The following is a 456706-nucleotide window of genomic DNA, read 5'->3' on the forward strand; positions in this document are numbered from 1 at the left end:
TTATTTGCGTAGTCTGTCATCGCTAATCGTGTGAGTACAGCGTCAAATTGCGATGGTGCTATCGCGATTGATGATGGCAAGATGCTTGTCGACCCGGCTTTCATAGGATGGAATACTGGCTTATGAACATTGATCCCAAGTCCCTTCGGCTTTTTTTGTTGGTTATTGAACGCGGCACTATCTCGGGTGCTGCCGAGCAATTTCATATCGCCCCGGCTGCGGTCAGCAAACGGCTGAGTGATCTGGAAGAGCAGTTGGGCACGGCCTTGATCGAGCGCAGCAATAAAGGGGTGCTCCCGACTGCGGCCGGCAAGTCGCTGGCGGCCATGTCGCAGCGTTTGCTGGATGATATGGACGCCATGGGGGCGTCGATGCGGGATTTTGCCGGTGGTGCGACCGGGCATGTGCGTATTGCCGCCAACTTGTCGTCCATTACCCAGTTTCTGCCCCAGGCCCTGAGCTCCTTCATGGAGCGTCATCCCAAAGTGCAGGTGTCCTTGGAAGAGCGCATCAGTTCCGGTGTGGCTCAGGCGGTGGCTGATAACAACGCCGATCTGGGTGTCCTGATACGGGGCGTGGGCAGTGTGGAGGTGGAGTATTACGACTACCGGCAGGATCAATTGGTCTTGCTGGTCCCGGCGAACCATCCTTTGGCGGGACGCAGTGAACTGCCCTTCGCCGATACGCTGGATTTTGACTATGTGGGGATGCACACGGGCAGCCACCCTAATCTTTTGCTGATACGTGCTGCCAGCGAGTTGGAGCGCCCGTGGCGTTGTCGCGTGCAGGTCACCAGCTACGATGCGCAGTGCCGCATGATCGAAGCGGGTTTGGGTATAGGCGTGCTGCCGCGCTCCGTGGCCGAGTCTTATGTGCAAAGTCTGGGATTGGCCTTATGTGTGATCAAGGAACCCTGGACCTGTAGACGGGTGGCACTGTGTGTACGTAGCCGCCACAGCTTGTCGCCCGCGGCCCGTTTGCTGATGGATCATCTTTTGCAGAATTAAGATGTGGTGTGTTGCCGACGAACTTGTGAGCCAGTTTGTGCATGGCTGGATTCGGCTTCATAGAGGTGCAGTGGTAACGGTGTGTTCTTAATGCGAATGACTATTGATCTTTTCAAGTTTCTTGATAATAATGGTTCTCATGTTTATTTGCATATGTAATGCCATCACCGAACGGCAAGTACAAGAAGCAGTACGCGGCGGCGCTGCCAGTCTGGCAGATCTTCAAGGCCAGCTAGGTGTTGCTTCTTGCTGCGGATGCTGCGCGGAAACGGCTCAGGACTACTTGCCCGGCGGGCGCTATGCCAATCAAGCCATGATTGCCAGCGTTAGCGCAGCCCGGGTGGATCATGCTGCCAACGACAGCCTGATCCCTGTTCCCGAGTTCGGCCGTCTGGTCTGCCGCGCCTGATTGCGCATTGTTCTCAGCTTTCATCATTCCCGCTATTGCTAGTGGGAATGATTGTTGTTAGTCGTGTTACTAACCCAAAAGCGCAACGCTTTCTGGGTGTTTAGCTGTTTTTTGAGCCATCGCCACTGCGTGCATGGTAGCCTGTGATATTCATCCCCCACCGTGTTTTTGCCTGCATCGCGCCTATGTGCGATCTCTGGCGTGAGCAGCTTTTATGGGGGTTCGGCGGTTCCTTGGGGGGAGCGCTGTCAGATTTACAGGAGAACAGCATGTTTGGCGATAAAGTGGTAATTCAGCATCTGAACAAGCAGCTAAAGAACGAACTAACAGCAATTAATCAATACTTCTTGCACGCTCGCATGTTGAACCATTGGGGCTTTAACAAGCTGGGCAAACACGAGTATGACGAGTCCATCGGCGAGATGAAGCACGCCGATCTGCTGATCGAACGTATCTTTATGCTGGACGGCCTGCCTAACCTGCAGGACATGCACAAGATCATGATTGGCGAGAACGTGCCCGAACTGCTGGGCTGTGACCTGAAGCTGGAACAGGCCGCCCGTCAGACCGTGGTGGAAGCCATTGAATACTGTGAGTCCTCGCGTGACTACGTGTCGCGTGATCTGTTCTTGAAGATTCTGGACGACACCGAAGAGCACATCGACTGGCTGGGCACACAGCTTGAGCTGATCGAAAAAGTGGGCTTGCCTAACTACCTGCAATCGCAGATGGGCGACCACGACGAATAAGCGTTTGTCAGTCAGGCTACAAAAAAAGCACCCGGTAAAACGGGTGCTTTTTTATTGGGCATGTCTCTTGCTGTCTTAAAAGGATTTGCTAGGACAGCCAGGAACTTTGCCCCAGGCATTGTTAGGCGCACAGTACTTGTTACGCGCTTCCCAGGAACAGCTTGGGCGATCGAAAAAGCCTTTGCTGCTACAGGCATTGAGCTCTTGCTGCAACTGTGCCTGCCATGCGCCGCTATTGGCGCTGGCGATCTGGATATCCTGAGGCGGCGGTGGCGGTGGTGTACCTACTTCCACAGGCTGAATAGGCTCGGAGCCACCCAGATTGACACGGGCAATCCCTTGCAACTCCCGATTCTGCTCGGTCATGGCAATCTGGATAGCCTGCTCCAGCGAGATGGAGGTGGTGGCCAGGGCAATCGGGGGTTTTTCATTCGACAAAGTCGAGGTGTCGATTTCCCAGGCAATCGGCGTGGGTGCTTGTGGCACACCTAAGCGGCCATTGGGTAAAGGCTGTGGCGGCTGCGCAGTAAAGGGCTTGCCATCGGCATCCAGCGTAGGCAGGTCGGACGGGTCGGGTGTGCTGACCGCCATGGACTTTTCAGGACCGTGCGCGATGAGCCAGTTCCCCAGTTCCAGGCCGCCCCACACTGAAGCACCTGCTACCAGCAGCAAGACAGCAATGATAAAACGCCAGGGCATAAGCGATGTCTCGGTTGAATCAGGGGCCATCCGGTGGGCCGGATGCGCGTTATTAAAAGAAAAGAGCCGTCATTGTAGCGAAATGTCGGCCCTGCTCTTGTGACAGAATTAGACGGCATCCCCGAAAACGTGTCCACCATGTTCACGTAAAGCGTGGAATTCAATGCCGGGATTCAGCTCCTGAGCCACACGCAACTGCGCGGGCGACGTTGCTAAAAAGGCAATGGCCTCGACCACGTCATAGGCGATATTGCCTGCGTTGGTCTCGATAAACTTCTTCATGTCCTTGGGGTCTTTGGCCGTTACCCAGCGCGCCATATTGAAGCGGCTCGACGACAGACGAGCGTCCACACCGTATTCGGTTTTCAGGCGATGGGCGACGACTTCAAACTGCAATTGGCCAACGGCGCCCAAGAGCATCATGCCGCCTGCCATATGGGGGCGGAACACCTGAATGGCGCCCTCTTCACCCAATTGGGTCAAGCCGGTGCGCAACTGCTTGGTGCGCAGGGGATCTTTAACTTCAATGGACTGGAACAGTTCAGGAGCAAAGAAAGGCAGACCGGTAAATTGCAGGTTTTCGCCTTCGGTCAGCACGTCGCCCAACTGCAAAATGCCGTGGTTAGGGACACCGATAATGTCGCCTGCAAACGCGTCGTCCAGCAGTTCACGGCGTTGCGACAGGAAGGACACCACGTTATTGGGGCGGATTTCCTTGCCGGTGCGTGACACTTTCAGTTTCATGCCGCGCTTGAAATGGCCAGAGCTGACGCGGACAAAGGCCACGCGGTCGCGGTGGGCAGGGTCCATATTGGCTTGCACCTTGAACACCACACCACTGAATTTGGGCTCGTCAGGCTGCACTTCGCGCTGCAAGGCAGAGCGTGGGCCAGGGGCAGGAGCCAGGTCAACCAAGGCGTCCAGCACTTCCTGCACACCAAAGTTATTGATGGCCGAACCAAAGAAAACAGGCGTTTGCTGGCCAGCCAGGAACATTTCCAGGTCGAACTCAGGAGCAGCGGCGTTCAGCAGCTCAATCTCTTCCTGGGCTTTCTCAAAGGGTTCGCCAAAGCGTTCGGCAATCACGGGGTTGTCCAGGCCGGGGATGATTTCATCCTCGCCATGACGTTCCTGACCGGGTTTGAACACGCGCATATGGTTGGCGCGCAGATTGAACACACCGCCAAAGCGACGTGCCATCCCGATAGGCCAGGAAAATGGCACGACTTCCATACCCAGGTGCGATTCAATTTCCGACAGCACATCCAGCGGCTCTTGAACCTCTCGGTCCAGCTTGTTCACAAAGGTAATGATGGGCGTATTGCGGGCCCGGCACACTTGCAAGAGGCGAATGGTCTGCGGTTCCACACCGTTAGCCGCGTCAATCACCATCAAGGCGGCATCCACGGCGGTCAGCACGCGGTAGGTATCTTCGGAGAAGTCCTGGTGACCGGGGGTGTCCAGCAGGTTGATGACGCAGTCGCGGTATTCCATCTGCATGACCGAGGAGGCCACCGAGATACCACGTTGCTTTTCAATTTCCATCCAGTCCGAGGAGGCGTGACGGCTGGCTTTACGTGCCTTGACGCTGCCTGCAATCTGAATCGCACCTGCGAACAGCAGCAGTTTTTCAGTCAGTGTGGTCTTACCCGCGTCGGGGTGGGAAATGATGGCAAAGGTGCGGCGTTTCTTGACTTCAGAGCGTATGTCACCGGACGACATTGAAAATCCTTGTGGCAGCGCCAGTCTGGCGCGTGGAAAACAGTGAGCGAATTATCCGTAAAGCAGGGCTTGGGGGCAAGCGCGGGCGAGCACCAGGCTAACGCGACACGCTGGCCAATACCGTACCTGCCAGAATAAATAGCGAACCGAACACGCGGTTCAGCAGCCGAACATGGCTGGCCTGACGAAGCAAATGCAACATGCGAGCGGCCAGCGAGGTGTAGCACCCCATCGCCACCAGATCGGTAAAGCACAGCGTCATGGCGATCAGCAGGTATTGCAGCGGCATGGGCCGATTCAAGTCCAGAAACTGGGGCATGATGGCCAGCAGAAATACCAGACCCTTGGGGTTGGTGATATTGATCAGGCAACCACGAAGCAAGAGATCACGGATGCGAAAGTCGCTGGGCTCCTGCCCTGAGACTTGCACCGGCATGGCGTCGGTGCGCAATTGCTTCCAGCCCAGATAGATCAGGTACGCGGCACCCAACCATTTGAGCGTGGTAAAAGCCAGTTCCGAGCGGGCCAGGACCTGTCCCAGTCCCAGACTGATGATGAATATCTGAATCATGATTCCGATATTCAAGCCAATCGCCATCCAGTAGCCACGCTTGAAGCCGTATTTCAGGCCGGAGGACATGGAGGAGATTGCACCCGGTCCGGGTGAAAAGGAGATAACCCAGGAAGCCGCGAAAAAGGCGAGCCAGGTGCTCAGTGCCATGGTGTGCTCGGTTCAAAGGCGGGCACTGTGCCCGCCTTTGGCAGGCACAGCCCCTTGCCGGGTTTAGGCTTTGGCTTGGGCAGGACTACGGTTGCTGCGGTTCGGGCCGCGGCTGTCCTGACGGCCACCGGGGCGACCTTGGCCAGCGCGGGCAGCACCACCACCTGCACCGCCAGGAGCGGCGCTGCGACGTGGGCGGTTGTCGTTGCCTGGACGGCGAGGACGGCTTTCGCCATTGCCGCCACGGCCTTCAGCCGAGCGAGCCTGACCACCACCGCCACCAGTGCGACGAGCACCTGCTGGCGCACGAGAACCAGGACCAGGAGCGCTGTGGAAACGGCGTTCTGCGTAGGTGTCTTCCTTGGCTTCTTCAGCCAGAGCAGCGCGCGAAGGAGGCGTCCAGCCTTCCACCACGATGCGCTCGATAGGATTGCGGGTCATGCGTTCGATCTGCTTGAGCAGACGCATTTCGCTGCGATCCACCAGGGACAAGGCCACGCCTTCGCTACCGGCACGACCAGTACGGCCAATACGGTGTACGTAGTCTTCAGGCACGTTAGGCAGTTCAAAGTTGACCACGTAAGGCAGTTGATCAATGTCCAGACCACGTGCAGCGATGTCGGTGGCAACCAGCACCACAACCTTGCCGTTTTTAAAGCCAGCCAGAGCACGGGTACGAGCCGCCTGGCTCTTGTTGCCGTGCAGGGCTTCGGCGGCCATGCCGTCTTTGGACAGTTTTTCGGCCAAACGGTTAGCGCCATGCTTGGTGCGGCAGAACACCAGCACCTGGTTCCAGCTGCTTTCGCGGATGATGTGGCTCAGCAGGTCACGTTTGTGTGCCTGGTCAGCCAGAATCACTTGCTGGGTAATCAGTTCATTGGTGGTGTTGCGGGCAGCAACAGCCACTTCGACCGGGTTGTTCAGCGAGCTGCGGGCCAGTTCGCGGATTTCGTCAGAGAAAGTAGCCGAGAACAGCAGGGTCTGACGATCAACAGGCATCAGGCTGATGATCTTGCGGATGTCGCGGATAAAGCCCATGTCCAGCATGCGGTCGGCTTCGTCCAGGACCAGGATTTCCACACCGGTCAGGTCCACCGTGCGTTGACGCACGTGGTCCAGCAAACGGCCAGGAGTGGCCACCAGAATGTCCAGCGGTTTACGCAGGGCATGGAACTGGGGGTTGATGTTCACGCCACCAAACATGACCATCGAGCGCAGACGGGTGTGCTGGCTGTACAAACGTACCGATTCTTCAACCTGGGCGGCCAGTTCACGGGTAGGAGCCAGGATCAGCGCACGTGGGCGGCCTGGTTTACGGTTTTGCTGAGGGTTGTTCAGCAGACGGTGCAAGATAGGCAGGGTAAAGCCTGCGGTCTTGCCAGTGCCGGTTTGAGCAGCGGCCAACAGGTCACCACCTTCAATGACCTTGGGGATCGCCTGGGCCTGAATAGGGGTGGGGTGGGTATAGCCTGCGTCAGTTACAGCACGCAACAGAGGTTCTGCCAGCTCAAGAGAGGCAAAAGTGATTTGAGAGTCCAAGAATTTTCCAGTGACTAGCCCAAAAGCCCTCTTTGGGGCCCTACCAATCCAGGCTAAGGTATTTTGTTTATGGCGACGATGCCACGGCAGGGGCAAGAACGCCGCCTGCTGCAAGAGGCGCAGAGATTGGTGCGCTGCGCAATCAGACATTATAGCGTGAAATTAGTAAAAATCCTCATTGACCATCTTGTATCATTTTGACCGGTAGCGTTAAAACAACCTGCTTCAAGCGTAAAAGGTCAGGCTGATGGCAGACCTGGATTTGACAGAAATTGTTAAGCGCCGTCATAGACGTACTTGTTATGCTGCGGCACGCGGTTTACGCTTGGCGTGCACGCACCGCCGGGCTCTGTTTGGCACGTGCCCGAGCAAATGGGTCAGAACCCGTTTTTGTTGTTTATCTGCTTATTTTTGCAGGAAAAAAATCATGACATCATGGATTCGATGGGTCTTTATCAGCAGCGTGGCCGTCTTGCTGTCGGGTTGTGGGTATAACGAGATCCAGCGCCTGGACGAGCAGGTCAAGGCCGCTTGGTCGCAAACCTTGAACCAATACGAGCGTCGCGCCGAACTGGTGCCCAAGCTGGTCAGCGCGGTCAATGCCTATATGGTGAACGAACGCACGGTGCTCACTCAGGTCACCGAGGCCCGTGCCAAGGTCGGCACGATTCAGATGAAAGTGGACGATCTGGACAACCCCGAAGTGATGGCACGCTTTCAGGAAGCCCAGAACCAGTTGTCCTCGGCCCTGTCGCGTTTGATTGCGGTATCGGAAAACTACCCGCAACTGAAAAGCGATGGCTTGTTCCGCGACTTGATGACACAGTTGGAAGGCACGGAAAACCGTATCGCCACCGAGCGTGGCCGTTATGTGCAAACCATTCAGGAATACAACCTGTTCATTCGCCAGTTCCCAACCTTGATTACCGCCAAGCTGTTTGGCTACAAGGTCAAGGAAAACTACGGGGTGGACCGTCAAAGCGAAATCACACGCGACCCCGAGGTCAAGTTTGATATCCCTGCGACCCCTGCTCCTGCCGGGTATTGATTCATTCAGGAGAAAGCATGATGAACGTGCACGATCTTGCACCGACTGCTGGGCCTGGGTCTGCACGTTCCGGCAGCCTGTCCTGGGCCTGTGGCTTGTTGATGGCCATCCTGTTGCTGTGCTGGCCCTGGGCACAGGCGCAGGCCAAACCTGAACCCATTCCCGCCATTGCGGGTTGGGTGACAGACACGACCGGCACGTTAAGCCCGGATCAAAAAGACGCCCTGAACCAGCAGCTCAAAGCGGTAGAACAGGAAAAAGGCGCACAGGTAGTGATCTTGATGGTGCCCACCACGGGCGAAGAAACCATCGAGCAATATGCGCTGCGTGTATTTGATCAGTGGGAAATCGGCCGCAAGAAAGTGGACGATGGCATCTTGCTGCTGGTGGCCAAGGATGATCGCCGCATGCGTATCCAGACCGGTTATGGCCTGGAAGGCGCGGTGACGGACTTGCAAGCAGGCCGCATTATCCGCGAACAGATGACGCCTCGTTTTATCGAAGGCAATTTCTACGCCGGGGTCCAGGCGGCTGCCGATAGCCTGGTGGGTCTGGTCAATGGTGAAGAGCTTCCCCCTCCTCCTAAAAATGCGCCTGTTACCTCGTCTGGTGAAGAAGGCGTGTTCTGGGAGCCTTTGCTGGCCGTGGGCGCGATTGTGTTTTTTGCGTCTCCCGTGTTTGCCGCCTTGGCAGCCGGTGTGTTCACCCTGGTCGTTTCAGGCAGCATCGGGCTGGCTTTATTGGCGGCAGTGGTAGGCGCTGGTTTGAGCATGATTGGCCGACTCTTTGGCGCGGGCGGTAAGTCCAGCTCCGGGCGTGCCTCACGCCGTGGCGGCGTCATTGGTGGCCTGGGCGGTTATTCCTCCGGTGGTTTTGGTGGGAATGGCGGCAGCAGCGGTGGCGGCTTCGGCGGTTTTGGTGGAGGCAGCGGCGGTGGTGGTGGCGGTAGCGGAGGCGGTGGCGCTTCCGGTAGTTGGTAAGGCCACAGGGGAGCGACATGAGTGTGAATTGGAAAGAGCTGTCGGGCTGGGCATCGGTACAAGGCCAATGGCTACGCCGTCGTCATTTCAATGCCGAGATGCTGAGCCATCTGGCCGAGCAAATCCGCAAAGGTGAACAGAACCATAGTGGCGAGCTGGTGGTGGCGATTGAGGCGGTCTTGCCCGCCCATGAAGCGGACAGCGCTCAGCGGGCTCTGGAAGTTTTTGGCCGCTTGCGTGTCTGGGATACGCCCTTGAACTCCGGCGTTTTGCTGTATCTGGCTTTGGGTAAGCGCCGTATCCATATCATTGCGGATCGGGGTATCAAGGCTGACCCGGCGCAATGGGCGCAGATCTGCCAGCAACTGGAAAAAGATCTGGCCTCGCGTGAGTATTTGTCTGGTTTGCTGGGCGCTGTCAGCGCCATTGAAACCGTCCTGCAGCAAGGCGCTCCGGCGCAGACTCCGGGTGCGGAGGCAGTCAACGCCTTGCCTGACGAACCTGTACTTCTCTAAGTGGTGGTCAGTGCCATGAAACCGTCTGAATCTGTCGGCTCCTGGCAGCAGCAAACTCTGCTTGAAGCCATACGTTTGCGCGAGACCCTGTGGGGGCCGATAGAAGATCTGTCTGAATCGCGCCGCGCACGGGCTGCGGGTGGCTCCTTTGCTCAACGAGTGACGGCTCGGGCCTTGGCCCTGGCACGTCGTGATGGCCTGGAACAAGCCTGGACGCGCTGGTGGCGAGTAGCCCGCCTCTTATTGATTGCGATGGCCGTACTGGCTTTGCTGGCCGGGGCCGGAACAGCAGCCGGGGCCTTGGGCGATGGCAGTCGCGCAGTGAATGTTCTGACGGCTTTGGGCGCTTTGCTCGGCCTGCATGCACTGACCTTTATTTTCTGGCTGCTTAGCCTGTTCTGGTCGGGCAAGAGTGGTGGCACCGGCAGTTGGGCGGGTGATGCCTGGTGGTGGCTTAGCCGCCGCTTTGTTAAAGGCGATGCCAGCCTGGTGCCCCAGGCCTTTGCCGCCGTGTTGGCGCGTCGGGGTAGCCAATCCTGGTTGGCCGGGCTGATCAGCCATAGCCTATGGGTGCTGGCCTTTGTGTCGGCTTTGAGCACCCTGCTTCTTTTACTGGCCTCGCGCCGTTATCACTTCAATTGGGAAACCACGCTGTTAACGCCGGACACCTTTGTGTGGCTGGTGGAAAGTATTGGTGCCCTGCCTGCTTTGCTGGGCTTTGCCCTGCCCGATACCCTGACGATACGTAGCAGCGATGGTTTGCAATTGCTGGATGCCCAATCCCAGGCTCTGTGGTCTAGCTGGCTGCTGGGTGCCGTGGTGACGTATGGCCTGATTCCCCGTGTACTAGCTCTGGCCTGGAGCCTGTGGCAATGGCGTAAACACACAGCCCGCTTGACGCTGGACGACAGCTTGCCGGGTCTGGCAGAACTGCGCCCGCGCTTGATGCCAGCCAGCGAACCGACGGGTGTGGACGAGCTGGCCTCGCCCGATAGAGTGGCCCGAATTCAACACGAAACCAGCGTACCTTTGGCTGCCAATGCCTTGTGCCTTGTGGGTTTGGAACTGCCGCCTGAACATTCCTGGCCACCCGCTTTTATGCAGGCGGAGATGCAGGATTTGGGCCGGGTGGATTCCCGCTCCGAGCGTCTGAATATTCTGGGGCGTTTGCAGTCGGCCACGCCGCGTCATTTGTTGATGGTTTGTGATGCTGCCCAGACACCGGATCGCGGTGTGGTGGCGACACTGGTTGAGTGGGCGCAATTGGCTCAGCAATCGGATGTGGTTTTGCTGGACGAGGCCTTGGCCGACCCGGATCAGACGCGCCGCCGCAGTTGGCATGATCGTCTGGTAGCAGCGGGTTTTGCGCCGGGGCAGATTCACGATCAATGGCCTGATGTGTCTTTGAAGGAGCCCTCATGAGTGCCGCTGCTTTGACGCTGGCTGTGGTGGGTCACACCAATACGGGTAAAACCTCTTTGCTGCGTACTTTGACGCGGGATACGAAGTTTGGGCAGGTCAGTAACAGCCCGGGCACGACGCGTCATGTGGAAGGGGCCAGGCTGACCGTGGATGGCGAAGCCCTGGTGGAGCTGTTCGATACGCCGGGCCTGGAAGACAGTATGGCTTTGCTGGACTTCATGGATCAGTTAAGCCAGCCCGGCGAGCGTATTGATGGGCCGGAACGGATTCGCCGCTTTCTGGAGTCTCCAGCGGCGCAGGGGCGCTTTGAGCAAGAGGCTCGTGTGTTGCGCAAGCTGCAATCCTGCGATGCAGGCTTGTATGTGGTGGATGCGCGCGATCCTGTGTTGAGCAAGCATAAGGACGAGCTGACCTTGCTGGCCTATAGCGGACGGCCTTTGTTGCCTGTGCTGAATTTTGTGCGTAGCCCGCAAGCGCGGGTTCAGGAGTGGCGCAGTGCCCTGGCCCGTTTGGGGCTACATGCTTTGGCAGAGTTCGACACAGTCGCACCCGCCTTGGATGGTGAGGCTTTGCTGTATGACAAGCTGGCGGTGCTGCTGGAAACGCAGGCAGGCGTGTTGCAGCAGTTGAAGGTGGATCTGACTCAGCAGGCTGCTTTACGTCGTCGGGATGCCTTGCGCTTATTGGCGGAATTGCTGGTGGATGTGGCGGCCTGGCGGGTCAGCACGCCTTCGGATGCGGAGTCTATGGAATTGGCTGCGCAGCAGTTGCGTGAGCCGGTCCTGGCCCGCGAGGCCAAGAGTGTGCAGGCCTTGCTCAAGCGTTATAGCTTTGGTCGCCAGGATGTGGTGGCAGATCTGCTGCATTTTGATGGTGGGCGCTGGGGGATGGATTTGTTTGATCCTCAGGCCTTGAAAGAGTTTGGTGTGCAGTTGGGCAAGGGTGTGGCGGCAGGTGCCATGGCCGGAGCGACGCTGGATGTGATGACGGGTGGCCTTAGCTTGGGGACTGGAACAGTCTTGGGCGCATTGGCAGGCGGTTTGTGGCAAGGTGCGGACAAGTGGGGCCAGCGTTTGATGGGCAAGCTGCGGGGCGAGACAGAGCTTAGTGTGGACGATGCGGTCCTGCGTCTGCTAGCGGTACGGCAGTTGAGTTTGATTGCGGCTTTGGAGCGGCGCGGTCATGCGGCCCAGACGCCGATTCGCCTGGGCGAGATTGATGCCGAGAATTTCGATCAGGCTTTGCAGCGGGAATTGAATGTGTGGCGGGCTCAAGGCCTGCCGGAGGAACTGGCGCAGGCAAGGATTCATCCGTCCTGGTCTACGTTACGGGCTGACTATGTACCGGATTCGCGGCGCGAGGCGTGCGTGCAGAGTTTGGTGCAGAGGCTGTTGGGGGCGCGCAATGCGCCCGGTGCTAGCTCTGTCGGGCAGCCGCAGGGATAGCCAAGCCCGGCTTATTTCTCTTCATCTTTCACTAAATGCGCGTAACAAACCGGCGAGCTGGGTTCATTGCCGTCGTGTAGGCGATCTTCCTCAGCCAAGGCCTTGATCACCGCTTGTTTGAGCACCGTCAGGTACGAGGTGTGCGGGTCGCGGGTGGCGGTTAGCAATTGCAGTTCACCTTTGCGGGCCAGCCTCATCAAGGAGAGCAAGGAGTCAGGGTCGTGCTCTAGTTGTTCTTGATAGCGGCGTTGGAATTGCTCCGGGGAAATGGCGCCACTATGAAAGTCTTTGCGCAATTCAGGAGTGGGGCTGGCGTCGTGCAGCCACTGGATGTCACCTAGCTTGTCTTTGCTCAGGCCGCGTGGCCAGAGACGGTCTGTGAGCACACGGGCTGCTTTGTTGGCAGGCTCATGGATGGCATCGTAAATGCGACTCAAGGTGATGGTGTAGTGCATGACCGCCTCCGGGAGCGTCAGGCTTTGGGTGTTCAGGCGCTTGGCGCTTAATTATTGATCAGTCTATGTTGTCTGTGAGTCAGGGCCGCGATAGCGATAGGCATCGGTGAATCGCGCCTTAGCCAGAGTAGCAGCCTTCCAGCAATGTGTGACCGTGGCGATATTTCAGATCGCCAGCCACAGTCGCTGCAAGGCTGCTGTGTCGTGTGTGATGCCGCGTTTTACGCTTTCTTGCTGACCAGGCCGTAAACGAACAGAACGATGATGGCACCGACAATAGAACCAATCCAGCCCGCCCCTTCGCCAGGTACGTACCAGCCCATGGCTTGTCCCAGATAGCCTGCGACAAAGGCACCGACAATACCCAGGATGGTGGTCATTATCCATCCCATTTTTTGATCGCCGGGCATGATGGCTCGCGCCAGCAAACCTACGATAAAGCCCACAATAATCATGGAGATAATACCCATCGTGCTACTCCTGTTCTGTGTTTGCCGGTCTGGGATTCGGACCGCACTGCTTATCTTAGGTATGGAGTTTTTAGGCGTCTATCGTTTTGTGTTTCTGAAACAGTTAAAAACGTCAGGTTTTGTAAATCGATGACTGGTAATCAGCTTGGCTATGTCGTGTGATAGTTGGCAGTAGTCTTTCCTGCGCTTTGTTCAAGTCGGGACTCTTTCAAGCCCCGGCAGCCGTGTTGAGGCTTGGCTTAGCCCAATAGAGCAGGTTTACGTTTTTGCACCCACTGTGTGGCCTGCTCGTAGGCGTAGGACAGTTGCAGGACGGCCATGTCGGCCTGGGCAGGGCCCATGATCTGCAAGCCCATGGGCAATCCGGCCTCGTTAAAGCCCGCAGGCACGTTCATGACGGGCAGCCCTGCCAGGGAGCCGCCGATCACTATTTCCATCCAGCGGTGGTAAGTATCCATTTGGCGTCCGGCAATCTCGGTGGGCCAGTGGGTGGTGCTTGCAAAGGGGAAGACTTGAGCAGTGGGCAGGACCAGGTAGTCGTAGGTCTGGAACAGTTTGCGCAGGCTTTCGTACCATTTGCTGCGGTTGATGGAGGCTTGGTAAACCTGAGCTCCTGTCAGATTCAGGCCCCCTTCTACTTCCCAGATGGCTTCGGGCTTCATTTGGGCGCGCAGTTCCGGTTTGGCGTACAGGCCTTGGGCGGTTCCAGCGACGGTGAAGTGGCGCAGGGTCAGCCAGGTTTGCCACAGTTGTTCCATGGAATAGTCGGGTTGCGCCGCTTCGACGGTGCAGCCTATGGCCTCGAAGCTCTTCAGTGCGCTCTGGCACAGGTCCATGACGCCTGCTTGCATGGGCAGGTAGCCGCTGTAGTCGCCCAGCCAGCCGATGCGGGTGCCTTTGAAGTCGCGTTGCAGTTTGCCAGCGAATTGTTGTGGATCCTGGCTGATGCTGAGCGGGGTGCGTGCATCGAAACCGGCTTGAGTGGCCAGCAGCATGGCCAGGTCGGAAACGGTACGACCCATGGGGCCTTCATAGCCCATTTGCTGGAAGAAGACTTCGGAGGTGGGGCCATGGGGCACGCGGCCTTGTGATGGCCGAAAACCGTAGACGTTATTGAAGGCACCGGGGTTGCGCAGGGAACCCATCATGTCGCTGCCGTCGGCCACGGGCAGCATGCGGGCAGCCAGGGCGACAGCGGCTCCGCCACTACTGCCACCGGCGCACAGATCGGGCTGGTAGGCGTTGCCAGTGGTGCCAAAAACGGGGTTGTAGGTATGCGATCCCAGGCCAAATTCCGGGGTATTGGTTTTACCGATCAGAATGGCGCCGGATTGCCGTACGCGCTCGACGATGATGGCGTCCTGTTTGGGCAGATAGTCCTTGAAAATCGGCGAGCCACTGGTGGTGACGATATCGACTGTTGCTGCCAAATCTTTGGGTGCCTGGGGCATGCCGTGCATCCAGCCCAGGTACTGGCCTGCCTTCAGTTGCTGATCGCGTTTGTCGGCCTGGGCCAGCAGGCCGCTGCGCTCTTGCAGAGACACGATGGCGTTGACCTTGGGGTTCACACGGTCGATATGGTCCAGATACGCCACCATGACTTCGCGGCAGGAGACCTGGCGTTGTGCAATCCAGCCCGACAAGGTCAGCGCATCGGCCATGATGATGTCTTGAGCCGTGCCAGGACCGGGGGCGGTTTTTGCGAAGGCCTGGCGTCCCAAGGAAGGGGCCATCCCTGCCAGCGACAGCAAGCCGGTAGTTTTCAAAAAGCGGCGGCGTGCGTCCAGGGGTGTCGAGGTATCTGTCATGTTTGTCTCCCGTTTTTTTGTAAGGCCATCCAAGTGGCCAGCTCATTCTATGCAGGTACAATGCGCGGCTCAAACGCCAAAAAATCATCAAGTTGATGCGGTCTGTGCATAAGCCGGTTCAAGCGTCAGCAAGGGGACAAGCATGGACTTTCGCAAGCTGCGGCACTTTGTGGCCGTTTGCGAACACGGTACGTTTCATCGGGCCGCGCAAGCTGTCCATTTAAGCCAGTCTGCCTTGAGTCGTAGCATCCAGGCTCTGGAGCAGGAACTGGGTGTGCCGCTGTTTGATCGCAGCAGTCAGCGCATTTTTTTGACGCCTTATGGTCGGGTACTGCTGGAGCGGGCGCATCGCGTTTTGCAGGAAGGCCGTGCGATGCAGCGCGAGTTGGCGCTGATTCAGGGTGAGGATGCAGGTAGCCTGCGCCTGGGTTTAAGCTCTACCCCCGCCGCTGTCCTGCTGCATCCGTGCATGGTGGCTTTATTGGGCGAGTACCCGCGTTTGCGTGTGGATGCCGTAATTGGCCGCACACTGGAATTGATCGAGGGCCTGCGCCGGGAACGCTACGATATGGTGGTGCTGGATGTCAGCGCAGTGACCGATGTGCGTGGTCTGGATATTGAGTATCTGCCCGCCATGCAAGGCGATATGCTGGTTCGCCAGGGCCACCCCCTCTTGCAGCAGGAGTCACTGGATTTTGCCGCGATCAGCCAGTACCCCGTGGCCTGCTCCGTCATTAGTGATGATTTGACCGATCGCCTGATTGCCGAGTTTGGTGCCCAAGGCCACCCCGACAGCTTTGTCCGCTTTTGTTGTGATAGCTTCAGTATCCAGCGCGATGTGGTGATGGATAGCGATATGGTCCTGATGAGTGTGCTGGCTGCCGTACGCCGTGATATTGATGCGGGTGATCTGGTGCCGCTGGGTCTGTTTTCTTCGTCCTTGTCCGGGCACTATGCCTTGGTACGCCTTTCAGGGCGCACGCAATTGCCCGCCTTGGATATTGTTTACGATCTGGCGCGTCGCCTGTGCAGGGCGTAAGTCAGACGCCCGCTTTCTGATCTGCTTTGTTTGAGGGTTTGCTCATGACGATCCCCTTGCCCGCCTTGGACCTGCATCAGTTAGGCCCCGAGCAATCCTTGCGCGCGTTTATTGGCTGGTGGCCGGATGCGCAGACCCGTCTCTATCTGGCTGAACAAGCCATTGATGCACATGCCCTGTATGGCGGGCGCATGATGCAACCGGATCATTTTCATTTGACGCTGGCGTTTCTGGATGGAAGCAGCGTATCGGCCTTGCAAACCTTGGCGGCCAGTATGGCGGGTTGGCCCGTGCCCGAGATCCAGTTGGACTTGACGCTACGGGATGTTTTTGAGAAACCCCAGGTGGTCTGGGCTGGCCCGGATGAATCTCAAGAGCAGGCGCTGACGCTGCTGGAGCAGTGGCACGAGGATATCTGGGTCAGGCTGACTACCTTGGGCTGGACCCAGCCACCGCGCCGCTTCAGGCCCCATGTGTCCCTGCTGCGCCATGCGCGGATTGCGGCGGATCAGTCGCATCGTCATGCTTTACCGCCTCAGGCTTTTATTGGTGATGGCGTAGGTTTGATCGTGTCCGTGCCGGGGGAGTTGCGCAGCCAATATCATGTGGCGGCCACAGTGGGGTCGGGAAGGACAACTTCATGAATATCCGTTTTTTAGAAACCTTTATCTGGATTGCCCGCCTGGGCAGTTTTCGTGCCGCCGCCAATAAGCAGCACCTGACACAGGCCGCGGTATCAGGGCGGATTGCGGCTCTGGAAAGCGAGTTTCAGAAAACCTTGTTCGAGCGTGGTCATCGTGATCTGCGCCTGACTCCGGCAGGGCGCAAATTGATGCAGTATGCCGAGCAGATGCTGGGTATGGAACACGACTTGCGCGAGGCCCTGGCAGGCTCCAGCCGTTTAAGCGGCCGGGTGCGTTTGGGGGTGGTGGAATCCATTGTGCATACCTGGTTCAAGGACTTGATCCGCCAATTGCATGCCTTGTATCCCGAACTGGAAATTGAGCTGACGGCCGAGTCCACCTTGCGTCTGCATGATTTGCTCAAGCGCGGCACTATTGATGTGGCCTTGCAGACGGACCCCATCATGGGCGATGGCATACGCAACCTGCCGATGGGCTCCATGCGCATGGGCTGGGTATGTATGGCCGGTGAGGCCATGCCTGTGCGCAGTGGCTTGCAGGAATTGGTGCAACGCTGGCCGTTGGTGACCTTTCCCCGTGGTTCTCAACCTCATCTGGCCCTGGTGCAATTGCTGGAGCCCTTGCCAGTCGACCAGGCCCGGATTCATTACGTGTCGTCCATTGCCGCCAGTACCCAGTTGCTGGAAGCACAGCCTTGTGTGGCCACCCTGCCCCTGGCGGCTGTCAGCCGTCAGCTCACGAGCGGGCTGTATCAGGAAATTGTGTGTGAGCATGCTTTGCCGGACTTGCGGCTGGTGGCAAGCTGGCGACCCGACCCGCTGACACAGACAGCCCAGGCCGTGATCGGCGTGGCGCTGGAGCGCATGCATCATTTTGCTGCCGAGCATCCGGGGCTGGCCTTGCCGCCACCAGACACGCGTGTCTTCGCTATTTAGCCTTTGAGGGTTTTCCCCTTGGCTAGGCATGTGTACTGAGCGTGAGCTTGCTTGATAATCTATATACCGCGCCACTCGCTTGAACTGATCGCTTTTTCCTATTGCTCCAGGCTGAAATAAACCGTTTGGAATCCGCCCAGAAGCCGTTGGACACTCCCATAAAGAGTGTGCAACGACTTTGATTCAGGAGGCTTTCGTGTCTGCTACTTTTCGCACTGATCGTGATGCGCCGGGGGAACTGTTCATCTGGACGGATATTGCCCCTGAGCATGAGCAGGATTTCAATCAATGGTATGAGCGCGAGCACATGGCTGAACGTGCCGCCATACCGGGTTTTCAATGGTCACGCCGCTATGTGCGCCAAGGCGCTGGTCGCAAGTACCTGGCCTTGTACCGTACCGAGTCCCTGCGGGTCTTTGGCACGGCGGAATATAAAAAGGCCTTTGAGCAGCAAACAGACTGGTCGATTGCCAACTTTGGCCGCATGAGTAATACCCAGCGCCGCGTGATGGCGGTGTCCTTGCTGGGTGGCGTGGGTACCGGCTCTGTGGTGTTGCTGGTCCGCTTGTCTGCAGCCAGGCAATTGGATGCGCTGGCTCAACAGAGCGCGGCCTATCTGGAGCAAACCGATGGCCTGCTGGCCTTGCGGGTACTGACGCCTGATCCCGAATTGTCTACCCCCTTACCGTCCGAGGAAGCGCAACAGCGCAGCCTGGACCCCTATCTGGTGGCCGATCTGACCACTATGACTGCTGCTCGTACCCTGGCTGCTCGCTTGCAGCAGGACCTGGGTGTGGCGACTAACGATGTATCCGAGTTTTCTTTGTTGTGGGATCTGCAGTCACGGGATCTGAATGCGAGCCGCTCATAAGGCGGCCATCACCTCAATTCTTGGGAGAAGCGACATCATGATCAAAAAACTACTTTCGATGGCTTGCGTTCTGGCGCTGGCAGGAACGGCCCAGGCCGCCACCAATTGGAATATGACGGCTGAGCAGCCCGATAGCAATTTCCTGACGCAAAACGCGCGCGAGTTCGCGGCGGATGTGAAAGCGGCCACCAATGGCGAGCTCAATATCAATGTGCAGTCCAACTCTGTTTTGCTCAAACGCCCTGAAGTGAAACGTGGGGTTCAGCAAGGGGTGGTGCAAGTCGGTGAAATGCTGGTGGCAGCCATTGGGAATGAAGACCCTCTGTTCGAGGTGGATAGCGTGCCTTTCCTGGCCTCGTCTTTTGACCAGTCGGAAAAACTCTGGAAAGCCACGCGCCCTTTCCTGGCCGAGCGTCTGGACAAGCAAGGTATTGTGCTGGTCTATGGTTCGCCCTGGCCACCCCAAGGGATTTACACCAAAAAGCCGGTTGAGCAGTTATCTGATCTGGCCGGTGTGCGCTTTCGTGCCTATAGCCCGGCCACCAGTCGCCTGGCGTCTTTGATGGGTGCGGTGCCTACTACTGTGCAAACGCCTGAAGTCCCCCAGGCATTTTCTACCGGCATTATTGATGCCATGCTGACCTCGCCCGCAACGGGGGTGGATTCGCAGGCCTGGGACTACGTGAAGTACTACTACGACGCTCAGGTTTTCATTCCTCAAAGCTTTGTCATCATGAACAAGCGTGCTTTCCAGCGTTTGCCTGAAAACGTGCAAAAAGCGGTGCTGGATGCCGGTGCCCGTGCCGAGGAACGTGGCTGGGCTGTCTCGCGTGAACAGACGTCCAAGCTGACCCAGACGATGGCTGACAAAGGCATGGTGGTGGGCCAGTTGAGCGAGAAACTGGCGGGCGAGCTGCATGCCATTGGCCAGACCATGACCGAAGAATGGTTGAAGAAAGCCGGTGCAGATGGTCAGAAGTTGCTTGACGCTTACCGTCAACCATAAACAAGGGGTGCGTCCATGATCGTTCTGGAGCGTATGGCCAGAGTCTGCGGCGCACTCGCCGCATTTTTCCTGTGTTTGATCGGGGTCGTGGTGACAGCGCAGATTGTGGCGCGCCTGTTTTCCATGCAAATACCCGCCTCGGATGATTTTGCGGGTTGGTTTATGGCAGCGTCTATTTTCTTGGCGCTGCCCTACGCCATGTTGCGCGGGGATCATATCCGCGTGTCTCTCTTGTTGCAGGTGATGCCCGAGCGCCTGCATCGCCCTTACGAGCTGTTGGCAACGACGATTGGTCTGGTGCTGGCAGCCTGGTGCACGTGGGAGACGGCTCATTTTGTGTATGAGTCCTTTATCTACAAGGAAGTGGCTCAGGGCATGGTGGCGGTGCCGCTGTGGGTTCCACAGCTAGGCATGCCGATTGGCCTGGGATTGCTGACCCTGATGCTTTTGCGGCGTTTGCTGCATGCGGTTCAGGGTCAAAAACTGGAGGCGACTGAACATGGCTGATTTATCTCAGGCAGTTGTGCTGTTGGTGGCTCTGCTTGCCTTGCTGGCCAGTGGCGTGTGGGTGGCGCTGGTTCTGATCGCTTGCGGTATTTTGTCGATTTTTCTGTATGCCGACGCGCCAGCGGGCATCATTTTCGCCACCAAGGCGTGGGACTCCTCAGCGAGCTGGGCCTTGACGGCGCTGCCTCTGTTTATCTGGATGGGGGAGATTTTGTATCGCACCCGCCTGGCGGAGGATATGTTCAGCGGCCTGGGGCCGTGGGTGCAGCGTTTGCCGGGTCGACTGGTGCACGTCAATACCTTCGGTTGCGGGATTTTTGCAGCCGTTAGCGGTTCGTCGGCGGCAACGGCTGCCACGATTGGCCGTATCTCCTTGCCCGAGCTGAAAGCACGCGGTTATGACGACAGCATCAGCATTGGCTCCCTGGCCGGTGCAGGGACCTTGGGGCTGTTGATCCCGCCGTCCATTGTGATGATTGTGTATGCCGTGGCGGCACAGGTTTCCATCATTCGTCTGTTTGTGGCCGGTGTGCTGCCGGGCATCATGTTGATGTGCCTGTTCTCGCTCTACATCGCGATTTGGTCCTTGCGTCACCCGGACCGTGTGCCCGCCGATATTGAAGAGCTGACGCTGGGCCAGAAAATCCGCCGCTTGCGCTTGCTACTGCCTGTGGTGCTGCTGATTATGGCGGTGATCGGATCGATTTATGGGGGTATCGCTACTGCAACCGAAGCAGCCGTGTTGGGCGTGGTTGGCTCCTTGGTGATCGCCGCTTTTGGGCGCTCACTGAGCTGGAGGAATTTCACTGACAGCCTGCTGGGCGCGGCCCGTACGTCGTGCATGATCTCCTTCATCCTGATCGGTGCGGCCTACCTGACCAGCGCCATGAGCTTTACTGGCTTGCCTGCCAATCTGGCAGCCTGGATTGGCTCTTTGGGTTTGAGCCAATACGCCTTGATTGCCGTGCTGACGGTATTTTTCATCCTGCTGGGTGCGTTCCTGGATGGCATCTCGATTGTGGTGCTGACCACCTCGGTCTTATTGCCTGCGGTGTTGGCTGCCGGTATTGATCCGATCTGGTTTGGTATTTACCTGATCCTGACGGTGGAGATGGCGCAGATCACCCCGCCCATTGGCTTTAACTTGTTTGTGATCCAGGGCATTACTGGACGCAATCTGTTCGAGCTGGTGCGTATGGCCTTCCCCTTCTTCCTGGTGCTGGTTCTGGCCACGGTGATTGTGACGATCTTCCCGCAAATCGTCATGGTCTTGCCCAACGCCATGTAAAGGAGGCAAGAAATGGCAAATGCCTACGTGACCTTGGGGGCGCAGCGTTATCGGGTCGAACGAGCCTGGACACAGGCAGATATCAGCAGCATCACCAGTGTGGCGGTGCTGGCTGACGGACGTATCGCCGCCTTGCTGCGTCGTCCGGCTTGCGTGCTAGTGCTGGCGCCGGATGGGCAGGTATCAGCGCGCTGGTCTTTGGAGGATATTCTGTGCCCGCACCATATCAGTGCCCGCCCGCAAGGCGGGGTGCTGGTCACGGATCTGGATGGGCATCAGGTTCTGGCGCTGGATGCTCAAGGCCATGAACAATGGCGTTTGGGCCAACCGGAGCAGCCGCGTTGGCAAGAGCCTTTCAACCATCCCACGCACGCAGTTGAATGTGGTGATGGTGGCTTGTGGGTCACCGATGGCTACGGTAATACCGTAGTCCACCGTTTTGATCCGCAACGCCAGTGGTTAGCAGCATTGGGAGCGCCCGGCTCCGGTCCCTTGCAGTTCAGTACACCCCATATGCTGGCCTGTGCCGCCGATGGCTCGGTCTGGGTGGCTGACCGGGAAAACAACCGTGTCCAGCATCTGGATGCGCAAGGCCGTTATCTGGGTGAGCTGCGTCCCATGCATAAACCCATGGCAGTGGCTGTGCAAACAGACGGTTCGGTACTGGTTAGCGACCAAACCGCCAGCCTGTCTTTGTTCGACCCGGATTCAGGCATGCTGGTAGGGCGTTGCCGGGTCCAAGGTGTGTACGGGCACGGTCTGTCCACAGGCTTGGACGGGCGTATTTATATAGCGGAAATGTTGCCCGATTGTTTAACTTGCTTACAGCCAGCTTAATCGTCAACAAAGAATGAAAAAGTAGTTGGCGCTATGGAAGCTCTCAGAGCAAATCCATTAGACTATGCGCATGAATACGTCCGCGCCTCTGTATGTTCGTACAGATTCCTCCGGCCAGCTCCAATTGCTAGGCGATTGGTCCTTGCGTCACTATGAAGCGCTGCAAAGCAATTTGCGCTCGATTAGTGACAAGCAGGGCGCTTGGTCTTTGGATTTCAGCGAACTGAAATCCCTGGATACCACGGGTGCTCAAGTCTTGTGCGAATGGCTAGGCGCCGAACGAGTGCAAACGGCCCTGGATAGCGCCCAAGGCCTGTCCAAAGAACGCCATCAGTTATTGCAAACCGTTGCCAAGGCAATGAGCCGGATGGAGCAGGAGCATCTGAAGACGGCTCGCTGGGGAATTACGGATTTGTTCGAGCGTGTGGGCCTGGCAATGGTTCACATCACGCGCAATGTGCGTGAGCTTTTGGGTTTCATCGGCCTGACGCTGGAAACCCTGTTTCTGAATATGCTGCGGCCCAGCCAGTGGCGTGTCACGTCGATTGTGGCGCAGCTAGAAGAAACCGCTTTTAACGCCGTGCCTATTGTGGCCTTGCTGACCTTTCTGGTTGGCGCGGTGATTGCCTTTCTGGGGGCGACGGTACTGGCCGATTTTGGTGCCACGATCTATACCGTGAACCTGGTCGGCTTTTCCTTCTTGCGTGAATTTGCCGTGCTGCTGACCGCCATCTTGATGGCAGGTCGCACCGCCAGTGCCTTTACCGCGCAGATTGGCTCCATGAAGGCGAACGAAGAAATCGATGCCTTGCGTGCCCAGGGCCTGAATCCCATGCTGATTCTGGTCATTCCTCGCGTGCTGGCCATGCTCTTGGCCATGCCCATTCTGACCTTTGTCGGCATGGTGGCGGGGATTTTTGGGGGCGGGCTGGTGTGTGCCCTGATTCTGGATATTTCGCCCACCATGTTCATCAATATCTTCAATCAGGATATTGATTTGCGGCACTTTGTCTTGGGCATGTCCAAAGCCCCTATCTTTGCCTTTCTGATTGCTGTGATTGGCTGCCAGGAAGGTTTTAAAGTCACGGGTAGCGCGCAGTCTGTGGGTGAACACACGACCTCTGCGGTCGTGCAGTCCATCTTTATTGTGATTCTGATCGACGCGCTGGCAGCCTTGTTCTTCATGGAGATGGGATGGTAGAGACAGCCGCTCGTCCCATTATTCAGGTTCGCGACCTGGACAACCGCTTTGGCGATCACGTCGTGCACGAGCATCTGGATATGGATGTGTATCCCGGTGAAATCGTCGGCGTGGTGGGCGGCTCCGGCACGGGCAAATCCGTGCTGCTGCGCTCCATTCTGGGTCTGCGCCCACCGACGGGTGGCACAGTACGCATCTTTGATCAGGAAATTGGCTCCTTGTCGCCTGAAGCACGTTCGCGGCTGGAACGCCGTCTGGGTGTGCTGTTTCAGCAAGGGGCGCTGTTCTCTTCGCTGACGGTGGTGGAGAACATTGCCATGCCCTTGATCGAGCACATCGGCCTGTCCCGTGCTGCGGCCGAACACATCGCCGCCATGAAAATGTCTTTGGCAGGCTTGCCCTCCAATGCGGCCACCAAATACCCGGCTGAATTGTCCGGCGGCATGATCAAGCGTGCCGCCTTGGCACGTGCCCTGGCACTAGACCCGGAAATTCTCTTTCTGGATGAGCCCACTGCCGGTCTGGACCCGGTGGGTGCGGGCGATTTTGACCAGCTTATTTTGACCTTGCGCGATGCGCTGGGGTTGACCGTGTTTTTGGTCACACACGATCTGGATACGCTCTACACCATTTGTGACCGGGTGGCCGTGCTGGCGGAAAAGCGCGTGCTGGTCAACGACACATTGGCGCGTGTGGAGCAAGTTGATAACGACTGGATTCGGGAATACTTCCACGGTCCACGGGGACGGGCTGCCCAACAGGCCCAAAACCGTCGTCAGGAGCATTGTTAATGGAACCGCGTGCCCATCATGTATTGATCGGGGTCTTTACCTTGGTAGTGGCTGTGGCTGCTGTCCTGTTCTCGCTTTGGCTGGCCAAGGCGGGGCAGGATGCCGAGACCCGCGATTACGATATTGTTTTTCTGGAAGGTGTGCGGGGCCTGTCTCGTGGCAGCGCCGTGCAATACAACGGTCTGCGCGTCGGTGAAGTGCGCCAGCTACGCCTGGACCCGAACGACTTGCAGCGTGTGCGTGCGCAAGTGTCGATTCAGGCTTCCATCCCTATTCATGAAGACACGCAAGCTCGTCTGGCACTGGCCGGTATCACCGGTCAGTCCGTCATTGAACTGAGCGGTGGCACCCCCAACAGCCCTTTGCTGGAAGCCACGGGCGATGGTTTGCCCATGATTGTGGCTTCGCCCTCTCCGCTGGCCCAGCTTATGGCCGGTGGCGAGGAAATGATGACGCAAATCACCAAGTTGCTGGATAACGCCAATGCCTTCCTGTCGGCCGAGAACTCAAAATCCTTGTCTGCCAGCCTGCAAAAACTGGAAACCTTGATGGGCCAGCTCTCAACAGCGGGTGAAGGCGTGCCCAGCCTGGTGAAGGAGCTGTCTCAGGCCAGCCAGCAGGCCACAACGCTGCTGTCGTCCACACAAGGTCTGGTAGACCGACAAGGGACACAGGCCATGAATGCGATTCAGAAATCCATGGAGGATTTCAGCCGTGCCACTCAAAGCCTGAACAAACTGTTGGAACAGAATTCGGCGGCGATTGGCCGCGGTGCTCAGGGTCTGACCGAGATCGAGCCTGCCTTGCGTGAATTGCGCCAGGTGCTGGCGGGTTTCCGGGCGGTGACCTCTCGTCTGGAAGATAATCCGGCAGGCTACCTCTTGGGTCGCGACAAATTACAGGAGTTCACACCATGATGCCCACGCTTGTGCGTCGTTTGCTGCAGGTATCGGTCCTGGGCCTGGCCGCCTTGTCCACCGCCTGCTCGGTTCTACCTAAAGCTGAATCCCTGACTTATTACCAGCTTCCCGCTGTGGCATTGACGGCTCAGCAAGCTCCGGCTTCTCACAAGAACCTGATCATTCAGGTAAACCGGCCCCATGCCGAGCGCCTGCTGGCCAGCTCCCGTATCACCGTCCTGCCCCAAGGCAATGAACTAAGCGCCTATCAAGGCGTACGTTGGGGCGATGATGTGCCTGCCTTGCTGCGTAACCGTTTGGCCGATGGCTTGCGTGACGCAGGCCAGTTCCGGGCCGTTGTGCTGGATAGTGAGTCCGTCATCAGTGATCTGGAGCTAAGCGGCACGCTGGGTGCATTTCAGGTGGAGTATGTCCAGGGAGCGCCACGTGTACGCATTCAGCTAGATGCTTTGGTACGTAACCAGCGCTCTGGCGAATTGCTTCAAACGCATCGTTTTCTGGTGCAGCAGGATGTAGTGGGCACAGCCGTGCCGCAGGTGGTTGAGGCATTTGGACAGGCGACCGACGCCTTGTCCTTGCAGGTCAGCCAATGGTTAGCTTCTTTAACGGTTCAGACCAAGGCTCCTTGATGACATGTACGAGTCTCGCGATCAGCCCCTGATAACGGGTTGGCAATTTGCCAAGCGCCTTTTGGTGCATGCTTTTATTGGCATTGTTTTTGTGGCCTTTTCGCTGATGCTGGGTGCATTGGGCCATATGTGGTTTGAAGAGAACGTGCATTGGCACGATGCGGCGCTCAATGCCGCCATGATGGTGGGTGGGCTAGGCCCGATGGCCTTGCCTGAGACCTGGGCAGGCAAAGTGTTTTTTGCCATTTACGGGGCTTACGTCAGCCTGGTGCTGGCAGCCACTTTCGGGTTGATTATTGCGCCAGTGCTGCATCGGATTTTGCATACCTTCCATCTGGAAGACTAAGCAGAAGACAACCCACTCTCCACGCTAGGCTTTCGGCTTGCTGCCTCCCGAGGGGAGCGTGGCCCGGCGACAAAAAGGCGCTGTGTTTTGAGCAGTTCAAAAAGATGGGATCGCCCTCTTTTGAAGAACCTGCCTAAAACACAGCGCCTTTTCTATTGCTTGGCTATGAATCAGCCTTGTACCCGTTCCTGTTCCAGCCTGGCGATCAAAGCGGGTAGCTCGTCCATGCGGCGGAAGGTGTCACGCACGCCCAGGCTGCGCAATTCCTCTTCCTTGTCCGGAACCGGGCAGTAGCCCAGGACGGTTGCGCCCGCAGCCAGACCGGCGGTAGCGCCCGTTACGCTGTCCTCCACCACCAGACACTGTGTGGGATCAACGCCCAGACCGTTGGCGGCGGCCAGATACACGTCCGGGTAAGGCTTGTTGCGTGGCGTTTCAGCCCCGCTATAGATATGAGTGCCGAAATAATCCAGCAGGCCGGTTTGCCCTAACTGCAGTACCAGCTTGGCCCGGTCCGCACCGGATGCGCAGGCAATCATGCCGGGCTTGTCGCGCAAGATCGCATCCAGCGTGTCCTGAATACCGGGAATGGCCATGACTTCATTGGTCAGCGCATGGTTGCGGCGCATGCGAAAAGCCATCACCCATTCCATATCCAGATCTTTGCCCGTCATCTTGCGCACGGTAGGCAGTTCGTCGGGCAGAGCCTTGCCAATGAACCAGTCATAGCACTGCTCGTACGTCATGACCCAGCCTTCCTCTTGCAACATGTCCCGCAGTACACGAACCGTGATTGGTTCGCTGTCTACCAGCACACCGTCACAATCAAACAGCACAGCGGAAAATGTCATGGGTAATACCTTTTAAGCCAATAAAACTTGAAGACTGTGATGATACAGCAGGCAGTCCGACGGCAGGATTGATGAAGGATGATGGCGCCAGACCCTCTGGCGCCTTAGCGTGCCTAGTGAAAACCCCAACTCATAAATAATTGATTATTGATATATTTATATCTAAACTAAAATTTCATAATAAACCTTTCTGCGGAAGTTCCGTCATGGTGCATAAAACAACTCGGGTGGTGGCTGCGGCCTTGCTGGCATTGGGAATGGCTGGCGCACAGGCAGCGGAAGTAACGCTGAAAGCGGTATCTGTCTTTACGATGGACACCTTCTTTACCAAGCGATTCAAGCAGTTTGTTGACAAGGTCAACAGTGAAGGCAAGGGCCTGGTTCAAATCAATGTGATTGGTGGTCCAGAAGCGATCCCTCCCTTTGAAGTCGGTAATGCCCTGCGTTCCGGCGTGATTGATTTCGCCAATACCACAGCCGTATTCCACGCCAATCTGGTGCCTGAGGCACTGGCTTTGACGCTGACCGAAAAACCCATGAGCGAGCTGCGCCAGAACGGTGGCTACGAGCTGATGGACAAGATTCACCGCGAGAAAGCCAACATCACCTGGCTGGCCCGCACGACGGATGGCTTGCAGTACCACATCTATACCAACAAACCCGTGACCTCGGCCGACCTGTCGGGCTTCAAGCTGCGCGGCGTGCCGGTGTACCTGTCCTTCTTCCGCGAAATTGGCGCAACACCTTTGCAGATCCCACCGGGCGAGGTCTACACCGCGCTGGAGCGTGGCGTGGTGGACGGCTATGGCTGGCCATCGGTGGGCGTGATGGAAATGGGCTGGCATGAAAAGACCAAATACCGTGTAGAACCCGGTTTCTACAACGTGGAAGTGGGTTTCTTCATGAACCAGAAGAGCTGGGAAAAACTGGACGAAGACCAGAAAGCCTTTATGCGCAAGCAGATCGAGTGGATGGAGTCGCAGAACGTGACTGAACACCAGATGGCAATTGACGAAAAAGCTGCTACCGAACAAGCCGGTGTGCAAGCGCTGGTTCTGGAACCTGAAGTGGCTCGTGCCTTGCGCACCAAAGCCTACGAATCGGGCTGGGCCGGTATCGACAAATCCAGCCCCAAATACGCCGCGCAACTGCGTGAACTGTTTGGTGGTTACCAGCCTTAAACAAGACTGCTGATTATGTAGTTTGACAGTGGACATTGTGCCCTTGGGGACAGTGTCCACTTTTTGATGATGCCATCCGGGCGGCAATCTGCCCTCCCTTTCAGTGACCTTGATCTGCGGAGAAGACGAGATGTCTGCTGCAACTGCTTCGGAAGGCTTGCCTTCCAACACGACCTGGGGGCGTCCTTACGCCCTTTTAATGAACACTTGCGGCGCTGTGGCGGCTTTGACCTTTGGGCTGATGAGCCTGTTGGTCTGCGCTGACGTAGTATTGCGCAACCTGGGTTACGACGCGCTGTCCACCAGCGTGGAAGTAACCGAATACATGCTGATCATCGCCACCTTCGTCGCCGCACCTTGGGTGCTGTACCTGGGCGGCCATATCCGTATCGACGTGCTGTTCAATAACCTGCCTACGCCTATCCAGCGCTTGCTGGACCTGGTCTCCAACCTGTTGGGCCTGGTGGTCTGTGGCGTCCTGGCCTGGCAATGTGCCGTGGTTGCCTTGGACGCCCACGAACAAGGTGCCATGGTCTTCAAAGCCCTGGTGTTTCCTGAGTGGTGGTTGAACCTGCCCCTGATGTTTGGCGCTGCCATGCTGGCCCTGGAATTCCTGCGTCGTCTGGTTTCCCGTCCTGTTGAGCAAGGAGTCTGACCATGGAATGGCATATGGCATTGATCCTGATGCTGGGATCACTCTTCCTTTTGATGGCCATCGGCACACCCGTGGTGTTTGCCTTCCTGTCCGTCAACCTGCTTGGCGCCTGGCTGTTCCTGGGCGAGGCCGCCGGTCTGGCTCAATGGGCACGTAATACCACTGCGTCGATTGGCAGCTTCTCGCTGACCCCCATTCCGCTGTTCATCCTGATGGGAGAAGTCCTGTTCCACACCGGACTGGCCTTCAAAGCCATCGACTCCATCGAGCGCATGATCTCGCGCGTGCCTGGCAAATTGTCCATCGTCAGTATTTTGGGCGGCACTACCTTTGCCACGTTGTCGGGCTCTTCCATCGCCAACACCGCCATGATGGGCGGCGTGATGCTGCCAGAAATGCTGCGTCGCGGTTACCACCCGACCATGGCAATGGGCCCCATCATGGCCGTCGGTGGCATCGCCATGCTGATCCCACCCTCGGCCCTGGCCGTGATGCTGGGTAGCCTGGCAGGCATCTCCATCGAACGCCTGCTGATTGGCGGCATCCTGCCTGGCATGCTGATGGCCTTGGGTTTCCTGGCCTACGTGATCGTACGTAGCCGCCTGCGTCCTCAAGATGCACCCATGAGCGAAGAAGACCCCGCCACTCGCCTGAAAGGTTGGGCATTGTGGAAACCCTTCGTATTTAACGTCGTGCCATTGCTGGGCATCTTCATCGCCGTAGTGGGCTCCATGCTGGCAGGCTGGGCCTCCCCAACCGAGTCCGCCGCTATCGGTGTACTGGCTTCCGTTATTGCCACCATCGCTTACCGTGCCTTGACCCTGAAAGCCCTGTGGAAGAGCCTGATCGAAACCGCCAAAGTCTCGGTCGTGATCCTGTTCATCCTGGCCGCGTCCACCACCTTTGCTCAACTGCTGAGCTTCTCTGGTGCCAGTGCAGGCTTCCTGGGCATGATCAAAGACTACAACCTGTCGCCCTTCGCACTGGTTATCTGCATGCTGCTGGTTTTGCTGGTCATCGGCACCGTGCTCGACCAGATCTCCATGATGATGATCGCCTTGCCCTTCTTCATGCCCCTGGCCTTGGCTGCAGGCGTGGACACCGTCTGGCTGGGTGTAATGATCCTGATCGCCCTGGAAATCGGCCTGCTGACCCCACCGTTTGGCCTGTTGCTGATCGTGATGCAAAGCGTGGCACCCCCGTCCATCCGCTTGCCCCACATCTACCGAGCAGCCGTGCCCTTCCTGGTGATCGAAGTCGGCGTACTAGCCTTGGTCCTGTTCATCCCCTGGATTGCCGTAGGCTTGCCAGGACTGATCGGCTAAGACAGAGCAGTCAGCCTGAAAGTGGGACAACAAGCATGTTGTCCCGCGACGAAAGCCACAATCTGGAACAGGCTTTCAAACAAAAAACCTCAGTTCGGCAGATGCCAAACTGAGGTTTTTTTATGCTCGATAGAGTTGATCGCTTTTTGCCGCCTATTTATGTGCAGCAAAGTGATTGATGTGGGAACGGCGCATAAGAACTTGAACGATCTTTCTGCTCGTCGCTGAGAGCGATTTTGGAGGTGAGCAAGATGCAGGTAGTGTTCGTACCGACAGCGTTCAAGTCAGTTTTTAAGGCTTAAGTGCATAAGCCCCACGTCTTTAGCTTGTGTGTAGGAAAGCGCACTCAAACATTGGCAAATACTGGCTTAGGACAGTTACTGCCTACTCCCCATCTGTCTAAATAATCCCATTCATCAAACAGCTCTACGATCAACCCGCTCGTTAAGAATACGAAGTCGGAGCATCCAAACCCCAATCAACAATCGTCCGATAAAAGATACTGTGAGCTGATTGAGGGGCCGTAGCGGCGTTGGGGCGGATCAGGTGACTTGCCGCAGGCAGATAATTGCGTAGGGGTGCAAGCACCTTGCTGTTTGAGTTCGACGCTTGTGGTTTGTCCGGGGGACAAACCACCGGACGAGTTCAAGGTGCGCCCGTAGCGATTATCTGACCAGGGCACCGGTGCGCAGCACCGGCAAGTTGCCAGCCCCAACGCCGCTACGGCCCCTTAATCAGCGTCTTATAGCTACCTTCTTTATCGCGTCGAACAGTGGCTTACTCCGAGCCTTGAGCCATCCCTACCTTTACATGCCTGGATATTTAAACCTAAGCCCAGAAAGCTAGGCCATTCCAAAGAAAGCCGCTGAGACAGTGCTTTTACCCACGCACAAGATCCGCATAAATCCCGCCATCCCGCAGAACCAAAGCGACTCCATCCCCACGCTGCACGGTCTCATCCAGCACACGGGCAATCAACAGCGGCCCTGCATCGCTGGCCACCGTCGCCAGCATATAGACCCCCGCTTCCTCGCCAGACAAGGCACTACGCGTCAGTTCAGTGACCACGCCAGACGCACACATCTCAGCCTCAAACCCATCCCCATGACACTTAGGACACAAGAACCGCACCGGAAACATACGATGATCACACTGCACGCAACGAAACACAGACGGACCCATCACAAGGCCTCCAAAACAAGCGCCGTCGAGCACATGCCATAGCGATACTCCACCATGCCGTAACCCGTGACCAAACCATAACGAGCCTGCGCCACCTGACGCTCCCCCGCCTGACCGCTCAACTGATGGATCACCTCCACCAAACCATGCAAGCTGCACGCCGCTCCAGCCTGCCCGGCCGATAACTGCCCGCCAGACGTATTCAAAGGCAAACGCCCCGTCGCAATCGACTCGTGAATAAACCGCTTGGCCCCGTCTGCATCAAAAAAGCCCAAATCCTGCAACTGTGCCAAAACCATGACTGGATAATCGTCATAAATACTGACCACATCCATCTGTGCAGGACTTAAGCCCGAGTCCGCCCACAAAGCCGGGGCCAAAGCCGCCAGACCCGTGCTCAAACCATCGCTTTGCTGATCATCAATATTGTGAAAACTGCGTAAAGCCTTCACCGTAATTGCAGGCTGATTCTTTGCCGCCGGATGATCCTCGCGCATCACAATCAAGGCATTGGCCCCATCCACTACCGGCACACAATCCAGCCGCGTCAGTGGGTCCGCCACTTGAGGCGCATTCAAATAGTCATCCAGACTCATAGGACTTTGATACGCCGCCCCAGGATTCATGCTGGCCCACAAACGCTGACGCATCACCAGCGCGGCATAATCCTCCCGCTCCAAGCCTAACTTACGCATCTGATTCGCCGTCAGCATGGCAAAGCGATGATTCGGACTGCCCGCGCCCAAAGGCCGTAAATGATCGTAAGTTGTCTGGTTATAGTTCTCGACCAGTTGCTGGAAATCCTTGGCCTGAAAATGATCGCCCGCCACAATCGCAATACAGCGGGCATCCCCTGCCTGAACCGCGCGGATCGCGTGTTGCAGGATATTCAGACCGCTGGCACCGCCATTGCTGTCATCCATAATCCAGCCCACCTTCAAACCCAGCTTCCAGGCCAGGTCAATCGCCCGATCAGGCGCGTGGGTAAACGAGGCCACTCCCAGGCCATCAATATCGCTGGCCTGCAAACCGGCGGCGGCCAAGGACTGTTTGAAAGCCTGAGCCAGCAGCTCGGAGGTGCTGAGCTGACCGCGCCGGGTATAGGTGACTTCAGTGGCCCCCAGAAGGCGTACCGTATCCAGATTGAAACTAGGCGTCATATCGAATTCCTGTGGCAGCGATCAGCGGCGAACCTGATAGCCCGCTTTTTCTCTATCCCAGGTGTCGGGGCCAATGCCACGATCACGCAGGGCAAACTTTTGAATCTTGCCATTTTCCGTGGTGGGCAAGACTTCAGCAAACTCAACAAAGCGCGGCACCGCAAAGTAAGGCAGGCGGCGTTCGCAGTGTTGCAGCAGCTCCTCGCAACTGACCGTGCAATCAGGGCGCAGCACAATCATGGCCATGACCTCGTCCTCGGCCAGCTCGGATTTGGCGGCATAGACTGCGACTGTGTGAACCGCAGGATGGCTGGCCAAAGCCTGTTCGACTTCATACGAAGAAATGTTTTCACCACGACGGCGAATCATGTCTTTCAGACGGTCCACAAAGCGGTAGTAGCCATCGGCATCGCGCACGACGCGGTCGCCCGTGTGGAACCACAGATTCTTCCAGGTCTCGACCGTCTTGTCGGGCTGACCGTAGTAACCCAGCGCAAAAGCATAGGGCTGATCGGCACGTAGCAGCAGCTCGCCGACTTCACCGTCTGGCAGCGGGTTGTCGTTCTCGTCTACAACCAGCGCTTCAAAACCTTCAGACACGCGGCCCATATAGCCATTGCGCTGTTCCTGAATGCCACGGCCCATCACATAGTTGGTTTCGGTAGAGCCAAAGCCATCCAGCAGATGCATATGGCAGCGCTCCAGAAACTGGCTGTGAAACTGCTCCGGCACACCTGGGCCCAGTGCAATACGGGTTTTGTGCAGCTTCTCTGCCGCTGTCTCGGGCTTGGACAGCAAAATAGGCACCATGGCACCCAGCAGATAGGTAATCGTAGCGCCGGTTTCGCACAGATTGTCGAAGAACCGGCTGGCCGAAAAACGCTTGTCCACTACCATGCAGGCGTCGCTGACCAGGGCCTGGAAAAAGGTGTTCAAGGCATTGGTGTGGAACATGGGCAGGCAGGTGTACAGCACATCATCGGGCTTCATGCCCAGCTTGCTGGCGGTGTAGATACCCCACCAGTAAAACTGGGCGTGCGGGCACTGAACCCCTTTGGAGGGACCAGACGTACCGGAGGTGTACAAAATGGCCAAGGTGTCACCGGGGCCGATATCAGCAGGCTCGCAGTAATCGCCCAAAGGAGGCAGATCGCATGTGGCTACCGACAGGGTTTGTGCCGCTTCCTGGCCTTGAATCAGCCAGGCTTGCTGGACGGCAGTCGCACTGAGATCCACATCAGCCAACAAGGGCGTCAGATCCGTTTCCACCACCAGCAGGCTTGCCTGGCTATTACTCAAAATGTGCTGCAACTGCGCACCGCGTGAAGCGGTATTGATAGGCACCACAATCGCGCCCAACCAGCCACAACCCAGCACCATATCCAGGAATTCGTGGCGATTGGTACACAGCAGGGCAACACGGTCGCCACGCTTGATACCGGCACGGCTCAAGCGGCTGGCACTGGCGGCAGCAGCCTGCAAGGTTTGCTGGCCGGTGTAGCTGTTTTGGCGGTCTGAGAACAGCGGAGCATCACCCATACGCTCTGCGCGCAGACGCAGCAGGGCAGGCACCGTGCGCTGTGTGGCAGGTATTGAAAACAGCGGCAATTCAGAAGCAGGAATGGAATGGGCGTGCATGATCAATCTGTCTCCCGGCCAACGCGCGATCAAGGCGGCAAGCCGATGTGCATGGGTGAAATTACTAATATCCTGCAAACAGTATACTGCAATATATTATTTTGAAATTCCTGTCCTTCACCGGAAAAACCCGAAGTAGCTGATGCCACCAAGCAGTGGTATTTCGCGCAAACCCAGGGCCGAGGAAGACAGAAAAGGGGGCGCCTGGCAGGCCGGACAGACACGGCAGGCAGGGCGGTTGATCAGGTTCGTAGACAACAGTCGATCAGCAACAAGCAGTTCAGGCTCATGGAACTGAGCCGATTTGCTTCACAATGACTTTGAATAAGCCCATAGGGGCAACGGGGATAGAACAATGAAGGTATGGCTTAAGTTGGCAACGTGTTGTGCGCTGATGTTGGGTGCACAGGCCCATGCTCAAAACAAGAATGTGACGCTGGTTGTGCCTTACCCACCGGGCGGTGCGGCGGACCAGTTGGCGCGTGTGATTTCCCAGGAAATGGGCACTCGCTTTGATCAGAAAGTGATCGTGGAGAACCGTCCAGGTGCCGGTGCCCAGGTCGCCATGAACGTGGTGAAAAACGCTAACCCCGCCTCTTTGGGTACGGTCTTGTTCCTGGCTGATAGCGGTGCTTATTCCTTGAACCGTCACCTCTACCAGCGCCTGAATTACGACGTTGCTACTGACCTGATCCCCATGACGCTGGCCGCCAAAGCGCCCGTGTTCCTGCTGGTCAATAAAGACAGCCCCTTCAAAACCGTGCAGGACCTGGTGGCTGCAGGCCAGAAGCAAGAGCTGACATACGGTTCGCCCGGCATGGGAACTGGCACTCATCTGCTGGGTGAAATGCTGCGCAAAGAAACCGGTGCCCGCCTGGTGCACGTGCCTTACAAGGGTGCGGGCCCAGCGTTGATCGACGCCGTCAGCGGCCAGATCGACTTTATTTTTGACGTGCTGACAGGTAGCCGTGGCTTCCTGGAAGATGGCCGTCTGCGTGCGATTGCCGCTGCTACAACCGAGCGCAGCCCTCTGCGTCCAGACGTTCCTACCATTGCCGAAGCCGGTATTCCGAATGTGGCTTTCACTATCTGGTGGGGTTTTTCGGCCAAAGCCGGTACGCCTGATGAAGACGTAGCGCGTTTGACTGAGCAGTTGACCGCTGTGCTGAAAGAAGAGTCCGTCATCAAGAAGTTCGTGGACTTCGGTATTCAGATCGAGCCTTCTACTCCCAAAGAGTTTGCCGATCTGATCGAGCACGATGCACAGGCAATGGGGCCGACGATCAAGGCCTTGGACATCACGCTGGACTAAGTTGTGATGGCTTGAAGGAAAAGGGCGCTGCGGCGCCCTTTTTTATTAACCTATGAAGCCAGAAGTGACTCCATTTAGACGGATGGTGTGTCTAGCAATGGGGTGATTCGTGGACTGCCATCAACAGCAGCTAGGCCAGCAACTCTGCCTGCTTGATGCAATACGCCGAGCCGCAAATAATCAGGTTTTCAAGAATCAACTGCGCTGCCTGTTTCTCCTGGCGCTCGCTAAAAGCGGTGCATATCGCCTTGGCGCGTTGCATGGTTTCCAGACGGAATTGGGCATCTTGCAAACAGGCTGTGCGCGCCTGATCAGCTCTGTCGTGCAGGCGTTCCATGGTGTCCACCAGTTGCTTGTTGGGCACCATGCTGATCCAGGCGCTACGAAAGGCCCAGTTCGCCTGAATATTGTCGATAGGGTCGCCTTGTTGATGTGTCGCCTCAATCCGGCTCAAGGCGTGTTCCAGTGCCAATATGCCCACCTTGCTTTGATTGGCGCAGGCCAGTTGTGCGGCAGGAGGTTCCAGCAGGGCACGCACTGCGTAAATATCTTCAATCTCTTGTGGCGTATACACCCGCAGCACAAAGCCGCGCGACGTACCGTCCAGCACCCCTTCATTTTTTAGCTGCATGAGTGCTTCGCGTACGGGCATGCGGGAGACATTCAGGCTGGCTGCAATTTCGTTGTCGACAAGACGGACATCAAAACCGATTTTTCCCAGGGCAATGTCCTGGCGCAGCATGCCGTAGACTTGTTCACGGATATTGGGTTCGCGTTTTTTGTAGGGGTTGGCAGCCATAAGCTCATCCGGCGTCTGGCGCACGGCAAAAGACTCAAAGGGCTATAGGATACCAAGTAAGCGCAGGGGGCTGAGGCGTTTTCTGTCGGGCCAAGTTGCAGGATAATGGGGTGTTTTCAGACCAGCACGTACCAGGAGGGTCAGTCGATGCGGTGGCGGCATGTAGAAATTTTTGATGCGATTTGCCGTGGCGGCTCTCTGACGCAGGCCGCGCAGTTGCTGCATATCTCACAGCCTGCTGCCAGCAAAATGCTGGCAACGGCAGAAATGCAGCTAGGCTTTCGGCTGTTTGATCGCGTGCGTGGCCGTCTGATCCCCACCCGTGAGGCCAGCATTCTGGCCCCTTACGTTGCGCGTCTGCATCAGAATCTGGATGACGTCAGCCGCTTGGCGCGTAATCTGCGCTCCCATCACGAGGGTTTATGGCGTATTGGCAGCAGCCCGGCCTTTGGTCTGGAGCTACTGCCCGTGGCCTTGAGCCGCTGCCGTCAGGCTCACCCGGCCATGAGTTTCGAGCTGCGTACCCATCACAGTGGTGAGTTGCTGCAAGCTCTGGAAACGCGCGATCTGGACATGGTGATGAGCTTTGATCAGGGCGAGTCGTCCGGTGTGCAGCAGCAGGTTCTGGCTCATACCGAACTGGTCCATGTGACTTTGCCGGGTGTTGCTCCTTTGCGCCATTGGGAAGAGATGGCCGAGCGTGCTTTCATCGCTTTAGATGCCGACGATCCTGTGGGTGCGATGGTGGAGGACCTGCTGCAGCGCTATGTCCCCGATGTGGCTCCCTTCATGCGGGTTCAGACTCATTACGTAGCCTGTGGCCTGGTGCTGCAGCGGGTAGGCGAGGCTTTGGTGGATCTGGTCACCGCCCGCGCCATGCAAGGCCGAGGCCTTGTTATCCATCGCTTGCCAGAACCTTTGCCTATCCCCGTCAGCATTTTGACGGCTCATGATGACGCCGGTTCCGGCTCCCGTGAACGTGTGCTGGATCACATCCGGCAGGCCCTGCTGGAATGTCGTTTTCCGGATTAGGCAGAAAGCCGAAACCATAACCCTGGGTTATGGAGTGCGCCAACTATTCATTGGCGCTGTGACCTTGCCCCCAAGACAATAGAGTCCAGTTATTGGGGGTATTTCCATGCATGTATGTATTATCGGCGCCGGTGTCATTGGTATGAGCACCGCGTTCATGTTGCGCCAGAAAGGGGTGAAGGTCACGGTACTGGAGGCCGGTTCGCAAGTGGCCGGGCAGACCAGCTTTGCCAATGGCGGACAGCTCAGCTACAGCTATGTGGCCCCCCTGGCCGATCCTGGCGTGTTCAAGGATTTGCCACGCTGGTTATTGAATAAAGACTCGCCACTGCGCTTCAAACCGGCACTTAGCCCACAGCAATGGCGCTGGCTGCTGCATTTTTTGAAAGCCTGCCGGGGCGATGTGGTGCGTCGCACCACGGCCCAGATGCTGACCTTGTCTTACTTGAGCCGAGACATCCTGCACGATTGGCAGGAGCGCTTCAATCTGGAATTTGCGCATCAGACCAATGGCAAGCTGATTGCTTTCCGCAGCCCTGGCCCTTTCCAGCATGCGCGTGAGCAGGCGCAGTTGCAGGCTGATATGGGCTCTTCGCAGCAAGTGTTGGAAGCGGCTCAGGTATTGGAGCTGGAGCCTTCTTTGCAAGCCTTGGGTTCGCGCCTGCAAGGGGCGATCTACACCCCCAGCGAGGAAGCGGGGGATGCCTATCTGTTTTCGATGGCCCTGCATGAGCGCATGCAAAACGACAGCGATTATCAACTGAAGTTGAACACGCCCGTGCAGCGCTTTGTGATGGAAGGGCGTGATATTCGAGCCGTGCAAACGCCAGAAGGCGAGATCCAGGCAGATCAGTTTGTGGTGGCCAGCGGTATGGGTACGGTGCCTTTGCTGCGTCAATTAGGTGGCCGTCCGCTGATCTATCCTTTGAAAGGCTATAGCCTGAGCCTGCCCTTGGAAGGCCTGAACCAGGCTGTACCCGCTATCAGCGTTACCGATTACGAGCAGCGCATTGTGTACGCCCGTTTGGGTGAAGTCTTGCGTATGGCAGCGATGGTGGATATTGGTTTTGATGGTCTGGATATTCCTGCTACCCGTATGGCGACCTTGAAGCAGCAGGTCAAGGATCTGTTCCCTGGCTTGCCGCTGGAACAGGCGCAGACCTGGGCTGGCTTGCGCCCAGCGACTCCGTCAGGCAAACCCGTGGTGGGCGCCAGCAAGCTGGCAGGCCGCTTGTGGGTGAATGCAGGTCATGGTGCTTTGGGCTTTACCTTGGCTTGCGGTAGCGCAGCGATTCTGGCGGCGCATCTGACGGGTGAGGCTTCGCCCATTGATGATGCACCGTTCCGTCCTTAAACCCGCCCATTTTTTTATTTTTTAAGTAGTTTTCTAGACTGTCGCCCGCAAAACCGGCGTGGCTTTGAAGCACGCCGTCAGCAACAGGGACAGACCATAGATGGCGACAGCAAGAACCGGAATCGACCAAAGTGCGTTGAAATCCAGCGCGGTGAACAGATAGCGGTACATCAGGTCGATCAGCCAGGGGTGGATCAAATACACCCCCAAGGTCAGCTCCGCCAGATGGGCACTGATACGAGGGTTGATCAAAGGCTGGTTCCAGTCGCGCAGTAGCAGGATTAGCGCGATGGACATGGGAATGACGGTGATGCTCAGGTAATCATAAAAGTACGCACCCGTTTGCCTATCGTGCGTCATGGCCAGCGCATAAAAGCCCCAGGCCGTTGCAGCAATACTGCTCAACAGCACGGTGATAGTCAGCCAGCGAGGCACAGTCACCGGCACTTTGCGCAGCAGATAACCCAGCAAGAAGTAGGGTAGATAGGACAGGAACCAGGTAAAGAAAGGTGCGGAGTGGGTGTTCAGGTCCGGGTTGCTCAGCGTGCTCAGGGCAGACAGCACAAAAGCCGCCCCGGTTAATGCCGCTAACTGCCGCAGATTGGTGTTCTGTACCATGCGCCGCAAAAAGGGCGTGAACAGGTACAGGAACACAATCATGTACAGAAACCACAGGTGAAAGTAGGGCCGTCCTTGCAGCAGGCGTTCCAGATAGGGGTAGGGGTCCGCCTCCGGTGTCCACCAGTGCTGCTTGAAGGCTGTCCAGCCTAGATAGAAAGCTGTCCAGAACAATAGCGGTAACAAGACCCGTGCCGCGCGTTTTCGATAAAACAGCTTCATGCCTTCCTGCGGGCGGGGCTCTAACAACAACGCGCCACTCACCATCACAAACACGGGGACACACCAGCGAGTGGCAGCATCGTAGAGATTGCCACTCCACCAATTGGCGGTGCCCAGTTCGGCATTCAGGACGGCGTAGGCGGCGATATGCAGGCAGACGACAGAAAAAATCGCCACAATCCGTGCATTGCTAATCCAGTTCATGACAAGCCATAAAAATCAGAGACCTCCCCATGCTAACGAGCAGACGTTTCTGATTTGTCCCCCAAATACGGGATTTCGCGTCCAGTTTTGACGGGATGTGACGACGAGGGGAGGCGTTTCCTGATGGGCAGGGGTGGATCAAGTCATCCCATCTCCTTTCGAGCCTAGCCTCAAAAGGGTGTATAAATTACCAGCGTTATACGGTTAAATAGCAGGCTTAGCCAGACAGACCATTCGGGGCATTCCTGACATGGCGGAGCTGGGCAGGAGTACGGTGGATGCAGTTGGACTTGACGGGAATGGATGTGCTGATTGCCTTGGTCGCCTTGGCGCTGGGCTTGCTGCTCGGGCTGTGGCTGCGAGCGCGCATGAGTGCACCTATCGAGCAGGCGCTGCAGGATCGCTGCGCCCGTCTGGAGCAGGAACTGGCCCAAGCTCAGGAGCAAACGCTGGACGCCCAGGAACGTGCCGTGGAGCTGGATAAAGAACTGATACGTCGAGAGGCCCAGTTGCAGGCCCAGCAGATGCGTAATCAGGCCATACAAGAAGACTTGGAGCACAGCCGGGAGCAAATGCGCCTGCAGTTCGAGTCCTTGGCCCAGCAGATTCTGGAGGCCAAAGGGCAAACACTACGCCAGGATAGTCAGCGTACTCTGGATGAAATGCTGCGACCTTTCCGCGAGCAGTTGGCCGGTTTTCAGCTACGTGTGAATCAGGTGCATGATGAGTCGGTCAAAGGTCAGACGGCCTTGGGCCTGGAGCTGCAACGCATGCAGGAAATGGGTCTGCGCATGAGTGCCGAGGCCCATTCTCTGGCGGTCGCGCTGAAAGGCGATAAAAAGACCACCGGTAATTGGGGCGAGACGCAGTTGGAAAAAACCCTGGAAGTCGCTGGATTGGTGCGTGGGGTGCATTTCGATACCCAATGGCAGGCCCGTGACGAGCAGGGTCGTCTGCGCTACCCCGACTTCGTGGTGCACCTGCCGCAGGACAAGCACCTGGTGCTGGACTGCAAAGTATCGCTAGTGGATTACGACCGGGCGATTCGTGCGGAGACCGAGGAAGAGCGCCAGCAAAGCCTGCAGGCCCATGTGCAAGCGCTGCGCAATCATATTGATGATCTGGCCTCCAAGGACTACAGCGCCTTGTCGGGTCTGAACAGCCCTGGTTTTGTATTCATGTACGTGCCTATTGAAGCGGCGTATATGCAGGCGCTGCAACAGCATCACGGTTTGTTTGATTACGGCCTGGGCAAGAACGTCCTGATGGTCTCACACACGACCTTGCTGCCCATTTTGCGTACCGTGGCCAATATCTGGATGATGGTGCGCAGTAATGAACAGGCGCACGAGCTCAGCCAGCGGGCGGGGGATATCTATAACCAGGTATCCATTCTGGCGGAGCGCCTGAAAAAGCTTGGTGAAACTTTGGGGCAGGCGGGCAAGCACTACAACAGTACAGTGACAGCGCTGGCCGGGCAGCAGGGCCTGTATGGCAAGGTCAGCCGCTTTGCCGAGCTATCAGCGCGCGCCAAACGTACGCAGCCGGGAATCGAGCCTCTGCATACGGATATAGAGCACGAGCGGTTGGATTGGGTATTGCCGGAGGATGAGGGGCCTGGCCAAAACAAGGAAGCTGATGCCTGATGGTGTTCAGACCAGTTGCCGACAAATTTTACATAGGCGATGCTGGAGCTTACTGCGGCTCCACCGGCCCGCAGTCTTGCTGAATCACCTCCAGCCACTGCTCCACCAATTGAGGCGCACAGAACAGATAGCCTTGCAGGGCGTGGCAGCCACGGCGTAGCAAGAACTCTTTTTGCTGTTCGTTTTCCACGCCTTCCGCCACCACATGCAGTCCCAATTGTCGGGCCATCGCCAGTACGGTGCGCACAATGGCATTGGCTTCCTGTTCCATAGGCACGCCCAGGATCAGGCTGCGGTCCATTTTCAACTCGTACAGGGGCAAGCGGCGGATGGCCGCCAGGTTGGAGTAGCCCGTGCCGAAGTCGTCCATGGAAAAGCGGATACCCACGTCTTTCAGCTCGCGCATCATGCTGTTGGCAGAGGCAAAGTCCTCCATCAGCACCCCTTCGGTAATTTCAAAGATCAAGCGGTGGGCGGGTGCGCCGCTGCTTTCCAGAATCTGACGCGTGCGGCGGGCAAAGTCGGGGCGGCGGAACTGAATCGGGCTGACATTGATGGAAATCGGGAAGTTGCACTCCTGGGTTTGCAGCAGCAAATCACAGACCGAGGCCATGATCCAGTCGCCCAGCGGGGTGATCAGATCCGTGCTTTCTGCCAGCGGAATGAACAGATTGGGTGTCAGCATGCCGCGAGTAGGGTGTAGCCAGCGCAGCAGCACTTCGGCCCCGCAAATGCGGTTTTGCTTGTCGTATTGAGACTGTACGAACAGGCGCAATTGATCTGAGCCAATCGCAAAACGCAGGTCATGCTGCAGGTTCAGATGCTCCTCGACCGCCTCTTGCATGCCGGGCTCGTACAAGGTGATCTGGTTGCGGCCGTTTTCCTTGGAGCGATACATGGCCGTGTCGGCCTGCCGCATCAGGTCTTCCGAGGTCAGCGTGCTGTCGGTAATCAGGGCCAGACCAATACTGCTACTGCTCAGATAGGAGTGACCTTCGATGCTGTAGGGTTCTTCCAGCCTTGTGCGCACCAGTTCGGCAAATTCCAGCGCTTCTTTGTAGCAGTCGCGCACGGTGCCGGGATGCAGGATTTTCAGGATGACGAATTCATCTCCGCCAAGGCGAGCCACGATGTCCTGGGGATCAATAATCAGGGACAGGCGGCGTGCGACTTTACGCAGCAGGGCATCACCGATCGCGTGCCCGCGAGCATCGTTAATGTGCTTGAAGCGATCCAGATCCAGAAAGTACAGCGCACCGGGCCGTTTGTACGGCTCTATGGTTTGCAGGTGACGTTCCAGACGTTGCAGCAGCAGGCGGCGGTTGGGCAGTTCGGTCAGCGGGTCGTAGAAAGCCAGCCGGTAGTTCTCCGACTGGGTGGCTTTCAGGGCCGAGATATTGGTGGAGATACAGTACAGACTGGTCTGCCGGGTCTCGGGGTCTTTGACCGGCATTTTGATGGAGAAGAAGGTTGCGCGAATATCGCCCTTGCGGTCGCGTACGACTTCTTCTACGGCCAGTCGTTCGCCGCTGTACAGCACCTGCTCGTCGTTGTGACGAAACTCGTTGATGGTCTGCTTGTTGGCGTACAAGTCCTGATCAGTTTTACCCACGATACTGGCCGTGGTGTAGTTCAGGTCCTCGCACAGTTTGCGGTTGGCGTATTGATAACGAAACTGATCGTCCTTGATGTAGACGTACGCATCAATGGCATCCAGCACCGTGTGCAGATGGTGCTCGGTGCGGACCAGTTTCTTGCGCTGACGGCGCAGGCCGATTCGCATCAGGGTGACGGTTAGCAGGGCAATCGTCAGCAAGACACCCAGCGTCAGTAGAGCGGGGATAATCCAGGGCTTGGTCGGTGTTTCGATCAGGCGCAGACCCCACTGATTCAGCGTTTCCGTGTAAAACGGGTCGTTATTGTCTTGCCACTGCTTGATGTGGCTATCAATGGCGGCCAGCAGATCCAGGTGTCGATCCTTGGCGGTCACAAAGTAGGTGTTGGTCGGCTCCAGCCGGATGGGGGCGGTTTTCAGACCGCGTTCGCCCGCATGGCGTACCCCAAATAAATGGCCGACGACGGCGGCATCCGCCTGTTTGTTCTGCACCAGTTTCAGTGCGCTGTATTGGGAGTCGGTAATAACCAGCTTGGACCCCAGCTCCAGTTTCTGCAAAATATTGTAGAGCTGGGTTAATTGCAGCGTTCCGCTCATGACGGCAATTCGTTTGCCATTCAAGTCATTGAGTGCGCCGATATGGGTGGTTTTACCCGTGAAGATCTGTGACCAGTCTTCCAGCACAGCGCGGCTGTGAAAACTGTACAGAGCGGCTCGTTCAGGTGAATAAGCCAGGCCTGGCACGATATCCAGCAGATCATTTTGCAGAGCGTTCAGGCATTGTTGCCAATCGCACTGTACGGCTTCCAGGGTCCAGCCTTCACGCTTGGCAATTTCCAGCAAGAGTTCGCCCATAATGCCACCGGGGCGGGCCTGGCTGTCCAGCAGAAGTTTGGGCGGGTTTTCGTAAATTCCGACGCGCACAATATGCTGTTGGGAGTGCGGTGCAGCATGGGCAAAGGGTGTCAGAAACCCCAGGAGGGCCAGCATGCCTAGCATGTGCGTTGCCCTGCGCAGCGATAGAGTAAGAAGGCGGGGCAAATTCATAGGGTAGAGGCTGCACAAAGCAGGTAATCGGGGGCGGGTGCGGTCATGCAACAATGATGTGACTAATTTAACTGAATATCGAGATGTGGGGCGGATGCTGCCACATTTCGGGCACAAATAGCAGGGAGCAGGTTAATGGCGGATTGTGAAACGGTAGAGGTGTGTGTTAAGGGGCGGGTGCAAGGGGTCGGGTTTCGATCCAGTGCCCTGCGTCACGCTCATTTGTATGGCGTCAGAGGTTGGGTCAGCAATGCGGCGGATGGTTCGGTAGAACTGCTGTTGCAGGGCAGCGCGGATGCCATAGACAGTATGGTGAGCTGGTTGTATATCGGCCCCGAGCAGGCGGTGGTTGAGCACGTGGATATACAGCGCTCTTATACCGACAAGCGGTATGATTTTTTTGAGATTCGCTAGCAAGCGCGAGCGGCGACCTCAGCGTTGATTGGGCCCGCCCCAAAAAGAAATAATTATAGTTATTAGCGGGCAAACCCTAGGAAAACATTTGTTTTTTTTGACGCTCTCCAGATTAACATGCGTTTTATTGTGTTGATGTGTGAGTAGGACGAAAAATGGAGCCCTTGTTGCGTTTGCAGCGTATCTTGCCTGGTCTGACGCCCGAGTTGCGTCGTGCTGCTCAATGGGTGGAGCGTCACCCGGTTGAAGTCAGCCTGTGGTCCATGCGCAAGCAGGCGCAGGAGTTGTCCGTTGCTCCGGCCACGATGCTTCGTCTGGCCAAAGCGGCGGGCTACGAAAGCTATGACTGCTTTCGTGAGCCGTTTCAGCAGGCATTGCATCGCAATGGCGGCACGATGGCAGCGCGGGCCCAGAATTTGCAAGGCAACCGGGCTTCAGAACAACAAATACGGGACCTGGGCGAGCAACAGGAGATGGCCCTGGAGTCTGTCTTGAGGCTTAATCCCGTCAGATCGCTAGACGCTTGTGCCCAGGCAATTCTGGGTGCTTCCAAAGTGGGTTTTATGGGTTTGGGAGTGAGCTTTGCCTGTGCGTTCCAGATGCATTATGCGTATCAATTGATACGCGGTAACGGCGTTCTGCTGAACCGGGCTGTGGACTTGTTTCTGGAGCTGGAGGCTGGCCTGGACAGCGGGGGTGTGCTGATTGTGATCAGCCAGGCTCCGTATGTGAAAACAGTGGTCAATAGTGTGCAGCAGGCGGTGCAGCGTGGCATTACCGTGGTCGCCATAACGGACAGTGTGCTGTCTCCGGTGGCGCAGGGCGCCGAGCATGTCTTGTTGTTTGATACACAGACCAGCGAGCAGCCAGCGGCCAGTTTTTTTCATTCTCTAGTGGGCACCGTCACGGTTGCCGAGCATTTATTGGCACGAATCGCCACCTTGGGCGGCAAGACAGTGGTGCAGCGCCTGGCGCAACTGGAGTCCTCATTTCGAAGTCAGGGAGTTTATTGGCAACAGGACGAGGCGGTTGGCTCCGCTTCGTCTACGTAAAGAAACCGGTCGTACCGGCTATACAAACAGGGGAGACCCCATGGGAGACACAAAGATGGAACACATTAGCAAAAAAACAGGCAGGAAAACGGTGTGGGCGCTTAGTGCAACAGCGGCTATGTGCGCCATGTTGCTCAGCCCCTTGCCTGCCAGCGCCCAGCAGAAGTTTGTCAGTATCGGGACTGGTGGTGTGACCGGGGTGTATTACGCGGCGGGTGGCGCCATTTGCCGTCTGGTGAATAAAGATCGTGATACTGACGGTGTGCGTTGCTCGGTGGAGTCCACGGGTGGTTCGGTCTTTAACGTCAATACCATCAAAGCTGGCGAGCTGGACCTGGGCGTGGTGCAGTCTGATGTGGGCTACAACGCGTACAACGGTGAAGGCCAGTTCAAGGATGGCGGGGCTTACAAGAAGCTGCGCTCGGTATTCTCCATTCACCCGGAGCCCTTTACTGTGCTGTCTCGCAAAGAGGCCAATGTCAGCAAGTTCGACGACTTCAAGGGCAAGCGTTTTAACGTAGGTAATCCAGGTTCGGGCACGCGAGCCTCCATGGATCAGTTGCTCCAGGCCATGGGACTGGATAGCAGCTTTTTCTCGTTGGCCTCGGAGCTGCGCCCGGATGAGCACGGCCCGGCACTGTGTGATGGCAAGATTGACGGCTTTATCTATGGTGTAGGCCATCCTTCGGCCAACATCCAGGATCCCACTACCTCTTGCGGCGCCAAGCTGGTGCCTCTGACCGGCCCTGCAGTGGACAAGTTGGTCGAGACGTATCCCTACTATGCCAAGGTCGCGATTCCTGGTGGTCTGTACCCCAACAATCCTGACGACGTCCAGACCTATGGTGTTCTGGCGACCTTTGTGACGTCCGAGGATGTGCCCGAAGAGTCCGTCTACAACGTCGTCAAGGCGGTGTTCGACAACTTTGATGACTTCAAACGTCTGCATCCTGCACTGGCGAATCTGAAGAAAGAGGACATGGTCAAAAATGGCCTGTCTGCTCCTTTGCACAAAGGGGCTGAAAAGTACTTCAAGGAAAAAGGGCTGCTGTAAGACAGTCTGATTGACACCAGGCTGGCTGTGCCAGCCTGGCCGCAAGTGTCATGGCCATAGCTGTGACCTTGCCTCTGGTCTGGAGGTCCTGGGCTGCCCGGCTCAGGTAGATCGGGTGCTTTGCTGACGGTGTCGGCGGTGCCGGTGCTCCACGCCAGGTTTTCCTGGAGACAAATGTAAATGACACAACAAGAACATAAAAAAACGGGGCCGGACATCGCCCTGACACAGGATGAGGCGGCAGAACTGGAAAAACTGGTTGCCGATGTCGATCGTGGTGGCCGTTCTGTGACTGGTGCCGCAGGCATGGTTTTGTTTTTGGCTGCAATAGGCTGGTCCTTGTTTCAGCTTTGGTATGCCTCTCCGCTGCCGTTTGCCCTGAATTTGGGCATTTTCAATGACACTGAAGCGCGTGCCCTGCATTTGGGTATCGCCATGTTTTTGGCTTATCTGGCTTTTCCTGCCCGCAAGCAGTCCGCGCGGGACAGGATTCCGATTCATGACTGGTTGTTGGCACTGATTGCGGCCTTTTGCGGTTCGTATTTGTTCTTTTTCTATAAAGAATTGGCGACTCGCCCCGGTATCCCCACCACGATGGATGTGGTGGTGGCCAGTATGGGTCTGGTGTTGCTACTGGAGGCGACGCGGCGCTCTTTGGGCGCGCCCATGGCGGTACTGGCGATTGTTTTTATTGCCTATATTTTTCTGGGTCCCTGGCTGCCCGATGCCTTGTCTCACCGGGGTGCCTCCTTGCAGCGTCTGGTCTCGCATATGTGGCTGACTACGGAGGGCGTATACGGGGTTGCTCTGGGCGTCTCGGTCTCGTATATCTTTATTTTTGTACTGCTTGGCTCCTTGCTGGATCGCTGTGGGGCGGGCAATTACATGATGCAGGTTTCGTTTGCCTTGCTGGGGCATTTGCGGGGCGGGCCGGCCAAAGTTGCCGTGGTCTCCTCGGCCGTGAACGGGATTGTGTCGGCTTCTTCCGTCGCCAATGTGGTGACGGGCGGTATTTTCACTATTCCCCTGATGAAAAAAGCAGGCTATGGCGGTATTCGGGCCGGGGCGATTGAAACAGCCTCGTCCGTCAATGGTCAGATCATGCCGCCAGTCATGGGGGCGGCTGCCTTTCTGATGATTGAGTATGTAGGCATCCCATATACCGACATCATTCGGCATGCCTTGCTGCCTGCGGTCATTTCATACATCGCGTTGTTTTATATCGTGCATCTGGAAGCGCTGAAGTTGGGTATTCAGCCCATGATGGCGTCGGGCAAACCCAAGACCTTTACCCAGAAACTGGCGGGGTGGGGCATGGGCACCGCCGGCACCTTGATTGTGATGGGCCTGGTCTACTGGATAGGTGTTGGAGTTCAGGCAGTAGCCGGTGATGCGGCGATCTGGATTTTGCTGCTTTTGCTGCTGGTGCTGTATGTGTTCCTGCTGAAAGTGGCCGCAGACCACGAGGATCTGCCCACCGACATTAATGTGAAGACGCCGGTGCGCCCTGAGCCTTGGCCTACCGTACGTGCCGGTTTGTATTTCCTGATTCCGATCGGCATTTTGGTGTGGTGTCTGACAGTAGAGGTGATGTCTGCCGGTCTGTCGGCTTTCTGGGCTGTAATGGCCATGTTGTTTCAGATGGCCACACAGCGTCCCATCATCGCCTGGTTCCGCAAGCAGGCAACGGCTCAACCGCTGCGCCAGGGTATCAGTGAGGTCTGGACAGGACTGCAGGAAGGCGCCCGTAATATGGTGGGTATCGGGATTGCCTGCGGGACAGCAGGCTTGATTGTGGGAGCCATTACCCTGACAGGTCTGGGCCTGCGCATGACAGCTTTTGTGGAGCTGGTCTCCATGGGCAATGTGCTGGTGATGCTGTTCTTTACCGCCGCTGTGTGCCTGGTTTTGGGTTTGGGCATGCCCACCACCGCCAACTACATTCTGATGGCGACACTGATGGCACCCGTGGTGGTGGAGCTGGGGGCGCAAAGCGGAATGGTGATCCCGTTGATTGCAGTCCACATGTTCGTGTTCTATTACGGGATCATGGCGGATATTACGCCGCCTGTGGGGTTAGCTACCTTTGCAGCCGCTGCCATTTCAGGAGAGGACCCGATCAAGACCGGGGTGCAGGGCGTCACTTATGCCATGCGTACGGCGGTGCTGCCCTTCATGTTCATCTTCAACCCCATGCTCTTGTTGATCGGCATACATAGCGTCTGGGAGCTGATTCTGGTCGCCTTGGGTGCAACGGTGGCTTCTCTGGCATTTGCGGCTGCAACAATGGGCTGGCTGCGTATCAAAACCAGTTGGCTGGAGACGATCTTGCTGTTGCTGGTTACGTTCATGCTGTTCCGTCCGGACTGGTTCATGGACCATGTCAGCGAGAAGTATCAAAGCCGTCCCGCCTCCGAGTTGATGCAGGTGGTGCAGAACACGCCGGACGGGGGCAATCTGGTGGTGCAACTGGCCGGGATGAACCTGGAAGGCAAGGATTTGCAGAAAACGGTTGCCGTGTCCCTGCCAGCCTTGCCGGAAGGAGATCAGGCGACGGGTGTGGCTGCGGCCAGCAAACGCCTTTCTTTGGCAGGTCTGACGGTCATGGCCTTTGGAGACACGGCTCAAGTGGCATCGGTTGCCTTTGGCAGTTCGGCACGCAGAGGGGGGTGGGAGCAGGGCTGGGATATCCAGCAGGTTAAAGTGCCGCATCCCGATCGTCCATCCGAGTTCTGGGTGTTTCTTCCAGCATTCCTGATTCTGGTCTGGTTATGGACAAGGCAGGGTGTGCGGATGCGGCGTGCTTTGCCTGCACACGGTGCTGCCCAAACCTGATCTCAAGCGCCAGCCGCCTCTGTGGCGGCTGGTAGTACACTAATGGCCCTGGATTTCAGGCCCGCTGCGCAAGCGGGCCGTTTTCTGTTTGGCTTTTGTGATGACATCTATTCGTTCTCTCCCACCCCTGGCGTCGCGTGACGGGGTCAGCCCCAGCAAAGTATGGTGCCCGCGTGGCCCGTGGCGCCTGCTGGAAGAGTTCTTGCTGGAACGCTTCCCCCATGTCAGCCCCGAGGTTCTGCTGGAGAGGCTGGCCCGTGGCGACATTCTGGACCAGGACGGAGTCCGCCAACAGCCCGGCTCGCCTTATCAGGCGGAGCGTTGGCTATGGTATTTCCGTATGGTGGAAAACGAAGCAGTGGTGCCGTTTGAGATGCCTGTTCTTTACAAGGATGAGCGTTTGATTGCGGTGGATAAACCGCATTTCCTGGCAACGACGCCGGGTGGTCGTTATTTGTCCGAAACCGCCTTGACTCGTTTGCGCCGTGATTTTGGAGAGGATGACATCAGTCCTATTCACAGGCTGGACCGGGAAACAGCGGGAATCTTGCTGTTTTGCCGTGATCCTGCGTCTCGTGGTGCGTACCAGTCTCTGTTTCAGCAGGGCGAGATCGAGAAGGAATATGAAGCCGTCGCGCCGTTTCAAGAGAAGCTGGTGAATGGGCTGCTGTACAGTAGCCGCATGAAAGAGGTGCCGGGTCGCTTTGTAATGGAAGAGGTGGCCGGAGAACCGAATAGCAGCACTGAGATCGTGTGCGAGCGCCAATGGCATACCGAGCAGGGGCAGCATCTGGCGCTGTATCGCTTGCGTCCTCAAAGTGGTCGCAAGCATCAATTGCGGGTGCATCTAAGCAGCCTGGGGGCGCCCATCGTCAATGATGTGTTCTATCCCGAGCTGTTGCCGGAGCGCGATGCGGATGACTTCAGCCAACCCTTGCAGTTACTGGCTCGACATATTGCATTTGTAGACCCCGTAACGGGTCAGTCACGGCGTTTCAGCAGTCAGCGTCAGTTGGAGCTGGTTTAGTGGCGATATGGTCTGTGCATAGCGGGCTGCCAATGACGAGTCGACGGCTCAAGCCCGGATCTTGATTCGGTCTGGCTGTTGAAGACTCATCATGATCACGACTTAGTAATCGCGAAAAATACCCTCAATCTCGTCGTGTTCCAGTTTGCTTGCCAGACACAGCATCAACAAGATTCGGGCTTTTTGCGCGGGTAGATAGTGCGCAGCGATCGTGTGGTGGTCTTCATCGTAGGCGCTGTCTGTCACAGGCCCCGCGTGGATACGCGAAGCCCGAACACACACCACACCCAGTCTGTGCGCCCGGCTGACGCCTTCTAGCGCACCGGGTGTCAGGCTGCCGTTCCCGGTTGCCGCCACCACAATGCCTTGCACACCACTTTGCGCTGCATGGCGGTATAGCTCGGCCAAGGTGTCGGGATGGTCGTAGAAGACCTGGACTTTAGGCAGACTGTGCAAGGAACGTACATCGAACAGGCTGCTGTGTGTATGGGGCAGCAGAGTACGCATCATGAAGCGCGGCTGGCCGCCTGCAACCAGGCCCAAGGGGCCAGCATCGGGCGAGCCGAAGGCACTGGTTTGTGTCGTGTGTTGTTTGCTCAGGAAGCGCGCACTGTGGATCTGGTCGTTCAGCAGCACCAGCACGCCCTGATCCTGTGCCAGGGAAGAGCAGGCCACCTGGACGGCCTGATACAGGTTCAGTGGTCCGTCTGCACTCAGGGCCGAGGCGGGGCGCATGGCAGCCACCATCACCACGGGCTTGTCGGTTTTCAGGGTTAGGTGCAGGAAAAAAGCGCTTTCTTCCAGCGTGTCGGTGCCGTGAGTGATCACGGCTCCATTGATATCCGGCCTGGCCAATAGCTCATTGAGCTTGTGCGACAGCTCCAGCAGCATTAGCGAGCCCATCGCCCGGCTGTCCACATTGAAAATCTGATGACATTCCAGATCAGCCAGCTCGGTAATGCCGGGTACAGCCTGCAACAGCGTTTGCACGCCCTGGGTGATGTCGTAATCAGTCAGGCCAGTATTGGACTGGGTCGTGGCGGCGATGGTGCCGCCTGTGCCCACCAGGGCCAGTTTGGGGCGTGTCGGCATGAGAGTGTTCCGCGTCCAGTAGTAGCGCTATGGGGTGCGGAGAGACTGCTTCAGGATAACGCCGCGTTAACGGCGTACTTTCAGCCAGCGCTCGATCAGGTGCACCACCGACAGCAAAGTAAAGTTGATCAGCAGGTACAGCAAACCTGCAATAACAAATGTTTCGATGATGGCGTAGTTCTGGTTCATCAAGCGCTTGGCATGGCCGGTCAGATCCATGACAGCAATGGTCGAGGCCAGACTGGTGCCTTTGATCGCCAGCACAATTTCATTGCTATAGGCGGGCAGGGCCTGGCGGATTGCCAAGGGGAAGGCCACGCGGTGAAACCGTGTCCAGGCGGACATGCCTATGGATTTGGCTGCTTCAATCTGGCCCACTGGCACTGCCTGGAAACCGCCACGGAATACTTCGCTGACGTAGGCGCCACTGTTCAGGCCAATGGCCAGAATTGCGCAGCGCATGCCGTCGCTGAACAGCCACCACAGAGTGGGTGATTCCTTTACAAAGCTCAGGGTGCCCACGCCGTAGTACAGCAGGAACAATTGCACCAGCAGGGGGGTGCCGCGAAACAGGGTGCTGTAGCTAAAGGCAAAGCTGCGCAGGGCGCGGCTATTGGACTGGCGCATCAAGGCAAGCGACAAGCCAATGAATAGCGAGAGCACAATGCCCCACAGGCCGATATACACACTCAGGCCAAACCCTTTGAACAGGGTTTCGACAGTGGTCTTGAATAATTCCAGATCAATCATGCCCGGGCTCTCATGCCTTTGCCGGTGTAACGCTCGGCCAGCAAAAACAGGGCCTGACTACAGGCACCAATCAGAAAATAAAGCACACCCGCAATCAGGTACATGGCCATGGGTTCGCGTGTGTTAGCGGCACCCAGGGTGGCAGCGCGCATGATCTCGACCAGGCCCACCAGGGAGATCAGGGCCGTGTCTTTCAGGGCGGTCTGCCAGACATTATTGGCACCGGGCAGGGCGTACCAGAACATTTGCGGCAGGATGATGCGGCGCAGGCGCTGCCAGGACGACATGCCAATGGCCTTGGCGGCCTCGATCTGGCCTTCGGGAATGGCTTGCAAGGCACCGCGAAATACTTCCACGCTATAGGAGCCTGCAATCAGGCCTATGGCCAAAATGCCGACCAGCGCGGGGAACCAGCGCGTCATCACATCTTCCATGCGCATGAAATCGGCCAGATCGGCGACAACTTGCACCGAGCCAAAAAACAGCAGGTAGATGATGAGCAGCTCGGGGATACTGCGAACAACCGTGGTGTACAGGCTAACGGGGCCACGCAGCCAGCGTGGCCCGTTGGTCTTGATGCTGGCTCCTGTAATCCCAATGACTACGCCAAGGGCCATGCCCAAAACGGAGATCAGCAAGGTCATTGCTGCTCCGCGAAGGAACATCCAGCCCCAGCCTTCGCGCAGCACATTAAAAATGGTCTCTAGCATCAAGTGGTACTTCTCGACTTATTTCTTGCAGATCTCGTAGTTGGCGATATCGATGTCAAACCACTTTTCGCTGGCGGTCTTGACGGTGCCATCGTCGATCAGCTTGCACAGGGCAGCGTCAACTTTGGCTTTCAGCTCTGCATTGTCTTTGTGAATACCGACGGCAATGCCATAACCCAGGGTTTCAGGGTCGGAAGAGCCTTTGATGACCAGTTTGGACAAGGCAAAGTTTTGCTCGCCCACTTTATGCAGGAACTTGGACTGGGAAGTCAGGTCGGCAAAGGTGCCGTTCAGACGACCGGCGTCCAGATCGATTTGCATCTGGTCCAGAGTCTCGTAGTTCTTGACGGTGGTCTTGGGGGCTTTCTTGGACAGGAAAGCGCCGTGGGTGGTGCCGCCTTGAACGCCAATGGTTTTGCCAGCCAGGCCGTCAAAAATAGCTTGTTCGTTGTCGGCGCCAACCAGGTCGCTGCTCTTGGGCAGAACGAAAATGGCATCTTCAACGGCGTAAGGAATACTGAAGTTCACGCGCTTGGCACGCTCGGGGGTGTAGGACATGCCCGAGATGATCAGGTCAAAGCGCTTGGCATCCAGCGAAGGGATCAGGCTGTCAAAGGCTTGCACGATGAATTTGCAGTCGCTATTCAGCTCTTTGCACAGGGCAGCGCCCACGTCGGCGTCAAAGCCGGTGACTTTACCGGCTGCATCTACCATGCTCCATGGCGGGTAACCGCCTTCGGTACCAATTTTCAGGGTGTCTGCCATTGCAGCCTGGGAGCCCAACAGGGCCAGGCTGGCACAGATCAGGGTCTTGCTGAGGAAACTCATGGTCTGGCTCTCCTTTGTGGATAGGCTGGTGAGGGCCGTATTAGCCCTGCTGGTTTTCCAGCCGGTGTCGTATTCACGAAGCGATGATCTTACTGCATTGGTTGTAGAAACTGCTGTAGACGCTCGGATTGTGGCCTATCGAACAAGTCTTTGGGGTGACCACGTTCTTCAATCAGGCCGTTGTGCATGAAAATGGTCTCGGAAGACACGTCACGCGCAAAATTCATTTCGTGGGTCACCAGAATCATGGTGCGGCCTTCCTGGGCCAACTGGCGAATCACGCGTAGCACTTCACCCACCATTTCCGGGTCCAGCGCCGACGTCGGCTCGTCAAACAGCAAGACATCCGGGTCCATGGCCAGCGCACGGGCAATGGCCACGCGTTGCTGCTGGCCGCCGGACAGCTCGGCCGGGTAAGCATCGCATTTGTTGCTCAACCCCACCTTGCCCAGCAGTTCTCGGGCGTAATCGGCAGCTTCACGGGCCGAGCGGCCTTTGACATGAATCGGGCCTTCGGTGACGTTTTGCAGCACCGTGCGGTGCGACCACAGGTTGAAGTTCTGAAACACCATTCCCAAGCGGGCGCGGACTTGTTCCAGCAGGCGCGGGTTGTCCGTCTGGCATTCCCCTTTGCGATTGCGATGGCTGCGCAAAATGTCGGCACCGATCTGGATCTCGCCCTGATCAGGCACGACCAGGTGGTTAATGCAGCGCAGCAGGGTACTTTTGCCCGAGCCGGAGGCACCAATAATGGAGAGCACATCGCCCTTGTGAGCTTGCAGGGAAATGCCCTTGAGCACCTCGTTGGTGCCAAAGCGTTTGTGGATGTCGCGAACCTGGACCGCCGCGTTCAGGTCATTGGTATTCACAGCAACGTCCTTGCGGTCAAAGAGAAAGGGGGTAAGGGTTTCATACGGGTGTCATATCCTGGATGCCCGATTCTACCGCTTTCCCCCTGTTTTTTTCGCACCAGCGCTGTATTTTGCTCATAAAAAGCGGCATAAACCGAGTACGCCGTCTTATCAGCTTAGGGATACAGACCGCGTACCTGACGAGATTCCAGAATGCGGGCGCAACCCACAATAAAGGCAGCCGTACGCAAGGTGACGTTGTGCTCTTTGGCAACCGCCGCCACCGTGGTGTAGGCCGAGCGCATCATCATTTCCAGACGGTTGTTGATCTCGTCCTCGGTCCAGAAGAAGCTGGAGAAGTCCTGGACCCACTCGAAGTAGGACACGGTCACGCCACCGGCGTTGGCGACCACGTCCGGAACAATGGTCACGCCCTTGTCGTTCAGAATGTCGTCGGCTTCGGGGGTGGTGGGGCCGTTGGCACCTTCAATCACAATGCGGGCGCGGATGCGTTCTGCATTGTTTTTGTTGATCTGGCCTTCCAGGGCAGCAGGAATCAGCAAATCGGTTTCGATATGCCAGAAGTCTTCATTGGAGATGGCTTCCGTGTTGGGCGCACCGGCCAGACCTTTGTGCTGTTCCATGTGGTTCAGCAAGGCCAGTACATCCAGACCATTGGCGTTGTACACGGTGCCGGTGTGATCCTGTACGGCCAGCACTTTGGCACCGGCTTCCTGGAACAGGCGGGCGGCGGTGCCACCCACGTTACCGAAGCCTTGCACAATGACGCGGGCGCCATTCAGATCGATACCGGCATCGCGGGCGGCTTCGCAGCCTACTGTGTATACGCCGCGGCCTGTGGCTTCCACACGGCCCAGGCTGCCGCCCAGGGACACGGGTTTGCCGGTGACTACGCCTGTGCTGGTGCCGCCCACGTTCATGGAATAGGTGTCCATCATCCAGGCCATGGTCTGGGCGTTGGTATTCACGTCCGGTGCGGGAATGTCTTTGTTAGGGCCGATGATCACTCCGATTTCGCTGGTGTAGCGGCGCGTGATGCGCTCCAGCTCGGCCTGGGAGTGGTTGCGTGGATCAATACGAATACCGCCCTTGGCACCGCCAAAAGGCAGATTCACCGCCGCCGATTTCACCGACATCCAGGCAGCCAGGGCCATCACTTCGGACAGGGTTACGTCCTGGTGGTAGCGCACGCCGCCCTTGCCTGGGCCACGGGAAGTATTGTGTTGAACGCGATAGCCCTCAAAGTGGGCCACGGTGCCGTTATCCAGTTCAATGGGTACGTCGACAATCAGTGTGCGCTTGGGGCGCTTGAGTGTTTCAACCCATCGGGACAGTTTGCCCAGATAAGGAGTGACTCGCTCCACTTGTTCGAGATAAATACCCCAGGGGCCGACGTCGTCGGCGTTCAGGTATGACGGCAAAGCATGGGTGGGACGATCTGTCATGAGCTCCTCGATAAGGTTGGGGAAACGGGATACGAGTACACAGTGAAGACGTGTGGTTGCGCACAGACGCAGAGCCCGGCAAACACGCTGTGGATTGGCTTAGCGGTGGCCGTGTGCAACAGTTATGCTATCGGAAATGGCCGCTGTTGTGTTTGCAGCGTTTGCGATGGTTTTATCTGGGTGCGTGTGCATTGATGGCTTCTTCTGACTCTTCCCTTTCTGGTCGCTTGGCGCAGTTGCGTCAACGCATCGAACAGGCTTGCTTGCAGGCCGGCCGCCCTGCTGATGCGGTGGCTCTTTTACCGGTAAGCAAAACCTTTCCTGTGCCCGTGCTGGCTCAAGCCCTGGATTTGGGCTTGTCACGAATGGGCGAGAACAAGGTTCAGGAGATTCGGGACAAGCAGGCAGAGCTGGCCGATCGCGCGGTGCAGTGGGTGATGATAGGCCATCTGCAGAGCAATAAGGCTAAAGACATCGCACGCTTAGCCAGCGAAGTGCAGTCTTTGGACCGTTTATCGCTGGCTCAGGCTCTGGATCGAAGCCTGCAAACAGAGCAGCGCAGCCTGGATGTACTGATTCAAGTCAAAACGTCGCCCGAGCCCAGCAAGTTTGGTTTGGCCCCGGACGAGTTGCCTGCTTTTATGCAGTCTTTGCGTTCACTGGATACCTTGAAAGTACGTGGGCTAATGACAATGGCCGTCAATAGCGACGACCCTCAGGCCGTACGCGCCTGTTTTGTCCAGTTGCGCCAATGGCGAGATCGTCTGGTCGAGCTGGGCTACGAGCAGGTGCAAGGCCTGTCCATGGGCATGAGCGGGGATTTCGAGCTGGCGATTCAGGAAGGTTCTACCGAAGTGCGGGTGGGTTCGGCTCTGTTTGGCGCACGCGATTATCGTTAATCGATATCAGCATCGTTACTAATGCCCTGCGCACGGCTGTCCGCGCATAATGTCTCTGCGCATCCCGGACGGGATGCTTAACACTTAAAAAGAATAGCGCCAAAAGCGCTATCTGCACGCATGGAGGAGACATCATGCATTGGAAGAACTTTGGAGCCGGTGTGCTGTTGCTAAGCGCCAGCCTGACAGGGACGGCGATGGCAGCAGACTGGCCCCAGTCTGCCGTGACTTGGGTAGTGCCTTATCCCGCAGGGGGCGGTTCAGATGTGATTGCCCGACTGGTCGCCAAACAATTGGAAAGCAGCCTGGGCCAGACGCTGATTGTGGAAAACAAGCCGGGGGCGGCCACCATTATTGGTGCAACCTACGTCAGCAATGCCAAGCCGGATGGCTATACCGTAGGAACGGCTGATTCAGGTACGTTGGCGTTCAACTCCTCCCTGTACAGCAAGCTGCAATACGATCCGGCGGCCTTCACGTATGTTGGCGGTCTGGCTCGTTTTCCCCTGATGCTGGCGGTGCCACAAGAGTCTCCGTACAAGACGGTGGCAGATTTGCTGGAAGCCGCGCGTAAACAGCCTGAAAAGCTGACGTCTTCGTCCGCTGGCAGTGGCTCCCCACACCATCTGGCACTGGAAATGTTCAAGCAGCGCACGGACACCAAGATCGTGCATGTGCCCTACAAGGGTGCCGCCCCTGCGATTCAGGATTTGTTAGGTGGTCAGGTGGATATGTCCTTTGTGGACTCCGCGGCAGCACTGTCCAACATCAAGGCAGGCAAACTGCGGGTGCTAGCCGTTGCCACGCCTGAGCGCAGTGGCTTGCTGCCTGACGTGCCCACCATGGCCGAAGCGGGTATCGCCGACTTCTACGCCTACGCTTGGCAGGGCATCGTGGGGCCACCCAAGATGGATGAGGCTGCTCGTCAACGCTTGAGCCAGGATTTGATGCAGGCCCTGAAAACGCCTGAGCTGGCCCAGCGGATCCGCGATATGGGCGTAGAACCCATGCCCATGACGCCCGATGAATTCCAGGCCTACGCTCAGCGTGAACGCGCTGAATGGGCCACGGTTATCGAGCGTGCCGGTATCCGTATGGATTGATGTTGATGCGGCCCACAGTGGCCGCATAATCAGGCGGCATACTCATCGCCGTAGCGTTTCAGGCCGTCCAGGTCTACAACCTGGACGCCACCATACTTGATCAGCAGCAAGCCCTCGTTTTCAAGCTGGCGCAATGCCTGGTTGGCACGCTGGCGCGAGACGCGGGCCAGATAGCCAATTTCTTCTTGGGTAATGTCCAGGCGCAGACCTTTTCCGGGGTAGAGCAGCGGGTTGAACAGCTCTGCCAGACAACGTGCCACGCGGGCATCGGGCGTAGACAGGCTGTTGTACTCGGCCTTGCCGATAAATTGCGCCACACGTTCATTGAGCTGATGCAGGAGGTAGCGGTTGAATGCAATGCTCTGGTCCAGCAAGTCGTTAAAACTATGCGCGGGCAGTCGGGCCACCTGGCTGTCGCGCAAGGCGACAACATCGTATTTACGTTCCTCGTTCTTGAGCAAGGAGCCTTCGCCAATCCAGCCACCGGCGGGTACGCCGGTCATGGAGGCAATCTTGCCTTCGGAATTTCCTACCGACACTTTGAGCAAACCTGACAGCACGCCAATCCAGGCGGTGGCGCGCTCTCCCTTGCGTTCCACAATGGCGCCAGCCTCGTACTCAGTGACCAAAGTATCGCGCCGGACACGCTCTTGCAGCTCCGGTGTCAACAGGCGAAACCAGGCGGCTCGCTCGGATAAAGCATCTACAACATGCATGAGGATTAACCCTCGATAAAGGTCGAATGTCATGTCCGTGACAATCTTCGGGACGGGCAGCCGATAACTTGATTAATAACAGGCTGCAAATAGCGTGAGGGCATCAAGTTCGCCTTCGGTCTCAATCATAAGCAGCCTCCTGGACCATAACAAGCCGGGAAAATTCGGAGGAGACATGGTTGTGCGGATGGATAAAGAGCAGGTAGCGGGTTTACCCGGCACCTTCCCAGCCTGGATAGAACACCATGCCCAGGTGCGCGGCAGCAATATCGCCATGCGCGAAAAAGACCTGGGAATCTGGCAGACCTGGACGTGGCGGGAGCTGGCTGAACAGGCCGAGCAACTGGCTGCGGGCCTGGCCGGGCTGGGTGTCAAAGACGGACAGCACGTTGCGGTGATCGGTGAGAACCGCCCGCGTTTGTATCTTGCCATGATGGCGGCCCAAATGCTGGGCGCTGTCCCTGTGCCCTTGTATCAGGATGCCGTGGCCCAGGAAATGTTGCACGTTTTGCTGGATGCCAGCATCCGTGTGGCCGTGGTCGAAGATCAGGAGCAGGTCGACAAGCTGCTGGAAGTCTGGGACCAGTGCCCCGACCTGGATGCGCTGATTTACGACGACCCACGCGGTCTGCGCAATTACCAGTACGAGCAATTGCAGTTCATCGAACAAGTTATGGAGCAGGGGCGCTTGCAACTAGCGCGTGATCCGGACTATGTCCGTCGTATCTGGAAAGCGATTACGCCTGACCATGCGGCCGCCATGTTCTATACCTCCGGCACCACCGGCAAACCCAAAGGTGTCGTGCTGACGCATGCGGCTTTGGTGGATCGTGGCCTGGCCATTCAGGAACTGGAATCGCTGACCGATGCCGAGGAAGTGCTGGCCTATCTGCCGCCTGCCTGGATTGGGCAGAACATGTTTTCCTACACCCAGTTTCTGGTCACGGGTTTTACGGTGAATCACCCCGAGTCGCCCGAAACCGTGTCCATCGATTTGCACGACATTGGCCCAACGTACTATTTTGCCCCTCCCCGCGTGCTGGAAGGCTTGCTGACGCAGGTCACCATTCGCATGGAAGATGCGGGTGCCTTGAAGCGTGCCCTGTTCAAGCGCTGCATGGCCTTGGCAAACCGGGTTGGCGTCAAGATTCTGGACAAGAGCCCCGGCGTGGGCCTGTGGGATCGCCTTTGCTACGCCATGGGCAATGCCCTGATTTATGGCCCTTTGCGCAATGCACTGGGAATGAGTCGGGTGCGGGTAGCCTACACGGCAGGTGAAGCGATTGGCCCTGATCTGTTCACGTTTTACCGCTCGATCGGCATCAACTTGAAGCAGTTGTACGGCGGCACTGAAACTTCCGTGTTCGTATGTGTGCAGCAAGATGGTCATGTGCGTCCTGACACGGTTGGCCCACCTGTACGAGGCGTGGAAATCCGTGTGGCCGATAACGGTGAAATTCAGGTGCGTAGCCCTGGCCTGTTCAAAGAGTATTACCGCAACCCCGAGTCCACCGCCGAGTCCTTTACCGAGGACGGTTGGTATCACACGGGTGATGCCGGTTATCTGGACACCGATGGTCAGTTAAAGATCATCGACCGGGCCAAGGACGTGGGCAAGCTGGCTGATGGCTCCTTGTTTGCACCCAAGTACATCGAAAACAAGCTCAAGTTCTTCCCCTTCGTCAAAGAAGCCGTGGCGTTTGGCGATGGCCAGGAAGAAGTGTGCGCCTTTATCAATATTGATCTGGAAGCCGTGGGCAACTGGGCCGAGCGTCGCAACCTGCCCTATGCCGGTTACACCGACCTGGCAGGCAAGCCCGAGGTCTACGCCTTGATTCGCGATTGCGTGGCACAGGTCAACGAAGATCTGGCGTCCGATCCCAAGCTGGCTGGTTCGCGCATCAATGCCTTCCTGATTCTGCACAAAGAGCTGGACCCCGATGACGATGAACTGACCCGTACCCGCAAAGTACGTCGCGGCTTTATCGCACAGAAGTACAAGGTGCTGGTCGATGCCTTGTTCAGCGGCTTGGACAGACAGTTTGTGGAGACTGAAGTGAAGTTTGAGGATGGGCGCAGCGGTCGCATCTCGGCAGACCTGCACATTGAGCGCATGACAGACGTAGCAGCAAGGAGCGCATGATGACTGAGGCGCAAACGCCGGGCCGTCGCATTGGCCCTGTAGTACTGGATTTGAAGAATATTTCGCTGTCCTTTGGTGGTGTGAAAGCCTTGACCGATATCTCGTTCAACATTCGTGAACACGAGATCCGCTCCATCATCGGCCCGAACGGGGCAGGCAAAAGCTCCATGCTGAACGTCATCAACGGCGTGTATGCACCACAACAAGGCGAGATTGTCTTGCGGGACCAGAGTTATGCACGCATGAACTCGCGTCACACGGCAGAGCAGGGCATTGCCCGTACCTTCCAGAACCTGGCGCTGTTCAAGGGCATGAGTGTGCTGGACAACATCATGACCGGCCGCAATCTGCACATGAAAAGCGGGGTGTTTGCCCAGGCTTTCCGACTGGGCGGGGCCGAGCGTGAAGAGATTCGCAACCGTGAATACGTGGAAGGCATTATCGACTTCCTGGAGATTCAGGCCTACCGCAAAACGCCGGTAGGACGTCTGCCTTACGGCCTGCAAAAACGGGTTGACCTGGGTCGGGCGCTGGCGATGCAACCGAGCATTCTGCTGCTGGACGAGCCCATGGCGGGCATGAACATCGAAGAAAAGCAGGATATGTGTCGCTTCATTCTGGATGTGAACGAAGAGTACGGCACCACGATTGTTTTGATTGAACACGATATGGGCGTAGTCATGGACATTTCGGACCGCGTGGTGGTCCTGGACTATGGCAAGAAAATTGGTGACGGGGTTCCTGACGAAGTACGACAAAACCCGGACGTCATCCGCGCCTATCTTGGCGCTGGCCATTGAGGGGAACGGACATGGCATTTTTTCTTGAAACTTTGCTGGGCGGGCTGATGAGCGGGATGTTGTACGCCCTGGTCGCGCTGGGCTTTGTCCTGATCTTCAAAGCATCGGGTGTCTTTAACTTTGCACAGGGCGCAATGGTGCTGGTGGCCGCACTGGCCATGGCCCGTCTGTCTCAGTGGATTCCGCAGTTGCTGGGCATGGAGCCTGGCATTTTAGGCAATGTGCTGGCTTTCATTGTCTCGGCCATCTTGATGTTTGTGCTGGCTGTCGTGATTGAGCGCTGGGTGCTGCGTTATCTGGTCAACCAGGAAGGCACAACCTTGCTGATGGCCACCATCGGTATCAGCTATCTGCTCGATGGCCTGGGCCAGATCGTGTTTGGCAGCTCCGTGTATTCCATTGATGTGGGCATGCCCAAAGACCCGGCTTTCATTCTGGAATCCGTGTTTGAAGGCGGTGTGCTGGTCAGCCTGGAAGACTTGAGCTCGGCGGTGGTTGCTGCCTTGCTGGTGGCTGCCCTGGCCATGTTTTTCCAATACACCAGCGTAGGTCGTGCCCTGCGTGCGGTGGCGGACGATCACCAGGCAGCGCAATCCATTGGTATTCCCCTGAACCGTATCTGGGTCGTGGTCTGGACCGTGGCTGGTTTGGTGGCTCTGGTGGCGGGCATTATCTGGGGCTCCAAGTATGGAGTGCAGTTCACCCTGTCTACTGCAGCGCTGCGCGCCTTGCCGGTGGTGATTCTGGGTGGTCTGACATCGGTGCCTGGTGCCATTGTGGGCGGCCTGATTATCGGTGTAGGCGAGAAGGTGTCCGAGGTGTATCTGGGCCCTTATGTAGGTGGCGGCATCGAGATCTGGTTTGCTTATGTGCTGGCCCTGGTGTTCTTGCTGTTCCGACCTCAAGGTCTGTTCGGCGAGAAGATTATTGATCGCGTCTGAGGTGGAGTCGATATGATTTACCGCGAAAATGGTCAGTTCAAAAGCAGCTATCGGGCTGACCAGCAGATTTTTCCCATCCGCCAGGATCGCTATGTGGTGTTGGGCTTGTTGCTGGTGGCATTCCTGCTGGTGCCAGCCATGGCATCCAACTACTTCCTGCAAGCCATTCTGATCCCCTTTCTGATCCTGTCCTTGGCAGCGATTGGCCTGAACATTCTGGTGGGTTATTGCGGCCAGATTTCCATTGGTTCGGGCGCCTTTATGGCTGTGGGTGCCTACGCCGCCTGGAACTTTGGTGTCCGTATTCCGGAACTGCCACTGGTCTTGCAGATCCTGCTGGGCGGCGTCTTCGCTACTTTGGTGGGTGTGGCCTTCGGTATCCCCAGTTTGCGTATTCGGGGTCTGTACCTGGCTGTTACGACGCTGGCCGCACAGTTCTTTGTGGATTGGGCTTTCCTGCGTATCGCCTTTTTCACCAACTATTCGCCATCGGGCAACGTGTCCGTGCCTGCCTTGAGCGCCTTCGGTCTGCCTGTTCAGACTCCCATGCAAAAGTACTTGTTTGTGCTGCTGTTTGTGGTGGTGTTCGCGCTCCTGGCCAAGAATCTGGTGCGTGGTGCAATTGGGCGTCAATGGATGGCGATTCGTGACATGGACGTGGCGGCTGAGGTGATTGGTATTCGTCCGGTCTACGCCAAGCTCACCGCCTTTGCCGTCAGCTCTTTCATCATCGGTGTGGCTGGTGCTTTGTGGGCCTTTGTACACCTGGGTTCCTGGGAACCGCTGGCCTTTGACTTGAACCGTTCCTTGCAGTTGCTGTTCATCGTCATCATCGGTGGTCTGGGCTCGATTGTGGGCAGCTTCTTTGGTGCCGCTTTCATGGTCTTGCTGCCCGTGTTCCTGACGAACGTGCCGCACTGGTTTGGCGTGTCGATTGGCGTGGATACCGCCTCGCACATTGAACACATGGTGTTCGGTGCCCTGATCGTATTTTTCTTGATTGTGGAGCCGCACGGTTTGGCTCGACTCTGGAGTATTGGTAAGGAAAAGCTGCGTTTGTGGCCCTTCCCCCATTAATAGCAGGTAGGCAGTTCATTACAAAAACAGCCCCACCAATCGGGATGGGGTACTTAGACAAATGGTACTTATCGGAGGACCAGGAGATGACAACACGACTGAAACGCGCTGTGCTCGGCTTGAGTGCTTGCGCTGCAATGTTGACCATGAGCACAGCCGCTTTGGCAGCCGAGGAACAGTACATTCCCCTGCTGACCTACCGCACCGGCTCCTTTGCCCCACTGGGTATCCCATGGGCGGACGGCAAGCTGGACTATCTGGCTTTGGTCAATGAACGTGACGGCGGTGTCAATGGCGTCAAGCTGGTGTACGAGGAGTGTGAAACCGCGTATGCCACCGACCGTGGTGTCGAGTGCTACGAGCGCATGAAAGGCAAGAACGGGGGCGCTTCGGGCTTTGATACCCAGTCCACAGGCATTACCTTCGCACTGACTGACAAGGCCTTTGTCGATGGCGTGACCATTGAAACCATGGGCTACGGTCTGTCTCACTCGGCTAACGGCGCGGTGTTCGAGTGGAACTTCCCGCTGCTGGGCACCTACTGGACCGCTGCTGACGTCATGATCCAGGACATCGCCAAGCAAGTGGGCGAGGACAAGCTTAAAGATCAGCGCATTGCTCTGGTCTACCACGACTCGCCTTACGGTAAAGAACCTATCGCCCTGTTGCAGGCACGTGCCAAAGAGCAAGGCTTCAAGCTGGATCTGTACCCTGTGACCGCTCCTGGTGTGGAACAAAAATCCACCTGGCTGCAAGTGCGTAAAAACCGTCCTGACTTCGTCTTGCTGTGGAGCGCCGGGATCATGACGCCTACCGCCATTCGTGAAGCACAGGCCGTGGGTTACCCACGCGAGAAGATCTATGGCATCTGGTGGGCAGCGTCCGAGAGCGATGTGGTCGATCTGGGCCAGACCGCCAAGGGCTACAAGGGCATCACCATTCACAACAGTGCTGGCGATGGCCCGGTGCATGACGCCGTGCGCGATCTGCATGCCAAAGGCAAAGGGGCTGAAAACCGCGACAAGCACGTCGGTTCCTTGGCACACACCCGCGGCATGATGATCTCCATGATGCAGGTAGAAGCCATTCGCACCGCACAAGAGAAGTTTGGCAAGGGCAAGCAAATGACGCCTGAGCAAGTGCGCTGGGGCTTTGAGAACCTGGACCTGGACGAAGCACGTCTGAAAGAGCTGGGCTTTGAGGGCATCATGCGTCCCGTCAAGACCTCTTGCAGCAACCACATGGGTGATGACTGGGCACGTATTGTGCAGTGGGACGGCAACAAGTTTGAAGTCGTATCTGACTGGTATCAGTCCGACAAGAACTTCGTTGATCCATTAGTCAAAGAAATGTCGGCCAAGTACGCCGCTGAGAAGAAAATTACGCCTCGCACCTGCGAAGGCTAAACCCAGGCGCCCAGGGTTCGCCCTGGGCACTGCATTGCGTGGGGAAGATTATGAGTGAGACCGTAGGCCAAGTGGATGAGACGCCAACGCTGTTGGACGTCAATGGCATCGAAGTGATTTACAACCACGTCATTCTGGTGCTCAAGGGCGTTTCCTTGCGTGTTCCAGAAGGGCGGATTGTTGCCTTGCTGGGCGCCAACGGTGCCGGTAAAACCACGACCTTGCGGGCCGTATCGAACTTGCTGCGCGCCGAGCGCGGCGATGTGACCAAAGGCCAGATTCATTTGCGTGGTGAACGCATCGACCAACTGACACCGGCTGATCTGGTCAAGCGCGGCGTGGTGCAGGTGATGGAAGGGCGTCACTGTTTTGCGCACTTGAGTATTGAAGAAAACTTGCTGACCGGGGCGTATACCCGCTCCCTGTCGCGCGGCGATTTAAGCGCCGAGCTGGACAAGGTGTACCAGTACTTTCCGCGTTTGAAGCAGCGCCGCACCAGTCAGGCAGGCTATACCTCGGGCGGGGAGCAGCAAATGTGTGCCATTGGCCGTGCCCTGATGGCCGACCCGGGCATGATTTTGCTGGATGAACCTTCCATGGGGCTGGCCCCGCAGGTGGTGGAAGAGATTTTCGAGATCGTGCGTGACTTGAATCAGCGCGAGCGAGTCAGCTTCTTGCTGGCCGAGCAGAACACCAACGTGGCCCTGAAGTATGCCGACTACGGCTACATCCTGGAAAACGGTCGGGTGATGATGGATGGACCTTCCCAGGCCTTGGCGGAGAACGAGGACGTCAAGGAGTTCTATCTGGGTGTGTCCGGGGGCGAGCGCAAGAGCTTTCGCGACAATAAATTTTATCGACGACGCAAGCGCTGGTTGGCGTAAAGCCGCTACCCCTTACCCTTTTTGACGTTTTTAGTTTTGGGCAGCTTCTGGCTACACGGGGTGTGGTAGCAGAGCTTGGCATCGACACGTCTCTGTCTACGGGCAGAAAGTCGGCTGGGCGCGGGAGTGTTTGAATGCCAATTCATCCCACTGGAGGAGAGATGAGCGAATATTACGACGAGCGCGAAACCCTGGAACCGGACGAGCGCGAAGCCGATTTAATGACCCGCCTGCCGCAGGTGCTGCAAGCGGCTGCCAAAGGGGCACCGGCCATTGCCAAGCAATTGGAGTCCGTGGATCTGGGCGCGGTACGCAGCCGCGAAGATCTGTTGGCCATCCCTGTGTTTCGCAAAGGTGAACTGCTGCAAGCCCAGCTTGCAGCACGTGAACAAGCCCGTTCTGGTGCAGATTCTGCGGCCTATGCGCAATCGGTGTTTGGGGGCTTCTCCTCCATAGGCTGGGGTGCCGCACGTAAAGTGTTTGCCTCGCCCGGCCCCATGTACGAACCTGAAAGCCGTCGCCCGGATTATTGGGGTTTTGCTCGCGCCCTCTACGCGGCAGGATTTCGTCGGGAAGAGCTGATTTTCAACTGTTTCTCCTACCACTTCACCCCGGCTGGCTCCATGATGGAAACCGCTGCCCATGCCCTGGATTGCACGGTGTTTCCGGGCGGGGTGGGTCAGACAGAGCAGCAAGTACAGGCCATGGCGGACCTGCGTCCCAATGGCTATACCGGTACGCCCAGCTTTCTGAAGATCATCATGGAAAAAGCCCAGTCCATGCAGATTGCCTTGCCGGGTCTGACTAAAGCCCTGTTCTCGGGAGAGGCGTATCCGCCATCTCTGCAAAAATGGTTCAGCGAGCACGGTGTGGCAGGCTACCAGGCCTACGGCAGTGCCGATCTGGGCATGATTGCCTATGAAACCCAGGCCCGCGAAGGCTTGGTGCTCAATGAAAACCTGATTCTGGAAATCGTGCGACCCGGTACTGGTCAGCCTGTCGCTCCAGGAGAGGTGGGTGAGGTTGTTGTGACCTCCTTTAACCCCGACTACCCGCTGGTGCGCTTTGGCACGGGCGATTTGTCCGCCGTCATGCCCGGTCAGTCTCCTTGCGGTCGTACCAACCAGCGTATTCGCGGCTGGATGGGGCGTGCTGACCAGACAACCAAGGTACGCGGCATGTTTGTCCATCCGGGACAAGTGGAGCAGATTCGTTTGCGTCACAAGGAGCTGGGTCAGGCACGTCTAGTGGTACGGGGTGCCAGCGGTCAGGACCAGATGGTGTTCCAGGTGGAAGTCACCGCCAAGCCTGAAGGTCTGGAAAGTGCCTTGGCCGACTCGATCCGGGAAATCACCAAACTGCGTGCTCAGGTGGAATTTGTAGAGCCAGGTGCCTTGCCTCGGGATGGTAAAGTCATCGAGGACCAACGCAGCTACGATTAATTAGCCATGTAGATATGCACACAAGTAGCAGTCGGGCTGCGGTACTATGCTGGAAAATAGTCAATACCTATACCTTCTGAGGAGAGCCCGATGCGCTTTGTGCCCGTTTCTGCCGTAGTTTTGGCCCTGATGGCCAGCCTGCCTGCTGCCCAGGCCGCCACCCTGGACAATGTCAAACAGCGCGGCCATGTGCTGTGTGGCGTGACCACCGGTTTTGCCGGCTTCTCTGCTCCTGACGACAAGGGCACATGGACTGGCCTGGATATTGACGTATGTCGCTCGGTAGCCGCCGCCACCTTGGGCGACGCCAGCAAATTCAAGGCCGTGCCCTTGAACTCGCAGCAACGCTTTACCGCCTTGCAGTCCGGTGAAATTGATTTGCTGGCCCGTAACACCACTGTGACCCAGCAACGTGACACCGCCGTGGGCGCTGTCCACGCAGGTATCAACTTCTACGACGGCCAGGGCTTCCTGGTGTCCAAGAAACTGGGCGTATCCAGTGCCAAGGAATTGAACGGCGCCACGGTTTGTATGCAGACCGGCACGTCCAACGAAAACACCATGGCTGACTGGGCTCGTGCCAACAAGGTTGAGTACAAACCTGTGGTCATCGAACAGTTCAACGAAGTGGTTAACGCGTTTGTGGCGGGCCGCTGTGACGTGTTCTCCACCGATGCATCGGGCCTGGCTTCGATTCGTATCTCCAAAATGGAAAATCCGGACGACTACCTGGTGCTGCCTGAAATCATTTCCAAAGAGCCACTGGGCCCATTCGTTCGTCAGGGCGACGATGCTTGGCTGAACATTGTGAAATGGTCCATTCAGGCCAGCTTCAACGCCGAGGAACTGGGCGTGACGGCGGCTAACGTGGACGAGAAGCTCAAGAGCAACAACCCCAACATTCAGCGTCTGCTGGGCGTGACGCCCGGTGCCGGTAAAAATCTGGGCCTGGATGAAAAATGGGCCTACAACATCATCAAGCAAGTCGGTAACTACGGCGAGTCCTTTGACCGCAACGTCGGTAAAGGCAGCCCACTGCAAATCGAACGCGGCCTGAACGCCCTGTGGATCGACGGCGGCCTGATCTACGGTCTGCCTATTCGTTAATCTTTTCAGGATTCGCGATATGCAAAAAGCAGCTCCTTTGGGAGCTGCTTTTTTATTGGCTGCTAGATTCGAGGGCCATGAATCTGATTTGTTCTTTGCCCCAATAGGCCAAGCCGTACGGGGCAAACCTGGAGACTTAGTTCTTGCGCCGTAACACCAGCGAAATCTTGGCAAAGGCCACTTGCAGATCCTGCGTGGCACCCTGAAAAATCACAGGTCGTCCGCGCCGGGTAAAGCAGATCAGGCGCTTGGAGTTGAACAGGGGCACGAACTTGGCAAAGTGGATGTCTTGCCATTGCACTTCCCGCTTCATGATCCAGTTCTGGCGTATGCCGTTCTGATCAATGGTGGTGATGCCGTGCCACATATGCCAGGCGATCAGGATCAGGCCAGTAAACAGCAAGACCAGACAGCCTGCCAGCACAGGGCTGATGGCTGCGCCTTGCGGGGAACTGGCCACCAGGGCGAAACGTACACCGATCAGGGCCAACACAATCCAGGCACCGGCTGCCACCCATTTGGGCCAGGAGCGGCCCTGGATGGGAAGCGAGCCCAGATCTTTCAACATGGCATCGATTTCCTCTTTCGAGGGGGCTTGGCTCATCAACACGCGGCGGCCCCTTGCTTGCGGGCGGCCAGGGCGTTACTGGCATTGCTGGCTGATTTGCGCTTCAGGTGAGCCGAAATCCACTGGCCCGTGTCCACCACGGCGTTCAGATCAATGCCGGTTTCAATATCCAGGCCTTGCATCAGGAAGAGCACGTCTTCGGTGGCGACGTTGCCGGTTGCTCCCTTGGCGTAGGGGCAGCCGCCCAGACCGGCCACGGAACTGTGGAAAATATGAATACCCGCCTGCATGGAGGCCACGATATTGGCGATGGCCTGGCCATAAGTGTCGTGGAAGTGGCCGGACACGTGGACCGGGTCAATATGCTCGGTCACCATGCGCATGACCTCGTAGACCTGGCGAGCTGTGCCCACACCGATGGTGTCGGCCACGTCGATCTCGTCACAGCCCAGTTCGATCAGGCGTTTGCCTACTTTCAGCACATTGGAGGGGGCTACTGCGCCTTCGTAGGGGCAACCAAAGGCACAGCTAATGGAGCCACGCAGGCGCAGACCGGCTTCTTTGGCCGCTTGTGCAACAGGGGCAAAGCGCTCCAGCGACTCTTCGATGCTGCAGTTGATATTGCGCTGCGAAAAGGCCTCGCTGGCGGCGGCGAAGATGACTACTTCGTCTGCCTTGGCAGCCAGAGCCCCTTCAAAACCACGCATATTCGGTGTCAGGACTGAATAGATAGTGCCGGGGCGGCGATCAATGGCACCCATCACCTCTGCGCCGTCCGCCATTTGTGGCACCCATTTGGGCGAGACAAAGGAAGCCGCTTCCACGTTTGCAAAGCCCGCATTGGACAAACGGTTGACCAGTTCGACTTTGATATCGGTGGGAATAAATTCTTTTTCGTTTTGCAGGCCGTCCCGAGGGCCGACCTCCACAATCTTGACGCGCGATGGGTATGACATGACGTTTCCTGAAGGGAGAAATGGCTTGGGCCTTAAGGCCCTTACGTATTCGTCATGATACCTCTTGAAGGCAGGGCTGGCGTCCTAGGAACTGCCCTATGGCCCTTAAGGCTTCAAGCGTTGAAATCGTCCGTCTGCCAGAGGCTCGATGCAGCCTGCCAACTCCAGCTCTGCCAGGACCGCAGGCAGTTCGGTTGCCAGCAAGCCTGTACGTCGCATCAGTTGCTCCGGGGTTAGGGGAGCAAAGTCGATACGCTCCAGAATAGGGCGAAGTTCTTCTGGCAAGGCCTCATAGAGGGCACGCTGGGGCGTGGGCTGGCCGTTGGTGTCCAGACTGAAGGTGGTTTGTACATTGCCCAGCTCGTCCAGAATGTCCTGGGCGCTTTCCACCAGTTTGGCGCCCTGGCGAATCAGGGCATGGCAGCCGCGCGCCAAGGGAGAGTGAATAGAACCAGGAATGGCAAAGACTTCGCGTCCCAACTCGCCAGCCAGACGAGCCGTAATCAGGGAGCCGCTTTGTTTTGCGGCCTCAACCACCAGCACTCCTTTTGCCAGGGCCGCCACAATGCGGTTACGGCGTGGGAAGTGATGCGGCATGGCGCGAGTGCCTAAGGGGAACTCGCTGAGCAGCAGCCCGTGATCACTGATCTGGTGCGCCAGGTCGCGGTGCGCTGCCGGGTAGACCAGATCCAGTCCCGTCCCCATTACAGCAATCGTGCCCGCTGATTCTGGTCCTGCTTTCAAGGCTCCTTTATGCGCTGCCTGATCAATACCACTGGCCAGTCCGCTGATAATGCACCAGCCTTTGGACGCCAGCGTGGCGGCGAAGTCCGTGGCGGTTTCCTGGCCGGATTGGGTGGCATTGCGTGCGCCCACAATTGCCAGACCCTTGTGCTGCAGAGCGCCCAGATTGCCATTGGCATAGAGCAGTAGCGGTGCATCGTGCAGGTCCAGCAGTGCCGCGGGATAGGTGGGGTCGGCCAGCGTCACAATATGATGGCCGGGCTGCTTGAGCCACGCTATGGCTTGCTCGATTTGTGCCTGCAGTTCGTCCAGTGGCTCCTGGCTTAGCTGTACGGCCAGCTCTCCAGGAATGTGCCGTGACAAGGCTTGCACCGAGCTTTGATAGATTTGCGGCGGCAATCCGCAGGCTGCCAGCAATTGCCGGGCCTGGGCGGGCGCAAGCTCTGACTCAAGCGACAGACGCAGCCAGGCACGCAATTCTTTCGAGATTTCATCCGAGCTAAAATGATCAGGCATAAGGCAGTGTGGCACGAAACCGATAATTGTTCTGTTTGGCCTGGACTGTTTTATCCAGGGTGAAGGCCATTTTTTTGCTAGGGCTTCGTGTGGTGCCGGGGCAATCGGGTGCCGCCCTGAAACTTGTTTTATTATATCGACTTATCGCTTTTTCTTCGGACATGACAATGGCTTTGCTTCCTATCCTTAAATTTCCTGACCCACGTCTGCACACGGTTGCCAAACCCGTGCAGGAGGTCGACGACCGTATTCGCAAACTGGTCAAGGATATGGCCGAGACCATGTATGACGCGCCCGGCGTAGGCTTGGCCGCGACCCAGGTGGATGTGCACGAGCGTGTTGTCGTGATTGACGTGTCGGAAAGCGGCAAGGAATTGCTGGTACTGATCAACCCTGAAATCACCTGGAAAAGCGAAGAGCTGAAGGTTTACGAAGAAGGCTGTCTGTCCGTTCCCGATACCTACGACAAGGTCGAGCGCGCTGCCAATATCCGTTTCAAGGCTCAGAACGAAAAAGGCGAGTGGTACGAGAAAGAAGCCGATGGCCTGCTGGCCGTGTGTGTTCAGCACGAGCTGGATCACCTGGACGGCAAGGTGTTTGTGGAATACCTGTCCGTGCTCAAACGTGAACGTATTCGTAGCCGTCTGCGCAAGCAGCAGCGTGAAGCATTGAAGGCAGGGCAGTAGTCGCCATGCGTATTGTTTTTGCCGGTACTCCGGATTTTGCCCGTATCGCCCTGGAAGCCCTGTTAGCGCAGGGCTTTGATGTTCCTTTGGTTATGACGCAGCCAGACCGCCCTGCCGGTCGTGGCATGAAGCTCAGCCCTAGTCCCGTCAAGCAAGCGGCATTGAACGCCAATATTCCGGTCCTGCAGCCACATAGTCTGCGACTGGACGGCAAGTACCCCGAAGAAGCTGCTCAGGCCCGTCAGACCTTGCTGGATTTGCAGCCGGACTTGATGGTGGTGGCTGCTTACGGCCTGATTTTGCCTAAGTGGACCTTGGAGCTGCCGCGTTACGGTTGCTTCAATATCCATGCTAGTTTGTTGCCCCGCTGGCGCGGTGCGGCACCGATTCAGCGTGCGATTCAGGCAGGCGATGCGGCTACCGGCATCACCATCATGCAGATGGATGAGGGTCTGGATACCGGCGATATGCTGGTGCGCAGTGAATTGGCGATTCGTGATGATCACAGCGCTGCAACATTGCATGATGATTTGGCAGAACTGGGTGCACAAGCTTTGCTGGAAGCCTTGCAGAAATTACGCGATGGCACGCTGCAAGCGGTTCCTCAGCCAGAAGAAGGCGTGACTTATGCCGAGAAATTGTCCAAGGCGGAATCGGTGCTGGATTTGAGCCAGCCAGCCAAGGAGCTGGAGCGCCGTATTCGCGCGTTTGACCCGGTGCCAGGTTCCACCCTGTCCTTGCCCGGTTTGGACCAGCCTGTGAAGGTCTGGCGCGCCCAGGCGGTAGAGCAGAAGCATTCCGCAGAACCTGGACAGGTTCTGAACGTCAGTGCTCAAGGTATTGATGTGGCTTGCGGTGAAGGTGTGCTGCGTTTGCTGGAACTGCAAAAAGCCGGTTCCAAGCGCCAGCCCGTTGCGGTGTTTGTGCAGGGCTGGCAGTCGCGCTAAGTCTTGCCAAGCGGGTTCAGACGCCAGCAGTGCGCTGGCGTCGCCACTCCAGAGCGCCAATCACAATGCCGCTGGTACACACCACGGCAATCCCGATCCAGGTGAACATATCGGGGAACTGCCCCCAGATCAGCCAGCCCAGTGCGGCCGCTGCCACGATCTGCAGGTAGACGAAGGGTGCCAGCAAAGACGCCGAGGCGCGTTGATAGGCCTGGATTTGCAGCAGATGGCCCAGACAGCCCCACAAGCCGGTCGAAATCAGAATCAACCATTGAAAAAAGCTCAGCTCTTTCAGAGCTGGCAGGGCGGCGGGCAGCAGAAAGGGCAGAGCAATGGTCAGGCAGATGCTGCCTACGGCCCCGCTCCAGATCAGTGTTGTCAGGGAGTTGTCTACGGCCACGCGACGTGTTGCGATAAATTGCGTGGCGAACAGACAGGCGGTCATCAAACCAAACAGCACCCCTATCGGGTGCAGGCCAGCGGTAGGCCGAATGATGATCAGCACGCCCAGAAAGCCGACACCAGCGGCCACCCAGCGGCTCATGCGTGGTGGCTCTTTCAGGATCCAGGGGGCGACAGACAGCACCAGCAAAGGGGCCAGAAAGTTGATGGAGGTGGCTTCGGCTTGAGGCAGATAGCTCAAGGTGTTGAAAAACGAGAAGGTGGACAGCATCATCACTGTGCCACGCAGAATCTGTGCTTTGGGGCGGGAGCTACGCAGGATCTTGCGACCCTTTACTGGCAAGACCAGAGCCAGAACCAGTCCCAGGTGGACGACATAGCGAAACCAGCACATCACCAGTAGCGGCACGCCAAAGCCCATGATCCATTTGCCACTGGCATCCAGACCCGATAGGGCCCAGGAAGACAGAATCAGAATGAGCACCCCCGCCAAGGGAAAGACCGTTGGTGTCATGGTCTGGGGCAAGGAGGAGGGTTGGGGTGTGCTCATGACAGGCTCCTGACGAAAAGCACAAGGACGGCCGGATGGCCGTCCTGTATCGAACGTAAATCTTACCGGATTAGCGTTTGTGCAGGGGCAATACCCGTTCGATTGCTGAACCTACTGCCAAGAGGTGTTCGTCGTGGTAGGCAGGCGCCGCTACCATCAGGCCCACAGGGGCTTCATCAACCGCATGGCAAGGCAGCGACAGGGCGCAGCCGTCCAGGAAGTTGATCAGGGTAGGGTTACGCAACACCAGGCCGTTGGTGGCGAAGTAGACCTCGTCCGATGCCTTCAGATCGGCAATGCGAGGAGCGACCACAGGCACGGTAGGCATCAGTACGGCGTCGTAGCGTTCCAGACGGCTTTCCACGGCGCTGATCCAAGCCTGGCGTGTGTCTTGCAGCTCGATGTAGTCGGCGCAGTCGATGTCCTTACCGCGCAGAATGCGGGAGGCCACGCGTGGATCGTATTCGTCGCCCTTGCTTTGCAGGGTGTCGCGGTGCACGGACCAGGCTTCGGCGCAGACAAAGCCGCCTTTGCGGTTGATCTGTGGCAGTTGGTCAAATTCGGGCAGATTGATCTCTTCGACTACCGCGCCTTGTTCGCGCAGCAGTGCGATGGCACGGTCAAAGGCCGCACGTACGGTCTCATCGATGCCATCAAAGACAAAGGTTTTAGGCACGGCCAGACGCAGGGTATCCAGGGCAGGCGTTGCCACGGGTACGTAAGGCTGGTCGGTCAGGATGGAATCGACAATGGCGCAGCATTCGACAGAAGCGGCCAGCGGACCATTGGAGTCCAGGCTGCGCGACAAAGGCATGGTGCCTTCGCTGGGGACGCGCTCCGCAGTGGGTTTGAAACCGGTCAGACCGTTAAAGGCCGAAGGGATACGGATGGAGCCACCTGTATCAGTACCAATGGAGAACACCGACATGCCCTGGGCAACCGCGACCCCGGCACCGGAGGACGAACCGCCGGGGATCCGGGCGTTGTCGCGATCCCAGACAGAGCGCGGTGTGCCGTAATGGGGATTGATACCCAGACCGGAAAAGGCAAATTCGGTCATGTTGGTGGAGCCAATCAGGATGGCTCCGGCGCGCAGCAGACGCTCCACAATCGTGGCGTGCTGCTCGGCTGGTTCAGCATCTTTCAATACCGCCGACCCACCCAAAGTGACATAGCCTGCGATGTCATGCAGGTTCTTGACCGACATGGGCAGACCTTCCACCAGCGAGCGGCTCAAACCGGCTGCGCGCAAAATGTCGGAGGCCTTGGCCGCAGCCAGAGCCTGTTCAGCAAACACCTCGATGAAGGCGGCAGCGCCGTCACGGCTTTCGTCCTGGATACGATCCAGAGCTTGCTGGGTCAGTTCGACCGAGGTGGTTTCGCCACGATCAAGAGCACGTTGCAGTTCGGTAATAGTCGCTAGCATGGGTCACTCACAAATTAAATGGGTGGGGCGGGCGGAGCCAGTTTAGGCTACTTCAGGCAGGACTTCAGCCACGTAGGTATGACGGATGCTGCGTTCGCGGCGGGGGTCATACAACTCCATGGTGAACTGGGCGGCTGGGCGAATGCCACCGATGGCACCCACGGTGCCGCAGGTCATGCCGAAGCCTTCAGGCATGGTGGCGGACTGGAAGTAGCCTTCGATCAGTTCCAGCGGGTTCTTCAGGGTGGACAAAGGACCGTCTTGATACAGAACTTCTTTGCCGTCTTCCTGAATGTAGGCGCGGATGATCAGCTCGTCCCAGTACTCGGCCACGTCGCTGAACAACCAGGCTTCGCGAGCAACAGGCTTGGCGCAGATCTGCTTGGACAAGGCTACGCTGTGCGCTTCCAGAACGCGATCGGTGTGGTCCGAGGCCAGGCTGACCAGCAGGCGACCCTGGTGGTTGAACACAAACACTTCGGTTTCACCGGAGGAACCTGCACCAACGACCTGGATGTCTGCATCCTGGATCATCTGGTTGGCGGCGATGCGGTAGTACAGCGGCACCGAGCTTGGGCGGGGCACGCCCAGCTCGGCCAGTTCTTCAATGTGATGCTCGATGGCAGCCAGATCGCGGCCAGCCCAGCCAGCCACGATGCAGTGCTGCAAATCAGCTTCGATGATTTCAGTATGGGTGGCCTGGGCCAGTTCAAAAGTCAAACGCATAGCAGTACTCGTTTACTCAAAGACAGATTGGATTAACCGAACAGGCGTGGCAACCACAAAGCCAGATCCGGGAAGATAGCCAACAGGCCTACCATTGCCAGCAGCATGATCACAAAAGGCAGGCTGCCGATCATGACGTCGTTCATGCTGCCGCTCTTGCGCAGGCTTTGAACCACAAACAGGTTCAGACCAACAGGCGGAGTGATCAGGGCCACTTCCACCAGAATAATGATGGCGATACCCAGCCAGACCGGGTCAAAGCCCAGGGCAATCATGATGGGAGCCACGATCGGGATGGTGGTGATCATCATGGACAAGGTTTCCATGAAGCAGCCCAGCACCAGATAGAACACCACGATGATCAGCAGCATGACCATGGGCGAGACGCCCAGGCCAGTAATGGCATCGGTCAGCGCATTGGTCAGGCCAGTAGCGGCCATCACAAAGTTCAGGAAAGCGGAACCGATCACGATCAGCATGATCATGGCGGTGGCTTTCATGGTGCCTTCCAGCACTTCTTTGATCATGTTCCAGCTCATGCGACCCGAGAAAGCGGCCAGGATCAACGCACCCACGACTCCCAATGCAGCGGCTTCGGTTGGGGTGGCAATACCGGCGTAAATCGAACCCACGACCAGCAGGAAGATGCCCAGAGGAGGAACCAGATGCACCAGGCTGGCAAAACGCTGGCCCCAGGAGGCACGGATTTTGGCGCCGCCCCATTTGGGTTTGACCATGCAGGCGGCCGCGATGGCCAGCATGAACAGCAAGGCCATGCCCAGACCGGGGATGATGCCCGCCAGATACAGCTTGGGTACGGAGGTATTGGTCAGCACGCCGTAGATCACCAGGTTGATCGAAGGCGGAATCAGAATGCCCAAGGTGCCACCAGCGGCCAGACTACCCAGGAACAGAGGCTCGTTATAGCCTTGCTTCTTGATCTGCGGCAGGGCCACGGTGCCCACGGTAGCGGCGGTGGCGACGCTGGAGCCGGAGGTGGCAGCAAACAGGGCGCTGGCACCGATATTGGCGTGCATCAGGCCACCGGGCAGCCAGGACAGCCACAGGCTCATGGCGTTGTACATGCGTTCAGCCATACCGGAGCGCAGCAAAATCTCGCCCAGCATGATGAACAGAGGAATAGCGACCAGCAGGAATTCGTTGCTGGTGCCCCAGGAAATTTCACCCAATGCGCCGGTCAGCGGCAGCATGGAATACAGCGGGTCCAGAATCAGGCCCAAAACACCCAGAGCAGCGCCCACGGGAATGCTCAGCCCAATCAGAACGAGCAAGAGAGTCAGTGCGGTGGTAATCATTTGGCGTCTCCTTGCACCATGCGTTTGCCAGCCTCGGCTTCTTCAGAGGCTTCTTCCTGGGTGCTACGGATACCGCACAGGGACTGAATACCGGCCAGGTCGCCCGTAATCAGAGCCAGACTGGAGCGCAACAGCATCAGGGCCAGGACAATACACAGCCAGATCAGACCAGCCACCCACAGAAACTGGGGAATCCACAAGGGTGTGCCCATCGCCGTGTTGGCGGTGGATTGGTTAACCCAGGAGATATCTGCCACGCTGGTGGCATACAAGGTTAGATACACAATAAAGACCGACAGGGCGACCAGGGCAATCCAGTCCAACAGGGCGGCAAGGCGCACGGGCAGATGCTGGTAGATGGCATCGATACGGATATTGGCACGTTGCAAGGTTGCAAAGGACAAGGCCCAGGAGATGCTGATGGCAAAGGCATAGCCAGACAACTCATCGGAGCCGCCTAGCGAGCGTCCGCTGAATTTTCGGAACAGCACATCGGCCGTGATATAGAGAGCGCTGAGCAAGGTCAGGCTGCCAGCAAACCAGATGGCGTAGCGCGACAGATTGGTAGCACCAGCCAGCAGGCGGTTAAGCATGGCGAATTTTTCGGTATTTTCCATGGCGTCTAACCCGTATAGGGTTCAGGGAACATATAAATGGACAGTAGGCCCTGGAGACAGGGTGGGCCCAGGTGCTGGGCCGCCAACCAACGCGAGGGGTAGCGTCGGTTGGCAGTGACATCAAGTCAGATTACTTCTTGGCTTCAAAACCCAGGATCGGGCTCAGGCTGGCGTTAAAGGCAGCCACGGTGTCAGCGGAGCTACGCTCGGCCCACTTGGGCACCACGGTTTCGCTCATGACTTTTTTCAGCAGCTCACGGTCAGCGTCGGTAGGCTTGACCAGAGTCATCTTGCCTTTCAGAGGCTGGGTGCAAGCGTCAGCGCCGGTGTTGCAGTCATAACCTTCCTGCGTTTCCTTGGCGGCAGCGGCCCAGATGTCTTCGGTCATGGTCTTGATGTTGCTGGCCAGGAACTCTTGTACCTTAGGATCAAGCTTGTTCCAGTTGCCCAGGTTGGCAGCGTGAATCTGCTGGTTCCAGTTGATGGGCATTTCGTACAGGCTGGAGCTGACTTCGTACCACTTGGCCGAGTAGCCGGACATGGAGCCGGTAATGGCGCAATCGACCACACCGTTTTGCAGTGCAGGAACCACTTCACCAAATGGGATGGTTACGCTGTTGCCGCCCAGAGCCTGAACGAATTCAGCCTGTGTACGGCTGCTGGTACGCACTTTCTTGCCTTTCAGATCGCTCAGGCCGTTGAAGTTGCCGTTGCAAAACAGAACCTGGGCAGGGTAGGTGGAGAAACCCAGTACCTTGACGTTGTTCTTGGCGTAGAACTGCTCGTAAGCAGGGGTGAAGGCTTCGGTCAGCTTCTTGGCCACTTCGATATCGGGAGCCAGGCCAGCCAGGTCGATGGCTTCGTTAATGGAGTTGTCGCTGGCGAAGTAGGCCAGCGTTGCTGTACCAAAAGGAATCACGCCTTGACCGATCAAGCGCATGATTTCAGGACCTTTCAGGCCCATGTCGTTAAAGCCCTTGATATCAGCGGTGATCTGGCCACCGGACAGCTCAGGCACTTTCTTGGCCCAGAAGGGCTGCTCTGTGTTCTGGTAGGCAGTCAGGTTGCTCAAGCCACCGACAACTTTCAGGGAAGTCTTGGGCAGCTCCTGGGCCATCGTGGCAGAGCCCAGGGCCAGGGAGCCTAAAGCCAGGGAGGTCAGTACGATTTTTTTCATAAGGTGCTCCTAATAGCGGTCCAGCGGTATGGTTGATAGATTGCGCTCCCTGGTTGGCAGGGAGCTGCATATTGAAACCAAAGGGGTGACCGGTTTTTGTGCCGGTCAAAACTTGCTTACAGCGCGGCCAGCCGTGTGTTGGGCAGGTCCGTAATCAACATATGGCCAGGGGCATGCGTGATACAAAACTGCGGCTTGGCCTGGGCGGCGACGGCTTGAGGGGTAACGCCGCAAGCCCAGAAAACGGGTAATTCGTCGGGGCCGACTGGCACTGCATCGCCATAGTCGGGGTGTTGCAGATCGCTGATTCCGATCAGGGACGGGTCGCCGATATGAACCGGGGCACCGTGCACGGACGGAAAGCGCGAGGTGATCTGAATCGCACGGATGGCATCAGCGGCACGCATGGGGCGCATCGATACCACCAGAGGGCCAGACAAACGCTGCGTGCCCTGGGTCTGGATCGAACTGCGATACATGGGCACATTCACCCCTGCACTGATATGGCGCACATCAATTCCGTCGGCCAGCAGCGCTTCTTCAAAGGAGAAGGAGCAGCCAATCAGAAAGGACACCAGATCATCGCGCCAGACATCTTCAATGCTCAGAGGCTCAGCGCTGAGCTCGCCGTTCTGCCAGACACGGTAACGAGGGAAGTCCGTGCGCAGATCAATCGAGCCACCCAGGGTGGGAACCTGAAATTGGCCGGGTTCCGTCACTGCCAATAAAGGGCAGGGTTTGGGGTTGCGCTGACAAAACAGCAAGAACTCATCGGCCCAGTCTTTAGGCAGAATCATCAGGTTGGCCTGCACATAGCCTGCGGCCAGTCCTGCGGTAGGACCAGTATGGGTTTCTTGACGGATCAGCTCGCGGCATTTTTCAGCCTCGGGCGCCAGCACAGGCAGGGTTTGCAGGTTCATGATGACCACTCGCACAAAGGGGGTTGATCACAGCCTCGGATTGCAACCGATCAGATAATGTGTGTCCAATCGTATGTTTGAATCCTAGGCCATAAGGATTACTTATCGGACTGCACGTATTGTTGCGCGATTTCTTGCGCGTGATTGGCAACGACTCGGGCAATATGGCTGTCCGGCGAGTCCATCCAACAGGCAAAAAATTCGATGGCAGGCAAAGGCTGATCCACCTTCAAAAGACGCAGTTTTCCCTCGGAAAGCTCGTCTTTTATGACCTCGGGAGCCAGCACGCTGGGACCCATGGCATGACGTGTCATTTGCACAATAGTGCTTAGCGATGCACTGCCAAAAATACGTGGGGATTTGACGCCAGCACGCAGCAAGGCTTCGCGTGTGGCCAGGTAAGGAACGCTACCGGAAGGGTAGGTGATTACAGGGTAAACCCCTAGCTCTGAAACACTGACTTTTCGCCCGTGCAGCTTCAATTCCGGGCTGGCGACCCAGCCTAACTGATAAGCACAAAGTCGAATGCATTGTTCTTTAGGGTCTTGGCCTACGCCCACAATCATGGCCATATCAATCTGGAAGCTGGCCAGTTGCTGACGCAGCACGCTGGTGGTGTCGACATGGATCTCGATCACCAAGGCCGGGTATTCCTGATGCAGCTTGTCGATCAGTTCATGCAACCAGGTTTGCACGATGGTTTCAGCCACGCCCAAACGCAGCAGTCCGCGAATGGCATTCTGCTCTTTGGCTGCGCGCAGCATCTCGGTGCGCAAGTCCAGCATGCGCTGGGCGTGCGACAGGAGCTCCTGACCTTTGTCGGTCAGTTTGATGCCCCGGGCGCCCCGATCAAACAAGCGCAGCTCCAGGCTGGATTCCAGCCCAGCGATGCGCTGAGAGATAGACGGTTGGGTTGTGTTGAGTTTTTCGGCAGCCGCCCGGAAACCGCCAAGCTCGGCAACCCATACAAAGGCTTCGATCTGTTTGAGATCAATCATGTTCCGGTCCAGAAAATAGGCAGTCTTATTATGCCTGATGGCTCTTGAGGCGCAGAGCGAGAGCAGACGGATATTTTTCGGCATCTTTGTTTGATTGGACGCGGCCACCACTATAATTCGCCCATGACTTGCAAGATATTGATTGTGCGTACGTCCTCATTGGGAGATCTGGTGCATATGCTGCCAGCGATCTCGGACATTGCACGCCATGTGCCCGGTGCACAGATTGATTGGCTCGTAGAAGAGAGCTTTGCCCAGATTCCTGGTTGGCATCCAGCCGTAAATGAAGTGATCCCGGTCGCACACCGGCGCTGGCGCAAACAATGGTGGTCTGCGCAGACGCGTCAGGAAAGGGCCGTACTGCGTGAGCAGTTGCAATCGCGTCAATACGATGTGGTTCTGGATATGCAGGCCCTGATGAAATCCATCTGGCTGGTGCGGCAGACCAAAGGTCGTCGTCATGGTTTGGACTGGAAGTCCGCGCGTGAGCCATTAGCCTCGCTTTTTTATGATGTGCGCCATCGTGTCGGCTTCTGGCAGCCTGCCGTGTTTCGTCAGCGCAGCCTGGCAGCCTCGGCCTTTGGTTATCAGTTTGACGGTGCACCGGACTTTGGTTTGCAGGGTCTGGCGGCGCAAGCGCCCAAGGATGAGGATCCTTACGCCATCATCATGCCCTCGGCCAGCCGGGACGATAAGCTCTGGGAGCCGGAGAACTGGCAACAGGTGTTTGATCGTTTGCAGGGTGAAGGGATGGCATTGCGATTGCTGGCAGGCAGCCCCGCCGAGTCAGAGCGAGCCGAGGCATTGATTGCAGGCCGTGCTCAGGCTCAGGTAATGCCCAGGATGGATTTGACGCCTATCGCCTTGCAATTGGCCGGTGCGCAAGTCATGGTGGGGCTGGACAGTGGTTTGACGCACTTGTCGGCCGGTTTGGGTCGTCCCACTATCGGTATCTATAAAGCATCCACGCCCGTACGTACTCCCTTGGAAGGCTCGGCCTATACAGCCAGTCTGGGCGAACGCGGGCATCCTCCTTCGGCTGAAACCGTACTCTGTGCCATCGAGCAGGCGCTGGGTCGGACAACAGCGCCTGAAGGGGTCTCGCTAGCGTCACAAAAAAGCTAGTTTGACTGTCACGGTCAATTCGTTTTTTTGTGAGCAGGCTTTGTGCTTACAATACGCGGTGCTAAGGGGCCTGCGGCCCCGCTTGGGCGCAGGCCTTTTTTCTGCCCCACCGCATCTTCTGTCTTTCTTCCCGACATCGCTAAGCCTGGCTTAGCTGCTGTTGATTTCGTACCGAGGCTTTGCGGGTGAACCGATTTTTTTATACCGCCTCTATTCGCATTCTGGCTCCAGCCTTGATGGCCTGGATGGGTTTGCGTGCCCGTCGAGCAGGTGGTGAGTGGCAGGTACTGTCGGGCCCCCGTTTTGGCTTTTATGGTGCCCTGCCAGCCCCTGAAAAAGCACCGGTGTGGGTTCATGCGGTTAGTCTCGGTGAAACGCGGGCTGCCCAGCCTTTGATTCGTGCCTTGCTGGATCAGGGCGAGACGGTCTTGCTGACGCATATGACAGTGACGGGTCGTACCGAAGGTGCGAATGCGTTTGCGGCCGAGATTGCCAGTGGTCAATTGTTGCAGCAATGGCTGCCTTACGACTTTCCAGGCTCGGTACGGCGTTTTTTTGCCCATTACCGTCCTTGTGCTGGCGTGCTGATCGAACGTGAAGTGTGGCCCAACTTGCTGGCCACTGCGCAGCGTCAAGGCGTCCCCATGATGCTGGCCAGTGCCCGATTTTCTGAAAACGCCCTGCGTACCAGCTTGAAAGCCGGTTCGGTGATGCGTAGAGCCTATCGATCTTTCAAGCTGATTTACGCCCAAAGCCTGGCTGATGCCCAGCGTTTGGAGTTGGCTGGCGCGCAGGGTGTGCGAGTGTCCGGCAATTTGAAGTTTGATGTGGTGTTGCCGCAAGACAAGATTGAGCGTGGTCGAGGCTTTGCCAGTGCGTTGGGACGGCGCGTGGTTGTGATCGCCAGTACACGCGAGACCGAACACGCCGACTTCACGGATGCCATCGCCCATTACCTGCGTCGCGAACGTGAGCATGGTAGCGAGTTGCATAGCCCGGTGCTGTTCGTCTTGATTCCACGTCACCCAGAGCGCTTTGATGAAGCCGCTGATTATTTGAACCAGCTCGGATTGCGTTCGGTGCGACGTAGTGAACTGCTGGAGCAGGGCGATACCAGTACCAGTGCCATTCAGGCGTGCCGTGAAGTGGACGTCCTGCTAGGCGATACCATCGGTGAAATGCACTGGTATTACGGCCTGGCGCGGGTAGCGATCGTGGCGGGCAGCTTCCAGCCTTTGGGCGGACAGAACTTTATCGAGGCTTGTGCCGTTGGTGTGCCCGTGATCGTGGGCCCGCATACTCATAATTTCGCCCAGGCGATGCAAGATGCCATGCAGGCAGGGGCTGCCATACGCGCTAGTACGCCGGCCTTGGCACTACAGCAGGCAGTGGAGCTGGTGGATGATCCGGCCCGGCATCACAAGATGGCCGATGCGGGTTTGCATTGGGTCCAGATGCATGAAGGCGCGGTGCAACGTGTTCTTTCTGGACTAGCGCAAATTCGCGATTCAAATACGTAGATTCTTATTAGTTAATAAGTATTTGGTTTTTACGCGTTTTGATATTTGTGGCGTGTTGTAGACAGCTTGCCTTGATTTGAATCAAGTTAAATAAAAAAGCCCGCATAAGCGGGCTTTTTTGAGATCTAAAAACTGATCGAAATCGATTTACAGTTTTTGGATGCTCTTAGCTTGTGGACCCTTTTGGCCTTCAGCCGACACGTACGAAACGCGTTGGTTTTCTTCCAAGGATTTAAAGCCCGTGCCCAAGATGTCGGAATGGTGAACGAAAAGATCTTTGCCACCGTTGTCGGGGGAGATAAAGCCGTAGCCTTTTTCGTTATTGAACCATTTCACGATACCGGTTTCTGTTTGCATTTCCTGCATTCCCTAAAAATGACGAGCAATCTGCTCAAAAAAGATTGTCAAGATGTAAAAATCAGGGCAATGAGTATTAGAAACAATACCGTATTGAACAAACTTCGACGAACTTGAAATCCTGCACCGCCAATCGTAGGGGGTATTTAACCTGTAAGTCAAGCTAAATCGACCCTCTGCGTGGTTTTCAGGCAGTGTTTGATCAACAATTACAACTAAGCTTGTTTCCCGTACGGACCCCTCTGCGCCCCTCGTTAAAGTCCGTGGTATTTACGACCAAATTCAAGCGTAGCATGAAAGAATCCGGCCTTGCTACCACAGTCGTAACGTGTGCCTTCATATTCATATGCATATACCGCACGACTTTCCAAAAGACTGGCAATTCCATCCGTTAATTGAATCTCGCCACCGACCCCTGCTTGAGTGCGTCGCAAGTGATCAAAGATTTCCGGTTCCAATACATAACGGCCTACAACGGCTTGTGTAGAAGGGGCTACTTCGGGTTCTGGCTTTTCAATAATTCCATTAAGCCGAGTCGCTTTGGAATCGACTAAATTACCCGACACAATTCCATATTTATTTGTTTCATTTCTATTTACATTTTGTGTCGCGACAATACTACCGTTGTATTGATGCGCTGCTTCAACCAGTTGTCGGGACACGGGTGTAACGGCGTCGATCAGGTCGTCGGCCAGCAACACCAGGAAGGGTTCGTTACCCACGATAGGGGCGGCGCAGAGCACCGCATGACCCAGACCCAGCGCACGCGGCTGGCGGGTGTAGATACAGCTCACATGGCTGGGGATGATGTTCTGGACGGCATCCAGCAATTCCAGCTTGTTTTTGCCTTCCAGCTCGTGCTCCAGCTCAGGCAGACTATCGAAGTGGTCTTCAATCGCCCGTTTGTTGCGACCAGTAATAAAGATCAATTCAGTGACACCCGCCGCAATGGCTTCTTCGACTGCATACTGAATCAGCGGTTTGTCGACAATAGGCAACATTTCCTTAGGCATGGCTTTCGTGGCAGGCAGAAAGCGCGTGCCTAGACCGGCAACGGGGAAAACAGCTTTGCGTATGGGTTTCATAATGTCGTCAATCGTGGCTCAGGGTGCGGCAGGGGTCGGGTGACTGGGTGCGCCAAGTTGAATGGCATCCTGATTGCGTTGCGAAAACAGCCGGGGTTCACGACCTTGCTCGCTGGGGGGCGTACCAAAAAAGCCTTGTCCAAAGGCCAGCAGGGCTACGTTAGCCACCAGGATCAGTATGAAAAGCAGTCGCATCGTCGATGCCCTGAAAAATACAGTTCAACCCACGATTGTACGGGCAGGCGGGTTTAAGTTCATCCGTTTTAATGCCAATCGTATCGATGGGTCACTTAGGCTATGCCGTGCACAAACCTGTTTTAACAGTGAGTGCGTTCGATCAAGGCTTGGGCGCAAACAGTGCCAGTCCTCGCAGCGCGGGAGTTTCCAGTTCGCGGAGTTCCGGGACTTCTATAGTTAGCAGGCGACAATGGCTACTTAATTGTTCTAACAGTTCTTGCTGCGCCAGTGCACGACCGCCACCTGCCACAAAGATCAATGGACTGTGCCCCAGGTGTTGGCGGCCTTTTTCCCACTGTCGTAATACAGCCCCTGCCTGAGCGGCTGCTACTCCTGTGCTAATAGCGGCTTGAGTATTTCGAGGGAAAGCCGCTGTCTGACCGTGGGCCTCAGGAAGCTGCGCCGTGTTTTGCTTTAGGGACGCCAGCATCAAACTGGGGCCGGGCAGAATAGATCCACCCAAAAAGTGGCGTATTCCATCTTGTGCGGGGCCCAGCAGGTCAATCGTTGTCGCCGTGCCAAAGCTGATCAGCAATGCGCCTTGCTGTGCAGGATATTCATGAGCCAACAAGTCGCTCAGACCTAATAAAGAAGCCCAGCGATCTGCGCCCAATTGGCTGGCTTGCTCATAATCATTGTGCAGCCCAAATACTTGCTCCTGGGCTTGCAGCCAGCGCACGGGACCCAGTCCCAAACGGCTGACTGCCGCATCAATCTGTGCTTGAACCTGTGGGCCTGCCACGTTGACGCCTAGCGCTTGCACGCCTTTTTGACAGGCAAACTCCTGTAGCGGGGCCTGGCCTGCTTCCAGCCAAACGGCCAATTGATCCAATTGATCCGCGTGCAAGCTAACCGGCTGGCTTTCGCGAGCGCCGGTTAAAGGATGACACCACCCTAATTTGATACGGGTATTGCCAGAGTCGATAAGCAAGGTCATGCCGGGTTGTCAGCGCTAAAAAGGAGCCAGTATAGCGATCAGCGTTGGGCGCGAACGGAAACTTCGCCCACGGTTACCGCGCGTTCGGAACCATCAGGGTGACGCAACAGTAGCTGCCCCGAGGTATTAATGCCGGTCACGATGCCTGTATGCAGAACCTGACCGTTGTCGATGATATGAACCTGCTGACCAATCAGAGCATCCACCTGCGCATACCGTGTGGGCAAGTCAGCAAAGCCGTGGGCCGTGACATGGTTCAGGCTCAAATACAGACTTTGGGCGACCTTGGCCACAATATCGGAACACCGAACCAAGGAGGCTTGCTGCGAGTGCTCAGCAATGCTGCTCCAGTCAGCAATCGCGCGCTGGGTGTTCTGGCTGATGATGGCAGCTTCGCGCAGATTCAGCCCTATACCAATAATGACAACGTGATGGTCGCTGGAACTGGGCGCTGCGCTGGCTCGGGTCGCTTCCACCAGAATGCCGGACAGCTTGGCCTGATCCCACAGCACGTCATTCGGCCATTTCATGGCCAGACGATTGCGTACCGCCGGTTCCAGTAACTGGCGTAGCGCTTCAGTTGTTGCCAGGCCAGAGAGCGGCGAGAGCGTAGGCAATTGCCGCGTCGGCAAAAAAATATCGAAAGCACAGGAAAACATCAGATTGGCACCGATACTGTTTTCCCAGGTGCGTCCGGCGCGCCCACGGCCACGGCTTTGCAAATGTGCACCCAATAACCAGGGACGCACACGCGGACCAGCTTCCTGGCGAGCCAGGGCAAGCAGATCCGCGTTCGTCGATTCGGTGGAGTCTACCCAGCGGATCTGAGGGAAATGCGGCAAACGCGTGCGCAACTCGGCGACCATATCGCGAGGGCTGGGTAAAGTGAATGCAGAAGAGGTATTCATGACAATCCGGTACACTGGATGAGTTAAACGTAATCTTATGTGATATTTGATCTGAGCATGTCTGAACGCGTAGATACAATCCAATTTTCCGGCCAGGCCGGTGTTATTGACTGTGCTCTGGACTGGCCAGCAGGCGAGCCCAAGGGTTGGGCCTTGTTGCTGCACCCCCATCCCCTGCATGGCGGGGCACGTAATAACAAAGTCGTGACAACCTTGTCGCGCAGCGCCACTCAACATGGTTTGCTGGCCGTACGTCCGGATTTCCGTGGTGTCGGAAAATCCGCCGGTGAATTCGACAGCAGCCGCGGCGAAACTGCCGATATGCTGGCCTTGATCGAGCAATTCCCATCGCATTTCCCGCAGTGGAACTCCGGCCCATCCATGTTGGCCGGTTTTTCATTTGGCACTGCGGTTGCTGCTCAAGTGTATGCCAGTCTGCAAGAAGCCCAGGCAAGCTTGCCCAGCGCTTTCATCCTGACTGGCACCGCGGTCAATCGTTTCCGATTCCGCGATGTCAGCCCGCCTGCTGATACCTTATTAGTGCACGGTGAAACAGACGATGTCGTTCCCTTGTCGGAAGGCATGGATTTTGCACGCGAACATCAGTTGCCTATGGTGGTTCTGCCCGATGCGGGTCACTTTTTTCATGGCAAGCTGATTCAGTTGCGCGAGCTGGTTAGCCGTCATTTGGCCGGGCTTGGAACCTAAGCCGGGTTTTGCTTTCAAATCGTTGCGTTTTCCTGCTCAGACTCAGGGGCCTTGCCCCTCACGGGCCCAGATGGCTCTGCCATAATGGGTTCTTTCCGCCACTGTCAAAGCAATCGATTTTTCCCATGACTTCTATTCAAAAATTTGCATCTCCGGTCCTCTCCCGTTGTGTGGTGGCACTTGCCCTGGCGCTGCCTATGGTGGCTCAGGCACAAACTCAAACCCCTGCCCCGACAGAATCGGCCCAAGTGCTTGGCGCTCAGACGCCTGCCTTGCCGGGTGATTTGTCCGTGGTGCCCGCACCTGGCCTGACGGCCCGTGCCTGGTTGTCCATGGACGTTAATAGTGGCCAGATCATCGCGGCAGAAGGCTTGAACGAGCGGGTCGAGCCTGCCTCCCTGACCAAGCTGATGACGGCCTATCTGGTCTTTGATGCACTGGAATCCGGTCGTCTGAAGCTGGACCAAACCGTTGTGATTTCGGACAAGGCATGGCGCACCGAAGGTTCGCGCATGTTTGTGAAGGTTAACTCGCAAGTGCCCGTGAATGATCTGCTGCAAGGCGTGATCGTGCAGTCGGGTAACGATGCTTCTGTCGCTCTGGCTGAAGCCGTTGCGGGTAGCGAAGGTGCGTTTGCCGCCTTGATGAACGAAGAAGCGGCCAAGCTGGGTTTGACAGCCACGCACTTCAAGAACTCCACCGGCCTGCCTGATCCTGATCATCTGACCTCGGTCCGCGATCTGGGTGTGTTGTCCGCGGCGCTGGTTGCCCGCTTTCCCCAGTATCTGCACTACTACAGCCAAAAAGAGTACACCTACAACAATATCAAGCAGCCCAACCGTAACCGCCTGCTGTGGCTGGACAACACGGTTGATGGCCTGAAAACCGGCCACACTCAATCGGCAGGTTACTGCCTGGTGTCGACCGCCTTGCGCGACGGCCGTCGTGTAGTGTCGGTGGTTGTGGGTACCGCGAACGATGCTGCCCGTACAGAAAACAGCCTGAAGCTTCTGAACTGGAGCTTCCAGAACTTTGAGACGGTCAAGCTGTACGACGCCAGTAATCCTGCTGTCACCGCCCGTGTTTGGGAAGGTGAGGTCGAGAACGTAGGCCTGGGTACGGAAGGTGCCTTGTGGCTGACGGTTCCTCGCGGCAAGTCTTCGGAGATCAAGCCCGTTGCCAACTACACCCAGCCTTTGCTGGCTCCGTTGAGCAAGGGTGACAAGGTCGGTACACTGACTTTGTCCCTGGATGGCAAAGTCCTGGCCGAGCAGCCATTGCTGGTGCTGCAGGACGTGCCCGAGGCAGGCTTTTTTGGTCGCATGGCCGACAAAGTGCGCTTGATGTTTGAGTAATCCCTTGGTGCGAGGCTGAACCTATGATTGCAGGCATTGATCCCGACAGTATTGTTTATTTGAACGGCGATTTCGTACGCTTGGGCGAAGCCAAGATCTCGGTACTGGATCGCGGCTTCATCTTTGGCGACGGCATCTACGATGTCGTGCCTGCTTATCACGGTAAACCGTTTCGTATTGACGGACACCTGGGGCGTTTGGAGCGCAGTCTGGCAAAAGTAGGCATCACCAATCCCTTTACGCGTCGTGAATGGGAAAAGCTGGTGCTGGATATGCTGGCCCGTTCGGGGCGTGGTGCTGATTGCATGGTCTACATTCAGGTGACCCGTGGTGTTGCCAAGCGCGAACATGCCTTCCCCAGCAATGTGGCGCCCAGTATCTTCATCATGGTTTCGCCCTTCAAGCGTGTGCAGCAAGAACGCGAGACGGGTTTGAAGGCGGTGGCCATTGAAGATGAGCGCTGGCTGCGTTGCGATATAAAATCCGTTTCTTTGCTGGGCAATGTGTTGGCCAAGCAGCAGGCGGTCGAAGCCGGTGTGGACGAGGTCATTCAGTTTAGAGACGGTTTTCTTACCGAAGGGGCCTCCTGCAATATCTGGATTGTGCGCGACGGCACCTTGTTGGCACCCATGCGCAACAATTTGATCCTGGAAGGGATTCGCTACAGTTTGATGGAAGAGCTGGCCGCCCAGGCGGGCATAGCTTTTCAGGCGCGTCAGATCTCTCGTGAAGAGGTCGACACTGCCGACGAAATTATGATGACGTCAGCCACTAAAGAGGTGCTGCCCATCGTTGTATTTAACGGTCAGTCCGTCGGTGACGGACGACCCGGCCCTGTCTTTGCGAAATTACGTGAAGGCTATGACAAGGCCATCAAGGCTGCGGAGCAAGCATGACTATTTCCCCTGAAGAATCGTTGATCGAATACCCCAGTGACTTTCCTATCAAGGTGATGGGGCAAACCCACGACGCCTTGCAGGACGAATTGCTGGCCATTGTGCTGGAACACGACCCTGACTTTGATGCCGCTACGATTGAAGTACGTCCCAGCAAGGCAGGCAACTACACGGGCCTGACATTCACCGTTCGCGCCGTTTCGCGCGAGCAACTGGATAATTTGTACCGTGCCCTGCATGCGCATCATCTTGTGCGCGTGGTGATGTAAGCAGGGATCAGGCGTTCATGTCCGACTCAGTTCGTATCAAGTGGTTTGAGCGGCCTAGCGCCTATGAACCTCTCTGGCAAGCAATGCGCGAGTTTACCGAGCAGCGCGGGCCAGAGACCCCTGATGAAATCTGGCTTGTCGAACACACGCCTGTCTATACCCAGGGACAGGCAGGCAAGCCGGAACATTTGCTGAACCCCGGTGGCATCCCTGTGGTGCAAACCGATAGAGGCGGGCAAATCACCTATCACGGCCCTGGGCAGTTAATGGTGTACTGCCTGTTTGATCTGCGCCGGGTAGGCCTTTACGTCAAAGAGTATGTCCGTCTCCTGGAAGACGCGGTCATCAGTTGCCTGACGCATTTTGGTGTCGAAGGCGCGTGCTGCAAACCGGGGGCACCCGGTGTATACGTGCCGCAAGAGGTGGCGAACCAGGAATTGGCCAAGATTTCCGCCCTGGGAATCAAAATTCGTAATGGCCGTTCTTATCATGGCCTGGCTTTGAATATCAGCATGGATTTGAGCCCTTTTGACGGCATCAATCCCTGTGGCTATGAAGGTCTGCAAACGACGGACATGCGCTCGCAAGGCATTAACGTGTCTATGGACGAAGCCGCGCAGTATCTATGCACGTATTTAAGTCGAGCACTGGCACAACGTAGCCAGCTTGTCAGCGCCTGAGTGGGTGAGAGGCCACAGCACAAAACCGTGCAATTGTTGTAATGAGAATTGTTTGCGATAATGCAGAACACCTTAACTGTTCTGTTGGGCCCGTATGCCGTCGTCCCCCAAATCTCGCAAGTCCTGGCTCGATCATTATCGCGGGCTGATGGGCAATTGGACCCGGCGTCAGAATAATCATCATGATGCAGAAGATGCTGTTCACGACGCCGTTGTCGGCTTGCTGGATCAGACCTGCACCCATATTCAAAACATTCCTTCGTACCTGTTTCAGGCGACTCGCAATCAGCTTTTTGATGAAAGCCGACGGCGTGGACGTTGGGCGCAAATGCCTCTGGAGCATTTGGACGAGGCCGATACGCCTGTCTCCCCGGATGTGGCTGAGTCCTGTCAGTCCTCCCAACTGATGGATGAGCTGGAGCTGGTCTTGCTGCAGCTCCCTTTGGTGTGCAGACAAGTTTTTTTATGGAATAAAATCGAGGGCTACAGCCAGCGTGAAATCGCTGAGCGCCTGGGCTTGTCGCAAAGCATGGTGGAGAAACACATGAAACGCGCCCTGACCCATTTGCAGACTCACTTGCATTTGTTCCAGCAAGATTGATCAGCCCAAGCCCCTCTCACGTTTTGTTCACGCTTATCGTTTTTTTATGACTACGAACGCTGGTTCAACCTCGCACTCGACAGCCCGTGAACAGGCTGTTCATTGGTTTGCGCGCGTGCGTCTGGGGCCGCTTTCGCCAGAGGACCAGGCGCAGTTGGATGCGTGGTTGGAAGCCTCACCCTTGAATCAACAGCACTTCCATGATTTGCAGTCAGCCTGGAAGAAGCTGGATGAGTTGCCTCTTGATCGGCTGCGTCGTTTGGCACAAGCCCCTGCGGTAGAGGCACCGGTTCCGGCCAAGTCCGTGGCCAAGTCCATGCGCTGGCGGCCCGCCTTTGCGGCGATGACACTGATCGCCGTGTTGGGCGGTATTTGGCTGTGGCCTGCTGGGCCAGAGCAATCCTGGTCCGTCAGCACGACCGTCGCCCAGCGGCAGGAATTACGCCTACCTGATGACAGCGTTTTGATGGTGAATGCCCGCACCCAAATTAATGTGGTCTATACCTCCAAAGAGCGACGAGTTTACCTGGAGTCGGGTGAAATTCTGGCGGATGTACGTACAGATGCCGATCGCCCATTTATCGTAGAAACTGCGCAGGCCAAAATGCAGGTGTTGGGCACTCGTTTCAATGTGCGCAAGCAGGCGGACCATGTTGATGTGGCTGTTGACCGTGGGCGAGTCCGGCTCTCGGCTGGCCCTTGGTGGAACTCTCGTTCGGAACGTCTGGGTGTGGGTCAGGCCGCACGTTTTTCTGCAGGGCAGGGCTTGGAGCCTGTGCGGGAAGCAGATGTCGCTGCGCTGACGGCGTGGCAAAGTGGCCGCCTGGAGTTTGACGATGAGCCGCTAGGGCAGGTGCTGGAGCAACTGTCCGCCTATCTGGATGAACCCGTTCGTATCGCCGATGCCCAGCTCGCACAGTTGCGGATATCCGGCACCTTGTCTATGGACAAGCCACAAGATGCCTTGTTGATCCTGGCTGATATCGCCCCTGTTCAGATTCTGAAGGTGGACTCCAAGGGCTGGGTTATCAACCGTCGGTAAATTCATTACGGAAAAATCTGTGCCCAGACGTCTTTAGACCAGGGAGGTGTGCTGACAGCAGTTAAGCGTTGGCGTGTCTTGGTTTATAGATTCCGTGCAGGCAGGGCCTGCCGGTCGGGATGGATATCATCACCATGTCTGGTAATACACATAAGATCATCATGCGCAGTCACTCAGGTCGTCGGCTACCCGTCAGTTTTGGAGTCGTGGTACTGGGGCTTTGCCTATCGGCACTGGCAGCACCCATACAGGCGCAGTCCGCCTCTCAAACACAAATGGTGAGTTTGGCGGCACAGCCCTTATCCAGTGCCTTGCGTAATCTGGGCCGTCAGTTTTCCGTACAGATTGTTTACTTGCCTGAAACTGTCGCTGCACGTCAAAGCCCTGCTTTGTCGGGACAGTACACATTGGATCAAGCCTTGGGCCAATTGTTGTCAGGCACGGGTATTCAAGTGCATCGCTCGGGAAATAATATTTCTCTTGGTCCGGCCGCCAGTGATGGGCAGGCAACGCAATTGGAACCGGTGCAAGTGCGAGCCACCCGTCAGGAAATGACGAGCGAAGACACAGGCTCCTATGCGGCAGTCGGTGCCAGCATAGGCAAGTCCCCCTTGTCCTTGCGCGAGATTCCCCAATCCGTATCGGTAATGACGCGTAGCCAGATTGATGATCAAGGCTTTACGCGTGTTGCGGATGCCATTAACTACACCACGGGGATTAGCAGCAGTGGGTATCCGGATACAGAAGCCTTTAACAGTCGTGGCTTTGCCACCAGCCTTCAGTACGACGGAGTACCAGCCCAAGGCTTAGGTGCACCTCATCTGGATCTGGCTATTTACGACCGTATAGAGGTGATGCGTGGGCCAGCAGGCCTATTGTCGGGTACGGCAGAGCCTGGTGGGGTGGTGAATCTGGTGCGTAAACGTCCTACTCAGGATGGGCGTTTTGTTGCGCAGGCCTCGGCCGGAAGCTGGAGCAATTTTCGTGGCGAAGTGGATGCCAGCGGGCCTTTGAATAAAGAGGGCAGTCTGCGTGGCCGATTGGTTGCTGCGTACCAGGACAAGGATCAGTACTACGATCAGGGCCGCTCTACTCCTACGACCTTGTACGGTGTGCTGGAGTATGACCTGGCACCGTCGACCACCTTGGGTTTGACAGCGTTTTACAGCCAATTGGATTTCCGCAATTTCAACGGTTTGGCGCTTTACGATGATGGCAGCCTGCCGGACCGTCGTAGCTTTCTAGGGCCAGCACGCACCTCCAGTCATGAGACCTACGAATTGGGGGCGGATTTAACCCACCGTTTTGATAACCGTTGGGTGTTCAAAGCCAACTACAGTCACAAGGAAAGCACGTACAAAGGTTTTAGCTCATTTGCCTTGAAACCTATCTCGCTGCAGACCGGGCTGACCGATATGCAGGCGGGTCGTATTCATAACGACTTTACGTGGGATCAAGGGGATGTCAGCGTAACCGGGCCATTCTCCCTGTTTGGTCGTGAGCATTCCTTGACTGTCGGATTCAATGCCGCACGTAATAACACCTACACCAGCTCTCGTTTTTATCAGTTTCCGAATTGGGATGCGCTGAACGACTTTGACTACGGTTCTGCCCTGGATCAGCCCATTCTGAATCGCAACCAGGAGATCGTGATCCAGTCTGGCGTATATGCTTCAACACGCTTGAAGCTGCATGACAATCTGACCGCAGTACTGGGTGGACGCTGGAGCAACTATGAAAGCAAGAGCCGCTCCGTGGAGCCGACGACCAGTAGCTGGCAAGTCAGTGATGCCAAAGCCAGCGGAGAATTCACACCCTTTGCAGGCGTGATTCTGGACGTGAGCGACAAGATTTCCCTCTACAGTAGCTACGCCGAGAGCTTTGTTCCCCAGTCCGAGCAGGATTACACCGGCAAGACCCTGGATCCGCGTAAAGGCTGGCAGATTGAAGCCGGTGCCAAGGGCGAGTTTTTTGATGGGCGTCTGAATGGTTCGATTGCTGTCTACCGGATGCGTGATACGAATCGTGCCGTGACGGATGCAGACCATATTGGTTGCGGCGGCAGTCCCACCGGAACGTGCTCCCGCGCGGCGGGCTTGGTGCAAAGCCAGGGCTGGGAAATGGAACTGGCAGGCAGCCCGGCTCCGGGTTGGGACGTGGGTATGGGCTATACCTATACGGATGTGCGCTATCGTCAGGACGCCGTACAGGCAAATGAAGGTCAGCGCTTTAATGCGAACTTGGTGCCCAAGCATCTATTCCGCTTGTGGACGCACTACCGCTTTCAGCCCCAGGATTGGGATGGTCGCCTGAATGGCTGGTCTGTGGGGGCGGGCGTACAGGCGCAAAGCAATCTACTAACGGATAGCGTGTACCAGGGCGGTTATGCGACGGTGTCCGCCAAGATTGGCTATAAACCTAATGAAAACTGGGAAGCTTCCTTGGCGGTCAATAACTTGTTCGACCGCCGTTACCTGTCCAGCGTGGGGTATCCCACTTTCCTGAATATTTACGGAGCACCGCGTAACGCGATGCTCAGTCTCAAATATCGTTATTGATCAGGATAGCGCGCCGTTTCAGGTACCACTCCATTGCGGCGCGCGTTTTTGAATGAAGGCATCAATACCTTCGCAGGCGTCATTGCTCATCATATTGTCTGCCATGACTTGGCCTGCATAGTCGTACGCCTGTTCAAGAGCCAGGCTGCGTTGGCGGTAAAACATGGCTTTGCCAGCACGCACCGCGACCGGGCTCTTGGCCAAAACACTGTCGGCCAACTTCTGAACAGTTTGATCCAGTTGGTCTTCGGGGACTGCATAATTGATCAGCCCTAGCTCCTGCGCCCGCTGGGCACTGATGAACTCACCAGTCATCAGCATTTCCATGGCGGCCTTGGGCGGTACGCAGCGTGACAGGGCAACGGCCGGGGTAGAGCAGAACAGGCCGACATTAATGCCGGAGACTGCAAAGCGAGCTGATTCCGTGGCCACAGCCATATCGCAGGTAGCGACCAACTGACAGCCAGCAGCGGTGGCCAGTCCTTGTACTCGAGCGATCACGGGCACCGGCAATGCCAGCACACCTTGCATGACGCGACTGCAGCGGCTGAACAAATCCCGGTAGTAGTCGTGCTCGGGCTTGGAGCGCATCTGTTTCAGATCGTGCCCGGCACAAAAGGCTTTGCCTTCTGCCTGAATAATGACGCACTGCAGGCTTGGGTCATGGGCCAGCTTGTCCAGAATGTGTTGTAAAGAATCCAACACTTCCTCAGACAGGGCGTTGTACTTTGCGGGCTGGTTCAAGGTGATGCGGGCCAGTCCTTGATGCTGTTCCAGCAGGACGGGATCGGCCAGGTGTTCTTGTGACATGCAAGTCTCCGTACTTATAGTATGTGCAGGTTTTATTTTCGGGTGTTGCTGCATCGTTAGGTCGACCTCTATATTAGAGGGGTCTGGCACAAACTATCGCCCTTGTTCTAGGCGCTTGTAAAGCGAAGGGGCTACAATTGGCCACTGCGCCCATCGTTCAGTGATGTTGCCCGCACGCTGTTTTTCTATTTAGACGCCTATGACCACCCCTACAGATACGTCCGTCGATTCCAAACCTACTGTTCGCCCTCGCGTTGTCGACTACGACGCAACGCAAAAGCAGAAGGCCGAGGCCAAGACCTCGCGCATTCCAATCAAGGTCGTGCAGGCAGAGCGTTTGAAAAAGCCTGAGTGGATTCGGGTGAAGGCGGCAGCACCAAACTCCCGGTTCTACGAGATCAAGGAAACTCTGCGCGAGCACAAATTGTTCTCGGTGTGCGAAGAAGCGTCCTGTCCCAATATCGGGGAATGCTTTGGCAAGGGCACAGCCACCTTCATGATCATGGGTGACAAGTGCACACGCCGTTGCCCTTTCTGTGACGTAGGCCATGGCCGTCCTGACCCTCTGGACGAAAACGAGCCAGCCAACCTGGCCAAGGCGATAGGCGCCATGAAGTTGTCCTATGTGGTGATTACCTCCGTAGACCGTGACGACTTGCGCGATGGCGGTGCCGCCCATTTTGTTGAATGTATCCGTCAGGTGCGTGAGCATTCGCCTACCACGACCATTGAAGTTCTGGTGCCGGACTTCCGCGCCCGTCTGGATCGTGCCTTGGGTATCCTGAATGCCTGCCCTCCTGATGTGATGAACCACAACCTGGAGACGGTGCCACGTTTGTACAAACAGGCTCGCCCTGGTTCTGATTACCATCACTCCTTGAAGTTGCTGCAAGAGTTCAAGAAGCTGCATCCAAACATTCCAACTAAATCCGGTTTGATGGTTGGTCTGGGCGAAACCAACGAAGAGATTCTGGAAGTGATGCGCGATATGCGTGCTCACGATATTGATATGCTGACCATCGGCCAGTATCTGCAACCATCCGGGCACCACTTGCCTGTGATGCGTTACGTAACGCCTGACGAGTTCCTGATGTTTGAGCGCGAAGCCTATGCAATGGGCTTTACCCATGCGGCCGTTGGTGCCATGGTGCGTTCGTCCTATCACGCTGATCAGCAAGCGCATGCAGCAGGTGTGCAACCATAAAGAGAGAAGGGGGGATAACTCTCCGCTTTCATCTGAAAAACCCGGTCGCTTGGCCGGGTTTTTTTATGTCTGCTCTTATATAGAGGCTTGTTGGGTTACGTCTTGTGTAGTCGACCAGGCATATCAGCCTCTCTAGGCTATCTTGTCGCTGTCCTTCGATTCAATCCGGCGCAGCGTGGAGCTGAGGTGGAGTGAGGCGAGTGGGTTGGTAGTTTTTGCCTGTTGGGCTATCTACCCATCTCTATTTGCTGTGATGAGAGCATGTCGAGTGACGGGACAAGTTAAAGGGCCGTTACCGGCCCTTTGAAATTCTTCCTGAATATGTGCTTGATCGCTTTTCAGCTAGAAGCTGGAGGCTCCACTGCATCGCCCAGTGTCAGGGCGCGGGTCGACAAGCTCTCTATATAAGGTTCCAGGGTTTCGTCATAGTCTTCGACGCCCAGATACCAGGCCGTCAGGCCTTTGCTGTCTTGTGTGAGATCAGTCCAGCAGAATAAAGAGCGGTCAAAAGAGTCCTTGATGGTCTCATTAACAAACTTGAACAGTTCATCTAGCAAGGGAAGGCTGGCCAGGGGGACGGCGAACGGCGTCTCCCCTTGAAATTGCCAGCTATATTGTTCGAGCAGTTCGTTCGACCAAAGAGCATGTTGTTCTGAAGAGCTTAATTCTGGATTGGCAGGGCTTAAAGGCATGGTTCAGGATCAGGTAAGGGGAACGGATGGTTAAGTGCCAGTGGCAAACCATTGTATGGGGGTGGCACCCTGCTCTTTGAGCCAGTCATTGGCTTGCTGGAAATGACCGCAACCAATAAAAGGCACAGGGGGGCGGCGCGCAGCCAAGGGGGAAGGGTGATTCGCCTTCAAAATCAGATAGGGGTGCTGAGAGTGCTGCTGGATCAAGGCCTCTTTGGCTTGGGCGTGAGCACCCCACAACATATAAACAATAGGCTGCGTACTTTGCTGAGCCAGGTTCATCAGCAGGGAGTCAGTAATCTGTTCCCAGCCTTTTTTGGCGTGAGAGGCAGGTAAACCGTCTTCTACTGTTAGCGATGTATTCAATAGCAAGACACCTTGTCGGCCCCAGTTGCTTAAATCATGGCTGCTTGGCAAAGCGGTGTCGGGATATTCCAGCTCCAGCTCTTTAAAGATATTGCGCAGACTGGGTGGAGCCGGGCAGGTGTCAGGCACAGAAAATGACAGGCCCTGTGCTTGATTGGGGCCGTGATAAGGATCTTGGCCCAGAATCACTACGCTGACTTTCTGCAATGGCAGCAGTTCCAGCGCGCGGAAAGGGGCGGCCGGGTAAATAGAGGCGCCATCCTGGCACTCCTTGTCCAACCATTTGGCCAGAGTTGCCAATATGTCTTGCAGCTCCGGGCGATCCAATGTTGCGCGCCAGTCGTTGGGAAGGCGGGCAGCTTGAGTCAGGATGTTCTCGGTCAGGAGATTGCCGGAGAGCATTTCTTCGCCAATCAGACTGAGCTGTGCCGCAGGGGCTTGAGAAGATGAGCGGGCCATAGTCTGCATACAGAGTTATTTGTCCGCCTATTGTAATAGGGGAGAGGTGGCCTACCTATCTGCTTGGGTGGGGTGTCTCTATATAGAGAGGTTTGTCGGTCAAAAGTAGGGCGCTTGGCATGCCTCTATATATAGAGGCATGACTGGCTATATATATAGAGTGTTGCAGACTAGATTCAAGATTGGCGATCCATGGTGATAGTCGGGTCTTTGCTCAACCTACCCCGGGATCGCAACTGCATTCTCATCTTGTCTGTCTGTCTGTCTGTCTGTCTGTCTGTCTGTCTGTCTGTCTGTCTGTCTGTCTGTCTGTCTGTCTGTCTGTCTGCGAAAACACTTTGGAGGGGGAACTCAGTGCAAATCGAGAGAATCGATACTGAGCTGGAGAGGAAAAGCCCGGAATCGACCTGTTCTGCGATGAGCATCCTGGTGTCCCTCCTGCTATGAACGAGATATAGTCATTTCAGTATCATTTAGTTTCATTTAAGATTTCTTATATATAACAATGATCTAAGTGGAAATACACTGTAAGCCTCCTCTTTTGCATGAAATATTCAGGTAAAAAACTTGCCAAGTCGAAAATCATCGTGCTATAGTTCTTTTCTCGCTGCAGCACACACAGGTTTTCCCTGAAGCGCTACAGAGAGCAGTTAGCCAAGATTCACCGCCTTGACCAAGAGGTCCGCACCGAAGCTTGAATGACTGAGTCAGGTAACTGACACGGTGTAAAACCCGGAGCTTGACAAATCAGAAAATTCTGTGTTAAAGTTCTAGGTTCTGCTCCAGAGAACGCAGCGTTAAGTTTTTAAGCGGTTTCGAAGGTTGAAACGGATTTGAAAATTTACCCTTGTTTGTGAAGTTGAATGGTTAGCCTCACGGTTGATTGTTCGCCAGGTAGAACAGAACGAAAGTTCTGGTTAAGCGGGACGAGTTGGACGGTTTTAAAACTTTCTAACTTCTTCAAAAAAACGCTTGACACACTGCCTGATCTGCTTCATAATCTCGTTTCTCTGCTGCTAACACAGCAAGGCGCGAAGCGCCAAGCGCGACGAGCCAGCCGGGTTAGTCAGTAGAACGACAGGCAACTGTCACTGCTCTTTAACAATTAACAGCCGATAAGTGTGGGCGCTTGGAATGAGCGAGTCGAACCCTTCGGGGATCGCCACAAGTTTGTATCAAGTGCTCACAAACGAAAGATGAAGAATTACCTTGTGTAACTCTGAATTTTTCTTTGAGACACAATCGGTCTCGTCGCAAGACGGGACAACCACAGAGATTAAACTGAAGAGTTTGATCCTGGCTCAGATTGAACGCTAGCGGGATGCTTTACACATGCAAGTCGAACGGCAGCACGAGAGAGCTTGCTCTCTTGGTGGCGAGTGGCGGACGGGTGAGTAATATATCGGAACGTGCCCAGTAGCGGGGGATAACTACTCGAAAGAGTGGCTAATACCGCATACGCCCTACGGGGGAAAGGGGGGGATTCTTCGGAACCTCTCACTATTGGAGCGGCCGATATCGGATTAGCTAGTTGGTGGGGTAAAGGCTCACCAAGGCAACGATCCGTAGCTGGTTTGAGAGGACGACCAGCCACACTGGGACTGAGACACGGCCCAGACTCCTACGGGAGGCAGCAGTGGGGAATTTTGGACAATGGGGGAAACCCTGATCCAGCCATCCCGCGTGTATGATGAAGGCCTTCGGGTTGTAAAGTACTTTTGGCAGAGAAGAAAAGGTACCTCCTAATACGAGGTACTGCTGACGGTATCTGCAGAATAAGCACCGGCTAACTACGTGCCAGCAGCCGCGGTAATACGTAGGGTGCAAGCGTTAATCGGAATTACTGGGCGTAAAGCGTGTGTAGGCGGTTCGGAAAGAAAGATGTGAAATCCCAGGGCTCAACCTTGGAACTGCATTTTTAACTGCCGAGCTAGAGTATGTCAGAGGGGGGTAGAATTCCACGTGTAGCAGTGAAATGCGTAGATATGTGGAGGAATACCGATGGCGAAGGCAGCCCCCTGGGATAATACTGACGCTCAGACACGAAAGCGTGGGGAGCAAACAGGATTAGATACCCTGGTAGTCCACGCCCTAAACGATGTCAACTAGCTGTTGGGGCCGTTAGGCCTTAGTAGCGCAGCTAACGCGTGAAGTTGACCGCCTGGGGAGTACGGTCGCAAGATTAAAACTCAAAGGAATTGACGGGGACCCGCACAAGCGGTGGATGATGTGGATTAATTCGATGCAACGCGAAAAACCTTACCTACCCTTGACATGTCTGGAATGCCGAAGAGATTTGGCAGTGCTCGCAAGAGAACCGGAACACAGGTGCTGCATGGCTGTCGTCAGCTCGTGTCGTGAGATGTTGGGTTAAGTCCCGCAACGAGCGCAACCCTTGTCATTAGTTGCTACGCAAGAGCACTCTAATGAGACTGCCGGTGACAAACCGGAGGAAGGTGGGGATGACGTCAAGTCCTCATGGCCCTTATGGGTAGGGCTTCACACGTCATACAATGGTCGGGACAGAGGGTCGCCAACCCGCGAGGGGGAGCCAATCTCAGAAACCCGATCGTAGTCCGGATCGCAGTCTGCAACTCGACTGCGTGAAGTCGGAATCGCTAGTAATCGCGGATCAGAATGTCGCGGTGAATACGTTCCCGGGTCTTGTACACACCGCCCGTCACACCATGGGAGTGGGTTTCACCAGAAGTAGGTAGCCTAACCGCAAGGAGGGCGCTTACCACGGTGGGATTCATGACTGGGGTGAAGTCGTAACAAGGTAGCCGTATCGGAAGGTGCGGCTGGATCACCTCCTTTTAGAGCGAATGGCTCGCAAAGCGAAAGCGTCCACACTTATTGGCTGTTAGTTAATGTCATGACCATTGAAGGTATCGCCCACTGGTGATAGATGGGTCAGTAGCTCAGTCGGTTAGAGCACCGTCTTGATAAGGCGGGGGTCGTTGGTTCGATTCCAACTTGACCCACCAACGATTACCTCGGGGGATTAGCTCAGCTGGGAGAGCACCTGCTTTGCAAGCAGGGGGTCGTCGGTTCGATCCCGTCATCCTCCACCACCGCTTTTGTGGTTGGTAGATACAGCAAGGTTCATGACAGAGTATAGGGCACAGGCCAACAACGGTTGACCTGGCGTTAGATTCAACGAAGAGTGTTCTTTTACAAGAATGCTGCTCGTTGGGTTATACAACCCACGAATTGCTCTTTAACAATTAGGAAGAAGCACAACGAAGGTGTGTTGTCTAATAAACGCAAAGCGATTAGTCGCCTTGTGATGACAATACACGGGTTGTGATTGCAACAGAACAAATTATGTTCAACGAAAGTTCTCAAAAATATAGACGTTGTCTGATCTTCGGATTGGATAACAGCTAAGGATTGATGAACGGCAACAACGTATACTCATATTCCTATAACAGCATCAAGCGTTATAGGATCAAGCGAATAAGTGCATATGATGGATGCCTTGGCGATCACAGGCGATGAAGGACGCGGTAGCCTGCGAAAAGCTACGGGGAGCTGGCAAACAAGCTTTGATCCGTAGATGTCCGAATGGGGAAACCCACCGTAGTAATACGGTATCCCATGCTGAATACATAGGCATGTGGAGGCGAACCGAGTGAACTGAACCATCTCAGTAACTCGAGGAAAAGAAATCAACCGAGATTCCGGAAGTAGTGGCGAGCGAAACCGGACCAGCCTGGATGTTTTAGCGTATTGAATAGTCGAATGGAATGGAAAGTCCAGCCGTAGCAGGTGATAGCCCTGTAGGCGAAATTCAGTACGTGGAACTAAGCATCGAACAAGTAGGGCGGGACACGTGAAATCCTGTCTGAATATGGGGGGACCATCCTCCAAGGCTAAATACTCGTGATCGACCGATAGTGAACCAGTACCGTGAGGGAAAGGCGAAAAGAACCCCGGAAGGGGAGTGAAATAGATCCTGAAATCATATGCATACAAACAGTAGGAGCACCTTCGTGGTGTGACTGCGTACCTTTTGTATAATGGGTCAGCGACTTACATTCAGTGGCAAGCTTAACCGAATAGGGGAGGCGTAGCGAAAGCGAGTCCGAATAGGGCGATTCAGTCGCTGGGTGTAGACCCGAAACCAGGCGATCTATCCATGGCCAGGTTGAAGGCACGGTAACACGTGCTGGAGGACCGAACCCACTAATGTTGAAAAATTAGGGGATGAGCTGTGGATCGGAGTGAAAGGCTAAACAAGCCTGGAGATAGCTGGTTCTCTCCGAAAACTATTTAGGTAGTGCCTCGTATATTACTGCCGGGGGTAGAGCACTGTTATGGCTAGGGGGTCACAGCGACTTACCAACCCATGGCAAACTCCGAATACCGGCAAGTACAGTACGGGAGACAGAGCACCGGGTGCTAACGTCCGGACTCAAGAGGGAAACAACCCAGACCGCCAGCTAAGGTCCCTAACTATGGCTAAGTGGGAAACGAAGTGGGAAGGCATAGACAGTCAGGAGGTTGGCTTAGAAGCAGCCATCCTTTAAAGAAAGCGTAATAGCTCACTGATCGAGTCGTCCTGCGCGGAAGATGTAACGGGGCTAAGCCATAGACCGAAGCTGCGGATGTGTACTTTTAGTACACATGGTAGGAGAGCGTTCCGTAAGCCTGTGAAGGTGTTCCGTGAGGAATGCTGGAGGTATCGGAAGTGAGAATGCTGACATGAGTAGCGATAAAGGGGGTGAAAAGCCCCCTCGCCGTAAGTCCAAGGTTTCCTGCGCAACGTTCATCGGCGCAGGGTGAGTCGGCCCCTAAGGCGAGGCAGAGATGCGTAGCTGATGGGAAGCGGGTTAATATTCCCGCACCGTCGTAGAGTGCGATGGGGGGACGGATTGCAGAATGTTATCGGGGTGTTGGATGTCCCCGTTGGCGCATCATAGAAGGCACTTAGGCAAATCCGGGTGCGTAATTCAAGGGTGTGACTGGATAGAGCTTCGGCTCTAAACTAACTGGAAGCAGTTCCAAGAAAAGCCTCTAAGCTTCAGCTCTACGAGACCGTACCGCAAACCGACACAGGTGGACGGGATGAATATTCCAAGGCGCTTGAGAGAACTCAGGAGAAGGAACTCGGCAAATTAATACCGTAACTTCGGGAGAAGGTATGCCTCACTAGTGTGATGTGCCTGCGCACAAAGCATGAAGAGGCCGCAGTGAATCGGTGGCTGCGACTGTTTACTAAAAACACAGCACTCTGCAAACACGAAAGTGGACGTATAGGGTGTGACGCCTGCCCGGTGCCGGAAGGTTAAGTGATGGGGTGCAAGCTCTTGATCGAAGCCCCGGTAAACGGCGGCCGTAACTATAACGGTCCTAAGGTAGCGAAATTCCTTGTCGGGTAAGTTCCGACCTGCACGAATGGCGTAACGATGGCCACACTGTCTCCTCCTGAGACTCAGCGAAGTTGACATGGTTGTGATGATGCAATCTCCCCGCGGCTAGACGGAAAGACCCCATGAACCTTTACTGTAGCTTTGCATTGGATTGTGAACCGGCCTGTGTAGGATAGGTGGGAGGCATTGAAGCGTGATCGCCAGATTGCGTGGAGCCAACCTTGAAATACCACCCTGGTCTGTTTGCGGTTCTAACCTAGGTCCCTTATCGGGATCGGGGACCGTGCATGGTGGGCAGTTTGACTGGGGCGGTCTCCTCCTAAAGTGTAACGGAGGAGTTCGAAGGTACGCTAGAGACGGTCGGAAATCGTCTTGATAGTGCAATGGCATAAGCGTGCTTGACTGTGAGACTGACAAGTCGAACAGGTACGAAAGTAGGACATAGTGATCCGGTGGTTCTGTATGGAAGGGCCATCGCTCAACGGATAAAAGGTACTCTGGGGATAACAGGCTGATACCGCCCAAGAGTTCATATCGACGGCGGTGTTTGGCACCTCGATGTCGGCTCATCTCATCCTGGGGCTGTAGCCGGTCCCAAGGGTATGGCTGTTCGCCATTTAAAGAGGTACGTGAGCTGGGTTTAAAACGTCGTGAGACAGTTTGGTCCCTATCTGCCGTGGGCGTTGGATATTTGACGGAGCCTGCTCCTAGTACGAGAGGACCGGAGTGGACGTACCACTGGTGTATCGGTTGTCATGCCAATGGCATTGCCGAGTAGCTACGTACGGAAGAGATAACCGCTGAAGGCATCTAAGCGGGAAACTCGTCTGAAGATTAGATATCCCGGAGGCTTGACCTCCCTGTAGGGTCGTCCGAGACCAGGACGTTGATAGGCTGGGTGTGGAAGTGCAGTAATGCATGTAGCTAACCAGTACTAATTGCCCGTGTGGCTTGATCCTATAACCCTTGAGGTTGTAGTGAGTTAAGTTGTTGACCACAGAACGTAATATTGAAGTGCAGCGCAACCCGCGCTCGACACCTTCGCAAACACTTGCTGATTGATCCGTACTGATCACAGCAAGGTGCTTCTTCCAATTGGCTGGGGCGTCCCTTGAAAGACGACTCGGCAACCAGTTTACGCTTGACGACCATAGCGAGGTGGTCCCACACCTTCCCATCCCGAACAGGATTGTGAAACGCCTTTGCGCCGATGATAGTGGACGGACGTCTGTGAAAGTAGGTCATCGTCAAGCTCTTATTCCTCAAAACCCCCGCAAGCGACTCGCTTGCGGGGGTTTTGTTTTATGCGCGGCCAAATCGTAGAGGTGCCATCTGCTACCTGCAGGGTGGTAGCTCTGCCACTGTGCTCAGTCTGTAGTGCAGGTCCAAACCCCCTGGACCGATCAGGGCAGGCCCACGCCGCCTCTTCACGCCCGTTCTGGGCAGGATTATCTCCCATTACTACCCGATAGCCCCACTCTGCACCCTGCAGACCGCATCTCAACGCTCGTTCCGGGCAGGCTTATCCTCCCTTCTGTACAGTCCCTCCTCGCTCCTTCTATCTACATGGTGGTCGTTCGACTCTGACGTGCTTAGCGTTAGCTGCTGACGATCTTCAAATCTCAAATCTGTCAGCTAAGACTAGCGTAGCCATTACTCACATTGCTTTTGAGTAAGGCATCCACTCAACGGTAGCTTCACTCTTCCTTCATATCCCCTACCTCTAACATGGTCAAATTTGACCGCTTCTTGCTTGGATCTGTGCCTAAGTCATGCTGAACTGTCAGTTCTGACTCTCTTTTTACTTTCCCTTTTGCGTGCCTATTTATCCGTTTGACTTGTATCAATCAGGCGCCGAGCTAGTTTGCTCTGAAGGGTAGGGAGTGTGTCAGTCTAGCTATGGTTCTGTTTGCGTTCAGGGAATAAAAATGGTGGCTCATGACACTGCCGAGCAATCGGGCAATGAAGGTTTGGCGGATACGCGGCTGTTAGCCGGAGAAGGGCCTGGACGTTTGAAGCGCATCCAGGCGCAGTTAGCTCATTTACCCATATTCAAGGAGTTACCTCCGGAGCAGCTTGAGCCTATCGCTCAAGGGACTCAGGAGGTGCATGCTCTGCGGGGGACGACCTTGTTCCACAGTGGTGACCCTTGTCTGGGTTTTCACATGCTGGTCTATGGCCGGGTGAAGTTGGTGTTTGTGTCCTCCTCAGGCCTGGAGCGCGTTGTGCGTTTGGTAGGCCCTGGTGAAGGATTTGGTGAAGCGCTCATGTTTATGGGCCGCAACTATATTGTGACGGCTCAGACTTTGGTGGATTCTTTGCTATTGCACATCAACCGAGACACCTTGATGGAGCAGTTGGAGAAAGGGAGTGATGTAGCCCGCCTGATGCTGGCCGGACTTAGCGAGCGCTTGTATCGATTGATGGGGGAGCTGGAAGCCTACACCTTGCAAAATGGAGTGCAGCGCTTGGTCAGCTATTTATTGCAGGAATGGCCGGGGGAAGAGGGAACGCCTTTTAGGATAGACGTAGGCAAGTCTGTGATTGCGTCCCGCTTGAATCTGACCCCGGAACATTTGTCGCGGACCTTGCGCGACTTGATTGACCGGGGCCTGATTCGAGTTCAGCGTCGTAATTTCACGATTTTAGACAGTGCGGCTTTGCGTCAATATGGTGCTCTGCCTGATATGCGCGCATAGCAGACAGGCTCAGTCGATAACGCTGCCAGGCCGTCCAGAGATTCCAAGCCAAGATAGCAAAGGATAAAAGCAATGCAGGGGCGGCTATCCAGGCAAGAAACTCGATACCCAGGCTTGCCCCTGTCCAGACAAGAATGCTCAAGCTATGCAAGGCCCAATGTACCCGAGCTGTTGAAGCGGGGATGTAATTGGCGGTTTTGGGGATCAAACGCAGAAGAGCCCGGGTGTGCTCGGTATTGTCGGTATCCATGCTGACGTGTTCCTGCGCCTCGCGCCAGAGTAGAAATGGCACGATGGTATAGAGCATTCCACAGACTACTGAACCTAAAGCGCCCATGATAAGCAGAACCCCAATTGCCAGTTCACTATTCGAGCCCGAAGGGGTATGTGCCCAGAAATTCAGGATGACAGCCAGTAGCAGGCTGCTGAGCGAGCTATACCAGAATAGAGTGCTGGCTCCCTTTGTTGGGCGTTTTCGTTTCCAGAGTCGTGCCCAGCTAACAACGGCCCACAAGCCATAAGCCAGAAAAATCAGGTAAGTGACCAAGTCACGTACAGGCAGCCAGGACCCAGGCAATGGTGCTAGGGTCCATTGAGCAATCAGCAAGGCACCTATTCCCCACGGCAGCCAGCGTACCAAAGGCGCAGGATAGAGTTCGGTAATCTGAAAAATAGGCAGTAGCTGGAAAGACATGGCGATCAGTAGCAAGCCCGCCCAGGCCGCCAGCCCCATCATCATGTGCAGGTTCAACAGATTAGGGATGGCCTGGTCGGTGGCCAAGGCGATCAACATCGCCAGCCCTGTTGATACGGTTAGCAGCAGACCCAGCAGCGCAAGGCGTATCGGGGCCACAATTTCTTTGGCTCCTCGAAAAACATCACGTCGAGAACGCCACAAGGCCAGCATAACGGTCAGCAAATAGCCGCCCAGGGAAAGGACCAGACAAAGGCCTGCCAGCTTGTATGCCCAGCTTTGCCAACTGATAAAACCATTGATCAGCAAGAGCGTACCCGCGCTGAACAAGCTCCAGAAACTGAGAGCTCGGCGTCGGGAGACCTGGATGCGCACATTACAGGCAACCGCCAGAATATGGGCTAGTGATGCAAACATGGCGCTGCCCACGATGCCCAGAGTCCAGGCGTGAGTCAAGGCCAAAGTAGCGGGATGCCAGCGGGAGTTGAATAGTTCAGGACCGCTGTAGAAAGCCAGAGTGGCGGCCAGTAGTCCAAAAAAGGGGACGTTCGCAAACAGAGGCAGGGTCAGTGACAAAGAGGGGGACTGATCCAGCGATAAAGCGCGTTGCATAGACTTAGTTCCTGCGGATGATGAGCTGAAAGCCGTTTTCTAGCATGGTGCCCTGATAGGTGAAGCCACTGCGACGCAGGATGTCATACAGCGGATAGGGTTCTCTATCCAGCCACATGATCAAAGCTTGTTCCGACCCCAGCTCGGCCAGCGCTTCCATACAATGCTCCAAAGGCTCGGGCGCGGGTAAACCGCGAGTATCCAGCGTGATCTCGGTATGTGTCATCAGGGCTCCAGCACGAAAGGCTTGGCAGGCATTGTGGACCATTCCGTCTGCTTATGGTGAAGGCTAGATAGGACTTGTTTGCCGTCGGTCAGGAGGTGGGAAGAATTTGATATGCGTTAAGGCCCCTTAATTTCAGAGCAGGCATAGTGGTGGTCTTGTGGAGCCAGGACCCACCCTGGCCAGATTGCTGATCGGGGAGTGTCATGAATACAGCGTCCACGGCCTTAGCCGCGTCCGAAAGTCCGCAGATGGAGCTGGTCTGTCCAGCGGGCAGCTTGCCTGCCTTGAAAGCGGCGATAGATAACGGGGCCGATAGTGTCTATCTGGGATTTCGCGATGCGACCAATGCCCGGAACTTTGCCGGGCTTAATTTTGATGCCAAGGCGATTGCACAAGGGATTGATTACGCGCACCAGCGTGGCCGCAAGGTTTTGCTGGCGCTCAATACCTACCCGCAACCTAACGCCTGGCAACAGTGGCGCGAAGCGGTAGACCGGGCGGCCGAGGCCAAGGTGGATGCGGTCATTGTGGCGGATCCTGGCTTGATGGCCTATGCCAGTCAGCAGCACCCCAATTTGCGTCTGCACCTGTCGGTGCAGGGGTCTGCGACCAATCCGGAAGCGATCAAGTATTACCACGAGAATTTTGGCATCCAGCGTGTCGTGTTGCCGCGGGTGCTGTCCATGACTCAGGTCGAGCAGGTCTGCGAGCAAGTGCCGGTACAGGTCGAAGTCTTTGGTTTTGGCAGTTTGTGCGTAATGGTGGAAGGCCGTTGCGCCTTGTCTTCCTATGCCACCGGCGAGTCCCCAAATACACACGGTGTCTGTTCGCCTGCGGGGCATGTGCGCTGGGAGCAAACCGATCAGGGCCTGGAATCGCGCCTGAATGGGGTGTTGATTGACCGTTATCAGGACGGTGAAAACGCCGCCTATCCTACTTTGTGCAAAGGCCGTTTTGATGTGGCGGGTGAAAACTATTACGCCCTGGAAGAGCCCACCAGCTTGAATACCTTGTCCTTGCTGCCACAGCTTCTGGCGGCCGGTGTCAGCGCGATCAAGATTGAAGGTCGTCAGCGCAGCCCGGCGTATGTGGCTCAAGTTACCCAGGTTTGGCGTCAGGCAATTGATTCGGCCAAATCGACACCAGCCCGTTATTCAGTGCATCCGGCATGGATGGGGGCTTTGAATAAATTGGCCGAAGGGCAGCAACATACGCTGGGTGCCTATTCTCGGCCCTGGAAGTAGAGCATGGGAGGCTCAAACATGAAATTATCTTTAGGCCCCTTGCAGTACTACTGGTCGCGCGTCGCCACCCTGCAGTTTTATGAGTCGGCCTGCGATTGGCCGGTCGATGTGGTTTATCTGGGTGAAACCGTATGTTCGCGTCGCCACGAGTTACGCCTGGATGATTGGCTGGATATTGCTCAGATGTTGGCCCAGGCAGGCAAGGTGCCCGTCTTGTCCAGCCAGGTTTTGCTGGAATCGGGCCGAGACGTGAATACGCTGCGTAAAGTCACCGAGCAGGCGGATTATCTGGTCGAAGCCAACGATATGGGTGCGGTACGTTTGATGCAGGGCCGGGACTTTGTCGCCGGCCCTTTTTTGAATATTTATAACGGGCCAGTACTGGACCTGATTGCGTCTCAGGGTGCGCTGCGCTGGGTGATGCCCTTGGAAATGGGCCGCACAGGCTTGGCTCAGTTGCAGCAAGACAGGCCTGCTGGCTTGGAGACAGAGGTTTTTGCCTTTGGGCGCTTGCCTCTGGCTTTCTCGGCTCGCTGCTTTGCGGCTCGTAATCGTAATTTGCCCAAGGACAATTGCCAGTATGTATGCATGGACTATCCTGATGGGCTTTTGCTGGAAACCCGTGAAGGACAAGGCTTCTTGACCATCAATGGCATCCAGACCCAGTCTGCCTGGGTATATACCTTGCTGGAGCAAATACAGGATTTGCGCGAGCTGGGTGTGGATATGCTGCGCTTGAGCCCTCAGTCCCAACATATGGATGCCGTCGTGCATCTGTTCAAGGATGTAGCGCAGGGGCGCATCCAGGCTACTGACGCACACGAAGATTTACTGCCTTTGTTGCCCGCCAAAGCATGCAATGGTTTCTGGCATGGCCGCCCCGGTTTGGAATGGGTCGCGCCGGTGTCAGAGCGTTTTTAAGGGATGGATTCAGGTGTGAATGACATGACAAGCACTACTCCTCGTTTGCCTGCTGCGGTAGCGGGTGTTTTAAGCCGCTTGCCCCCTTGGCCCGGTTCGCGTTTGTTTTGTACGGGCTTGAATGTGCTGATGCGTCCACATTTACCGGCTGATATTGCGGAGCGGCTGGAAGGCCGGGCTTTACGCATACAAGTGGCAGACGCCGGTTTGGCGTTTGACTACACCTGGCGTCAAACGGCGTTTTACCCCTTGACGGCCAAAGCACAAAGCCCGGACCTGATCCTGAAAGCCGATCTGTGGGCTTTTTATCAGCTTTTACAGCGGCAAGAAGACCCAGACACCTTGTTCTTTAACCGGCGTCTGTCTATTGAAGGGGATACGGAGTTGGGGCTGATGGTCAAGAACACGCTGGATGCTCTTGATCCTGATATCTTGCATCCGCGTGCTGTGCTCAAGCAAGGGAAGGCCGCCTTGCAAGAAGTGCTGCGGCGCCCGATTCGAGCGCCTGCTTCGTAAAACGCCTCAGGAGCGCCGCACTTCAAAGTATGGGAATAGCTTCTGGAGATTCTGCAGAACATCCTCTCCTGGGTAGGCCTGTAAAGCCTGCCCAGTTTTGTTCAGGAAGTCGTCATTGCAGCCTTGTGTGCGGAAAATCTGTACGGCATAGCGCTGTACACCCAGCTCATGCAAATGTTGTCCCAAGGCCTGGACGGAAGCCGGGCTATGCAACTGTGGATGCAGGGTGCTGCGGCACTCAAACAGGACGTCTTCGTTCAGCAGTAATTGCAAACTGCGCAAGGGGGCAGCCGCGCTATTGCTGCGTTGAGTAATCGCATCGTACTGGCTGAATTCAGCTTTGATGTCCAAACCTATCCAGTCCACCCAGGGTAGAACTTCCAGCAATCTGGCCGGATGGGTTCCGGCGGTGTGTAAGCCAATCTTGAAACCTAGTCTGCGTACTGCCCTTATGGCGGAACCCAGGGCAGGGTCCAATGTGGGTTCACCGCCGCTAAATACCACGGCATCCAGCAGGCCGACACGACGATTCAAGAAGTCCAGCAAGTCGTTCCAATCAATGGCGCTGTTTGGGCTGCGTTCTTGCAGGTGAGGGTTATGACAATAGCCACAGCGCCACGGACAGCCTTGCACAAAAATCACCGCGGCCAGTTGGCCGGGGTAGTCTGTGGCCGAGAAAGGGGCGCATCCGCCTACTTTCAATCCCACTTTGTGGGCGGATGCGGCTGGATAAAGATGGCGTGTGGCGTGACTCATGATGCTTAGAGCTTGGGAACCGTGTTGTTCAAGGAAGCGCTGGCTTCGGTGAAGTAGCGTCGCTCATGAAACTCGCCTTGTTTGCCGATATTGAACGAGGACAAGGGGCGGTGATAGCCCATGACACGGGTCCAGATTTCGCAGGGTTGGCGTTCGGCATCGGTAAGGGTGATGGTGTCGGTATTCATAAAAAACTCCCTTGATAAAAAAGTGACCAGTCCGCGTGGGGCAAGAAGCGCTGGGTGACTGGCTGGGTGTGCCAAGAGGCAAGGTTCAGGGTCAGGCTGCCGCCATAGATGCTGCTGCCTTTTTATGTGCCAGCAATTCACTGTCGCAATGGGGGCAGAACTCATGTTTGCCAGACAAATAGCCGTGCGTGGGGCAGATCGAGAAGGTGGGGGTAACGGTGATGTAGGGTAAGGAAAAGCGGTTCAATGCTCGACGCACCAGATTGCGGCAGGCATCGGTGCTGGACAGTGATTCCGTCATGTACAGATGCAAGACCGTGCCGCCGGTGTACTTGCCTTGCAACTCGTCCTGCCGTTCCAGGGCTTCAAAAGGATCTTCGGTAAAGCCTACTGGCAGTTGCGACGAGTTGGTGTAGTAGGGCATGTGCTCGGTACCGGCTTGCAGAATGTCGGGCCAGCGGGCGCGATCTTCTTTGGCGAAGCGGTAGGTAGTGCCCTCGGCAGGCGTGGCTTCCAGGTTGTACAAGTGGCCGGTACTTTCCTGAAACTCCACCATGCGTTCCCGAATGTGATCCAGCAAACGCAGTGCAAAGCGGTGGCCCCACGGCGTGCACAGATTCTGCTTGTCCTGGGTAAAGTTGCGGATCATCTCGTTAATGCCGTTAACGCCCAGCGTGGAGAAGTGATTGCGCAAGGTGCCCAGGTAACGGCGTGTATAGGGAAACAGCCCTTGGTCCATATGCTGCTGGATGACTTTGCGTTTGATTTCCAGACTGTCGCGGCCCATTTCCAGCAATTCATCCAGACGTACAAATAGACCGGCCTCGTCGCCTTGATACAAATAGCCCAGGCGCGCGCAGTTCAGGGTGACGACGCCCAGGGAGCCGGTTTGCTCGGCCGAACCAAACAAGCCATTACCGCGTTTGAGCAGTTCACGCAGATCCAATTGCAAGCGGCAGCACATGGAGCGGATCATATTGGGCTCCAGTTCAGAGTTAATGAAGTTCTGAAAGTAGGGCAGCCCGTATTTGGCCGTCATGGCAAACAGGCGTTCGGCATTGGCGCTATGCCAGTCAAAATCGCGGGTGATGTTGTAGGTAGGGATAGGGAAGGTAAAGGCGCGGCCACGGGCATCCCCTTCGCTCATGATCTCGATGTAGGCACGGTTGATCATGTCCATCTCGATTTGCAGGTCGCCGTAGCAGAACGGCATTTCCTTGCCGCCGATTTGCGGGACTTGCTGGCGTAAATCTTCGGGGCAGACCCAATCAAAAGTCAGATTGGTAAAGGGCGTTTGTGTGCCCCAGCGTGAAGGCACATTCAGGTTGTAGATCAGCTCCTGCATGCATTGACGCACTTGCGTGTAGTTCAAGGTGTCTTTGCGTACGTAGGGCGCCATATAGGTATCAAAAGAGCTGAAGGCTTGAGCGCCCGCCCATTCATTTTGCAAGGTGCCCAGGAAATTGACGACCTGTCCCACGGCGCTGCTCAGGTGCTGGGGTGGGCCTGATTCGATTTTGCCCGGCACGCCGTTCAGCCCTTCATTCAAGAAGGTGCGCAAGGACCAGCCTGCGCAGTAGCCAGAAAGCATGTCCAGATCATGGATATGCAGATCGGCCTGACGGTGCGCCTGGCCGATGGCTTCGGGGTAAACATGGCTGAGCCAATAGTTGGCAATCATCTTGCCCGAGCTATTGAGAATCAAGCCACCCAATGAGTAGCCCTGGTTGGCATTGGCCTGTACGCGCCAGTCCTGGCGGTCCAGATACTCCGCGATGGAACGAATGATGTCGAGCTGAGCAGCCGGACGCTGTGTGGTTTCCTGGGTAGCCATGTTTTTCACCAAAACCTATATATAGTGATTTTTAGGATTCGAGACACTATATATGGTGGTTTTTGATGAGGCTAGACGATTGTCGCCTAGGCTTGATCTAGGTTAATTCCGTGTTCATAGCCATACATTCGATGGTCTTGCCGGGGAGAGGCTTTACGACGTTGGCTAGCCGTATTGCTCTGATTTGGAGAGTTTGTGGAGGTGAGAAGGTCGTGTGCTCAAGCGCAAATATGGAGCTTATGGCGATGTTGTGGAAGCAAGCTGCTTAGGTGGGTGAGGGCGCATACATAGCGCTAGAACAGACTCTTTTTCAGGCTGGATAGCGTATCAGCGTGCTTCGGTGATAAGCGACGTGCTTATCAGTGAGTGTGTACCGCATCTTTCTTGGGGACGTAGCAATACGCCGCTGACTTTTCACTGGCCAGCGGGTATTTCTTGTGTAGTGGATAGCGGGTTTAGTGGCTAAACCGTGCTTGTAGCGCCGTACGCAATGCTTGCTGATACTCGCCAAGCTGTTCAAGCAGGCGCTCTTCGTGGGAAGCCCAGCGTTGTTTTTGTTCAGCAGTGCGCTCGGGGGCGGGTGACCAGGCGGAGTCTGGGAAGAAGGGGTCTTCCTTCCAGCGCGGGATGATGTGCCAGTGCAGATGCGGCACCTGATTCCCGAATTGAGCCAGATTGATCTTGGTGGTGCCCAACTGTTCGCGTTGGGTTTGCTCGACCACGTAGACTGCCGCCATGATGTGCTGCCGCTGTTCTTCAGGCAGATCGGTCATTTCAGCCACGTGATCGTGCCAGATAATCCGCGTATAGCCGGGAAATGGGCTGTCTGTAACGGCCAAGACCTGTATGCCTGCGCCTGACCACAGTAACTGCTCGGGCTTCAAGGCGCACAGGGGGCAAGCGTTGGTGCTCATGCAGGCTGGCCGAAGAACAGGTTTTGCAGGGCCACGCCAGGATCAGGTTCGCGCATGAACGCTTCGCCTACCAGGAAAGCCTGGACCTGGTTTTCACGCATCAGGGCGACGTCTTCAATGGTGTGAATACCGCTTTCGGTGACAACCCGTTTTTCGCTGGGGATGAAGGGCAGCAGATCCAGGGTGTTCTGGGTGCTGGTTTCAAAGGTACGCAGATTGCGGTTATTGATGCCCAACAGGCTGGTTTTCATCTGCAAGGCAATATCCAGCTCGGCGCGGTCATGCACCTCGACCAAGACGTCCATGCCCAGCTCGTGGGCCATGTCTTCGTATTCCATCAGTTGGTCCTGCTCCAGTGCGGCGACGATCAGCAAGATGCAGTCGGCACCCATGGCACGGGCATGGATGATTTGATAGGGGTCGATGATGAAATCTTTGCGCAGCACAGGCAGTGCGCAAACGGCACGGGCCTGGCGCAAGTGGTCGTAGGAACCTTGGAAATACTGAATATCCGTCAACACGGACAAGCAGGCTGCACCGTGTGCAGCGTAGCTGGAGGCAATTTCAGTCGGGTTGAAGTCGGCGCGGATCACACCCTTGGAAGGGGAGGCCTTTTTGACTTCCGCAATAATGGCGGGCTTGCCCTGAGCAATCTTGTCTTCAATCGCGCTGGCAAAGCCGCGCAGGTCGTTCCGGTTCTTCGCTTCGCGCAGCAGATCGGACTCGCTGCGCAGTTGGCGGGCGGTAACGACTTCAGCTCTTTTGGTGTCGAGGATCTTGGCCAGAATGTCGTTCATGGGTTTAACTTCCTTGTATAAGCGCGGAATTGTTCGAGTTTTTCGCGTGCGGCACCGTTGGCAATGGCTTCAAACGCCATGCGCAGGCCTTGTTCAATGGAGTCGGCGTGGTTGGCAGCATAGATGGCCAAACCAGCATTGAGGCCAACAATATCACGAGCCGTACCCTCTTGGTTATTGAGGGCTTCCATAATCATCACCGCGGATTCCTCTTTGCTGGTGACGCGAATACTGCGGTTCGAGGTCATGGCCATCCCAAAGTCTTCAGGGTGAATTTCGTATTCACGTACCTGGCCGTCTTTCAGTTCGCCTACCAGGGTGGCAGCACCCAGAGAGGCTTCATCCATGCCGTCCTTGCCGTGCACGATCAGCACGTGCTTGGCACCCAGGCGTTGCATCACACGAACCTGAATCCCGACCAAGTCAGCGTGGAATACGCCCATCAATTGGTTGGTTGCCCCGGCCGGGTTGGTCAGCGGGCCCAGAATATTGAAAATGGTACGCACGCCCAGCTCTTTACGAACGGCCGCCACGTTTTTCATGGCTCCGTGGTGAGCGGGGGCGAACATGAAGCCGATATTAGTTTCGGCAATGCTTTGTGCCACTTGCTCGGGTGAGAAGGTCAGGTTGACGCCCAATGCTTCCAGCACGTCTGCACTGCCGGACGAGGAAGAAGCACTGCGGTTGCCGTGTTTGGCCACTTTCACACCGACCGAGGCGGCTACAAACATGGCGGCGGTGGAGATATTGAAGGTATTGGAGCCGTCGCCACCTGTACCGCACATATCCAGCAGCTCGTCTGGGTTGGGGGTAATAACCGGCGTAGCAAATTCGCGCATCACCTGGGCGGCAGCAGAAATTTCACCCACGCTTTCTTTTTTGACCCGCAGGCCCATCAGCAAGGCAGCCGCAATTTGCGGCGACATTTCGCCACGCATCAGCATGCGCATCAGATGCAGCATTTCGTCGTGGAAGATTTCCCGGTGTTCGATACAGCGCACCAGTGCTTCGGTAGGAGTGATGGTGTTCATGATATTAAAGATCCAGAAAGTTCTTCAGTAAGGCGTGGCCATGCTCGCTTAGCACCGATTCGGGGTGAAACTGCACGCCATAGATAGGCAGTTCGCGGTGACGGACACCCATGATTTCGCCGTCTTCAGTTTGCGCGGTCACTTCCAGGCAGTCGGGCAGGCTGTCGCGCTCGATGGCCAGGGAGTGGTAGCGGGTGACGTTAAAGGGCGAGGGCAAGTTGCTGAAGACGTCTGTGCCCTGATGGGTAATAGGGGAGACTTTCCCATGCATGATTTGTTGCGCACGGATAATGCGCGCACCAAAAGCATGCCCGATGGCTTGATGACCCAGGCAGACGCCCAGAATCGGCAGCTTGCCCGCAAAGTGCTGGATCAGTGCAACCGACAGACCCGCGTCCGCTGGGGATTTGGGGCCGGGCGACACGCACAGATGGCTGGGATTCAGGGCTTCAATTTCTTCAAGCGTGACTTGATCGTTGCGTCGTACCACTACCTCCTGGCCCAGTTCTCCGAAGTACTGGACCAAGTTGTAGGTAAAGGAGTCATAGTTATCGAGCATGAACAGCATGGGAATACTCCGGCAAAAAAGGGATGGCAGTCAGGCGATTAGATGGGTTCGTCCAGACCGAATTGCACTTGTTCGGCAGCGCGGATGACGGCGCGTGCCTTGGCTTCGGTCTCTTGCCATTCTTTTTCAGGATCGGAGTCGGCCACGATACCGGCAGCGGCTTGCACATACAGCATGCCGTCCTTGATGACGCCGGTGCGAATGGCAATAGCCAGGTCCATTTCGCCCGAGTAGCTCAGGTAACCAGCAGCACCACCGTAAACACCACGGCGTACGGGCTCCAGTTCATCAATCACTTCCATTGCACGCACTTTTGGGGCACCGGTCAGGGTGCCGGCGGGGAAGGAGGCGCGCAGCACGTCCATCTGGCTCATGCCGTCTTGCAGTTCACCGCAGACATTGGAGACCAGGTGCTGGACATGCGAGTAGCGTTCAATCGCCATGGTGTCCGTGACTTGTACCGTGCCGGTTTTGGCGATGCGGCCAATGTCGTTGCGGGCCAGGTCGATCAGCATCAGGTGTTCGGCGCGTTCTTTGGGATCGGACTTCAGCTCGGCGGCCAGGGCAGCATCGGCTTCAGGCGTGGCACCGCGCTTGCGGGTGCCAGCCAGTGGGCGAATGGTGACGCGTTCCATGTTGCGGCCATCCTGACGGTGTTCTTCCTGACGCACCAGAATTTCTGGCGATGCACCCACGACCTGGAAGTCATCGAAGTTCCAGAAGTACATGTAGGGCGATGGGTTCAGCGAACGTAGGGCGCGGTACAGGGACAGGGGCGAGTCGCGGAAAGGCTTGGTGATGACCTGGCCGATCTGTACCTGCATCAGATCACCGGCAGCAATGTAGTCTTTGGCGCGGCCTACGGCCTTCAAGTAATCCTCTTTGTCGAAGTCGCGCTCGCATTCGGTTTGCATGCTGGCGTAGGCGTAAGGGATCACGACTGGTGAGCGCAGTTTTTCGCGCAGCTCTTTCAGGCGGCGTTTGGCCAGTACGTAGGCTTCGGGCTGGGCGGGGTCGGCGTAGACCAGCAGGTAGGTGCGACCAGCCAGATTGTCCACAATCACCAGCTCATCAATTTGCAGCAGCATGATGTCGGGCACGCCCTCTTCCTGATCAGCCGGGAAGGGTTTGCGGTTCATGCCCAGAGACGGTTCGATGTGGCGCACGGTGTCGTAGCCGAAGTATCCGGCCAGACCACCTGCAAAGCGGGGCAGGCCAGGACGCAAGGCGACTTTGAAGCGTGCCTGGAATTGTTCGATGAACTCCAGCGGATCGCCTTCGACGGTCTCGACAGTCTTGCCATCGTGCAGCACTTGGGTATGACGGCCGTAGCTGCGGATCACTGTGCGGGCAGGCAGGCCAATAAAGGAGTAGCGACCGAACTGTTCGCCGCCCACAACCGATTCCATCAGGCAGCTGTAACGTCCACCTTCGGGGCCGTTGTGTGCCAGTTTCAGATAAATCGACAGGGGCGTATCCAGGTCGGCATAGGTTTCCGCAATCAGGGGAATGCGGTTAAAGCCTTCTGCTGCTAGGGCATTGAATTCTATTTCTGTCATTGCGATCTCGAGGGTCAGTGGGTACGACGAGCCGGACAGAAACAAAAAAAAGCCCGGTCGTTGTGATTACCGGGCTTATTTTCCTGGAGGCGGTCCGCTGTGTACTACTTTGCAGGGACGCCAGACTTCAAGGTTATATCTACCCGATACACGAACGCCACCAGCGCCAATAAGCGCCGTAGATGGAGGTTGCGTAAGTACGAGTAGACATGAATTTTATGACGTAAATATGGTGTTGCGTTTGTTGCGCAGCCAGGTGGCCGCGTCGGCAATAGAGGCAACTATACCATCGGAATCCAAGCTTTGCACATCCATCCCTTCGTTATAGCCGTATGGAACCAACAGTACGGGGATGTTCGCCGCGCGCGCTGCCTGGGCGTCATTCATGGAATCCCCAACGACCAGGGACTGCTCCGGGGCCAGGTTCATTTGTTCGCAGGCGTAGACAAAAGGCATGGGGTCGGGCTTTTTGCGCGGGCAGGTATCGCCGCCAACAATCAGCTCGAAATACGAGGCCAGGCCCGTTTGTTCCAACAGGGGGCGGGCAAATTGTTCGGGCTTGTTGGTGACCACGGCCAGACGCAATCCCTGGCTTTTAAAGTCGTCCAATCCTTCTAGTACACCGGGATACAGGCGGCTGTGTTGGCCATTACATAATTGGTAATGGTAATAAAATGATTCCAATGCCTGGGTGTAGTCGGCAGGAGGATTTGGCAGATCGGTCAGGGAGCGTCGCACCAGATTTTCCGATCCTTTCCCCACGAAAGTAGCGATACGCTCCTCTGGAAGCGCAGGCAGACCGAGATCAATACGCATGGCATTGCAGGCAGAGGCCAGATCAGGAATGGTGTCCAGAAGGGTGCCATCCAAATCAAACAGTACAGAGAAAATATTCATCTTTTTGTAGCGAACTTGTGACAAAATATTGTCAAATTCCTGTTAAGGTCGAGCAGAAAAAGTTTTCCGAACATCGGGTTTTCATTTCGTTTGATTCATCATGTTAAAGCTCCTTACTGCACCTGGGCTTATCAATTTAGTGAGCAAACCGTATTTTGGTACAAGATTGGCTTTCGATTGTCCGTTCAGAAAGGCCCTAGGAGCGGAAGTATGATGCTCGATACATTTCATCAGATTCTCGTAGAAAAACAAGTTACGCCAGTCTTTCAGCCCATTGTGGATTTGCAGTCTGGCTTTATTTTAGGTTACGAGGGTCTGATTCGAGGGCCGAAGGACACCAGCTTTTATTCGCCATTAGCCTTGTTTGACGCTGCCCGGCAGTGTGGGCGCTTATGGGATCTGGAAGAGCTGTGTTGCCATACGCTGGTCGGCAGTTTTAATCAGCAGGGTTTGGCGGGCAAACTGTTTTTGAACTCCAGTCCGGATGTGGTGATGCGTATGTTGCCGTCGGCCCGTATTGAGCCGCGCACCGGTATGCCGCAGTTGGAGGGAATTGACTGGAGCCGGGTGGTGGTCGAGCTGACCGAGTCCGAGCGTACCGACAGCTACGATTATTTGAATCAGGCCATTGAGCTGTATCGCAAGGAAGGCCTGCAGTTTGCCATTGATGATCTGGGCGAGGGCTATGCCTCGCTGCGCTTGTGGTCCGAGTTGCGGCCCGAGTACGTCAAGATCGACAAATATTTTGTGCGCGATATTGATACCGATGTGCTCAAGCAGCAATTGGTGCGCTCTATTTGCGATATCGCCAGCCATGCCCACTCTGTTGTGATTGCCGAAGGTATTGAGACCGGCGCGGAATTGCGCACCTTGCGCTACCTGGGGGTGGCCTGTGGTCAGGGCTATTTGCTGTGTCGACCTCAACCCCATCCTCCTGCTCAATTGGAACCGGCGCAGGCCGCCTTGTTCGGCCCCTCCCATACGCGCTCGCAGCGCCAAGTTCAGGGTCGGGACTCCATGAGCGTGCGGCGTCTGTTGCGTGCGGCACCGGCCGTGCCTGATCACACCCCCACGAATCGTGTTTATGAGCTGTTTCAAAGTCACCCTGATTTAAGTGCGGTGGCTTTGCTGCGCGGAGACAGGCCTACGGGCATTTTGCGCCGCAGCCAGCTTTATGATCAGCTTGCGCGGCCGTATCACCGTGAGCTGTATGGCAATAAGCCCTGCTCTTTGTTTATTGAGGCCCCACCCCTGATTGTGGATTGTGAAACCAGCCTGCTGGAGCTGGGGACTTTGATGACGCAAGGGGCAGGTGACGCGTTAAGCGATGGCTTCGTCATTACCGGTGCAGGTGAATATTTGGGTTTGGGCTCCAGTGTGGAGCTGATGCGCGAAATTACGCAAATCCAGATCATGACCGCCCGCTATGCCAATCCGCTGACGCAATTGCCGGGTAATGTGCCGATTGATGAGCATATTGATGGTTTGCTGCGTAATCGTCAGAACTTTGCCGTGTGCTATGCCGACCTGGATCACTTCAAGCCCTATAACGATTTGTACGGCTATCGCAAAGGTGATGAGTTACTGCGGTCGATGGCCGAGCTTTTTACCCGTTATGCGGTGTCGCGCATGGACTTTGTAGGCCATGTGGGGGGCGACGATTTTATTCTGGTGTTCACCAGCCCCGATTGGGCCGAGCGCTGCCAAAGCATTTTGGACGAATTGGAAAAAGAGCTGGAGTCCCTGTATCGCCTGGAGCACCGGCAAGCTGGGGGGTATCTGGCTGAGAATCGTCAGGGCGTGCAGGTGTTTCACCCGCTAGTGAGCCTGTCTTTAGGTGTGGTCACCGTGAATGAGCCCGAATTGTATTCGGGCTCTTTGATTGCGGAGCTGGCCAGTTCTGCCAAGGCTCAAGCCAAGCGGGTGCAGGGCAATGCCTTGTTTGTGGAGCGCCGTCGGCCGGACAATCCGGTACGGCAAGGCAGTTATAACCGCAACAGGGTACTGCAGTAGGGGATGCAGCAGGCCTGCCTTCAGGCAGGCCGTGCGCGGTGCTTAGGCTTGTTCTGCCAAGGCAATCTGGGCGCGCATGTCGCTGATCACTTGTGCGTAGTCGGGCTGACCAAAAATAGCCGAACCGGCCACAAAGGTGTCAGCACCGGCAGCACGGATAGCGCCGATATTGTCCACTTTCACGCCACCGTCAATTTGCAGCAGGATGGGCTGACCACCTTCTGCCGTCCAGGCATCAATGCGGGCGCGGGCCTGGCGCAATTTGTCCATGGCGCTGGGGATAAAGGCCTGGCCCCCGAAGCCGGGGTTCACGGACATCAGCAAGACCAGGTCCAGCTTGTCCATCAGGTGATCCATCCAGTTCAGCGAGGTGGCCGGGTTGAAAACCAGGCCGGCCTTACAGCCATGTTCGCGGATCAGCGACAGGGTGCGATCCACGTGGCGTGAGGCTTCAGGGTGAAAGCTGATGTAATCGGCACCGGCTTTGGCAAAGGCGGGGATCAGGGCATCAACCGGCTCCACCATCAGGTGCACATCAATGGGAGCGGTGGTGTGCGGGCGCAGCGCGGCACAGACCATGGGGCCAAAGGTCAGATTGGGGACAAAGTGGTTGTCCATAACATCGCAGTGAACCCAGTCGGCTCCGGCGGCAATCACATTGCGGACTTCTTCACCCAGACGGGCGAAGTCAGCCGATAAAATACTGGGAGCGATACGTGTGGAGCTGGCTTGGGACATAATAGGTGCCGTAAAGATTAGACATCACGAAAATCGTGACCATATGTCATCATTATAGTTTCAAGCGGGGAGCTGTGCAGCGCCCCGTATTTGTACAGCCGTAACCTGGAATCCATTATGAAGCCTGACGATATTGAGGTGCAGATCACGCCCCAGTACCTGCCTGAGCAATCCGAGCCCGACAGCAATCAATATGTCTTTGCCTATACCGTCCGGATTACCAACAATGGACAGCAGACGGCCCAGATTATCAGTCGTCACTGGATCATTACGGACGACAATCAGCAGGTTCAGGAAGTGCGTGGCCTGGGCGTCGTGGGACAACAGCCAGTGCTGGCTCCAGGTGAGACCTTTGAGTACACCAGTGGCTGTCCTCTGAACACGCCGTTTGGCACCATGCGCGGCAGCTATCAATGTGTTGGTGAAAATGGCGTGCCCTTTGAGGTGGCCATCCAGGAATTCATCCTTTCCTCTCCTCGTACCTTGCACTAAGGGCCACACCCAGCCATGAAGATAATTTATTGCGTGCCAGCCGTACTGCTGGCATTGAGTGCCTGTTCCACTGTTCCTGTGGAGCAGGGTTCTTCGTCAACGGCTCCGGGTACAGCAGAAGGCGGTCCTGATATCGCTCTGCAGCCTTTGCGCGTGCCGTCCCTGTCGGCATTGCCGGAAACCCCGGCGCGTGCGCTGGCGGGTCGATACCAGGCGGTGAACTGGTCCACCTTGCCGGGTTGGCAGGCGGATTCGATGGATCACGTCTGGAAAGGGTTTATCAATAACTGCAAGGGCCTGATGCGCCCGGTCAGCGGTTCGCTGGCCATGCCTGCTCGTGCCAATCCCCGCGCCTGGCAGCCTGTTTGTCAGGCCGCAGCGTCCGCAGGCTTGAATGCCGACACCAAAGATACCGCAGCCGTACGCAATTTCCTGCAGGAACAGTTGCAGCCCTGGCGCTTGTTGACCGGGGATGGTGCCGTGGCTCAAAACACTGTCACCGGCTATTACGAACCCTTGCTTAAAGCGTCGCGCACACGCAGTTCTGCCTACCAGTGGCCGCTGTTTGCAGCGCCGGATGATTTGCTGACGATTGATCTGGGTAGCCTGTATCCCGAACTGGCGGGCAAACGTATCCGTGGCAAGCAGCAGGGCAAACGAGTTGTTCCTTACGATACCCGCGAGCAGATCATGGCCAAGCCAGAGCGTCAGCCGCCGGTGATTGTGTACGCGGAAGACCCGGTCGAAGGTTTCTTCTTGCAGATTCAGGGTTCCGGCCGCGCCATCCTGCCCGATGGCAGCGCGGTGCGTCTGGCTTATGCCGATCACAATGGCCGCCCATACGCCTCGGTCGGTCAGTGGCTGGCCAAGCAGGGCGAAATGCCCTTGGCGCAGACCTCCATGCAAAACATCAAAGCCTGGGCCAAGCGCAATCCGCATCGTGTTCAGGAAATGATGAATGTAAATACCGCCATGGTCTTCTTCCGCGAAGAGGCCATTGTGGATCAGGACCTGGGCCCCAAGGGTGCTTACGGCATTCCTTTGATCGGTTTGCGTTCCGTCGCTATTGATCCTACCTACGTGCCTTTGGGGACGCCGGTGTACTTGGCAACCTCGCAGCCTGCGACCAACCAGCCTTTGCAGCGACTGGTCTTTGCGCAAGATACAGGTGCCGCGATTAAAGGTGCCGCCCGTACCGACTTGTACTGGGGCACCGGTGATCAGGCCGGTTCGCAGGCAGGACGCATGAAGCAGCAAGGTCAAATGTGGCTGCTGTGGCCACGTCAGGCAGGAGCACCGAGCGCACGATGAAGAAAGAACGAATTGTGGTGTGTGGCGGGGCCTTGGCCGGTATGGCCAGCGCCCTGGGTTTACGCAAGGCCGGGCTTGACGTCAGTATCTTGTCGCCCGCCTATAAGCCTATGGAACTGGCAGCCGGACAATATCACCCCCGTGTGTATGCCGTCTCGGTCGCCAGTCAGCGCTTTTTGGCGCAGTTGGGTGCCTGGAATTTGATGTCTGCCCAGCGCATTTCTCCCGTGCAGGCAATGGAAGTGCATGGGGATGGCGGTGGTAGCCTGAATCTGCATGCCTGGCAGGACGCGCAGGATTATTTGGCCTGGATTGTCGAATCTGGCCAGATGGAGCAGGCGCTGTATCAGGCTTTGCAGGTTTTTGGTGTGCCCTGGATTGAAGACCGCTTCGAGCGTCTGGAAGGCAATACCATTGTCACTGCCGGGCAAAAACGCATTACTGCGGACTTGTTTGTAGGCGCAGATGGGGCCCGATCAGGACTGCGTACCGCAGCCGGAATTGAGCACCACGGACGTGAATACGGCGATGCCGGTTTGGTGGCGCACTTCAATGTAGAACGGCCGCATCAGCAAGTTGCTTTGCAGTGGTTTACGGGCGACTCGATTCTGGCCCTGTTGCCTATGCCGGATGTGGATGGCAAGCCGCAAGTCTCTATGGTCTGGTCCGTGCCGCAAGCGCAGGCGGACAAGGTGCTGGCCATGCCGTCTGACGAGCAGGCCCAGTATCTGCAGAACAGCTTGTTCTCCTTATCGAATGGCCGTTTGGGGCAGTTGACGCTGCGTAGTCCCGTACACGGCTTTCCCTTGACTTTCGAGCGCAGCGGCCTGGTGTCGCCGGGCGTGGCTTTGGTGGGCGATGCGGCGCATCGAGTCCATCCATTGGCGGGTCAGGGCTTGAATCTGGGTTTGGGCGATATCGAGGCCTTGATCAAGGTCTTGTCGGAACGCGGCCCATATTATTCGGTGGGGGATATGCGTGTGCTCAATCGCTATAAACGTGCGCGTGCCGAACCGATTGCGGCCATGCGTGCAGCAACCGATGGCTTGTACCGCTTGTTCGCCGCACCGGGAGCACCTGCTTCCATGCTGCGTAATGCAGGCATGCAGGTGGTGGATCGTTTACCGTGGGTCAAACGCCGCCTGATTGCGCATGCCGCCGGAGTCAGCCCCGGTTCTCTCTTGTTCTAAGGCCGATAGAGTCTTGTCGATTAGCAAAGGAAGTACGTCATGATGTTGCACCTTCGTTCTGTATTGGCTCTGGCGCTCTTGTCGCTGTGCAGCCTGGCTCAGGCAGCCAGCCCCGCCAAGGTAGATAGCCGTTTCGAGACCACACGCCAGGCGTTTGAAGCCGCTTTCCCAGGCGTGACGGTAGAGGGCATTCGCGCCACACCGTTTGCCAATTTGCTGGAGGTGGAAGTGGGCGGCACCTTGCTGTATACCGATCCGCAGGCCAGCTTTGTGCTGCAGGGTTCCTTGCTGGACAGCAAGACCCGCGTAGACCTGACCGAGCAGCGTATGCAGGAGCTTAACCGGGTGTCCTTGAACGACTTGCCCCTGGATAAAGCGATCAAGTTGGTGAAAGGCGACGGTAGCCGTCAAATGGTGGTGTTTGAAGATCCCAATTGCGGTTATTGCAAACGTCTACATACAACATTGCAGGAGATCGACAATGTTACGGTTTATAGCCTGATGTTTCCCATCCTGGGGCCAGACAGCCGCCGTAAAGCTGAAGACATCTGGTGTGCCCAAAACCCTGCAAAAACCTTGAGTGATTGGATGGGGGGTGGAGCACGGCCCGAGAAAGCCTCGTGTGAGCACCCATTGGATCAGTTATTGGCGGTAGGCCAGAAATTGCGTATTCAAGGCACCCCGGCTATTTACTTTGCCGATGGCAGTCGTGCTGATGGCTGGCTCCCTGCTGCCCAACTGCAATCCCGCCTGGAGGCTGCGGCCCAGTAAGTATTCCGGCCTGTCTTGAGCTAGAGCAACCCGCTTTCGAGCGGGTTTTTTACGTCCAAGCGTTATGAAAACTATAATTATTTATGATTCACGATTTTAATGGAATCGCAATTGAAAAATAAACCCGGAAGGGTAGCGGGAGTAAGGCTGACGTTATTTTGAAGACAAAAAATTTCAAACGCCACATTTGACCATTCTTTACTTTGTGCTCTGTATTCTTGAAGTGATAATTCTAACTATTGATAAAAAATAGTATTGTCGGCCCGCGCTGGGTCCATCGCAGGACTGACAATAATTAAATAGTAGGCGCTTATGGAACATGCACGTTGCGTGTTGATTGTTTTGGAAGAAGGCGAAGGCTTGCACTACTGGCAGGAACAACTGCGGGTTTTCGGCACCAAGACAAGCGTGGTCAGATCCCTGGAAAAGGTGGCCGATGCAAGGCAATCCCAGGCTGATCTGTTGCTGTTTCCTGTCGAAGTGGGTTATGTCCCTTTGATGGTCGCCAAGCTGCGTAATGATTTCGGCTCCCTGGGTATTGTCGCGGTGCAGTCCGGCTTGTCGGCCAGCGCACGCGTACAGCTTTTGCTGACGGGGGCGGATGCCTGCCTGGCTCTGGATGTGCAAGTTCCCGAACTGATGGCCTGGTGTCATGCCGTGCGCCGTCGTAACGTCTATGCCGCTGTGGGCACCCTCCAGGCCGTGGAAGAGGTGCAGGACCAAGGTGGGCAGCAGGAATGGGTACTGCGCGATAAAGGCTGGACCCTGGTCGCTCCCAATGGTGTAGGCCTGGAGCTGACCCATAGCGAGCGTCAATTGATGGATGCCTTTATCCGGCACGCGGATGCCCGTTTCAGCCGTGAAGATCTGATGCGCGACAAGGGGCTGGCGGCCAGTGATAGTCGTGCCGTGGATTCTTTGATCAGTCGTTTGCGCCGCAAGGCCAGCCAGGCGGGTGTGGCTCTGCCGATCAAGTCCGTACACGGTTGGGGATATACCTTTACGGGCAAGTTGCTGGCCCAGCAAGAGTCCTTGGACTCCGAGATCATGGAGTTTTATACGCCTCGTGACGAGTTGGAATCGGCTCAGCCTACCCCGCTGGAACTGTTGCATGCCTTGGAAACACTGGACGTGCTTGATCCGCAGGCCAGCGAAGCCCTGTCTTTCTCTTACCAGTTGCGGGTAGCAACCAGCACAGGGCAATACAGTGGCGTGGATGCCCAGGTGTTCTGGACGTCGCCCACAGGCTTGCGTCTGTCTTCGGAATTAGTCTTGCGCCACATGCCGGACGCGATTCACCGTCAGGCCTTGTGCGAATGGATGTTGCGTACCTTGCTGGCTGATGTGCGTCGTTGGTGGCAGGAGTATTCCTTGCGAGCCAGCCATATCGGCCTGAAGTTGCCCCTTGATATGCTGTTGCCTATCTACAAACGCATGCCCAGCTTGTTGCGTCAGTTCGAGCTGCAGCCGTGCTGTCTGGAACTGGATTTGTTCAGCGATGAGGATCTGGAAGAAACACCGGAGCTGATCCAGGCTTTGCAATATCTGCAAGACCATGACATTCAGGTCTGGTTGACCAGCACGGAGATTGAAAACAATAAGCTCAATCGCCTGCGTGGCTGGCCCATCAGCGGCGTCAAGCTGGAAGCCGAGGTGATTCAGCGCGCATGCCGTGAACCTACTTTCAAGGCATTGCTGGAAACAGCCTGCCACTTGTTGAGCGAGCAAGGCTTTGAGCTGGTGATCAAAGGGGTGGATAACCTGGAGCAACGCGACCTGGCGTTGAATCTGGAGTTGGGTCATTACCAAGGACGCCTGACGTCCGAGCTGATGTCCGAGGATGGTTTCTTGCTGACCCTGGCCAGCAGCGAGCCTTCTTTTGGACAAAGTCATGACTCGTCGCGACGTTTGAGCGGCAGTGTTTTGTAAGCCGCCTTAGCATCCAATCATCTCGATATGTAACTTTAATTAAGTATTCAAGCCCGAGGCCGTTACCCAGCTTGTTCGATGGGGCCTCTTAGCAGGCCGACCGTGCTGACACGGTCGGTTTTTGCGTACCTGGGACCTGTCTTTTCAGCGTTGCTCGGGGAATATGATGCGTTTGGGCTTGAAACAGAAGTTGTGGTTGCCATTGATCTTGTGTTTGATGGCATTGGTGGCGGTATTTACGTTCGTGAACTATCAGCTCTATCAGGCACAGATGGAGGAGCGAAAAAATAGTTTGCAGCATATCGTCAATATCGCGGTGAATATTACGCAGGACTACCGGCAACTGGTCAGCAAAGGCGTACTTAGCCAGGAAGAGGCGCAAAAACAGGCGCTGCAACGCATCGGCAGTATCCGTTTTGGGCAGGAAGGCTATGTGTCGGTGCTCTCGACCGATGTCATCTCCATCATGAATCCCAGCCGCCCCGAACTGGATGGCCAGGATGTCAGTGCGGTGGTCGATAGCAATGGCGTCCATCCTTTTGCCGAGATGAGCCGTATTGGCCGCAACGGCGGAGAAGGCTTTCTGGAATACCACTGGCCCAAACTGACTGACAAGGCCAACGCGCCCAAACTGGCCTTTGGTAAAGGGGTGACCCAGTGGGACTGGGTGCTGACCTCCGGGGTGTATATCGACAATATCAAGGCGCGTTTTTTCAGCAATCTGCTCAGCTCCTCGGTGGTGTTCTTGCTGATCATCGTGCTGGTGTCGGCCGTGACGGTGTTTCTGGCTCGGCAGATTTTTGCCGAACTGGGTGCCGAACCCGCGATCTTGCATGAAGCCGCTCAGGCGATTGCCAATGGCGATTTGCGTGTTGCTCATTCCTTGCGTTCGATTCCAGACAATAGCGTGATGGCGTCCATCGAGCAGATGCGCTTGAAGCTGAACGACGTCATGCGCACCTTGCAGCACAGCAGTGGTGTGATTGCGGACGATACTTCGCAACTGTCCGTGGGCAACCTGGAACTGTCCAGCCGCACGACTCAACAGGCGGCGGCTTTGCAGGAAACGGCATCGGCCATGGAAGAGATGACGGGTACGGTCCGTATGAGCGAAGAAAACGCCATGCGTGCTGAAGAGGTTTCCAGCCAGGTACAGAAGACAGCTCAACATGGCGGTCAGATGGTCAGCGAGCTGGTGGACCGCATGGGTGCGATTCGGGACACCAGCGGCAAGGTGGCCGACATCACTACCGTTATCAACTCGATTGCGTTCCAGACCAATATTCTGGCCCTGAATGCGGCCGTGGAAGCGGCGCGAGCCGGGGAGCAAGGCCGTGGCTTTGCAGTTGTGGCGGGTGAGGTACGCGCCCTGGCGCAGCGCACGACGGCATCGGCTCAGGAAATTGCCCAATTGGTGGAAGCGTCCTCCAACAGCACCCGCGAAGGCGTGCAGTTGATGGGGCAGGTGGGCAACGTGATTGATGAGATGGTCACGGGCAGCTCGCAGGTCATGACGATTGTTCACGAGATCGCGGCCTCTACCCGCGAACAAACCATTGGTATCGAGCAGATCAACGTGGCGGTGGGGCAGTTGGATTCGGCGACTCAGCAAAACGCCGAGATGGTGAATCAGGTGGCGCACACTTCCAGCGAATTGCAGGATCAGGTGCAGGAGCTGGATCGTTTGATTCAAGCCTTCCGTCTGGGGTGATAAAAGGCGCTGCCTCGCGCCAGCCAAGGGGTGCGCCGATTATTTTTGATCGTATACTGCTCCTTGGTACTGGGCTTGTCCTGCGGCAGACCGGCATTTAGGAGGATGTATGTTGCGCGCACCTGTTGTAGCGGTATTGATGGTGGGAATGGTTGGGTCGGCTTGGGCGGCTACGCTGCCTTCGGCCCAGGGTGAAGTTCAGGCGCACGAACATCATGAACGAATACTGAGCTTGCAGCAGAATGATCTGGTGCAAGGCAGTTGGCAGCACAGTGGTGATGTGGCGCTGGAATTGTTCGGCCCGGATGGCAAGGCGATTCGTCATTGGGCGGATGCGCCTGCACAGGGCGGCCCTTTTGGTTTTATTGCGAGCACCGCGGGCGAGTACCGTTTGCGTGTATTGGGTCAGGGCGAGTATCAGTGGCAGGTCAAGTCGGTCACGGCTCCTCAGGCGCCTGCTCAGGCCGAACCTTTGCAAGGTGATGTGATCCGCCAGTGGAGCATGCGTTTGCGCGCTGGTGAGCCGTCTCGTGGTTTCTGGGACTATGTGCAGCGTGTGGGCTCTCCTTTGGTGGAGCGTTACAGCAATACGCATGATCGCGTCACGTTTGTGTGGCGCGGTGCCCAGCAAGGGGTGCGTCTGCATGGTGGGCCGTTTGCGTATAGCGATCGCATGCATCGCTTGGGCGAGTCCGATATCTGGTACATCACTTACGATTTGCCGCGTGATGCCCGTTTTACCTATCGCATCGCGCCGGATGTGCCTTATGTAGGCCCGGAGTTGGCGCGCGAGGTGTTGCGTGCGGCTTTGCAGCGTGATCCGAACAATCCCCAGGCTTTGCCAGAAAACAGCAAGGATCTGTTTGATGGTGATTCGGTCTTGCGTTTGACGCAGGCGCCTGCCGAGGCGGTGGCTTTGGAGCCGCAGCAATTGGGGCAAGGGCAGTGGCGCACGGAGCGCGTGCCCAGCGAGGCTTTGGGTGTGGAACGGCAGGTGCAGATTTATCAGCCTGCTGGCACTCGGGCACAGGATATTGATCACACTTTGATTTTGTTTGATGGTCGCGACTATCGGGATTTGGCGCGAGCGCCTGCCATGTTGGATACCTTGATTGCCCAGGGGCGTGTTGCGCCTATGTGGCTGGTCCTGGTGGACAATCCGGGCATGGCGGAACGGGCGCGGGAGTTGCCGCCGAATGAGGCGTATATCAAGTTTCTGGATAAGGAACTGATGCCTTGGTTGAATGCCCAGGGCGTGCAGTCGGCAGCGGACAAGACGGCGATTGGTGGTTCCAGCTATGGGGGCTTGGCGGCCATGAATGCGGCTTGGCGTCTGCCGCAGTTGTTTGGCAATGTCTTGAGCATGTCGGGGTCGTTCTGGTGGGCTCCGAAGGGTGATGCGCGTGGGCAGTGGTTGACGCGCCAGATGGCGGATTCGCCTGCTGTGCCGGTGAAGGTTTATATGAGCGCCGGGGTGTTCGAATCTTCGGGCTCAAGTCGGGATGTCAGCCTGGTGCAGGCGAATCGTCATCTGGATGATGTGCTGCGGGCGCGGGGGTATGACGTGCGTTACGTGGAAAGCGCGACGGCGCATGATTTTGTGGCTTGGAGGGATGCTTTGGCTTTGGGGCTGGAGCATTTGTTTGGGGTTGAGCATGAAGAGGCTTCGGCTGAGGAGAAGAAGTAGCTGTAGCTGGACTTAGGTTGTGAGGTACGGGCTATAGACAGGCTCAGTCGACTGGACCGGGGGGCTGTTCAGGTCGGGGCAGGCTCAGGCGGGGCTGAGCGCTTGCTGGTGCTGCGCACCAGTACCCTTGGCATAAGATTGCTACGGGCGGGGCCTGAACTCGCCGGGTACTTGGTCCCCCGGACCAAGTACAAGCGCCCGGCTCAAACAGCAGGCCCCTTGCATCCCTACGCAATCTCATGCCCGCGGCAAGCACTCTGATCCGCCCCGCCTGAGCCTGCCCCGACCCGAACAGCATGGCAGTAGTGCTCCTGAGTGGACCTGCTTTCAACTGTTGTTGGTGGGGGGGGGGGAGCGCTGGAGTTGCTCGATCTAGTTCACGGGACTCGACGGAATTAAGAAGTATCCGACAGGGGGCTGCCTGCACTGAGCAGGTCTAATCTGATGCTGACCTGACCTGACCTGACCTGACCTGACCTGACCTGACCTGACCTGACTCGATCTAATTTGACCTGACTGAGTCTATCTTCATTGAGCCGCATTCACGATGTTTCGGTTCGCTCGTATTCTTCCTTGGCTTGGCAGTAGGTGGTCAGTTCTTATCGGCACTGTCGCTAGTAGGGATGTGCGTCTGCTTGTGTCCGGACTCGTTCCGATGGGCAATAAAAAAGGGCGGAGATTCCGCCCTTTTTTGCGTCTGGCTGTTTAGCCTTGGTCCAGTGTGGCACCGCCGTCTACCCGCAGGTCGGACAGGGTGATGTGGCTGGCGCGGTCCGAGAGCAGGAACAGGACGGCTTCGGCGATTTCTTCGGGGGTGGCGATTTTTTGCAGGGGGATGCCCAGGCGGTAGTTTTCGCCGGAACCCGCGATGACGGTTTCGCGCGAGCTGCCTTGTGCCCACATGGCTTGTTGCATGGGGGTGTCGGTGGAGCCGGGGGAGATGATGTTCACCCGGATGCCGTGTGGGGCCAGTTCCAGGCCCAGGCAGCGGCTCAGTTGGGTGACGGCGGCTTTGGAGGCGGCGTAGGCTCCCATGGCGATGCGTGGGGTGGCGGCAGAGTTGGAGCTGACGTTGACGATGGCGCCTTGTTTGCGTTCGATCATGCCTTTGGCCACGTTACGGCAGACGTTGAAGACGCCGGTGGTGTTGATGGCAAAGGTGCGATCCCATTGCTCGTTGCTCAGCTCGGTGATGCGGCCCATTTGCAGGACGCCTGCGACACAGGCCAGGCGCTGGATGGGGCCCAGTTTTTCCTGGCCTTGGGCCAGTGCCTCATCGACGGCATCGGCTTGGCTGATGTCGACCAGGTGGCAGGAGACGCGCTCGCTGTAGCTGGACTGGCTCAGTTGGGTCAGGCCGTCTACGTCCAGGTCCAGGGCGATGACGCGTGCGCCTCGTTCCAGCAGCAGTTTGGTCACGGCAGCGCCGATGCCACGGGCTGCGCCCGTGACGGCGACGCATTCGCCTGCAAATTCTTGTGTGCTAGTGCTCATGTGTGCTTCCTGTTCAGGCTTGCAGGCTGTTCAGGCTTGCAGGCTGTTCTGGATTTCGGCGCAGGTCAGGCTGACGCCGCAGCGTTGCGAGACGTGGCGGATGGCCTGGTGATGTTCTTCCAGCGAGAAGTCGGCAACGCCGTCGATTGCCAGGAAGGGCTGTACGTCTTGCATGAAGGCTTCCAGTGCGGTGGTCATGCAGCCGATGTGGGCGTAGACGCCGGTGATGATCAGTTGGTCACGGCCCAGATTACGCAGTTGCTCTCGCAGGTCGGAGCGCTGGAAGGCGCTGTAGCGCCATTTGGTCAGCATGATGTCGGTGTCGGCGGGTGTCAGCTCGGGCACGACGGCTTGCTGTTCATGAAATTCAGTGGCGGTCAGGCCTGGACCCCAGAAATCGTTTAGCAAGGCACGGTCTTTCTCGGGCTGTTCGGTAGGCTGGGCGGTGTAGAACACGGGAATCCCCAGCTTGTGGCACACGTCGCGCAGGGCGGCGATGCGTTCGATCAGCATGGGAATAGGGGCCTGGCTCATATCGTATTTCTGCAGAAAGTAGGTCTGCATGTCGTGGATGAGCAGGGCGGCACGATTTGCCTGTGGACGCCAATTGACGCGGTTGGCTACGGGGGTTTGTGGCAGCTCGTAGCTGGGTAGCGCGTGAATGGTCATGGGTCGTGTCTCCGTTAAAGTGTTATGTTTTGCGCCAGACCCAATGAGTTGATCAGGGTCATGAGTTTATTGCCGGTTTCCTGGCGTTCCAGGGCGGGGACGGAACCGTCCACGATGCCCGCGCCAGCCGATAGGGTCAGGCCTTGCTGGGTGTAGTGTCCGCAGCGGATGGCGACGGCCCATTCGCCGTTACCTTCGTGGTCGTTCCAGCCAATGGCTCCTGCGAAGTAGCCGCGATCAAAGACTTCAGTGGCTTCGATGGCTTGCATGGCAGGCTGGGTCGGCAGGCCGCATACCGCTGGTGTGGGATGCATGGCCAGAGCCAGTTCCAAAGAGGTGACCGATGGGTCGCGCAGGCGGCCACTGATACGCGTGGACAGGTGCCACAGGTTGGCGGTGCTGGTCAGGCTGGGGCCGTCGGGCACTTCCATGGAGTCGCAGAATTGGGACAGGATGCGCACCACGTCTTCGATCACATACGCATGTTCACGCAGGTCTTTGCTGGAGGCCATCAAGCCTTCGGCACTGGCCTGATCGCGCTGCGGATCGGCAAAGCGGGGTGCTGTGCCTGCCAGTGGATTCACGGTGACCAGATCGCCCTGACGACGCACCAGCAGTTCGGGGCTGGCTCCAAAAAACAGGTCCGGATCGTGTGAGTCGCCGCCCGGCAGGGGCAGGGCATAGGTATAGCCAGCCGGATTGCTGTGGAGCATATTGCTCAACACAGTCTGACGGTCCAAGGCTTCGTTCAGTGTGATGGTCACGGTGCGGGCCATCACGGTTTTGGAAATGTTCTGTTCGCGCATCGTCGCCAGAATGCGGCTGACGCTGTCTTCGTAGCCTTCGCCATCGGGCAGCAGGCTTTGGCTGGCAATGGTGTTGCCGGATTTGGCCAGCGGTGGACGCTGGACGGGACGCAGCAAGACGGGATCGCGCCGGTATTCTTTGGGAACGCGCAAATAGGCTTCGCGTGCCGGATTGAAGGGGATCACGCCCAGCAACATGGGGGCGTCCAAACCTTGCTGGGCGGCTTGCGCCAGCAGGGTTTGGGCATCCGTCATTAACTGTCCTTGGGCATTGTTGGTATGCCGCTCCAATGCCGTGCCGTGTGCCATCAAACTGATGGTGGGAGAGGCAAATACGCTGCTGTCGGCCTGGTACTGCTTTAACCATTCTTCAATGGTGGCGTGGCGGACTTGGTCGTCGATACGGCTAGTCATAGGAGTCCTTTTCAAGGGCAGGGGTGTTGCCTTTGCGCCCCTTGCGATAGCAGGGGCGCGTCGGGCGGTTTACTTCAGGTGAATGCGAGTGATGCGGTCAGCCGTCTGGTCATCCTTGCCTTTGGACTTGTTGACCAGGTAGGCATTGCCTTCGCCATCCAGCGATACGTGGTTGGCGTAGCTGCCGCCGTCCAGGTTGGCAACGATCTCGCCTTTGCCATTCACGGCAGTTACCGTGCCTGCGCCGCGCGAAGCAACGTAAGCCAGCGATGTCTTGGGATCAAAGACCACGTTCAAGGCGCCAGCGCCAATCTTGATGTCGTGCTGAATGGCACCGTCTTTGGCGTTGATGATCAGCAGGTTGTCGCTGCCCTGGGCGGCTACATAGACTTGATCATTCTTGCTGTCTACCGATACGCCAGCCAGGCCACGTGCGCCAGGAATGGGGAATACGGTTTGAGCATTGCCGTTTTTCAGATCCACAATGATCAGCTCATTGGTGCTGGCGCTGACGGTGTACAGACGGTCTTTTTCAGCGTCCAGGATCAGGCTCATGCTGCCAGGCTTGTTGCGGGTCTTGGATTGCAGCTCGATAGGGTCGAGCTGGGTCAGCTTTTTCGCATCGAACACGGCCAGGGTGTCGGCACCGGGCGAGGACACGTAAACACGGTTGGTCTTTTCGTCCACAACCACATCACGTGGGTGGCTGACGACGCCGTCTTCAAACTGTTTGACCAGTTTCAGGTCTTTCTGGCTGTAAACAGCGACGGAGCTGCTGCGGGTGTTGGTAACCCAGACATTGCCTTGCTTGTCGTCCACGTCCACGCCGTATACGGCTTGAACCTGACCATCGTCACGGCCTTTTTGGGCGGCAGGTGTCACGCTGGCTTCAACGGCCAGGGTCTTGGCGTTGACTTTAACCAGTTGGGATTGCTTGACTGGTGGGCGGCCCACGGCGGACGTCACGAACAGCACTTTGTTCTTGGGGCTGTAGGCGCTTTGGTACAAGCCGGGCACCAGGTGCTGGGATTGCAGCTCGAACTTGTCCTGGCCGCTCAGCTCAACTTTAGGGGAAACCTTCAGGTTGAAGACTTCGGCTGTGGATGGCTTGCTGACCTGCATGACCACTGGGTGCACGCCAACGGCGGCGTCAGCAGGAATGGCAACGGTGGTGCTCAGATTGCCGTCTTTATCGGCGACCAGGGCGGCAGGGGTCAGGGCATGACCGTTTTGCAGCAGGATGACTTCCTGACCGGGGGTGAAACCACGGCCTGCCAGTTGGGCTTCGCTGCCTGCGTAGACCACGCCAGCGGCATTCATGGAGCCACGGAAGTCAGTATCAGGCTGGTCAAAGGCGGGAGCGGCAAAGGCATTGGCCAGGGACAAGGACAGGACGGCGGCGCTCAGGCCGGCCTTGCGCAGCAGTGCAGCAGGGGTACGGCGAATGCAATTGACATTGATTAGCATCTTTTAATCCTAAATAAAGGTTCGGTCGACAAGACGGTCCATGTAGGAGCTCTTTCTACAGGCGTGCAGCAGGCGTGGGTAGAACAAAATCGAGATGTCAGGCATTGGGAGGGCCATCCTGTTTGCTGGCCGAACGCAGGCCTTGATTGAAAATTCCGAAACCACCCGCTACCGCGGCACAGGCCAAGCCCCCTACCGCAACGGCGACGGCCGGACTGAGCAGGCGGGACAGATAGCCCATCTGCATATTGCCCAGCGCCTGACCCAGGGAGTACTGCGTCATCCACAGGCTGGAGACACGGCCCAGCAGGTAGTCGGGAGTGTGGTGCTGAACCAGCGCCATGCGCATGATTTTGGAGATGGTATCGGCGGCACCCATGATGGCCAGGCAAATCAGGGCCCACCATAAGGTCGGTTGCAAGGACAGGGCGGCCACGGCCAGACCCCAGATCAGCACGGCAATCACAATGGCCGCACCGGGACGGGAGACTTGGCGGCACCAGCCGCTGGACAGAGCGGCCAGCGTGGCACCTACAGCCGGAGCGGCGTAAAGGTAGCCGGTGGCAGTGGCACCCATCTTCAAAATGGTGTCGCCCCATTCGGGCATCAAAGCCAGGGGCGTCGCCAGAATCAGGGCGGCCAGATCAATCAGCAGCAGGGCGCGTAGCAAGGGGTGGCTGGCAACAAAGGCCAGCCCATCGCGCAGGGACTGGACGGCGTTTTTCTGTGGCTGCTTACCGGCTTGCGGAGGCAAAGGCGGCAGGGCACGCAAGAGCAATGGGGTGACGATGACACCGCACAGCACGATCACGTAGCAGAACACCAGGCCAGGGCCAGCAATCAGAACGCCAGCCAGCGCAGGGCCAATAATGCCGCCCAACTGCATGGCCAGACCGGACAGGGCAGCCGCTGCAGCCAGCTTGTCGCGACCGACCAGCGCCGGTGTTGCTGACATCATGGCGGGAACGCTGATCCCGCCTGCCGCGCCACCAATGGCTGCAGCTACATAAATCAGCCAGACCTGGGGCGTGGGCAGCAGGGTATTGAGCAGGAACAGCACCACGCTGATGATATAGACGCTGCGCGACCAGACCATCAAGCTGCGTCTGTCCATACGGTCGGACAAGACACCGCCCACAATCAGCGCCAGCACCATCGGTGTGGCCATAGACACGTTCAGGAAGGCAACGGCCACACTGGATTTGGTCAGCTCATACAACTGCACACTGGCGGCCACCATCAACATGCCGGTGACCAGCACGGTTGCGGCCCGAGCGAAGTAGGCAAAGCGGAATGCCCGGCTTTCGATCAGCGGTGAGATATCCAGAAAGAAACGTCTTACAGACATGGCTTATACATCGAGTTCAGGTTGGGCTTGTGCCTGTTCGGCAAAAGCCATGGCCGAGTCCATCAGCGGGGCCATGATGGCCACAGCTTCAGTACCGGTCAAATGCGCGTGCAAGGAGGCAATATCGTGCACATCCAACTGCCCTGCATAGGGCTTCCACAAATCGGGATGCAGTTGTGTGCCTGCGTGATCCAGAGCGGCGCGGAAATACAGCATGGAGCCGTCATACGCGTGATGCTCGTACAGACGCACCAGGCGGTTATTGTTCTCGACCACCTGGAATACGCAGTCCAGACGCGTGTCGGGCAACTCGGCCAGCGGGTGACCGCTGCGCTTGAGGAAGTCCACCACACCCTGACGGGTCAGGGAAACGTCGGGCAAGCTGTCCGGGTCATGGCCTGCGATATGCAGCAGGGCCTTGTAGATAGCGTTGGGCTCGGGAGGTGGTTCGTTACGCCAGGCGTCGCTGGGATAGGCGTCCAGCAAGGACAACATGCCGACTAATTGACCGCGACGGCGCAGCTCGACCGCCATGGCCTGAGCAATAATGCCGCCCACCGACCAGCCTGCCAGATGGTAGGGGCCGTGTGGCTGCACTTGTTCGATACGGTCTACATAGACTTTGGCCATGGCATCCAGGCTGCCATCCAGACCCAGCGAAGGATCAGACAAGACACTGGCTTGCAAGCCATAGACGGTACGGCCAGGGGGCAGATGACGCGCCAGCGCGCCATAGCACCAGGACAAGCCACCAGCCGGGTGAATCACAAATAGCGCGGGCTGTTCGTTCTGACCTGGGCGCAAAGTGATGATGGGGCCAAAGCCATCGGCGGCGGTACTGCCTGCCTGATCCAGATGTTTAGCCAGACGGGCAATGGTGGGGAATTCAAAAATAGTGCCAATCGACACGGCTTGGCCGCGGGCTTCGCGCAGTATCAGGGCCAGCTTGGCCGCCAGCAAGGAATGTCCGCCCAGGGCGAAAAAGTCGTCGTCAGCGTAAAACGTGTCGCTGCTTTCCAGCACGGTGGCGAAAGCGGCGGCGATTTGGTGCTGGGTTGCGCCTTCCAGCGGCAAGCCTGCCGAACGTGCCTGCAAGGCAGGGACGGGCAGGGCCTTGCGGTCCAGCTTGCCGTTTGCCGTTACGGGCAGTACGTCCAGGCTGATCCAGGCGCTGGGCACCATATAGGACGGCAAGTGCTCGCCTACATAGGCGGCCAGCGTGTTGTCCGTGCATTGGCTGCCTGCCTGCGGCACCCAGTAAGCCACGATGGCCATTTGACCGGGTACATCTTCACGGGCAATAACAGCGACATGGGCCACATCGGGGTGGCGAGCCAGCAAGGCTTCAATTTCGCCCAGCTCGATACGTTGGCCACGTAGCTTGATCTGATGGTCGGAGCGACCCAGGAAAATAACTGCGCCATCTTCACGCCAGCGGGCCACATCGCCGGTGGCGTACATGCGGTCGCCATGCAGAGCGTAGGGGTCTGGCACAAAGCGTTCGGCGGTCAGGTCCGGGCGGCCCCAGTAACCTTGGGCCAGTTGACGGCCAGCCAGGTACAGATGACCGGCTACACCGGGTGGCACGGGCTGCAATTGCTCGTCCAGAATGTACAGGGCGGTGTTCCACACGGGGAAACCGATAGGCACAGGCTGGGATTTGTCGTCGCGCGAAGCAGGCCAGTAGGACACGTCCACGGCGGCTTCGGTAGGGCCGTACAGATTGTGCAGCTCGGCGTTCAGCAGGGAGTGGAAGCGGTCGCGGGTAGCGGCCGACAGTTCTTCGCCACTGCAAAACACCAGACGCGGCGCCAGTCCACGAGCGGCAGGCTCATCCAGAAAGGCGCTGAGCATGGAGGGCACAAAGTGCAGCACAGAGATGCTCTGTTCGCGCATCAGTCGGGCAATATGGGCCGGATCGCGGTGCGCTTGTGGCGGGGCGACGACCAGAGTCGCACCCGACAGGAAAGGCAGGAAGAACTCCCACACCGACACGTCAAAGGTGGCTGGGGTCTTTTGCAGAATGCGATCACCGGCACCAATGCCGTAATGCGTTTGCATCCACACCAGACGGTTGACGATGGCGTCGTGGTTGACCAGCACGCCTTTGGGGGTGCCGGTAGAGCCGGAGGTGTAGATCAGGTAAGACGGGTCATGCGGGCCAGCGGCTGTCCAGGCGTCTGTGCTGCAAGCCTGTTCAGGCTGAGGAACCAGCAGGGTGGCGTTCAGCGTGCAATCGGGCTGGCCGACCAGCAAGCGTGGTTGAGCGGCCTGCAAGATGGTGTTCAGGCGATCGGCGGGCTGGTCCAGATCCAGTGGCAAGTAGGCGGCACCGGCACGATGAATGGCCAGCAAGCTCAACACCAGTTCCAATGAGCGGGGCAAGGCGACGGCGACGATATCGCCGGTCTGCACACCAGCCAGACGCAGTTGTGCGGCCAGATTGGCGGTTTGCTCGTCGATTTGGGCGTAGCTGAGCTTTTTGCCTTCAAACTCCAGACCACTTTGTTCCGGGTGGGCCTGCAACTGGGCGTGAATCAGTGCCCATAGCGTGGTCTCGGGAACCGGATGCGCTGTCTGATTAACGGTTTCAATCCAGTGATGATGCTCCGCTTCCGTCAGCGTAGGCACAGCAGATAGCGTGTCGGCCTGCAAAGCGCGCAACAGGAACTGTTCCAGACGAACCAGATGGGTTTGAATCTGTTCTTCGGTGTACAGACGCGGGTTGGCTTCCACTTCCAGGCGCAAGCCACCGGCATCGGGCTGGGCGCGGAAGGTGAAGTTCAGATCTTCCACTGGACCAGCGCACAGCACGGTCTGGCTGGCGGTCAGGCCTGCTTGTTCGTAGGGTGCATCAAAGGGCAGCACGTTGATGATGGGGCCGTGCAGGCGGCGCATGCCGCCCAGCAAACCCAGATCACGACGCAGTTGCTCACTGCGATAGCGGCCATGGCGCCGCGCCTGACGTAGCGCTTTGGAAACCTGAATCAGGTACTGACTCAAAGGCTGGGATTCGTCGATCTGCAAGCGCAGCGGAGCCACGTTCATGACGGTAGAGACGATACGGGCGCTGATGTGGCCCAGACGTCCCATCCACGGCACACCGACGGTGCATTCATCCTGGCGGGTGTGACGGCGCACATAGGCGGCAGTCAGGCCCGTCAGAATGTCTGGCCAACTGATGTCGCTGCTTTGTGCCAATGCTTGCAGGCTGGTGGTCAGCTCCGGCTTGACGGCGCTGCGGGCCAGCAGGAAATGATGGTCGCTCAAGGCCTGGGATTCGCTCAGGCTTTGGGCAGGTTCTGCATCGCTCAAGGTATCCAGCCAGAATTGTCTGTCCTTGCTGCGGCGCTCGCTATTCCGATAGCTTTGGTCGTCATCTTGCAAAAGAGTGAATGACTCCAGTGCATGACCATGATCTTCACGACCGCTCAACAAGGCTTTGTAGAGCTTGACCACACGCGTCTCGATCAGCGCCATGCCATAGCCGTCAGCGGCCAGGTGATGGATACGCTGATACCAGAGGTGGTGCTTGGGCCCGAGCACAAACAGAATATGTCGTGCCAAGGGCGCAATGGTCGGGTCCAGCGGCGTGCGCAGGTCAGCCATAAGCTGCGTTTGCGCTTGTTCGGCACCATCCGCGTGCGCGGACAGGTCAACAATCTCTAGCTGGATAGGTTCTTGCGGACGCAGGTACTGGGCAGGGCCGTCGGGAGTATCCACCATGCGCAAGGTCAAGGCGTCAGCTTCGGTCAGCGTCAGCGTGATGGCTTGTGCAAACAGCGCTGTGTCCAGCGCAGAGTGAATATGCGTGCAGTGCCCGGTATTGAAGATCGGGTTAAGCGGGTCCAAACGCTGGGCGTACCAAAGACCTTCTTGTGCTTCGGTCAGGGGGCGCAATGGCTGTTCGGAAGGAGAGCTAAACATAAGCGTGTTGCAGTAAGAGAATCAGCGGCCGTTTTGTTGGGCACGCTCGATCAGCGACCACCATTGGCCCAGGGTGACAACCGAGGCCATTTCGGAAAACTCGATAGGAGCACCGGCTTCGCGCCAGCGGGTGGCCAGGGTCATGACGCGCATGGAGTCCAGGCCCAGATCGATCAGGTTGTCATCGTCCAGAATATCCTCAGGATCTTCATGCAGCATGGCGGCAATATCTTGCCGCATGCGTTCCAGGGTAAGTGCAGTACTCATGATTATTCTTGCGTTGTGTTTTCTAATTGCTCGCGCAACTGGGCGCGCAGTTCTTTGCGGCTGATCTTCAGGGCCGCTGTTTCCATGAAACGGTCCACAAACACGATTTGATCCGGCACTTTGAAATCGGCCAGACCACGGCTGCGTATCCATTTCTTCAGCTCAATGGCGCGCGGCTTGTCATCCTTGGGGATGATGAAAGCGCAACTGCGCTCGCCCAGAAATTCGTCGGGCACCGATACCACGGCGGCATCAAAGACCTGCGGGTGAGCCAGCAGATGGTCTTCGATTTCCTCGGCGGAGATTTTCTCGCCAGCGCGGTTGATGTGGTCAGTGGCACGGCCCTGAACCATCAAATAGCCTTCGGGCGTCATGCGCACCACGTCGCCTGTGCGGTAAAAGCCGTCCTCGGTAAAGGAGCGGGCATTGGCCGACGGGTTGTTGTGATACGCGCGGATTGTGTACGGTCCACGGGTGAGCAGGTAGCCGGTTTCGCCAGGGGCGACCGGGTCACCGTTGTCGTCCACGATCAGGATTTCATCGTCCGGGCTGATAGGGCGGCCCTGGGTATTGATGATGGTGTCTTCGGGATCGTCCAGGCGGGTGTAGTTCACCAGGCCTTCGGCCATGCCAAACACCTGCTGCAAGGTCACGCCCAGGGTGGGGCGCACGCGCTTGGCTGCTTCCGAGTTCAGCTTGGCACCGCCCACCTGAATCACTTGCAGCGATTCCAGATTGGCATTGGTCTTGGTGGCGGCATCCATCCACAGCATCAGCAGCGGGGGGACCAGACTGGTATCAGTGACGCCTTCGCGCTCGATCAATTCAAAGCACACGTCCGGGCTGGGAGCAGGGCTCAACACCACTTTGGCACCGACATACAGCGCACCCAGAAAACCGGGCGAGCTCATGGGGAAGTTGTGTGCAATGGGCAAAGCACCCAGGAACACGCTGTTCTCGTCCAGACCGGCGATCTTGGCGCTTTCGCGCAAGGTGTAGATGTAGTCGTCGTGTGTGCGGGGAATCAGTTTGGACAGGCCTGTACTGCCGCCGGAAATCTGCAGGAAAGCCACTTCGGAGGGCTGGGCCGCCGAGTCGGGCACATCTACATTAGCGGCGCTGCTTTGCAACTGAGCCAGCGAGGTGAATTCTTGCGCTTCACCCACGATGTAAACCTGCTCCACCTGCGGGCAGCGTTCACGCAGCTCGCGTACCAGAGGCAGGTAGTCAAAACCGGCGTGCGTATCCACACCAATATAGGCGCGGGCGTCCGCGCTATTGGCAAAGTGCTCGACTTCGGTAATGCGGTGCGCAGGCAGCACGTACACCGGCAACAGACCGGCACGGAACAGGCCAAAGATTACGCTGACAAATTCAGGGATATTGGGCAGGTGCACCAGAACGCGGTCGCCTTTGCGCAGACCGGCTTGCAGCAGGCCTGCCGCGATCTGGCTGGCGTACTGGTCCAGCGCGCCATAGGTCCAGCGCTGGGTGCCGCCAACAATGGCTTCGCGTTCCGGGTGGTTTTGTGCGCGCGTGCGCAGCAAAGTGCCAAATGTTTCCCCTTGCCAGTGTCCAGCATCGCGATATCGCTGGGCAAAAGCGTCAGGCCAAATTTGTTCAACAGGAATAGATTTCATCATGGTAATGAGAACTATTACATAAATAAGTAGGCTTGTCAGATTTACTCGTGGTAGGTCAGCTTGGCGTCAGGCAGTTGAATACTGTCTAAAAAGCTGACTCTCCGGGGAGCAAAGGCAGTGTTCAGGCAAACCGCGGCGGCATAGTTTTCTGCCGGTCGGTGACTGTGCACCACCAAATCTTGCAAGATGGGATGGGGGGATTGTACGGTGCATCCGTGATCTGGGTGACCGTCCAAGGATAATTCTTGAGGCTGAATGTGAAAACCCGTGCCTGCGTGCTTCAGGGCGGCTTCTTTGCCACACCACAGCGCATAGAAGTCCAGATCGTTCTTTAGCCAGATGCGCTCGGAGGCCACACTGCAATGTTCGACCAGGCCGGGTTTGACGGGCAGGCGCATGGCTTCTATGTCTACGCCTATGGCGCGGTCGGCTATTCCGATCAGCACGCGCTCACCGCTGTGCGACAGGCTGAAGTGTAGATCCGTATCGTCCAGGTCCAGAACCGGCTTGCCGTGCTCCAGATTCTTGATGGGAACGGCAAGCGGCGTACAGCCCAGCAAAGGAGCCAGAAAATGGCGTAACGCACCGTGCGCCAGGAGGCTTAAATGCTGGTCTGACTGACGCTTGCGGCGGGCAATAACAGCCAAGGTGCTGTCGGGAATCCGGTTTCGTAACCAGGACTCCAGGCTCGGCGGCAGGGGAAGAGACAGGCTGTACAGAGCCAGCATGTCAAAGTCCCAAATGGCGTTGCAAGAGGGCGGCGTCCTGGCGCAATTGTTCGGCAGGGCCGTCGTACACCAACTGACCATTGCCCAGCAGCAAGGCGCGATCCGCCAGTTGCAGGGCCAGACTCAGATTCTGCTCGGCAATCAGCACGGTAATGCCTTGCTCGTTCAAGGTTTGCAGTTGGGGCAGCAAGGTGTCCTGAATCGTCATGGGGGCCAGGCCTTCGCTGGGCTCGTCCAGAACAATAATGGAGGACTGCGTGAGCAGGGCGCGAGCCAGTGCCAGCAACTGCCGTTCGCCACCACTCAAGGCTGAGCAGGAGGACTGACGGCGTTCGTACAGACGCGGCATGGCTTCGTAAATACTGCCCAGTGTCCAGCGATCATCCGAACGAGGGCGACGTGCCAGTCCAGCCAGACGCAGGCTTTCCTGCACCGTCAAGGTAGGAAAGCGGCCCCGGCCTTGCGGCACCAAAGCCATGCCCAGCAGGGCAATTTTGTGCGTAGGCCAGCCTGCAATGCTTTGGCCGTGAACGGTGATCTGTCCGCTCCACTGTGGGCCCATATTGAACAGGCAATGCAGCAGACTGGTTTTGCCAGCGCCGTTACGGCCTAGCAAGGCGACGCTTTGTCCGGCAGGAATCTCCAGCGAGAGACCTTCCAGAATATCGGCCCGGTCGTAGCGTGCGTTCAGGCCAGAGATGTTCAGCGCCGTGCTCATGCTGTCTCCAAAGCCAGTTCGCCCAGATAGGCTTGGCGTGCGCCGTCGTGCTGGCGTACGGCGTCCGGGGTGCCGCAGGTCAGCAAGGTGCCGGAAGACAGCACCGCAATGCGATCACATTCCTGGAAAACAATATCAATGTCGTGGCTGATCAGCAGCACGGCGCATTGGCCGCGCATGGCATGGACCAGGGCCATTACCTCACGGGATTCGGACTCGGACAGGCCTGCGGTAGGCTCGTCCAGCAAGAGCACGCGCGGTTGCTGTGCCAGGGCGATCAGCAAATCCAGAATACGTTGTTCGCCATAAGACAGGGAGCGGGCCAGCAAGTGACCACGACCGGCCAGAGCGCTGTGCTCCAGCAATGCTTCAGCGGCTTTCTGGCTGGCAGTCCGGGCTGCTTTGCGGCCCCACCAGTGGTAAGCGCAGTCGTGTTTGATGCGCACGGCCAGGGCCAGATTCTGATGCAGAGTCAGTTCAGGAAAGATACGGCTGGTCTGAAAGCTGCGTACCAGACCTTGTTGGGCGCGTTCAATCGGGCCCAGGCTGCGCAAGTCTTTGCCTTCCAGAAATACCTGCCCGCTGGAGGGTGTAGCCAAACCACTGATGATATTGAACAGCGTGGTTTTGCCTGCGCCATTGGGACCAATCAGCCCCAGGGTTTCACCGGCGTGCAGCTCCAGGCTGACGTCCGTCAGAATATCCAGGCCGCCCACATGCAGGGCTAATTCGCGAGTGCTTAATAAAACGCTCATGCGGTCCTCTTGCGGCGCTCTGCCAGACCATTGGGCATGAATAGAACCGTTAGCACAAAAATCAAACCGACCAGCAACTGCCAGCGATCCGTATAGGAGCTCAGGTAGGTCTGGGCAAACAGATAAAAAGTGGCACCTATAAAAGCACCGCGCCAAGTACGTATGCCGCCGATCACACCCATGATGATGAGGGTGGCCGAGAAGCTCCAATGCACTTGCTGCGGGCTGACGTACTGATTCGCAAAGGGATACAGACCGCCAGCCGCACCGGCAACGGCACCTGCAATCATGAAGGTGTAGAGGCGAATGCGCCATGCCTGATAACCCAGGGCCGCCATGCGCAAGGGCTGGTCGCGCAGGCCGGTCAGCGCCAGTCCAATCGGGGCACGGCTAAAGGAGCGCAGCAGCAACCAGCAGATTACCGCCAGCACCAGAGCCAGAATCATCAGGGTATAGGGAGCGCTCAGGGGCAGATCCCCCAGGCTCAGACGCGGGAAACCGCGCAGGCCGTCTGCCCCGCCCGTCAGGTCGCGCCAGCGGAATGCTACTTCCCAGACCAGTTGGCCTGCCACCAGCGTGGCCACCATGAAAAAGAGTTCGGAACTGCGCAGGCTGATCAAGGCCATCAACACGGAGAGCAGGGTGCCTGCCGCAATGCCGACCAGCAGCATCAAGGGCAAGGATGCGCCCCAATACTGGCTGGTGATGGCCGTCGCGTAAGCCGCAAAGCCAAAAACGGCACCGTGGCCCAAAGAGACCAGACCGCCATAACCAATCAGGAGATTGATGCTAAGAACGGCGCAACCGATCAGCAGGGCTTCGGTTCCAAAGCGCCACAAAAAGGCATCGCCCCAGAAATAGCTGCTGAGCAAGACCAGGCAGGCCAAAGCGGGCCAAAGTCCAGTGCGTAGCAGGCAGGTGTTGAGCTTGTTCATTTAAACCTGACGCGTAGCGGATTTGCTCAGACCATTGGGCCAGCAAAGAAGAAGGCCCAGCATGACGGCCAGGGTAGCGGCATTGGCAAAAGCCGGGACCCAGACGCGGGCAAAGGTGGTGACGAAACCCAGGATCAGCGCGCACAGCAAGGTGCCGCGCACCGAGTTCAGGCCACCAATGACGACGACCAGCAAGGCCAGCAAGAGGATCTCTTCATCCAGGCCGGGGTAGACCGACAGCATGCCTGCACCCAGGGCTCCACCCAAACCGGCCAGACCAGCGGCCAGGGCCATACCAATGGCGAACAGGCGGCGGGAGTTCAGGCCCAGGGTTTCGACAATCTGTGCGTCCTGCACACAAGCGCGAATGGCCGCTCCCCATAGGGTGCGATCCAGCAGGAACCAGAACAGCAAGGCCAGCGTCAGACCGGTGACGATCAGGAACAGGCGATAGGTGGGGAAGGGCAGGCCCATGATCCAAACGCCGCCACGCAGCACTTGCGGCAACATGGGCGAGAGCGTGTCGGCACTGAAACCCCAGCGCATCAAATCGGCCAGAATCACGGACAGGCCGTAGGTCAGCAGCACTTGCATCAAGTGGGTACGCTGGTAGAACTGGCGAAAGGGGAAGCGGTCCAGCAACAGGCCCATTAGCCCGCACAGCGCGAAAGCGGCAGGAAAGGCCAGCCACCAGGGGGCGCCGGATGCCAGCCACTGCACGCTGATATAGCCGCCGAGCAGGAAAAAAGAGCCGTGTGTCAGGTTGATGAAGTTCATCAGGCTGAGCACTAAAGACAGCCCCAGCCCCGCCAACATCAGCAGTGCTGAGAAGGACAGGGCATTGAGGATTTGAAGCAGGTAGTAAGACAAGGTGTGGCTCAAGAACGCGGGCCGGGGTCCTGGATACGCTGGTAAGTATGAACCACGGTGTTAAAGGGACGGCCTTGCGTGTCTTTCTCAACCCGGTTGACGTAAATATCCAGAATGGACTGGTTATTGCGTGGGTCAAATGCCATGGGGCCAAAGGCGGTGTTGATGGGTTTGTCCAGCAAGGCTTGCTTGAACGCGGCCTTATTGGACAAGTCGCCTTTCACCGCATCCAGACCGGCCTTGATGACCTGGCCGGTCACGTAACCGGAAGTGCTGGCCTCGCCAGGCAAACGGCCACGGCTGGCCTGGTAGGCCGCCACAAAGTCCTGGGCAGCCGGAGCGCCGGGGGACTGATGGAAGGTGCTGACGCCACCCAAAGCAGCATCGCCCACCGCGGTGATCACGTCTTCCTGGTCGAACAGGGCACCGGGGCCCACGATCTGGATCTTGCCGTGCAGTTGGTAATCCTGCATTTGCTGGTGGAAACGCACCGCATCGGCACCGGCCAGGAAGGTGTAGACGAATTTGGGATTGCTGGCGGCCAGGTTCATCAGGATAGGGGCAAAGTCGGGCGTGCCCAGTGGAGTCCAGATACGCTCGCCCAGCGCGCCGCCTTGTTCCTGATAGGTATTGGCGAAGTCTTCGATGTATTCGCGGCCTGCGGTGTAGTCCGAACCCAGCGTGATGCCGCCAGATTTTTCGATATGCTCGAAGGTCCACAAAGCACCGGTATGACCTAGCATCCAGCTTGTTTTGGTGGGGCGGAAAACGTAGGGGCTGGCTGCTTCACGAGCCAGGCCATTGGCTGCGGCATTGGAAATGAAGGTAGGCAGTTGTGCGTCGTGCACGATGTCACGAATCGCCAGTGCGATATTGGCGCTGATAACGCCGCCCAGAACGTCGATCTTGTCGCGTTCGATCAGCTTGCGCACTTTGCGGATGGCTTCGTCCGGTTTGCCGTGATCATCCTCTACCAGCAATTGAACCTTGCGCCCGCCCATTTCGTAATTGCACTGTTGCAGCATCAACTCCAGACCGGCACGCATGCTTTCGCCCAAGGAGGCGAAGGGGCCGGACAAGGATGTCAGCAAGGCAATTTTCAGGGGACCGTCTTGGGCGCGAAGCAGGCGGGGTACACCAAATAGCAATGGGCTGGCCGCAGCGGCCAGCAAGAGCTGGCGACGTCCAGCACGGGTAGGGGAGAGAGTCACGAGATCTTATTTCCGTAAGAGAACCAAGCGGACCTGGCAAGACATCTCAGGTCGCTGCGCTACTACTAAATGTTAATCATTATCATTTTATGGTCTTTCCTGCCGTAAATAAAGGCTCATTGCCCTTGAATGTCCATTTCAAGCATGGAAAATCAGGGGCAACAGGTCCCGGTTTGGGGCAGATCCAGCAGTAGCTGATGTGCGAAAACGGCCAGTTGGACGCTTTGCAAGCAAGGTAGAGAGGCGTGGCCCTTAGCCCGCCTCACCATTGATATTGGCCCGGATGCGATTCAGGAACTGGCGCAGCAGGGTCAGTTCTTCAGCCGAAAAGCCTTGAATGGCACGGTGATGGATATCCAGCGCGGCGGGCAGAACGTGCAGAAAGTGTTGGCGACCCTGCTCATGCAGATGGATCAGGACCCGGCGCTGGTCCAGGGGATCGGGCTGGCGGGACAGGTGTCCGGCATTTTCCATGACGACCAAAGCGCGTGACAGTGTGGTCTGATCCACATCGGTGTATTGCGCCAGGGTGCTGACGCCCAGTCCGTCGGTTTCGTTCAGAAAAGCCAGAACACGCCAATGCAGCAGAGTCAGTTCATGGCTGCGCAGCAAGGTTTGAAAGTCAGCGTTTAAGGCCGAGGTGCTGCGGTTGAGCAGATAGGGAATAAAGGTATCGTGCCCGGTATAGGCGTCGGTCAGGGGACGGCTGGCCATAGTGAAGCGGCTTCCTTGATGCAGAAAAAAAACAGGCTACTCGTTCCAGATGATTGAGATAGCCTGCGAAATCCCGGTCAGCGCTGCAAGTTGACCGGGCAAGTGGCTGGTTCAGTGTGAATAGAAATTAGTTTGCATGATCCACTTTGCGCTGCAAAGCGGCAATCGTCAGGTTCAGCGCGAAGCCCAGTACACAGATCCAGACCAGGGGTACAAACATATCAATCGTGCGGTAACTGCGAGCGGCGGCGGTCAGCATGTGGCCCAGCCCGTCGGTGGAGGCAATCATCTCGGCCAGAAATACCACCACGCAGGCAATGACTCCGGCTACCCGCACCCCGGCCAGGACGGTCGGGCTGATGGCGGGCAAGATAATTTTCCACAGGCAGGCACTGCGGGATGTGCCTGCAGCACGAGCCGACCAGATCAGCTTGCGGTCCACCGTTTGCGCGGCCACCCAACTGGCCATCAGCACAGGGAAAATGGCGTCTGAAACCACCAGGGCAATTTTCGATGAGCTTTCAAACCCCATGATCAGGATCAGTGCCGGGTAAAGGGCGATCTTGGGGATAGGGGCCAGCAAACGGATCAGTGCATCCAGCAGAAACGAGCTCCAGCGTGTCAGTTGGGCAATCAGGGCCAGGGCGACCCCGGCCACACAGGCAATCAGCAGGCCGCTGATCAGGCGGTAGACCGTAATGCCCAGGTTCTGCCAGAAGTCGGCTTGACTGGCCAGCTCCAGCACGCGCAACAGAATGGACGAAGGCGCGGGCAGCAACTGCGGGCTGACCCAGCCCGAGCGGGTGCACAGTTCCCAGATAATCAGCAAGATGGCCGGGCTGATGCACAAGGACAGACCGGATAGATCCCGGCGCTTGACCGGGCGGGTTTCAGTAGAACGCATAGCTTGTCCCGATGAGGCTAAGGTTTTGGTGGTCATAGCGTCATCCTTTGTCCATCAGGCTCTGGGTGGAGTCATGCCAGTGCGTGCAGCGCTTGCGCACGAACTCGAACAAGGCGTCAAAGGCAATGCCCAGGACCGCCAGCAGCATGATGACCGCATACACCGTGGAGTACTGCGCCATATCCATAGAGGTGAACAGCAGATTGCCTATGCCTTCCTGACGCGCAATCATCTCGGAGGAGACCATCACGATCAGAGCCATGACCACCCCGACGCGGCAGCCAATCATGACTTCCGGCAAAGAGGCGGGCAGCACGATCTTGCCCAGACGGGCCAGGGGTCCCATGCCCATGGACTGGGCTACCCAGATCAGCTTGGGCTCGATACGGGTTGCGCCGTGATAGCTGTGATAGAGCAAGGGCAGGGACACGCCCAGCGCAATGACCAGAATCTTGGAGAAATCCCCCAGACCGAACCACAGCATCAAGATCGGCATCAAGGCCGCTTTGGGCATGGGGTAGGCCAAGGCCACCAAGGGATAGAAGGCGGTATAGACCAGGCGACTGCGGCCCATGGCCAAACCCAGCGGCACGGCCACGACCAGCGCCAGGGCATAGCCCGCAAACATGCGGCCTACCGACTGCAGGATGGCCGACCAGGCCATCGGATCGCTGATCAGGGCGGGCAGTTCGCCCAGGGCCGCCCAGGGGCTGGGGAAGGAATCCAGTCCCACCCAACGGGCCAGCCCCGCCCAGGCCAGCAGCACCAGAATGGCCGCCATGACCAAAGAGGCCCAGCGATTTTCATACCAGTGCTGTGGCGTCATGGGTGGGCCTCCGCCATCAGGGATTGCTCCAGACGAATAATGGTTTCCTGGTAAACCGGATTACGCAGCAGCTCGCTGCGGACGCGGGGGCGGGGCAAGTCAATCTCCACCACCTCCTTGATGCGGCCAGGCGAGCCAGTCATGACAATCACGGTATCGGACAGGAAGACCGCTTCGTCCACGCCGTGCGTCACAAAGACCACGGTATTGCGCAACTGCTCCCATAAGCTGAGCAGTTCCGTTTGCAGGGTGACGCGCGTATGGGCATCCAGCGCCCCGAAGGGTTCGTCCATCAGCAGAATGTCCGGCTCATAGGCCAGGGTGCGGGCAATGGCCGCGCGCTGACGCATGCCGCCGGACAGTTCACGCGGATAGAAGGCGGCGTAAGGCCCCAGCTTGACCTTGTCCAGCCATTCGCTGGCGCGTTGTTCGGCCTGGGCTTTGGGCATGCCTTGTTCGCGCATGCCGTAGGCCACGTTTCCCAACACGGTTTTCCAGGGAAACAGAGCATATTCCTGAAACACCGGGCCCCGGTCTGGACCTGGGCCGGTAATGGGCTTGCCCTTGACGCGGATCTGGCCGCTGGAGCAGGACTCAAAGCCCCCTAACATATAGAGCAGGGTGCTTTTTCCGCAACCGCTGGGTCCCAGAATAGACACAAATCGCCCTGCCGGAATGCTCAGGGCGATGTCTTGCAGGGCCGTATGGCTGCGGCCCTGCCGGGTGTTAAAGGTTTTACCGACACCATCCAGTTCAATCATGGTGTTGCCTCGCGTAAATCAGCCCGGTAGAAGTCCTGCACGTTCAAGGCTTTCTTCAGGAAACCGGCTTTGTGATAGCGGTCGTAAGTGCCCTGGATGGACTCCAGATTGGGCTGCATGTCCGGGACGCGTGCAAAGTCCTGGTCGGTGAACAGGTACTGGGCCAGCAGGTCTTTGGGCGCACGGGTAATTTGGGCTGTTACGTCCACGGCCAGCGACGGGTCTTTGCTAAGCATGCCCATGGCTGTCTTCAAATCTTGCACGTAGGCACGCACTACCTCGGGGTTGGCGTCGCTATAGGATTTGCTGCAAGCCTCGAAAATCTGCACTGAGGGGCTGGCCACTTCGGACAGGGAGAACAGCTTGCGCAAGCCGCCTTTCTTTTCGTTCAGCAAGGCAAAGGGCTGGGCCATGGGGCCCGCATCAATGCGGCCACTGCGAATCGCGTCGGCTGCAGGCGGGAAGCCGGTTTCAACGATTTTTACGTCCTTGTCCGGGTCAATGCCGTTCTGGCGCAGCCACAGCAGCATGTCGAAGTACACACCGGCCCCATAGGCGTTGGTGCCAATGACCTTGCCTTTCAGGTCAGCCGCCGTCTTGATCGGACTGTCTTCCTTTACAGCCCAGTAGACGGAGAAGTGATCATCATCCGAGTGCACGTGCTGGGCCACGATATAGGCTTCCAGACCGCTTTCAATAGCGCCATTGGCCAGCGACATGGGAGCCATGGTGGAGCATTCCAGAACGCCCGCACGCATGGCTTGCACCATGGGCGAGGTGCCCTGAAACTGGGTCCACTGGATCTGGTATTTCTTGCCCAGTTGCGGGAACAGCTCGGGGCGCTTGGCCATCAGATATTTGGCTTCCTCGCCCGGAATGGTCCAGCCTACCCGCAGGGTGGGGACTTCCTGAGCCTGGCTCAGACCGTGACAGCTCATCAGGGCAAACAGCAACGCAGCGGTTTTTTTCATTCCTGTGTCTCCTTGGCAAGGTTCTCGGCGCGGGCAGGGGCCAGGCCGATGTGATCCAGCATTCCCAGTACGCGGGCCAGCACATCACGGCGGTATGCCTGTTGCTGGTCCACTGGGTATTCGTGAAAGCCCTGTCCGCTACGCAGACCGTTGCGTCCACTTTCCATATAGCGGGTGATGATGTCGGGCACGGCGTAGCGTTCCGGGTCCAGGTTCTGCGACAGATACTGTCCGGCGTGGTACAGAATGTCGTTGCCGCCGTAGTCGATGAACTCCAGCACGCCGATGCTGGCAAATCGGAAACCCAAGCCGTAGCGGGTGGCTTTATCAATATCAGCGGCACTGGCCACGCCTTCCTCCACCATGCGAGCGGCCTCGTTCATGATCAGGGTTTGCAGGCGTGGGACGATGAAACCGGGGTGGCAGCCACAGACCACGGGCACTTTGCCGATGGACTCCAGATTGCTTTGCAGACGGCTCAAGGTCTGCTCGCTGGTGCCGGGGTGGGCACTGATTTCTACCAGTGGAATCAGGAAAGCCGGGTTGAGCCAGTGGGCGTTCAGGAAACGCTCGGGATGGCTCAACATGGGGGCCAGATCCGAGGCCAGCATGGTGGAGGTGGTGGAGGCGATCAGTGCATCGGGCTGGGCCAGTTCACCGATGCGGCCCAAGGCATCAGTCTTGGCCTCAAGGGTTTCGGGCACGCCCTCGTAAATCAGATCGGCTTGGCCCAGCACGTGGGCAGCATCACTTAAAGGGGCAACACCAATGCAGGCCAGATAGCCGTCGATCTGCTCGGCAGCGAACATGCCCAGGTCGGCCAATTGCTCCAGTGTGGCGCGTAATTCCTGGCGAATCTCGGCTTCCAGACGGGCGCTATCGGCAGGCGGGCGCGGTTTGAAGTCCAGTAAGGTCACGGCTTGGCCGCGCAGCGCATAGGCCAGGGCAATGCCCCGCCCCATGCGACCTGCGCCCACCGCAACGATACGTTTGATCGGGGCGGGCGTGCTCATCAGGCTCTCCCGGCTTGCAGCATCTCTTGCAGTTGCTCGCGGTTCATCTTGTCCAGACCCAGGCTGGCCAATGTGCGTTGGCCTTGGCGCAGATCTTCACCCACGATGGCACCGGCAATCGCCAGCAAACCTTTGGTGACGGGGGCGTCTACACCGGCCCAGTCCGCCACGGAAGCGAAGAAGGCCAGACCCAGCATGGTGTCTTCACGCATGTAGCGGTGCTCGTGCAAGTCGATCTTCTCGCGCCAGTCGCCGCTTTTTACCAGCTTTGAGTGCGAGGAACGGTCGCCATACATCCACTGGTCGTTTTCGTAGTGGTCGGACAGGGGGAAGTGCGGGGCACCGTAGCCCAGCGCTTCACGAATGCGCATGCGCTCATTGTCCAACTGCGTGGTCACGGCACGTACCGAAGGCTGAGTGCCTTCGTTGTGAATGTCCCAGGCCGGGAAGTGTTCCAGCGGGCCTGCGTTCATCATGATCAGTGGTGGGTGGATGATAGGGCCAGCATTCATCAGGGCGCCGGACAGCGCATCTTCGCAGCGCTCCACGCTGGGGAAAACTTTGCCAATCACATCCAGCGCGTGATCGGTATTGCGTGCGGGGTACACGCCGGTAGGCAGGCGGGTGGCGCGGGTGGTGATGTTGATGACGGTATCGCCATGCTTGCGGGCCAACCAGGGCAAGGTGCCGGTTTCAGCCCAGCTTACATCGGCCTTGTTGCCCGTGCCGCGCACGATTTCGCTCATGATGAAGGAGCCAAAGGTGCCCGGTGGCAGGAACACGACCTGACCGTCCGTCAGGTGGGGAGCCATGACGCGGGCAATATCGGTTTGTGCAATAGCGGGCGAAGGAATCAGTACCAGATCGGCACCGGCGATGGCCTCGCCAATATCGGCGCAGACTTTGGCAATGGGGATGTCGCGCTCGCCTGCTTCGTCTTTCAGTGTCATGACTGGGCGATCCAGCAAGGGCTGCAACTGAGCCGTATCACGACGCCACAAACGTACTTCGTGGCCCTGTTCGCTCAAGTCTGCCGCTGCCGCGTAACAACCGTGCCCGCCACCTAATACCGCTACCTTCATATTCGTCTCCAATCTCTTTTTTTGATTTCTATGCACTTGCATATAAATACAGACTAAAAGATGTTGAGGCCTAAAACAAGAGGAGGAATGGGGGGAGTTACCCTAGGGCGGGAAAACTTGGATATGGAATGAAAAGTCGCAGAGGGCGCGCAGGAAAAACGCCGCTAAGCCGCGCTGCTAGCCAGTTCCAGTGCGCGCAGGGTAGCTTGAGCCAGCACGTGGCCGTGACCGGCTCCGGGCAGAACATGCAAGTTGGCTTGCATGCCTTGAGCTTGCAATTGCGCTTGCAGTTTTTGCATGGTGGGCAGGGTAGGCATGCCATTCTTGCGGCCTTCCGGTCCCGCTGCCTGAGCGCTAAGCGGATACCAGGCCTCTGAGGCACCGGCCAGAATATCCACCTGTACCGGCTTGCCCAACTGCTCTAGCAAGGTCCAGATCAGGGGATCACGCCACCACAAAGAAGGGCTGGCGCACAGGTAATGATGAATGGGCAGGCTTTGCTGGCTAAGGGCGTACAGCACGAACAATCCGGCGTAGGAGTGGCCGTAGAGGCTGATGCGTGAATGGGCTAGTGCAGGCTCCATTCCTTGCGCCAAAGCCAGAGCCATGCGTACTTGTTCGATCATGGCTGGGGCGCCACCGGCTTGCCACTGAGGAACACGTGGGTCTTCCCACAAGCCGCCATCCGGACCGGGTGGGGTGTAATCCAGAGCGCGATAGCGGGTGATCTGATCGCGTTCGCCTTGATAGCCCAGCGACAAGATGGCGCAGCGTTTCAGGGCGGGATGACCGCTTTCTTCCAGCAGGGGCAAGGTCCACTGACCATCAAGCAGGCAAAGCAAAGGCAGGGGGCCTTGTTCAGGCTTCCCGTCTGGCAGGCGCAGCAATACGTGGTGGGGATGGCCGCCCGCAGGCGGCAGCTCCAGTGGAATCAGACGCGACATGAAGGCTCAGGGCGCGGGCTTCAGATCAATCATGTACGTGCCTTCCATCGGCACGGTCAGGAAACGCTGGTTCACTTCTTCCAGCGTTTTCAGGGCCGATACGCCTTGGAAACGGTCGGGATGAATCCAGGTGGCCAGTGCTTCGATAAAGATCATGTGCAGAGGCGAGTCGTTAAAGGCGTGCCAGATGCCGTGGCTATTGCCGCTGCGCACGGCTGGCAAGGCTTGCAGACGGTTGCCGTCGATAATGGCTTGCAAGCTTTCACGGGCTTGCTCTGGCGTCACGCCTGTGCCAATGCGCAGACCGCCCGAGGTGGCGCGTTTGCCTGCGCCAGTGCCGGTGGCTACATAGACCACAGGGGCACGGGAATGAATGTATTCAAAGTTCAGCTTGCCGGTGGAGCTTTTCAGAACGTCCGCGCCAATATTGTGACCGCCTGCATAGCTGATCATGTCGTTGAAGGTGCCCGCGCCGGGGGAGTTGCAGCAGTCTGTGCTGCCTGCATGGGCGTGCACGAATACAGGCGGGTGATCTTCCTTGGGGAGATCGGCCAGTCGCTGGGCTACGCCTTGCATGTGTTCTTCGTAGAACTGAATGAATTCGTCGGTGCGTTCTTTCTCGCCCACGGCGTAACCCAATGCGCGCAGGCTGGGTACGGTGTTTTCCAAGGGGTTCACAAAGAAGTCGATCACGATGACGGGCACTTTGGCGGCAGTCAGGCGCTGGATCAGTGCCGAGTCGCGCGTGTCCTGACCGGGAGTCAGGCCCGCAAAGGCGGCAGTCAGTACCACCAGATCGGGGCGCAGGGCCAGGGCTTGCTCAACCGAGAAGGTGTCTGCCGTATGGCGGCCTACAACGGGGATGTTGGCCAGTTGCGGGTAGCGCTTCAGATAGGTTTCGTATTCGTTGGAGAAAGATGTCTTGAACTCGTCCGACCAGCCTGCAATCAGGTTGGCAGGCTCGGGATGCACCAAAGCCAGCACTGGAAAATGTCGCGCCTGGGTCAGCACAATGCGCTTGGCCGGGCCGGGCAGGGTAACGGTACGACCCATGGCATCGGTAACTTCGATGGGCTGGGCCTGCACGCCCAAAGGCAAGAGCAAGGTCAGCGACAACAGCAGGTGGCGCAGGATGTTCATGGGTTCTCCGAGGTCACAGCACAGGCTCTTGCAGCCCGTCGATAATGATTTGCAAGGTGCCTTGCGAGCAGCTTTCCACGCGGGCACGGACACCATAGGCCTGGGCCAGCGAGTTGGGGGTAATTACCTTGGAAGGCTCGCCTTGCGCCAGCAGACCACCGCCTTCAATCATTAGCGCATAGTCGCTGTGGCGCAGGGCCACATTCAGATCATGCAGGACGATCAGGGTGATCAGATTGTTGTCGTGAGTTTCCTGGGCCAGCAAATCCATCACGTGGAATTGATAGTTCAGATCCAGGGCAGACAAGGGCTCATCCAGCAACAGCAAGGTAGGCTTGCGGATCAAGGCCTGTGCCAGTCCCACCAACTGCTTCTGGCCACCCGAGAGCTGATCCAGATAGTGCATGGACAAGTGCGCAATGCCCAGACGTTGCAGAATGTGCATGATGTGGTCGTGATCCACATCGCGGGCATGGCCGCCGGGGGCAGACGCATTGGCCGCGACCAGCACGGATTCAAACACACGCAGGTGGACCGAGGCGGGCAGGGACTGGGGCAGGTACACCACTTTCTGTGCACGCTGCTCGAAGCTGACGCCGCTCAGTTCCTGACCATCCAGCAAAATCTTGCCGGTTGTGGGCTTGAGCAGCCCTGCCAAAGACTTGAGCAGGGTGGATTTGCCGCTGCCATTGGGGCCCAGCAAAGCCACAAGCTGACCCGGCTGCAAAGGCTCTATGGTCAGCTTGGACAGGATTTCGCGTTTACCGTAAGACAGGCTGAGATCGTGGACTTCAAGCATGGTTCACTTTATTTGGCGTCGCAGCACAACGCCCAGGAAGAAGGGCACACCCACCAGCGAGGTGACAATGCCGACCGGAATAATGATGCCGGGCACAATGTTTTTCGAGGCAATCGAGGCCAGCGACAGAATCACCCCACCCACCAGCGCACTTCCGGGCAAGTAGAAACGGTGATCTTCACCAAACAGGCGGCGGGCGATGTGCGGGGCAATCAGGCCCACAAAGCCGATGGTGCCCACAAAGGACACGGCCAGTGCAGCTAGCAAGCTGATACGCAGCAAAGACACCAGACGCAGACGCGACACATTGATACCAAAGCTGGTAGCGCGATCTTCACCCAGACGCAGGGCGGTCAGCTTCCAGGTATCACGCAGGGATAAGGGCAGAATCAGTGCAAATACGGCCAGCATGATGCCGACCTTGCCCCAGGAGGAGCGCGACAGGCTGCCCATGGTCCAGAACACCAGCCCTTGAAGGGCTTCGGCGCTGGCCACAAACTGCACCAGCGAAACCAGTGCGTTGAAGGAGAACACCAGCGCAATACCAAAGAGCACCAGATTGGCGGTGCTCATGGCGCCCCAGCGGGCCACCGCGTCCAGCAACAAGGCGGACAACAGCGCGAAAACAAAGGCGTTGGCGGCAATGGTCCAGGCTTGCGGGATACCGGGAATCGACAGGTCCAGCACAATGGCCAGAGACGCGCCAAACGCCGCCGCCGAGGAAATTCCCAAGGTAAAGGGGCTGGCCAGCGGGTTATTCAGGATGGTCTGCATTTCCGCACCGGACAGGCCCAGCGCCAAACCAATGGCCATAGCCATCAGGGCATAAGGCAGGCGGATTTCCCAGACGATGACGCGTGTGGTCGGGTCGGACTGTTCGGGGTTGAACAGCGCGTGGCTCAGTTCTCCCAGGCTAAGGCCCGAGGGTCCCAACATGAAGTCAGCCACAATTGAGGCCAAAATCACAAGAACCAGGGCTCCTACCAGGAGCCAGCGACGTCTGAGGATGTGTTGATAGTCGGCCAGCGCGGGGGCCGGAACAGCAGATGTGGACATTAAGTCTCTGAATGATAACCGTTTACATAGAAAGAAAGTATAGTTCATTGGCTAGGGTCTGTTAACACTAAAAGCAGTCTCGAATGAGCAGGCTTCTTGCCTGCTCAGGCCCCCCCGGCCTTGACGTCCTTACCGCGATTCTTCCATGCAGCTTGAACATCTGGATTTTCTTTCCCCTTTGGGCCGACAGTATCGTCTGACTTTGGCGTGGCCGACTACTGCTGCGCCTGCCGAAGGCTGGCCATTAGTCTGTGTGCTTGATCTACCGCAATTTGACGCGGTGCTGGATGCCTGTGAGCAGCAGGCTTCACCAGCCTGTGCCGTGCTGGGAATAGGGTATGGCGGGGAGGTCTGGCGTGATCAGGACTTTACGCCTGCGCTCAACGGAGAAGCGGGCCATGCCCCGGATTTTCTGGCGATGATGCAGGATGTATTCCTGCCCTGGGCCTATGCACAAACATCTTTGAATCCGCAGCGGCGCTTGCTGTGCGGCCATTCCTTGGGTGGCTTGTTCGCCTTGCAGCTTTTGTATCAGCAGCCAGAGTTGTTTGATGCGCTGGTGGTATCCAGCCCTTCTGTGTGGTGGGGGGACGGGTTTCTGGCTCGACTGCTGGCCCAATCCCTTCCCAGCGCTGCCTTGACGATGCCCGTGCAGTTTTCCGTTGGCGAGTACGAGCAAAGCCTGGGCCCGGCAGAGGAAGCCATGCCCGAGGACAAGCGCGAGCTGCGTCGTCTACGTTTGCAGGAGCGCCGCATGGTGGATGGCACCCGTGAGCTGGCGCAGGCTTTGGCGCAGCAACAAGGTGGCGAACCGCGCTTTCGCATCGTACCGGGCTGTAATCACAGTCAGTCCGGTTTGGCCGCTTTGCCGCAAGGCTGTCTGGAATGGCTGGCTGATTAGTCCTGTGTCTTCTTGCCCACAACGACGTGCAGCACGGTGATTGCCTGTATCCTCTGAACGTCCCGGAGCAGACCCGTATAATGCTGCTCACGCTTGCTTGAACCGGCTTTTCTGCCTTTCTTGTTCTCTTCTTCCCGTATTTTCAGGTCCCCGCCCTATGGCTGCGCGTCGCGCTTCGTCTGTTTCCGATTCTTCCGTCCCCACTCAAGCGGGTTTGCTGCTCCATCCCCAATGGCTGGACTATCCCCGTCTGGAAGGTGTGGCTCGCCAGGTCGCCAAGAAAGCGCGTTTTCAGGATCGAGCCGGAATACGGCGACTGTGGCTGAAAGCCTGGCGCCTGCCGCAGGACGCCGCCTTTTTCAATCAGATCATCACGGCCGAGCTGGGTTTGAAGGATGCCGATCAGCGCCTGGAATCCCAAGGGGTGCCCGAGGTCGTTATCCGTAACCTGCGCCTGCTCTACCAAATGAGTGCCGACAAGCTGGATGCGGATATTTATGAAGTCCTGCGCGAGCAATTACTTGAACAGCGCGGCCAATTGGCCGGGGCGATTGCCTCTCAGTCTCTGCCGTTAAGCGAGAACTGGCCTGAAGCCGAGCGCAGTCCGCGCTTGCTGGAGTTGGTGCAGGCTTGGCAGTCCCTGCCTTTGGCGCAGACCTATTTGTGGCAATTGCAGGCCGAGCAGCGTGACCGTGATCAACGTGCCCAGCGTTGGGAGCAGGCCCAAAAAGAACGTGAGCAAGCCCGTCAAAAAGAACACAGCGATAAACAGCGCAAGTTCGATCAAGCCCAGGAACGCTTGAGCGCCTGGCTGCAAGAGCAGGGTTGTGAGCCGCAGCGCATCACCCTGGAGGCCTTTGAGGGCCTGCAAGCGGGTGAGCCTGCCCATTGGTTCATGACGGTGTATGGCCGCAATGCCAGTGCGGCGGTGTTGACCCAGGAATTCAAGCTGGACGCCGAACAGCAGGCGTTTCTGTTGCAGGCCCAAGCAGAACGTCAGGAGCGCCAGCGCGAGCAACGCCAGCAGCGTTGGGCCTGGGAGCAGGAGTGCATCGGCTCGGAAGAAACCATGGCCTTGCTGGGTATTACTCGTCAGGAGTACGAGTTGTGGCTGGCTGACCGCCGTTTGCCCAGCACCAAGCTGGAAGTGCGTGGCGGAGCCGCCGCCGGGCGTGATCGTGTCGCCCATCATCCTGACCTTCTGGTTGCCATCGACCAAAACCAGATTGAACAATGGCGCGAGCAGCATGCCAGCACCCTGAGTGCCCGAGAGCGCTCCCAGTATCAGCGCGCTGCCGACCGCGCCCGCACGCAATGGCGTCAGCAACAAGTGCTGAACCAGATCAAGAAGCAGGAAGAGTGCGATTACGAAATTGACCCGGAAGATCCGCAGCGCCTGTGGTGGCATAAGGATTTGTGGCTGGCCGTGAATGTGCCCGTAGCGGGGGAGCGTCAGCACTGGCGTGCCAATGTGCGCATGCAGGCGGCCGTGCCTTTGCCGCGTACCGGCTCGGAGCTGGACCGATTGCCCGCCCGTGTCACAGTTTTGTTCAATACGGCCGCTCAAAATCGCCTGTCCCAACGTCTGGAAGACTCGCTGGATGCGTTTTTGCAAACCCAGCGTCCCTTGATTGATGGCTCTTCCTTCCTGGAGCTGGCCAAAGCCCTGCGCATGGCCTTGGAAGAAGGGATTGAGCAAAAAGAAATTGAAGCGGGTGATTTTGAAAAACGCCTGCTGAATGGCCCGGTGCGTCGCATTCTGGAAAGTGTGGAGCAACAGCGCGCGCAGGATTTGATGCGTTTGGGCGACTTCCCGGAAATGTTCAACCTGGCTCGTGGCATACGGCGTCATCTTGTATTCCGTTTGGGGCCCACCAACTCGGGCAAGACGCACGAGGCCTTGGAAGCCTTGATGGAAGCCAGATCGGGTGTGTATTTGGCACCGCTGCGACTGTTGGCCATGGAAGTGCGCGACCGCCTGATGAATGCTGGTATCCCCTGCAATCTGGTCACGGGCGAAGAGCGCGTGATGGTGCCCGGTGCCCAGCACACCGCCTGCACGGTCGAGATGATGGACCCCACGATGGAAGTGCGCGTGGCCGTCCTGGACGAGATTCAAATGCTGCAAGACGAGCAGCGCGGCTGGGCCTGGACGGCAGCCTTGGTCGGTGTTCCGGCCCGTACTCTGTTTGTCTGTGGTGATGCCTCGGTCTTGCGTCCTTGCGAGCGTCTGGTGCGTTCCATGGAAGAGACGATGGAGCTGGAGTTCACCGAGCGTAAAACGCCGCTGGAAGTCATGCCTTACCCGGTTGAGCCGCCGCGTGCGACGGGCAAGCAAGGGCGTCAGGAAGCGCCGTGGCGGGGTCGCAAAGACCGTCAACGCGAAGCCCAGGGTGTCTCCAAAGGCGATGCGGTCGTGGCCTTTACTCGTAAGGATGTACTGACACTAAGTGCCCGTTATCGCGCTCAAGGCTGGAAAGTCGCCACGATTTACGGTGCCTTGGCCCCTGAAGTGCGTCGCACCGAGTCCGAGCGCTTTTCCCAAGGCGAGGCCGATGTGCTGGTGGCCACCGATGCGATTGGCATGGGCTTGAACCTGCCAATTCGTCGCGTCTTGTTCTCTACCGTTCACAAGTTTGACGGCCGCTCCATGCGCGCCCTGAACGCAACTGAAGTGCGTCAGATTGCGGGGCGTGCAGGCCGCTATGGCTTGTATCCCAAAGGCTATGTGGGAGCGATGGACAAGCAGGACTTGAACCACGTACGCACCCAATTGCAAAGCGATGCCCCCAGCGTGGATATACGCTTGCCCATTGCGCCCAGCCCCGAACACGTGCAAGCCTTGGCGGCACTGCTGGATAACAACAATATCGGTGCCGTGCTGCAGTATTTTGCGCAAAAAGTGGCCTCGGATAGCCCCTTGTTCCAGACAGCGGGTCTGAAAGATGCGATTGAGCTGGGCTTTTGTGTAGACCGGCTGGCACCCAAGCTGGAGCTGCGCGAGAAGTTCACCTTTGCATGTGCACCCGTGTCCGTGGATAAAGATACCGAGCTGGATTACTTCAAACGCTGCTTGTCGGCGTATGTAGCGCAGCGGCCCCTGGCCTTGCCTCCGGCCCCGTCCTGGCTGAAATCCGCCAGCCCTTCGCGTCTGGAGGATGCTGAATTGTTAAGCAAGCAAATCAGCTTGTATGCCTGGTTCAGTATGAAATTCCCGCAAGTGTTTGACCAAGGACCGTGGTTGCCGGAAGTGCGCTCGCAAGTTAGCCGCTTTATTGAACGCAGCCTGTTGCATCAAAGTGGCTTTGGGCAAACCAGCCGCGAAGCTTTTGGTACACCGTCGCCGGGCAGACGCTGACCCTTTTTCAAGCAAGTTGCTATCGGATCAGCCTGCAGGGAAATAGGCTGGCTCGATCCGATTTATATCGTTTGATACACTATGCCCTGTGCGGATATGTCCGTACGGTCCGGTTAAGGGGTATCCTGCCCCTATCCCTGCGCCAGTTCTGGCGCCCTCCCTGTTTTCCAAAGCTATCTATGAATTACCGCAAGCTGACCTTGGTGTTGGCGGCGTTGGCGATGCTGGGGCCTTTTGCTACCGATGCCTATTTGCCGTCATTTCACCGTATCGGTGTTGAATTTTCCGTTGACCAGTCAATGGTTCAGCAGACCTTAAGTCTGTATCTGTTTGGTTTTGCCTTCATGAGCCTGTTCTGGGGCATGCTGTCCGACAGCTTCGGGCGACGTCCTGTGATCCTGGCTTCGTTGATCCTGTTCCTGATCGGCTCGATTGGTTCCGCGTTGGCGCCGACCTTTTCCTGGCTTTTGTTTTTCCGCATGATCCAGGGCTGTTCGGCAGGTGCCGGGCGAGTCGTTGGCCAGGCTCTGGCACGCGACTGTGTGCAGGGAGTGACGGCCCAGCGCCTGTTTGCCCACATCACCATGGTGTTCAGCCTGGCACCGGCCATTGCGCCTGTCTTGGGCGGCTATCTAAGCAGCTATTCGGGCTGGCGTTCTGTGTTCTGGATGCTGACAGTGGTCAGTATTGCCCTGCTTGCACTGTGCTGGCGACAATTGCCGGAAACCTTGCCCGTCGCGTCGCGTCAGCCTCTGAAGCTGTGGGTGATTCTGGCCAATTACGCTCGTGCGCTGAGCAATGGTCGCTTCGTGCTGGCCATTTCGGCCATCGCCTGTGCCTTTGGCGGTTTTGCCTTGTACATTTCTTCCGCCGCCAGCTTTGTGATTGGCGTCCTGGGCCTGACAGAGACTGCCTTTGCCTGGCTGTTCCTGCCTTTTATTGGCGGGATGCTGGGTGGTTCTATTCTGAACGCGCGCTTTGCGGAGAAGCTGGCCCCGGCCCGCATGATTCGTTTGGGCCTGTGCATCATGCTGGCTGGCGCAACCTTCAATACCATCTATAACTCGCTGTTCCAGGCCGAAGTGCCGTGGGCCGTCATGCCGATTTTTGTCTATGCGTTTGGCATGTCCATGGCCTTGCCGGGCATGACGGTGGTGACTTTGGGCACCTTCCCCACCATGCGCGGCCTGGCCTCGTCGGTACAAAGTGCGTGGCAAATGCTTTTGTTCGCCACGGTATCCGGTGTGGTGGCGCCGCTGTTATTTGATAGCGGCTTGTTGCTGGCATTGGGCATGTTGTGCGCCGCTGCCTTGTCGGCGGGTTTCTGGTGGTGCAGCCAGTACCGCTCTAAATCTGTTGAGGCGTAGACCCTGATCAGGAACGGGCGCTACTGCTTTCCTTGTGGTCAGCGCCCGTTTGTTGAGCGATGTGTTGAATGCTGGTTTGAGCGCCATTGTGATCCACAGTGGCGTTTTTGTTTTCAGCCGCTGTGTTGGACACAGAAGGGGTAAACCATTGCACCAGACCCATGCCTGCCAGAATCAATAGCACGCCTACAATCCGTCCCATATGCACGGGGCGTGGGGCCAGGCCCATCAAGCCATAGTGGTCGATCAGCATGGAGCTGAGCATTTGCCCGGCCACCACACACACGATAAAGCTGGCGGCGCCCATGCGCGGGGTCAGAATCAGCGCTGCGCTGATGTAAATCACCCCGCCAATGCCGCCGGTCCATACCCACCAGGGGGCGTGGGCCAGTTGTGCCGTCAGAGGGGCGGGAGCGCGCATCAACCAGATGGTCGGCAACACCAGAGCAGCGCTGATACAGAGCGAGACCAGCGTGGCCCACAGCGGATGTCCCAGCACTTTACCCAGAACGGCATTGCTGGCGGCCTGGAAAGGCACGGCAGATCCGGCAAACACAGCAATCAACATGCTGAACAAAGCGGTACCGGGCATATGCGTATCTCCATAGAAATCAAAGCTCTATCTTGCACTATTCGTCGTTCTTATTGAAATTAATAGTGTGCACAGTCATTATTCGTTCTATGGATGAACTACGACGTATAGACCTGAATCTGCTGCTAAGCCTGCATGCCTTGTTGACCGAACAACATGTCACCCGCGCGGCCCACCGACTGCATAAAAGCCAGCCGGCGGTCAGCCACGCCCTGGCGCATTTGCGTCAGGTGTTCAACGATCCCTTATTGATACGCCGAGGGTCGCGGCTGGAGCCTACCGCGCTTGCCCTGCAATTGCAGCGTCCCTTGGAGCAGGCCTTGTTGCAGTTGAACGGCTTGCTGGATGCAGGCGGTTTTGATCCGGCCAGCGAGCAGCGCGAGTTTCGTTTGGCGATGTCCGACTACGGGGCCCAGATAGTTCTGCCGCCCTTGATGCGCATCTTGCGGCGGCAGGCTCCCGGTATTTTTCTGGCCGTGAGCCAGGCCAGCCGGGAAGGGATGCTGGCGCAGTTGCAGGATGGCGAAACGGATGTGGCCTTGGGAGTGTTCTCGGAAATCCCCGCAGACTTGCAGGCGCAGACCTTGTTTGAAGAGCATCTGATCTGCATTGCGGACCGAGCCAGCCTGGCGACGCCCTCTGGTCCTGGCCTGGAAGAGTGGTTGCACCGCCCTCATGTGCTGGTTTCCATGCGGCCGGGAGGGGAAAGCGAGGTAGATAATGTACTGGGCAGAATGGGGCTGAAGCGTCAGATCGCCCTGTCCTTGCCGCATTGGAGCGCTGCGGCTCAGGTGCTGGCTGGTACGGATCTGATTCTGACGGTTTCCAGCCGTAGTGCCGAACCTTTGCGCGAGCACCCTGAGCTAGTCTTTTTCCAGCCACCGTTACCCATTCCTTCGGTCTTGTTTCAGCAGGTTTGGCATAGTCGACGGCAGGCAGACCCGGCCCATGCCTGGCTGCGAGGGCAGTTAATGGCCTGCTGTCAAAGTGAGGCTTGACGCTTTATAACGGCCCGGCGCTTGACGATACCGCCTGCAGTTTCCGACAATTTATGTTTGCCGTTAAATTCCCTCTTTTATCCGTTTAAACGGATGGATAAAACGATTTGGACTGCCGGGTGCAGTCTCTGTGTAGTGCTTTGTAGATTAATTGTTGATGAACCCCGCTAATGCCTTGAATCTGGATGAAGACACCTTGCATAAGGAGGCACGAGCCTGGGTCAGCCGCCTGAAAACGTCCTCGCTGACCTCTCGTCAGGCTCGGGAGCTGCGCCGCTGGTGTGGGCGCAGTCCTTCTCACGCATCCGCTTTTGCGCACGCGCGCGAAATGTGGGATGCCATGCCGCAAGATCGTGAAGAGTGGCTGCGTGAAGCCAAGCTGATGAAAACACGCGGCCACCAGCCGTTGCGCCGCGCCTTGCTGGGTGGTCTGCTACTGGGTGGCGGCCTGTATATGGTCGTGAAACCTCCCTTGCAGTTATGGCCTTCGCTGGCCGATTTGCGCGCTGATTACCGCACGGGTGCGGGCGAGCAGCGGCGCGTGCAGTTGCTGGACCATGTCTGGCTGGATATGAATACCCGCAGTCGCCTGAATGTCGGGGACGACCCGCATTTGGGCCGGATTGTGGCTCTGCAGGAAGGCGAGGTCGAAGTGCGCCAGGCCGAGCGCTCGGCCGCAGTGTGTACGGTGTTTGCGGGTGCCGGTTCTATTCAGACCTTTAATGGCCGTACCAATATTCGCTATCTGGATGGCAAAACCCAAGTGACTTGTTTGTCGGGCAGTGCTCAGGTGGATTTTGGTGGGCAGGGGTACAGGCTGGGGGCGGGCGAGCAGCTTGTGTATGGACGCCATGCCATCAGCTCGGTGCAGACAGTGGCGGCGGAGGATTTCCCGTCCTGGCGTCAGGGCCGTCTGGTTTTCCATGAGCAGCCTTTATCGCAGGTGCTGGCCGAGTTGAATCGCTACTGGGCTGGTCACCTGATTTTGCGTGATGCGTCGCTGGGCCATATCTTGGTCAGCTTTGCGGTCAGCCTGGATAATTTGCCTGAGGCGCTGGATGTCTTGCAGCAGTTGTATGGTCTGGATGTATTGCGCTTGCCCGGTGGAATTGCTTTGTTGAGTCGCGCCTGATCTTGCTTGGTCTGGCCGCTGCTCCAGGATGTACATGACAGAAGAGGGTGGCTGATGGGTGTTGTTGCGATAAGCAAAGCCCGCAGAACCACAAGAAATCGTATGCAATGATTAAAAAAACGGCCAGGGTAGCAATACCCTGGCCGTTTTATTTGCTGTATATCCAGCGTCTTGCGGACCCTGAGAGGGCCCGCTGTTTTTAGCTTCGTCCGGCCTTACTCCTGCGGTGCCTCGGGCACATGCAAGCGGCTGACATGCAAGGTGGCAATACGGCGCTGGCTGACTTCCGTGACTTCAAAGCGCAAGCCGTCGGCCTCGACTACCGTGCCGACGGTGGGCAGGGAGTCCAGACGTTCCAGCAAGAAACCGGCCACGGAGTTAAAGCTGCTGTCTTTCAAGAGCAGGTCGTCCGCTTCAACGGCCTGGGCCAGCAACAGCAAGTCGATACCGCCGTCCACCTGCCACAGATTGGGGCCAATCTGCTGAATGGCAGCTTGCTCGTCCTCGTCCGGGAACTCACCGGCGATGGCTTCCAGAATGTCGATAGGCGTCAGCAAGCCTTCAATGGCACCGTACTCATCCGTGACCAGCACGAACTGGCCGTTGGACTGTTTCAGCATGGCAATGGCGCTAAGTACATCTGTGTGCTCATGCACGATGATGGGCTCACGCAAATCCGGCCACAGTTGTACTTGCGGGTAATCGTCCAGATCTGCCAGCAGGTCCTTGGCGCGGGCCACACCCACCACCTGATCCAGATCGCCCTGACACACTGGCAAGAAGCTGTGCGGGGTAGAGCGCAATTGCTGGCGCAGGGTGTCGGTCGAGTCCTCGATATTGATCCAGGTGATCTCCTGACGCGGTGTCATCAGCGAGCGGATAGGGCGTTCAGCCAGGCTCAGTACACCGCTGACCATATTGCGTTCTTCGGTGCGGAAGCCTTGCTCGTCCAGTTCCAGTTGCGCATCGTGCTTGCTGTCATCCTTGTCTTCGTTCTTGCGGTTGCTGAGCATGCGCAGCACGGCTTCTGCCGTACGGTCACGCAAAGGACGACGCGATTGCGAGCGCAGCAGGCTGCGGCGGGCAATCTGATTGAAGAATTCGATCAGGATGGAGAAGCCAATGGCCGCATACAGATAGCCTTTGGGGATCTTGAAGCCCAGGCCTTCGGCGGTCAGCGTCAGACCAATCATCAGCAAGAAACTCAGACACAGCACCACCACCGTGGGGTGGTTGTTCACGAAGGTGGTCAGGGGTTTGGAGGCCCAGATCATCAAGCCGATAGAGATGATGACGGCCGTCATCATGACGGGCAGTTCGTCCACCATACCTACGGCGGTAATCACCGCGTCCAGCGAGAACACGGCATCCAGCACCACAATTTGTGCCACCACCACACCAAAGCTGGCGTAAGCCTTGTTAGTGCTGGAGTGGTGGCTGCCGCCTTCCAGGCGTTCGTGCAGTTCGCTCGTGGCCTTGAACAGCAGAAACAGACCACCCAGCAGCAAGATCAGGTCGCGGCCGGAAAAGCTCAGCGGTCCCAGGGAGAACAGCGGTGTGGTCAGGGTGACCAGCCAGGAGACGATCGTCAGCAGACCCAGGCGCATGATCAGCGCCAGTGACAGGCCGATTAGGCGAGCACGGTCGCGCTGATGCGGGGGGAGTTTATCGGCCAGGATCGCGATAAAGATCAGGTTGTCGATGCCGAGAACAATCTCCAGCACCACCAGAGTTAATAAGCCGACCCAGATGCTGGGATCGAGTAGCCATTCCATGATGTTGTCCTGTTAGACAGATAAATAAGTGCAAAAAAGCAGGGGGGCGGGGCGCAGTTGCGCGTCAGAAATCAGACGCGCGGCGGGCGGTGCTCCGGGGCAAATTCGCAGCAAATAGCGGGCAGGGAATAGGACGGGCAAGCCGAAGGCCAGGCATGCAGCCAGAAAGACTGAACCGGGCAGGGCAAAGGGGTATCCGCGTGATCGGCATACTGCTGCATGGGCGTGTGCGCCAGAATGGCGCTGAGCTGCTGCAAAGGATGAGTGCCGGATTTGACGCGGTGTTCTACAGGCTCGGCCGCATCAGCTTCGTGTTGAACGAATAATGCGGACTGACCACCCTGCACAGTGGCATGGTAGTGGGAGCTATAAGCCTGCAGGGGAAGGATAAGGAGTAAGACGACGACGAACCAGCGTCTCATAGTGTCTAGGGGAAGTCTGTGACGGATCAGTATATCGTATGCGGGCAAGTTCAAGGCAAGTGCGAAATCAAGTTCTGCGTACGTGGCAAACCGCCTGGCGTCGCAGGCGGGGGGCGCGGTCGCTGCCAGGGGTAGAGGAGGAATTTAGCCCAGGTATCCAAATTGGCCTTGCTCAAAGTCGGCAATGGCCTGGCTAATTTCTTGTTGTGTATTCATCACAAAAGACCCATAGGCCAGGACGGGCTCATCAATGGGTTCGCCGCCCAGCAGTAACAAATGGGTGTCCTGTTGGGCGTCCAGGGCGATCTGCTGGCCTTCCTGGCTTAGCAGTACCACCTGGGCCGGGCGGGCCAGCGTTTGCTGGTTCACCTGCACGGCACCGCTCAGTATCAGCAAACTGCTGTTCCAGCCTGCGGGCACCTGAAAGCTGGCCTGATGTCCGGCCTTGATCTGTATATCCCACAACAGCAGGGGGCTGTGATGCCGGGCTGCGCCGGGCTGCTCCAGATAGTCACCGGCAATCACGCGTAGTTGTCCCGCCTGATCAGGCAGGCAGACGACAGGAATAGCCGTGCTGGGCAGGTGCTGCTGGCTGGGGGCCAGGGTTTTGGCGGCGGCAGGCAGGTTCACCCACAATTGCACCATTTCCCACTGACCGCCTTGGCGGGCAAACCCCTCGGAATGGCTGGCCTGATACAACAGACCGGAAGCCGCGCTCAGCCATTGCACATCACCCGGACCCAGCATGCCTCTATGGCCGGTAGAGTCGCGATGCTCCAGTTCGCCCTGATACACCAGGGTGACGGTTTCAAAGCCACGCTGAGGCGAGCCATGCACCTTATGTCGACGGTTTTGGGCCGGATAGCAGCCGGGGGCGGCGTAATTCAGGCGTAAAAACGGGCTGAGTCGGTCTGCATGGTCCTGGTGGCTGAATAAAGTGCGAGCCGCCAAGCCATCGTCACCGCCCAGGGACGGACACGGATTCAAAATGCTGGCGACCTTTTTCATGGCATAGGCTCCACATAAATAATGCATGTCTTAAAGGATAGGGGTGAACTCCCGCTATGATTAGCCCCCGCTATTGCAAAACTGTATTGCTTTGGCGGGCTGGACGAATGTGAGCAATTAGTAACCAAATTCACAAACGTAAGTACTCGACCCGCGCTAGCATTAGCGCACTTTGTTACGTAGAGAGTGGAATGGGGCAGGCTTTTCAAGCCTTGAGCGTCTGGCAGGTGATGGGCGTGGGCTTATTGTTTTTCGGCGGCATTTACCTGCTGTTCGCATTGGGTACCTTGGCGCTGACACATTGGCTTTTTCCTGCCTTGGGTTGGGGACGCCCCCTGGACACACGTCCCTTGCGTCCTGGCCAACTGCGCCGGGAGCTCAAGCAATCCGGTTCCGCCATTCTGATCTTTGGCACCGGCATGATTTTCCCCTGGGGTTTCTTGCAGCTAGGCTGGGCGCATTTGACGCCGGATGCCAGTGCTACCCGCATTGCCCTGGAAATTCTGGCGCTGGTGATCTGGAACGACGTGCATTTCTGGATAAACCACCGTCTCCTGCATACCCGCTGGTTGCGCCGTTATCACGGCCCGCACCATTCTTCGGTTGTGGTGACGCCCTTTTCTACCTACAGCTTTCACCCGCTGGAGTCGATCATGCTGGGCAATGTGATCCTGTTGCCTATGCTTGTGCATGACTTCAGCTTCTGGTCCTTGCTGTCCGTGCCCTTGTTCAGCCTGTTCTTCAACAGCATCGGCCACTCCAATTACGACTTTTTCCCCAAGGTCTCCAGCCGCAACTGGCTGGCGGCCAGCCGTCGTCACCAGCGTCATCATGCACAGTACAACGGCAATTACGGCTTTCAATTCAGCTTTATGGACCGTCTGTTCGGCACTCGCTTGCCGGATCGCCCCGAGGAGGCGCGGGGATGAGCGCTGCGTGGCGTTTGCGTAACCCGCGCGATTGGCAAAGTCTGCTGTACTTGATTGCCTACCCTGCCCTGGTGGTCGCGCTGTGGCGCGGCGGTTTTTCCTGGATTTTGTACGGCCTGCTGCTGTTCCTGACGCTGGGTATCGGCGTCATCAACCACAATCACCATCATTTGCGCATGTGGCGGGGCCGCCTGCCCAATCGTTTGACGGACTTCTGGCTGACCCTGGTGCAAGGCCATCCCGCTTGTGTGTTCTGGCCTGCGCATGGTCGCAACCACCACCGTTACAAGCATGGTGAAAAAGACGTGGCCCGCACTTACCGTTTCTGGCGGGGCGACACCAACGACACCCTGGGCTGGCTGATGCACCCTTTTGAGGCCATCCCCGCCCTGTATCCCACTATTTTTAGCTGGTTAGGCAGCTTGCGCCGTCACTGGCCTGGTGTGTGGGCCTATTGCATGGCGCAGTACGGCCTGTGGCTGGGGAGCTGGACGCTGGCTTTGGCCCTGGACCCGGTTAAAGGCCTGTTGTACGTGATCCTGCCGCAGCTACATGGTTTGCACTGGCTGCTGACCACTAATTATCTGCAACATGCCCATGCTGATGGCAGCCCGCAAGGCCGACAGGGTGAGCAATTGGCCTATGCCCGCAATTTCGAGGGGCTGGTCAATCCCTTGCTCTTCAATATCGGGCTGCATGTGGCCCACCATGAACATTCGCGTGCGCACTGGTCCGAGCTGACCCGGCTGCACGACACCGAATACCGAGCCCGCACCCCGGATGCTTTGAACGAAGGGGGGCTGGTGCCTTATATGTTGCGTGTTTTTGTGCTGGGCCTGTTTGTGCCTCGCTACCGCAGCCAATCTTTGAACGCCGTGGGCCAGACTGAGCGTCGGCGTGATTCCGTGTAATCAGGAGTATTTCTATGCCCGTGGCCTTTGAGCACGTCGTTATCCATCAGGCCCAGTGGTTTATGCCCGGCGAGCCGGTCGATAACACCGCTATGGATAACTTTATTGCCCCCTTGAACCGTATCTCGGGGCGTATCAAACAGCGCATTCTGGCCGAAAACGGTATTCAGCAGCGTTACTACGCCATTGCGGAAGATGGCGGTACGCGCTGGAGCAATACGGCCATGGCCGCCAATGCCATCCGTAGCTGCCTGGAGCAAGCCGGTCTGGACATGGGTGATATAGGCTTGCTGGCCAGCGGCTCTTCGGGTGGTGATTTGTTGATGCCCGGCTTTGCTAACGCCATTCAGGGCGAGCTGGGTGCTCCTCCGCTGGAAGTGCATTCCGTACACGGGATTTGTGCGGCAGGTGTCACGGCGTTGCAGACCGTCGCCCAAGGCATTGAGCTGGGTGCTCATCGTCACGGGATGGCGGTGGCCAGCGAAATGCCCTCGCGTCTGTTCCGCCGCTCGCGCTTTGCCTCGCAAGACTATCAGGCGGACTTTGATGCGCACTTCCTGCGCTGGATGCTTTCCGACGGCGCGGGAGCGGCTTTGCTCAGCCATAAAGATCAGGTCTTGCCCACCACGCAGCCCGGCGTGCGTTTGCGCCTGCGCTGGATTCATCAAAAATCCTTCTCGGGTGATTACCCCGTTTGCATGCAGCTAGGTGCCGCACGCGACTCCACGCGCAGCCATCTGGATTACGACTCCTGGGCCGAAGCCGAGCAGGCCGGTGCCTTGTCCCTGCGCCAGGACATCCGCCTGTTGCCGCACCTGTTCGACATTGGCATCCACGAGTACGTAAAACTGGTGCGCGATGGTTGGGTTGACCCAGAGCGCATCAGCCATTTCCTGTGCCATTACTCGTCCGAGAAATTCATTCCCGTGGTGGCGGATTTACTGGAACAAGCCGGGCTGGCGATTCCTGCCGAGCGCTGGTATAGCAATCTGCGCTGGCGCGGTAATACGGGTGCGGCCTCCATTCTGATCATGCTGGCCGAGTTCATGCGCGACCGGACCTTGACGCCGGGCGAGCAAATCCTGTGCTACGTGCCCGAGTCGGGCCGCTTCATGACGGCGTATATGCTGCTGGAAGTGGAATCCTGCGATGCGCCTGCCGCCACGCTGTCTTATCCCTCTGCGAAACAATCGGCCCCCGCTGCTGTGGACCAGGTGGATATAGCCCCCCCGCACGACCCGGCGACAGCCCCGCAAGGCTTGCGCGATCTGCTGACGCAATTGGCTCCCATCTGGCACGATTACCGCTCGCAAGTGTGGCGTACCCCCTTGCTGCGCAGCCTGCACGACGGCTCCATGCGTATGCAGGACTACCAGAAGTGGATGGCGGACTGGATTCCCCAGGTGCGTGAAGGGGCCAAATGGATGCGCGAAGCCTGCGACTCCTTGTCGCCCACTTACGCACCGCTGGCTGAGCTGATTCGTCTGCACGCAGGCGAAGAACAGGACGACTTCAAGATCTTGTTCGAGGACTATCAGCACGCCGGTGGTACTGCCACCGAGATCGAGCAACTGACGCGCAACCCCGGCGGTCAAGCCTTGAATTCCTACCTGCATGCGCTGGCCGCCAGCCAGGACCCGATTGGTTTGCTGGGCGCCATTTATATTATTGAAGGTACGGGCCAACGTATCGTTCCGGCCCTGCTGCCTTTGCTGAAGTCTTCCTTGTCGCTGGAACCGAATATGTACCGCTTCCTGCACTACCACGGCATGAACGACGAGCACCATCTGGCTCGTTGGCTTGTCGCGGTCGAGCTGGCGCTGGATTGCGATGAAACCGGCCGCGCCGAACAGATTATTATTGAAACCGCACGCCGTACGGCTGCCCTGTACTTGATGCAGTTCCAATACGCGAAAGAGTTTTAATTCATGGATCAAATCCCGGATTTTTTAAGCAAGCCACATGACCCCCAGGACCCCAGTCCCTGGCGGGCCTTGTACCTGGATCGCAGCACGCCTTTGCCCGATGAGGTCAAGCAGGCCTGGCTGGCGGACTCCAGCTCGTCCTCGCGCCAGTATCTGCTGCCCTTTTTGCGGCCACTGGCCCGCTTGATGATTGTGGTGATCCAGATCGTCAAAACCTTCTTGCCGCGCAAGTGGTCGCACTCAGGCCTTTTGCATCGCATTCTGGTGTGGGGCTTGAAGCGCTTTGTCTCGCCACAGGCCAACTGGCTGATTCTGCGTCACTTCCACCTGGGTTCGCAGGTTCTGGCCTTTATTGCTGCCAACTCGCCCACCAAAGTACCGACGACGCCGCTCACGCCGATGAATATCGACGAGCTGCATGATCACACCTTTGTGAAACACGATCTGAATTTGTTCAACTTCGTGATCCGGCTGAATCAGGCGCTACGGGACAATAATCAGGAAATCGGCCCGCCGGAGCGGGTGGATTTCTCCATGATCCAGCCCGTGCCCTTGGCTCTGGACGATATGCCGCAAGGCCCGCTGAACAAGATGGATCTGCAAAGCGCCATCGAACTGTTCACACCCTTGTACCAACTGCTGCTGACCGATAACGACTTCTGGCGTGCGGCCAATTCCTTGCAGTTGGACGAGACTATCGGTATCTATGCGGCCAAGATCTTGCAGGCGCCAGAGCATCTTATTCTGGTGAACAACGGCCACCCCCTGGTGCCCATGTCTACCTTGCGAGCAGGCTACCGTCTGGTACTGCATGGCTTGTCGACAGAAATGCTGCACAGCCTGCTCAATCAGATGAAGCAGGCGCAGGCGGAGCAGGAAAGCGGCTTGAATCAAGAGCAAGGGCAGGGACCAGACCAGGCCCAAGATTCAGTGCAGAAATCTGACCCTGAGCTTTGATCTTTCAGCCAGTCTGTCCAAGGGCTGCCCTCGTATTCGCGCGAGGGCAGCCCTTGGTGTTTTTAGACTAGACGTAGTCGCTGCTGCTGTTCAGGCTGCCGTTTTTTCCAGTCCAGCCAGCACATCATCAAGTGCATCAGCCAGGTATCCAGCCCAACGCTCAGTGGCTCCTGGCTGAGCCAGCAAATCCTGCCGGACTTCAATCGCAAAATGCGGTAGACCGGCAGGAATCGCGTGACGCAAGAAGGTATGCCCACGTAATTCGCGCCCGTCGTAGGGGTAGTTGTTGCCTATCGAACTGGCATGCCGTGACAGACCTTGCAGCATCAGGGAGGCAGGCCATTCCTGTTCCCAGATGACGGCGGCATGGGGGCGTTCCTGTCCGTTCAAGGAAGCGGCAAAGGAATGGATAGGCAAGATCAGCACGGTGGAGTGATGTTCACGCAAGGCGCGTAAAGTTTGTGCCACTTGCTGATGAAATGGCTCGAACACGCGCAGGGCACGTTGCTCTCGGGCCGCGTCATCCAGACCCACATTGCCGGGAATCAGGCTGCCGTCGGAGCGCTCGGGAATCCAGTCCGCATCGTGGCTGGAGCGGTTGCAGTCCACATACAGCCGCGAGGTGGTGCACAGGACAGCAGGTGCACCAATACGCAGTGCCAAGGCGCGGGCCAAGGCGTCTGCCCCCAGGTCCACGGCGATATGGCGCTCCAGATCTGCCGCGCTGCATCCCAGATTATCTGCTTCCGGTGGCATTTGATTGGATGCGTGCTCGCACACCAGCAGCACGGGGGTACGTCCCTGGGCATTGAACACGGTGGCCGCTGGCCATGTGTCGGTGTGTGGGCGCAGGCTGGAGTCAGGATTGGAGATTGACATGGAAAGCCTTGAGGACCGTGTATTCATCAAAGGAAGCGGCGCCGTAGGTTCTGCCCAGACCGGAGGCTTTGACACCCCCCCAGGGCAGGTTCAGATCCGCATGGTCGCAGCGGTTGACGTAGCAAAGGCCAGCCTCCACATCACGACTTAATGCCAGAGCCTGCTCAATGTCCTGCGACCAGATTGAGGCGGTCAGACCGTAGCGGCTGTCATTCATCAAACGTAGTGCGTGCTGGTCGTCAGCCACGGCCGTGATGCAAACAAGCGGCCCAAAGGCCTCATCCTGGATCAAGCTGGAGTCTTGTGCCACATTCAGCAGTACAGCAGGCGCTACGTAGGCGGAGGATGGGTCGACTTCAGTCGGGTGAGCAATGACGGTTGCCCCTTCTTCCTGTGCCTGGACAAGCAGCTTTCGCAGCCGTTGGGCCGCTGCTGTGCTCACGACCGGGCCTATATCCGGCGTACTGTCGGGGTGGCCTACAGTCAATTTATTCATGCCGCTGACAAAGCCCTCTACAAAGGGTTCGTAGACCGATTCGTGTACATAAATCCGCTCTACCGAGCAGCAGGATTGCCCGGCATTGTCGAAGCTGCCTGCGACCAGGGCAGGGATGGTGCTGGCCAGATTGGCATCGGCGCGCACATAGGCAGGGTCTTTACCGCCTAGTTCCAGCCCGGTGCTGACCAGCCCGGCAGCCGCTGCTTGGTACACACTTTTGCCTCCTTGATCGGAACCAATGAACTGGACTGCATGCACGTGCCCGGAGGCCAACAGTTGCTCCGTTCCAGCATGGTCCAGATGCACTGCCTGGAAGACATCGGGATGCCCGCCTGCATCACACCAGGCCTGCTCCATAAAGTCGGCAATAGGAGCTGTTTGGTGGGCATGTTTAAGCAGCACGACATTACCGGCCAATAGTGCCGCGACAGTCATTCCGCCTGCCATGGCGACCGGGTAGTTCCAGGCACTGATTGCCAGACAAAGGCCCTTGGGCTCTCGCCGTACCAGCCGTTGCGCTTGTGCAGTGGAGTTCATGCTGATGTCTTGCAGCTCCTGGCGGGCCCGCATAATCATGTCCTCGGTGACGGCTGATACGCGCGATAGCTCATCCGATTGTTGTGCGGGGCGGCCAATCAGCTTCATCAACAATTCAGCCAGCGCCTGACGACGCTGCTCCAGAATCGCTACAAAGCCCTGAATCTGTGTGATGCGCTGCTCCAGCGGCACCTTGCGCCAGTCCTTGAAGGCCAGGCTGGCACGCTGCACAGCAGCCTGAACCTGTTCTTCACTCAGAACGCTGCGGGAAGCCACAATCTGGCCGTCGATAGGGGAAACAATAGGAGTAGGGTGGGCAGCCATTATGCAAACTCAAAAAAGCGTTGGCGTTCAACGTCGGTGACCAGGGCGGCGAACTCTTGCTCCTGAGCGTACTTGCTGGCCACGTAAGTATCGACAAAGGCATTGCCGAAAATCTCGCGTGCTACCGGGGAACGATCAAAGCGGTAAATGGCTTCGCCAAAGGAGTTGGGGAACTTCAGTTCAGCGGGGATTTCCGACATGCGTTCGTAGACGTTGCCCTGCATTTCTTCGCTGGGCTCGATCTTGTTCTCAATGCCCCACAAGCCCATGCCCAGAGCGCAGGCCAGGGCCAGATACGGGTTGGTATCTGCGCCGGGTGCGCGGCATTCAATACGTTGAGACGATGGCGAGCCTCCAATGGCCCGCAAGGCGCAGGTGCGGTTTTCCCAGCCCCAGGTAGCGGTAATCGGCGCAAAGATCCAGGGCTGAAAACGGCGGAAAGAATTGACTGTCGGGCCAAACATGATCAGAAAGTCAGGCAGGAGTTTTTGCATGCCGCCAATGAAATACCGCATCTCCTGGCTGATGGCATTGGGCTGGGAGGCGTCATGGAAAACCGACTCGCCATCGGGGCGGCGCAAGGACACATGAACGTGGCCGCTTTGTCCGTCAGCATCATTGGACCAGCGCGCCATAAAGGTCATCAAGCGGCCATGACGCTGCGCCAGAATCTTGGCAAAGGTCTTGAACAGGATGGCATTGTCAGCAGCCAGCACCCCTTCCTGATACCCCAGCGCCGCTTCCATAAAGCCTGCGCCCATCTCCTCGTGCACGCCTTCCAAAGGCACATCCAGACAGGCAAAACAGTCCAGCAGGGCGTTGTAGAAATCCGTGTCCACGCCCTGACGCAACATCAGGTTGTAGGACTTGCCCAGCGTTGCCAGATCCAGATTGCGATAGTCTTTTTCGCGGATGGAGCGGGAGCTTTCATTGAACAGGGTGAACTCGTACTCGCAGGAGTGAAAAGGCCGATAGCCCATTTGCTCCGCCTTTCTGGCGACGCGGTGGTACACGTTGCGCGGGAAAATGGGCTCTTCTTCTTCGACGTAATCAAACAGGAAGAACAGGTTGCGGGAGGGGCTTTCCCAGGGAATCTCCCGGCCGCTATCGGGGACCAGACGGCATAGATTGTCAGCAAACTTGGCATCGGCCAGGGACTGACCGCCGGGCATGGGCCGCAGCACATCGTTAAAGTCCAGCGCCAGGGTGGCCTGGGGAAACAGGATGCCCTTGTCGATGGTCTGCAAAAACTTTTCACGCGATACGTACTTGGCGCGAATCTGTCCCTGCATATCGGCAAAGCCAATGTTCACATGCTGAGGCTGGCGGGCATTGATCAGCGCTCGTACTTCTTCCAGGGTTTTGATCGAACGAATATCCATTTCATCTCCTGAACAGCCTTCCCTTGAAGCGACTGTGGTTTAGACTGATTCTGTCTGTTTCTGTAGTTCTGTTATGTTCCATTTTGGAAACATTTCAGGAAATTTTATGCTAACCTGCCAACTTGTCAACGAAATTGTTTTAGGCATCAGGTATTGGCCAAGTGTGTCTGTCTGACGCGGCAGAGCCAGGCTGGGCACTGCCTTTCAAACAGGATAAAAAATGCGAGACAGTGGTATCTGGGATTACATCGTGGTCGGTGCTGGCTCATCTGGCAGCGTTATTGCCAGTCGCTTGTCGCAAGAGCCAGGCGTCAGCGTGTTGCTGGTGGAAGCAGGCAGTTGGGACTTGTCGCCGTATCTGTGGGTACCGGCGGGCGAGGAGCGCGCCATTGCCAGCCCGAAATACAGTTGGTCCTATCAGGTTGAGGCCGATCCCAGCCGCAATAATCGTGCTGAGGTCTGGCCTGCCGGACGTGTGCTGGGTGGCAGCAGCTCGATCAACGGCATGATTTATCTGCGCGGCAGTGCAGCCGATTACGATGCTTGGGCGGCGCAGGGCAATGAGGGCTGGGCTTACCAGGATGTGCTGCCGTATTTTGTACGGGCCGAGACCAATACGCGCGGTGCCAGCCGCTTTCACGGTGGGCAAGGGCCCTTGTCTGTATCGGATGTGCGTACACCGCATCAACTGGTCAGCACCTTTACGCAGGCGGCGATGGAGTGCGGCTTACCGTTCAATGGGGATGTGAATGGCGCGTCTCAGTTCGGTGTTGGTGCCTTGCAGGCGACCCAGAAGCGGGGTTGGCGTCACAGTGCCTCCAAAGCCTATTTATGGCCTGCTCGCAAGCGCACCAACCTGACAATTTTGACGGGGGCGTTGACACGCCGGGTCTTGATTGAAAAGGGGCAGGCGGTCGGTATCGAGTATCAGAAAAAAGGCGAGGTGCTCAGTGCCAGGGCGCGCAAGGAAGTCATTCTCTGCGCCGGTGCCCTGGCGTCGCCCAAGCTCTTGATGCTCTCCGGTATCGGGCCTGCCCAGACCCTGCGCCAGCACGGTATCCCCGTGGTTTGCGACCTGCCGGGCGTGGGCCAAGGCTTGCAAGAGCATCCGGGCGTGATGATCAGCGCCGAGGTGAATGTACGCACCTATAACGTGGAAACAGACCCGTGGAGTGTGATCAAGCACGGCATGAACTGGTTGTTTCGGGGGCGAGGTCCAGGTGCTACGCCTATTGGTCATGCCGTGGCTTTCGCCAAAACCCGGCCTGATGAAACAGAGCCGGATGTGCAATTGACCTTTACCCCTATAGGCTACAACACGGTGGGAGATGGGCCTTTGTTTTTCCCTATGCCTGCCGTCGTGATTGCGGTCAATGTGTGCCGCCCTCTGGCACGTGGGCAAGTGACTTTGCGCTCTGCAGACCCAGCAGATTTACCCCGTATTGAACACGTGATGCTAGGCCAGGAGGATGACCGACGCAGGCTGCGTGATGGGGCCAAAATGGCGCGCCAGTTCTTTAATACCGGTGCCTTTGCCCCCTATATGCAAGGTGAGCTACACCCTGGCGCGCAGGTAACAGAGGACGAACAGTGGGATGCTTTCCTGCGTAGCCATTGCATCCGTTTCAGCCATCCGGTGGGAACGTGTCGCATGGGCCCGGACGGAGATGAAAACGCGGTGCTGGACCCTCAGTTACGGTTGCGCGGAGTACGTGGTTTGCGTGTTGCCGATGCTTCCATCATGCCCAGCTTGCCCAGTGCCAATACCAATGCGCCAGCCATCATGATTGGTGAAAAGGCGGCGGATCTGATCCGGCAGTTTCCCGCTTGATTGCGACGCAAGCCACGGTCATGGCTTGTGGGTGGCAGGTTTCAGGTCTTGGGAGTGGAATTGCTCATCAGGACCGAGGCTTCCCGGCGTACCGCGAAGTAGGCATGCGGCACGCTGGCATCAAACAGCATGCTGTCGCCGGGGCCCAGAATGACGGGTTCGTACAGGGCAGAGTGCAGTTCGACCTGTCCTTTCAGAACATAGATGAATTCTTCGCCAGGATGGGCCAGAAAGGAGGCCGATGTGCCCGGAGCCTTCTCGGTGATGGTGACTTGCCAGAACAGGTTGTCCGGCTGGCTCATATCTCCGCACAGTACGCGGTAGCTGCGGCCAGAGCGCTCGAAGGCTCGGCCTTCATTGGCACGAGTAATGGCGCGTCGGCCCGTCAGTGTGGCGGTTTGCTCGCTGCCGTTCAGCGCGCCCAGTAAAGCAACGGCAGGAATTGCCAGGGCTTCGGAAACAGCGAACAGCTCGGGGTGACGCAGTGTGGCTTTGTCGTTCTCGATCTTGGACAGCTTGGCCAGAGACACGCCTGTCGCCTTCTCCAGGTCTCGTAAAGAGAGGCCGGCGCGTTTGCGAGCAGCGTGTATGACTTTTCCAAGCGACATGGGGAGCGTTTCCGGGCTATAGGATGTTAGCGAGGTGGCAAGAAGCGCCCATTATACAAATCGCGGGCAGTCGCAACAGAGGTATCCGGCGGCTTGAAATTCCTGAAAAACCAGGCCTGGAGCAGGGCGGTACGGAAAGGGGCGAGGGCTTTGTCGCAACCCTGCAGGGGGTTGTGACGGTAGCGCCTTGATGTCGCGGCGTATTTGTTGATGTTTATAGCTTAAAGAGCCCTGTCTGGCATCGCGAACCGGTGGGTTTGCAAGGCCAGACAGCGGGTCAGCAGGGCTTAGCCTTCAAAACCCGGCACGATGATGAACTCCGCCTCCGAGGCAGGTTCACGGATGGCCTTGGCAGCCTGGTACTGGGCCGATTCATAAAAGGCCTGGGCTTGGGGCACATCAGGAAACTCCACCACGACGGTGCGGCGTGTGTCGGCCGGGCCTTCCAGGGTGATGGGTGCCTGGCTGCGGGCCAGAAAACGGCCACCGTGCGCCTTGATGATGGCGGGGCTCAGCGCCGTGTAGTTGGCGTAGGTATCCGGGTCATGGACGTGTACGCGGGCGATCAGGTAAGCGGGCATGGCGATATATCCGTGAATCAGTTGCGTTCGGTGTAAGCCATGTACAGCTCGTGGGCACGGGTTTCAATCGGGCCACGTGCGTAGTGGCGATCGTCAATGCGATTGCAGTGCAGGACTTTGCCGTAGTTGCCGGTGCTAAAGACTTCATCCGCATCCAGCACATCTTGCGGCGTCAGGCTGGCTTCACGTACTTCAATGCCGTCGTCACGCAGCAGTTGCATGACGCGTCGGCGGGTAATGCCGTTCAGGAAGGTGCCGTTCAGCTCGGGCGTCAGCACCACGCCGTCACGCACAATCCACAGATTGGCCACGGCAAATTCTGCGATCTTGCCTTTGGAGTCCAGCACGATGGCGTTATCAAAGCCGCGTGCGCTGGCCTCGCGCATAATGCGCTGAGTGTTGGGATACAGGCAGGACGCTTTGGCATCGGTAGGTGCCATGGAGGGGTCCGGGCGCAGAAATTCGCTGAAAGTAGCGCTAAATCCGCTGTCGTCCGGCATGGGGGATTCAAAAATATGAATGGCCAACTGGCTGGTCGATGGATCGGGCTGGATGAAACCACCGGGTGCGAAATACAGCAGCTTGATGTAGTAGTCCGTGGTGTGGGACAGCTTTTTCAGGCCCTCGCGCACCAGGTCTACGGTTTGCTCGGGCGTCATCACCGGCTCCATGCCCAGGGTGACGGCCGAACGGTTCAAACGCTCACAGTGCAGGTCCAGATCCGGGGTGTGGCCTTGAATTGAACGAGCGCCGTCAAAGACTGTGGTGGCCATCCAGAAAGCATGGTCGGTAGCGCCAATCAAGGGCGCGCTGGTGCTGCTCCATTGGCCATTGGACCAGGTTATTTCATTGGTACTCATGGGGCTTCCCTCCTAGTTTTGTTGCGGCGTAGTGGCAATTTGGTATGTCGTTGTACTATTTCCAACACACATAATAGAGAGCAAAAAACGACTTGAGGTGGTGTCAGCGTGCTATCTGATATTTACAAAACATATAACTGGACGCTGGCCGAGCTGCATGCTTTCTGTCTGATCTGTGAGTGCCAGAACCTGAGCCAGGCGGCGCTACGTATCGGGATCAGCCAGTCTGCCATTTCCCTGATGGTGCAGCGTTGGCGGCAGGCTTTGGGCGACCCTTTGTTTGTGCGGGCACGCTATGGCGTCGCGCCCACGCAAATTGCCATTGCCCTGCGGGAAAAGCTGCAACCCTTGCTGGAAGAGGTAGGTATTGCGCTGACTCAGACCCAGGGCTTCAATCCTGCTCAGTCTACGCGCGTTTTTAAAGTCCATATGACGGACATTGGCCAGTTGGTCTTTTTGCCCGGTCTGAACAACTTTGTGGCCAAACATGCGCCGGGTATTCGTCTGGTGGTCAAGAACCTGGGCTGGGAAGCGCTGGAAAGCGGCTTGAGTTCGGGCGAGATTGATGTGGCGATTGGGTCTTTGCCCATGATTAAAGGCCGGGTGCATTCGCGTGCATTTCGGCACGAACGCTATGTGACGGCCATGCGCAAAGGCCATCCACTGGCTAAAACCGAGCTGGATCTGGCCGCTTTTGTAGCGGCAGATCATTTGGCGATTGATGCCACCAGCAGTGGGCATTCTCTGGTGGAAAATGCCCTGCGCGCTCTGGATATGCGCCGCAATATCAGCCTGACCATTCCGCATTACTTGGCGGCCGAACAGATTCTGGTCAACAGCAATTATTTGCTGACCGTGCCCAATGTGGCTGTGCTGTCTTTTCAAGACCCTGCTGCGCTGCGGATTGTGCCTACGCCGTTGGCTTTGCCCAGTTTTGATGTGCGCGTTCATTGGCACGAGCGTAGCCGACAGGATGAAGGCGTGCGTTGGCTGCGTACGGCGATTTCCGATTTGTTTGAGCAACGCTAGGCCCATTCTTTTTGCGATTAGGATGCCGTTTGCGCAAGGGCTGTATACGGTGTGTGAAGGTCGTCGTTCAGCACCTTGCCCACTTGGCCATCAATCAAATTTCAGTACGGCTTCTAGCTCGTGCTCCCCATAGGTGCCGCCTGTCAGCTCAAAGCCCAGTTTGGTGTAGAACGCTTCTGGGCTGCCTTCGCCCCGGCTATAGCCCAGCCGAATTTCCTTGTAGCCCTGGTACTTCAGGTCGTGGATCAGCAGCGCGATTGCCTTGCGCCCGAAACCCAGACTTTGGAAGGGGGCGGCAATCATGAAACGCCATAAAAAGGCACCGGGATACAGAATGCCTTCATCGTGGTCGGCACCGATGTGCAGCATGATAAAGCCCACCATCGTGTCATCAGCGTAGATGGCACGGAACCAGGCATTCTCGGAAAAGTGAGCCTCGGCAATGGAGGTGCCATTGTCAGCAATCATGCTGCGCTGTGCGGGCGAGAGGGTCTCGCTGAGCTCGCACACCTCGTAGATGGTTTTCGAGTTGATGCGACGAAAAGAGACGGTGGCATCTTTGGAAAGGGTTGGTTCGCTCATATGAATTCAAGGTTTTGTGTTCAGGTCAGATAAAGGCGGCTCAGGTGCGTTTGGGGCCGTAGGTAATGCGTCTGAGCACGGCTTCCAGCGGGCCACGGCCCCATTGTTGGGCGATCAGGCCTGTCAGGCTCATGGCAAGTAGGGCCAGTGCGATGGCGATCAGCAACAGCGCCGCGTTGCCAAAGGAATCAAACAAGTCCAGACCATAACTGCTGAAGATCAGCCCTGCCAAAATGCCCTGGCTGACGTAGGCGCTAAGCGAATTGCGGCCCGCTTCAATCAGCACATTGGGCAGACTGAACCATTGTCCGCAACGCAGCAACAGGTACAGATACACCGTGGATAACAAAGGCGCGCCGATGGCGATGCTGAAAAGGCCCACCAAGCCCATCAGACTCTCGTCGTTGGACACGCTGGCGCTAAAGAGGTTGATGGCCAGAGCCAGCGGCAAGAGCCAGGGCAGGGCGCGTCCCAGTTTTTGCTGTCCAGCGCTATTAGCGTCAAAAAATTTGCTTTTGGCAGCCGCCAGGCCCATCAGCATGGCCCCAAAGGCTAGCGGGCCTTGATACAGGAATAGAAAGGCAAAAGACTCAGGCCATTCGTCCAGGCGGGCCAGGGTGGCTTCGGAAAAGGCGCCACCCAGAGCGTAAGTAGGGGCAGCTTCTTCGGCGCCGGACAAGAGGAAAACGATCAGGGCTATGCTGAGTATTTCCACCACCACCATCAACAAGGCTACCTTAAGCAACCCGCGAGGCGAGAGGTTTCGTAGTGGCCAGATCAACAGGCCCAACACTGCGTAGAGCAGCAGAATGTCACCGGTAAAAACCAGTGTCGCGTGAAGGCAACCCAGCAAGGCCAGGCCGGTCAGACGTCGAAAATAGCGGCTGCTTAAAGCTACTCCGGCACGCTGAGCAGAGCGAGCCTGGATTTCAATGCCCCAGCCAAAAATCAGCGAGAACAAGAGAAAGAATTTGCCCTGAAACAGGAATTCGATCAGGAACGCGGCCGCATGGTCATAGGCGGGTGAGGTCGCCGTCGGGTCACTGTCTGTCAGTGCCAGGTAGGGGATGTTCACCACACAAATACCGATCAGGGCGGCGGTGCGAATCAGGTCGATGGAGGAGTTGCGAGTAGCTGAAGACATGGATGTTTATTGATTGAGCGCTTGTTCAATGCCATAATATTGAGCGCTTGCTCAATGTGTCAATAGAAAGGGAAAGGGATGAGTGAAAAAGAAGACAGTGCGACACGAATTCGACAGGCTGCCGTCGAGATCCTGCTGGAAGTGGGCGTGCGTGCTGCCACCACGCGCATGGTGACGGAACGGGCTGGTGTAGGCCGTGGGCTGTTGAACCATTACTTTCGCTGGTCCGAATTACGGGCCGAGGCCTGGGGCGAGATTTTTGATCGTCTGATCGAGCAGGATGCCGAGCAGGCTCTGGGGCCAGAGGCCCTGATGGAAAACTATTTACGCGCGGCTTTTGACCAGAGCAATCGCATTTACTGGTTCCTGTGGCTGGATGCCACCGACCTGGCTAAAACCGATGCGGCCTTGGCCGTGGTGATTACACGGGTGCAAAGCCGAATGCTGGAACAAATGGCAGGCTATCTGCGCCAAGGTGCCGAACAAGGACTGTGGCAAGCGTCCGACCCGGACGGCATTGCGTTGCGGTTGTCCGCACTGTACGACGGTCTGGCCAATATGTTGCTGACGGACTCGACGGATTTGAGTGCGGAGCAAGCCGAGCAACATTTACGGCATTTATTTTTTCTGGAAACCCGGCTGACCTAAGCTGAACGCGTCGGCCCACTTCTTAGTTGTTTGATGATGGAAATCGATACCGATTACAAAACGCTGTCTTCCCGCCATACCTCCGTAGGCCGGATTTTGAGACTGTTCAAACCTTGGCGCCTGCGCTTGCTGCTGGTGGGTTTGTTGATTGCCTTTGGTGCGATGACCGGAGTGGTGTCGCCCTTTTTGCTGCGCGATATTATCGACATCGCCTTGCCGCAGCAGGACTTTGGCTTGCTGGTGTGGCTGGTGCTGGGCCTGCTGGGAATCAGCGTTCTGGCCGCGTGCATCAGTGTGCTGCAAACCGTTCTGTCCACCAAGATCGGGCAGGCCATCATGCACGATTTGCGGGTCGGTTTGTATAGCCACTTGCAGAGCCTGTCGCTGGGTTTTTTTATTCGTACCCGTACGGGGGAAATCCAGTCCCGTATCGCGAATGATATTGGTGGTTTGCAGGCGGTAGTCAGCAACACAGCCACGGACCTGGCGCGCAATTTCAGCGTGGTGGCAACGACGGCTATTGCCATGCTGTTGCTGGACTGGCGACTGGCCCTGTTTTCTTTTGCGGTGTTGCCTCCTTCGGTCTGGTTAAGCAATAAGGTCGGAGAACTGCGCGAGCGTCTGACGCACGATCAGCAAGCCGGTCATGCGGATATGGCGGCGACCGTGCAGGAAACCTTGTCGGCTCCGGGCATTATCTTGTCGCGCACCCTGGCGCAAGGCGGTTTTCTGACGCGGCGTTTTGCCCAGGTTTCGTCCGAAGTGGCACGCCTGGAAGTGCGCGCGCAGACGGCTGGGGAATGGCAATGGTCCCTGATCTATCTGCTGCTGGGTGCCTTGCCAGCCCTGACCCTGTTGCTGGGTGGCTGGTTGATCGGGCAAGGTGTTCCGGTGACTATCGGCACTCTGGTGGCCTTGATCGCTTTGCAGGAACAGTTGATGTGGCCACTGGAAGATTTGCTGCAAAGCGGGGTGCAACTGCGTACAACGCGTGCCTTGTTCACTCGAATTTTCGAGTACATGGATACGCGTCCTGAATTGACGGAACCTGCGCAGCCCAGCCCCTTTCCATCGACGGGGCCGCGTGGTCACGTGCGGCTGGAAGGCGTTAGCTACCGCTATCAGTCCGAGACAGCGACGCTGTCCGACATCACTATGGATATTCCTGCGGGCAATCATGTCGCCATTGTGGGACCGACGGGAGCGGGTAAAACGACCTTGGGTTATTTGCTGGCGCGTTTGGCCGACCCCAATCAGGGCAGTATTACGATTGATGGTATTGATCTGCGCCAGATGAGTTTCGAGCAGTTGGCCAGTGTGCTGGGCGTGGTGAATCAGGAACCCTTTTTGCTGAATGCCAGCATTGCGGAAAATCTGCGTTTTGCACGACCTGAGGCTAGTGATGAAGAACTGTTGGCGGCGGCTAAAACCGCGCAGATTCACGACTTCATCATGTCCTTGCCGCAGGGCTATGCCACTACCGTGGGCGAGCGAGGGTATCGTTTTTCAGGGGGCGAAAAGCAACGTCTGGCCCTGGCCCGGACGATCTTGCGCAACCCACCCGTCCTGTTGCTGGACGAGGCCACCAGTGCCTTGGATAACACGACGGAAAATGCCATGTCAGCCGCGCTGGCCAAGATGGCGGAAACCCGTACCGTTATTTCGATTGCGCACCGCCTGTCCACCGTGCGCCATGCTGACCGCGTGTTTGTGCTCAAGTCAGGCAGGCTGGTTGAGCAGGGCAGTCACCAGGAGCTGGTCGCACTGGATGGCGTATACGCCCAGCTCCTGAAGTCCGGTCAGTCCACGTGACCGAAGTGCCGGAAATAGTGAACACAAAGCAGTATCAAGGAGACCTTTTGTGACCAGCGAGTACATGGCCGTGTCTGCATCGGCATTAAGCAAAATCACCACCTTTGAGGATGGTGATCCCGCCGAGAACCCTTGGGTGGCCGGCCAGCCTAAAGCAGAGCTGATCGAGGTTCAGGCCTACGATGCGAACTGGCCTGTGTTGTATCAGCGCTTGAGCCAGGAAATCCTGGAGGCACTGGGCAATAAGGCCTTGACCATTGCACATGTGGGTTCGACCGCCGTGATTGGCCTGCCCGCCAAGCCTGTTATTGATATTGATGTGCTGGTGGCCGACCCGCAGCAGGAAGACGACTATGTGCCTGCCTTGGAGGCCTTGGGCTATGAGTTGAGCATACGCGAGCGTTCCTGGTATCAGCACCGTATGCTGCGTCAGGAAGACCCACGAGTGAACTTGCATGTGTTTGGTCCGGATTGCCCCGAGCATATTCGCCATATCCTGTTTCGGGATTGGCTCAGTACGCATCCTGAGGATTTGCAGCGTTATGCACAGGCCAAAATGCAGGCCAAAGAGGGAGCTGATAGCGTACGGGACTACAACCAGCGAAAGCAGGCAGTGGTTCGAGATATTTACCGGAAGATTTTCGAGTCCCAAGGTCTGCTGTAACTCCAGGCTGCTTTGTCGGGAGTGACCCTCCTGCTAAAAAAACCTGTGAAACCCTAAAAGGGAAAGATGATGAATATTCGCCATTCGCGCCCGGAGGACGGGCAACGTGCTGTTGAAATCTGGCGCAAGGCCGTTGATGCCACGCACGATTTTTTATCCGCTCAGGATCGTCAGGGAATTGATGAACTGGTATGTGGCTTTTTGCCTCAGGCCAGCTTGTGGCTGGCGGTGGACGAAGCGGACTACCCGCTGGCTTTCATGCTGATTGATGAAGGCCATATGCAGGCCTTGTTTGTGGACCCGGACAGCCGGGGAACGGGTGTGGGCAAGGCTTTGGTGCTGCACGGCTTGAGTCTGAATCCCACCATGACCACCGATGTGAATGAACAGAATGGGCAAGCCGTGGGTTTTTACGAAAAAATGGGCTTCAAGCGTATTGGCCGCTCGCCTGTGGATGATCAGGGCAAGCCTTATCCGCTGATTCATCTGCAATATCAGGCCTGATGTGCATCGCATGGTCTGATGCTTTCGGTTTGACTCTCTCCCCCGTCTTTTAGCGACTGTTTTTAGCAAGGTTTTTGAGTATGAGTTTCCCTGCTGCCTGGCAAACCCGGCTGGCTGCCGCCAAGGTGCAACGTCAAACCATAGGGGAATCCGGGGCTGACGTCTGGCGTCTGGACTGGCCGGATGGTTCCTGCCAGTTTGTGAAGGCAGAGGATGATCTGCCCTTGGCCGAGCTACCCGATGAAATCGAGCGCTTGCGCTGGATGCACACGCAAGGTCTGCCTTGTCCCGAAGTGCTGGACACGCTGGTCGTAGATGGCCGCCATTGGCTTCTGATGAGCGCTGTTCCAGGGCGCGATCTGGCCTGTACAGAAGGCTTGTCTCCCCAGCATACGGTGGAGTTGTTGGCTTCGTCCTTGCAAAGTCTGCACCGCTTGCCTCTTGAATCTTGCCCCTTCGATCACCGCCTGGAACACCGTCTGGCCGATGCCAGTGCACGGGCGAAAGCGGGCCTGATTGATGAAGAAGACTTTGACGATGAACGCCAGGGCATGCCGGTTCAAAGCCTGCTGGAGGAGCTGTATGCCAGCCGTCCCACGCAGGAAGATCTGGTGGTCACCCATGGTGATGCTTGTTTGCCCAACTTCATGGTGCATCAAGGGCAGTTCAGTGGCTTTATCGACTGCGGACGCCTGGGCGTGGCGGATCGTTTTCAGGATCTGGCGCTGACGGCGCGCAGCATAGAACGGAATTTGGGCAAGGAATGGCTGGCGCCTTTCTTTGCTCTGTACGGCGTGGAAATGGATGCCGAGCGCATCGCTTTCTTCTGCCTTCTGGATGAGTTTTTTTAAACCCGACGGGTCTGTGTAGACGGGCAAGTGCGTCAACCCCATCCGCTTGCTTCTCCTCGCATCAAAGATCGGCCAGCTCACTATCGTGAACTGGCTGATGGGCTACGTATTTTTGAGTGAGTTCAATGATGGTTACTTCCACTTCTTCCGAACAAAGCGTGTTTTCTCCCAAGGTCAGCCACTATTGGGAAACCCGCTTTGCACGCGGCATTCCCTACAGCAGCAGTGCAGAGCTGGTGCTGCGTGTTGACGACAGCCTGGATGAGGGCGAAGCGGGCATGGTCTTGCAGCGTCCCGGCCAGCCTGTGTGGGCCTTGATCTCTCCTGCAATGGCAAAAACCATAGGCCCTCGCCCCCTGACTTCTCTGGAGGATTTGCAGGCCGCGGTGCAGGAGGCAGGCGGGTGTTTTCACGGTGCTGATGCGCTGTTTTATTTCCCTTTGGCGGTTCAGGCAGGTTTGAATGCCGCCTCGGCAGGTGGGTCTGTACGTCAGTTAAATGCCGTTGATGCTGCTGCGTTTGAAGCCTTCTCCGAGCAAGCCAGCGAAGAGGACCGGGACGCCAGTTATGTAGAACTGGATCACTGGCTGGTTTTCGGTGCGTTTGATGGCGAAGAACTGGCCTGCGCGGCCAGCATGTATGCCTGGGACGAGGACGAGTTTGGTCTGGCTGATCTTGGTGTGCTGACGCGTGCCGACAAGCGTGGCCGGGGGTACGCCCGTTCTACGGTTCAGGCCATGTGCCATTGCGCTTTGCAGCAAGGCTGGGAGCCGCAATACCGCTTTCAAGGGGATAACCTGGCCTCGGCCAGCGTCGCCCGTGGTGCAGGTCTGGAACTGTACGGCTATTGGGATGTGATTCTGCCGCCCGTATAAAGACGCCAAGCTATTGAGCATGGGCGCTGGCGGGATGTGCAGCGCCCATGTGTTATTTCAGTCATACTCTGACGATACCGGGGCAGTATTTAGGGAGTTCTTAGGTAATCCCTGAACAATTCTTGGACGATATCCAGGTCGCTCCCAGGTGGCTGCCACGCAGTTCCCAGACAAAGCCAGTGCCGTTTTGGACGCTGGCTTTGTGCTTTTATGCGCAGACAAACTCCAGCTCACCGATCCCTTGAATCGCGGCCTGAATCCGGTCGCCGGGAGCGGCATACAGCATAGGCAGGCAAGTGCCGGTAATGATGACCTGACCCTTTTGCAGCCCGCCAAGATGATGGCTCCCCTGATTGGCCAGCCAGATCAGCAGCCGTGTCAGTTCACCGGCTGGATTCTGGTTCGGGCCTTGCAGCAAGGCTTGCTGTCCCACCTGCAGGCGCGCCCATTCAGGCTGTAGCCGTGTCATGTCCTGCGCGGCGATACCCTGCGCCTGATGGACCAGCGCGCCGTGGCTGGCCAGATCGGCCAAGGTGGATAGACGGCCCACGGTGTCACGCTGGGCAAAACGGGATTCGACAATCTCGACTGCCACACAAACCTGGCTGACCGCCTGCCAGATTTGTTCCATGGAATAGGGGGCCTGGGCGGGCGGCAAGTCCTGGCCCAGAATCAGGCCGATTTCCACTTCTATTCCGCGCAAGGACAGATCTTCACCGGCGGGTGTATCCGGGCTGGCGTAACGAAAGCGCTGGGGCAGGGGGGCGCAGGTTGGCGGGGCCACGCTATTGGCCGCGCCGACTTTCCAGCCACCTACAGGGCCCAAGGTGTCCATTTGCGCAGCCTGGACGCGATAGGCCTGATCAAAAGACACAGGGCGCAGCGCCTCGGGCCAGTCCTCGATGGGGCGATTCTCTTGGCGAGCCTGAAGCAGCCGCTGTGCGGTTGCCAGGCAGCCGGGTTGTAAAGGGGCGTTCATCAAGGCTTACCAGCCTAACAAGCAACGGCCCAAGGCAACCGCAACGGTGGCCTGCGTGGGCTCCACGACGGCAATGCCCAAAGCCTGCTCCAGTGCCTCGCGCTGATTGGCCATACCGGCACAACCCAGCACCACCACATCGGCACCGTGCTCATCACGCAAGCGCTGCCCGACTTCTGTCAGACGTTGCAGGGCTTTTTTCTCGTCAGCCAGTTCCGACACGCCCATATTGATGGCCAGATCTGCCGCCAGACGATCCGTCACACCCATTGCGCCAAAGTAGCGCAGGTGACGCGGAATGGAAGCCTGCAAAATGGACAGCACGCCAAAGCGCTGGCCCAGCGACAGGGCGGTCAGCACGCCGGTTTCAGCAATGCCCAATACAGGTACATCCACCGCTTCGCGCAAGGTGTACAGGCCGGGGTCGCTGAAGCAGGCCACTACATAAGCAGCGGCGTCTTCTTTGACGCTCAGGGCCTGGGCGCGCAGATGGGGAATCAGGGTGTCGATATCGGTTTGGCTTTGTACACCCGCTGGGCCTTGGGGCAGGCGCAGGCAGGAGATGGCCGGGCCATCGGCCAGACGCAAGGGCTGGACAGCACGGTCCAGGCCATCCGTTACGATCTGGCTGGAATTGGGGTTCAGAACGTAGATATGAGGGCGACGGTTCATGATGTTTTTATGTTTGGGTGGGCGGTAGCCCGTTTTGGTGGCTTAGTTTTTCTGACTGAAAGCGGCCCTGCAGGCCGACATACCAGTCAGAACCATGCATGCGTCCAATAGGGTCGTAAGCGTCTATATCAATGCGCCCTTCAGGCGTCAGGATGGCGTCGTCGCAGTGCAAATGCAGGATTTCGCCAATGACGATATGACGTAGCGGGCCCAGGTCCAGCGCAGTGTGCAAGCGGCATTCAAACTGCACCGGGCATTGGGCGATGCGGGGCGGCTGCACTTGCACGCTGGGGGCCAGATCCAGGCCCGCTTGCAGATGCTCGGCCTGCCCGGTCGGGTAGGCAATGCCGCAGATATTCATGGCGCGTGCCATCTTGGCGCTGATCAGGTTCACCACAAACTGGCCGGTGGCCAGGATATTGCGGGTGGTGTCCTTCAGGCCATCGGCGGAATGCGCATCGTTTTCCAGGCCCAGTGCCAGCACGGCAGGCTCTGAACCCATCACATTGAAAAAGCTGAATGGGGCCGTGTTCACGCGCCCCTGCTGGTCACAGGTCGTGACCAGGGCAATGGGGCGCGGCAACACGGTGTTGACCAACAAGCGGTAGCGTTCGCGTTCGCTGAGCTGATCACAGGACCAGTCCATGTCAGTTCTCCAGACTCTGGTCCAACATGACAACGGTCTGATACAGAACCCGCGTACCGTCCAGAAGCTGCTCGGAGGTAATGGATTCTTCGGGGCAATGGCTGCGACCATTCAGGCAAGGAATGAAGATCATGCCCATGGGGCCGCTGGGTGCCATGTAAACCGCATCGTGACCGGCTCCGCTAGGCATGACCATGCTCTGGTATCCCAAAGCGCTGGCAGCCTGCTCGATAATGTTCATCACATCCGGCGTGCAGTCTGTGGGCTTGGCCAGGCTGACTTGTGCCGCGTCCAGACCCAGGCCCATGGCCTCGATTTTCGGGCGCAACTGGACCAGCAGTTCCTCGGTGAAGTTCTGCATCAGTTCCTGACGGTCGCTGCGTACTTCCACCATCATTTCTACGCGTCCGGGAACGGCATTGGAGGCGTTGGGCGTCAGGTTCAGGTTGCCAATGGTGGCGACCAGATAGTCTGGCCCACCCAGCGCGCGGCGGGCCTTGCGGTCTACTTCACTGATGATCAGGCTGGCACCGACCAGGGCATCACGGCGGATGTCCATCGGTGTGGTGCCTGCATGGTCTGGACGACCTGTGATGATGATGCGGTGGCGGCAAATGCCCACGATATTGCTGACCACACCAATGGGCAGATTGCGCGATTCCAGCACCGGCCCTTGTTCGATATGCAGCTCGACAAAAGCGGCGGTATCGCCTGGGGCGCGACGGGCCTGGGCCAGTTCCTGGGGGCGGCCACCGATGCGGGCAATGCCTTGCGCCAGTGTTTCACCCTGCGGATTGCGTTCGGCCAGCATGGTGTCGGACAGGACCCCGCCCATGGCGCGGCTGCCTACGCAGGACACGCCATAGTCGCTAGGCTCTTCAGACAGAAAATCCACCACTTCAAAAGGATGGTCTAGCTGGATGTTCTGCTCGTTCAAGCAACGGGCCACTTCCAGCCCGGCCAGCACGCCGATGATGCCGTCGTAGCGCCCGCCATACATCACGGTGTCGCAGTGCGAGCCGGTGGTAATCGGTGCCAGGCCGGGCTTGCGCCCTTCGCGGCGGCCGATCAGATTGCCTGCGGCATCCATGCGTACGCTCAGGCCCGCTTCCTCGAACTGTTTCAGCAGCCACTGACGCGATTGCAGAAACAGATCGGAGAAGGCGCGGCGTGTCCAGGGCTGGTCGGGCAGCGTGAACGCGGCCAGCTCCTGGGTGCTGCGCCACAGGCGCTCCTGATTCAACAAGGGCATGGCCAGACTCATGACAGTTCGCCTGCCTTGTGCGGACGGATGAACTGACCGTCGCCCGCCGCGTTACGCACGGTTTTGCCGTCCCAGGCCAGTTGGCCGCGCACATAGGTGGCTTCCACACGTACCTGGAATTCACGGTCCTCGAAGGAACTCCAGGTCACGGCGGACAGGCTGTTGGACGGGTCAAAGCGGTAAGTTTCGGGTTTGACGATCACGATGTCGGCGTCTGCGCCCACATTCAGCGAACCCTTGCGGTGTTCTAGCAGGAAGTGTTGGGCAGGGCCCCAGCACAATTGCTTGACGACCATGGTGGGGGAAATGCCGTGCTCGGCGCAGCCTGTCCAGAAGGCGGGCAGCAGGGTTTCCAGACCAGGACCACCGGAGGAGTTCTGGAACACATTGTCAAACTGCTTGCGCTCCAGGCCCCAGCTCACGTGGTCGGAAGACACGAAGGTACATTCGTCGTTGGCGATGTGGGTCCAGAGCAGATCCATTTCCGCCTTGGGGCGAATGGGTGGGTAGTGCTTGGTCTTGGCACCGAAGCGGCGGGTGTGCTCTTCGTGGTTCAGCATCAGGTACTGCACGCAGGTTTCAATCGAGGCCTTGTGGCCTGCCTGACGGTACATATTGCAGATTTCAAAACCGCGCGACAGGGACACGTGCACGGCGTGGGCACGGGCGCCGGTCTGGGCACCGATTTCATAAATGGCGCTGGTGGCCAGGTTTTCGATCAGTGGTGTGTGGGCGCGCAAGAATGCGTCCCAGCCCGTATCACCAGCTTCGACCATGCGCTTGATGTTCTTGCGGGTCAGTTCCTGATCCTGGTTGTGAACACCGCAGGCCAGGCCGGAGGGGGCAATCAGGCGGAAGGCTTCCATCAGGATGTCTTCTTCCACGCGCGGGAAGCGGTTGGGGCTGGCTTCAAAGGTAGAGAACTTGAAACCGCAAACGCCGCCTTCAATCAGGCCCGCTGCCGCTTCCAGACCATGCTGGTCGTTCAATGTGCCGTAGCAGGCCACGTCCACGTGACAGTCGCTTTCAATGCGGGCAATCTTGTCTTCCAGTTGGGGGCGGGAGGCAACGGGTTCGGGATCGTCGTAAGGCATTTCCACCATGGTGGTCACGCCACCAGCCGCCGCAGCACGCGAAGCCCAACCCAGGCCTTCCTGATTGGCCTGGCTGCCGGAGTGCACCTGACCGTCCAGCACGCCGGGCATTACCCACATGCCACGCGCATCTACGTGCTCGCGGGCCGAGGGCGCGGCACCAACGCCACGGGCGGCCACACGGCCTTCCCGCACGGCCAGCCAGCCGTCAGTGATGATGCGGTCGCGCTCAACAATATTTCCTCGTACTACCAGATCGAAGTCGCTCATTATCTTCCTCCTTGGATGGCTCGGGCCTGCGCATGTCGCGTGCCCGTAATCGTGTTCGTTTCTATGATTGAAGCAAATCTAATCATGAATGTCGTATGCCTATTTATCGGTAAAACATAACGTCATGTTAAGTCTTGCTTGGAGTGCGCCCAGCGCTGCACGTGATAGCGGTCATGGCCCAGGCACAGGCAGAAAGAACCTACGGCTTTGGCCAGTTTTTCCGTGATGTGGCGTTTGTCGTAGGTATTGCGTGTGATGCGTTCCTGGGCCTGCTCCACTTGCTGGCGCAGGCGCGGCATATTCACTTGTGTTAACTGTCGGTCGCGCACGGCAAACTGGCCGTCGACCATTACATGGCGCAGGGCCAGGCCGTCTTCCAGATGCACCAGTTGGTTGATCGTGTTGTTATGTGGAATCCAGTTGATGTGGGCCAGATCCAGAAACACGATATCGGCCTTGCGACCCGGCTCCAGACGGCCTAACTGTTCGCCCATGCCCAGACAGCGGGCGCTGCCTTCAGTGGCCGCGTACAGAGCTTGTTCGGTTGTGACCCAGCGCTCCGTATCCGGGCCACGTACCTTGGAAGAGAAGGAGGCCAGACGCATGGCTTCGTACATGTTCTGGTTATCGCCACTGTTTGAGCCGTCCGTGCCCAGGCCCACGGTAATACCGCGTTCCAGCATGGAGTTCACGTCGGCAATCCCATTACCTAAACGCATATTGCTGCCGGGGTTGTGGGCCACCATGGCGCCGCGCACCGCCAGAATGTCCAGATCGCGCTCGTCCAGCCAGATGGCGTGCGCCAGGGTGAAGCGGGGCGAGATCAGGCCCAGCTTGTCCAGATGCTGAACAATGGTGGTGCCATAACGCTTCATGCCGGTCAGGGCTTGCACATAGGATTCACCGACGTGGCTGTGCAGGCCGATATTGCGCTCTGCACTGATTTCACCGCAGGTTTGCAGGAACTCGTCCGAGCACAGCATGGGAATGGTCGGGGCCAGGGCCACGCGAATGCGGTCGGGGTTGCGCTGCTGGTCCAGAAAGTCTGTCAGGCCCGATAGCGTGGCCCGAAACGACTGGGGGGCCAGTTGAGCCACAAACTTCTGCAATTCTTCCGGCAGGGCTTCGATCAGGCCGGGCACGGATTGGTAAAAGGACAGGTCCGCCATCATGGGGGCGACCGTGGCCCGCATACCGGCATCCACGTAGGCCTGTGCGACGGCATTCATGCCTTCCGCCGTGGGCACGGGGACCTCAGAGTACAGGTCGTAGCTGGCGGTACAGCCTTTCAGCAGCATTTCTGCGGCATTGAGCTGCGTGCTCAGGTACTTGTCTTCCAGATGGCGGTCGCCATTGATCCAGGGACCTGCCGTCAGTAACAGCTCCAGAGACCAGCGATCTCCCATGGCCTTGGCATAGGTGCCGTGGCCGTGGGTATGCGCATTGATCAGGCCGGGATGCAGCAGTTGGTCATCCGCTTGCACGACTGTGGCATCAGCAGGTGCGGGCAGGTCGGGCGGGCCCATGGCTTCGATCTCGCCATTCTTGATCAGAATGTCCAAAGGCTCGGCTTTGGCGTGAGCGTGGGCCAGCACCAGGCCCCCACGGATGACGGTATAAGGTGATGTCATGATCAGCTCCGATTGTCCTTGATCGCCCAAGGGAACAGGATGCGTTCAGCCGCAGAAATCACCTGGAAGAACACAATGCCCAGCACCGACAAGATCGCCATGGCGCCAAAGGCAACCGGTGTTTTGAAGAAAGCGGTGGAGGTGGTGATCAGATAGCCCAGACCTTGGTCGGCCGCCACAAACTCACCCACCACAGCGCCCACGACGGACAAGGTGATGGCCACTTTCAGGCCCGAGAAAATAAAGGGCACGGCAAAGGGCAGGCGGATACGGAAGAACTCTTGCAAACGGGTGGCGCGGCAGGCACGGACCAGCTCAATCAGTTCGGGCGGGGCGGCTAGAAGGCCAGCGGTCATGGAGATGACCAGCGGGAAAAACGCGACCAGAAAGGTGACGACGACGCGTGGCAGCTCGGTGGGGCCAAAGATAATGACAAGAATCGGAGCCAGGGCCACTTTAGGGATGGACTGAGTCAGAATCAGCAGCGGGTAGATAGCCTGCTCGAAAAAACGCGAGTAGGTAATCAGCACGGCCAGCGGGAAGCTGATCACAATGGACAACAAAAAGCCCAGCATGATGGTGCGCGTGGACACCAGCGTGTGCATCAGCATGGCCTCTTTCATTTGCATGGAATCGGCCCAGATGCGCGAGGGGGCGGGCACCAGGTATTCAGGAATATCAAACAGGCGGCTGGCCAGTTCCCACAGAATGACCACGGCAATCAGGGTGATGGCCGGGACGGTGATTTCATTGAAATCGCGCAGGTGCAGTCGTCGCTTGCGCACGGGCGAGGCGACCAGGGTTTGAGTTTGCTCGCTCATCAAGCCACCTCGTGTTGGAAAATAAGTTCACGGACGGCAGCGGCACAGCGCGTAAATTCCGGCGTGCCCACCAGGGAAAAGTCTCGTTCTCGGGGCAGGTTCACGTCCAGGATTTCGGTAATCTGGCCGGGGCGCGGCGACATCACCACAATGCGGTGGCCCAGCATGACGGCCTCTGAAATCGAGTGCGTCACAAACACAATGGTTTTGGGGTCTTCGTACCAAAGGCGCAGCAGCTCCAGCGTCATGGTTTCGCGGGTCAGCGCGTCCAGAGCACCGAAGGGTTCATCCATCAGCACCACTTTGGGGTTGTGGACCAGGGCGCGGCAAATGGCCACGCGTTGTTGCATGCCGCCGGATAATTGCTTGGGGTGATGATGCAGAAAATTCCCCAGGCCAGCGGTGGTCAGCAGACGCGTGGCGCGGCTGCGGGCCTGATCGTCCAGACGACCCATGATGCTCGAAGGCAGGAGGGTGTTGTCCAGAATATTGGCCCAGGGCACCAGGGTCGGGGCCTGGAACACAATGCCGGTGTCCTGGCGAGGGTGGGCAACGATTTCATCATCAATGCTGACGGTGCCGCTTGTGGGCATCAGCAAGCCTGCAATCAGGCGCAGCAGGGTGGATTTCCCACAGCCCGACGCGCCGACGATGGCAATGATTTCGTTGTCCTGGATGTCCAGATTGATTTGTTTCAGCGCCTGAGTCTCTCGCTCGGTATTACGACCGTAGATCAGGTTGACGTCTTGAATGCGTATCACAATGCGCTCCTAGGCGCGCGCTGACCCGCCTGGGCCAGCCAGTGCGCGCGCGAAAATCAGCTCAGCTCAGGGCTTGGCCGTGCCGTTGGCCTTGACGATGAACTGGGTGTCGTAGGCTTGGTGATAGTCCCAGGATGGGTCCAGGCTCTGCGCTTCTGCAACCGCCTCGTACGTGGTTTTCATGCGGCCTTCTTCCAGGCTGCCCACTCCGTGCTCGGCGCTGAAATCGGTGTAGATGTAGCCCAGCACGGCGTTCAGATTGCCCATGCAGTCATCCAGATCGATTTCGGGATTGGCTTTGACATGGGCTTGGCAGGCGGTATCCGGGTCCTTGCGGGCGGCATCCCAGGCTTCGATGGTGGCGTTCAGGAAGTTCTGCACCATCTGTGGGCGTTCAGCCAGGGTCTTTTCAGTGGCAAAAACGGACAGGGCGTAAATGTTGAAACCCTGGTCGCTAAAGGGCAGCACCACGATTTCCTTGCCAAAACGCTTGGCCTGTTTGTTCTGGTAGTAGTAGTTCGTGGCCAGGAAAGGAGCAGCGTCCACTTTGCCGTTGATCAGCAGTGGTGCCATGGAGGAACCGTCCACGGTTACCCACTGAATCTTGTCAGGATCAGTGTTGGCTTTGCGCGCCACCATGGGGAAGTAAAGTTTGTGGCTGTTGCCGGGCGAGACGGCAATTTTCTTGCCTTCCAGGCCGGAGAAGTCGGTAATGCCCGAGTCTTTGCGCACAAACAGGGAATGGGCCGAGTGCGAGAAGGTGGAAGCAATGGCCTTGATGGGCGTCTGGCTGTTCTGGCGCGAGGTCAGAATGGCGGAAATATCGGCCAGGCCAATATCGGCTGCGCCACCGGCTACTTTCAGAACCGTATCGCCTGAACCAGTACCGCGGGTGATCTTCAGGTCTATGCCGTTTTTCTCGTAAATTCCGTTGGCAATGCCCGAGTAATACGGGGCATAGTCGCCGGTGGGGATGAAGTCCAGCATCAGATGAACTTTGTCAGCGGCATGGGCGGTGGGCGCAGCGGCGGCCAGTCCCAAGCCCAGCACCGCAAGGGTGCGTGCAAGCAGGGTTTGCATGATTTTGTCTCCGTGTCGTAGTTATGAAGCCGCTCTGTAAGCCCGTTGCGATCAAGGCGCGCCGGGATGGCAGCTTGAAAAAATTGAAACATAGGCAAATCAAAATGTCTTATGCTTATTTGTGCTCGAAACATAAGGCTACGTTAAGGGATGCTGCTCAATCTTCGTCAAATCGAGGTTTTCCGCGCGATCATGCTGACCGGTTCCATCAGCAAGGCGGCGCAATTGCTGAACGTGTCGCAACCGGCCATCAGCCGCCTTCTGTCCTATACCGAATCGCGTATTGGTCTGGTGCTGTTCGAGCGCATCAAGGGGCGTCTGTACCCCACGCCGGAGGCGCGTCGGCTCTATCAGGAAGTGGAGCAAGTCCATAACAGTGTGCAGCGGGTAAACGAGGTGGCCACCGACCTGATCGAGAAGCGCCACGGCAGCTTGCACATTGCCGTCAGCCCCAGCCTGGGGCAAACCTTGATCCCCATGGCCGTCACGCGTTTTCGCAAAGCATTTCCGGATGTGAAGGTATATGTGCGTACCCTGATTTCCAGTGATCTGGTTCAGGCTTTGGTCACCCAACAGGCCGAAGTGGGCGTGGCCATTGTGCCGCTGACGCATCCCAGCCTGCATGCCCAATCCATCTACGAAAACCATCTGGTGGCGGTGTTGCCAGCCAGTCATCCCCTGGCTGACAAGCAGGAGCTGGATGCCAGCGATCTGGAAGGGCTGGACCTGATTGGTTATGGCAATGACACCCCTTATGGGCAGATGGTGCAGCAGTTATTTGGTAACCGTCCGGGTGTGCCGCAACTGGCGGTGGAAGTGCGTTTGACGCACATTGCCTGTGCCATGGTGCAGGCCGGAGCAGGCATTGCGATTGTGGATGAGCTGGCCGTAGCAGGCCGGGTCTGGCCCGATGTGGTGGTACGCCCGATTAATCCCCGCACCACCATGCCTTTGCACATGCTGCATTCCAATGTGGTGCCGGTTTCGCAGTTGGCCCATGACTTCATGGAAGTGGTGATCTCCACGGCGTCCCGAGGTATGCGGGCAGGCTGGGCCTGAGTTGATCACCCATCAGTAAACCGTTCCTCGCTTTGCGTCTTGCCTGGCTGCCTCTCCAAGGGGGGACTTACCCTTAGAGGAGCCTGGGCGGGAAAACACGCTGCGTCCGTGAAGTCCGCCGTGTACAGGGAACACGAGTATTTGCTTAACGCTGTGTTATGAAGAGTTAATAAAAAAGCATATGACATCAAGGTTTTGCCACCCCTAGAATTAAAAGCACTACAAACTAGAAAATGATGGCAAGGAGACCTTATGCAAGGCGTAAACACTATCGCCGCGTTGGCTGCGGCTGTTTCTCGCAAACACAGCGTTGCCCTTCTGGGACATGCCCGTTTGGGACGTGCCCGTCTGGGACATACCCGTTTGGGGCATAAAGCTGGCTTGATGCTGGCTGCCGTGGCCGCTGGCCTGGCCTTGAGCCTGCCAGCACATGCTGACAATCCCAATCAGGGCAAGAAGTTCAAAGTAGCTGCTGATGTGGGCCTGGTGCCGTTTTTCATGCGTGGTACCGATGGCAAGATGGATGGTTTTTCCAACGACCTGACTCAGGAAGTGGCCCAGCGCATGGGCTATGACGGTGCCGAGGTCATCGACACCCCGTTTTCTGCTATTTTTGCGGGCCTGTTTTCCAGCCGCTACGACATGGTGGCCGCGCCCACCAACACGACGCTGGAACGCGCTCAGCAAATGTTGTTTGCCGAGCCTTATATGGCAGGCGGCCTGAGCTTTCTGGCTAAAAAAGGCGCTACCGTCAATTCGCTGGAAGACCTGAAAGGCAAGACCATTGCCGTCAATAACGGCAGTTTCTCGGACCGCTGGTTGCAAGATAACCAGGAAAAATACGGCTACAAGATCCAGCGTTTCAACAAGAACACGGATGCCGTGCAGGCGGTGGCCATTGGCCGTGCCTTTGCCAATATGTCCGAAACTCCCTTGGCGCGTTATATCGCCACCCAAACCCCCGCACTGGCTCCGGTCTATGACATGACCACCGAGGCCAACTACGCCTTTGCCTTCCGCAAGGACGACACGGCCTTGCGCAACCGCGTGGATGAAGTGCTGGAATGCATGAAGCAGGACGGCTCCCTGTCCAAGCTGCATGTGAAGTGGTTTGGTACGGAACCCAATGCTGGTACAGCCATGACGGTGATTTTCCCCGGCTACGGCGTGCCTGATTTCCCTGGCTACGAGCCCACCGAGCACACTCCCGACTGCTCCCGTCCGTAAAAGCGCCATCGCGCTGTTTCTCTAGCTATATGGCCCTGCAGGGGCCGGTCCCCGCCTGCCCGACTGGCAGGCGGACAAGGAGCGACCATGAGTGAAATTGTCCGCATCCAGGGCTTGCGCAAGTCGTTTGGGCAAGCCGAAATTCTTAAAGGCATAGACCTGAGCGTCAACACTGGCGAAGTCGTGGTGATGATTGGCGGTTCGGGATCAGGCAAAAGTACCTGCCTGCGCTGCATCAACCGCCTGGAAACCCCCACCAGCGGCACGATTGTGGTGGCAGGCAGTGATGTGACCTGTCCGCGCACCGACCTGAATCAGGTACGTCAAAACATCGGCATGGTGTTTCAAGGCATACACCTGTACCCGCACATGACGGCGCTGGGCAATGTGATGCTGGCGCTGCGCAAGGTAAAGAAAGTGCCCAAGGCGCAGGCCGAAGAACTGGCTCGCCATCATCTGGAACAAGTGGGCCTGGCCCAGCGTATCGAGCACTATCCCAGCCAGTTATCCGGTGGTCAGCAGCAGCGTGTGGGCATTGCCCGCGCTTTGGCGCTGGAACCCAAAGTCATGCTGTTTGATGAGCCGACCTCGGGCCTGGACCCGGAGCTGGTGGGTGAAGTGCTGAGTGTTATGAAACGCACCCGCGATGCGGGCATGACCATGGTGATTGTCACGCATGAAATGCAGTTTGCCCGCGAAGTAGGGGACCGCATTGTGTTCATGGACCAGGGCGTGATTCTGGATCAAGGCAGTCCCGAGGAAATTCTGAGCAAGCCGCGTCACAAGCGTATTCAGGATTTTCTGAGCCGCATGCACTGAGGCCGGCCATGGATCAGATTCTCTATTACTTCTTTAACTGGACGCTGATCAGCCCCCATCTGCCCGAGATCATGCAGGGCTTTTGGGTCACGCTGCAAATGGCCGTGATGACCGTGGTTCTGGGTACTGTCCTGGGCCTGGCGCTGGCCGTGTTGCGCTGCTATGGCTGGCGTCCCGTGAATATTCTGATGACGCTGTATGTGGACGTATTCCGTGCGATTCCGCAGTTGGTCATTATTGTGCTGGTCTTTTTCGCCTTGCCCTCGGTGGGCATTGTGATCGAACCGGTCCCGGCTACTGTGCTGGCCTTGAGTCTTGTGCTGTCCGCTTTTGCCGAAGAGATTTTCTGGTCGGGTATTGCTTCAGTGCCTACGGGGCAGTGGGAAGCAGGCCGCTCGACCGGCATGGGATTCAGCCAGACGCTGTTTGCCATCATTCTGCCGCAAGCCGTGCGACTGGCGATTCCACCGCTAACCAATCGCGCCATCGGCATTACCAAAGGCACCACGCTGGGCTCAGTCATTGCTGTGCCCGAGCTGCTTAATGTGTCCAGCAACATCCAGTCCAACATCGCCAACCCTACGGCTTTTACGGCGGGGGCCATTTTGTTCTGCCTGATTTTCTTCCCCTTCGTTTACCTGACACGGGTACTCGAACGGCGCTATGCGATCAAGTCGTAGGAGATATGCACTATGGAACTGATCGATACCTTTTTGAACCCCAAAATCATTGCCGCTAGCTGGCCGCTGCTGTTACAGGGCTTGTGGCTGACGGTGAAGCTCTCTGTAATCATCGTGCCGCTGGCGGCCTTGCTGGGTCTGGTGATTGCCTGCTTGCACTATCAAAAGCATCGCTGGCTGAACCGCCTGATTCTGCTGTACGTGGATTTCTTTCGCGCTTTCCCGCCTTTGGTGCTGCTGATCTTCATTTATTACGGTTTGCCCTTTCTGGGCGTGCCCCTGAATGAGTTTTCGGCCACGGTGCTGGCCTTGGTCCTGAACAGCAGTGGCTACTTTGCGGAGATTTTCCGCGCAGGGCTGGAGTCGGTGTCGCCCGGCCAGAACGAGGCGGCCCGCTCTACGGGTTTGAGCGCCCGTCAGGCCATGACCTACGTGGTCGTGCCCCAGGGCGTACGCAATGTGATTCCGGATCTGGCCAGCAACACGCTGGAGGCCATCAAGCAGACCTCGATTGCGTCCGCTGTGGCCTTGCCCGAGTTGCTGCGTTCGGCCCAGATCGTGCAGGGTGAGACCTATAGCCAGACACCACTGGTCGCTGCTGCGCTGATTTACTTCCTTCTTCTGTGGCCCTTGGTACGTGCGATCTCGCGTATGCAAAAGCCGTTTGTTATTCCTCGTTGAGCCTAAGCGTAATTATGAAAAATAAAGGTGTCTTTTCCATTTGCCCCACCCCCTTCAAACCGGGTGGTGAGCTGGATTTGCAAAGCCTGGTCAGCCTAGTGAATTTCCAGCTTGAAGCCGGTATTCACGGACTGGCAATCTTGGGGGTGATGGGCGAGCTGCATAAGCTCAGCACCTTCGAGCGTCGTCGTGTCATTGAAACTGTGGTGGCAGCAGTGCGGGGCGCGGTGCCAGTCTGGGTGGGCGTGCGTGCTTTGGGCACAGCCGCCGCAGTGGAACAGGCTCGTAGTGCCGAGGATCTGGGCGCCGATGCGATTTTTGTCGCTCCCCTGGCCGGCGCAGACGACGAGATGCAGGTGTCCTATTACCGCCAGATCGTGCAGGCTATCCGCCTCCCTGTGGTCATTCACGACTTCCCGGAATTGTTTGCGGCTCGCATCAGTCCAGCCTTGGCTGTGCGTCTGAAAGCGGAGGCGGGCGTGTCTATCCTGAACTCCGAAGATCCCCCAGTAGGTCAAAAAATTACCGCTGTGCGGGGCTTGTCGGGCGATGCCTTCCCTATCTTGAGTGGCCTGGGCGGCATGCATTTTCTGGAGGAACTGCAACGGGGGGCAGATGGTGTGGTTACCGGCTTTTCCTTCCCGGAAATTCTGTTGAAAGTGTATGAGCTGCATCGCCAGGGCGATCAAGAAGAAGCCGCCCGTGTCTTTGACCGTTATTGCTCGCTGATTCGCTACGAATTCCAGCCCTTGGTGGCGCTGGCGTTGCGCAAATATTCCTATATGCGCCGTGGCATCATCGCCTGCGACGCCACCCGCGACCCGGCTACCGCGCTGGATCACATCAGCCGTGACGAGTTCGAGGCCGTGGTGCGCCGTGTGGGTCTGGACTTGTCCGCCAAGGGTGTGCAAACCGTTTAAACCTTGCTGTTCTTGAGTAATTGCTGCATTTGTTGGATTTGCCGGATAAACACCGAGAGGATTCTCGATGTTTATCCATTTTTTTTGCTTGCGCTTCTTCTTCTTCTTCTTCTTTGGCCCTTGTAGAGCGGAGCTGTGTCCGAAGCAGGAGGCTGGCGAGATAAGGAAACAAGAAGCGCAAAAGTGGCTGCATGTTTAGATAGTGCCTCGTGAAAACGCCGGTCTAGGCCGGGGGGCCGTCCTCCGGGCTTGGCTCCTTGCCGGTGCTGCGCACCGGTACCCTGGGCTTGCTATTCGGGCGCGTCCTGAACTCGCGAAAGTACCTTGTCCCCCGGACAAGGCACAAGCATTTCGCTCAAACAACAGGACGCTTGAACCCCGAATAGCAAGCCCGCCTGCGGCAAGAAGCCTGAATCGCCCAGAGGACGGCCCCCCGGCCCAGACCGGCTCACAATGACTATAAATATGAGTCCTTCCTCCTTCTGGGGCCTGGCGGTATCTGGCTCTTTCGGCTGAAAAGCTCTTGACCAGGAGTTGGCCTCTAGCCTGCCTGGGTGTTGCCTGGGTGTTGCCAGGGTTTTTGAAGTGGCTAGAGTCGCGCAGTATGATCAAACATTCTGCCCTCGGATTTGGACTGCCATGTTTGCCTATGTTGGGCTGCGTACTGCCTGCTTTGATACGCCTTTAGGGGCGATGCGTCTGTTAGTGGATGCCCAAGGCGCTTTGCTGCGTCTGGATTTTGAAGAGGAGACCGTGCACGGCCTGACGCCTGAGCAACTGGCCGGGCTGATCCCCGAGCCTGCTTTGGCTGAACCTGTGCAGGCCCAGCTAGACGCGTACTTTGCCGGCAAGCTGCAACAGTTTGATTTGCCTTTCAGTTTGCAAGGCACCGAGTTCCAGCAACAGGTCTGGCAGGCCTTGCAGACTATCCCTTATGGCCAAACCTGGACTTACGGGCAGATGGCTGAACATCTGGGCCGCCCTAAAGCGGTCCGTGCCGTGGGCCAGGCTTGCGGCCTGAACCCCATCAGCATCATCGTGCCTTGTCACCGCGTGCAAGGTGCCAATGGCATGCTCACCGGCTTTAGCTCTGGCCTGCATCGCAAAGCCAGCCTGCTGGACTTTGAACGCCGTGTGTATTTGACCGGTGTTGGCGATTTTCAGCTCAGCATGCCTGCCCAGATGGACTTGTTCTAGCGCAGGCCTGGGCTCACTCCGTACCCAAATCAACAAGCCCCCGTGCACAGAATCACAAGTCCGGGCTTGTCCTCGTCCCTATACTGGATTCGTTAAGAATCAACTATTCCGTGTGGAGACAGACTATGGGGCAGGACGTACAACCCGAGCGCAACGCGATTCGTGAACACATGATTATTGACGGCAAGCCCGTCAGTGATTCTCAAGGACCCACGATTCCCGTCTACGATCCAGCAACTGGACAAGTTATTGCGCACCAGCCCGAGGCTGGTGAACAAGGCGTAGACCGTGCCGTTCGTGCCGCCCGCCAGGCCTTGGAGCAAGGCGAATGGGGCAAGATGCTGCCCGCCCAGCGCGAGCGCCTGCTGTTGCGCTTGGCCGATCTGGTCGAAGCCAATGCCGACGAGCTGGCTCGTCTGGAAACTCTGAACAACGGCAAACTGCTGTTCTTCTCCTACGGTCTGGAAGTGGCCGCCAGCGCACAATGGCTGCGTTACATGGCCGGTTGGGCCACCAAGATCAGCGGTGAATTGCTGTCGCCCTCCATCGCCTTCCCTCCCGGTATCAATTACCACGCCTACACCCGCCAAGAGCCTGTGGGTGTGGTTGGCGCCATCGTGCCCTGGAACTTCCCGCTGCTGATGGCCGTGTGGAAAATCGCGCCTGCCATGGCCGCCGGTTGCACCGTGGTTCTGAAGCCTGCTGAAGAGACCCCGCTGACCGCCATCCGTCTGGCCGAACTGGCTCTGGAAGCCGGTTTCCCCGCCGGTGTGATCAACGTGATCACGGGCCGTGGCGAAAGCACGGGCGCTGCCCTGACAGCACACCCTGGCGTGAACAAGATTTCCTTCACCGGCTCCACGGAAGTGGGCAAGTTGATCGGCCATCAAGCCATCAACGATATGAAGCGCATGTCTTTGGAGCTGGGTGGCAAGTCCCCCGTGGTCATCATGGACGATTGCGATGTGGATATGGCCATTCAAGGTGCGGCCAACGCCATCTTCTTTAACCAGGGTCAGGTGTGTACCGCCGGTTCGCGTCTGTTTGTACAAAAAGGCATTTACGAGCGCGTGGTGCAGGGTGTGGCCGATCTGGCTTCCTCCATGACACTGGGCTCGGGCTTTGAGCAATCTACCCAGATTGCTCCGCTGATCTCGGCACGCCATCAGCAGCGCGTGCAGAACTACATTGATGTGGGTCGCCAGCAAGGCGGCCGCATGTTGGCAGGCGAGGGCGCCCACCCCGAGCAGGGCTACTTTGTACGCCCCACCGTGTTTGCCGACGTGGCTCCCGATGCCCGCATCATGCGTGAAGAAATCTTTGGCCCCGTTGTGGTTGCGACTCCGTTTGAAACCGAGGCGCAGGCATTGGCATTGGCCAACGATACAGACTTTGGCCTGGGTGCCAGCGTCTGGAGTCAGGACCTGGCCCGCGTACAGCGCCTGAGCGCTGGTATCAAGGCGGGCACGGTATGGGTCAACACCCACAACATGCTGGACCCCAGCATGCCCTTTGGTGGTTACAAGCAGTCCGGCCTGGGTCGGGAGCACGGGCGCGCTGCGGTAGAGGCTTACCTGGAGACCAAATCGGTCTGCATGGCCTACCCGGCAGCCTAGCTAGGGACAAGGGCGCGAACACAATAACGATACCGTTCGCGCCTTCTTCGAGGAGACAAAAATAATGTACGCAATAGTGCAGCGGACCGCTCTGGCCTTGGCCTTGAGCGGTGTCAGTGCCGGGCTTGCCCATGCAGGCGACCCCAGCGCTCGGGATTGGATACCTGCTCCGGTGGGCACCAATGTGTTGGCCGTCTACATGATGGGCCTGAAGTCGCACGGTTTTTATGATCAGGGTTCACGAATTGGCGATAGCCCCAAGCTTAATGTGCAAGGCATGATTTACCGCCAGATGCACTATCGCGAGCTGGCCGGTAAAACGGTGCAGTACGAGCTGATCGTGCCCGGCTTTCGCAATACGCTGGATGTGCCAGGGCAAGACCGCGATCGCATGACAGGGATTGGCGATGTGACCGCCGGTGCCGCCGTCTGGTTGCATAACGATCCTGAAAACCGTTTCTGGTTTGCCTGGGAGCCCTTTATTACGGCTCCTACCGGTCGTTACCACGGCTCGCACGCGGACGTGTCCTCGGGCAAGAACCGCTGGAGCACCGTGCAGGACTTCGCCATTGTGAAAGGCTTTGGCGAGTCCTCCTTTGTAGAAGGCGTGGCGGAGTTCGAGTTCTTTGGCAATAACAAGAACTACTACGGCCAGACCCTGAAAAAAGACACGGCAATCCGCCTGATGGCCCTGGTTTCAACCAACCTGACTGAAAAGACCTATGTGGGTTTGCGCTACCGCTATGAAACTGGCGGGCGCGAGCGGGTCAATGGCCAAACCACGGTGACGCGGGCACGCAACCACCAACTGGCGGCTGAAATTACGCACCAGCTTACCGACGCCCACCAAGTGCAATTGCAGTACATCCATGATTTGAAAGTCGAGAATGGCCCGCGCATGCGCGGCCTGCAATTCCGTTATGCCTATGCGTTCTGACAGCGTGGACGCCCATGAGGAGAGACATCCAATGAAGTCTAAATTTACATTAACGACCGCCGCCGCCATGTTGGGGTTGATGGTTCTGGCCGGTGGAGCGCAAGCCCAGGACAAGCCGCTTGAGGTCTTGACCGGTGGCCATAGCGTGTCTGCCCCCCAGGCAAACCGTATCTATGTCATGGACTCGGTGTTCAACCACCTGACCGAAAGCCGTGTGCATGTCTATGACTACACCAATGGCAAATTCCTGGGCATGGTGCCTACCGCGTTCAACGGCCATGTGCAGTTGTCCAACGACGGCAAGAAAATCTACACCATGACGACCTACCACGAGCGCGTCACCCGCGGTAAACGCTCGGACGTGGTGGAAGTCTGGGACGCCGACAAGCTGACCTTTGACAAAGAAATTTCCCTGCCGCCCAAGCGTGTTCAAGGCCTGAACTACGATGGCATGTTCCGTCAGACCACTGACGGCAAATTCATCGTGCTGCAGAACGCCTCGCCTGCGACTTCCATCGGTATCGTGGACGTGGCCAAGGGCGACTATGTGGAAGACGTCACCGCTGCCGCTGGTTGCTGGAGCGTGATCCCTCAGCCCAATCGCCCACGCAGCTTCATGACCATTTGTGGCGATGGTGGCTTGTTGAGCATCAATCTGGGCGAAGACGGCAAGGTTGCCAGCCAGTCGCGCAGCAAGCCGATGTTCTCCGTGAAGGACGATCCGATCTTTATCGCTCCTGCCCTGGACAAGGACAAGGCTCATTTCGTGTCCTACTACGGCAATGTCTACAGTGCTGATTTCAGCGGAGACGAAGTCAAGGTAGACGGTCCCTGGTCCTTGCTGACGGATGAGGACAAGGCCAAGAGTTGGGTGCCTGGTGGCTACAACCTGGTGGGTCTGCATCGTGCCAGCGGCCGCATGTACGTGTTCATGCACCCGGATGGCAAAGAGGGCACGCACAAGTTCCCTGCAGCCGAAATCTGGGTCATGGATACCAAGACCAAAAAGCGCGTAGCCCGCATTCCCGGACGTGATGCCTTGTCCATGACCATTGATCAGCAACGCAATCTGATGCTGACACTGGACGGTGGCAACGTGAACGTCTATGACATCAGCCAGCCTGAACCCAAGTTGTTGCGCACCATTGAAGGCGCCGCAGAAGCTTCCTTGCAAGTTCAGTTTCACCCAGTTGGGGGTGTCTGATATGGACCCGGTCCTGACCTATGCCAGCCTGGCTTGCTTGGCCGTGCTGATGGGACTGGGGGCGCTGGATAAACTGCGTCACTTCAGCCTGTTCGAGGCAGCCGTTGGCGGTTATCGATTGTTGCCGGAAGTGTTGTTACGACCGTTCAGTGTGCTGTTTGTGGCGGCCGAGGCGCTGAGCGCGCCCTTGCTGCTGTGGCCAGCCAGCCGTTCGCTGGGGGCCGCTCTGGCCCTGTGCGTGCTGTTGGTGGCTACCAGTGGCATTGTGATGAACCTGCTGCGTGGCCGTCGCGATGTCGATTGCGGCTGCTCCGGACTGGGGGAGTCTTCGGGTGGTTTGTCCTGGTGGCTGGTGGCCCGCAATGCCTTGTTGGCAGCGCTGGCTGTGGCTAGCGGTGACTGGGCCATCAGCAGTGCCCGTGAACTGGTCTGGATGGATGGTTTGACCTTCTTTGGCGCCACCCTGGCCTTGCTGGGCCTGTACTACGCGGCTAACCAGTTGATCGAATCCCATCTGAAATTCCAGAAAATGCAGAATTCTTAGGAGACCTAAATGACCGCTTTAATGATTTCTAACGTCATTTTATGGGTAATCGTACTGGCCCTGGTGCTGGTTGTACTTGCCCTGTCGCGCCAGATTGGCGTGTTGTATGAACGGGTTGCCCCCATGGGTGCCCTGACTATGGATAAAGGCCCGCAAGTGGGGGATGCGGCTCCGGTCATGGAACTGCAAGACCTGCGTGGTCGCACCGTTTCCGTGGGTGTGGCCGGTCCGCGCAGCCAGTTGATTTTCTTCATGTCGCCTACCTGCCCGGTGTGCAAGAAGCTCTTGCCGATTCTGAAGTCCATCCAGGGCTCGGAAGGTCAGTGGGTCGATATTGTGCTGGCCAGTGATGGCGAGATGCCCGAGCATCTGGCTTTCTACCAGAAAGCACAGTTGGATCACTTCCCTTACGTCTTGTCCACGCAGTTGGGCATGGGCTTTCAGATCAGCAAACTGCCTTACGCCGTGCTGATTGATGAAAGCGGTGTGGTGCGTGCCAAGGGTCTGGTCAATTCGCGTGAGCAGTTGGAAAGCCTGTTCAACGCCAAAGACCTGGGTGTGGCCTCGGCGCAGGAATATTTGGCCGGTGACTCGGGCATGAAGCAAGTGCAGGTATCACGAAAGGAGAACGTCAATGCGTTGGCTGGATAAATTTGGGGAGAGTCTCTCCCGCTCTGTGGCTCACAAGACCTCGCGTCGCAGCGTGCTGCGCTCGGTGGGTAAATTAATGGTCGGTTCGGCCTTTGTGCTGCCCGTATTGCCCGTGGCTCGCGCTGCCGGTGGTGGTGGCAGCAGTAGCAGTGGTGCCGATCACATCAGTCTGAATCCCGATCTGGCGAGTGAAGACGAAGTGAACTCCTGCGACTACTGGCGTCATTGCGCGGTGGACGGGTTCCTGTGCTCTTGCTGCGGCGGCACCACCACGACTTGCCCTCCGGGCTCGACACCATCGCCCATCTCCTGGATCGGTACGTGTCACAACCCGCATGATGGCAAGGACTACCTGATCAGCTACCACGATTGCTGCGGCAAGACCGCTTGCGGCCGTTGCCAGTGCAATACGCAAACCCGCGAACGTCCTGGCTACGAGTTCTTCCTGCACAATGACGTGAACTGGTGCATGGCGAACGAGAACAGCACCTTCCATTGCACGACGTCTGTGCTGGTTGGCTTGGCCAAAAACTAAAAAAGGCTCCGGGGCTGCCCGGGCGGTGCAAGAACCTGTCGTCTTGACACGTTCTTTCGCCTTGCGGGCAGACCCTGGTGTTGAACAAGGTGCCGGACAGCCTGGATGGGGTCCGGTCACTTAAGGAGGCATCACTGTGTGGACATCTTTGCGCCTGGCCTGTTTGAGCGCCGTACTCCTGGCGTTTACGCCTTGGGCCCATGCCCAAGAAGAGATGGCCGGAACGGGCGATTACCTGCAAAGCTCCCAGGCTTTTAAAGACTATATGCTGCAATGTGCAGGCTGCCATCGCTACGATGGCCAGGGTCTGACGCATCGCGGAATCCCCAATTTCAATCAGTCCATTGGCTTGTTTACACGCTTGCCCGCTGGACGGGACTACATGATACGGGTGCCCGGTGCTTCGCAATCGCAGTTGGATAATGCGGATCTGGCCCGTGTGCTGAACTGGATTGTGGCTAAATTCAGCCCCGAAGAAATGACACCCGAATTCCGACCCTTTACCTCTGCCGAGGTCGGGGCGTCACGACGTCATCGTTTTGATGATGTGCTCAAGGCGCGTAACGAATTAACCGTCCAGATGAACAGCATGGGTCTGGAGCCTGCTCCCTACCTGTACGGGTCCATGGAACGCTGATACAGCGGGTTAACGACCGTAGACGCTTGAATTTTTTAGGGCTATAAGAAAAGGGGGGCGTATCATGCCTCCCACACCGATCAATAGCGTTGGCCGCAAGGGCCCCAGGCAATGTCTATGTTATTGCGCACTCCCTCTGCTTCTTTCAAGAGCCTGGCTGCTTGGCAGGAAGTGGTGTGCGCGTATTTTGTGCCTTTGGAAGTCCAGCCTGAGTCGTTGCGGGGCTTTTCCAACCGTGCAGCCACCGATCGTATGGGCTCAGTCGATGTCATGGAACTGTGTACCAGCGCTCAGCGCGTGCGGCGTACACAAGCCTTGGCCAGCCAGTCTGAACACGCCCTGTACAAAGTGACATTGCAGATCAGCGGCAGCAGTCAGATCGAACAAGACAATCGCAGTGGTATTTTGCGCGCTGGCGAGTGGGGGATTTATGACACCACCCGCCCTTACGAAGTGTCTGTGCAGGACCAATCCCACTTTTTGGTCTTGCAGTTCGAGGAAGAGCGTTTGCTGCCTTGGCTGCCCTGGTTAAGCGATGCGGTGGCGCGATCCTTTTCAGCCACCACAGGCCCGGCCCGGATTGCCATGGATATGCTGCGTCTGGGTTTGCAGGAGCGCGGGCATTTGTCGCCCTCGGCCTTGAGCGAGCTGTCCCAGACCGTGATCCGCATGATGGCGCTAAGTCTGGCCGATGGTCGCCCGGTGCCCACCGAATCCGCCCTGGATGAAGTGCGGCGTGGCCAGTTGCTGCAGATTCAGCAATATGTGCAAGATCATCTGGGGGATACGGGCTTGAATGCTCAGTCCCTGGCCTTGCAGTTTCGGATTTCCCGCCGTTATCTCTACAAGCTTTTCGAGCTGTCCGGCCAAGCGCCAGCCGACTACATTATGGCCGCCCGCTTGGAACGTGCCTGTCAATTATTGGTGGACGGCAAACCGGGTCGGCAGATCAGCGAACTGGCCTGGCAAATGGGCTTTTCAGATGCTGCCGTGTTCAGCCACGCCTTCCGGCGACGCTACGGTGTATCGCCCAGTGAATGGCGTCGCAGCCGCATTTGCGGCGATTAAGTACAGCTACGTAGACGCAACTCCGACTTATCGCAAACAGGTCGGATTTCTATTCTAGAAGCTCATGATTTTGGGGCGACCGGTGTGGTTCGCCCGGCTTCTCAAGGACAGTCTGATGCGTCTACACCTCGATTGCGCTTTGCTGCATACCCAGCCCTCGTGGGCCCAGAATTTGCTGGCCATCATCCCGCCCTGCGAGCGCCTGCAATTACAGGTTCTGCTGGCCCCGCCTTCTCCCCATCCCGATCAGGACTATCTGTTCTTACGCCGCTCCGCCACCTTGCTGCTGCGTTTTGATGCCTGTCTGATTCCCATCGAAGAGGCCACCTTGATTCATGTGCGCCGTGCGCTATCTGCTGCGCAGGGCCTGTTGCCCGTGCCGGTATTCGGCCTGGTGCGTGCCGCCATCAAGGCGGCCGCCTTGACGGATCTGCTGGAACTGGGTCTGGCCGACTACGTCCGCGAGCCTTTATGCCTGGACGATTTGCGCGCCCGCATCAATCGCCAACGTTTGCAGACGTCTTCCCACGCTTTGAATGAACCGGGGCTGTCGGGTCGGATACACTATAGGGTGCAGGAAAACCAGGATCTGGTCCTGCACCCCGGCCCAACGGAGCAGCATCTGTCGCAAACTATCTTGCAACAGGAAGGGACGACGCTGGAAGCCTATGCCGCTGCGGTAGCTTCGCGCTACGCCAGCAGCCAGGAATCCTTCAAAGTCGCCAAGGGACGGATAGTGGCCCGCTTTGAGCAGGCCTATATCCATGCCGCCCTTGATCGCCATAGCGGCAATATCGCCATGGCGGCCCGCTCCGCGCAAAAGCACCGGCGTGCTTTCTGGGCACTGATGCGCAAACACCATATCGATGCTGCACGCTTTCGATCCGCGTCAAACCCAGACGACGAACACGATGGTTAAAATTAACAGGCATTTTTCAATAGGGATTGCCGTGTCTTTACCTCAATTAAAAAACGATGTTTTCCTGCGCGCGCTGTTGCGTGAGCCTGTGCCTTACACCCCCATCTGGCTGATGCGCCAAGCGGGGCGTTATTTGCCTGAATACAATGCCACCCGTGCCCAGGCCGGTTCCTTCATGCAACTGGCTCAAAATCCCGAATTTGCTTGTGAAGTGACTCTGCAGCCCCTGCGTCGCTTCGATCTGGATGCGGCCATTCTGTTTTCCGACATCCTGACCGTGCCACACGCTATGGGTCTGGGTCTGGATTTCGTCGCTGGCGAAGGCCCGCGTTTTGCCCGTCCCGTGCGTAACGAAGCCGACGTCATGGCGCTGGAAGCTCCAGACATGTCCAAGCTGCAATACGTGTTCGACGCTGTGTCCCTGATCCGCAAGGAACTGGACGGCAAAGTACCGCTGATCGGTTTTGCAGGCAGCCCCTGGACCATCGCCTGCTACATGGTTGAAGGCCAGGGCTCGGACGACTACCGTCTGGTGAAAAGCATGATGTATCAGCGTCCGGACCTGATGCACCGCATGCTGGAAATCAATGCCCAGACCACCCAGGACTACCTGAACGCGCAGATCCGTGCCGGTGCACAGGCTGTAATGCTGTTCGATAGCTGGGGCGGCGTCTTGTCCGATTCCCTGTTCCAGGAGTTCTCCCTGGCTTACACCCGTAAAGTGGTCGACGGCCTGATCCGTGAACACGACGGCAAGCGCGTACCCGTCATCGTCTTTACCAAGGGCGGCGGCATGTGGCTGGAAGATATTGCTGGCTGTGGCGCTGATGCCATGGGTGTGGACTGGACGGTGAATCTGTCCCGTGCGCGCGCTCGTATCGGTGACAAACTGGCCCTGCAAGGCAATCTGGACCCCATGACGATGTTCGGTGGCGAAGAAGCCATCCGTCGTGAAGCCCGTCGCGTTATCGACGACTTTGGCCCTGTGGGTCAGGGTGGTCACGTGTTCAACTTTGGTCACGGTATCTCGCGTTTCACCGACCCGGAAGCCGTGGGCATTCTGGTCGATGAAGTGCATTCCTACAGCCGTCGTCACCACAGCGTTTGATCTTCTTTGCGCACGGGCTATCGCAGCTTGTGCGCAAAGTTATGCACACAGATACGTCCGGGTTTGAGGCCTTTATATTTAAGGTTTAATTTCAATACCCAGTTTTAATTATTTGATTTCTCTGCGTTTTATCCATATTTCAGAGAGATTGATAACTAAATTGTATCTGTGCTTGCTTCTTTGTATTTTTTGTTCATACCATTTTCCCCAAAGTTATCCACAGGTGGCTAAGCTCTTGACTTATCAGGCTTTCAGCCCGGCCAGCCCTTTTTTGAATCACCATCCATGACCGCCACTCCTGACGCTATTTCTGCATCGGCAAGCACTGGACCTTTCTGGTTGCATGTGGCTTTGGACGTGCCTCTGGATGGGGTGTTTGATTATCAGCACCACGAGCCGGTACTCGTCGGTCAACGGGTCATTGTGCATTTTGGACGGCGGCAAATGATAGGCGTTGTGGTGGCCTTGCCCGAGCAGCCCTCTTATCCGCCCGAGCAGGTCAAGGCAATTGATCAGCTGCTGGACGACTTGCCGCCATTTCCCACCGATTGGCTGCGTATGGCGCGTTTTGCGTCTGGCTACTATCACCGTCCGCTGGGCGAAGTCATGATGCCCTCCTTGCCGGGGCCGCTGCGCAAACCCTCTGCCTATCTGGGCAAGCGGTCCGCTGGGGGGCCGGTGCTGCGCATGGCCAAGCGCAAGGAAAAGCAGGTAGACCCGGTGGATAGCGATGTTCTGCCGGTTCTGAACGCCGAGCAACAGGCGGCGGTGGACGGCATTGTGGCCGCCAAGCCGGGCAGTTGCATGCTGCTGCACGGGGTCACGGGCAGTGGGAAAACTGAAGTTTATATGCGGGTGCTGGAACAGGTGCTGGCAGAGGGGCGCCAGGTCTTGTTCATGGTGCCGGAAATCAATCTGACGCCTCAGTTCGAGCAGGTCCTGCGTGCGCGTCTGGCCCGTGTCTTGCCGGGCGATGTCCTGGCTGTCTTGCATAGCGGCCTGTCCGAAGGCGAACGGCTGCGCTCCTGGTTGCGCGTCAATAGCGGTCAGGCCCGCATTCTGTTGGGAACGCGACTGTCCATTTTTACGCCCATGCCAGAGCTGGGCCTGATTATTGTGGACGAGGAGCACGACGCTTCTTACAAGCAGCAGGACGGTTTGCGTTACTCCGCCCGAGACCTGGCAGTCTGGCGCGGTCATGATCTGAAAGTACCCGTGGTGCTGGGCTCGGCCACCCCTTCGCTGGAAAGCTGGAACCACGCCCGACAGGGGCGCTATAGCCTCTTAAGTCTGCCCAAGCGGGCCCGTGACGTGTCACTACCGCGCGTGCGTCTGGTCGACACTCGACATCTGCGGCTGGAGTCGGGTTTTTCGCCACAGCTTCTGGATGCTTTGGAAGCGTGTCTGGAGCGGGGCGAACAGTCCCTGGTGTTCATCAACCGGCGCGGTTATGCGCCTGTGCTGCATTGCGCTTCTTGTGGCTGGTTGTCTCAATGTCCACGCTGTACGGTCTATACGGTGCTGCATAGGCAAAATGGCTTCAAGCATAATTTGCAGTGCCACCACTGCGGATACCAGGCCCCCGTGCCGCGCGCTTGCCCGGATTGTGGCGACCAGGATTTGCAGCCCATGGGCCGGGGTACACAACGTATTGAAGAGTTCCTGGGCGAGCGCTTCCCCAATGCTCGTTTGGTGCGGATTGATGCGGACAGCACGCGCCTGAAGGGGAGCGCACAGCAATTGTTTGAGCAGGTACATGCTGGTGAAGTGGACATCATGGTGGGAACACAGATGGTCGCCAAGGGCCACGACTTCACCCGTTTGAGCGTGGTGGGCGTACTGAATGCCGACGCCACGTTGTTTGCCCATGATTTCCGTGCGCCCGAGCGCCTGTTTGCGCAATTGATGCAGGTGGCAGGCCGGGCAGGCCGTCACACCGAAGGGGCGGATGTCATCATCCAGACAGGCTATCCCGAGCAGGCCGTTTATCAAAGCCTGATCAAACACGATTACATCGGCTTTGCCCAAAGTGCTTTGAACGAACGCGAGTCCGTAGGTTTGCCGCCTTTCGCTTATCAAGTGCTGTTGTCGGCAGAGGCGCCGCAACTGGCAGATGCCATTCGTTTGCTGACGCAGGCACGGCGATTGCCCGAAGAATATCCCAATGAATTTCCAGGCGCGGATCAGGTTTTCCTGTACGATCCTGTGCCTTTACGCGTTTTGCGTGTCGCCAAAGTGGAGCGCGCCCAATTGCTACTGGAAAGCGCCCATCGCCCGGCCTTGCAGGCCTTTGTACGACACTGGGGGCCGCAGGTCGCCCAATTGGCCAAGCAGCATAAAGTGCGTATTACGATTGAGGTCGACCCTCTCGAAATTTAAGGCCAGTTAACACCATGTCCACCTCCGTTAATACCCCAGGCCATACCGTCCCCACCGACCTGAACGCCATGCAGCGTCAGGCGGTGTTGTATATGGACGGACCTTGTCTGGTGCTGGCTGGGGCGGGCAGTGGCAAGACACGTGTGATCACGCAGAAAATCGCCTATTTGCTGCGCGAATGTGGGTACACGGGCCGACAAGTGGTGGCGCTGACTTTTACCAATAAAGCCGCGCGTGAAATGAACGAGCGGATTCGCGCCTTGGTAGACCCCAAGCTGCTGCGTGGTCTGACGGTCAGCACCTTCCACTCTCTGGGCTTGCGCATGTTGCGCGAAGAGGCCCAGCACGTAGGCCTGAAACCGCGCTTTTCCATTCTGGATTCCAACGATGCCTTGGCGATTATTCAGGAGCTGCTAGCCACTACGGATAAAGGTCGCCTGAAATCCGTCCAGCAGGAAATTTCCCTGTGGAAAAACGCTCTGATGGGGCCGGACGATGCAGAGCGTGCCGCCAACTCACCCAGCCAGATTGAAGCCGCGCGTATTTACCGCGATTACGCCGCAACCCTGATTGCCTATCAGTCGGTGGACTTTGACGACTTGATCCGTCTGCCCGCTCAATTGATGGAAGACAATGAGGAAGTGCGTGAGCGTTGGCAGCGTCGGGTGCAATACTTGTTGGTGGACGAGTATCAGGACACTAATCTGTGCCAATACCGTCTGGTGCGCTCTCTGACGGGGCACCGCAATATGTTTACCGTGGTGGGGGATGATGATCAGGCCATTTACGCCTGGCGTGGCGCCACTGTGGAAAATCTGGCGCAATTGCCCAACGATTATCCGGATTTGAAAGTCGTGAAGCTGGAGCAGAACTATCGCTCGGTGCAACGGATTTTGCAGGCTGCCAATAATGTCATTGGCAATAATCCTGTGGTGTTTGGCAAGAAGCTCTGGTCCGATCTGGGATTTGGTGAGCCCATCCAGGTTCATGTCACGGACGACGAGCAGAACGAGGCGGACTCGGTCGCCATGCGGATATCGGCAGAGCGCTTTGAGCGACAGGCCGAATGGCGGGATTTTGCTGTGCTGTACCGGGGCAATCATCAGGCCCGGATTTTTGAGCAGGCACTGCGTAATCTGCGTATTCCCTACACGATCTCGGGTGGTCAAAGTTTCTTCGACAAGGCCGAGATTCGCGACATCCTGTCGTACCTGCGGATTGTCGCTAATGACGATGATGATCCCGCTTTCATCCGTGCGGCCACCACACCTAGGCGGGGGATTGGGCAAGCCACTCTGCAGGTGCTTGGTCAGTTTGCAGCAGAACAAAAGCTGTCTTTGTACGCCGCCGTCTCACAAATAGCTCTGACCGACCGCCTGCCCGAACGGCAGTTGGAGCCCTTGAGTGTGTTTGCCCAATTCATTGGTCGCATTCAGCAAAGAGCGGACCGGGTAGAAAGCGATCAGGAAGGGCACGATACGGCCGTCAGCGAATTGCTGGACGAGCTGTTGAGGGCGATTGATTACGAACGCTATCTGTACGATATGTTCGATGAGCGTCCTGCGCAGACTCGTTGGGAAAACGTGCTGGAGCTGATTACCTGGTTGAAATCCAAAGCGGCAGACGATCAGTTGAGTCTGAATGATCTGGTGCAACGCGTTGCTCTGATCACCATGCTGGAGCGTGGCGAGGACGAGGACCCGGATGCGGTCAAATTGTCCACGCTCCATGCGTCCAAAGGTCTGGAATATCCGCATGTGTTTTTGGTAGGGGTGGAGGAAGGGCTGCTGCCGCACATCGGGCGCGATGACGAGGATATAGATCCCGATAAAGAAGCGGATATTCTGGCTCAGCGTATTCAGGAAGAGCGGCGTCTGATGTACGTGGGTATTACCCGTGCTCAACGTAGCTTGCGCTTGAGCTGGTGCAAGAAGCGCAGGCGCGCACGCGAAAACCTGGTGCGGGAACGGTCGCGCTTTATTGATGAGATGAAGATCGAAGATCCAGGTGCTCAGGAAGATCCGGCTCAGGCGGCGTTAAGTCCCAAGCAGCGGCTGGAGATGTTGAAGAACTTGTTGAACAAGTCTTGAGCAGTTTGCCTCGTCCGAGGACGATTTAGTTCTTTGCTTATGTTTTGAGGCACTGTAGTTTTACAGGCCGGCTTTTGCTGGCCTTTTCTATGTCTGCATGACTAGAAAAAAGCGTCCGTTGCCAAGACCCATCGTGATCTACGCATCCAGGTGCATAGTCGACACACTGCATTGGCAAATGCAGAAAAAACAAAAGCCTGCTAAATCAGCAGGCTTTTCAACATCAAGCGGTGTTTTGCTTGAGCGTTACAACGGTGATGCGTGGCTTACCAGTAGCTGGCCGACATGCGGGAATCGCGGATGCGGGCTTCGTTCAAGGCACGGGTCAGTTCGACCATGTACTTGAACACCACGTTTGCGGCTTTGGAAACTTGTTTGGCCGCTGCTTTGGTCAGTGCAGTTAAAGACACGGATTCACCATTTTCCAGGGCATGCTGCATTACCCCACGCTCAACAGCATCACTCCAGTGAATGTAGTGCGAGTAAGTGGTCATGGTAGACATTTGCTTTCCCTTTAAGGTGAAGGTCTAAGTTACGAATCCTCATTATAGGGTTTTCCCTAGTCGAAAATCAAGGGTAAACCCTAGGGGGAGGATTGGCCTGTGGTTTTTAGGGGAAAACCCTAGGGTTCTTTGGAAAGGGAAGTTAAATCAAAGGCTTATGGGGGTGGGGTTTTGCGGGTTTTAGGTGGGGGATGGCTTCCTTGCGGCAGCCCTTGCTGGCTTGAGGCTGGGTCGGAGCGGAAGCTTGCCGGTGCTGCGCACCGGTCCCCTTGTCTGGGGCTGTTGTAGGGCGCACCTTGAACTCGTTCGGTGGTTTGTCCCCCGGACAAACCACAAGCGTCGAACTCAAACAGCAAGGTGCTTGCATCCCTACAACAGCCCCAGACGGCGGCAAGCTCCCTGAATGCTCCAACCCAGCCTCAAGCCAGCAAGGGCTTCAGAATGGTGATAACCAACAACCACAGAACCAACATCCTTCCTTGTTGTCTTTGACCCGCTGCTACACGGTTAGAGCTAGTGGCTATGAATCGCTAGTCTGTAGGCTGATTGCAAACGGCAAACGGCAAACGGCAAACGGCAAACGGCAAACGGCAAACGGCAAACGGCAAACGGCAAACGGCAGGTGGGGTAAAGGGCGGGGGCATCCGCCCAAAGACAAACAGCCAGCCGTTTATCGCGGCTGGCTGTTTGCTTACTGGTGCTGCCAAGAGGACTTAGCGGGGAAGTGTTGAGCTCCCCATCAGGAACTCGTCTACGGAACGGGCGCACTGGCGGCCTTCGCGGATGGCCCAGACGATCAGGGACTGGCCGCGTCGCATGTCTCCGGCTGCAAAGACTTTGGCGCGACTGGTTTGGTAGTCGTCTGTGTTGGCAGCGATGTTGCCCCGGTTGTCTGCCTCTACGGCAAAGGCTTCCAGGACTTGGCGCACGGGGGCGGTGAAGCCCATGGCCAGCAGGACCAGGTCAGCGGGGAAGGTCATTTCTGATCCGGCGATGGGCGTCATGCTCATGCGGCCTGTTGCTGGATCGGTTTTCCAGTCCACGCGTACGGCACGCAGTTCTTTGACTTGTCCGTTTTTGCCTTCCAGCTCTACGGTGTTGATCGCCCAGTCGCGCTCGCAACCTTCGTCGTGCGAGGACGATGTGCGTAGCTTCAAGGGCCAGTAGGGCCAGGTCAGCTCGGTGTTTTCCTGCTCGGGTGGGCGGGGCATCAGCTCGAACTGGGTCACTGATTTGGCGCCTTGGCGTGTGCTGGTGCCTACGCAGTCCGAGCCGGTATCGCCACCGCCGATTACGACGACATGCTTGCCTTGGGCGCTGATGGCGGGTGTGCTGCGTGATCCGGCCACTTGCTGGTTCTGTATGCGCAAGAAGTCCATCGCAGGATGTACGCCTTGCAGTTGGCTGCCAGGGGCTTCCAGCAGTCTAGGGGTTTCGGAACCTCCGGCTAGCACGATGGCGTCGAACTGTTGTTCCAGGTCGGTGGGGGACAGGATGGTCAGCCCTGGTTCTTGTGCCGCCTGATCCTGCGCCTGGCCAATGTAGGTGGAGGGGCTGAATTGCACGCCCTCGGCCTGCATTTGTGCGATACGGCGGTCCAGCAGGTGTTTGTCCAGCTTGAAGTCGGGGATGCCGTAGCGCATCAGGCCACCGATGCGGTCGCTTTTCTCGTATACGGTAACGTCGTGGCCCACGCGTGCCAGTTGCTGTGCGCATGCCAGACCAGCAGGCCCGGAGCCGATGACGGCGATACGTTTGCCGGTTTTATGGGTGGGCACTTGTGGCACTACCCAGCCTTCAGCCCAGCCTTTGTCGATGATCGCGTGCTCGATGGATTTGATGCCCACCGGTGCACGGTCGATGTTCAGGGTACAGGCTGCCTCGCAAGGAGCAGGGCAGATGCGGCCGGTAATTTCCGGAAAATTATTGGTGGAGTGCAGTACGTCCAGCGCTTCTTTCCACTGCTGGCGGTAAACCAGGTCATTCCAGTCGGGAATGATGTTGTTGACCGGGCAGCCGTTGTGGCAGAAGGGGATGCCGCAGTCCATGCAGCGGGCGGCCTGTTGGCCTGCCTGCTCGTCGTTCAATACCTGGACAAACTCTTTCCAGTGCTTGACCCGCTTTAACGGAGCTTCTACGGCCTCTTGCAGACGTTGAAACTCAAGAAATCCAGTCGTCTTTCCCATGATGTGTGTTTCCTGATGGTGATGGGAAGGGTTCAGGCCGAAGCCGAACGGCGGGTTTTACTGCTTTTGGGCGCGGCTTTGCTCGCTTGCGGGCCTTGCCACAGTTCGCTCAATGCACGGCGGTACTCGCGTGGAATGACTTTGACGAACTGTGAGCGGGCGCTGTCCCAGTCTTTCAAGAGCTCACGGGCCTGGAAGCTGCCGGTGGCCTTGAAGTGTTCCTGGACCAGGGTTTGCAAGATGGCATCGTCGGTCTGACGCTCGCCTTGTGGAGTGCGGCTGTGCCACTGGGCCATGCTGCTGTTCATCTCTTGCTCGGCCTTGCTCAGGACGGGCTCCAGATCCACCATGCCGGGGTTGCAGCGCAGTTGCAGGCGACGCTGTGGGTCCCAGACATAGGCCACGCCACCGGACATACCAGCCGCAAAGTTGCGGCCCACTTCGCCCAGTACCACGACGGTGCCGCCTGTCATGTATTCGCAACCGTGATCGCCCACACCTTCTACAACGGCACTGGCACCGGAGTTACGCACAGCGAAACGCTCACCGGCCACGCCGTTGAAGTAGGCGGCACCTGCCAGGGCACCGTAAAGCACGGTATTACCCACGATGATGTGATCGGGGCCGTAGCCACGGAAGTCGTTGGGCGAACGCACGATGATGCGGCCGCCGGACAGGCCTTTGCCTACGTAGTCGTTGGCTTCGCCCACCAGGTCCAGGGTGATGCCTTGTGCCAGGAAGGCGGCAAAACTCTGGCCTGCCGTGCCTTTGCACTGAATATGCAGGCTATCGTCCGGCAGTCCCTGGTGGCCGTATTTCTTGGTGAATACGCCCGAGAGCATCGCACCCACACTGCGGTTGCGATTGCGTACCGGCGTGATAAAGGAAAGCGGTGTGCCCTGATTCAGGGTGACAGCACTGCGTTCGATCAGTTGGCGGTCCAGCGTGTGCTCCAGGTCATGATCCTGAGTAGCGATCTGACGTGGGGATTCTTCGTTCTCAACTTTGTGCAGCAGGCGCGAGAAGTCCAGGCCACGGGCTTTCCAGTGTTCAATGCCCGTGCGCATGTCCAGCCAGTCGCTGCGTCCGATCAGATCGTCAAAGTGACGCACGCCCAGTTTGGCCATCAGCTCGCGCACTTCTTCGGCGACGAAGAAGAAGTAATTGACCACGTGCTCGGGCTTGCCTTTGAACTTGCTGCGCAACACCGGGTCCTGGGTGGCCACACCTACCGGACAGGTGTTCAGATGGCATTTGCGCATCATGATGCAGCCTTCCACGACCAGCGGGGCGGTGGCAAAGCCGAATTCATCCGCGCCCAGCAGCGCACCAATCACGACATCGCGGCCGGTTTTCATCTGGCCGTCTGCTTGCAAGCGGATGCGGCTGCGTAAGCGGTTCAGCAACAGGGTTTGCTGGGTTTCAGCCAGGCCCAGTTCCCACGGCGTACCGGCATGCTTGATGGAGGACAGGGGCGAGGCACCGGTACCGCCATCGTGGCCTGCAATCACAATGTGATCGGCTTTGGCTTTGGCTACACCGGCAGCCACTGTACCGACACCGACTTTGGAGACCAGCTTTACGGAAATGTCGGCCTGGGTATTCACGTTTTTCAGGTCGTGAATCAGTTGAGCCAAGTCTTCAATGGAGTAAATGTCGTGGTGTGGTGGGGGCGAAATCAGGCCCACACCAGGGACGGAGTAACGCAGCTTGGCGATGTACTCGGATACTTTGTGACCGGGTAGCTGACCACCTTCGCCGGGTTTGGCACCCTGCGCCATTTTGATCTGGATTTGATCGGCACTGCACAGATATTGGGCGGATACACCAAAGCGGCCAGACGCGACTTGCTTGATGCGCGAGCGCAGCGAATCGTTTTCTTGCAGCTCAATGTCGGCATAGACGCGATCCTGGCCCAAGACGCTGGCCAAGGTGTCGCCTTTGCGGATACCGCTTTTACCGTGCTGCATTTCATGCTGATAGCGCAGCTCGTCCTCGCCGCCTTCGCCGGTATTGGACTTGCCGCCAATCCGGTTCATGGCCACGGCCAGTACGGCATGGGCCTCGGTAGAAATCGAACCCAGCGACATGGCACCTGTCGCGAAGCGTTTGACGATTTCACTGGCAGGCTCCACTTCTTCCAGAGGAATGGCCTGAGCCGGGTCCAGACGCAGCTCGAACAGGCCGCGCAGAGTCATGTGACGGCGGCTTTGGTCGTTGATGAGCTGGGCGTATTCCTTGTAGGTGCTGTAGTTCTGGCTGCGGGTGGCGTGTTGCAGCTTGGCGATGGAATCGGCTGTCCACATATGGTCTTCACCACGGACGCGTACCGCATATTCGCCACCGGCTTCCAGATGGTTTTCTAGTACAGGATCTTTGCCATAAGCGGCGCGGTGCTGACGCAAGGCTTCTTCGGCCACGGTGAAGATATCAATCCCTTCAACCGGGCAGGAGGTGCCCACGAAGTACTTGTCCACCAGCGAATGCGACAGGCCGATGGTCTCGAAAATCTGTGCGCCGGTGTAGGACATGTAGGTGGAGATGCCCATTTTGGACATGACCTTGTACAAGCCCTTGTTGATGGCTTTGATGTAGTAGCTCTCGGCCAAAGATGCTTCGATCTGGTTGATGGGGTCCTGGGCCAGATGTTGCAGGCTTTCAAAGGCCAGCCAGGGGTGCATGGCTTCGGCACCATAGGCACCCAGCAGGGCAAAGTGATGTACCTCGCGGGCCGAGCCGGTTTCCACGACCAGGCCGGTGCGGGTACGCAGGCCGTTGCGGATCAAGTGCTGATGAATGGCGGAGGTTGCCAGCAGGGCGGGGATGGCCACATGCTCGGCATCGCAACGGCGATCTGTCAGGATCAGGATGTTGTAGCCGTCGCGCACGGCGTCAGCCGCACGGGCACACAGGGCGGCGACGCTGGCTTCAATGCCTTCCGGGCCCCATGCGCCGGGGTAAATGATGTCCAGTTCCTGGCTGCGGAATTTGCCATTGCTGGCCGCTTCAATGCGCCGGATCTGGTTCATGTCAGACGGGCTCAGCACGGGCTGGGAGACTTCCAGACGCAGCGGCGGGTTGACGTTATTGATGTCCAGCAGATTGGGTTTGGGACCGATGAAGGACACCAGCGACATCACCATCTGTTCCCGGATCGGGTCGATAGGCGGGTTGGTGACCTGGGCAAAGAGTTGACGGAAGTAGTTGTAGAAGGATTTGGACTTGTCGGACAGCACGGCCAGGGGCGCGTCGTTGCCCATGGAGCCAGTGGCTTCTTCGCCTTTGCTGGCCATGGGCTGCAGCACGACTTTGATGTCTTCCTGGGTCCAGCCAAAGGCTTGTTGCTGATCCAGCAAATCGCGGGAGGCCAGTTGCGGGCGTACGCCAGGCACGCTGGGCAGGGAGTCCAGGCGCAAGCGCAGGCGTTCAATCCACTGCTTGTAGGGGTGGGTGTTGGCCAACTGGGATTTGATCTCTGCATCGTCAATGATGCGGCCTTGCTCCAGATCGATCAGCAGCATTTTGCCCGGTTGCAGGCGCCATTTCTTGACAATGCGGTGCTCGGGAATAGGCAGGGTACCGGCTTCAGAAGCCAGCACAATCATGTCATCGTCCGTGATGATGTAGCGGGCGGGACGCAGGCCATTGCGGTCCAGCAGGGCGCCGATTTGCAGGCCGTCGGTAAAGGCGATGGCAGCGGGGCCATCCCAGGGTTCCATCTGGGCTGCGTAGTACTCGTAGAAGGCGCGACGGCTCTCGTCCATCTCGGCGTGCTGCTCCCAGGCCTCGGGCATCATGATCATCATGGCGTGAGGCAGGGAATAACCGGCCATCACCAGCAGTTCCAGGCAGTTGTCGAAGGTGGCCGTGTCGGACTGACCTTCGTACACGATGGGGTAGAGCTTTTGCAGGTCCGAACCCAGTACGGCGGATTCCATGGCGCCTTCACGGGCACGCAGCCAGTTGAAGTTGCCCTGTACCGTGTTGATCTCGCCGTTGTGGGCGATCAGGCGGTAAGGGTGGGCCAGAGGCCAGGCGGGGAAGGTGTTGGTGGAAAAGCGCTGGTGTACCAGAGCCAGGGCAGAACAGGCGCGTGGATCAGCCAGATCGCGGTAGTAGCGGCCAACCTGATCGGCCAGCAACAAGCCTTTGTAGACGATGGTACGCACCGAGGCCGAGGTCACAAAGTATTCCTGGCCATGAGCCAGATCCATGCGGTAGATGGCGTGGCTGGCGGTCTTGCGAATCACGTACAGCTTGCGCTCCAGCGCATCAGGCACCATCACATCGGGACCGCGACCGATGAACAACTGACGAATCACTGGCTCATTGGCCTTGACCGTGGGCGACATGGGCATGCTGCTGTCCACCGGTACGTCACGCCAGCCCAGCATGTGCTGGCCTTCCGCCCGGACTGCTCGCTCCAGCTCCTGTTCACAGGCCAGACGGGATGCGGTTTCTTTGGGCAGAAAGACCATCGCCACGCCGTACTCGCCGGGGGGCGGCAAGGTGACGCCCTGGGCGGCCATTTCTTCGCGGTAAAGCTGGTCGGGGATCTGGATCAGAATGCCTGCACCGTCGCCCATCAAGGGGTCAGCGCCTACAGCGCCGCGGTGATCAAGGTTTTCCAGGATTTTGAGGCCTTGGGTGATGATGGCGTGACTCGCCTGGCCTTTGATGTGTGCGATAAATCCGACGCCACAGGCGTCGTGTTCGTTAGCGGGAAGGTACAAGCCTTGGGCTTGGGGGGGACAGGAGTGTGTCATGGGCGTATCCGCAAAGAACGTGTTAAAGCGGTGCATTTGTTGCAGCGCAAAAAATAAAATACAGCGATTTTTTTTTTGCACGCAAGAAATTTTTGCGGATACGGTAAAAAAAATTTGGGGCCTGCACTGACAGGCCCCTTATTACCCCGTATGTTCAGGGGGTACTGTGGCAAGATCGCTGCACATGCAGTTTTGCGCAGCGATCCCCCAGAAAGCAGCGTTATTTGCCGCTGCGGTTCTGGCTCATTTGCCCCAGGATTTGCAGCGCTTCTTCGCCGTCCAGCAGTTGAGCAAACAACTTGCGCTCGCGTTCCAGCACGTCCAGCAAAACCTCGCGTTGTGGTTCACGCAGCAGGCGCTTGCTGGTGCGCAGGGCAATGGGAGGTTGTTCGGCCAGTGCATGGGCGCAGGCTCGTGCTGCTTCCAGACTGTTGCCGTGGTCGGTCAGCTCTGTCAGCAGGCCATCTTCCATGGCTTGCTCGGCACTGAAGGCTTTGGACAGCAGCAGCCATTCATTGGCACGGCGTTGGCCCACGTACTGGGCCAGAAGGTGGCTGGATGCGCCTTCCGGGCACAGACCCAGTGCGGTGAAGGGCATGCGCAGGCGTGCATCGCGGGCCGCGTAGACAAAGTCCGCGTGCAGCAGCAAAGTCACGCCAATTCCCACGGCGTGGCCTTCTACGGCCACGATCAAAGGGATGTCGGCTTTGACCAGGCTGCGCAGGAACTTGATCGGCGGTGGCATGTCGTTGTTGCGCACATTGGACAGCTCGGAAATGTCGTTACCGGCACAGAAGTGCTCGCCTGCGCCGCTCAGAATCAGGGCACGATATTTCTGGTTCTGATCGGCCTGGTCGATGATGTCGGCCAGCTCTTCGTACATGGGGCCGGTCAGGGCGTTGCGTCGCTCCGGGCGATCCAGAGTGACTTCCAGCCAATGGCCGGCGTCATGGGTACGTATCATGGCGTGCTCCCGTTTCAGGCGAAGGGCGAGGCCAGCAGGGCAGCCTTGGCTTCCTGGTATTCGCGATGCAGGCGGGCCACGATGTCGGCTGTGGGCTCGATCGAATCAATGCCGCCAATGCCCTGGCCAGCACCCCAGATATCGCGCCAGGCCTTGCTCATGCCTGAACCAAAGGCGGTGTCGGCATTCTTTTCGGCGTCCAGCTTGTCCGGGTCCAGGCCTGCAGCGCGGATGCTGTCTTTCAGGTAGTTGCCGGGGATGCCGGTGAATAGCGGCGTGTAGACGATATCGGCGGCACGGCCTTTGACGATCATGTTCTTGTAATCGTCGGAGGCATTGGCTTCGGTACTGGCAATGAAACGGGTGCCGATATAGGCCATATCCGCGCCCATGGCTTGGGCGGCCAGAATGTCGCGCCCACGGCTCATGGCACCGGACAAAGCAATAGGGCCGTCAAAAATCTGGCGGATTTCGTTGACCAGCACAAAGGGGCTGAGCGTTCCTGCGTGGCCACCGGCACCGGCAGCCACCACGATCAGGCCGTCTACACCCGCTTCCAGTGCTTTTTCAGCGTGACGCAGAGTGGTCACGTCATGGAAAACCTTGCCGCCCCAGGCGTGCACATGCGGCACGATGTCCTGAGGGGCGCGCAGGCTGGTAATGACCAGCGGCACCTTGTGATCTGCACACACCATCAAATCCTGTTCCAGGCGGTCGTTGGACTGGTGGATGATGTGGTTGATGGCGTAGGGGGCGATGCGGCGCTCGGGATGGCGCTCACGCAATTCACCCAGGGTGTTGTCGATCTCGTCCAACCAGTCCTTGAGCTTTTCCTGAGGGCGGGCATTCAAGGCGGGGACTGAACCAATAATGCCGCTGGCGCATTGCGCAATCACCAGGGCGGGGTTCGAGACAATGAACATGGGCGCTGCCATCACGGGCAGGGTCATAGATTGATAAAGCTTCTGCGTTAATGCCGATGGCATAAGGTCGGTCTCCTGTTATGGAATGATGTGCCCCGCCTCTTGATGGGGTGGGGTCCTGCAAGGAAGATCTGCCGCTGATAATCTATCGTCACCTATTCTAGGATGGTTTATCGTAGCCCGGCTTGGTGCGCTGCACAAATTTCTCCAGGCTCGAAAATGACCATTGTTTGAGCACTTTTTCTGTCCGTAGACCGGACTAAGAAGACGTAGTGCACAATGAGCCACTTGAAGGATTTTTGTCTGCTATGACCACGACTGAACGAAAAGCGCCCTTGGCGGGATTGCGTGTTCTGGACTTGACGCGCGTGCTGGCCGGGCCCTGGTGTACACAAAACCTGGCTGATCTGGGTGCGGAAGTCATCAAGGTCGAGCGTCCGGGTGCCGGAGACGATACCCGTGGTTGGGGGCCACCGTATTTGCAGGATGGTCACAGAGCGGACACGGAAGATGCCGCCTATTTTGGGGCCGCCAACCGTAATAAAGAGTCTATTGTTCTGGATATTGGCACTGCACAAGGTGCCGATGTGGTGCGTCAGCTTGTCAGCCGCTGCGATATTCTGGTGGAAAACTTCAAAGTCGGTGGCCTGAAAAAGTACGGGCTGGACTATGAAAGCCTGCAAGCCATCAACCCGGCCCTGATTTATTGTTCGATTACCGGATTTGGGCAGACCGGCCCCTATGCAAGTCGGCCAGGATATGACTTCATGATCCAGGGTCTGGGCGGTTTGATGTCCCTGACAGGAGAACCCGGTGGCGAGCCGCAAAAAGCGGGTGTGGCCGTGGCTGATGTCATGACCGGTATGTACGCCACGGTGGCCGTGCTGGCTGCTGTAGTAGAGCGTTATCGCAGTGGTCTGGGCCAGCATCTGGATATTGCCTTGCTGGATTGTCAGGTGGCCATGATGGCCAACCAGAATATGAATTACTTGTGTACCGGACAGGCGCCGCAGCGGCCCGGTAATGCGCACCAGAATCTGGTGCCGTATCAGGTCTTTGAAGCCAGTGACGGGCACTTGATTGTGGCGGTGGGCAACGATGCCCAGTTTCGCAGTTTTGCGCAGGAGCTGGGCCACCCCGAGTGGGCTGATGATCCCCGTTTTGCGCGCAATGCCGGACGTGTCATGCACAGGGATGAGCTGGTGCCCATGTTGGCGCAGGCCATGTTGAGCCGGACACGCGATAGCTGGTTGCAGGCGCTGGAAGCAGTGGGTATTCCGGCGGGTCCCATCAATACGATGGAACAGGTTTATCAGGATCCGCAGGTGGTGGCTCGAGGCTTGCGTCTGGATTTGCCAACGGAACAGGGTGGCACAGTGCCTTCGGTGGCGAGCCCCTTGCGGCTGTCGGCCACGCCCGTGCAGTATCGCCGTGCGCCGCCGCGCTTGGGTGAACATACTCGCGAGATCCTGGCACGCGTGCTGGACTTGTCGCCTGATGAGGTCGAGGCACTGGTGCCAGACTCGGGCGAACAGGCTTAATTTTTATTGCTTTTCGATCAGGTTGTGAATCATGAAACAGATACAAACCATCGCTATTGTTGGCGCAGGTGCTATGGGACGGGGCATTGCCCAGATTGCTGCCCAGGCTGGCAAGCAGGTCTTGCTATATGACCTGAATGCGGACTCGGTCAAGGCGGCTTTGGCGGATGTACATGCCGTCTGGAGTCGTTTGCAAGAAAAAGGCCGCATGACGGCCGAGCAGGTCGCATCGGCAACAGCCTGCCTGCAAATTGCCACAGATTTGCAGGCCCTGGCTCCCGCTGATCTGGTGGTGGAAGCCATTGTGGAACGTCTGGACGTCAAGCAAGGCTTGCTGCAGCAACTGGAAGAAATTGTGTCGGCAGATTGTGTGCTGGCCTCCAATACATCTTCCTTGTCTATTACCGCCATTGCCCAGGCTTGCCGTCACCCCGAGCGTGTGGCTGGCTATCACTTCTTCAATCCCGTTCCCTTGATGAAAGTGGTTGAGGTGATTGATGGCCTGCGTACTTCGCCCGAAGTGGGTGATGCCCTGATGCAAGTATCCCGTGATATGGGCCACACGCCTGTGCGCGCCAAGGATATGCCCGGCTTTATCGTGAACCACGCCGGTCGTGGCATGAACATTGAGGGCCTGAAAATTGCCCAGGAATGTGTTGCACCTTTCTACCAGATCGACGCCATCATGCGTGAGCAAGCCGGTTTCCGCATGGGCCCCTTCGAGCTGCTGGATCTGACCGCGCTGGACGTCTCGCACCCGGTCATGGAATCCATTTACCGTCAGTTTTACGATGAGCCTCGCTTCCGTCCTTCGCCCATTACCGCCGTGCGTCACGCGGGCAAGCTGTTTGGTCGCAAGAATGGCGAAGGTTTCTACAAGTATGAGGATGGCAAGAAACAGCTTCCTCAAGAGCCTGCTGTTCCTGCTGTAACGTCCTTTGCACCCGTGTGGGTCTCGCCTTACCACGAACAAGGCCAGGCTCGCGCACTGCAATTGCTGAACGAGCTGGGTGTGAAAGTTGTGGAAGGCGATCAGCCACCTGCTGATGCGCTGATTCTGTTGACGCCTTACGGTGAAGACGTGGCGACTTTGGTGTCCTTGCATGGCCTGGACCCAGCCCGTACCGTGGCGCTGGATACCTTGTTTGGTCTGGAAAAAGGCCGTCGCCGTGTGCTGATGTGCTCGGCAGCGACCACACCCGAATGGCGTGATCAGGCCTGGGCCATGTTGGCCAGCGATGGTACGGCTGTCAGCGTGATCGAAGATTCCGCTGGTTTTGTGGCTCAGCGTTTGGTCGCCACCATCGTGAACATCGCCAGCGATATCGCTCAGCAGCAGATTGCCACACCGTCCGACATCGACGCTGCTGTGCGTCTGGGGCTGGGTTATCCGCACAATGGCCCGCTGTCCATGGGCGATGCCATTGGTTCGCGTGACTTGCTGGATGTGCTGAACACGCTGCAAGCCGTGACGGGCGATATGCGCTACCGCGCCAGCCCTTGGCTGCAACGCCGTGTCCAACTGGGTATGTCCCTGACGGCCTTGGCGCAGTGCAAGGCGCAATAAAGCCCCAGATTGCTCTTCTGGACGCTTTATGAGGCTTTATAGAGCGTTTTAGAGGTGGATCAGACAGACAGCCTGAGTATCGGATGACACCGGACTCAGGCTTTTTTATTGTCAGGAGGGGGTAGTTCCTGTATCAGTCATCTGCAAACAGCTTCAGGCAAAGAAAAAGCCCGATGAGTCTTCATCGGGCTTTTTGTATTCGCAGGCTCTGTACTGGGACAGAGCCTTGGGCCAATGCTTACTTGGCGGCGTTAACCATGTGCTGAATAGCAGCACGGATTTCGTCGTCAGAGGCTTGCGAACCGCCGCGTGGAGGCATGGCGCCTACACCGTGAATGGCTTTTTGAACCATAGTGTCCATACCGGATTCGATATATGGCTTCCAGGCTGCTTGATCGCCAAACTTGGGTGCACCGGCAATACCGGCGGCGTGACAGGCAAAGCAAATGGTGTCGTACAGCTTGATACCGGCTGGGTCGACTTTGGAGTCGTCCGCAGCAGCGGTTTCAGTGGCTTTAGGAGCGTCAGCAGCAGGGGCCTCGGCGGGCTTGGTGTCTGCAGCAGCGCTTGCTTCAGGTTTGGCGTCAGCTTCTTCGCCTTCTGGAGCAGGAGCTTCAGGTTCTTTGAAGTCAGCGCCAGCAGCATTAGCCATGTAAGCAACAGCACGAGCCACTTCGATGTCGTCCAGCGAAGGATTGCCACCCTTGGCAGGCATGGCACGGATACCGTGAATAGCGTTCTTGACCAGTTCGTCCTGGCCCAGTTTGATCAGCTCGCCCCAGGCACCCTTGTCGCCAAATTTGGGCGCACCGGCCACACCGGCGCCGTGACAGGCGGTACAGGTGGTTTCGTACACTTGCTGGCCAGTCTTCAGTTCTTTAACGGCGTTGGCGTCAACCAGTTTGAAACCGGCAACAGGCTGAATGCGGGCAGCAATGGCTTCAGGCGACAGGGCGGCGGAGCCAGCACCAGCGCCCATGGTGGATGTCACCAGGCTGACCAGCATGACAATAATCGCGATGGGCACCAAGAAAGCCAGAGCCACGGTCACAAGCAATTGTTTAGGGGTTTTGATCATGGCTGAGTGACCCTCGTTGTGTTCTTCGGGTTTTTGTTCCGTGTTGCTCATTATCGGATCCTGCGAGTTCGTACAAGAAATGACGGGAGGGCCTTTAAGGCCACCAATAAAGGCTTGCGCCTACCTAATGGGTGTGCGCAAGGACGTGTCTACCAAGCCACCGACCCAGATCGCGCAACCATGGATTATAGCGGAGTGTATCGCTCTTGTATCTGACTCTTGATTTAGCGCACGCATAATTGCCGGATAGATGCTGAAAAAAACTTCAAACTCGCGCTACAATAGCGAGCTTGGCGTCCGTAGTTCAATGGATAGAATTAGGGTTTCCGAAGCCCTCGATACAGGTTCGATTCCTGTCGGACGCGCCAGAATTCTTTGTTTATACGGCTCTTTAGGGGCGTTTTTCAAGACCTGGTGTGTATTTCCAGTTACGAGTCGTCGCGATGCAAGCAGCCAAAGGCTGCTTTTTTTGTGTCTGTTGTTTGCCAAAATGCGGCCTCATGAATCGTTCCGATGCAGTCGGCTAATTATTGATCTCGATCATTTGGCCTAGGACGAAATAATCACATTGGCCTGCATTGTGATGGCAAATAGGCAAAGGGGCCGAAGCCCCTTTGCCTATTTCCTGAGCAGCTTTCTGGTTTTAAATAGCTTCAGCACAAATCACATAGTCATGCCCATGACGCAGACCACCCAGGGTCTGATTCAAAGCCAGGGCTTGCTGACGTAAAGCCTGGACATGCTCGGACAAAGCCATCGCCAGGTTACGGTCCTTCAGGCGACGCAAGCGCCCATCGCACATATCTAACTGACCGTGGATGAAGCTGTCGCCATAACGGATGCCAAAGCGTTGCGCATCTACACAGCGATAGCCGGATTGCCGCAGATGGCGCAGTACCCAGTCCATCGGATACTCGCGATACGGGCGCTCGCCTGCCAGCAGCAGGCAGGCATCACGCAAGCGGCCTATCTCCACAATCAATTTGCCTGCCGGGTCCGTGCTGCTGTAGGGCACATAGGGCTCCAGACCAATAATGTAGAGACGCTGGCCGGTAAGCGGTCGCAGGCGGCTGAACAACTGGTCCTGGGTGTAGGGTGCAAAACCGTCGATTGCACCCAGCAAGTAGTCGGCCAGGACCGTATCAAAACGCTCACCTTGCAAAAACTCTGGGTCGCTCCAGTTACCCACCAGCAGGCGGTCTTCGGGGCGCTTTTGCTCCCCCAGCTCGCGGGTGACTTGTTCGGCCATGCCGGGAGAGGCCGTAATGGCCGTCCAGCGTTCTGTCTCCAGCGTTAGCAGCCAGCGCAGTGAACCTTTACCGGTGCCTGCATCCAGAAAGTTGCCCCAGGGACGCTCGCCCTGCATGTCGGCCACGATCTGGTAGAGGCGGCTACCCGTGTGTATAGCGGTTTTGCTCAAAATTCCACCTGTATGCCAGCCAGGATATTGCGCCCCATCAGAGGAGCTTGGCGGGAAATGAAGGAGGTGTGCCGGTAGGCCAGCTTGTTCAGCAAGTTATTTCCTCGCAGGTACAGGGTGTAGGTGTTCTGATCCAGATGCAGGCGGTAGCTTAAACCCATGCTCAACAAACCGTAAGACGGCGAACGTTCTTCGTGTTCGGCCACACGGTCCTGGGCAAAGGTGTGGGTGTAGCCGACAAAGCCGGACCAGTTTTGCCAGTTCAGATCAGTCCGGATTCCCAGGCGGGCGGCGGGCATGCGGGGCAGGTCGCGGCCAGGATTACGCAGTTTACCGCGCACCAGATCGCCGTAGAGGCTGACCGAGGCCCAGGAGGTCACGGGGTAGGAGGCTTCGGCTTCCAGGCCCCAGAATTGAGCCTTGTCCTGGCTGTACTGGATGAGCTGGAAGTCTTCGTGACGGTCCAGGCTGCGGCCATAGATATAGCCCGAGCTGCGGGTGTAGAAGGTGCGCAGGTCAAAGCGCAGGTCCCCCAGGTTCTTTTGCAGGCCCAGGTCCACGCTGTGGCTGGTTTCCTTGTCCAGATTCGGGTCACCACGTTCATAGCTGAGGGTGGCAAAGTGCACGCCCTTGGCAAAAAGCTCCTGTGCCGTGGGCAAGCGCTGCGAGCGGGACACGGACAGGCTGGCGGCGTACTCCGGTGCAAAGTCCCAAACCGTTCCCAGGGAGAAGGAGGTGGCGGTGCCTTTGCGCCGTTCCAGCGTTTGCGAGTCAGGGGTGACGGTTTGCCATTCCTGGCGTGCGCCCATCTCTAGACGCCAATTGTCCCAGTTCACGCTCTCCAGCAGGAACAGGCCTTGGCTGCGAGTGCGAGTAGGTGGGATGAAGTTTTCAGTGCCGTCTCGGGATGCAAAATCAGACTGGCTGGTTTGCAAGCCGATTACCCCTTCAAAGGGGCCCCAGGGATTGTGTTCCATCTCCAGGCGAGTGTCGTAGCCGCGGTTGGTGAAGCGGGTGCCAGCAATATCACCGTCTTTTTCTACATGCTGGTAGTTGGTAGTGCCAGCGCGCAGGCGGGCACGTTTGAAGCCGGGCAAGGGATCGCGCAGTTCGCCTCGGATATCAAGGCGTTGGGTACGCAGGTGGGCGGTCGCCGAGTGTTCATGCTCATGGCCGTGATCGTGGCTGTGTCCATGATCGTGGTCATGCCCGTGGTCGTGACTGTGGCCGCCGCAGTGCAGGGTGGCTCCGTGCGGATGGCAGTCCTCGTATTCGTGGCTGTGGCCGGGCAGGCCGTAGCTGTCTTCGCGGTAGGAGTAGGCTGCACCGATATAGCCTCGATCCCCGATAAAGGACAGGCCTACGCTGCCGGTGTCACTGCCGGAATTGGAGTCTTTGACGTGAGTATCCGTCCAGTTGGGGACGCGATAGTCGCGGCTGCGATGCGAAGCTCCCTCTACGTGCAGGGCGATATTGCCTTCGCCTGCTGTCATTTCTACGGCCCCCATCTTGCCGCGATCTGCGGTGGAGCCTTGGGCGCGAACAGTGCCTTCAAAGCCCTTTTCTGGAATGGCTGTGGGGATCTTGCGATCCAGCACATTGACTACGCCACCAATAGCGCCACCGCCGTAGAGCAGCGCAGAGGGGCCACGCAATACCTCAATGCGCTCAGCCTGCCAGGTGTCTACCGTAATGGTGTGATCGGGAGAGATGGCCGAGGCATCCATGACTTCTGCGCCATCGCTAAGTACTTTTACGCGCGGTGCGGTCTGGCCACGGATGACCGGACGGCTGGCCCCGCTGCCAAAGCTGTCTACGTGTATGCCAGCTTCACCATCCAGCAGTTCTCCCAGGGTGCCGCTGCGACGCAGCTCCAGTTTGGGGCCTTGCAAGACCGTGCTGGCCGTAGCCAGTTCTGTTTGCCGCAAGGCCAGGGGGCTGGCGGAAATTCGGATAGGGGCCAACTGGGGGACAGGATCTTCAATTTCATTAGCGTGTGCAGAAGCGCAAAGCAGTAAGGCCAGGGTTAGGGGTAAGGGGCGTGGCTTGAAAGGCATCTCATCTTCCGGTTTGTTAATTTTCGAGATGTTATAACATAACAATAATTTTTTAATTAGATAAAAAAAACATTTCAAGTAGAGGGGGCTTGGCGATATTGGTGATTGCAATAGTCTGGGGAAATGACGTCTTTGGCTTGATATGGCAAGTCTCGCAAGCGCGTTTCGTCTATATGTTTGGAAGTGAGCTATTTCGCTGCATGGGCTTGCCTCGTCTCTCGGTAGAACACGATGTGTGTGATGAGAAATCTGTATCCATATCGGGGACGTGACCAGTGCAGAAACAGACGGCAGGGCCATGTCTGTGAATCTGGCACTGAGCCTGCAAGGCATCAGAGAAGTCTCGCATTAACCAATCATTGAGGAGTTTAGGGATGAACCACATCTTGAGTCGGCGTCGCTTATTGCGCTTTGCCTGTGTCATTGGGTTAACCGTTGGTTTATGGTCGGGTCTTGGGTACGCACAGCAAGCGCTGCCTGCCGAGCCAGGTGGGGTGACCGCGATTGATATCCTGCTGGAGCCGGACGCACTAATGCGTGAAAAAGCGCAGTCCACGAATACGCGTTTATTGAAGCTTTATCCTGCCGGGTTTGCACTCGACGAGGCACATCGCGCGCATATCACCGTGATTCAGCGTTTTGTGCGCACAGCGGATCTGGATAAGGTGTATGCCGCCGCCAATGCTGTGCTGGCGCAGTCCAAGGTGCAAGACTTCAGGATTGAGGCGCTTAAGTATTTCTATATGCCTACGGGGGAGACCGGTTTGGCTGGGATTGTTGCAAAGCCAACTCCCGAGCTGCTCAAACTACAGGCGGATTTGCTGACGGCAGTTGCCCCTTATACGGTTCAGACGGGTGATTCATCTGCCTTTGTCACAACGCCGGATGATCCTGTGATTGACCCTGTTCTGATTAATTATGTGTCGACGTTCGCGCTTAATTCATCGGGTGAGAAGTACACACCGCACGTCACAACCGGGGTGGCACTGAAGGCAGACCTGGACAAAATGCTGGCCGAGCCCTTCCAGACCTTTAGCTTTTCCCCAGCCGGGGCAGCGGTTTACCAATTGGGTCAGTTCGGAACCGCTTCCAAAAAGCTCAAGCAGCTTCAAGTGAGTCAATAGCCCGCTTGCAGGATGCAGGCCGCGTAAGCGCGATGGGACGCGGCTTGTATGGAAAAAATCTGACAATCTTGGAATAGACGCCTGAAAATCGACTGTCCGTTTGCGTGTTTCGGAGTAAAAATCCGACATGCTATTTGATCTTCCCGATTTCCAGACCCTATACACAGCCCTGCTGAGCCGAGATGAACGCTACGACGGTCAGGCCTTCGTCTGCGTGTCCTCCACGGGCGTGTTTTGTCGCCTGACTTGCCCAGCCAGAAAGCCTAAAGCCGAGCATTGCTCCTTTCATGCCACGATTGGCGAATGCATCGAGGCAGGCTTTCGACCTTGCAAGCGATGCCATCCGCTGCAGGCGGCGGCTTTGGAGGACCCCACCATCACCGCCCTGTTGCGAGAGCTGGATGCCAAGCCGGGTTTGCGCTGGTCAGAAGGGCATCTGGAGCGCATGGGCTATGACCTGTCGACGGTACGCCGCAGCTTCAAAAGGCACTTTGGCATGACTTTTCTGGAGATGGCCAGACAGCGTCGTTTGCGCGAGGGCTTCGAGACGCTGGCCACGGGTGGCAATGTGATTGCCGCGCAGCATCAGGCCAGTTTCGAGTCGGCCAGTGCGTTTCGGACTGCATTTGCCCGTTTGTTGGGCTGTGCGCCTGCGGTGTTGCGTACCGATGGCTTGCTGCGAGCCACCTGGATTTCTACGCCCTTAGGGGACATGATTGCGGTCAGCAGTCACAGCCATCTGCATTTGCTGGAGTTTGTGGACCGCAAAGGTTTACCGGCTGAACTAAAGCGTTTGCAGGCGTCGATCAAGGATGGCATTGGTATTGGTGTGCTGCCGCCTTCAGAGCAAGCGGCGGCCGAGCTTGCCGATTATTTCGCAGCGCGTTCTGATCGCTTCAATACCCCCTTGGCTTTGACCAGTGGCAGTGCCTTTACGCAAGAGGTCTGGCGGATCTTGCAAGACATTCCAGCCGGGGAGACGCGCAGCTATTCCGAGATCGCCCGTCAGATAGGGCGGCCGACCGCCGTGCGTGCGGTGGCGCGGGCGAATGGGGCGAATCAGATTGCCTTGATGATTCCTTGCCATCGCGTTATTGGCGCTGACGGCTCCCTGACCGGCTATGGGGGCGGTTTGTGGCGTAAACAGCGTTTGATCGAGATTGAGCGTGAACTCAAGAGGGCGAAGCAAGCCATGGCCAGCTAAGCAAGGGCTGATGGGGTGGCATTCAGGCCAAACAGTTGGTTCTGGCGTGCTCGGGCAGGATGACAAGGCGCATCCCGCAATACAAAAGAGCCTTAATGAACAAGCCCCAAAAGCCTGGATAAGGATCCGGCTTTTGGGGCAGTTCAGAAATGCGGATGGCTTAAGCGGCCTTAGCTGTTTTCCACTTCAGGAGGAATCAGATTGCGTTCGTAACGCTGAACGTAATCCTCAAAGGATTCCTGGTCCTGGGCTTCGATATCAATCTGGGCCTGCAAAGAGGCTTTGGCCTGTTGCTCGAAAGCGGCTTGTTTGTCGGCAGGCAAAGGATGAGCCAACAAGGTTTCGTGATGCTGGCGGCTGCGTTGCAAGGCGTAGTCGTGAAAGCTCAGGCCTGTGTCACGCAAACGGCTCAGTACCTGGGCCGAAGGCGTCAGTGCCGGGTCTTCCAGTTTGCGAATTTGGGCTTGTACCGCTTCGGTGTGACCTTGGGTATTCAGGGCCTGATCCAGCATTTGTGCGTAGGGCAGCAGAGATTCCAGAATCTCGTGGCCCCAGTCTTGCAGGCTGACGCTTTCCTTTTGCTGATTGGTCAGCATCAGGCCGGGGCGACGGCCTTCGCGCACGACAGTTGCAAAGTTGCTCTTGCTGTCCTGGCAGTAACCACCGTCCGGGAAGAAGGGGCTGTCTTGTACGGTACAGAACAGCAGGAAGGTGTCCAGGAAGCGGCAGGTCTGCTCGGAAATGCCGGTAGGCGACTCAGGGTCGATGTCCAGGCAACGCACTTCGATGTACTCCACGCCACGCTGGGCCAGGGCGGTAGCCGGGCGCTCGCTGCGCTGAGTGGTGCGCTTGGGGCGAATGCTGGAGTAGTACTCGTTTTCGATTTGCAGAATGTGGGTGTTGAGCTGAATCCATTCGCCATCGCGGTGGGTGCCCAGTTTTTCGTAATCGGGCCAAGGGGTCACGGCAGCGTGATACATGCGCATCACAAAGGTGTCCAGGTCGTTGTAGCAAAGCTGAAGCTCAGCCTGGGCTTCCTTGTTGTGATAGCCCAGATCGCTCATGCGAAGACTGGTAGCCCAGGGCATGGTCAGCGTATCGTCGTCGACCTTGTCCAGATTGTTGCTGCGACCTTGCAGGAAGTTGGCGTCCAGCACGGGCGAGGCACCAAACAGGTACATCAGCAGCCAGGAATAGCGGGTGAAATTGCGGATCAGCGCCAGGTAACCGTTGGAGCGCTGGTCTTGCAGATTGTCGCCACAGACATTCAACAGAGGCCAGATGCCATCAGGCAGGGAAAAGTTGTAATGCACCCCGGCAATACACTGCATGGGCTTGCCATAGCGCTCGGCCAGACCGCGTCGGTATACATGCTTGAGCATGCCGGTGTTGGATTTACCGTACCAGGCAATGGCAATGTCTTTCTCGGCTGGCAAGAGCGCGGGCATGGACTGGTTCCAGATTATTTCCTGGTCCAGCTTGCCGGCCACAAAGGTGTGGATGTCGGCCAGTTCCTGCAGCACGTCCTCGACCCGGTCTTGCGGCTCGGTAATCAGCTCCAGCAGGGCTTCGGCGTAATCGGTGGTGATATGACCGTTGGTCAGGGCCGAACCAATCGCTTGGGGGTGGGGAGTATTTGCCAATTGGCCCAGCGCATCGACGCGCAGTCCTTCTTTTTCGATGCCACGCAAGATTCCCTTCAAAATCTCGGGATTCTGTTGCAGGGCAAGGCGGCGTTCGTGGCTGGTGTTCATGGTGGTGTTTCCCACTTTCGAAATCGGGTGCAAGATACGGGACTGTTCAATGGGCGCAGGCCCGTCTATAAATAGTAGTCCGACCAGGCTTGCTTTGTTAAGTTGCGCCAAAAGGCGTGTCAGGCAGGGCGAGTATAAGGCGGCTGTTCAGCCAGCCGATGAAAAGCATGAAACGGGATATGGGATTAGCACCATGATGATCAGGCGCATTACCGCGGTACTGGCGGCTTTCTTGATGTTGGCAGCCTGCAGTCCGGAGTTTAACTGGCGCAAGGTTCAGCTTGAGCAAACGGGCTTGTCGGCCATGCTGCCGGGCAAACCAACCACCAGTCACCGACTGTTGGATTTCGAGCACTACAAGCTGGATTTTTACCTGACTACTGCCACGGCCGGTGGGCAAAGCTATACCGTAGGCCACGTTATTTTGCCTACAGAACTGCAGCAGGACGAGGCCGCTCGTCAACGCTTGTACGAGGCTTTGCACGAGTCTCTGCGCGAGAAGTTCATACCCGATGGGCAAGTCAGCGAGAAAAGCCAGATTCAACTGCCACTACCCGGACAGATCTTTTACATGACGCGCGATGTGGGCGGGGTGGCCTTGCGGCTGGAAGCCATGATCCGCATCGAGCCGGGCTGGCTGGTGCAGGGCTTTGTTATGACGGATTCCGGGAAGGCCCCGGACGCGGCACAGGCAAAGGTGTTCTTTGACGGCCTAGCTCGCTAGCCGGGTCGCCGCTGATCAGGTGCTGTTGCAAGGCCAGGGTAATGGCAGCCTGACGGCTATAGACGCCAAGCTTGGCGTAGGCGTTCTGGAAGTGGAAGTTGATCGTGCGTTCAGTGATGCCCAGGATGATGCTGATTTCCCAGCTAGTCTTGCCATGGGCAGCCCAGTTCAGGCAGGACTGCTCGCGTGCAGTTAAATGCGTCACGGTAAAGCCATTCCTCATGCATTCGTGGTAGACGTCGGGCCAATGTACTCAAATTTAGCTTAGCTGGCAGACAGATGTGCGTGAAAATAATGATGTAAATCAAAGCATTGTCTTTTCGCTGACATTACCTTTGTCCAGAGTTCTGAATCGATCCCGGCTGGTCGATTTGGACGCCGCGCCGCAGCGATGCTAGAATTTTGTCTTATACGTTTTGCGCCGATTTGCCTGATCCGCTTGCGGGCGCTCCATAAATCCAGCTAAAGAGGTCCTGATGGCCACTGATTCCGTCCCTAGCGCCAACGCTGGCGCCCTTAGCCCATCCTGCGGATTGATCCCCGAAGGTTCCGTGGGCCCTGTACATGCCGAACTTATCGCCTTTGACGAACCCCTGCACCTGCGCAGCGGGCAAGTGCTGCCCAGCTACGAGCTGGCAGTCGAAACCTACGGCACCCTGAACGAAGAACGCAGCAATGCGGTGCTAGTGTGTCATGCACTGAACGCCTCGCATCACGTTGCCGGTTATTACGACGACGATCCCAAAAGCATAGGCTGGTGGGACAATATGGTCGGCCCGGGCAAAGCCGTTGATACGGATCGCTTTTTTGTGATTGGCGTCAATAATATTGGCTCCTGCTTTGGCTCTACCGGCCCGTCCAGTACCAATCCTGCTACTGGCAAGCCCTGGGGCTCCGAGTTTCCTGTTCTGACGGTGGAAGACTGGGTTCGCGCCCAGGCCCGTTTGGCGGACTACTTCGGCATCCGCAAGTTTGCTGCCGTTATGGGTGGTTCTTTAGGTGGCATGCAGGCCTTGAGCTGGGCCATTAGCTGCCCGGAGCGCGTGGAAAACTGCGTGGTTATTGCCAGCACACCGCGCCTGTCTGCCCAGAACATTGCTTTTAACGAAGTGGCCCGTAGCGCCATTTTGTCTGACCCGCAGTTTCACGGCGGTAATTATTACGAGCACGGTGTAGTGCCCAAAGCTGGTCTGGGCGTTGCCCGCATGGTGGGCCACATCACCTACTTGTCCGATACCGTCATGGCCGAAAAATTTGGCCGTAACCAGCGTGCGCCTGCTCAAGGCGGCGAATACCACTACAACTACGGTGTGGAATTCGAGGTCGAATCCTATTTGCGTTATCAAGGCGAGAAGTTTTCGCGTTATTTCGACGCCAATACCTATCTGATCATTACGCGGGCGCTGGATTACTTTGACCCTTCGCGTCAGTTCCAGGGGGACCTGGTCAAGGCGCTGGAAAACGTGCTGGCCAAGTTCCTGCTGGTGTCTTTCACCACGGACTGGCGTTTCTCGCCCGAGCGTTCGCGTGAGATTGTGCAGGCCTTGCTGCGCAATCAGCGTCAGGTGACCTACGCCGAAATCGATGCACCACATGGTCATGATGCCTTCTTGCTGGAAGACCCGCGTTACCATGCCGTTGTGCAGGGATACTATGACCAGATCGCCGCTAATTTGGGCTTGCCCGCGCGTACGCGCACTACAGGGGTGTTGGCAGAATGACTAAGCTGCAGACTCAGGTGGATTCCGCCATGTTAAGACCGGACTTGCTGCGTATTGCGCAATGGATTGAGCCAGGTTCGCGAGTGCTGGATCTGGGCTGTAACGATGGCACCTTGCTGGCGCATCTGCGTGATACGCGCCAGGTCGTCGGAACGGGTGTCGAACTGAATGATCAGTTCGTGATTGCCTCGGTGCGCCGTGGCGTCAACGTGATCCAGCAGGACTTGGAAAAAGGGCTGGCGCTGTTCAGCGACCAGCAGTTTGATACCGTCGTCCTGTCCAAGACATTGCAGTCCATGCACCATACCGAGCACATTCTGCGCGAGATGGCCCGGGTGGCGCGGTATGGTATCGTCTCGTTTCCTAACTTCGGTTATTGGCCGCATGGCTGGAGCATTTTGCGCGGACGCATGCCGGTAACCGGCGAAATGCCTTACCAGTGGTACAACACGCCCAACATCCATTTGTGCACCATGAAAGACTTTCAGGATCTGGCCCAGGCTGTGGGTGTTCGTATTCTGGATAGTGCAGCCTTCAATGGCAGCAGCACGGTGCGCTTTTTGCGGGGTTGGCGCAGTACTTTGGCCATGTATCGTTTTGAATCCCCTCATCTTGCTGCTTAGCGCTAATAAGGCCTGACGTGTCCCGTGTCTATACCAGTCCCCGAGTCTTGCCTTTGCTGATTCTGGGGTTCGCCAGTGGCCTGCCTCTGGCCCTGGTTTCAGGCACGTTGCAGGCTTGGGCAACGGTTGAAAATATATCGTTGACCGAGATCGGGTTTCTAACCCTGGTCGGCTCGGCCTACACACTCAAGTTTCTCTGGGCTCCCTTGATTGACCGCTACGCGCCGCCTTTCATGGGACGCAGGCGCGGCTGGATACTAGTTACCCAATTATTGTTGGCGGCGTCTATTGCGGCCATGGGTCTGTTTTCCCCTTCCGTAAATCTGACGGCGCTGGCCTTGCTGGCGGTGTGGGTGGCCTTCTTGTCGGCCACGCAGGACATTGCCTTCGATGCGTATTGCACGGATGTGCTGCAGGCGCACGAGCGGGCCGCGGGGGCCGCGGTCAAGGTGATGGGCTATCGCATTGCCATGATTGTGTCCGGTGGGCTGGCCCTGATCCTGGCAGACCGCTGGCTGGGTTGGTCCAATACCTATTTCCTGATGGGCGGGTTCATGGCGCTGTGTGCGCTGGTAACCTTGATTTCCCCCGACCCGCAGGAGCAAAGCCGCCCGCCGCGCAGTTTGTCTGAAGCTGTGGTCGCGCCTTTGGCGGATTTTTTCTCCCGTCCCGGTGCCTGGAGCATCCTGGCGCTGATCGTGCTCTACAAGTTGGGCGATGCCTTTGCCGGGGCTTTGTCCACCACCTTCCTGATTCGGGCCGCTGGTTTCACCTTGTCTGAAGTTGGCACGATCAATAAGGTGTTTGGTTTGGCGGCTACGGTGATCGGCGCTTTGATGGGCGGGGCAATCATGGCCCGCCTGGGGCTTTACCGGGCCTTGATGATTTTCGGTATTTTGCAGGCTGTCTCCAACCTGGGCTATTGGCTGATCGCGATTGAGCCCGCGCCCTCCATGTGGCTGATGGGTTTTGTGGTCGGTCTGGAAAACCTGTGTGGTGGCCTGGGTACAGCGGCGTTTGTCGCGCTGTTGATGGCTTTGTGTAATCGGACCTATTCGGCCACTCAATTTGCACTGTTGTCGGCCTTGTCGGCCGTGGGGCGCACCTATTTGGCAGGGCCCTTGACGCCAGTGCTGGTGGAGTCTTTGGGCTGGCCGGGTTTCTTTATTTGTACCGTCTTTATCGCTGTGCCTGGCTTGCTGATGCTGCGTTGCTATCGAAGTCTTATTCAACAGCTTGATGCTTAAAAAATATCATGCTCTTACTTATTCTCTACATTATTGCCATTACTGCCGAGGCCATGACCGCCGCTTTAGCCGCCGGTCGCCGTGATATGGACTGGGTGGGGGTGTGCACCATTGCCTGTGTCACCGCCCTGGGTGGCGGCTCCGTGCGGGACGTGCTTTTAGGGCATTACCCGCTGACCTGGGTTCAACATCCAGAATATCTGTGGATTACCGCCGGAGCGGCGATTCTGACGGCGTTGATCGCGCCCATCATGCGGCGTCTGCACAGTCTGTTCCTGTTGCTGGATGCGATGGGTTTGGTGGTCTTTACCGTTATTGGCTGTCAGATCGCTCTGGAAATGAAGTTGCCAATTACCGTGGTTTTGCTGAGCGGCATGATTACCGGCTGTGCAGGCGGTGTCTTGCGTGACATCTTGTGTAATGACATCCCCTTGCTATTGCGCAAGGAGATGTACGCCAGCGTGTCCATGTTGACCGGCGCTCTGTATCTTGGTGCCCAGCATCTGGATTGGCACCCTTATGTGACCCTGCTGGGCCCCATGATTATTGGTTTGAGCTTCCGTATGCTGGCTCTGCACCGCAATTGGCAGATGCCCCGCTTCGTCTACCGTGACGAGTGGCGCTAGAGCCAGCTTTCCTGCTTCCAGCCTCAGGCTACGCCCAACCAGCGCAACACAATGGGCACGAAGGGCACCAGGACGGCTGTCATGATGCCGTTCAGGCTCAGACCAATCGCAGAGAACGCGCCAATGGTTTCATGAACCTGCAAGGCGCGGGCGGTGCCAATAGCATGTGCTGTCACGCCCACTGCAAAGCCCCGGGCCTCGGGGCGATCAATACGCAGCAGATTCAATAGCGGGCGCGCCATGATGGTGCCTGCAATCCCGGTAATAGCAACGGCCACGGCAGCCAGAGAAGGCTGTCCACCGAACTGTTCGGCCAAGGCCATGGCAATAGGCATGGTGGCTGAACGCGGGGCGACGGACATGATGGTTTCTGCCGAACCACCCAAGGCCCAGGCAATCAATACCGTGCTGAAAATAGCGGTGACCGAGCCAATCAGCAAGGCAATGGTCAGAGGTTTCCAGATCTTGCGCAGTTGACGTAACTGGCTATAGAGCGGCACGGCCAGGGCCACTGTTGCCGGGCCAATCAGAAAGTGGATGAATTTTGCACCCTCAAAATAGACGGGGTAGGGCGTGCGTGTCAGCAGGAGCAAAGCCACAATGGCAATGACCGAAACCAGAATAGGCAGCAAAAAGGGACTGCTGCCGGATTTTCGGTAAAGCCACACTGAGCCTGCATAGATCGAGCAGGTCAGGGTCAGCCACAGCAGGGGCGAGCTGGACAGAAAGACCCAGATTTGAAAAAGTCCGTCCGTCATTATTCTTCTTCCTGGCGGTTTTTAAGCAGACGATTCAGTACCACAGCCGTGACCACCATGGTGATGACGGTGCCGCCCAGAGTGGCGATCAAAAAGGGCTGCCATTCATCGGCGACCCGATCAAAATACAACATCACTCCGGCAACTGCCGGTATGAACAGCAACATCAGGTTCTGTAACATGACGCTGGCGGTGCTCTCCAGGGAGGCAGGTACGCCACCACGAATAAACAGGGCAGCGGCCAGCAGCAACATGCCAGCCAAGGGGCCTGGCAGTGGCAGAGACAGCGTCTGCACCAGGATTTCGCCTAGTAACTGAAAGGCGAACAGGGCGGTAATCGCGTAGATCATGAGATTTTCCGTAAAGGCACGAAAACGCCAGGCGGTAAGCCTGGCGCGGGTAAAGGGTCTGGCCAAGGGTGCTAGTGTGCCATACAAGACAGCCGGACTGTAAGCGGGCTGCTTATATCGAATTAGCTATAGTAAGTGGCCTGCATCAGTGTTTGGCGGGACTGGTTTTAGCGCCCATCCAGGCCTGGAATTCGATTTCAACATCCACACCACCAGCCAATTTGGCCTGCACCAGAGAACGGGTCGGGAAGTTGCTGCCCAGGCGTTCTTTATAGGTTTTGTTGAATTGGTCGTACAAGGCAATATCGGACAGATAGACCGTGGCTTTGACGACATGGCTGAGGTCGGCACCGGCCAGTTTCAGCGTCTCTTCAATCCGGTCCAGCGTGGCATTGGTCTGGTCTTCAATACTGCCGCGCACAATCTCGCCCTTTTCGTTCAGCGGGATTTGCCCGGACAGGAACAGAAAGTCCCCGGCCTGCACGGCGCGGGAAAAGGGCATGTCTGAATCGCCCAGATAGCGTTTGATCGCAGTCGGTTCTGCGGTCTTGCCGGGGTCTGCCGCATAGGCACTACTGATGCCCAGGCCTAATACAGAACAAGCCAGCAAGATGGGACGGGCCGAAGCAAGTAAACGCATCAGAACTCTCCTTGGATGAGGTGAATTCAGTGTGCCATAGCTATGGCAGGGTCGCGTTAATTTGTGTGACGGCCCGTCGGCCTCAAGGCTGCTTAGGCGCGATCGCCCAGCCAGGCCTGCACTTCGATTTCGACGTCAACGCTTTTGGCCAGTTTGGCTTCAACCAGCGAGCGGGTAGGCAGGGTGTCGCCAAAACGCTCGGCGTAGACTTTGTTGAAGTCGGCAAACAGCGCCATATCGGACAACCAGACTGTGGCTTTGACCACATCAGCCAGGGTAGCGTCAGCCAGAGCCAGGCCTTCGATCAGGCGGTCAAACACGGCGTGGGTCTGGTCCTGGATGGAACCGCGCACCACTTCACCTTGGGCGTCGTAAGGAATCTGGCCGGACAGGAACAGAAAGCCGCCAGCCATAGTTGCACGCGAGAAAGGCAGTGGCAGTGGGCTGGCAATACGGCGGATACCGGACATGGAGTACTCCTGATAGGGATGGTGGAAAATTCGGACTAGGCAGCAATGCGCGTTTATTCGCGTCTCTTGCCTACAATAAGGCGTCACTATACAACTTCAAATGAGGAGCGAGACGACGTGAGCAAGGAAATTTTGCAACGCCTGGACCAACTGAGCCAGGCTGCGCTGGCCAGCGGTGATTTGTTGCCCGTGCAAGCTCAGGAAGAGCTAATGCAGGATCAGGGGCTGACATTTTTCGTGCGTTGGGTGTCCACTCTGGCGGCAAAAGATGCGGCCAGCGTCTCGATTCCAGGCGGGCCGCGTGATCCCAACTTCAACCCCTTTCTGCCACCGGCCCCGGCGCTGACAGTGGACGATGCCAGTGGCACACACAATATTGTGCTGAACAAGTTTGCGGTCTGTGATCTGCATCTGGTGCTGGCCGATAAGGTCTTCTCCGAACAGCTCAGTCCTTTGCGCGATATTGATTTCCGAATTCTGGCGGACTTTCTGACCGTGCAGGGCGGCCTGGGCTTCTATAACGGTGGTGGCCCGGCCGGAGCCAGCCAACGCCACAAACATACCCAATGGATTCCCCAGGCAGACAGCAATGGTTCGCTGGCCTTGTATCTGGACCAGCTCCCGGCTCAGGCCGCTGCGGGCAGCGCACATAAACACCCAGCGCTGGCGTTTGAACATTGCTTTGTGCGTTTGCAAGAGACGAAAGACCCAGAAGCACTAAGTGTCAGTCTTTTGAATTCTTACCGCACGGCCTGCAATGAATTGGGCCTGGTGCCTGGAGAAGATGGTTTGCTGCCACCGCACAATATGTTGGTGGGTCAGGGCTGGTTGTTATTGGTGCCTCGCAGCATGGAATTGGTCGACGGTATTTCAGTTAATGCACTGTCGTATGCAGGCTGCATTTATGTCCGTACCCCCGAGCAAATCGACTTGGTACGCCACATTGGTCCTTTAGGTGTTCTTGCTCGGGCGGGCTATGCCAATACGCCTAATCCTTGAGTTCTGACCCGGCTCAACACAGTCAACCCCGCTGCGGCGGGGTTTTTATTTGTGTGTTTGAGTATTATTTGGATGCTTCATTTACTAATTAGAAACAAAAGACAAATAAATGAATGTAATGAAGCCTGGTTTTCGCTTCATTGCAATTTGGGGCGGCGTTTAATGGGTTTTAAAAGAAATGATCTGAAATAATGTAACTTTTGTTGTGGAAATAAATAGAAATATGGGGTGTCAGAAAAATAGAGCCTTAATGTATAAGCAATTTTAATTATTAGAATTACCGTCAGCTTGGAACAACACAAACTTGTCTGTCTCCAAAGGTGGATTGCTTATGTGTGTCTCGTCTGAAGCTCATATTCTGGTTATTGCGCCAGAACCGGCTGGAGTAGCGGATTTACTGGTTTTATTACGTACTAGTTTTGCTCGTATTAGCTTTGCTTTGGATGCCCAGCAGGGCCTGGCACGATGCCAGTCCTTACAACCTGATTTTGTCTTGAGTGAATACAACCTGCCTCGTTTGCGGGGCGATACGTTCATGCGCATGTTGCGTGCCAATCCACAAACCGCCGCTATCCCGGTGGTGTTCTTGTCGGCCGTTCCGTGTGCCGATAGTCAGTTGATGGCCCTGCGAAGTGGAGCTCGCGATTTCATTGCGTCCCAAACCAATGTGCAATTAGTAATGGAACGCATTCGCCTGCATCTGGGTTTGAGGGAGATTGAGAAAAATGCTGAAAATATAAGCAAAAACAACGCTATGACTGGTTTTTTGGCACCGCCACCGCAGCACCATCTGGTTGATGCGGTGCAGCAGCACGTAAAAGACAATCTGTCGGATTGCTTGACGGCCGAAAGCTTGGCGGAGATGTTTGGTACCACTGGACGCCGCCTGAACGAGCTCTTTAAAGGGAGCTGCGGCTTGACCGTGCACGATTTTGTGCGCTCCAGTCGCATGCGTTATGCCATGCAGTTGCTGCGGCAGACTGATATGGCCGTCACTCATGTGGCGGTCGAATCCGGGTACGTGAATCCGGCCAATTTTGCGACGGCATTTCGTCAGTACAGCGGCTTGTCGCCGTCGGTTTATCGGCAGCGTAACGGTACTAGTATTTAAAACAAAATTGAAATAAATAATCTATTAATTATGTTGTTTTGCAGTGATTCAAATGGCTTATGTAGAAATTCAAAAGTAATTATTAAAAAACGGTAAGAAAATAAAACCATCCGAATAGGGATGAGGGTTCGGTAAGACTTTCCTGAACAACAAATTCAAATTATCGCCGTGACGGGGCGAGGGGATTTGTTGCGCCTGAAATCTCTGTTACGTCAGCGTGAGACGGAGGTGTTTTAGGAAGGCTTATGGCTAATTTCTTTTGTAAGCGAAGAGATCATGAACAGAATCTATAAGTCGGTTTGGAATGAGCAGACTGCAACATTTGTGGCGGTTGCGGAAAACACCAAAGCTCGCGGTAAGCGCAGCTCCGGCGGCGCTAGCGCCAGCCAGGCTGTGCTGGAGTGGGTGCAGGGATTGCGTCTGCGTACTGTCGCACTGGCCTTACTAGCTGCGGGTGTATTGACACAACCTGCCATGGCGCAGATTACTGATGGCTGGGAGTTGACCGTGGACGGTGCGACTCCTTTTCATGTCATCCCGGGTGGCGCTTTTTCCTTAAGCTCTGGCAGCAATATCGCTCTGACACAAACGGATGGGGCAGTATCTGTTGCTCTGAATCCTGATCTCAACGTGGACTCCGTGACGGCCTCGGGCCTGGTCAAGGGAGCCAGTGGCGAATTTACTGGTCAACTGACGGCAGGGAGTGTGTCCGCCGGGGCAGGTACGTTTACGGGTACCTTGACGGCGCCCAGCGCCATCATTGATGGAAATATGGCGGCTAAATCGGCCACTGTGGTCGGTTCTGTCACTTCAGGTGGCGTCAACACGGTTAGCCTGGTGGCTACTGGCAATAGCAGCCTGCGTGCTGTCAACGTGAATAACAACAAGATCACGGGGCTGGCGGATGCCGCTGTGAATGCCACCAGCACTGAGGCCGTCTCGGGCAAAGTCTTGTATGGCGTCTTGAACTCGGGCGATGGCGTCAAATATTTCCACACCAAGTCCACCAAGGCGGATTCGATCGCCAGCGGAACAGATTCCACGGCGATTGGGCCACAAGCGGCGGCGGCAGGCGAAGCGGCACTTGCGGCTGGTTTGGAGTCGGTCGCCGCGGGTAAGGAAGCAATTGCTCTGGGAGCGCGTGCTGGCAAAGACAATACCGTGGAGAACGGCATTGCGATTGGTAGCGACGCCGGCACCGCCAGCAAAGGCAGCGATTTGATTGCCATGGGCAACAGTGCGGGCCAGCGTCTGGAGGGCAAGAATAATCTGGCTATCGGTAATGGGGCGGGCAGTGCAGTGGACCCCTTGGAGGTCGATGACACGATTGCTATCGGCAACCAGGCGATTGTCAAGGCTTCCGGTGCGATTGCCTTGGGAACCAGCGCAGATGTGGGCCTGCTGGCCGAAAACTCGGTCGCTATTGGTCAAGGCACGACGATTTGGCAAGACGCGAAATCATCCACGGTGGTGGGCTCCGGAGCAACCTCCATGTCCGCCTCGGGGACCGCATTGGGTGCGGGCGCTCATAGCTCGGGCGGCAGTTCGACGGCTGTCGGTAGTGGTGCGTCGGCCACGGGGAGCCTTGCTTTTGCCGGTGGAGCGGGTGCCCAGGCACATGGCATCAAATCGGTCGCCATTGGTACGGGAGCCCTGAGCAATACGGAGTCCGGAGTGTCGATTGGTGAAGGGGCCGGTGTGAACGCGGGGACCCCGGTTATTGGCAATCGCTTTGGTCAGGTCGCTGTTGGTGGCGAAGCGGGCCGGGGTGTGCTGGGTGGCTATAACGTCGCGCTGGGCTACAAGTCGGGTGGCGATATTACGGGCGACGATACGGTGTCTATTGGTCGTGAGGCAGGCAGCCGTGTTGTGGGAGACCGCACAGTCAGTATCGGTTACGGAGCGAATAATCTGCCCGGTGAAACGGGTTCTGGTACGCCGGTCGCCCCTCCTGTCCACGCCTCCAATGCGGTGGCGGTGGGTGACCGTTCTCGTTCAGGTGCCACAGGTTCCATTGCCATGGGTTCAATGGCGACCGTGGTGGACTATGACATTGGCGGTATTGCGATCGGCAACAAAGCCTTGGTCTACGCAGGTACATCGACCAAGGCTGCTGCTGGCGGAATTGCCTTGGGTGACCAGGCTCGCGTTACGCATGCAAATAGTGTGGCGATTGGTGCCAATGCGCATTCGGTCGAAACGACAGGCCTGGGTTATGGCACGCCCACCGGGGCGTATTTGGCTTCATCCAGTGTGTCGTTTGGTACTGTCGATGCCCAGCGCCGCTTGAGCAATGTGGCAGCGGGTCGACTGGATACGGATGCGGTGAACGTCAGTCAGTTGAAAGTGCTGCATTCCAATCTGGAATCCATTGTGGGTGGCAACCTGAAGTGGGATAGCGACGGGGTGATTACGGGCCCGTCCTTTGTCATCAAAGATGAAAATGGCGCGGACCATACCTATACCTCGATTGGTTCTGCCTTTGAGGCCATGCGTACCGGGGTAGCCGGGATGATCGGCGGACTGTCCGCCGTCACCTATTCCAATGCGGATCGCACCTTGATTGATCTGGACAGCAGCACCGGTGCCCCGGTTCGTATTACCAACCTGGCAGCAGGGGTGGATGTGGATGATGCGGTCACCAAAGGTCAGTTGGATGGCCTGGAGTCCACACTGATCGCCAACCGCCAACGCTACGTCAGCGTGAACTCGACCGAGAACCCGAATGTCAACAATAACGGCGCAACCGGGAATGATGCGATTGCTATCGGTGCGGTCGCGCGGGCTTCTGGGGTGGGCGGAACGGCAATTGGCCTGAACTCCTCCGCCGGTGGTTTGCAAAAGGCGGACTACGCCACTTCGCTGGGTTCCAATACTGATGCGTCGGGCTTGGGGGCGACGGTGGTGGGTAGTGGTTCCTCGGCCGAGTCGGAAAGCTCCATGGCTCTGGGTCATGAGGCTCGTGTGGCCGATACCGCCAACTTCTCCACAGCCATCGGCTACAAGGCAGAGGTCATGGGAGATGGTCAGAACCAGACCCGTGGCGCGATTGCTTTCGGTGAACGTGCTCGTGTCACCCAAGAAGGTGGTATTGCCTTCGGACGTAATGCTTACGACCAAGCGATAAATGGCGTATCGATTGGCACTAACTCCAGTGTGGCTCGGGGTGCGTCCCAGAGTGTGGCGCTAGGTAGTGGTTCTACTGTATCGGGTGCTCAGTCTGTCGCTTTGGGCTATCAGGCCTTTGTGGCAGGCAGCAACTCCCTGGCCCTGGGTGAAGGCAGCAAGACCCGAGCCAGCAACTCCGTTGGTGCCGGTTCCGGGGTTGAGGCCGATGGTTATCGCTCTATCGCCGTGGGTGACAAGGCCAAGGCAGGCTGGATCGAGGAAAAAACAGGCCCCAATGGCTTGATCGAATACATCATGCATGGTGAAGGGGCGATGAGCGTGGGCTCAGGCTCCAACGCTAAAGAGAATGGTGGTCTGGCGCTGGGCTTCAAGGCTATTTCCGAAGCGCTGGATGCCTCCGCTTTGGGCACCAACGCTCAGGCTCTGGCGGCCGGGGCACAGGTCTGGGGTAAGGATGCTCGGGGTTCTGCCGAGAAGTCGATTGCCGTCGGTCAGGGCGCCATTGCCAATGAGACGGCCGTCCAAGGCCTGGCTCTGGGGGCTGGAGCGACGGTGTCGGCTGCCGGTGCGGTGGCTTTGGGGGCAGGTTCGACCACGAATGCGGCCTATACCACCTCGACCGCTCGTTATACCGGCACGGTGAATCAGGAAGCCACGCAAGGGGTGGTGTCGGTGGGTAGCGGCGCAGACAAACGCCGTATTACCAATCTGGCTGGTGGTCAGGATCCCAATGATGCCGTCAACGTGGCGCAATTGGTCAAGCTGGATCAGGATCTGACGGCCTTGGGCACCAACTACAGTGGTAATAACTTCAGCAGCAGCAACAGCAATACAGCGATTCACAAGAATCTGGGACAACGCGTGGAGATCCTTGGTGGGGCGACCACCGCTGGTAATTACAGCGGCGCCAACCTGCGTACCCAGGTTCTGAATGGTCAGTTGCAGGTTCAGATAGCCGAGACCCCGTTCTTCAAGGGGGCTGATATGGGCAGCCAGAAGATCACCAATGTGGCTAAAGGGACGACCGGCACTGATGCGGTGAACCTGAGCCAGTTGACCGAGGCCGAGGGTGGCCTGATCACCAAGGGTATGAGTTTTGCTGCACAAACAGGCACGGCAGTACATCGGGATCTGGGCCAGACGGTAACGATCAAGGGCAGCAATGCCAACTTGGCGACGTCCACCGTGGGTAGCGATACGGTGCAGATTGCCTTGAATGACGAGCTGGATTTGACCAGTGTCACAACGGGCGACACCGAGATGACAACGGCGGGTGTGAAGGTCAAGGGCGCGACTGGGAAACCGGATGTGGTTCTGGGCAATACGGGTCTGACCATCGGACAGGTCAATCTGACCAATGCCGGTCTGACTGCTTTCAATGTGGTGATTAACGACCAGGGTATTAATGCCGGTGCACAGAAGATCACGAATGTAGCGAAAGGGGTTGACCCGACGGATGCCGTGAACGTCAGCCAGCTTGAAGGCCGTGATGAGGGGCTGACCGCCAAAGGCATGAACTTCGCGGGTAGCGCAGGCACGACGGTGCATCGCGATCTGGGGGAAACGCTGAAGATTGTGGGCAGCAATAACAATCTGAGCACCACCGGCGATGGCACCGATACTTTGAGCATTGCCTTGAATGACGACCTGGAACTCAAGAGCGTGACGGTGAAAGGCACGGGCGGCGCTCCTGATGTCGTCATGAACAATATCGGCTTTGCTATCGGGACGAACATTGCCTTGAGCAATGCCGGACTGCGCGCGGGCAACGTGGTGGTATCGGCAACCGACAATGACATCACCGGCTTGAGCAACCGTACCCTGACGGGGGCCAACTTCGGCAAGAGCGGCCGTGCCGCAACCGAGGAGCAGTTGGATCTGGTGCGAGGTGAAACCCAGAATCTGGTGGATCGTGCCGTCAAGTACGACCTGAATCCAGATCAGTCGGTTAACTACGGCAAGGTCACCATGGCCGGAACCGAGTCTACCGACGGCGGCCGCACGGGTGGCACCGGAATCACCAATGTGGCGCGTGGTGACATTTCCGCCACCAGTACCGATGCCGTCAATGGCAGCCAGATTCACGATATGGGTGAAAGCATTGCCAGTGGTATGGGCGGTGGCTCCAAGTTCGAGAACGGCAAGCTGGTTACGGAGTTGAACGTAGGCGATAAAACCTACAACAACGTGAACGATGCCTTGGGTGGCTTGAATACCAAGGTAGAGAACGTGACCGAGCTGGCCAGCGCGGGCTGGAACATCCAGACCAATGGTGATACGGCCAGCAATGTGGCCCCCAAGGCGACGGTGCAGTTCCTCAACGGGGACAATATCGAGATCTCGCGCTCCGGTACGGACGTGAAAGTCGCCCTGGCACAGGACATCAAGGTCAATAGCGTCGTGGCCCAGTCCGTAACGACCAATGAAGTGCAAATTGTGGATGGCCCAACCTTGAATAAACAGGGTATCGACATGCACGACAAAACCATCAGCAATCTGGCCGATGGGCAGGCGCCACAGGATGCGGTCAACGTGCGTCAGTTGAGCCAGGCCACGTCCAACATCACCAACCAGTTCAACAACCTGGATCGCCGTATCAACAAGGTGGAGAACCGGGCGAGTGCGGGTGTGGCGGCTGCGATGGCAACCGCAGGCTTGCCGCAAGCCTATATCCCTGGCAAGAGCATGTTCGCTGTAGCCGGTGGTGTATGGCGCGGTGAAAGTGGTTACGCCCTGGGCCTGTCCACCATTACGGACAGCGGTAGCTGGGTGTTGAAAGGTACGGTCGCGGGTTCGTCCCGTGGTGATTACGGTGGCTCGGTTGGTGTGGGCTATCAATGGTAACGAGGTGAGGGGAGAGGGTCGCGAGCGTGGGCTCGCGGCCCTTTTTTGCCGGACAGAAACCGGCTTCGCAACAAGGGTCTGGCGCTTGCGGGCACAGGCCAGGGCGGAGAGTGAATATGGTGATCAAACGTAGTCAAACTGGGCAGCTTGCACGCGTATCGGCAATAGCCATGCTGCTGCTTTTTCTGGCTGGATGCCAGACCACCGCTGCGGGAGGAAAGGCACAGGCGGCAGACTTGAGCCCGCCTGCGTTGGCCAGCAATTACGAGCGGGAAGGTGATGATGGTACGCGCAGTTTTCTGGCTTCTCAGACGCAGCGCGCGGTAGTGGCTCCCCAAGTGGATTTCTATGTTGGTTTGCCTCAGCCCGTGGCGGGTTTAGTGCAAGTGGAAGGGCCTCAGGGACCGCTGTGGTTGTATCCCCAAGTCATTGTGCAGCGCAGCGATCTGACTCGGGTTGCGACCTTGCGTACCGAGCAGGGCGGGCACCTTGTGCGCTTTCAATTGAATTCTTTGGGGGCGCGTAAGTTGGCCGAGGTCAGCTCTGGTAATGTGGGAGCCTTGCTTGTTTTGGTCATGGAAGATCAGGTGGCGCAGGTCGCCCGGATTGGGGAGCCTTTACAGCAAGGGATGATTTATCTGTCCATGCCTGACGACGCAGCAGCACAGCGTTTGTTGAGGCGGGTCCAAGGTTAAAAAAAACATAAAGTGCCTTAGTGGGCCAGCAGGGGTGAGGACTATGACGGTTGAACAGATTTTTCTGTTATATGACGACAAGGCCAGTTTGCAGCAGATCACTTTGGAGTCTGAGCAGTGGGGAGTACGGGTTCAGACAGTCGAGACGATGGAAAAGTGCTTGTCCCAAGCGCATGCCTGCGGGGCGGAGATGGTATTTGCCTTGCTGTGTCAGGCAGATAATGTGTTTTTGCACATCAATCGTTTGCGCATCGATTTTCCCGCGGCAGGCGTGATTGTTGTGCGGCGTGACAAAGTTGCCGGTCTGGAGCGTGGGCATTTTCTGCTTGCCGGTGCCGACGCCTGCTTTGATCAGGATGCCTTGCCGGTCGAGGTGGTGGCCTGCGTACAGGCCTTGCGACGGCGTGGTTATGCCTTGCGGCACAGCCTGCGCAGCCCGGACACAGCGCAAGCAAAACCGGCCTCTGCCGTTCAGAAACACGAGCTGGAGCCCGAGTCCCAGCTCTGGGATTTAATGGAAAACGGCTGGACCATGAGCACGCCCAAGGGCCACTCGGTCATGTTGACGCGTGGCGAGCGGCGTATTGTTCAGGTTCTGTTTGCCGTCAGCCCGCAAACGGTGGAACGGGATCGCCTGTTCCCGCTGGAAGAAGGGCGCGATGCAACTGCCCGTTCCGTGGACGTTTTGATCAGCCGCTTGAAACGTAAATTAAGTGCAATGGGCGAGGAGCTACCGATTCGTTCCGTGCGGGGGGAAGGCTACGCCTTTGTGGGCAAAGTGCCCCTGGCGTGTCAGGAGCTGGCACGCGTGAGCTTAAGCAATGACGAGGTCTACGACTGATCTGGAAAGGGCTGAAAAGCCCTTTCTCGATGCTGAAACAGCATGATATAGACCCTTAAATTTTAAATATGTATAATTGACCCCTCTGGTTCCTTGAATCAGCGTCTCGAACAGGCCGTTCAGGTGCGACAAAATTGCATAAAAAATGGCGGTCCGTTCTTCAACAGGTTGTTGCACAACAACCCGGCTTTTTAGTCCGAAACACCTTGCCCGACCCTTGGGTCGCGGAACAACCAGCCGACTGTCTCCCATGACATCGGCCTGCAACAGAGCGGCTTGTCTCTGGCCATGTTTATTTGCTGTAAGGCCCGCAGACTCTCCGTAATGTGAGGCACTTTGCGCTGTGTCTTGCTTTTTCTCGCTTTGGCGTTGCCAAGGGCGGGGGCGTTCGTGCGCGCGTTCGGTTTAGGTGCTTCGGTTCTGATCCTGGGATCGGTGCCGCCCAGCGCGTTACTGCGGAATTGGCACGCATGCGCAGGATGACCTCGTAGCACAGGGGCGTCGCGCAGAAGAGAAAGGGAAAGACATGCAAGAGGCGGAGTTTTTTACGCTTTCAACCACAACGGCCATATTGTTGCTGGTCGGCTTTTATGGCGCGACATTCCTGATGTCGCTCATGATTGGCCAGAAAAAAGAAAACGTGGACGGATACATGGTGTCCAACAGTGCGGTGGGGTTTGGCCTGTCAGCGGCCAGCATGATCGCCACCTGGGTATGGGCCGCGTCGTTTTATGCCAGCGCGACCTCGGGTTTCAAATACGGGCTATCTGGTCCCCTGCATTACGGACTATGGGGGGCCTTGATGATTCTGTTCATCTATCCCTTTGGGCGGCGCTTCCGCAAGCTAGCACCCCAGGCACATACTTTGGCCGAAGTGCTGCATGCCCGGCACGGTTCGTCCAGTCAGATGATCATGGCGATCTCCAATGTGGTGGGTAGCGGTATCAGCCTGATGGTGAACTTCACCGCCGCCGGTGCGCTGGTCTCGATTCTTAGCCCTCTGAGCTTTATTCAAGGTGTGCTGATTGCCGGTCTGGGTGTGCTGTCCTATACCTTATGGTCGGGCTTTCGTGCCTCGGTAATGACAGACTTTGCCCAACTGGTTGCCATGATTCTGTCGGCCGTGGTCATTATCCCGCTGATCTTCTTTAACGCGGGCGGGCCCGAGATGGTACAGGCCAACTGGTGGCGTCTGGACTCCGAGCAAGCCAACTTCTATTCGACCAAAGCGATTCTGGAGCAAGGTGCGCCTTACTTTGTGGCGGTGCTGGCTTATGCCATTGGTAATCAGACCATTGCCCAGCGCCTGTTCGCGGTGCGAGAGGACTTGATCAAACCCACTTTCCTGACCGCCACGATTGGCTATGGTGCCGTGGTGATTGGTCTGGGCATGCTGGGTCTGCTGGCCTTGTTCACTGGCCTGGAGCCGGTGGATGGGAATATGAACAACATCATCCCGCAGATGGCCTCGACCTATTTGCCACCGTTTGGTATCGCCTTGTTCTTCATCCTGGTGGTGGGCTCCTTGTCCTCCACGGCGGACTCGGATCTGGCGGCCTTGTCGGCCATCATGATGACTGACATCTACGCCAAGAACATTGCCCGTGGTCGTCCAAAACCTGCCCGCATGTTGTGGTGGGGCCGTATCACCATGGTGGTTGCCACGATGGTGGGGGTGATTTTCGCCAGCCTGCGTCTGGATATTCTGGTGATGCTGGTGTTTGTGGGCGCACTGTGGGGGGCGATTGTGTTCCCGGTGATCGTCAGCTTCTACTGGGACCGCGTAACCAACAAGGCCTTTAGCTGGTCGGTTCTGTGCGCCGTGGTGCTGTTCACGATTGTCCGCTTTGAGCTGATTCCTATTGAGGGTGTGGTTGCCGTGTTCTATGAGATCACCGCTTCGATTGGGGGTGGTGTGGTTGCCGGTTTGATGGCGTTTGCGTTCTTCCGCAGCCGTATTGCGATTGCAGTTGGAGTCATTGCCACAGCGATTCTGTTGCCCAACTTCATCGGTTTCTTGCGTGAGTACATTGTGTTGTTGGGTTCCTTGACCGCATACGGTGTCAGCGCTGTGGTGTGTGTGGCCATCAGCTTGCGTAGCCAGGAGCGTTTTGATTTCTCTTTGCTGGCCGAGCGCGTGCAGTCGTTTCACTACGACGACACGCCAGCGCCGAGCAAGCAGAAGGCTCGCGAGTCACAACAAGGCGAAGCTGCCTCGGCTCGTGCTTGAGTGCATGAGAGAAGACGTTAAAAGGAGAACACTATGCTTATGACGATTTACTTTCTGGTCTGGCCGGTAATGTCGGCCATCATCTTGATCTTGCTGGTTGGCAATCTGATCCGTGACTGGCGCAGAGCACGCAAGACAGGCGAGTCTATGATCTAAATGTAAAAGTCCCACCCTGTTTTGCAGGGTGGGACTTTTTGTGATGCTGGGGCATCGCCAAGGATCTGATCAAACAAAGTCTTGGTGCTGTGCAGGTTCAGGCTTAGAGCAGGATGCGTTGTCCGGCATGAACAAGCAAACGCAGCGAGAAGCCCAGCAGCAATACCCCCGTCACGCGTTCAAACCAGGTTCCCATACGCAAAAACCGTTGTCGTACGCCGGGGTTGGTAAAGATCAGGCTGACCACAATAAACCAGCCCGCATTGACCAGACACATCCACACGCCATAGAGCATTTGGGTTGTCAGTGGCGTGCTGGCGCTGACAACTGTGGTAAACACGGCCAGGAAGAACAACGTGGCCTTGGGATTGGTGGCATTGGTCATGAAGCCTAGTGTCAGGGACTGGCGCATACTGACGGCAGCAGGTTTGCCATTCTCGGACTCGGCCAGGCTCACTTCCATTGGCGTGTTGGCCTGTCGTAAAAACCCCCAGCCTATGTACAGCAAGTAAGCACCGCCCAGGACTTCAGCCACACTCATCAACCACGGGGTGGAGTGGAGCAGGGCACCGACGCCCATCAAGGTGTAGATCACATGCACGGAGATCCCGGCACCAATGCCAATGGCAGTGGCAATACCGGCCTGACGGCCAAGCCGCACACTTTGGCGGATGGTGACAGCGAAATCAGGTCCGGGGGCAATAACGGCCAAAAAATGAATCAAAGCCAGAGTAGCGAACTCGGGCCAATAGGTTTGCAACACATTAACTCCAAAAGGTCAGCGGCATGGCCGGGCCGCGATATCCCACAAAGCAAGACAGGCTCAAACGCAAATCGCCCTTGCCGGGGGTGACGGCATGCATTTTGCGAGAATTAAAAATAATCAGATCGCCCGGACCGGGACGTATCTGCACTTCGGGGGCACCCAGCAAATCAGGATGGATGCCGTAGCTTTCACCACGCATCTGATCAAATTCATGGGGACTTAGTTCGGTTTGCCAGATTTGCAGTTCACCTCCTTGCTCAGGCATTTTCAAATACACATTGGCGGCCAACTGCCCCTGCAGACTGATGGCTTGATAATTACCGGGTGCGTCTTTCGCCAGAATGTCGTGGTGTGCCAGGAAATGGACATCGGGCTGCACCACGCGCGATAAACCCACATACATTTTTTTTCCATACAAAGTCTCCAGCGTGGCCCCGGCGGGCCAGACCTCGTCCAGCGTGCAGCGCAGTACATCAATGGGGGACAAGTAGGGCGCGCAACGGCGGCGCAGCTCGTCAATATTGTCAAAAACGCCTTCAAAGTAAGACGCTATGCGCTCGGGCTGGTTTTCCGCTTCGTAAAAAGCCATGCCTATGCGGCCGATGCTGGGGGCGTTCACGTAACGGTCAAAGCCCTTGTCGATGATTTGCTCGCCCAGCTTTTGTGAGGTGGGCGCATCAATGAACTGGGAGAGTCGAATAGCCAGGAGTTCGCCATTGAGCAAGGACTGCATATGCTCAGTCTGTAATCGTTCGGTTTCTAAATACATGTCTCACTTCCCTTGGGGGTTTTTAAAAGAATTGTTTTTCTTTCCCGGTCATAGCTAAAAATAATAAAAAACCTTAATTTTTATTATTGATTAATCCAGCATTTCATAATGAACGCTTAATTCATCTTTTTTATTTTTGATACGGATTATTTTCAATCCATTTAATTCAGATGTATTTTCAACATGCGTGCCGCCACATGGATACTGCCCCAGGGTGCCAATCGTCACCTGGCGTCGGCCTTCCTGAAAACTGATGCCAATAGGCTGTGCCAGTTGGATCTGCTCGGCACAGCGATCAGACAAATCGTCCAGAAAAGGCGGTAGGGCATTTTTGGGATTCAGGAACACCACCCGCGACTCGCCACGCCAGTGATGGGCCTTGATGGCTTGCCAGCCGGTGCGCTCGACCAGATGACCGATCATGTGGCCAGCGGTATGCAGACGGGCATGCTGCAAGCGGTGCGCCCGGTCTACGTGCAGTTCAACCGGGCCCAGGGGCAGGCGCACATGCAGGTAGTGCAATACGTGGCCGTCTCGGTTCTGAGCGACATGCAGGACTTCGTGACCATTCAAGGTGCCTTTGTCGCAGGGTTGGCCACCGCCTTGGGGATGAAATAAGGTTTTATCCAGCCTGACAGCATAGCGTTCATTTTCCGAGTGATAACACTCCAGGACTTCCGCTATGCAGGTAAGGCTATTGCTAGTCAAATATAATTTATCTTGCATTTTATTACCTGTAGGTTGGTTTTAAGGCATTGTAGGCATAGTAGGCAGTCCCGATAATTGCAATTCAATGAAATAATTTATTCCCTATGAGCACAAGTAATCTGACTTCCCTGATGAGCGATATGGTGGTCTTTGTCAAAGTGGTGGAGACTGGCAGTTTTTCCGAGGCCTCTCGTCAGCTTGGCTATACCCCCTCGGCAGTGAGCCGTTCCATTGCGCGTTTGGAGAAAGGGCTGGGGACACGGGTGCTGCAACGCACGACCCGTAAACTGCGCTTGAGCGACAGCGGGCAGGCGATTTACGAGCATGCCCGCGATATGTTGTCCTGCGCACAGGCGGCCATGGAGATTTCGGGGCAGTTTCAGACCGAGCCGGAAGGGCAGATTCGGCTGAGTGTCCCCAAGGCCGTGGGACATTTTTTAATCCATCCCCATATGCCGGATTTTCTGGCGGCGCATCCTAATGTGAATGTCCTGATGAACCTGGATGACCGCTATGCGGATCTGATCGATGATCAGTTGGATCTGGCGATTCGTATTACTGATCAGCCGCCACCGGGCCTGATGGGGCGGCATCTGACGGATATCCGTCACGGTCTGTATGCCAGCCCGGCCTATCTGGCAGAACATAGCTTGCCCACGCATCCGCAACAGTTGCGTGAACATAGCTGCATCTATTTGGGTGAAGCGCCCAGCGATTCACGCTGGCGATTCAATAAAGGCGGGCGGGTGCTGAATGTGTCGGTTAGCGGTCGTTATGCGGCTAACCATACGGGCGTGCGGCTGGATGCCGTGGAGCGGGGCTTGGGGGTGGGCAGCCTGCCTTGTTTTGTGGCCAAGGAGCCGGAGCAGGAAGGGCGTATCGTGCGCGTGTTAGCTGATTGGGAGTTCCGCACTCAGTACTGTGGCGCGCTGTGGGCCCTGTATCCGCCTACCCGCCATCTGCCTCCCAAGCTGCGCTTGTTCGTGGAGTTTCTGGCGGGCCGTTTAGGGGGAGGCAGGATGGAGCCCGTGTCGACGGCGTTTTAGCGTGCGTCGTCCGAATGGATATGCAGGGCTTCCAGAAAGCGCGACACCATATTGTAGGTAGCGATGGTGGCGGTCAGCTCAATGGTCAGGCGTTCGTCAAAATACTGACGTATCTCCTTGAACACGGCGTCGTCCACCTGCACATTGCGCGTCATGGCATCGGTATAGGCCAGGACAGCGCATTGGAGGGGCGTGAATTGGTCCGAGGTCTGCCAGTCTGGCAGGGCATCCAGTTGAGCCTGAGTCATGCCCTCTGCCAGCGCGATAGGCGCATGCTGATCGGCTTCGTATGGGGCGCGGTTCAACAAGGCGACGCGCATGATGACCAGCTCACGCACATCACCCGGCAAGCTGCTGTTGTGACGGATACCGGTCAGGTGATTCAGCCAGCCTTTGGCAATGGGCGGGCTGTGTAGCAGCATTTGGTACAGGTGCAATACGCTGCCACGTTCCGCAATGATCTGTTCGACCAAGGGGGCGGCTTCGGGGGTAGTCAGATCGGCATAGGGCAGGCGGGCCATGGTTCTCCTTTATATAGAGTGTGGTATCTTGCGGCTGGCTTGCCGCAGGGCAGTCAACAGAGTGCTGTTTGAGGCGCGGCAGCTTGTGCACGCGGCCCCTCAGGCACTCTGCATGATGGGATTCAGCGGGGCAGAATAGTGTCGATGGTCTGAGTCAGTCGTTGCACAATGTCGTGAATATCAGATTCGGTACAAATAAAAGGTGGGGCCAGCAAAATATGGTCGCCCAGCACGCCGTCTATCGTACCGCCCATCGGGTAGAGCATCAGGCCCTGGGAAAAAGCGTGCTGCTTGATCTTGGCATGGGTTTTCAGGCCGGGGTCCAGAGGCTGTTTGCTGGCTTTGTCTTGTACCAGCTCGATACCAACAAACAGGCCACGGCCACGGATATCGCCCACATTGGGGTGGCTGTCCAAAGCCAGGTGCAATTCCCGACGTAACTGTTCGCCGCGCTGGCGTACGTTTTCCAGTAACTGATCTTGCTCAATCACCTCTTGTACGGCCAAGGCACCCGCGCAGGCAGTCGCGTGTCCCATGTAAGTATGGCCATGCTGAAAAAAGCCCGAGCCATTCAGGATGGCCTGATAGATACGGTCGCTGGCCAGCATGGCACCAATGGGCTGATAGCCCGCTCCCAGCCCTTTGGCAATCGCCATAATGTCTGGCGCCACACCGTCCTCTTCGCAGGCAAACAGATAGCCTGTGCGGCCCATGCCGGACATGACTTCGTCCAGAATCAGCAGGACACCGTGTTTATCGCAGACCTGGCGGATTTTCTTCCAGTAATCACCCACGGGGGCCAAGGCACCTGCGGTAGCGCCTACCACTGTCTCGCCCACAAAGGCGGCGACGTTTTCCGGCCCCAGCTTTTGAATCATGTCATCCAGCTCTTGGGCCAGACGGTCGGCATAGTGTTCAGCAGTTTCATCGCTACGCTGGTCACGATAGGGGTAGCAGGGCGAGACATGCTGGGCGGGAGCCAGTAAAGGCAGAAAAGGTTTGCGACGCCATTCATTGCCACCGATAGCCAAGGCACCCAGCGTATTGCCGTGGTAGCTCTGACGACGGGCGATGAAGATATGACGCTCTGGCTGGCCGATTTCCACAAAGTATTGCCGTGCCAGCTTCAGGCTGGCCTCTACCGCTTCGGAGCCGCCAGACAAAAAGTACACATGGTCCAGATCGCCTGGTGAGCGGCTAGTCAGAAAGTCAGCCAGATCTTCGGCAGCCTGGCTGCTGAAAAAAGAGGTATGGGCATAGGCAATCTGGTCCAGTTGCTGCTTGATGGCGGCGATCACCGTGGGGTGGCTATGGCCCAGGCAGGACACAGCCGCGCCACCACTGGCATCTATATAGGTGTTGCCATTGCTGTCCACAATGCGGATGCCATCGCCTTTGACGGCGTAGGGCAAGGTTTGTTTGGGGTTGCGATGAAAAACGTGTGTCATGGCGCAGATCCAGAAAGTAGGCCCAAAAGGATTTTCAACGTATGTTGAATATATGATAATACTTTCAACAAATAAATCATTTCTGCTTTGTAAGGATAGGTGGATAAAGGCCTCACTGTTGCGCCTGGACTGCATTTGCGCCCGATATATACTTGGTATCCCTTTTTAAGCGTGTTGGCCCATGAACTCCTTGAGCTCCTTGACGGTGCGTATCCAGGCGGCATTTGCCACCCTGTCACCGCAGTTTCAGCAAAGCGCGCGCTATGTGCTTGATCACGCCGATCAGGTGCCTTTGATGTCCATGCGTCAGTTAGCTGCTCAAGCCCAGGTGCAGCCTGCAACCTTGTTGCGGTTTGCGCAGTCTCTGGGTTTTGCTGGCTGGGCAGAGTTCAAAGCGGTGTTTACCCAGGCGCTGCATGGTCAGGGGGCACGGCGCTATGCCGATCAGGCCCGTGTGGTCGTGCGTAATCGACACAAAGAGGACAGGCTGGAGCAGGCCCTGACGGCGCAAATGGATAATCTGGCGCTACTGCGTGAGGCGAACGAGGCGCGCCTGCCGCAGGCGGTAGAACTGCTTTCCAAGGCCAAGCGGGTTTTTGTGGCTGGGTTCCGCGCCTCTTTTGCGCCTGCCTTCTCTTTCCATTACCAGTACCGCCTGTTCCGACCTTCGATTGTCTTGCTACGCGGCGAGTCTGGCACTCTGGATATGGATTTGCGGGCCTTGCAAAAGGGGGATGTGCTGGTCTTGTTCGGTTTTGCCCCGTATTCCCAGGAAGCCGTGCTGGCGCATCGCGCCGCTCAGCAGGCAGATGCACATATTCTGGCGATTTGCGACAGCTTGCTTGCCCCTATTGCGCAGCAGGCAGATGCCACATTATTGTTTGGAACCGACAGTCCGTCTTTTTTTCCTTCTTTGGTCGCCGCACAGGCTCTGGTGGAGGTGTTGCTGGAGCAGGTTCTGGCCAAGGCGGGCAGTCGTGCAGTCAGCGGTATTGAGTTGCTTGAAGATCAATTGCACCAATCAGGTGCCTACTGGAAATAGACGCAATGGCTAAGTTGTCCTATCTGGAGTTAAGTGGTGGTCCCAAAGAAATTGGCCATTCTTTGGGACGTTTCGGAGCCCCTGCAGTGCATGCCTATTTGCTGAGCTCAGCAGCATGGCAAGGCATCATGCAACAAAAAGGGACGGCGGTAGCCAGTCAACTGGCTCAGTACACCGAACGCTATTTCCCCCGAATATGGACCGAGCTCCAGGGCCTGGCATTAGGCCTGGAGCTCCCTTTTGAAGACGTGTTTTTGTGGAATTGCCGGGGCGACCTGTGGGCGATGGCGCCGGATGGTTGCACCACCGTGCAAATGCCCGCCCAGGGCGAACCGCGTCTGGTGCATAACGAAGATGGTGATCCCGGCTTTGCAGGTTACTGCGGGGTTGCCAAATTCATTCCTGACAGTGGCATGTCCTTCGTGTCTTTCCTGTACCCCGCTTCCTTGCCCGGTCACAGCTTTGCCGTCACGCAGGCTGGATTGGCCATGACTGTCAATAATGTGCGTGCCCGTCATGTGGCCCCTGGCGTGCCGCGCATGGTTCTGACTCGTGCCATGCTGGACCAGCCCGATCTGGATCAGGCGGTGGGTATCTTGCAGGATCACCCACGCTCGGGAGCGTTCCACTTGAGTCTGGCCCAGCGTGGTGATCCGCGCTTGCTAAGCGTGGAATTCAGTGCCGAGGCGGTGTCCGTGCAGACGATTGAGCAAAACCGTCTGCATGCCAACCATGCTCTGCATCCGTCCATGCAGGGGTTTGAGCAGCGTATTACCCGTTCGTCCGAACGGCGGCAAGAGCGTGGGGATGAGTTGCTGGCGCAAGCCGGGGCCGAGCTGGATCCTTTGAAGGTCCTGGCAGATCAGCACCATGTGCAGTTTCCGATCTGGCGTTGTGACCCGGCCGATAGTGACGCGGAAAATACCTTGGCGACCGTGGATATTCAGGTGGGCAGCCTGTCCTTGAAATGGCAGGTGTACGAAGATCCTACAGATCAGCCTGCGCTGAAGTTTTCGGATATTACTCGCATTGATCCTGCCTGAAAATAAATAGGGCCCTGCTTGGCAGGGCCCTATTCTTATAGTCGCTGTCGCTGTCGCTGTCGCTGTCGCTGTCGCTGTCGCTGTCGCTGTCAGCTCTTGTCTTGCTCGTTGCGCTTGGGTTCCCAGAGCACGTCAGAGCGGCCTGCATGGCGGTTTAGCGTACGTGCCAATACAAACAGCAAATCAGACAGTCGATTCAGGTACAGACGCGGGCCATCCTGCGGCAAAGACTCTGAGGGCACGGCCACGACACTACGTTCCGCACGACGTGCCACGCAACGCAAGACATGCGCTTGTGCTGCTTCCGGACTGCCGCCGGGCAAAATAAACTCTTTCAAGATGCCCAAAGGTTCGTTGTAATGGCGAATCGCCTTGTCCAGGCGTTCCACATGGCTGCTGCCTATAACCTGATGGCCGGGAATGCACAGCTCTGCGCCCATATCGAACAAGTCGTGCTGGATATCGGATAGCAAGGTATCCACATCTTCTGGCAGCGCCATGCTGCGCAACACACCTATATGGCTGTTGAGCTCATCCACATCGCCCAGAGCGTGAATCAATGGAGCCGTTTTGGGCAGGCGGCTGCCATCGCCCAGGCCCGTCGTACCGTCATCGCCAGTACGAGTGCTGATAATGGAAAGTCGAGTGGACATGATGCCTTATGCCTCGATAGGGCGGGGGGTGCCATTGGCCAGATTGCTCAGAGCATCGCCCGTGACTCGTACGATGCGCCACTCTTCCATCACCTGGGCACCCTGGTACTTGTAAAAGTCGATGGCGTTCTGGTTCCAGTCCAGCACCACCCATTCCAGACGACCACAGCCTTGAGCGACGGCCAACTGAGCCAGGTGACGCAGTGCGGCAGCACCCAAACCGTGTTTGCGGTGGGTGGGGTCTATGTACAAATCCTCCAGATAGATGCCGCGGCGATCTAAAAAGCTGGAGTAGTTGTAAAACCACATAATGTAAGAAATTGGTGCGTTGGGCTGATCTTCCGGGGTGATGACCAGGCAGTAGGCACTGGGCTCATCGGAGAAGAAGCTGTTGCGTAGCGACTCGACGCTGGCCTTGAAAATATGTTCCAGTTTCTCGAAGGCGGCCATATCGCGCATCAGGCCCAAAACGGCCGGAATGTCTGCGGGGGTGGCTGGACGCAGCACATACCCTTTAATAAATTCGCTCATGCTTTTGCAAAGGTTTAGCGTTATGCTTGATCGGAAACAGACGCATCAGGCGTCCGAAAGTAGGCATTATGAGCTAATTGTCTGGCTCTGCCCAATTTGCAGGAGTTAAAAATGGCATGGACGAAACGAAGCGCTGCCTTGGCGCTGGGAACTCTGGGTGTAGTGGCGGGCTCGGCCTATGTCGTGGTCGCCCAGGCTCAAGAGGCCAGTGCATCAGGTGAAGTGCGCCGACTGGATGCCGAGGCTGGCAAGATCACCATCAAGCATGGTGAGATCAGCGACCTGGAGTTGCCCGCCATGACACTGGTCTACAAAATTGATCCCGCCTTGCTGGCCAACATCAAACCGGGCGACAAGGTGAAATTCACCGCCAAGCGTGATGGTGGCGATTACGTGGTCACCAAGATCAGCAAATAAGGTGGATTCAGCAGGTGGATAAAAAACCGGGTTCACCCGGTTTTTTTTATGTCCTATCCAGGAGAGCCGTCAGTCTGCTCTGGTCGGAGGGGGGCGATCTGACGATCACTAAGCTTGATGCGTTTTGCCAGGTCAGAGTTTGTTGAAAACTTGGGTGCAATCGCCTGCTGGGGACGGTGTTGGTTCTTACCCGAACAAGAATGGAAAAAGGGGCAGAAAAATCTGCCCCTTTTGTTTGTCCGGCAACAAGCGGAACAAGCGTTGGATCTAGTGCCGGATTTACAGCACGTAGCGCGCCAGATCCTGGCTGGCTGCCGTTTCTTGCAACTGCTTGTTCACGTAGTCCGCATCAATAACCACGCTTTGCTCGCCGTGGCTGCCAGCGCTGTAGGACAGTTCTTCCAGCAGTTTTTCCATGACGGTGTACAGGCGACGGGCACCAATGTTTTCAGTACGCTCGTTGACCTCGAAAGCCAGCTCGGCCAGACGCTGGATACCGTCGGGACGGAAGTCCAGTTGCACGTCTTCGGTGCCCAGCAAGGCAGCGTATTGCTTGGTCAGAGATGCGTCCGTGGTCGACAGAATCTGTACAAAATCCTGGGCGCTCAGCGATTCCAGTTCCACACGGATAGGGAAACGTCCTTGCAGTTCAGGAATCAGATCCGATGGACGGGACAGGTGGAAAGCGCCCGAGGCAATAAACAGGATGTGGTCGGTACGCACCACACCGTATTTGGTGGTGACATTCGTGCCTTCCACCAAAGGCAGCAGGTCTCGCTGTACGCCTTGACGGGACACATCGCCGCCACTGCCCTGGCTCTCGCCACGTGCGGTGATCTTGTCGATCTCGTCCAGGAACACGATGCCGTTCTGCTCGGCGTTAGCCACCGCAGCCGTGCGCAAATCGTCTTCATTGACGCGACGGGCCGCTTCTTCTTCGGTCAGTTGCTTGAAGGCTTCCTTGACCGTCAGCTTGCGAGCCTTGGTTTTTTCCTGACCCATGCCGGAGAACATGCCGCGCAATTGCTCGGTCATCTCTTCCATACCGGGAGGGGCCATGATTTCCATGCGAGGCATGGCTTGGGCCATCTCGATTTCAATCTCGGTATCGTCCAGCTTGCCTTCACGCAAACGTTTGCGGAACACCTGACGTGCGGAGTTGTCCTCACGCTGGGGCTGACCGTGGGCATCGCGCGAGGGCGGTACCAGTACGTCCAGAATGCGGTCTTCAGCCGCTTCCTCGGCCTGGGTGCGCACACGGCGCATTTCGATTTCGCGGGTTTGCTTGACCGAAATATCCACCAGATCGCGGATGATGGTTTCAACGTCGCGGCCTACATAGCCCACTTCCGTGAACTTGGTAGCTTCGACCTTGATGAAAGGCGCATTGGCCAGCTTGGCCAGACGACGGGCGATTTCGGTTTTACCCACGCCGGTGGGTCCGATCATCAGAATGTTCTTGGGCACAATCTCGCTGCGCAGGGGCTCGGCCACCTGCTGGCGACGCCAGCGATTGCGCAGGGCCACGGCGACAGAACGCTTGGCCTTGCCCTGGCCAACGATATGCTTGTCCAGTTCGGAGACGATTTCTCCGGGAGTCATATTAGGTGTAGACATGGTGGGGTATCCGGCTGTCAGAGTGTTTCGACGATATGGTTCTGGTTGGTGTAGATGCACAGATCGCCTGCAATCTCCAACGACTTTTTAACGATGTCCGCAGGGGCCATATCGGTGTTTTGCAGCAAGGCCATGGCGGCAGACTGGGCATAGGAGCCGCCTGAGCCAATGGCGGCCAAGCCATGTTCGGGTTCGAGCACGTCGCCATTGCCGGTCAGTACCAGAGTGTGCTCCTTGTCAGCCACCAGCAGCATGGCTTCCAGACGGCGCAGAACGCGGTCGGTACGCCAGTCGCGCGTCAGTTCGACGGCGGCACGCAGCAGGTTGCCCTGGTGCTTTTCCAGCTTGGCTTCAAAGCGCTCTTGCAAGGTGAAGGCGTCAGCCGTCGCACCGGCAAAACCGGCCAGGATGCTGTCGTTGTACAGACGGCGAATCTTGCGGGCCGTGCCCTTGATGACAATATTGCCCAGTGTGACCTGACCATCGCCGCCGATGGCGACCTGATCTCCGCGGCGTACACAGACAATAGTAGTGGCGTGAAATTGTTCCATGATTTCCTTCCTTTAAGGTTCCCATCTGGGGGTCGGGCAGGAAATTTCAAGCGCATGACAGAACGAAGTTTTTGTCGGGTGCTCTGTTGCTGCGCTGAACCGGGGCGAAGGAGGGCACGCTGCTGCGTTGATACGGGCCGGTGTGGCCGGACTAAATGGCAAAAAAAAGCCCGCCAGAATGATCGGGCGGGCTTTTCATCAGGGTGATGGGCTTTGCAGCCTATCAGTCCCCAAACATCTTTTGACGCTTCTCGCGACGTTCCTGGGCTTCCAGAGACAGGTTAGCCGTAGGACGTGCCAGCAAACGGGGCAGGCCGATGGGCTCGCCCGTTTCCTCACACCAGCCGTATTCGCCCGAATCGATCAGGGCGATGGACTGTTGCACTTTCTTGAGCAACTTGCGTTCGCGGTCGCGGGTGCGCAGCTCCAGAGCGTGTTCTTCTTCGATCGTGGCACGGTCTGCCGGGTCAGGAACGAACTGGGTTTCACGCAGGTTTTCCGTTGTGGCACCCGCGTTAGCCAGAATTTCCTGTTCAAGCTGGCGCAAGCGATGCTTGAAAAACTCCAGCTGGGCGGCGTTCATGTAGTCTGACTCAGGCATCGCCAAAAGCTCCTGCTCGGTCAGCAGGGTTGTAGTACTGTCATGTGACTTAGTTGCCATGATGCTTACCTCTTGTTGACGTCTGGGAGCCTGTAACTGTTGTCACGCGCAATCGCTCCGCATTTACTGAATAATTAATTCAAACCAGGCAGTTCTCCAAGCCCTGGGTGAATATGTCTTGTGGCAATTTGCGGCCAATAAAGACCAGCTTGGTGCCTTTTTTATCTTTGGCCAGCCAGGCATTGCCAGGCTCGGCGCTCATCATCATGTGTACGCCCTGGAAGAGCATACGGCGATTGATGCCCTTCAGATACAGAATGCCTTTGTAGCGCATCAGATCTGGTCCAAATACTTGGACAATGCCGGACAGGAAGTCTTCCAGACGCTCGGGATCGAAAGGACGATCCGAACGGAACACGAAAGCACCGATCTCGTCATTGTGAGCAGCGTGCTGGTGATGGTGATGATGGTGGTGACCGCAGTCAGGACCGCAGTCGCCTTCGTCACCGTGCGCATGATCGTGGTGGTGATCATGGCCATCATCGGCATCGGGATGTTGCTCGGCCAGGAATTGCGGATCGATGTCCAAAATGGAGGTCAGGTTGAAACCGCTGACTTCCAGCACTTCCTGGATATTGGTTTCACCAAAGTGAACCGGCGTAATGGTGGCTCGCGGGTTGATGCGGACCAGACGGGCACGCAGGGCCTCGTAATCCACATCATTGACCAGATCTTTTTTGGAGATCAGCAAGCGGTCTGCAAAACCAACCTGTTTCTGGGCTTCTTCTTGTTGGTCCAGTGTGGCCATGCCGTGTTTGGCATCCACAACGGTAATGACCGCGTCCAGCCGATAGTAGTCGGCAATATCATCGTCCATGAAGAAGGTCTGGCAGACCGGGCCGGGGTTAGCCATGCCGGTGGTCTCGATGATGACGCGCTCAAACTTCAGTTCGCCCGCCTGGCGGCGAACGCGCAAATCGTTCAGGGTGCGCATCAGGTCGCCGCGCACAGTGCAGCAGACGCAGCCGTTGCTCAGCTCGACGATTTCTTCCTGGGAATCTTGCACCAACAATTCATTGTCGATGCCCTCAGGTCCGAATTCGTTTTCGATGACGGCAATGCGTCGACCGTGATATTCGCTCAGGATGCGCTTGAGCAGCGTGGTTTTGCCAGCGCCCAAAAAACCAGTCAGAACAGTGACTGGAACCATGTTTTTCAGATCTGATGCCGCGTTCATAAACATGCCTCGCAGTGGCGGGCGAAAGGTACAAGGCACGGCTCCAACCGCGGCTTCCTGCACCCATCTGCTCCGCACGAAAACAACGTGCGATTACATCACAGCCTTGCCTGTTGGGCAAACGGTGATCTGTAAAAATTCACAGAGGTTTGCCAATAGATCGGGGAATATATACTGATTGGCGGCAAAATACCACGTTTTAGGGGGCAGATAAGGGTTTTCGCTCGTTTTTAGCGGCAACGCAACGTTGGCACAGACCGCGCAATTCGGTTTCGTGGCCAGACAGGGCAAAGCCTGCCCCACGTACACAATCAGCCAGCTTCTGGCTCAAGTCCGGAGCACACAGTTCCACCACGGTGCCGCACTGGGTGCAGACAATCAGCAAGTCGTGGGGGTGGCCACCGGCATCCACACAGGCCGTCCAGGCATTGACGGCATCCAGACGGTGGATCAGACCTTCTTCTGTCAGAAAGTCCAGGGCGCGGTAAACGGTTGGGGGCTTGGCACCTGGCTGGAACTCACGAACCAGATCCAGCAGTTCGTAGGCGCGCAAGCTGCGCTGGGCCTGAATCAGGATTTCCAGCACCTGGCGGCGAATTGAAGTCAGCCGTTTACCGCGCTCCAGACAAAGCTGTTCTGCGGTCGCAAGCTGGTCTTCAATGGCGTTGGGCGTAAGAATATGTACAGGCATGGCGCTTGATAGGTGGTTTGTTATGTTATAACATCTTTGGAAAAATAAATTTCCACTCTCGCCGCATTATCCCTGTTTCATGTCCTGTTCTCAATTTTCCTCGACTTCCCGTAGTCCGGCACCGCGCCGTTCGCTTTTGCTGGCCTCGGCCGGGCAGCGCGTACTGGGCGCTGTGTGCGTGGCCGCCGCCTTGTGGGCAATGACGGCCTGGGCATTGGGCGCGTGGTAAACCCATGACGGACAATCAGACCTTGATCGAACTCGATCATGTGGCGCTGGGCTGGAAAGACAAGATCGCCTTGCGGGATATTAGCGGCTGTTTCACTCGCGGCTCCCTGACAGCGATTGTCGGGCCGAATGGAGCGGGGAAATCTACCTTGCTCAAGGGGCTGACTGGGCAAATCAATCCTCTTAAAGGCCGCATTGTGGTTGATAGCGGCTTTCTGCATCAACTGGCCTTGTTGCCGCAGATGGGCGATCTGGACAAGAGCTTTCCCGTGACAGTGCATGATCTGGTCGCAATGGGAGCCTGGAAACGTGTGGGTGCCTGGGGTGGTTTCCCTAAAGCAGAGCATGAACGTATTGGCCATGCGCTGGAGCAGGTGGGTCTGGCTGACTTTGCGCGACGCTCGATTGGAACCTTGTCGGGCGGTCAGTTACAGCGTGCCTTGTTTGCCCGCATGATCATGCAAGATGCCCAGATCTTGCTGCTGGATGAACCGTTTGCAGCGGTGGACCGCGCAACCTCGGACGAATTGATGAAGCTGATTCTGGACTGGCACCAACAGGGCCGTACCGTGATGGCCGTGCTGCATGATCTGGATATGGTGCGTAGCTGTTTTCCGCAAACCGTGCTGCTTGCCGGACAGGTGGTGGGTTGGGGTGAAACCGAGGCGGTATTGACCCCGGAGAACTTGCATCTGGCTCGCCATTTGTGTGCGGGGGACTACCTGTGATGGCGCTCATGGACATCCTGTTTGGCCCCTTCATCGATTTTGGATTCATGAAACGTGCCTTGGCAGGCTCGTTTGCCTTGGCCGCTGCGGCCGGGCCTTTGGGTGTTTTCCTGGTTTTACGCCGTATGAGCCTGATGGGCGATGCCATGGCACACGCCATCTTGCCCGGTGTAGCGGTTGGTTTTCTGACAGCCGGTCTGTCGCTAAGCGCGATGGCGCTGGGTGGCATGATTACGGGTCTGGTTGTGGCTTTGCTGGCTGGCCTGGTGGCCCGCCTCACCCCGCAACGCGAGGACGCCAGTTTTGCAGCCTTCTATCTGGTGTCCTTGGGGCTTGGGGTACTGCTGGTTTCGCTGCGTGGCTCCAATATGGATTTGATCCATGTGCTGTTTGGCACGGTGCTGGGCCTGGACGATGCTTCTTTGCTTCTGGTCACCAGTAGCACAACGGTCACGCTGATTATTCTGGCCCTGGTGTTCAGACCGCTGGTGCTGGAGTGCATGGACCCGATTTTTCTGCGTACCCAAGGTGGGCGCGGCTCCGTGGTTCACATGCTGTTCCTGTTCATGCTGGTCATCACGCTGGTGGCTGGCTTTCAGGTTCTGGGAACCTTGATGGTGGTGGGGATCATGATGCTGCCCGCTGCCTCGGCCCGGTTCTGGGTGTATTCCGTGGGACGCCAGATGCTGGTGGCGGCCTTGCTGGGCATGGTCAGTGCGTATCTGGGTCTGCTGTTCTCGTATTACTACAACGTGCCTGCCTCGCCCGCGATCATCCTGGCGGCCGGCGCGTTTTATTTTCTTTCTATCACCCTTGGCCCCCAAGGCGGTTTGCTGCGTGCTTATTCCCAATGGCGTGCACGGCGTCGGCGCATGGCCTCTCTCTTGGAGCACGATTGATGAAAATGCGAGACATCTATTCAGGCCGTACGGTATTGGCCCTGGGATTGCTGGCGGCCAGCTTGTCGGTACAGGCTGAGCCTTTGCGAGTGGTCAGCAGCTTCTCCATCCTGAACGATATGGTCAAGGAGATTGGCGGGGATAAGGTGATGGCCAGCACTATCGTGCCAGCCAATGGTGATGCCCACTCTTTTGAGCCGCGTCCTAGCGACGCGAAGACCTTGGCCAGCGCGCAGTTGTTGGTGATTAATGGTCTGGAGTTTGAAAGTTGGCTGCCACGTTTGCAGCAGGCTGCGGGCTATACGGGGCCGCAGGTTGTGGCGACAGAGGGTATTACGCCTTTGGCTTTTGAGGGCGGGCATGACGACCATGCTGGCCACGATCACGATCACGATCACGATCACGACCATGAGCCTGCGCATGATCACGCTCATGATCATCAACACGCGGATGAGAAAGATCACAGTGGCCACGCCCATAGCCATCAGCATGGCAGTCAGGACCCGCATGCCTGGCAAAGCCTGGGCCTGGCACAGATCTATGTTCGTAATATCAGCAAAGGTCTGGAACAAGCTGACCCGGCCAATGCCGAGTACTACCAGCGTCGCGCCAAGGATTACGCGCAGCGTATCCAGGAACTGGACGACTCCATCAAGACTCGTTTGCAGGCCGTGCCCGTTGAAAAGCGCAAGGTGATTACCTCGCACGATGCTTTCTCTTATATGGGCAAGGCGTATGACATGCGCTTTATTCCCTTGGTCGGCGTGTCCAGCCAGGCAGAGCCGTCGGCGCGCGATATTGCACAGATTATTCAGCAAGCACGCAGCGAGCAGATTCAGGCCATCTTTGTAGAAAATACGGTTAGCGCGAAACTGGTGGAGCAGGTGGCTCGGGAAACCGGCGCGAAAGTCGGTGGCACACTGTATTCCGACGCCTTGGGTGCGCCTGGATCAGGTGTAGATACCTACTTGGGCATGATGCGCTCGAACACGGATCAACTGATCAAAGCCTTGCAGCCCTGATTCATTCATCCGGCTTGTCGCTGGCCCGGTTTTTGCGTTGTGCCCGAGGGTGGGCCTGATCGTAAGCCTGGGCCAGATGCTGGAAATCCAGACGGGTGTAAATCTGGGTCGTAGAAATATTGGTGTGACCCAATAGCTCCTGTACTGCCCGCAAGTCTTGAGCCGATTGCAGCAGATGGCTGGCAAAGCTGTGGCGCAGGCTGTGCGGGTGTACATGCACGGGCAGACCACTGGCACGGGCATAGTTTTCCAGCTCTTGCTGCACGACACGCGGGTGAATACGTGCACCGCGGGCCCCTAGAAACAGGGCTGCGCTGGCATCGGCGCTGGTCGCCAATGATGCCAGTGTCGTACGTTTCCCCAGCCATTGCTGCAGGGCATGCAGAGCTTTCTCGCCTATAGGCAGACGACGCGTCTTGCCACCTTTACCACTGACCACCAGTTCATGATCCTCCATCAATAGCCAGCTTTTGGACTGGTATTGCGGGTCCTGGTGATAGTGCGTATCCAGGCTGACCAGTTCGGCCAAACGCAGGCCACTGGAATAAAACAGCTCAAACATGGCCTGATTGCGCCAGCTAACAGGGTCGTCCTGTAGGGGGGCGCTGGGTCTGTCCAGTAACTGCTGGGTTTGGTCTACGGACAAGGCTTTGGGCAGAGGACGTCCGATCTTGGGCGCCTTCAGGCTGGCCGCCGGATTCAAGGGCCAGCCCAGTTCCTTGGTGCGCGACTGATAATAGCCACGCCACGCCGCCAGAATGCGGGCCAGGCTGCGAGGTGCCAGGCCTTGAGCATGCAAGCGCGCAGCAGCTTGCCGCAATTGAGTCTGATTGAGCGTGTCGGGATCGATGCCAGGGTATTGCGCCAGCAAATGGCGCAAGTCATTGCGATACGCACTGAGCGTGTGTTCCGAATAACGTTTCTCATGGCTTAGTTGATGCAGCCAGCTTTGCATGGCAGGGCTGAGGGCCTGGGGGGCGGCGGGCTGCCTGGAAGGCTCCCCGGAAGGGGAGCGGTCTTGTTTCTTCAGGCCGGACATTCGCTTTGATTAACGGTGCTGGGCTTGTGCAAACGCTGCAGGGCGGCGCTGCACAGTTCGCCAATACCTTCCAGAAAGTCGGTGCCCATATCGGCTGTAAAGCGTGTGGCTTCGGGTGAACCCAGAACCAGCAGGCCAAACAGGGTGCTGGAATCGGGGCACTTCAAGGGCACGATTGCCACAGACTGCGCGTCTTGTTGCAGATCCGCCAGGAACTCCTGTTCGCGCCTGGCCCCACAATAGGGATTGATCAAGGTGTAGCCCCAACTGGCCACCGGGTCATCGGCCAGTACCTCGTCCGGGTTCCAGCAATGCAGACGCACCACGGGCATTTCAAAAATGCGCTCCAGGCTGCTGCAAATCAGTTCGGGCAGGGCGGCAGGATCGGACTCGGCCAGCATCTGGCAGTTCCACTGGTGCAACTGGCGCGAGATTTTCTCGTTGCCACGGGCATTGGCGACCAGGGTTGCTAATTGACGTTCGGTTTTCTTGCCGCGTTCACGCAGCAATATGATTTGGCGTTCGCCCAGGGAAATGGCGCGGCTTTGGTGCGGATGGGGCACCATCAGCTTGGCGAAAACATCGGCGTGCGCGTCGAAGAAATCAGGGTTGGCTTTCAAAAACTGGGCCACTTCCACGGCGCTAAGGCTGTTGGGGGTATCCATGTCTAGAAGGTTTCCTTTCTGGCTAAGGATGCACACAGTGCATCTATATCGACTTGTCCGGTAAAGACAGTTTGGGCCGGGCCGCTCATGCGTAGCGCCTGTCCGTCCCATTCAATGCGCAGACTGCCTCCACGAGTATCCACGACAACCGGGCTTTGGAGCAATCCCCGGCGTATGCCCGCTACCACAGCCGCACAAGCCCCTGTGCCGCAAGCCAGGGTTTCGCCTGCCCCGCGCTCATAGACGCGCAGCTTGATATGGTGAGGATCAATAATCTGCATGAAACCCGCGTTCACTTTGTTGGCAAAACGAGGGTGGGATTCGATGAAGGGGCCTACGGTGGCAACCGGAGCCTGTTTCACATCGTTCACGACCTGCACGGCATGCGGGTTGGAGATCGAGACCAGCGACAAGGCTACAGGGGCGGTTTGGTCGGGCACTGGCAAGAGCCACAGTGAGTCTTCGCCTTGCTTGTGCGTTTCCAGCCCATTGTTGTCAAAGCCTACATCTGCCGGGGCAAAGCGGGTGGTGCCCATCATCACATCGACACCGCGCTGCGGGTCGTCATTCAGGCTGATGATGCCGGTACGAATTTGTGCGCGTAAAGGGTTGGCCGATGACAGGCCCTGTTCGTGTACAAAGCGGACAAAGCAACGTGCGCCGTTGCCGCAGTGTTCAACTTCGCTGCCATCTGCATTAAAGATACGGTAGCGGAAATCGGCCCCTGTTTCGGTGGCGGCCTCGACCAGCAGAATCTGGTCGGCCCCAATACCGAAATGACGATCTGCCAGGGCGCGGGCCCGTTCAGGCGTCATCTCAATCGTCTGCGTCACACCATCCAGCATGACAAAGTCATTGCCTGCTCCGTGCATTTTGCTGAAACGCCAAATCGAGGAAGCGGGCTGGGGAGTGGTGGGGCTGTGCATGATGGGGTCTAGTAGATGCCGGGTTGACCTTCGGGTCGGGTTTTGAAGCGCCGATGAACCCAATAATACTGCGGCGGGTCCTCGCGCACATATTTTTCAATCAGTGCATTCATGCGCTCGGTGGCTTCTTCCAGCGAGCCTTCGCCAGGGAAGTCGGACATGGGTTCCAGTACCTGAATATGGTAGTGGCCGGTTTCCGCATCCACGCGTGAAATCACCGGGATAACCAAGGCATCCTGATTACGGGCGATCTGGGCGGTGGACAGGAGGGTGGCGGCAGGCACGTTGAAAAAGGGCACAAAGGCCGAGCCTTTGCTGCCGAAATCCATATCGGGCAAGTAATAGATAGGTTGGCCTTTTTGCAATGCACGCATCAAACCACGAATACCGTCCTTGCGGGAAATCAGCGGTACCGAGGAAAAGCGGCTGCGGCCTTCATACATCAGACGATCAACATGGGGATCGCGCTGTGGTGTGTAAAAGGCTACCAAAGGCGAGATCGACATGGACAGCCGGGTGCCAGCGGCATCCATACCCAGAAAGTGGGGCACCAGCAGCATGACTTTGCGCCCTTGTTCCAGCGCCTGGGTAATGTGTTCTTCGCCCGTCAGGTGCAAGGTGTTCAGGATGGTGCTGGGTAAACCGAACCAGAGCAGGCCGCGGTCCAGATAGGATTGTGCCAATAGCCGAAAGTGCTGCTTTTCCCATTCGCGCCGGGTACTTTCCGGGGTGTCGGGAAAGCACAGGTCCAGATTGGTGCGTACAATGTGACGGCGACGGGAGGCGAAGCGATGCACCAGACCACCCAGTACAGATCCCCAACGCTGGCGCGTCCGTACCGAGGCGCGGCCAAAGTAGGAAAAAATGGATTTGAGCAGCGGGTAGGAATTAAAACTCATGGTGTGGCATCGCCAGGCAAAGGGGGCGCGTCATGCGGAACCTTGTAGCGGTTGTAGGCCCAGAGGTACTGGGTCGGAAAGCGCCGGATCAAGGTTTCCATGGAGGCATTGATCAAGGTGGCCAGTTCGGTAGGATCTTCAGGCAAGGGTTCAGGCAAGCGGAAGGTGTGAATATGAAAGCCGCGGCCTTTGGGCAGACGCTCTGTGGCCGTCACGATGATGGGCACATTGGATTGTCGGGCCAGTTTGCCTGCCAAGGTCATGGTCAGGGCAGGGCGACCAAAGAAAGGCGCCCAAACGCCATCTCCTCCGCTGGGAACCTGATCGGGCAGCATGCCGACCGACTCGCCTCGGCGAAAAGCACGAACTAGTTCGCGCACGCCTTTGATATTGGCTGGGACTGCATGCAGGCCTGGTAGTTCACGCGACTCCACCATCAAGGGTTCCAGAAACGCCTGACGGGGTGGGCGGAACATCACAGTCATCGGGTCCACGCCGGAAAAATAGCGCGCAATCATTTCAAAACAGCCCAGATGCGGAGTCAGATAAAGTATGCCGCGACCTTCGGCCAGCGTTTCCTGGACCATGGGCAGATTGTCGATTGTGCAGCGGTCCAGACAGGCTTGTGGATGCAGCCAGACGCGCGGGGTTTCCACAATCATGGCACCTGTTTCTCCGGCGGCTTGCCGAAAGAAAGCAGGAGAGTCGTAGCCCGCTTGGCGACAGTGGCTTTGCAGACGGCGGCGATAGCGTCCGGGAAAGGCGTAAATCAGTCGGCCTATGGTTCTACCCAGGCCATGCAGGACGGGTAAAGGCAGGCGAGCCATCAAGCGCAAAAGAGCCACTAGCATGGGCCAGGCAATCCTTTAATGTGAAGTTTTGCTGAAATGATTACGTATTTTCGCTTAAAATGGATTGTATCGCTGAGTTAAACGACAACTTGCGGAGCGATCGGGCGGCAAGCTGCCCACTATAAACCGCTAAAGCGTCGCGCCCCGTCTATCGTATCCACATCGCTGGCTTCGAGGTGCAACGCAGTTTGTTCAACCTCGTGCTGATTATCAGCCCTTATTAAAGGAAGCTACGCTGTGAACAACAACGACTTTCTCTTTACATCCGAATCCGTCTCTGAAGGCCACCCCGATAAGGTTGCCGACCAGATTTCCGACGCCATCCTGGACGCTATTTTCGAGCAAGATCCTCAGGCGCGTGTTGCTGCCGAGACCTTGTGCAATACCGGTCTGGTGGTGCTGGCTGGCGAGATCACGACGCACGCCAACGTGGATTACATCCAGGTTGCCCGCGACACCATCAAGCGTATTGGCTATGACAATGGCGACTACGGCATTGATTACAAGTCCTGCGCCGTTCTGGTGGCCTACGACAAGCAGTCGCCCGATATCGCTCAAGGCGTGGATCGCAGCCCTGAAGAGCTGCTGAACCAAGGCGCTGGCGACCAGGGCCTGATGTTTGGCTACGCTTGCGACGAAACCCCTGATCTGATGCCTGCTCCCATCTGGTACGCCCACCGTCTGGTGCAGCGTCAGAGCGAACTGCGCAAAGATGGTCGTCTGCCCTGGTTGCGTCCTGACGCCAAGTCCCAAGTGACGTTCCGCTACGTGGATGGCCGTCCGACAGAAGTAGACACCGTGGTGCTGTCCACGCAGCATGCTCCTGAAATGTCCCAGAAAGACATTCACGAAGCCGTGATCGAACACATCATTCGTCCTTGCTTCCCTTCGGACCTGCTGACTGAAAAAACCCGCTTCCTGGTGAACCCCACCGGCAAGTTCGTGATCGGTGGTCCTCAAGGCGATTGCGGCCTGACAGGTCGCAAGATCATTGTGGACACCTACGGTGGCGCATGCCCTCACGGTGGTGGTGCTTTCTCCGGTAAAGACCCCTCCAAAGTGGACCGTTCCGCAGCCTATGCCGCTCGTTATGTCGCCAAGAACATCGTGGCCGCCGGTCTGGCGCGTCAGTGTCAGGTGCAGTTGAGCTACGCCATTGGTGTAGCCGAGCCAATCAACATCACCATTTACACCGAAGGCACCGGCGTGATTCCGGATACCGAAATCGCCAAACTGGTCCGCCAACATTTCGACCTGCGCCCACGCGGCATCATCGAAATGCTGGACCTGCAGCGCCCCATCTACACCAAGACGGCTGCCTACGGTCACTTTGGCCGCAGCGAGCCCGAGTTCAGTTGGGAAGCGACAGACAAGGCCCAAACCTTGCGTCAGGCTATTTAAGTCGCGGAAATACCCGGCCGTTCAGGCCCTTGGTAGAGAAAGCCAGTCAGTTGAATCTGACTGGCTTTTTTATTGCCGGTTCATGCTGTTCTGATTTGATCGTGCGCATAGCAAGGACGGTTGATGTGATCGGGACCCAGTGTCTGTCAATACACGAGCCAGGTGCTTGCACCGTTCTTGCGATAAAAATATCGTGCTTTCCTGGCCGGGTCCGCTTCCCAAGACGATCCAAACAGGTACAATCACCCACATTAATTTGCCATCCCTGAGGGGCGTTGCGACAAGACTGCGGTCTTGCCAGGCTCGGGGCATGGATAGGTGGTATCCACCTTGGAGAACGACGCTCACCACGACCTGCATGGCGGGCTGCTGGTGAGAATTCATTTGCTCTCCGTGCAGTCTGCGTGCCGTATAACGGAGCCCGACTGTGACTTTTACCGATTACAAAATTGCCGATATCTCTTTGGCTGAATGGGGCCGCCGCGAGCTGACCATTGCCGAGACTGAAATGCCAGGCCTGATGGCCACCCGCGAGGAATTTGCTGCCTCCCAGCCCCTGAAGGGCGCGCGCATTGCTGGCAGTTTGCACATGACGATTCAAACCGGGGTTCTGATTGAAACCCTGACGGCCCTGGGCGCTGAAGTGCGCTGGGCATCGTGCAATATCTTCTCCACTCAAGACCACGCTGCGGCTGCTATTGCTGCCTCCGGTGTGCCTGTGTTCGCCGTCAAGGGCGAAACGCTGCCCGAGTACTGGCAATACGCCCACGATATTTTTGATTGGCCCGGCGAGCAAGCCAACATGATCTTGGACGACGGTGGCGACGCAACACTGTTGCTGCACCTGGGTGCCCGTGCCGAAAAAGACCTGTCCGTTCTGGACAAGCCAGGCAGCGAGGAAGAGCGCGTCATGTTCGCCTCTATCCGTGCCCGTCTGGAAACTGACAAGACCTGGTACTCCACCCGTCTGAGCCAAATTCAGGGCGTGACTGAAGAGACCACCACTGGTGTGCACCGCCTGTACCAGATGGCCAAGAAAGGCGAACTGGCTTTCCCCGCCATCAACGTGAACGATTCGGTCACCAAGTCCAAGTTCGACAACCTGTACGGCTGCCGCGAGTCCCTGGTGGACGGTATCAAGCGCGCTACCGACGTGATGGTTGCAGGCAAGATCGCTGTGGTTTGCGGTTTCGGTGACGTGGGTAAAGGTTGTGCTCAGGCTCTGGCCGCTCTGCGCGCCCAGGTTTGGGTTACTGAAATTGACCCTATCTGCGCCCTGCAAGCCTCGATGGAAGGCTACCGCGTTGTGACCATGGAAGAAGCCGCCGACAAGGCTGATATCTTCGTGACCGCTACCGGTAACTACCACGTCATCAACCGTTCGCATATGGATCGCATGAAAGATCAGGCCATCGTGTGCAATATCGGTCACTTTGATAACGAAATTGACGTGGCTTCGATTGAAGACCTGGAATGGGAAGAGATCAAACCTCAGGTTGACCACATCATTTTCCCTGACGGCAAGCGCATCATCTTGCTGGCTCAAGGTCGTCTGGTGAACCTGGGCTGCGCCACTGGCCATCCTTCGTTTGTGATGTCGGCTTCGTTCACGAACCAGACCATTGCACAAATTGAATTGTTCACTCGTGGCGAGCACTACGAAACAGGTAAAGTATATGTACTGCCCAAACACCTGGACGAAAAAGTGGCACGTTTGCATCTGAAGAAACTGGGTGTGAATCTGTCTACCTTGTCCCAGGCACAGGCGGATTACATCAACGTACCTGTGCAAGGGCCGTTCAAGGCCGAGCACTACCGCTACTAAAACGCATCGGCGTCTTCGGACGCTTATTCTTGGAGCCCTATCATGACTTTGCTACTTGTCTGGATCCTGAATGCTGTTGCCTTGCTGGTTGTTGCCTACATTCTGCCCGGTATTACCGTGGCGTCGTTTGGCTCGGCCCTGATAGCAGCGCTGGTACTGGGTTTGCTCAATACCTTGGTCAAACCTTTGCTGATTGTGCTGACCTTGCCCATCACCATTGTGACCTTGGGCTTGTTTCTGCTGGTACTTAACGCTTTGGTATTCTGGTTTGCGGGCTCCATCCTTAAAGGCTTTCAGGTTGAAGGCTTCTGGTGGGCCGTGATCGGGGCTATCGTCTACAGCTTGGTCTCCGGATTGTTGTCGGGACTGTTAATGAAATGAGCAATAAGCAAACCTTGAGCCTGGAGTTTTTCCCGCCGCGAGACATCGCGGCGCAGGAAAAACTGGTGCGTACCGCCAAGTCCCTGATGGGTTTGAACCCCGCCTATGTCAGCATGACGTTTGGAGCCGGTGGCTCCACCCGTGCGGGCACGGTCGATGCGGTAGCACTGCTGCAAAAACTGGGCTTTGATGTGGCACCGCACTTGTCGTGCATCGGTACGGCACCGGCACAGCTTAGCGAGATGCTCGACAATTACCGCGACCAGGGCATCCGCCGTATTGTTGCCCTGCGCGGTGACTTGCCTTCGGGTATGGGCGGTGACGCGGGCGAGCTGCGCTATGCCAGCGATCTGGTGGCTTTTATCCGCCAGAATTATGGGGAACACTTCCATATCGAAGTGGCGGCCTATCCGGAAATGCACCCCCAAGCCACCGGCTTTGGGGACGACCTGGGTCACTTTGTGAACAAGGTCAATGCAGGTGCGCATGGCGCGATCACCCAGTACTTCTTTAACCCGGACTCCTACTTCAGTTTTGTGGAACGAGCCCAGGCACAAGGCGTCACGATTCCGATCACGCCGGGTATCATGCCCATTACCAATTCGTCCCAGTTGCTGCGTTTCTCGACCATGTGTGGTGCGGAAGTGCCACGCTGGATTCGTCTGCGTCTGGCTGATTTTGGTGATGACCGTGCATCGATTCGCGCGTTTGGTATCGATGTGGTGGCACGTTTGTGTCAGGACCTGCTCGATGGCGGGGCGCCTGGCATTCACATGTACACCTTGAACGGGGCCGATGCGAGCATGGCTATTCTGCCGAATCTGACCTGGCGCTAAGCACTTCGCGTAGCAATAAAAAAACCCGCCTGATGGATTTGGCGGGTTTTTTCATGGGGCGGCTATATGGCCTGTACCTTTTCCGGTTTCATTGACGGCTTTGTAAACAGAGCTTTCGATTAAACAGTTTGTGGTAGCGGGTTACTTATAGTTCCGGAGCGGGCACAGCCCAGCCTTTATCAGTCAAAATACTGTCCAGACGCTGATCGTGCTCGGCAGGCTGGTAGGATTGGCCCGACAAGTCGCCCACCGCCCAGGCAATACCGATACTGGTAAAGGCGTGGTTTTGTTCTTTCAGTGCAGCCAGGGTTCGGTCGTAATAACCTTTGCCATATCCCAGGCGGTCGCCCTGCCGGGTATAGCCCAAGGTCGGGACCAGAACGATGTCGGGTCGCATGGCTTTGGTGGAAGTGGGGATTTCAATCCCGTAACGTCCCTGTTCCATCTCTGTTTCGGGTGTCCACTCTACAAAGCTCAACGGAGCATTTGTTTCGGTGACCACGGGCAAACAGACATTCAAACCTTCTTCTTCGACCCATTGAACCAATAAGGGGCGCAGATCAGGCTCTTGTGCCATTGGCCAGAAAGCGGCAATGGTAGTGGGTTCGGCACGACCTTGTTCACGCAGGCGGCTGCGGTTGGTGGCCAGCCAGGTAAACAAACGGCCCCGGATCAGCAAAGCGCCCCGGTTGGTATCAATGGCGGGCTGTCCTGCACGCAGGTCTTTTAGTCGCGTGCGCAGCGCGGCTGCGTTATGCTCTACGTTCTGAATCATGGGTGATTTTCTAAAGGCCGTCACTATGGGTATCAACCAGCTAAAGTACCAGAAATCCCCGGCTTGGGGCATGGCATCCGCGCTCCCTCGTCCGTCCTTGAGCGCCCTGGTGGTGTTTGCTCTGGGTTTGGTCGGCTGTGCGGGTTCGCAATCGCCACAAGCCCAGACTCATTCTTCGGAGGCTGCCCCCGCTCAACAAGCGATGGTGTTGCAGCCTGCCAAAGAAGCCGTACGCCGTTGGGATCGAGTCCCGGCCGTTCCTCCCGTTGCGCGTCAGGCTCTGGTCGACGCCCGCGATGCGGTGCAAGCCAAACGCTGGGCAGCGCTGGATGCCTTGGCTCCGGTAGCGGCGGATGACCCTGTGCTGGGTTCTTATGCTCAGTACTGGCGCTTGCGCCGCATCCTGCAAGATGCCGCGACGCCAGTGCCGGATGAACAAGTTCGTTTGTTTCTGGCCAGCAATCAGGATGAATACCTGGAAAATCGCCTGAAGTCGGACTGGATTGTGGCGGCAGCTCGCACCGGCAACTATGCCCTGGTGCGTGAACTGGCTCCTGTGCATGCCCCGACTTCAGCCGTGAAGTGTGCCGTTGCGTCGGCTCAGAACGTGGCCGGTCAATCTGTGGATGTAGCAGATTTGCTGGCTTCCTTTGCACCCAGCCAGGCCTGCTGGTCGGCGCTGGATCAACTGTATGCTCGTAAAGTTGTCAGCAAGAATCAGGTCCGTGATCTGATGCGTGATGCTCTGGAAAATAACCGCACAGCCCAGGCTCGCCGTCTGGCGGCGATTATTTTCACTGCGCCGCAGATGAAGGATTACACCGCCTTGATGGCTGCACCACAGAAGTGGCTGGATCGGAACGTCAATAACAGTTCGGTAAACCCGGAACTGGTTGCTTTGGCTCTGTCCCGTTTGGGTCGCGGTCAGCGTGATACTGCCGCGGCATATATTGATCGCACCTGGGCAGGCAAAATTCCTCAGGAAAACCTGAATTGGGTGTGGGGCCAGTTTGGTCTGATCAGTGCCCTGCGAGTAGAGAGTGATGCCGCGACGTGGTATCGCCGCTCCGGTCGTACCGCCATGACTGATTACAACAACGCCTGGCAAGTACGCGCTGAGTTGCGTCAGCCCAGCATCGAGTGGAAGCATGTCTCTGCTGCCATCGACAAGATGAATGATGCGCAGAAGGCCGAGCCGGTGTGGGTGTACTGGTCGGCTCGTGCGCATGATGCCTTGGGTCATAAAGATCAGGCTCGTGCCAAGTTCCAATCCATTGTGGGCGATCTCAACTTTTACGGGCAGTTGGCAACCGAAGAGTTGGGAATGACGCCTTCCTTGCCCCCTCAGCCACAGCCTTTGACGCCTTTGGACATGCAGGATGCCCGTACCAATGCAGGCCTGTTGCGGGCGGTGGAACTGTTCAAGCTGGGCTGGCGTCCTGAAGCTGTGCCAGAGTGGAACTTTGCGCTGCGCGGCATGAACGACAGACAGCTACGTGCTGCGGCAGAGTTCGCGCGTGAGCAGCATATTTACGACCGGGTGGTGAATACCTCCTTGTTGACCAAGAACGAGATCGACTTCAGCCAGCGCTTTATCGCTCCTTTTGAAGGCCGTGTGACTGAGCAGGCCAAGTCCATCAATCTGGACCCGGCCTGGGTCTATGGCCTGATTCGTCAGGAATCGCGCTTCATTACTGATGCACGTTCCGGCGTGGGGGCATCAGGTTTGATGCAGTTGATGCCTGCAACGGCCAAATGGGTGGCCAACAAGATCGATATGCACGATTTCTCGCCTGCGCGGGTTAACGAGTTCGAGGTCAACACCGTACTGGGCACCAATTACCTGAATATCGTTTTAGGTCAGTTGGGCGGCTCTCAGGTTCTGGCGTCGGCCGGTTATAACGCAGGCCCTGGCCGTCCGATTCAGTGGCGCTCGCGTTTGAACGGTTCGGTGGAAGGGGCGATTTTTGCCGAGACCATTCCGTTTACCGAGACGCGCCTGTACGTGAAAAACGTCCTGTCTAACGCCACGTACTACGCCATGATGTTTAGCGGTCAACCTCAATCGCTGAAAGGGCGTTTGGGTACGATTGCGCCTTGATGACTCAGCCCATGCTTGATGAACGGCAGCAAACCGCATTGGCGGCCCTGATGGGGCCGCCAGATCTTGTACTGGAAGGCTTGCAGGTCTATGTGGTGGGCGGTGCGGTACGTGATGCCTTGTTGGGCATGCCTGCGGGCGATAAAGATTGGGTCGTTGTCGGTGCCCGCCCCGAGGATCTGGCCGCCCGAGGCTTTGTCCCTGTGGGCGGTGACTTCCCGGTTTTTCTGAAGCCCCATAGCAAAGAAGAATTTGCGCTGGCCCGAACCGAGCGCAAGTCGGGCCGTGGCTATAAGGGCTTCACCTTTTACACCGGTACAGACGTTAGCTTGGCCGACGATTTACGCCGTCGTGATCTGACCATCAACGCCATGGCTGTCGATGCCGCAGGCAATCTGCACGATCCTTTGAATGGCCTGGCTGATTTGCAGGCCCGCCTGTTCCGTCATGTAGGCTCTGCATTCAGTGAAGATCCGGTGCGTTTATTGCGTCTGGCACGCTTTGCTGCGCGCTTTACCGACTTCACCGTGGCAGACGACACCTGGGCCTTGGCGCGTGATCTGGTGGAGCAGGGCGAGGTCGATGAGCTGGTGCCGGAGCGTATCTATCTGGAAATTGCTAAAGGTTTGTCGTCCAGCCAGCCCGCTCGCATGTTCGAGGTTCTGCGGGAAGTGGGGGCGCTGGAGCGCGTCATGCCCGGTTTGCTCTATAGCGACAGCATTGGCAAGCAGGTTCAGATCGCCAAAGACAGACGTTTGGAGATGGCAAGTTGCTTTGCCGTCCTGTGTCATGGTTCAGACGCTCCCGGACAGGTTGCCGAGCAGATTCGAGCACCGTCTGAATGGCGTGATCAGGCCCGTTTGTTGCCGCTGCTCTTGGCCAGTCCCGCCTTACTGCAACCACGCAGCGATGTGGAATCGGCTTTGCAAGTCATGGAGTCGCTGGATGCCCTGCGCAAGCCCGAACGCTTTATTCAATTGATCAGTGCGGCCGCTTGTTTGGAGGCTGTCCCGGAGCTGGAATGGGATTTTCTGCGCAAGGTGATGGCCAGTGTGGATGCCGGGGCGGTTGCCGCACAGTACAAGGCCGAGCCAGGCAAAATTCGTGAAGCGGTGCGAGCTGCCAGGCTGGCGGCTTTGGAGCAACTTGTGTAGTTGGGAACAGCCTGAAGAGCAAATTCAGAAAAACAAGCGGCCTATTGGCCGCTTATTTTTTCCCCTGCTGTATTCGTCTCGGGTGCGATGTTTCGAGGGATTTCTTTTGTCACGGTTGCTGTACGTAAAAACGGCAAGGTATATGCCTTGCCGTTTACTCATCTCTGCTTATGAGCTTGGAGGAAGATGCACTTGAAGAGTATCCAAGGCAGCGTTACAGACGCTCGCGTCTATCTCCGTTCATTGTGCCCAGCATGGGGGCTGAAATATCGCGGCCAATCATCAGCACTTTGAACAGTTCCCCCATTTCCGCTTCAGACAGCAGCTTGTTCGCTGCGCTCATGGTCTGCGCCCATTGTTGCTGCACGGCTGGCGACGGATCTTCCGGTGGCGAGGCCAGGAAGTTGGTAACGCCACAGTTCATCAAAAAGCGTGCCTGGCTAGTGTAGCCCAGCACATCCAGCCCGGCTTCCAGTGCGGCATCGGCCATTGCGGTGAAGTCCACATGGGCCGTAATGTCCTGCAAACCCGCCAGCACCAGCGGCTCGGCATGAGCAAAGTGGCGGAAGTGGCACATCAGGGTGCCTTTATCGCGCTGTGGGTGGTAGTACTCGCGCTGCGGAAAGCCGTAGTCGATCAGAATGGCTGCACCATGCTTTAGCCAGGTCCCCATGCTGCGCACCCACGCCTCGGCTTGCAAATTGATTTCTGACAGGTAAAAAGGCTGGGCTTCCACACGCTCGGCCACCAAAGAAGCCAGATGCTCGGGAGCGGGGCGCGTGGCCAGATAAAAGGGCGCAGGCAGGCCCTGAGCCGCGCTGTCGTCCGCAGCGATGACACCTACCTCCAACACCCTGCCTTCCACATCAAAGGTGAACAGGCTGGCTGGCATGGCGTCCAGAACCTCATTGGCAATGACGCAGCCCTTAAAAGCGTGCGGAGTGCTGTCCAGCCATTGCACTTGGGCTTGTAAAGGCGCCAGACGCTCTTGCTGGCGTGCGCGCAAATCCGGGGACACTTCCAGAATGGAGTACTGCGGCTCTATCCCTTGTTTACGCAGTTCGCTAATCAGCGCTTCGGCCAGAGCCCCGCTACCTGCGCCAAACTCCAGAATGGATAGGGATTGGCTGCCTTCCAGCACTTCCATGACCTGACGGCTCAAGGTCTGTGCAAACAGAGGGGAGAGCTCTGGTGCGGTCGTAAAGTCGCCGGTAGGCTGGTTGCTACCGAATTTGGTGCTGCCGCCGGTGTAGTAGCCCAGATGCGGTGCGTACAGCGCGTGGTGCATCCATTGGTCGAAGGGCAAAAAGCCGCCCTCATCTTCGATGCGGTCCAGGAGATAGCTATTAACCTGCGCGACGTGTTTTTTCAGCTCGTCTGACAGGGGCGGTAAACCGTGTGGCAGGGCGGGGGCGGACAATACGTTCATGGCGTCAGTTGGGCTTGTCGTTAGGTGTCTCGGAAGAAGCCGGGGCGGCGCTCTTGGCGCTGGCTTTTTTGGCCTCAGTCACTTGGTGCAGGGTACGGATCATGCCCACCAACATCCCGATCAGGATGGAGGCACTGGCAGCCAGGATGAAATTGCCGAAGATAACCCACAAAGGCAGGCACAGAACGGCCATGAGCAAGATGGGTTTTTGCAGCAGAACTTTCATACACCCTCAAAAAAATAGCGTGGAACCGGGGCCAATTGTAGCCCAGGCCAGTGCCGTGCTTGAGCTTGGCTGCCGCTGCGTTACCATGAGCGTTTTGTCTGCTTAGCAAAGGGGTAGGGATGAACGACAGGGGACAGGCCAGCGCCTGGTTACAGGCATGGGCCCATTTGATTCCTAATCCGGGCACGGTCCTGGATGTGGCCTGTGGTCGCGGACGCAATGCCCGCTGGTTGGCTGAACGTGGCAATACCGTGATCGGTGTAGACCGGGATCCGGAAGCGGTGGCGGCCAGTGCTGCTTATGGCGAGATTATCCAGGCTGATATTGAAAACGGTCCTTGGCCATTTGCCGGGCGTAAATTCAATGCGCTGGTGGTGACCAAGTATCTGTGGCGCCCCTTGATGCCCACCTTGCTGGAAAGCCTGGAGCCGGGCGGAGTCCTGGTTTATGAAACCTTCGGTGTGGGCAATGAGCAATACAACACGCCGCGCAACCCGGATTTTCTGTTGCAGCCGGGCGAACTGCTGCGCTGGTGTGCGGATCTGGACATCGTGGCCTATGAGCATGGTTTCCGGGCCGACCCGGATCATATTGTTCAGCGTATTGTTGCTGTGCGCCCGCGTGAGGGTGGCTCTTTCAGCGACTACCGCCTGAACCCGCAGGACGGTGGCGGCAGTATCTGCGAATAAATCAGGCCGTGTTCAGCCCTGAGCCAAGTGCTGTGCTTGGCTCAAGACCACATATCCAGTGCAGATTGAGCGGGATTCTATTTATTGAATCCCGACTTAAAACAGATAAGTGCGGGCCAGCATGGACAGGGCGACCACCGCAGTCAAAATGCTGAAACCCTGTTGCAAGCGTACAGAAGGAATATGGGGGGCGAGTTGTCGGCCTATCACCATTCCAGCCATAGCCGACGCTACAAATACCCAACCGCTGATCGGAATGACGGCACCATGAGCCAAACTCATGGCTGACGCGCTTAAGGAAATCAGCGCTATCAGCATGAGCGATGTCGCCACAATGCTGTGCATGGACAGGTCACTGAAACGCTTCAATGCGGGCACGATCAGAAAACCGCCGCCCACGCCCAACATCCCGGAAAACAAACCGGCTACCGCGCCGATAGCGGCCAGCGTGACGGTGCCCACTGGTGTCCAGCGCAGGCGTCCCGTCTCGGGGTTCAGGCAGCAAGGGGTGTGCGTATGTGGGACTGTTGCGGGGCGACGCAGCATCTTGGTCGCAATCCACAACATGATGGCGACAAACAAGGTCACCAGGACTTTTTCTGGTAAAGCATGGCTGATGCGTACCCCCAGCGACGTTACCAGGGCACCGGTCACAGCCATGAACATGGCGGCGCGATACCGCACGATGTGCTTGTACAAACCATCCAAAGCGCCGACCAGGGCGGCGGCTCCTACGGCCAACAAGGCCACGGGTGTGGCGGCTGTCATGCTGTAGCCCATGCCCAGAACCAGAGCTGGAACGGCCAGAATACCGCCGCCTGCGCCGGTCAAACCTAGCGAGAGGCCAGTCAGAATTCCCAGGATGATTGCGAGCACCATAAGCCAGAGAGCGTGATCCCGTTTAGGACCACGCTTTTTTCAAGAAACGTAGTAATGGTTTATTGTACGCTCTTAACTTCTTTTGGAAATTAGCTTATTTATAAAAGTAATTAATATCGCTAAGTTCCCGGTTTTCTCCTTAGCCCGAGTTACGCAGGCCAGCGGCAATACCGTTAATCGTCAGGTGAATGACGTGCTGCTTGTTGACGCCACTGCGTGTCGGTTTGTTGGCTTTCTCGCCCAGACGGCGATGGCGGCGCAGCAGCTCGACCTGCAAGTGATTCAGCGGATCGATATAGGCAAAGCGTTCAACCAGTGCATCCTGCAAGGCCTGATCGTGTGCCAGCAGTTCGTGTCCGGTGATCTCGCGGAACAGTTGGTGCGTCAGCTCGAACTCGTCGCGGATCTGGGTGAAGATGCTCTCACGCAAGGCCTCGTCCTCGACCAGACCGGCGTATTTCAGGCCGATATCCAGGTCAGTCTTGGCCAACACCTGCTCCATATTGGAGAGCAGCGTGCGGAAGAAGGCCCAATCGCGTGCCATGGTCTGCAACTGCGCCAGACGCTTGGCACGATTCAGGCCGTCTTTGGGCAGGCCGGATTCCAGATAGCGATTCAGTGCGGTGCCCATGCCGTACCAGCCGGGAATAGGCAGACGACATTGCGCCCAGGAGAAACTCCAGGGGATGGCGCGCAGGTCTTCAATGCTCTGTGTAGCTTTGCGTGACGATGGGCGCGAGCCAATATTCAGCCCTGCGATTTCCTTGATCGGTGTGGACTGGAAGAAGTACTGATCAAAGTTCGGTGTGCCATAGACCAGTTGGCGATAGCTTTGATGTGCCTGCTCGGACATCCAGGCCATCGCTTCGCCATAGGCAGCCAGATGCTCGTCGTCGTTGGACGAGCCTTTGCGCGAACCCAGGCTGGCTTCCAGCGTGGCGGCGACAAACAGCTCCAGATGCCAGCGACCCACGTCCGCGTCTTTGTAGCGGCCTTGAATCATCTCGCCTTGCTCGGTCAGACGAATCTGGCCGTTCACGGTGCCGGGAGGTTGCGCCAGAATAGCGTCGAAACTGGAGCCACCGCCTCGGCCTACCGAACCGCCACGACCGTGGAACAGACGCAGGCGCACTTTGCGGCGCGAGAACACCTGCGCAAATTCACGCTCGGCACGGTACAGCGTCCAGTTGGAGGTCAGGTAGCCACCGTCCTTATTACTGTCCGAATAGCCCAGCATCACTTCCTGCACGCTGTCTTGAGCGTGACGTACGCGTTGGCGGATTTCAGGCATATCCAGCCATTCCTGCATGATTTGCGGGCCACGCTCCAAGTCAGGAATAGTCTCGAACAAGGGTACGACCATCAGACCTTGGTGCTCCGGCTCGTTGGAGTTGGGCACGATCAGGCCGGTTTCCTGTTGCAGCACCAGCACTTCCAGCAAGTCGCTGAGCGTTTCGGTGTGCGACACAATGGTTTGTTCCAAGGCGCGCGCTCCAAAGCGGCGGCGGCATTCGGCAGCTTTGCGCAGAATGGACAACTCTTTCTCGGTCTCTTCCGAGTAGCGATACCAGGGCGAAACCAGAGGGCGATGGTGGCGCAGCTCTGAGCGCAGCAAGGTGATGCGGTCTTCTTCGGACAACTGGCGGTAATTGACGGGCTCGTCCTTGTACAGAGTGCCTGCCACGCGGAACAGCTCGTCCAGCACGCGCTCGTGTACGTCCGAGCTTTGACGCAGGTCCAATGTGGCCAGATGGAAGCCAAAAACCTCTACGGCTTGAATCAATTCATTCAAACGCAGACCCGCAATGGCACCGCCTTTGTTTTCAGCCAGGGAGTCCGCAATGATTTGCAGATCAGCCTTGAACTCTTGCGGGTTGGCATAGGCTGGGGCGGCGTAGGTGGGACGATCAGCCAGGTCACGACCCAGCAAGTTTTGTGCCGTGGCCGCCATACGGGCGTACAGATGAATAAAGCTGCGGCGATAAGGTTCGTCTACGCGGTGTGGCGACGGGTCCTGGCTGCTGGCCGACAAGGCCGCCAGGTCTTTGCTGACGCGGTTCAGCGCGTCGGACACGGAGATTTCTGTACCCAGCAGGCGAATCTGTTCCAGATAGTGTTGCAGCGCGCGTGTAGCTTGGCGTAGCACCGCTTGTTCAACGGTTTCAGGGCCAACATTCGGGTTGCCGTCGCGGTCACCACCAATCCAGCTACCCATGCGCAAGAAGGCGGGCAGGGAGCGTGTTTTTTGATCCAGCAGGCTTTTCTTGCCGGGTTCCAGCAAACGGTCCAGATCGTGGTAGAGCTGCGGAATCGTGGGCAGGAACGTGGAGCCGTAATACGCCAGCGCGTTATCGATCTCGTCCATGACAGTCAGCTTGTGATCGCGCAGCATGCGGGTTTGCCACAGCAGGGACACCAGACCAGTCAGTTTTTCCTGGGTGCGGGCCGATTGCGTGGCGCTGGCCTTGTGATCCAGACCGTTCAGCTCATCGGCAATAGCCATATGCACAGCCAGCGTACTTTGGCGCTGAACTTCGGTCGGGTGGGCCGTCAGCACCGGCATCACACAAGCTTCTTGCAAATAGCGGCGAATTTTTTTGGCGCTCAGTCCCTGATCCATCAAGGTCTGAATCGCGTGTTGCAGGCTGCCCAGCAGTTGCTCGGGGTCTTGTTCCTCGCGGCGACGGTTCTGGTCGCGGTCCTCGGCAATATTGGACAGGTGCAGAAAGTAAGCGAAGGCACGGGCCACGGAACGGGCCTGCGCATCGTTCAGCTTGGGAATGTCTTTTTCCAGAATCCGTGCTTGCTGCGGATCGTGTTCACGTCTGAAACTGACAGCAGCCCGGCGCAGGGCTTCAATCAGCGTGAAGGTCGCCTTTCCTTCGCTATCACGAATCACCTCTCCCAGGGCTTTGCCCAGAAAGCGGATGTCCTGTCTAAGCAGGTTGGAAAGGTCAGGCACGGCCTGCGGCATAATAGATCTCCTGTGAAATAAGGGGTTTTGCTGCAAAGGATTCTGGGTGCCAGATCGGTAGCCGCCCTACTGTAAGACGTCTGCCCGACCATGAAGCGCACAAAGCGCCTTGGGACGTTTATGATAGGTATCTTTACATAATTTTCCTGTTCAGAGAGTAGTCATGCCCCAATATCGCTCCCGTACCTCGACCCACGGTCGTAATATGGCCGGCGCGCGTGCCCTGTGGCGCGCCACCGGTATGAAAGACGAGGATTTCTCCAAACCGATCATTGCGGTGGTGAACTCCTTTACGCAATTCGTACCCGGTCACGTACACCTAAAAGACATGGGCCAACTGGTTGCCCGTCAAATTGAAGCGGTCGGCGGTGTGGCAAAAGAGTTCAACACCATTGCGGTGGATGACGGTATTGCGATGGGTCACGGCGGCATGCTGTATTCCCTGCCTTCGCGCGAATTGATCGCCGACTCGGTGGAATACATGGTCAATGCCCACTGTGCCGACGCCATGGTGTGTATCTCCAACTGCGACAAAATCACCCCCGGTATGTTGATGGCCGCCATGCGCCTGAACATTCCTGTTGTTTTTGTGTCGGGCGGCCCGATGGAAGCGGGCAAGGTCTACTCGCCAGACGGCAAGACCGTGGTGCAAAAGCTGGATCTGGTGGACGCCATGATTCAAGCCGCTGACCCTAACGTGACTGATGAACAGGCTGAAGCGGTTGAGCGTAGCGCTTGCCCTACCTGTGGCTCCTGTTCGGGTATGTTTACCGCCAACTCCATGAACTGCTTGACCGAGGCTCTGGGCCTGTCCCTGCCTGGTAACGGCACCATTGTTGCTACGCATGCTCGCCGCCAAGGCTTGTTCGAGCGCGCTGGCAGCCTGATTGTGGATCTGGCCAAACGCTACTACGAGCAAGACGACGAATCCGTCCTGCCACGTAACATCGCCACCTTCCAGGCCTTTGAAAACGCCATGACGCTGGATGTGGCCATGGGCGGTTCCACCAACACCGTGCTGCACTTGCTGGCTGCTGCCCAGGAAGCCGGTGTGGAATTCACGATGGCCGATATCGACAAGATTTCGCGTCGCGTGCCTTGCCTGTGTAAAGTGGCTCCCGCTACCCCCGAATTCCACATGGAAGACGTGCACCGCGCCGGTGGCATCATGGCGATTCTGGCCGAACTGGGCCGCGCCGATTTGCTGAACCTGGATGTGGGCAACGTACACAGCGGCACCTTGCGTGAAGCCATCAAGCGCTGGGACATCAAGGGCGATAACGTCAAAGCCATTAGCGACTTCTATCGCGCGGCCCCCGGCGGTATTCCTACTCAAGTGGCGTTCAGCCAAGACCGTTACTACCAGGATCTGGATAGCGACCGCGTCAAAGGCTGTATCCGCGACAAGGCGAATGCTTACTCCCAAGACGGTGGCTTGGCTGTGCTGTACGGCAACCTGGCCATCAACGGTTGTATCGTTAAAACCGCTGGCGTGGACGAAAGCATTCTGACCTTCACCGGCACCGCTCGCGTTTACGAAAGCCAGGACGATTCCGTCGCTGCCATTCTGGACGGCGTGGTCAAGGCGGGCGATGTTGTCATCATTCGCTACGAAGGCCCCAAAGGCGGCCCTGGTATGCAGGAAATGCTGTACCCCACCTCCTACCTGAAATCCATGGGTCTGGGCAAAAGCTCGGCCTTGTTTACCGATGGCCGCTTCTCCGGCGGTTCGTCCGGTCTGGTGATTGGTCATGCTTCGCCTGAAGCGGCCGAGGGTGGCAACATCGCCCTGGTGCAAGATGGCGATACCATCGAGATCGACATCCCCAACCGTCGCATTCACTTGGCTATCAGCGATGAAGAAATGGCTGCACGCCGCGCCGAAATGGAATCGCGTGGTGCCAAGGCCTGGAAGCCAGTGAACCGAGAACGTGTCGTGTCGCAAGCTCTGAAAGCTTATGCCGCTTTGGCGACGTCGGCTGACCGTGGTGCAGTGCGTGATGTGTCGCAACTGGATCGCTAAGCACTAGTCCAGTTCATCAAAACCCCATCTGCCTTTGGCAGGTGGGGTTTTTTTATGCCTGGAAGAAACGTACCGGGTAAATACGAATATTCCGGCCTCATCGTCCTGATAGAATCCATTTCATGCAAAACGGGATCCCATTTTGTTAATTTGGTTTTTAAGGAGGAAGTGATGAGTGAAATAGATCCAATTACCTTGGCTCCGATTCTTAATCCTGGAGGGGTAGGCGGCCCCTTGACTGCGGCTCACCGGGAAATGACTGTCAAGCACCGGGACGATCTGGATTGGGACAATCTGCGCTACGAAGGGCAATTCACCAAGATGATGTTCCATCCCACCCAGGAAGATCCCACCATCCCCAACGCCGGGGTTGTGAAGTATCTGAAAGGTTCTGGCCATCCTTTGCACAGCCATTACTTCGCCCAGATCTGGTACATCCTGGCGGGCAAGTTCGAGATCAATGGTGTGGTGTACGGCGAAGGCACCATGGTGTTTCACCCCGATCCGCACTTTGAGCATGCGCTGACGACCCTGGAAGATGGCGAGATTCTGTACGTGCAATACATGGGGCCGACGACCCGCCAGCCCGCTATTTATGAAGGCCGCTTCAATATGAAAACCCGCCGTTCCCTAGAGGAAGAATCCAGAGCGGTGTAAGCGGTGCAACTTGCATAGCGAGTCACAGGAAAGCTGCTCATGCCGGAATGCATGGGCAGCATTAAAAAGCAGAAAAAAGCCCGATCAGGGCCAGCTTGGACAAATTATTAAAACTGAGCAGAAGTTCACTACCACAGGATGCAGGGGGACAATCATGAAACGAATGACACGACTGGGAATCGCTGTTCTGGCGATGCTGGGCGCATTGAGTGGATGCGGTAAAAGCGCTTCCAACGACACGGCTAACAATGAGAGCAAAGGCTCGCGAACGCTACAGCTTGCCCATGTATCAGTTGAGCAGGGCGAAGACATGTACCACTACTTGGCCACGAATTTTGCCAAACGAGTAGAAGAGCAAACCCAAGGTGCCATCAAGGTGCAAGTACTGGGCGGTGCCCAACTGGGTGGCGAGCGCGATGTGGCTGAAGGCATGCAGTTAGGCACAGTGGACATGAGTCTGCTGGCCAGTTTTACCTTAGGCTCCTTTGAGAAAAAGGCGATGGTGTTTGACTTGCCTTATCTCTTCAAGGATTACCAGACTGCGTTCACAACCCTGGATTCCAGCTTTACGGATCCGATCGAGGCCGACCTGGAAAAGTCTGGCCTGAAAATTCTGGGCTGGGGCCATGGTGGTTTTCGGAATCTGTACAACTCCAAGCACGCTATCCGCAGTTTGGCGGATTTGAACGGGATGAAAGTGCGTACGCCGGAAAGTCCTATTTATGTGGATACCTGGCAGGCATTGGGCGTCAATGTCACTCCTATGGCGTATCCGGAGTTGTTTACCGGCCTGCAGCAAAAGACGATTGATGGTGCAGAAAATCCGACGGCTCTTTTTCATACCAGTCGCTTTTATGAGGCGGCCCCCTATTTGTCCAGAACAGAGCATGTCTATAACGCAATGCCCATTGTGATTTCCGGACGGGTCTGGGATACCTTGTCTGCCGATGAAAAAACGATTTTTCAACAGGCTGCCACTGAAGCAGTGCGGGAGCAGCGCCAGTTCCTGGTCCAGAGCGAAGCGCAAGTCGAGAAAAAACTGCTGGATGCGGGGGTCTCTATAAACACGGACGTGGATAGGGCGCAGTTTCGTAAAGCCGTGGCTCCTATCTATGAGAAATACAAGACGGTGATTGATCCCGATCTGGTTGCTCGTGCGATGGCACTTTCTCAGTAATCCTCGTCGGATATCTATCATGAAACATTCTTTGCTCGATTGGGCCGATAGAGTCAGTACCCGCCTGGATACGCTATGCAGAATTTTTGGGGCGGTATTTTTGGGGCTGATTGTGCTGGCTGCATCGGTACAGGTGGCCGGGCGCTATTTTATGGGTTACTCCCCGCCGTGGATTGAGGAAATTACGCGGCACAGCTTTATCTGGATGATCATGCTGGGCACGGCTGTGCTGGTTAAAAGCAATGGTCATGCGGTGATCGACTTGCTGGTCATGCGCCTGAAGGGCAAAGCCCGTCGGGTGCATAACGGCATCGTGCAGATCGCCATTTTGACTTGCGCGCTGGTCTTGCTGGTGCAGGGATTGCAACTGATTGCCATCGTTTATCAACAGCTTAGCCCTGCGTTGCGCATTTCCATGGCCTATGTGTACGCAGCGCTGCCGGTGGGAGGCGTGCTTATTGCCGTGCAGTGTTTGAATGCCTTGCTGGATGGGTATCGAGACCAGCCAGCTCCTGCTTTGGAGGGCGTGTAAATGCAAGAAGCACTCCTGCTCTTTAGCTTGATGTTCACACTGTTTATCGCAGGTATTCCTATCGCTTTTTCATTGCTGCTGTGCAGTGCGTTGTTTTTGCTGTTTACCGGCATGCGGCCACTGATTGTTGTACCGCAGCGAGTGATGGCAGGGCTGGATTCCTTCCCCTTGCTGGCGGTGCCGCTGTTTATCCTGATGGGAAACCTGATGGAAAAGGCGGGCTTGTCCAAGCGCCTGATTGATCTGATCGACATGCTGGTTGGGCGCGTCCATGGCGCACTGGGCTACGTGACGGTGATTGCGTGTGCCATGTTTGGTGCCTTGACCGGCTCGGCTCCGGCGACGGTGGCGGCCATTGGCGCCATCATGATGCCCGCGATGATCGCGCAGAAATACCCGGCTTCTTTGGCGACAGGGATTACCGCTTCGTCCGGTGCCTTGGGCAATATCATTCCGCCCAGCATTGCCTTGATCCTGTATGGCGCAACCGTCAACGTTTCTATCCCCAAGCTGTTTGTGGCCAATATCCTGCCCGGTTTGTTGATGGCTCTGGCCTTCATGCTGACTCATGCGCTCTTGACCATAAAGCTGAAGGTGCCGAAAACCCCCGCGCGTTCTTATACCGCGCAAGAAATGGTGATGGTTACCTTGAAGGCGATTCCATCCTTATTGATGCCCGTAGTGATCCTGGGCGGAATTTATGGTGGTGTGTTCACACCTACGGAAGCCGCTGCTGTGGGTGTGGTGTTCAGTTTGGTGCTGGGTGTGTGTTATCGGCAATTCACCGTCAGCACCTTGTGGCAAGCCATGAAAAGCTCGGTAGAAACCTCTTCCATGGTGGGTATTATCCTGGGCGCAGCCGGTATCTTCGGCTGGATCTTGGCCTCGGCGCGTATCCCCATGTTGATGGTGACTGAACTGACGCCTCTGCTGGATACGCAGTTTTTGTACCTGGCTTTGTTGGTGGTGTTTTTGCTGCTGGTCGGTTGCGTGATGGATGCGGCGGCCAGCATCGTGATCCTGGCCCCGATTCTGGTTCCCATCGGAATTGCATTGGGTGTGGATCCTATCCATTTGGGCGTGGTGTTCTGCGTCAATCTGGTTGTGGGCTTCTTCACGCCTCCCTTTGGTCTGAATCTGTTTACCACTGTCTCCGTCTCTGGCCAGCCTTACGAGGTCGTGATGCGAGGTGTCATGCCCTTTGTGATAGCCGCCATCATTGTCCTGTTTATCTTGGCTTATGTGCCTGATATTTCTCTGGTGCTGGTTCGTCTGATGGAGGCCGCAGCATGATGTTGAACTGCCAATCTGATGGACAAATGAGCAAGCCAGACAGCGGGGTGGATATGACGTCTCCAATGTCTATTGATCTGATCTACGCCAGTGCTGATGAGTTGCGCCGCTTGTATCAAAGCAAGGTGGTGTCTCCCGTGGATGTGGCGCGGGCAACGCTGGATGCGGTAGATCGCTGGAACCCCATTGTTAATGCCTACTGTTATCTGAACCGTGTTTTGACCTTGCAAGAAGCAGCCGAATCAGAAGCGCGCTGGATAGCAGGTGCTGAACGTGGCCCTTTGGACGGCATTCCCTATGGAGTTAAAGACTTGCTTCTGGTGCGTGGCTTGCCGACTGGCTATGGTTCAAGTGCAGCACGGATCACGGATGCCGCCCAGGACGATGCTCCTGCCGTTGCACGGATGCGTGAGGCCGGGGCTGTGCTGGTGGGTAAAACGACGACCTCGGAGTTTGGATGGAAGGGAACCGCCGACAGCCCCTTAACAGGAGTCACACGCAATATCTGGGACTTCAGTTTGACTAGCGGGGGCAGCAGCGGCGGTGCGGCTACGGCACTGGCTGCAGGCATGGGGACGCTGCAAATTGGCACAGACGGCGGTGGATCCACCCGGATTCCCGCCAGCTTTTGCGGCGTCACAGGTATGAAAGCCACCTTCGGCGGCGTACCTGCCTGGCCTGCCGGCCCGATGCTGACCTTATCCAATGTAGGTCCCATGGCCCGATCCGTGGCAGACCTGAAAGGCTTGCTGAGCGTCATGATGCAAGCAGACCCACGCGACTGGAACTCGGTGCCTTTGCCGCGTCAGGTGCGGGCTCCCGTTCATACATTGCAGGGCCTGCGTATCGGTCTGCATCTGGATGAGCAGTGCAGCCCCGAGGTCCGAGGAATCATCCAGGCAGCGGCTGATAAGCTACAAGAGCAGGGGGCGCATATCGTGCCTACCGAGCTCCCCCTGGCCGGTGCAAAAGAGCTGATTACAGCGCATTGGGAAGCAGGCACGGCCTGGCTAGTGAATCAGGTATCTGTCCAACAGCGCCCCTTGGTGGATGAGGGCCTGCGCCGGGTTGCCAGCAAGGGTCAGCACAACAGCTTGTCGGACTATTACCAAGCCTTGATCGGCCGACAAAAGCTGGGGGAGGCCATGCTCCGGCATTTTGCGCAGTTTGATCTGATCCTGACGCCTACCGTTCCGATACTGCCTTTTGAGGCGGGTCGGGAAGCTCCGGCTGATGCCGCTTCGCAGAATTGGCTGGATTGGAATCCTTACACCTATCCCTTTAATTTGACGCGGCAGCCTGCGATTTCCCTGCCTGCCGGAATCAGCGAGTCTGGCTTGCCAGTCGGGCTGCAACTGGTTGCGGGCTTGTATCAGGATGAGTGGTTGGTGGATGTGGCCCAACTGGTAGAGGATTGCTTGCACGTGAGCAGGCCGCGGTTTTAACAATCGGGTAATTGGCGTGGGGGATAGCCAATTACCTTGATTGTGCAGTGCCACCTCTCCTTGCGGGTGGCACTGTTTTTTTGTTTTAACGCTCCGGTAACCAGTCCAGTACCAGATTCATGGTCTTGGCAACGTGTTCTGTCATGGCCTCGCGGGCGGCTGTGCCATTGCGATCAGCTAGTGCGGAAATGATGGCCTCGTGCTCCAGGATATTCTCTTCCATCAAACGCGGCGGCATTTTCGAGGCAAAGCTCAAAGCGCTGGAGACGCTATCGTTCTGAAGTTCCTGAATCAGCTCGTGCAGGCGCTCATTGTGGCTGCTTACTGTAATCAGGTCATGGAAAGAGCGATTGTGCTGCAACCATTCTGACCCTTCTTCACCGCGCACACGTGATCGTAGCGTGCGGGCATAGTCGGTCTGATGCTGCATCAACACTTCCAGGTCCGTATCTTTGATCCAGTCCACCGCTAATTGCGCTGCAAGTCCCTCTAACTCGGCCCGAATCTGGAAAGCCTCACGGATTGATTTGGCAGAGGGGATCGTAACAATCGTGCGCCCGGTTTTGGTGAGTGAGGTTACACGGCGCGCCTCTAAAAAGCGCAAGGCCTCCCGAACAGGTGTGCGGCTAGTCTGAAATTCTTCTGCTAATTCGTATTGACTCAGCGAGTCGCCAGGCCGGTAGTGGCCGGATTGAATACGTCTAAGAATTTCATCTGCGATTTCGGTTGAGGATCTCATGGAGTATGTCTGATAAGCCGGACGCCAGCAGGAGCTTGAACAGTGCATGATTGCATGCAGAGCACCGGATGACGTGGGCTGGTTTTATGATGCCCGAGCAGTAGATAAAGGACTTGTCTCAGTCAGGGCGAATTTGTTTTTCTTGACTGAAGATTATATACAGAATCCATTTTTAATAAATGAGGATCCCATATCACACAGTTCCTCCAGTCCTTTACAATCGAACTATTGTTCACTTTGTGTAGAGAGCCTGCGCCATGACTGATGATCAACGCGCTTTGCAATCCAGTATCCGTGCGGAATTGGGGATCACGGATCATTTCGATGTTCAGCAAGAAATCGAACGCCGCGTCCGCTTTCTAAGTGACTATCTGCTGCGCACCGGCTGCCGTAGCCTGGTCCTGGGGATCAGCGGGGGCGTGGACTCCCTGGCTGCAGGGTGTCTGTCTCAGCGCGCTGTAGAGCAGGCACGCGAGCAAGGTCATCAAGCGCAATTCATCGCTGTGCGTTTGCCCTACGGTGAGCAGGCTGACGAGAAAGATGCCCAAGGTGGCCTGAAGGTCATCAATCCCGACCAGACCTTGGTCGTGAACGTGAAGCCCGCATCAGATGCAATGCTGGAGCAACTGCTGGCCTCCGGCCTGAAATTCCGCGATGCCGCACAACAGGATTTTCTGATGGGCAATATCAAAGCCCGTCAGCGCATGGTGGCGCAGTACGCGATTGCTGGTGCGAACGGTGGTTTGGTGGTCGGTACAGACCATGCGGCCGAAGCCTTGATGGGTTTCTTCACTAAGTTCGGTGACGGCGCTGCTGACATTACCCCCTTGGCTGGCCTGAACAAACGACGTGTGCGCGCCTTGGCGACTGCGATGGGCGCATCTGAAGCTCTGGTCTTCAAAGTCCCTACCGCTGATCTGGAAAGCCTGAGCCCTCTGAAACCAGATGAAGATGCCTTTGGTGTCAGTTACGACCAGATTGATGATTTTCTGGAAGGCAAAGCCATTGATGATGAGGCCACGCAGATCATCATCAAGACTTTCCGGGCTTCGGCGCATAAGCGTGCATTGCCGGTGGCACCCTGAGCATGATTGCTCTTGGGGGCCATAAAGAGGGCCAGAGCCGTCACGGCCTTTTCTAAAAAAGCCCCTAAATATAGAGAAACGCCCTGAGGCATCCAGCCTAAGGGCGTTTTTTATTGCCTACAGATACAGCAGCCGGGAATCCTGCAAGAGCAGACTGAAAGCACCAGCACCAGCACCAGCACCAGCACCAGCACCAGCACCAGCACCTAATGCCTGTTACCAATCCCAAGTGACTGAGGCTCACAAGACCTGAATATCTGTTGCGGATTTCAAGCTTTAGTGTGCGGCGTTTAAGCCGCTTCACAGCAGCAGGAGTAGACTTGGCAGGGCGCGGTGTGAGGTGCAGTTCATTGAGCGTTAGATCCGAGTCAGTCCCATCGAGCCGACCCAGTCCTGATGCTACCACCCAGCCCGCCATGATGAGTCTTGACCCTATGCAGATCGCAGGTGCCGCTCAGAGCCTGCTTCCACCTTGAAAAGTGTTATCAGCTTGTTGTAAGAAACGGGTATTCCTTGGGCTGTGATCATGCTATCGTCAAAAAAACTTTCGGGCACCGACCCATGCCCAGACCAATAGACAAGAGGGTCTCCACCGTTTATGCAACCCGTCTTACCCGCATTTCTCATCGCTCGCTGGCTATTGCTGCTATTGCTGGCCGCAGGCGTCTACTTTTTGAAGGGATTTCTGGTCCCTGTTCTGGCCGCGCTGATCATAGGTCTGGCCGGTTGGCCCTTATATAAACGGCTAGTCGTACGCTGCAATGGCCGCACTGCACTGGCGGCCACATTGGCCCTGCTGGTTGTCACAGTTGTTCTGGTTGTGCCTTTGTCCCTGGCCTTGTCCTTTGCGATCCAGGAAGCCAGCAGCTTCATCACCTGGGCGCTGGCCGCCAACCGCTACGGCACACCGACCCCTGAATGGATCAAAGCCATGCCCCTGATGGGTGAGCGCTTGACCGAGTATTGGCAGGTCTACTTGGGCGAACCCCACGCGCTGGGCGAACTGGTCGAGATGGTCAGCGGCCAGCATCTGGGCAATATCTATCGCATGGTCCTCTCCGCTACTGGCAACGTATTCCACCTGTTGCTGACCGTGCTGTTCATGCTTATCACGTTGTTTTTCATCTTCAAAGACGGCGACAGACTGCTGGTGCAATTGGATATTGTTGGCGAGCGAATTTTGCCAGGCCGCTGGCAGCGTTTCTCCCGCGTAGTGCCTGCTACCGTCAACTCCACAGTCACCGGCATGGGCTTGATTGCCTTGGGTGAGGGTGTGGTCTTGGGGATTGCCTATTGGATTGCAGGGGTGCCTTCACCCGTGCTGCTGGGTGTGATTACTGGCTTCATGGCGCTGATCCCAGGTGGTGCGCCTTTGTCCTTTACCTTGGTGTCGCTCTACTTGGTGGGCTCCGGCCATCTGGTTGCCGGTGTCAGCCTGTTCCTGTGGGGCGCTATTGAACTATTCATCGTCGATAAAACACTTCGACCACGTTTGGTTGGTGGCCCGGTGAAACTGCCATTCCTGCCGACCTTTTTTGGCCTGGTTGGCGGTGTGCAAACAATGGGTATCGTGGGCTTGTTCATCGGCCCGGTCTTGATGGCTTTATTGGTTGCGATCTGGAGAGAGTGGATTCGTAACGGGCAGGCTGTGGCAGGGGACTAAACCCCAGACGCAGAGCAGAGAATTGAGCAGGCCAGGGTAGTGTTCCTGGCCTGTTTTTATTTGTAGTCCTGGCTTGAGTATAGTTAAGAGTGGGGCAGGTTTCTGCCAGCCGAGAACCGCCCGTTCTTGCTTAAGCATTTGTGACAAAGCAGGCGAAAAACGGGCGTTTAGATAGGTTTTAGGCAGGAATGTTTTTAGACTCAGGCTAAATTAAAAAAAATTGCTGTAGCGCTTGCCAAAACCCCCAGTAATCTGCGTATAATAACAATCTTTCCTTCCAAGCCTGGATTCCCAGGTTGCCATACCTAGCCCGGGTGGTGAAATTGGTAGACGCAGGGGACTCAAAATCCCCCGCCGCAAGGCGTGCCGGTTCGATTCCGGCCCCGGGCACCACTCAAAAATCCCTAGTGTTCACAAGCACTTAGCGCGATTCAAGTCTTAGCCCCAGTACTGGGGGATTTTCTTAAAAGTTCGCTTAGGTACAGTTTCGGTACACTGACGCAGCGCAATGCGTTCGACGGAGCATGTATGGCGACGATTGTTAAGACACCCTCTGGCACCTGGAAAGCACTCATTCGTAAAACGGGTTGGCCCCCAGTAGCCAAAACATTTCGTACCAAACGCGATGCCGAAGATTGGTCTCGCCGTACTGAGGATGAAATGGTGCGTGGCGTTTACATTCAGCGAGCCCCTGCTGAGCGCATGACGGTAGCCGCGGCACTCAAGCGCTACCTGAAAGAAGTGACTCCTACCAAGCGTCCTTCTACGCAAGTTGGTGAGCACAAGAAAGCTCAAACCATCATCAATCATCTTGGTAAGTACTCCCTTGCCGCACTTTCCCCTGACATCATTGCTGACTTCCGAGATATGCGGCTTGCAGGTGATGAGGATGCCAAGGGGATACGTAAGTCGAGAAGCAACAACACGGTACGGCTTGAACTAGCTCTATTGGGGCACTTGTTTACGATTGCCATCAAAGAATGGGGCATCGGTCTACCTACCAACCCAGTCGCCAATATTCGACGCCCCGCGCCTGGGGCTGGGCGTAATCGTCGATTGACCCCAGACGAACAGAAACGCCTTCTAGCGACCGCAGACAGACATTCCAACCCAATGTTCGGGTGGATCGTCAGAATCGCCGTAGAGACCGGTATGCGCTTGTCAGAGATAACAACGCTACGTGTTGAACAGGTGGACTTGGAACGTCGAATAGTACGCCTGGAACACACAAAAAACTCTTCGCCTCGGACTGTCCCGCTTACCGTTTCAGCTACGGCCACATTTCGCGATGCCTTAAATAACCCAATGCGTCCGGGTGAGACCAGCCTGATTTTTTTCGGTGAGCCTGGGCGGGACGGGATGCGCCGTCCTTACCTGTTCGATAAGGCGTGGAATGATGCTAAGCGAGAGGTCGGCTTAGTGGATTTTCGCTTTCATGACCTGCGACATGAGGCTGTTAGCCGTTTTGTTGAGGCGGGTCTTAGTGACCAGGAGGTCTCAGCGATCAGCGGTCATAAGTCCATGCAAATGCTCAAACGCTATACACATCTTCGCGCAGAGGACTTGGTCGGAAAGTTAGATAAGCTTTTTTAGGGCATAGCTGCACCTTGTAGAGCTTGAAAGTGGAGGGGATTTCTTAATTTACAAAGCGAAACAAAATTATTTTTTAGCGTGGAAAAACAGATTTATATGTAAAAACCAAAATTATATATATTGGTTTTTTGGCTTATTTAATGCCAATGTATTCATTGGCTTGTGAAAACTACACTATTCAATCATTTATTCATAAAGGAAAACCAAAATAGGGTATTTTGGTTTTATTTCAATGGCTTGCGTTGCTTTTGGTGGTTGACTGAGAGGATGCGTCTAACAACAATAACCGTACTTGCTCTTATCTTGTGTGAGCAGATTATTAACTTACTTGCATGTGCGCTAGGAGTTGTAATGACGGTAAAAAAATATATGTTAGATAAGTTCGGTCCTCTAATGACCGTAGAGGATATTGCTCAGGTTTTAGGGCGGTCAGCCGTGAGTGTCAGAAACTCAATTTCCAACAACAATGAAACTTCGCAGCGCCTGAAGCCGACAATTGTTCGCATTGGACGACGCATTCGGTTTCGTACTGCCCAGGTGCATGATGTGCTTCAGCTTGATGATTCGCAGGATCAGCTATGAGTGCAGAGTGCATCACCCTTCGTAAGCAGTTCAATCACGACAACGCCATAAGCACCCCTAGGATTATTGTCGAAGATCCGGATATTTCTTTGACTGCACTGGGGCTGTGGACATTGTTGAATAGTTACAGCGCGAATATGACGTTGTCGATTGCCTTCTTATCCAAGGCCAAGCGCAAGAACGGCCGTGACTCCATCAGGAGCAAAGTTCGGGAGTTGCAGGAACTGGGTTATCTCAATATCGAACGAATTCGTGATGCTGCTGGAAGGTACAACAACAGTGATTGGACCTTGATCTCCGACCGTTGGCTAAGCAATGACGGCTATACGCCAACCAAAAGGGCTAAGCGTTTTATCCAAGCTAAGTCACCAATATTGGTTTATCCACGTACGGAAAACCCGCCTGTGGATAAACCGCCAATGGCAAATCCAACGCAAAGTAATACAAGCAGTATAGAAATACTATCTGTAATAAATACTACTACTCAGGCGCATCGCGACTTGATTTTCCCTCCTCAGCTGACAAGCGAGGAGCACCAAAGCATCACTAATGGACTGAAGGGCCTCTCGGTGCAAGATGCACAGCAACTGCTGGACGAACTTGCTTACGCCATTCAGGCGGGCAAGATTAAATTATCGCGGGTCAGCTGGCTTTTTTCTGTGAAAAAGAAACTCTTGGCGGGACAATTTAATCCAGTTGGAGCTAGCAAAATTGTGAGTCAGCGAAAGCAGGCTTCAGCACAGAGTTCGGTGCCGCCTGTGGAAACACATCCGGTAGACAAGCAGAGAGGGCAAGAAGAAACCAGGAAGTTGATGAAATTACTGGCAACCTCAAAGCAGCAAAAGCAGGCTTAGCGACAAGTTGTACACCTAGAAGCTGCAGTAGTAAGGATACTGACCGTCCCAAGAACGAAATCATTCGTGCTGGATGCGGGCCTTAAAACAGCCCTGACCGTCGGGAACAGAACGACCGCTTAGACCACACCCCAAGAACGCGTAGCGAGCCGGGTACGACCCTTAAACAAGGTCTGACAGACGGGAACAGTACCGACCAGTGTCCGCAAGTCTTTCCATACTTCGGAGCAAATAACATGAAAATCTTTTCTATGCCCACGGGCGTAGCGGTTTCTCTCGTCCTAATTTCCTCGCAGGCGCTGGCCCAGATACCTGTGACTGATGGAGCAGCCATCAAAACGAGTGTTCAGCAGCAAGTGGAAACCATGGCGAAATGGAAGCTGCAATACGATCAAATGGTCAGCCAGATCGACCAGATGAAGCAGGAGTATCAGTCAATTACTGGGGTTCGCGGCTTGGGCGATGTTCTGAACAACCCTGCGTTGCGAGACTATCTTCCGGACGACTGGCAGGGCGTCTATGACAGCGTTAAAAGTGGTGGCTATGCAGGGCTAAGTGGCCGGGCTGGCCAGGTCTATAACGACAACAAAATTTACGACACCTGCGTAAACCATACGGATGAGCAAAGCCGGATCAGTTGCGAAGCGCAAGCAGTGAAGGGTGCTCAAGATAAAGCGTTTGCTTTGGATGCCTACGACAAGGCCAAAGAGCGCCTAGGGCAGATTGATGCCTTGATGCAAGAGATCAATCGCACACAAGACCCTAAGTCGATCGCAGAGCTGCAAGGGCGTATCGCGGCTGAGCAAGCATTGATTCAAAACGAGCAGACCAAGCTGCAGATGTACTCAATGGTTGCTTCGGCTGAAGATCGCTTGCAGCAACAGCGGCAGCGTGAAATCAATGCCAAGGTCTTTGCCAACCGAGAGTACACCAAGCATCAGCCTTTCAACTTGTTGAGCGAATGAGGGGAAGCATCATGACTTCTTATATTCACATCCCTATTCTGATTGCTTGCTTCTTCATGCTCTTGTCTATGCAGAGGTGGTGGCTGTGCATTAGCCGTATGGGCTTTGTTCGTGAGCTTGGCCGCCGTGCTCCTGCACTTGTACGGGGTGACGTTCTGGCTGTGGCGTTCGCCGCGAGTCCGTTCGTAATTGCCGTTCTGGATTGGCTTGGTTTTGCCATGCTGGGGCAGACTGTAATTGCCTCCCCTGTTGCTGTTTTTCTCTCTTTGGCAAGCCTGGGGGCTAGCGTATTCGTGTTGGGTAATTCCGGCGAACGCTTTGCCGGTCATTTGGCTGGCACCCGGGAAAGTGCCTTGCGTACCGTGGCGATGTTGCGCATCATCGACGCTGCTGAGTTGGCCCACGCTCTGGACGTGTTGCAACAACACGAAGCCCAGGAGGAAGGGCAATGAAAAAGCTTTCTATCGCCCTGGTCGTCGCTGCCTTCCTGACCGGCTGCTCCGAGAGCACTCCCGTTCAAACCGTCGACTGGTACAAGGCCCATGAGGTCGAACGCACAGCGATGATTGCCAAGTGCCAGGCCAATCCAGGCGAACTAGGCACATCCTCCAACTGCATCAATGCCATTACAGCGGCAAACCATCTGGCCGTCGAGAAGCGAGGTTATACGAAACATGCTCCCATAAATGCGCTGGAAGGGGGGCAATGACATGGCTATTGAATCGAATATCTTTGGGTGGATTGGCGAAAGCATCGACATGACGCTGGATACGTTCGTGCAAGTCACGTCAAGCAATGTCATTTCCATGTTCTCCGATACCTTGATCTTCGGTGGAACGTTGACCTTTGTGCTGATGGGGTTTGCTGTGATCCTGGGATACGTAGAAATTCCGGCATCTGTTTTTCTTAAAACCTGCGGCAAGTTCTTGCTCATAGGCGGCTTGGCGTTGACCGCTCCGACTTACCTTACATGGGTAGTTGAGGCCCTGCGCGGTTTGGAGGCAGGCTTGGCAGATGCCTTCTCGGCATCAGGTAGCGGCGTGGCAGCGACCTCCGTCTATCAGGTCATGGATAAGGTTGTGTCGGATGGCTTTCAGATTGGTGGCGACATGCTCGACAAAATGGGCAAGAGAAGCTGGTATGAAATCGGCATGGTGGTTTGGGACTTGTTGAACGCCATCATTATCTATATCGCTACGCTCCTTATCGCCATTCCAGCAGGTGCCATGGTCATTACCTCCAAAATCATGCTGACCGTCATGCTGGGTATCGGCCCCTTTTTTATCGCAATGCTAATGTTTCCAGTGACGGCCAAGTGGTTTGATAGTTGGATTGGGCAGGTGATGACTCCCATCATGCAGATAGCCTTAGTGACTACCGTTCTTGGCATGGGTACGACGTTCTTCAGTTCGCTTACCGCCAAGGTGTTGGCAGTGACCACTGATCACCCGATTGCCACCATGCTTGAAATCCTGATCGTTACGGGCGTGACGCTCTTTTTGTTGCAGAGGGCATATGCGGTTGGAGCAGCCTTGGCCGGTGGCATCTCTTCGGCAGGCATCAGTCTGCGAGATGTTGCCCAGGCTGCTGCATCGCCTGTGACTCATGGGCTAAACAGACAAAGTACAAGACGAGACCTGCAAAGCGGACAAATGGTCACAGCTGGTCGTTTGAACCATCTTGCAGCGGGGAACTCGATGCTTAATCCCGCCTACCGTCAGCACGTTATAGAAAGGCTACAGAAAACCCAGTGGGGCCGCCAAGGTGGCACTGCGAGCAAAGGAGATTAGCGGTGTTTACGATTAATGAGCACCACGCCCTGCTGCGTCTGATGCGGGTGTCGATGGGAGGCGTTCCCGATAGCAAACCCATTGCTCACTGGCTACAGCAATGGGATCGCATGAATGATCCAGCATCCTTAACTGCGTTGCAGGCTGATCTTGTCTTTAGCCACGCTAGAGATGTTGAGGAAATAACCTTGGCTGCAAAACGTACTGGAGCCAAACCTTCTACCCTCGGTCGCCGTGAATACGAAAATTTCATGGAGATCATTGCTCGCTCATACCCGTTACCAAGCCAGGAGCATGAACGCTAACAGGATTTGAGTCGTGTAGTACCTGGAGCAACCCCCTTCGGGTTGCATACCGCGTCCGACCTTGCCGGACAGGCTGCGGGGGCAGGTTCAGCGGCTTTGCCTTGCTCCTACCCCTTGCCAACAGGCTGTAAGGCATCCATGCGTATCAAGGGTGAAGGCTACGCCCAACATCCTCACCCGGTCGCCCTGGTGGGCGCTACGGCTTCCGGTGTTGCCCTTGACACCCATAGACGCCAATCACGATCGGAAACCTCTTTACTTGTCGGATTGGGATTCCTTGGTCATGACCAAGGAATTTAAGGTTGGGTGAGTTAGTTTGGGATAGCTGGTCGTCTGTGAGCCATCAGATGAGACGCAGTACATCAACAGAAAAAACCTTGGTCATGACCAAGAAACGGACTGGGGTAAGGACTATTGCAGGATAGGCTAACCGCCGGTGAACTACCGGGGTAGTCTGGGAATTTGGACAATTTGAATGGGATTGGGTGGCTGTTATGAGTGGAGAACAAGAAAAACCTAAGAAAGCGTCCCTATACATGGATGTTTACTTGGGCGACCTCAAAATTCCTTGGGTCGAATATTGTGCATCTGTAGGCAAAAAACCGGGTGCTGCGTTGCGGGAAGCGATTAAAAAGCAACTTGCCGGATTGCAGGCAGACAAGGCTAGGACGGTTTTCACTCAAGTTGAGGAAACCAGTCGGGAAACTAAAAAACGCTTTGAGATACTTTTGACCGTCTCCGAACGTGAAGCCTTGGAGATACGAGCGAAAGAAGCCGGTAGTTCTATTCGGCAATTTATTGTTGATGCGGTTAGAGCAACGCTGACTCACGAGCCTCAGTATTCAATGAAAGAAATCGAAAGCCTTGGAGAGTCGAACTATCAACTTTTGGCGATAGGTCGAAATTTGAACCAGATTGCTAGAAGGCTGAACGAGGGTAAATATGAGCCTGTTACCGTCCAACGAATAGAGGAACTTTCAAAATCTTTACGGCAGCACGCTAAAAAAGTCAGTGACTCCATAGGAGCCAATATTGAGCGTTGGAATTTGAGGTGAGTGGCTTTTGTCTGTCTACTTTCGGCTGATAACAGGCGAGCGATTATTGGCCTACTTTAATCATCACAGTCTACAATTTTGAAATTATCATGTTTGCCTAAAATCCAGAGGAGGCGCTATTGACCATTGCAGCGCGAATTCAAGAATGCACCAATAAGCTCGCTCTAGGGGATGCCGAAAATGCGTTCATACAACTGGCAATTGCTATCGATGGCACAGCTAAGCAGCTTTATTCAAGAAAAAAGACCTCTGAGCGCTGTAAACAATTCTTGAAAGACAGCCTGCCTTTTATTCTTTGGTCACTAAGCAATGGAACACCGGCTAAAACGGGTAGCCTTTCGTTCGAAATTTCGAATTCTAGCGAATACATTGAGTTCGAAGATATTGTCTACAAAGTCATGCGCTGCTCTTTACTCCACGACGGCGAGCTCTCGGAAAAGGTGGAGTTTGTCAACGCAGCCTACATCGGCACGCTCAACGGGAAGTTGCAGTTCCCTTTAGCATTAATCGGCTCCTTGCTCTTCGCAGTGATCGCCAGCCCAGTGAACGAGCGCCAACGAGTTTCTGAGTCAACGTCATTCACTTTTGGTACGACCAAGGTCCCTGTAAACCATATGCTTGGCAGTCTGGAAAGAACTAAAAGAGCTATTCGTAACGGCTTTCTGTATGACGTGGAACATCTTATTGAGAATTCTAGAAGCTAAGCGGAACAACCTTACATCTAAACCTTAATTGAAGCGGAGTGCCTTCGGCTCTCGCTGAACTCCTACTTTAGCGGTTGTCCGCTTTGAGTCGAAAGCCGCCGATCACGGTTAATTGCTATCGACCCTTCTTGGAGGTTTAAGCCATCCAGGACGAATGACTGCTTTGGCCTCAAGTCGATCGCTGAGAAAGTCAAACAGTATCCCATAGCGGGCATCCAAAAACGCGCCGCTAAAGCGGTATTTAGAGGCAAAAATTTGGCGGTTGCTGGCTTAGCCTCTAGTCAAAACCGTTTGCTCCAAGCTGTGAGGATGCCGAGTGTTTATTGTTATATATGTAAATGAGAATTAATTATTTAATGGTCATCGGATCTGGGATCGGGCTTGCACGCTTTTGAATGCCTCAGTTTGTTCAAGTGCAGCACTTCTTCGATCACCAAGATCGATTAATGCGTCAAGAATCCACAGCAGACCCTGAGCCTGATCCGGCCGTAGCGGGAAATTGGCGTCGGCAAGTTGTTGCACAACCGCCGCTGTTCGTGCTGGAAGACTCGTGCCCACCCAGTTGCCTCTTGCGCTGTCCAGCTGCGTTAGTACTGCGCTGGCCTGCTCGATGAAATGGTCGAGTGGGTACGCTCTCCCGGCGCGCTCACATAGCAGGAGAAACTTCGACATGACGAAGGCAGACCATCCCGTGGCGGTCACCAGGCGAGTGACCGTCGGCATGACCAGACTGATCTCGGACCAATCGCCATTTACGAAGCGAGCGGCTCCGGTAGCCCTTTCGACATTGACTATTAGCAGGGCCTCGATAAGCTTTGGCATCTCACGCCCGGAGACTTCTCCCGCGCGGTATCCGCCTGGTCTAAATGTGCTGTCAGAGATTACGTGGTCGGCGCAGAGTCCCAGCAACTCAAAAGTACCGGCGGGTATTTTTGTGGCATCCAGAACATGGCGCGTGACCAACCTGTCGGTGAACGCGGCGATAACATTAAGGCTATTGTTATCGTGGTTTTGAAGGAAAGGCGCGAGAAGTTGCCCCTCAATGACGGCAAGATCGAAGAATGGCGCTGCACGCGCCAACACATCACCCAGCGCATTGTCCCAACCTATCAGATCGGAGGCGCAGTCGCGCCTCTGTTCCATGCCTTTGGGCGGGTTCATCCGCAGGATCGTCCAGTTGACGAGACTTTTGACCAATGCGAGTACAAGTGGTTTTGTCTCGTCTGAAGTGCACCATTTCTCGATCGGAAAATCTCCGAGATGTTTCTCGGCACGTCGCGGATCAAACAGCGGGTCAGGTTCAGTCCATCGGCCCTTGTTATCAGCATCATCCTTATCATCCGAAGCGGATGGCAATTTGACCCAAGCGGGCGGCATCGGGCCAAAAGCTCCAAACTCCCTTGACTTAAGTCCCTTGAGGGCACGATCAAGTGCAGCCTGCGTCGCCAATTTTGCTGTACGGTTGTCCCGCTCGCCATCCCCGCTTATTACTGGTTGGTAGTAATGCGCCCTTTCCAATACTAGCTGAGCGATAACCCAGGAAACATGGGGGTCGGGGTCGGCAAGTAGTGCTGAAAAGGCACAGTCTGCGGCCTCCTCGTGTGGGTGAGCAGTTAACCAGATTAACCTTCGCGCAGGCTCGAGGTTAGACGGATTGTTGCGCCTCAGGTGAAGCAACGCGAATATCAGTTGCAGTACAGGATGCCATGCGATTTTCGAGCCGTAGGAAAATCCCGCTGGCTCCTTCATGCCCTCGATCCGCGCCATTACATCTATCGCCCATTTGTAATTTTCGGATAGGGGGGGGCTGAAACAGATGACACACGCGGCGACCGCCGCGACCAAGCTTTGGGGTGTGTGGTTTTCGACATCTAAACGTTCCGCAAAGAGCGTAGGGTGGTCCAGCGGGCGAGCGAGCGCGACAGCATCCATCAGTGTTTTGTCTGTATCGATTGCAAAAGCACGTAGCGATTTTACTGCCCACGTTAGGACGCCGTTTTGCTGCAAGTACACGCCTGCGGCTTCGCCGCGCGTAATAGCCTCCTGCGAAAGCGGTGGATGATAGGCGATCATGGTTCGATTATCGGGTGTGCGATATCCCTGGTAATTATCGACGACAGCAAGCGCAGCGTATTCCTCCGCCTGCTTTGTGAGCGTGGCTGTGGAGGCTGGGTTTGAGCGTTGCTCTTCTAACTGATACGGGAGTGCTGTGACAAAACTCGCCAATGCCTGCTTAAACCGCTCCGTGATCTCTGCATTGCCATTGATCGCGAATTGCATGGCAAGCTGCTTTATGTCGCGAAATCGGCTGGGCCGCTTATCGAGATAATCCTGCGCAGCTTTTTTTACGCCTGTTAGCCGATTAAAGATTCCAAATCCAAAAAGATCGATGTTTCGAGTCGGCTCCTGACGAACACGCTCGATATCAAACGGCCAAAGGCGCTGGCATGTCACTAGAGCCAGCGTGACTTCGGAGATATGTGAAGTCTCCAATGCCAAGCGGAGCGCGAGGCCCGGAGCGGCTATCGCTTCGTTGCCCTGCACGATGAGTTGGATCACCTCATCAACGGGTCGGCCGCTTTCGATTTGATGAAAGGCCCAGTAGCTCATGGCCAGAAAGGCGCAGTCAAGCGGTTGCGCGCCAAGCTGGCCAAGTTGCCAATTGTAAGTAGACCAATCGCCCCAAAACTGCTGCTTACCCCACGGGAAGGTGATTTCTGTAGGGATCGGGGTACCGTGTTGGAGACGCGTGATGTTCGCTATCTGCCGCCAGCCGGTTGTTCCATGATTGGCTAGATCATGTACAAGCTGTAAGGCAACCTCCGGCTTCTTATTGAAGAGACTGGCAAAGGGCTCATGCATCGCCGAGACCGGGGAATAGAAGTTGTGATGCCGGTCAATCCCGATCTCCTCGCGCCCAAGGCCGCCATAGCTATGGGGGATGTGGAAAGGGATGTGCTCAAGCATGCGCCTCTCGTGCTCGGTCCGTTCAGTTTCCGGTTTGTCGCGAATTCGTTGGATCCATTCGGCGGCTTCACGCCGTTCGCGTTTCTCTCGATCAAGGTGATCTTGCGGCAGCTCCTGCTGTAGCTCGGCCTTTGTGACTGCTGCCAACCTTTCGGGTGAGACTTCTGCCATCATCCAGGCGAGTGCCATGAGATCAGAATACGCGTCGCGGCGCATTCGTTCGTTGACGGTTGCACGCTCGAAGAGCGTATTAGCGTATTCAGGAAACGCCCGCGCGGCGCGCACGATAACGATCCTTAGCGCTGTAGCAAACTGCGTTTTCGCATCGCGGCCAAGTTCGTCCCAGCGGCTACGCTCAAATACCTGCTTTTCAGAATAAGCCGTTTGCTCAAAATCGATCAGCCACTCAGCGCAGATGGCAACGATGGCTTTTGACCGCGCAGTGCAGAAGTCTGATAACGCGTTCTGCCAAACGGAGAAAACTTCGACTACCCTGGGGAGGAGCCGGACAGGTAGCGTAGCTGCGAGCGGCAGAAGCCAGTCAAGAAAACGCCCCCAGCTTGTGAAGTCCGAGGGCCAACTCAGAAGCTCAGCAAGGCTTACCTGATCGAGCCCTGATTGACCCGGAGAGGTCTGGGCAAGGACAGTTGGGCTGGGAATTGTGTGTTGGGCCTGGAACCAGACTAATAGCTTTTCGAGCAGCACATAATCGTTAGTCGCCACAAGTTCAGTGAATTCCTTTTGGCTATTGAGGAATGTGCTTGTGAACGGAGGTGCGGTTAGCCATTCCCGACGCCATTGGGGCCGAAGCGTTGATTGATCTAGGGCGACGTAACTAGCCGACCACTGGCCCGCCTCTGCGATCGAATGCTGAGCCAAGAGGCCGACGACGCGCCCTAGGAGTGGAGGTTCGCCAGCGTGCGCTAGCCCTTCGATCCATGTGTCGCCTAGGTCGATGAGAAGGCGGAAAAATGTCCATTCAAAGAATATGTCGTGCGAAAATGAAAAGGAGGCGTCGCCATTATTCCCACGAAGGAGTAAGTCGCTCTTCAACGCCGCAATGTGCATAAACGTAGGTTCTGCCAGCGAGCGGGCCGCGACATTCTTCCCAAGGTTGGTAACTCCCTTTTCCGCAATATCGAGCAGTGCGCGTTGCCGCTGCGGCACGACTTCCGCAGCGGCATCGTGGCCTGCTCGAGCCCACCAAGCGTTGATTAGATCGACCTCTGTCTGTGGTTCGGTTGTCTCATTGGAAAAGCTTCGGGCAAGCACCGCGGCGAAGAACGGGCGCCGCGCTATCGCCTTTACTGACGGCGCTCCCATCAAAAGGTGATGAAGGCCTGGTTTTTCCTTCGCCAGTACCTTAGCTTCGTCGTCATTGAATGGCTCAACCTGAACGTCACCAATCTGAGTGCCGCTATAGAAGGTCGATGGAAACCAAGCACGATATGTTTCAAGCCCTTGGTCACGTGAGGTGGCCAGAACCTGCCAATTGCTGAGGTCTGGGTTAGCCTCGATTGCATTGAGGATGTCGAGAATGATCCGCTTCTGGTCGGGGGTGATGCGATCAATTCCATCGATGTAGAGTGTAGCCGTGCCAGCTGCGCCCATCTCCGCAAGGATGTCGCCAAGCTTCCGGTGTTTGACACCCAGCGCTGCAGCAAACTCCAACCAGCTCTTCCCGGTCAGTCGGTCCGACTTTAGGAAAAGGATCGGCCCGCGCTGCGCGGCCTCTGTGGCTACCCGTTTAAGCACGACAGATTTGCCGCACCCTGGGAGGCCACTGATGTTTACTACACGGCTGGCGGCAAGGCGATCATGCACGGCTTGTTGAAGCACGGCCCGGTCAACCTCGAACCCGTCGATGCTCTCGGCAATTTCGTTGAGACCATCACGGGAGAACTGTACAAGGGTGTCGATGTCGCTGCGAAAGCTCGGCGAGATCTTTAGCCGGACTACACCACGAAGCTGCGCGAGTAGAGCAGCCCGGGTCCATTTTCGGGCTGTGCCAGTGCCATCGCGAACAATGCGACAGAGGCGATCAAAAAGTAGAACCTCCAGCCCATCCTCATTGCTTGCAACAAGCTCTTGAAGGCGGTTTGTGATCTCTGCCCAAAAGATGCCGGTCTCTTCGAGGCCGCTAAATCGAGCGGCAACAAACTGACGGTAGAATTTCCAACCGTCCTCAGCGCTGCATGCTCCGATGAGCGGAGCCAGTTCGTCCCGAAGAGCGCGTTCTGCAGCTGCAGCTGCACCATCCGCCGCAAAGCGTCGGTCGAAATCTGCGGGCGTGGGACTACTTACCGCCCAATCGATGAGGCGGTTGAGCGACCGATGTTTGGCTTCAGCTACATTGTCGACGACGTAACCATAAGCGTCCCGATCGACTTGAAAACCTGGAGTTTTTCGGGTTTCTTTCGCGCGGTTGAGAACGTCGCGGAAATCCTTGTTAGTAGTGGCTCCGCTCACAGTGATCGTGGATTTCACTTGAAGACCCAACATTCTTGGGCCGTCAGCATCTTGAAACTCGACTATAAGATCATCCATCGGCTGGCCGTGGCCCGCTTGCTGGGTGGCAACGCTGCTCACGGTGCCGTGCTGAAGCATGGCATTCTCACTGCGAAGAAGAGCCGCTAAATAATAGGCGACCACCTTGTCTTCATAAGTGAAGCCAGTGCCACCGGTCAGTTCGGTAGATGTTGCCTGTTTTTTCCCCACTCCCTGCTGTGGGGGCTGTTTGTTGTTTGTAGATTTAGTCAAGCTTGCCTCTAATCAAATCGTCACCACCCCTCCGAGCCTGAAATGCGAAGCTCAAACCTTCCTCAACGGCTGACTCCTGAGTTGGAGTCGAGTCTAACTTGGCGAGAATAATGAGAGAAGGGGTTGCGTGTTAGCGGTAGTGTCGATACTAGTGCGGTGCAACGTGGACAGTCCTTTAACGGTTTCATTTTTAGCTTTTAACCTCACACGTGTCCATCGCCTGCAATTGGCTAAAAAACTATTCGCTAACATCAAACTCAGCCCAACGAAATTCAATCAATTATTTCTCTACTTCTCTTGGTTTTTTTGTAGAAGAGACTAATTAGCTCTTGGATATTGATGTCACCTTCAATATATTTCTGAGCTTGTGCCGAAGTATCCTCGGGTATAACAAAACCTTCCAACTCTACCGACGCCCGAGCAGCATCAGAGGCCGCCTTTCGCTCAGCTTTACTCATATCGCACCACCCTCATGTAAGAAGCCACGGAATTAAGGCCTAAAGATCAGAAGCAATCAGCGCTACCACGAACAGAAAAATGCAGTACAGCCACATCTTGGCCAGGAACATTTCTACATGGGCGATGCCATGTGCACAAGCTACAATGTAGTGATCTAAAAGCTCCATCCCTCTTCCTGTCTTGGCCGGCTAAAAAACGATGGCGTAGATGTACGGATTGATCACCTGATTTCGGTACAGTATCGGTACAGTGAGTAGTTTTCACTAAATTGCGCTAAGTTGACTAACTCACTGATTCTTAAGTTATTTATAGTTTTATTATATCAACTTAAGGTGAATGGTTTTACCTCACAAAGCACTGTTTCTTCGCGACTCAAAATCCCCCGCCGCAAGGCGTGCCGGTTCGATTCCGGCCCCGGGCACCATATAAAATCTTCCTAAAGTTCAAACAGTTGGAAGATATCGTAGTTTCCTTCCCGGTTCAGGGAATCCTCATAATGCGTAAGTAAATACAGAATTGGTACGTTGCCATTTACCTTGTTCTGCGATCCTCCATAGCGCTTGTACTTTGTCCTTTATTACCGTCTAGACAGCACTCTCGATGGTTAGCCACCTATATTGATGAGGTGTTGCTTATGGTCTATGTGGCGGAGGTGCCCTCTGAGATCACTCGGCATCTGAAAGCGCGTGCGCATCATTTCGCTTTGATGGACACGCTGAACAACGACAAACACATCGTTGAATCTACGCCCTTCGATATGTCGATGACGATTGAGCAGTTTGCGGTTTTCTTCGGCACGCCTTGGCAGTAGGCAGCGGGAAATAGTACAGAGTAATTCGCTAGATCTAAAGGATGCTCTAGAAGCGCACCCGATCATGAGCTCTCAGGCCTTAGGGTAAGTGAAAGTGTGTGGCGGGTTACGCGACATTCTGCTGGGGCCAGCGCAGCTACTATATGAGGCGTTGCGCGCGAAGTCCGACGAAGCCGGTTGTGCTATTTCCTAGTCAAAAAACCCCAAAATGGGTATGATAAACCCCAATATGGGTATAAAAACTACCGCTGCATCTCCTCGCAGCCTATCCGGCGCTCTCTTTCCCGGCACCAAGCAACGCGTGCTGGGAATTTTGTATGGTCAGCCCGACCGTAGCTTTTATGCGAATGAATTAATCAATCTGGCCGCCAGTGGGTCAGGTGCTGTTCAGCGGGAATTGGCCACGCTCACGAACAGTGGCCTAGTGACGGTAAGAACGGTTGGCAACCAGAAGCACTACCAAGCCAATGCAGAATCACCTATCTTCAACGAACTACGTTCCATCATCCAGAAGACGGTAGGTTTAGCTGATCCATTGCGCGAGGCTCTTCAGACGATGGCAGGTCGGATTACAGCGGCTTTTGTGTATGGTTCTGTCGCCAAGAAGACAGATACTGCGAGCAGCGATATTGATCTGATGGTGATCAGTGATGAACTTAGCTACGGGGAGCTCTTCATGGCCTTGGAGGAAGTAAGCAATACTCTCGGTCGCCCCGTCAATCCCACGATTCTGTCGCGTGAGGAGTTTCGTCAACGCATTGCCAAGCAGGAGTCTTTCCTGACTCGAGTCATTGAGCAACCCAAGATTTGGGTCGTAGGAGAAAGCAATGACCTCAGCGTTTGAAAATCTAAGTGGGCCGGGTAAGGCATTGCGAGCTGAACCTCCGGATAAGCGTGAGTTTGAAGGTTTAGTACGTTCAGGACAAGCGCGGTTAAGTGATGCTTTGAACACATCGCTATCTATTGAAAGCCGTTTCGATCTGGCTTATAACGCCGCCCACGCTTTCTGTCTCGCAGCCCTACGCTGGCATGGTTATCGTTCCAGCAACCGATATGCCCTATTCCAGTTGTTACCGCACACTCTTGATCTCGGTCCTGCTGTTTGGCGTGTACTCGACAAGTGTCACAATATTCGCAACTTGGGTGAGTATGAAGGTGACTTAAATATCGATGATCGTATCGTCACCGATCTGCTCACTGCATGTCAGGTTGTGGCTGAACGTGTTAATGCTCTAACGCCGTTGTCGTAAATGTTGGAAGAAAGGTGGCCGTACGCCACCTTCTTACATTGGTGCGGTAAATCAGACTTTCAATCCCATGCCGGTGCCAGGCCTTCGGGATCGACTAGGCGCTCTCCGCGATCCAGCTCAGTAATCCTCTTCAGGTCCTCCACATCCAGCTCCAAATCCCCAGCCTTACGATTGCTTTCCAAGTTCGCCCGCTTGGTCGATGACGGGATAACAGCAAACCCTTGATGCATGGCCCATGCCAGCGCCACCTGTGCTGCTGTCGCTCCGTGTTTAGCCGCAATCTCTTGCAGCACCGGGTCTTGCACTGCCTTGCCATAAGCCAGCGTCATATAGGAGGTCAGATGCACATTCCTCTCACGCGCAAAGGCAGCCAGCTTGCTGTTTTGCAGGTAGGGGCTGATCTCCACTTGGTTGGTGGCAATGTTTTCCGCGCCAATGGCATGAATGGCTTCGTCCAGCAAAGCAATATTGAAATTGGATACGCCGATCTGTCGTGTCAGGCCGTGTTCGCGTGCCTCCAGCAAGGCTTGTAAGGACTCCTTCAATGGCACAGTGCCCTCTGGGGAGGGCCAGTGGATCAACGTCAGGTCTACGTAGTCTGTACGTAGTTTTTGTAGACTGGCTTTCAGGCTCGGGATGAGTTGGTCACCCGCTAAGTTGTCGACCCAGATTTTGGTGGTGATGAACAGTTGCTCTCGGGGTATGCCAGACTCGGCGATGGCCTGGCCAACTTCAGCTTCATTCCCGTAGATTTGGGCGGTATCGACGGCGCGATAGCCGACTTCAAGGGCGTTGCGGACCGAGTCTATGGCTGTTTGCCCTTGTAAGCGGAAGGTGCCGACGCCCATTTGTGGGATAGACATTGTGATAACTCCATTTGAGTAGATTTGGACGTTCGGCAGGAACGTCCGTATGTGAATAAAACAGCCGTCGTTTGTTAGCAGGCTGCCAGGGGTGCCGCTTTAATATCGGCTGCCACTTTCTGGTCGCGCTGATCCAGCTTTCCAGCCCAGACCGTCAGGCCTAAAGCCAGCAGCACGACGATGGCGCCGATCCAGGCGGTGTGTATCAGGCCGGCATTGGCCACGATCAGCCCGCCGCCCCAGGCACCGATAGCAATGCCGATATTGAAGGCTGCGATGTTCAGTCCCGAGGCCACATCGACTGCTTCAGGCACAAAGCGCTGAGCTTGGTTGACCACGTAGATTTGCAATCCGGGCACATTGCCAAAAGCGACGCCACCCCAGGCCAATACGGTAGCCAGCATTAGCCAACGATTCGTAGCAGTGAAGCTCAGCACCAGCAGAAGCGCGGCAAGTAGCAAGAAAATCAGTTTCAAGGCAGGAATCGGGCCGCGTTGGTCGGCCAGTTTGCCGCCCCACAAGTTGCCGATCGCAACCGATACGCCGTAAGCCAGCATCACTCCACCCACGGCGTGGCTGGAGAAGCCCGTGATTTGCTCCAGCATGGGAGCCAAGAATGTGAAGGCAGTGAAGGAGCCGCCGTAGCCCACAGCGGTCATCGCGTAAACCAATAAGAGTCGTGGTTGTGCGAAGACGCTGATTTGCTGGCGCAGGGTAGCCGGTTTGTTATGTACTACGTTCTTAGGTACAAAAAGCAGAGTTCCCAGAAATGCGATCACCCCCAAAGCGGCGACGGCTAAAAAGGTAATGCGCCAGCCGTATTGCTGGCCCAGAAAAGTGCCTAGTGGCACACCTGTGACTAGCGCCACGGTCAAACCAGTGAACATGATCGCGATAGCACTGGCGGCTTTTTCTTTGGGGACCAGGCTGGCGGCAATGGTGGAGCCAATAGAAAAGAAAACGCCATGTGCCAGTCCGGTCAGGATGCGGGCGACGATTAGTGATTCGTAGCCTGGTGCCTGCCAGGCGACCAGGTTGCCAAGGGTGAACAAGGCCATCAAACCCAGCATCAGAGCTTTGCGTGGGACCTTGCCGGTCAGGGCGGTCAGGACGGGGGCACCAACCGCAACGCCCAGAGCATAGAGGCTGACCAGCAGCCCGGCAGAGGGCAGGCTGACATTAAGATCAGCCGCAATAGTGGGTAAAAGGCCAACGATGACAAACTCTGTCGTTCCGATGGCAAAGGCACTAATGGTGAGTGCCAGTAAAGCGATAGGCATAACTGCTTCCTTGCGGGGGGCTTTGCAAAGATGCCATTGTCTGCTTGCTGATTTATTCGAAAAAGCCCATATTTAGGGAAATACATTTGATTTAAATTCAACAATGAAAACGACTTTTGATGAGTTGCAGGCTTTGATTGCTGTAGTGGACACAGGCGCTATCTCGCGGGCGGCTGAACGTCTTGGCTTGACTGTTTCCGCCGTCAGCCGCAGCTTGAGTCGCCTTGAGGAAAAGTTGAGCACCACCTTGCTGCGACGTACTACCCGTCGACTGGAGCTGACTGAGGAAGGTGCCGTTTTTCTGGAGAAAGCCAGAGCGATTGTGGCCAGTGTGGAGGAAGCGGAGGAGGATCTGGCCGTGCGGCGTGAACAGCCTGCCGGGCGTTTACGTGTGGATGCGGCCTCGCCTTTTATCCTGCATTGCGTGATCCCTTTGGTGGCGGGCTACCGGGAGCGTTATCCGCAAGTGTATCTGGAACTGACTAGTAACGAAGGCTGGATTGATCTGTTGGAGCAGCGCACCGATGTGGCGATCCGTATTGGCAGGCTTAAAGACTCCACCTTGCATGCACGGCCTATCGGCAGTTGTCGTTTACGTGTTCTGGCGTCTCCTGTTTATCTGAAAAAGCACGGTCATCCGCGTGATGTGGCGGAGTTGGAGAATCATGTGCTGCTGGGTTTTACTCAGCCCTTAAGCCTGAATGATTGGCCTTTGCCCGCACCGGATGGAATGCCATTGCATATCAAGCCGACTATTGCGGCTTCCAGCGGGGAAACCTTGCGACAATTGGCGCTGGCAGGGCAGGGGATGGTGTGCTTGTCGGACTTCATGACGCATCGGGATCGTGCCGAGGGGCGTTTGGTGGAGGTGCTCCCCAAGCAGGCGCTGGAGATGCGTCAGCCCATCAATGCTGTTTACTATCGCAACACCGCTTTATCGGCCAGGATCTCTACCTTCGTCAGTTATTTGAGTGAATGCTGGGATGCCAATACGGGTGGGTGTAGTGCTGTGGAGCCTCATAAAAAATAATGAGTAGTAATTTCAGGTGCCGCACCGTAGTCGGGGCCTGATTGCTTTCGGGGGAGTTCAAACGGTGACGAATGGTTCTAGCAGCAAGCCTTTGCCGCAGCCAGTGGCGATTCAGCAGGGCAAGCCTCTGGAGGTTTTTTGGTCCTTCTTGAAACTGGGCCTGACCTCATTCGGTGGGCCTATCGCGCATCTTGGATACTTCCGTTCAGAGTTTGTGGAGCGTCGTCGTTGGCTGGATGAGCACAGCTATTCCGATCTGGTCGCCTTGTGTCAGTTCCTGCCCGGACCGGCCAGTAGTCAGGTGGGAATGGCGATTGGCTTGGGGCGTGCGGGCTGGCTGGGTTTGTTGGCGGCATGGACAGGTTTTACTTTGCCCTCGGCAATTGCGCTGATTCTGTTTGCCTTGGGTTTGGCCGGGCTTCAAGGGGTTGCTGAGTCTCCTTGGGTGCATGGCCTCAAGATTGTGGCTGTAGCGATTGTGGCGCAGGCGGTGCTGGGTATGGCTCGTTCTTTATGCCCTGATCGGGGCAGGGCGACATTGGCGATTTTGGCGGCCTTGTTGAGCCTTTTGCTGCCCTCTGCGTTCGGGCAAGTGGCCGCTATTGTGATCACGGGTCTGCTAGCTTGGTGGAAGCTGGATGTGGCCCAGACAGGTGCTGCGCAGGCTCATGTGTATCCAGTATCTCGCAAGGTGGGGATGGCGGCTTTGTTGCTCTTTGCAGGCTTGTTGATTGCCTTGCCTGTGTGGGCGGCGCTTACGGGATCGTCCACGGTGCAGTTGCTGGAAGGAGTGTATCGCTCCGGAGCTTTGGTGTTTGGAGGCGGGCATGTGGTCTTGCCGCTGTTGCAGGCCTCGGTGGTGCCCAGCGGGGTAGTCAGCAATGCGGATTTGATGGTGGGCTACGGCGCTGCTCAAGCTGTTCCGGGACCGTTGTTTACCTTTGCAGCGTATATCGGGGCGATTGCTCAAGGGCCCTTGCATGGATGGCTGGGTGGGCTGGTTTTACTAGTGGTGATTTTTGTACCGGCGTTTTTAATTTTGATTGGCGTCTTGCCCTTTTGGCAGAGCTTGCGGCACAGAGCAGGAATTCGGACGGCGATGGCCGGTGTGAATGCGGGTGTGGTCGGCATTCTGGGGGCAGCCTTGTATGACCCGGTGTGGACCAGTGCCATTCACAGTCGGGCGGATTTTGGGCTGGCTTTGCTCTTGTTTGGTTTGTTGACGGTAGGGCGTGTGCCACCTGCTGTTGTGGTGTTTTTAGCAGGATTTGGAGCTTGGATGATGTCGTCCTGATACGAACGGCTGCTTGTGTCTCGACGTGTGCTTTCCGTTGCTGAAGATAGAGGTTTTCCCTATGAAAAGGCGGTTTTCTGCTTTATGTGGATAAGCCCTGCAGAAACTGGATAGATGAAAGAAAACCGATCCCCTACGATCAAATTAATTTAAGTCTAAATTAATTAATAAGGCTTAAATTTTTCATTTTTTATGGGCTGTTTGATGGCCTATGAGATTGCCATAAAGGGTAGGGGAAATGAACAAGAAATTATCTAAGATTTTTGGGGTTTTGCTGGCTGGTAGCGTCTTGGCCTGTTCTGCGTTGGGTGTTTCTGGATTGGCTTATGCTCAGGGTGCTAGTCAAGCCCCAAGCCAAAGTGGCGCCGTGAAGAGAAATATTGTTTTGGATAAAGCTGATAATTTCCGAGACTTGGCCGGAGACGGAGAGGCGTACAAGACCAAGGAAGGTCGAGTTCTGAATAAAGGGATTGTTTTTAGATCCAATGCGCTGGAGCTGAGCGAGCAGGATCAGAAGAAAATAGCCGATCTTAATTTAAGAAATATTTATGATTTGCGCACGCCTGGCGAGATCAAGTTAAATCCAGATAGCCCTATTCCTGGAGCGCAGTGGGAGAATAGGAACTTGTTGGGTTGGGATGATGTTGAAAGTGTGCGTACCGGTTTTACTGAGCGCCCGGAAAAGACCCTGGCGGGGGCGGAGGAAATTTACCGTTTGATCAGTAATGACCAACATGCCCGGCAAGAGATAGGAACACTCCTACGGTCTATTGCTGATAGCGATGGCGCACAAGTGTTTCATTGTTCGGGCGGCAAGGATAGAACGGGCTGGGTTTCGGCCATTCTCTTGCATATTGCCGGGGTTCCACGGGATGTGATCGTGCAGGATTTTCTCCTGTCTAACGATTACTCTGTGATGTCTATTAAACAGAGTTTTGATAAAACGGTAGACAAGAAAGGTGTCCAGGCTGCTCTTGCCTTTGCCCCTTTTATGGGCGTTCAGGAAAACTGGATCGAGATCTCTTTTGCAGAGGCTGAAAAGAACTTTGGCTCCATGGACGAGTATGTCACGAAGGGCTTAAACGTCTCCTCGGAGTATCAGCAGAAAATCAAGGACAAGCTGCTGAAGTAAGTTCCTGAGGTTCGACAATCCTTAATGCTTTACTGGAGACACCGCTGTTAGAGTCGCGATGTCTCCAGCCCATCGCTGGTATGCCTGCTTGGATTCAAAGCCGTAGCACCTGTCCTTCATCAAAGGTTTTGCACTGCTGTCTTACCACTGTCCAAAAAACACCCCCGCCTTTTTATACGCATTCGTACCGCGTTCGACTTCTTCTTCCGTCACGGTGGTACGGCGTTTCAGGCTTGTGAACCATTGCAGCAAGCGCTCCCGGCATTCTTCCCGTATGTGCTCATGTTCCGCAGAGCGACCCAGGTCGTTGAACTGTTCTGGATCTGCATGCAGGTCGTAAAGCTGCTCAGGCTCTTCCAGCCAATACACGTAGCGCCAGCGGTCGCTGCGCAGGGACCAGGCTCTGGCATTGGACGGTGATTTATCGCGTATCACGCGTGCCAGGCGATAGCTGTAGTCCAGTTCGGAAAACACGCAGTCTCGCCAAGGGGGCTGCTTGCCGTGTAGCAAGGGTTGAAGGTCCTGCCCCTCAAGCCGGTGCGAGGCCAGTGGTAGACCCAGCCAGGAGAGCATAGTGGGCAGCACATCGACCGCTTCGACCATTCTGTTATCGACCGTCCCGCGCGTCGCGTTTGCTTCTGTTGACGGATCGTAGACGATGAAAGGCACGCGCTGCACGGTGTCGTAGAACAGTTCTTTCTCGCCCAGCCAGTGATCGCCCAGAAAGTCTCCATGATCGGCAGTGAAGATGATCAGGGTGTTGTCCATCAGGCCGTTGTGGGACATGAAGTCGAACAAACGGCCCAGGTGGTCGTCCAATTGGGTGATCAGCCCTTGGTAGGCTGGCCGGACCGTCTCCACACAGGTGTCGCTGGAGAAGCTGACGCATTCTTCTTGCTGGCGGTAGGCCTCTACAACCGGATGCGCGTTGTTTAATTCGGCCTCGTTGCGCACTACGGGCAAGCATTGCTCGGCGCTGTACATATCGTGGTAGGGCGCAGGGGCGATATAGGGCCAGTGTGGTTTGACGTAGCTCAGGTGCAGCACCCAAGGCTCATCCCCCATGCGCTCCATGAAGGACAGGGCCTGGTCTGTCATGTAGGCGGTTTCCGAATGCTTTTCTTCCACCAGCGAGGGGTAGCGGGCATTGCGCATATGCCAGCCACTGACCACTTCTCCATCCGGGCCGCGTGCGGAGATGACAAAATCTGTCCACGGGTCATCGGACTCATAGCCGTGGCGTCGCAGGTACGCCGGGTAGCCGCTTTCTTCTCCCGGCTCGTGATGGCCGTCGTAGCGGTCTATCTCTTCAAAACCGCCTGTTTTAAGCAGGCGGGCCAGCTCGCTGCCCCCATCCAGTGCCAGTCGTTCCAGCCCTTTGTGGTCGACCATGATGTGGGTTTTGCCCGCCAGCACCAGCTTGTGCCCACCGGCGCGCAAGTATTCGCCCATGGTGACTTCGCCTACCGATAAAGGAACGCGGTTCCAGGTGGCGCCGTGGGTAGAGGGGTAGCGGCCCGTGTAATAGCTCATGCGGGATGGGCCGCAGACTCCGGAGTTAACAAAGGCACGGTCAAAGCGTACCCCCTTGGCGGCGAGCGCATCCAGATTGGGGGTACGAATATGAGGGTGCCCATAGCAGGCCAGATGATCAGCCCGTAGCTGATCGGCCATGATGAACAGGACGTTCTTGCGTTGTGTCATGTCGTTTGTGTTGCTGGTTTATTGCGTGACTTTGAAGCCGGAGGCCTGAATAACGGGTGCCCATTGCTGGCGGAATTGTTCGATGCGGACGCGGGTTTCTTCTGCATTGGCAGACACAGGGATCAATTCATTTTTTAGCAGCGTCTCTTGCAGTGCCGGATCGCTGGTGACTTCCTTGATTGCCTCGCCCAGTTGGGTCACTTTGTCGGCAGGCATGGAGGCGGGGGCGAAGAAAGCATTCCAGCCGGAGGCTTCCAGTTCAACGCCGGATTGCTTCAGGGTGGGGACGTCCGGCAAAGCGGCTTCGCGCTCGCTGCCCGAGGTGGCCAGAATACGGATGCGTTTGCCCTGGTGCTGGGAGGTCAGCACATCTAGCGTATCAATGGCCACGGGCAGAATGCCGCCAATCAGGTCGGTAATGACGGGGGCCGAGCCACGGTAGCCAATGATCTCGCCTTTGGAACCAATCTGCTGGGACAGCATCAGTCCAAAGAAGTGGGGCAGGCTGCCGGTGGCGGGAACGCCGATATTGAAGGCACCGGGATGTTCCTTGGCCCAGGTGATCAGTTGATCCATGGTTTTAATGTCGCTGTCTGCCGAGACGGCCACCCCAAAGCCGTATTCCGTCACCATGGAAACCGCTTGAAAGTCGCTGTCGGGCTTGTACGGAATGTCATTGAAAACCAGCGGGGCGACCACCATGATGGCGGGGTTGGCCAGAATCAGCACATTCTTGTCTGCCGCCGTGCTTTTGACATACTGGGCGGCAATCCGGCCCCCTGCGCCGGTTTTGTTCTCGACCACAATGGGAATACCCAATTTCTTGTGCAGACCGTCCGACACAATGCGTGCGGCCCGATCAGACGCGCCTCCTGGCGCATAGGGCACAACGACTGTCAGGGTTTCGATAGGGCTTGCTGCGTGGGATAAACCAGTGAACAGCAGTCCTGACAACAGACAGCTTGTTACCGTGGCGCGAAGGCGGTTCTGGGCCATGATTTGTCTCCTTTTTTTGTTTTCCATCAGTTTTTACCGCAGCTTAACAAGGGGGGTGATACTTGTTCTAATCAAGTATCTTTAAGGCTAAAGGTCCTCTGATGCCCAGCTCCTCCACGTCTTCCTCTGCCTTGGCAAGCACCGCTCCGGCTCCTACGCTTCCGGCCATGATGATGTTCCAGCTTTATCGGGCCTGGTCGGCTGGCAACCCGATTTTCATTCGCTTGTGCGAGGGGCGCTTCAATATCACTCGCCGTGAATGGCGCATTCTGGCTATCGCCTGTATGCATCCCGCTCTGACGGGTACAGCATTGGCTGAGGCGGTGTCTCTGGACTCGGCACGCTGTTCGCGGGCGGTTAGTACTTTGTGTGAGAAGGGCTTGCTGAAGCGGACGCGCGATACCAAAGACACGCGTGTTGTGCATGTCTCGGTGACGGAGCTGGGAATGCAGCGCTACAAGGAAGTCATGCCGATTGTGGCCTCCCTGAACGAGGAGATCTTTCAGGACCTGAGCGCAGCCGAAATGTCAGCCCTGAGCAGCATGCTGGACAGGATTAGCAACCGGGCGGCCTTGATGCTGGAAAGTAATGTGGTGAAGGAACGAGCTCGTCGGAACCGTTGAGGTAATCCGAGTGTTCACCTGACTGTGCGGGAACAGTGTGTATACAAGGCCAGAGCTGCATGGGTATTGCTTGCAACTAGGTATATGCGGCTCTGGCTCTGGTAAAAAATATGTTCTAAGTGCTTTGATCTGGCGAGTTTGTGTGTTCCTTCCACCCACCTCCCAAAGCCTTGTACAGATCAATCAAATTGCTCAGCCGCGCCAGGCGTGTCCTGACCAGTGTTTGCTGGCTGCTGTACAGGCTGCGATGTGCATCCAGAACGCTTAGGTAGTCATCTATGCCTTCTTGGAAACGCTGTTCGGCCAGGGTTTGAGCTTCAAGATTGGCCGTGACCGCCAGCTTCTCGGACTGGATCTGCTGGTCTAGCAGGCTCCTGCTTGCCAATCCATCAGCGACCTCCCGGAAAGCGACCTGAATGGTTTTTTCATACTGGGTGATTTCTATCCGTTTGCGCACATGGGCGACCTCCAGATTTGCTAGCAGCGCACCACCCTTGAAAATGGGTAGATTGATACTGGGTAGAAAGCTCCAAGCGCGTGTGCCAGAGTCGAACAGGCCATCTAATGATGCGCTGGCGGTCCCTAAGGACCCTGTCAGGCTGATAGTGGGAAAAAAAGCGGCTCGTGCTGCACCGATATTGGCATTAGCCCCTCGAAGTGTTTGTTCGGCTGCCCGGATATCAGGTCGGCGAACGAGCAGATCGGAGGGCAGGCCGCCGGGCAGATCGGCTACCAGGATCTGGTCCGGCAGCGTGGCGGCTTCATCCAGTTGTCTGGAGAGCTCGGCGCTTAGTGGCTGCCCCAAAAGCAGTACCAGAGCGTTGCGGTCCAAGGCTGCCTGGCGGCTGTAGGTGGCATAGCTGGATTCTGCCTGTCGCAAGGCGACTTCCGCCCGGCGCAGGTCCAGTTGGGTGGCATGGCCCAGCTCTTTTAACTGGCGACTCAATTCGTAGGAACGCTGCTGGGTTGCCAATGTGTCGCTGCTCAGGCGCAGCAACTCCTGGTCGGCCCGTAGCGTCAGATACGTATTGGCCAGCTCGGCGATCAGGCTGGTTTGAGCTGCGATGCGTGTTTCATCCAGGGCCAGGTAGGTGGCCAAGGCCTGTTCGTTCAGACTACGGATGCGGCCCCACAGATCCAGTTCCCAAGCCGTGCTGATGCCGCCCACATCGTAACGACGATTAAGCTGGCTCGTGCCGCCTGAGTTCAGTTCGGCGGGAAGGCGCTCGGATACACCGTGGGCAGCGACTCCCAGTTCTGGCATCAGTTTGGCGCGCTGAATGCGATACAGCGCCTGCGCCGCTTCGACATTCAATGCTGCTGTGCGAAAGTCGCGATTGTTCTCCAGTGAGATTTCAATCAGTTGCTGCAGAAGCGGATCGCTGAAAAAGTCGCGCCAGCCAACTTCTGCAGCGATGACTGCTGCAGACTTAGCCGCTTCTGTGGCAATGGGGGAAGCGGGATACGTAGCCTCGATAGGGGCAGTCGGTCGTTCGTATTTTGGGGCCAGCGTACAGCCTGTCAGCACCAAAGCCAGAGCCAGGGGGCTAAGGTGTCGCACGCGGGGCAGGGAGGGGAAATTCATGTTCATGGTTGTCCTTGCTTCAAGCGTGATGCTGGTCGTTGCTGGCAGGGGCCCGGCGATGCTGACGGCGCAATGCCAGTTTGCGCACCAGCACGTAAAACACAGGGGTTAGCAGCAGGCCGAAAAGGGTGACGCCCAGCATGCCGGCAAATACTGCCACCCCCATGGCGTGGCGCATCTCTGCTCCTGCACCGCTGGCTAACATCAGGGGTACTACGCCAGCGATAAAGGCCAACGAAGTCATCAGGATTGGTCGCAGACGCAGTCGGGCGGCTTCCAGCACTGCCGTCAAGGGATCCGCTCCGGCCTCTTCCTGTGTGCGGGCAAATTCCACAATCAAAATAGCGTTTTTGGCGGCCAGCCCGACCAGCACCACAAAACCAATCTGCGTGAAGATGTTGTTGTCGCCGCCGGACAGCCAGACACCGCCTATAGCCGAGAGCAGGGCCATGGGGGCAATCAGCAAGACAGCAAAGGGCAGGGACCAACTGTTGTATTGCGCGGCCAGAATCAGGAAAGCCAGCAGGACGGCCAGAGGGAAGATGTACAGGGCAGAGTTGCCTGCCTGTTTTTCCTGATAGACCAGGTCCGTCCATTCGTAGACCATGCCTTCGGGCAAGGTTTCTTCAAGGATCTTTTCGATAGCGTCCGTGGCCTGTCCCGAGGAGTAGCCAGGGGCCGGGCCGCCACTGATGTCGGCAGAGGGAAAGCCGTTGTAGCGGATCACCCGGTCCGGGCCGGAGCCTTCGGTCAGGGTCACAAAGGCGTTCAAGGGAATCATGTCGCCTTTGTTGCTGCGCACTTTCAGCAGGCCAATATCTTGGGCCTGGGCGCGGAACGGCGCATCGGCCTGGGCCATGACGCGATAGGTGCGTCCGAAACGGTTGAAGTCGTTGACATACAGCGAGCCCAGATTGATTTGCAAGGTCTCGAATACGTCTGTCATTGATACGCCCAAGGTCTTGGCTTTAACCCGGTCAATCTCCACGTCCAGTTGGGGAGCATTCGTTTGAAAACTGGCCAGCATATTGGCCAGTTCCGGGGCCTGCATGGCTTTGGCCATAATTTGCCCTTGTGCATGTACCAGAGCCTCTAAGCCCAGGCCATCCCTGTCTTCAATTTGCAGTTTGAAGCCACCCATGGCGCCGAGCCCTGGGACGGGTGGGGGTGGGAATATCCCCAAAAAACCATCAGGGATCTGGCTGAACTTGCCCATTAGTTTGCCGGCAATGGCGTTGGCGGACAGCGATGAATCCTGGCGCTCGTCAAAGGGCTTGAGCATGGCGAACATCAGGGCGGAATTGGGTACATTGACGGGCCCGTTGACGGACAGGCCCGGAAACGCAACCACACTTTCCACGCCTGGCTCGGCCAGGGCGATGTCCGACATCTGCTTGACCACCGCTTCAGTACGATCCAGTGAGGCGCCGCTAGGAAGTTGCGCAATGCCCACCAGAAAATACTTGTCCTGCGCGGGTACAAAGCCGTTGGGGACTTGGTGAAAACCCAGCCAGGTCATGCCGATAAAGCCGATATACAGCACCAGCACAATCGCACTGCCACGGACGGCACGGCGCACCGTCGTTACGTAGGAAGTGGCAGCGCGGTCAAAGAAACGATTAAAGAGACGGAAGAGTCCGCCAAACAGAGTATCGATCAGCCGTGTCAGCCAGTCTGGACGGGTCTTGCTGTTGTGAGGTTTCAGCAAAATGGCAGCCAGTGCGGGTGACAGGGTCAAGGAGTTGATGGCCGACAAAATGGTGGAAATCACAATCGTCAGGGCGAACTGTCGATAGAACTCGCCTTGCAGACCGGACAGGAATGCGGAGGGGATAAAAACTGCTGCCAAAACGGATGTGATGGCAATAATGGGGCCGGTTACTTCATCCATGGCCTTGAAAGCCGCTTGCTTGGGTGACTCGCCCAGCGCCATGTGCCGTTCCACGTTTTCAACCACCACAATGGCATCGTCCACCACAATCCCGATGGACAGGACCAGCCCGAACAGAGAGAGCGTATTCAGGGAGAAACCAAAGATATGCATCAAGGCGAAAGTGCCTATCAAGGACACCGGTACGGCGACCAGCGGGATGATGGAAGCCCGCCAGGTTTGTAGAAACAGGACAACCACAATCACCACCAGCAAGACGGCTTCCAGTAGTGTGATGGCGACGGATTGCAAGGAGGCCCGAACGAATACCGTCGGGTCGTAGGCAATGCGGTATTCAATGTCCTGTGGAAAACCGCCTTGAAGTTCTTGCATCTTGGCGCGTACCGCATTGGAGACATCAATGGCATTGGCACCAGGACTTTGAATGATTTGCAGGGCAGGGGCGGATTCGCCATTGAGCAAACTGCGCAGCGTGTAGCCATCGGCTCCCAAAGAGATTCGGGCCACATCGCGCAGGCGGGTCACTTGCCCGTCCTCGCCTGTCTTGACCACAATCTCGCCGAACTGTTCTTCCGTGGACAGGCGCCCCAAGGTATTGACGGTGACTTGAAACGCGGAATCCGCATTGGGCTGTTGCCCCACCGAACCGGCGGCAACTTGTACGTTCTGTTCGCGCAAGGCCGCCACAATGTCGCTGGCTGTCAAACCACGTGTTGCCACGCTGGACGGGTCCAGCCAGATGCGCATGGAGTATTCTCCGGCTCCCCAGACCAGCACATCGCCTACTCCGGGAAGACGAGCGAGTTCGTCGCGCACCTGCCGGATGGCAAAGTTGGACAGATATAAAGAATCGTAGCGTTTTTCCGGGGAGACCAGATGGACCACCATCAGTACATCTGGCGATGTTTTCTGCGTGACCACCCCGATGCGCTGCACTTCTTCAGGCAGGCGTGGCAGGGCGCGGGAAACCCGGTTCTGTACCTGGATCTGCGCCATGTCGGCATCCGTTCCCTGCTTGAAGGCGATGGTCAGGACCATCTGGCCGTCGGTCGCCATTTGGGAGTTCATGTACAGCATGTTCTCCACGCCGTTGATGGCTTGTTCCAGCGGCGCAGCTACCGTGTCGGCAATGACTTCTGGATTGGCGCCTGGATATTTGGCGCTTACCTGGACGGTAGGGGGCGTGACCGCCGGATATTCGCTAAGCGGTAGTTGCCAGAAGGACAGGGCACCGGCGATCAGCATCAACAAGGACAGCACGATGGCAAAGATGGGCCGGGCGATGAAAAAGTGCGGGAACTTCATGGCTGGGCCTCCGCAGGACGGATTGCAGCGCTTGCTGTTTCAGTGACCGCCTGCATGGAAACCATGTGGGGAGTGATGTTCATGCCCGGGCGTACCAGGCCCTTGATGATCACTTTTTCCCCTGTTTGCAGGCCTGCTTTGATGACGCGCAAACCATCGACCATGGGTCCGGTCTCGACCACTCGGTACTGGGCCTGATTGTTCTGGTCCACAACCAGCACATATCTTTTCCCTTGATCGGTGCCTACGGCCTGATCGTCAATCAAAATAGCCGCCTGCTCTGCTCCTGTGGCCAGCCGGATGCGAGCAAACAAGCCGGGTGCGAGCATGGCGTCGGGATTGGGTACGACGGCGCGAGCCCGTATGGTCCCGGTGCTGCGGTCAATCTGGTTTCCGACGAAATCCAGCTTCCCTTGATAAGGGAAACCCTGATCAGTTGTCAGTCCAATGGATACGGGCAGCGCAGAGGCTTTGTTATCTTTTTCTGCTCGGGTCTGACGGATGGCCTTCAGGTAGGTGGCTTCGTCTATATCGAAGTAGGCATAAATGGGGTCGGTGGACACGATGGTGGTTAACAAGCTGGCTTTGTCAGTGGCACCGCCATTGACCAGATTGCCTTCCGTGACCAATACCCGATCCACTCGACCTGCGATGGGTGAGCGGATATGGGTGTAGGACAGCTCCAGTTGGGCGGCGGCAACATCTGCTTTGGCAACCTGGACCTGGGCTTGGTGAGCATTGCGTGTGGCCAACGCATCTTCGTATTGCTTGCGGGAAACTGCGCCGGTCTCAACCAGTTTCTGGGCTCGGTTCAGATCGTCTTGCGCTTGTTTGGCCAGCACTTCGGCCCGGCGTAGTTGTGCTGTTGCGGTGTCCAGTGTTACCTGAAAGGGGCGCGGGTCTATATGAAACAGAGGCTCCCCTTTACGCACCAGACTGCCCTCTGGCACGCTGACCGCTTCGACCGCGCCGCTAACACGCGAACGTAGTTCTACGGATTGAGGGGCGGCAAGAAATCCGGTGAAATCCGTAGAAGGATGTATGGTCCGCTCCAGGACTTGAGCAACAGGCACGGAGGGGCCCGCTGGCGCACTGGCGGCTTCTTGTGGCGGTTCTGCCGCCTTGTCTTTATGATCGGAACCATCGCGGGCAGCGTAGGCGGTTCCGACTGCGGCAATGGCGCTTGCCGCTAAAGCAAATTTGAATGTTCGACGCATGGCTGTATCCCTTTTTTGCAGCAGGGCTCCGGCCCGTCCGAAGCATCTGTGCAAAGTTGTTTGCCAAGGCTAGGCATTACAACGATTGGAAGGTCAAGGTTTGCCAGCACTTCTTTTTAAGGGTGTTGACTCTCCAATCGTTGGAAGCATTAGCTTGTTCACAAGGCATTGAGAAATAAGCCTTTTGTGTCGTTCAACAACAACTTTGTGTGGAGTCGCCATGCCAACTACAACGATGAGACAGCCAGATCCCTATTGGTCAGCAAGAACCGGGCGGGAGCTGACAGCCATGTGCGGCCCGTGGGGCTATATGTGAAGGGGGCAGCAATGAGCAGCAAAACAATTCTTATCCGCCAGACCGGGCAGCGGGTGACCGCCCAGGAGGGGCAAGACATTTTGCAGGCCGCCTTGCAAAGTGGCTTGTCCTATCCGCATGGCTGTCGCCTGGGGCGTTGCGGAGGCTGTAAAACCCGCTTGGTCGATGGACAGGTAGACCTGCTGGAGTACTCCCGTTTTGCCCTGACCGAGGCACAAAAAGATCGTGGCCTGATTCTGGCCTGCCGGGCGATTCCTTTAACGGATGTTGCCGTGGACTGGATTGGTACGGACGATGTACGCGGGCTGGCTCCTTCGCGCAGCATGACGGGCACCATCTCGGAGCTGCGGGAGCTGACTCATGATGTGCGTCTGGTTCGTATCCGCCTGGATGAAGCTGAGCCCTTGATGTTTTTTGCTGGTCAGTATGCGGATATCAAGTTTGGACAGGCGCCAGTGCGCAGCTATTCCATGGCTAACCGGCCTGGCGCGCTCGATCTGGAATTTCATATACGCCGCGTTCCTCGCGGTGTGACCTCTGCGTATGTGCACACCGTACTTCAGCCGGGCGAGAAGGTCAGTCTGGAGCTGCCTCGTGGCTCCTCGTATCTGCGCGAGGGGCACGGTGGGCCCATATTGTGCATTGCCGGAGGTACCGGACTGGCCCCTATCAAATCGATCGTTGAAACGGCCCTGGCCTGTGGCATGAGCCAGGCCATTCATGTGTATTTTGGAGCGCGCGAGCTGCGGGATTTATATGCTATTGATGACTTCCGGGCGCTGGAGCGCCAATACCCCAATCTGTCTTTTACTCCTGTCATCTCCGGGATACCGGCCACTCACTATCGTCGCGGGCTTGTCACCGATATCGTTGGCCACGATCAGCCTGATTTAAGTGGCTGGAAAGTGTATGTAGCGGGTTCTCCATCTATGGTGGATGCCACCATGGGTATGGTGCTCAAGCGCGGTTTGAAAGTTCAGGATTTGCATGTAGACGTATTTTTTACGCCATAGTTGCCTGAGGGAATGGTCGGGGTGCACGCGCACACTTGACCTTCCTACCGTGGGAATCCTCACACTGTCTACTGTCAGTGCTGGCAACAGGGGCCTGGGCAGGCAGAAAAGACTGATGGGGCTTTGGACAAAGCCTGCCACCTTTTGCCATCACTGACACCTGACTTTCGAGTCCTGTCATTGAGCAAGGGGAGCAAGATGAATATTGGTGAAGCCTCCAAGGTATCCAAAGTGTCGGCCAAAATGATTCGTTACTACGAACAGATTGGCCTTATCCCGCAAACCGAGCGTAGCGCTGCGGGTTACCGAACTTATAGCTGGAAAGAGGTGGAGCGCTTGCGCTTCATAAGACGTGCCCGCGATCTGGGGTTTTCGATGGTGGCCATTGGTGATTTGCTGAGTTTGTGGCATGACCAGTCGCGTCAGAGTGCCGATGTAAAACGGGTTGCACAACAGCATCTGGAAGAGCTGAGCAGTCGCATTAAAAACATGCAGGAGATGGCCTTGGCGCTGGAAGCGTCAATTGGTTGCTGTCCAGGTGATGAACAGCCTGACTGCTCGATTCTAAGTACGCTGGCACAGGTAGAGGATCGTGACTCAGAGCCGGATTTGCGAATCGGGGCGGTCTTGCGTCGTTCTGTTGGCCGAGGCATTCAGGGCGATGTACACCTATAATCGGGCGCGTTCAAACAGGGGGCGAGTGTCACGCCTGTCTTGGTGACGTTGCCCTCTGTCTGTCTGAACCTTGATGCGGATTTAATCTGCTGTAAACCCGAAATACATCACTTTGATCACCATGCCCTCTTTACCTTCAGGCTTGACGCTACGTCCTTTAAAAGAAACGGAACTGAACCTGCTGTGGTCCATAGACCGCAGCGAGCAGATCGACGGTTTGTACGAGCTGCGCGATGGCGTATTGCACAAGCAAGCGGCTGATATTGATCTGCGTGGTTGGCCGGAAGGCGACCCGGAGAAATATCACCCTGAACATGAGGACGCCTTTCATCGAGGTTCCTGGTTCATGGGTGTATTCAAGGGCGATACCTTGCTGGCTGCTGTGGGTTTGGACAGCCTGCCCTTGGGGCCGCAGGGAGATTGGCGTCAACTATTTTTCCTGCATGTCAGCCAGTCCTTGCGAGGGCAGGGGATGGGCGTATGGCTGCTGGATCAGGCCAAGAAGCAGGCTGCGGAGTGGGGCGCGAAGGCGGTCTATGCCTCGGCCACGCCTTCGGTGAATACGGTGGATTTCTATATGGCCCATGGTTTTGAAATTGCGCCAGAACCTGATGCCCGTTTGTTCGAGCTGGACCCGGAAGATATCCACTTGTTGTGTTCGGTGGCTTAAGAAACGGCTCTTTTTACTGATGCCTGTGTCTTAAACACCAAGCACCTGAGTGGTAAATCTGCCGCTGTCGAACTCGCCTGCAAATACTGTTTGCAGTATCTGGTAGTCCTACAAAAAGGGCCTTGCTACGCTATTTAGCTGCAGCAAGGCCCTACCATCAAGTCCAGCTCTTCAAGCTTAGAACTCCATCGTTGCCGACAGCATGAAGGTACGTGGTGCACCCACGGCCAGGCTGGTGAAGTGCGGCTTGGCCCAGTAGGCCTTGTTCGCCACATTATTCACCGTAGCCCGCAAGGTCAGCGGACGGCCGGAGATCTTGGTGCGATAGCGTGCGCCCAGATCAAACACGGTATGGCCGGGGATGGACAGAGAGTTGTCCGCACTCAGGTATTGCTTGGATGAGGTGGTGGCGTTGGCCATCACGGTCAGCCCTTGCAGGTTGGGCACATCCCATTCCACGCCCAGCTTGGCTTGCCATTTGGGCAGGCCGGTAGCCTGGCGGCCTTGTTCTGCCGGGTTGGCGGCTTTGGTGATTTCCGGGTCGGAGTAAGCCACGCCACCCATCAAGCGCACGCCTTCCAGAGGGGAGCCGAAAAAGCCCCATTCAATGCCTCGGTTGCGTTGCTCGCCACCAAAGGAGAATACGTTGGTGAATGGGTCGGTGTAGCTGCTGGGGCGCTTGATTTCGTACAGGGCCAGGGTGTGTGCAAAGTCACCCAGATCCAGCTTCAGGCCCACTTCTTTCTGCTTGGTCTTGTAGGGAGCAAAGACCTGGCCTGCGTTGTCGGCGGTGTTGGGGGCGATTGCGCCTTGGGACAAGCCCTCGATGTAGTTGGCGTAGACCGAGACCTGATCGGTGGCTTTCACCAGGAAGGCGACGGCTGGGGTAGTCGCGCTTTCCTTGTAGCGCTCGCCTGTACGTTGGCCGGTGCTGCCGTTAAAGCTTTCGTTGATCACTTGTTGACGGCGTGCGCCCAGTGTCACTTGTACTCGGTCGTCAGCAAAGGACAGGGTGTCGGCAAAACCGATGCTCTTCAAGCGGGTTTTGGTGGTGCTGATCAGCGGGATATTGTTCGGCAACGATGGCTCTGGGCCCCAGACCGGATCGTAAATATTGGTTTCCCAGGAGGTGGGCAACAGGTTGCGGAAGCCGCTCAGGTCGTAGTCTTCGTTGTACTGCGTGGCGTTGATCGCGAATTGGTGGCTGACCGGGCCGGTTTGCAGTTTACCCATCAGACCCACTTCAGCAGTTTTGCGCCGCATCTCGTCGGCTACGCCACTGAAGTTGATTCTGAAGTCACCCGCGTTATTGAAGACCTGGCCAGCGCCCATATTGGATCTGAATTTGGTGCGGCTGATACCGGCGGCGGCGTAGGCAGTGAATTGATCGTTCAGATCGAACTCGCCACGGATCATGGCGCCTTTGTCGGTGGTGTCATAGAAAGCCCAGGGTGGGTTCCACGACACATCAGGCTTGGGTGGCTTGGGCAGCTCTACGCCAGGGTTCAGGGTCAGACCACGAGTAAGGCCGTAGGCGCGGTCTTTGCTGTGAAACAGGTCGGCAGACAGGCGCACCCGTTCGCCGCGCCAGTCCAGACCCAGAGAGGTTTGGGTAATCTTCTTGTCCTGATCTTTGACGGTGATCTCGCCATCGCGGTAGGCCGTGTTCAGGCGCACGCCGAACTGCTTGTTCTCGCCAAATCGACGGCCCAGATCCACATGAGCACCAAAGTGCGAGTCGGACATATAGCTGCCTGTGACGCGGAACAGGGGATCGTCGCCTGCGCGCTTGGTGACCAGGTTCACCGCACCGCCAGCCGAACCCTTGGGCGGCATGCCGTTGAGCAGAGCGGAGGGACCTTTCAGCACTTCGACACGCTCGTAGGCTTCAGGCGAGTTGCGGTAGTAGCCACCCATCCCGGCCAGGCCGTTGACGGTGACATCACCCACATCGGAGCGGAAGCCGCGGATGGAGTAACTCTCGTTGCTCTCGCCCGCAATGCCGCTCATGAACACGCTGGGGTCGGTCTTGGCGATCACTTCGCTGATGTCACGCGCCTGCTGGTCGGCAATGTATTGCTCGGTGTAGCTGATGGTGTTGAAGGGCGTTTCCATGAAATCTTTGGTGCCCAGCAAACCGACGCGGCCGCCGGTGGCAACTTGCCCACCTGCATAGCTTTCGACGGTCTTGTCGCGCTGACCTTTGACGGTAACGGACGGCAAGGTGACGACTTCATCGGCCTGGGAGGCCGTACTGCTTTGTGCCTGTGCGGGCGAGCTCATCAAAGCCAGCGCGCTGGCTCCCAAGCCCAGTAGTAGCGCCATTTGTACGGCGCTGAAGGTGCGATTCGGAGCGAAGCCAGAACGGCCAGAATCGCTGTCTTTACGTATCGAGGGCGCAAACGTCCCTTTATGGCGTGGTGTATGCATGCCAGTGTCCTTTAGGTAGCGGGGGTGTTTCTTTTGCTTTGCTTAAGGCAAATAGAAATTGGATTGAGTCGCGTTGTTATCTATTTGCCCGTGTAAAAACCTTGGAATCAGTTAGTGTTGGTAGGCCTTGATGACGTCATCAATAATCAGTTCCAGCGAGGTGACGCTAGCGGCGGTGACGTACCAGGCTTCAGCATTGGCAAACACCACGCGGCCGTTTTGCCAAGCTTTGGTTTCACGCAGCAGCGGGTTGCTCAGGCTGTCGGCATCCAGAGCAGGGCGGCGCTCCATGACGGCAGTACGGTCGATGATGTAGATAATGTCCGGGTTGGCTTGCTGAATGAATTCGCTGGAAACGGGTTGTCCGTGCAGGCCGGTTTCTACCGTTGGGCTGGCAGGCTGTACGCCCAGCGCATTGAAGACAAAACCGTAGCGAGACTGAACCCCGAAGGAACTGAACGAGCCGTTGTTATGCAAAACAATCAGGGCTTTTTCGGGACGATCCTGGGTGATTTGTTTGGCTTGGGCGACTTTGGTATCCAACTCGGCCACTTTTTGTTTGGCCAGTTCTTCTTTCTTGAAAATCGAGCCCAGAGTCAGCAGGTGGTTCTTGATGACTTCAATGTGGTTGACCTGGCTATCGCGGTAATCCACATCAAAGTGAATGGTGGGGGCGATCTGGCTCAGTTCCTTGTAGTGATTGGCTTGCAAGGAGGTGATCAGAATCAGGTCCGGTTTGGTGGCGTAAACCTGCTCCACATTGGGCTGCACAATGGCGCCGGTATCCTGAATCTGGGGGGCATTTTTGTACTTGGCCAGAAATTCAGGGATGAAGTCTTTGGGCATGCCCACAACCGGGACTCCCAAGGCATCCAGAAAATCCACTTCGTTCATGTCCAGCGCCACGACGCGTTGTGGCAGTTTTTCTATGCGCGTGGAGCCCAGCTTGTGCTCGACCACAATGGGTTCATAGCGGGCACTGGTTTCAGGGCTGGCGGCGGCTTGCGGTGCCGGGGTTTCCGCTGCTGCCTGGGTCTTTTTCTCGCAGCCTTGCAAGGCAAAGCTGGCGGCCACAAACAGGGCTATCAGCCCGTATCTGTGTTTGGCGATCATGCTAGTTCTCCTGATGGGGTGAAGTAATTGCACAGGCGGCCACGCTCGCTGTGCGTAATCTCGAAGTCCAGACCATAGAGTTCAGCCAGACGTGCTTCGGTGACGACCTCGGACACCGGGCCTGCGCAGTACAGGGCACCGTTTTTCATGGCCACAATGTGATCGGAATAGTTGGCGGCAAAGTTGATGTCATGCACCACCAGAATCACGGTGCGGCCGTACTCATCGCACAGCCGCCGCAAGGCGCGCATGATTTGCACGGCGTGCTTGATGTCCAGATTGTTCAGCGGTTCATCAAGCAGCAAATAATCGGTTTGCTGGGCAATGGTCATGGCCAGAAAAGCCATCTGTCGCTGGCCGCCGCTCAGCTCGTCCAGATAGGACTGGCACAAGGGTTCCAGCGAGAGAAACTGAATAGCTTCGGAGATGGCTTGCTGATCTTCAGCCGTCAGTGCGCCCCGGCTATACGGGAAGCGGCCAAAGGCGACCAGTTCTTCCACCGTCAGGCGCAGATTGAAATCAGGCGATTGGCGCAGGGTCGCAACCCGGCGCGCATAGTCGGCAATGCGTATGTCTGCAATGTTGCGGCCGTCCAGTTGGATCTGGCCTTCGTCGGCCTCCAGCAGGCGGGCAATGCTCATCAATAAGGTGGTTTTACCGGCGCCATTGGGGCCGATCAGGGAACTAAGCTGTCCGGTAGGAAATTGCGTACTCACCTTGTAGAGCACGGTTTTGTTCTTGTAGTGTTTGGAGAGCTGATTGATCGTAATCATGCTGTGCCTCGGGTACGAACCATCAGTCCCAGGAAGTACGCGCCGCACACCAGGTTGACGAGTATCCCGACGGTCGTGCGGTAGTTGAAAATGTGTTCCACCGCCAACTGCGCCAGCAGAAACATGATGATGGCAATGGCGCAGCCTAATGGCAGCGTGACCTTGTGCCGGAAGCTTCGGGCCAGTGCATAGCTGGTGTTGGCCACAAAAATCCCCATAAAGGCGGTAGGCCCGAGCAGGCTGGTGGAGATAGCGACAAGTGCGGCAATCAGGGCAAGCTGGATGCGCACGGTACGGCGGTAGTCGACCCCCAGGGAAATGGCTTGTTCACGGCCTAAAGAAAGTACATCCAACGTGGGCAAGCTGCGCAGGCTGCCCAGGCAAATACCGCCCACCAGAAGGGAGGACACCAGCAATTGCAAAGGCTCGGCCCGGTTAAAGGAGGCCTGGCTAAAGCCCAGCAAAATAGAGAACTCGCCGGGGCTGATTTTTAGCTGCACAAACTGGGTGAACGTGCTGATGATCATGGTCAGTACCAGTCCCATCAGCAGCAGGAAGTACACATTGTTTTTGCCCTGGCGAAACAGCCAGTGATGGATAGCCAGTGAGTAAGCCAGCATCAGCACAATGGATAGAAGCACATTGCCATTGGCCCCCAGCATCACCAGGCTTTGTGTGCCCAGCAACAAGATCAGCAGGGACTGGAACAGCAGGTACACCGCTTCGTAGCCCATGATGGCGGGCGTCAGAATGCGGTTGCCGGTAATGGTCTGGAAAATAATCGATGACCAAGCCACGCAGACGCCACCGATAATCATGGCTGCCAAGCGGTTCAGGCGTTTGGGGATGATGTAGTCAAGGTCCAGGCCGGAGCGATAGAACACAAAGCTCAGGGCCAGCACGATGAGCACAAGCCAGACCAGATGCCGCTGTTTCATCGGTTCCTCCAGAAAATCAGGAACAGAAACAGCACGCCACCCACACCGCCTGCGGTCAGGCCGATAGGGACTTCAAAAGGGTAGATGATGAGGCGGCCCAGAATGTCGCAAGCCAGCAGCAGGCACGCACCCCCTAAGGCCACAATGGGTAAGGTGCGAGCCAGGTTGTCGCCATAGCGCAGAGCCACCAGATTGGGGATGACCAGGCCAATAAATGGAATGGCCCCCACGGTAATAACAGTAGCGGATACGGTGGTTGCGACCAGTATCAAGCCCAGGGCGACGGTGGTTGAATAGTTCAGCCCCAGGCTGGTGGCCATGCCTTCACCCATGCCCAGAACGGTAAAGCGATGCGCGTACAGATAGGTGAGCAGCACAATGGGCAGGATCAGATAAATGATCTCGTAATTGCCCTGCACGATCTTGGAGAAGTCGCCCAGCATCCAGCCTTGCATGCTTTGCAGAATCTGATGATGGTAGGCATAGAACTCGGCAATGGCGCTAAGGACGCCGCCATACATCAGACCAATCACCGGCACCAGCACGGTGTTCTTGAAGCGGATACGGCGCACGATGGCAATGAAGATCAGGCTGGCGGCAAAGCAGAACAAAAGGGCAAAGAGCAGCTTTCCTGCTGTGCCGCTGCCGGGAGCCATAGTCAGGGCAATCAGAATGCCCAGTTTGGCGGCATCCAGCCCGCCCGAGGTGGCGGGTTCAACAAACTTGTTACGCACAATGTGCTGCAGGATCACCCCGCAGACGGACAGGCCTATCCCGCTCAAGACCAGCGCCGCCAGACGGGGCAGGCGGCTGGCGGTCAATGTCAGCCAGGCATCGCCTGAAAAGCTCCATAACTGTGTCCAGCTTATTTGCCGTGCACCTATCAGCAAGGACAGGCAGCACAGCATCAGGAACAACAGCACAAAGGATCTAACTCGCATCACACACCGTTATTTTGCGCAGCGGTGGCAATACGCCAACCTTTGGCTGTGTGACGTTGATTCAGAAAGTGGGCGTAGCGTCCCTGGCTTTCACGAAGTTGCGCCGGTGGGCCTTGCTCGATGATCTGGCCGTTTTCCAGCACCACGATCTGATCGGCCATAGCCACCGTAGAGAGCTGGTGAGCAATCACGATCAGAGTGCGTTTGCCACGCAGACGGGCCAGAGCCTGGGCAATGGCAGCCTGGTTTTCGGCATCCAGTGCGGCTGTGGCTTCGTCCACCAGCAAAATGGGGGCGTTCTTGATCAAGGCGCGGGCAATGGCGATGCGTTGACGCTCGCCACCGGACAGACGGGCTCCGCCTTCGCCCACGGTGGTGTCCAGGCCCTCTGGCAGACGCGCGATGATTTCGCTGACACCGGCTTGTTCCACCGCTTCCAGCAGTTCGGCCTCGGTAGCGTCAGGTTTGCCCAGGCGGATGTTCTCGGCAATGCTGCCTGCAAACAGATAATCGTCCTGGAAAATCTGGGTGATCTGGGTCGCTAATTGTGGGCTGCTGATCTGGCGTACATCCACGCCACCAATGGAGACACTGCCCTGGCTGACATCAAAGAAGCGGGCAATCAGCCGGGCCAGAGTGGTTTTGCCCGAGCCGGATTCCCCGATCAAGGCCACCATGCTGCCTGCCGCAATGTTCAGGCTGACGCCATTCAGTACATCGGGCTTGTCGGCGGCATAGCGGAAATGCACATTGTTCAGCGCTATCGAGCCGTCGCTTGGGGTTTGGGGCGAGGCGGGTTCGGGCAGGGGATGGACGGCAAACAGTTCCTGAATCGCATCCAACTGGCCGCGTGCACCGCGCAGCACCTCGCCATAGCTGGCTACTTCCAGCAAGGAGTCGATGTAGCGCGCTGTCAGCAGCAAGGAGACGATGACGGCAATGATTTCTGCACTGCTCATGCCCAGACCCGTATGGCTGTTCAGCCAAAGCGTGGCGGCAATCAGCAGGGTGGCAAAGGCAGCTTGCACAGCCCAGGCATTGAGCACCGCCGAGGCCGTGGATTGCCAGATCAGTTTCTTGCCCGCTTGATGCTGGCGCTCAATCGCTTCTTCCAGCAGGCGCGTACCACCGCCTTCGCCATTGAAGGCACGCAGCACGGATTGGGCTTGGGCGAACTCCACCACACGCTGACTGGCGTGGGCGAAATGGGCCTGGAAGGCATCATCGGCCTTGCGACCCAAATGGGCGGTCAGGGCCAGAACAGCGGCCAGCAAAGGCAAGACGATCAAGGCAATTAGCCCCAGCGACCAATGCAGGATGAACAAGGCTACAACCAGCACAACAGGCGTCACAATCCCGGCGATCAGTGGGGTGAAAACGTGTGCAGGCAACTGGGCGACGGACATCATGCCCTGAGTGACAACATGGCCCAGGCGCGCTGTGTTCTGGGCGGAGAACCAGCCTACGGGAAGTTGAGCAATATGATCGCCCAGACGATGACGGCCACCTTGCAGGATAGCGGCGCCCACATTGACACCGGCTTGTTCTACATGCCGACGCCATGCCCAGCAAATGGCAACGCCCAGCAACAGTACGATTAGCCAGCCACCCGCTTGTTTCGGTTCGCCATTGAGCAGGTGAGTAAAAATGGGCACCAGGGTGGTCATAGTCAGGCCGCACAGCAGGCCGTACAGAATCGCCATCCAGATATAGCGGCGGAAAATCGGGGCATCATTACCCAGCAAGCGAATCAGGGTCTTTAGCATGATGTGTCCTTGGAACTGTTGTCGTAGCCACCCAGGGTCCAGAGCCGTGCATATCGGCCTTGTTCCGCCAGCAGGCTGGCGTGATTGCCTTGCTCCACAATCGCACCGTCTTCCAGCACCAGAATGCGGTCGGCATGCATGATGGTGTCCAGGCGGTGAGCAATCACCAGCAGAGTGCGGCCTTGGGCAAAGCGCGACAGGGCATCCTGAATGGCGACTTCATTGCTGGCATCGGCAGCCGCAGTGGCTTCGTCCAGTACAAGAATGGGTGGGTCCAGCAAGACAGCGCGTGCAATGCTGACACGCTGGCGTTCGCCTCCCGATAGTTGTGCATCCTCTCCGACTACGGAGTCGTAGCCGCGTGGCAGGCTCAAGATACGGTCGTGAATATTGGCGGCGCGGGCGGCATCCTCAATCTCTTGCTGACTAGCGGAGGGACGGCCCAGCGCAATGTTCTCGCGCACGCTGGCATTGATCAGGCGCACTTCCTGCAGCACAAAACCAATGCGGCGGTACAGCTCGGTGGATTCGATCTGGCGCAGATCTGCACCGCCCAGGGTGATACGGCCTTCGCTGGGGTCAAAGAATCGCAGCAGCAGGCGGGCGATGGTGGATTTGCCAGAGCCTGAAGAGCCCACAATCGCGGTGACCGTGCCCGGTTCCAGAGTGAAGCTGATATTGCTCAGTGCCTGATGGCCTTCGCCATAGGCATAGCTGACGTTTTCGACCCGTATTTCCTGATTTGCAGGGACCTGCTGCTGATCGGCGGTCAGCGTTTCCAGTACGGGAGTTTTCATCAAGGCTTGAACCCGCTGTGCAGCACCCGTTGCTCCGCCCAGATCGTGCAGCAAGGTGTGCAGCAACAGCAGGGGGGCGCAAATACCGGGGGCCACCAGGGCGAAGGGCAGGATGTCTACGGGAGCAATCCAGTCCAGATAGCTGAACAGGGCACCGAAGATCAGCACAACGCCTAATACGGTGACCGGCGCGATCATGGCGTGTGCGTGGGCCATACGGGCGACCAGCGGGCGGGCAAAGTTCAGAAAGGCGTCGGCAAAGCCGTCCACGGCTTTGCTATAGCCACCGTGTGCCTGCCCATTGGAACCAAAGGCTTTGACGACCGGAATACCGCTGACAAACTCCACCGTGGCACTGTTCAGGCGGCCCAGTTTTTCAACAAAACCCTGCATGTTCGCGCTGCTGGCTTTCATGGCGTTGCGCAGGAACAGGAAGAAACCGGGGAAGGGCAGCAGAGCCACAATGGCCATGCGCCAGTCCATGACGAACAGGTACAGCACGGAGATGGCTATGGCACCGACGGCACGGCCTACCGAGGTGTAGAAGTGGGCAGTCAGGCTATGCAGGGTGGCGATGTCGTCTTGCATGGCTTGTTTCACTTCGCCCGAGGCCTGGCCGGTAAACCAGCCCAGCGGCACCTTGGCCAGTCGTTGGGCAGCACTCAGACGCAGGCCACGAGTCAGTTGGTTATCGGCCAGATGGGCCAGCAGCTCGCCTGCCGAGATCAGGGCCAAGCCCGCAAACATGCTGAGGACACTGAACAGTACCGTCCAGCCTATATCGCCTTGCAGCTCGCCAGACAGGGTATCGCCCAGGGCCAGTTTGGCGATGTAGGCGATCCCGGCCAAAGGCACCAGGGTGAGCATTGAACCCAAGGCCGCCAGCACGGCGGCCACCATCAAACGCGAGCGTATGGAGCTGAGGATCTGGCTGATGGGGCCAGGCTCTTTACGCGCGTCCGTAGCAGTTTCACGAGTGGTCATGAGCGTTACATACCCAGAAATTCAAAGTAAGAGACATGATTTCTGCGGGGTGTGGATGAGGGTCCGGGCGGGTGGCGGCTCAGATCCGACACCTTCATTGCTTATCCAAAAGCCGTAGAAACCGGCTCTTTACTATAAGGTATTGAGAATCATTATCGATAATGTAATCTAAATTTTGAATTAGTGGAACCTATTAAACTAAATAGGAAAGGCGACGCGATATTTTTGTGTCCTGGCTGTCACAGCGGACAAAAAACAGGCCCACCAAGTCAAACTTGGGGGCCTGCGGGTATAGATAAGGTGGGGGTTAGTGAAGTGGGACGCGGCGGTTTAGCGTCAAACGGGGCGTGCAGCGTGCCAGTACCTTCCAAAAAGGGTGATACTTAATCGTGCTGACCACCGCAGCAAACCGTCCACCACTTGCGACGCGAGGTGTGCCCGATGCCAGGGTTGAAGGTATTGGTGGGGTCCAGTTCGCGATAAAAACCGGCCAGGGCAGGTTTGGCAATATACAGATGTCCCACATTGTGCTCGGCCGGGTATTCGGCACGGCGCTCGTCCAGCAGCTTCCACATGCGGTGTTCCATATCCAGAGGAACGACGCCCTTTTTGACGATGTAATCCTGGTGGAACACGTGGCACAGGAAGTGGCCGTAGTAGAGCTTGTGGACGATGTCTTTTTCCATATCGTCGGGGAGTTGCTCCACCCATTCCTTGTCGTTGCGACGCAGGGCGATGTCCAGGGCCACAATGTCTTCTACGCTGTCGGGGTGCGACTCGCGGTAGCGGATGGCTGCGCCCGCAATGGCAAAGCGGTGCAGAAAGGCTTTGCGACCTTCTTCGGCATCGCACTCAAAATACGCACCTTGCTGGCTGCCTTCAAATTGCTGGCTGAGATAGTCGCGAGTAGCTTGGGCGGTGTCGTTGGAGACGCGCAGCAGCAGGTGGTGCTCGAAACGATCACGCCATTCACGCATGCGTGGGGGCAAGTGGCTGGGCAGACGGTTCATGATCGCCTGGATCACGCGATCAGTAACACCGCGCCAACCGAAGCGTTCAAAAAAACCATCGACACGGCTTTTCATTGCAAAGGCGGACGGCACTTTGGCGGTACCAAAACGGTCGATCAGCAAGAAGGTGTCTTTGCCGTACTGCTCGCCAATATCATAGGCGGTGCGATGAATGTATTCGCCTGCAATGGGCAGGCGGGGCAGGTCTGTCAGCAGGTGACGACGGACGGCAGTCAGTTCGTCCGGGTCGTTGGTGCCGATGTAGAAAACGGTGCTGGCTTCTTTGGGGAAGGTATCCAGACGCACGGCAAAAATGCACAGCTTGCCTGCCGAACCGGAGGCTTCGTACAGACGGGAGGGGTCGGCATTGAAACGGGCTGGGGTCTGGGCGTCCACATCGCGCACGTCTTCGGCGTAGCGCGGGTCGCTGGCCTTGCGTTCCGGGTCGTTGACGATGTCCGCAACACTGTATTTGCCTTGTTCCAGGCGGCTCAGGATTTCTTCCGGGGTATCCCCCAGATTGATGCCCAGGTGATTCACCAGGGTCAGGGTGCCATCGTCCAGAACTTGTGCGTACAGCGTCAGTTCCGTGTACGCCGGGCCGCGTCTTACCAGAGCGCCGCCAGAGTTATTGCACACACCACCCAGCACCGAAGCGCCGATGCAAGAGGAGCCAATGACCGAGTGCGGCTCGCGCTCCAGGGGAGCCAGTGTTTGCTCCAGACGATCCAGCGTTGCGCCTGGCAAGCAGACAACTTGCTCACCTTCGTTGATAACCTGTATGCCTTGCAGACGCATGGTGTTCATCAGCACGATATCGCGGTCGTAGTCATCGCCATCCGGCGTGGAACCACCCGTCAAACCTGTATTGGCGGCCTGCATGATCACAATGCAATCGGCGGCGACAACCGCTTGCAGGACCTGCCATTGCTCCAGCAAGGTGCCGGGCCGGACGACGGCCAGTACCTTGCCTTCACCCGTACGGTGGCCTTTGCGATAACGGCGCGTGCTGTGATCATCCGTCAGTACGTGGGGCTTGCCGACAATGGCATTGAGCTGTTGCAGCAAGTCCGCAGGGCGGGTGGAAACGGACATGGTCAAGACTCCTGTACAAGCAGGTCAGAGGTGATCTGGGAAATGCTGCTGACGCTGGTCAGCGTCATGGCGACCCGAATTTCTTTTTCAATCAGGCTGAGCAGATGGTCGACCCCGGATTGTCCGGCGGCGGCCAAGGCATAAATGTAGGCACGGCCCAGCATGGCGGCATCGGCACCCAGGGCAATCATGCGCACGACATCCAGGCCGCTGCGGATACCGGAATCTGCCAGAATCTTGATCTGGCCTTTGACGGCATCGGCAATGGCGGGTAGCGCGCGGGCCGAGGACAGGACGCCATCAAGCTGACGACCACCGTGGTTGGAGACGATGATGCCATCGGCACCAAAGCGCACAGCATCGCGGGCATCATCGGGGTCCAGAATGCCTTTGATGACCATCGGGCCTTTCCAGAATTCGCGTATCCACTCCAGGTCTTTCCAGGAAATGGATGGGTCGAAGTTCGCGCCCAGATAGCCCATATAGTCTTCCAGGCCCGTTGGCTTGCCCAGGTAACGCGAGATATTGCCCAGATCGTGCGGGCGACCCAGCAGACCCACATCCCAGGCCCAGCGCGGGTGCATGACGGCTTGTGCGTAGCGGCGCAGGGCAGCGTTCGGACCGCTCATGCCCGAGTGGGCATCACGGTAACGTGCGCCCGGCACGGGCATGTCCACAGTAAAGACCAGGGTGCTGCAGCCTGCGGCCTGGGCACGTTCCAGCGCGTTGCGCATGAAGCCACGGTCTTTCAGAACATAAAGCTGGAACCACATGGGCCGTTTCAGGCGTGGGGCCACTTCCTCGATCGGGCAAACCGACACGCTGGACATGGTGAAGGGAATGCCGTGGGCATCCGCGGCCTGGGCCGCCTGGACTTCACCACGACGGGCGTACATGCCTGTCAGACCCACTGGTGACAGCGCGACTGGAATAGACAGCTTTTCGCCGAACAGATCGATGCTGGTATCCAGTTGGCTCATATCCTTGAGCACGCGCTGGCGTAGGGCCACGTTAGCCAGATCATCCACGTTACGGCGCAGGGTGTGCTCGGCATAGGCGCCGCCGTCAATGTAGTGGAACAGGAAAGGAGGCAGTCGTTTTTGGGCGGCACGCCGGTAATCGGTCGAGGAAGAAATAATCATGGCAAGGGGGAGTCGGGTAGGGCTGAAGGGAGTGTCTGCAAGCGCGCAGCACGTTCGCGGCGGGCGAGGTCTTCGTCAGCCTGTAGAAGGGTGTTGCGTACATAGCCCAGGTGCTCGTTCACGACACTGCGGGCACGAGCGGCATCGCCATCAATAATGGCTTTGACCAGGGCTTCGTGCTGGGCGGTCAGGTGGACGATGGTTTCGGGCGAGTCATGGACGAACATGATGATGTCCCGGTTTTGCGTCACGCTGCTGAGCACCAGATCAAACAATCCGCGCATGACCTGAACCAGCACCAGGTTGTGCGAGGCTTCGGCCACTGCCAGGTGAAACTGGGCATCGGCACGGGCGGACTGCACGGTATCGCCGCTTTGCTGATAGCGAATCATCTGCTCGAAGCACTGCAGGATCTTGTCTTTATCTTCGGGCGAGGCTCGCAGGGCGGCGTGCCAAGTGGTGCTGCTTTCCAAGGCAATGCGCGCTTCCAGCACGTCGTAACGGTACTGCGGATCGGACAGCATCAAGGCTGCCAGCGGGTCCACGGAGCGCTGTGTCCATTGCGGCGTATGGGAGGTCAGGTAGGTGCCTGAGCCGACCTGGCTGCGCAAAATGCCTTGGCTGGTCAGTTGCTGAATAGCTTCGCGCAGCGAGGCGCGGGACACATTCAATTGTGCGGCCAGCGTGCGTTCGGCAGGAAGCCGTTGCCCCGCCTGAAAATCGCTGGATTGAATGAGCGCCAGCAATTGTTGGGCAACGTGATCAGAGAGGCGCATAGTCTTGGACATACTGAAAAAATAAATCTGCAAGGCACGAATCTACGCGCCTTGCAGAAGAAGGATGAGGGGGAACCCTTAGGGAATCATCCAAGGTAACACATAGGCTTGCAGGGTTGTCAGCAGGCCAATCAGAACCGCAAAGATCAGGCTGTGTTTGACGGTGAAGCGGAACAGATCCGATTCTTTGCCAGCCAGACCGACTGCCGCGCAAGCAATGGCAATGGATTGGGGCGAGATCATCTTGCCGGTTACACCACCAGTGGTGTTAGCCGCCACCATCAGCACTTCAGGCAAGCCCAATTGCTGCGCCGTCGTGGCCTGCAAGGCTGCAAACAAGGCATTGGCAGAGGTGTCGGAGCCTGTCAGGAAGACACCAATCCAACCCAGGAAGGGCGAGAAGAAGGTGAAGGCTTTACCCGTGTGGGCCAGAGCCAATGCCAGGGTGGCGGACAGACCCGAATAGTTGGCGATAAAGGCAAAGGCCAGCACCATACCAATCGAATAGATAGGGACAGCCAGTTCCTTGAAGGTTTCGCCCAGAGTCTCGACCGCTTTGGCCGGTTTCATGCGCAAAAAGATAATGGTGAGCAGGGCGGCAATCAGAATGGCGGTGCCGGTGGCGGACAGCCAGTTAAAGGAGTACACCGCGCCGTACGGCGTAGCGGCAGACACCACGGGAGGCGCTTTTTCGACCAGATTGTGCAGGAAAGGCACAGGAATGTTCACGATGGTCGAGGCCAGCGGGCCGTTCGCGGCAAACAGCGCTTTGAAAGGCTGAACGCTCCAGATGGTGACCATGGCCGTCAGGATGATGAAGGGCGACCAGGCTTTGATGATGCTGCCTGTTGTCAGCACTGCAGGAGCCTGCTTGGAGCTTGTATCCTGAGTGGGAGCGGCTTCTTGAGTATCAAAGCGGAAGATACGCTTGGGCTGCCAGACCTTCAGGAACAGAGTCAGTGCGACCAGGGAAACCAGAGCGGAGGTAATGTCCGGCAGTTCAGGGCCAATGTAGTTGGCGGTCAGGAACTGAACAATGGCAAAGGAGCCGCCACCCACCAGCACGGCAGGCCAGGTTTCCTTGATACCGCGCCAGCCGTCCATGATGGCCATCAACCAGAACAGCACGATGATGGTCATGAAAGGCAGTTGGCGACCGGCCATCTGACCGATTTCAAAAGGATCGATTCCCGAAACCTGGCCAGCAACAATGATGGGAATACCCATGGCGCCGAATGCGACGGGGGCGGTATTGGCGATCAGGCACAGACCGGCGGCATACAGGGGGCGGAAGCCCAGACCGGCCAGCAGGGCGGCAGTAATCGCAACGGGAGCACCAAAACCGGCTGCACCTTCCAGGAAGGCACCAAAGCAGAAACCGACCAGAATCAGTTGCAGGCGTTGGTCAGGTGTGACCGACAGGATCGAGGCGCGAATGACATCGAACTGGCCGGTCTTGACCGAAATCTTGTACAGAAACACGGCGGCCACGATGATCCAGGCGATGGGCCACAGACCATAAAAGAAACCGTACACCACCGAAGCCAGAGCGGTAGAGACTGGCATGCGATAGAAAATCAGGGCAACGCCCAGAGCCAGCAGCACGGTGATCGTGCCGGCCATATAGCCCTTCATGCGCAACTTGGTCAGGGCCAGGAAAAAAAAGATGATGGGAATAAGCGCAATCAGGGCCGACAGCCAGATATTGCCGGTCGGATCGTATTGCTGCAGCCACGCTTGTTGCATGTTGTTCTATCTCCGCAGGAGCAAAGGGGAGGCGCTTGTATTGCAAGCGAACCTGAAGGTCGTTAAATTGGTCTGACCATTTCTTGAGATCGTCAAGAGCAGAGCGCATTGTATCCAAAGGATTATTTGCTGGAATGTCGGTGTTTACCCTAATCGTAAGGAACTTGATGGTTTTTTTATGAATTAATTGGTCTGACCAATTTAAGGGGGAGGCTTGCTGGTTTGCCTGTGGATGCGTGCTAGCCCGCGATGTTTTTGGGAAGCAAACTCTTGCCTTGCTCCTGCTTGAAGCCGGGGGGATTGGGTTACGCTGGAGCCCGTTTGAAGAGAAGTCTTGCCGCTTTACAAACAGCAGGGACATCCTTGCAAAAAATGATATTGAGAATCATTATCGTGGATGTAAACTAGGCTCTTAATTAGTAGAGTCTCTTAAATTAAATAAGAAGCAGCGGCTGGAGAAGACATATCGCTGTTATCAACAAGGTCAACGTAGCTATGCAAACCCCTCCGGCGCCCGCGCCACGCGGACGTCCCCCCACCATTACCCGAGCACGGATTGCAGATGCTGGCATTCAGATCGGCTTGCCTAATATCACCTTTGTGGGTGTGGCTGCCGCTCTGAGTGTCAGCCAGATGGCGCTGTACAAGCATGTGGGCAATCTGGAAGGGCTTAAACAACTGGTGGCTGAAGAAATCTTCAACCGCTGGCAAGTGCCTCGGGCCAAAAGCCCGGTAGAGGGCAGCCTGGAAGACTATTTACAGCTCTTCAGTGCGGCCACCCAGGCCTTTGTAAAAGCCAATCCGGGTATTACGCCCTATGTGATCCGCAGGCTGGTGGCCACCCCTTCCATGCTGGACAAGATTCGGGAGCATCAAGAACACATTGCCCAGGCGTATGGCGTGTCGTTCGAGCGTTCCCGTTACTTGATGGGAACGGTGGCGTTTCACTGCCTGGCCGTGGCCGATACGGTGTATGCCGTTGCGGGTCGCGAGCCGCGCGCTGCCGTGGAACGTGTTGTGGAGGAGATCGAGATGGAGGGCATATTGCAGTTAGGCATGACGGCCCTAATTCAAGGAGCTTTAGCAATGAATGAGCAAGACATTTCTTCCAACATTTCCACCCAGTTTCTGGATACCTCCGCCCTGCCTATGGCGCGGGTGCGCGAGTTCCCCTTGACCATGGAGCTGGCCACACAGTGGCTGGACGATATGGAAACCTTGATCAAGGCGGAAAAGGAGTTTGTGCTGGTGTACGAAAGCCTGCCCGATCCTTCCAACCCGGGTGACCCGGAAGGGCGCAAAAAAGTGGTGCTGTGGTTAAAGGCACACCGAGAAGGCTTTGGCCGCTATTGCCGCGGGATTGTGATGATGTGCGAGGATCCGACGCTTCGCGAAGGTTTGCAAGCGATGGTAGAGCCGCTGGAAAAGGTCTATCGCGTGCCGGGTGGCGTGGCCTCCAACCCGGACGAATTGCGTGAGTTCATCCAGAAATGGGTGACGCCCAACTAACACTATCACGCTCACCCTATCCAGCCTGATGCTGGAAAGAGGGAGCCGCCCGGTGCTGTGTTGAACCGGGTTCTAAAGCCGCTGACTGTCCTTGGGGATAGCCAGCGGTTTTTTTGTGGGCGCGGTTTGATAACTGGTTAGGTACCTACGTGTTTTCCCCGGTATCCGCTTTTTATCTTTGGTATGACAATATGATTATTGTCATAACAATATGTCTTATCCAGAGGAGCAGGTACGTGAGAGATCCACATTGTCATTCCAGCAGCATCCTGGTTGAACGGTCCGCAGAAGTGGCCTTCGAGATCATGTCCGAGGGCGTCAAGCAGGGCCAGTGGGCCTGGGGCAGTGCCAACCGCATTGAAGTAGAGCCCGGCCTGTTCAAGGGCACCTCGGTTTTTACCGGCAAGGAAACCTTTGTCAGCCTGGATGTTGATCGCCAGCGCCTGCAGGTGGATTACTCGGTGGGCGCCAGCAAGGACACCATGCAGTTTCGCAATATGTCCCGTGTGATTCCGGGCGATCTCTTGAAGATCGGGGCCGACAAGTGTGTCGTGACCTTGCTGACCTGGCGTTTGGCGACACAAAGCGATGCGGCCTGGGAGCAGATGTCCTGCGTACACGAGGCCGAAATGTTCCTGATCAAGGGCTTGCTGGAAAGGGAGTAATCCTTCCGGCACCGGGCGCAAAAACCGATACGCCAGACACATCAAAGGAGGATGTATGGGGGGGCAGGCGGCAATACAGCTACGGGATATATCGATCAACTATGGAAGTCAAACCATCGTCTCGGGAGTGGACCTGTCCATCGAGCCGGGTGAGTTTGTTTGCCTGCTGGGCCCCAGTGGTTGCGGCAAGTCCACCATTTTGAGCGCCATTGCAGGTTTTATTCCGGTTCAAGGGGAAATCTTGTCCTACGGTGTACCGGTAAAAGGACCATCGGTAGAGCGTGGGGTGGTGTTCCAGAATTCGGAGGTTCTGTTTCCCTGGCTGACGGTTCAGGAAAATGTGGAATATGGGCTGAAACTCAAAAAAATAGCGCCCAAAGAGCGTTCTGAGATGGCCAGACGTTTTATTGAATTGGTGGGGCTGGGTGGGGCTTTGAACAAGTTTCCCAAAGAACTGTCGGGTGGAATGCGGCAAAGACTGCAAATGGCCCGTGTGCTGGTCAATGAACCTCGCATTGTGCTGATGGATGAGCCCTTTGGCGCACTGGATGCACAAACGCGGGAGGTGATGCAGGAAGAGCTCAGCAATATCCGCAAGAAAACCCAGTCCACCATTGTTTTTGTGACTCATGACATAGGCGAGTCCATTTTGCTGGGTGACCGGATCGTCACCATGACAACCGGCCCTTTTGCCAAGATCAAATCCAATAGCAAGATTGATCTGGCTTACCCGCGCAACTTTCTGGACCCGGCCGTCATTGAGCTGCATAACCGGCTGCGAGACGAAATTGGTGAGGAAGTGACCAAGTTTCTGAGCGAGCAGGGCATAGGGAGCAAAGTGCAATGAGCACGCAAAAAACAAGCTCGAACAGCCGTCTTATCCGCTTTGTGCCTTTGCTGGCCGTGCTGTTTGGCATTCTGGTGTGGGAGTTGTTGAGCAGGCAGTTGATTCCCCTGTTCTTGCCCTCGCCGTGGGCAACGGTACAGGCCGCCATGGAGTTGTGGTCTGAAGGCATGATCACTGAAGCCATCTATGCCTCCATGGGCCGTATTGCTCTGGGCTGGAGCATGGGCGTCATTGTGGGGGTTCCGGTTGGCATCATCATGGGCAGCTCGGTCATTCTGCGCAAAGCGATTGAGCCCTACGTCGATTTCTTCCGCTTTGTCCCGCCCATTGCCTTTGTGACTTTGGCCATTATCTGGCTTGGCCCTGGTGAAGCGTCCAAGGTTGGGCTGATTTTCTACGCCACGATTTTCATTGTCATCATCAGTGTGGTGGCCGGTGTGCAGGCCGTCAGCCAGGACCGTTTGCGTGCTGCCGCTACCTTGGGTGCAGGTCGTATGCGCACCTTGTTGACGGTGGTGGTGCCATCCACCATTCCGGCGATTGTGACCGGCGCACGTCTGGCCATGGGCAATTCTTTTCTGACTGTGGTGTCGGCCGAGATTGTGGCCGCCCAGGAAGGGATTGGAGCCTTGATCTGGTCGGCCCGCAATTATGGCCGTACGGAGTGGGTGTTTGTGGGCATTATTTTGCTGGGCGTCTTGGGCTATTTAAGCGACCAGATTCTGCGGTTTTTTGCCTTGAAGTTCTTGGGGCGCTACGACATTAAAGTGTGATCGCCCAAGACTTTGGGTGGCCAGGAGACAAGCTATGTTTACTAGAATTAAATCGTATGCAAAAAAGCTGACACAGGAAAACATCAGCATCAAAAGTACGATGGCAGCCGGTGCCTTGTCGGCACTGTGCCTGTCTGGAGCGATGGCGCAGGCGCAGACCGTGCCCATCGCTGTGGGGATAGATCCGACCTTCGTATCCTTTTTTGTTGCCAAGGATCAGGATTTGTTCCAAAAGCATGGGGTGGACGTCAAGCTGGTGACGTTCGGGCCGGGTGGGGCCATGGTGGATGGCATGATGGCGGGGCAGGCAGTGATGACAGCCTCGACCGAAACCACCCACCTGATCCGCATGCCGCATGCCGATATTCGTCCTGTCGGGATCGTGGGCGAGTCGGGCGACAACCTGAAGCTGGTGTCTCGGGCGGAAATTACGGACCCCGCCCAAATCAAGACCTATGGCGTGGTGCCGGGCGGGGTATTCGAGTATCTGACTAGTCTGAGTACAGAAAAATTCAATGGCACCGATGCCAAGCTGGCTCAGGTGAAGTCTGGCCCGCCTGAACTGCCAGCCTTGTTATTGCGTGGTGACGTGGATGCGTTCTGGCTGTTCGAGCCCTTCCCGACCATGGTCAAGCGCCAGGGCGGGAACATTCTTGCGAGCAGCAAGGACGTGGGATATACCTACGCTACCTGGGTGTCAGCGATGGGGCCGTGGCTGGAAAGCAATCCGGAGCAAGCCAAAAAAGTGCTGGATGCCCTGGCCGAAGCTTGCGAAATCACCACGGCTGATCCGGCACTGGCCGCTGCGGCGGTGGAAAAACAAGTGCGTATTCCCAAGCAACAGACGCTGGAGTTTCTGCGCGAGACACAGTGCCAGATGCGTGGCTTTACCGAGGAAGATCTGAATGGTTACGATAGAATCGCTGATTTCCTGCAAGACCGGAAGATCACGACTCAGCGGGTCTCGTTCAGAGATAAAGTGGCTATGGGTTTTTATCCATAAAGGCCAGCTTCTGAAGAAAGAAAGTGCATTGAGGCGGGACCTGATTTAAAAAATATAATGGCGACTTGTTGGATCGCTTGATGGGTTCTATGTCTGCACTGTAGACACAGGAAAATCATACTTTTAATTAAAACCAGACATTTTCTTGTTTTTACTGTGACGAGATGAGAGTGAGCACAAAACCGTTATACGAACAATTAGCCGATAAGCTGACCCGTTATATCCAGGACGGTCGCCTGCAGCCGGGCGACCGTTTGCCTACCGAGGCCGAGCTGGGGGAAATGTTTGGCGTTAGCCGTATTACCGTGCGTCAGGGGCTGGCGATCCTGACTCGCAATGGCTTGATTGAGCGTTTCCCCAGCCGTGGCTCCTTTGTCCTGGAGCGCAAGAACACCGGCTCCTGGGAGCTGGGTTCCATCAATGATCTGGTGCAGTTGGGCAAAGACACCAGCACCAAAATCGCCAGTTGGGAACTGGTGACCCCCCCTGCGGAGATTGCCGAGTTTTTTACCTCGGACGAGCCGGTCTACAAGCTGCAAGCGGTGCGCTACAAGTCGGCCGTTCCCCTTTATTTTGCCGAGAACTATTTGCGGCGCTCCATTGGCGAGCGCATCCAGGTTCAGGATCTGGAGACGCGAACCATGGTGGAAATGCTGACCTCCGTGCTGAATGTACCTATCAAGCACGCACAGGAAGAGATCAGCATGGCCAATGCCTCGGCGGAGATGGCCAAGCAGTTGTGGATCAAGGAAAACCAGGCCGTGATTGTGCAGCGGATCGACTTGTTTGATACCGATGACATGCCGGTGCAAAGCGGCAAGGGCTGGTGGCGCAGCGAACATTTCAAACGTCGTTTCAAACTGAACTACGTCTAAAAAGCGGTGCTCACGATGTTGTCTGGACGCCAGTTCAGCCCCTGCTGACTGGCGGATTTACACGGGCAAGCGTTGCCCCTTGGCTTTGATGCAGGACAGCACAATCTGCGAATGAATTTTGGTGACGCCGCGCAGCGTGTTGAGCTTGTGGATCACAAAATTAGAAAAAGTATCGAAGTTGCGTGTGCGTATGTGCAGCATGTAGTTGGCCTGCCCGGTCACGATATAGGCATGCAGCACTTCGTCCATCGTGGCCAGTGCCTTGCTCAGGTACTGATGCTCGCTCTCGTTGAGCTGCGCAATATTCACTTCCACAAAGGCCTCGATGGCAAAGCCCAGCTTGCCCGCGCTTAAATTGGCGCTGTAGTTTTCGATCAGGCCTTCCTGCTCCAGAATTTTTACCCGGCGGTGGCAGGAGGAGGGGGAAAGCGCGACCAAGTCAGCCAGTTCCTGGTTGCTGAGCCTGCCGTTGTCCTGCAAAAGACGCAGGATTTTCAGGTCTGTCTCGTCAAGTCTCATATTTTAGAATTATCTATGAAAAGGGTTTTCAAAAACCGAATTTCCTTCCAGATTTAAGCATAATCTTCATCGCTTTGGAATAAGTTGCCACGGGCTCGATGCTAGACTGAACATCGTAAAAAAGCAGAATCGAGGAGCATGACAATGATTACTTTGCAGCAATGTGAGCAGTGGGATCAGGCCGATGAACTGGCTGCCTTCAAAGCCAAGTTCGACCTGCCACCCAATACGATTTATCTGGACGGAAACTCTCTGGGCGCCATGCCACGGCATGCCATGGAGCGTGCCCAGGAAGTCATTTCTCAGGAATGGCGTACCGATCTGATCAATAGCTGGAACAAAGCGGGCTGGTGGACCTTGCCCGTCCGTTTGGGCGACCAGATGTCCCCGCTGATTGGGGCCGGTCAAGGCGAGACCATTGTCAGCGACAGCACATCCATCAATCTGTTCAAGGTGCTGGCCGCCGCCGTCAACCTGCAAAAAGAACGCCACCCGGAAAAGAAAGTGATCCTGGCCGAGCGCGATTCTTTCCCCACGGATCTGTACATCATTGAAGGGTTTAACGCCTTCTTCGGCAAAGACTATAGGCTGGAGTTGATTGATGACCCGGCAGACCTGCAAACCGCGGTCAACGAAGAAACAGCGGTGGTGGTGTTGTCCCATGTGAATTACCGCACGGGTTACTTGCACGATATGCAGGCGACCAACCGCCTGGTGCATGGGCACAATGGCCTGGTGATCTGGGACTTGTGCCACTCTGTGGGTGCCTTGCCGATTGAACTGAACGACAGCGATTCTGACTTCGCCATTGGCTGCACCTACAAGTACTTGAATGCTGGCCCCGGCGCTCCCGCCTTGCTGTGGGTCAATCCCAAGTTGATGAACCAGATCAGCCAGCCCTTGTCCGGCTGGTGGGGACATAAACACCCCTTTGCCATGAGCCCGTCCTATGAAGCGGCCAATGGTATCGAGCGCTTTTTGTGCGGCACCCAGCCCATCGTCTCCTTGAGCCTGGTTGCTTGCGGTGTGGACGTGTTCCTGCAAACCGACTTGCAGGCCGTGCGTCGCAAATCTCTGGCTTTGACGGACTTGTTCATTGCTTTGGTGGAACAAGAGTGCGCCGAGTTTGGCCTGCGTCTGGTGACACCGCGCGATCATCACTTCCGTGGCAGCCATGTCAGCTTCGCACATGAGCAAGGCTATGCCGCCATTCAGGCACTGATCGCCCGTGGTGTGATTGGTGACTATCGTGAGCCCGAGGTAATGCGCTTTGGCGTCACGCCTTTGTATCTGTCTTTTGTAGATATCTGGCAGGCTGTGCAGCATATCAAGGCCGTGTTTGCGAATAAGGAATGGGATAAGCCTGCCTACAAGACGCGCTCCAAAGTGACCTGATCACAGCTCAATAAAAAAACAAGCATAAGGAGGAGACATGAGCCGATTTGAGCAAATTCAATCGCGCGAAGCCGGACTGCATAAAAAACTGACTGCCCGCCAAATGAGCATGATTGCAATCGGGGGAGCCATTGGTACCGGCTTGTTCCTGGGCAGCAAATTTGCCATTGGTTTTGCGGGCCCCGGTGTTGTGTTGAGCTATGTGATTGGTGGCTTTATCGCCCTGGTCCTGATGGGTTGCCTGGCCGAGATGACGGTAGAACACCCCACCTCAGGCTCTTTTGGGGCCTATGCGGAGTTCTACATCCATCCGCTGGCTGGCTTCCTGGTGCGTTACAGCTATTGGGCCTGCATTGTGCTGGCGGTGGGCACGGAGGTGACTGCGGTCGCGGACTATATGAAGTTCTGGTTCCCGGACGTGTCGCCCTGGATATGGATCGCCTTTTTCTCGGCGGTGCTGATTGCGGTCAATGCTTACAGCGTCAAAGCCTTTGGCTCGGTGGAGTATTGGTTTGCCCTGATCAAGGTGTTCGCCATTATTGCCTTCATCGTGCTGGCGGTCGGGATTTTGACGGGTTACTACAAGCCCGCCCAGGTTCAGGCCAACCTGTTTGGTCAGGGTGGCTTCATGCCCAATGGCTGGTACGGGGTCTGGGTGGGTGTGATCATTTCAATCTTCAGTTATCTGAGTATCGAGATGATTGCTGTAGCAGCCGGGGAGGCAGAAAATCCCGAGCAAGCAGTACGCCAGGCCTTCAAGGCCACGATCTGGCGCTTGATCATTTTCTACCTGCTGTCCCTGTCTCTGATCGTGATGCTGGTGCCTTGGCAAGAGCTGGTTGCCGATGGCACGACTAGTCCCTTCATCACCGTGATGCAGGCCGTGGGCATTCCTTATGCCGACAGTATCCTGAACTTCATTGTGATTATTGCGGCTTTGTCGGCCATGAACAGCATGCTTTATATCTCCACGCGCATGATGTTCAGCCTGTCACGTGCCGGTGATGCGCCTGCTGTGCTGGGCAAGGTAGCCCGCAACGGGGTGCCCTTGAATGCCCTGGCCTTGTCGGCTAGCGGTGTGGCGGTGGCGGCGGTGGTGTACGCCTACAACCCGGAAACAGCCTTCCCGGTGATGATCGCCTTGTCCATGTTTGGCGCTTTGTTCACCTGGGGCATGATCTTCCTGACCCATTTGTTCTTCCGCCGACGCGTGGCCCTGGACGGGGTGCAACTGCGCTTCCGTATGCCTGCCTATCCCATCGGCACCTTATTGGGCTTGATTGGCATTGTGGCGATTCTGGTAACCACCTGGTTCATCAATATCTTTCACTACACCTTGTTGTTTGGCGTGCCGTTCTTGCTGGCCTTGATCGTGATTTACTTTGTGCGAGGCCGTCGCCCAGCAGCCTGAATGATCTGACTTTTTTGCTCTGTTTGAACAAGCCCCTGCTTTGGCGGGGGCTTTTTTTTGCATCACGGTTTTGAAGATGTGTGCCTTACCGAGAAACGGCGTGCCCGTATTGCTAGGGATGCTTGTTTGTATGGCGGCCAATGGCGCGGCGTTGGCAGCAGCTTGATCTGTGTCAGCCAAGACGCGGTGTTCTGATTCCAAGAGGTCTTTATCATACAAAGATGTACGATTTGAGACTATTATGTATCAATTAAGATTTTAGTTACTCAAAAAAGACATCGGTCGTCCTGGACGGCTATTCTTTTTTTGAGGGTCGGTATGTCAGCAAGTGCCTGGGAGGACAGTTGTGAACCGTCATGGAAAGCGCATGACTCATCCGCGTGAATTGCGTAAAACAAATGGTAAAGCCTTGCTGGGCCCTGGTGCGGATGCGGCTTTTGGCAGCTTGGCTGCGCCCGAGATTCGGCAGCGCGTGTTGCTGGCGCATTGGGTGGCGCATAGCCGGGACAAGACCCAGCAGTATCTGGGTTTCCCTTTGGGCCGCATCATGTTGCAACGCTGGATGCGTAGCAAAGCGGGCAGTCGCCGGATCGAGGCATTTGGTCTGCCGCGTCATATCGTCCATGAAACCCTGGGCGAGTCAGCCTTGACCTTGCATGTCAACCCGCGAGAGCTGATTCGTATGGCGATTCAGGCACCTCGCAAGCAAGAAAAGCGGCCTTCATCGTTGGCGTTTATCTGGGAAGGAAGCTGGGACCAGCGGCGTGAGGACCTGCGCGTCGGGACGCGGTACTCATTGATCAGCGACCTGGATGAAAACCGCCATCAGCTAGAGCAAACGGTACGCTTTAAAAAGCTGATGAAACGGATTGAACAAGGCAAGCCCTGGGAGTCCTATCAACAAGGGGTGTTTCTGGATACGCCGGAAAAAATCCTGGAGTACCTGCGCATCTATCTGGGGTTTCTGGACGAAATGGCTCGTGACGGCTTTGACCCCAGGCGGGGCAAAGACGCCCTGGGTGTCGTCATTTCCCGTGAAGGTCGGATTCTGAAAATCAATCGTGGCCTGCATAGGCTGGCGATGGCCCAGCGTCTGGGTTTGCCCAGTGTGCCGGTGCAAGTACGCCATGTGCACCGCTATTGGTGGGATCACGTGACAGCGGGGGCGACCGGGGAGCTGGCGTTGCACCGAATGCAGCAGGCTTTGCGCCGCTGCGTGCCTGAAACCCAGGCGGGCCCTTTGGATCAGGACCCGGATACCTTGCTGACCGAGGCCTTTTGGCCTGCCCCTCGGGTGCCGCTCAGCGTTTAAAAAATCGCCCGCATAGTCATTATTCCATGGGTGAAATACGGTTTCCCGATTAATGAAGTTACACTAACGCACGCTCCACAAAGGTAGCGTGCCTGTCAGTTTTCCTGATCCCCAGTGGCGCACAACAATAAGACCGACTCACCGTGTTTGGGCGCTGCCCTGTGCCCAATCCAGTCCTGTATTAGCTAGAGGAATAACTATGACTGCAGCAAAACCTCGACCACGCGAGGAATTGCTTTTGCGCCTTGTAAACGCCCTTGCCGACCAGCCACGGGTGTCCATGGGGCAATTGGCCGGTCTGGTGGGTTTGAGCCGCGCTACCTTATGCCGCTATTTTCCTTCCCGCGAAGCCATGATGATGGAGATTTTCGAGGAAGGGGTGAACAGTGCCGAGCAGGCGATCAAGCGCGCCCATCTATGCGAAGGCGATGCCCAAGAGGCCATCAAGCGCCTGATTGAAGAGCTGTTGCCCATTGTGGATCTGTACATGTACGTGGAGCGCCAGCTTCAGGTAGAGGAATATTCCACACCCCGTACCGAGGCGGTAAGGCAGGCCTTGATTACGCAGTTTCAGCAGTGGCAGGAATCGGGGGCCTTGCGTCTGGATTTATCTGCCGTCTGGTTGTGTGAGTCCCTGTTTGCCTTGTTGAGCAAGGCGGCCCGCTTGATCCGGGCAGGTCGGTTGGCCCGTCACGATGCGCCACATAATGTTCATACCTTGCTGTGGAGCGGTATCGTCCACCCTTGAACGGGGCGTGGAAATGAACCCTTGTGCTGTCCTGCTCCTGCGGATTACGCTGCTTGCTGGAGCAGCGCAGAAATATGGGGGCAAGGGCATGAAACAGGCAATCGCAACATTTTCTTTGGGTTTGTCCCTGTTGATGGGGGCTAGTAGCGCACAGGCTGCGTTGGACGTGGGCACACCCGCGCCAGATTTCACCGTGCAGGCTGCGCTGGCAGGCAAAACCTTTGAATTCAATTTGAATGAGGCCTTAAAGAAGGGGCCGGTCGTCCTGTATTTTTATCCGGCAGCGTTTACTCAGGGTTGTACCGTCGAAGCGCATACTTTTGCGGAAGCTATTGACGAATACAGCTACTTTGGCGCCACCGTGATTGGCTTGTCTTCGGACAATATCGACACCCTGAAGGATTTTTCCACCGGGCCTTGCGGCAGCAAGTTTGCGGTGGGGGCGGACACCACAGGCCAGGTCATCAAGGCTTATGACGCGGGCCTGGGGACGCACACCGAACGTGCTTCCCGCATTTCCTACGTCATTTCTCCTGAGCGAAAAATCATTTTTGAATATACGGCGATGGAGCCGGACGAGCACGTGAACAAGACTCTGGGCGCCGTACGCGACTGGACCGCACAACAGGGACCCAAGTAGAAAGGGGAACATATGTCGTTCAAAAGCATACTGAAAGTGTGTGTGTTGGCGAGCAGTATGGTGATGGCTGGCTCTGCCTGGACGGCGGAAATAGCCGATCAGATCTGGATGGGAGGTCCCGTGCTGACGATGAGTGACAGCCAGCCTGCTGCCCAAGCGGTCGCGGTCAAGGATGGTCTGATTCTGGACATGGGCACCTTGCAGGCGATGCAAGCCTATAAAGGTCAGGACACCACCGTGATCGACCTGCAGGGCAAGGCTTTGCTGCCGGGTTTTGTGGACGCACACAGCCACGCCTTCATGATCGGTTTGCAGGCCATGTCTGCCAATCTGCTATCGCCCCCGGATGGCGCGGTGAAAGATATCCAGAGTTTGCAGGCGACCCTCAAGCAATGGCTGGGTGAGCAAAGTAAAACCAGGGAGGTGGATCTGATCCTGGGCTTTGGTTATGACGATGCCCAGTTGGCAGAACAGCGACATCCCAATCGACATGAATTGGATGCGGTGTCCGAGTCAGTGCCAATTATCATCATTCATCAGTCTAGCCACATTGGAGTGCTCAACAGCAAGGCCTTGGAGATGGCGGGCATTTCCGCCCAGACCCCGGATCCTGCAGGTGGTGTCATTCGGCGCGAAGAGGGCGGGACTCAACCTGATGGGGTGCTGGAGGAGATGGCCTTTTTCTCAAGCATGACCAGCCAGATGGGCAAACTTACACCCGAACAGGTTCAGTCTCTGTTTGTTGCCGGGACCGATCTGCTTAAGCGCTATGGCTACACGACCGGGCAGGAGGGGCGGGCGACATCCGATACGGTGCCTTTAATGCAGGCAGCCGCGACGGCGGGCAAGATTGATATTGATGTCGCCGTCTACATTGATGTGCTGCAGGACCGGGACTATATCGCGCGTCATGTATCGCGTCAGTACACCGACGGTTTCCGGGTGGCTGGTGCCAAGCTCACGATTGACGGCTCTCCTCAGGGGTTTACGGCTTATCGCGACCGCCCCTATTACAAACCGCCAGCAGGTTACCGGGCTGATTACCGTGGTTATGCAGCGGTCACGCCAGATCAGGTGTTTGAGTCGGTGGACTGGGCCTTCAAGAACGATATACAGCTTCTGACTCACGCTAATGGTGAGGCAGCCTCGGATCTTTTGTTGGCTGCGATTAAAACAGCCCGTGACAAGTATGGCCCCCGGGATCGGCGAGCCGTATTGATTCATGGGCAGTTTTTGCGCCGGGACCAGGTGGCGGCCATAGCGGCCTTGGATGTCTTTCCTTCTTTGTTCCCCATGCACACCTTTTATTGGGGGGACTGGCACCGTGACCGCACGGTGGGGCCGGTCAATGCCGACAATATCTCTCCTACTGGCTGGGTGCGCGAGCATGGCTTGATGTTTTCCACCCACCACGATGCGCCAGTTGCCTTTCCTGATTCCATGCGGGTGCTGTCGGCGACCGTGACTCGTCGCACTCGATCGGGCGATATTCTGGGGCCGGACCAGAGGGTGGATGTCATGACGGCCCTTAAGGCGATGACCATCTGGCCGGCTTTCCAGCATTTTGAGGAGAAGGAGAAAGGGTCGATTGAGCCGGGCAAGCTGGCGGACTTTGTCGTTTTGTCGCAAGACCCGACATCGGTCGACCCTGAACAATTGGCCAGCTTGCAAGTGGTTCAGACCATCAAGCGGGGCAAGCTCATTTATGACCAGGATGGGGCATTGGAGACAAAGCGGCTTGTCCGTCACTAAGATCAGACAGACCGTGCGAATGCTGTCTGAATTGAGCGCCAGCATGTTCATATGAACATGCTGGCGTCATAAAACTTTCATCTGAGCGTCACCGAGCCGTAACCTCGCGTTTCTACACTGCCGGGTATTCAAACGAAACCCATACGCCGTGTTATGAACCTTTCCGTCAGGCAAAGCATTATTGTGGACTTGCTGGCCGCCCAAGGGGTCGTGTCAGTGGATGGCCTGGCCCTGCATTTCGGGGTGACGCCGCAAACTATTCGGCGCGACCTGAACCACTTGTATGAGGCCGATCTGGTGCGCCGCCGCCATGGTGGTGCCGAGCTGAATGTGGTCGAGCGCAATATCCCGTTCCAGACGCGCCGCATTACCCATTTGCAAGCCAAGGCTCGCATCGGACGCGCCGTTGCCAAACTGATCCCTCCCGGTGCCAGCTTGTTGCTGGGCTTTGGGACGACTCCCGAACAAGTGGCGCTGGCCCTGGCCGATCATCGTGATCTGACCGTGGTCACCAATAACATCAGTGCGGCTCTGGCTCTGTCTCACAATATGAGCCACCGCGTGGTCTTGACTGGCGGCGAGCTGCGTCAACCCAACCCTGAAATTCTGGGCCCCGGTGCCGAGCGCCTGTTCAACAGTTTCAAGGCCGACTTCGGTGTGTCCGGGGTAGGGGGCTTTGACTCAGACGGCGCTTTGCTGGACTTTGATATGGCCGAGTCCGATTGCCACAAAGCCCTGCGCGGCAATTGTCGTATCCGGATTCTGGTGCTGGACCATACCAAGTTTGGCCGCCGTGCCCCCGTGCGCAGCGGCTCTTTGGATGATGTGGATATTCTGGTTACCGACCAGCCTATTCCCGAGCCCTATCGCGAGCAAATCCCCGAGCGTATCCAGATCGTGATTGCAGGCGAGGTGCAGTCATGAGCCGCGCCGCGATCGAGTTGCAAGGCATAGGCAAATCCTGGGGTGAGCAGGCCGTGCTCAAGCAAATGGATCTGTCCATTCAGGAAGGCAAGTTCACGGCCTTGCTGGGACCCTCGGGCTGCGGCAAATCCACCTTGCTGCGCATTATTGCCGGGCTGGAAACGCCTGATCAGGGCCGTTTGCTGATCAATGGGCAGGACGCCACGTTTATGGAACCCGCCAAGCGTGGCTTGAGCATGGTGTTCCAGTCCTATGCCTTGTTCCCTCATCTGAATGTGGCCGACAACATCCTGTTTGGCCTGCAAGTACGCCGTGCTAATCGCCAGCAGCAGAAAGAACGCCTGCGTGAAGCCTTGGCCCTGACCAATCTGGAAGGTCTGGAAGAGCGCAAACCCGGCCAGCTTTCGGGCGGGCAGCGCCAGCGTGTGGCCCTGGCGCGCAGCATTGTGTCGGGCCACCGTATCTGCTTGATGGACGAGCCGCTTTCCAATCTGGATGCCAAGCTGCGTCACACCGTGCGCCATGAGATCCGTGCCTTGCAACAGCGTCTGGGCTTGACGGTGGTTTATGTCACCCACGATCAGACCGAAGCGATGGGTATGGCCGACCACGTGGTGCTGCTCAATGCCGGAAATATCGAGCAGCAGGGCAGCGCCCAGGACTTGTACGGTCAACCCAATAGTGTCTTTACCGCCGGATTTATCGGCAGCCCACCCATGATGATGATTCACAGCGATCACGTGCCTTTGGATCTGTGGCCCTCGCGCCGTCAGTACGACCAGCCGCATCGGGTGCTGGTGGGGGTGCGTCCGGAAAACCTGAGCCTGCACGAAGCAGGGGAGCAGCGTGTGCCCGCCACTGTGGTGCATCAGGAGTTTCAGGGGGCCGATGCCTATGTGTATGTGCAGCTCGACGATGGTCATACCTTGATCGTGCGCGCGCCGCATAGCCGCAGCGTCGAGGCGGGCGCTCGCTGTGGTTTGAGCTGGGACCCCGTTCACGCTTTTTACTTTAACCAGGACAGCGGGGCTCGCCTGCCGACACCGTCGGCGGATGCTCTGACTGCTGCGCCTTTCGCCGTTCCTTCTTCTGTTCTTCCCTAAACGTACTGCGAGTCTACTCATGTTGAAGAATTGTCTGCTTGCCACCTCCAGCGCTCTATTGATGGGCCTGGGTGCCAACGCGCATAGCGCGGTGGAATTGACCATGTATTACCCCATTGCCGTGGGTGGCCCACTGACCGATGTGGTTGATGGAATGATCAAGGACTACCAGGCTCAAAACCCGGAAGTCAAAGTGAAAGCTGTGTACTCCGGCAACTACGATGAAACCCGTGTACGCGCCTTGTCGGCCTTGCGTGCAGGTGAGTCTGTTCAGTTGTCTGTACTGGGTGCCTTGGATACCCACGACCTGGTCGAGCAAGGCCTGGTTGAAGCCTTTAGCGATGTGGCCCAGGATGCCCCCAGCCAGGATTGGCTGAAAAGCTTTTACCCCGCCTTGATGGCCAATGGCACCTTGGAAGGCAAGGTCTGGGGCATTCCGTTCCAGCGTTCCACCATCGTCATGTTCTACAACAAGGACATGTTCCGCGAAGCGGGTCTGAATCCAGATCAAGCGCCCAAAACCTGGGACGAACTGGTGCAAACCGCCCAGAAGCTGACGACGGACAAGCATCACGGTCTGATGATCCCATCGACGGGCTACCCCTACTGGATGTTCCAGGCCCTGGCTTTGCAAAATGGCCGTCAGTTGATGAACGAGGAAGGCACGCAGGTCTACTTCAACGACCCCAAGTCGGTAGAGGCTTTGCAGTTCTTCCATGACCTGGCCTACAAGCACAAAGTCAGCCCTACCGGCACCATCGAATGGGGCACCTTGCGTCAGTCTTTTGTGCAAGGCAAGACCGCCATGATGTGGCATACCACGGGCAATCTGACGGCGGTGAAGAACGAAGCCAAGTTCGATTTTGGTGTGGCCATGTTGCCCGCCAAGGAAAAAGCAGCTTCGCCGACGGGCGGTGGCAACTTCTACCTGTTCAAGGGCGCTAACGACGAGCAGAAAAAAGCAGCACTTGATTTCGTACGCTGGATGACGGCGCCTGAACGTGCTGCCAACTGGTCCATGGCAACGGGTTATGTCGGTGTCAGCCCAGCCGCCTATGAAACGCCTGCTTTGACCGAATACGCCAAGACCTTCCCGCAGGCACTGGTGGCCCGCGATCAGTTGGCCGTGGCCTCGCCCGAGTTTGCGACCTACGAAACGGCCCGTGTGCGTGAACTGTTGTCCAACGCCGTGCAAGCGGTGCTGACCAATGCCAAGACGCCCAAGGCCGCTTTGGATGAAGCCCAGGCTGCCGCAGACCGTCTGCTGCGTCCTTTCAACTAAGCAGGTGCAGGAATGGCTGAACCATTGCGTGTGCTGCGTAAAGAGTGGGTATTTGCTTACCTCTTGTTGACGCCGCTGTTTGTGCTGCTAAGCGTGTTTGCCTTTATCCCGGCGCTGCACACGTTCTGGTCCAGCCTGTTGAGCAAAGGCACGGCTCGTCGTCCAGCCCAGTTTGTGGGCATGGACAATTACGATGCCATGCTGGCTGACCCGACCTTCTGGCTGGTTCTGAAGAACAATCTTTGGTACGCCGCCATTGTGATTCCGGTGTCCATGGCGCTGGCCTTGCTGATGGCCTTGTGGGCCAATCGGGCCATGAGCATGCGGGCCTGGGTGCGTTGTGCTTACTTCACGCCCACCATGCTGCCCATGATTGCGGCTGCAAATTTATGGCTGTTTTTCTATACGCCGGATCTGGGCTTGCTGGACCAGATCGCCAAGCTGTTTGGCGCAGGAGCCACCAACTGGTTGGGCCAGCCTCAAACGGCCCTGGGTGCCGTCATGGTGGTGACGATCTGGAAGGAAGCAGGCTTTTTCATGATCTTTTATCTGGCGGCCTTGCAAACCATCCCGCCGGAGCTGCGCGATGCCGCCCGCCTGGAAGGGGCGACACGTTGGCAGTATGGCCGTCGTGTGCTCTTGCCCTTGTTGGCGCCCACGACCTTGTTCATTTTGATCAATGCGCTGATCAACTCGGTCAAGCTGGTCGACCATCTGTTTATCCTGACCAAAGGCGGCCCCAATAATGCGTCCAAGCTGATGCTGTACTGGATCTGGGAAACGGCCTTTGCCTATATGGATACACCGAGTGCAGCCGTGCTGACAGTGGTGCTTTTATTGGGCCTGGGCGCCGTGGCTATTTTTCAATTCCGCTACGCTGAACGACGCGTGCACTACCAGTGATGAACATGGACACCGTTTTGACTGCACCCGGCCGCACTTTGCGTTTGCCGTCCCTGGACACGGTAGGGGCACATGCTTTGGCCCTGCTGTGGATTGCCCCTTTGCTCTATGCCTGCTGGGCCGCGTTTCGTGACCCGTCCGCCGCCTTGAGCTTTGATTGGAGCGCAGGCTGGACTCTGGATAACTTTGCCGCTGCCTGGGACCGTGCGCCCTGGTTGCGCTATATCTTCAATACTACGGTGCTGGTGCTGACCATTCTGGTCGGACAGTTTGTGCTGTGTACCCTGGCCGCTTACGCTTTTGCCCGTTTTCAGTTTTTTGGTAGCCAGTTTCTGTTCATGCTGCTGCTCTTGCAGTTGTTCATCCTGCCCGAAGTGCTGATCGTGGAGAACTACCGCATGGTGGCTTTGCTGGGCTGGACGGACACGGTCTGGGGCATGGGTGTGCCTTATATGGCCAGCGCTTTTGGCGTGTTCTTGTTGCGTCAGGCTTTCAAGCAAGTGCCGCGTGAACTGGAGGATGCTGCCCGTCTGGAAGGGTGCAGCCGCCTGGGCGTCTTGTGGCGCGTGTATGTGCCGCTGGTCAAGCCCGTGTATCTGGCTTATGCCCTGGTGTCGGTCTCCACGCACTGGAACAATTTCTTGTGGCCTTTGGTGATCAGCAGCTCTGACCACACCCGGCCTTTGACTGTGGGTTTATCCCTGTTTGGCGCACCGGAAAGTGGTGTCAGCATCTCACTGATCAGTGCCGCCACATTAATGACTATCTTGCCGCTTTTGCTGGGCTTTTTGCTGTTTCAAAAGCAGTTCATGCAGGCCTTTTTACGCGCCGGCATTCGTTAAGGAATTCTGATGAAGATCATCCAGTTTTCGGATCTGCACATTACCCCGCCCGATGGCCTGTTGTTTGGCTCGGACCCTCTGGATCGCTTGCGTAGCTGTGTGCAGCACGTCAACCGCCACCACGCCGATGCGGATTTGTGCGTGCTGACGGGGGACTTGACCCACGCCGGTCATCCACGTGCTTACGAGCGCTTGTGCGAAGGTTTGCAGGATTTGATTCCGCCTGTGCGTCTGATGATGGGTAACCACGATAGTCGCAGCGCTTTTCAGAGCGTGTTTCCACAAGCCAAGACCGATTTGCCCGGCTTTGTGCAGCACGCCGAAACCATGGGTGACTGGCGTCTGATTTATCTGGATACCTTGGAGGACGGCTACACCAACGGCTATTTGTGTACGCGGCGTCTGGCGTGGTTGCAGCAGGAGCTGGCGGCGCATAGCGGGCCGGTGATGCTGTTTTCCCACCATCCTTTACCTGCCTTGCAGTACCCGTCCATGGACTGGCTGCGTTTGAGCAATGCGCCGGATTTACTGCCTTTGCTGAAAGCGCACCCTGCATCCGTGCACTTGTTCTCCGGCCATGTGCACCGCTGTGCCAGTGGTGTGTGGAACGGTCTGCATTTTGTGACGGTAAATGGCACCAACCATCAGCACGAGCTGGATCTGGAACGGGAGGGGGCGGCAACCTCTACCTTTGAACCTGCCAGCTATGCCGTCATTCTGCCCAATGCTGATGGCCTGACCGTGCATTTCCAGCCCTTCGGTTACGAGGAGCTACGCTTTCCGTACACAGGCGATTTACGTGCCTTGAAGTGCATTTGATCTCCGCTGTGCACTAACAGCGCCGCCTTGTTGAACACGGCTCCCGATTCCTGGAGGCAATCCAGAGATCGGGAGCTGTTTTTACTATCTGGCCCTGTGCTGCTTAGAAGGAGTAGCGCAGATTCAGCATGGCATTGCGCGGTGCGCCGTAATAGCCGGTGTAGAAGGTCTGGTCCAGTGCGCTCAGGTACTTGCGGTTGAACAGATTGTTGACGTTCAAGGTTGCCGTCAATTGCTTGCTGAAGTCGTAGCGGCCCATCAGGTTGACCACGGCGTAGCTGCTTTGTTCTCCCGTGACGGTCTTGCCCAAATCCCACGGTGTGGCGGTGAAGTGGATCTGGCTTTGCCAGTTCACACCACCTCCAATCGTCAGGCGATTCCAGCTACCGGGCAGGCGGTACGTAGTCCACAGCTTGGCCATATGGCGTGGCACCAGAGTTTTGATGCGCTCACCCTGAGCATCTTTGGTCTGGCTGTAGGTATAGCTGAATGCCATGTTCCAGCCATCCAGCAACTCGCCCGTCACTTCCATGTCCAGACCTTGCGTCTTGGCACCTTTGACGGCGGTGTAGGCCGCTTCGCGAGTAGTGCCAGGGACGATAAAGCCACTGTCGGCCACCGCCAGATTGTCCTGGCGGATTTCGTACAGAGCGATGCTGCTGTTCAGGCGACCATCCAGCATCTCGCTTTTCAGCCCGATCTCGTAGTTATCGCCTTTGCGTGGGTCCAGAAAGTTGCCGCTGCGGTCACGGTAGCTTTGTGGTTTGAAGATGCTGGTGTAGCTGGCGTAGACGGAGTGCTCTTCGTTCAGGTCGTAAACAATGCCTGCATAGGGGGTGAAGACATTGTCTTCATTCATGGTCTTCAGGCTGTTGTTCCTGGCCAGCACCGGGTCGGGATACTGCTGGGATAGGCTGTAGCGATAGTTGCTGATACGAGTGCCCAGAATCACTGCCAGATCGTCACTAGGCTTCAGGCGCAGCGCGGTATAGCCGCCGTATTGCTTGACGGAGAGATCGTAGTCAAACAGTTTCTCGCCAGAGATAGTGGGGCGGGCGGGATTGTTGTCCCACTCGAACATATTGTTCACGGCCGTGCCTTCAATACCGGCGTAGCGCATGGGTTCATGGAAGTTGTCGTATTTGGACGAGTTAAAGCCCAGTACCAATTCATGTTCGCGTCCGAACAGTTGGAAGGGGCCTTTTACATGAACATCAAAGCTGGTCTGGCGCTGCTTGGCGCTAGATACGCCGCCATACAGTTTGACTCCCTTGCCGGTGACGGGGTCAGGGTAGCCCCAGGAAGCATCCGCCCGCTGACCGCTGCGGCGTCCTTCCATATGGTTCAAAGACAGTGCCAAGGACCAGTCGCTGGGTAACTGCTGATCCAGTTTCAGGAAGCTGTTGGTCACTTCCATAGTGTTAGTGCTCCAGCGAGCGCCAGGGCTGGTGTGGACGTCGTAATCAATCTGTTCGCCTGTGTTGTAGAACAGAGGCAGGCCAGAGCCGGTGGAGCCGCGTGGATCGTTTTTCTGATAATCCATGCCCAGCGTCACCAAAGTGGTGTCGGTGATATCTGCTTCCAGAACGCCATAGACAATATCTTTTTTGGTCTTGAAGTAGTCCATATAGCTATTGCCTTCCTGGTGTGCGCCCACCAGTCGACCGCGCAGACGACCGCTGTTGAGCAAAGGCCCGCTCAGATCCACTTGAGCCCGCATCTGATCCCAGGAGCCATAGCCCACTTCGGCATGACCTTGAAAGTCCGTTGTCGGACGCTTGCGCACCATATTGACGACGCCGGATGGGTCGCCTGCGCCGGTCAGCAAGCCGGAGGCTCCACGCAGTACTTCAACACGGTCATAAATCGCCATATCGGCCAGCCCCTGGGGGATGTTCTGGCTGACGATATCGGACAGGGTGGACAGGCCGTCCAACTGATAGTTGTCGATGGCATAGCCACGCGAGTAGATGGTGTAGCGGTCGCTGCCTATGTGCTGGATAGAGATACCAGGCGCTTGTTGCAGCACGCTGCCGATATTGTCCAGTGACTGGTCTTCAATCCGTTGGCGTGTCATCACACTGACGGTCTGCGGGGTTTCACGCAGCGTCATGTTCAGCTTGGTGGCGGTGGTTGTGGCGCCGTGACTGGCGTAGGTCTGGCTACCCTCGGTGACGGGCAGGCGACGGCCCACAACCCGCACTGGCGCCAGCATGGTGGCGTCGGCATTGGGGCGCGACAAGGTAATCGTATTGTTCTCGCGCCGGTACTCCAGTCCCGAACCTTGCAGCAAGGTGCGCAGTGCCTCTTCCGGGCGCATCCGGCCCTGAATAGGTGTCGTGCTCAAACCTTGAACCAGCGAGGGAGAGAAGAACACCTGTAGCTGGGTTTGCTCGGCCAGTTTCAACAGCGCTTCGGACAAAGGCTGGGCAGGAATGTGGATAGGCACAGGGTTATCTTGTGCCAGGGCGGGGGCACTGGCGCTGGCCACCATCAGAGCAAGCAGGACTGGGCGCAGGCGGGGTAGAAAAGTGGTTCGGTTCACGGTAGCGGTTCAGAGTAGGGGTCGGGCACCGCAGTGCCCGGATTCAGATATGTTCCTGCAAGCACGACATTGAGGAACGCTGAATCTAAATACGAGTCAGTCTTACTAAACCCCTCAGGCTGAATCGATTTATTTGAAACTAATTGTAATTACGAAGCGCTCACCAGAATGATGCTGCCGTCGTCCTGCGTTCGGGCTTGCAGGGGCAGGATTTGTTGCAGAGCCTGGAGCACGGCACTTTGCTCATCCAGCAGGAAGGAGGCCGTGACACGTTGCTGGCCGAGTTTGGCCTCGGCGATACGAATGGGCTGTTCGCGGTAGCGGTTAATTTCCGCCACCACCTCGGACAAGCTCATGTCGCGCACAATCAGGCGTCCTTGTCGCCAGGCAGTGGCAGCGGCGACATCGACGTCTGTCTGAATGCTCAGGCCTTCTTCGGGGGAGATTGTGGCTCCGGAGCCCGCAGCCAGATAACGGGTCTGGCGATTCCACCAGCGGCCACTGGATACTTCCACATTGCCGCTTTCAACCAGGACTTTGACCTGCTCCGCATCGCGTCGCACGGTAAAGCTGGTGCCGGTAACGCGTACTTGAGTTGTCCCGGCTTTGACGGTGAATGGGCGTTGGGGGCAGGATGCGACCGAGAACATGACTTCGCCCTGAATCAAGTGCAGATGGCGGCTGTCTTCATAAAAACGCAGTTCGGCTTGTGTGCCGGTATTCAGTTCCAGGCTGGAGCCGTCCGGCAGAGGAACCCAGCGGCGCTCGCCCACACGTGTCTGCAAGGAAGCGGCATAGACGGCTTGCGGGCTTAATACGAGGCTGGCCAGACCTGCCGAACCCGCCACCGCGACGAGTGCCCCGGCATTGCGGATCAGTTTTCGACGGCGCAGATCAGGCCGGACGGGCACTGCTCCTCCGTATAAAGAGCTGACCAGATCCTTGTCCAGGGTACTGGCCAGGGAGCTGAGCTGTTCCAGCGCCATGAATTCACGCTCGTTTTCCGGGTCGGCTTGCAGCCAGTCGTCCAGCGCTTGTTCATCGGCAGGGGTGAAGCGGCCTGAATGCAGGCGCGCCGACCATTGGGCTGCCGCCTCGGCGGGGGAGGTGGCATCACTGGGATAAAAAGAGGATTCAGAACTCATCGCGCAGACGCTCGCGGACAAACTGGCTGGCCAGCGCAATGTAGCGCTCCACACTGGCAAGTGACAGTTTCAGATGACGGGCAATTTCAGCTTGGGTCCAGCCTTCTATGCGATTCAGCACGAAAGCCCGTCGGTGATTCAAGGGAAGTTCTTCAAGAGCGGCGACCAGGGCCTGACGCAGTTGCTCGGCGCTGGCATGGGCGTCGGCCCCATCGGTGGTGGGGTGAGCCTCTTCATGCAGCTCGTCCCAGGCCAGGTGCTGGAAGCGGCTGTTGCGACGCCACAGATCAATCGCCCGATGGCGGGCGGAACGATACAGAAAATGGCGGGCATGGGCCGCTGTCAGTGTTTTCTGATCTTTGTGAAGCAAGGCCTCAACGGCATCGTGAGCCACGTCCTCCGCGTCCGCAGAGCCACCAAAGCGGCGCAGGCAGGACTGCATGAACTCGCCATAACAGGCCAGCCAGCTTTTGCGGGAGAGGTCCGAGTTGGACATGAGGACAGGGGATCGAATGACAAAGAGCAAATTATTGCAAATAGTTCTCATTAACTCAATGCTGACTAATTCTGATCTGTAGGGGCGGTGAGGTTGCCATGCAACGCCGTGTGGCAAGCTGCTCCGAAAAACAGGCATGTTCGGCGAAATGCTTTGTTGTTTCATACAAGATCGTTATACTTGCGAACTATCAGGGGGAGTAGCTTACTTTCCGGAGCATCGTCATCACGGCAATCTGTGTTTTTCTCACATATTCCCGGTGCCCGGGCAACCTTAGGGTTGCAAGCAAGACCTTGCCATTAATGGGCAAGGTGTATCCTCTAAAAAGATATGGCCTGCGTCCTTAATGGATCAGGCCATTTTTGTTTTGTACAAGGTTGTCATTTTTGCCTTGTATAGTTGCGCAAGATGGTCGTCAGCTTTCAATCAAACAATATGAAAAGGCGGTCTTACACATGATGGAGTTTTTGCAAACAATGAGTTGGGCGGCAGTATTTCAGATCATCCTGATCGATATATTGCTGGGGGGCGATAACGCTGTGGTGATTGCATTGGCTTGCCGTAACTTGCCCGCCAAGCAGCGTGTTAAAGGTATTTTGTGGGGTACAGCCGGTGCCATTGGCCTGCGCGTGGTCCTGATTGCCTTTGCCCTGACCTTGCTGGCCGTGCCTTACCTGAAAGTGGTGGGTGCTCTGTTGCTGGTCTGGATCGGTGTGAAACTGCTGATTCCTGAGGACGAAGGTCACGGTAATGTGGAAGGTAGTGCCACGCTGTGGAAGGCCGTGAAAACCATCATCATTGCCGACTTTGTCATGAGCCTGGATAACGTCATCGCGATTGCTGGTGCCGCTCAAACTGCAGATCCGGATCACCAGATCGGCCTGGTTGTGTTTGGTCTGGTCGTTAGTGTGCCTATCATCATCTGGGGTAGCACACTGGTTCTGAAGCTGATCGATCGCTTCCCGTTCGTGGTGACCCTGGGCGCTGCGCTGCTGGGCTGGATCGCCGGTGGCATGATCGTGACCGATGTGAAGTTTGTCGAATACTTCGGCGTTGCTTCCACCAGCACCAAGCTGATTGCTGAAGTGGTCGGCGCCTTGCTGATCGTGGCTTTGGGTCATGCCCTGGCTGCCCGCAAGCGCAAGCAAGTAGCCCAAGCCTGAAATTGAAACAGCAGGTGTAGAACCGTGTCGGGGGCTTCGCGTCCGGCATGGTTCTGGGTTAAGCTCGAACGATTTTCTAAAAAAAGGAGTACACCATGGCACAAGCCTCCGCACGCCACATTCTGGTCAGCACCGAAGAGAAAGCGAATGAACTGAAAGCCGCTATCGAAGGTGGTTCTGACTTCGCTCAGGTGGCCAAGGAAAATTCTAGCTGCCCATCGGCCCGTATGGGCGGCGAGCTGGGAACCTTTGGCCGTGGCCAAATGGTCCCCGAGTTCGATCAGGTTGTGTTCAGCGCCCCCGTTGGCGTTGTACAAGGCCCCGTCAAGACTCAGTTCGGCTACCACCTGGTAGAAGTGACTGCACGTCAGGACTGATACGATCAGGCCAATGAAAAACCCGCCTCGGCGGGTTTTTTTTTGCGCATGCTGGTGACGGGTGACGAGTGACGGGTGACTGGTGACCGGCGACTAGTGATTAGGACTCGGACTTGGCTGTTGTTGGGGCTGACAGGCTAGGGAAAAATTGAGTTGCCTTTAAAACCGACGCGGTGCCCAATAAAGAGGCTGTTTTTTGTTTCTTTCCTTGTGCATCAGGTCTGCTCATAGAAACTAATGCTTTGATTCTCGGGGCTTATACATAAAAAGTCTGGACATTTGCCTGCAAGCTGCGCAGTATGCCAGCCATACCGGCTCACGGCCTTGTCGCCGTGTTATTCGCTTACCGTGAGCGAACCAGCCCATTCTTATAAAGAAACCCGATGAAACGCACCGATATGGAAAAGCTCAGCGCCGTCAAACTGCTGAGCAATGTAAAGAAAGCAGGTACACCGCAACGCTTTGCGGGTGATTCCGCCGTGGCCGATCGGCGCGAACAACGTCGTCTGGATCAGGCCGCTGGTCTGGTGTCCTTTCCCGTGAAGCTGACCCAGCCCGTCATTGATGCCGTGCGCGCTCGCGCTGCCGAGCAAGGCGTATCGACCAATGAAGTGATTGATCGCCTGCTGGCTCAAGCTCTGGACCTGTAATCCATGCAGATTTGGGTTGATGCGGACGCCTGTCCCGTCGTCATCAAAGAAATTCTGTACCGTGCCGGGCAACGCTGGAGCCGCCATGTGATCCTGGTGGCGAACCAGATGTTGCGCATGCCGCCATCGCCCTGGTTGCGCGCCGTGCAGGTGGCGCGGGGCTTTGACGTGGCCGATGACTACATCGTCCAGCACGCCAGTGTGGGTGATCTGGTGATTACCGCCGACATCCCCCTGGCCGCCCAGGTGCTGGAGCGCAAGGCATTGGTCCTGACCCCCAGAGGCGAACGCCTGGATGCCAACAGCATAGGCGAGCGCCTGGCCATGCGCGACATGATGGAAGAGCTGCGCAGCACTGGTGTTGATATCGGCGGCCCGGCCCCTTTCAGTCAGGCCGACCGGCGCGAGTTCGCCAATGCCTTGGACCGTTTGATGATGAGCCTGAAAACGGCAGCCAGATCGTAAACAGACTTGCCTTACCCCCAGCCCATGTGTGAGTCTGTCGCTGGATTGAAATTTTTAAAGTGAAGTACGCAATGACAGACTCCAAACGCCCCCTGATGAATTTGACTGGCCTGAACGAGGCCGTCGCCCAGTTCGCCCGCGAGCGTGAATGGGACCAGTTCCATAGCCCCAAGAATCTGGCCATGGCGCTGACCAATGAAGTGGGCGAGCTGATCGAAATCTTCCAATGGCTGACAGAAGACCAGTCCCGCGAGGTTGGTAAAGACCCGAAAACTGCCGAAGCCGTGCGCGATGAGCTGGCTGACGTGCAGATCTATTTGAGCCGTCTGGCAGTCGTTCTAGGTGTGGATATGAACGAGGCGGTCACGAATAAGCTGGTGAAAAATGCCCAGAAATACCCTGCCGATAAGGTGCGGGGGACGAACAAGAAATATACGGAGTTGTAAGAGGAGCCAGGACTTACAGCTCTCCTAGCATTTCCTCTACAAACCGCTCCATCCGTGCGTGCCGCTCACGCGCGATTTCTTGTCCGCGCTTTGTCTGAAAACCCTCGGCCAATTTGAATAATTTGGCCGGGAAGTGATCCAGCGCGTAGCGCTTGTCATCCAGAGGGCGATTCTCTGCTTTTGGATCTTCTGGCTCGTACAAGCTGGAGCCCATTCGTCCCGCTGTATAGAAGCAGCGAGCAATGCCTAGAGCACCAATGGCATCCAGGCGGTCTGCATCCTGCAAGATGCAGGCTTCCAGGCTGGCGGGCGGTATGTTCGCCGAGAAGCTGTGGCTTTGAATGGCTTGTCCCACGGCTTTACAGTCCTGCTCGGACCAGCCCATCTTGGCCAGGATGTGTTGCGCCTGTTCGGCTGACAGAGTGGAGGCGCGAGAGCGCAAGGGCGAGTTCTTTTCTACCGCAACGCAGTCGTGCAGCACCGTCGCTGCCAGCAAAATCCGCAGATCCCCACCTTCTTTTTCCTGAATCGCACAGACGTTCTTCCAGACCCGTTGCAAGTGCGTCTGGTCGTGGGAACCGTCGTTATGACTGGTGCTGCTGTGGGGCAGGAGCTGGGCGGCAAGCTCTTCAAAGGGATGGAACAGGCTGGACATGGCTATGGTTCGCTGTAAAGGGTGCCACAGCATAACGCGAAGCAGCAGGGGCAGGACAGGTTCAATAAAAAGGGCTGCCACGGGCAGCCCTTCAGGGGAACTGAAGCCTTTAGAACTAAAAGTTGCTCAGCCCCAAATCACGGACTGAATCGGCCCAATAGTTCAGATCCTGATCCACATACACCGTGAATTCGGCTGGGCTATTGGTGACCAGGGTCGCTCCGTTTCCATCCCAGATTTCCTTGATCTTGTCGGTGTTCAAGGCCCGGTGGATGCTGTCTGCCACGCTTTGTACGGTGGCATCGGGCACATCCCCCTGCATGAAAATCCCGTACCAGGTCTGGGCACTGATTTCATCCATGCCCAATTCGTTCAAGGTAGGGACATCCGGCAGGGCAGGAGCGCGTTCCGGGCTGGAGACCGCCAGGGCACGCAAGCGGCCATTGCGTATCTGTGCCACAGCGGACGGCATGGTCTCGAACATGAAGTCCACTTGATCGCCACTGATCAGCGCCATGACGGCTGGGCCGCTGCCTTTGTAATGCACGGCGGTCATGGTGGTGCCGGATTTCTTTTCCAGCTTGCCGGCCATCAGATGCAGCATGGTGGCGACGCCACTGGTTCCATAGTTCACGCCAGCGCCTTGCTTGGCCGCAGCCAGCAAGTCATCCACGCTGTGATAGGGCGAATTGGCGTTCACCACCAGCACATTGGGCATGGCGGCAATCAGGGTGACGGCTTTCAGGTCTTTGCGTGTGTCGTAGGGGAAGTTCTTCAACACCGCAGGCGCAATCATGTGATGCACGGCACCAAACAGGAGCTGATTGTCTGCGGGGCTGGAGTTGGCCACCATGCTGGCACCCAGCACGCCGCCTACGCCTCCTTTATTTTCCACAACAACGGTTTGACCAATTTCATTGCCCAAGGCTTCGGCCAGGGGACGAGCCAGGGTATCGCCCGAACCGCCTGCGGCAGAGGGGACGATCAGCCGCACCGGGCGCTCGGCCCAGGCGGGGGGAGCTGCCCAGCTTTGGGGCGCGGCAGCAAAGATAAAACTGAGGGCAAGTACAACACGGGACCAGGGTTTCATGTCTGTTTACCTCCTCGGTAATAGTCGGTTTAGCCTTTGCCGGAGCCCAGGCTGCCGGGGTTGCTGCGCAGCTTGTCGATTTGATCTTGTCGTGGTGTCAGCCCCAGGCCGGGGGCGTCGGGCATGCGCAGCCAGCCCTGTTCGGGTTGAGGCAGGCCGGTGTAGATCTCGGCCATCATGGCGCTGGCCGCCAGGTGCCATTCCACATCGCCGCCGTTGAGCAAACCGCAGTGCAGGTGACCATTGTGGGAGGGGAATGCCCCGCCATTGGCGACGGAAGCGTTAAAGCTTTCTGCCAGGGCGAAGATCTTGCGGGACTGGGTGAAACCGCCGGAGATCAGCACGTTGGGCTGCAGAATATCCACGGCTTGCTGCATCAGCAGATCACGGAAGCGATAGGACTGGCCTTCGTTCTGGCCAGCGGCAATGGTGATGCCTGTGCTTTGACGCAGCTCGCGCAGGCGGCCCGTGTCGTTCTGGGTGATGGGCTCTTCAAAAAAACCGACGTCCAGATCACGGGCATGGCGGGCTATGGCTTTGGCGTGCACATAGTCCAGGCTGCAATTGCCGTCGATGTACAAAGGGATGTCGGAGGGAATGGCCTCGCGCACCAGACTCATGCGGCGCATGTCCTGGCGGATCAGGTCGGCTAGTGGGCGCGGTTCGTCGCGACGTTGCAGGCCGTGATGGCCCACCACCATCTTCAGGCCTTTGAAGCCTTGATCCACGCAGTCGCGAGCGACTTTGACCAACTCTTCTTCACCCAGAAAGGCAAAGCCGAACGTCGCGTAGGCAGGCACTTTCTCACGGGCACCGCCCAGCAGTTTCCATACCGGCAGACCCAGGGCTTTGCCCTTGATGTCCCAGAGGGCGATGTCCAGGGCGGAGATGGCATGCATGGCATAGCCCGTCTGGCCGCGGGGGCATACGTTCCAGTACATGCGATCCCACAGGCGTTCGGTGTTCAAAGGGTCTTGCCCGATCAGGTCGCTGGCCAGAATATCGTTAATGGTGCTGGCAACGGGATGCTCTTCAGTGATGGCGCTCAGGCCATAACCCGTGATGCCTTCATCCGTTTCAATTTCCACATGACAGATCGCCAGGTTGCTCGGTTTTTTGATGCCAGCGCTATTGAACTGAAAAGGCACGTTCAAGGGAATTGCGCGTACTGCCGTGATTTTCATTTTCCTGTCTCCTCACGTTTTTTGAATGCGTTTGCATGTAATTGTTTTAGGTTTATAGCGTTTTGTTGCAAGCGCGATCAATGGTGTAAACCCTTGATTTTATTGATATATAAACTCGTAATCTGATATATCAAAAAGGGTTTTCGGAGCTATTTGGAAGCTCTTTAGTAGAGGGTTTTCAACATCGGGAGATTCTTTGGGAGACGGGAGCCCAGACCTTGTATGCGGTGCTTGGACGCAGCGCAGGGGCTGGCTGAGTAAGTGGGCAGACAGGGCTGGGAGGAGGCAAACAGGAGCGGGTTTTACTCTCTGTCCAGATCGTTGTGAAACGCTGTTGATAGACAAGCCGAAAGAACGATGCACAAAAAAAAGCCCTGCCAAGCAGGGCAGCTTGGCAGGGCTTTTTCAGTATCGCGAAGGATGAGGAGCGAGCGGTCTATTTACCCCGTAGCAACTGCATCTGACGACGATCTTTTTTGGTCGGGCGGCCAGCATCAAAATCCAGCGCAGGCTCGGGTGCCAGACGGCGTTGTTCGGCTGCCTGTGTGCGTCGTGTGCTGCTTTCTTCTGTCTCTTGATACAACTGACGGGCAACCGGGGCAGGGCCACGTACGCCGCTTAAGGCGGTGACATGAACCTCCATGGCCGGAGTTTCTTTGCGAAGGGTAATCACATCACCAATCGATACTTCGCGGGCAGGCTTGGTCGTTTGCTGATTCAGCAATACCCGCCCTTTGGTGATCTCTTCAGAGGCTAGGCTGCGCGTCTTGTAAAAGCGCGCGGCCCATAGCCATTTATCCAGTCGTAATTTATCCATGCGCTATTGTAAATCCAGGCCGGGCCAGTGGAACAGCGGGGTGTCAATGCAGTTCCACAGCCGCGGCGGGTGCTGCCTGAACGCGGGGCAAGCGCAGGCGTACCAATAACATCAGACTAATGAGGGCCAGCAAACCCGCCCAGAACATGACGCGGTGGAAACCGTCAGCCCAAGCGTGTTGAACCGCCTCCATCCAGAAGAAAGGGTCCGCCGAGGCGGGCAAATTCACCTGACCTGAGGTAATGATCTGATGCGCTTGCTCTACATTCGGATGGGCAGGGTCCAGGCGGCTGGACAGGGAGGTGACGGCTCCTTGGCTCATCAAGGAGGCCAGCAGGGCGACGCCTAGCGTCATGCCTGTTTGGCGTATGGCATTGGTCGTGGCCGAGGCCATGCCGGAGCGCTCGCGTGGCACCAGATTCATGACCAGGGTGCTGCAAGCCGGAACGGACAAGCCCATACCTACACCCAGTACGGCCAGAGCAAAACCGGCGAGCCAGTAGGATGCGTCGGGTTGCAGCAGCATCATTAACCAGGAACCTGCGGCCATCAGGCCAAAGCCGACGATCAGTACCAGCTTCAAGCCAAAGCGTTGACTTAGGGCCCCAAAGCGGGAGGCCAGCACGGCCATGCCGATGAATTGGGGAGCCAGACCCCAGCCGGTTTGTGTGGCGCTCCAGCCCAAGGCGTTCTGAAAGAACAGCGACAGGAAAAACACATTGCTATAGGCCGCGAAACCCAGCACAAAGGAAGCCACGTTCGCAGCACTGAAGCGGTAATCTCGAAACAGACTCAAAGGCAGTAAAGGGCGGGCAACTCGCGTTTGGGCGTAGATAAAGGCCAGGAACGTGACGGCGGCCAAAGCCAGAGACTGCACCGTTTCTGATGCGTGCCAGCCTTGTTCTCCGGCGCAGATCAGCCCATACGTCAGGACTCCCAGCCAGATCACGCTGAGCAATTGGCCGATAGGGTCAAAAGCGGCGTGTTCGGGGTGGGCAGATTCTTCAATCCCCCACATGCCCAAGGCCAGTGTCAGCAAACCCAGGGGCAGATTCAGGCTGAAAATAGATGGCCAGTCAGCCAGATCCACCAGTACACCCCCCAGAATCGGGCCCAGTACCAAGGCCAGCGCGCTGAAGGAGGACCAGCCGCCAATGACGCGGGCTCGTTGAGCCGAGTCAGGGAAGGCATGGGTCAGAATCGACAGGGCACCGGGGATCAATAGGGCTCCAGCCATGCCCTGCACAATGCGTCCCCACAGCAGGGCGGTCAGTGAACCGGCCAGGGCGCACATCATGGAACCGACGGTAAAGGCCAGCACCCCCAGCAACCAGCTTTTCTTGCGTCCGTAGCGATCACCCAAGAGTCCGGCAGACAGCATGAAGGCGGACAGGCACAGGGCGTAGGCATCCACAATCCATTGCAGCCCAGCCATATCGGTTTGCAGGGCTTGCTGCATACGGGGCAGGGCCAGATTCACGATGCTGATATCCAGGGTGACCATGAAAGTCCCCAGGTAAATGGCGATGGTTAGAGCGAGTCGGCGAGTCATAGTATTCGATAAATGAGAATTATTATCGATGACTATAAAATATTGACTGACTGTCAGTCAATAAAAATAAACAGGCTGGCTAAAATAGCGCAGTGATACCCGACGAGGCACTTTGTCGGGTTTTTCTGATACCTTGACGCCCATGACTGCAGCCAAAACACCTCGTACCCAACCCTCTGAAGTTCGCCGCCGGGATTTACTGGAAGCGGCCGCCACCTTGTTTTTGCAACAAGGGTTTGATGCGACCCCGGTCGATGAAATTGTGTTGCGGGCGGGCATGTCCAAGGGCTTGTTCTACCACTATTTCAGCTCCAAGCAGGAGATACTGGCCGCCTTGCGCGAGCAGTTCATCCAGCAGTTTCATGACCGCGTGCAAGGGGCGCTGGAGCAAGCGCCGGAAGATGATTGGGTGCAGCGTCTGGCCTGTTGGATTCGGGCTTCGGTGCAGGCGTATAGAGATACGCTGGAGATGCATGATCTGGTGTTTTCAGACCATATGCGCAGCAATTACCAGGGCGAGCGCAATACGGTGACCGAGCCGCTGCACACGATTTTGTGCGAAGGCCAGAAAGCCGGTGCCTGGTCGGTGGCCGATGTGGATTTGACCGCCTGGGTGATCTACCAGGGCATGCATGGTGCGGTCGACAATATGGGTCTGGAAACCCCGGAGCAGTGGGCCGCCATGGAGAACAATCTGGTGACTCTTTTTGTGTCTATGCTCGGGGCAACGCCACCCCACCAAAATACCTAGGCTGTTCTAGTCGCACTGGACTTCTGCACTCCGCATAAGCAGAACTGGCCTTGTTCTGATTGATGAACAAGGCCAGTTGCTGGATGAGCAAATGCTTAGCGGAACTGGAAGTGTTCCTTGTGCAGCGTCCAGGATTTCGCAGGCAAAGTCTGCTTGAGTTCACGCCGCAACTGCCTGCCCATGGCTGCCGGGCCACAGAACCAGATATGCAGAGGCATGTCGGCATGGTAGTACTGCAGCACCTCTCTGGGCGTCCAGCGACGGCCATCCGCATAGATTTCAAGATTTACATCCGGGTGCTCTTTGGCGGCCTTGCTCAAGGCCTGGGCCAACGGGTCCGAGCTGTGCTGACAGGCATACTGCAGATAGGCATAGGGCGCGTGACCTTCATGGTGTTCCTGGCTTAACCAGGATAGAAATGGCGTGGCCCCAACACCCGCACCTACCCAGATATAGATCCCCTTTTCATCGCTGCCCGGCTGGGTGAAGCGGCCATACGGGCCATCCAGTTCTATGTTCTGACCTATATGCAAACGTTCGGGCAAGCGACGTGTCCAATCGCCCAACTGCTTGATATGAAAGCGCACAATCTGGTTGTCCTGATCCGCATCGGACAAGGTGAATGGATGGGATTCGGACTCACCCTTCAAGCGTAAAAAGGCGAATTGCCCGGCCTGGTGGCCCGGCCAGGATTGGTCCATGCGGCATTGCACCTCCAGCACATCGCCTTGCGAGGTACAGGAGATGACGGTGCCGGTATGGGGGTAGGCCGAACTCAAATTACGCAGCAGTTGAATACATGCGGCTGCCGTTCCGATCACCATGGTGATGGCCAGCGCCCAGCCGCCTATGCCACTCCAGTAAGCAGGGGGTGTCAGCACCACACCATGAAAGATCAGGATCAAATAGGCCACCGGCATCAGACGATGCAGGCTGTACCATTTTTTATAGGAAATCGTGCGCCGCGCCAGAGTGATGATCAGCATCAGAATCAGCGCGTAAAAGGTCCACTCGCCCAGGGTTTTGGCATAGGGTTTGAACAGGCTGACCCATTCAGGCACAGGTGTTTTGGCCAGACGGCCACCCGTGCCGATAGCCGCAGAAATCAGGCCTTTGGATTCCTTGCTGAGCCAATGGGCCAGACTGAGCAAAATGGCGATGATGCCCAGCCATTTATGCAGCCTGTAGGCTTTGTCCATGCCACCCAGCCAGGGTTCCAGACGGCGGGGACGCAGGGCCAGAACCATAATGGCTGTCATAGTGCCCAGCGCCAGAATGCCTGTCAGCAGCATGCCTTCTTGCCGGACCAACCACAGCGTATCGCCTGGTGGCGACGGGGCCAGCCACAGGGCTTCGACAGCCCAGATCAAAAAGAAAGTTGAGAGCAACAGCAAGAGAGGGCGACGCATGGCCTTTTCCGGATTGTTTGAAAGAGCCGGGCGCTGCGTAGTCGCGATTTGAAGAACATACTGACGCGGCGCACCGGGAACACCTTATTGATGTTAGTACGCCGCCTAGCCGTCTGTAGAGCCAGTATTCAAGGGTACTTTGAGAAAACTCAAAGCACTCCTAAATAGTTGTTATTTAAAGCATTTGTTAATGATTCTGGTTGCTGTTTACTCTATTTCTGCTTGTTTCAGAGTAAGTCTTTTGATTGCTTTTCGGACTGCTCAGGCCGGGCAAATCAGCGAGGCCAGATCCAGCAAAGCCGCATCTTGATGAGGCTGCCCGATCAGCTGCAAACCCAAAGGCAAGGGGCTGTTCTGGCCGGGAGCGGGCAGGCTCAAGGTAGGCCAGCCCAGCAAAGACCAGGGACGATTCAGAACAGAAGAGCCCGTGCTGTCCAAACCATACGGTGCCGGTCCGGGTGCAGCCGGAGTCAGCAAGGCATCAAAATGGCCATAGCGATCCTGCCATTCCCGTTCAAGCTGACGGCGGCGTGCTTGCCAAGCGTGATAGTCCACGGCGGGCAGGTCCAGGCCATGTTTGATAGCTTGAACCGTAACCGGGCGCAAGGCATCCGGGCTGGCTTGCCAGACGGGCAGCAGGCTGCGGGCCATTTCATAGCCCATGATCTGGCCTTGCAGGATGAGCAGCTCTTTCAGTTGCGGGTCGGCAGGCAAACGCTCCAGTTGGGCGCCTTCTTGTTCCAGGTGCTGGCAACCTTGCTCCAACGCCGCCAGAGCAGCCGGTGTGATCGGGCCCAGATCTTTGCCGTCCAGCACGCCAATGCGTGGCGCGGTGGGGACCTGAACATCAGGCAAGCCCTGCAAGACCGTGGTCACACGGCGCAGCACGGACAAGTCCCGGCTGAAGTAGCCAATGGTGTCCAGGCTGTCGCACAGCAAGAAAAGACCGCTGCGATGTACCGCGCCAAAGCTGGGTTTGAAACCCAGAATGCCGGTAAACGCCGCGGGGCGCATCATGGAGCCCCCGGTTTGGGTCCCCAATGCAAAATCGACCATGCCTGCCGCCACGGCGGCCGCCGAGCCACTGGAGGAGCCGCCGGGTGTATGGTCCAGATTCAGTGGGTTCCGAGTGGGGCCAGGAGCGGCGTAGGCAAATTCAGCGGTAACGGTTTTACCCAGTGCGACCGCACCGGCACGGCGCAGCAGGGCCACACAAGCGGCGTCGCGTTCTGCGGGCAAGGCATCAGGGAAATGTGCGCCATAGCGGGTGGGCATGCCTTGAACATCCAGCACATCTTTCACCCCAAAGCTCAAACCCGCCAAGGGGCCGCTGGGGTGGGTGCTGATACAGGTGGCTGGGTCAGCCAGCCAGGACCAGGCCTGGATGGACTGGTCCTGCAAAGCGAGGGGGCTAGGGTTTGCAGTCATAAGCGAGATCTGGCACTACTGAATCGAGATGTTCTGAGCCTTGATCAGTGCGGTCCAGCGTTTGGTTTCTTCTTTCGCAAAAGCGGTGAATTCTTCGGGGGTACCACCCACCACTTCCGCACCTTGAGACTCCACAATCTGACGGTAGTCGGGGTCTTGCAGGGCGTCGTTGATGGCTTTGTTCAGTTTTTCCAGGACATCAGCAGGCAGGCCAGCAGGAGCAATCACGCCAAACCAGTTCGATGCCACCAAATCTACCCCTTGTTCCTTGAAGGTGGGGGTGTTTGGCATGGATTTCAGACGTTCTTCAGAGGTCACGCCCAGAACACGCAAGCGCGGGTTATCGACTTGCATGTGTGGCAAAAACAGACTGGCCAATTCCAGATAGAACGAGATATTACCGGCCAGCAAGTCATTCGAGGCGGGTGCGCCGCCACGGTAAGGCACGTGAACAGCATCAAAGCCGGAGGTGGCCTTGAATTGCTCGGTCAGCAAGTGCGAGGCACCGCCTGCGCCAGTCGAGGCATAGTCCAGTTTTTCGGGGTTCTTCTTGCCGTCGTTAACCAGATCAGCCAGGGATTGGTAGGGGGAATTGCTGTTCACGCCCAGCGCCATGGCACCCCGTTCGATCAGTGCGATGGGTTGCAAGTCCTGCTCAGGGTCAAAGGGCAGGTTGCTGCCGTACAGGGCCTTGTTCACCGACATGGGGCCAAAGTTGCCCAGACCAATGGTGTAGCCGTTAGGCTTGGCGCGAGCAATCATGCTGGTGCCGATATTGCCGCTGGCACCGGGCTTGTTTTCCACCACAATAGTCACGCCCAAGCTATCGCTCATCTTTTGAGCCAGCATGCGAGAGCGGGTGTCAGAACTGCCACCGGCCGCGTAAGGCACAACAAAGGTAATGGCTTGCGAAGGGTAGGCTGCATCAGCCAAAGCCGAGTTCGAGCCCAGTAAGGTCAGTGCCAGCAGGCCGCTCAGTAAAGGGGCGCGATGCTTGAATACCGTCATGTTTATCTCCTGCGGTAGGCCAATTTTGCAGTGACGTGCAGCTTGGCCCTGTTTTTTGATAAGTGTCAGGACGGATAGTAGATAGGGGATATTATGTTGTCTAATATTAAAAATAACCTTTATTAATTCATTTTAAGACCTAATTGACATTCCTATGCTGGACTCCAAATTAAGCGAGATGTTCCTGGTTCTGGCTGAAGAGCTGCACTTTGGTCGGGCCGCCCAGCGTTTGTTCATGACCCAGCCGCCTTTGAGCCAAGCCATACGCAGGCTGGAAGAGCAGGTCGGTGCCACTCTGTTTATCCGCACCACGCGTACCGTGCAATTGACGGCGGCGGGAGCGGAGTTGCAACGACGCTTGCGTCTGATTGGCACGGAGCTGGAGCAGACGGTACAAGCGGTACAGCAAGTGCATCGGGGGGAAACCGGCATGCTGCGCATTGCCCTGACGCCCAGCAGTGCCTATGCCGACGTATCCAAGCATTTGTATCGCTTTCGCCAGGATTTCCCGCAAGTGGATCTGCAGATTCACGAGATGAATTCCAGCGATATGCCTGCGGCCTTGTACGAACGTCGGGTTGATGTGGCTTTGATCCGGCCATCCTTTGCCGTACCCGATCTGAATCCGCAGCTAGTGGAGTCCGAACCCATGATGTTTGTCCTCAGGCGCGATGATCCGCGTGCCGAAGAGCATCGTCAGGGGCTGACGCTATTCCAGGCTTTTTCCTATGAAATGGTGGCTTATTCGCGCCAGCAGTCGCGCTACTTTCATTTGCTTCAGCAACGCATGTTGCAGCGTTCAGGCTGCTTGCCGCGTTTTGTGCAGGAAAGCATGGTGCCAACGGTGTTGGTGATGGTTGAAGCCGGTATTGCCCCGGCTATCGTGCCCGCTTCTTTGGCTCGTTTGCGCACGGATACGCTGGTGTATCTGCCTTTGCTGGATGCCGATGATATTGCTGCCGAGCTGATGAGTGCCTATGTCTCCGACAATCCTAACCCGGCCTTGACGAACTTTTTGGCGGTACTGGATCAGGACCGCTCAGTTTGACTGACGTGCGGCCAGCCACTCCCGCATGGATTGGCCTGTGCGCTGGCGAAACAGACGGGATAGTGCCGATGGGTTGGCATAACCCAGGTCCAGGGCAATCCGTTTGGCCGATTGGCCTTGAACCAGTCTTTGGCATGCCAGGGACAAGCGCCATTGGGCCAGGTAGTCCGCTGGAGTGTCGCCCACCCAATGCTTGAACTGCACAGCAAACGCGCTACGCGACAACTTGGCTTCCTGGGCCAGCGACTGTACCGTCCAGTCCCGGCCCGGATCGGCCTGAATCGCCAGCAAGGCCCGCGCAACGGGTGGGTGCGACAAGCCCCGAAAGAGGCCGACAGGAATGTCACAACGATCCGGGTTATCAAACAGCCAGCGCAGCAACTGCAACAGCACGATCTCGAACAGGCGATCTGCCAGCAAGCGATGGCCGCAGCGCACGGACTCGGTTTCCGCAAATAACAGGCCCAGAGCTTGTTCCAGACCTGCCGCCTCGTCCAAGGGAACAATAATCAGACCAGGCAGGGAGCGGGCCAGGGGATGGTGTTCACCCCCGTCAAAATCCAGCGTCGCGCAGGTGAAGTCCGAGCCTTCATTGGGCAGATCGTAAAAAGCATGTTCCAGCGGTCGGGGATAAAACAGCAGGCTGGGGCGGTCAATCGTCATGACGGTTGGCACCGGATCACGCGGGTCATGACGCACGCTTAGCTGCCCACGTCGCAGGATGTGCAGGAAGGCACGGCCTGGCTGGGCCGCGAATCGCGTTACACCACACAAAGAGCCGTTGTAGAACAAATGTGCCCGAACACGGAATTGTTCCAGCAGAAGGGAGAGGCGATCCAGGTTCATGAAAACATCCTCGTCTGGATGAAAAGGTAAGTTGTCGGGACTAATCTTATTCAATGATCTTGCGCTTGGCGAGACACTATCCCTGCTCGCTTCATTTCGGCCACAACGGCCCACTTCACCAGGAGATCACCATGTCCCGTCTTACATTGCCTGAAGTTGCCCAAGCTCCCGCCGCCAGCCAGCCTGCTTTGCAGGAAATTCAAAAAGCCTTTGGTGGTAGCGTACCTGCCATGTTCCGTATGGTGTCCAATTCGCCAGCGGCCTTGCGCAGCATGTGGGGTTCCTTCGGCGCTTTTGCCGGTGGCCAGTTAGGCGCCAAGCTGGGTGAGCAATTGGCTATTGCCATTGCTGACCGTAACCGTTGCGAATACTGCCTGGCCGCGCATAACGTGCTGGGTGCCAATGCCGGTTTGAGCCCAGAAGTTCTGGCGCAAGCCCAGCGTGGTCAGTCCGATGACCCTCGTACCGCAGCCGCATTGAAATTTGTGCTCAAGCTGGTGGACCAGCGTGGGCAAGTGTCGGCGGCCGATGTACAAGCTGTGCGCGACGCCGGTTTTTCCGAGGGTGAAGTGGTGGAGCTGGTCGGTGTTACCGCCTTGAACCTGTTCACCAACTACATCAACAATGCGCTGGAAGTCCCGGTGGATTTCAAGGCTGTTGAGCTGACTGCCTGAAGATAGTCGTGAAAGCCCGCCTGCTGCTGTGCAGGCGGGCTTTTTTGTGTCTGCAGACGGGGTTTTATTTGGCTGCCGACAGGGGGCCGGCATTGATTTCTGTCAGTGGCTGGTTCACATCAAAAAAACGGGCATCAATGCCTGTGATCCCAAAGCTGTTAAGCCGCTTGCTGTGCATGTCCAGATAGGCTTGTGCGCTGGGCTTGTCGCTGAACAGATACACGCCACCTGCTTTGGACTGTTCTTTATTTTCAGTCCAGATTTTCCAGATCAGGCCGGGTTCCAGACAGATGGATTGCGCCAGTTCTTGCATGGCTTCACCCATGTCTGCGCCCCAAGGGCCGGGGTAGGGAAAATCAACATACAGCAGGGTGCTCATGGTCAGCTCCATATCAAAATACGTGCCGAACATCATACCTTGATGTTTGAATTGTCCAGTACTGTCTCTTATTTGTCATGGGACGTTGAAAGCGCCGTGATTGGCTGGCCTCGCCTATGAAGGGGGCGTATAGTTTTTCTTTTGCTATTTGCTGGTGGAAGCCCTCATGTCCTGGACCGCGTTGTTGTTGGTGGTGTGTGCTGCGTTCATTCATGCGGGTTGGAATCTGCTCTCTAAACGGGCCGCCATGGCAGGGGCGCATTTTGTATTTGCGTACTCCTTTTTCGCCATCCTGTTTTATTTCCCCATCATGCTGTGGGTGGTCTTTACCCAGGGCAATATGCCCTGGACTAGCGAGACCATTACCTGTGTGATGCTCAGTGCCTTGCTGCACATGGGCTATAGCCTGAGCCTGCAAAAAGGCTATCAGGTGGCAGACCTCTCGGTGGTGTACCCGATTGCACGCGGCACAGGCCCCATGTTGTCTTCAATTGGTGCCTTTATCCTGCTGGGCGAGCCGGTACGACCATTGGGTGTATTGGGGATCTTGCTGGTGGTGATGGGCATTTTGTTGATCGCGACACAAGGACATTTGCGTCGTTTCTTCAGTCCTGCTGCGCTGACAGGCGTGCGTTGGGGGATGCAGACAGGGATCTTGATTGCGGCGTATACCGTGGTCGACGCCTATGGCGTCAAAGTCCTGCTGATCTCGCCTTTTTTGCTGGACTGGTTCAGCAATGTGCTGCGTCTGGGCATGTTGGCCCCCTTTATTGCCCGCCGAGGCCGGGCGGGCTTCGTCAAGCTCAAACCTTATTGGAAACTGGCGGCTGCTGTGGGCTTGCTGTCCCCCATGTCTTACATTCTGGTCCTGCAGGCCTTGAGTCTGGGCGCACCCTTGTCCATGGTGGCACCGGCCCGTGAAATGTCCATGATGGCTGGCACGCTGCTGGGCATGGTGGTGCTGCGCGAGAAAGCCAATGTCTGGAGTCTGCTGGGCTGTGCGGTCATGATCAGCGGCGTGATTGCCCTGACTTCCGGCCCCGCTGCCTGATTGCTCTCTTGAAATATCGCAGGACGTCCCTATCTGTCTGCAATAGGGCGCGCTTTGGCGCGCGGCAATCAACCCATTTTTTGCTTTTTCACCATGAGCCAGACTGACACTGCGAATACGTCCGAAACCTTGGGTTTTCAGGCTGAAGTCAAACAATTACTGCATTTGATGATTCACTCCTTGTACAGCAACAAGGAGATTTTCCTGCGTGAGCTGGTATCCAATGCGTCGGATGCCTGTGACAAACTGCGCTTTGAGGCCATCGACAATCCAGCCTTGCTGGAGGGCGATCCAGAAATGCGTATCCGTGTGGAGTTCGACAAAGAACAGCGCACGATCACCCTGTCTGACAACGGCATTGGCATGTCGCGTGATGAAGCCATTGCCAACCTGGGCACCATTGCGCGCTCGGGCACCAAAGAATTCTTCTCCCAACTGACGGGCGACAAGCAGAAAGACACCCAACTGATTGGTCAGTTTGGCGTGGGCTTTTACTCCTCCTTTATCGTGGCCGACAAAGTGTCCGTGTTGACGCGCCGTGCAGGTCAGGATCAGGAAGCCGTGCTGTGGGAATCCGCTGGTGAAGGTGAATTCACCATCGCCGCCGCCAAGAAAACCGAGCGCGGTACGACGATTACCCTGCATCTGCGTGAAGGCGAGGACGATTTCCTGGACGGCTGGCGCTTGCGCAACGTGCTGCGTCGCTACTCCGATCACATCTCTTTGCCTGTGCAAATGCGCAAAGAAGAGTGGGACGAGGAAAAGCAGCAGCAAGTCATTCAGGACGAATGGGAAAGCATTAACCAGGCCAGCGCCTTGTGGACACGCTCCAAGTCGGAAATTACTGACGAGCAGTACCAGGAGTTCTACAAGCACATCGCCCACGATTACGAGAATCCTCTGGCCTGGACACACAACCGGGTAGAAGGCCGTAGCGAATACACCCAACTGTTGTTCGTACCCAAGCAGGCTCCGTTTGACCTGTGGGACCGCGATGCTCGCCGTGGCGTGAAGCTGTACGTGAAGCGCGTGTTCATCATGGACGACGCCGAGCAACTGTTGCCCGCCTACCTGCGCTTTGTGCGTGGCGTAATCGATTCGGCCGACCTGCCGCTGAACGTGTCGCGTGAAATCCTGCAAGAAAGCCGTGATGTGCGTGCTATCCGTGAAGGTAGTGCCAAACGCATCCTGTCCTTGCTGGAAGATCTGGCCGAGAACCAGCCCGAGCAATACGCCGAGTTCTGGAACCAGTTTGGCCAAGTCCTGAAAGAAGGCGCAGGCGAAGACATGAGCAACCAGGCGCGTATCGCTGCCTTGCTGCGCTTTGCTTCCACGAATCAGGAAGGCTCGGCTCAGACCGTGTCCCTGAACGATTACATCGCTCGAATGAAAGAAGGCCAGGACAAGATTTACTACGTCACGGCTGACACCTTTGCTGCTGCATCGAACAGCCCGCATCTGGAAGTATTCCGCAAGAAAGGCATCGAAGTGCTGCTGATGTCCGATCGCGTGGACGAGTGGATGCTGTCCTATCTGCGTGAATTTGAAGGCAAGCAACTGGTGTCTGTGGCCAAGGGCGGCCTGGATCTGGATGCGCTGGCGGACGAGGAAGAAAAGAAGCATCAGGCCGAAGTGGCTGAAACCTTCAAACCTCTGGTTGATCGCCTGCAAACCACATTGGGCGAGAAGGTCAAGGAAGTGCGCATTACCGCACGTCTGGTCGATTCCCCCGCTTGCGTGGTGGTCGATGCCAACGAACTGAGCCCGCACCTGCTGCGTATGCTGCAAGCCGCTGGCCAGGAAGCTCCTGAAGTGAAGCCAATTCTGGAAATCAACCCGGAACACGCTTTGATCGCCAAGGTCCAGGCCGCTGACGATGAAGCCTTTGGTGAATGGGCGCAATTGCTGCTGGAACAAGCCATGCTGGCCGAAGGCGCCGCATTGCAAGATCCCGCCAGCTTTGTGAAACGCGTGAACCGTTTGCTGCTGAACCTGTAAATCTGAAACTAGCTGAATCCGCTCGTAAAGAGCGGATTCAGCAAATTGTCAGCTTATAAGCCTCTTTCTTGTTTTGTAAGATAGAGGCTTTTTTGCGCCTATTGAAAGGTTATTAAGGGGAGAAGGGGGAAGATGAGTGGAGGGTTAAAATTCAATCACTAAGCGATTTTTTATTTTTTGTCCATCTTAATGAGAATTGATCGTAATACGATGCATGGACACCACACTGTGGACGAAAACAAGCTGATTTTTAGCTGAATTTAAGGAAATCGTAAGATTTGGATAGACTTCATAATAAGAATGATTGATATTACGGGCTCCCATTAAAAGCACTTATTCGGCAGCGAAACACCGCTAACGCGAGCGATCGTGCCCCTTTCAATCGCCCTGCCTTGAAAAGTGATACCTACCATTTGGAGCTGGTGATGTCGTTCGTTTCCTCCTTGCCGCCTCGTCGTTTTGCCGAGACGGTTTTATCTGCCGCACTGTTTGCGGCCCTGACTACCCCTGTTTTTGCTCAAGCCGCCGATCCAGGCGTGACCGAGCTGCAGTCGATCAAAGTCCAGGGCGCAACAGATAGCAATGGCATTGATGGCTTTCAAGCCCATAAAGCACAGTCGGTGAAGTTTTCCGAGTCTTTGCTGAACACACCCCGCTCCATTACTGTGATCCCCGAAGAGGTGATCAAGGACCGTGGCGCGACCTCCTTGCAAGATGTGTTGCGTACCACCCCAGGTATTACGCTGGGCTCGGGCGAAGGTGGCACGCCTATGGGCGATCGCCCCTTTATTCGCGGTTACGAAGCCAGTACCGATATTTTTATTGATGGCGTACGTGATTACTCCCGTGGCTCGCACGAGACCTTCAACCTGGAATCGGTTGAAGTCTTGAAAGGCCCCAGCTCGGCCTACACAGGCCGTGGCGGTACCGGCGGTAGCTTGAACCTGGTGACCAAGTCCCCCAAACTGAAAGACTTCTTCCAAGTGGAAGCGGGTTACGGTACGTCGGATCAATACCGCCTGACGGCAGACGGTAACTACGCGTTCTCCGATACCGGTGCCATTCGTCTGAACTTGATGCGTATGGGCGGTGAAGTAGCAGGCCGCGACGGCGTGAAGATTGATCGCTGGGGCATCGCGCCTTCCATCGCCTTTGGCTTGGGTACTCCTACCCGTGTGACCTTGTCCTACTCCCGTCTTGAAAACAAGGACATGCCGGATCTGGGCTTCCCCTTCAAGAATGCGGCCAACCCGGATCGAGTCACTCCTTTGGAAGCGGACCGCGACACCTTTTATGGTCGTCGCAATGTGGACTTCCGTAAGTACACGGCAGATACCGCAACCGCCAGCGTCGAGCACGATCTGAACGATCGCTTCACGGTTCGTAACGTGACGCGCTACAGCAAGACGCTGAATCACTACTTGATGACACGTCCGTCTTTTGACAATTGCACAGCGAGCTCGGGCGGGGCTTGCGCGACAGAGGGCCCAGGCCTGCAGTTCCGTCGTGATGATCGGACGAACTACCGGGTCTCCGAGTCCTTGTTGAACCAGACCGATGTCTATGGCAGCTTCAATACTGGTTCGCTCAAGCACGATATCGTTGCAGGGGTGGAGATCAGCAAAGAGGAAATCCACAACAAGACGATGACGGGTGGTCCAGGCCGTGAGACGGATTCCTTCTACAATCCGGATCCTAACCGCCAATACAACTACTCCTTGCAATACGGTCCCAAGACCAAGACCGGCGATATCAAGACTCGCTCGGCTTATATCTTTGACACGATTGCATTTAATGATCAGTGGTCGGTGAATGGTGGTTTGCGCTTTGATCGCTTTGAAGCAGACAACACCAAAGAGTCCCGCAAAGACGATATGTGGAACTACCAGTTGGGCGTGGTGTACAAGCCTGCGCGCAATGGTTCTATCTACTTGAGCTATGGCACCTCGTCCAACCCAACGGGTGAAAACCTGGGTCAGGCCGGTGGTGCTGACGGCCCAGCGGGCGGTGCCGCTATCCGTGACTTGAAGCCAGAGCGCAGCTATAGCTGGGAACTGGGCACCAAGTGGGATGTGGCCGACGAGAAGCTTTCTCTGACAGCGGCTATCTTCCAGACCGACAAGAAAGATGCCCGCTCTACCGATCCTTTGACGGGCGATGTTTCCTTGAGCGGCAGCAACCGTGTTCGTGGTCTGGAGTTGGGTGCGGCTGGTGCCATTACTCCGAACTGGAATCTGTGGGCCGGTTATACCTATCTGGACCCCAAGATCAAGAAATACCGTAACAAAGATAATGTCTTTGACGGCAACCAGATGAAGTTCATCTCCAAACAGAGCTTCAACGTCTGGACAACCTACAAAGTCATGCCCGAGCTGACCTTGGGTGCAGGCGCTACCTTTGTTGGCAAGCGCTTTGTGGATGACGCCAACGAGCTGAAATTGCCGTCTTACTGGCGTTACGATGCGATGGCACGTTACGACCTGAACAAGAACGTGTCCTTCCAGTTCAACGTCAACAACATCAGCAATGTGCGCATGTATGATGCTTCCCACGTTGGCGTGTTTGCCAACGTAGGCCCAGGCCGCTCTTACATGTTCAATGCTTCTTACCGCTTCGAGTAAGTTGCGACTTGTAGTGTAAAGTCAGATGGGCCGCCTTTTGGGGCGGCCTGTCTGTTTCTTGCTTGGACTTGTCTTCCTTTTTGCTCTCGCAGGTATGCCATGCTGATTACGATCCCTGATGTTCTGAACGCTGAACAGTTGCGCGACTGTCGCCAGGCCCTGGAGCAGGCGCAGTGGGAAGATGGACGCACGACGGCGGGTTATCTGGCTCAGCACAGCAAACGTAATTTGCAATTGCCGCTGGATACCGCTGTGTCCCGTCAGATGGGAGAGTTCTTGATGCATGTGCTCGGCCAGCATAGCGGTTTTATTGCGGCTGCCTTGCCCTTGCGTATGTTGCCTCCGCGTTTCAACCGCTACGAGGGCGGTGGTGAGTACGGCAACCATATCGACAATGCTATTTTTACCGTTCCGGGCACGGCTCAGCGCTTACGGACGGATGTCTCTACGACCTTGTTTTTCAGTGACCCCGACGAATACGAAGGTGGTGAGCTGATCATCGAGGATGTGTACGGTACGCAGTCCATCAAGCTGCCTGCGGGGCATATGGTGGTCTATCCCGGCACCAGCTTGCATCGAGTCCAGCCAGTCACTAAAGGGACGCGTTATGCATCCTTCTTCTGGACACAAAGCATGGTGCGCCATGCGCATCAACGCAAATTGCTGTGGGAACTGGATCAGAGCATTCAGCAACTGGCCAAGCAGAATGCGGATGCCCAGGAGCTGTCTCGCCTGACGGGGATTTATCATAATTTGCTGCGTGAATGGAGCGATGTCTGATCGCCTGGAGTTTGATTGACCATGTCCCAAGAACGACTGCCCCCACTCAGTAATATCCCCGCTCAGATTGCCTGTCTGACGGATTACGAACCCTATGCTCGTCAGCGTATGCGTACGCAGGACTGGGCGTACTTCAGTGCAGGGGCGGCGGATGAGCTTACCTTGCAAGACAACCTGGCCAGCTTCGGGCGCTTGGGTTTATGGCCTGCTGCTTTAAGCAAGTTTGATCAGCCTTCCACCCGCTTGACGCTGCAAGGGCAGTCTATGGACTACCCGATTCTTCTGGCTCCCGTGGCTTATCAGCGCTTGGCTCACCCTGAGGGTGAGTTGGCCAGTGTGTTGGGCGCGGGTGCGATGGGGGCGACCAGTGTGATTAGCATGCAGGCCAGCTATTCCTTTGAAGAGATTGCCGCACAAGCCCATGCCCCTTTGTGGGCGCAGTGGTATTGGCAAACAGATAGGGCGTTTAGCCTGGATTTGTTGGGGCGCTTGAAAGCAGCGGGTTATGTCGCCTTGATGTTGACGGTGGATGCTGCCGTCAATGGAGTACGGAATCAGGAGCAGCGTGCGGGCTTTGCCTTGCCTGAAGGTGTGGACGCGGTGAATCTGCGGGGTGCTCCCAGGCAGCAGGCGGTTTTAGGTGCAGCAGGCACCAGCCCTTTATTTGGCAGTGGCCTGTTAAATAGTGCTCCCACCTGGGATGACCTGGCTTGGTTGGTGCAGAACAGCCCTCTACCCGTGTGGGTGAAGGGAATCATGCGGCCCCGTGACGCCCAGCGAGCCCTGGATATGGGGGTTGCCGGGATTGTTGTCTCCAATCATGGTGGGCGAACCTTGGACGGTGTGCCCGCTTCAGTAGACGTGTTGGCACAAGTTTGTCAGGTCGTGCAGGGCAGGGTGCCGGTCTTGATGGATGGCGGTATTCGACGCGGCACAGATGTGCTCAAGGCATTGGCACTGGGTGCGACAGCCGTGATGATTGGCCGTCCCTATATTTATGGGCTGGCCGCCGCAGGAGCGGCAGGTGTTGCGCATGTCCTGCATATTTTGCGGGCTGAACTGGAAGTGGCGATGGCACTGACGGGTTGCAATACCTTGGCCGATATTGGCCCAGAGCTACTTTATCGATCCTGATCTGGCGTTTGTGGTGGCTTGGATTCCAGCTCTTGTTCCGGCAAGGTTTCTTTGGGCCAGCCATGTTCCCGCTTTACCCGTTTCCAATCAAAGAACGGGCCTGGATCGGTCTTGCGTCCAGGGGCGATGTGCTCGTGGCCACGCACCGCGCGCAAATTATGGCGCATACGCAGGGCGCGGCTCAGGCGGGATAGTTCTCGGTACTGCGCTTCTGTAAAAGGCTCGAAGTCGCTGCCTTCCAGCTCAATACCAATAGAGAAGTCATTGCAGCGTTCGCGACCTTCAAATTGAGACACCCCAGCATGCCAGGCGCGTCGCGTGGTCGGAACAAATTGAATGATGTGACCCGTGCGCTGGATTAGAAAGTGGGCTGAAACCTTCAGGTCCCGGATATTCTCGAACCAGGGGTGGGCGCTGATATCCAGCTTGTTCTGGAAAAAATCACGGATATAAGGCCCGCCAAATTCCTGCGGTGGCAGGCTGATATTGTGCAGCACCAACAGGGTGGGACTATCGCCCTCGGGGCGGTCATCCTGATTGGGGGACAGGGCGCGCAGGACATTGGCATGGGGTTTAAGCCAGCCCTGGCGGTCCAGGTCATAGGCGTGGTGCATGCGGGCCATGAGCTTAACTGCGCGGGCCGCGCTTGGCGTGTTCCAGGCTGCACCAGGTGTGATGATTGCTCATCAAGGCTTCCGAGCGCGGCAGGAAAATACCGCAGTGGGCGCAACGTACCATTTCTTCGGAGCCGCCTTGCTTGCGTGGGGGACGCATGGTCGGGTTCGGTGGGTTACGTTTGCGGGCTTTGTTTTGCGACACGATGCGGGCAATGATCATGCCCGCCAGTATGACGACCACCCAAAATAAGACTTTACCCAATTTTCCCTCGTTGCAAGATGACGTCCAGTACAAAGTGGCTGCCTGTATAGGCGAGCAGCAGGAAGGCAAAGCCAGCCAGGGTCCAGCGCAAGGCCACACGGCCACGCCATCCGTACTGTTTTCGTCCCCATAATAAGCCACCAAATGTAACCCAGGATAGCAAGGTAAAGACAGTTTTGTGGTCAGCAGGCAGCAATTTTCCGTCTATTGCCATCGAGACAGCGGCCCCGCTCAAAATCGTAAGGGTCAGGATGACGAAGGAGACGCGGATCAGGCGGAATAGCAGCTCTTCCTGCACCAGCAGGGGCGGCATGGTGTCCAGCACGCGGCTTAGCAGGCCACGTTGTTCCTGATGAACAATAGGACGGTGCAGTTGACGGTCCAGCGCTGTCATCAAGATAGCGTGCAGGGCGGCCACGGTGCTGAGTCCGTAAGCGACCAGCGCAATCATCAAGTGGATGCGCAGCCATTCGTTACCTGCATGGTTGACGATATGGCCTACGGGAAAGGCCATGGCCAGCAGGCTGACGATTGTGGCTGCAGGCAGTAGAATGAGCAGCAGGCTGTCCAGACGCAGATACAGGCTTTGGAACCAGAACACCACCATACCCAACCAGATTGCCGCCGACAGGGCCAAGGCCCAGCTTAGATGCAGCCCTTGGGGCAGCACAATCGTCAGCAGCAGGCCCGCTCCGTGCACAATAATGGCGCAGAGCAAGGCCACCCGGCTGGGGGCGTTCAGTACGGTTCGGGTGCTGCCGCGAGTCAACGGACGCCAGAGCGAGATCGACAGCACGATGTACGCCAGTGCGGCGAGCAAGTGAAATACAATACTTGCAGACATAAGTCCCGGATTTCCTGAAAAACGGTACGGGGCGTACCTCAAGTGGCCATTTTATTCTTATTCGTAGACCACACGATAACCTAGTTTAAGCGAACCCAGTCCTATGTTTGAAAATCTGACCCAGCGTATGTCGCGTGTGGTGAAAACCATGCGCGGGCAGGCTCGTCTGACCGAATCCAATACTCAGGATATGTTGAGGGAAGTGCGCCTGGCTCTGCTGGAGGCCGACGTGGCTTTGCCAGTCGTGCGCGATTTTGTGGCACGGGTCAAAGAGAAAGCGCTTGGTGTTGAAGTTGCTGACAGCCTCAATCCGGGTCAGGCGCTGGTGGGCGTTGTCCACCAGGAGCTGACTAACCTGATGGGTGCGGACCTGGGCGACAACGCCAGCGAACTGTCCCTGGCGGCTCAACCTCCTGCCGTGATCCTGATGGCGGGTCTGCAAGGGGCGGGTAAAACCACCACCACCGGTAAGCTGGCCAAGTGGCTGAGCGAAGGCGGCCACGTTCAGCACGGCCGCAAGACAGGCAAGAAAAAAGTGCTGGTGGTCAGTGCTGACGTCTACCGTCCTGCCGCTATCGAGCAGTTGAAAACCGTTGCCGCGCAAGTGGGCGTCGAGTTCCTGCCTTCCGATCCCAGCCAGAAGCCTGCCGACATTGCTCGCAATGCCCTGGACCACGCCAAGCGTCATCACTTTGAAGTGCTGATTGTCGATACGGCCGGTCGCCTGGGTATTGACGAAGAAATGATGCGCGAGATCCGCGCTCTGTACGACTTGCTGAACCCCATCGAAACCCTGTTCGTGGTGGATGCCATGCAGGGTCAGGACGCGGTCAACGTGGCCAAAGCCTTTGCCGATGCCTTGCCGCTGACCGGTGTGGTGCTGACCAAGCTGGACGGTGATGCTCGTGGTGGTGCTGCCTTGTCCGTGCGCCATGTCACCGGCAAGCCGCTGAAATTTGTCGGTATGTCGGAGAAGCTGGATGGCCTGGAGCCATTCCACCCCGAGCGTATGGCTCAGCGTGTGCTGGGTATGGGCGACATCATTTCCCTGGTGGAACAGGCCCAGCGCAATATTGATATTGCTGACGCTCAAAAGATTACCGACAAGATCAAGGCGGGCGACAAGTTCGACTTGAACGACTTCCGCGACCAGCTACAACAAGTTAAAAAGCTGGGCGATATGGGCTCCTTGCTGGAAAAACTGCCTGCGCAGTTCTCCCAGGCGGCGTCCCAGTTGCAAGGCGGCCAGGCAGAGCAGCAATTGCGTCGCACCGAAGGTATCTTGAACTCCATGACCCCGGCCGAGCGCGCTAAACCTGAATTGCTCAAAGCATCGCGCAAACGTCGTATTGCAGCGGGTTCTGGCGTCCCAGTGCAAGAGGTCAACCGTATGCTGAATCAGTTCGAGCAAATGCAAGGCATGATGAAGCAGATGAAAAAAGGCGGCATGGCCAAAATGATGCGGGGCCTGGGCGGTATGGGTGCCTTGAAAGGGTTGGCTGGTAAAGGTTTCAAAGGCTTTCGCTAAGCAGCCCTTGGCGTTTGCCCAAGCAGTCTGATCTGTTTTGACTGTTTCGCCAAAGAAAAAGCCCGCTGATGCGGGCTTTTTTCATCCTGAATGGCTGAAATTACAGCGCAGGAATACGCAGTACCTGACCGGGGTAAATCTTGTCAGGATGGCTAAGCATCGGTTTGTTGGCTTCAAAAATAACCGTGTACTTCGCACCGTTGGCCTTGCCGTAGTTGGTTTCGGCAATTTTCCACAAGGTATCGCCCTTCTGGACGGTATACATGGTGGCTTCGGGGGCGGGTTGTGCAACATTCAGTTGGTTGTCCACTTGAGAGACGCCCAGTGTGTTACCCAAGGCCAGCACAATTTTTTCGGCTTGTTCGGTAGAGGCAGCTTGACCGCTGACCGTCACCTTATCGCCATCCACCGTCAGGTTCAGGCCGTCGGCGGACAGTTGGTGTTTGGCCAGTTCTTTCTGGAGTTCGTCTGCTGTCGCTGCTTTGGCCTCGTTGGCTCCAAAGAGTTTTTCGCCGACATCTTTAAGAAAACTGAATACGCCCATTGCTTTGCTCCTGAAGTTAGGGGTCTATCCTTGCTTGCCTGATGGCAGGCGAGTCGGCCCATTATGACCTCATTTTTCACCGTGAAGCCGTAGCGGAATGTCAGCAATTGTGCATTTTAAAGGGACAGGCTCAGCCGCCCCCGACAGCCACCACGATTTCCAGCGTGTCGCCCTCGTTGATAGGGGTAGTGGCGTGCTGGCTTTTAGGCACGATATCGCCATTCAGCTCTACGGCGATGCGCTTGTTTTCGTAGCCCAGCTCAATAATCAGCGTGCCAACGGTATCGGTATTTGTCAGAGTCTTGCTCTGACCGTTCAGGGTAATGTTCATCATTGTCTCTGGATGTGGTCCGGGCCAAGCCGGACGAGTGATTCAGATGGCAAATTTTTGGGTGGCGCTTAGTAGCTTGGCCAAAATGCCCGGTTCGTCGTAGGCGTGCCCCGCGTCTGCAACCATGTGAAATTCGGCTTGTGGCCAGGCGCGATGCAGTTGCCAGGCTGTATGCGCCGGAGTGCACACATCATAGCGTCCCTGTACGATGACTCCCGGAATGCCATGCAAGCGGTGGGCGTTTTCAAGGAGCTGGTCTGGCTCCAAAAAGCCCTGATTCATGAAGTAGTGGTTTTCAATACGCGCAAAGGCCAAAGCGGCCTTGTCGCTGGACTTGGCATCCAGATGGTTTTTGCTAGGCAAAAGCGTGATCGTATTGCTTTCCCATTGCGACCAACTATGCGCAGCGCGTAGCTGCACCGCAGGATCATCGCCGGTCAAACGCTTGTGATAAGCAGTGATCAGGTCGTCACGCTCGTCCTCGGGGATAGGGGCAAGATACTGTTCCCAGATATCCGGGAACAGGCGAGAGGCACCTTCCTGATAGAACCAGTGCAGCTCTTCGGGGCGGGCCATAAAAATGCCGCGCACAATCAATTCGCTGACGTGTTCAGGATGAGTCTGGGCATAAGCCAGCGCCAGTGTCGAGCCCCAGGAACCGCCAAAAACCAGCATTTTGTCGGCCTTGAGCTTTTCCTTGCGCAGCCGCTCCATGTCTTCAACCAAATGCCAGGTGGTGTTGTTCTCCAGGCTGGCATGGGGGTAGGAGCGCCCGCAACCGCGCTGATCGAACAGCAGCACATTGTATTTTTGCGGGTCGAACAAGCGGCGGTGATCGGTAGAACATCCTGATCCCGGCCCACCGTGCAAGAAAATGGCTGGCTTACCTGCCGGGTTGCCGCAGCATTCCCAGTAGATATGGTGCCCATCATCGGTGTGCAAGGTGCCTTGGGCGTAAGGCTCTATAGGCGGGAACAGGGTAGCGCTCATTGTTCTTTCTTGGGCCAGTTCAGTTCAGGAGTAGGGGTGTCATTGCGGGTGAAGATCAGATCCCACACGCCATGACCCAGACGCAGCCCACGGTTTTCAAACTTGGTCAGTGGGCGGAAGTCAGGGCGGGGTGCATAGCCTTCGTTCGTGTTGCTAAGCATAGGCTCGGCCGACAGCACTTCCAGCATTTGTTCGGCGTAATTTTCCCAGTCCGTTGCGCAATGAATGTAGCCGCCGGGTTTCAGACGACTGGTCAGCAACTGGATAAAGGGCGATTGCACCAGACGACGCTTGTGATGGCGCTTCTTGGGCCAAGGGTCCGGGAAGTAAATATGAATGCCAGCCAGGGAGGCAGGGGCGATCATGTCACGCACGACTTCAACAGCATCGTGTTGAATGATGCGGATATTGCTGATCTGGTTGTCGTCAATGCGTTTGAGCAAAGCGCCCACACCCGCATTAAAGACTTCCACGCCCAAAAAGTTGTCGTCGGGACGGGCCTGGGCAATCTTCTGGGTGGTTTCACCCATGCCAAAACCGATTTCCAGAATCAGGGGATTGTCATTGCCGTACAGCGTTTCGGGCTTCAGAATGCTGTCGCGATACGTAATCGACCACTGAGGCAGCAGGCGTGCCAAGGCTTGTTCCTGGCTGGGCGTAATGTGCGCGCGCCGATGAACAAAGCTACGGATATGGGTCTCGCCGGAGTTGCTGTTCGCGACATTGGGCGACAGCAGGGATGGTTTTTCGTTGCTGGAGGTCATGGTTGGGGCGCGGGCATCAAGAATGGCTCGCGTATCAGCTAAAAGCGGGAAAACTCTATTGTAGTGAGTCTTGCCGCCGAATTCATGGGATGGCGTGCGAAAAAGATAGGGCAGGGGCCACGCATGCGCCAGAGATCGCGCTATAATTTTCGCTTCCCCATTCGCGGGATTGTCTGCTTTTGACGCAGACCTCTCCATCAGGGCGGGTGTAGTTTAATGGTAAAACTGATGCTTCCCAAGCATCCGTCGTGGGTTCGATTCCCATCACCCGCTCCACGCTCCTCATTCAATGTGTTCCGGTGGTTTCCATAGTTTTTTGAATTTAAAGGTTTTGTGCCTTTTAGATTCCGCCGAGCATCATGCCAAGCCACTGATAGTCACTGCAAACAAGTCGTTTTTTGCGGTTGAGAGCAGTTCCGTATTACCCATAGGAGTGAGAGAGAATAGGGATACCCAAAAAGGGAAAAGGCGCCTCTCCTGTGTTAAGCAGACGGGGGCGCTGGGCTCTGTTCAATCATCAGCAATTCGAAAGGCTTCCGCCATTCGATCTTGTTCGCGCGCCGGTAGCCCCAGTTCTCTGGCCACGGTTCTCCATTGGCGAACGATTCCTTGGAACTCTGTAATGACTTCATCGGCCTCGTTTAGATTCAATCGAAAGTACGCTGCGACTTCGCGGGCGAGCTCCAGATCTAGCGCGTTGTCCACTTCTGTGATGTTGAGCTTTAGGCCGTCTCCAAAGGGCACCGGGTTCATGTCGTAGGCTTCAGAGAGTCGCCAACCCGTTCCTGGTACAAGGATAAATCCGTGGTTGCGTAAGTGATCGTCTGTGTTCGATACGAGGATGTTGAATACGATTCGTGACCATAGCTCGCGGAGGTCGATGTTGGTCTGGGAGCCATGCCTGATAAGGACTTCAGCCAGCTCCAGATAGCTGACTCCGGTCGACGCATCATCACCATCGCTGTGACCGGTCATGGTCATCGCCGAGGCAAAGTGCAGGCGTCGCCCTTCATCGGTGCGATCGAATCGCCGCACCATAAAGCAGTGGTAGTCACTCGCAAATCTCCGCGCTTCAGCGGCCGCGACATTCAGCCCACAACCGACCGCCAGGGCATTGACGACCATCTCCCATCCACCGACGTCATAGTCATCGTGAGAGCTCGGAAACTTGGCGATGTACAAGTGTCCCTGTTCATCAGCCACGCTTGCCTTAGGCCTGGCCCCCCCTAGTGAGCCACCGGGGGCGATCAACATTCTGAGCCATTCTTGGCCTTGTTGAGCTTCGTTGTTTGGATCTTCCTCCAGCGCCCGACTCGCCTGTTCCAGAGCTCGAATCTCGGCAAAAGGTGGGGCTGCCAGCCCAACCGTATCATCGAGAAATTCGCCTTGATCTTCTCGCTTGTAGCGCAAGGCACCTACTCGGTAGAGATCGTGCACGCCAAGCAGGTAGTCCGTTTCATACAGTCGAGTCCCTGCAGGCTGGATACCTGCGCGAATATCCCGTGCGAGGCGACGGTCCATAAGCAAACGACCCCATCGATCAGGACTGGAGTCAGAGAATACGCCGAATCTGTCCTGGGGCGTGGTGGGATACTGGGGCCCTTCGAACTGGAAAATCCTTGGATCAAGAACCAGTTGACCAATGACGGGGTCTGCAAGCGCTGCAGGATCGTACTGAAATTCAAACGTCTCGTGTGCGCGCGTCCTGCGGGAGTTTAGAACACCTACTCGCTGAGGTTGAGGCAGGCCATCCCAATCTGCATACACTCCGATCATCGTCATTTTTTGTCACCCTCTTTTCGCTGCTTAGAAGAGGGTTCCAAGAGAGACGCCAGACTTTTTGATGTAGTTCGAGAGTTCTCCGCAGAGGGGCGGTGTGAGTCAGCATGGATACCGTTGTTCGGCTCTTTAGTTCGGTTGCTTGCGCTTTTTAGGCTCTTCTTGGGGGGAGGTGACTTGTTGATTATCTTTTCTACTGGAGATTTACCCACTCTCTCGTTCCAAGTCGTCTGGGGAGGGACGGATGATGATGTAGCGCTCGGCCGTAAAAGGCGTGAGTCCTGAAGTCGACGGCCAAGCTCGTCGTCAGCGCCCAGCATGGCGAGGTCTTTTTCAATGCCGAGGACTTGCATGACGGAAAGGTAGGCACCTATTGTTACGCCCGGCCCCCCAGACTCAAGGGAGCGTAGCGTCATCGGCGACATTCCGGCGCGTTCTGCCACTTGCTTGGCGGTGATTTTGCGGCGCAAGCGTGCAAGTTTGAGCCGCTCACCAAATTCAGCGAGTAGCTTCTGGGTCATCGGCATAAGGGGAGCGGTTTTTTTCGCCATAGTGCTAGTATTTCTGCGTTTCTAGGCTGGTTTGGCCATAATATTAGCATCCAATCCCTTCGTTTTTCACTGATTTAAAGCCGTTTTTTGATACTGAGTTTGCATAAAAGTGCTAATATTTTGGAGAAATTGCTCGTTTAGTAAAAAGATATTAGCACTTCTTATTGGGGTAGATGTCGCTAGCGTTGATTCGTTTCCAGTTGCAGCTTTTGTTCAGATGTCGTTGCTACTCTCAAAGAGGTTTATGCGTCCGTACTGGATAACACCGATGGATGTTCTCTGGGATAGATTTGCAACTGACATGCAGGCGCGCATAAGAGCCGTTTTGGGGGGGCAGCGTACGTGCTTCTAAAAAGAAAGCCTAGAAGTTGTTCCGTAAATATCGTGCATGGCATAAGGAAAGAATATCCTCATCGAGTAATGGACGCTCGAGCGCACTGTCTCTACAACATGTTCTGTCAGTTCCTGCTTTTCCAGTTGTGGATACGCCTGTTTCAACTTCCCGGAAACTTGCCAGCCGTTTTCGTTCAAGGAGTGAATGCCCTGAGTGATGCCTTGATCAGGCATTTCAAGCACTTCTTTCAGCTTTTCCTGGGCGCGTTGAAAGATCACCAGAATGCGAGCTTTTTCGGCCATTTCACTATGGATGTTTTGTGCCACGACTTGAGCGGTGTGCTGCACATGCTCCGTCAAATCACGGTAGCGCTAGGCGAATTGTGCGTCGGCATAGTCATCGAAAATAAAATTGTGCTGGGTGCCATCTTCATAGGTCGTCGGCTTACCAACGTGATAAGCGCTTGCGTAACGTCCCATGAACGGGCGTGAAAACAGTAATTTCGTACGTTTTAGAATCCTAAAAAGAGCGTGAATATAGTAGTAAAACTAGGATTTTGTTGAAAATGATAAAAACCAAGTTTGGCTTGGGTCTTACCCAGTTTGCTTGAGCCCTATCCCATGGCACTATACCCAGCATGCAAGAAGATCTTTTCGGCGATGCCATTCCTCAGCCTACCGCTTCAAAGCCCGCCGCTGCCTCCCGTCGCAAAATCACCAAAGTCAGCCTTGCCGCCTCCGCGCTGGAGCTGAGTGATCTGGCGGCTCAGCTTCTTGAAACCTTGCGCTTCGGTGTCTCCACCTGGTCCTACCCCGGTTGGGAAGGCTTGATCTGGGATGGCGAGTATGAGTCGAACATCTTGTCCAAGCACGGGCTGGAGGCTTATCACCAGCATCCCTTGATGCGTACCGTCTGTGTTGATCGCACTTTCTGGCGCCCTTTGACCGTTACGCAGTATTCCGCCTACGCGGCCCAGGTTGATGAGGATTTTCGCTTTGTCGTGAAATGCCCTTCCATGATCACGGACGCTCAAGTTCGTGACGAGCAAGGCAAGGTGCGCAAGTCCAATCCGGACTTTCTGGATATTCGTCTGGCCGTAGAGCAGTTTGTGCAGCCTGCGGTAGACGGCTTGCGTGCCAAGCTGGGTGTATTGGTATTTCAGTTAAGCCCTTTGTCCTGGGGCTGGTTGAATCGCCCGGCGGAGTTATTCGACAAGCTGGGGCAGATGCTGGCTGCGGCGCGTGAAGCTTTGCCGCAGGATTCTCCGGTCATTCTTGCTGTAGAAGTACGAGATCCGGAGCTACTGACCCAAGGCTTGGTCGATACCTTAAAGGCGAATGGCGCCACTTTTTGCCTGGGTTTGCACGGCAAAATGCCACCGATCGAGGAGCAGTTGCCCTTGTTGCGAGCCTTGTGGCCCGGGCCTTTGGTGTGTCGCTGGAACCTGAACCGGGAGTTTGGTGCCTATGGCTATGCCGATGCCCAGAAAAAGCACACCCCGTTCGATGCCATTGTCAGCGAAGACGTGCATACCCGCACTGTGCTGGCCCGTACGATTCGCGGGATCACTGGAGCAGGGCAGGCGGCTTATGTGACGATCAGCAATGATGCGGAAGGTTGTGCGCCGCTCTCCATACAGCGTTTGGCGCAACTGATTGCGGCACAAGAAAATTAAACACAGGCCTTGTGAGCTGATCTCCAGAAATTGGACAGATCACAAGGCCTGTTTGAGTGCTTCAGGGTCTGGAGCCCTAACGCAGAGCGGCTTTGACTGTGCTCATGACCCTTACCGGGTCTTCTGAATCAGCTCATCCGTCGTCATGACATGCGCGGTGGACACAGCCAGCACGCCTAGGGTGACTCGGTGTACTTCTTCCGCTGGAATCGCCCCAAAGCCCATATCCGGGTAGTTGTATGTGCCGGTGGCATCAGAGATGAAGGCGACTTTATAGCCATTGAACATGGCGTCGCGCGCCGTGGCGTGGCAGCAGTTCTCGGTAGTGACACCCGTGACGACGACAGTGTCGATCTTGCGGGTACGCAGAATGATGTCCAGATCAGTGCCAAAGAAGGCGCTGTAGCGATGCTTTTTAATTACGACCTCCTCGCCTTGTGGTGCGACGTCCGGGTATATATCGATGCCAGCGGTGTCATCCACCAGCCCCATCCGATTTTGAATAGGCGGGTAAATCTCCCCAAACAAGCCCATATCGCAGCCATTGCGGCGGTGGGCGTGGGTGGTAAAGATCACTTCCATGCCGGTTTTGCGTGCATGGCTCAGCAGTTTTTGCAGACGGGGCATCAGCTCCATACCCATAGGTGTTTCCAGTGGGGCACCGGGCGCGATGAAGTCGTTTTGCATGTCAATCACAACGACCGCTGTGCTCTTGGGGTTGATCTGATCAATCTGAATAGCCATTTCATTCTCCTTTGGTTTGCTCAGGGACGGGGGGCTGTGTATTTGGTATTGCCGTACCCGGTGTCATCGACCTTTGTAGAGTAGGGAGACGGCGCTAATCTGGCTTGTGTGCCCATGCCATTTTTTCTTCTTTTTTTGACTGTGAGCGCCACATGGGCGAGCTGGCAGGCAAGACGCCAGCCCGTGGTGTTCTCAGGGCTTGTCCGCGTTTGGGAAATAGACGTAATCTTGCTGAAAAATGATTAATTCTTCGGTGCAGATAGCGCCGACTATGGAGACTGAACCGATGACAGCGATCATGGCGGTCAAGCCCGGAGACAGCTTTGAGCACTGGCACGAGGTCACTTGCAGGCAGTTTTCTCATACTGAGTGCAACCCCATTCCCAGACAGCATTTTCAGGCGCGAGTCACGCTGACTACGTTTGGCGGTTTGGGACTTAGCCGTATCTGGTCGGCTACGCCTGCGGGGGAGGTGATTCGAGTCAACCGGCGCCTGGCGGATATTCGTAAAGATCAGCGCGACTGCTTCATGCTGTGGTTAATGCTCGATGGCAATATTCAGCTTAGTCAGGATGGGCGTTATGTCAGCCTGGTGACAGGGGATCTGGTGTTGCAGGACCAGTCGCGTCCTTTTGAGCTGGAGCTGGGGCCCTTGACCCATGCGGCGATGCTCATGATTCCCCGTCCTCTTCTGGCGACACGTTTACCTACCTTGGGGAGCCTGGCTGCGCGCCGTGTTCCCGCCAACTCTCGTCAGGGGCCGATGGCCGGTGCTTTGCTCAGGCAATTACTCAGCATGCAAGGGGCGGCAACGGACGGGATAGATCATCGTTTGAGTGCCTCGGCGCTGGATATTTTCTCGGCTGTCTTCGAGTCAGAAACCACGATCTCTTCTCAGTCCAGCCGCCGGGAGCGGCGTTTGGAGCAGGTTCAGGCGTATATACGTGCGCACCTGCATGAGGAGGATCTGGATGTGGAGCAAATGGCTCGGGCTTCATCCATGGCGACTCGCACGCTGTATCGACTCTTTGCACACGAAGCGACAACGCCTATGCAATGGCTGTGGGAGCAGCGTTTGCTCCAGAGCTATCGCCTGCTTGCCGAGGGCAAACAGCGGCGGGTGACGGAGGTGGCAATGGCCTGCGGTTTTAAAGATCTTTCCCATTTCAGCCGCCTGTTTCAGGCACGATTTGCGCAATCTCCGTCGACGCTCCGACCTATGAACAGGTCTTAAGTTCTGAGCTGGACGTGCGCCCAGGCTGTTTGGTACGCAGGCCTGGCACCGTGTGAACATAGGCACGCAGGGGGGCTGCCGGTCTGAGTGATCGTGGTGTGTGGCACCAGATGGCAAGCGCTAAGCAGAAGGGGCTTCCTACAATTGCGACAAGCGGGGCAAGCACAGTGTTCTGCCCTGAGCGGCCAAGCCAGCCAGATAGGCAAGGGCCCCGTATCGGCGTTAGCTGGCGTTCTGAATGCAGATAACGCGCCTGCTTGATCACAATTAGGGGAAGAGCACATGAAGATTACTCGACGTTCCTTATTAATAGCCGGTCCCAGTCTGCTTGCCAGTGTGGCGCTGGCGCGCTCCGCTCTTGCACAGCAGGTGACAGGGGCAGACAAAGGGGGAGACGCAGGGGATTTGGGCCTTGGGATCGAGGCCTATATTTTTGCCTATCCATTGGTGACGATGGAATTGACCCGGCGGATTATGACCAATGTGGCGCAGCTTGGTGGCGTACGCGGCCCGATGGGCCAGATCATCAAAGCGCGCAGCTACCCGGATGCTTCGTTCCGAGATGTCACGGCGCCTAATGCCGATACGCTTTATACAAACGCCTTCTTTGATGTGGGCGATGAGCCGTGGATCCTGAGCATTCCAGATATGCAGGACCGTTACGCCTTGATGCCTTTGCTCGACGGCTGGACAACGGTGTTTCAGGTGCCGGGCAAACGTACGACGGGAACAGGTCCTCAAACCTATGCTATTACTGGTCCTGGCTGGAAAGGCACTTTGCCAGCGGGCGTGACGGAATATAAATCCGCCACCAGTATTGTCTGGATGCTGGGACGCATTTATTGCACAGGGACGCCAGAGGACTACGCTGCGGTCCATAAACTGCAAGACGAGTTCAAACTGGTGCCGTTAAGCGCTTATGGCAAGCCCTACACCCCGCCAGCGGGTGTGGTGGACCCCTCGCTGGATATGAAAACCGCCGTGCGTGATCAAGTCAACAAGATGGATTCAGCGGCCTATTTCACCCTGTTTTGCGAGTTGATGAAGCGCAATCCGCCATCCAGCGCAGATGCTGCGCATGTGGCCAGATTTGAGCGTATTGGCATTGTTCCTGGTCAGGGTTTTGATGCTGGCAAGTTCAAGGCCGATATTGCCAGTCAGGTGCCCAAGGCTGCGGTCGGAAAAATCATGCAGCACTATGCGGCGCTGACGCTGAAGAACGGTTGGTCGTTCACGACTGATACTGGCGTTTACGGTACGGATTACTTGATGCGTGCTTTCATCACGGCAATTGGGCTGGGGGCCAATCGGCCACAGGACGCCATCTATCCTATTTCTCAGGCGGATGCGGGTGGACAGCCTTATTCGGGTGCAAACAAGTATGTCATGCGCTTTCCTGAAGGCCAGCTACCGCCCGTGGATGGCTTCTGGTCGCTGACGATGTACGACAAGGATTACTTCTTTGTCGACAATCCCCTGAGTCGCTATTCGATCAGTCCACGCCAGAACTTGAAGGTCAACGCGGATGGCTCGACAGACCTCTATATTCAAAAGGACTCGCCCGGTCAGGACAAAGAATCCAATTGGCTTCCCGCGCCGGATGGAAACTTTATTCTGATGTTCAGAGCGTACTGGCCTAGACAGACAAGTCCCTCGATTCTGGATGGTAGCTGGATGATCCCAGCGGTGCAGAAAGTAAGCTAAATACGCACTGGCAAGGTGTTTGTCATGAAAACCCGCAGAGCTAAATAAACTCTGCGGGTTTTGTTTTAGTAGCTTGCCTGGATCAAGCCATTGTTTGACCCATGCTCGAGCACGGCAGGTTTAGAACTGATACCGCAAGGTCGCCGTTACGTTGCGAGGCGCACCCCAGAAGACGGTGTTGTAATTACCGATACCCGCGTAGTAGTGCTTGTCGAACAGGTTATTGATATTGACGGACAGCTTGGTCGCCTTGTTGACGTCATAGGAGCCACTCAAGCCCACCAGTGCATACGGTTTGCGCTCGAAGCGGCGTAGCTGCCCATCCACTTGCTGCGTGAAGTAGCTGCCGCTTTGCCATTGCACATTACCGCCTAATGTCAGGCGTTGACCGGCCCAGGGCAGGCGGTAGTAGGTGGCCAGCTTGAATAAATGTTCTGGTTGTCGAGGGCTGGCTCGTACGCCTTCGCCATCGCGGGAGCGCGCGTAGGTGTAGCCTGCGTGAACTTGCCAGTTCGGCATGACTTCACCGGACAATTCCAGCTCCAGACCGCGCGTTGTCACGCCCGGCACCGCGATGTAGGCCACTCCACCCATCGGGGTTTGAGGGTTGATGGGATCAGGCTCTGCCACGTTGTCCTGTTTGATCTGAAACAGGGCCATGCTGGCATTGAGTTTGCCGTCCAGGTATTCCCCCTTCATACCCACTTCCATGCTTTTGCCGGTCAGCGGTTCCAGTTGCTCGCCGTTGGCCTTGAAGTTATAGGCTTGTGGCTTGAACACATCGGTATAGCTGGCATAGGCCGTATGCCATTCGTCCAGATCCACGCTCAGGCCCAGATAAGGAATGATCTTGCCGCTGACCTGAGTTTCGTGGCGCTGGAAATTGTTCAGCGCATTCAGGCTCTCCAGGGACCAGTCGTAGCGCACCTGGCGGGCACCCAGAATCACGTTGACGCGATCGTGGGGTTTCAGGACGGCTGCTCCGTAGACCATATGCTGCTTCACGTTCACGTCGTGTTGCAGCCACCATTCGTATTCGGTGGGTTCGGTAGCGTTGTTGTTCCACTCAAAAATGTCGGGCACCGTCATATCGGTGTCGCCGTCCCAGCGGCGCGACAAGGCGTGGGTCTTGGCGTAGTTGGCGCCCAGCACCAGCTCATGTTCGCGGCCCAACAAGTTGAACGGGCCAGTGGCATGGAAATCCAGGGTTTTTTCTTTGGAGTCGCTGTCGAATCGTGCGGCACCGCCCGGGTAAAAACCGTGGTTGATTGCATGGGTCTGGATATTGACGACGTCGGACGACAAGCCTGACATTACCTGACGAGTCCGGTAGTCGCGCTGACCTGCTGCCAGCTTGACGGTCCAGCCGGAGTCAAAGCGATGGTTCAGGTCGGCGAAAACGCGTTGCGTATCCTGATTGCGCCAGGCCCAGCGGTCAGCCGGGTTGACGTGGCGGCCTATGGAGAACTGTTCGCCATTGCTGTAGAAGGCGGGCAAGTGTTCGTTGGTGGTCGCGTTATTACGGTTGCGCTGATAGTCCAGACCCACAGCTACCGTCGTACGCTCGCCCAGGTCGGCTTCCAGAATCCCGTAAAAGATCTGTTGCTTGCCCTTGGCGTAGTCCATGAAGCTGCGGTTGTCCTGGGTGGCACCAACTACGCGCCCACGCAGCGCGCCTTCAGCAGCCAAGGGGGCAGACAAGTCCAGTTCGGTGCCGTAGGTGTCCCAGCTACCTGCAGATACTTGTGCGTGTCCCTGGAACTGGCTGGTGGGGCGCTTGCGGACCATATTGATCACGCCAGAAGGGTAACCTGCGCCATTGACCAGGCCCGTCGCGCCTTTCAGAATTTCGATGCGGTCATAGATGGCGGAGTTGGTAATGCTGTAGTTATCACGCACCGCGCCGCCGTCCGAAGACAGGCTGGGCAGGCCGTCAAACTGGAAGTTCTCCAGGCTGAAACCGCGCGAGTAAAAGCTGTAGGACTCGGAGTTGTCGCGGTTGACCGTGATACCCGGAGTTTGCTGCAAGGCATCGGAAATGGTCTGAATGCCCTGGTCATCCATCTGCTGACGGGTGATGACACTGACTGATTGCGGCGTTTCACGCAGGCTCAGGTTCAGACGCGTGGCGCTATTGCTGTGGGTGGCGGTGTACGACCCGGTTTGCTCAGTGCTTAGTGAGTCTCTGGCTGCATGAACGGTAATGGGCGCCAATTGTGTACTGTCGCCGGACAGGGGTTTGCTCAGGGTGTAGCGATTGTCCTTACGCTTGTACTCAATCCCTGTGCTTGCCAAAAGTTGCGCTAAAGCGGCCTCGACGGAAGAGGCCTGGCGAACGGCGGGAGCCTGCAAACCCTGGACAATATTGGGATCAAAGTACAGTTGGACGCGTGCCTGCTGGCCTAAGGACAGCAAGGCCTGGGACAGGCTTTGGGCGGGCAGGCTGATGGTGCTGGTAGCCGAAGCTTGTGCGGCGGCATAGAAGGGGAGAGAGCCCAATGCCAGGGCCAGAGCCGTTGCTTGCAGAAGGGGGCAGCCCAAACGGGCACGCCTTGCGGGTGACAAGGAGGAATGCAAAGAGGTCATGTTGAAAAGCAAGCGATAGGGGTCATGGATCAATGCCTGGCCAGGCGGGTCTGTAGATGAGACGCATCAGCCTGCCAAAACCCGTAATGGCCGGTAAAAAAGTCCGTATCGCCGGACACTTTTGCTTTGGTGACACAGGCGTTGAAGGCAGTTCAGGTAGTGATCCCGGACTGCTTGGGCGCTTCAATCGCAGTCTTTACCGTGCGTGTAATTGCACTTCGCCGGAGGGCAGCGTGTTTACTTGCAGCGGCAGTAGCTCTGGCAGCGTTTCCAGTAAATCTGCACTGTCGCGCAGTTCGAAAACCGCCGCAATGCGGCGTGATGCCAGGCTGGCATCCATGATCCGAATAGCTTGCTGAGGGGCGCGATAGCGGTTCAGTTCGCGCACCACGTCGCTCAAGGGGGTATTGCTGAAAACCAGTTGACCGGTATGCCAGGCGGTGGCGGCCTGGGCGGGTGTGGAGTCCAGACGGGGGCGGCTGGTTCCCGTTTCCAGACTCAAGCGTTGATCAGGGCCAAGAGACACATGGCTGGGCGACCACCAGAGTCCGCTGCTGACTTGTACTTGGCCCTCTTGCACGATGACACTCAGTGCCTGCGGATCGCGCCGTACGTTAAAAACGGTGCCGGTCACCAGAATCGTCGCTAGTCCGCTCAGAACCTGAAAAGGGCGGTCATGCTGTTTATGAACATCAAACAGGGCTTCGCCTTGATGCAAAGTGACCTCTCGATGATCGGCATAAAAGGCCACGTCCACCAGTGTGTCTGTGTTCAGATGAAGAATGGATTGATCGGGCAGTACGATGCGTTGCTGCTCACCCCGCGCGCTTTGATAGCTTTGGGTGAATTCGGGGGTGGGCTGCCAGAGTCCACGCAAGCCGGGCAGGGCAATGACTGCCGTTCCTGCAGCCAGCGCCGGAGCACCGACAAACAAGGTATTGCGCAACCAGCGTCGGCGTGAGGCTTGTTGGGGTGCTTGTGCCAGCACACTGCGCCAGTGCTGATCGGGTAGCAGTTGCGTGGCCTGCCAAGTCAGCAAGAGTTGCTGGTAGTGCGTCTCGTTGGACTCATTGGCTTGCCGCCAGCGCATCAACTCCTGCTGTTCCGCCTCGCCAAGGCTTGCCGCCTGTTCGCGTACCAGCCAAAGGCTGAGCTGATCAGGATTCAAGGGAATCGAAAGCGGCGTCGGGGTGCTGCGTGTCATAGGAAAGGAGGCATGCGGTTTCACTCGGGCAGTTGGAAGTCGCTCAAGCGTTTGTGCAGGTGATCCAGAGCGCGGGTCATGTGTTTTTCGACCATGCTTTGAGACAGATTCATCTTGCGCGCGATCTCGGGCAAAGTGTAGCCCTCCAGCCTGTGCCAGGCAAAGATCTGCTGGCTTTTCAGGGGCAGCTCATTCAGCGCTTTTTGCAGGGCCAGACGCAAATGCGTGCTGCGCATTTCCTGTTCGTGAGAGTGATCAAGCGGGTGCTCTTCGTCGCTTAAGTCTTGCCAGGCAGTATGGGCCTGACGATGTGACCGGCGGTTCAAACTGACCAGGCCATTGTGAACACTGCGATGCAAAAAAGCGCGGGGATTGGCAATCACACCTGAGCGCTGTTCCAGCATATTGGCGATGGCATCGTGGGTGGCGTCTTCGGCGTCATGTCGATTGCCATAACGTCGCGTCCAGGTCGAGATCAGCTCGGCATAGTGTGCGAGCCAACTGCTTCGCAGAGAGGGCCGATCAGACATGGAAGAGTGGTAAATGAGAATCGTTATTATGATCGTCCGATTTTATAGGGCATTTTGTGGGCTTTGTCCATGATTTCCTGCCTGATCAACCTTATCTGCTGCTGTAGGGGCAACGCTGGATGAGCGTGTACCCGTGGAGGCCCAGCCTTTTGACTTTAAAGGGTTTGTGGGTAAGTAGGTCAGGGGAGTCAGGCAGGAAGGGGGCGTCGTAGCGTGCAGGACCTGTCATCTGTTGGGGCTTGGGGAGCCTTGTTGTTGAATGCTCCCTGGTGCTTGCTTGCAACATGCTCCTTATTTAATCTGCATCTGTTTATGTAAGGTTAACTTTACTTATTGACAGGTTTTTTTGACTTCTATAAAGTAAGGTTTACTTTACATACAGAGGTGCTCAAGCATGTTTACTAACAGCAAGTCCAAGCCTGCGCCATCAGCAGGTCGCAGCTATCTGATTCGCACTTTGCTCTTTATGGGCGTGTATATCCTGGTCAACGCCCTGACCATCCTGGGGGTGTTCGACAGCTTGCTGGGGCTACCTCTTGGTTGGCTGATTGCCATTGCCGTCGCCTTGCCCGTTGCCGGACAAGTCTGGGCCACGCTGCGCTTGATGGCGGAAAGTGATGAGTTCGTGCGGGTGATTGTGGCCAAGTGCTTTGTGCTGGCCGCAGGTGCGACCTTGACCTTGTGGACGGCCTGGGGCTTCGGGGAAACCTACGCGGCTGCGCCCCATATTCCTGCCTGGCTGATTTACCCCTTCTTTTGGGCTGTGTTCGCCCTGGTTTCACCTTTCGTGCGGACTAGCGATTAAATGAAAAATCGATTGCGGGTATTACGGGCCGAGGCGAGCTGGACGCAGGCAGATTTGGCAGAGCGCTTGGGTGTGTCCCGGCAGGCGGTGAATGCGCTGGAAACGGGCAAACATGCGCCGTCTCTGGACCTGGCCTTCAAGATTAGTGCTGTATTTGAGCAAACTGTAGAAGAGATTTTCGAGAACCCGTATCGGGAAGCTCAGAGCTGAGGGAGGATAGCGCCTTGGCATCGGCTGCCTGGCTGCTTGATTCGCCTTTGAAAGAGTCAAGCGCAGGCAAGGTTTGAGCCGGGGCCGCCGCAAGTTCTCTTGCGGGGCCACGGCTTTCTGCTTACTTCGTGGTGTAGCCGCCATTGATCAAAATGGTTTGACCGGTCACCCACCAGCCATCGCTGACCAGATGACGAATGAAAGGCACGACATCTTCAATATCGGTCAGCCCGGTTTTGGAGAAGGGGGACAGAGCCGCAGCGGTCTTGTGATACGCCACGGCATCTGCACCTTCAGCCGGATAAAAGAATGGCGTATCCATGGGGCCGGGGCCTACTGCCGTCACAGAAATCCCGCGTGCACCGAATTCTTTGGCGGCCGCGCGAGTGTAGTGTTCCACTGGCGCTTTTGTACCGGCATAGGCCGCATAAAACGGAGTGAAGGCACCCAGCAGGGAAGTGACCAAGGTGCAGACTTTGCCATTGTCCTGCACATGCTTGCCTGCTTCTTTCAGGAAGAAGAAAGCGGTTTTGGAGTTGATGTCGCTCATCTCCTCGTACTCGGCTTCGCTGACGTCGGTCAGTGATTTTTTCAGTACCTTGCCTACCGTATTGATGGCGATATCAGGGCGACCAATGGCGGCGACCGTATCGCTAAACAATTTTTCCATGGCACCGGCCGAACGCAAATCTGCCTGAAAAGCGATGGCTTGGGCGCCTGCTGCCTGTATAGCCTTGACGGTGGCTTCAGCGTCCGCTTTGGAGCTGTCGCTGTTGTAATGAATGGCAATGGCGCGCGCTCCTTGTTCCGCCAGGTCGCGGGCGATCAGACCACCCAGATTCTTTGCCCCGCCTGCGATCAGAACGGTTTTACCTTTGATGCTGTGCTTTGCCATGATGACTCCTTGCTCGTGTTGGCTGCGGGCTGCAAGCCGTATCGTTTGTCCATGATATAAGTCGTTAAAATTGTTTAAATCTTTTATTTCTGACATCATTTGTCGGAAAAAACGAACAATTGAGTGCGCTGGGATAGCGCGCTGGCTAAGGAAATCAAGCCTGCTCTGCTTGCGTTTTGCCCCTGTGTCTTGAAGGAGAACGTGATAGACCGCATTGACCTGTTTCGCATCTTTACGCGGGTAGTCGAGTGCGCCAATTTCACCCGTGCGGCGGATACCTTGGGTATGCCTCGTTCATCCGTGTCGGCGGCTATCCAGGAGCTGGAAGGCCGAGTGGGCGCGCGTCTTTTGAATCGCACCACACGCAAAGTGACGGTCACCCAGGATGGTGCTGCCTTCTATGAGCGCTGCCTGCGTGTGATTGCTGATGTGCAGGAAACCGAGAATCTGTTTCGTCAGGCCAGTGTTGGTCCATCCGGCAGTATCAAAGTGGATGTGCCGGGGCGAGTTGGTCGTTTGATTGTCGCGCCTGCTTTGCCGGAGTTTCTGGAGCAGTATCCGCACATTCATGTGCATCTGGGGGTGACGGACCGTGCCGTCAATTTGATTGAAGAGCAGGTGGACTGCGTCTTGCGCGTAGGACCACTGAGCGACTCCGGTTTGATCGCCCGAAAAATGGGCAGTCTAGCGCTGATTAATGTGGCCAGCCCTGCGTATCTGGCCCGTTATGGCATGCCCCAGACTCCCGAGGACTTGGCTCAGCATCAAGTGGTGCGTTATGCCTCGCCCACCAGCGAGCGTGTGGCTCCCTGGGAGTGGATGGAGGGTGACCAGCCCCAGTTTCTGGACCTGCCTGGACGCGTCACGGTGAATAATGCCGAAGCCTACATCGCCTGCTGCTTGGCGGGATTAGGGCTTATTCAGATCCCTGCCTACGATGTGCAGGAGCACTTGCAGGCAGGTGAGTTGCTAGAGGTTTTACCCGATCACTGCGCCGCGCCTTTACCCATGTCCTTGCTGTATCTGCATCGACAACATTTGTCGCGGCGCTTTCAGGTGTTTGCAGATTGGCTGGAAAATCTGCTGCATGTTTCGGGCTTGTCTGCTTCGCCCTGATCAGGGGTAGAAGAGCAAAAGTCCAAACACCACGAAAACCATCAGGTGCATATAACCTTGAATGGGCGACGTACGTTTACCGCTGAAGCTCAGAATGCTTAATAGCGCAGTGATTACGAACAGCACGATTTCGGTATTGCTGATCCCCATGATTACTTGCTTGCCAGTGATCAATCCAATGATCAGAACCACCGGCACAGTCAGGCCCACAGTGGAGACAAAAGCCCCCAGACACAGGTTGATGGCCCGCTGCATTTCATTATTCATGGCTGCTTTGATGGCGGTAATGGACTCGGGCGTGAACACGATAATGGCGATCAATACACCGCCAACAGCCACGGGTGCGCCCGAAGCCGCGATGCCGTAGTCGGTCACAATAGCCAGGTCGTGAGCCAGCAAGACAATGGGCAGAATCAGGGCGATCAGCACGATACTGCGGATCAACATGGCCCGAGTCGCCTGGGGATCGCGCACGCTGGGTGTAGCGGCTTCAGCAAGTTCCACCGCCTGATTTGGCTGCACATAGTCATGACGATGACTGCCCATCTGCAGGTACAGGAAGACGCCATAGACCAGGCCCGTCAGAACAGAAATGCCAATGGCTTGCGTCGCGGAAAACTCGCCTGCGCTGCTGGTGTAGTTAGGCAGAATCAAGCCTATGCTGGTCAGCAGCACAATCATGGACAGATAGGTGTTGGTGCCTTGGCGGTTGAACTCCTGATCGCCATTGCGCGCTGCTCCGGCAATCAGACACAGGCCGGTGATCAGGTTCAGGATGATCATCATCACGGCGTAGATCGAGTCCCGCCCAATGGTGGGAAAGTCGCCCGGCCCCAGCAGTACCGAGGCAATCAGGATGACTTCGATCAGCACAATAGACAGCGTCAGAATCAGGGTGCCGTAGGGCTCGCCCAATTGATGGGCCAGGTGATCGGCTTCCCGGACGACACCGAACGAGGCGGCCAGAATGGTCACGAACAAAACCAGAAAGACGATGGCCGCCGTGGTGCCACTCAAGGAATCCCCCAACCATTGCCCACCAAAAATCATGAAGAGCACAACAATGGACCAGGAACCGAGCAGACGCAGCCAGGTGACCGGAGGGATGAGTTGAGATGAAGGTGATGCAGGGTGGGCCATCGAGGATGCTCCGCCTAAGGGGTAGGGCCGTCCCTGTATTGAAAAGACAGACCCAGGTCGTCCCGGATCTGTTTTGAATTGAATCATTCAAGCATGCACGATTTTATCACCTTGCCCCGGGGCGGCAAGTGCAGCTCGCTGAAAATTGATTTCTTGTGTCGTACAGCCCCTTTTTGCGGGGCAAGGCCAGGGCGGGAGTGTGACGGGGGGCTTTGCTATCACATCCCAGGCATGGTTTTAACGGGTTTTTATTTTATAAATGGTCTACCGAAGAATCGGGTTCAGGCCTTGCTTTTTTTATGCTTATTTAGGGCGGACACCAGCCCGGAGCAAAAACAGGAGGGCCCAGGGACCGAATACATGGAGTGCTTTCCGTATAAGGTTTATTTTTCTCGATAGCCTGCCGGAATTTTCCAGGCGCGACGCCCGCATAAGTTTTAAATGCGGTGGAGAAATTGGCCGGGCTTGAAAATCCCAGGTCGGTAGCGATGACATCAATTTTCAATGCCGTGGTTTTCAGCAGGTGCTCGGCGCGATACATACGTTGCAGCCGGATATAACTGCTGACACTTAAACCAAAGTTTCGCTGAAATATATTCATGATTTTTCGACGCGAAATCTTGAACATATCGCACAGTTCTTTTTGGCTGGGTGGTGCCCCCAGATTGGCATCAATTGTTTTTTGAATGGCATGAATCAGCATGCTGGTTTCAGCGGTGGTGCTGGGCCGCTGACTGGGAGTCTTGCCGGTCACCACGGTAGGGGTGGTCAGCTTGGGACAGCGCAAAGGAACGTTGATACGTTCTTTGACTTCATCTACCGCATACGGATTGCCAATGTAATCAACGGCTCCCGCCTTTAAAAAAGAGACGCATTCATCACTGCTGCCGTCCATGCGTGAATCCAGAATGATGATGGGGATATGAGCCGTGGCTTTTAATCCTTGCAGCATATGGGTCAAGGACAAAGCATCAATCCCCGTCAATTGCTTATCCATCAGGATAAGTTCCGGTAGCGTTAACTGGGCCTTGGTATATCCTTGCACTCCGTCAGCGGCAACAGAAACCCGAAATGCACCAGCTAGCAGGGCTTGAAGAAGTTGTTCGTGCTGTCGAGTGTTATTGGAGATCAGCAGAATCCTGATTTTTTGATCTGGCTGATACTTTATAGTGGCGTATTTGTTCAATATAAAGCCCCGCGCCCTTCTTCTGATGAAGACGGCTACCTTTACTGGCATTGCTCAAGTAGCCAATTTCTTCAGAATACAGACTCAATGAATAGATAAAATCTATCGATATGATTCGTACGGCAGACATAACATTCTGTATCAATGGAAAAAGTAAATTTTCAAAATTGCTCATTGCATTTCATTTTTGGCAGGCGGCATGCTGAAAGCCTGAAACCCAGGGGGTAAGCCGGACCTAAAAGTCCATTTTTAGGAATGCTACGCTGGCGTATTAGTGAATTTTCCTTGCAGGAAAAGGCGTGATTCTACGGTGTTTACCCCTGAAAAAAGGGCTAACTCAGGTAGGCCAGCAGTGGTTTTGCCCGCATTAGTGTGCCTCTGGATGGGCTTGTCCGGTAGAGATTCTGCTGCTCTTTTTGTGATGATTCATCGCAGCAAGGTGGGCATAGAGTGGCCGGTTTTTTTTTTGCGCTCGTTTTGTTGGATTTTGACCAAGGCCAAGCCAGAATTTTTGACTATTGTTATGGTTATTAGATCGTTTTTGGTATAGGTCGTTTGAATCGTTTTGGGCGGGAGCGGAACGGCTTTGGACTGCAGAGTGAAGGCTAAGCAAGAAGGGCGGGACAAGGCTAAAAACCTTGTCCCGCCCTTGTTTGAAATGCCGCAGATGCAGTCTGAGCTACCGGGTTTCGGCAGGAGCAGATGCTAAGGCGATAGCCTCATCGAGCATGTCCAGACGATCCTGCCCCCAAAACAACTCGCCTTGATACACATAAGATGGCGAGCCAAAGACACCGGCGGCAACGGCTTCGTCAGTGTGCTCTTGATACTGCTGTTGGGCTTGGGGTGCCTGCTTGAACCAACAGTCAGCATCCAGCTTGTGCGCTTGCAGGATCTGGGCAAGCTGAGCGGGGTCGCTGATATCCCGATCTTCATACCACTGCGCCCGCAGGATGGCTTTATAGAGGTCCACCACGGGTAAGCCGGCCTGATTCAGCGCGATGATGAGTGTTGAGGCCAGGGTGGCGTCGGGACACATGAAGCGGGGCGTGGGATTGACGTGCAAGCCCAGCTTCCTGCACCAGCGTTGTAGCTCCGTAATGCGATAAGCCTGCCGTTCGGGTGAGCGCTGTCCCAGCAAGACACCGCCTGTGCGGGCATACACCTGTGGCAAGTCCACAGGCTTGTAGTGAATAGGCACCCCATGTTTATGGGCGATAGCTTCCAGGCGGTCGGCTCCCAGATAGGCCCAGTCCGAATTCATCCAGAAGTAGTAGTAGATACCGGGCGTGTTCATGTGCGTACCTTTCGGCTGGACAAGGAGGGCAAGGAAAAGTGCGTGGGTCCATGCATGAACCAGGTACTGGCAAAGGCAATCAAGCCCAGCACGCTGAGATACCAGACGATGTAGTCAGGTTGCCCATCGCCATAGGCCAGCAAGGACGTGGCGACCAAAGGAGCCAGACCGCCGCCGATGGCACCGGATACTTGTACCGCAATGGAAATCCCGCTGTAGCGTACTTCAGGAGGGAATTGCGTCGAGAACAAGCCACCTTGAGGGCCATAGAGGGCGGCATAAACCAGGCCAATGGCAATCACCAGTGCCAGCGTGATGGTCTTGGAGTCCAGACTGCCCAACATGGAGAAGAAGGTGGAGGAGAAAGCCAGCATGCAGAGCGTGCCTGCCATGAACACCCACTTGAAGCCGATTTTGTCACCTAATACACCGAACAAAGGCATGGTGAACAAAGCCGCGAAGGCACCCCAAACAGTGGCATCCAGCATCACACTGCGTTCCACGCCCAGGGTGGTGGTGGCGTAGGCCAGCGCAAACGTGACCACGGTGTAGAACCAGGTCACTTCGGCCAGACGGCCACCCACCACCAGGAGCACTTCGCGGGGGTAGTGCCGCAACACTTCCAGAGCAGGCACGGCCACTTGTTTGCCCTTTTTGCTCATTTGCTCGAAGTCGGGTGATTCGGCCACTTTGGCGCGTATCCACCAACCCACCAGGAGCAAGGCGACACTGGCCAGAAAAGGCAGGCGCCAACCCCAGGACAGCATGTCCTCTTCGGGCAGGCTGGCAACAGCTCCCATTGCCAGAGAGGACAAGATCAACCCCGGCGCGACGCCGGTCTGTGGCAGGCTGCCAAAGAAGCCTTTTTTGCCTTCTGGAGCATGTTCTACCGCCATCAGGACGGCCCCTCCCCATTCTCCTCCAACGGCGATGCCTTGCAGAAAACGCATCAGGACCAGTAGTACGGCGGCCCAATAGCCAATGCTGTCGTAGGACGGAATCAGGCCGATCAGGATGGTGGGGATACCCATCAGGAATAGCGTGATCAGCAGCATGGATTTGCGGCCCAGCTTGTCGCCGAAATGGCCGAAAATAAACCCTCCCAAGGGGCGGGCAAAGAAGCCCACGGAGTAAGTGGCAAAGGCCGCCAGCGTGCCCGTAATCGGGTCGAAAGCGGGAAAGAAGATCTTGTTGAAAATGAGTGCGGCAGCGGTGCCGTACAGGAAAAAGTCATACCACTCGATGGTGGTTCCCATCATGCTGGCCAAGCCAGCCGTAACGTACTGGCGCGACGAACGCGCCTGTCCAGTGTTAGGCATCGTCATAGCGACCTCCAGGTCTTGCTGTGTTTTTTGGGTACGGGCGTCAGCGGGTCTTGCTTAAAGGGGCGATGCCCTGGGTCTGACGGGACCAGTAGTCAAAGGTAGCGTTAACAATGGAGGGCTTGAGCAGGTAGTCGTGGGCTTCTGCTGCCAGGGCGTCATCGACAGGTGTCAGCGGGCCAAAGGCTGACTGGGCGCGTACTTGCAAGCGTGCGGCACGTTCCAGGTAGACCGACAGATAGGTGGCCTCCTGGCAGCTTTTTCCTGCGGTCAGATAGCCGTGGTGCGCCAGGATGATGGCGCGTTTGTCGCCCAGCGCTTTGGAAATGATGACGCCTTCCTGATCGGCAATCGGCACGCCGGGCCATTCACTCAGAAAGGCGCAGTCATTGTGCAGGGGCGTCATGTCCATTTGCGCGATCACCAGAGGCTGGCGAGCGGTTGCCAGTACCGTGGCCCAGGGTGAGTGTGTGTGGATGATGGAGTTGACGTCCGGGCGTGCTTCGTAGACCCACAGGTGAAAGCGGGTGGCGGGGTTGGCCATGCCTTCGCCGCTTAAGGTGTTCAGATCGCGGTCAACTTCGATGAAGTCCTCGGGGGTGGCTTCGTCAAAGCCCAGACCAAAGCGCAAGGTCCAATAGGCGCCGGGGCGCTCGGAACGTACGCTGATTTGTCCGGCCAGACCGGCCTCCTGCTCGGTCATGGCCAAGATGCGACAGGCAAAAGCCATGGTTTCGCGGGTGTCGCGTTGGACCTGATGCAGATGAGTGGCCATCTCTTGGGTGGCGCGTTCATCAAAATACGATTTGTCTCTGAGTGGGGTATCCATGGGGTTTGTCTCCTTTGGTATGCTTCGCCGATCCGTATGCCGACGATGGAATCTATTGTCTTGATTTGGATCAAGAGGAGCTATGCTCGCTGGCTCATAGCTCTTATTCCATTTGGCTTGAAAGCAGCCCTGGCAGGCGTGCAAGCCCCGCGGTCCGGCGGCCCGGCGAACCGGCGATCTGGCGATCCAATAGCTCGGTGGCCGGGTCGGGGAGGGAGACAAACAAAAGAGACAAGCGGGGGCAGACTTCAGGCCTGGCGCCAGCGAGATCGCTCTCGGCGGCGCGAACGGGACCAGGGATGTTGCACCTTATGCGGCTGTGGCCGGGGATCGGGTGGAATGCGCGTGTCATTATTTTCCACGGGATCGGAGTCCGGTTTGGGCGATTCCAGAAAGACTCTAATGGAACAATCGCAATCGAGGTACATGGACAGTCCTTTGTCAGCGTGAAGAAAGGGGAGGCGGTAGTGAGACACCGTTTTGGGCCTGTGTGCCCCCCGCAAAAAATGTGTCGTAGCTGTCTTGCAAAGCGTGCAGGATCATTTCGGCGTAGTTGTCTTGTTCATGGGTGGGCAGGCGGGATTGCAGTTGTGCCAGGTGCTCGTTGTCCTGCTGTCCACCCCATTGCTTGTGATAGTGACCATGTTGATAGCCACGTAATTGACGCAAGCGGTTCAGGGCGTTCTTGCCCGCATAGGAGTGATAGAGCGTGTCCAGGCTCAGACCGCACAGGCTGGCTAGTTGGGTAAAGCCGCTAAAGTCGAACTGACGGGTCTGCAGAACGCGCAAGGTGAAGTGTTCCAGGGCTTCCATGATGGCTGTGGAGTCGCTGGCCGTTGCTGGTGCATGCAGGAGCTGATCCATTGCCGCGGCTGCTTCCCGCTCCCGCAGGAGGTCGCTGGAGCGCAGCAGATCGCACAATCCAAAATGCAGGATGTCGATTAGCTCCAACTGGAGTTGCGGCAGGTTCCGTTCGCGGTGCTGCCACCACTTCCAGTCCAGATAATCAGCCAGCTCCGCACACTCCACCCAGATGGCCCGGTAGTAGTCTTGTTTGGCATGTCGCCAGTTCGGGTCAATCAGGATGTTCAGTTCGGCTTGCAAAGCCAGCATTTGTTGTAGACGCTGGGCCCCTGGTCCGGTCGATGTGGCGCTGGCCTGCTGTCCCAAACGCTGTTTTTGACGGCCTTGCTCATCAAAATTGTCCGGTGCCAACCAGGCCTGGAAATCGGCCTTCAGGGCAGGCCACTCCTGGTCGGTAATGGCGAACCAGGCCGTATCACGAGAGCGTCCTTTGTAGACGATGGCCTGACGAAAAATACCTTCATAGCGGAAACCCAGGCGTCGTGCTGCGGCTTGCGAAGGGGCATTGTGGGTATCGCACTTCCATTCATAGCGGCGGTAGCCCAGTCCATCAATGGCGTAGGCCATCAGCAGATAATGGGCTTCAGTTGCCATGCGGGTCTGTTTCAGGGCAGGTGACCAGGCCACAAAGCCCACTTCAATACAGCCGTTTTGCGGGTCAATCCGCATCAGGGACAAGGTTCCCAGTGCGCGCCCCGTGGCCTGCTCCACGACGGCGTAGTGCACAGCATTGCTGGCCTGGCTGATGTTCCGCAGGTGCTGATCGAACTGCGCGCGGTTGCTAAAGGGCTCCACAGACAAGTAAGTCCAGTCGCGACCATCGCTGGCGCTGCTGTAAGCCTCGAACAGACTGTCGCCATGCTGCTCCGGGTCCACCGCTTCCAGGCGGCAGTACTTGCCATGCAGAACGCAGCGAGCAGGCTGGGGGCGAGCTTGCCAGTGAGGGAGCGCGGGGCCAATGGGCTGGTGATAGTCGTTCAACTGAACCATGAGAGATCTGCAAAAGAAAATGCTCCAGAAATGCTTGCTTGAAGCGCATCTGGAGGCGAGGATTGGGAAAGGTGGGTCAGGTAGTTGGCAGGAGTCGCTGTAGGCCACTAATTGATTCTATTGAGCAAGTGGCTGGTTGCAGCAATCCGCTTTTCTACATGTTTCCAGACCGCATTGCTAAAGTGGCTTTGAAACGCCCAAGAGCCAGCCTTGACGGGCCTTGGCTTGAGGCTTGAACAGCAGACAAAACTATCCTGCGGCTAGGGCACAGATGGGCTGCAGGCGGCCTGGCAGACCAAAGTGGCAGGCATTAAAAAAGCCGAGTTACCTTGCGGTAGTCTCGGCTTGGGATCAGGCCTTGAGCCAGTGGCTTAGAGCTGATTCAGGTTCAGACGCAGAACGCTGTCCTTGGCGCCTTTCAGGTAGTGCGGGCTCTTGTCGCCATGAGGAATCTTGATGGTGACAAAAGCGGTCTGGCCGTCGGCGCTCAGAGTTACGCTGTTAGGGTGCACAGGGGCGCTGATGCGGTGTTTCACAGCCAGGGTGTTGGCATCCAGAATTGTGACCGAACCCGTACCGGCTGGTGTTTCACGATCCACGCCACGGTTGGTGGCGATCAGCTCTTTACGAGCCTCGTTGTACACGATATCCAGCAGACCCAGACCGACTTCAGCGGTGTTTTCCACTTTGCCGGAGGTGGTGTCGAATTGGTAGATCTTGCCGGTGTTGGCGTCAGCACCAAACAGTTTCTTGCCATCCGCGCTCAGGGCGATGTTCACGAAGAAGTGGCGCGAATCTTCACGCTTGTCGCTCTTTGCGTCGCCGGTGCTAAAGCGCTGTTCGATAGCGCCAGTGGCTGGGTTGATGACAGCAATTTCATCCTTGCCGCCATTACCCACGAACAGACGCTTGGTGTTGGCGTCGTACGCGGCACCAGCAGGCCACAGGCCTACATTGTCGATGTTGTGCAGAATGCGGCCTTCGGCGCCGTCCACAATCCATACGCGACCACCTTCAGAAGGGTTGGTCACGAAGATGCGGTTGTCCTGTTCGTCAATGACGACTTTGCGGGTATGTTCCCAGCCGTCCTTGCCTTCTTTTACGCCCAACTGAATCAGTTGCTTGACGGTGCCGTTCAGGCTGTTGATGGCCAGCAACGAGCCGTCCAGGGTGTTACCTACGTACAGGGTGTGGGTCTTCTGGTTCAGGCCCAGTGCGAACGCACGGCGTGGCAATTGGATCAGTTGCGATTCACGCAGCGTATCCTGGTCCAGAACGTGCAGGAAGCCAGCAGCACGGTCTTCAAACAGAGGAGTAGCGGCAACAAACAACTGCTTGCTGTCTTTGGCGGCCAGAATTTCGTAGGCACCATCAATGGTGTCCTGACGGAAGGTGACCTGTGCCTGAGGGGCAGTCGCGTTGAAAGACGATGTTTGGCCCGCTTGTTGCGATTGAGGCGCAGTCTGGCATGCGCTGAGCAGCAAAGCGCCCATTACGGAGGCAACAATCATTTTTAAAGAGGCAGGGCGGGACGCAATCATGTATTTCCTTTGGGATTCAATAAATGAGAATCGTTACTATAACTGCTCTGTTTTATAAACTTTTCTGACTTGTCTGTCTATGTAAATACGCAAAACCCTGCTCGATGGCAGGGTTTTGAATGGCTTTTTTTAGTCCTGTTTGGAGTCGTTTCCAAATCGGGCTTGCCAGGCTTCATAGACTTTGCGTTTTTCAGGCAAAGGCAGGTGTTCCATTTTCACGCCCTGTTTCCCAAAGTCCTGCTGCATTTTTTTGTAGAAGGACTCAGTAGACCAGCCAAAGGGCTCGCCTTCTGCATCGTCGGCGCAATACACCACGCGCTCCACACCGGAGGCAATCATGGCGGCCATGCACATGGGGCAGGGGATACCGCTGGCGTACATGGTGCTGCCTGCATGGCTGCTGCTTTTCACGTTCTGGCTGGCGGTACGCAGGGCCTGGATTTCGGCGTGCGCGGTGGGGTCGTGGGCGATGTAGGTTTCATTCACCCCTTCAGCCAGAACTTGACCATCACGCACCAGCACCGCGCCAAAGGGCTGGCCGCCGCGGGCGACATTCTCTTCTGCAATCTGAATAGAGCGCAGCAGATAGTGTTTATCGTTCATGTTTTTCTCCTGTAGAGAAGCAAGGTTGGAATGAGCCTTGAAACCAGAATCTTTGTTTGTGCCTTGTGGGACGCATGCGGGAGCAGGCGGCATCAGGGGGACGAGTTCTGGTTTGGTATGTTTGTAATGCAAAACAGCCGCTGACGGGCAGCGGCTGTTCTGTTTTATGCTCTATTAGCGATTGCCGCCAATGGTCAGGTTGGCATGACGGTTCACGTCTTTGTACAGCAAGTAGCGGAAACGGCTAGGGCCGCCAGCGTAACAAGCCTGTGGGCAGAAAGCGCGCAGCCACATGAAGTCACCGGCTTCCACTTCAACCCAGTCCTGGTTCAGGCGGTAAACGGCCTTACCTTCCAGAACGTACAGACCGTGTTCCATCACGTGCGTTTCAGCGAAGGGGATCACGCCACCGGGTTCAAAGTTCACGATGTTCACGTGCATGTCGTGACGCAGGTCGGACATGTCGGTGAAGCGGGTGGTGCTCCAACGGCCTTCGGTGTCGGGCATGACGCCAGGTTTCACGTCTTTTTCGTTGGTCACAAAGGCTTCGGGTGCATCCAGGCCTTCTACGCGCTGGTAGCGCTTGCGGATCCAGTGGAAGTTGGCCAGCTCGCCCGTGCGGTTGTGCAAGGTCCAGTTGGTGGAAGGAGGAATAAAGGCATAGCCGCCTTCTTCCATGATGTGCTTGGTGCCTTCCAGAACCAGTTCCAGTTGGCCCTTGACGACAAAAATCACGCCTTCGGCTTCGGGATCGGACTCAGGATTGTTGCTGCCACCCTGAGGACTCACTTCCATGATGTATTGGGAGAAAGTCTCGGCAAAGCCGGACAGAGGACGTGCCAATACCCACAGACGGGTCTTTTCCCAACCGGGCAGGAAGCTGGTCACGATGTCTTGCAGCACGCCTTTGGGCAGCACGGCATAGGCCTCGGTGAACATGGCACGGTCCGTCAGCAGTTGGGTCTGAGGAGGGTGGCCACCAGGAGGGGCGTAGTAATTGACTTTGGACATGTTGATTCCCATTGAAATTCAGTAAGGAAAAATCTGTCGGACGGCACGGCGCAATCCCGGCGGCTGGCCAAGGGCTCAGGCGGGATGTCGTTGTAATGCGCGGGACCAATACACCTTAACGATTGCTGGTGATATTTACAAATTAAATGTATAAATCTCTAGTATTTGATTTTTGAATGAACGGGCGATGAGGCGTATTGCCCAGGCGGATTTCAGAAGGATTTTGAACATATGGCTCATCAACTATCGACCAGTCCTAGCCTGAACCGGCCTTTGTACGACCTGGACCTGCTGCTGGCCTTGTTGACGGTGGTCGATTGCGGCAGCTTCACGGCGGCGGCAACGCGTTTGCATTCCACGCAGTCCACGATCAGCCAGAAAGTACGGCGCCTGGAAGAACTGGCCGGGCTGCGTCTGCTGGATCGGGCCAGTCGGGGAGTCAGCACAACTGAAGCCGGGCAGACCTTGTTGGGCTACGCCCGCCAGATGCTGGCCCTGAATCATCAACTGTCTGAAGCCTTATCCGGTTCTTTGGTGACTATTTCCGTGCGTCTGGGTGTGCCGGAGGACTTTACCAACGGCCAGACCATGCGGGCTCTGGCAGGCTTCAATCGTCGCTTTCCGCAGGTGCGGCTGGAGGTCAGCAGTGGCCTGAGCAGCGATCTGCTCGCGGCGTACGACCAGGGTGAGCTAGACCTGGTTCTGGTTAAGCAACGTCATAACGCGCGTGAAGCGGTGGCCTGCTTGCCTGAGCAGACCGCGTGGGTAGATAGCGCGACTGATCCGGTCTTTCATCTGGACCCCATCCCTTTGGTGACCTTTCCGCGCCGTGGCGTGTACCGAGAGGAAATCATCAGCGCCGTCGAATCCTTGGGGCGTCGCTGGCGTATCAGCTTTACCAGCTCCAGTTTGAGCGGGATTCAGGGGGCGGTAGCAGATGGGATGGGGATAAGCTTGCTGCCACGGCGTGCAGTGCGGGATGACCATATTGAATTGGGGCAAGCGCAAGGCCTGCCCCGTATTGATGCTTTTGAACTGGCGATCTTGCATCGGCCTCATGCCAATGAAATGGTAACGGCCTTGTCCCGTGTGCTGGTCGAGATGCTGGCTCCCGAGAGTGAACGCCGCGCTGGGTAGGGTGGTATTTAACCTGCAAGAGCGATAAAAGGGCGTCAGGCTTTCGCGTTGGGTGTGACCGGATCAAAGTGTGTCATGACATCCAGCACAGGCTCTTCGGCCATCACACGGTCCCGAGCAGCGACGGCAATGGCGTGGCCTTGATCAATAGTCAGAGAGCCATCCATTTCCAGATCCACTTCCACCCAGATCATGTCGCCCAGTTTGCGGGTGCGCAGCTGGTGTATTCCTTCCACGCCGGGCGTCTCGCGCAAGAGTTTGGCAATGCGCTCTTCCGTTTCCTGATCGACGGCCTTATCCGTCAGATCGTGAAAAGCGCCGATGGAAAACTTCCAGCCCATGCGCAGAATCATCAAGCCCACCACACTGGCGGCCAAGGGGTCGCCTAGCGGCAGGCCTGCCAGGTTGGCCATCACCCCGACGCTAACCACCAGAGAGGAGGCCGCATCCGAACGAGCATGCCAGGCATTGGCAACCAGCATGGTTGAGCGTAGCCGCTTCGCTACACGCAGCATGTAGCGAAACAGGAACTCTTTACTACAGAGGGCAATGAAGGCAATAGCCAAGGCGATAGGGTGTACGGCCTCGATGCTGCTGGGGTCTCGCAAAGAGGACACGGCATTCCAAAGCATGCCCAGGCCTACGGCCAGCAAAATACCGCCAATGGCTAGGGTGGCAGCGGTTTCATAGCGCAAGTGACCATAGGGGTGATCAGCGTCCGGGCCCTGGCGGCTGTGGCGGTTGGCAATCAGCACCACAAAGTCTGACAGCAGGTCGGAGAGTGAGTGGATGGCATCCGCAATCAGAGCCTGGGAATGTGCAAACAGACCCACCACAATTTGCAGGAGACTCAAGCCGATATTGACGATGACACTGACCCATGTGGAGCGTTGGGCACCGCGGTGCCGATCCAGGTCTGGAGGGGTGATGTTTTTCATGCCAAAAGGTCCTTGCGCTCAAAGCAGCAGACTGTGCATCAGTACAGCGGTTTCAAGCTAAAGAGTGTATCGGCTTTCCTGGGTGGCGGGGTGCTAAAGGGGCGTGGCAGGCTGTTTTGAGCCTATTCTTTGGTATATGTAGACAAAAAAGCCTCGCTTTTTAGGCGAGGCTTTTTTGGGTATCAGGAATGCGTCTTAATTGATGCGCATACCGGGCTGGGCACCGGGGAAGGGTTCCAGAATATAGATGCCTTGATCCACAGCATCATCAGCATGGCTGGCAGCCAGAACCATACCCTCGGACACGCCAAAACGCATCTTGCGAGGAGCCAGGTTAGCCACCAGAACCGTCAGCTTGCCGATCAGGTCGTCGGGTTGGTACGCCGACTTGATGCCGGAGAACACCTGGCGCAAACGGCCTTCGCCAGCGTCCAGGCTCAGACGCAGCAGCTTGTCTGAACCTTCCACGGCTTCGCAGCTCACGATCTTGGCAATGCGCAGGTCAACCTTGATGAAGTCCTTGATGTCGATGGTGTCGGCAATGGCTTCGCCACCGGGCAGCACGACGGGAGCTGGTGGGGGAGCCAGCAGCTCGTCCACCAGGGCGCTGTCTACACGCTGCATCAGGTGCTTGAAGGGGGCGATGTGATCAGGCAAGGCAGCCACGTCGTCCCAGACAAAGTCGCGGTCCAGACCGAACAGTTCGCGGGCCACGCGATCAGTCAGGGTAGGCAGAATCGCGGTCAGCATGACGGACAAACCCTTGAAGCCAGCCAGGGTGCGCGAGCAAATGTCTTGCAGTGCATCTTTCTGGGCCTGCTCGGCAGTCGCAATGCCTTTGGCCATGACCCAAGGCTGGGCCGTGTCGAAAGCCTGGTTGATGATGTCGGCCTGAGCCATGATCTGGCGTACGGCACGGCCGTATTCGCGGCTTTCCAGATCGGCGCGGACTTTCTCGGCAACGTCCTTGAGCTGGTTTTGCAGCTCGGAGGTGTCGCCCTGGTAAGCCAGCTTGCCATCAAAATGCTTGCTGATGAAGTTGGCGGCACGGCTGGCGATGTTGACGTACTTGCCGATCAGGTCGCTGTTGACGCGGGCGATGAAGTCGTCAGGGTTGAAGTCCATGTCTTCAACGTGCGAGTTCAGCTTGGCGGCCATGTAATAGCGCATCCACTCGGCATCCATGCCCAGTTCCAGGTAGCGCAGGGGCGAAATGCCTGTGCCACGGCTCTTGGACATTTTTTCGCCACTAACGGTAATGAAACCGTGTACGTTCAGGGCGTCTGGCACTTTACGGCCGGAGAACTTCAGCATGGCAGGCCAGAACAGAGCGTGGAAGTACACGATGTCCTTACCGATGAAGTGCACCTGTTCAGTATTGCCTTCAGGGTCCAGCAAGGCGTCAAAGTCCAGACCGGCCTTGGCGCAGTAGGCTTTCAAGGAAGCCAGGTAGCCAACAGGAGCGTCCAGCCAGACGTAGAAGTATTTGCCGGGAGCGTCTGGAATCGGGATGCCGTAGTAAGGCTCGTCGCGCGAAATGTCCCAGTCGTTCAGGGAGGCTTCAGCGCCTTCACCTGTACCCAGCCATTCGCGGGTCTTGCCCAGCACTTCGGATTGCAGACGTGGTTTGCCCTGGGCGTTCTTGCCCGTGGTCCACTCTTGCAGGAAGGCCACACAGCGCGGGTCGGACAGACGGAAGAAGAAGTGTTCCGAGGTCTTCAGCACCGGACGCGCATTGGTCAGGGTGGAGTAGGGCTCGATCAGCTCTGTGGGGGCGTAGACAGCGCTACAGACTTCACAGCTATCGCCGTACTGGTCTTTAGCGTGACACTTGGGGCACTCGCCCTTGATGTAGCGATCGGGCAGGAACATGCCTTTGACCGGATCGTAAAACTGCTCGATGGTGCGGGTATCAATGAACCCGGCGGTTTTCAGCGTGCGGTAGATGTCCTGGGCCAGTTCGACGTTGTCAGGCGAATCCGTGCGGTGCCAGTGGTCGAACTTGACGTTAAAGCCGTTCAGGTAGGTCGGGCGCTCCGCCGCAATCTTGTCCACCAGCTGAGCGGGCGTAATGCCAGCGCTTTCAGCCTTGAGCATGATGGGGGCGCCATGGGCGTCATCCGCGCACACAAAATGTACAGTATGTCCCGACATTCGCATGGACCGGACCCAGATGTCGGCCTGGATATATTCCATGATGTGGCCGATGTGAAACGAGCCGTTGGCGTACGGCAGGGCGGTCGTAACAAATATCGTTCGTGACATGACTTAACAAAATAAAAGAGAAAGGGAACAAGGATTCTACGGTCTATTGCAGACTTGTGCCGCGCAAGGCCGATGAATGTCCACGGGCAGGTTGCTGATTAGTCTTTGCAAATACTACAAATGCACACACCCTGAGCCTTGGACGACTCAGGGTGTTCGGGGGCATGACCAAATCAGCTTTGCTGCTCGCCAAAGGCTTGGCGAACAGTCAAATACTGTTAAGGAATCTCGCGCATCTCGATGTCGGTAACATCACGCGAACGGGGTGTTGTCGACTGTTTGCTGGCAGCATCTGGGCGGCGGCGTTGGTCCCAATAGGCTTTGACACCAAAAGGACGGCCACTAATACGCGCCACAATGTATAAAATGCCGATCGCAATAGCGGTGGAAACCATGAAGATAAACGCCATGATCGCACCAAATATTGTCAGCAAGACAAAGAGGGCTGTGCGGATAATCTGGTTAAATGTGTTCATAGGGTTAGTATGACATCATAAGTGTAAAAAAATTCCTGTTGAACCGCTAATTTTCTGGTTTAAAGGTATGGTGATGTTTCTTTATATCAAGGTTTTGGATAAATGACAGTGAGTTCCGAGCGCGTGTTGCAAGCCCTGGCGAGTGTGACCGATCCCAACACGTTAAAGAAGTTATCGGTCGATGCGGGTCGATGCGAACTGAGCATTGACCAGAACCAAGTTGAGCTGACTTTGCATCTGCCCTACACGGCTTATGACATTCAGGGACAACTGCGCGAGCGTATCGAGCAGGCCTTGGCGGGCGTGGGTGCCACCCTGTCCAAGCTGCATTTGAGTCCTCGCATTGGTGTTCATGCGGTGCAAGAAGGTTTGCGCCCCATGCCCAATATCCGCAACATTATTGCGGTGTCCTCAGGCAAAGGCGGTGTCGGTAAAAGCACGACCTCAGTGAACCTGGCTTTGGCCTTGCACATGCAAGGTGCCCGCGTTGGTTTGCTGGATGCGGATATCTACGGACCAAGCGTGCCCACCATGCTGGGCCTGCACGAGCGTCCACGCAGTGCAGACGGCAAGATGATGGAGCCGCTGATCGGTCACGGTCTGCAAGCCAACTCCATCGGTTTCCTGTTGGATGAAGACGCTCCTGCTATCTGGCGTGGTCCCATGGCGACCCAAGCCCTGACACAGTTGCTTACACAAACGCGTTGGGATGATCTGGATTACCTGATCATCGACATGCCTCCCGGCACCGGCGATATCGCCTTGACCTTGTCGCAAAAAGTGCCTTTGACGGGTGCGGTGATTGTGACCACCCCTCAAGATCTGGCATTGATCGACGCCAAGCGTGGGCTGAACATGTTCCAGAAGGTCAATGTGCCTGTTCTGGGTATTGTGGAAAACATGTCGGTCCATATCTGCTCGAACTGTGGTCATGCTGACCCGGTCTTCGGTCAGCATGGTGGTCGCGATATGGCCAGCCAGTTCAACGTCCCTTGGCTGGGTGCCTTGCCTTTGGCCATGAGCATTCGGGCTCAGACCGATTCCGGTACCCCGACGGTGATTGCCAGCGCAGACAGTCCCGAGGCCCGCCTGTATCACGAGATTGCCAATCGCGTTTCGGCTAACTTGTCGCAACTTCCTCCAGACACGTCGGGGCAGCGCCCCAAGGTTGTTCCTCGTCCTCTTTGAGTACGTATGCGCAAATCCGGCTTTTGCCTGTTGTTCTCGATAGTCCTGAGCCCTGCAGTTTGGGCTCAGTCTTCCGTGCCCGATGTCATTATTGATCCAGGGGGCGTGCCCCCTCAGGCGCTGAAAGAAATTCAGCGTGCGGTCAGTGCGATTACGCGTTTGGCGGAAGACCAGGACTTGGGAGAGGTCTCGCGTCTGCGACGCCGGGCTCACGATGCGACCGTCTCCGCTTTGCAGACCCAGGGTTATTTTGACTCGGTGGTCACGCTGGAGGTGGGCGAAGATTCCAGCGGTGAATATTGGGACATCATTATTCAGCCGGGTGAAATCACCCGTGTGCGTGACATTGCCCTGGACTTCAAAGGCAAGATTCAGGAACCGGAATACCAGGTGAGGCTGGAAGGGATCAAAGCCAGCTTTCCCTTGAAAGTGGACGATCCCTTTTTGAATTCAGTCTGGTCTTCGGCCAAATCGGATTTGCTGGAAAGCGTACAGCGCCAGGATTTTTACTACGCTCGTTACGTAGACACGCGGGCGACGGTCTTGGCCGATGAAGGCGTGGCCGACCTCTCCCTGAAAGTAGACAGTGGGCCGCGCGTTCGCATGGGGCCGCTGGAAACCACGGGCCTGAAACGTGTGCCCCAATCCCTGGTTGATCGCTACGTGCGCTATACGCCCGGCGATCCCTACGATCAGGACAAGCTGGACGAGTGGCAGCAATCCTTGGCTGCCACCACTTTTTTTCGGGGTGCCTTTGTCACTCTGGACGAGGAAGCTGGCAAAAAGAAAGAGCTTCCTGATGGTGATGTAGAGCTGCCTGTTCGTATACGGGTCACCGAAGCGCCATCCAAGCAGTTCACCGGCTCTTTGGGTTTTGACAGCGACCACGGTGCGCGTGTTGAAGCCTTGTATCGGAAGAATATTGTGTTTGGCCTGCCAATCTGGTCCGAGGCCGGTATTGGCGTGGATAAAAAGCGCCAACGGGCCTTTTATGACATCCACTTGCCGCCCACGATTAGCGGCTACAAGAACAGCTTTGGGGTTTTGTACGACCGCTCTGATATTGAAGGGCTGGACACGGAACGTGCGGCTTTGGGCTGGAAGCTGCGCCAGGAGCGGAAGGCGGCAGGCAATAGCCGCGTGGAATATGAAACCGAATGGGGTTTGCTGGGTGCCTGGGACAAGACCAAGATTTCCGGTCTCCCCACCCGTGAAACCCCTTCAGCCATTGCAACCTGGCAATGGCTGCGCCGGGACGTGGACAAGAAATATGATCCGCGTGAAGGCAATCTGATTGATTTCGGCGTGGGTGCCGGTGTCACTCTGGACAAGGGCGAGACCTTTTACCGCAGCAATTTGCGACTGCAACAGTGGTGGCCAGTTGGGGAGCGGGATATTTTGTCCCTGCGCGGTGAAATCGGTAAGGTTTGGCGCATGACGGACCGCACACCGCCTGACTTCGGTTATCGGACCGGGGGCGCTCGCAGTGTCCGTGGCTACAAATATCAAAGCATTGGCCTGCAACAAGGCGATGCCGTAGTGGGTGCACCGGCCATGGTAGTAGCCAGTGTGGAGTACACGCACTTTTTCACCAGCATGTACGGGATGCGCGCGTTTGTGGATGTGGGCGATGCCGCGCCCAGCTTTGGTGATATGGATTTAGCCTGGGGCTACGGTTTGGGTGCGGTCGTTCGTACACCGGCGGGCCCCTTCAATCTTGATCTGGCCTATGGTCAGCGAGACAAACGTGTACGTTTAAGCTTCTCTTTGGGAATCGCATTTTAATGGCTTGGGTTCGGCGCTGGTTCCGATATTTTGCCTTGTGGGGCATCCCCTTTGTGGTGGTTGCCCTGCTGCTTGTTTGCGGCTTTGTGTATTGGGTGTTGGCGAGTCAGGCCGGTACAAGCTGGGCCTTGCGCACGGCTTTGCCCTATGCGCAGGGGAGCGCCCAAGGGGTGCGCGGAACCATTTGGGATGGATTAAGTGTTGATCACCTGGTGCTGGGTTTGCCTGGTACACACGTGGACATCGAGCGCTTGCGTCTGCAGGCCAATTGGAAAGAATTGTGGGAACGCCGCTTGCATGTGATCGAGCTGAGCGCCCATAAAGTGGATGTAGCCTTGACCTCCTCGGATGAGCCCAAGTCTGACGAGCCCTTCAAGATGCCGGAGCTCCCAGTCAGTATTGCCGTGGACAAGCTGGCGCTGGGCCAGTTTTTGCTGACTCAGGATGGCACGCCCCTGCCCGTGGCGATTGCGGATCTGTCTTCGGCTCTGGCCTTGGACTCTGATAGTGCCCAACTGCGCCTGTACGATTTGATCGTAGCGAATGAATCCATCCGTGCCGGTTTTCAGGGCGAAGTGGAGCTGGGTGGTTTGGAAGCGCCTTACCCGGCACGCGCCGATATCCAGATTATTGCTCGTGGCTTGACGGCGGACTCACCCATTTGCGCCAAGCAGTATCTGCCTGCTTACGCGGAGCAATCGACATCCGGGAAATCTGCAACGAAGGCCGTCGCAGGCCAGCCCAAAACGGTCGCAGAGACGGTGAAAACGAGTGCCAAGGCGGACGCTTCTGGTGGGACGTCCGCGGCTGCAGCCACTTCAAATCAAACAGCAGACAAAGCATCGGAAAAAAACTCTGGAAAAACACCAGGAAAATCAGCAGAGCAAAGTGCTGAACCAGCGGAAGCCGGGGCTACGCTGCAAGGCCAGTCTGGCCTCAAGGCACAGAGCCAGGCGGTCAACTCCCTGGAGCAGCCCATTGATCCCCATGGCGTCGCCGGAGTCATCAGCTCCGAGCCTGAGAGCAGTACCGGTGTGGTCGATGAAGGGCGTATTCAGGAGCCGGTCGTAGTCCCTGAACCCGAGCCTTTGCCCGATTGCGTGGTCAACGCTCAAATCACCTTGAATGGCTCTCTGGAACAAGCCACTTTGTTGCTCAACGGTCATGGCCAGGGCTATAGCCTGGACGCCAGCGCAGAGTTGAGCCCGCTGGATTCCGTGCCAGTGCGTCAGGCCAAGCTGGCCGTGAAACTGCCGGACGAGTCCTCGCTGGATGCGGACTTCGCCTGGGATGCCACACAGGAAGGGGTGCACGTTCAGGATCATTTCAAAGGCCAGTTCCGCAGCGACAAGCTGGATCTGCATGCCTTGCTGGGCGATGTGCTGCCAGATGCCTTGATCAATACCCAAGGCCAGTTCGATGTGGTCCTGGCGGATAAAGAGCAGTTGCTCTCGGCGGATGTCGATATACAGCTTTTGCAAGGCAGTCGCTGGAACAAGCAGACGGCTATTGGGCAGATCAAGGCCAAGGCTTCTGCACCGGCTCAGCCCGGCCAGCCGGACTGGTGGCGTCTGCTGACGGTTTCGGATGTGCTTACCGATATGAAGATCGGTGAGAACCAAGTCCAGTTGAAGGGTGGCTTCGGCATGTCCGGTAAAGCCGAACTGGATTTGTTGGCGAAGATTCCCCGTGCCGAACAGCTATGGCCAGGTCTGGAGTTAGGCAAGGCCTCGGCACAAGGTCAGTTGCGCGGGGAGATCGCTCGTCACACATTGCAGTTGAAAGGCCAGTACGACTTGGGTGGTAATGCCAAGGGTCAATTAGGCCAGGGGCTGGCTGAAGCCGATCTGGCACTGGAGGGGGGCTGGCACTTTGCCGATCAGGGCAAGGCTGCGTATTGGGATGGCAAGGTAAACCGTTTGGTGGCGGACCATGCCGGATTGATCGTGCGTTTGCAGTCGGCACTGCCGGTACGTTTCACCGATGCTCTGCGGGCACCGGAGCCTCCGGCTCAAGCTGCCAAAGCAGATGCCAAGGATCAAGCTAAACCTGCTGACGCTGCTACTGCTGCACCTGAGAAAGAGGTGGCAGCGCAAACCTCCGGTTCTGCAGCGACTCAATCGCCTTCGGCAGAAGCCCCAATGCCAGCGACCGCACAGACAGCTGCTTCGGCTGCTCCAGCGGAAGCAGAGCAAGCGAAGGCACAAGCAGGCGCTCCTGAAAACGCAGCCGACAAAACAGCAACAGCTCCCAAGACTCCCGAGCCATTGGCTCCCTGGTCGGTACGTGTTGGTGCGGGTACTTTGAGTACGACAGTCGATGGCGAACCCTGGATCAATCTGCGTCACCAGGAATCCAGCTACCAGCCTGGCCAATGGGCCAGCCGTGGTGAGTTGCTGGATCTGGTCTTGTCCGAGCCCCGTATCGCACGCCTGCTGCGCAAAGTTGGCGTAGAAGCGAGTGCGGAGAAGGACAAGGGGGGCGTCAAGATTGTTAAGCACAAGAAAACTCAGCCTCCCGAAATTGATATCAAAGCCCGTTGGGATCTGAAATTTAACGGTGCCTTGTCCGGGCAGGTGCGCGTTGATCGCGTCGCCGGGGATGTGCAGGTCTTTGCTGAACCACCCATGTCCTTGGGCCTGGAAGATCTGAGCATAGTCATTAATGCGAAACCCACATCGGCCACTACCAGCCGCGTGGATGCTCAGTTAGACCTGCGTACCAAGGAAATGGGCTACGTGACGGCCAAGGCCCAGACCCCTATTCATGGGCTGGCCCTGAACGAAAACGACCGCAAAACTGTCAGTATTCAAGCCAATATTGATGACTTGAGCTGGACGCGCCTGTTCCTGGGTGATGCCATGGAATTGGGTGGTCGTCTGAACGCGGACGTGAATATTGATGTGGGTGCAAAATGGGCCTGGACCAGCCGCGGAACCGTGACGGGCCGCGAGCTGCGCTTTACGCGTCTGGACGACGGTATCCGCCTGATTGATGGTCAGTTGGATGCCCGTTTTGATGGTGATATCTTCAGGCTGGAGTCCTTGAGTTTCCCGGCTCGCCCACGGGTAGAGCCGCAAGAGTGGCGTACGGCCACCTGGCTGAAAGAAAGCCCGGATGCCAAAGATGGCAAGCTGACCGTTTCGGGGCAGTGGAACCTGAGCACTCAGCAAGGGGCCTTCGGGGTGGATATCTTCCGCTTCCCAATCCTGCAACGCGCCGATCGTTACGCCATGATGTCCGGCAATATTGCCCTGAACATGGAATTGCCGCGCATAGCGATTACCGGCAAGGTCGAGGCCGATGCCGGTTGGTTCAACCTGGACATGCTGGGTGGCATTCCTACCGTCGATAGCGATGTGGTGATTGTGCGGGCAGGTGACGAGCCTGCCTCCGAGCCTTCCCAGGCCGCTACTGACATGAGCATGGAAATCGATGTGGACCTGGGGCCGCGCTTTTACCTGACGGGTTACGGCGTGAACTCCGGTCTGGTCGGCAGCCTGAGGGTCACTATGATTGGTGGCAAGCTCACTGGTATGGGTGCCTTGCGTACTCGTGGTGGCCGCATCGAGTTGTACGGTCAAAAGCTGATGCTCAAGCGCGGAACCGTGACCTTCCAGGGCGACATTACCTCGCCCATCCTGGACATCGAAGCCCTGCGTACCGGTCAGGCGGTAGAAGCAGGTGTTAAGGTAGCCGGTACGGCACGCAAGCCCAGAATTGATTTGGTGTCTTACCCGGAAGTCAGTGAAGTTGAAAAACTGTCCTGGCTCCTGCTGGGCCACGGCCCGGATGATTCCGGTGGCGATATGGCTTTGCTGCTTAGCGTGGGTACCTCTTTCCTGGGTGATGGTGAACCCTTCTACCGCAAGTTCGGGATTGATGAAGTGGCCATGCGTTCGGGCGACCTGGGCAGTGCTGGTAGCATTTTGCCGGTGGAAAGTGTGGTCAAATCCCTGAACAGCGGCACCAGCAACGAAGAGCGCAAGTTTATTGCGATCAGCAAGGCACTGACGGCGGACATTTCCGTTAGCCTGGAGCAGGCCATGGCCGATACCGGCACAGTGGGACGAGCCAGCTACCGCCTGGCGCGGGGTCTGACCGCAGAGGTCAGCGCTGGTACTGTCAACGGTCTGGCCCTGATTTACCGCTGGTTCTCAAAGGATTGATACGGGCTTGCCCGGCGCAAAGCGGGCAGAAAATTGTGGTGCAAATGACATATTTGCGCCGCAATTAGCTTGTGCGTGTATCTAAACGATAAAATAACCGGTTACTGATTTAAGGCGGCTAATTTCTTATGAGTATCAAAAGCGACCGTTGGATTCGGCGGGCTGCTGCCCAAGGCATGATCGAGCCTTTCGAGCCAGGCCAAGTGCGTAATGTAGACGGACAACGTATCGTCAGCTACGGCACCAGCAGCTATGGCTACGATGTGCGTTGTGCCAACGAATTCAAGATTTTCACCAACATCAATTCGACCATCGTGGACCCCAAGGCCTTCGATGAAAAATCCTTTGTGGATTTTGTCGGTGATGTGTGCATTATTCCGCCCAATTCCTTTGCGCTGGCTCGCACGGTTGAGTACTTCCGTATTCCCCGCAGTGTGCTGACCATGTGTCTGGGTAAAAGCACCTATGCCCGTTGCGGCATCATCGTGAACGTGACCCCGCTGGAACCTGAATGGGAAGGCCACGTCACTCTGGAATTTTCCAATACCACCCCGCTGCCAGCCAAGATTTACGCCGGTGAAGGGTGTGCACAGATGTTGTTCTTTGAAAGCGATGAAGTGTGCGAAGTGTCGTACCGCGACCGCGGCGGCAAATATCAAGGTCAGCTAGGCGTTACCCTGCCTCGTACCTAGGAGTTCTGGATGAAGTTTCGTTTTCCTATCGTCATCATCGACGAAGACTACCGTTCCGAAAATACGTCAGGCCTGGGCATTCGAGCCCTGGCCTCGGCGATAGAGGCCGAAGGCGTAGAGGTTCTCGGGGTCACCAGCTATGGTGACCTTAGTTCTTTTGCGCAACAGCAAAGCCGCGCGAGCGCCTTCATTTTGTCGATTGATGATGAGGAATTCGATGTGGATTCCCCGGAGGATGTCGCCAATGCGATCAAGAACCTGCGCTCCTTTATTGGCGAGCTGCGGTTCCGCAACGAGGACATCCCCATCTACCTGTACGGCGAGACGCGCACCTCGCAGCATATCCCCAACGATATTCTGCGCGAGCTGCACGGCTTCATTCACATGTTCGAGGACACGCCGGAGTTCGTGGCGCGTCACATCATCCGTGAAGCGCGCTCCTATCTGGAAAGCTTGTCGCCACCGTTTTTCCGCGAGTTGGTCAAATACGCGTCTGATGGTTCCTACTCCTGGCACTGCCCAGGGCACTCGGGTGGCGTTGCCTTCCTGAAAAGCCCGGTAGGGCAGATGTTTCACCAGTTTTTTGGTGAAAACATGCTGCGCGCTGACGTTTGTAATGCGGTCGATGAACTGGGCCAGTTGCTGGACCATACCGGCCCGGTGGCCGAGGCCGAGCGTAACGCTGCCCGCATCTTCCATGCCGACCACTGCTTTTTTGTGACTAACGGCACGTCCACCTCCAACAAGATCGTCTGGCATGCCAACGTGGCCAATAACGACGTAGTGGTGGTGGACCGTAACTGTCATAAATCGATTCTGCACGCCATCACCATGACGGGTGCTATCCCTGTGTTTCTGCGCCCCACGCGTAACCACCTGGGCATTATTGGTCCCATTCCACAAGACGAGTTCTTGCCGGAAAACATTGCGCGCAAGATCGAGGCCAATCCCTTTGCCAGCAAGGCCAAGAACAAGAAACCCCGTATTTTGACGCTGACGCAAAGCACGTACGACGGCGTCATCTACAACGTGGAAATGATCAAGGAAACCTTGGATTCCAAAATCCCCACGCTGCACTTTGACGAAGCCTGGTTGCCGCATGCGGCCTTCCACGACTTCTATCACGACATGCACGCCATTGGTGCGGATCGTCCGCGCACCAAAGACACCATGATTTACGCCACACACTCCACGCACAAAATGCTGGCTGGCTTGTCGCAGGCGTCTCAGATTACGGTGCAGGATGCGGAAAACCGTCCGCTGGACCGTAACGTATTCAACGAAGCCTATCTGATGCACACCAGCACCAGCCCGCAGTACGCGATTATTGCGTCCTGTGATGTGGCAGCGGCCATGATGGAGCCGCCTGGTGGCACCGCCCTGGTCGAGGAAAGCATTTGCGAGGCCATGGACTTCCGTCGCGCCATGCGCAAGGTGTCCAAGGAGTACGGCGAAAGCGATTGGTGGTTCAAGGTCTGGGGCCCGGACAATCTGCCTGACGAAGGCATAGGCGAGCGCGACGACTGGATTCTGCGCTCCGATGCGGAATGGCACGGCTTTGGCAAGCTGTCGACCAACTTCAACATGCTGGACCCGGTCAAAGCCACGGTAGTGACTCCCGGCCTGGATATTTCCGGCACCTTTGCCGAGCAGGGCATTCCCGCCGCTCTGGTCTCCAAGTATCTGGCCGAGCACGGCGTGGTGGTCGAGAAAACCGGTCTGTATTCCTTCTTTATTCTGTTCACCATTGGCATCACCAAGGGGCGCTGGAACACCTTGCTGACCGCCTTGCAGCAGTTCAAGGACGATTACGACCGTAACCAGCCCATGTGGCGCATCTTGCCGGACTTCTGCAAGACCCAGCCTACGTATGAACGTATGGGCTTGCGTGATCTGTGTCAGCAAATTCACCAGGCTTACCGCAAGTACGATCTGGCCCGCCTGACTACCGAGGTTTACCTGAGCGACATGATTCCCGCTCTGAAGCCTTCGGACGCCTATGCCAAGATGGCGCACGGCGATATCGAGCGTGTTGGTATTGACGAGCTGGAAGGCCGCGTAACCGGCGTGTTGCTGACCCCTTACCCTCCCGGCATTCCTTTGCTGATTCCTGGCGAACGCTTTAACTCGCGCATTGTGGAGTACCTGCAATTTGCGCGTGAGTTCAATGCCCGCTTCCCTGGCTTTGAAACCTATGTGCATGGACTGGCTCAGGATATTGGCCCCGATGGACTGCCGCGCTACTACGTAGACTGCGTGCTTGAGTCCGAGACAAACGAGTAAACCCGCGTGACCCCTATTTTTGATGTTGCCGTCATCGGCGCAGGTGCGGCCGGTATGATGGCCGCCAGTATCGCAGGCCAACGTGGCCTGCGAGTGGTATTGATTGACCATGCTGAAAAGCTGGGCGAGAAAATTCGTATTTCCGGGGGAGGGCGCTGCAACTTCACCAATACGGGGACTTCGCCCGAGAATTTTCTGTCCAAGAATCCGCATTTCTGCCGTTCGGCTCTGGCCGCTTATACGCCGCAGGATTTTCTGCAATTGGTGCGTGACTATCGCATCGGTTTTCATGAAAAACATAAAGGCCAGTTGTTCTGTGATGACTCCAGCGAGTCCATCATCCAGATGCTGCGTCAGGAGTGTTTGAAAGGGCAGGTGTCCTGGCGTATGCCGTGTTCGGTGCAGTCCATAGGCCGTAGCGAAGAGGGTTTTGTGCTGCGCACCAGTCAGGGCGATCTGAATGCCTTGCAGGTGGTTGTCGCGACTGGCGGCATGGCGATTCCGCAACTGGGTTCCACGGACTATGCCTTGCGCGTGGCGCGTCACTTCGGTCTGAAAGTGATCGAACCGCATCCGGCTCTGGTGCCTTTGACCTTTGACGGTCGGGACTGGAAACCATTCTCTGCCTTGAGCGGCATGGCTTTGGAAGTAGAGGTCAGCACGGGGCAGGGCAAGCAACGCCAGGCTTTTCTGGAAGATCTGCTGTTCACACACCGCGGCTTGTCCGGGCCAGGCATCTTGCAGATTTCCAGCTACTGGCAGTCGGGCGAGACCATTAGTGTGGACCTGGCTCCCGGTCAGGACATCGCCCAGCAGTTACTGGATTTGAAGGCGGGTAGCCGCCAGCAGTTGCTCACCGTCTTGTCGACCTTGTGGCCGCGCCGTCTGGTCGAGCAATGGCTGGATACCTCGGACTTGTTGCCTAAAGGTGTGGGGCAGCAACGTCTGGCCGACTTGCCGGACCGCGTATTGCGTGCGGTAGGGCAGGTGATTAACTCCTGGGAGTTGAAACCTAGCGGCACGGCAGGCTATAAAAAGGCGGAAGTGATGAGCGGCGGCGTGGATACACGCGAGCTGAATCAAAAAAGCATGGAAGCACGTAAAGTACCTGGTCTGTTCTTTATCGGCGAAGCGGTGGATGTCACCGGCTGGTTGGGCGGGTATAACTTCCAGTGGGCCTGGGCATCGGCAGCCGCATGTGCCCGTGCACTGAAGACGCAGGCGGAAAAAACTTAAGTAGAAGGGCAGAAACGGCCTGTGCCGGTTTCGGCTATCGTTTCTGAATTCAACAGGATTGTGAGCTGGTCAGTCAGGGAGGCGATATGCAGCTACCAGAGGATAGAAAGTACGTAGTAAGCCACGAGTGGGCCAAGGACGAAGGCGGTGTAGTGCTGGTTGGCATTACCGACTTTGCTCAGGACCAGTTGGGTGATTTGGTGTTTGTGGGTGACTTCAAGCCGGGCACGCGTCTGGCTGCGGGTGAGACGGCGGGTGTTGTGGAGTCGGTGAAGGCCGCTTCCGATATTTACGCACCTGTCTCTGGCGAGGTGGTGGAGTTCAATCAGGCTTTGTCTGATGCGCCACATCTATTGAATGACGCGCCGTTTGATACCTGGATTTTCAAGCTCAAGGCGGACAATCCGGCTGACCTGCAAGGTTTGCTGGATGGCCCGGCGTATGCTGCGGTGGCTGAGTAAGTTCAGCTACTGAGTTAGCAAGAATAGACCTTGGCTCTGCCTGATCCAGGCGGGTTGATCGTTAAAAAGGCCTGAATCCGATTTCACGGATTCAGGCCTTTTTTTTGGTTTCGAGCGCACGCTTTTGAGCTTGGAGCAGGGGCAGGCGGCTGCTTGAAACAAGCGCCTGGTTCCTCGTCAGAAAACCTGAATCAAGTGCGGCGACGATACGTCACGTAATCGTAAGTGAAGCCGTTTTCTTCGGGCTGGGGCAGGCGCTCAACTTCTTCCCATTCGCCAGCAGGCAGTTCTGGAAAGAAAGTATCACCGTCCACTTCAGCCTTGATCTCGGTCGCAATCAGTTCCTGAGCCACAGGCAAAGCCAGCCGGAACAGTTGTTCCCCACCAATCACGCAAGCGGTCTCAAAGCCTGGGCAGGCTGCCAGGGCATCGTCCAGATTACTGAAAACCTGCGCACCTTCAGCCTGGTAGTCCGTATTGCGGCTGATCACCAGATTCGGGCGACCGGGCAAAGGGCGACCCAGGGACTCCCAGGTCTTGCGACCCATGATGATGGGCAAACCCATGGTCACACGTTTGAAGTGTTGCAGGTCAGAAGGCAGACGCCAGGGCAGGTCGTTATCCTTGCCTATGCAGCGATTGGCCGCATAGGCAACGACTAGACGGATGAATGGGGTAGAACTCATACGGCAACAGGCGCCTTGATGTGGGGATGAGGATCGTAGTCGGTGATTTCGAAGTCTTCGTACTCGTAATCAAACAGACTGGCGGGTTTGCGCTTGATCGTCAGCTTGGGGTAGGGGCGTGGCTCACGCGATAACTGCAATTCGGCTTGCTCGAAGTGGTTGGAATACAGGTGGCAGTCGCCGCCTGTCCAGATGAAGTCGCCCACTTCCAGATCGCATTGCTGGGCCATCATGTGCGTCAGCAGAGCGTAGCTGGCGATATTGAAGGGCACACCCAGGAAGATATCCGCACTGCGCTGGTAAAGCTGGCAGGACAGCTTGCCATCGGCCACATAGAACTGGAACAGGGCGTGGCAAGGGGGCAGGGCCATCTGGCCGACATCCGCCACGTTCCAGGCCGACACGATAAGGCGGCGCGAATCGGGGTTCTTGCGAATCTGCTCTACCAACTGGCTGATCTGGTCGATGTGACGGCCATCGGGCGTGGGCCAGGAGCGCCATTGCACGCCGTAGACCGGGCCCAGATTGCCGTTCTCGTCCGCCCATTCGTCCCAGATGGAGACGCCGCGCTCTTGCAGCCAACGTACATTGGACTCGCCACGCAAGAACCACAGCAGCTCAATAAAGATACTGCGGGTGTGCAGCTTCTTGGTTGTGATCAGCGGAAAACCCTGCGACAGATCGAAGCGCATTTGATGACCAAATACCGAGTTCGTGCCGGTACCGGTGCGATCCCCTTTGGGAGTGCCTTGGGTGTAGACCAGGCGCAGCAGGTCTTCGTAGGGATAGAGGGACATGGGGGCCTCAGGCTTGCTGAATGTCGACGGAATAGGTGATCTCGGCAGTTTTGCCCAGCATGGCCGACGCGGAGCAGTACTTGTCGTGCGACAGTTGTACGGCGCGCTCAACGGCTGCCTGGGGCAGATCTTTGCCGGTCACCACAAAAGTGAAGTGAATCTTGGTGAAGACTTTAGGGTCGGTGTCGGCGCGTTCGGCCGTCAGTTTGACCTGGCAGCCCGTAATATCGTGACGGCCGCGTTTCAGGATCAGCACCACGTCATAAGCTGCGCAGCCACCCGCGCCGGTCAGCAGCATTTCCATGGGGCGTGGGGCCAGATTATTGCCGCCGCCTTCGGGTGCACCGTCCATGGCCGTCACATGACCACTGCCTGTACGGGCAACGAACAACATTCCGTCTTTGCCGCCCCAGTCGATTGTGCATTCCATATGAATTCCTTTGTTTGCAGTGCGAGCCAAGACTCGTCAGTAGATTGATAGTCGTGATTGTACTTTTTGATGGGGGCTGTGTCGCGCCCGCGTACCGTATAAGAAATTCCATATAGACAAATCGGAGTAGAACCCTGCTCTTTGTAAGATTTAGACTGGTTTTGTTGATTGTCCTAGGATAAACTTCGGAACGGTACACGGCATTTTGAAACAGATATGTCACACGGGTTTACCCGCGCCTATAATGTCTGTCGCCCCTATACCAAAAAATGTCGTGCCCGTATTTGTTCTTTCTCAATAAACCCTGCTTTCCATGGGGGCTTTATTCAGACGTAACAAGCGGGTGTTTTAACATGACGGCTCTCGCGACCTAGGCAGTCGCAGATTTTTTGCGTCCATGCTCTTTCGATCTGCGACGCGTCAAGGTGCCGCCGAGCTGCTTGGCAGCTTCACATTAACCAGGCCTGGATCATTGTGAATACCGTTTCAATACTGCTACTAGCTTTCATATTGTCCGTTACAGGACTCTTTGTTTTCATCTGGTCGTTACGCCGTAACTTCTTTGACCACAGCCCCGCCGCTTCGCGAGAAATCTTCTCCAAAGGCGAAATCGGGCAGGTAGATGACCCCTCCGCCACCCCTGAACAACGTCAGGCACTTCAAGAAGAAATGGGTCGCAAGACAATTTCTGCTGAAGATCGTCAGGCGCTGAGCCTTGAATTGGCAGAACGCGTGGAAGCTGACCGCTCCTCCGCCAAGGTCACGTTCATTTTGCTGGCCTGTTCGGTCTTGTGGCTGATTTTCGCCTCGACAGCAGGTCTGATCAGCTCGATCAAGCTGCACGATCCCGAATTCTTGACGCAACACGCCTGGATGACGTTTGGTCGCATGCGTACGCTGCACCTGAACGGTGTGGCTTATGGCTGGGCGCCAATGGCCGCTTTCGGCGTTGCCATGTGGATGCTGCCTCGTCTGCTCAAGACTCCCCTGATCGGTGCGCGTTATGCCATCGCTGGTGGGATCCTGTGGAACATCGGTCTGGCTATCGGTCTGACATGTATCGCGATGGGTATCACCGACGGGATGGAATGGCTGGAAATGCCTTGGCAGGTTGATATCCTGATGGTTATTGGTGGTGCTTTGGCTGCCTTGCCATTGGTCTTCACCTTGCAGAACCGTCGTGCTCACCACCTGTATGTGTCGGTGTGGTACATGGGCGCTGCGTTGTTCTGGTTCCCCATCCTGTTCCTGGTCGGTAACCTGCCTGCCGTACACGTGGGTGTTGAACAAGCAACCATGAACTGGTGGTTTGGCCACAACGTGCTGGGTCTGTTCTACACCCCTATGGCTCTGGCCTCGGTGTACTACTTCCTGCCCAAGATCATTGGTCAGCCTATCAGTTCCTACAACCTGTCTCTGGTGGGTTTCTGGGGTCTGGCATTTTTCTACGGTCAGGTCGGTGGTCACCACCTGGTCGGCGGTCCGGTGCCGCAGTGGATGGTTACTCTGTCCATCGTGCAAAGCATGATGATGATCATCCCTGTGCTGGCTTTCTCGATTAACCAGCACTACACCATGAAGGGTCACTTCCGTACCCTGATTCACTCGCCCACCCTGCGCTTTATCGTGCTGGGCGGCATGATGTACACCGTCAGCTCCATTCAAGGTTCTTTTGAAGCGCTGCGCAGCATCAACACGATTACCCACTTCACGCACTTCACGGTTGCCCACGCCCACATCGGCTTGTACGGCTTCTTTACCATCGTGATGTTCGGTGCCATCTACTACGTGATGCCTCGCGTCATGTCCTGGGAATGGCCTTACCCCAAACTGATCTCCCTGCACTTCTGGCTGGTTGTGGTTGGTTTCTCCATTTACGCCATTGGTCTGAGTATTGGCGGCTGGCTGCAAGGTCTGGCCATGCTGGATCCCGCTAAAACCTTCATGGAATCGGTGTTTGTCACGATGCCGTACCTGAAGTCGCGCTCTGTCGGTGGTGGTTTGATGACTCTGGGTCACCTTGTGTTTGCCTTCCACTTTGTGGCAATGGCTTTGCGCTATGGCAGCCGTCGTATTGGTCCAGCCCTGTTTCACCAGCGCTCGGCAACTCGCAATGTAGTGGAGGCATGATTTAGTCATGGAAAGCGAATACAAACTATTGGGCGGCGCCATGGTGACGCTGGCCCTGGCCACATCGGCTCTGGTCGTTGTCCCTTACCTGCAAGTTAAAAAGGTGGAGCCCTCTCCAGGGCTCAAGCCTTACACCGAGGTGGAGCTGCGCGGCCGTCAGCAATACATTGATATGGGCTGTGTCTACTGTCACTCGCAGCAGCCACGTAGCCAGAATCAGGCTCCTGACTTCCAGCGTGGCTGGGGTCGTGCGTCGGTAGCAGGCGATTACTTCTACGACACACCACACTTGCTCGGCACCATGCGTACTGGTCCTGACTTGCTCAATATTGGTGCTCGTCAGCCTAGTGTGGACTGGCATCTGGGTCACTTGTATCAGCCTCGTGCTTACACCCCTGGCAGCAATATGCCTTCGTACCCCTTCATGTTCGAGCTCAAGGACAAGGCAGAGGAAGGCGATAAGGTTGTTAACTTGCCGGGCGCCTTTGCTCCCGAAGGCAAGGTGGTTGTGGCCAAGCAAGAGGCCCTGGACCTGGTTCAATACCTGTTGGCGCTGGATCGTACGTATCCCGTATCGCCAGCCAGCGTTATCAAATAAACAGGCATTGCTGAGCTAGCGCGCCCCGCACGGCGGGGCGCCTCGGAGAATTAGAATGAGCGACAATCATAAATATGAAGCACAGCAGCGTGAGTATTCCGATCCGGAAGAAAACGCAGCACCGATCCCCTGGGTAGTTCTGCTGATCATTGCAGGTCTGTTCCTGTGGGGCATCTACTATATTTTCAGCAGCGACCTGAGCCATGACGCAACCGTGGGCGACAACCGTATCGTTGCCGACTTCGAATTGCCTGAAGGCGCCGTAGACGGTCAACAACTGTTCGTAGCCCAATGTGCTGCCTGTCACCAGGCAACGGGTGCCGGTGTCCCAGGCGTGTTCCCTCCACTGGTGGGTTCCGAGTGGGTACTGCGCAAACCTGAAGTTTTGGTCCAGATCATGCTGCACGGTATTACTGGCGAGATCACGGTC

411 protein-coding genes, 5 tRNA genes, 3 rRNA genes and 2 riboswitches (1 of these 421 cut by a window edge) are annotated in these 456706 nt (G+C 56.6%); of the genes, 220 read left to right on the forward strand and 199 right to left on the reverse strand.

Going from position 1 to position 456706, the window contains the following annotated elements:
* Window positions 1–122: 122 nt before the first annotated feature.
* The 3 genes from JYG33_RS14385 (at window position 123) to bfr (ending at window position 2165) form a co-directional block, all read left to right on the forward strand.
* Complete coding sequence (locus tag JYG33_RS14385) at window positions 123–1007, forward strand: LysR substrate-binding domain-containing protein (protein WP_207872846.1); 885 nt, start codon at window positions 123–125, stop codon at window positions 1005–1007.
* A 139-nt stretch (window positions 1008–1146) separates the two neighbouring features.
* The gene (locus JYG33_RS14390) at window positions 1147–1416 is read left to right on the forward strand and encodes a (2Fe-2S)-binding protein (RefSeq protein WP_207872847.1); all 270 of its coding nucleotides are present in this window, start codon (window positions 1147–1149) and stop codon (window positions 1414–1416) included.
* 269 nt (window positions 1417–1685) lie between these two features.
* Complete coding sequence (gene bfr, locus JYG33_RS14395; protein ID WP_207872848.1) at window positions 1686–2165, forward strand: bacterioferritin; 480 nt, start codon at window positions 1686–1688, stop codon at window positions 2163–2165.
* A 75-nt stretch (window positions 2166–2240) separates the two neighbouring features.
* On the opposite strand, the gene JYG33_RS14400 is transcribed toward bfr, so the two are convergent.
* The 4 genes from JYG33_RS14400 to JYG33_RS14415 form a co-directional block, all read right to left on the reverse strand.
* On the reverse strand, window positions 2241–2864 hold the full coding sequence (locus JYG33_RS14400; RefSeq protein ID WP_207872849.1) for a hypothetical protein: 624 nt from the start codon (window positions 2862–2864) through the stop codon (window positions 2241–2243).
* Window positions 2865–2972: 108 nt separating this feature from the next.
* Window positions 2973–4586, reverse strand: coding sequence for a peptide chain release factor 3 (locus JYG33_RS14405; RefSeq protein WP_207872850.1), 1614 nt, complete (start codon window positions 4584–4586; stop codon window positions 2973–2975).
* 97 nt (window positions 4587–4683) lie between these two features.
* Entirely contained in the window at window positions 4684–5307 is a 624-nt protein-coding gene (locus JYG33_RS14410) for a LysE family transporter (protein WP_207872851.1), read from the reverse strand.
* A gap of 63 nt (window positions 5308–5370) precedes the next feature.
* Window positions 5371–6846: a DEAD/DEAH box helicase gene (locus JYG33_RS14415; protein WP_207872852.1), complete on the reverse strand. Its 1476-nt coding sequence runs from the start codon at window positions 6844–6846 to the stop codon at window positions 5371–5373.
* Window positions 6847–7273: 427 nt separating this feature from the next.
* On the opposite strand from JYG33_RS14415, the gene JYG33_RS14420 reads away from it, so the two are divergent.
* From JYG33_RS14420 to JYG33_RS14440, 5 genes are read left to right on the forward strand one after another with little or no spacing between them, the layout of a single operon-like run.
* Window positions 7274–7894, forward strand: a complete 621-nt coding sequence (locus tag JYG33_RS14420) for a LemA family protein (RefSeq protein ID WP_207872853.1) — start codon at window positions 7274–7276, stop codon at window positions 7892–7894.
* Window positions 7895–7911: 17 nt separating this feature from the next.
* Window positions 7912–8874, forward strand: a complete 963-nt coding sequence (locus JYG33_RS14425) for a YgcG family protein (RefSeq protein ID WP_243430185.1) — start codon at window positions 7912–7914, stop codon at window positions 8872–8874.
* Window positions 8875–8891: 17 nt separating this feature from the next.
* Window positions 8892–9389: a TPM domain-containing protein gene (locus JYG33_RS14430; RefSeq protein ID WP_207872854.1), complete on the forward strand. Its 498-nt coding sequence runs from the start codon at window positions 8892–8894 to the stop codon at window positions 9387–9389.
* A 15-nt stretch (window positions 9390–9404) separates the two neighbouring features.
* On the forward strand, window positions 9405–10811 hold the full coding sequence (locus tag JYG33_RS14435) for a DUF2868 domain-containing protein (RefSeq protein ID WP_207872855.1): 1407 nt from the start codon (window positions 9405–9407) through the stop codon (window positions 10809–10811).
* Window positions 10808–12256 carry a DUF3482 domain-containing protein gene (locus tag JYG33_RS14440; protein WP_207872856.1) on the forward strand — a complete coding sequence of 483 codons (1449 nt, stop codon included), beginning with the start codon at window positions 10808–10810 and terminating at the stop codon, window positions 12254–12256. The genes JYG33_RS14435 and JYG33_RS14440 overlap by 4 nt, the downstream gene beginning before the upstream one ends.
* A gap of 11 nt (window positions 12257–12267) precedes the next feature.
* Here JYG33_RS14440 and JYG33_RS14445 read toward each other — a convergent pair whose 3' ends face one another.
* The 3 genes from JYG33_RS14445 to JYG33_RS14455 form a co-directional block, all read right to left on the reverse strand.
* Window positions 12268–12711: a DUF488 family protein gene (locus JYG33_RS14445; RefSeq protein ID WP_207872857.1), complete on the reverse strand. Its 444-nt coding sequence runs from the start codon at window positions 12709–12711 to the stop codon at window positions 12268–12270.
* Between the two features lie 221 nt (window positions 12712–12932).
* Complete coding sequence (locus JYG33_RS14450) at window positions 12933–13181, reverse strand: GlsB/YeaQ/YmgE family stress response membrane protein (protein WP_042484712.1); 249 nt, start codon at window positions 13179–13181, stop codon at window positions 12933–12935.
* Window positions 13182–13420: 239 nt separating this feature from the next.
* Window positions 13421–14989 (reverse strand): amidase, encoded by a 1569-nt coding sequence (locus JYG33_RS14455; RefSeq protein ID WP_207872858.1) that lies wholly within the window; start codon window positions 14987–14989, stop codon window positions 13421–13423.
* Window positions 14990–15131: 142 nt separating this feature from the next.
* Here JYG33_RS14455 and JYG33_RS14460 point away from each other — a divergent pair, with 142 nt between their 5' ends.
* The 13 genes from JYG33_RS14460 (at window position 15132) to JYG33_RS14520 (ending at window position 26003) form a co-directional block, all read left to right on the forward strand.
* On the forward strand, window positions 15132–16028 hold the full coding sequence (locus JYG33_RS14460; protein WP_207872859.1) for a LysR family transcriptional regulator: 897 nt from the start codon (window positions 15132–15134) through the stop codon (window positions 16026–16028).
* A gap of 44 nt (window positions 16029–16072) precedes the next feature.
* Entirely contained in the window at window positions 16073–16672 is a 600-nt protein-coding gene (gene thpR, locus JYG33_RS14465) for an RNA 2',3'-cyclic phosphodiesterase (protein WP_207872860.1), read from the forward strand.
* On the forward strand, window positions 16669–17607 hold the full coding sequence (locus JYG33_RS14470) for a LysR family transcriptional regulator (protein WP_207872861.1): 939 nt from the start codon (window positions 16669–16671) through the stop codon (window positions 17605–17607). Before thpR ends, JYG33_RS14470 begins: the two co-directional genes overlap by 4 nt.
* 196 nt (window positions 17608–17803) lie before the next feature.
* On the forward strand, window positions 17804–18478 hold the full coding sequence (locus JYG33_RS14475; RefSeq protein WP_207872862.1) for a DUF4286 family protein: 675 nt from the start codon (window positions 17804–17806) through the stop codon (window positions 18476–18478).
* Window positions 18479–18515: 37 nt separating this feature from the next.
* Window positions 18516–19484, forward strand: coding sequence for a TRAP transporter substrate-binding protein (locus JYG33_RS14480; protein WP_207872863.1), 969 nt, complete (start codon window positions 18516–18518; stop codon window positions 19482–19484).
* Window positions 19485–19499: 15 nt separating this feature from the next.
* On the forward strand, window positions 19500–19991 hold the full coding sequence (locus JYG33_RS14485) for a TRAP transporter small permease (RefSeq protein WP_207872864.1): 492 nt from the start codon (window positions 19500–19502) through the stop codon (window positions 19989–19991).
* Window positions 19984–21279 (forward strand): TRAP transporter large permease subunit, encoded by a 1296-nt coding sequence (locus tag JYG33_RS14490; RefSeq protein ID WP_207872865.1) that lies wholly within the window; start codon window positions 19984–19986, stop codon window positions 21277–21279. Before JYG33_RS14485 ends, JYG33_RS14490 begins: the two co-directional genes overlap by 8 nt.
* Window positions 21280–21291: 12 nt before the next feature.
* Window positions 21292–22116 carry a PQQ-binding-like beta-propeller repeat protein gene (locus JYG33_RS14495; RefSeq protein ID WP_207872866.1) on the forward strand — a complete coding sequence of 275 codons (825 nt, stop codon included), beginning with the start codon at window positions 21292–21294 and terminating at the stop codon, window positions 22114–22116.
* Window positions 22117–22180: 64 nt separating this feature from the next.
* The gene (locus JYG33_RS14500; protein ID WP_207872867.1) at window positions 22181–23317 is read left to right on the forward strand and encodes an MlaE family lipid ABC transporter permease subunit; all 1137 of its coding nucleotides are present in this window, start codon (window positions 22181–22183) and stop codon (window positions 23315–23317) included.
* Window positions 23311–24108, forward strand: a complete 798-nt coding sequence (locus JYG33_RS14505; protein WP_207872868.1) for an ATP-binding cassette domain-containing protein — start codon at window positions 23311–23313, stop codon at window positions 24106–24108. The genes JYG33_RS14500 and JYG33_RS14505 overlap by 7 nt, the downstream gene beginning before the upstream one ends.
* Window positions 24108–25025 carry an MlaD family protein gene (locus JYG33_RS14510; protein WP_207872869.1) on the forward strand — a complete coding sequence of 306 codons (918 nt, stop codon included), beginning with the start codon at window positions 24108–24110 and terminating at the stop codon, window positions 25023–25025. The genes JYG33_RS14505 and JYG33_RS14510 overlap by 1 nt, the downstream gene beginning before the upstream one ends.
* A complete protein-coding gene (locus JYG33_RS14515; RefSeq protein ID WP_207872870.1) occupies window positions 25022–25657 on the forward strand; it encodes an ABC-type transport auxiliary lipoprotein family protein in 636 nt (211 codons plus the stop codon). Before JYG33_RS14510 ends, JYG33_RS14515 begins: the two co-directional genes overlap by 4 nt.
* 4 nt (window positions 25658–25661) lie before the next feature.
* Entirely contained in the window at window positions 25662–26003 is a 342-nt protein-coding gene (locus JYG33_RS14520; RefSeq protein WP_207872871.1) for a hypothetical protein, read from the forward strand.
* A 170-nt stretch (window positions 26004–26173) separates the two neighbouring features.
* Here the strand turns inward: JYG33_RS14520 and JYG33_RS14525 are convergent, their stop codons facing one another.
* The gene (locus tag JYG33_RS14525) at window positions 26174–26854 is read right to left on the reverse strand and encodes an HAD family phosphatase (protein WP_207872872.1); all 681 of its coding nucleotides are present in this window, start codon (window positions 26852–26854) and stop codon (window positions 26174–26176) included.
* Window positions 26855–27060: 206 nt separating this feature from the next.
* On the opposite strand from JYG33_RS14525, the gene dctP reads away from it, so the two are divergent.
* The 3 genes from dctP to JYG33_RS14540 all read left to right on the forward strand — a co-directional run bounded on the left by dctP (window position 27061) and on the right by JYG33_RS14540 (window position 30015).
* Window positions 27061–28035 (forward strand): TRAP transporter substrate-binding protein DctP, encoded by a 975-nt coding sequence (gene dctP, locus JYG33_RS14530; RefSeq protein ID WP_207872873.1) that lies wholly within the window; start codon window positions 27061–27063, stop codon window positions 28033–28035.
* Between the two features lie 130 nt (window positions 28036–28165).
* Window positions 28166–28690 carry a TRAP transporter small permease gene (locus tag JYG33_RS14535; RefSeq protein WP_207872874.1) on the forward strand — a complete coding sequence of 175 codons (525 nt, stop codon included), beginning with the start codon at window positions 28166–28168 and terminating at the stop codon, window positions 28688–28690.
* A 2-nt stretch (window positions 28691–28692) separates the two neighbouring features.
* Window positions 28693–30015 (forward strand): TRAP transporter large permease, encoded by a 1323-nt coding sequence (locus JYG33_RS14540; RefSeq protein WP_207872875.1) that lies wholly within the window; start codon window positions 28693–28695, stop codon window positions 30013–30015.
* Between the two features lie 879 nt (window positions 30016–30894).
* Here the strand turns inward: JYG33_RS14540 and JYG33_RS14545 are convergent.
* The 3 genes from JYG33_RS14545 to JYG33_RS14555 all read right to left on the reverse strand — a co-directional run bounded on the left by JYG33_RS14545 (window position 30895) and on the right by JYG33_RS14555 (window position 33995).
* The gene (locus JYG33_RS14545) at window positions 30895–31098 is read right to left on the reverse strand and encodes a hypothetical protein (RefSeq protein ID WP_207872876.1); all 204 of its coding nucleotides are present in this window, start codon (window positions 31096–31098) and stop codon (window positions 30895–30897) included.
* Between the two features lie 98 nt (window positions 31099–31196).
* Window positions 31197–32357 (reverse strand): thiolase family protein, encoded by a 1161-nt coding sequence (locus tag JYG33_RS14550; protein WP_207872877.1) that lies wholly within the window; start codon window positions 32355–32357, stop codon window positions 31197–31199.
* 21 nt (window positions 32358–32378) lie between these two features.
* Window positions 32379–33995 (reverse strand): ATP-dependent acyl-CoA ligase, encoded by a 1617-nt coding sequence (locus JYG33_RS14555; protein WP_207872878.1) that lies wholly within the window; start codon window positions 33993–33995, stop codon window positions 32379–32381.
* Between the two features lie 355 nt (window positions 33996–34350).
* Here JYG33_RS14555 and JYG33_RS14560 point away from each other — a divergent pair, with 355 nt between their 5' ends.
* The gene (locus tag JYG33_RS14560) at window positions 34351–35307 is read left to right on the forward strand and encodes a tripartite tricarboxylate transporter substrate binding protein (RefSeq protein WP_207872880.1); all 957 of its coding nucleotides are present in this window, start codon (window positions 34351–34353) and stop codon (window positions 35305–35307) included.
* A 130-nt stretch (window positions 35308–35437) separates the two neighbouring features.
* On the opposite strand, the gene JYG33_RS14565 is transcribed toward JYG33_RS14560, so the two are convergent.
* Complete coding sequence (locus JYG33_RS14565) at window positions 35438–36106, reverse strand: GntR family transcriptional regulator (RefSeq protein ID WP_207872882.1); 669 nt, start codon at window positions 36104–36106, stop codon at window positions 35438–35440.
* Window positions 36107–36253: 147 nt separating this feature from the next.
* Between JYG33_RS14565 and JYG33_RS14570 the strand changes: the two genes are divergently transcribed.
* On the forward strand, window positions 36254–37138 hold the full coding sequence (locus tag JYG33_RS14570; protein ID WP_207872884.1) for a LysR substrate-binding domain-containing protein: 885 nt from the start codon (window positions 36254–36256) through the stop codon (window positions 37136–37138).
* 106 nt (window positions 37139–37244) lie between these two features.
* A complete protein-coding gene (locus JYG33_RS14575) occupies window positions 37245–38492 on the forward strand; it encodes a D-amino acid dehydrogenase (RefSeq protein ID WP_207872886.1) in 1248 nt (415 codons plus the stop codon).
* A 33-nt stretch (window positions 38493–38525) separates the two neighbouring features.
* Here the strand turns inward: JYG33_RS14575 and JYG33_RS14580 are convergent, their stop codons facing one another.
* On the reverse strand, window positions 38526–39536 hold the full coding sequence (locus tag JYG33_RS14580) for an acyltransferase family protein (protein ID WP_207872888.1): 1011 nt from the start codon (window positions 39534–39536) through the stop codon (window positions 38526–38528).
* A gap of 278 nt (window positions 39537–39814) precedes the next feature.
* On the opposite strand from JYG33_RS14580, the gene rmuC reads away from it, so the two are divergent.
* Window positions 39815–41182, forward strand: coding sequence for a DNA recombination protein RmuC (rmuC, locus tag JYG33_RS14585; RefSeq protein ID WP_207872890.1), 1368 nt, complete (start codon window positions 39815–39817; stop codon window positions 41180–41182).
* A gap of 49 nt (window positions 41183–41231) precedes the next feature.
* Here the strand turns inward: rmuC and JYG33_RS14590 are convergent, their stop codons facing one another.
* On the reverse strand, window positions 41232–43796 hold the full coding sequence (locus JYG33_RS14590; RefSeq protein WP_207872892.1) for an EAL domain-containing protein: 2565 nt from the start codon (window positions 43794–43796) through the stop codon (window positions 41232–41234).
* A 183-nt stretch (window positions 43797–43979) separates the two neighbouring features.
* Here JYG33_RS14590 and JYG33_RS14595 point away from each other — a divergent pair, with 183 nt between their 5' ends.
* The 5 genes from JYG33_RS14595 (at window position 43980) to JYG33_RS14615 (ending at window position 50226) form a co-directional block, all read left to right on the forward strand.
* Complete coding sequence (locus JYG33_RS14595) at window positions 43980–44258, forward strand: acylphosphatase (RefSeq protein ID WP_207872894.1); 279 nt, start codon at window positions 43980–43982, stop codon at window positions 44256–44258.
* A gap of 155 nt (window positions 44259–44413) precedes the next feature.
* Window positions 44414–45310 (forward strand): MurR/RpiR family transcriptional regulator, encoded by an 897-nt coding sequence (locus JYG33_RS14600; RefSeq protein WP_207872896.1) that lies wholly within the window; start codon window positions 44414–44416, stop codon window positions 45308–45310.
* 118 nt (window positions 45311–45428) lie between these two features.
* The gene (locus JYG33_RS14605; RefSeq protein ID WP_243430352.1) at window positions 45429–46364 is read left to right on the forward strand and encodes a TAXI family TRAP transporter solute-binding subunit; all 936 of its coding nucleotides are present in this window, start codon (window positions 45429–45431) and stop codon (window positions 46362–46364) included.
* A 180-nt stretch (window positions 46365–46544) separates the two neighbouring features.
* Entirely contained in the window at window positions 46545–49199 is a 2655-nt protein-coding gene (locus tag JYG33_RS14610; RefSeq protein ID WP_207872900.1) for a TRAP transporter fused permease subunit, read from the forward strand.
* Window positions 49200–49299: 100 nt separating this feature from the next.
* The gene (locus tag JYG33_RS14615) at window positions 49300–50226 is read left to right on the forward strand and encodes a pseudouridine synthase (RefSeq protein ID WP_207872902.1); all 927 of its coding nucleotides are present in this window, start codon (window positions 49300–49302) and stop codon (window positions 50224–50226) included.
* Between the two features lie 102 nt (window positions 50227–50328).
* Here JYG33_RS14615 and JYG33_RS14620 read toward each other — a convergent pair whose 3' ends face one another.
* The 6 genes from JYG33_RS14620 to JYG33_RS14645 all read right to left on the reverse strand — a co-directional run bounded on the left by JYG33_RS14620 (window position 50329) and on the right by JYG33_RS14645 (window position 55923).
* Window positions 50329–51318 carry an asparaginase gene (locus JYG33_RS14620; RefSeq protein ID WP_207872904.1) on the reverse strand — a complete coding sequence of 330 codons (990 nt, stop codon included), beginning with the start codon at window positions 51316–51318 and terminating at the stop codon, window positions 50329–50331.
* 66 nt (window positions 51319–51384) lie between these two features.
* Window positions 51385–52068, reverse strand: a complete 684-nt coding sequence (locus JYG33_RS14625) for an ABC transporter permease subunit (protein WP_153228792.1) — start codon at window positions 52066–52068, stop codon at window positions 51385–51387.
* Window positions 52065–52778, reverse strand: a complete 714-nt coding sequence (locus JYG33_RS14630; RefSeq protein ID WP_207872906.1) for an ABC transporter permease subunit — start codon at window positions 52776–52778, stop codon at window positions 52065–52067. The genes JYG33_RS14625 and JYG33_RS14630 overlap by 4 nt, the downstream gene beginning before the upstream one ends.
* 18 nt (window positions 52779–52796) lie before the next feature.
* On the reverse strand, window positions 52797–53606 hold the full coding sequence (locus JYG33_RS14635; protein WP_207872908.1) for a transporter substrate-binding domain-containing protein: 810 nt from the start codon (window positions 53604–53606) through the stop codon (window positions 52797–52799).
* Between the two features lie 89 nt (window positions 53607–53695).
* Complete coding sequence (locus JYG33_RS14640) at window positions 53696–54475, reverse strand: amino acid ABC transporter ATP-binding protein (protein WP_243430186.1); 780 nt, start codon at window positions 54473–54475, stop codon at window positions 53696–53698.
* A gap of 158 nt (window positions 54476–54633) precedes the next feature.
* Complete coding sequence (locus JYG33_RS14645; RefSeq protein ID WP_207872910.1) at window positions 54634–55923, reverse strand: Glu/Leu/Phe/Val dehydrogenase; 1290 nt, start codon at window positions 55921–55923, stop codon at window positions 54634–54636.
* Window positions 55924–56117: 194 nt separating this feature from the next.
* Between JYG33_RS14645 and JYG33_RS14650 the strand changes: the two genes are divergently transcribed.
* The gene (locus tag JYG33_RS14650) at window positions 56118–56822 is read left to right on the forward strand and encodes a YggS family pyridoxal phosphate-dependent enzyme (protein WP_207875875.1); all 705 of its coding nucleotides are present in this window, start codon (window positions 56118–56120) and stop codon (window positions 56820–56822) included.
* 134 nt (window positions 56823–56956) lie between these two features.
* Window positions 56957–57925, forward strand: a complete 969-nt coding sequence (locus tag JYG33_RS14655) for a tripartite tricarboxylate transporter substrate binding protein (protein ID WP_207872912.1) — start codon at window positions 56957–56959, stop codon at window positions 57923–57925.
* 29 nt (window positions 57926–57954) lie between these two features.
* On the opposite strand, the gene JYG33_RS14660 is transcribed toward JYG33_RS14655, so the two are convergent.
* On the reverse strand, window positions 57955–58641 hold the full coding sequence (locus tag JYG33_RS14660) for a Crp/Fnr family transcriptional regulator (RefSeq protein WP_207872914.1): 687 nt from the start codon (window positions 58639–58641) through the stop codon (window positions 57955–57957).
* Between the two features lie 175 nt (window positions 58642–58816).
* Between JYG33_RS14660 and JYG33_RS14665 the strand changes: the two genes are divergently transcribed.
* The 8 genes from JYG33_RS14665 (at window position 58817) to JYG33_RS14700 (ending at window position 68441) form a co-directional block, all read left to right on the forward strand.
* Complete coding sequence (locus JYG33_RS14665; protein ID WP_243430187.1) at window positions 58817–60784, forward strand: AMP-binding protein; 1968 nt, start codon at window positions 58817–58819, stop codon at window positions 60782–60784.
* Window positions 60784–61584: an ABC transporter ATP-binding protein gene (locus tag JYG33_RS14670; RefSeq protein ID WP_207872916.1), complete on the forward strand. Its 801-nt coding sequence runs from the start codon at window positions 60784–60786 to the stop codon at window positions 61582–61584. The genes JYG33_RS14665 and JYG33_RS14670 overlap by 1 nt, the downstream gene beginning before the upstream one ends.
* 11 nt (window positions 61585–61595) lie before the next feature.
* The gene (locus tag JYG33_RS14675) at window positions 61596–62525 is read left to right on the forward strand and encodes a branched-chain amino acid ABC transporter permease (RefSeq protein WP_207872918.1); all 930 of its coding nucleotides are present in this window, start codon (window positions 61596–61598) and stop codon (window positions 62523–62525) included.
* A 12-nt stretch (window positions 62526–62537) separates the two neighbouring features.
* Window positions 62538–63602, forward strand: a complete 1065-nt coding sequence (locus tag JYG33_RS14680; RefSeq protein ID WP_207872920.1) for a branched-chain amino acid ABC transporter permease — start codon at window positions 62538–62540, stop codon at window positions 63600–63602.
* Between the two features lie 86 nt (window positions 63603–63688).
* Window positions 63689–65008, forward strand: a complete 1320-nt coding sequence (locus JYG33_RS14685) for an ABC transporter substrate-binding protein (RefSeq protein WP_207872922.1) — start codon at window positions 63689–63691, stop codon at window positions 65006–65008.
* A gap of 50 nt (window positions 65009–65058) precedes the next feature.
* Window positions 65059–65892 (forward strand): ABC transporter ATP-binding protein, encoded by an 834-nt coding sequence (locus JYG33_RS14690; RefSeq protein ID WP_207872924.1) that lies wholly within the window; start codon window positions 65059–65061, stop codon window positions 65890–65892.
* A 161-nt stretch (window positions 65893–66053) separates the two neighbouring features.
* Window positions 66054–67334, forward strand: coding sequence for an AMP-binding protein (locus tag JYG33_RS14695; RefSeq protein WP_207872926.1), 1281 nt, complete (start codon window positions 66054–66056; stop codon window positions 67332–67334).
* 90 nt (window positions 67335–67424) lie between these two features.
* On the forward strand, window positions 67425–68441 hold the full coding sequence (locus tag JYG33_RS14700; RefSeq protein WP_207872928.1) for an amino acid ABC transporter substrate-binding protein: 1017 nt from the start codon (window positions 67425–67427) through the stop codon (window positions 68439–68441).
* Window positions 68442–68577: 136 nt separating this feature from the next.
* On the opposite strand, the gene JYG33_RS14705 is transcribed toward JYG33_RS14700, so the two are convergent.
* The 3 genes from JYG33_RS14705 to dprA all read right to left on the reverse strand — a co-directional run bounded on the left by JYG33_RS14705 (window position 68578) and on the right by dprA (window position 71225).
* Window positions 68578–69045 carry a hypothetical protein gene (locus JYG33_RS14705; protein ID WP_207872930.1) on the reverse strand — a complete coding sequence of 156 codons (468 nt, stop codon included), beginning with the start codon at window positions 69043–69045 and terminating at the stop codon, window positions 68578–68580.
* Complete coding sequence (locus JYG33_RS14710) at window positions 69045–69965, reverse strand: hydroxymethylglutaryl-CoA lyase (RefSeq protein WP_207872932.1); 921 nt, start codon at window positions 69963–69965, stop codon at window positions 69045–69047. Before JYG33_RS14710 ends, JYG33_RS14705 begins: the two co-directional genes overlap by 1 nt.
* Window positions 69966–70070: 105 nt before the next feature.
* Entirely contained in the window at window positions 70071–71225 is a 1155-nt protein-coding gene (dprA, locus tag JYG33_RS14715) for a DNA-processing protein DprA (RefSeq protein ID WP_207872934.1), read from the reverse strand.
* Between the two features lie 167 nt (window positions 71226–71392).
* Here dprA and def point away from each other — a divergent pair, with 167 nt between their 5' ends.
* Window positions 71393–71911, forward strand: a complete 519-nt coding sequence (gene def / locus JYG33_RS14720; RefSeq protein WP_207872936.1) for a peptide deformylase — start codon at window positions 71393–71395, stop codon at window positions 71909–71911.
* 5 nt (window positions 71912–71916) lie between these two features.
* Window positions 71917–72858 (forward strand): methionyl-tRNA formyltransferase, encoded by a 942-nt coding sequence (gene fmt / locus JYG33_RS14725; RefSeq protein WP_207872938.1) that lies wholly within the window; start codon window positions 71917–71919, stop codon window positions 72856–72858.
* A gap of 16 nt (window positions 72859–72874) precedes the next feature.
* On the opposite strand, the gene JYG33_RS14730 is transcribed toward fmt, so the two are convergent.
* The 8 genes from JYG33_RS14730 to JYG33_RS14765 all read right to left on the reverse strand — a co-directional run bounded on the left by JYG33_RS14730 (window position 72875) and on the right by JYG33_RS14765 (window position 80990).
* Window positions 72875–73810: a DMT family transporter gene (locus tag JYG33_RS14730; RefSeq protein ID WP_207872940.1), complete on the reverse strand. Its 936-nt coding sequence runs from the start codon at window positions 73808–73810 to the stop codon at window positions 72875–72877.
* Window positions 73811–73880: 70 nt separating this feature from the next.
* Entirely contained in the window at window positions 73881–75236 is a 1356-nt protein-coding gene (locus tag JYG33_RS14735) for an amidase (protein WP_207872941.1), read from the reverse strand.
* A gap of 42 nt (window positions 75237–75278) precedes the next feature.
* Window positions 75279–75962 carry a DUF2848 domain-containing protein gene (locus JYG33_RS14740; RefSeq protein ID WP_207872943.1) on the reverse strand — a complete coding sequence of 228 codons (684 nt, stop codon included), beginning with the start codon at window positions 75960–75962 and terminating at the stop codon, window positions 75279–75281.
* A gap of 32 nt (window positions 75963–75994) precedes the next feature.
* Window positions 75995–77278, reverse strand: coding sequence for a TRAP transporter large permease (locus JYG33_RS14745; RefSeq protein WP_207872945.1), 1284 nt, complete (start codon window positions 77276–77278; stop codon window positions 75995–75997).
* Window positions 77275–77895: a TRAP transporter small permease gene (locus JYG33_RS14750; RefSeq protein WP_207872947.1), complete on the reverse strand. Its 621-nt coding sequence runs from the start codon at window positions 77893–77895 to the stop codon at window positions 77275–77277. Before JYG33_RS14750 ends, JYG33_RS14745 begins: the two co-directional genes overlap by 4 nt.
* A 130-nt stretch (window positions 77896–78025) precedes the next feature.
* Window positions 78026–79072, reverse strand: coding sequence for a TRAP transporter substrate-binding protein (locus tag JYG33_RS14755; protein ID WP_207872949.1), 1047 nt, complete (start codon window positions 79070–79072; stop codon window positions 78026–78028).
* 116 nt (window positions 79073–79188) lie between these two features.
* Entirely contained in the window at window positions 79189–79992 is an 804-nt protein-coding gene (locus JYG33_RS14760; RefSeq protein WP_207872951.1) for a putative hydro-lyase, read from the reverse strand.
* A 98-nt stretch (window positions 79993–80090) separates the two neighbouring features.
* Entirely contained in the window at window positions 80091–80990 is a 900-nt protein-coding gene (locus JYG33_RS14765) for a LysR family transcriptional regulator (RefSeq protein WP_009460118.1), read from the reverse strand.
* A 123-nt stretch (window positions 80991–81113) separates the two neighbouring features.
* Between JYG33_RS14765 and waaC the strand changes: the two genes are divergently transcribed.
* Complete coding sequence (waaC, locus tag JYG33_RS14770) at window positions 81114–82115, forward strand: lipopolysaccharide heptosyltransferase I (RefSeq protein ID WP_207872952.1); 1002 nt, start codon at window positions 81114–81116, stop codon at window positions 82113–82115.
* Between the two features lie 185 nt (window positions 82116–82300).
* Window positions 82301–83635, forward strand: a complete 1335-nt coding sequence (locus JYG33_RS14775; protein ID WP_207872953.1) for a 3-deoxy-D-manno-octulosonic acid transferase — start codon at window positions 82301–82303, stop codon at window positions 83633–83635.
* A gap of 147 nt (window positions 83636–83782) precedes the next feature.
* On the opposite strand, the gene JYG33_RS14780 is transcribed toward JYG33_RS14775, so the two are convergent.
* The 5 genes from JYG33_RS14780 to JYG33_RS14800 form a co-directional block, all read right to left on the reverse strand.
* Entirely contained in the window at window positions 83783–83992 is a 210-nt protein-coding gene (locus JYG33_RS14780) for a cold-shock protein (protein WP_026483779.1), read from the reverse strand.
* A gap of 254 nt (window positions 83993–84246) precedes the next feature.
* Window positions 84247–85077 carry a UTP--glucose-1-phosphate uridylyltransferase GalU gene (gene galU, locus JYG33_RS14785; RefSeq protein ID WP_207872954.1) on the reverse strand — a complete coding sequence of 277 codons (831 nt, stop codon included), beginning with the start codon at window positions 85075–85077 and terminating at the stop codon, window positions 84247–84249.
* A gap of 18 nt (window positions 85078–85095) precedes the next feature.
* Window positions 85096–85272: a hypothetical protein gene (locus JYG33_RS14790; protein ID WP_207872955.1), complete on the reverse strand. Its 177-nt coding sequence runs from the start codon at window positions 85270–85272 to the stop codon at window positions 85096–85098.
* A 142-nt stretch (window positions 85273–85414) separates the two neighbouring features.
* Entirely contained in the window at window positions 85415–86251 is an 837-nt protein-coding gene (locus JYG33_RS14795; protein WP_207872956.1) for a type III pantothenate kinase, read from the reverse strand.
* A gap of 38 nt (window positions 86252–86289) precedes the next feature.
* The gene (locus JYG33_RS14800; RefSeq protein WP_207872957.1) at window positions 86290–87159 is read right to left on the reverse strand and encodes a biotin--[acetyl-CoA-carboxylase] ligase; all 870 of its coding nucleotides are present in this window, start codon (window positions 87157–87159) and stop codon (window positions 86290–86292) included.
* Between the two features lie 57 nt (window positions 87160–87216).
* Here JYG33_RS14800 and JYG33_RS14805 point away from each other — a divergent pair, with 57 nt between their 5' ends.
* The 8 genes from JYG33_RS14805 (at window position 87217) to JYG33_RS14840 (ending at window position 95268) form a co-directional block, all read left to right on the forward strand.
* Window positions 87217–87867: an alpha/beta hydrolase gene (locus tag JYG33_RS14805; RefSeq protein ID WP_207872958.1), complete on the forward strand. Its 651-nt coding sequence runs from the start codon at window positions 87217–87219 to the stop codon at window positions 87865–87867.
* Between the two features lie 125 nt (window positions 87868–87992).
* Window positions 87993–89222: a D-alanyl-D-alanine carboxypeptidase family protein gene (locus tag JYG33_RS14810; RefSeq protein ID WP_207872959.1), complete on the forward strand. Its 1230-nt coding sequence runs from the start codon at window positions 87993–87995 to the stop codon at window positions 89220–89222.
* Window positions 89223–89245: 23 nt separating this feature from the next.
* Window positions 89246–90118, forward strand: coding sequence for a D-amino acid aminotransferase (locus JYG33_RS14815; protein WP_207872960.1), 873 nt, complete (start codon window positions 89246–89248; stop codon window positions 90116–90118).
* Window positions 90115–90387, forward strand: a complete 273-nt coding sequence (locus JYG33_RS14820; RefSeq protein ID WP_207872961.1) for a DUF493 family protein — start codon at window positions 90115–90117, stop codon at window positions 90385–90387. Before JYG33_RS14815 ends, JYG33_RS14820 begins: the two co-directional genes overlap by 4 nt.
* Before the next feature lie 17 nt (window positions 90388–90404).
* Window positions 90405–91067 carry a lipoyl(octanoyl) transferase LipB gene (lipB, locus tag JYG33_RS14825; protein WP_207872962.1) on the forward strand — a complete coding sequence of 221 codons (663 nt, stop codon included), beginning with the start codon at window positions 90405–90407 and terminating at the stop codon, window positions 91065–91067.
* Between the two features lie 94 nt (window positions 91068–91161).
* The gene (locus tag JYG33_RS14830; protein WP_207872963.1) at window positions 91162–91668 is read left to right on the forward strand and encodes a sigma-70 family RNA polymerase sigma factor; all 507 of its coding nucleotides are present in this window, start codon (window positions 91162–91164) and stop codon (window positions 91666–91668) included.
* A gap of 46 nt (window positions 91669–91714) precedes the next feature.
* Entirely contained in the window at window positions 91715–92710 is a 996-nt protein-coding gene (locus JYG33_RS14835; RefSeq protein WP_207872964.1) for a FecR domain-containing protein, read from the forward strand.
* Window positions 92711–92844: 134 nt separating this feature from the next.
* Complete coding sequence (locus tag JYG33_RS14840; protein WP_207872965.1) at window positions 92845–95268, forward strand: TonB-dependent receptor; 2424 nt, start codon at window positions 92845–92847, stop codon at window positions 95266–95268.
* A gap of 18 nt (window positions 95269–95286) precedes the next feature.
* On the opposite strand, the gene JYG33_RS14845 is transcribed toward JYG33_RS14840, so the two are convergent.
* Window positions 95287–96078, reverse strand: coding sequence for an enoyl-CoA hydratase (locus JYG33_RS14845; protein WP_207872966.1), 792 nt, complete (start codon window positions 96076–96078; stop codon window positions 95287–95289).
* Between the two features lie 199 nt (window positions 96079–96277).
* On the opposite strand from JYG33_RS14845, the gene lipA reads away from it, so the two are divergent.
* Window positions 96278–97282: a lipoyl synthase gene (lipA, locus tag JYG33_RS14850; protein ID WP_207872967.1), complete on the forward strand. Its 1005-nt coding sequence runs from the start codon at window positions 96278–96280 to the stop codon at window positions 97280–97282.
* Window positions 97283–97620: 338 nt separating this feature from the next.
* Here the strand turns inward: lipA and JYG33_RS14855 are convergent, their stop codons facing one another.
* Together JYG33_RS14855 and JYG33_RS14860 are read right to left on the reverse strand one after the other, a co-directional pair.
* Complete coding sequence (locus tag JYG33_RS14855) at window positions 97621–97974, reverse strand: hypothetical protein (protein ID WP_207872968.1); 354 nt, start codon at window positions 97972–97974, stop codon at window positions 97621–97623.
* A gap of 30 nt (window positions 97975–98004) precedes the next feature.
* The gene (locus tag JYG33_RS14860; protein ID WP_207875877.1) at window positions 98005–98742 is read right to left on the reverse strand and encodes a uracil-DNA glycosylase; all 738 of its coding nucleotides are present in this window, start codon (window positions 98740–98742) and stop codon (window positions 98005–98007) included.
* Window positions 98743–100077: 1335 nt separating this feature from the next.
* Here JYG33_RS14860 and JYG33_RS14865 point away from each other — a divergent pair.
* The 6 genes from JYG33_RS14865 (at window position 100078) to JYG33_RS14890 (ending at window position 106873) form a co-directional block, all read left to right on the forward strand.
* Window positions 100078–101616 (forward strand): 16S ribosomal RNA (locus tag JYG33_RS14865).
* Window positions 101617–101709: 93 nt separating this feature from the next.
* Window positions 101710–101786 (forward strand) — tRNA-Ile (locus JYG33_RS14870).
* An 11-nt stretch (window positions 101787–101797) separates the two neighbouring features.
* Window positions 101798–101873, forward strand: a tRNA-Ala gene (locus tag JYG33_RS14875).
* Between the two features lie 375 nt (window positions 101874–102248).
* Window positions 102249–105133 (forward strand): 23S ribosomal RNA (locus JYG33_RS14880).
* Window positions 105134–105314: 181 nt separating this feature from the next.
* Window positions 105315–105427 (forward strand): 5S ribosomal RNA (gene rrf / locus JYG33_RS14885).
* The 16S, 23S and 5S rRNA genes sit together here with 2 tRNA genes alongside, the layout of an rRNA operon.
* A gap of 675 nt (window positions 105428–106102) precedes the next feature.
* Complete coding sequence (locus tag JYG33_RS14890; protein ID WP_243430188.1) at window positions 106103–106873, forward strand: Crp/Fnr family transcriptional regulator; 771 nt, start codon at window positions 106103–106105, stop codon at window positions 106871–106873.
* Here the strand turns inward: JYG33_RS14890 and JYG33_RS18685 are convergent.
* Together JYG33_RS18685 and JYG33_RS14900 are read right to left on the reverse strand one after the other, a co-directional pair.
* A complete protein-coding gene (locus JYG33_RS18685; RefSeq protein WP_243430189.1) occupies window positions 106812–108179 on the reverse strand; it encodes a hypothetical protein in 1368 nt (455 codons plus the stop codon). The two genes, JYG33_RS14890 and JYG33_RS18685, sit on opposite strands and share 62 nt — an antisense overlap.
* A 4-nt stretch (window positions 108180–108183) precedes the next feature.
* On the reverse strand, window positions 108184–108405 hold the full coding sequence (locus JYG33_RS14900; RefSeq protein ID WP_243430190.1) for a DUF2249 domain-containing protein: 222 nt from the start codon (window positions 108403–108405) through the stop codon (window positions 108184–108186).
* A 203-nt stretch (window positions 108406–108608) separates the two neighbouring features.
* Between JYG33_RS14900 and JYG33_RS14905 the strand changes: the two genes are divergently transcribed.
* Genes JYG33_RS14905 through JYG33_RS14915 form a run of 3 tightly spaced genes read left to right on the forward strand, consistent with a single transcriptional unit; the run spans window position 108609 to window position 111086 of the window.
* Window positions 108609–109649, forward strand: coding sequence for a peptidase U32 family protein (locus JYG33_RS14905; protein WP_207872971.1), 1041 nt, complete (start codon window positions 108609–108611; stop codon window positions 109647–109649).
* 18 nt (window positions 109650–109667) lie between these two features.
* Window positions 109668–110570 (forward strand): U32 family peptidase, encoded by a 903-nt coding sequence (locus JYG33_RS14910; protein WP_207872972.1) that lies wholly within the window; start codon window positions 109668–109670, stop codon window positions 110568–110570.
* Window positions 110571–110594: 24 nt separating this feature from the next.
* Complete coding sequence (locus JYG33_RS14915) at window positions 110595–111086, forward strand: SCP2 sterol-binding domain-containing protein (RefSeq protein ID WP_222667959.1); 492 nt, start codon at window positions 110595–110597, stop codon at window positions 111084–111086.
* A gap of 6 nt (window positions 111087–111092) precedes the next feature.
* Here the strand turns inward: JYG33_RS14915 and JYG33_RS14920 are convergent, their stop codons facing one another.
* The 9 genes from JYG33_RS14920 to JYG33_RS14960 form a co-directional block, all read right to left on the reverse strand.
* Window positions 111093–111842, reverse strand: coding sequence for an anaerobic ribonucleoside-triphosphate reductase activating protein (locus JYG33_RS14920; protein WP_207872973.1), 750 nt, complete (start codon window positions 111840–111842; stop codon window positions 111093–111095).
* A 5-nt stretch (window positions 111843–111847) separates the two neighbouring features.
* On the reverse strand, window positions 111848–112030 hold the full coding sequence (nrdD, locus tag JYG33_RS14925) for an anaerobic ribonucleoside-triphosphate reductase (RefSeq protein WP_207872974.1): 183 nt from the start codon (window positions 112028–112030) through the stop codon (window positions 111848–111850).
* Between the two features lie 91 nt (window positions 112031–112121).
* Window positions 112122–113864: a ribonucleoside triphosphate reductase gene (locus tag JYG33_RS14930; protein WP_207872975.1), complete on the reverse strand. Its 1743-nt coding sequence runs from the start codon at window positions 113862–113864 to the stop codon at window positions 112122–112124.
* Window positions 113865–114319: 455 nt separating this feature from the next.
* A complete protein-coding gene (locus JYG33_RS14935) occupies window positions 114320–114778 on the reverse strand; it encodes an HIT family protein (protein ID WP_207872976.1) in 459 nt (152 codons plus the stop codon).
* A complete protein-coding gene (trpC, locus tag JYG33_RS14940) occupies window positions 114775–115575 on the reverse strand; it encodes an indole-3-glycerol phosphate synthase TrpC (RefSeq protein WP_207872977.1) in 801 nt (266 codons plus the stop codon). The genes JYG33_RS14935 and trpC overlap by 4 nt, the downstream gene beginning before the upstream one ends.
* The gene (trpD, locus tag JYG33_RS14945; RefSeq protein WP_207872978.1) at window positions 115572–116606 is read right to left on the reverse strand and encodes an anthranilate phosphoribosyltransferase; all 1035 of its coding nucleotides are present in this window, start codon (window positions 116604–116606) and stop codon (window positions 115572–115574) included. Before trpD ends, trpC begins: the two co-directional genes overlap by 4 nt.
* A 4-nt stretch (window positions 116607–116610) precedes the next feature.
* Window positions 116611–117174, reverse strand: coding sequence for an aminodeoxychorismate/anthranilate synthase component II (locus tag JYG33_RS14950; RefSeq protein ID WP_021447083.1), 564 nt, complete (start codon window positions 117172–117174; stop codon window positions 116611–116613).
* Window positions 117175–117212: 38 nt separating this feature from the next.
* A complete protein-coding gene (gene trpE, locus JYG33_RS14955; protein ID WP_207872979.1) occupies window positions 117213–118733 on the reverse strand; it encodes an anthranilate synthase component I in 1521 nt (506 codons plus the stop codon).
* A gap of 216 nt (window positions 118734–118949) precedes the next feature.
* Entirely contained in the window at window positions 118950–119630 is a 681-nt protein-coding gene (locus tag JYG33_RS14960; RefSeq protein ID WP_207872980.1) for a phosphoglycolate phosphatase, read from the reverse strand.
* A gap of 210 nt (window positions 119631–119840) precedes the next feature.
* On the opposite strand from JYG33_RS14960, the gene JYG33_RS14965 reads away from it, so the two are divergent.
* Window positions 119841–121643: a GGDEF domain-containing protein gene (locus JYG33_RS14965; RefSeq protein WP_207872981.1), complete on the forward strand. Its 1803-nt coding sequence runs from the start codon at window positions 119841–119843 to the stop codon at window positions 121641–121643.
* Window positions 121644–121685: 42 nt separating this feature from the next.
* Here JYG33_RS14965 and rpe read toward each other — a convergent pair whose 3' ends face one another.
* Window positions 121686–122381 (reverse strand): ribulose-phosphate 3-epimerase, encoded by a 696-nt coding sequence (gene rpe / locus JYG33_RS14970; protein WP_207872982.1) that lies wholly within the window; start codon window positions 122379–122381, stop codon window positions 121686–121688.
* Window positions 122382–122498: 117 nt separating this feature from the next.
* On the opposite strand from rpe, the gene apaG reads away from it, so the two are divergent.
* The 7 genes from apaG to JYG33_RS15005 all read left to right on the forward strand — a co-directional run bounded on the left by apaG (window position 122499) and on the right by JYG33_RS15005 (window position 131472).
* Window positions 122499–122873, forward strand: a complete 375-nt coding sequence (gene apaG, locus JYG33_RS14975; RefSeq protein ID WP_021447080.1) for a Co2+/Mg2+ efflux protein ApaG — start codon at window positions 122499–122501, stop codon at window positions 122871–122873.
* Window positions 122874–122888: 15 nt separating this feature from the next.
* Entirely contained in the window at window positions 122889–124184 is a 1296-nt protein-coding gene (locus JYG33_RS14980) for a murein transglycosylase A (RefSeq protein WP_207872983.1), read from the forward strand.
* Complete coding sequence (locus JYG33_RS14985; protein ID WP_207872984.1) at window positions 124181–125374, forward strand: FAD-dependent monooxygenase; 1194 nt, start codon at window positions 124181–124183, stop codon at window positions 125372–125374. Before JYG33_RS14980 ends, JYG33_RS14985 begins: the two co-directional genes overlap by 4 nt.
* Before the next feature lie 39 nt (window positions 125375–125413).
* On the forward strand, window positions 125414–126145 hold the full coding sequence (locus JYG33_RS14990; RefSeq protein WP_207872985.1) for a DsbC family protein: 732 nt from the start codon (window positions 125414–125416) through the stop codon (window positions 126143–126145).
* Window positions 126146–126457: 312 nt separating this feature from the next.
* A complete protein-coding gene (locus tag JYG33_RS14995; RefSeq protein WP_207872986.1) occupies window positions 126458–128074 on the forward strand; it encodes an EAL domain-containing protein in 1617 nt (538 codons plus the stop codon).
* 178 nt (window positions 128075–128252) lie between these two features.
* Complete coding sequence (locus tag JYG33_RS15000) at window positions 128253–129785, forward strand: methyl-accepting chemotaxis protein (RefSeq protein ID WP_243430191.1); 1533 nt, start codon at window positions 128253–128255, stop codon at window positions 129783–129785.
* Between the two features lie 109 nt (window positions 129786–129894).
* The gene (locus JYG33_RS15005) at window positions 129895–131472 is read left to right on the forward strand and encodes an alpha/beta hydrolase-fold protein (RefSeq protein WP_207872988.1); all 1578 of its coding nucleotides are present in this window, start codon (window positions 129895–129897) and stop codon (window positions 131470–131472) included.
* Window positions 131473–132177: 705 nt separating this feature from the next.
* Here the strand turns inward: JYG33_RS15005 and JYG33_RS15010 are convergent.
* The 25 genes from JYG33_RS15010 to JYG33_RS15130 all read right to left on the reverse strand — a co-directional run bounded on the left by JYG33_RS15010 (window position 132178) and on the right by JYG33_RS15130 (window position 158934).
* Complete coding sequence (locus JYG33_RS15010) at window positions 132178–132966, reverse strand: 2,3-dihydro-2,3-dihydroxybenzoate dehydrogenase (protein ID WP_207872989.1); 789 nt, start codon at window positions 132964–132966, stop codon at window positions 132178–132180.
* Between the two features lie 30 nt (window positions 132967–132996).
* Complete coding sequence (locus JYG33_RS15015) at window positions 132997–133635, reverse strand: isochorismatase family protein (RefSeq protein WP_207872990.1); 639 nt, start codon at window positions 133633–133635, stop codon at window positions 132997–132999.
* A gap of 14 nt (window positions 133636–133649) precedes the next feature.
* The gene (locus JYG33_RS15020) at window positions 133650–134855 is read right to left on the reverse strand and encodes an isochorismate synthase (protein ID WP_207872991.1); all 1206 of its coding nucleotides are present in this window, start codon (window positions 134853–134855) and stop codon (window positions 133650–133652) included.
* A gap of 69 nt (window positions 134856–134924) precedes the next feature.
* On the reverse strand, window positions 134925–136322 hold the full coding sequence (locus JYG33_RS15025) for a beta-propeller fold lactonase family protein (RefSeq protein ID WP_207872992.1): 1398 nt from the start codon (window positions 136320–136322) through the stop codon (window positions 134925–134927).
* A 97-nt stretch (window positions 136323–136419) separates the two neighbouring features.
* A complete protein-coding gene (entS, locus tag JYG33_RS15030) occupies window positions 136420–137670 on the reverse strand; it encodes an enterobactin transporter EntS (protein ID WP_207872993.1) in 1251 nt (416 codons plus the stop codon).
* 3 nt (window positions 137671–137673) lie between these two features.
* Window positions 137674–141597, reverse strand: a complete 3924-nt coding sequence (locus JYG33_RS15035) for a non-ribosomal peptide synthetase (protein WP_207872994.1) — start codon at window positions 141595–141597, stop codon at window positions 137674–137676.
* Between the two features lie 21 nt (window positions 141598–141618).
* Complete coding sequence (locus JYG33_RS15040; protein WP_207872995.1) at window positions 141619–141864, reverse strand: phosphopantetheine-binding protein; 246 nt, start codon at window positions 141862–141864, stop codon at window positions 141619–141621.
* Window positions 141865–141866: 2 nt separating this feature from the next.
* Entirely contained in the window at window positions 141867–143507 is a 1641-nt protein-coding gene (locus JYG33_RS15045) for an AMP-binding protein (protein ID WP_207872996.1), read from the reverse strand.
* A gap of 41 nt (window positions 143508–143548) precedes the next feature.
* Window positions 143549–144235, reverse strand: coding sequence for a 4'-phosphopantetheinyl transferase superfamily protein (locus JYG33_RS15050; RefSeq protein ID WP_207872997.1), 687 nt, complete (start codon window positions 144233–144235; stop codon window positions 143549–143551).
* Window position 144236: 1 nt separating this feature from the next.
* Window positions 144237–144953 (reverse strand): ABC transporter ATP-binding protein, encoded by a 717-nt coding sequence (locus tag JYG33_RS15055; RefSeq protein ID WP_207872998.1) that lies wholly within the window; start codon window positions 144951–144953, stop codon window positions 144237–144239.
* Complete coding sequence (locus tag JYG33_RS15060) at window positions 144950–145708, reverse strand: ABC transporter ATP-binding protein (RefSeq protein ID WP_207872999.1); 759 nt, start codon at window positions 145706–145708, stop codon at window positions 144950–144952. The genes JYG33_RS15055 and JYG33_RS15060 overlap by 4 nt, the downstream gene beginning before the upstream one ends.
* On the reverse strand, window positions 145705–146643 hold the full coding sequence (locus tag JYG33_RS15065) for a branched-chain amino acid ABC transporter permease (RefSeq protein ID WP_207873000.1): 939 nt from the start codon (window positions 146641–146643) through the stop codon (window positions 145705–145707). The genes JYG33_RS15060 and JYG33_RS15065 overlap by 4 nt, the downstream gene beginning before the upstream one ends.
* Entirely contained in the window at window positions 146644–147525 is an 882-nt protein-coding gene (locus JYG33_RS15070) for a branched-chain amino acid ABC transporter permease (protein WP_207873001.1), read from the reverse strand.
* Window positions 147522–148724: an ABC transporter substrate-binding protein gene (locus JYG33_RS15075; protein WP_222667932.1), complete on the reverse strand. Its 1203-nt coding sequence runs from the start codon at window positions 148722–148724 to the stop codon at window positions 147522–147524. The genes JYG33_RS15070 and JYG33_RS15075 overlap by 4 nt, the downstream gene beginning before the upstream one ends.
* Before the next feature lie 252 nt (window positions 148725–148976).
* Window positions 148977–149438, reverse strand: a complete 462-nt coding sequence (locus JYG33_RS15080) for a MarR family transcriptional regulator (RefSeq protein ID WP_207873002.1) — start codon at window positions 149436–149438, stop codon at window positions 148977–148979.
* Window positions 149439–149565: 127 nt separating this feature from the next.
* Complete coding sequence (locus JYG33_RS15085; RefSeq protein WP_243430192.1) at window positions 149566–150342, reverse strand: ABC transporter permease; 777 nt, start codon at window positions 150340–150342, stop codon at window positions 149566–149568.
* 40 nt (window positions 150343–150382) lie between these two features.
* Window positions 150383–151168, reverse strand: coding sequence for an ABC transporter permease (locus JYG33_RS15090; RefSeq protein WP_222667929.1), 786 nt, complete (start codon window positions 151166–151168; stop codon window positions 150383–150385).
* Window positions 151165–151929 carry an ABC transporter ATP-binding protein gene (locus tag JYG33_RS15095; protein WP_207873003.1) on the reverse strand — a complete coding sequence of 255 codons (765 nt, stop codon included), beginning with the start codon at window positions 151927–151929 and terminating at the stop codon, window positions 151165–151167. The genes JYG33_RS15090 and JYG33_RS15095 overlap by 4 nt, the downstream gene beginning before the upstream one ends.
* Window positions 151926–152900, reverse strand: coding sequence for an ABC transporter substrate-binding protein (locus tag JYG33_RS15100; protein ID WP_207873004.1), 975 nt, complete (start codon window positions 152898–152900; stop codon window positions 151926–151928). The genes JYG33_RS15095 and JYG33_RS15100 overlap by 4 nt, the downstream gene beginning before the upstream one ends.
* Window positions 152897–153913, reverse strand: a complete 1017-nt coding sequence (locus JYG33_RS15105; RefSeq protein ID WP_207873005.1) for a 3-hydroxybutyryl-CoA dehydrogenase — start codon at window positions 153911–153913, stop codon at window positions 152897–152899. The genes JYG33_RS15100 and JYG33_RS15105 overlap by 4 nt, the downstream gene beginning before the upstream one ends.
* Complete coding sequence (locus JYG33_RS15110) at window positions 153913–154995, reverse strand: NAD/NADP-dependent octopine/nopaline dehydrogenase family protein (RefSeq protein ID WP_207873006.1); 1083 nt, start codon at window positions 154993–154995, stop codon at window positions 153913–153915. The genes JYG33_RS15105 and JYG33_RS15110 overlap by 1 nt, the downstream gene beginning before the upstream one ends.
* Window positions 154996–155159: 164 nt before the next feature.
* Window positions 155160–155939: an alpha/beta hydrolase gene (locus tag JYG33_RS15115; RefSeq protein ID WP_207873007.1), complete on the reverse strand. Its 780-nt coding sequence runs from the start codon at window positions 155937–155939 to the stop codon at window positions 155160–155162.
* Between the two features lie 6 nt (window positions 155940–155945).
* Window positions 155946–157079 (reverse strand): ABC transporter substrate-binding protein, encoded by a 1134-nt coding sequence (locus JYG33_RS15120; protein WP_207873008.1) that lies wholly within the window; start codon window positions 157077–157079, stop codon window positions 155946–155948.
* Window positions 157080–157092: 13 nt separating this feature from the next.
* The gene (locus JYG33_RS15125) at window positions 157093–157878 is read right to left on the reverse strand and encodes an ABC transporter ATP-binding protein (RefSeq protein ID WP_153228861.1); all 786 of its coding nucleotides are present in this window, start codon (window positions 157876–157878) and stop codon (window positions 157093–157095) included.
* 3 nt (window positions 157879–157881) lie between these two features.
* Entirely contained in the window at window positions 157882–158934 is a 1053-nt protein-coding gene (locus tag JYG33_RS15130; RefSeq protein ID WP_207873009.1) for an iron ABC transporter permease, read from the reverse strand.
* A gap of 145 nt (window positions 158935–159079) precedes the next feature.
* On the opposite strand from JYG33_RS15130, the gene JYG33_RS15135 reads away from it, so the two are divergent.
* The 3 genes from JYG33_RS15135 to JYG33_RS15145 all read left to right on the forward strand — a co-directional run bounded on the left by JYG33_RS15135 (window position 159080) and on the right by JYG33_RS15145 (window position 164560).
* Window positions 159080–159835 (forward strand): alpha/beta hydrolase, encoded by a 756-nt coding sequence (locus JYG33_RS15135; RefSeq protein ID WP_207873010.1) that lies wholly within the window; start codon window positions 159080–159082, stop codon window positions 159833–159835.
* A gap of 157 nt (window positions 159836–159992) precedes the next feature.
* Window positions 159993–163193, forward strand: a complete 3201-nt coding sequence (locus tag JYG33_RS18690) for a helicase-related protein (RefSeq protein WP_243430193.1) — start codon at window positions 159993–159995, stop codon at window positions 163191–163193.
* Window positions 163194–163372: 179 nt separating this feature from the next.
* Window positions 163373–164560, forward strand: coding sequence for a multidrug effflux MFS transporter (locus JYG33_RS15145; RefSeq protein WP_207873011.1), 1188 nt, complete (start codon window positions 163373–163375; stop codon window positions 164558–164560).
* A gap of 7 nt (window positions 164561–164567) precedes the next feature.
* Here JYG33_RS15145 and JYG33_RS15150 read toward each other — a convergent pair whose 3' ends face one another.
* Window positions 164568–165152, reverse strand: a complete 585-nt coding sequence (locus JYG33_RS15150; RefSeq protein WP_207873012.1) for a DMT family transporter — start codon at window positions 165150–165152, stop codon at window positions 164568–164570.
* Window positions 165153–165241: 89 nt separating this feature from the next.
* Between JYG33_RS15150 and JYG33_RS15155 the strand changes: the two genes are divergently transcribed.
* The gene (locus JYG33_RS15155; protein ID WP_207873013.1) at window positions 165242–166150 is read left to right on the forward strand and encodes a LysR family transcriptional regulator; all 909 of its coding nucleotides are present in this window, start codon (window positions 165242–165244) and stop codon (window positions 166148–166150) included.
* A 157-nt stretch (window positions 166151–166307) separates the two neighbouring features.
* Window positions 166308–167282, forward strand: a complete 975-nt coding sequence (locus JYG33_RS15160) for a FecR domain-containing protein (protein WP_207873014.1) — start codon at window positions 166308–166310, stop codon at window positions 167280–167282.
* A gap of 215 nt (window positions 167283–167497) precedes the next feature.
* Here the strand turns inward: JYG33_RS15160 and JYG33_RS15165 are convergent, their stop codons facing one another.
* From JYG33_RS15165 to JYG33_RS15175, 3 genes are all read right to left on the reverse strand, one after another.
* Entirely contained in the window at window positions 167498–169057 is a 1560-nt protein-coding gene (locus JYG33_RS15165; protein ID WP_207873015.1) for a TerC family protein, read from the reverse strand.
* A 71-nt stretch (window positions 169058–169128) separates the two neighbouring features.
* Window positions 169129–169479 (reverse strand): hypothetical protein, encoded by a 351-nt coding sequence (locus JYG33_RS15170; RefSeq protein WP_207873016.1) that lies wholly within the window; start codon window positions 169477–169479, stop codon window positions 169129–169131.
* Window positions 169480–169623: 144 nt separating this feature from the next.
* The gene (locus tag JYG33_RS15175) at window positions 169624–170487 is read right to left on the reverse strand and encodes a pirin family protein (RefSeq protein WP_207873017.1); all 864 of its coding nucleotides are present in this window, start codon (window positions 170485–170487) and stop codon (window positions 169624–169626) included.
* Window positions 170488–170678: 191 nt separating this feature from the next.
* On the opposite strand from JYG33_RS15175, the gene JYG33_RS15180 reads away from it, so the two are divergent.
* The 4 genes from JYG33_RS15180 to JYG33_RS15195 are packed head-to-tail and all read left to right on the forward strand — an operon-like array spanning window position 170679 to window position 175209.
* The gene (locus JYG33_RS15180; RefSeq protein ID WP_207873018.1) at window positions 170679–171416 is read left to right on the forward strand and encodes a sterol desaturase family protein; all 738 of its coding nucleotides are present in this window, start codon (window positions 170679–170681) and stop codon (window positions 171414–171416) included.
* On the forward strand, window positions 171413–172327 hold the full coding sequence (locus JYG33_RS15185) for a fatty acid desaturase (RefSeq protein WP_207873019.1): 915 nt from the start codon (window positions 171413–171415) through the stop codon (window positions 172325–172327). Before JYG33_RS15180 ends, JYG33_RS15185 begins: the two co-directional genes overlap by 4 nt.
* Window positions 172328–172341: 14 nt before the next feature.
* On the forward strand, window positions 172342–174252 hold the full coding sequence (locus tag JYG33_RS15190; RefSeq protein ID WP_207873020.1) for a beta-ketoacyl-ACP synthase III: 1911 nt from the start codon (window positions 172342–172344) through the stop codon (window positions 174250–174252).
* A gap of 3 nt (window positions 174253–174255) precedes the next feature.
* Window positions 174256–175209, forward strand: coding sequence for a hypothetical protein (locus JYG33_RS15195; RefSeq protein WP_243430194.1), 954 nt, complete (start codon window positions 174256–174258; stop codon window positions 175207–175209).
* 90 nt (window positions 175210–175299) lie between these two features.
* Here the strand turns inward: JYG33_RS15195 and JYG33_RS15200 are convergent, their stop codons facing one another.
* The 3 genes from JYG33_RS15200 to JYG33_RS15210 are packed head-to-tail and all read right to left on the reverse strand — an operon-like array spanning window position 175300 to window position 178830.
* Window positions 175300–176088, reverse strand: a complete 789-nt coding sequence (locus tag JYG33_RS15200; RefSeq protein WP_207873021.1) for an N-formylglutamate amidohydrolase — start codon at window positions 176086–176088, stop codon at window positions 175300–175302.
* Window positions 176069–177448, reverse strand: coding sequence for an aldehyde dehydrogenase family protein (locus JYG33_RS15205; RefSeq protein ID WP_207873022.1), 1380 nt, complete (start codon window positions 177446–177448; stop codon window positions 176069–176071). Before JYG33_RS15205 ends, JYG33_RS15200 begins: the two co-directional genes overlap by 20 nt.
* Window positions 177448–178830, reverse strand: a complete 1383-nt coding sequence (locus JYG33_RS15210) for a glutamine synthetase family protein (protein WP_207873023.1) — start codon at window positions 178828–178830, stop codon at window positions 177448–177450. The genes JYG33_RS15205 and JYG33_RS15210 overlap by 1 nt, the downstream gene beginning before the upstream one ends.
* Before the next feature lie 220 nt (window positions 178831–179050).
* Here JYG33_RS15210 and JYG33_RS15215 point away from each other — a divergent pair, with 220 nt between their 5' ends.
* Window positions 179051–180661, forward strand: a complete 1611-nt coding sequence (locus JYG33_RS15215) for a GMC family oxidoreductase N-terminal domain-containing protein (RefSeq protein WP_207873024.1) — start codon at window positions 179051–179053, stop codon at window positions 180659–180661.
* A gap of 41 nt (window positions 180662–180702) precedes the next feature.
* On the opposite strand, the gene JYG33_RS15220 is transcribed toward JYG33_RS15215, so the two are convergent.
* The 3 genes from JYG33_RS15220 to JYG33_RS15230 form a co-directional block, all read right to left on the reverse strand.
* Entirely contained in the window at window positions 180703–181269 is a 567-nt protein-coding gene (locus JYG33_RS15220; RefSeq protein WP_207873025.1) for a cupin domain-containing protein, read from the reverse strand.
* 287 nt (window positions 181270–181556) lie between these two features.
* Window positions 181557–181850, reverse strand: a complete 294-nt coding sequence (locus JYG33_RS15225) for a DUF1330 domain-containing protein (RefSeq protein WP_207873026.1) — start codon at window positions 181848–181850, stop codon at window positions 181557–181559.
* A gap of 17 nt (window positions 181851–181867) precedes the next feature.
* Window positions 181868–182710 carry a branched-chain amino acid aminotransferase gene (locus JYG33_RS15230; protein ID WP_207873027.1) on the reverse strand — a complete coding sequence of 281 codons (843 nt, stop codon included), beginning with the start codon at window positions 182708–182710 and terminating at the stop codon, window positions 181868–181870.
* Between the two features lie 108 nt (window positions 182711–182818).
* Here JYG33_RS15230 and JYG33_RS15235 point away from each other — a divergent pair, with 108 nt between their 5' ends.
* Window positions 182819–183739, forward strand: a complete 921-nt coding sequence (locus tag JYG33_RS15235) for a LysR family transcriptional regulator (protein ID WP_207873028.1) — start codon at window positions 182819–182821, stop codon at window positions 183737–183739.
* Between the two features lie 90 nt (window positions 183740–183829).
* On the opposite strand, the gene JYG33_RS15240 is transcribed toward JYG33_RS15235, so the two are convergent.
* Window positions 183830–184321 (reverse strand): GNAT family N-acetyltransferase, encoded by a 492-nt coding sequence (locus JYG33_RS15240; protein WP_207873029.1) that lies wholly within the window; start codon window positions 184319–184321, stop codon window positions 183830–183832.
* Between the two features lie 40 nt (window positions 184322–184361).
* Complete coding sequence (locus JYG33_RS15245) at window positions 184362–185465, reverse strand: DUF418 domain-containing protein (protein ID WP_207873030.1); 1104 nt, start codon at window positions 185463–185465, stop codon at window positions 184362–184364.
* A 78-nt stretch (window positions 185466–185543) separates the two neighbouring features.
* Here JYG33_RS15245 and JYG33_RS15250 point away from each other — a divergent pair, with 78 nt between their 5' ends.
* From JYG33_RS15250 to JYG33_RS15275, 6 genes are all read left to right on the forward strand, one after another.
* Window positions 185544–186113: a TetR/AcrR family transcriptional regulator gene (locus JYG33_RS15250; protein WP_207873031.1), complete on the forward strand. Its 570-nt coding sequence runs from the start codon at window positions 185544–185546 to the stop codon at window positions 186111–186113.
* Window positions 186114–186146: 33 nt separating this feature from the next.
* Entirely contained in the window at window positions 186147–187925 is a 1779-nt protein-coding gene (locus JYG33_RS15255) for an ABC transporter ATP-binding protein (RefSeq protein WP_243430195.1), read from the forward strand.
* Between the two features lie 49 nt (window positions 187926–187974).
* On the forward strand, window positions 187975–188589 hold the full coding sequence (locus JYG33_RS15260; RefSeq protein ID WP_243430196.1) for a GrpB family protein: 615 nt from the start codon (window positions 187975–187977) through the stop codon (window positions 188587–188589).
* Between the two features lie 66 nt (window positions 188590–188655).
* Window positions 188656–189093: an acetyltransferase gene (locus JYG33_RS15265; RefSeq protein WP_207873032.1), complete on the forward strand. Its 438-nt coding sequence runs from the start codon at window positions 188656–188658 to the stop codon at window positions 189091–189093.
* A gap of 80 nt (window positions 189094–189173) precedes the next feature.
* Window positions 189174–189944, forward strand: coding sequence for an APH(3')-II family aminoglycoside O-phosphotransferase (locus JYG33_RS15270; protein ID WP_207873033.1), 771 nt, complete (start codon window positions 189174–189176; stop codon window positions 189942–189944).
* A 125-nt stretch (window positions 189945–190069) separates the two neighbouring features.
* Window positions 190070–190819 carry a GNAT family N-acetyltransferase gene (locus tag JYG33_RS15275; RefSeq protein ID WP_207873034.1) on the forward strand — a complete coding sequence of 250 codons (750 nt, stop codon included), beginning with the start codon at window positions 190070–190072 and terminating at the stop codon, window positions 190817–190819.
* Window positions 190820–191027: 208 nt separating this feature from the next.
* Here JYG33_RS15275 and JYG33_RS15280 read toward each other — a convergent pair whose 3' ends face one another.
* The 9 genes from JYG33_RS15280 to JYG33_RS15320 form a co-directional block, all read right to left on the reverse strand.
* Window positions 191028–191798 (reverse strand): fumarylacetoacetate hydrolase family protein, encoded by a 771-nt coding sequence (locus tag JYG33_RS15280; RefSeq protein ID WP_207873035.1) that lies wholly within the window; start codon window positions 191796–191798, stop codon window positions 191028–191030.
* Between the two features lie 6 nt (window positions 191799–191804).
* A complete protein-coding gene (locus JYG33_RS15285) occupies window positions 191805–192470 on the reverse strand; it encodes an aspartate/glutamate racemase family protein (protein WP_009462753.1) in 666 nt (221 codons plus the stop codon).
* A gap of 7 nt (window positions 192471–192477) precedes the next feature.
* A complete protein-coding gene (locus JYG33_RS15290; RefSeq protein ID WP_207873036.1) occupies window positions 192478–193116 on the reverse strand; it encodes a flavin reductase family protein in 639 nt (212 codons plus the stop codon).
* Window position 193117: 1 nt separating this feature from the next.
* Entirely contained in the window at window positions 193118–194380 is a 1263-nt protein-coding gene (locus JYG33_RS15295) for a Zn-dependent hydrolase (protein ID WP_207873037.1), read from the reverse strand.
* Window positions 194377–195744, reverse strand: coding sequence for an amidohydrolase family protein (locus JYG33_RS15300; RefSeq protein WP_108728256.1), 1368 nt, complete (start codon window positions 195742–195744; stop codon window positions 194377–194379). The genes JYG33_RS15295 and JYG33_RS15300 overlap by 4 nt, the downstream gene beginning before the upstream one ends.
* A gap of 122 nt (window positions 195745–195866) precedes the next feature.
* Window positions 195867–197375 carry an amidohydrolase family protein gene (locus JYG33_RS15305; protein WP_207873038.1) on the reverse strand — a complete coding sequence of 503 codons (1509 nt, stop codon included), beginning with the start codon at window positions 197373–197375 and terminating at the stop codon, window positions 195867–195869.
* A gap of 2 nt (window positions 197376–197377) precedes the next feature.
* Window positions 197378–198196 (reverse strand): ABC transporter permease, encoded by an 819-nt coding sequence (locus tag JYG33_RS15310; protein ID WP_243430197.1) that lies wholly within the window; start codon window positions 198194–198196, stop codon window positions 197378–197380.
* Complete coding sequence (locus JYG33_RS15315; RefSeq protein WP_045930687.1) at window positions 198196–198957, reverse strand: ABC transporter ATP-binding protein; 762 nt, start codon at window positions 198955–198957, stop codon at window positions 198196–198198. Before JYG33_RS15315 ends, JYG33_RS15310 begins: the two co-directional genes overlap by 1 nt.
* A 66-nt stretch (window positions 198958–199023) precedes the next feature.
* Window positions 199024–200037 carry an ABC transporter substrate-binding protein gene (locus JYG33_RS15320; RefSeq protein WP_207873042.1) on the reverse strand — a complete coding sequence of 338 codons (1014 nt, stop codon included), beginning with the start codon at window positions 200035–200037 and terminating at the stop codon, window positions 199024–199026.
* Window positions 200038–200187: 150 nt separating this feature from the next.
* Between JYG33_RS15320 and JYG33_RS15325 the strand changes: the two genes are divergently transcribed.
* From JYG33_RS15325 to JYG33_RS15415, 19 genes are all read left to right on the forward strand, one after another.
* Window positions 200188–201096 carry a LysR substrate-binding domain-containing protein gene (locus JYG33_RS15325; protein WP_207873044.1) on the forward strand — a complete coding sequence of 303 codons (909 nt, stop codon included), beginning with the start codon at window positions 200188–200190 and terminating at the stop codon, window positions 201094–201096.
* Between the two features lie 252 nt (window positions 201097–201348).
* Window positions 201349–202323: an ABC transporter substrate-binding protein gene (locus tag JYG33_RS15330; RefSeq protein WP_207873045.1), complete on the forward strand. Its 975-nt coding sequence runs from the start codon at window positions 201349–201351 to the stop codon at window positions 202321–202323.
* A gap of 87 nt (window positions 202324–202410) precedes the next feature.
* Window positions 202411–203142, forward strand: a complete 732-nt coding sequence (locus JYG33_RS15335) for an amino acid ABC transporter ATP-binding protein (protein WP_279382243.1) — start codon at window positions 202411–202413, stop codon at window positions 203140–203142.
* A gap of 8 nt (window positions 203143–203150) precedes the next feature.
* Window positions 203151–203822: an amino acid ABC transporter permease gene (locus tag JYG33_RS15340; protein WP_207873046.1), complete on the forward strand. Its 672-nt coding sequence runs from the start codon at window positions 203151–203153 to the stop codon at window positions 203820–203822.
* Window positions 203823–203834: 12 nt separating this feature from the next.
* Window positions 203835–204503: an amino acid ABC transporter permease gene (locus JYG33_RS15345; protein ID WP_207873047.1), complete on the forward strand. Its 669-nt coding sequence runs from the start codon at window positions 203835–203837 to the stop codon at window positions 204501–204503.
* Between the two features lie 14 nt (window positions 204504–204517).
* On the forward strand, window positions 204518–205423 hold the full coding sequence (locus tag JYG33_RS15350) for a dihydrodipicolinate synthase family protein (RefSeq protein WP_207873048.1): 906 nt from the start codon (window positions 204518–204520) through the stop codon (window positions 205421–205423).
* 639 nt (window positions 205424–206062) lie between these two features.
* The gene (locus JYG33_RS15355) at window positions 206063–206620 is read left to right on the forward strand and encodes a methylated-DNA--[protein]-cysteine S-methyltransferase (RefSeq protein WP_207873049.1); all 558 of its coding nucleotides are present in this window, start codon (window positions 206063–206065) and stop codon (window positions 206618–206620) included.
* Window positions 206621–206745: 125 nt separating this feature from the next.
* Entirely contained in the window at window positions 206746–208236 is a 1491-nt protein-coding gene (locus JYG33_RS15360; protein ID WP_207873050.1) for an aldehyde dehydrogenase family protein, read from the forward strand.
* Between the two features lie 64 nt (window positions 208237–208300).
* Window positions 208301–209173 (forward strand): transporter, encoded by an 873-nt coding sequence (locus JYG33_RS15365; RefSeq protein ID WP_207873051.1) that lies wholly within the window; start codon window positions 208301–208303, stop codon window positions 209171–209173.
* 31 nt (window positions 209174–209204) lie between these two features.
* A complete protein-coding gene (locus JYG33_RS15370) occupies window positions 209205–210377 on the forward strand; it encodes an amine dehydrogenase large subunit (RefSeq protein ID WP_207873052.1) in 1173 nt (390 codons plus the stop codon).
* Window position 210378: 1 nt separating this feature from the next.
* Window positions 210379–210921 carry a MauE/DoxX family redox-associated membrane protein gene (locus JYG33_RS15375; RefSeq protein ID WP_207873053.1) on the forward strand — a complete coding sequence of 181 codons (543 nt, stop codon included), beginning with the start codon at window positions 210379–210381 and terminating at the stop codon, window positions 210919–210921.
* Between the two features lie 9 nt (window positions 210922–210930).
* Complete coding sequence (gene mauD, locus JYG33_RS15380; protein ID WP_207873054.1) at window positions 210931–211572, forward strand: methylamine dehydrogenase accessory protein MauD; 642 nt, start codon at window positions 210931–210933, stop codon at window positions 211570–211572.
* Complete coding sequence (locus JYG33_RS15385) at window positions 211556–212107, forward strand: methylamine dehydrogenase light chain (protein ID WP_108728244.1); 552 nt, start codon at window positions 211556–211558, stop codon at window positions 212105–212107. The genes mauD and JYG33_RS15385 overlap by 17 nt, the downstream gene beginning before the upstream one ends.
* Window positions 212108–212243: 136 nt before the next feature.
* Window positions 212244–212744 (forward strand): cytochrome C, encoded by a 501-nt coding sequence (locus JYG33_RS15390; RefSeq protein ID WP_207873055.1) that lies wholly within the window; start codon window positions 212244–212246, stop codon window positions 212742–212744.
* A gap of 117 nt (window positions 212745–212861) precedes the next feature.
* Window positions 212862–213812: a helix-turn-helix domain-containing protein gene (locus tag JYG33_RS15395; protein WP_207873056.1), complete on the forward strand. Its 951-nt coding sequence runs from the start codon at window positions 212862–212864 to the stop codon at window positions 213810–213812.
* Window positions 213813–213927: 115 nt separating this feature from the next.
* Window positions 213928–214731, forward strand: coding sequence for a hypothetical protein (locus tag JYG33_RS15400; RefSeq protein WP_207873057.1), 804 nt, complete (start codon window positions 213928–213930; stop codon window positions 214729–214731).
* 31 nt (window positions 214732–214762) lie between these two features.
* Window positions 214763–215839, forward strand: a complete 1077-nt coding sequence (gene hemE / locus JYG33_RS15405; RefSeq protein ID WP_207873058.1) for a uroporphyrinogen decarboxylase — start codon at window positions 214763–214765, stop codon at window positions 215837–215839.
* Window positions 215840–216124: 285 nt separating this feature from the next.
* A complete protein-coding gene (locus JYG33_RS15410) occupies window positions 216125–218218 on the forward strand; it encodes a primosomal protein N' (protein ID WP_207873059.1) in 2094 nt (697 codons plus the stop codon).
* 14 nt (window positions 218219–218232) lie between these two features.
* The gene (locus JYG33_RS15415) at window positions 218233–220308 is read left to right on the forward strand and encodes a UvrD-helicase domain-containing protein (RefSeq protein ID WP_207873060.1); all 2076 of its coding nucleotides are present in this window, start codon (window positions 218233–218235) and stop codon (window positions 220306–220308) included.
* Window positions 220309–220574: 266 nt separating this feature from the next.
* On the opposite strand, the gene JYG33_RS15420 is transcribed toward JYG33_RS15415, so the two are convergent.
* From JYG33_RS15420 to JYG33_RS15440, 5 genes are all read right to left on the reverse strand, one after another.
* Window positions 220575–220811, reverse strand: a complete 237-nt coding sequence (locus JYG33_RS15420) for a hypothetical protein (protein ID WP_022983381.1) — start codon at window positions 220809–220811, stop codon at window positions 220575–220577.
* A gap of 713 nt (window positions 220812–221524) precedes the next feature.
* Window positions 221525–222997 (reverse strand): glutamate synthase subunit beta, encoded by a 1473-nt coding sequence (locus JYG33_RS15425; RefSeq protein WP_207873061.1) that lies wholly within the window; start codon window positions 222995–222997, stop codon window positions 221525–221527.
* A gap of 32 nt (window positions 222998–223029) precedes the next feature.
* The gene (locus JYG33_RS15430; RefSeq protein WP_207873062.1) at window positions 223030–227763 is read right to left on the reverse strand and encodes a glutamate synthase-related protein; all 4734 of its coding nucleotides are present in this window, start codon (window positions 227761–227763) and stop codon (window positions 223030–223032) included.
* Window positions 227764–227983: 220 nt separating this feature from the next.
* Window positions 227984–228727, reverse strand: coding sequence for an enoyl-CoA hydratase-related protein (locus tag JYG33_RS15435; protein WP_207873063.1), 744 nt, complete (start codon window positions 228725–228727; stop codon window positions 227984–227986).
* 14 nt (window positions 228728–228741) lie between these two features.
* Entirely contained in the window at window positions 228742–229713 is a 972-nt protein-coding gene (locus JYG33_RS15440; RefSeq protein WP_207873064.1) for a nitronate monooxygenase family protein, read from the reverse strand.
* A 245-nt stretch (window positions 229714–229958) separates the two neighbouring features.
* Here JYG33_RS15440 and JYG33_RS15445 point away from each other — a divergent pair, with 245 nt between their 5' ends.
* Window positions 229959–231191, forward strand: coding sequence for a CaiB/BaiF CoA-transferase family protein (locus JYG33_RS15445; protein WP_207873065.1), 1233 nt, complete (start codon window positions 229959–229961; stop codon window positions 231189–231191).
* Between the two features lie 31 nt (window positions 231192–231222).
* The gene (locus JYG33_RS15450) at window positions 231223–232758 is read left to right on the forward strand and encodes a 3-hydroxyacyl-CoA dehydrogenase (protein ID WP_207873066.1); all 1536 of its coding nucleotides are present in this window, start codon (window positions 231223–231225) and stop codon (window positions 232756–232758) included.
* A gap of 238 nt (window positions 232759–232996) precedes the next feature.
* Here JYG33_RS15450 and JYG33_RS15455 read toward each other — a convergent pair whose 3' ends face one another.
* Window positions 232997–233887 carry a c-type cytochrome gene (locus tag JYG33_RS15455; RefSeq protein ID WP_207873067.1) on the reverse strand — a complete coding sequence of 297 codons (891 nt, stop codon included), beginning with the start codon at window positions 233885–233887 and terminating at the stop codon, window positions 232997–232999.
* A 242-nt stretch (window positions 233888–234129) separates the two neighbouring features.
* Here JYG33_RS15455 and JYG33_RS15460 point away from each other — a divergent pair.
* A tRNA-Arg gene (locus JYG33_RS15460) sits at window positions 234130–234204 on the forward strand.
* 275 nt (window positions 234205–234479) lie between these two features.
* Here JYG33_RS15460 and JYG33_RS15465 read toward each other — a convergent pair.
* Together JYG33_RS15465 and JYG33_RS15470 are read right to left on the reverse strand one after the other, a co-directional pair.
* Entirely contained in the window at window positions 234480–235256 is a 777-nt protein-coding gene (locus JYG33_RS15465) for a class I SAM-dependent methyltransferase (RefSeq protein WP_207873068.1), read from the reverse strand.
* Window positions 235253–237313 carry a TonB-dependent receptor gene (locus JYG33_RS15470; RefSeq protein WP_207873069.1) on the reverse strand — a complete coding sequence of 687 codons (2061 nt, stop codon included), beginning with the start codon at window positions 237311–237313 and terminating at the stop codon, window positions 235253–235255. The genes JYG33_RS15465 and JYG33_RS15470 overlap by 4 nt, the downstream gene beginning before the upstream one ends.
* Window positions 237314–237687: 374 nt before the next feature.
* On the opposite strand from JYG33_RS15470, the gene JYG33_RS15475 reads away from it, so the two are divergent.
* Together JYG33_RS15475 and JYG33_RS18730 are read left to right on the forward strand one after the other, a co-directional pair.
* On the forward strand, window positions 237688–238437 hold the full coding sequence (locus JYG33_RS15475; protein ID WP_207873070.1) for a 2'-5' RNA ligase family protein: 750 nt from the start codon (window positions 237688–237690) through the stop codon (window positions 238435–238437).
* A gap of 127 nt (window positions 238438–238564) precedes the next feature.
* Window positions 238565–239641 carry a trifunctional transcriptional activator/DNA repair protein Ada/methylated-DNA--[protein]-cysteine S-methyltransferase gene (locus JYG33_RS18730; protein ID WP_207873071.1) on the forward strand — a complete coding sequence of 359 codons (1077 nt, stop codon included), beginning with the start codon at window positions 238565–238567 and terminating at the stop codon, window positions 239639–239641.
* 170 nt (window positions 239642–239811) lie between these two features.
* Here the strand turns inward: JYG33_RS18730 and gshA are convergent, their stop codons facing one another.
* The gene (gene gshA / locus JYG33_RS15485; RefSeq protein WP_207873072.1) at window positions 239812–241395 is read right to left on the reverse strand and encodes a glutamate--cysteine ligase; all 1584 of its coding nucleotides are present in this window, start codon (window positions 241393–241395) and stop codon (window positions 239812–239814) included.
* Between the two features lie 193 nt (window positions 241396–241588).
* Here gshA and JYG33_RS15490 point away from each other — a divergent pair, with 193 nt between their 5' ends.
* Entirely contained in the window at window positions 241589–242119 is a 531-nt protein-coding gene (locus JYG33_RS15490) for a hypothetical protein (protein ID WP_207873073.1), read from the forward strand.
* On the opposite strand, the gene JYG33_RS18735 is transcribed toward JYG33_RS15490, so the two are convergent.
* Window positions 242049–242324 (reverse strand): helix-turn-helix transcriptional regulator, encoded by a 276-nt coding sequence (locus JYG33_RS18735; protein ID WP_207873074.1) that lies wholly within the window; start codon window positions 242322–242324, stop codon window positions 242049–242051. The two genes, JYG33_RS15490 and JYG33_RS18735, sit on opposite strands and share 71 nt — an antisense overlap.
* Window positions 242325–242527: 203 nt before the next feature.
* Window positions 242528–242606: riboswitch (SAM riboswitch) on the forward strand.
* On the opposite strand from JYG33_RS18735, the gene JYG33_RS15500 reads away from it, so the two are divergent.
* The 4 genes from JYG33_RS15500 (at window position 242596) to JYG33_RS15515 (ending at window position 246336) form a co-directional block, all read left to right on the forward strand.
* Complete coding sequence (locus JYG33_RS15500) at window positions 242596–243840, forward strand: homoserine O-acetyltransferase (RefSeq protein ID WP_207873075.1); 1245 nt, start codon at window positions 242596–242598, stop codon at window positions 243838–243840. (Overlaps the previous riboswitch by 11 nt.)
* Window positions 243837–244463, forward strand: a complete 627-nt coding sequence (metW, locus tag JYG33_RS15505; protein WP_207873076.1) for a methionine biosynthesis protein MetW — start codon at window positions 243837–243839, stop codon at window positions 244461–244463. Before JYG33_RS15500 ends, metW begins: the two co-directional genes overlap by 4 nt.
* A 17-nt stretch (window positions 244464–244480) precedes the next feature.
* The gene (locus tag JYG33_RS15510; protein WP_207873077.1) at window positions 244481–245710 is read left to right on the forward strand and encodes a muropeptide transporter; all 1230 of its coding nucleotides are present in this window, start codon (window positions 244481–244483) and stop codon (window positions 245708–245710) included.
* An 8-nt stretch (window positions 245711–245718) separates the two neighbouring features.
* Window positions 245719–246336 (forward strand): trimeric intracellular cation channel family protein, encoded by a 618-nt coding sequence (locus JYG33_RS15515; protein WP_207873078.1) that lies wholly within the window; start codon window positions 245719–245721, stop codon window positions 246334–246336.
* A gap of 23 nt (window positions 246337–246359) precedes the next feature.
* On the opposite strand, the gene JYG33_RS15520 is transcribed toward JYG33_RS15515, so the two are convergent.
* The 4 genes from JYG33_RS15520 to JYG33_RS15535 all read right to left on the reverse strand — a co-directional run bounded on the left by JYG33_RS15520 (window position 246360) and on the right by JYG33_RS15535 (window position 248554).
* A complete protein-coding gene (locus JYG33_RS15520; protein ID WP_207873079.1) occupies window positions 246360–247094 on the reverse strand; it encodes an LrgB family protein in 735 nt (244 codons plus the stop codon).
* Entirely contained in the window at window positions 247094–247444 is a 351-nt protein-coding gene (locus tag JYG33_RS15525; protein WP_207873080.1) for a CidA/LrgA family protein, read from the reverse strand. The genes JYG33_RS15520 and JYG33_RS15525 overlap by 1 nt, the downstream gene beginning before the upstream one ends.
* Window positions 247445–247589: 145 nt before the next feature.
* Window positions 247590–248084 carry a RidA family protein gene (locus JYG33_RS15530; protein ID WP_207873081.1) on the reverse strand — a complete coding sequence of 165 codons (495 nt, stop codon included), beginning with the start codon at window positions 248082–248084 and terminating at the stop codon, window positions 247590–247592.
* A gap of 92 nt (window positions 248085–248176) precedes the next feature.
* Window positions 248177–248554 carry a Rid family hydrolase gene (locus JYG33_RS15535; protein ID WP_094195448.1) on the reverse strand — a complete coding sequence of 126 codons (378 nt, stop codon included), beginning with the start codon at window positions 248552–248554 and terminating at the stop codon, window positions 248177–248179.
* Between the two features lie 117 nt (window positions 248555–248671).
* On the opposite strand from JYG33_RS15535, the gene JYG33_RS15540 reads away from it, so the two are divergent.
* The 7 genes from JYG33_RS15540 (at window position 248672) to JYG33_RS18715 (ending at window position 260559) form a co-directional block, all read left to right on the forward strand.
* Window positions 248672–249553 (forward strand): phosphorylase, encoded by an 882-nt coding sequence (locus tag JYG33_RS15540; protein WP_207873082.1) that lies wholly within the window; start codon window positions 248672–248674, stop codon window positions 249551–249553.
* Window positions 249554–249884: 331 nt separating this feature from the next.
* The gene (locus JYG33_RS15545) at window positions 249885–250664 is read left to right on the forward strand and encodes a DNA-binding response regulator (protein WP_207873083.1); all 780 of its coding nucleotides are present in this window, start codon (window positions 249885–249887) and stop codon (window positions 250662–250664) included.
* A gap of 276 nt (window positions 250665–250940) precedes the next feature.
* The gene (locus tag JYG33_RS15550) at window positions 250941–256637 is read left to right on the forward strand and encodes a YadA-like family protein (RefSeq protein ID WP_207873084.1); all 5697 of its coding nucleotides are present in this window, start codon (window positions 250941–250943) and stop codon (window positions 256635–256637) included.
* A gap of 116 nt (window positions 256638–256753) precedes the next feature.
* Window positions 256754–257332: a hypothetical protein gene (locus JYG33_RS15555; RefSeq protein ID WP_207873085.1), complete on the forward strand. Its 579-nt coding sequence runs from the start codon at window positions 256754–256756 to the stop codon at window positions 257330–257332.
* Between the two features lie 43 nt (window positions 257333–257375).
* Window positions 257376–258173, forward strand: a complete 798-nt coding sequence (locus tag JYG33_RS15560; RefSeq protein WP_207873086.1) for a winged helix-turn-helix domain-containing protein — start codon at window positions 257376–257378, stop codon at window positions 258171–258173.
* A gap of 526 nt (window positions 258174–258699) precedes the next feature.
* Window positions 258700–260403 carry a sodium:solute symporter family protein gene (locus JYG33_RS15565; protein WP_207873087.1) on the forward strand — a complete coding sequence of 568 codons (1704 nt, stop codon included), beginning with the start codon at window positions 258700–258702 and terminating at the stop codon, window positions 260401–260403.
* 33 nt (window positions 260404–260436) lie between these two features.
* Complete coding sequence (locus JYG33_RS18715) at window positions 260437–260559, forward strand: putative transporter small subunit (RefSeq protein WP_221080497.1); 123 nt, start codon at window positions 260437–260439, stop codon at window positions 260557–260559.
* 103 nt (window positions 260560–260662) lie between these two features.
* Here JYG33_RS18715 and JYG33_RS15570 read toward each other — a convergent pair whose 3' ends face one another.
* The 3 genes from JYG33_RS15570 to JYG33_RS15580 all read right to left on the reverse strand — a co-directional run bounded on the left by JYG33_RS15570 (window position 260663) and on the right by JYG33_RS15580 (window position 262820).
* Entirely contained in the window at window positions 260663–261322 is a 660-nt protein-coding gene (locus JYG33_RS15570) for a LysE family transporter (RefSeq protein WP_347708882.1), read from the reverse strand.
* Between the two features lies 1 nt (window position 261323).
* Window positions 261324–262094 carry a 2OG-Fe(II) oxygenase gene (locus tag JYG33_RS15575; protein WP_243430198.1) on the reverse strand — a complete coding sequence of 257 codons (771 nt, stop codon included), beginning with the start codon at window positions 262092–262094 and terminating at the stop codon, window positions 261324–261326.
* A gap of 90 nt (window positions 262095–262184) precedes the next feature.
* Entirely contained in the window at window positions 262185–262820 is a 636-nt protein-coding gene (locus JYG33_RS15580; protein WP_207873088.1) for a threonine--tRNA ligase, read from the reverse strand.
* Window positions 262821–262906: 86 nt separating this feature from the next.
* Here JYG33_RS15580 and JYG33_RS15585 point away from each other — a divergent pair, with 86 nt between their 5' ends.
* On the forward strand, window positions 262907–263848 hold the full coding sequence (locus tag JYG33_RS15585; RefSeq protein ID WP_207873089.1) for a LysR family transcriptional regulator: 942 nt from the start codon (window positions 262907–262909) through the stop codon (window positions 263846–263848).
* Here the strand turns inward: JYG33_RS15585 and JYG33_RS15590 are convergent.
* Together JYG33_RS15590 and JYG33_RS15595 are read right to left on the reverse strand one after the other, a co-directional pair.
* Window positions 263845–264369 (reverse strand): carboxymuconolactone decarboxylase family protein, encoded by a 525-nt coding sequence (locus tag JYG33_RS15590; protein WP_207873090.1) that lies wholly within the window; start codon window positions 264367–264369, stop codon window positions 263845–263847. The genes JYG33_RS15585 and JYG33_RS15590 overlap by 4 nt on opposite strands.
* Window positions 264370–264491: 122 nt before the next feature.
* Window positions 264492–265817 carry an aspartate aminotransferase family protein gene (locus JYG33_RS15595; protein ID WP_207873091.1) on the reverse strand — a complete coding sequence of 442 codons (1326 nt, stop codon included), beginning with the start codon at window positions 265815–265817 and terminating at the stop codon, window positions 264492–264494.
* Window positions 265818–265998: 181 nt separating this feature from the next.
* Between JYG33_RS15595 and JYG33_RS15600 the strand changes: the two genes are divergently transcribed.
* Complete coding sequence (locus tag JYG33_RS15600; RefSeq protein WP_207873092.1) at window positions 265999–266859, forward strand: MurR/RpiR family transcriptional regulator; 861 nt, start codon at window positions 265999–266001, stop codon at window positions 266857–266859.
* A 5-nt stretch (window positions 266860–266864) separates the two neighbouring features.
* Complete coding sequence (locus JYG33_RS15605) at window positions 266865–267902, forward strand: C45 family peptidase (RefSeq protein ID WP_207873093.1); 1038 nt, start codon at window positions 266865–266867, stop codon at window positions 267900–267902.
* 89 nt (window positions 267903–267991) lie between these two features.
* Here the strand turns inward: JYG33_RS15605 and JYG33_RS15610 are convergent, their stop codons facing one another.
* Both JYG33_RS15610 and JYG33_RS15615 read right to left on the reverse strand, forming a co-directional pair.
* On the reverse strand, window positions 267992–268555 hold the full coding sequence (locus tag JYG33_RS15610) for a cob(I)yrinic acid a,c-diamide adenosyltransferase (protein ID WP_207873094.1): 564 nt from the start codon (window positions 268553–268555) through the stop codon (window positions 267992–267994).
* A gap of 6 nt (window positions 268556–268561) precedes the next feature.
* On the reverse strand, window positions 268562–269086 hold the full coding sequence (locus JYG33_RS15615; protein ID WP_207873095.1) for a GNAT family N-acetyltransferase: 525 nt from the start codon (window positions 269084–269086) through the stop codon (window positions 268562–268564).
* A gap of 111 nt (window positions 269087–269197) precedes the next feature.
* Between JYG33_RS15615 and JYG33_RS15620 the strand changes: the two genes are divergently transcribed.
* Window positions 269198–269503, forward strand: a complete 306-nt coding sequence (locus tag JYG33_RS15620; RefSeq protein ID WP_207873096.1) for a copper-binding protein — start codon at window positions 269198–269200, stop codon at window positions 269501–269503.
* 279 nt (window positions 269504–269782) lie between these two features.
* Here the strand turns inward: JYG33_RS15620 and hslU are convergent, their stop codons facing one another.
* The 5 genes from hslU to JYG33_RS15645 form a co-directional block, all read right to left on the reverse strand.
* The gene (hslU, locus tag JYG33_RS15625; protein WP_207873097.1) at window positions 269783–271120 is read right to left on the reverse strand and encodes an ATP-dependent protease ATPase subunit HslU; all 1338 of its coding nucleotides are present in this window, start codon (window positions 271118–271120) and stop codon (window positions 269783–269785) included.
* A gap of 17 nt (window positions 271121–271137) precedes the next feature.
* The gene (gene hslV / locus JYG33_RS15630) at window positions 271138–271671 is read right to left on the reverse strand and encodes an ATP-dependent protease subunit HslV (RefSeq protein ID WP_009462614.1); all 534 of its coding nucleotides are present in this window, start codon (window positions 271669–271671) and stop codon (window positions 271138–271140) included.
* A gap of 223 nt (window positions 271672–271894) precedes the next feature.
* On the reverse strand, window positions 271895–272332 hold the full coding sequence (dksA, locus tag JYG33_RS15635) for an RNA polymerase-binding protein DksA (protein WP_042488105.1): 438 nt from the start codon (window positions 272330–272332) through the stop codon (window positions 271895–271897).
* Window positions 272333–272411: 79 nt separating this feature from the next.
* On the reverse strand, window positions 272412–273509 hold the full coding sequence (locus JYG33_RS15640) for a GTP-binding protein (RefSeq protein WP_207873098.1): 1098 nt from the start codon (window positions 273507–273509) through the stop codon (window positions 272412–272414).
* Between the two features lie 199 nt (window positions 273510–273708).
* Window positions 273709–274200, reverse strand: coding sequence for a Fur family transcriptional regulator (locus tag JYG33_RS15645; RefSeq protein ID WP_207873099.1), 492 nt, complete (start codon window positions 274198–274200; stop codon window positions 273709–273711).
* Window positions 274201–274279: 79 nt separating this feature from the next.
* Here JYG33_RS15645 and JYG33_RS15650 point away from each other — a divergent pair, with 79 nt between their 5' ends.
* Genes JYG33_RS15650 through JYG33_RS15665 form a run of 4 tightly spaced genes read left to right on the forward strand, consistent with a single transcriptional unit; the run spans window position 274280 to window position 277077 of the window.
* The gene (locus tag JYG33_RS15650; protein ID WP_207873100.1) at window positions 274280–274429 is read left to right on the forward strand and encodes a hypothetical protein; all 150 of its coding nucleotides are present in this window, start codon (window positions 274280–274282) and stop codon (window positions 274427–274429) included.
* Between the two features lie 4 nt (window positions 274430–274433).
* Window positions 274434–275156 carry a metal ABC transporter ATP-binding protein gene (locus tag JYG33_RS15655; protein WP_207873101.1) on the forward strand — a complete coding sequence of 241 codons (723 nt, stop codon included), beginning with the start codon at window positions 274434–274436 and terminating at the stop codon, window positions 275154–275156.
* A complete protein-coding gene (locus tag JYG33_RS15660; RefSeq protein WP_207873102.1) occupies window positions 275156–276055 on the forward strand; it encodes a metal ABC transporter permease in 900 nt (299 codons plus the stop codon). Before JYG33_RS15655 ends, JYG33_RS15660 begins: the two co-directional genes overlap by 1 nt.
* A complete protein-coding gene (locus JYG33_RS15665; protein ID WP_207873103.1) occupies window positions 276055–277077 on the forward strand; it encodes a metal ABC transporter substrate-binding protein in 1023 nt (340 codons plus the stop codon). Before JYG33_RS15660 ends, JYG33_RS15665 begins: the two co-directional genes overlap by 1 nt.
* A gap of 1 nt (window position 277078) precedes the next feature.
* Here JYG33_RS15665 and JYG33_RS15670 read toward each other — a convergent pair whose 3' ends face one another.
* The 5 genes from JYG33_RS15670 to JYG33_RS15690 all read right to left on the reverse strand — a co-directional run bounded on the left by JYG33_RS15670 (window position 277079) and on the right by JYG33_RS15690 (window position 281457).
* Window positions 277079–278032 (reverse strand): tyrosine recombinase XerC, encoded by a 954-nt coding sequence (locus JYG33_RS15670; RefSeq protein ID WP_207875889.1) that lies wholly within the window; start codon window positions 278030–278032, stop codon window positions 277079–277081.
* 71 nt (window positions 278033–278103) lie between these two features.
* On the reverse strand, window positions 278104–278781 hold the full coding sequence (locus JYG33_RS15675; RefSeq protein ID WP_207873104.1) for a DUF484 family protein: 678 nt from the start codon (window positions 278779–278781) through the stop codon (window positions 278104–278106).
* A 2-nt stretch (window positions 278782–278783) separates the two neighbouring features.
* Window positions 278784–279707 (reverse strand): diaminopimelate epimerase, encoded by a 924-nt coding sequence (dapF, locus tag JYG33_RS15680; RefSeq protein ID WP_207873105.1) that lies wholly within the window; start codon window positions 279705–279707, stop codon window positions 278784–278786.
* Window positions 279708–279715: 8 nt separating this feature from the next.
* Entirely contained in the window at window positions 279716–280606 is an 891-nt protein-coding gene (locus tag JYG33_RS15685) for a lysophospholipid acyltransferase family protein (protein ID WP_207873106.1), read from the reverse strand.
* A complete protein-coding gene (locus JYG33_RS15690; protein ID WP_207873107.1) occupies window positions 280603–281457 on the reverse strand; it encodes a lysophospholipid acyltransferase family protein in 855 nt (284 codons plus the stop codon). The genes JYG33_RS15685 and JYG33_RS15690 overlap by 4 nt, the downstream gene beginning before the upstream one ends.
* A gap of 237 nt (window positions 281458–281694) precedes the next feature.
* On the opposite strand from JYG33_RS15690, the gene metK reads away from it, so the two are divergent.
* The 4 genes from metK (at window position 281695) to metF (ending at window position 285900) form a co-directional block, all read left to right on the forward strand.
* Window positions 281695–282858 (forward strand): methionine adenosyltransferase, encoded by a 1164-nt coding sequence (metK, locus tag JYG33_RS15695; RefSeq protein WP_207873108.1) that lies wholly within the window; start codon window positions 281695–281697, stop codon window positions 282856–282858.
* A 261-nt stretch (window positions 282859–283119) separates the two neighbouring features.
* Window positions 283120–283211, forward strand: a riboswitch (S-adenosyl-L-homocysteine riboswitch).
* A 74-nt stretch (window positions 283212–283285) separates the two neighbouring features.
* Window positions 283286–284683, forward strand: a complete 1398-nt coding sequence (gene ahcY / locus JYG33_RS15700; protein WP_207873109.1) for an adenosylhomocysteinase — start codon at window positions 283286–283288, stop codon at window positions 284681–284683.
* Window positions 284684–284725: 42 nt separating this feature from the next.
* Window positions 284726–285064, forward strand: a complete 339-nt coding sequence (locus JYG33_RS15705) for a phage holin family protein (RefSeq protein WP_009462594.1) — start codon at window positions 284726–284728, stop codon at window positions 285062–285064.
* A complete protein-coding gene (gene metF / locus JYG33_RS15710) occupies window positions 285061–285900 on the forward strand; it encodes a methylenetetrahydrofolate reductase [NAD(P)H] (protein ID WP_207873110.1) in 840 nt (279 codons plus the stop codon). The genes JYG33_RS15705 and metF overlap by 4 nt, the downstream gene beginning before the upstream one ends.
* 145 nt (window positions 285901–286045) lie before the next feature.
* Here metF and JYG33_RS15715 read toward each other — a convergent pair whose 3' ends face one another.
* Complete coding sequence (locus JYG33_RS15715; RefSeq protein WP_207873111.1) at window positions 286046–286675, reverse strand: 5-formyltetrahydrofolate cyclo-ligase; 630 nt, start codon at window positions 286673–286675, stop codon at window positions 286046–286048.
* Between the two features lie 70 nt (window positions 286676–286745).
* On the opposite strand from JYG33_RS15715, the gene JYG33_RS15720 reads away from it, so the two are divergent.
* Both JYG33_RS15720 and JYG33_RS15725 read left to right on the forward strand, forming a co-directional pair.
* Window positions 286746–288776 (forward strand): transglycosylase SLT domain-containing protein, encoded by a 2031-nt coding sequence (locus JYG33_RS15720; protein WP_243430199.1) that lies wholly within the window; start codon window positions 286746–286748, stop codon window positions 288774–288776.
* A gap of 11 nt (window positions 288777–288787) precedes the next feature.
* Window positions 288788–289930 (forward strand): tRNA CCA-pyrophosphorylase, encoded by a 1143-nt coding sequence (locus tag JYG33_RS15725; RefSeq protein WP_243430200.1) that lies wholly within the window; start codon window positions 288788–288790, stop codon window positions 289928–289930.
* Window positions 289931–290144: 214 nt separating this feature from the next.
* Here the strand turns inward: JYG33_RS15725 and JYG33_RS15730 are convergent, their stop codons facing one another.
* Window positions 290145–291359, reverse strand: a complete 1215-nt coding sequence (locus JYG33_RS15730) for an SAM-dependent methyltransferase (RefSeq protein ID WP_207873112.1) — start codon at window positions 291357–291359, stop codon at window positions 290145–290147.
* A gap of 4 nt (window positions 291360–291363) precedes the next feature.
* A complete protein-coding gene (locus tag JYG33_RS15735) occupies window positions 291364–291585 on the reverse strand; it encodes a hypothetical protein (protein WP_207873113.1) in 222 nt (73 codons plus the stop codon).
* 119 nt (window positions 291586–291704) lie between these two features.
* Between JYG33_RS15735 and JYG33_RS15740 the strand changes: the two genes are divergently transcribed.
* Entirely contained in the window at window positions 291705–292274 is a 570-nt protein-coding gene (locus JYG33_RS15740; RefSeq protein WP_207873114.1) for a class I SAM-dependent methyltransferase, read from the forward strand.
* Between the two features lie 96 nt (window positions 292275–292370).
* Here the strand turns inward: JYG33_RS15740 and JYG33_RS15745 are convergent, their stop codons facing one another.
* On the reverse strand, window positions 292371–293153 hold the full coding sequence (locus tag JYG33_RS15745) for a sulfite exporter TauE/SafE family protein (protein WP_207873115.1): 783 nt from the start codon (window positions 293151–293153) through the stop codon (window positions 292371–292373).
* A 139-nt stretch (window positions 293154–293292) separates the two neighbouring features.
* Window positions 293293–296127, reverse strand: coding sequence for a phosphoenolpyruvate carboxylase (ppc, locus tag JYG33_RS15750; protein ID WP_207873116.1), 2835 nt, complete (start codon window positions 296125–296127; stop codon window positions 293293–293295).
* 163 nt (window positions 296128–296290) lie between these two features.
* On the opposite strand from ppc, the gene ilvD reads away from it, so the two are divergent.
* From ilvD to JYG33_RS15780, 6 genes are all read left to right on the forward strand, one after another.
* Complete coding sequence (gene ilvD, locus JYG33_RS15755) at window positions 296291–298150, forward strand: dihydroxy-acid dehydratase (protein ID WP_207873117.1); 1860 nt, start codon at window positions 296291–296293, stop codon at window positions 298148–298150.
* A gap of 171 nt (window positions 298151–298321) precedes the next feature.
* The gene (locus JYG33_RS15760; RefSeq protein WP_207873118.1) at window positions 298322–298807 is read left to right on the forward strand and encodes a cupin domain-containing protein; all 486 of its coding nucleotides are present in this window, start codon (window positions 298322–298324) and stop codon (window positions 298805–298807) included.
* A 154-nt stretch (window positions 298808–298961) separates the two neighbouring features.
* Window positions 298962–299984: a TRAP transporter substrate-binding protein gene (locus JYG33_RS15765; protein WP_207873119.1), complete on the forward strand. Its 1023-nt coding sequence runs from the start codon at window positions 298962–298964 to the stop codon at window positions 299982–299984.
* A 19-nt stretch (window positions 299985–300003) separates the two neighbouring features.
* Complete coding sequence (locus JYG33_RS15770) at window positions 300004–300516, forward strand: TRAP transporter small permease (protein ID WP_207873120.1); 513 nt, start codon at window positions 300004–300006, stop codon at window positions 300514–300516.
* Window positions 300517–301809, forward strand: coding sequence for a TRAP transporter large permease (locus tag JYG33_RS15775; protein WP_207873121.1), 1293 nt, complete (start codon window positions 300517–300519; stop codon window positions 301807–301809). It begins immediately after the preceding gene.
* Window positions 301806–303254, forward strand: a complete 1449-nt coding sequence (locus JYG33_RS15780) for an amidase (protein WP_243430201.1) — start codon at window positions 301806–301808, stop codon at window positions 303252–303254. Before JYG33_RS15775 ends, JYG33_RS15780 begins: the two co-directional genes overlap by 4 nt.
* 85 nt (window positions 303255–303339) lie before the next feature.
* Here JYG33_RS15780 and JYG33_RS15785 read toward each other — a convergent pair whose 3' ends face one another.
* The gene (locus JYG33_RS15785; protein ID WP_243430202.1) at window positions 303340–303993 is read right to left on the reverse strand and encodes a GntR family transcriptional regulator; all 654 of its coding nucleotides are present in this window, start codon (window positions 303991–303993) and stop codon (window positions 303340–303342) included.
* A gap of 257 nt (window positions 303994–304250) precedes the next feature.
* Here JYG33_RS15785 and nadE point away from each other — a divergent pair, with 257 nt between their 5' ends.
* From nadE to JYG33_RS15850, 13 genes are all read left to right on the forward strand, one after another.
* The gene (nadE, locus tag JYG33_RS15790; RefSeq protein WP_243430203.1) at window positions 304251–305078 is read left to right on the forward strand and encodes an ammonia-dependent NAD(+) synthetase; all 828 of its coding nucleotides are present in this window, start codon (window positions 304251–304253) and stop codon (window positions 305076–305078) included.
* A 598-nt stretch (window positions 305079–305676) separates the two neighbouring features.
* On the forward strand, window positions 305677–306741 hold the full coding sequence (locus tag JYG33_RS15795) for an AI-2E family transporter (protein ID WP_207873123.1): 1065 nt from the start codon (window positions 305677–305679) through the stop codon (window positions 306739–306741).
* 308 nt (window positions 306742–307049) lie between these two features.
* Window positions 307050–307134: transfer RNA gene (locus tag JYG33_RS15800), tRNA-Leu, on the forward strand.
* A 135-nt stretch (window positions 307135–307269) separates the two neighbouring features.
* Window positions 307270–308334, forward strand: a complete 1065-nt coding sequence (locus JYG33_RS15805; RefSeq protein ID WP_207873124.1) for a site-specific integrase — start codon at window positions 307270–307272, stop codon at window positions 308332–308334.
* Between the two features lie 351 nt (window positions 308335–308685).
* Window positions 308686–308916 (forward strand): helix-turn-helix domain-containing protein, encoded by a 231-nt coding sequence (locus JYG33_RS15810; protein WP_207873125.1) that lies wholly within the window; start codon window positions 308686–308688, stop codon window positions 308914–308916.
* Complete coding sequence (locus JYG33_RS15815) at window positions 308913–309770, forward strand: hypothetical protein (protein ID WP_207873126.1); 858 nt, start codon at window positions 308913–308915, stop codon at window positions 309768–309770. Before JYG33_RS15810 ends, JYG33_RS15815 begins: the two co-directional genes overlap by 4 nt.
* A gap of 236 nt (window positions 309771–310006) precedes the next feature.
* On the forward strand, window positions 310007–310735 hold the full coding sequence (gene virB5 / locus JYG33_RS15820) for a P-type DNA transfer protein VirB5 (protein ID WP_207873127.1): 729 nt from the start codon (window positions 310007–310009) through the stop codon (window positions 310733–310735).
* Between the two features lie 11 nt (window positions 310736–310746).
* On the forward strand, window positions 310747–311187 hold the full coding sequence (locus tag JYG33_RS15825) for a hypothetical protein (RefSeq protein ID WP_207873128.1): 441 nt from the start codon (window positions 310747–310749) through the stop codon (window positions 311185–311187).
* The gene (locus JYG33_RS15830) at window positions 311184–311444 is read left to right on the forward strand and encodes an EexN family lipoprotein (protein ID WP_207873129.1); all 261 of its coding nucleotides are present in this window, start codon (window positions 311184–311186) and stop codon (window positions 311442–311444) included. Before JYG33_RS15825 ends, JYG33_RS15830 begins: the two co-directional genes overlap by 4 nt.
* A 1-nt stretch (window position 311445) precedes the next feature.
* Complete coding sequence (locus JYG33_RS15835) at window positions 311446–312525, forward strand: type IV secretion system protein (RefSeq protein WP_243430204.1); 1080 nt, start codon at window positions 311446–311448, stop codon at window positions 312523–312525.
* 2 nt (window positions 312526–312527) lie between these two features.
* Entirely contained in the window at window positions 312528–312830 is a 303-nt protein-coding gene (locus JYG33_RS15840) for a hypothetical protein (RefSeq protein WP_207873131.1), read from the forward strand.
* 494 nt (window positions 312831–313324) lie between these two features.
* Window positions 313325–313885, forward strand: a complete 561-nt coding sequence (gene mobC / locus JYG33_RS15845; RefSeq protein WP_243430205.1) for a plasmid mobilization relaxosome protein MobC — start codon at window positions 313325–313327, stop codon at window positions 313883–313885.
* A 119-nt stretch (window positions 313886–314004) separates the two neighbouring features.
* Entirely contained in the window at window positions 314005–314589 is a 585-nt protein-coding gene (locus JYG33_RS15850) for a hypothetical protein (protein WP_207873132.1), read from the forward strand.
* Between the two features lie 360 nt (window positions 314590–314949).
* On the opposite strand, the gene JYG33_RS15855 is transcribed toward JYG33_RS15850, so the two are convergent.
* On the reverse strand, window positions 314950–320316 hold the full coding sequence (locus JYG33_RS15855) for an ATP-binding protein (protein WP_207873133.1): 5367 nt from the start codon (window positions 320314–320316) through the stop codon (window positions 314950–314952).
* 272 nt (window positions 320317–320588) lie between these two features.
* Window positions 320589–320774 carry an antitoxin VbhA family protein gene (locus JYG33_RS15860; protein ID WP_207873134.1) on the reverse strand — a complete coding sequence of 62 codons (186 nt, stop codon included), beginning with the start codon at window positions 320772–320774 and terminating at the stop codon, window positions 320589–320591.
* A gap of 635 nt (window positions 320775–321409) precedes the next feature.
* Here JYG33_RS15860 and JYG33_RS15865 point away from each other — a divergent pair.
* The 3 genes from JYG33_RS15865 to JYG33_RS15875 all read left to right on the forward strand — a co-directional run bounded on the left by JYG33_RS15865 (window position 321410) and on the right by JYG33_RS15875 (window position 322836).
* Window positions 321410–321586 carry a hypothetical protein gene (locus tag JYG33_RS15865; protein WP_207873135.1) on the forward strand — a complete coding sequence of 59 codons (177 nt, stop codon included), beginning with the start codon at window positions 321410–321412 and terminating at the stop codon, window positions 321584–321586.
* Between the two features lie 214 nt (window positions 321587–321800).
* The gene (locus JYG33_RS15870; RefSeq protein ID WP_207873136.1) at window positions 321801–322430 is read left to right on the forward strand and encodes a nucleotidyltransferase domain-containing protein; all 630 of its coding nucleotides are present in this window, start codon (window positions 321801–321803) and stop codon (window positions 322428–322430) included.
* Window positions 322414–322836 carry a hypothetical protein gene (locus JYG33_RS15875; protein ID WP_207873137.1) on the forward strand — a complete coding sequence of 141 codons (423 nt, stop codon included), beginning with the start codon at window positions 322414–322416 and terminating at the stop codon, window positions 322834–322836. Before JYG33_RS15870 ends, JYG33_RS15875 begins: the two co-directional genes overlap by 17 nt.
* Before the next feature lie 59 nt (window positions 322837–322895).
* On the opposite strand, the gene dkgB is transcribed toward JYG33_RS15875, so the two are convergent.
* Together dkgB and JYG33_RS15885 are read right to left on the reverse strand one after the other, a co-directional pair.
* Window positions 322896–323699: a 2,5-didehydrogluconate reductase DkgB gene (dkgB, locus tag JYG33_RS15880; RefSeq protein ID WP_207873138.1), complete on the reverse strand. Its 804-nt coding sequence runs from the start codon at window positions 323697–323699 to the stop codon at window positions 322896–322898.
* 74 nt (window positions 323700–323773) lie between these two features.
* A complete protein-coding gene (locus tag JYG33_RS15885) occupies window positions 323774–324979 on the reverse strand; it encodes an MFS transporter (RefSeq protein WP_207873139.1) in 1206 nt (401 codons plus the stop codon).
* Window positions 324980–325082: 103 nt separating this feature from the next.
* Here JYG33_RS15885 and JYG33_RS15890 point away from each other — a divergent pair, with 103 nt between their 5' ends.
* The 3 genes from JYG33_RS15890 (at window position 325083) to JYG33_RS15900 (ending at window position 328435) form a co-directional block, all read left to right on the forward strand.
* Entirely contained in the window at window positions 325083–326009 is a 927-nt protein-coding gene (locus JYG33_RS15890) for a LysR family transcriptional regulator (RefSeq protein WP_207873140.1), read from the forward strand.
* Between the two features lie 91 nt (window positions 326010–326100).
* Entirely contained in the window at window positions 326101–327303 is a 1203-nt protein-coding gene (gene chrA, locus JYG33_RS15895) for a chromate efflux transporter (RefSeq protein ID WP_207875895.1), read from the forward strand.
* A 238-nt stretch (window positions 327304–327541) separates the two neighbouring features.
* On the forward strand, window positions 327542–328435 hold the full coding sequence (locus JYG33_RS15900) for a tyrosine-protein phosphatase (RefSeq protein ID WP_207873141.1): 894 nt from the start codon (window positions 327542–327544) through the stop codon (window positions 328433–328435).
* 141 nt (window positions 328436–328576) lie between these two features.
* Here JYG33_RS15900 and JYG33_RS15905 read toward each other — a convergent pair whose 3' ends face one another.
* Window positions 328577–330139, reverse strand: coding sequence for a sulfatase-like hydrolase/transferase (locus JYG33_RS15905; protein ID WP_207873142.1), 1563 nt, complete (start codon window positions 330137–330139; stop codon window positions 328577–328579).
* A gap of 18 nt (window positions 330140–330157) precedes the next feature.
* The gene (locus tag JYG33_RS15910; protein WP_207873143.1) at window positions 330158–331135 is read right to left on the reverse strand and encodes a tripartite tricarboxylate transporter substrate-binding protein; all 978 of its coding nucleotides are present in this window, start codon (window positions 331133–331135) and stop codon (window positions 330158–330160) included.
* A 101-nt stretch (window positions 331136–331236) separates the two neighbouring features.
* On the opposite strand from JYG33_RS15910, the gene JYG33_RS15915 reads away from it, so the two are divergent.
* Window positions 331237–331758, forward strand: a complete 522-nt coding sequence (locus JYG33_RS15915; protein ID WP_207873144.1) for a MarR family transcriptional regulator — start codon at window positions 331237–331239, stop codon at window positions 331756–331758.
* A 115-nt stretch (window positions 331759–331873) separates the two neighbouring features.
* Here JYG33_RS15915 and JYG33_RS15920 read toward each other — a convergent pair whose 3' ends face one another.
* From JYG33_RS15920 to JYG33_RS15930, 3 genes are read right to left on the reverse strand one after another with little or no spacing between them, the layout of a single operon-like run.
* Window positions 331874–333349, reverse strand: a complete 1476-nt coding sequence (locus tag JYG33_RS15920; protein WP_207873145.1) for an efflux transporter outer membrane subunit — start codon at window positions 333347–333349, stop codon at window positions 331874–331876.
* A 13-nt stretch (window positions 333350–333362) separates the two neighbouring features.
* A complete protein-coding gene (locus JYG33_RS15925) occupies window positions 333363–336539 on the reverse strand; it encodes an efflux RND transporter permease subunit (RefSeq protein WP_207873146.1) in 3177 nt (1058 codons plus the stop codon).
* Window positions 336536–337756 carry an efflux RND transporter periplasmic adaptor subunit gene (locus JYG33_RS15930; protein WP_207873147.1) on the reverse strand — a complete coding sequence of 407 codons (1221 nt, stop codon included), beginning with the start codon at window positions 337754–337756 and terminating at the stop codon, window positions 336536–336538. Before JYG33_RS15930 ends, JYG33_RS15925 begins: the two co-directional genes overlap by 4 nt.
* Window positions 337757–338083: 327 nt before the next feature.
* On the opposite strand from JYG33_RS15930, the gene JYG33_RS15935 reads away from it, so the two are divergent.
* From JYG33_RS15935 to JYG33_RS15945, 3 genes are all read left to right on the forward strand, one after another.
* The gene (locus tag JYG33_RS15935; protein WP_207873148.1) at window positions 338084–339085 is read left to right on the forward strand and encodes a 2Fe-2S iron-sulfur cluster-binding protein; all 1002 of its coding nucleotides are present in this window, start codon (window positions 338084–338086) and stop codon (window positions 339083–339085) included.
* A gap of 198 nt (window positions 339086–339283) precedes the next feature.
* Window positions 339284–339760, forward strand: a complete 477-nt coding sequence (gene cueR, locus JYG33_RS15940) for a Cu(I)-responsive transcriptional regulator (protein WP_207873149.1) — start codon at window positions 339284–339286, stop codon at window positions 339758–339760.
* A 121-nt stretch (window positions 339761–339881) separates the two neighbouring features.
* Window positions 339882–340430 carry a GNAT family N-acetyltransferase gene (locus tag JYG33_RS15945; protein WP_207873150.1) on the forward strand — a complete coding sequence of 183 codons (549 nt, stop codon included), beginning with the start codon at window positions 339882–339884 and terminating at the stop codon, window positions 340428–340430.
* Between the two features lie 177 nt (window positions 340431–340607).
* On the opposite strand, the gene JYG33_RS15950 is transcribed toward JYG33_RS15945, so the two are convergent.
* The 11 genes from JYG33_RS15950 to lldP form a co-directional block, all read right to left on the reverse strand.
* Entirely contained in the window at window positions 340608–342860 is a 2253-nt protein-coding gene (locus JYG33_RS15950) for a TonB-dependent siderophore receptor (RefSeq protein ID WP_207873151.1), read from the reverse strand.
* Window positions 342861–342971: 111 nt separating this feature from the next.
* Complete coding sequence (locus JYG33_RS15955) at window positions 342972–343973, reverse strand: siderophore ABC transporter substrate-binding protein (RefSeq protein ID WP_207873152.1); 1002 nt, start codon at window positions 343971–343973, stop codon at window positions 342972–342974.
* Complete coding sequence (locus JYG33_RS15960) at window positions 343970–344746, reverse strand: ATP-binding cassette domain-containing protein (protein WP_207873153.1); 777 nt, start codon at window positions 344744–344746, stop codon at window positions 343970–343972. The genes JYG33_RS15955 and JYG33_RS15960 overlap by 4 nt, the downstream gene beginning before the upstream one ends.
* Window positions 344743–345684: an iron chelate uptake ABC transporter family permease subunit gene (locus JYG33_RS15965; protein WP_207873154.1), complete on the reverse strand. Its 942-nt coding sequence runs from the start codon at window positions 345682–345684 to the stop codon at window positions 344743–344745. Before JYG33_RS15965 ends, JYG33_RS15960 begins: the two co-directional genes overlap by 4 nt.
* Complete coding sequence (locus JYG33_RS15970) at window positions 345681–346625, reverse strand: iron chelate uptake ABC transporter family permease subunit (RefSeq protein ID WP_207873155.1); 945 nt, start codon at window positions 346623–346625, stop codon at window positions 345681–345683. Before JYG33_RS15970 ends, JYG33_RS15965 begins: the two co-directional genes overlap by 4 nt.
* Window positions 346625–348391 carry an ABC transporter ATP-binding protein gene (locus tag JYG33_RS15975; protein ID WP_207873156.1) on the reverse strand — a complete coding sequence of 589 codons (1767 nt, stop codon included), beginning with the start codon at window positions 348389–348391 and terminating at the stop codon, window positions 346625–346627. The genes JYG33_RS15970 and JYG33_RS15975 overlap by 1 nt, the downstream gene beginning before the upstream one ends.
* Window positions 348385–350172: an ABC transporter ATP-binding protein gene (locus tag JYG33_RS15980; RefSeq protein ID WP_207873157.1), complete on the reverse strand. Its 1788-nt coding sequence runs from the start codon at window positions 350170–350172 to the stop codon at window positions 348385–348387. Before JYG33_RS15980 ends, JYG33_RS15975 begins: the two co-directional genes overlap by 7 nt.
* Window positions 350173–350555: 383 nt before the next feature.
* Window positions 350556–352277: a D-lactate dehydrogenase gene (gene dld, locus JYG33_RS15985; protein ID WP_207873158.1), complete on the reverse strand. Its 1722-nt coding sequence runs from the start codon at window positions 352275–352277 to the stop codon at window positions 350556–350558.
* A 2-nt stretch (window positions 352278–352279) separates the two neighbouring features.
* Window positions 352280–353419, reverse strand: coding sequence for an FMN-dependent L-lactate dehydrogenase LldD (gene lldD / locus JYG33_RS15990; protein ID WP_207873159.1), 1140 nt, complete (start codon window positions 353417–353419; stop codon window positions 352280–352282).
* Window positions 353416–354195 carry a transcriptional regulator LldR gene (gene lldR / locus JYG33_RS15995; RefSeq protein ID WP_207875896.1) on the reverse strand — a complete coding sequence of 260 codons (780 nt, stop codon included), beginning with the start codon at window positions 354193–354195 and terminating at the stop codon, window positions 353416–353418. Before lldR ends, lldD begins: the two co-directional genes overlap by 4 nt.
* A 78-nt stretch (window positions 354196–354273) precedes the next feature.
* Complete coding sequence (gene lldP, locus JYG33_RS16000; RefSeq protein ID WP_207873160.1) at window positions 354274–355941, reverse strand: L-lactate permease; 1668 nt, start codon at window positions 355939–355941, stop codon at window positions 354274–354276.
* 495 nt (window positions 355942–356436) lie between these two features.
* Between lldP and JYG33_RS18770 the strand changes: the two genes are divergently transcribed.
* From JYG33_RS18770 to JYG33_RS16030, 6 genes are all read left to right on the forward strand, one after another.
* On the forward strand, window positions 356437–357450 hold the full coding sequence (locus JYG33_RS18770) for a hypothetical protein (protein WP_347708884.1): 1014 nt from the start codon (window positions 356437–356439) through the stop codon (window positions 357448–357450).
* A 236-nt stretch (window positions 357451–357686) separates the two neighbouring features.
* On the forward strand, window positions 357687–358115 hold the full coding sequence (locus JYG33_RS16010) for a hypothetical protein (protein ID WP_207873161.1): 429 nt from the start codon (window positions 357687–357689) through the stop codon (window positions 358113–358115).
* A 55-nt stretch (window positions 358116–358170) separates the two neighbouring features.
* Complete coding sequence (locus tag JYG33_RS16015) at window positions 358171–358962, forward strand: ABC transporter ATP-binding protein (RefSeq protein WP_207873162.1); 792 nt, start codon at window positions 358171–358173, stop codon at window positions 358960–358962.
* Window positions 358959–359735 (forward strand): ABC transporter permease, encoded by a 777-nt coding sequence (locus JYG33_RS16020; RefSeq protein ID WP_207873163.1) that lies wholly within the window; start codon window positions 358959–358961, stop codon window positions 359733–359735. Before JYG33_RS16015 ends, JYG33_RS16020 begins: the two co-directional genes overlap by 4 nt.
* Before the next feature lie 34 nt (window positions 359736–359769).
* Window positions 359770–360738: an ABC transporter substrate-binding protein gene (locus JYG33_RS16025; RefSeq protein ID WP_207873164.1), complete on the forward strand. Its 969-nt coding sequence runs from the start codon at window positions 359770–359772 to the stop codon at window positions 360736–360738.
* A 164-nt stretch (window positions 360739–360902) separates the two neighbouring features.
* Complete coding sequence (locus JYG33_RS16030; RefSeq protein ID WP_243430207.1) at window positions 360903–361613, forward strand: GntR family transcriptional regulator; 711 nt, start codon at window positions 360903–360905, stop codon at window positions 361611–361613.
* 57 nt (window positions 361614–361670) lie between these two features.
* Here JYG33_RS16030 and JYG33_RS16035 read toward each other — a convergent pair whose 3' ends face one another.
* Window positions 361671–362132, reverse strand: a complete 462-nt coding sequence (locus tag JYG33_RS16035) for an Lrp/AsnC family transcriptional regulator (RefSeq protein WP_207873166.1) — start codon at window positions 362130–362132, stop codon at window positions 361671–361673.
* 144 nt (window positions 362133–362276) lie between these two features.
* Here JYG33_RS16035 and kynU point away from each other — a divergent pair, with 144 nt between their 5' ends.
* The 12 genes from kynU (at window position 362277) to JYG33_RS16095 (ending at window position 375263) form a co-directional block, all read left to right on the forward strand.
* Window positions 362277–363527, forward strand: a complete 1251-nt coding sequence (gene kynU / locus JYG33_RS16040; RefSeq protein WP_207875897.1) for a kynureninase — start codon at window positions 362277–362279, stop codon at window positions 363525–363527.
* A gap of 37 nt (window positions 363528–363564) precedes the next feature.
* Complete coding sequence (locus tag JYG33_RS16045; RefSeq protein ID WP_207873167.1) at window positions 363565–364938, forward strand: amino acid permease; 1374 nt, start codon at window positions 363565–363567, stop codon at window positions 364936–364938.
* 367 nt (window positions 364939–365305) lie between these two features.
* A complete protein-coding gene (locus JYG33_RS16050; RefSeq protein WP_207873168.1) occupies window positions 365306–366250 on the forward strand; it encodes a hypothetical protein in 945 nt (314 codons plus the stop codon).
* A gap of 199 nt (window positions 366251–366449) precedes the next feature.
* Window positions 366450–366998, forward strand: a complete 549-nt coding sequence (locus JYG33_RS16055; RefSeq protein ID WP_207873169.1) for a hypothetical protein — start codon at window positions 366450–366452, stop codon at window positions 366996–366998.
* An 88-nt stretch (window positions 366999–367086) separates the two neighbouring features.
* Window positions 367087–367638 (forward strand): peroxiredoxin, encoded by a 552-nt coding sequence (locus JYG33_RS16060; protein ID WP_207873170.1) that lies wholly within the window; start codon window positions 367087–367089, stop codon window positions 367636–367638.
* Window positions 367639–367650: 12 nt separating this feature from the next.
* The gene (locus JYG33_RS16065; RefSeq protein ID WP_243430208.1) at window positions 367651–369390 is read left to right on the forward strand and encodes an amidohydrolase; all 1740 of its coding nucleotides are present in this window, start codon (window positions 367651–367653) and stop codon (window positions 369388–369390) included.
* Window positions 369391–369543: 153 nt separating this feature from the next.
* Entirely contained in the window at window positions 369544–370314 is a 771-nt protein-coding gene (locus JYG33_RS16070) for a DeoR/GlpR family DNA-binding transcription regulator (RefSeq protein ID WP_207873171.1), read from the forward strand.
* Entirely contained in the window at window positions 370311–371417 is a 1107-nt protein-coding gene (locus JYG33_RS16075) for an ABC transporter ATP-binding protein (RefSeq protein WP_207873172.1), read from the forward strand. The genes JYG33_RS16070 and JYG33_RS16075 overlap by 4 nt, the downstream gene beginning before the upstream one ends.
* Before the next feature lie 19 nt (window positions 371418–371436).
* Window positions 371437–372699 carry an ABC transporter substrate-binding protein gene (locus JYG33_RS16080; protein WP_207873173.1) on the forward strand — a complete coding sequence of 421 codons (1263 nt, stop codon included), beginning with the start codon at window positions 371437–371439 and terminating at the stop codon, window positions 372697–372699.
* Between the two features lie 12 nt (window positions 372700–372711).
* Window positions 372712–373602 carry a sugar ABC transporter permease gene (locus JYG33_RS16085; RefSeq protein ID WP_009463182.1) on the forward strand — a complete coding sequence of 297 codons (891 nt, stop codon included), beginning with the start codon at window positions 372712–372714 and terminating at the stop codon, window positions 373600–373602.
* Window positions 373602–374444 carry a carbohydrate ABC transporter permease gene (locus tag JYG33_RS16090; protein WP_189391652.1) on the forward strand — a complete coding sequence of 281 codons (843 nt, stop codon included), beginning with the start codon at window positions 373602–373604 and terminating at the stop codon, window positions 374442–374444. Before JYG33_RS16085 ends, JYG33_RS16090 begins: the two co-directional genes overlap by 1 nt.
* Before the next feature lie 9 nt (window positions 374445–374453).
* The gene (locus tag JYG33_RS16095) at window positions 374454–375263 is read left to right on the forward strand and encodes a phosphodiesterase (protein ID WP_207873174.1); all 810 of its coding nucleotides are present in this window, start codon (window positions 374454–374456) and stop codon (window positions 375261–375263) included.
* Between the two features lie 103 nt (window positions 375264–375366).
* On the opposite strand, the gene JYG33_RS16100 is transcribed toward JYG33_RS16095, so the two are convergent.
* From JYG33_RS16100 to JYG33_RS16110, 3 genes are all read right to left on the reverse strand, one after another.
* Window positions 375367–377808 (reverse strand): TonB-dependent siderophore receptor, encoded by a 2442-nt coding sequence (locus JYG33_RS16100; protein ID WP_207873175.1) that lies wholly within the window; start codon window positions 377806–377808, stop codon window positions 375367–375369.
* A 149-nt stretch (window positions 377809–377957) separates the two neighbouring features.
* Window positions 377958–378953 (reverse strand): FecR family protein, encoded by a 996-nt coding sequence (locus tag JYG33_RS16105; RefSeq protein ID WP_207873176.1) that lies wholly within the window; start codon window positions 378951–378953, stop codon window positions 377958–377960.
* The gene (locus tag JYG33_RS16110; RefSeq protein ID WP_207873177.1) at window positions 378943–379449 is read right to left on the reverse strand and encodes an RNA polymerase sigma factor; all 507 of its coding nucleotides are present in this window, start codon (window positions 379447–379449) and stop codon (window positions 378943–378945) included. Before JYG33_RS16110 ends, JYG33_RS16105 begins: the two co-directional genes overlap by 11 nt.
* 455 nt (window positions 379450–379904) lie before the next feature.
* On the opposite strand from JYG33_RS16110, the gene JYG33_RS16115 reads away from it, so the two are divergent.
* From JYG33_RS16115 to JYG33_RS16135, 5 genes are all read left to right on the forward strand, one after another.
* Window positions 379905–380612 (forward strand): TerC family protein, encoded by a 708-nt coding sequence (locus tag JYG33_RS16115; protein ID WP_207873178.1) that lies wholly within the window; start codon window positions 379905–379907, stop codon window positions 380610–380612.
* 95 nt (window positions 380613–380707) lie between these two features.
* Window positions 380708–380989 carry a peptidylprolyl isomerase gene (locus tag JYG33_RS16120; RefSeq protein ID WP_009463196.1) on the forward strand — a complete coding sequence of 94 codons (282 nt, stop codon included), beginning with the start codon at window positions 380708–380710 and terminating at the stop codon, window positions 380987–380989.
* 383 nt (window positions 380990–381372) lie between these two features.
* On the forward strand, window positions 381373–381639 hold the full coding sequence (locus tag JYG33_RS16125; RefSeq protein ID WP_153229006.1) for a hypothetical protein: 267 nt from the start codon (window positions 381373–381375) through the stop codon (window positions 381637–381639).
* 3 nt (window positions 381640–381642) lie between these two features.
* Window positions 381643–382104, forward strand: coding sequence for a YaiI/YqxD family protein (locus JYG33_RS16130; RefSeq protein WP_207873179.1), 462 nt, complete (start codon window positions 381643–381645; stop codon window positions 382102–382104).
* 71 nt (window positions 382105–382175) lie between these two features.
* Window positions 382176–382550, forward strand: a complete 375-nt coding sequence (locus JYG33_RS16135; protein WP_207873180.1) for a nucleotide pyrophosphohydrolase — start codon at window positions 382176–382178, stop codon at window positions 382548–382550.
* A gap of 13 nt (window positions 382551–382563) precedes the next feature.
* Here JYG33_RS16135 and JYG33_RS16140 read toward each other — a convergent pair whose 3' ends face one another.
* The 5 genes from JYG33_RS16140 to JYG33_RS16160 form a co-directional block, all read right to left on the reverse strand.
* Window positions 382564–383205 (reverse strand): HD domain-containing protein, encoded by a 642-nt coding sequence (locus JYG33_RS16140; protein WP_207873181.1) that lies wholly within the window; start codon window positions 383203–383205, stop codon window positions 382564–382566.
* 115 nt (window positions 383206–383320) lie between these two features.
* Entirely contained in the window at window positions 383321–384295 is a 975-nt protein-coding gene (locus tag JYG33_RS16145) for a tripartite tricarboxylate transporter substrate binding protein (protein WP_207873182.1), read from the reverse strand.
* Window positions 384296–384324: 29 nt separating this feature from the next.
* Window positions 384325–385479: a mandelate racemase/muconate lactonizing enzyme family protein gene (locus JYG33_RS16150; RefSeq protein ID WP_207873183.1), complete on the reverse strand. Its 1155-nt coding sequence runs from the start codon at window positions 385477–385479 to the stop codon at window positions 384325–384327.
* A gap of 436 nt (window positions 385480–385915) precedes the next feature.
* Window positions 385916–386296, reverse strand: a complete 381-nt coding sequence (locus tag JYG33_RS16155; RefSeq protein ID WP_207873184.1) for an RNA-binding S4 domain-containing protein — start codon at window positions 386294–386296, stop codon at window positions 385916–385918.
* Between the two features lie 43 nt (window positions 386297–386339).
* Window positions 386340–387848 carry an MFS transporter gene (locus tag JYG33_RS16160; RefSeq protein ID WP_207873185.1) on the reverse strand — a complete coding sequence of 503 codons (1509 nt, stop codon included), beginning with the start codon at window positions 387846–387848 and terminating at the stop codon, window positions 386340–386342.
* A 112-nt stretch (window positions 387849–387960) separates the two neighbouring features.
* Between JYG33_RS16160 and JYG33_RS16165 the strand changes: the two genes are divergently transcribed.
* Window positions 387961–388599 (forward strand): TetR/AcrR family transcriptional regulator, encoded by a 639-nt coding sequence (locus JYG33_RS16165; RefSeq protein WP_207873186.1) that lies wholly within the window; start codon window positions 387961–387963, stop codon window positions 388597–388599.
* Window positions 388600–388694: 95 nt separating this feature from the next.
* On the opposite strand, the gene JYG33_RS16170 is transcribed toward JYG33_RS16165, so the two are convergent.
* The 3 genes from JYG33_RS16170 to JYG33_RS16180 all read right to left on the reverse strand — a co-directional run bounded on the left by JYG33_RS16170 (window position 388695) and on the right by JYG33_RS16180 (window position 392444).
* A complete protein-coding gene (locus JYG33_RS16170) occupies window positions 388695–390008 on the reverse strand; it encodes a ferric reductase-like transmembrane domain-containing protein (RefSeq protein ID WP_207873187.1) in 1314 nt (437 codons plus the stop codon).
* Window positions 390009–390269: 261 nt separating this feature from the next.
* Window positions 390270–391436: an amidase gene (locus JYG33_RS16175; RefSeq protein WP_207873188.1), complete on the reverse strand. Its 1167-nt coding sequence runs from the start codon at window positions 391434–391436 to the stop codon at window positions 390270–390272.
* A 15-nt stretch (window positions 391437–391451) separates the two neighbouring features.
* A complete protein-coding gene (locus tag JYG33_RS16180; protein WP_207873189.1) occupies window positions 391452–392444 on the reverse strand; it encodes a tripartite tricarboxylate transporter substrate binding protein in 993 nt (330 codons plus the stop codon).
* Window positions 392445–392598: 154 nt separating this feature from the next.
* On the opposite strand from JYG33_RS16180, the gene JYG33_RS16185 reads away from it, so the two are divergent.
* The gene (locus JYG33_RS16185; RefSeq protein WP_207873190.1) at window positions 392599–393492 is read left to right on the forward strand and encodes a LysR substrate-binding domain-containing protein; all 894 of its coding nucleotides are present in this window, start codon (window positions 392599–392601) and stop codon (window positions 393490–393492) included.
* Here JYG33_RS16185 and JYG33_RS16190 read toward each other — a convergent pair.
* Entirely contained in the window at window positions 393484–394338 is an 855-nt protein-coding gene (locus JYG33_RS16190) for an AraC family transcriptional regulator (RefSeq protein WP_207873191.1), read from the reverse strand. The genes JYG33_RS16185 and JYG33_RS16190 overlap by 9 nt on opposite strands.
* Window positions 394339–394469: 131 nt before the next feature.
* On the opposite strand from JYG33_RS16190, the gene JYG33_RS16195 reads away from it, so the two are divergent.
* Window positions 394470–395012, forward strand: coding sequence for a carboxymuconolactone decarboxylase family protein (locus tag JYG33_RS16195; RefSeq protein ID WP_207873192.1), 543 nt, complete (start codon window positions 394470–394472; stop codon window positions 395010–395012).
* 64 nt (window positions 395013–395076) lie between these two features.
* On the opposite strand, the gene JYG33_RS16200 is transcribed toward JYG33_RS16195, so the two are convergent.
* The gene (locus JYG33_RS16200) at window positions 395077–395391 is read right to left on the reverse strand and encodes a monooxygenase (RefSeq protein ID WP_207873193.1); all 315 of its coding nucleotides are present in this window, start codon (window positions 395389–395391) and stop codon (window positions 395077–395079) included.
* 166 nt (window positions 395392–395557) lie between these two features.
* Here JYG33_RS16200 and JYG33_RS16205 point away from each other — a divergent pair, with 166 nt between their 5' ends.
* From JYG33_RS16205 to JYG33_RS16225, 5 genes are all read left to right on the forward strand, one after another.
* Complete coding sequence (locus JYG33_RS16205; protein WP_207873194.1) at window positions 395558–396442, forward strand: EamA family transporter; 885 nt, start codon at window positions 395558–395560, stop codon at window positions 396440–396442.
* Window positions 396443–396535: 93 nt separating this feature from the next.
* Complete coding sequence (gene htpG / locus JYG33_RS16210; protein ID WP_207873195.1) at window positions 396536–398440, forward strand: molecular chaperone HtpG; 1905 nt, start codon at window positions 396536–396538, stop codon at window positions 398438–398440.
* A 425-nt stretch (window positions 398441–398865) separates the two neighbouring features.
* A complete protein-coding gene (locus tag JYG33_RS16215; RefSeq protein WP_207873196.1) occupies window positions 398866–401061 on the forward strand; it encodes a TonB-dependent siderophore receptor in 2196 nt (731 codons plus the stop codon).
* 99 nt (window positions 401062–401160) lie between these two features.
* Complete coding sequence (locus tag JYG33_RS16220; protein WP_207873197.1) at window positions 401161–401841, forward strand: Fe2+-dependent dioxygenase; 681 nt, start codon at window positions 401161–401163, stop codon at window positions 401839–401841.
* 21 nt (window positions 401842–401862) lie between these two features.
* Window positions 401863–402975: an alpha-hydroxy acid oxidase gene (locus JYG33_RS16225; protein WP_207873198.1), complete on the forward strand. Its 1113-nt coding sequence runs from the start codon at window positions 401863–401865 to the stop codon at window positions 402973–402975.
* On the opposite strand, the gene ampD is transcribed toward JYG33_RS16225, so the two are convergent.
* From ampD to ccsA, 3 genes are read right to left on the reverse strand one after another with little or no spacing between them, the layout of a single operon-like run.
* Window positions 402963–403598, reverse strand: coding sequence for a 1,6-anhydro-N-acetylmuramyl-L-alanine amidase AmpD (gene ampD, locus JYG33_RS16230; RefSeq protein WP_207873199.1), 636 nt, complete (start codon window positions 403596–403598; stop codon window positions 402963–402965). The genes JYG33_RS16225 and ampD overlap by 13 nt on opposite strands.
* Before the next feature lie 4 nt (window positions 403599–403602).
* A complete protein-coding gene (locus tag JYG33_RS16235; RefSeq protein WP_207873200.1) occupies window positions 403603–403854 on the reverse strand; it encodes a PP0621 family protein in 252 nt (83 codons plus the stop codon).
* On the reverse strand, window positions 403847–404698 hold the full coding sequence (gene ccsA, locus JYG33_RS16240; RefSeq protein ID WP_207873201.1) for a cytochrome c biogenesis protein CcsA: 852 nt from the start codon (window positions 404696–404698) through the stop codon (window positions 403847–403849). The genes JYG33_RS16235 and ccsA overlap by 8 nt, the downstream gene beginning before the upstream one ends.
* 103 nt (window positions 404699–404801) lie before the next feature.
* Between ccsA and ffh the strand changes: the two genes are divergently transcribed.
* Complete coding sequence (gene ffh, locus JYG33_RS16245) at window positions 404802–406226, forward strand: signal recognition particle protein (protein WP_207873202.1); 1425 nt, start codon at window positions 404802–404804, stop codon at window positions 406224–406226.
* A 100-nt stretch (window positions 406227–406326) separates the two neighbouring features.
* On the opposite strand, the gene lysM is transcribed toward ffh, so the two are convergent.
* The 4 genes from lysM to trmB form a co-directional block, all read right to left on the reverse strand.
* Window positions 406327–406770, reverse strand: a complete 444-nt coding sequence (lysM, locus tag JYG33_RS16250; protein ID WP_189391683.1) for a peptidoglycan-binding protein LysM — start codon at window positions 406768–406770, stop codon at window positions 406327–406329.
* A gap of 130 nt (window positions 406771–406900) precedes the next feature.
* The gene (gene thiS, locus JYG33_RS16255) at window positions 406901–407101 is read right to left on the reverse strand and encodes a sulfur carrier protein ThiS (RefSeq protein ID WP_207875898.1); all 201 of its coding nucleotides are present in this window, start codon (window positions 407099–407101) and stop codon (window positions 406901–406903) included.
* Between the two features lie 42 nt (window positions 407102–407143).
* Window positions 407144–408091: a prolyl aminopeptidase gene (gene pip / locus JYG33_RS16260; protein ID WP_207873203.1), complete on the reverse strand. Its 948-nt coding sequence runs from the start codon at window positions 408089–408091 to the stop codon at window positions 407144–407146.
* On the reverse strand, window positions 408088–408855 hold the full coding sequence (gene trmB / locus JYG33_RS16265; protein ID WP_207873204.1) for a tRNA (guanosine(46)-N7)-methyltransferase TrmB: 768 nt from the start codon (window positions 408853–408855) through the stop codon (window positions 408088–408090). Before trmB ends, pip begins: the two co-directional genes overlap by 4 nt.
* Before the next feature lie 202 nt (window positions 408856–409057).
* On the opposite strand from trmB, the gene JYG33_RS16270 reads away from it, so the two are divergent.
* Window positions 409058–409131, forward strand: a tRNA-Gly gene (locus tag JYG33_RS16270).
* 234 nt (window positions 409132–409365) lie between these two features.
* On the opposite strand, the gene JYG33_RS16275 is transcribed toward JYG33_RS16270, so the two are convergent.
* The 3 genes from JYG33_RS16275 to JYG33_RS16285 all read right to left on the reverse strand — a co-directional run bounded on the left by JYG33_RS16275 (window position 409366) and on the right by JYG33_RS16285 (window position 411866).
* Entirely contained in the window at window positions 409366–410376 is a 1011-nt protein-coding gene (locus JYG33_RS16275; RefSeq protein WP_243430209.1) for a HipA domain-containing protein, read from the reverse strand.
* A 257-nt stretch (window positions 410377–410633) separates the two neighbouring features.
* The gene (locus JYG33_RS16280; RefSeq protein WP_207873206.1) at window positions 410634–411185 is read right to left on the reverse strand and encodes a helix-turn-helix transcriptional regulator; all 552 of its coding nucleotides are present in this window, start codon (window positions 411183–411185) and stop codon (window positions 410634–410636) included.
* 348 nt (window positions 411186–411533) lie between these two features.
* On the reverse strand, window positions 411534–411866 hold the full coding sequence (locus JYG33_RS16285) for a hypothetical protein (protein WP_207873207.1): 333 nt from the start codon (window positions 411864–411866) through the stop codon (window positions 411534–411536).
* 290 nt (window positions 411867–412156) lie between these two features.
* Here JYG33_RS16285 and JYG33_RS16290 point away from each other — a divergent pair, with 290 nt between their 5' ends.
* Window positions 412157–413194, forward strand: a complete 1038-nt coding sequence (locus tag JYG33_RS16290; protein WP_207873208.1) for a DUF72 domain-containing protein — start codon at window positions 412157–412159, stop codon at window positions 413192–413194.
* 111 nt (window positions 413195–413305) lie between these two features.
* On the opposite strand, the gene JYG33_RS16295 is transcribed toward JYG33_RS16290, so the two are convergent.
* Entirely contained in the window at window positions 413306–413938 is a 633-nt protein-coding gene (locus JYG33_RS16295) for an isochorismatase family cysteine hydrolase (protein WP_207873209.1), read from the reverse strand.
* A gap of 286 nt (window positions 413939–414224) precedes the next feature.
* Between JYG33_RS16295 and JYG33_RS16300 the strand changes: the two genes are divergently transcribed.
* Complete coding sequence (locus JYG33_RS16300) at window positions 414225–415172, forward strand: helix-turn-helix domain-containing protein (protein ID WP_207873210.1); 948 nt, start codon at window positions 414225–414227, stop codon at window positions 415170–415172.
* Window positions 415173–415454: 282 nt separating this feature from the next.
* Window positions 415455–416876 carry a DUF1254 domain-containing protein gene (locus tag JYG33_RS16305; RefSeq protein WP_207873211.1) on the forward strand — a complete coding sequence of 474 codons (1422 nt, stop codon included), beginning with the start codon at window positions 415455–415457 and terminating at the stop codon, window positions 416874–416876.
* Between the two features lie 120 nt (window positions 416877–416996).
* Here the strand turns inward: JYG33_RS16305 and JYG33_RS16310 are convergent, their stop codons facing one another.
* The 3 genes from JYG33_RS16310 to JYG33_RS16320 form a co-directional block, all read right to left on the reverse strand.
* Window positions 416997–419462, reverse strand: coding sequence for a TonB-dependent receptor (locus JYG33_RS16310; RefSeq protein ID WP_207873212.1), 2466 nt, complete (start codon window positions 419460–419462; stop codon window positions 416997–416999).
* A gap of 196 nt (window positions 419463–419658) precedes the next feature.
* Window positions 419659–420666, reverse strand: coding sequence for a FecR domain-containing protein (locus tag JYG33_RS16315; RefSeq protein WP_207873213.1), 1008 nt, complete (start codon window positions 420664–420666; stop codon window positions 419659–419661).
* A 20-nt stretch (window positions 420667–420686) separates the two neighbouring features.
* Window positions 420687–421196, reverse strand: coding sequence for a sigma-70 family RNA polymerase sigma factor (locus tag JYG33_RS16320; RefSeq protein WP_207873214.1), 510 nt, complete (start codon window positions 421194–421196; stop codon window positions 420687–420689).
* A 394-nt stretch (window positions 421197–421590) separates the two neighbouring features.
* Between JYG33_RS16320 and JYG33_RS16325 the strand changes: the two genes are divergently transcribed.
* Together JYG33_RS16325 and JYG33_RS16330 are read left to right on the forward strand one after the other, a co-directional pair.
* The gene (locus JYG33_RS16325; protein WP_207873215.1) at window positions 421591–422001 is read left to right on the forward strand and encodes a hypothetical protein; all 411 of its coding nucleotides are present in this window, start codon (window positions 421591–421593) and stop codon (window positions 421999–422001) included.
* Window positions 422002–422211: a helix-turn-helix transcriptional regulator gene (locus tag JYG33_RS16330; RefSeq protein WP_207873216.1), complete on the forward strand. Its 210-nt coding sequence runs from the start codon at window positions 422002–422004 to the stop codon at window positions 422209–422211.
* 121 nt (window positions 422212–422332) lie between these two features.
* Here the strand turns inward: JYG33_RS16330 and JYG33_RS16335 are convergent, their stop codons facing one another.
* Complete coding sequence (locus tag JYG33_RS16335; RefSeq protein ID WP_207873217.1) at window positions 422333–423106, reverse strand: SDR family oxidoreductase; 774 nt, start codon at window positions 423104–423106, stop codon at window positions 422333–422335.
* A 204-nt stretch (window positions 423107–423310) separates the two neighbouring features.
* Between JYG33_RS16335 and JYG33_RS16340 the strand changes: the two genes are divergently transcribed.
* Window positions 423311–424222, forward strand: coding sequence for a LysR family transcriptional regulator (locus JYG33_RS16340; protein ID WP_207875900.1), 912 nt, complete (start codon window positions 423311–423313; stop codon window positions 424220–424222).
* Here JYG33_RS16340 and JYG33_RS16345 read toward each other — a convergent pair whose 3' ends face one another.
* The 9 genes from JYG33_RS16345 to JYG33_RS16385 form a co-directional block, all read right to left on the reverse strand.
* On the reverse strand, window positions 424223–425362 hold the full coding sequence (locus JYG33_RS16345) for a calcium:proton antiporter (RefSeq protein ID WP_207873218.1): 1140 nt from the start codon (window positions 425360–425362) through the stop codon (window positions 424223–424225).
* A 307-nt stretch (window positions 425363–425669) separates the two neighbouring features.
* Entirely contained in the window at window positions 425670–426548 is an 879-nt protein-coding gene (locus JYG33_RS16350; protein WP_207873219.1) for a DNA-binding response regulator, read from the reverse strand.
* Between the two features lie 679 nt (window positions 426549–427227).
* Window positions 427228–427845: a 2-hydroxychromene-2-carboxylate isomerase gene (locus tag JYG33_RS16355; protein WP_207873220.1), complete on the reverse strand. Its 618-nt coding sequence runs from the start codon at window positions 427843–427845 to the stop codon at window positions 427228–427230.
* A complete protein-coding gene (locus tag JYG33_RS16360; protein ID WP_207873221.1) occupies window positions 427842–429170 on the reverse strand; it encodes an MFS transporter in 1329 nt (442 codons plus the stop codon). The genes JYG33_RS16355 and JYG33_RS16360 overlap by 4 nt, the downstream gene beginning before the upstream one ends.
* Window positions 429171–429210: 40 nt before the next feature.
* A complete protein-coding gene (locus JYG33_RS16365; protein ID WP_207873222.1) occupies window positions 429211–429996 on the reverse strand; it encodes an aldolase in 786 nt (261 codons plus the stop codon).
* 441 nt (window positions 429997–430437) lie between these two features.
* Window positions 430438–431850, reverse strand: coding sequence for a GNAT family N-acetyltransferase (locus tag JYG33_RS16370; protein ID WP_207873223.1), 1413 nt, complete (start codon window positions 431848–431850; stop codon window positions 430438–430440).
* Window positions 431851–432221: 371 nt separating this feature from the next.
* Window positions 432222–433391, reverse strand: coding sequence for a YncE family protein (locus tag JYG33_RS16375; protein ID WP_207873224.1), 1170 nt, complete (start codon window positions 433389–433391; stop codon window positions 432222–432224).
* Between the two features lie 129 nt (window positions 433392–433520).
* Window positions 433521–433994: a nucleoside deaminase gene (locus tag JYG33_RS16380; RefSeq protein WP_153229045.1), complete on the reverse strand. Its 474-nt coding sequence runs from the start codon at window positions 433992–433994 to the stop codon at window positions 433521–433523.
* A 174-nt stretch (window positions 433995–434168) separates the two neighbouring features.
* Entirely contained in the window at window positions 434169–435005 is an 837-nt protein-coding gene (locus JYG33_RS16385) for a bifunctional allantoicase/(S)-ureidoglycine aminohydrolase (RefSeq protein ID WP_153229046.1), read from the reverse strand.
* A 261-nt stretch (window positions 435006–435266) separates the two neighbouring features.
* Here JYG33_RS16385 and JYG33_RS16390 point away from each other — a divergent pair, with 261 nt between their 5' ends.
* Entirely contained in the window at window positions 435267–436142 is an 876-nt protein-coding gene (locus JYG33_RS16390) for a LysR substrate-binding domain-containing protein (RefSeq protein ID WP_207875902.1), read from the forward strand.
* A gap of 35 nt (window positions 436143–436177) precedes the next feature.
* Here the strand turns inward: JYG33_RS16390 and JYG33_RS16395 are convergent, their stop codons facing one another.
* The 3 genes from JYG33_RS16395 to JYG33_RS16405 form a co-directional block, all read right to left on the reverse strand.
* Window positions 436178–437080 (reverse strand): cation diffusion facilitator family transporter, encoded by a 903-nt coding sequence (locus tag JYG33_RS16395; protein ID WP_207873225.1) that lies wholly within the window; start codon window positions 437078–437080, stop codon window positions 436178–436180.
* A 195-nt stretch (window positions 437081–437275) separates the two neighbouring features.
* On the reverse strand, window positions 437276–439345 hold the full coding sequence (gene metG / locus JYG33_RS16400; RefSeq protein WP_207873226.1) for a methionine--tRNA ligase: 2070 nt from the start codon (window positions 439343–439345) through the stop codon (window positions 437276–437278).
* 218 nt (window positions 439346–439563) lie between these two features.
* The gene (locus JYG33_RS16405; RefSeq protein WP_207873227.1) at window positions 439564–439821 is read right to left on the reverse strand and encodes a hypothetical protein; all 258 of its coding nucleotides are present in this window, start codon (window positions 439819–439821) and stop codon (window positions 439564–439566) included.
* Between the two features lie 102 nt (window positions 439822–439923).
* On the opposite strand from JYG33_RS16405, the gene apbC reads away from it, so the two are divergent.
* The 7 genes from apbC (at window position 439924) to gcvH (ending at window position 451635) form a co-directional block, all read left to right on the forward strand.
* Window positions 439924–441009: an iron-sulfur cluster carrier protein ApbC gene (apbC, locus tag JYG33_RS16410; protein WP_207873228.1), complete on the forward strand. Its 1086-nt coding sequence runs from the start codon at window positions 439924–439926 to the stop codon at window positions 441007–441009.
* A 6-nt stretch (window positions 441010–441015) separates the two neighbouring features.
* Window positions 441016–442794, forward strand: coding sequence for a BamA/TamA family outer membrane protein (locus JYG33_RS16415; protein WP_207873229.1), 1779 nt, complete (start codon window positions 441016–441018; stop codon window positions 442792–442794).
* Window positions 442794–446963 carry a translocation/assembly module TamB domain-containing protein gene (locus JYG33_RS16420; RefSeq protein WP_207873230.1) on the forward strand — a complete coding sequence of 1390 codons (4170 nt, stop codon included), beginning with the start codon at window positions 442794–442796 and terminating at the stop codon, window positions 446961–446963. Before JYG33_RS16415 ends, JYG33_RS16420 begins: the two co-directional genes overlap by 1 nt.
* 128 nt (window positions 446964–447091) lie before the next feature.
* A complete protein-coding gene (gene dcd, locus JYG33_RS16425) occupies window positions 447092–447655 on the forward strand; it encodes a dCTP deaminase (protein ID WP_009461128.1) in 564 nt (187 codons plus the stop codon).
* Between the two features lie 9 nt (window positions 447656–447664).
* Window positions 447665–449938 carry an arginine/lysine/ornithine decarboxylase gene (locus JYG33_RS16430; RefSeq protein ID WP_207873231.1) on the forward strand — a complete coding sequence of 758 codons (2274 nt, stop codon included), beginning with the start codon at window positions 447665–447667 and terminating at the stop codon, window positions 449936–449938.
* A 54-nt stretch (window positions 449939–449992) separates the two neighbouring features.
* Window positions 449993–451174, forward strand: a complete 1182-nt coding sequence (locus JYG33_RS16435) for an NAD(P)/FAD-dependent oxidoreductase (protein ID WP_243430353.1) — start codon at window positions 449993–449995, stop codon at window positions 451172–451174.
* 86 nt (window positions 451175–451260) lie between these two features.
* Window positions 451261–451635, forward strand: coding sequence for a glycine cleavage system protein GcvH (gcvH, locus tag JYG33_RS16440; RefSeq protein ID WP_207873232.1), 375 nt, complete (start codon window positions 451261–451263; stop codon window positions 451633–451635).
* Window positions 451636–451826: 191 nt separating this feature from the next.
* Here gcvH and JYG33_RS16445 read toward each other — a convergent pair whose 3' ends face one another.
* The 3 genes from JYG33_RS16445 to JYG33_RS16455 are packed head-to-tail and all read right to left on the reverse strand — an operon-like array spanning window position 451827 to window position 453548.
* The gene (locus JYG33_RS16445; protein ID WP_207873233.1) at window positions 451827–452321 is read right to left on the reverse strand and encodes a dihydrofolate reductase; all 495 of its coding nucleotides are present in this window, start codon (window positions 452319–452321) and stop codon (window positions 451827–451829) included.
* On the reverse strand, window positions 452318–453118 hold the full coding sequence (locus JYG33_RS16450) for a thymidylate synthase (protein ID WP_094195574.1): 801 nt from the start codon (window positions 453116–453118) through the stop codon (window positions 452318–452320). Before JYG33_RS16450 ends, JYG33_RS16445 begins: the two co-directional genes overlap by 4 nt.
* Before the next feature lie 7 nt (window positions 453119–453125).
* Window positions 453126–453548, reverse strand: a complete 423-nt coding sequence (locus JYG33_RS16455; protein WP_207873234.1) for an OsmC family protein — start codon at window positions 453546–453548, stop codon at window positions 453126–453128.
* Window positions 453549–454022: 474 nt separating this feature from the next.
* Between JYG33_RS16455 and JYG33_RS16460 the strand changes: the two genes are divergently transcribed.
* The 3 genes in view from JYG33_RS16460 to JYG33_RS16470 are tightly spaced (at most 55 nt apart) and all read left to right on the forward strand, a layout consistent with a single transcriptional unit that may run on beyond the window.
* Window positions 454023–455678 (forward strand): cbb3-type cytochrome c oxidase subunit I, encoded by a 1656-nt coding sequence (locus tag JYG33_RS16460; protein ID WP_153229054.1) that lies wholly within the window; start codon window positions 454023–454025, stop codon window positions 455676–455678.
* A 7-nt stretch (window positions 455679–455685) separates the two neighbouring features.
* Window positions 455686–456276 carry a cbb3-type cytochrome c oxidase subunit II gene (locus JYG33_RS16465; RefSeq protein ID WP_207873235.1) on the forward strand — a complete coding sequence of 197 codons (591 nt, stop codon included), beginning with the start codon at window positions 455686–455688 and terminating at the stop codon, window positions 456274–456276.
* 55 nt (window positions 456277–456331) lie between these two features.
* Window positions 456332–456706, forward strand: the 5' portion of a protein-coding gene (locus JYG33_RS16470; RefSeq protein WP_207873236.1) for a cytochrome c. It continues 213 nt past the right edge of the window; 375 of the gene's 588 nt are visible here — the first part of the coding sequence; it begins with the start codon at window positions 456332–456334; its stop codon lies beyond the right edge, outside the window.

It is taken from the genome of Alcaligenes sp. SORT26, from assembly GCF_017377875.1.
In the GTDB taxonomy this organism is placed as follows: Bacteria; Pseudomonadota; Gammaproteobacteria; order Burkholderiales; family Burkholderiaceae_B; genus Alcaligenes; species Alcaligenes parafaecalis.

Excerpts from the sequence above, each read along its gene's own strand:
- JYG33_RS14610 (WP_207872900.1), top strand. The coding sequence starts at position 46,545 with ATGACACAACAAGAACATAAAAAAACGGGGCCGGACATCGCCCTGACA.
- JYG33_RS16025 (WP_207873164.1), top strand. The coding sequence starts at position 359,770 with ATGTTTACTAGAATTAAATCGTATGCAAAAAAGCTGACACAGGAAAAC.
- JYG33_RS15730 (WP_207873112.1), bottom strand. The coding sequence starts at position 291,359 with ATGAACGTATTGTCCGCCCCCGCCCTGCCACACGGTTTACCGCCCCTG.
- JYG33_RS15145 (WP_207873011.1), top strand. The coding sequence starts at position 163,373 with ATGAATTACCGCAAGCTGACCTTGGTGTTGGCGGCGTTGGCGATGCTG.
- JYG33_RS14545 (WP_207872876.1), bottom strand. The coding sequence starts at position 31,098 with ATGTGTGCGTCTGGCGTGGTCACTGAACTGACGCGTAGTGCCTTGTCT.
- JYG33_RS15290 (WP_207873036.1), bottom strand. The coding sequence starts at position 193,116 with ATGGACTGGTCCTGTGATCAGCTCAGCGAACGCGAACGCTACCGCTTG.
- JYG33_RS14845 (WP_207872966.1), bottom strand. The coding sequence starts at position 96,078 with ATGTCACAAGAACACCTGGCCGATCCCGTCCTGCTGGAACAGCATCAA.
- JYG33_RS15165 (WP_207873015.1), bottom strand. The coding sequence starts at position 169,057 with ATGGAATGGCTACTCGATCCCAGCATCTGGGTCGGCTTATTAACTCTG.
- lldP (WP_207873160.1), bottom strand. The coding sequence starts at position 355,941 with ATGCAACAAGCGTGGCTGCAGCAATACGATCCGACCGGCAATATCTGG.
- JYG33_RS15195 (WP_243430194.1), top strand. The coding sequence starts at position 174,256 with ATGGATCAAATCCCGGATTTTTTAAGCAAGCCACATGACCCCCAGGAC.
- JYG33_RS15060 (WP_207872999.1), bottom strand. The coding sequence starts at position 145,708 with ATGAGCGTTTTATTAAGCACTCGCGAATTAGCCCTGCATGTGGGCGGC.
- JYG33_RS15435 (WP_207873063.1), bottom strand. The coding sequence starts at position 228,727 with ATGATACGTACCCATGACGCCGGCCATTGGCTGGAAGTCACTCTGGAT.
- JYG33_RS15605 (WP_207873093.1), top strand. The coding sequence starts at position 266,865 with ATGGCTAAGTTGTCCTATCTGGAGTTAAGTGGTGGTCCCAAAGAAATT.
- JYG33_RS16205 (WP_207873194.1), top strand. The coding sequence starts at position 395,558 with ATGTCCTGGACCGCGTTGTTGTTGGTGGTGTGTGCTGCGTTCATTCAT.
- JYG33_RS15360 (WP_207873050.1), top strand. The coding sequence starts at position 206,746 with ATGGGGCAGGACGTACAACCCGAGCGCAACGCGATTCGTGAACACATG.
- dksA (WP_042488105.1), bottom strand. The coding sequence starts at position 272,332 with ATGGCAACTAAGTCACATGACAGTACTACAACCCTGCTGACCGAGCAG.
- JYG33_RS15530 (WP_207873081.1), bottom strand. The coding sequence starts at position 248,084 with ATGCGTTTACTTGCTTCGGCCCGTCCCATCTTGCTGGCTTGTTCTGTA.
- JYG33_RS14420 (WP_207872853.1), top strand. The coding sequence starts at position 7,274 with ATGACATCATGGATTCGATGGGTCTTTATCAGCAGCGTGGCCGTCTTG.
- JYG33_RS14780 (WP_026483779.1), bottom strand. The coding sequence starts at position 83,992 with ATGCAAACAGAAACCGGTATCGTGAAATGGTTCAATAACGAAAAAGGC.
- JYG33_RS14755 (WP_207872949.1), bottom strand. The coding sequence starts at position 79,072 with ATGAAAAAAATCGTACTGACCTCCCTGGCTTTAGGCTCCCTGGCCCTG.
- JYG33_RS14965 (WP_207872981.1), top strand. The coding sequence starts at position 119,841 with ATGATGCTCGATACATTTCATCAGATTCTCGTAGAAAAACAAGTTACG.
- JYG33_RS16120 (WP_009463196.1), top strand. The coding sequence starts at position 380,708 with ATGGCACAAGCCTCCGCACGCCACATTCTGGTCAGCACCGAAGAGAAA.
- JYG33_RS15665 (WP_207873103.1), top strand. The coding sequence starts at position 276,055 with ATGAAAATGCGAGACATCTATTCAGGCCGTACGGTATTGGCCCTGGGA.
- JYG33_RS14650 (WP_207875875.1), top strand. The coding sequence starts at position 56,118 with ATGGCTTCTTCTGACTCTTCCCTTTCTGGTCGCTTGGCGCAGTTGCGT.
- dcd (WP_009461128.1), top strand. The coding sequence starts at position 447,092 with ATGAGTATCAAAAGCGACCGTTGGATTCGGCGGGCTGCTGCCCAAGGC.
- JYG33_RS14490 (WP_207872865.1), top strand. The coding sequence starts at position 19,984 with ATGGCTGATTTATCTCAGGCAGTTGTGCTGTTGGTGGCTCTGCTTGCC.
- JYG33_RS14985 (WP_207872984.1), top strand. The coding sequence starts at position 124,181 with ATGAAGAAAGAACGAATTGTGGTGTGTGGCGGGGCCTTGGCCGGTATG.
- JYG33_RS14410 (WP_207872851.1), bottom strand. The coding sequence starts at position 5,307 with ATGGCACTGAGCACCTGGCTCGCCTTTTTCGCGGCTTCCTGGGTTATC.
- JYG33_RS15765 (WP_207873119.1), top strand. The coding sequence starts at position 298,962 with ATGAAACGAATGACACGACTGGGAATCGCTGTTCTGGCGATGCTGGGC.
- JYG33_RS15660 (WP_207873102.1), top strand. The coding sequence starts at position 275,156 with ATGGCGCTCATGGACATCCTGTTTGGCCCCTTCATCGATTTTGGATTC.
- JYG33_RS15035 (WP_207872994.1), bottom strand. The coding sequence starts at position 141,597 with ATGTTTAGCTCTCCTTCCGAACAGCCATTGCGCCCCCTGACCGAAGCA.
- JYG33_RS14680 (WP_207872920.1), top strand. The coding sequence starts at position 62,538 with ATGATTTACCGCGAAAATGGTCAGTTCAAAAGCAGCTATCGGGCTGAC.
- JYG33_RS15565 (WP_207873087.1), top strand. The coding sequence starts at position 258,700 with ATGCAAGAGGCGGAGTTTTTTACGCTTTCAACCACAACGGCCATATTG.
- ccsA (WP_207873201.1), bottom strand. The coding sequence starts at position 404,698 with ATGTCTGCAAGTATTGTATTTCACTTGCTCGCCGCACTGGCGTACATC.
- JYG33_RS14655 (WP_207872912.1), top strand. The coding sequence starts at position 56,957 with ATGCATTGGAAGAACTTTGGAGCCGGTGTGCTGTTGCTAAGCGCCAGC.
- JYG33_RS16315 (WP_207873213.1), bottom strand. The coding sequence starts at position 420,666 with ATGACACGCAGCACCCCGACGCCGCTTTCGATTCCCTTGAATCCTGAT.
- JYG33_RS14570 (WP_207872884.1), top strand. The coding sequence starts at position 36,254 with ATGCGGTGGCGGCATGTAGAAATTTTTGATGCGATTTGCCGTGGCGGC.
- ilvD (WP_207873117.1), top strand. The coding sequence starts at position 296,291 with ATGCCCCAATATCGCTCCCGTACCTCGACCCACGGTCGTAATATGGCC.
- JYG33_RS15760 (WP_207873118.1), top strand. The coding sequence starts at position 298,322 with ATGAGTGAAATAGATCCAATTACCTTGGCTCCGATTCTTAATCCTGGA.
- JYG33_RS14445 (WP_207872857.1), bottom strand. The coding sequence starts at position 12,711 with ATGCACTACACCATCACCTTGAGTCGCATTTACGATGCCATCCATGAG.
- JYG33_RS16385 (WP_153229046.1), bottom strand. The coding sequence starts at position 435,005 with ATGTCCAAAGTCAATTACTACGCCCCTCCTGGTGGCCACCCTCCTCAG.
- JYG33_RS15210 (WP_207873023.1), bottom strand. The coding sequence starts at position 178,830 with ATGGATATTCGTTCGATCAAAACCCTGGAAGAAGTACGAGCGCTGATC.
- ppc (WP_207873116.1), bottom strand. The coding sequence starts at position 296,127 with ATGCCGCAGGCCGTGCCTGACCTTTCCAACCTGCTTAGACAGGACATC.
- JYG33_RS16225 (WP_207873198.1), top strand. The coding sequence starts at position 401,863 with ATGTCCCAAGAACGACTGCCCCCACTCAGTAATATCCCCGCTCAGATT.
- JYG33_RS15610 (WP_207873094.1), bottom strand. The coding sequence starts at position 268,555 with ATGTCCACTCGACTTTCCATTATCAGCACTCGTACTGGCGATGACGGT.
- JYG33_RS15130 (WP_207873009.1), bottom strand. The coding sequence starts at position 158,934 with ATGTCCACATCTGCTGTTCCGGCCCCCGCGCTGGCCGACTATCAACAC.
- JYG33_RS14900 (WP_243430190.1), bottom strand. The coding sequence starts at position 108,405 with ATGACACATACCGAGATCACGCTGGATACTCGCGGTTTACCCGCGCCC.
- JYG33_RS14710 (WP_207872932.1), bottom strand. The coding sequence starts at position 69,965 with ATGTCATACCCATCGCGCGTCAAGATTGTGGAGGTCGGCCCTCGGGAC.
- JYG33_RS15095 (WP_207873003.1), bottom strand. The coding sequence starts at position 151,929 with ATGATTGAACTGGATGGTGTCGGTAAAACCTTTAACACCCGGCAGGGC.
- JYG33_RS15775 (WP_207873121.1), top strand. The coding sequence starts at position 300,517 with ATGCAAGAAGCACTCCTGCTCTTTAGCTTGATGTTCACACTGTTTATC.
- JYG33_RS15865 (WP_207873135.1), top strand. The coding sequence starts at position 321,410 with ATGGTCTATGTGGCGGAGGTGCCCTCTGAGATCACTCGGCATCTGAAA.
- JYG33_RS14980 (WP_207872983.1), top strand. The coding sequence starts at position 122,889 with ATGAAGATAATTTATTGCGTGCCAGCCGTACTGCTGGCATTGAGTGCC.
- JYG33_RS15645 (WP_207873099.1), bottom strand. The coding sequence starts at position 274,200 with ATGCCTGTACATATTCTTACGCCCAACGCCATTGAAGACCAGCTTGCG.
- JYG33_RS15470 (WP_207873069.1), bottom strand. The coding sequence starts at position 237,313 with ATGCCTTTCAAGCCACGCCCCTTACCCCTAACCCTGGCCTTACTGCTT.
- ffh (WP_207873202.1), top strand. The coding sequence starts at position 404,802 with ATGTTTGAAAATCTGACCCAGCGTATGTCGCGTGTGGTGAAAACCATG.
- JYG33_RS15270 (WP_207873033.1), top strand. The coding sequence starts at position 189,174 with ATGAGTTTCCCTGCTGCCTGGCAAACCCGGCTGGCTGCCGCCAAGGTG.
- JYG33_RS15715 (WP_207873111.1), bottom strand. The coding sequence starts at position 286,675 with ATGATTCAGAACGTAGAGCATAACGCAGCCGCGCTGCGCACGCGACTA.
- JYG33_RS16030 (WP_243430207.1), top strand. The coding sequence starts at position 360,903 with ATGAGAGTGAGCACAAAACCGTTATACGAACAATTAGCCGATAAGCTG.
- JYG33_RS14670 (WP_207872916.1), top strand. The coding sequence starts at position 60,784 with ATGACTGAGGCGCAAACGCCGGGCCGTCGCATTGGCCCTGTAGTACTG.
- JYG33_RS16110 (WP_207873177.1), bottom strand. The coding sequence starts at position 379,449 with ATGTCCAACTCGGACCTCTCCCGCAAAAGCTGGCTGGCCTGTTATGGC.
- dctP (WP_207872873.1), top strand. The coding sequence starts at position 27,061 with ATGGTGCATAAAACAACTCGGGTGGTGGCTGCGGCCTTGCTGGCATTG.
- JYG33_RS14430 (WP_207872854.1), top strand. The coding sequence starts at position 8,892 with ATGAGTGTGAATTGGAAAGAGCTGTCGGGCTGGGCATCGGTACAAGGC.
- JYG33_RS15905 (WP_207873142.1), bottom strand. The coding sequence starts at position 330,139 with ATGACACAACGCAAGAACGTCCTGTTCATCATGGCCGATCAGCTACGG.
- galU (WP_207872954.1), bottom strand. The coding sequence starts at position 85,077 with ATGAAACCCATACGCAAAGCTGTTTTCCCCGTTGCCGGTCTAGGCACG.
- JYG33_RS14535 (WP_207872874.1), top strand. The coding sequence starts at position 28,166 with ATGTCTGCTGCAACTGCTTCGGAAGGCTTGCCTTCCAACACGACCTGG.
- htpG (WP_207873195.1), top strand. The coding sequence starts at position 396,536 with ATGAGCCAGACTGACACTGCGAATACGTCCGAAACCTTGGGTTTTCAG.
- JYG33_RS14860 (WP_207875877.1), bottom strand. The coding sequence starts at position 98,742 with ATGCTCTCCGGCAATCTCCTGACCGAGAACATCCTGACTCAAGCTGCC.
- JYG33_RS15575 (WP_243430198.1), bottom strand. The coding sequence starts at position 262,094 with ATGTATTTAGAAACCGAACGATTACAGACTGAGCATATGCAGTCCTTG.
- JYG33_RS16180 (WP_207873189.1), bottom strand. The coding sequence starts at position 392,444 with ATGACGGTATTCAAGCATCGCGCCCCTTTACTGAGCGGCCTGCTGGCA.
- JYG33_RS15745 (WP_207873115.1), bottom strand. The coding sequence starts at position 293,153 with ATGGTGCTCGCAATCATCCTGGGAATTCTGACTGGCCTCTCGCTAGGT.
- JYG33_RS18685 (WP_243430189.1), bottom strand. The coding sequence starts at position 108,179 with ATGCAACGCGCTTTATCGCTGGATCAGTCCCCCTCTTTGTCACTGACC.
- JYG33_RS15580 (WP_207873088.1), bottom strand. The coding sequence starts at position 262,820 with ATGCAAGATAAATTATATTTGACTAGCAATAGCCTTACCTGCATAGCG.
- JYG33_RS15185 (WP_207873019.1), top strand. The coding sequence starts at position 171,413 with ATGAGCGCTGCGTGGCGTTTGCGTAACCCGCGCGATTGGCAAAGTCTG.
- JYG33_RS15785 (WP_243430202.1), bottom strand. The coding sequence starts at position 303,993 with ATGAGATCCTCAACCGAAATCGCAGATGAAATTCTTAGACGTATTCAA.
- JYG33_RS15515 (WP_207873078.1), top strand. The coding sequence starts at position 245,719 with ATGCTCTTACTTATTCTCTACATTATTGCCATTACTGCCGAGGCCATG.
- JYG33_RS16330 (WP_207873216.1), top strand. The coding sequence starts at position 422,002 with ATGAAAAATCGATTGCGGGTATTACGGGCCGAGGCGAGCTGGACGCAG.
- thpR (WP_207872860.1), top strand. The coding sequence starts at position 16,073 with ATGACGATCCCCTTGCCCGCCTTGGACCTGCATCAGTTAGGCCCCGAG.
- JYG33_RS14565 (WP_207872882.1), bottom strand. The coding sequence starts at position 36,106 with ATGGCTGCCAACCCCTACAAAAAACGCGAACCCAATATCCGTGAACAA.
- JYG33_RS14520 (WP_207872871.1), top strand. The coding sequence starts at position 25,662 with ATGTACGAGTCTCGCGATCAGCCCCTGATAACGGGTTGGCAATTTGCC.
- JYG33_RS14515 (WP_207872870.1), top strand. The coding sequence starts at position 25,022 with ATGATGCCCACGCTTGTGCGTCGTTTGCTGCAGGTATCGGTCCTGGGC.
- nadE (WP_243430203.1), top strand. The coding sequence starts at position 304,251 with ATGACTGATGATCAACGCGCTTTGCAATCCAGTATCCGTGCGGAATTG.
- JYG33_RS14660 (WP_207872914.1), bottom strand. The coding sequence starts at position 58,641 with ATGCATGTTGTAGATGCTTTATCCGAGCGAGCCGCCTGGTTTCGCCTG.
- JYG33_RS16465 (WP_207873235.1), top strand. The coding sequence starts at position 455,686 with ATGGAAAGCGAATACAAACTATTGGGCGGCGCCATGGTGACGCTGGCC.
- JYG33_RS14790 (WP_207872955.1), bottom strand. The coding sequence starts at position 85,272 with ATGCGACTGCTTTTCATACTGATCCTGGTGGCTAACGTAGCCCTGCTG.
- gshA (WP_207873072.1), bottom strand. The coding sequence starts at position 241,395 with ATGAACACCAGCCACGAACGCCGCCTTGCCCTGCAACAGAATCCCGAG.
- JYG33_RS15900 (WP_207873141.1), top strand. The coding sequence starts at position 327,542 with ATGAACAAGAAATTATCTAAGATTTTTGGGGTTTTGCTGGCTGGTAGC.
- pip (WP_207873203.1), bottom strand. The coding sequence starts at position 408,091 with ATGAGCGCTACCCTGTTCCCGCCTATAGAGCCTTACGCCCAAGGCACC.
- JYG33_RS16215 (WP_207873196.1), top strand. The coding sequence starts at position 398,866 with ATGTCGTTCGTTTCCTCCTTGCCGCCTCGTCGTTTTGCCGAGACGGTT.
- JYG33_RS14800 (WP_207872957.1), bottom strand. The coding sequence starts at position 87,159 with ATGAATACCTCTTCTGCATTCACTTTACCCAGCCCTCGCGATATGGTC.
- JYG33_RS14600 (WP_207872896.1), top strand. The coding sequence starts at position 44,414 with ATGGAGCCCTTGTTGCGTTTGCAGCGTATCTTGCCTGGTCTGACGCCC.
- JYG33_RS15345 (WP_207873047.1), top strand. The coding sequence starts at position 203,835 with ATGGAACTGATCGATACCTTTTTGAACCCCAAAATCATTGCCGCTAGC.
- JYG33_RS18770 (WP_347708884.1), top strand. The coding sequence starts at position 356,437 with ATGCAAACCCCTCCGGCGCCCGCGCCACGCGGACGTCCCCCCACCATT.
- JYG33_RS15020 (WP_207872991.1), bottom strand. The coding sequence starts at position 134,855 with ATGACTAGCCGTATCGACGACCAAGTCCGCCACGCCACCATTGAAGAA.
- JYG33_RS15445 (WP_207873065.1), top strand. The coding sequence starts at position 229,959 with ATGACCACGACTGAACGAAAAGCGCCCTTGGCGGGATTGCGTGTTCTG.
- JYG33_RS16280 (WP_207873206.1), bottom strand. The coding sequence starts at position 411,185 with ATGGCGAAAAAAACCGCTCCCCTTATGCCGATGACCCAGAAGCTACTC.
- JYG33_RS15455 (WP_207873067.1), bottom strand. The coding sequence starts at position 233,887 with ATGAGCAACACGGAACAAAAACCCGAAGAACACAACGAGGGTCACTCA.
- bfr (WP_207872848.1), top strand. The coding sequence starts at position 1,686 with ATGTTTGGCGATAAAGTGGTAATTCAGCATCTGAACAAGCAGCTAAAG.
- JYG33_RS16080 (WP_207873173.1), top strand. The coding sequence starts at position 371,437 with ATGTTGAAGAATTGTCTGCTTGCCACCTCCAGCGCTCTATTGATGGGC.
- JYG33_RS14555 (WP_207872878.1), bottom strand. The coding sequence starts at position 33,995 with ATGCACGCCCATTCCATTCCTGCTTCTGAATTGCCGCTGTTTTCAATA.
- JYG33_RS15410 (WP_207873059.1), top strand. The coding sequence starts at position 216,125 with ATGACCGCCACTCCTGACGCTATTTCTGCATCGGCAAGCACTGGACCT.
- JYG33_RS18715 (WP_221080497.1), top strand. The coding sequence starts at position 260,437 with ATGCTTATGACGATTTACTTTCTGGTCTGGCCGGTAATGTCGGCCATC.
- JYG33_RS15860 (WP_207873134.1), bottom strand. The coding sequence starts at position 320,774 with ATGAGTAAAGCTGAGCGAAAGGCGGCCTCTGATGCTGCTCGGGCGTCG.
- JYG33_RS15615 (WP_207873095.1), bottom strand. The coding sequence starts at position 269,086 with ATGAGCGAATTTATTAAAGGGTATGTGCTGCGTCCAGCCACCCCCGCA.
- JYG33_RS18730 (WP_207873071.1), top strand. The coding sequence starts at position 238,565 with ATGCTATTTGATCTTCCCGATTTCCAGACCCTATACACAGCCCTGCTG.
- JYG33_RS14500 (WP_207872867.1), top strand. The coding sequence starts at position 22,181 with ATGCGCATGAATACGTCCGCGCCTCTGTATGTTCGTACAGATTCCTCC.
- dprA (WP_207872934.1), bottom strand. The coding sequence starts at position 71,225 with ATGCCTGATCATTTTAGCTCGGATGAAATCTCGAAAGAATTGCGTGCC.
- JYG33_RS14690 (WP_207872924.1), top strand. The coding sequence starts at position 65,059 with ATGAGTGAGACCGTAGGCCAAGTGGATGAGACGCCAACGCTGTTGGAC.
- JYG33_RS14605 (WP_243430352.1), top strand. The coding sequence starts at position 45,429 with ATGTGCGCCATGTTGCTCAGCCCCTTGCCTGCCAGCGCCCAGCAGAAG.
- JYG33_RS15155 (WP_207873013.1), top strand. The coding sequence starts at position 165,242 with ATGGATGAACTACGACGTATAGACCTGAATCTGCTGCTAAGCCTGCAT.
- JYG33_RS15305 (WP_207873038.1), bottom strand. The coding sequence starts at position 197,375 with ATGACATCACCTTATACCGTCATCCGTGGGGGCCTGGTGCTGGCCCAC.
- JYG33_RS15200 (WP_207873021.1), bottom strand. The coding sequence starts at position 176,088 with ATGTCAATCTCCAATCCTGACTCCAGCCTGCGCCCACACACCGACACA.
- JYG33_RS15045 (WP_207872996.1), bottom strand. The coding sequence starts at position 143,507 with ATGATGAAATCTATTCCTGTTGAACAAATTTGGCCTGACGCTTTTGCC.
- JYG33_RS16275 (WP_243430209.1), bottom strand. The coding sequence starts at position 410,376 with ATGGACCGTCGCCTCGCACGGGATATTCGCGCAGGTATCCAGCCTGCA.
- JYG33_RS15385 (WP_108728244.1), top strand. The coding sequence starts at position 211,556 with ATGCGTTGGCTGGATAAATTTGGGGAGAGTCTCTCCCGCTCTGTGGCT.
- lipA (WP_207872967.1), top strand. The coding sequence starts at position 96,278 with ATGACCACCCCTACAGATACGTCCGTCGATTCCAAACCTACTGTTCGC.
- JYG33_RS14935 (WP_207872976.1), bottom strand. The coding sequence starts at position 114,778 with ATGAGCACCAACGCTTGCCCCCTGTGCGCCTTGAAGCCCGAGCAGTTA.
- JYG33_RS16070 (WP_207873171.1), top strand. The coding sequence starts at position 369,544 with ATGAACCTTTCCGTCAGGCAAAGCATTATTGTGGACTTGCTGGCCGCC.
- dld (WP_207873158.1), bottom strand. The coding sequence starts at position 352,277 with ATGTCCGTTTCCACCCGCCCTGCGGACTTGCTGCAACAGCTCAATGCC.
- JYG33_RS15585 (WP_207873089.1), top strand. The coding sequence starts at position 262,907 with ATGAGCACAAGTAATCTGACTTCCCTGATGAGCGATATGGTGGTCTTT.
- JYG33_RS14620 (WP_207872904.1), bottom strand. The coding sequence starts at position 51,318 with ATGCCGACACGCCCCAAACTGGCCCTGGTGGGCACAGGCGGCACCATC.
- JYG33_RS16125 (WP_153229006.1), top strand. The coding sequence starts at position 381,373 with ATGAAACGCACCGATATGGAAAAGCTCAGCGCCGTCAAACTGCTGAGC.
- JYG33_RS15420 (WP_022983381.1), bottom strand. The coding sequence starts at position 220,811 with ATGTCTACCATGACCACTTACTCGCACTACATTCACTGGAGTGATGCT.
- JYG33_RS16355 (WP_207873220.1), bottom strand. The coding sequence starts at position 427,845 with ATGAACACGCCCGGTATCTACTACTACTTCTGGATGAATTCGGACTGG.
- JYG33_RS15365 (WP_207873051.1), top strand. The coding sequence starts at position 208,301 with ATGTACGCAATAGTGCAGCGGACCGCTCTGGCCTTGGCCTTGAGCGGT.
- JYG33_RS14805 (WP_207872958.1), top strand. The coding sequence starts at position 87,217 with ATGTCTGAACGCGTAGATACAATCCAATTTTCCGGCCAGGCCGGTGTT.
- JYG33_RS15205 (WP_207873022.1), bottom strand. The coding sequence starts at position 177,448 with ATGGCTGCCCACCCTACTCCTATTGTTTCCCCTATCGACGGCCAGATT.
- JYG33_RS15105 (WP_207873005.1), bottom strand. The coding sequence starts at position 153,913 with ATGAGCACGCCCGCCCCGATCAAACGTATCGTTGCGGTGGGCGCAGGT.
- JYG33_RS15870 (WP_207873136.1), top strand. The coding sequence starts at position 321,801 with ATGATAAACCCCAATATGGGTATAAAAACTACCGCTGCATCTCCTCGC.
- JYG33_RS15415 (WP_207873060.1), top strand. The coding sequence starts at position 218,233 with ATGTCCACCTCCGTTAATACCCCAGGCCATACCGTCCCCACCGACCTG.
- JYG33_RS14480 (WP_207872863.1), top strand. The coding sequence starts at position 18,516 with ATGATCAAAAAACTACTTTCGATGGCTTGCGTTCTGGCGCTGGCAGGA.
- JYG33_RS16195 (WP_207873192.1), top strand. The coding sequence starts at position 394,470 with ATGTCCCGTCTTACATTGCCTGAAGTTGCCCAAGCTCCCGCCGCCAGC.
- dapF (WP_207873105.1), bottom strand. The coding sequence starts at position 279,707 with ATGCACAGCCCCACCACTCCCCAGCCCGCTTCCTCGATTTGGCGTTTC.
- JYG33_RS14425 (WP_243430185.1), top strand. The coding sequence starts at position 7,912 with ATGATGAACGTGCACGATCTTGCACCGACTGCTGGGCCTGGGTCTGCA.
- JYG33_RS15255 (WP_243430195.1), top strand. The coding sequence starts at position 186,147 with ATGATGGAAATCGATACCGATTACAAAACGCTGTCTTCCCGCCATACC.
- JYG33_RS14735 (WP_207872941.1), bottom strand. The coding sequence starts at position 75,236 with ATGCTAGCGACTATTACCGAACTGCAACGTGCTCTTGATCGTGGCGAA.
- JYG33_RS14905 (WP_207872971.1), top strand. The coding sequence starts at position 108,609 with ATGAATACAGCGTCCACGGCCTTAGCCGCGTCCGAAAGTCCGCAGATG.
- JYG33_RS16155 (WP_207873184.1), bottom strand. The coding sequence starts at position 386,296 with ATGGATAAATTACGACTGGATAAATGGCTATGGGCCGCGCGCTTTTAC.
- JYG33_RS15010 (WP_207872989.1), bottom strand. The coding sequence starts at position 132,966 with ATGAGCACTAGCACACAAGAATTTGCAGGCGAATGCGTCGCCGTCACG.
- mobC (WP_243430205.1), top strand. The coding sequence starts at position 313,325 with ATGAGTGGAGAACAAGAAAAACCTAAGAAAGCGTCCCTATACATGGAT.
- JYG33_RS14540 (WP_207872875.1), top strand. The coding sequence starts at position 28,693 with ATGGAATGGCATATGGCATTGATCCTGATGCTGGGATCACTCTTCCTT.
- JYG33_RS15945 (WP_207873150.1), top strand. The coding sequence starts at position 339,882 with ATGCCCTCTTTACCTTCAGGCTTGACGCTACGTCCTTTAAAAGAAACG.
- JYG33_RS16090 (WP_189391652.1), top strand. The coding sequence starts at position 373,602 with ATGAACATGGACACCGTTTTGACTGCACCCGGCCGCACTTTGCGTTTG.
- JYG33_RS15490 (WP_207873073.1), top strand. The coding sequence starts at position 241,589 with ATGATGATCAGGCGCATTACCGCGGTACTGGCGGCTTTCTTGATGTTG.
- JYG33_RS14505 (WP_207872868.1), top strand. The coding sequence starts at position 23,311 with ATGGTAGAGACAGCCGCTCGTCCCATTATTCAGGTTCGCGACCTGGAC.
- JYG33_RS14730 (WP_207872940.1), bottom strand. The coding sequence starts at position 73,810 with ATGAGCACACCCCAACCCTCCTCCTTGCCCCAGACCATGACACCAACG.
- JYG33_RS15100 (WP_207873004.1), bottom strand. The coding sequence starts at position 152,900 with ATGAAAAAAACCGCTGCGTTGCTGTTTGCCCTGATGAGCTGTCACGGT.
- cueR (WP_207873149.1), top strand. The coding sequence starts at position 339,284 with ATGAATATTGGTGAAGCCTCCAAGGTATCCAAAGTGTCGGCCAAAATG.
- JYG33_RS16170 (WP_207873187.1), bottom strand. The coding sequence starts at position 390,008 with ATGCGTCGCCCTCTCTTGCTGTTGCTCTCAACTTTCTTTTTGATCTGG.
- JYG33_RS15885 (WP_207873139.1), bottom strand. The coding sequence starts at position 324,979 with ATGCCTATCGCTTTACTGGCACTCACCATTAGTGCCTTTGCCATCGGA.
- JYG33_RS16420 (WP_207873230.1), top strand. The coding sequence starts at position 442,794 with ATGGCTTGGGTTCGGCGCTGGTTCCGATATTTTGCCTTGTGGGGCATC.
- JYG33_RS15190 (WP_207873020.1), top strand. The coding sequence starts at position 172,342 with ATGCCCGTGGCCTTTGAGCACGTCGTTATCCATCAGGCCCAGTGGTTT.
- JYG33_RS14795 (WP_207872956.1), bottom strand. The coding sequence starts at position 86,251 with ATGACCTTGCTTATCGACTCTGGCAATACCCGTATCAAATTAGGGTGG.
- JYG33_RS16020 (WP_207873163.1), top strand. The coding sequence starts at position 358,959 with ATGAGCACGCAAAAAACAAGCTCGAACAGCCGTCTTATCCGCTTTGTG.
- JYG33_RS14440 (WP_207872856.1), top strand. The coding sequence starts at position 10,808 with ATGAGTGCCGCTGCTTTGACGCTGGCTGTGGTGGGTCACACCAATACG.
- JYG33_RS16135 (WP_207873180.1), top strand. The coding sequence starts at position 382,176 with ATGACAGACTCCAAACGCCCCCTGATGAATTTGACTGGCCTGAACGAG.
- JYG33_RS15545 (WP_207873083.1), top strand. The coding sequence starts at position 249,885 with ATGTGTGTCTCGTCTGAAGCTCATATTCTGGTTATTGCGCCAGAACCG.
- JYG33_RS15170 (WP_207873016.1), bottom strand. The coding sequence starts at position 169,479 with ATGAGACGCTGGTTCGTCGTCGTCTTACTCCTTATCCTTCCCCTGCAG.
- JYG33_RS16220 (WP_207873197.1), top strand. The coding sequence starts at position 401,161 with ATGCTGATTACGATCCCTGATGTTCTGAACGCTGAACAGTTGCGCGAC.
- JYG33_RS15930 (WP_207873147.1), bottom strand. The coding sequence starts at position 337,756 with ATGCGTCGAACATTCAAATTTGCTTTAGCGGCAAGCGCCATTGCCGCA.
- JYG33_RS16305 (WP_207873211.1), top strand. The coding sequence starts at position 415,455 with ATGAAGATTACTCGACGTTCCTTATTAATAGCCGGTCCCAGTCTGCTT.
- JYG33_RS16145 (WP_207873182.1), bottom strand. The coding sequence starts at position 384,295 with ATGAAACCCTGGTCCCGTGTTGTACTTGCCCTCAGTTTTATCTTTGCT.
- JYG33_RS16435 (WP_243430353.1), top strand. The coding sequence starts at position 449,993 with ATGATGGCCGCCAGTATCGCAGGCCAACGTGGCCTGCGAGTGGTATTG.
- JYG33_RS15325 (WP_207873044.1), top strand. The coding sequence starts at position 200,188 with ATGCTGCTCAATCTTCGTCAAATCGAGGTTTTCCGCGCGATCATGCTG.
- waaC (WP_207872952.1), top strand. The coding sequence starts at position 81,114 with ATGACTTGCAAGATATTGATTGTGCGTACGTCCTCATTGGGAGATCTG.
- JYG33_RS16450 (WP_094195574.1), bottom strand. The coding sequence starts at position 453,118 with ATGTCCCTCTATCCCTACGAAGACCTGCTGCGCCTGGTCTACACCCAA.
- JYG33_RS14575 (WP_207872886.1), top strand. The coding sequence starts at position 37,245 with ATGCATGTATGTATTATCGGCGCCGGTGTCATTGGTATGAGCACCGCG.
- JYG33_RS15875 (WP_207873137.1), top strand. The coding sequence starts at position 322,414 with ATGACCTCAGCGTTTGAAAATCTAAGTGGGCCGGGTAAGGCATTGCGA.
- JYG33_RS15280 (WP_207873035.1), bottom strand. The coding sequence starts at position 191,798 with ATGAACGCCCCTTTACAACCCGGCTGCCTGGCAACCGCACAGCGGCTG.
- fmt (WP_207872938.1), top strand. The coding sequence starts at position 71,917 with ATGCGTATTGTTTTTGCCGGTACTCCGGATTTTGCCCGTATCGCCCTG.
- JYG33_RS14930 (WP_207872975.1), bottom strand. The coding sequence starts at position 113,864 with ATGGCTACCCAGGAAACCACACAGCGTCCGGCTGCTCAGCTCGACATC.
- JYG33_RS14995 (WP_207872986.1), top strand. The coding sequence starts at position 126,458 with ATGGAACATGCACGTTGCGTGTTGATTGTTTTGGAAGAAGGCGAAGGC.
- JYG33_RS15655 (WP_207873101.1), top strand. The coding sequence starts at position 274,434 with ATGACGGACAATCAGACCTTGATCGAACTCGATCATGTGGCGCTGGGC.
- JYG33_RS14920 (WP_207872973.1), bottom strand. The coding sequence starts at position 111,842 with ATGAGTCACGCCACACGCCATCTTTATCCAGCCGCATCCGCCCACAAA.
- JYG33_RS15910 (WP_207873143.1), bottom strand. The coding sequence starts at position 331,135 with ATGGCCCAGAACCGCCTTCGCGCCACGGTAACAAGCTGTCTGTTGTCA.
- JYG33_RS15890 (WP_207873140.1), top strand. The coding sequence starts at position 325,083 with ATGAAAACGACTTTTGATGAGTTGCAGGCTTTGATTGCTGTAGTGGAC.
- JYG33_RS14550 (WP_207872877.1), bottom strand. The coding sequence starts at position 32,357 with ATGACGCCTAGTTTCAATCTGGATACGGTACGCCTTCTGGGGGCCACT.
- JYG33_RS15400 (WP_207873057.1), top strand. The coding sequence starts at position 213,928 with ATGCGTCTACACCTCGATTGCGCTTTGCTGCATACCCAGCCCTCGTGG.
- JYG33_RS15295 (WP_207873037.1), bottom strand. The coding sequence starts at position 194,380 with ATGAGTCTGGCCATGCCCTTGTTGAATCAGGAGCGCCTGTGGCGCAGC.
- JYG33_RS15160 (WP_207873014.1), top strand. The coding sequence starts at position 166,308 with ATGAACCCCGCTAATGCCTTGAATCTGGATGAAGACACCTTGCATAAG.
- JYG33_RS15220 (WP_207873025.1), bottom strand. The coding sequence starts at position 181,269 with ATGTCGCTTGGAAAAGTCATACACGCTGCTCGCAAACGCGCCGGCCTC.
- JYG33_RS15250 (WP_207873031.1), top strand. The coding sequence starts at position 185,544 with ATGAGTGAAAAAGAAGACAGTGCGACACGAATTCGACAGGCTGCCGTC.
- JYG33_RS16430 (WP_207873231.1), top strand. The coding sequence starts at position 447,665 with ATGAAGTTTCGTTTTCCTATCGTCATCATCGACGAAGACTACCGTTCC.
- JYG33_RS14560 (WP_207872880.1), top strand. The coding sequence starts at position 34,351 with ATGAAGGTATGGCTTAAGTTGGCAACGTGTTGTGCGCTGATGTTGGGT.
- JYG33_RS15225 (WP_207873026.1), bottom strand. The coding sequence starts at position 181,850 with ATGCCCGCTTACCTGATCGCCCGCGTACACGTCCATGACCCGGATACC.
- JYG33_RS15525 (WP_207873080.1), bottom strand. The coding sequence starts at position 247,444 with ATGATCTACGCGATTACCGCCCTGTTCGCCTTTCAGTTACTAGGCGAA.
- JYG33_RS14760 (WP_207872951.1), bottom strand. The coding sequence starts at position 79,992 with ATGAACCTGCAAACCCTGCCTGTGCTGGCGCCCGAGGCTGAAAAATGC.
- JYG33_RS14625 (WP_153228792.1), bottom strand. The coding sequence starts at position 52,068 with ATGATTGATCTGGAATTATTCAAGACCACTGTCGAAACCCTGTTCAAA.
- JYG33_RS16015 (WP_207873162.1), top strand. The coding sequence starts at position 358,171 with ATGGGGGGGCAGGCGGCAATACAGCTACGGGATATATCGATCAACTAT.
- JYG33_RS16395 (WP_207873225.1), bottom strand. The coding sequence starts at position 437,080 with ATGAAAAACATCACCCCTCCAGACCTGGATCGGCACCGCGGTGCCCAA.
- JYG33_RS14960 (WP_207872980.1), bottom strand. The coding sequence starts at position 119,630 with ATGAATATTTTCTCTGTACTGTTTGATTTGGATGGCACCCTTCTGGAC.
- JYG33_RS15230 (WP_207873027.1), bottom strand. The coding sequence starts at position 182,710 with ATGAGTACCAATGAAATAACCTGGTCCAATGGCCAATGGAGCAGCACC.
- JYG33_RS15690 (WP_207873107.1), bottom strand. The coding sequence starts at position 281,457 with ATGCTAGTGGCTCTTTTGCGCTTGATGGCTCGCCTGCCTTTACCCGTC.
- trmB (WP_207873204.1), bottom strand. The coding sequence starts at position 408,855 with ATGACCTCCAGCAACGAAAAACCATCCCTGCTGTCGCCCAATGTCGCG.
- JYG33_RS14450 (WP_042484712.1), bottom strand. The coding sequence starts at position 13,181 with ATGGGTATTATCTCCATGATTATTGTGGGCTTTATCGTAGGTTTGCTG.
- metF (WP_207873110.1), top strand. The coding sequence starts at position 285,061 with ATGAGCAATAAGCAAACCTTGAGCCTGGAGTTTTTCCCGCCGCGAGAC.
- JYG33_RS16325 (WP_207873215.1), top strand. The coding sequence starts at position 421,591 with ATGTTTACTAACAGCAAGTCCAAGCCTGCGCCATCAGCAGGTCGCAGC.
- JYG33_RS15135 (WP_207873010.1), top strand. The coding sequence starts at position 159,080 with ATGCAGCTTGAACATCTGGATTTTCTTTCCCCTTTGGGCCGACAGTAT.
- JYG33_RS15915 (WP_207873144.1), top strand. The coding sequence starts at position 331,237 with ATGCCCAGCTCCTCCACGTCTTCCTCTGCCTTGGCAAGCACCGCTCCG.
- JYG33_RS16345 (WP_207873218.1), bottom strand. The coding sequence starts at position 425,362 with ATGGCCCACCCTGCATCACCTTCATCTCAACTCATCCCTCCGGTCACC.
- JYG33_RS15175 (WP_207873017.1), bottom strand. The coding sequence starts at position 170,487 with ATGAAAAAGGTCGCCAGCATTTTGAATCCGTGTCCGTCCCTGGGCGGT.
- hslU (WP_207873097.1), bottom strand. The coding sequence starts at position 271,120 with ATGTCTACACCTAATATGACTCCCGGAGAAATCGTCTCCGAACTGGAC.
- JYG33_RS15705 (WP_009462594.1), top strand. The coding sequence starts at position 284,726 with ATGACTTTGCTACTTGTCTGGATCCTGAATGCTGTTGCCTTGCTGGTT.
- JYG33_RS15955 (WP_207873152.1), bottom strand. The coding sequence starts at position 343,973 with ATGATCGCCAAACACAGATACGGGCTGATAGCCCTGTTTGTGGCCGCC.
- JYG33_RS15065 (WP_207873000.1), bottom strand. The coding sequence starts at position 146,643 with ATGAACAAGCTCAACACCTGCCTGCTACGCACTGGACTTTGGCCCGCT.
- JYG33_RS15830 (WP_207873129.1), top strand. The coding sequence starts at position 311,184 with ATGAAAAAGCTTTCTATCGCCCTGGTCGTCGCTGCCTTCCTGACCGGC.
- JYG33_RS14910 (WP_207872972.1), top strand. The coding sequence starts at position 109,668 with ATGAAATTATCTTTAGGCCCCTTGCAGTACTACTGGTCGCGCGTCGCC.
- lldR (WP_207875896.1), bottom strand. The coding sequence starts at position 354,195 with ATGCGCCTCTCTGATCACGTTGCCCAACAATTGCTGGCGCTCATTCAA.
- JYG33_RS14750 (WP_207872947.1), bottom strand. The coding sequence starts at position 77,895 with ATGGAAAATACCGAAAAATTCGCCATGCTTAACCGCCTGCTGGCTGGT.
- entS (WP_207872993.1), bottom strand. The coding sequence starts at position 137,670 with ATGTCTGTAAGACGTTTCTTTCTGGATATCTCACCGCTGATCGAAAGC.
- JYG33_RS15535 (WP_094195448.1), bottom strand. The coding sequence starts at position 248,554 with ATGTCCGGTATCCGCCGTATTGCCAGCCCACTGCCACTGCCTTTCTCG.
- JYG33_RS14385 (WP_207872846.1), top strand. The coding sequence starts at position 123 with ATGAACATTGATCCCAAGTCCCTTCGGCTTTTTTTGTTGGTTATTGAA.
- JYG33_RS15310 (WP_243430197.1), bottom strand. The coding sequence starts at position 198,196 with ATGAGCGAGCAAACTCAAACCCTGGTCGCCTCGCCCGTGCGCAAGCGA.
- JYG33_RS16085 (WP_009463182.1), top strand. The coding sequence starts at position 372,712 with ATGGCTGAACCATTGCGTGTGCTGCGTAAAGAGTGGGTATTTGCTTAC.
- JYG33_RS15265 (WP_207873032.1), top strand. The coding sequence starts at position 188,656 with ATGATGAATATTCGCCATTCGCGCCCGGAGGACGGGCAACGTGCTGTT.
- JYG33_RS15040 (WP_207872995.1), bottom strand. The coding sequence starts at position 141,864 with ATGAGTACTGCACTTACCCTGGAACGCATGCGGCAAGATATTGCCGCC.
- JYG33_RS15340 (WP_207873046.1), top strand. The coding sequence starts at position 203,151 with ATGGATCAGATTCTCTATTACTTCTTTAACTGGACGCTGATCAGCCCC.
- JYG33_RS15675 (WP_207873104.1), bottom strand. The coding sequence starts at position 278,781 with ATGGATACCCCCAACAGCCTTAGCGCCGTGGAAGTGGCCCAGTTTTTG.
- mauD (WP_207873054.1), top strand. The coding sequence starts at position 210,931 with ATGACCGCTTTAATGATTTCTAACGTCATTTTATGGGTAATCGTACTG.
- JYG33_RS15055 (WP_207872998.1), bottom strand. The coding sequence starts at position 144,953 with ATGAGCACGGCGCTGAACATCTCTGGCCTGAACGCACGCTACGACCGG.
- JYG33_RS16380 (WP_153229045.1), bottom strand. The coding sequence starts at position 433,994 with ATGAACGATAAACACTATCTGCTGCGCTCTATTCAGATTGCAGAAGAG.
- JYG33_RS15005 (WP_207872988.1), top strand. The coding sequence starts at position 129,895 with ATGTTGCGCGCACCTGTTGTAGCGGTATTGATGGTGGGAATGGTTGGG.
- JYG33_RS15965 (WP_207873154.1), bottom strand. The coding sequence starts at position 345,684 with ATGAAACAGCGGCATCTGGTCTGGCTTGTGCTCATCGTGCTGGCCCTG.
- JYG33_RS15370 (WP_207873052.1), top strand. The coding sequence starts at position 209,205 with ATGAAGTCTAAATTTACATTAACGACCGCCGCCGCCATGTTGGGGTTG.
- JYG33_RS16140 (WP_207873181.1), bottom strand. The coding sequence starts at position 383,205 with ATGTCCAGCCTGTTCCATCCCTTTGAAGAGCTTGCCGCCCAGCTCCTG.
- dkgB (WP_207873138.1), bottom strand. The coding sequence starts at position 323,699 with ATGTCTATCCCACAAATGGGCGTCGGCACCTTCCGCTTACAAGGGCAA.
- JYG33_RS16415 (WP_207873229.1), top strand. The coding sequence starts at position 441,016 with ATGCGCAAATCCGGCTTTTGCCTGTTGTTCTCGATAGTCCTGAGCCCT.
- JYG33_RS16360 (WP_207873221.1), bottom strand. The coding sequence starts at position 429,170 with ATGACGATGCCTAACACTGGACAGGCGCGTTCGTCGCGCCAGTACGTT.
- JYG33_RS15835 (WP_243430204.1), top strand. The coding sequence starts at position 311,446 with ATGGCTATTGAATCGAATATCTTTGGGTGGATTGGCGAAAGCATCGAC.
- JYG33_RS16200 (WP_207873193.1), bottom strand. The coding sequence starts at position 395,391 with ATGAGCACCCTGCTGTATGTTGATTTTCCCTACCCCGGCCCTTGGGGC.
- JYG33_RS15395 (WP_207873056.1), top strand. The coding sequence starts at position 212,862 with ATGTTATTGCGCACTCCCTCTGCTTCTTTCAAGAGCCTGGCTGCTTGG.
- JYG33_RS15825 (WP_207873128.1), top strand. The coding sequence starts at position 310,747 with ATGACTTCTTATATTCACATCCCTATTCTGATTGCTTGCTTCTTCATG.
- JYG33_RS16370 (WP_207873223.1), bottom strand. The coding sequence starts at position 431,850 with ATGGTTCAGTTGAACGACTATCACCAGCCCATTGGCCCCGCGCTCCCT.
- nrdD (WP_207872974.1), bottom strand. The coding sequence starts at position 112,030 with ATGAATACCGACACCATCACCCTTACCGATGCCGAACGCCAACCCTGC.
- JYG33_RS14675 (WP_207872918.1), top strand. The coding sequence starts at position 61,596 with ATGGCATTTTTTCTTGAAACTTTGCTGGGCGGGCTGATGAGCGGGATG.
- ampD (WP_207873199.1), bottom strand. The coding sequence starts at position 403,598 with ATGGCCCGCATGCACCACGCCTATGACCTGGACCGCCAGGGCTGGCTT.
- JYG33_RS16335 (WP_207873217.1), bottom strand. The coding sequence starts at position 423,106 with ATGGCAAAGCACAGCATCAAAGGTAAAACCGTTCTGATCGCAGGCGGG.
- JYG33_RS15050 (WP_207872997.1), bottom strand. The coding sequence starts at position 144,235 with ATGCTGGCTCTGTACAGCCTGTCTCTTCCCCTGCCGCCGAGCCTGGAG.
- JYG33_RS14745 (WP_207872945.1), bottom strand. The coding sequence starts at position 77,278 with ATGATTACCACCGCACTGACTCTCTTGCTCGTTCTGATTGGGCTGAGC.
- JYG33_RS14635 (WP_207872908.1), bottom strand. The coding sequence starts at position 53,606 with ATGAGTTTCCTCAGCAAGACCCTGATCTGTGCCAGCCTGGCCCTGTTG.
- JYG33_RS16035 (WP_207873166.1), bottom strand. The coding sequence starts at position 362,132 with ATGAGACTTGACGAGACAGACCTGAAAATCCTGCGTCTTTTGCAGGAC.
- trpD (WP_207872978.1), bottom strand. The coding sequence starts at position 116,606 with ATGAACACCATCACTCCTACCGAAGCACTGGTGCGCTGTATCGAACAC.
- JYG33_RS15735 (WP_207873113.1), bottom strand. The coding sequence starts at position 291,585 with ATGAAAGTTCTGCTGCAAAAACCCATCTTGCTCATGGCCGTTCTGTGC.
- JYG33_RS16295 (WP_207873209.1), bottom strand. The coding sequence starts at position 413,938 with ATGGCTATTCAGATTGATCAGATCAACCCCAAGAGCACAGCGGTCGTT.
- JYG33_RS16105 (WP_207873176.1), bottom strand. The coding sequence starts at position 378,953 with ATGAGTTCTGAATCCTCTTTTTATCCCAGTGATGCCACCTCCCCCGCC.
- JYG33_RS15215 (WP_207873024.1), top strand. The coding sequence starts at position 179,051 with ATGCGAGACAGTGGTATCTGGGATTACATCGTGGTCGGTGCTGGCTCA.
- lipB (WP_207872962.1), top strand. The coding sequence starts at position 90,405 with ATGTCCGACTCAGTTCGTATCAAGTGGTTTGAGCGGCCTAGCGCCTAT.
- JYG33_RS15500 (WP_207873075.1), top strand. The coding sequence starts at position 242,596 with ATGGCCACTGATTCCGTCCCTAGCGCCAACGCTGGCGCCCTTAGCCCA.
- JYG33_RS15150 (WP_207873012.1), bottom strand. The coding sequence starts at position 165,152 with ATGCCCGGTACCGCTTTGTTCAGCATGTTGATTGCTGTGTTTGCCGGA.
- gcvH (WP_207873232.1), top strand. The coding sequence starts at position 451,261 with ATGCAGCTACCAGAGGATAGAAAGTACGTAGTAAGCCACGAGTGGGCC.
- JYG33_RS15805 (WP_207873124.1), top strand. The coding sequence starts at position 307,270 with ATGGCGACGATTGTTAAGACACCCTCTGGCACCTGGAAAGCACTCATT.
- JYG33_RS15125 (WP_153228861.1), bottom strand. The coding sequence starts at position 157,878 with ATGCTTGAAGTCCACGATCTCAGCCTGTCTTACGGTAAACGCGAAATC.
- JYG33_RS15090 (WP_222667929.1), bottom strand. The coding sequence starts at position 151,168 with ATGACGCCACAGCACTGGTATGAAAATCGCTGGGCCTCTTTGGTCATG.
- JYG33_RS15555 (WP_207873085.1), top strand. The coding sequence starts at position 256,754 with ATGGTGATCAAACGTAGTCAAACTGGGCAGCTTGCACGCGTATCGGCA.
- JYG33_RS16175 (WP_207873188.1), bottom strand. The coding sequence starts at position 391,436 with ATGACTGCAAACCCTAGCCCCCTCGCTTTGCAGGACCAGTCCATCCAG.
- JYG33_RS15025 (WP_207872992.1), bottom strand. The coding sequence starts at position 136,322 with ATGCTAATCAATGTCAATTGCATTCGCCGTACCCCTGCTGCACTGCTG.
- JYG33_RS16075 (WP_207873172.1), top strand. The coding sequence starts at position 370,311 with ATGAGCCGCGCCGCGATCGAGTTGCAAGGCATAGGCAAATCCTGGGGT.
- JYG33_RS14840 (WP_207872965.1), top strand. The coding sequence starts at position 92,845 with ATGTCTGGTAATACACATAAGATCATCATGCGCAGTCACTCAGGTCGT.
- JYG33_RS15935 (WP_207873148.1), top strand. The coding sequence starts at position 338,084 with ATGAGCAGCAAAACAATTCTTATCCGCCAGACCGGGCAGCGGGTGACC.
- JYG33_RS14595 (WP_207872894.1), top strand. The coding sequence starts at position 43,980 with ATGGCGGATTGTGAAACGGTAGAGGTGTGTGTTAAGGGGCGGGTGCAA.
- JYG33_RS15770 (WP_207873120.1), top strand. The coding sequence starts at position 300,004 with ATGAAACATTCTTTGCTCGATTGGGCCGATAGAGTCAGTACCCGCCTG.
- JYG33_RS14455 (WP_207872858.1), bottom strand. The coding sequence starts at position 14,989 with ATGACAGATACCTCGACACCCCTGGACGCACGCCGCCGCTTTTTGAAA.
- JYG33_RS15180 (WP_207873018.1), top strand. The coding sequence starts at position 170,679 with ATGGGGCAGGCTTTTCAAGCCTTGAGCGTCTGGCAGGTGATGGGCGTG.
- JYG33_RS16115 (WP_207873178.1), top strand. The coding sequence starts at position 379,905 with ATGATGGAGTTTTTGCAAACAATGAGTTGGGCGGCAGTATTTCAGATC.
- thiS (WP_207875898.1), bottom strand. The coding sequence starts at position 407,101 with ATGAACATTACCCTGAACGGTCAGAGCAAGACTCTGACAAATACCGAT.
- hslV (WP_009462614.1), bottom strand. The coding sequence starts at position 271,671 with ATGGAACAATTTCACGCCACTACTATTGTCTGTGTACGCCGCGGAGAT.
- metG (WP_207873226.1), bottom strand. The coding sequence starts at position 439,345 with ATGTCACGAACGATATTTGTTACGACCGCCCTGCCGTACGCCAACGGC.
- JYG33_RS16310 (WP_207873212.1), bottom strand. The coding sequence starts at position 419,462 with ATGACCTCTTTGCATTCCTCCTTGTCACCCGCAAGGCGTGCCCGTTTG.
- JYG33_RS15475 (WP_207873070.1), top strand. The coding sequence starts at position 237,688 with ATGAACCACATCTTGAGTCGGCGTCGCTTATTGCGCTTTGCCTGTGTC.
- JYG33_RS15335 (WP_279382243.1), top strand. The coding sequence starts at position 202,411 with ATGAGTGAAATTGTCCGCATCCAGGGCTTGCGCAAGTCGTTTGGGCAA.
- JYG33_RS15375 (WP_207873053.1), top strand. The coding sequence starts at position 210,379 with ATGGACCCGGTCCTGACCTATGCCAGCCTGGCTTGCTTGGCCGTGCTG.
- JYG33_RS15430 (WP_207873062.1), bottom strand. The coding sequence starts at position 227,763 with ATGACACACTCCTGTCCCCCCCAAGCCCAAGGCTTGTACCTTCCCGCT.
- JYG33_RS15970 (WP_207873155.1), bottom strand. The coding sequence starts at position 346,625 with ATGCGAGTTAGATCCTTTGTGCTGTTGTTCCTGATGCTGTGCTGCCTG.
- trpC (WP_207872977.1), bottom strand. The coding sequence starts at position 115,575 with ATGAACGACATTCTGGCCAAGATCCTCGACACCAAAAGAGCTGAAGTC.
- JYG33_RS15085 (WP_243430192.1), bottom strand. The coding sequence starts at position 150,342 with ATGCGTTCTACTGAAACCCGCCCGGTCAAGCGCCGGGATCTATCCGGT.
- JYG33_RS16320 (WP_207873214.1), bottom strand. The coding sequence starts at position 421,196 with ATGTCTGATCGGCCCTCTCTGCGAAGCAGTTGGCTCGCACACTATGCC.
- JYG33_RS14890 (WP_243430188.1), top strand. The coding sequence starts at position 106,103 with ATGGTGGCTCATGACACTGCCGAGCAATCGGGCAATGAAGGTTTGGCG.
- JYG33_RS16365 (WP_207873222.1), bottom strand. The coding sequence starts at position 429,996 with ATGGATACCCCACTCAGAGACAAATCGTATTTTGATGAACGCGCCACC.
- JYG33_RS16375 (WP_207873224.1), bottom strand. The coding sequence starts at position 433,391 with ATGATTGCGTCCCGCCCTGCCTCTTTAAAAATGATTGTTGCCTCCGTA.
- JYG33_RS14645 (WP_207872910.1), bottom strand. The coding sequence starts at position 55,923 with ATGACAGATCGTCCCACCCATGCTTTGCCGTCATACCTGAACGCCGAC.
- JYG33_RS14525 (WP_207872872.1), bottom strand. The coding sequence starts at position 26,854 with ATGACATTTTCCGCTGTGCTGTTTGATTGTGACGGTGTGCTGGTAGAC.
- def (WP_207872936.1), top strand. The coding sequence starts at position 71,393 with ATGGCTTTGCTTCCTATCCTTAAATTTCCTGACCCACGTCTGCACACG.
- JYG33_RS14630 (WP_207872906.1), bottom strand. The coding sequence starts at position 52,778 with ATGCTAGAGACCATTTTTAATGTGCTGCGCGAAGGCTGGGGCTGGATG.
- JYG33_RS14485 (WP_207872864.1), top strand. The coding sequence starts at position 19,500 with ATGATCGTTCTGGAGCGTATGGCCAGAGTCTGCGGCGCACTCGCCGCA.
- JYG33_RS15115 (WP_207873007.1), bottom strand. The coding sequence starts at position 155,939 with ATGTCGCGTCTGATTCCACTGGAGCTGCCGCCTGCGGGCGGCCATCCC.
- JYG33_RS15245 (WP_207873030.1), bottom strand. The coding sequence starts at position 185,465 with ATGTCTTCAGCTACTCGCAACTCCTCCATCGACCTGATTCGCACCGCC.
- JYG33_RS14990 (WP_207872985.1), top strand. The coding sequence starts at position 125,414 with ATGATGTTGCACCTTCGTTCTGTATTGGCTCTGGCGCTCTTGTCGCTG.
- JYG33_RS16150 (WP_207873183.1), bottom strand. The coding sequence starts at position 385,479 with ATGAAAATCACGGCAGTACGCGCAATTCCCTTGAACGTGCCTTTTCAG.
- JYG33_RS14665 (WP_243430187.1), top strand. The coding sequence starts at position 58,817 with ATGGTTGTGCGGATGGATAAAGAGCAGGTAGCGGGTTTACCCGGCACC.
- rpe (WP_207872982.1), bottom strand. The coding sequence starts at position 122,381 with ATGTCCCAAGCCAGCTCCACACGTATCGCTCCCAGTATTTTATCGGCT.
- JYG33_RS16045 (WP_207873167.1), top strand. The coding sequence starts at position 363,565 with ATGAGCCGATTTGAGCAAATTCAATCGCGCGAAGCCGGACTGCATAAA.
- JYG33_RS15015 (WP_207872990.1), bottom strand. The coding sequence starts at position 133,635 with ATGACCATTCACGCGCTACCCAGCTACGAGCTGCCACAAACCCCCGTA.
- JYG33_RS14685 (WP_207872922.1), top strand. The coding sequence starts at position 63,689 with ATGACAACACGACTGAAACGCGCTGTGCTCGGCTTGAGTGCTTGCGCT.
- JYG33_RS15980 (WP_207873157.1), bottom strand. The coding sequence starts at position 350,172 with ATGACCACTCGTGAAACTGCTACGGACGCGCGTAAAGAGCCTGGCCCC.
- JYG33_RS15920 (WP_207873145.1), bottom strand. The coding sequence starts at position 333,349 with ATGAACATGAATTTCCCCTCCCTGCCCCGCGTGCGACACCTTAGCCCC.
- JYG33_RS15725 (WP_243430200.1), top strand. The coding sequence starts at position 288,788 with ATGCTTGATGAACGGCAGCAAACCGCATTGGCGGCCCTGATGGGGCCG.
- JYG33_RS14470 (WP_207872861.1), top strand. The coding sequence starts at position 16,669 with ATGAATATCCGTTTTTTAGAAACCTTTATCTGGATTGCCCGCCTGGGC.
- JYG33_RS15685 (WP_207873106.1), bottom strand. The coding sequence starts at position 280,606 with ATGAGTTTTAATTCCTACCCGCTGCTCAAATCCATTTTTTCCTACTTT.
- JYG33_RS16185 (WP_207873190.1), top strand. The coding sequence starts at position 392,599 with ATGCTGGACTCCAAATTAAGCGAGATGTTCCTGGTTCTGGCTGAAGAG.
- JYG33_RS16300 (WP_207873210.1), top strand. The coding sequence starts at position 414,225 with ATGACAGCGATCATGGCGGTCAAGCCCGGAGACAGCTTTGAGCACTGG.
- JYG33_RS15550 (WP_207873084.1), top strand. The coding sequence starts at position 250,941 with ATGAACAGAATCTATAAGTCGGTTTGGAATGAGCAGACTGCAACATTT.
- JYG33_RS14950 (WP_021447083.1), bottom strand. The coding sequence starts at position 117,174 with ATGCTGTTCATGCTCGATAACTATGACTCCTTTACCTACAACTTGGTC.
- JYG33_RS14705 (WP_207872930.1), bottom strand. The coding sequence starts at position 69,045 with ATGAGCCAAGCCCCCTCGAAAGAGGAAATCGATGCCATGTTGAAAGAT.
- JYG33_RS14390 (WP_207872847.1), top strand. The coding sequence starts at position 1,147 with ATGTTTATTTGCATATGTAATGCCATCACCGAACGGCAAGTACAAGAA.
- JYG33_RS15670 (WP_207875889.1), bottom strand. The coding sequence starts at position 278,032 with ATGCAAAGCTGGCTGCATCAACTAAGCCATGAGAAACGTTATTCGGAA.
- JYG33_RS15740 (WP_207873114.1), top strand. The coding sequence starts at position 291,705 with ATGAACGACAGGGGACAGGCCAGCGCCTGGTTACAGGCATGGGCCCAT.
- JYG33_RS15120 (WP_207873008.1), bottom strand. The coding sequence starts at position 157,079 with ATGAACATCCTGCGCCACCTGCTGTTGTCGCTGACCTTGCTCTTGCCT.
- JYG33_RS14835 (WP_207872964.1), top strand. The coding sequence starts at position 91,715 with ATGACTACGAACGCTGGTTCAACCTCGCACTCGACAGCCCGTGAACAG.
- JYG33_RS16065 (WP_243430208.1), top strand. The coding sequence starts at position 367,651 with ATGTCGTTCAAAAGCATACTGAAAGTGTGTGTGTTGGCGAGCAGTATG.
- JYG33_RS16190 (WP_207873191.1), bottom strand. The coding sequence starts at position 394,338 with ATGAACCTGGATCGCCTCTCCCTTCTGCTGGAACAATTCCGTGTTCGG.
- lysM (WP_189391683.1), bottom strand. The coding sequence starts at position 406,770 with ATGGGCGTATTCAGTTTTCTTAAAGATGTCGGCGAAAAACTCTTTGGA.
- JYG33_RS14615 (WP_207872902.1), top strand. The coding sequence starts at position 49,300 with ATGACATCTATTCGTTCTCTCCCACCCCTGGCGTCGCGTGACGGGGTC.
- JYG33_RS15520 (WP_207873079.1), bottom strand. The coding sequence starts at position 247,094 with ATGACGGACGGACTTTTTCAAATCTGGGTCTTTCTGTCCAGCTCGCCC.
- JYG33_RS15355 (WP_207873049.1), top strand. The coding sequence starts at position 206,063 with ATGTTTGCCTATGTTGGGCTGCGTACTGCCTGCTTTGATACGCCTTTA.
- JYG33_RS14915 (WP_222667959.1), top strand. The coding sequence starts at position 110,595 with ATGACAAGCACTACTCCTCGTTTGCCTGCTGCGGTAGCGGGTGTTTTA.
- trpE (WP_207872979.1), bottom strand. The coding sequence starts at position 118,733 with ATGACAGAAATAGAATTCAATGCCCTAGCAGCAGAAGGCTTTAACCGC.
- JYG33_RS15275 (WP_207873034.1), top strand. The coding sequence starts at position 190,070 with ATGATGGTTACTTCCACTTCTTCCGAACAAAGCGTGTTTTCTCCCAAG.
- JYG33_RS15440 (WP_207873064.1), bottom strand. The coding sequence starts at position 229,713 with ATGCCATCGGCATTAACGCAGAAGCTTTATCAATCTATGACCCTGCCC.
- JYG33_RS15350 (WP_207873048.1), top strand. The coding sequence starts at position 204,518 with ATGAAAAATAAAGGTGTCTTTTCCATTTGCCCCACCCCCTTCAAACCG.
- JYG33_RS16405 (WP_207873227.1), bottom strand. The coding sequence starts at position 439,821 with ATGAACACATTTAACCAGATTATCCGCACAGCCCTCTTTGTCTTGCTG.
- JYG33_RS14405 (WP_207872850.1), bottom strand. The coding sequence starts at position 4,586 with ATGTCGTCCGGTGACATACGCTCTGAAGTCAAGAAACGCCGCACCTTT.
- JYG33_RS14495 (WP_207872866.1), top strand. The coding sequence starts at position 21,292 with ATGGCAAATGCCTACGTGACCTTGGGGGCGCAGCGTTATCGGGTCGAA.
- JYG33_RS14815 (WP_207872960.1), top strand. The coding sequence starts at position 89,246 with ATGATTGCAGGCATTGATCCCGACAGTATTGTTTATTTGAACGGCGAT.
- JYG33_RS15640 (WP_207873098.1), bottom strand. The coding sequence starts at position 273,509 with ATGAACGCGGCATCAGATCTGAAAAACATGGTTCCAGTCACTGTTCTG.
- JYG33_RS16130 (WP_207873179.1), top strand. The coding sequence starts at position 381,643 with ATGCAGATTTGGGTTGATGCGGACGCCTGTCCCGTCGTCATCAAAGAA.
- JYG33_RS14700 (WP_207872928.1), top strand. The coding sequence starts at position 67,425 with ATGCGCTTTGTGCCCGTTTCTGCCGTAGTTTTGGCCCTGATGGCCAGC.
- JYG33_RS14855 (WP_207872968.1), bottom strand. The coding sequence starts at position 97,974 with ATGCCTTTAAGCCCTGCCAATCCAGAATTAAGCTCTTCAGAACAACAT.
- JYG33_RS15795 (WP_207873123.1), top strand. The coding sequence starts at position 305,677 with ATGCAACCCGTCTTACCCGCATTTCTCATCGCTCGCTGGCTATTGCTG.
- JYG33_RS18690 (WP_243430193.1), top strand. The coding sequence starts at position 159,993 with ATGGCTGCGCGTCGCGCTTCGTCTGTTTCCGATTCTTCCGTCCCCACT.
- JYG33_RS15110 (WP_207873006.1), bottom strand. The coding sequence starts at position 154,995 with ATGAAGGTAGCGGTATTAGGTGGCGGGCACGGTTGTTACGCGGCAGCG.
- JYG33_RS15240 (WP_207873029.1), bottom strand. The coding sequence starts at position 184,321 with ATGAGCGAACCAACCCTTTCCAAAGATGCCACCGTCTCTTTTCGTCGC.
- JYG33_RS15425 (WP_207873061.1), bottom strand. The coding sequence starts at position 222,997 with ATGGGAAAGACGACTGGATTTCTTGAGTTTCAACGTCTGCAAGAGGCC.
- JYG33_RS14590 (WP_207872892.1), bottom strand. The coding sequence starts at position 43,796 with ATGCTAGGCATGCTGGCCCTCCTGGGGTTTCTGACACCCTTTGCCCAT.
- JYG33_RS14400 (WP_207872849.1), bottom strand. The coding sequence starts at position 2,864 with ATGCCCTGGCGTTTTATCATTGCTGTCTTGCTGCTGGTAGCAGGTGCT.
- JYG33_RS15590 (WP_207873090.1), bottom strand. The coding sequence starts at position 264,369 with ATGGCCCGCCTGCCCTATGCCGATCTGACTACCCCCGAAGCCGCCCCC.
- JYG33_RS15780 (WP_243430201.1), top strand. The coding sequence starts at position 301,806 with ATGATGTTGAACTGCCAATCTGATGGACAAATGAGCAAGCCAGACAGC.
- apbC (WP_207873228.1), top strand. The coding sequence starts at position 439,924 with ATGACAGTGAGTTCCGAGCGCGTGTTGCAAGCCCTGGCGAGTGTGACC.
- JYG33_RS16060 (WP_207873170.1), top strand. The coding sequence starts at position 367,087 with ATGAAACAGGCAATCGCAACATTTTCTTTGGGTTTGTCCCTGTTGATG.
- JYG33_RS16445 (WP_207873233.1), bottom strand. The coding sequence starts at position 452,321 with ATGAGTTCTACCCCATTCATCCGTCTAGTCGTTGCCTATGCGGCCAAT.
- JYG33_RS14435 (WP_207872855.1), top strand. The coding sequence starts at position 9,405 with ATGAAACCGTCTGAATCTGTCGGCTCCTGGCAGCAGCAAACTCTGCTT.
- JYG33_RS14740 (WP_207872943.1), bottom strand. The coding sequence starts at position 75,962 with ATGCGTTTGACTTTTGAACTGGCCCAGGCCACCCATACTGAAATCATC.
- JYG33_RS15650 (WP_207873100.1), top strand. The coding sequence starts at position 274,280 with ATGTCCTGTTCTCAATTTTCCTCGACTTCCCGTAGTCCGGCACCGCGC.
- JYG33_RS16055 (WP_207873169.1), top strand. The coding sequence starts at position 366,450 with ATGACTGCAGCAAAACCTCGACCACGCGAGGAATTGCTTTTGCGCCTT.
- lldD (WP_207873159.1), bottom strand. The coding sequence starts at position 353,419 with ATGATTATTTCTTCCTCGACCGATTACCGGCGTGCCGCCCAAAAACGA.
- virB5 (WP_207873127.1), top strand. The coding sequence starts at position 310,007 with ATGAAAATCTTTTCTATGCCCACGGGCGTAGCGGTTTCTCTCGTCCTA.
- JYG33_RS15560 (WP_207873086.1), top strand. The coding sequence starts at position 257,376 with ATGACGGTTGAACAGATTTTTCTGTTATATGACGACAAGGCCAGTTTG.
- JYG33_RS15810 (WP_207873125.1), top strand. The coding sequence starts at position 308,686 with ATGACGGTAAAAAAATATATGTTAGATAAGTTCGGTCCTCTAATGACC.
- JYG33_RS15080 (WP_207873002.1), bottom strand. The coding sequence starts at position 149,438 with ATGGCCAGCCGTCCCCTGACCGACGCCTATACCGGGCACGATACCTTT.
- JYG33_RS15285 (WP_009462753.1), bottom strand. The coding sequence starts at position 192,470 with ATGAACCGTCGCCCTCATATCTACGTTCTGAACCCCAATTCCAGCCAG.
- JYG33_RS15595 (WP_207873091.1), bottom strand. The coding sequence starts at position 265,817 with ATGACACACGTTTTTCATCGCAACCCCAAACAAACCTTGCCCTACGCC.
- rmuC (WP_207872890.1), top strand. The coding sequence starts at position 39,815 with ATGCAGTTGGACTTGACGGGAATGGATGTGCTGATTGCCTTGGTCGCC.
- JYG33_RS15450 (WP_207873066.1), top strand. The coding sequence starts at position 231,223 with ATGAAACAGATACAAACCATCGCTATTGTTGGCGCAGGTGCTATGGGA.
- kynU (WP_207875897.1), top strand. The coding sequence starts at position 362,277 with ATGATTACTTTGCAGCAATGTGAGCAGTGGGATCAGGCCGATGAACTG.
- JYG33_RS15300 (WP_108728256.1), bottom strand. The coding sequence starts at position 195,744 with ATGAGCGACTTCGATCTGGTAGTACGAGGAAATATTGTTGAGCGCGAC.
- JYG33_RS14460 (WP_207872859.1), top strand. The coding sequence starts at position 15,132 with ATGGACTTTCGCAAGCTGCGGCACTTTGTGGCCGTTTGCGAACACGGT.
- JYG33_RS15620 (WP_207873096.1), top strand. The coding sequence starts at position 269,198 with ATGGCATGGACGAAACGAAGCGCTGCCTTGGCGCTGGGAACTCTGGGT.
- JYG33_RS14580 (WP_207872888.1), bottom strand. The coding sequence starts at position 39,536 with ATGAACTGGATTAGCAATGCACGGATTGTGGCGATTTTTTCTGTCGTC.
- metW (WP_207873076.1), top strand. The coding sequence starts at position 243,837 with ATGACTAAGCTGCAGACTCAGGTGGATTCCGCCATGTTAAGACCGGAC.
- JYG33_RS14510 (WP_207872869.1), top strand. The coding sequence starts at position 24,108 with ATGGAACCGCGTGCCCATCATGTATTGATCGGGGTCTTTACCTTGGTA.
- JYG33_RS16455 (WP_207873234.1), bottom strand. The coding sequence starts at position 453,548 with ATGGAATGCACAATCGACTGGGGCGGCAAAGACGGAATGTTGTTCGTT.
- JYG33_RS14820 (WP_207872961.1), top strand. The coding sequence starts at position 90,115 with ATGACTATTTCCCCTGAAGAATCGTTGATCGAATACCCCAGTGACTTT.
- JYG33_RS16160 (WP_207873185.1), bottom strand. The coding sequence starts at position 387,848 with ATGACTCGCCGACTCGCTCTAACCATCGCCATTTACCTGGGGACTTTC.
- JYG33_RS15925 (WP_207873146.1), bottom strand. The coding sequence starts at position 336,539 with ATGAAGTTCCCGCACTTTTTCATCGCCCGGCCCATCTTTGCCATCGTG.
- JYG33_RS14810 (WP_207872959.1), top strand. The coding sequence starts at position 87,993 with ATGACTTCTATTCAAAAATTTGCATCTCCGGTCCTCTCCCGTTGTGTG.
- apaG (WP_021447080.1), top strand. The coding sequence starts at position 122,499 with ATGAAGCCTGACGATATTGAGGTGCAGATCACGCCCCAGTACCTGCCT.
- JYG33_RS15600 (WP_207873092.1), top strand. The coding sequence starts at position 265,999 with ATGAACTCCTTGAGCTCCTTGACGGTGCGTATCCAGGCGGCATTTGCC.
- JYG33_RS15960 (WP_207873153.1), bottom strand. The coding sequence starts at position 344,746 with ATGATTACGATCAATCAGCTCTCCAAACACTACAAGAACAAAACCGTG.
- JYG33_RS15330 (WP_207873045.1), top strand. The coding sequence starts at position 201,349 with ATGCAAGGCGTAAACACTATCGCCGCGTTGGCTGCGGCTGTTTCTCGC.
- JYG33_RS15815 (WP_207873126.1), top strand. The coding sequence starts at position 308,913 with ATGAGTGCAGAGTGCATCACCCTTCGTAAGCAGTTCAATCACGACAAC.
- JYG33_RS16050 (WP_207873168.1), top strand. The coding sequence starts at position 365,306 with ATGACTCATCCGCGTGAATTGCGTAAAACAAATGGTAAAGCCTTGCTG.
- JYG33_RS16290 (WP_207873208.1), top strand. The coding sequence starts at position 412,157 with ATGCAAGAAGATCTTTTCGGCGATGCCATTCCTCAGCCTACCGCTTCA.
- JYG33_RS15950 (WP_207873151.1), bottom strand. The coding sequence starts at position 342,860 with ATGCATACACCACGCCATAAAGGGACGTTTGCGCCCTCGATACGTAAA.
- JYG33_RS14765 (WP_009460118.1), bottom strand. The coding sequence starts at position 80,990 with ATGATTGATCTCAAACAGATCGAAGCCTTTGTATGGGTTGCCGAGCTT.
- JYG33_RS15320 (WP_207873042.1), bottom strand. The coding sequence starts at position 200,037 with ATGCAAACCCTGCTTGCACGCACCCTTGCGGTGCTGGGCTTGGGACTG.
- JYG33_RS15975 (WP_207873156.1), bottom strand. The coding sequence starts at position 348,391 with ATGCTAAAGACCCTGATTCGCTTGCTGGGTAATGATGCCCCGATTTTC.
- JYG33_RS14830 (WP_207872963.1), top strand. The coding sequence starts at position 91,162 with ATGCCGTCGTCCCCCAAATCTCGCAAGTCCTGGCTCGATCATTATCGC.
- JYG33_RS14695 (WP_207872926.1), top strand. The coding sequence starts at position 66,054 with ATGAGCGAATATTACGACGAGCGCGAAACCCTGGAACCGGACGAGCGC.
- JYG33_RS16095 (WP_207873174.1), top strand. The coding sequence starts at position 374,454 with ATGAAGATCATCCAGTTTTCGGATCTGCACATTACCCCGCCCGATGGC.
- JYG33_RS15720 (WP_243430199.1), top strand. The coding sequence starts at position 286,746 with ATGGCATCCGCGCTCCCTCGTCCGTCCTTGAGCGCCCTGGTGGTGTTT.